Origin of the sequence: Pseudomaricurvus hydrocarbonicus, from assembly GCF_011602365.1 — a bacterium.
In the GTDB taxonomy this organism is placed as follows: domain Bacteria; phylum Pseudomonadota; class Gammaproteobacteria; order Pseudomonadales; family Cellvibrionaceae; genus Pseudomaricurvus; species Pseudomaricurvus hydrocarbonicus.
In genome coordinates, this window is sequence record NZ_JAAONZ010000001.1 from 230,687 (window position 1) to 561,256 (window position 330,570).

The following is a 330,570-nucleotide window of genomic DNA, read 5'->3' on the forward strand; positions in this document are numbered from 1 at the left end:
TTGAAAAAACCGAAGCCAAGCTGCAACAAACCAAACAACAGCTCGTCACTAGCAACTCGTAACCCGAGACTGAAATACTATGGCCTTTATGAAAATGACCTCCCCGCACGCCACCCGTGCGGGTGACACCGGGGATGTAATGAAACAAGTCATTCTGGCTTGCGTACCCGGCTTGATTGCCTTGAGTTACTTTTTTGGTCCCGGCAGCCTGATCAACGTAATTCTCGCCAGCGCCACGGCCATTGCCTGTGAAGCTGGCGTGCTGAAACTGCGCAACCGCCCCATTGATTTCTTCCTGAAAGATTACAGCGCAGTCGTTACCGGTGTGCTGCTCGGCCTGGCACTCCCGCCCTACTGCCCCTGGTGGGTAGTGGTCGTGGGCACTGCCTGCGCCATCATTCTGGCCAAGCACCTGTACGGCGGCATGGGCTACAACCCCTTCAATCCGGCCATGGTCGGCTATGTGATTCTACTGATTTCCTTTCCGGTCGAAATGACACAATGGGCCGTGCCCCGCACTATGCTGGCGGAAGGCCAAGACCTGCTCGGCCCCCTCAGCGCGTTGCAACAGATTTTTCTGGGAGGGGCCATCGATGCCTACACCGGTGCCACCCCGCTGGATGTGTTCAAACACAACGATTCACAGCTGGTGCAGCACCTGTACGCCTCTGAACCCATCTTTTCGACCGCTCGCTGGGCCGGTGCCGGCTGGGAATGGGTCAACCTGGGCTTCCTGCTGGGCGGGGCGTACCTACTGTATCGCAAGATCTTTACCTGGCACACACCCGTCAGCATGCTGGTCACACTCTTTCTCTTGTCGGTGGTTTTTTACGATGGGGGCAGCTCCCACAGCGGTGGCTCGCCACTGTTGCACCTGCTGTCCGGGGCCACCATGTTGGGCGCCTTCTTTATTGCGACCGACCCGGTATCGTCAGCGGTCAGCACCAAAGGTCGACTGTTTTACGGCGCCGGCATTGGCATCCTGGTCTACGTTATCCGGGTGTGGGGGAATTACCCCGACGCGGTGGCATTTGCCGTCCTGCTGATGAATTTTGCCGCGCCCTTTATTGATTATTACACGCTGCCACGCACCTACGGCCACGACAAAGCCCGTCGCGCGACCGAGAAAGAAGACTAAGGATTACACCTATGCTGGGCACCTCCATCAGTAAAAACAGCTTGTTGCTGGGTCTGTTTGCACTTATCACAGCCGCCATTCTGGCCGGTACACAAGCGGGCACTCAGGATCGTATTGCGGCGGCGGAACGGGAAGCTGCCCAGAGAGCCCTGCTCGAAATCGTGCCACTGGATCGCCACACCAACGACCTGTTGATGGACACGGTGCCCATAGAGGAAGCATATTGGGAAGCGCTGGGGCTGAAAAACGGTGGCGAGGTTAACATCGCCCGGGATCACGGCGAACCTGTCGCCGCGATCATTCCCGCCGTTGCCCCGGACGGCTACAGCGGTGATATCAAGCTCATCATCGGCATAAATGCCGATGGCAGCATTGCCGGCGTCCGCGCCCTGACCCACAATGAAACTCCGGGGCTGGGCGACAAGGTCGACCTGAAGAAAAGTTCGTGGATACTGAGCTTTAATGACAAATCCCTCAGCAACCCCGGCATTGAACAGTGGGCCGTGAAAAAAGATGGCGGCGACTTTGACCAGTTTACCGGCGCCACCATTACCCCAAGGGCGGTGATCAATCAGGTGAAACGGGCGTTGCTGTATTTTTCTGAAGCCAAGCCCCTGCAAGCCAAAGAGGAAACAGACTCTGCGCCGCAAGCCACACCTTCCGCACCGGAGTCAGCAGCAACTGGCCTGGAGTCAAACGGCATACAGCCTGCACACAACGCTCAATCACAATCTCAAGTGGCCCCCTCATGACAACAAGCTACAAAGAAATCACCCATAATGGGTTGTGGAAAAATAACCCGGCGCTGGTGCAGCTACTGGGACTTTGTCCGCTGTTGGCGGTCAGTGGCAGCGTGGTCAACGCTCTGGGACTGGGGCTGGCCACCACGCTGGTGTTGGTCGGCTCCAACATCGCCGTCTCCCTGATCCGCAAGACCGTCAGCGATGCCGTGCGCCTGCCGGTGTTCGTGATGATCATCGCCTCTTTCACCACCTGCACCGAACTGCTCATGAAGGCCTACACCTACGAGCTCTATCAGATACTGGGGATTTTTATTCCACTCATTGTGACCAACTGCGCCATCCTGGGACGTGCGGATGCGTTTGCCAGCAAAAACAGCGTGCCGGCATCGGCGCTCGACGGGCTTATGATGGGAATGGGTTTTGCGCTGGTGCTGGTCAGTGTCGGGGCCATCCGTGAAGTACTGGGGCACGGCACCTTATTTGCCGACATGAATCTGTTGCTGGGGCCTATGGCTGAACACTGGAAAGTAACCCTGTTCAGCAACTATCCAGGGTTTCTTGTGGCCATCCTGCCGCCAGGCGCCTTTATTGTGACCGGTTTCTTAATTGCGATTAAAAATGTCATTGATGCCAACGCCGAGAAACGCGAAAAAGCCAAACGCACCGAGCCGGTGATCAAAGGCAGCAAACGCGTGCGCACCACGGGCACCATTTCTTAAGCGGTCTGTCTGAAGACGGTTTAATGGCCACATGCTGGGCTTAAAACCTGGTTTTGAAAGACTCAAACGGCCGGTGTGATACCGGCCAGCGAACGCCCGCCAGCTGATCCGGCAGCCGTCTATTTACCATGCAAGAAGTCGGTCTATTTACCATGCAAATAGTCGGTCTTGGCGGCCATGACAAAGTCATTGCGGTGCAACCCATGAATGGTGTGCGTCCACCAGGTGATGGTCGCCTTGCCCCACTCCACCAGAATCGCGGGGTGATGATTCGCTCCCTGCGCCAACTCACCCACGGCATTGGCAAAATCCAGCGCCTGATTAAAATCCTGGAAGGGATACACTTTTTCCAGCTGATCCACGCCATCCGGCGATATCAACAGCCAGCCTGGCAATTGATCCAACAAAGCCTGCCGCTCCTCAACAGGAACACAGGGAGCCCCTGCCTTACACGTAGTACACGACTCTCCAGCCAGTGGTGTCATAGGCACATCCTTAGTTCGCTGTTGTTGGGCGCCACAAGACGAGAGCAGCGCAGTGAGAGAACAGTGACACCCCCGAGTGCGTCCTCTTATTCTCAGTGTAGTCTACCCACGCTTTGGCGCATTAATGAATGTTACAAGCTGGCCGGATTACACCGGACGGAGACACCGGCGCTCGCCTCCAAATCATTGCCCTGACGATAAAAAAAAGAGCCTGACCTTACGGACAGACTCTTTATAACTGCATATTGCTAGCTACATGTTGATAGCCACATGTTAATAACTACCTCTCGACAGCCACCAATTGAGCACAACAACTTGCGGCAGTGCCGCGTTTCCAGCCGCTTACCGTGAAAACACAAGCCTGCCTTTTAACACCCACATGAATCAGAGCAACAACTTGCGAATGTCACTCAACACAGCAACCATGTAGGTGAAGAAACGGCCACAGTCGGCACCATTAATGGCACGATGGTCATAGGAAACACTCAGCGGCAGCATGTTGCGCGGAATAAACTCTGCTCCGTTCCAAACCGGTTTCATCTGCGCTTTGGATACGCCCATAATGGCCACTTCAGGGGCATTCACAATTGGTGTAAAGCCGTTGCCACCGATTGCACCCAAACTGGAAATGGTAAAACAACCGCCCTGCATGTCCCGCGGCATGAGCTTGCCGTCACGGGCCTTGGCGGCAATCTCTGCGCTTTCAGCGGCCAGTTCCCACAGCCCTTTTTTGTTCACATCGCGAATCACCGGCACCATCAGACCGGCCGGCGTATCCACGGCCACACCGATGTGAATGTAGTTTTTCTTCACGATATGCTCGCCATCGGCGTGCAGCGACACGTTAAAACTGGGTTCGGCTTCCAACGCTGCCGCCGCCGCTTTTAACAGGAACGGCAGTGGTGTCAGCTTGACGCCGCGCTTGTCCGCCTCCGCTTTCATCGACTTGCGGAAAGCTTCCATCTCGGTAATGTCGGCATCGTCAAACTGCGTCACATGAGGGACGTTTAGCCAGGAGCGGGACATATTGGCGGCAGTCAATTTGGCAATCTTGCTCATCTTGACCATTTCGATGTCGCCGAACTGGGAAAAATCCACTTCCGGAATGGCAGGAATACCTGAGCCACCCGAGACTTTACCGCTGTTAACGTCCGCCACCAGTTGCTTCACATAACTGCGGACATCGTCTTTCATAAAGCGCCCACGGGGACCCGAGGGTTTCAGTTTATTCAGATCAACGCCCAGCTGACGAGCCAGCTTGCGCACCGAGGGTCCGGCATACACACCGGCCGCACTCTCACGACTATCAGTGGCGGTACTGATGGCTGCCGGCGCCGGTTTTGGCGCCGGTTGAGCGGCAGGAGCGGGCTTTTGCGCTGCAGCCGGCTGTTGCTCTGAAGCCGACTGTTGCTCTGAAGCCGGCTGGGCTGCGGGCGCAGAGCCTGTAACTTCCAACAACACCAAATCCGCGCCTTCAGAGACCTTGTCCCCTTCTGCCAATTTGATTTCGAGGATTTTTCCCGCCGCCGGGGAAGGAATTTCCATGGAAGCTTTATCCGATTCCAAAACCACCAGAGAATCACCTTCGGCAACCTCATCACCGACCGCCACACAGAGCTCTATCACCTCCACGCTGTCACTGCCGCCGAGATCCGGCACCGGAACCAGTTGTTGAGATGTTGCGCCTGCCGGTGCTGCCGGCGCCTGCTCTTCTGCGTCGGCCGCAACTGCGGTTTCTTCCGCCTCTGCAGTACTCTCAACCGCTGGCGCGTCATCACTTTCTGACGACGCCTCCCCCTCGAGCTCCAACTCCAGAATGGCATCGCCTTCGCTGAGGGAGTCACCTTCCTTCACTTTCAGGGATATAACCTTACCCGCTTTGGGGGAGGGAATTTCCATGGAAGCCTTATCAGACTCCAGCACCACCAACGACTGCTCAGCCTCAATCACATCACCCGGCTCAACACACACTTCAATAACATCTACCTTGTCCGCACCACCCAGGTCCGGAACAGGAATAATTTCAATAGCCACACTCACTCCTCAATCCTTAACTGGTCGAATTAGTTGTACAACGGATCAACTTTATCGGCGGTGATGCCGTACTTTTTCATTGCTTCAGTGACAACAGAAGCACTCAGCTCGCCTTCGTCTACCAGTGCTTTCAGTGACGCCAGCACCACAAAATAACGATCAACTTCGAAGTAACGACGCAGGTTTGAGCGGGTATCACTGCGGCCAAAACCATCGGTACCCAGCACCGAGAAACGCGCTGGTACAAACGCCCGCAACTGTTCCAGGTAGTTCTTCATGTAATCCGTGGCACCAATCACCGGCCCTTTTCTGCCAGCCAGCTGTTGCGTCACGTAAGCCTGTTTCTCTTCGGCTTCAGGGTTCAGCAGGTTGTAACGGGCACAGGTCTGACCTTCACGGGTCAACTCATTGACACTGGTCATGCTCCAGACATCCGATTCGATACCGTAGTCTTCACGCAGCATCTCAGCAGCAGCTTCCACTTCACGCAAGATGGTACCGGCCCCCATCAACTGTACGCGCGTGTCAGCGTCTTTACCTTCTTTGAGCAGGTACATGCCCTTGATGATGCCCTCTTCTGCCCCAATCGGCATTTCAGGGTGCTTGTAGTTTTCGTTCATGGTGGTGATGTAGTAGAAGCAGTTCTCTTTATCTCCGAACATCCGCTTCATACCATCCTGAACAATCACCGCCAATTCGTAACTGTAAGTCGGGTCATAGGTGCGACAATTGGGGATGGTGTTGGCCAGAATGTGGCTGTGGCCATCCTGATGCTGCAAACCTTCTCCGTTCAGAGTGGTTCGACCCGCCGTGGCACCGATCAGGAAACCGCGCGCCTGGCTGTCGCCAGCTGCCCAAGCCAGATCACCAATGCGCTGAAAACCAAACATGGAGTAATACACATAAAACGGCACCAGAGGACAAGCGCTGTTGCTGTAGGCGGTTGCCGCTGCAATCCAGGCCGACATCGCACCCGCTTCGTTAATCCCCTCTTCGAGGATCTGTCCCTGCTTACTCTCTTTGTAAAACATGATCTGGTCGTGATCGTGCGGGGTGTACTGCTGACCCGCTGAAGAGTAAATACCCAGCTGGCGGAACATGCCCTCCATACCAAAGGTACGAGCCTCATCCGGTACGATGGGCACGACGCGCTCACCCATGGCTTTGTCTTTTACCAGCGTCGACAACAAGCGCACAAACGCCATGGTGGTGGAAATTTCACGCTCACCGCTGCTCTTCATCTGTGCTTTAAAGGCATCCAGAGCTGGAGTTTTCAGCGCCGGAAAGTCCGCTTTACGAGCCGGCAGATAACCATTCAGCTCTTTGCGGCGCTTGTTCATATACACCATTTCAGGGCTGTCAGGCGCCGGACGATAGTAAGGAACGCTCTTTAACTCGTCGTCCGAGATGGGAATGCCAAAACGATCACGGAAGCGCTTGAGGCTTTCCAGATCCAGCTTTTTCACCGAGTGGGTTTCATTCTGCGCTTCAGCAGCTTCACCCATACCGTAACCTTTCACGGTCTGCGCCAGAATCACCGTTGGCTGCCCTTTGTGTGCCACCGCCTCGGCGTAAGCCGCGTAGACTTTAAACGGGTCGTGGCCACCGCGATTGAGGTACATGATGTCTTCGTCGCTGAGATCTTTCACCAACTCCAGCAACTCAGGGTATTTGCCGAAGAAATGCTCACGGGTATAGGCCCCGCCATTGGCTTTGTAGTTCTGCAATTCACCGTCACAGACTTCGTCCATACGTTTTTGCAACAGACCCGTGGTGTCTTTTTCCAGCAAGGCGTCCCAATGACGGCCCCACACCACTTTGATCACATTCCAGCCCGCGCCGCGGAAAGACCCTTCCAGCTCCTGAATAATCTTGCCGTTACCACGTACCGGCCCGTCCAGGCGCTGCAAGTTACAGTTCACCACAAAGATCAGGTTTTCCAGCTGCTCACGGCCGGCCAGGGAAATGGCGCCCAGGCTTTCTGGCTCATCACACTCACCGTCGCCAAGGAAAGCCCAAACTTTACGATCACCCCGTGGCGACAGACCACGAGCTGACATGTAGCGCATCACGTGCGCCTGATAAATGGCCTGAATGGGACCCAACCCCATGGAAACGGTCGGGAACTGCCAGTAATCCGGCATCAGCCAGGGGTGCGGGTAAGAGGACAGGCCGCCGCCATCGACTTCGCGACGGAAACTGTCCAGCTGTTCTTCGTTAAAACGCCCTTCCAGATAGGAGCGCGCGTACATGCCCGGAGACGAGTGCCCCTGAAAATAAATCAGATCACCTTCTTCCTCACCCTCGCCGCCACGGAAGAAATAGTTAAAACCCACATCGTACAGGGTCGCGGAAGAGGCGAATGAGGAAATATGCCCCCCCAGACCCTCGTTGTTATCGTTAGCGCGCATGACCATCGCCAAAGCATTCCAACGAATCAGAGACCGAATACGACGCTCCATGAACAGATCGCCAGGCATGCGCTTTTCTGAGGTCACCGGAATGGTATTGCGGTAAGGGGTGGTAATGGCTGCAGGCAGCTGCACACCCGCATCAGTGGCCCGATCGGCCAACTGCTTCAGCAAGAATGCTGCCCGGCCCTTGCCGCCATAGCGAATCACTGAGTGCATTGCGTCTAACCACTCGCGAGTCTCCAGGGAATCCACATCCTCCTGCACCCGATTTTCCTCAATACTCATAATTCTTAATCCTGTCTGTCAAACTCAAAAATGCCACCCCAAGAGGGTCACTAGAGTATAGGCACCGATTCACTCGCCGGTCACCTACATGGCCTCCAAAAAATTTGTAGTATTTTTACATAAAGTCCATTGGAATTACAAGACGGAGACCGCCAGCCAGCCCACAATTGCGGAAAAAGCGTTAAGAATTAACGATAATTCACACTCAACAAATGTAGAATAACTACAAGACAGGCTGCCAAAGTTTCGCCACATGGTAATAATAACGATTTACAGGCTGGCCAGAGCAGGCAATACCCGCGGGAAATTCCGGCCTGATGACGGCCTGCCTGGCCGGCAGGCCGAGAGGGTGAAGGACACTCAAGCAAACGACCAGCTTAAGTGACTTCTTAGGCAATGGGGTGACGCGGACACAGCCGTCAGCTCCCGCTATACCGCCTGCGGACAAACAGGCCAAGGGGCAGCGAGCTCAAGGGTAAGTGTAGGTGTCTGAGTCCAGCTTTAGCGCCTCCAAATTCGGAATCTCACGGGTTGATTCAATCTCTACGGGCTCAGCCCCCGCCGTTAACCACAATTCACGGGGCGCCCCCAACACCGACCGACTGTATTGAGACACCGTTTCAGGCGTGAGGGCTTTCACGGCCGCAATCAACTCCGAACGCCGATCAAAGTTCGTATGATTGGCGATAATTTCAGACCAGTAGCGGTCAGCCTGCTCCACCATGTTCTTCGGCGCTTCATTGAGCTGTGCCAAAATCGCCTTGCGGTAATTTGCAAAATCCGGGGTTTTACCCACCTGGGCGTCAACATACTGCTGAATTTCACCTACCACATCGGCCAAGGGGGTTGATGGCGACTGCACCAGGAACACATTGCCCGACACATCTTTCAGCCCCATGCTGGTCACAAATACGATATAGCCCAATTGTTTTTCGGTACGCAACTGATGGAAAAATGACGAGCTCAACATTTGCCGCATCAACATCATGTTGGCACGGTCTTTCACGCTATCACCCTGCGCCTGAATATACAGTGCCGCCACCACGTCCCGATGATTCACCGGTAAATGATAATGTGAGGCCCCCACCGGCAGCTTGACCACTCTGGCGGATGGCATCAGCGGCGTGGTTTCCTCTGCCGGCTGGTCGTAAAGTTTATACTCGATCAATGTGGCCAGCTTCAACGCTTCCTGACGATACAGATTGCCAAACAGCAACACCTGAGTATGACTGCCTTGCCACAAATTGGCGGCAAAACGCCTGAGGTCGGCAAGATTGACGGATTCCAGCGCATCGGCCAACTCCAACTCATCCCACAACGGTGAGAACATCAACGCCGGTAATTTTTGAAACAGCTGTTCATAGGGCGTTAATGTCTTCTGATTGCGCCAGCTGCGAATCAATTCCTGTTTCAGGCTGTCGAAGCGCTCCGACTTAAAGCGACCACGATCAATGGCGTTCAGAATGCGGTTCAGCAAGGCCCCCTGGCGATCATTATAGCCCCCCACCCTGATATCAAAACCGCGACTGTTGGCTCGGACATTAAAGTTCAGTCCGGCCAGCATGGCCGGATAGGCATACTCATTAAGAGAGTCATTCACCAACGCCGCGTACAAATGAGCCAAGGCAGCATTTTTCGCAGACTGCCCAACCAGAGGTGCATAGGTTCTGATATTGATGCTCGCCCGAGGGACCTTATATTGATTATCTTGCTTAAACCAAACATCAATGGCTTCCGACTTTTTGATCAGCGCCGGCACATTCGTAACCTTCTCCATGGACGGCAATGCCTTAACCGTCAGATGGCGGGGAATGAAACGGTTTTTTTCCGGCAGATGCAGCTTTTCCAGCTCGGCCTTGGGTACGCTGGCCACTTCGTATCGCAACTGCTCAATGGCATAAGGCGTGCTGTAAAAAGGACTGACTTGATTGGTTTCAACACTGGGCGCGGTCACCACCCAAAGGAAATTGTCGGGTCGTAACAATTTTAAATAACGGCGTATCAGCCTGGGGCTGTATTCATCAAAGGCATAACGCCCGCGGATAATGTCTGTGGCCGGGTAGAGATGCATCTGACTGGCCAAACGGCTGGTCACATCAATAGCTTCCCCCTTTTCGGCAAAGCGAAACGCGATTTCTGCCAGCCGTTGCTGCTCTTCAAAACGCCACTCTTCCACCCCTTTCTCGCGGATAAGCTGAATCATGCGGAACGTGGTAGCCACCACCTTTTCCTGGTTTTTCAGGCCCTCGGGGGTTAATTGAATAGAGATATTAAAGGTGTTTTCGTTGCGGCCGCCGTAGCCGGAACCCGCACTCAAACCTTCCGCCCACCCCAGCTGTTTCAGTAACGACAACAAACTGCCTTCACCTTCATGTCCCAGCAAGCTACCCAGGTATTGCAGCGGTTTTTCTTTGTAATACTTTTCGGCAGACGGGATGGGAAACAACATGGCCAGCCGCCGCTCTTCCTTTACCGGCTTGATGCTCACACGAGCTGGCAAAATATCGCCGGTAAACAATTTCTCGCCAGAGATGGTCTTTTTGGTTTCGTGAGACGGTATCTGGCTGAATCGCTGTTCCACCATCTCACGCAGCTGTGGCAATGACTCCCGGCCCAGCACCACCAACGTCATATTACTGGCGGAATAAAAATCCTGATAAAACTGCAATAAGTCCTCACGCACTGGATCCTCTTCGGTATTCGACAAGGTATCGAGACTACCGACACTGAATTTGGACATGGGGTGCCGCGAACTGACAATTTGACCGAGCACATCCAGCTCACGTCGATAAGGATTTTTTATTTTAGACTTGTACTCGGAATGAACGGCATTGCGCTCGCGATCTACATACTCTTCAGTGAACGATGGCGCCACAAAAAACTGGGCAAAGCGATCCAGAGCTTCATCCAGGTAAGTGTGTTCAACATCAAAGAAATAGTTTGTGTGCTCACTGCTGGTATAAGCATTATGAGTACCCCCATGGGTACTGATAAAGGATTGATATTCACCCGGCAGCGGGTATTTCTCGGTCCCCAGAAACAACATATGCTCAAGGAAATGGGCCAGCCCCTGACGGTCCTGGGGATCATCGGCGCTGCCAACGTCGACATCCAGGGCAGCCGACGCTTTATCGCTTTTCGGGTCAGAGATCAACAGCACCCTTAACTGATTCGACAGCGACAGATATTGGTAGTCTCGCTCGTCGTTGGGGCTCTTCGCCACCTCCTGCCCCCAGCTTAAGCCAGGAACAACAACCAACAACAACAGTAGGACACCGCCATACACACGCAAAAACTGCAAGAGCTACTCCTTTATCAGTAGGGCCAATCCATGAATACCCCACCACAATGCTACAATCTTGAACCCGGGATTCTGCTTATCCTGCCCGATTCAAGGTTTACGGACTGCCTGGACCAAGAGCCATACAGAGCACCACAGACACTCCGCCGACGATTTCATCGCTATTTTTGCTAGGCCTTACTTTCTGCCTTCGGCACAGCAATGGCATCACCTGAAACCGGCCAGGCGTTGAGGATGGCCTTAAACAACGTCGCCAAGGGGATCGCAAAAAACACCCCCCAGAAGCCCCACAACCCCCCAAACACCAATACCGCTAGAATAATCGCCACCGGGTGGAGGTTCACCGCCTCTGAAAACAGCAAGGGCACCAACACATTACCGTCCAAACCCTGGATGACACAGTAGACAGCAAACAACCAGTAAAATTCGGTGCCCGGCCCCCATTGAAACAAGCCTATCAACAAAACCGGAATGGTGACCACCGCCGCCCCGATATAGGGAATCAACACCGATAAACCGACCGCCAAACCCAATAACAAAGCATAGTTCAACCCCAGCATAATAAAGGCAATGTAAGAGGTAATACCGACGACCAGAATTTCAATCACCTTACCACGCACATAGTTGGCGACCTGGTCATTCATTTCATGCCATATCTGACTCATCATCGGCCTGCGGTTAGGCAGATAACTGGTGATCCAACACAATATCTGCTCGCTGTCCTTCAGAAAGAAAAACACCAATATCGGCACCAGAATAACGTAGATAAAAATACCGGCAACCAACGGTAAATTGGCAACCGAATAGGTCAGCACATTCTGCCCGATCGCTCCCAGCTCCCTTCCCGCCGAAGCCATCAATTGCTGAACCTGCTGCTCAGATATCAGCTGTGGGTACTGCTCGGGCAACAACAGCAGTAACTGCTGCCCCTCGGTCAACATGCGGGGGATCTCAGCCACCAAGCGGGCTGTCTGCTGCCAGACAACCGGCATCAGATAAAGAAAAAACACCCCCAGGGCAGCCAACAACAGGCAGGTGGCAATACTGACCGCCACCCAGTGCGGCACCTTCCACTGTTTGAGGCGATCCACCAACCCCTGCAAAAGAAAGGCAATGATCAGCGCCGTAATGGCTGGGGCCAGTACCGAGCCCAGTGTCAATATAATGACAAGACTGGCAATCAGCAGGAACGCCAACAATACAGCTTCTTCCTCACCGAAATACCGATCAAACCAGCCTCTGACAATCTTTAACACGCACCCTTCTCCTTTGGCCTGTAAAAACATTGCTCACAGGCACGTTAACGCTCTAAATACTACTGGGGGTTCACCTGACCAACGGACGGTGACTGATTTTACTCTCGCTGTTACAACACAGCATTTAATAGCCCGGCCTTGTAAATTCCTATGCCCGGGCTTGATAACCAGGACCCGGTTTAATCACTCTCACCCGGTCTTCTTGATAACGTAGCAATAACAGCCATTGTGCTGGCTGCTTTCCAACATTTCATGACCACTTAACTCGGTAAAGGTCTTAAAATCACGCACCGATCCGGCATCGGTTGCCAGGACCTTAATGGTTTCCCCTGGCTGAATTTGATTCAACGCCTGCTTGGCCTTTAATAACGGCAGCGGGCACGACAGCCCCCGCGCATCGACTTCCTGCATTATCTCTAGCTCACATAATTAGCGGATACTTACTTCTGGACCGCAGGGCCCGGAAGGATTTTTTCAGCGGTTTCGCAGTCTGAATATTACCAGATGTCATGAAACAGCCCCAGCGACATCCTCAAACCACTCAAAGTGAACGGAGCAGCAATAATGTCTAAGACGACGCCTGATCACAAGCCTTATCCTTCCCAAGGGCGATATGGCGCACCGCCAAACGGTACACCCCGCCCCGCGACAGTGGTCGCTTACAACGCCTGAAAGACAGCTTTGTCCCGTGCCGACCCGTTGTGATAAGCACTGGTGAGCGTAAGCCAACTGCGCTAGAGTTACCCCAAGATTCAAAGGTACTATTCAACGGTACTAAAAGGTATTCAAAGACGTGTTAACACTGACCACCAAACACCCAGCTACTCACAGAAGCAAGACGCTCAAAGCCATGGGCCGTAATTTGCTCAGTGCCGTCGCCCTTTCAAGTGCTGTCATCTCACCGTTGTTTACCAGTGATAGCCTTGCAGAAAGCTACAACCTGCCCGAGCTGGGAGACGCCAGCTCGGCAGTGGTCTCACCGCAACAGGAATATGAGCTTGGCCAGACCTGGCTGAGATTATATCGCAGCCGGGTTCCCACTTCTTCAGACCCCTTGCTGCACACCTACATCGAACAACTTCTGGGGCGACTGGCTCAAAGCAGCCAACTGAACGACCGCCGTCTGGAATTGATTGTGGTCAAGAACCCAACCATGAACGCCTTTGCTGTGCCGGGTGGTGTAGTCGGCGTCCACACGGGCTTGTTCTTGTACGCGGAGTCTGAGGCACAACTGGCCTCGGTCCTTTCACACGAACTGGCCCACTTGAGCCAACGCCATTTTGCCCGCGGTGTGGAGATGCAGCAAAAAAACAGCATCCCGATGATGGCCGCCATGCTCGCCAGCCTGGTGTTAGCCGCGACCGCCGGCGGGGATGCGGGCATTGCCGCACTCACCGCCACTCAGGCAGCGGCTTTAGACTCACAACTGCGCTTCAGCCGACAGAACGAACAGGAAGCGGACCGCATAGGCATGCAGACCATGGTTGCGGCCGGTGAAGACCCCTACGCCGTGCCCGCCATGTTCGAACGCATGCTCAAAGCCACTCGCTACAGCCGGCGCCCGCCGGAGTTTTTACTGACTCACCCGGTCACCGAAAGCCGCATCGCCGATGCTCTCAACCGCGCCAATAAATACCCTCGCCAGCAATACCCGGTTGATCTGGATTTTTATTTAATGCGTGCCCGGATTCAGCTGCAGCATGACCAGACACCCCAGGATTCGGTCAAGCGCTTCAGCAGTGAGCTCAGCGGCGAAAGCCTCTCCGCCGAGGCCAGCCGCTACGGCCTGGTATTAGCGCTGACGGAAGCCTCACAACTCGATCGCGCACGGGCAACGCTACAACCACTGTTGCAAAGTCATCCGGATAAAGATGCCTACATCATTGCCGAGGCGAACATTTACGCCGCGGAGCACAATTACGAAAAAGCGCAGGCCTTACTGGAGCAGCAACTGTCCCAAAATCCCGACCATCACGCCTACAATGTGCGTTACGCCGAGCTACTGATGAAGTCTGGAAACTATGCCCGCAGCGAAGAAGTTCTGGAAAAACATGTGCGTCGTCGCCCCAAGGACGACTCTGTCTGGTATTTACTGGCTGAGGTACATGGACTGGCGGGTAACATACTGGGTGTACACGAAGCCCGGGCCGAATACTTTATCCTAAACGGTGTCTTCGACAAGGCTCAGATACAACTCAGAAATGCGCTCAAACTGTCCCGGGGCAGCTATCACAAAACCGCCCTGCTGGAAGAAAAACTGAAACAGGTCGCAAAAATGCAAAGCGACAGCAATCTCTGACAACCCTTAATAATGAGGCGGCCTTTCATCCACCGCCGGCCCAGGAAGTTCGTCCGCGCTCAAATCCATGGATTTGAGCTTTTCCGCCAACATTTGCAGCTGCAGCTGTTGGCGAGCCAACAGCCTATCCTGTTCGGCAATCACCTTATCCAGCGATTGCAGCGTGTCTTCGTGAAAAGCCAGCCGGGTTTCCAACTCTTCAATTCGGTCATTCAGCACTTTCTGGTCAACGTCATAGTTATCGCTGCACATTTCATTATCTCATCGTTCAAACAGTTTATGGGCAACGCAACACTCGACTGCGCAACCTCGTCGTCAACTGCCCAGGGTCAATCTCCCCCTGGATCAGTCCCTTACCGCGGCGTAGACCGCCTGTAATAGATGATCAGCACGGTCATCCAGGGTAATACTTTGCCCCATGGCGCGGGTGGCATAGCCAAAACCGAAGCCCTCACTGGCGTCAGCGTACCCCAGACTGCCACCGGCACCGGGGTGACAGAAAAAGCGTTCTGACTGTATGTTGCGAGGCAATAGCCGCATAAACCCCAAACTCAGACTCAGCGGACAATGCAGCACATTATCCTGCCCCTGCGTCTGCTCTTCCCAGCACCATGAGCGGGCTTCGGCCGTGAGCAAGCGCTCGTCGTCCAAGTCAGCCAGTGCACCGTAAAAAATCGCCAGGTCCGCAGCCGAAGCATGGCCATTCGCCGCAGGAATTTGGGCCTGGCGCCAGGGCACCCCATTGGTTCCAATCATGAGCGAGGGGGGATTAGCAAAGGCTTTCGCTGTCACACCCTGAGGGTTTCCCAAAATAGCATTCGTCAACAGGCTGCCGCTTTTGACGTTGTTAACGGCCGCAGACTTGGGCACTTTCAAAGGTGCCATATCGGCAATGCCCGCCAGCTCACCAGAGGACAAGCCAAACTTCCAGCCCAACCCCAGCGGCCGGGCAATATTCTGCGCAACATAATCATTAAAACTGTTGCAGCCGCTCACCCTGCAGACCAGCTCCCCCAAAATCCAGCCAAAGAGAATGGGCGAATAACCTTGCTCGGAGCCCGGTTCCCACCAGGGAGATTCCTGAGCAATCAAACCCGTCGCCATTGACCAATCGTAAATAGCAGTGTCAGGCACTTTCCCCTGGAAAGCATTCACCCCGGAACGGTGAGTCAACACCTGCCGCACGGTAATGTCCTGCTTGCCGTTTTGAGCAAATTCCGGCCATAGATCAGCAACGGGCTGCTCCAGGGACAGCAGCCTCTTCTCCACCAACTGCAAAATGGCGATGGCGACAACGGCTTTACTGGCAGAAAAAACATTCGAGCGAGTATCCTGACGCCAAGGCTGAGCCTCCGCCTTATCGCGGCTGCCCGCCCATAAATCAACGACAGTTACCCCTCGGTGCACCAGTGAAACTGCGGCTCCCACTTCGTGGTAATCCGTAAACAGCTCAGTAAACGCCTGCTTCACACCCTCAAAACCGAGACTAACGCTGCCTTCAATCAACACGGCCTTCACCCCCTGACTTTTAAAGTGCACATCATACAGGAAATGCCCCCCTTTCAGCCTGTCACTTAATCGCCACGGCACGTTCATCCATTGGTCATCGCGGTGTCACAACCCTGTCACAGCCGTGCTGGAGACTCATTTTTATTGTCATAATCTACTGTCAAACAAGGCACACAGACAATGAAAACCTATCGAACCCTGTGGATCTCGGACGTTCACCTCGGCACCAAAGACTGCCAGGCCGAGCTGTTGAACGACTTTCTGAAACACCATCACGCGCAAAAATTGTATCTGGTGGGCGACATCATCGATGGCTGGAAAATGCAGTCCGGCATTTATTGGAAGAAAGAATTTACCCGGGTGATTCGACGCCTGCTCAACCTGTCCAAAAAAGGTGTCGCAATCGATTACATCACCGGCAATCACGATGAATTTTTACGTCGCTTTGCCAACAACCGTTTTGACAACATCAACCTCTACAATCGCGTCATACACACCACCGCTGATGGCCGAAAACTGCTGGTCATTCACGGCGACCAATTTGACAGCGTAACGCGCTGCCATCACTGGCTGCGCTTTCTGGGCAATAAGGGACACACTCTGTTAATGGCACTGAACCGCGGTTACAACTCGCTGAGAGCCAAATACGGGCACGGTTACTGGTCGCTGGCCAGCTTCCTGAAAACACACCTTCCGCAGGCTCAAATGTACATCCAGGAATACGAACAGGGCGTCGCTCACGCGGCTGCCAAACAAGGTTTTGATGGCGTAGTCTGCGGCCACATTCACCATGCGGCATCTAAACGCATAGGTGACATCGATTACTACAACACCGGCGACTGGGTGGAATCCTGTACCGCATTGGCCGAAAATGCCGATGGCACGATTCATTTGATCAACTGGCGCACGGGCAGCTCTGATTCATTGACCGATGGGCAGGATAATAAAGCTGAGCCAGCCAGGCCTTTTCCCCAATCCGTTGCCGCACGCCTGAGCGGCTCTGCGCCCACACCGCCAGATCTGGATTCGAATGACGCTGCGCCGAAGAATGACCCTAAAATCCCGGCCCTCATCATCCCCGGCTGACAGCCAACATGCCGCTTAAATTAACCACAACACCCATTTCACAACCAAACATTCACACCCAACTAAAGCGATAAGTGGCATAACGCGGTATCCGCAAGCGCTATCCATCTTGTGATTGCGCCAGAAACGGTTAATCGTGCTTAATCCGACAGCGGGGTGCCACAGTATCGGCAGTAGAGCGCATCACTTTCGTGCCCACTGCTGTGACAATCCTCACAGCGACGGGACGTGCGCTCGCGCTGCATCTCGGTGGCCAGCTCTGCAGTGAGAATACCGGTAGGCACCGCAATGATGGAATAACCCGTGAGCATCGCGGCCGCGGCGATGAACTGCCCAATGACAGTCTGTGGTGTAATATCCCCATACCCCACCGTGGTGATGGTCACGATGGTCCAATAAATACTTTTCGGAATACTGGTGAAACCATTTTCAGGCCCTTCCACCAAAAACATCAATGAGCCAAAGATGGTGGATAGCACCAGCACCGCAGAAAAGAAAATTAATATTTTACGTCGCGACATGACCATCGCGCGCATCAAAATATTCGCCTCAGAGAGATAGCGAACCAACTTTAAAATTCGAAAAATGCGCAGCACACGCAGCAGACGGATAATCAGCAGGTAATTCATACCCGCCAAAAACAATCCCAGATACGACGGCAATATTGCCAACAGATCCACCAGGCCATAAAAACTGCGCATGTAGCGCAAGGGATGCGGCGAGCAATAAATACGCACCAGATATTCCAAGGTAAAAATACCCGTAAACCCCCACTCCACGGCATTCAGCCAGACCCCATAGCGCCCTTCAATCACTGATACTGACTCTAAAATCATCGCCAGGACGCTGATCGCAATCAGGTAAATCAGCACCATATCGAAGCGCTTGCCTGCGGGCGTGCCGGTCCCAAAAATAATCGTATAGAGTTTTTGCCGTGTTGGAGAAAGCTCCATAATTGCCTCTAATTCCTGATCCCTGCCCACCGCGTGGGCAAGTTGTCATTGTATTCGCACTGGTGTGAATATGGCCAAACTCAACCAATCATAGCTTGTCATTATGAGCGCTCCGGACCATTTAGACCAAACTCTTCTGAACAAGCGGGATTGGCTCTAAAGCCAAAACAGGGCCATAGCTGTCATCAGCTCCCTGTCGCAAGCGTCTCTCGACTGGAAGACGCTAGCTGGCTGGGATAAAATGCCGGTCCTTACCCACCACCCGTTTATCCTTTAACAGGAGCACAATGTGGCACTACTGATTAAACCGTTACGCTGCCCTCATTGCCAGCAACCCATTGATAAGCCTCTGTTAAAACGTCATGGCCAGCTGAAAACCTTCCTCCATCGCAAACCATTCCCCTGTCCCCATTGCGGTCAATCCGCGGTATTGCCGGAATTGTCTGAGACCCTGATCTCGGTGGGCATCTTGATTGCCGCCATTCTCGCCCCGCTGTTTCACCTGTGGGATGTCAGCTTTATCGATAGCAGACTGGCTTTTGCCACTGGGGCTATGCTCGTGATCGCCGGCGTGGCGACTCAAAAACTCCACAAAGCCTGACCGAAGTTTAGCCGCTATGGCGGGCCGATAAAGCCACAAGGAAGCTCCTCATGAGTAAGAACACACGCCTGGTTTACTCCACCGACCAGGGGCGGGTGAAAGAAGCCACCGCAGAAAAAGCCGTTGATAGCGGTGACGGTATTGTTCGGTTGCTGAGGGAAACCAAAGGCCGAAAAGGCAAAGGTGTGACGCTGATCACTGGCCTGGGCCTGAAAGAAGCCGAGCTCAAAGCCTTGGCCAAAAAGCTCAAACAACAATGCGGTGTCGGAGGAGCCATCAAAGATGGCGTTATCGAGATACAGACCGATGATCGCGAAAAGCTGAAAGCGCTGCTGGAAAAGCAGGGACTTAGCGTCAAAATAGCCGGCGGTTGAGATTGGCCGCCAGCCAATCATCGAGGGGCGGTCTCGGACCTGACCCCAGACACAGGAGCAAAAACCTTTGGACCTGACGGAAGAACAGCAACTGCTGAAAAGCCTTGTCACCCACAAAATGCCATTTGGCAAATACCAGGGGCGCTTATTGGCGGATCTGCCGGAAGCTTATGTACTCTGGTTTGAACGTGAAGGCTTCCCGGCAGGCAAACTCGGACAACAGCTGGCGTTGCTACACACTATCAAGGTCAATGGCCTTGAACCTCTGCTGGATCCACTGCGCCCTTAAAACCCATAGCAACGACCTGAAATATTGGTGACCAGAAACCAGGCGGCTTCCAGGCGACCCACAAAACGCCCCTTATTGCGATCACAAAAAAGGCCCGAAACCGAAGTTTCGAGCCTTCTCTATACTAATCCGATCGACTCCAGACAGTCCAGTCGAACGCGATTGCCAGTCTCAGCCAACCTGATCGAGCCGCTCCACTTTGGTCTCGACCGATTACCACTCCATCCACAACAAAGATAAAAGCGGTAACCATTGTCAGACAAATCAGGGGTTGCCGTAGCTCATCAGACGCTGGTAACGTCGCTCCAGCAGCTGCTCTATAGGCTCTGCTGACAGGCGGTCAACCTGCTCAATCAAACGCCCCTGCAGCTTGCTCGCTATGGCGTCAATATCTCGATGAGCACCGCCGAGAGGCTCGGCAATGGTTTCATCCACGATGCCCAGGCGCTCCAGATTGTCCGAAGTTACCCCCATGGCCTCAGCAGCCAGTGGGGCTTTATCCACGGTCTTCCAGATAATATTGGCGCAACCTTCGGGTGAAATCACAAAATAAGTGGAGTATTGCAGCATGTTCAAATGGTCACCGACACCAATCGCCAGCGCACCACCGGAAGAGCCTTCGCCAATCACCGTACAAATGATAGGCGTTCTTAAACGAGACATCACCGCCAGGTTCTGCGCAATGGCTTCGCTGATGCCACGCTCTTCACTGTCGATACCCGGATATGCCCCCGGAGTGTCGATCAAGGTCAGAACCGGCATTTTGAAACGTTCAGCCATTTCCATCAGGCGAAGAGCTTTACGATAGCCTTCCGGCTTAGGCATCCCAAAGTTACGAGAAACCTTATCGGGCACACTGCGGCCTTTTTCTTCGCCGATCACCATCACAGGCTTGCCATCCAGACGGCCGACGCCACCAATGATGGCTTTATCATCACCAAAGTGACGATCTCCGTGCAGCTCATCCCAGTCAGTGAACATTCTCTTGATGTAATCCTGAGTGTAAGGACGCTGAGGGTGACGAGCTACCTGCACCACCTGCCATGGAGTCAAGTTTGAGTAAATGCTCTCGGTGAGCTTGATACTCTTTTCTCGCAGCTTGGAAATTTCTTCTGCAATGTTGAGATCGTTATCACTTCCCACCAACTGCAGCTCTTCAATCTTGGCTTCCAGGTCAGCAATAGGCTGTTCAAATGTGAGGAAATTTGGGTTCATAACTACCAATAGGTTCCAAGCATCAAGTTATTGTTTGTGAGAGACCAGAGGGGCGTGAGTGCCAGATTGACCACCCCCTGAAGCCCTGCATTAAAGCTAAATACCATACGCGAAAGTGACCAATGAGTCGACCACTTTTGACTAGATCGGCGGTCTGACTGGCCGATTTAGGAAGCCGGTCTCAAAGCTTCAGTACTCCAGAGAAACCTTGTCCCGGCCACATATTTCTCTCAGGTTCTCCAGCAGCTCATCCTGCGGCCTGACTCGCCAGGATGCCCCCAACAAGACCCGGCCACTGGCGTCGGGGCGCCGATAATTGAGCTTTACAGCACAGCGCCCCTGACGGTATGGCTCCAACAGGTTCGCCAATTGTTTGGGGAAGCTTTGTGGCAATTGATCCGAAGACACTTCGATCACCAATCCACGCGCCAAATCTATCCGGGCATCGGCCAGGCTACGCACTTTTTCAGCCCGCATTTTCAAGCCGCCACTGTAATCATCGAAATTGACTTGCCCCTCAATGATCAACATTCCATCTTTAACCAACTTCTCCCGGTATTCATTGTAGGTGTCAGAAAAAATAGCGCACTCAATTCGACCCGAACGGTCGTCCAGGGTGACGAACGCCATATTGTCGCCGCGCTTGGTTCTCATGACTCGCAACCCGACCACAAGACCCGCCACGTTTTGGCTGCTTTTCTCAGGCTTCAAATCAACAATGCGCGAGGACACCAAATGTTTTAGCTCATTTCGATACTCTTCAATCGGGTGGCCGGTAAGGTACAGGCCCAGGGTATCCTTCTCACCGTTCAGGCGTTCTTTAATACTCCAGCTGCGAACGTGTCTGAACTCCCCGTACACATCCGCCCCGCTTTGCGCGGTGGGCACCACATCGCCAAACAAATCGACCATTCCCGCATTGGCATTGGCGGCACTCTGCTCAGCCGCTTTTACCGCCTCCTGCATGGCCGCCAGTAAAACCGCGCGGTCGTAATCCCGGTCAATTTTCGGGCTGATGCCATCCAGCGCTCCCGAGCGAATCATCGCCTCAATGGCTCGCTTGTTGACTTTACGAGGGTCAACCCGTGCACAAAAATCAAACAAGTCGGTAAACGGTCCCGACTTGCGGGCTTCGATAATATTTTCTATCGGACCTTCACCCAGCCCCTTAATCGCCCCCAGGCCATAGATAATGTTGTTATCATCATCAACGTTGAAATGAAACTCACCCGAGTTCACATCGGGTGGCAACAGGGTTAGCCCCATCTCCCGACACTCTTCGATGAAGGTTACAACCTTATCGGTTTTATCCATGTCCGAAGACATGGTGGCTGCCATAAACTGAGCGGGATAATGCGCTTTAAGCCAGGCCGTCTGGTAAGACACCACCGCATAGGCGGCCGAGTGAGATTTGTTAAACCCGTAGCCGGCGAATTTTTCCACCAGGTCAAAAATTTTCATCGCCAGGTCGGGGTCTACCCCCTGACCTTTCGCGCCGTCGGCAAAGGTGGAACGCTGCTTGGCCATCTCTTCCGGTTTTTTCTTGCCCATAGCACGCCGTAACATATCGGCGCCACCGAGCGAATAACCGGCCAGTTCCTGGGCGATCTGCATGACCTGTTCCTGGTATACAATGACACCATAGGTCGGCTTAAGAATGGGTTCCAGCTTTTCATGCTGATACTTCGCATCGGGATAGGCAACCTGAGCCCGACCGTGTTTACGGTTGACAAAGTCATCGACCATGCCTGAATCCAGAGGACCCGGTCGGAACAGCGCCACCAGGGCAATCATGTCTTCAATATTGTCAGGCTGTAAGCGCTTGATCAGATCCTTCATACCACGGGATTCCAGCTGGAAAACTGCGGTTGTTTGCGCGGCCTTTAACAATTTAAAGGTATGCGGATCATCGAGCGGAATGGCTTCAATCACCAGCGGCTTTTCACCCAGCTTGGCACGCTGAATATCAATCATCTTGCGCGCCCAATCGATGATTGTCAGTGTTCTCAGGCCCAGAAAGTCAAACTTAACCAGACCCGCATCTTCCACATCGCCCTTATCGTACTGCGTCACCAACCCGCCGCCGGTCTCATCGCAGTAGAGCGGCGCAAAGTCAGTCAATTTAGTGGGGGCAATCACCACCCCACCGGCGTGCTTACCGACGTTCCGAGTCAAGCCTTCAAGCTTGAGAGCAACCTCCCATATCTCTTGAGCCTCTTCGTCCACCTCTAAAAATTCCCGCAGGGTATCTTCCTGCTCAAACGCCACCTGCAGCTTCATGCCCGGATCGGGGGGAATCATTTTAGAGAGTTTGTCGGCCAGGCCGTAAGATTTTCCCTGCACCCTGGCCACGTCCCTGACCACCGCTTTGGCCGCCATGGTACCGAAGGTAATGATCTGAGAAACCGCATCACGACCATAGTTATCAGCCACATAGCTGATCACTTTATCGCGGTTTTCCATGCAGAAATCCACATCGAAATCGGGCATGGAAACCCGCTCGGGATTCAGAAAACGCTCGAACAGCAGATCGTATTCCAGAGGGTCCAGGTCGGTAATTTTCTGTACATACGCCACCAGAGAACCCGCACCGGAGCCCCGGCCCGGCCCCACCGGAATCTGGTGATCTTTGGCCCACTGGATAAAGTCCATGACGATCAGAAAGTAACCGGGGAATCCCATCTGCATGATGATATTGAGCTCAAATTGCAAACGCTCCCAATACAGCCTGTAGGTTTCAGGGAAGTCCGGTGCCGAGGTGTCGTACAAAAAATCGAGACGCTCATCGAGCCCCTCGTAAGAAATCTTTTGGAAAAAGACGTTGGTGCGCAGCATCGCTGCATATTCTTCTTCCTGTTCACGACCGGCCCAGCTTTCGGCCATGGCGTCACGGGCGTAGCCCACAAAGGTGTCATAGGGCACCCGGTTTTTAAAATACGGGTCTTCTTCAAAATCGTCAGGAATCGGGTAATCAGGCAAATAATATTTGCCCAATTCAATATCCAGAGTACAGCGCTTGGCAATTTCTACCGAGTTCTGCAGAGCTTCAGGAATGTCCGAAAACAGCTCAGCCATTTCTGCAGGGCTGCGTAAATACTGCTCTTCACTGTAGCGTCGCTCACGTCGCGGATCATCCAGAGCCCGCCCCTCTCCAATACACACCCGCGCTTCGTGGACATCGAATTCATCGGATTTGATAAAACGGCAATCGTTAGTCGCTACGACCGGGCACTGTGACTGATCTGCCAACGCAACGGCTGCGTGAAGGTATTCCTCATCTTGCGGCCGGCCCGTGCGCTGCAGTTCAAGATAAAACCGGCCAGGAAAATCCCGCATCCAGCCCTGCAACAGCCCTGCGGCCACAGCCGGCTTGGACCCCAGCAGGGCCCGGCCGATATCGCCAAATTTACCACCCGACAGAGCGATGATGCCCTCGGCCCGCTCACTGATCCAGTGTCGCTGCAGATAAGGCTCACCCAAATACTGCCCGTGCTGATACCCCATCGAAATGAGCTCAGTGATGTTCTTGTAGCCTTTGGTGTTCATGGCCAGCAGGGTAATCAAACTGGGATCAGCCCCCTCTTCCTCGGCACTCACCCAAAAATCAGCGCCGCCGATGGGCTTAATACCCGACCCGGTGGCCGCCTTGTAGAATTTTACCAAACCGAAGAAGTTGCAGAGATCGGTCACCGCACAGGCCGGCATCCCCATCTCCTTGACCGCCTCTACCAGCGGTTTAACTCGAATCAAACTGTCTGACAGAGAGAATTCAGTATGTAGACGAAGGTGAATAAATTCAGGGGTCATAGATGGCGCCGGGGGTCTTCATAAAAGGGAAAGCTGCCCCACATTCTAGCGAAAAAGAAGCTGAATGACAGGGAATTTGAAAGTGCCGGCCCAGGCATCAAAACCTGCAGCACCGCAGCGGAACAAATAGTGATCTATTTGGCAGCGCAAGAACAGAAGAAGAGGAAAAATCAGTGCCCGCAGCGATAGCGGGCACTCACATGAGCCGTTTATTTTGCAGAAAAATCCAACATGCGCTGCAGCGGCTTCATGGCGCGCTGGCGGAGATCTGCATCCACAAAAATCTCACAGCCGTCGCCATTCAAAAGCACACTTTTGAGGTTGTCCAGTGCATTCATGGCCATCCACGGGCAGTTTGCACAACTGCGACAAGTGGCGCCATTACCTGCGGTAGGCGCGATAATCAGCTCCTTCTCAGGGGCCAGCTGCTGCATTTTATAAAAAATGCCCTGATCGGTAGCCACGATGAACTGCTTATTCGGCAGGCTCTGAGCGGCTTTAATCAGCTGCGAGGTTGAACCCGCCACGTCGGCAATATCCACCACACTTTCGGGTGACTCGGGATGCACCAGCACAGCGGCATCCGGGTATTGCTCTTTCAGGTCCAAAATACCTTTGGCCTTGAACTCCTCGTGCACAATACAAGCACTGTCCCACAACAACACATCAGCGCCGGTTTGCTTCTGCACGTAACGCCCCAAATGCTTATCCGGAGCCCAGAGTATCTTTTCCCCCTGGGAATCGAGGTAATCCACCACGTCCAAAGCGATACTCGAGGTGACCACCCAGTCCGCACGCGCCTTAACGGCAGCTGAGGTATTCGCATAAACAACCACGGTCCGATCCGGGTGTTGATCGCAAAAATCAGAAAATTCGTCCGCGGGACAGCCGAGGTCCAGGGAGCAGGTCGCCTCCAGTGTGGGCATTAAAACACGCTTTTCAGGGGTAAGAATTTTGGCGGTTTCGCCCATAAACTTGACCCCGGCAACGATCAGCGTCTCGGCATCGTGCTGCTTGCCAAAGCGCGCCATCTCCAGCGAGTCCGAAACACATCCGCCGGTCTCTTCCGCCAACGCCTGAATCACAGGGTCTGTGTAGTAGTGAGCAACCAACACAGCATTCTGCTCTTTCAGCAAACGCTTGATATCACTTTTGTAGGACTCCTGCTCGGCTGCACTCATCACGGATGAGGGCACAGTAGCAAAATGCTCCCGCACTAATTCACGGGCATTTTCTTTGGAAGGTACTTTTTCAATGACAGTCATAGATCGATCCGACTCGTTTCTGAGCCCGTCATTTTAACATACCGGCAATAATGCGTCGCTAAAATATCATGCCACGCGCTTACTTTTTGACCAGCTGCCTTCGGCCCGGCATTCAAGCCGAAACCGACAAACCGATCACTTTGTCACCCAGAAAGTCAATATTGTGGAATGACTTTGCAGCCAGAAGGCGCAAGTGATGAAAAAGCCGGAAATCTGTACATTTTAGGAGACCCGCAACCCAGCCGGCGAAGCCCCAAAACAAAACTCTGCAGAAGGTTATCTAAAACACAGGTGACAGGTGACAGGAACAGTAAAACTGAGGCGCCGGCCTGACTCACATCGTCTGGGGGCTATTTTCGCCCTGCGTTAAGAAACACAGAGTGCGCCTTCCGCGCCTCAGTCGCGATGCGATTGATCGAACGGCGGTTCGCCCCAGACGAGTTTTTCGGGCACACAAAAAAGGCCACCCAATGGGCAGCCTTTTTTGTTTGTATGGTGGGTCGTACTGGATTCGAACCAGTGACCAATTGGTTAAAAGCCAACTGCTCTACCAACTGAGCTAACGACCCAAATCTTTTTGCAGTCCAGTTTTGCCCTGTTAAACTGCCAGGAACTTCGGATAAACACCGCTGGAACACTCAAGCTTTGTAGCTCTCAAATTGTCACTAAAATCTCAGAATAGAGACCTTAGGTGTGCACAGATGGCTCAGTATCATTGTGCGCCTTGTATGGTGGGTCGTACTGGATTCGAACCAGTGACCAATTGGTTAAAAGCCAACTGCTCTACCAACTGAGCTAACGACCCAAAGGAGGCGCATATAATAGTGATTTCGTTTCAAAAAACAAGCGCTTTTTTCGATTTATTTTTAAAGATTGTTACCTATAAACAATGGCTTAAACATCCACCCCAACAGAGGCTATTAAACGTAACGAGTAGGATCTGGCAACTGCGCCTCAACGAATCCCTGGCGTCGCAGTCGACAACTGTCGCATTTGCCACAGGCCCGCCCCTGCTCATCGGCCTGGTAACACGAGACTGTCAATGAATAGTCTACCCCTAACGCAACCCCTGCCTGCACGATTTCAGCCTTGGTCATATCAATCAAGGGAGCGTCTATCGACAGGGTCTGTCCTTCAACACCGGATCGGGTGGCCAGATTTGCCATCACCTCGAACGCCCGAATAAATTCCGGCCGACAATCGGGGTAGCCAGAATAATCAACCGCATTCACACCGACAAAAATTCGCTGGGCACCCAGCACTTCCGCCCAACCCAAGGCGATCGCCAAAAAGACGGTATTGCGAGCGGGTACATAGGTAATCGGAATGCCTTCCGTTTCTTCTTCCGGCACATCAATACTTTCATCGGTCAAAGCCGATCCACCAATCGTGCCCAAATCCAGCTTAACGACTTTGTGCTCAACCGCACCCATCGTTTTTGATGTATTTTCCGCCGCCATGAGCTCGGCCCTGTGGCGCTGTCCATAGTCAAAGCTCAGGGTGTAACAATCAAACTTTTGCTGCTGAGCCATGGCCAGAACCGTCGTGGAATCCAGCCCACCCGACACCAACACGACAGCTTTAGGGTTGGACATATTGCCACCTCTTTGAAATTTACAGGTTATCTAGTGTTTGTAAGCGGTATCTAGTGGATGGCAAAACACCCACCGCAACATCATTGGGCATAAACGCACCCATGGTTTGCCTGCCCTCCAGGTCGAGAGCCAGACTCAAGCAACGCTCAACACCTTGGCCAACTGATACCCGGCATTAATAAAACGGCATCTTAACCAATCTGCCAAGTTTAGGCGAATTAGCGGTGAGCAGACGTAGAACAAAAAGCAGAACGAAAAAAAGGAGCGCTCAAGCACTCCTTCTTAGGGGTCGACTCTATAGGGTAAGCTTGTGACCGGTGACACTTCAGGCGAGCAGGCACAGCTTTTACACAGCCATTAACGCAATGTCAGCACAACCCGCACAAGGGACAACAAACCCAAAACCAGCCAGGGGTTAGCAACCCTGTTCAAACGCAACCTGAAGAAAGCGTTCAGACGCCTTTAAACAAGACTACATTCCTGTCAGGTAATTTTTCGCCAGCCGTGCAGCATTCGAATTAGGGCTGTCCGCAATCACCTGGCTCAACAAACTGCGAGCTTTGGTTTTATCACCCAATTGATCATAGACCGTCCCCAGCTTATAGGCCGCATCGGGGGCTTTGGCGTGATCAGGAAAGTCACTTAACAACCGACTGAACCAGTCCCTCGCCTGCTCCAACCCACCCTGCTTGAGGTAAATCTCACCCAACCAGTATTGGCTGTTAGGCGCGTAGGTGCCTTGCGGGAAATCTTGCAGGTATTGGTTAAACGCCGTTGCCGCCTTATCGTAATCTTTCTGGCGCAAAGCCAGATCAATGGCCGACCGGTAACGCTGCAATTCATCCTGCGACTGAGCACCCGCAGCCCCCGCCGAGGAGCTGGCCATCTTGGGCGACGGCCCTGCAGATTCGGGCTGAGCAGTGGCCGCCTTTCCACCCGCAAGGGCAGTCAGACGTTTATCCAGACTTAGGTAATCATCCAGACGTTGTTGCTTCAGGCGCTTCAACTCATAAGTCAGCTCTTCAACCAAGCCCCGCAATTCCAGCACTTCTTGCTGCAGGGACTGCACCTGAAAATACATCTGAGTCTGAACATCTGTTGCTGCTGCCGGAGCCTGGACAGGAGGAGTTCCTGACGAGGCCTCCTGATAAGCCACTGCTTGAGCAACAGCCGGCTGAGCAGAAGCCTGAGCTGCTTCAGTCCGAGGAGAAACCAAAAGACGATTGCTGGAGTCCACCACCTGCACCTGGGCCGAAGCCAAAGGGACAAAAAACCCAACACACGAAAACACGAAAACCGCAGCCTTAACGGCCGCGGTCCAAGAGAAAAGCTCTTTCATCGTTCTGATATTACTTCAGTTCAACACGACGGTTCTGGCTGTAAGAAGACTCAGAGCTGCCCAATACCGCTGGGTATTCTTCGCCGTAGCTTACAGTTTCAATCAAAGAACCATCAACACCCTGAAGAACCAGGAAGTCACGTACAGACTTTGCACGACGCTCACCCAGGGCCATGTTGTATTCACGAGTGCCACGCTCATCAGCATGACCTTCCAGACGAACACCCTGTGGGGCTGCTTTCAGGTTAGCGGCGTGAGCCGTTAACGCTGCACGGGCATCAGCATTCAGAGTGGATTGATCAAACTCAAAGTAAAAGACGGTATCCAATACTGGAGCAGGTTCTTGCTCCATAGTGTCCATAGAAGACGTATCGGTTGTGTCAGCGGTGCCTGTCATGGTCGAATCGGCAGCGGCATCCTGATCAGTGGTAGACGTACTGGAACAGCCGGCCAAGGCCGCCATAACCAGAGCAAGGGTAAGGCTTTGCTTCAATCCTGTGGAAAGCATAATGAACTCCTAGTGGTATAATCGTTTAATCATTAATCTAGTCTTGGCCAAATCTGGATCATATTACAGCATATAACCCGATCTAAATTCCAACAACCTTATAGCATATTTTTAATAATAAGGTGACCAACTTGGCTCCCGAACGTCTCCTTGCTTGGACGGCAGCCTAAATTTTACCCCTGCATCAAGAGACACCGCAGCAAGTATGCCTTTACCCTGGTACTTTGTCGCATACATCAACATTGCTCCATTAGGTGCGATACTGGGAGACTCGTCCAGTTGAGTCTCCGTCAAGATGCGAAGATCGCCACTCGCTAAATCTTGAGTGGCAATATGAAACACCCCATTGTAACGATGGACCATCACCAGCGTTTTACCGTCCGGAGAAATCCGCGCCCTGGCGTTGTAATCACCCTCGAAGGTTAAGCGCTCTATACGGTGACTGGCAAGCGTTACTTGGTAAATTTGGGGCTTCCCCCCCCGATCGGAAGTAAAAATGAGACCTTTTCCATCTTTCGTCCAGCTCGGCTCGGTATCAATCGCGAAGTGTCGGGTAATACGAGTGAACCGTCCACTGGCAACATCTAACGTGTAAATTTCGGGATTACCGTCTTTGGACAACACCATCGCCAACTGTTTACCATCAGGTGACCAGGCCGGCGCACCATTCAAACCTCTAAAGTTAGTCAGCTGTTGGCGCTCACCGGTAGCAAGAACCTGACGAAAAATCGCCGGGCGCCCGGTCTCAAAAGAGACATAAGCAACCTGCTTGCCGTCCGGCGACCAGACTGGAGACATGATGGGCTGTTTTGACTCCAGAAGTAAACGCTCACGCATGCCATCAGCATCGGACAGCATCAGACGAAACTTCTCATTGCCGAAGCCTTCGACATAAATCATCTTGGTGGAAAAAGCACCGCGTATCCCGGTGACCGCTTCATAGACCGCATCGCTGGTCGCATGCGCCAAGTCCCGCAAGCTGCGACTGCCGCCCTTTACGTTACGCTGCAAAACCTTCTTTTGCGACAACACATCAAACAGCTCAAAGTCCAGCGAGTAACCGCCTTCCGGGGTACTGCTTAGCCGACTGATGACCAGGTATTCCGAGCCAAGCACACTCCAGTCACGAAAAAAAACATCTGCCTCCGTCCGCGGAAAGGATAACATGTCCGATTTGGGAACCGGCCTGAACTGCCCGCTGCGGCGCAGGTCCGCCTCGACAATATCACTGATATTTTCATTTAATGAAGGGCCCGACCAGGCTACCGGCACCACCGCAATCGGAGTTGGGTTGTCCATCCCCTGTGTAATTTCGATGGTCAACTCCGCCTTTGCCAGCGAGGCCATTCCCATAAACCAAGCCAGCACAATGGTAAATCTTGTTGCGCGTATCATTCTTTCAACCCCTAACATTAAATAGTAACCCGGTCATGGTGATAAACCCCATGCCTCGCAGGCAAACCCCACCCAACGTTGCAACAGCTTAGCAGCAGAAGCAAGCGCTCACCACACACCCGCCACTCGATACACAAAGAGGGTCGCAACCGAGCGGCTTACATTCATCAGCTGCGCTTACAACCTGAGATCCTGAGGGTTAAAGACCAGGGTAACCTGGCGGAAGTACCGCTCAAACACGTCGGGTTCAACTTTTTTCAACTCGTCAAAACGGCCGATTTTTTTCACAGCCTGCTCCGCGGCCCGGTCAAAAGCACTGTTGCCACTACTTTTCACAACGGTCACATTGATCACTTCACCGGTAGGTATAAGCTGTATGGCTAACTCACATTTCATACCGTTGCGGGCAGAGGGCGGGCGGCTCCAGTTTTGCTCTATCCTTTGTGCCATCAGGGCAACATAACTTTGCGCAGTGACTTCATCTTCCTGAGCGGCCAGTAACGCTTCCTCTTCCTTAAGGGCATCATTAAACGCGGCTTCTTTCTGGCGCTGCTGCTCCTGCTGTCGTTTGCGCTCCTGCTCCTGACGCTGCTTGGCGAGGCGCTCTTTGTCGGCCTGCTCCTTGGCTTTTTTCTCTTTTTCTTTTCGAGCCTTTTCTTCTGCCAGCTTCCTCAACCGCTCCCGTTCAGCCTTTTGCTGAGCCAGGCGCTTTTTTTCAGCCGCTTGCTGCAAGCGTTGCTGCTCTTTACGCTTGGCGGCCATATCCACCACTTTGGGCTTGGGTTTGGGCGCGGCCTGTTGAACCGTTTTGGGCTTGATGGTGACCAGAGTGGCCTCCACATAGCGAGGCGTCATTTTTTGTTTTGGCAATTCAGCTGACTCCCAGCCCCACACCACCAGGACGAGAAGAATCCCGTGCATCAGAACACTGATCACCACAGGCAGGAAATAACTTTTATCCGACATTTTAACCGCAGCAGGCATCATCAATCAGGCCTACAACTCGGGAGGCTCTGTGACCAAGCCAACGGACGGTGCGCCAGCTCCCTGCAAAGCGGTCATCATGGCCACAACTACGCCGTAATCTACCGCCGTGTCACCCCACACCAGAACCTGTGTGCCGGGCTTCTGACGCAAGATCTTCGCCACTGTATCGGAAATTTCTTTCAGGGGTTTCGCCTGCTTTTGGTCTTTACCCAAATTAATAAAATATTGCCCCTTCGCATCCACCGACACAATCAGCGGCTCTTCCTGCTTATCATCCAATGGCGCAGAGGGTGCTGCAGGCAACTCAACTTTTACGCCCTGCATTAACAATGGCGCAGTCACCATAAACACAATCAACAATACCAGCATCACGTCAATGTAGGGCACCACATTGATTTCAGCCATGGGTTTTTTCTTCACCTTGCGACGCAACATACCGCTATTCTCTCATCATGCTGTGTATTCAAGTGCTCGTAAACTGCAGTGCTCGCCAAAGCAAGCATCCCAGTTAGCGAGACCCGGAATCACTGTGAACCTGACGGTGCAGGTACGCCGTAAACTCTTCAGCAAATGTCTCATAGTTATTCACCAGCGATTCTGCATTGGCGGAATAGCGGTTATAGGCCAAAACAGCAGGAATGGCTGCAAACAGCCCCATGGCCGTAGCCACCAGCGCCTCGGAAATACCCGGTGCAACGGTCGCCAGGGTGGCCTGATGCACATTCGCCAGACCCCGGAACGAGTTCATAATCCCCCACACCGTGCCGAACAAACCAATGTAAGGACTGACGGAGGCCACACTTGCCAAAAAGGGCAGGTTGGCTTCCAGCTTTTCCTCTTCACGAGCCAGGGCAACCCGCATGGCACGCTGAATACCTTCCATCACAACATCCGGATCACTGCGTCCCTGCTGGCGCTGCCGACTAAACTCCTTAAAGCCTTCCCGAAAGATGTTCTCGACACCGTCAATGGGGTGTGTGCTCGCCCGCTGATTACCGTCACGATAAAGCTGGCCAAGGTCGCCGCCCGACCAGAATTTCTTTTCGAATTGGTGAAATGAATTCTTAGCCTGGCGCTGGTAATGCCCTCGCTGGAGGATCATCATCCAGGACACCACCGAAGCCATAAACAATAGCAACATGACGAGCTGCACCAGCAGGCTGGCATTAATGATCAGACTAATAATGGATAAAGATTCACTCTCGGCCATGGCCACAATTTCCTTGTTCAATCATCAAGAAGGGAGGTCATACAGGTACGATAATGACTGCGAACACTCGCTGCTTATAATGTCTCTGGTTTGACTTGGTTTGCTCAGTTTAATTTTTGTCCAGCTTGTTTTTTGCTCAGTTTGAGCGCTTATCCTCTCAAGCAGTCATGCTTGCCATGGACGGACAGACTGGACCAGTGCACAAGACCAGCCTGACGCGCACCATCACCGGACAACATGGGTTTGGCTTGGCGCTGCCCCAAAGAGCCGGCAGCGGCATAAGGTCCAGACTTACAAAGGCTCAGTCACTTCCGAAAACCTAATCGGCGGTCCCCGAAGACTTGAGCACGTCTCGAATCGCCTGAGGAATGGCCGCTGGCTTCATTGTTCCCTGATCCACACACGCCACTTTGATGTCGCCGCGGCAAATGGGTTCCCCCTGGCGCTCAATCGTCTGTGAAAAGATCAAATAACTGCGGGCCAACTTACTCATCTGCGCAGTTGCCGTCAACTCATCATCCAGCAAAGCCGGGCGTAAATATTGAACATTTGCCGAGTGGACCACAAACAATTTACCCTCATCGAGAATCGCCGGCTTTTCAAAGCCAAAGCTTCGCATCCATTCGGTGCGTGCCCGCTCCATGTATTTCAGATAATTGACGTAGTACACGATACCGCCGGCGTCAGTGTCTTCTATATAAACGCGCAACGGCAGCTGAAAGAGGGTTCCGGATACTTGAACGTCTGACAATGGAGAATTTGCCTGTGGTACTGGAGAGTGGGTCATAGTTGAATGATCGGCAACGTAACAGTGAATGATGGTACAAAGTTACATTAGTGTACGACTTATCCTTCGTCCTGAAAACGCTTGGGCAAATCAAACCCAAAATGTTCATAGGCCATCGCCGTTACCATACGCCCGCGGGGTGTGCGAGCCATATAACCCTGCTGAATCAAATAGGGCTCCAGAACATCCTCAATGGTGTCGCGCTCCTCACTGATCGCAGCAGCCAGGCTCTCGACCCCAACCGGCCCCCCGGAAAACTTTTCAATCATGGCCAGCAGCAACCGGCGGTCCATGTGATCAAAGCCTCGCTCATCGACGTTCAACATATTCAGCGCCTGATCCGCAATCGTTTGACCGATTGCCCCATCGCCTTTGACCTGGGCGAAATCCCGCACACGGCGCAACAGGCGATTGGCAATTCGAGGGGTTCCCCTGGAGCGACGCGCCACCTCAAACGCCCCCTGCTCATCAATCTGCACCCCCATTAACCCCGCTGAACGAGTCACAATATGGGTCAGGTCAGCGACGTTATAAAACTCCAGACGCTGCACGATGCCAAAGCGGTCTCTCAACGGCGAGGTCAACAAGCCCGCTCGAGTGGTTGCCCCCACCAGCGTAAACGGCGGCAGGTCCAACTTGATGGAACGGGCGGCCGGCCCCTCGCCAATCATGATATCCAGCTGATAATCTTCCATCGCGGGATAAAGCACTTCCTCCACGTTCGGGCTGAGGCGGTGGATTTCATCAATAAACAGCACGTCGCCGGGCTCAAGGTTGGTCATCAGAGCCGCCAGATCACCCGCCTTCTCCAATACCGGGCCAGAAGTGGTCTTAAGATCAACCTCCATTTCGTTGGCAATGATATTGGCCAGTGTGGTTTTACCCAATCCCGGCGGGCCAAACACCAGAGTATGATCCAGCGCTTCCGAACGGCCTTTAGCGGCCTGAATGAAGATTTCCATCTGTTCGCGCACGACCGGCTGGCCGACATATTCACTGAGACTTTTGGGGCGCACCGCACGATCCTGGACATCCTCCATCACCCGAGGCTCCGCACTGATCACCCGCTCTGTGGCGGCAAACTGGTCTTTTTCAATCATTGTCTGGGATCTTCTTTGTCAATGGATTCTGCCTTGCCTCGTCACCTGAACCAGCCACCTGAACCAGTCACCTGAACCCGTCACTGAGAACCATAAAGCCATGGGGATTAAGTCAGAACGATTAAGCCAGAGACAGGCTTCGCAAGGATAAACGAATTAATTCTTCGCTGCGCGTCACCGTATTGGCCATTAAAACATTTGCCACCATTTTGCTCGCCTCCACGGGTTTGTACCCCAGAGACACCAGCGCGCTTTCAGCCTCGGACACGATATCGCTGGTGTTGTCGGCCACTGCCGGCTGACTGGCCGCCTCCATGTCGGCCAGAGGTGAATGTGCCACCTGCCAGGTTTTCAATTTATCGCGCAATTCAATAATCAGTCGCTCGGCTGTTTTCTTACCCACCCCGGGGACTTTCACCAGAGCGGACACCTTGTCTCCCATGACACAGCTCACCAGCTCATCGGTTTCCATACCCGAGAGGATGGCCAGCGCCATTTTTGGCCCCACACCGCTGACCTTGATTAACGTCCGAAACAGCTCACGGTCTTTTTTATCGTAAAACCCATATAAAGCCTGTGAGTTTTCACTGACAGCGAAATGAATCGACAAGGTCACCCGACCGCCAACTTCCGGCAGCTGATACAGGGTCGTCATAGGCACCAAAACTTCATAGCCTACACCATTCACATCCACCAGAATCTCTGGCGCCTGCTTCTCTACAAGCTGTCCCTGGAGACGTCCAATCATAATCACCGAGCCCTTCTATCGGCACCCCAGCAGCCACATATCCCGCTGAGGACGCAGTTATTTAAATACCTTTATAAAGCCGTTATAAACCGATAAAGGCTTCTTCATGGGGGAAACTATTAAACGCTTTACCCTAAAGGGCTTTACACCATACGCCCACGACGAAAACTCTTGGCCGTCGCGATTTTAATAAGGTGTTGCTGACTGTTGGCATGACAGATGGCCACACCCAGTGCGTCTGCGGCATCCTCCTGGGGCTCCGACGGCAATTTCAGCAGCACTTTCACCATATGCTGCATTTGCCGCTTATCCGCTGCACCATTTCCCACCACAGACTGCTTAATCTTTTTGGCTTCGTATTCTGACACCGCCAGGTTCTGATTCACTGCCGCCACAATGGCAGCGCCTCGCGCCTGCCCCAACTTAAGCGCCGAGCCGGCACTCTTGGCCATAAACACATGTTCAATGGCCATCTCCTGGGGGCAGTATTCTTCAATAATTTCAGTGACCGAATCAAAAATAATTTTCAAACGCTCTGGCAGGCTGAGACTGGGAATTCGAATGACACCACTGCTGATGTATTCATACTGGGATCCCACGTGATTGATGATACCAAAGCCGGTCTTGATTGAGCCGGGGTCAATCCCCAATATGAGCGCCATAGGTGGCCACACCTTAATACTGTTTTTTCATCCAGTGGTTAGTGTGTCGCTAAACCGAAGGGAGGTCAAGAAAGAACTGACCGGAAACGAACGGACTCCGGGCCCGTACGTCTCCCTGCTATTTACCTGATGCGCAGCAAGGCTATTTCACCTCACTGCGCTTGCCGGTCACTCCCCGAACGCCGACTCATCAAACTCAGCATTGGTGTACACATTCTGTACATCGTCCAGGTCTTCCAGCGCATCCACCATCGCCATCACTTTTTCTGAGGCTTCAGCGTCCAGCGGCACCTTGACCGACGCTTCCATACTGACCTCGGCACTGTCCGGCATGAGCCCTCGTGCCTGCAATCCGTCTTTGACGGCCAGAAAATCTTCAAAAGCCGTGGTCACCAACGCCCCACCGCCGTCCAACATTTCAACATCTTCAGCACCGACCTCCAGTGCCGCTTCCATCAAGGTGTCTTCATCGATATCCGAAAAGAAGATTTGCCCCTGGCGGGTAAACAGATAAGCGACCGAACCATCCGTGCCCAGATTGCCGCCGCGCTTGGTAAAAGCGTGGCGCACATCGGAAACCGTCCGGTTTCGATTGTCGGTCATGCATTCCACCAAAATGGCCACACCACCGGGAGCATACCCCTCGTAGGTCAGCTCATCGTAGTTATCGCCATCGGCATTTCCTGCACCGCGGGCAATGGCCTTATCCACGGTATCGCGCTTCATGTTAGCGGCCAGAGCTTTGTCCACTGCCGCTCGTAAACGCGGGTTATCCGCGGGGTCAGCCCCACCTTTGGCGGCAACCACCAGCTCGCGAATCAACTTGGTGAAAATTTTACCGCGCTTGGCATCTTGTGCCGCTTTGCGATGACGAATATTGGCCCACTTACTGTGACCGGCCATAAAATCCTCCGGTTGTCTTTATCCGAGACGCTGACAGTAAAACGGGAGGCTCAAACGCCTTTCCGCGCCCACAGCCTCCCGTTCAGTACTTTCTTAAAAGCCGACCCATTTGAGCCGGCTTTCTGCATTACTCACGCAATGGTTAACAGCACTTATGCGCTGACTTCTTTCTTTTTCACGCGGATGTTCAGCTCACGCAATTGCGTGTTATCCACCTGCCCCGGCGCATCGGTCAGCACACACGCCGCCGTCTGGGTTTTCGGGAAGGCAATCACATCACGAATAGAGCTGGCGCCGGTCATCAACATAATCAGGCGATCCAGGCCAAACGCCAAACCACCGTGCGGTGGTGCGCCGTACTGAAGGGCGTCCAACAGGAAACCAAACTTTTCACGCTGCTCTTCTTCACCAATGCCCAACACACGGAAAACCGCCTGCTGCATGGATTGGTTGTGAATACGAACAGAACCCCCACCCAGCTCACAGCCATTAAGGACCATATCGTAAGCCTGGGACAATGCTGCCAGAGGATTCTGCTCCAACTCTTGTGCTGAACAGGACGGTGCGGTGAACGGGTGGTGCAAAGAAGTCACACCGCCTTCAATGGCCTCGAACATTGGGAAGTCGACAACCCACAAAGGCGCCCACTCACAAGTGTACAATTCCAGATCCTCACCAATTTTGCAGCGCAGCGCACCCAGAGCTTCGGTAACCACTTTGATGGTATCCGCCCCAAAGAACACGATGTCGCCGTTTTGAGCACCGGTGCGCTCCATCACCTGCATGGTGACGTCGTCGCCCAGGAATTTGATGATCGGCGACTGCAAACCCTCAACGCCCTTTTCGATCTCATTGACCTTAATCCAGGCCAGACCCTTCGCACCGTATATACCGACGTACTTGGTGTAATCGTCAATTTGCTTGCGGGAAATGGCCGCACCGCCGGTCACCTTCAACGCCGTTACGCGGCACTTGGGGTCATTGGCCGGACCAGCAAACACTTTAAAGTCGATGTCGGCCAGCAAATCCTTAATTTCCACTAACTCCAGAGGGATGCGCATATCGGGCTTATCCGAGCCGTATTTCTGCATCGCTTCGGCGTATGGCATACGCGGGAACTCACCCAGCTCCACACCTTTCAGCTCACTGAACAGCTTGCGGATCATCTGCTCCGTGACCGACATGATTTGCTCATCGCTCATGAATGAGGTCTCAATATCGATCTGGGTAAATTCTGGCTGGCGATCTGCACGCAAATCTTCGTCGCGGAAACATTTGGCAATCTGGTAGTAACGATCAAAGCCGGACACCATCAGCAACTGCTTAAACAGCTGCGGCGATTGTGGCAGAGCAAAGAACTTCCCTTCGTGAGTTCTGGATGGCACCAGATAATCACGAGCGCCTTCCGGGGTCGCCCGGGTCAAGATGGGGGTTTCAATGTCCAGAAAGCCATTGTCATCCAGAAAATTGCGAATCGAATTGGTCACTTTAGAGCGGAAACGCAGACGCTCCTGCATTTCCTGACGACGCAGATCCACATAGCGATATTTGAGACGAACTTCCTCACCCACGGTTTTATCGTGCAATGGGAAAGGCGTCGTTTCAGCGCTGTTGAGGATTGTCACCTCAAGACCGTACACCTCCACCTCACCGGTGGGCATATTCGGGTTGACGGTGGCTTCTGAACGCGCGCGAACCCGTCCTTTAACCTGAAGAACATACTCACTGCGCACCTTGTCAGCGGTTTCAAAGTTTTCTTTTGCATCCGGGTCAAAAACCACCTGCACGATGCCATCCCGATCCCGCAGATCGATGAAGATCACCCCACCATGATCACGGCGACGATCAACCCATCCACAGAGGGTGACTTCCTGATCAATAAAAGAGGCATTCAAAGCGCCACAATACTGGGTGCGCATAAGTACTTTCCTATGTAATAACTGTCTAATAAAAGGTCAAATTCAAGAGCTGCCCGTTAGCTGGCTGCCCCTGAACTACTTTTGGCCGAGGATCCTGCAGCGGATCCGGTACTGGAAGCCGCGCTTGAAGCAGAATCACCCGCCAGATTTTTCTTCTTACCACCGGACTTGAAGTCCGTCTCATACCAGCCACCGCCAGCCAGACGAAAGCCCGCTGCGGAAACTTTTTTGCGCAATTGGGCTTCTCCGCAGGACGGACACTCCGTTAAAGCGGCATCACTCATCTTCTGGAGAGCTTCCAGCTCATGCTCACAAGCACGACATTCATACTCATAAATCGGCATACTTCTTACCTCATTCCACCTGGCATACCATGCCAGCAACCGACAAACAGGGGGGAGACCTACCAAAACCGGGCATTATACCCCAGCATGGGGCAGAGGTTAAAGATGGTGAACCCACAGGGTTTATGCGCTGCAGCCAGGGCACGCTGAGACAGAGCCTTGAGACGCTTGTGGCGACCACCGCAACCGGCGGGCACGGTCCGGCCACCCCGGCGCCTTTGACTAGTCGACGCGACTCGAATTTCGGTCCTCTCAGGTCACCATCTCTATTGTCGAATAAGCAACACCGCTGCCACGAACTCGGCTTACATCAGCTCCCACACACCCGAATGCACCGTGAAAATGAAACCCTTCTAACCGCCTTTGTTCACGTGTCGTGTTGCCGCCTTAATCACAACCCCACCCAGATGAATCTGTTGTTTTCTCGCTGTTTTTCCCGGCGCCTGATCGGCACAGCCAAACCCGTTGAGCCGTCTATGCGGACATTATCCTAAAGCCTCCCCCTCGCCACTCTGTTGAACACCGCTCCCGGGACCAGCCCGAAAAAACATCAACCAGCATACGCTACCGGGCCCTCTACCCTGAAAAACCTTAAAAAACCGTGTTTTTTACGACTTTTGGGTTGCCAGTACCCCACTTATCCTATATACATAGCATCAGCGGTTTAGCCGCGTCATTTAAGCCTATAAATAAAGGCTTTTTTGTGCCCCTCGGGCGAACAATAAAATCACCATTACAAACAAAAGGAACTTAGTTATGGCCGCTCGTAAAGCACCCGCCAAAAAGAAAGCCCCCGCAAAGAAAGCCGCACCGGCAGCTGAAAAGAAAATTAAAGCCGTCAAAGAGCGCTACACCAAAACTCAAATGCTGGCTGAAATTGCAGAAAATACCGAGCTGACCAAAAAGCAAGTGCAAAGTGTTCTGGATGAACTGAGTGATATCATCGAAGGGCACATTAAAAAACGTGCCGTTGGCGAGTTCGTACTGCCAGGCCTGCTGAAAGTCAGCGCTGTGAAGAAGCCAGCCAAAAAAGCCCGCAAAAACGTACCGAACCCCTTTAAGCCAGGTGAACTCATGGACGTGGCCGCCAAGCCAGCCAGCGTTCAGGTAAAAATTCGCCCGCTGAAAAAGCTGAAAGACATGGCAATGTAAGCCAGCCAGCCTCGCTTAAAACCAAAAAACCGCACTTGTCAGTGCGGTTTTTTTTGGGGTTTCCCCCAACCCGGGAGCGCTCCCGCTTGAGATTGCCCCCCCCTCTTGAGAGCGGCCGCCCCTAGTCCAGCACGGTAAACTCTTCACCGGCCAGCGCACTGCGCAATCTGGACACCCGCTCCTTCAACTCGTCCTCGGTAAAGGGCTTGGGCTCCAGTGCCCCCCAAACCGGTCTCGGCCAGGCCGGATCGCCTTTAAAGCGGGCCACGTGGTGCATATGCAATTGCGGCACGACATTACCCAGCGCACCCACGTTCATTCGATCCGGGACGAACAAGTCCGCCATCACTTCCGCCAGATGACAAGACTCCCGCATTAACTGCTGCCGATCCTCTTCCGCCAAATGATGAATGGCATAGACCCCTTTGCGCCTTGGCACCAAAATACACCACGGATAATTGGCGTCTCGACTCATCAACACCAGTGACAGGGGGAATTCCCCCAAAATCACACTCTCGCTCAACAATTGAGGGTCGAGCTCAAACTTCAACTTCACGTCAAGTTCCGACATATCAGGTTTCCTCCTTTCCCCAACTTAACAACACCATTAGAATACCCCCCTTAATCGATGAAACCTAGATCTATTGATCACTGGTCTATAAGCACTGATCCATTCAACTCAGTAAGAGATGCACACATACCATGCGCGCTAGCCGTTTTCTCATTGCCACCCTCAAGCAAAACCCCTCTGACGCCGTTGCCGTCAGCCACCAGCTCATGCTGCGTTCAGGCATGGTGCGCCAGTTAGCATCCGGCCTCTACACCTGGCTGCCGATGGGCTTGCGGGTGTTCCGCAAAGTAGAAGCGATTGTCCGGGAAGAGATGGACCGCGCCGGCGCTCAGGAAGTACTGATGCCCGTGGTACAGCCTTCTGAGCTCTGGCAAGAATCGGGCCGCTGGGAACAATACGGGCCTGAGCTGCTGCGCATCACCGATCGTCATGACAACCGTTTTTGCCTCGGCCCCACCCACGAAGAGGTCATTACGGACCTGATTCGCAATGAACTGAGAAGCTACAAACAGCTGCCCGCCAACTTCTATCAAATTCAGACCAAATTCCGGGATGAAGTTCGCCCCCGCTTTGGCATCATGCGCGCCCGCGAATTCACCATGAAGGACGCCTACTCTTTCCACCTGCAGCAATCGTGTCTGCAGGACACCTACGACCGGATGCACAGCGCCTACTGCAAAGTGTTTAACCGTATCGGTCTGGACTTTCGTCCGGTGCTGGCGGATACCGGCTCAATTGGCGGCTCCAGCTCCCACGAGTTCCACGTTCTGGCCGACAGCGGTGAGGACGACATCGCCTTCAGCACCGCCAGTGACTACGCCGCCAACGTCGAGCTGGCCGAGGCCGTTGCGCCCACTGACGAGCGCCCATCGCCTACCCAGGAGATGACTAAAGTGGCCACTCCCGGGCAGAACACCATTGACGAAGTCTCCAAAAGTCTGGAAGTTTCACCCAAACAGGTGCTGAAAACCCTCATTGTACTGGGGGAAGAGGATGAGGCCGGCAATCAGGGGCTGGTGGCGCTGGTTCTGCGCGGCGACCACGAACTGAATGAACTTAAGGCTGAAAAGCTCGTCGGCGTGGCCTCGCCCCTGACCTTTGCACCCGACGCAAAAATCCAGGAAACCCTCAACTGCAGCCCCGGTTCTATCGGTCCTGTCGGCCTGAAGATTCCGGTTTTGGTTGATCGCAGTGCTGCAGTCGTTGCTGACTTTGCCTGTGGCGCCAACAAGGACGGTTACCACCTGACCGGTGTGAACTGGGAACGCGACCTGCCTTTGGCTGACACCGCCGACCTGCGCAACGTGGTCGTGGGTGACCCAAGTCCCTGCGGCAAAGGTACACTGGAAATCAAACGCGGTATTGAAGTGGGTCATATTTTCCAGCTCGGCACCAAATACAGTGAAGCCATGCGCGCGACGGTTCTGGACGAAAACGGCAAAGAACAAGTGATGACCATGGGCTGTTACGGTATTGGTGTCAGCCGTGTGGTGGCCGCCGCCATTGAACAAAACTTCGATGACAACGGCATCATTTGGCCGGAAGCCATCGCCCCGTTCCAGATTGCTTTGATTCCGATCAACATGCACAAGTCCGAGGCCGTGCGAGCGAAATGCGAAGAGCTCTACGAGCAATTGACTGCCGCCGGCTACGACGTACTGTTTATGGACGAAGAAAAAGCCCGTCTAGGCGTCATGCTCGCCGACACCGAATTGATGGGCATTCCCCATCGCGTGGTGGTGGGTGATCGCGGCCTTGAAGCCGGTACGGTTGAGTACAAAGGACGTCGCGACGCCGACAAGCAAGAGGTCGTCCTGACTGAGCTGCTCACGACCTTGCAGTCTAACGTTAAGGCTCTGTAACAAAGGGGCATGGCAGTGTTTTTACGGCTCTCATCGCTCTTCAAGCTCATGACGTTTATGGCGTTGATGGTGTCCAGCGGGGTGTCTGCAACCGAGCAGGCCCAGCCCGTGGATGATGAGTTGCGAGAGCTGTTAAAACACGCCATTGAAAACAGCGACAGTTTCGAAGACCGCTTTGAGGCTGAAGTCTGGCTGGTTTCCAAGCGCGACAATCTCGGTAAATTCATCAAAGATCCGGAAGAGCGTATGGATCTGCTGCAGCGTATACACCGGGCTGCGACTCGCGCAGGGCTGCAACCGGAAATCGTGCTGGCACTGATTGAAGTGGAAAGCCACTTCAATCGCTTCGCCATTTCCAGTGTCGGGGCTCAGGGCATGATGCAGGTCATGCCTTTCTGGAAAGATGAAATTGGTCACCCCGAAGACAATCTCACCGATGTCGAAACCAATTTGACCTACGGTTGCACCATTCTCAAACATTACCTGAACAAGACCAACGGCCGGCTAATGGATGCCCTTGCCCGCTACAACGGCAGCTATGGGCAATACTGGTATCCGCGTCGCGTCATGGATGCGTGGGAAAAACACTGGCGCTGATGGACACCACACACACCGCTTCAGATTCCGGCCTTGAGGTCAGCGTCAGCATCACACAAACGCTGGTTCAGGCCCTTCGCCAGTCCGGGATAGAACACACCGATGGACTGCTGCTGAAAGCCGGCATTGATCCCAGCCAACTGCAACGGCCGGAGAATCGCATTGACTTTGCCTGTCAGGAACGCCTCTGGCAACTGGCCATGGAAGCCACTCGGGATGACAGTTTTCCTCTGACCTTTGCCCGCCAAAGCCAGCCGGCGAGTTTTAACCTCGCCGGCTATATTGCCATGAACAGCCGCACCATTGGCGACGCCATTGACGCGATGGAGGTCTACCAACGCTCCGCTGGAGAAGGCGGCGTCTTCACCATTTCGCGCCACGGGCAACACATCGCAATTGAGTACCAACCGGTTAACCCGGAGGCAGCGATCTCTACGGTGCGCAGCTGTGCTTTGTTAGCGGCCAACCTGATGCTTGGTCGCTGGCTGGTAGGCCCCGCCTACACCCCCAACACGGTCGAACTTTGCTTGCCCAAGCCTGCACGCCCGGAGAATTTTACGGATTTTTTCCAGTGCCCGGTTCAATTTGGGCAAGCCAAGAACGTGATTCGCTTCCCGCGTGCGCTGGAAAGCATCGCCATCCCGCACGCGAGCCTCGAGCTGCTCAGTTTGATGCAGCAGCGCGCCGAAAAAATCATCCAGGCTCGCAACCCCGGCAACACCCTAACACTGAAAGTGGCATCCTTGATCGCCACCTCCCTGCAAGGTCAGGAACCCGACCGGGCCAGTGTGGCGGAAAAGTTAGGCATCAGCCAGCGCACACTGCAACGGCGGCTAGCCAGCGAACAGACCAGCTACCAGGAAGTGCTCGACCAGACACGCAACGATCTGGCGCTGGATTATTTGCGCCAGCCGCAATTAACCATCACCGACATCGCCTATCTGTTAGGCTTTACCGAGCCGAGCGCGTTCTATCGCGCGTTCAAGAAGTGGCAAGGAATCACACCGGGGCAGTACCGGGACAAGCAATAGCCTCTACCGGTCGCCCCTCCCCTGCAACCCTCAAAAATCGTGACGGACTTCCAGGTACGCGGCGCGGTTCTCACCGGTGAAATAGCGATAGCTGCCAAACGCGTAATCGCCCCGCTCAGCGTAGCGTTCATCGGTCACATTGTGCAGTCGCAAACGAGCGCTCCACTGCGGCGTCCACTGGTATTTAGCCATGGCGTTTAGCAAGGTATGGCCTTCGTACTCGTGTTCGTTTTCGGCATCCAGATAATAATCGTCCATATAGACCGTCTCCAGCTCAAACCACCAGGGATCTGAAGGCTGATACCTCAATTGCAGGCTGCCGAGCCACTCTGGCGCCGTATCCATCACATTACCGGCAAGGTCTTGGCTATTGAGCAGGCTGGCGGACTCCACCGTATGTTTCGACCATGCCGCCACCGCCGCAAGGCTCCACTGAGGTGAAATCGCATACCCCAGCTGTAACTCCACCCCGCGATGGCGGGTTTCCGCATCCCCCACGGTGCGATTGTTGGAGGCCTTCAGCACTTCATCCTGCTTTTCCATGACGTAGCCACTCAATTCCGCCGAAAACGTGTGAGCGTGATAACGCAGCCCCAATTCCGCACTGTCGATGGTTTTCTCATCAAACTGATCGACGCTCTGCCCGGTCAACAGGCGATAGCGCTCATTGATTTGGGGGGCACGAAAAGCACGTGCCAGCCGCCCATAAACCACCCACTGATCACTCAACTGATAGCGGCCACCCAACTGAGCACTGAGATTGGAAAACCGGTTTTTTTGATCTTCCGGGCGGTAATAGCGGCAGTCACCGGTCTCGCTCTCGCACGCAGAGCCATCATCCTGGGTGCTGCCGTCAAGCAATTGGTTGTCATAATCGTAAGACAGAGTCTCCCAGCGTATCCCCGCCTCAACAGCCGCTTCCGGACGCCAGTGCCACTCGACATTCACAAACGTGGCCAGCTGCACACTGGTCACCTCGAAATCGTAGTGCTGACCTACATAGCGAGCATTATCCGGGCTAAAAAAGGCTTCTGCCTGCGACTCTTGCACATTCATGCTGGCCCATTCGCCATCCACACCGGCCCAAAGTTGCCACGGCTCATTCAGCGCGGTTTGATAATTCAACAAAAAGCCCGCGCTCTCCTGACCGTTTTCCTCGATCGGCTGGCCCGGCAGGTAATGTTGCAGGAAACGCATGTCGCTGTAGCGGGCATAGGGTGAAAAACGCCACGAAGAGTCCTCATCGATTTGCTTGATGAGCGTGGTGGCCAAACGAACCGCCTGCGCATCCCGAAAGGCTTCCGGGTTGGGGTTGTCTTTCCAGCCGGCCTCTTCGTAGGCTTTTTCCCCGGTGATGTAACCGGCGGTTTCCTGGTTTAAATTGACCATGGAAAGGGTGGAGTGGAGGTCCAGGGTTTCACCCTGCCAGCGTTGTTGCACGCTCAGTTTCTGTTGATCGTAGCCGGCATCGTCTTTCAGCCCGCCGTCACTCACGCCGTTGGCATCCACCTGCCACTGGTGCGCGCCAGCGACCGTACCCCAGGCCATCTTCGACCGATAATAATCGTGCGGCCCCGTTTCCAACGCCAGGTAGGACTGGTTCATGGCGGGTGACAGAGAGTTGATGACGCCGTGGACCGCATTGGATCCATAAAAGACCGTGCCCGCGCCACGCCACACTTCAAGAGCGCCCGCCTGTTCGGTATTGACCTCGAACAATTGATTGACGTTACACAGGCCACTGGGGCGAATGGGAATGCCATTTTCAGCAATCAGGACTTCGCCACAGCTGCCCGCGCCGGTATACACCGGCGAGCGCACCGCGGCCAACAGTTCCTGACCATTACCCCGGCTCAACCAGACACCGGGGATGCGCACCGCCAGTTCCTGTATGTGGGTATGGCCCAATGTCTGTATATCTTCGGCACTGACCTGACTCACCTGGCCAATAAGATTGTTTTTTGCTTCAGGATCCCGTCTGGCGGTGACCGTCATTTCATCAAGGTCTGTGGCTTGGGGTGAAGACTCGGCAGCTTGCACTCCCCCACCAAGCCCCCCGCCGATACCGATGAGGGACATAAAAATTAACGATTTTGTTGCTCTGATACGTTGGTCTTGCGCTTTTTTATAATTAGAAATAGAAAACATGGTTCACTCCGCTCTCGTCAGCGCCGCAGTATTACACAAAAAAAACAGATATCAATGTGCCCCATGAAAAGTCTTGGTTTATGTCTTACCGTTAGCGCCTTATGTCTATTCCGTCACTACACAATGTCTCTACTCAGCCACTTCATAGCCCAACAGCACATTTCCGGGCAGTTGACCAAACATGCTGTAGCCAGAGTGAATGAATAACATTCCGTTGCCCAGCACCGGGCCGTCCACATCGATGGCACCACCGTGGCCTTCTACACCGTTGACGGTCTGAAAGCTTTTGGCGGTATCGGTTTGCCAAACCACTGTGCCTGACGCCGAATCGTAAGCACGCAAGATACCGTCAAGCCCGCCAGCAAACACCAATCCGTCCGTCGCAGTCACTGCAGCGGACAAACTGAAGTGGAACGAACAAGGTTTTTCCTGTTCCCCTTCGGCGCCAGCGGAACCTTGGTCACGCATGGCTTGCAGGCCAAAACTGGACGACTGCTGTCCTTTTAGCTCACAACCACGGGTCACCTGACTCGCCCAGAGCCTTTTGCCGGTATTAATGTCTAACGCATAAAGCCCCGGTCTGGCGGTGTACCCGGGGAAAGGGCGATCCGTATCGGCAATCGGTACAAATAAAGTCTGGCCCTCCAGCGCCATGCCCCAGTGAATGCCCGGATTGGGGCTGTAAACCGTATTGCGAGTGTCAAAATTGCTCCACAACAGCTTACCCTGGCCGCGGTGATAACCGTCGGGATCAAACGCGTAAACGGCGCCGGACTTTTGTCCGGCCAATAAAATATCGTTGCCATTTTTATCTTCAGCCAAAATCACTGAAGCACCAAAGTCGAAATCCTGCCCTGCCTCCTCCGGGCAATTGGGGCCGCCGTTAAGGCAGGCCGAATTCCACACGTCATTTTTCAGTGCCTGATATTTCCAGCGCTCTTCCCCGCTGTTCAGATCCAGGGCGATGATGGCATCGCTGGTGTCGGTGGCCGGATGGGTGAGGTTTTCCGCCGTGCCGAAATACAACAAACCCCGTTTCGCATCCACTGTCGGCGTGGACCACACAGAAACTCCGGACGGCCCGAAGCGCATATGACCGTCAGCGCTTTTTTCCTGCAGGGTGGCAGGTTCGGTACCGTGCCAAATCCAGTCCTGCTGACCATCTTCCGCATTCAGAGCAACCAGCGCACCGTGGGAACGGCAACAGGGAAAGTTGGGCATGCCAGCGGCGGCAATTTCGTAAGAGGAGATCGGCACAAACAGCTTGCCGTTATAATAGGTCGGTGAGCCGGTAATGGTGGACGTCGGGAACAGCGACAGTGAGGTTTTCCACTGCAGCTGACCGGTGCGGGCATCCACAGCGTAAGCCGAACTCAAGGCATCGCCAAAATAAAGCGTGTCGCCGTTATTCTCGCCAAGAGTTTTTCCATCACTATCGCCGCCACCCAGCACCAGTGCCGAACGAATGCTGCTGTCGGCTTTAAACCGCCATTTAATGCACCCGCTGGCGCTATCAAGGGCGAACAGATTACCGGATTTGCTGCCCACAAATAAGGTATCGCGGGTCAGTACCGGTTGCGAGCGCGCATCGGTGACCTGCGGATAGGCAAACGCCCACTTCAGTTTCAAACGGCCCACATTGTCTTTATCAATCCCCGACACGCCACCGGGGATGTAGCGACTGTTGTTGGCTGACATCCCCCAGCCAGTGCTGAGCAGGTTGTTCAAGTCAATCGTCTGGCTCTCGCCTTGACGGCCACATTGCGCAGCGGCAATCCACTGCTCATCTACCGTCGAACTGCCCGCCAAATATTTGGCGATGGCGGCTTTTTCCAGTTTTTGTAAACCCGCCGCCTGCGGCTGCATGCGCCCGAATTCCATAGCCATTAAAATGCTTTCGAAACTGGAGGCCTGCAGCGCCTCCCGGCTTGGCGCCTTGCTGTCCGGGTTGTCATGGCAGGCCGCACACTTTGCCTCAAACAATTGCTGGCCAACACTGTTCACCTCGGGCACCGCATCCAGAGCTTGTGCACCACTCATCAGGCCGAGCAAGGATACGGACAACAGCAGTCTCGTCAGCCGATGGGTTGCCGCCTTTTTTATCATCTTGTTGTTGATTGGGTTGATTTTGGTCTGCATGGTTTTGTCTCTCATGTCACTGTTCTTTGGGCTGCGATTCAATGGCTAACGTTTTGCTTGCACCGGTCAGGGCTGCAACGCAAACGCGATCACCTGATCACTCATCGGGCGGCCGTACATATGATGTCCGCCGGCACTGATCACAACATACTGTTTTCCGTCGAGGGTATAGGTCATCGGCGATGCCACCCCGTCAGCGGGTAACTCATGACTCCACAACACGTCGCCGGTGAGGGCGTCGAAGGCGCGAAACTGTCGGTCCATGGTGGCACCGATAAACACAACCCCCCCGCCGGTGACGATGGCACCGCCCAAATTTGGCGTGCCCCAATTGATGTGAAAGGGTAATTTCACCGGTCCCATGTCATGAATCGATCCCAGCGGTGACTCCCATCGCACGTCACCGGTACTGAGATCTACGGCCATCAACTTGCCCCACGGCGGCGCGACACAAGGCATACCCAGGGGCGACAGCAGGGTTTTATTTTCAATGCTGTAAGGCGTGCCCTGCATACTGATGCGCAGGGTTTTCCCCGCTTGCGGCAAATGCCCGTCCGAGAGTGCTTGCGTATTCGGCACCAACCGTGCCGCAAACAAAGCGGTATTCACATTCACGTACATCAGGTTCTTTTCTTTCCACAGCACCGCCCCACCCCAGTTGGCGCCGCCCAGGCTGCCGGGCATCAACACGGTAAACTGATTGAGCTGTAACGGCGTGAACAGGCCTTCGTTGTGCAATTGGGCAATGGCCCTTCGGCAGGCGCTCTTGTCCCAGGGCGTCAGCCCCCAGGCGTCGTCAGCGTTAATCTGAGTGTTCATCAGCGTTGGCATGAAAGCGGGCTTGGGTTGAGTCGGCGAGACCCATTCACCGGCTACGGCTTTTTGCGATACCGCCATTTCCGTCACCGGGTACACCGGCACCCCCGTCAGGCGATGCAACACAAACACATACCCCTGCTTGGTCACCTGAATCACCACCGGCAGGTCTTCACCGTCTTGCGTCACGGTGGTCAACAGCGGCATGGCCGGGGTGTCGTAATCCCACAGATCGTGATGCACAAACTGGTAGCGCCACACCACCTGGCCAGTCGACAACGACAAGGCAATCACCGAATTCGCATTGAGGTTATTGCCCGGCCGCAAGCCACCGTAAAAATCCGGCGAGGGCGCCCCCGTGGGAATGAACACCAGATCGTGATCAGGGTCGGCCGACAATGGCGCCCAGGCGTTGGCGGAGCCACTGACGTCGCCAACATTGTCTGGCCAGGACGCTCTCACTTCTGGAGTGCTGTCCGCCGTGGGAATCATATTGAACTGCCAGACTTTTTTACCCGTCATGACATCGTAGGCCTGGACCGTGCCGTGCGGGGTTTTCGCCCGCTGAAAATCCACCACCCCGGAACCCACCACAATGCGACCATTGGCAATCAGAGGTGCCGACGATGAGGCGATGTCGCCAGGCACAAACCCCTCGGCCGGGCTGTAGAGTTTCACCTCGCCCCCCTCGCCAAACCCGGAGCAGGCTTTACCGGTCAGACTGTCAATGGCCAGTAAACGCCGATCGTGGGTCGCGGTGACAATTCGGCTGCGGCATTCACTGCCCGGCGCTGCCTCGCTATCCAGCCACCAGCTGACACCGCGACACTTGCCCGCCCGGCGGCCACGGCGATCTGCGTGCGCGTCAAAGCGCCAGCGTTGCTCACCGGTTTGTGGGTCCAGGGCGATGACATCATTGTACGGAGTACACAGCGCCAGATGCCCACCCGCCTCGGCTGGCAGCAATACCGGAGTGGCTTCAAAGGCGGTGTTTTTTAATTCTGCCTGCGAACGCTGGGATTCCCCGGTTGAAAACGTCCAGACCGGTTTTAACTGTGTCACGTTAGCCGGGGTAATCTGATCGCTCGCAGAAAAGCCGCTGCCGGCAAGGTCACCACGGTATTGCGGCCACCCCTGATCGAGGCCAGCCGCGAAATTAGCAACAACCGGCGCAGACTGGCCGGTTTGTGAGACATCATTACCACAGCCACCCAGCACCACGACGGCAAGGCTCAGGCAAGGCCAGAGCCCTTTCCCAAAACCACAGCCGGGCATTATTCCAAACCCGGGGCTTTAACGGCCCGCGCGTGTGCTCCTTCAGGGGTTTCCAGGGGACGGATGCGAATTAACGTCGGCTGTCCGTCTTCAATTTGCCAGCTGGGGAAATGGGAGTTGGAGGTGAAAATTGAACCATCCTCGTCGATTTCAATATCCCGGGTAAAGCTGCGCTTGCGGGGCAATGGGTAGGTCTGCCAGGACTCACTGCGAATATCAAACCGAAACACATTGTCCGACTGATTGCCGTTGACCCACACGACGCCACGCTGGCGATCAACATTCAACGAGTAAGGCAACTCATTGACGACCGGCAATTCATACTGGGTAAAACGCTCTGCGACAGGGTCATACTTCACCAGTTTGGAACCCTGAAAAGACACCACCCAGACATTGTTATCCGCATCCACACGCAAGCGACGCGGCCCTTTGAACGGCACCTTAATCATGTGCACGGAATCATCGGCAGGATCGATATAGCCGATGTCGTCTGCGTACAGCCGCCCAAACCAGACTTTTCCGTCCGGTGCCACATCAATACCGTAGGGCATGGGAACGCCCGTGGACTCACGGTCCACCTCCGGCTCGGGGCGGCTTTCCCGGTCAAACATAAACACCAGCGGCAACGACTTGAGAATGGCCCATTCCTTAAAACTGCGGGCGGGTAAATCATAGACTTTGAAGGTCTGCGTGTTGCGATCGAAGCGGCCCACCTGAGACGACAGCGCCAGCGTAAACCACATGCGATCCTGCTCATCGACCCGAATGGTATGGGGGTAAAAGCCCTCCTGCATTTTATGGGTGGTGAAGCTTTTGCTGACCGGGTCAAATTCAATCAAGGCTCTCTGCATGGACGGTGTAATAAAAATATGGCCGTCTACCGGCGATACCGCAAACGAATGGACACCGGCGTAGTTCGCCAGTTTAGGGTAGGTCGTGAAACGATTGCCCAAAAAGCCACCCAGTTGTTCACCGGCTTCATGCGGGACGACATACACGCTGTACTCGCCCGTCTCGGGATTGACTTCATAAATGCGGTCCTGAAGATTATCCCCAACGTACACCATGCCATTGGGGTGCAGGATAAAATCGTGCATTTGCGAAAAAGCATCGCCAATGGGCCACTCGGTAATTTCTGTCCGAGCCAGCTCTGCCTCCCAGGGCTTCATGTCCGGAAGATTCTCGGCATTGAGGCGCAGCTGACGATACCCTTTGGTGAGATATTCGGCGAGCTGTTGACGATCATCGTCGGCAACCCGAGCACCATAACCGCCCATGCGCTCAATGATTTGCAGCCATTGCTCCGGGCTGCGCTCGACCCGCATAACCGGTGAAGCCTGCTGATGGCAGAAAGCACAATTGATTTGAAAATGCTTTTTTAACGCCAAATCACCGTCAAAATCCAGTTGCGACAACCACAGGTTGGACGGCTTTTCCTCGGCCAGTTCTGCGGCGCTGGACAAGGGTTTCATGACGACCTGGTGATGGCCGTCTAACCCCTGGGCGGTGATGTTCACATCGTAGAATCCCGGTTTGCGAAAACGATAGCTCACCGTCGCGCTGTTGTTCGCCGCAGCCTGGATAACCCGGGTGATCGCGGAGTTGTCGGGGAATTCGGCGACTCCGTCTTGATTGGTGAACCGAGTGAATTCTACCGGGGACTGATTGAGCTGACCCGGCTTGGGGTAGCCATGAGCATCCATCTCAAGAGCGGGTACAGAGGCCGACTTTTGCGACACCATGACCGTAGCCATGGGTTCACCCTGCTCATTGGTCACAGCCACCGTCGCGGCCTGCCCCCAGCCACTGGCCAGGACCAGCAGCGGCCACATCACACGCTTGAAAATACCCATCAGCTCTACTCCACAGTATGTCAATTATTTTAGGCCATGAGGTGGGCTGCGTTGGCACTGCAACACGTCATCCGGCGCACCTCACAGGCACTTCTATGAGTCTGCGCCATTGTCCGGGGATTGCTGGGGATTCGCTATGATCTTAGAAGCCAGAACTATGGTTTTTCAAGACAGTGTTGCGCGGTAAATGGTGTCGGCAGGAATGGCTAAAAAGCGGAACCGTGAGATAAGCGGGGCCAGAACGCGGGAAAGCGCTTCCCCCGGGTTCAATGAAACACGTACTGCATGAACTGGCACTGGCCTGGCCAGCTAGCCAATGGTAAACCTCGACAAAACGGTGTCTGTCACCAGCTGCCACTCCACGGACGACACAGAAGATCCCGCTGGCCCCTGCTCAACCAGGATTTTCACCTGACTCACACGAACCGATGGCCCCTGTAGCAGCACCTCTACGCGGCCATCCTGCAGATTTCTGGCATATCCAGTCAGTCCCGCCCTTTGCGCACATTGCTGGACAAAATAACGAAAGCCCACGCCTTGCACGCGACCACTGACCCAACCCTTCTGACATTCCAAAATATCTCTCCGGTGCGCTTTAATTACTGGCCGGCCATTGCGAAGAGGGGTGGCCCGAGTCCGGCAGTGCGGGCTCAACCCATGGCGTTCAACCACCGCCTCAATTTAGGGTCTTATCCCTGCCGTCTTTTCCCCACGGGCAGGCACCAAAGCCTCTCCTTCTTTCAGCCAGGCCCCCAAAGATGCCTCGGTTTGCGGACCAACCATCACCCCCCGGTAGACCCCCTGGGGATCAAACACATAGGTGGCAGGCAGGACGGATGGCCGGCTAAACCCCAGCGCGACGGAGGGATCCGTCACCAATTGAGGAAACTGAATCTGCATCGCCTGGGTTTGCCGTTGTAACTCTTGGGTGTCCGGCTCATCAAAATTCACCCCCAGAATCTCCACCTGCTCCGCATGCTGCAGAGCAAACTGGTTCAATTCGGGAATTTCCTTGCGGCACGGCTTACACCATTCTGCCCAGTAGTTAATAAACACCCACTGCCCTCGCTGGGCCTGCCAGGACAACTCCTGCCCCGAAAGCGTCTGCAATTTGAGATCGCCACAACCGACCAGCAAACCACAACTGACGCACACCATCATCCACCAACGCACTCTGACCACACCTCTGTTCCACATTTTACTCATCCGTTTCTGGTCTTTGCCTCACTGTCATCAAGGCTCAGGTAATCCTTGAGGCCCGGCAATGCATCCTGATCGCCGTCATCGTCAGCATCTACCCCATCACGGTCCGGCTCTTTCGCCTCGGGCTCCGCAACACCCTCTTCCGGGCTGTCTGCGGGCAAGTCCGCCTGTTTAAGCTCATCGGCCTCCGGCTCACCTGATCCCCCCAACGCCACGCCGCCCTGTTCCGAAGAGACGGGCTCCAGCGCATCCGGAGCTGCGGCTTCAGTGTCCGCCGATTCAAAGCCGGCCAGAGGGAAGCGACTGTTTTCAACGCTCTGTGCGATAAAGTTGTCAGTGCCGACACGATCACCCTCCTTGCCCTCACCGTCCGGGCTTCCATTGTCCTGGTTTCCACTGTCCTTGTGCTCTGCATCGGCATACGCCACGTCGTACTCACCCAATCGATAAGCGTGACGTTCGACCGCACTGGCAACATCGGACATAAAGCTATTGCTCACATTGGAGAAAGGCTCACCCCCCAACAAATCCGCCTGGCCAAACTCCCCGTCATCAAAGGTCGGCAGATCTGTGAGGCTGAACGCACCGGCGCTATTATTCAGGTCTTGCGCCGTCGGCAATTGCGGCTCGGGGCTACCATAACCATCCAGCTCGTCTCTTAGTTCCTCCAGCCCCTGCCCTTCACCCGGATAAGGTTCCTGCTCCGTCTCCGGTACCTCAAACAACTCACTGACGGGTACATCAAATTCCAGCTCCACCTGCTGATCGATCGACAACAGGCGGCTGGCGACATTGGGGAACCAGTCAAATGACTGCAAATAGTCGCTGACTCCCGGCATCTGAGATTCAACCCCCACGACATCGGCCAGTTGTCTCAAGGTCAGCAGATCGAGATTGCGGCACAGCACATACTCATCGTCATGGGTCACTGAGATCACTCGATGGCGCACCAGCGCCTCACTGACGCGAAGCCACTGCTCAGACTCAATCCCCACTTTCAACAGCTCTTCATCGGTTGCCCCCCGGCCAGTCACCTGACATTGCCGGAAAGTCCACAAAGCCAACAGCGCTGCAATCAAATCCGGATACCGCGCATTATTATCCGCACGCACTGTTTGGAAGGTGGTTAGTGTATACACCAACACCGCTCCCGAGAGGACAATCATCCATAAGATATAAATCCACAGCAGAAACAGCGGCACCATCGCGAAGGTTCCGTAAACTGCGGTGTAAGAGGTATGGGCCACCAGCCAACCAAACAAATCTTTGAACAGCTCAAAAAAAACAGCCGTCAATACACCACCGACCAGCGCATTCTTAAAGGGCACCTTGCAGTTGGGCACAGCAGCAAACAACAAGGTAAACGCCACCGAGGTCAGCACCCAGGGGGAAAAACTCAGCAGGGTCGGCATAATCCCGGTCGGATCATAGCCCTGACTGAAGATGCGCAGTGACAGCAGGTAGGTACTGATCGCAATGCCGACACCGAGCAACAGCGGCCCCAGGCTGAGTATTGCCCAGTACAGCAGAAAATTATTCAAGCCACGGCGTGCGTTGCCCACTCCCCAGATACGATTAAACGTACTTTCAATGTTCTTGATCATTAAATAGGCCGTCACCACCAGCATCCCGACGCCCGCCAACGTCAGACTGCGGGCCTCCTCGGTAAAGGCTTTCAGCTGGGACTCGATCTCCAGACCGGATTCTGGCAACAGGTAGCGAAACAGAAAGTCCTGCAGTTGCGCCGCCAGACCATCAAACGCAGGAAACAGAGAAAACATGGTAAACACTACGGTCATGGTCGGCACAACCGCGAACAGCGTCATATACGTCAGGGCTGCGGCCTGCTGCCGGCACCCCTTCTCGCGATACTCGTTCATCAAATGAGGGATGAACTGCCACAGCGCACGTCTGCTGTAGAGTAACTTGTTGCCTAGACTGTATTCACTCATAGTCATCCTTATATTTGAGTTACCGACACTGACCACGCAGAGGTTGCTTGCGAAGCCGGTGTTGCTTGATCATTACTGGCCATCCATCACCCCCTACACTGACTTTCCATCAGCCCAAAGCAGTGACGGCCAGACGCGTGACGGCCCAGGTCATCTTGCGAGGGGTATGAACCCTGCTTTCCCGCCTCCTGGCCTGGTCCTCGAACGCCCCGCCTTTCATTACCCGGCCGGGCCTCGCATTAACCAGCGGGGCCATTCGTATTAACCAGCGGAGCTCCCCATAGTAACCAGCGGGGCTCCCCATATTGACCAGCGGGCTGGCCATCAAACCGTCATGACCCCCATTCAAACATCAGTACCCTGCTGAGTAGTGTAGACAATCGCTCTTCCCGGGCCGAATTCGTCGGGAAACCGTCGTAGAGTTCACCGACAGTAATGATTACAATAGCTGGATTATGACAGATCAACATAAAGGAATATTGTGCAATGATCACTATTTATCACAATCCGCGCTGCTCAAAATCACGCCAAACCCTCGCCCTTTTGCAGGAGCAGGGTATTGAGCCGGAGATCGTGCTCTACCTCGACACACCGCCTGATGCCGACACCCTCAAGTCCCTGCTGAGCAAGCTGGGGATCGGTGCCCGGCAACTGTTGCGCAAGGGCGAGGACGCCTACAAGGAAAACGCCCTCAGCAACCCGGAGCTGAGCGATGAACAGCTGATCGAAGCCATGACCCGGCACCCGAAGCTGATTGAGCGCCCTATTGTGATCAAAGGCGACAAGGCCGTACTCGGTCGCCCTCCTGAGAATGTGCTGGAGCTGATATAAATGGCAACCGCCCCCTATGTACTGGTGCTGTACTATTCCCGCACCGGAGCCACCGCGCAAATGGCCCTGGATATCGCCCGCGGTGTCGAGCAGGTCGGCGGCATGGAGGCTCGGATCAGAACCGTTCCGACCGTATCCCCCACCAGCGAACAAACTGCGGCAGAGATACCCGACAGCGGGGCAGTCTTCTGCACCCTCGACGAACTGCAACACTGCAGCGGCTTGATTCTGGGGAGCCCAACCCGTTTCGGCAATATGGCGGCACCGCTTAAGTATTTCCTCGACGGCACCAGCAGTCTGTGGCTAAACGGCAGCCTGATCAACAAACCTGCCGCCGCCTTCACCTCCACCGGCAGCCTGCATGGCGGCCAGGAAACCACCTTGCTGACCATGATGATTCCCCTGCTGCATCACGGCATGGTCCTCGCCGGCCTGCCCTATAGCGAGCCCGACCTGATGGCGACTCAGAGTGGTGGCACCCCTTACGGCGCCTCGCACGTCTCTGGCAGCCACGGCAACACCGCGATTACCGAGGAAGAAAAGCGCTTGTGCCTCGCCCTGGGCAAGAGGGTTGCCAGCCTCGCCCTGACCCTCAAACCCTCACAAGCTGCGGATTAATATGATGAATAACCTTATCGACAAGCAGCCCGCACGCCTGGAAGCGGCCAAACGCCTCAGCCAGATCGTCCTATCCAGCTTGATCCTGCTGTACGTCATAAGCGGCCTGCTGGAAGAGACCATTCTCTGGACACTGATCATTGTGCCCTGCCTGAGCCTGCTCATTTTTTTGCCCGGCATGTTAAAAAGTCATGCCCGCAGCTACGACTGGCTATGCTTTGTCATACTGATCCATTTTTGTGTCGGCGTCACCAACAGCATGTCGCCACACGCAACCTGGAACGATTATGTTCAGACTGCCCTGACGGTTGTGCTGTTCATCAGCTCAATGATGGCCAGCCGCTGGCAAAAAGCCGCTGCACATTCCGAGACTGCAGGGGCCTGATGTCGCCTCACGTCGATCGCCGGGCTTGCGGCTGCAGTCATTGACACGACTATTTGGCAACAAGCCCTTATTAAGCAACCGCCGCGGGCATCACAGCAACGGCATCCATGGTCGTCGTATACTGTCGCAACACCTAACCATCACTAGAGATACATTTCGCAAGGATTTCGCTATATGAGTGCCAGCAAGCCCGGCTTGATAAGAAGAACTTTCTCATGGATCTGGAATCTGGTGACGTTCATTCGCACCAGCCTCGCCAATATCCTGTTTCTGGTCCTGGTACTGGTGATTGTGGTCGTTTTGCTGCCCAAAGAAGTAAAGCAAATGCCTCAGCAAACCGCGCTGAGAATCGCGCCCAGCGGCTTCCTGGTCGACCAGTACAGTTATGTCGACCCCATCACGCAGTTATTGGAACAGAGTCGCCAGCAGCATGCGGAAACCCTGGTCCGCGATGTCATCAAAGCCATCGATGCCGGAGCAACGGATACGCGAATCACATCACTGGTCATGGACTTAAATTATCTGCTCGGTGGGGGCATCAGCAAACTGGAAGAAATCGGGGCCGCCCTGCAACGCTTCAAGGACAGCGGTAAACCCATCTACGCACTGAGCGATAACTTTTCCCACGAACAATACTTTCTCGCCAGTTACGCCGACGAAATCATGATGCACCCCATGGGCGGTGTCGTGCTTACCGGCTTTAGCAGCTATAGAAATTACTTTAAAAGCGCTCTCGATAAACTTGAGCTCAATATGCACGTCTTTCGGGTAGGGGAATACAAAGATGCCGTTGAGCCCTACCTGCGCGACAGCATGTCCGAGGCCTCCCGCGAGCACAACAGCCAATGGCTGAACGAGCTGTGGTCGACCTACACCTCAGATGTCGAACAGCACCGCCAGCTGACCAACGGTGGCATCAATGATTACATCAACCGCATGGATCAGCATTTTGCGGCCAATAACGGTGATCCTGCTGAAACCGCCCTGGCCCTGCAGCTGGTCGACCAGCTGGCCAGTCACGACCAGCAAAACCAGTACCTGATCAGCAAGGTCGGCAAGGACCATGACACGGGTGAATACCGAGCCATGGATTATGAAGATTACCTGCCCTTCCTATCGGATCCTGCGCCCCACAATAATGCCAAGATCGGTCTTTTAATTGCCAAAGGAGTGATTCTGGACGGTGAGCAACCGGAAGGCAGTATTGGTGGCGATACCCTGTCAAAAATGATCCGCGAGGCCCGCGAAGACAAAAACATTAAGGCCCTGGTGATGCGTGTAGACAGTGGCGGAGGCAGCGCCTTTGCTTCCGAAGTGATTCGCCAGGAACTGGAAATCACCCGCCAGCAAGGCATCCCCATTCTGGTTTCCATGGGCAGTGTGGCAGCGTCCGGGGGCTACTGGATTGCCATGGGTGCGGATGAAGTCTGGGCCACCCCGACCACCATCACCGGCTCCATTGGTGTGTTCAGTGCCTTCCCAACCGTCGAGCGCAGCCTCGCCAAAATTGGTATTTCCACCGATGGCGTCGGCACCACTGATCTGGCCGGCTCCCTGCGCATCGACCGCCCCATGACACCACTGGCGAAAACTGTCCTGCAGCAAAGTGTGGATAACATCTATCAGCAGTTTTTAAACCTTGTGGCCCAGAACCGGCAAACCACCAGTGCTCAAGTGAACGCCATCGGACAGGGACGCGTCTGGACCGGACGTGCCGCAAAAGATTTGGGACTGGTTGACGAACTGGGGACACTGCAAGATGTGATCGCAGCGGCGGCAGCCAAAGCCGACCTCAGCGATTACGAGGTGTTTGAAATTAAGAAAACACTGACGCCCGGCGAACAATTTGCCAAGCAGCTGATGGGCGAGCTCGCCCGCGTGACGCCGCACGTCAATTTCCGCCACTCCGCACTGGCAGGGGTATTAGCCTCAGCCGAACAGCAACTCGAACCCCTGGTTGAACTGCTCAACAGCGGCGATCCACGTTCAGTCTACGCGCACTGCCTGAGTTGTGTGGCCCCCTAAATACTCAGGGCTGTTGATACCCGACAGCCCTTAAAACCCCAGGGTTTGCTTCACAAAAGGAATTGTCAAGCGACGCTGCTCGGCCAGGGACGCCTCATCCAGGCGCTGAAGGGTTTTGAAGAGTTCGTGAGTCGTTCGCGGGGCTCGGTGCATAATGAATTGCGCCACTTCGTCGGTCAGCTCCAGACCGCGGGCCCTGGCCCGCATTTGTAAGGCTTTGCGCTTGGACTCATCGTTAAGCGGCTGCACCTGAAATGCCAGCCCCCAGTTCAGTCGCGACTGCAAGTCCGGCAACTTCACCGGCAATTCCCGAGGCCCACAAACTGCTGCCATCACCACCCGTCGACCAGTATCGCGCATGGCATTGAAAAAAGAAAACAGGGCACGCTCCCAAGCCGGCCTGCCGACCACCCACTGCAAACCGTCCAGGCACACCAAGTCCAGACTCTCCAACCCATCCAGTAACTCCGAGGGGTCAACATTCACCAACTCTTCCAAAGGAAGATATTGCGCCAGCTTGCCCTGCTCACCGGCAAAGTGGCAAGCCGCCTGCAACAGATGGCTGACCCCTACACTGGGAGCGCCCGACAAGAAGATGAACTGTTCACCAAAAGGCTGCAGCTGATGCTGCAATGCCATGACGACTTGCTGATTCGACTGGCCCGCCGCCGCGTAAAAATTGCCGAACGTGGCATCATCCCTAAGCTGAACACCTAAAGAGAGCTGGCGAGGAAATGTGTGAGAGGAGGGTTGACTCATGGGATAACTGTATACTTGTCCGGCCCCAGAGGCCGCTACCGCAGATAATTAGAGGCCTAGTCTAACAGAAGCCACAGAAATTCTGTTAATAACCCCGCCTTTGCACCGTAACTAATGTCATTTTAACAGCGCTAACCATTAGCTGGGGCCCAAATTTGCCGATCGCCCCCTCTGGCCTACAGGTTTCGAGCGCTCCGCGATAAGAAGGTCTGCAGGGGGCCTGGCCGTTCAAGCCAAGCCATACCATCTGACGACTAGGGCCAGCGATAACGCAATGGATTCGCCAAACTGCCCTGCGGCTCCAGCGAGGCAGGCAGACTGACCGTATCACGCCCTGTCTTGGGTGCGACAGTCACCAAACGGTTATCCAGCTCCAGTGCGTTGGCCAATAAAGCCACATCACCATCCATTTTCAGCATCAACTGCAGCTTGGCGCCATCCACCGCCAACAAATCCAGCTGCCGCACCATGTCCAAGTCCGTCAAATAGGAGAGGGTTTTCACGTATTCCGAAAAATCCTGAATCTGGTCAATTTCCATCACCACGGTACCAGCCCGGGCACCATTGGTATTGATGCTGTAGATGTCCGCCAAATAATCGCTGGTGGCATCCAGCGCGTCAGTGAGCAATGCCGCCTCCTCAGCCCTCTCACGATCAAATACCTGCTGCTTTTGTTTGTGGAACAGCGTCCAGGCGGACAGCCACTGACCGGATGAGGCCTGACTGTATCGCCCCACCAACACCGCATCGGCCTTATACCGCTCAGAAGCCTGCATGATCGCGTCAGTGTTCAGCGCCCACAGATCATCGGGCTTGATGGACACCTGATCTTCCAGATCCAGCAGCGGGGTCACCACCGGCAAGCCACGACGGCGGGCAGCCTCTTTCACCGCGCCGCTCAGCTCCCCCTCGTCCTGCAAAGAAACCAGACGGCGCCCCTGGTTAAAATCATCCTTCACCACCCACACCAAGACCGAGGGCCGGTTAGCAGGCCACAACGGCAATTGCGCCTGACGCAGCAGCCCCTCTACCCCGGCCCGGGAGAAATTCAGCACAATCGTGGTAGCAGGGACCTGCTGCCCATCACGCTCCACGGTGGTCGAACCAGACTCGTACCGATAAGCTTCCATATACCCTTCCGGGCTGGACAACGCCTGTTTCACCTGATCCGATTGCAGTACGGCGGGCTGACCTGAAACCCGCACCAAAACGGTCGACAGCGCCTCCGACATGGCGCGAAGACGTTCACTGCTCCCCTGCCCCACAACCAGCTCGCGCTGCTGATACAAATTGGCGACGGTTTCCGCTGACGCCACCGCTGGCACCAACACTACCCACACGAGCGTCAATACACTCAAGATCAACCCACTCAATCGCTGCAAACCCAGACACTCCTTAACTCATCGCCAAAAATCGGCCCCCAGGGTACTTTCCTTCCCCGGGGATACCCTGCTGAATGATGGTCGCGCCAGAACCAAACCGCGTCGCCAACATCCGGAAAACTGTGCCACCCTGAACAGCCCCATACCACCCCGAATACCAGGGACGCGGCCAACAAACGGAGAATACGCCTTATAAACTAGTGGAGTCGGGGTAGAACTGACAGTATAAAGTCCAAAATCAGGCGCCATTATGCCCTTGCGATGAACTTGCGACCAGAACCCTGAAGGAGAGAATGGCGAAAATGCGGCTTGGTACCCGAGCCAGACGTTTATTTCCTCACACCGCCATCCCTCCAGTGGCAGCTAAACTTTTTCATGATTAGCGGCTAAAAACGTTGCAAACCGGTGCTTTTCCTGACGATTATCCAACTGGCCCCGCAAACCGCGCCGGCAAACGGCCCCTCGAGCTCGATTTTGGGCTGTTGACTTACTTTTGGGCTAACAGCGCCAGTCATAAACTGCTAGAATACGCGCCCTTTACGATCCACCTTTTCTAAATCTGACGATTCACTAAATTACCGACGAGCCCTGCCTTCCATGAGCGATAAACAGACCCCTTCCTTGAGTTATAAAGACGCTGGCGTAGATATTGATGCTGGCAACGCCTTGGTTGAGCGCATCAAAGGGGTCGCCAAGCGAACCCGTCGCCCGGGAGTCATGGCGGGTTTAGGCGGATTTGGCGCCCTTTTTGAACTGCCCACAGGCTATAAAGAGCCGGTCCTGGTGTCCGGCACAGACGGTGTCGGCACCAAACTGCGTCTGGCGATGGACCTAAACCTGCATGACACCATCGGCATTGACCTGGTCGCCATGTGCGTCAACGACCTGGTCGTTGCTGGCGCTGAGCCGCTGTTTTTCCTCGACTATTACGCCACCGGCAAGCTGAATGTGGACGTGGCCGCCGACGTCGTTTCCGGCATCGGTGATGGCTGCGAACAGGCTGGCTGCGCCCTGGTAGGGGGAGAAACGGCCGAAATGCCAGGCATGTACGATGGCGACGACTACGACCTGGCCGGTTTCTGTGTCGGCATCGCGGAAAAATCCGAACTGATTGACGGCAGCAAAGTGGCTGAAGGGGATGTTCTCATCGGCCTGGCCTCCAGCGGCCCTCACTCCAACGGCTATTCTCTGGTGCGTAAAATCATTGAAGTCAGCGGGGCAAACCTTGACGACAGCGTCGGTGGCAAGCCCCTCGGCAAGGCACTGCTTGAACCCACCCGCATTTACGTCAAGTCCCTGTTGCGCCTGATCAAAGAGTCTCAAGTCAACGCCATGTCCCACATCACCGGCGGCGGCCTGCAGGAAAACATCCCGCGCGTACTGCCTGACGACTGCAAGGCAATCATCAACACCAAAGCCTGGACCTTCCCGCCAGTCTTCCAGTGGCTGCAGGAAAAAGGCAATGTAGAAGCGTATGAAATGTACCGCACCTTCAACTGTGGCGTCGGCATGATCATCGCCGTGCCCGCCAGCGAACAGGACAACGCCCTGGCCATTCTGAAAGATGCCGGTGAAGACGCCTTTGTGGTCGGATCCATCGCCAAAACCCAGGGCGACGAAGAGCGCGTCGAGCTGCTCGACCTGTAACAGAAGAGCTACTGGATCTGTAAAAAGAGTCGCCAGACCTGCAACAACGAGTGACTGGAGCCCTAAAAACCTGCGGGCCCGCCTTGTGAGCAAAAAGCGCCCGGGCTTCCGGGCTCAACGGGGTGGTGTCAACAGCCACCCCTGGCGATTCAGCATTTCACCCGCATAATACGAACGCAACGGACTCATATCACCGTCATGACCAATATTGTTGTCCTTATCTCTGGCAGCGGCACCAACTTGCAAGCGCTCATCGACGCTCAGGAAAAGGGTGTACTCCACGCCAACATCGCTGCCGTCATCAGCAACCGGCCCGGTGCCTTTGGCCTGGAGCGCGCCCGTCTGGCGGGGATCCCAACCGAAGTCATCGACCACACCGGATTTGAATCCCGAGAACATTTCGACCAGGCCCTGCAAGAGCGCATTGATGCCTACCAGCCAACTCTGGTGGTGCTCGCGGGCTTTATGCGCATCCTCACCGAAGGCTTTACCCGGCACTTTCTCGGCCGCATGTTGAACATTCACCCGTCTTTGCTGCCGAAGTACCAAGGCCTTCACACGCATCAGCGCGCCATAGAGGCCGGTGATAGCGAGCACGGCGTCACCGTACACTTTGTCACCCCGGAGTTGGATGGCGGTCCCAATGCCATTCAGGCTATTGTGCCCATTCTCCCGGACGACACCGCGGACAGCCTGGCTCGCCGGGTCCAGGCCCAGGAGCACATCATCTATCCGTTGGCCGTGTCCTGGTTTGCGGAAGGCCGTCTGCGCATGGATAATGACACATGCGTACTCGACGGAAAGGTCCTCCCGGGCAGCGGCTACCTGCTGGACACCCGACCCTAGACAATAGCCGCTCAGCAGGACCTGGCTTACTTAACAGCCCGATCGATCAGTCGCCTGGTTAATCGCCGCGCCAAAGTAAGACTCAACTCACTGCGCGCTCAGAATGGAGACATCCATGACGTTAAAGACAACCCAGAGCCACCCAAAGCCCTGGCTGCCCGTACACCTCCCGTTTAGCGCCCGCGCCCTGCTGAAGCGGCTTCTCACCCCGGGACCCGTGGAGCGAACGGTTGAGAGCAGCCCCCCGGCAACACACCTCTCGACCAACCGAGTCTGGCTGCCCGCGCTTCTGCTCCTGACACCGCTGTTTATGCACCCTGCCACAGCCAGCGAACTGACGCCCACTCAAACAGCCCCAAGTGACTCAGCGACAGTAACGCAAGCTGTAAAACTGCCCAAACCGTTCAAAGCGGTCTATGAAGCCAAATACGGCGGGCTGTCCGTTACCGCGACCCGCACCCTCAGGTCTGTTGATGGCAACGCCATGGAACTTCGGTTCCTGGCCTCCTCGTGGCTGGCCAAGATCGAAGAAGTCAGCACCTTTACCTGGGGCACCGAAGGCCAACTGATACCACAGCACTATCTCTACAAACGCAGTGGCTTGGGTCGCGATCGCAACGCTGAGCTGAATTTCGACTGGCAGACCCAAAAGGTTGTCAACAATGTGCAAAACAAGCCCTGGACCATGCCAGTACCGAGCGACGCCCAGGATAAACTGAGCTACCAATTGCAGCTACGCCACGATGTTCACAACCGTAAAACCGACATGAATTATCAAGTGGCCGACGGTGGGCGCATCAAACATTATCAGTTTGAAGTTCAGGGGGAAGAAGTATTAACCACCCCGGTTGGAAAGCTGAACACGACCCGGGTCAAGCGCATCCGTGACGACAATGAGCGCGTCACCATACTGTGGCTGGCCAATGACTGGGACCACCTGCTGATCCGAATCCAGCAGCAAGAAGAAGACGGGAAGCACTACGAAATCAATTTGGCCTCGGCTGAACTTAACGGCACACCCGTAAAAGGCTTTTAACCCTCGCGGCAGCCACTGTTGCCCGGCCCACGGGCAAGCAACATCGCCGCATCAACCAAAGGCAAGACTATGACCATCACCGCGAAAAAAGTGGCCAGCATCCACTATACCCTGAAGAACGAACAGGGCGATGTGCTCGACAGCTCCGAGGGTCAGGAGCCCCTGGTATACCTGCAAGGTTTCCAGAACCTCGTTCCGGGGCTGGAAAAAGCCCTGGAAGGTAAAACCGTAGGCGATACCGTCTCCGTGATCGTCGCTGCAGAAGAAGGCTACGGCGACAAAAACCCGGAACTGATTCAGGAACTGCCCCGCGACATGTTCGGCGGCATTGAAGACATTGAAGTCGGCATGGCCTTCCACGCAGAAACCTCTGCGGGTCAGCAAGTCGTTGAAGTGATCGACGTCGACGGCGACACGGTCACCATTGACGGCAACCACCCGCTGGCGGGCATTGACCTGCATTTTGACGTCGAGGTTCTGGAAATCCGCGACGCCACCGAAGAAGAGCTGCAGCATGGCCACGTGCACGGTGCCGGCGGCTGCGGACACGATCACTAAGCAATTAGTGGCGAGTGGCCAGGAAAAGAAAGGAGACTAGATGTCTCCACACTTTTCCAGCCACTCATCACTCGTTTCTAGTTTCTAGTTTCTAGTTTCTAGTTTCTAGTTTCTAGTTTCTCATTATTGAGCCTGGACCTTGCGCTCGCCACAGCGCTGACATTGATAGATCGTCACCAGCTTCCCCTGCTTGACGTCAAATTGTTTGTCCTGCACCACCTTCCACTTGTGGAAGCCACTTCGGCACAACGTTTTTCCTTTGTGCTTTTCGGCCGCCGTTGGCCGCTTGAACTTGATTACATCACCCACAAAACTGCCCCTGCTGCCAATAATTTGCCCCGTATTTGCCCTTCCCCGCAGGCAGATTCAACCGCCCTCGGAGGGAGCCGACCCGGAAGTTGTCCACAGCCACTTACGACACCTCTGCCAAACCTGTTGAGTCCCCCTCCGGCCTGCCTGGACAAGCACTTTTGAGCGCAGTTTACCACGCCACACCCCCCTCTCGAGCCAAATTTTGCTCAAGCTTTGCTCAACACCAAAACACAACATCTAGTGGTGCACCCAAAACAAACCACAAGATAGATAGTGAATATAAAAAATATTTTATAGAGACAAAAGTTATAAGACACGGTTTTTATGCGTTTTTAGCTGCCAAGCTAAGCCTAGTCTGAGTTGCGAGATTAGTGATTACTGACATGAGGATTTACACACACTTTATCCACAAGAAATCACCAGTGTTATCGCCTTGCAATCGGGTCCATACCGCTTTATCTTGTACTCAACGACTGAAACACCCCAAGATGTAGGGGTAAACGATCAGCCCCTGCGCAAAATAGCGCTTAGGCACACCGGTATAGAAGTCCCGGTAAATAGATACTCGGAAAGTAGCAAACGGATGAGCCGCACCGAAAGTATTGGGCAGGCATCGCTCTAGCGGCACGTCCGTGTCATTTCCAATGAGCACCGCGAAGCAGTTTCGCTTTTTGGTCGTCCGAAACACCAGCACCACAACATATAGACACAGCATTTAGCGATACCGATTTACCAGACAGTGACTTTGACTTTAGTTTACCCAAATGCAATGCATGACGTATTAAGCAGCAACCCCATCGAGATAGTCCTTTCGGCCCCGGGCCGCAAGCGGAGTATTTCACCAGCTGCTTCTCAGGCGTCTTAACTATTTTTAAACCCTGTTTGACAAAGTGACACCTCAATAACCACCTAAAACCATGCACCATACGCGGAGACGTACATGCACACTGATTCTGATGTGACAGCAACCTCAGCACCAGCCAGCTCCACACAAACAAGCCCCAGCAGCACTACTACGGTATCTGCGACAACCCCGGGTCAACTGCGCGTCATCAAGCGCAACGGCACGGTAGTGCCTTATGATGACGGAAAAATATCCGTTGCCATGACCAAAGCCTTTCTTGCCGTTGAAGGCGGCACCGCCGCCGCCTCAAGCCGTGTGCATGAGACCGTTGCCTCACTGACCAGTCAGATCTCAGCAACCTTTAAACGTCGCATGCCTTCCGGTGGCACCATCCACATTGAAGACATTCAGGATCAGGTTGAACTGATTCTGATGCGTTCCGGCGAACAAAAGATTGCCCGTGACTACGTCCTTTACCGCGAAGAACACGCCCGCATGCGTGCCAGCAACAAAGTAGCGGCCCCCGACGCGGAATACCCATCCATGAACGTCGTAATGCCCGACGGTCAGCTGCAGCCGCTGGACATTGCCCGCGTGCGCACAGTGGTGCAGGAAGCCTGTGCCGACCTGACCGGCGTTGAGCCCAAAGCAATTCTCGACGAAGCCATGCGCAATCTCTACGATGGCGTCTCGCTGGTGGACGTCAATACCTCACTGGTGATCACCGCCCGCACGCTGGTGGAAAAAGAGCCTAATTATTCCTACGCCACCGCCCGCCTGCTGCTGGATAAGCTGCGCACTGAAGCCCTGAATTTTATGGGTCTGGCGTTGACCGCGACGCAAACCGACATGGAAACCCTGTACGCACAGGCCCTGCCGGCTTACATCCAGAAAGGTGTTGAACTGCAACTGTTGGCTCCCAATCTGCTCGATTACGACCTGGTCAAACTGGGTGCCGCTCTGGACGCATCCGGCGACCTGCAGTTTAGCTACCTGGGTCTGCAAACCCTGTACGACCGCTACTTCATCCATACCGAAGAAGGCGTTCGCTTCGAATTGCCACAAGTGTTCTTTATGCGTGTGGCCATGGGCCTGGCTTACGAAGAAGCCAATCGCGAAGAACGCGCCATCGAATTCTACAAGCTGCTCAGTTCGTTCGATTACATGAGCTCTACCCCCACCCTGTTTAACGCCGGTACCCTGCGTCCCCAGCTGTCTTCCTGCTACCTGACCACGGTGCCTGATGATCTGCACGGTATTTACGGTGCGATCCAAGACAACGCCATGCTCTCTAAGTTTGCTGGTGGACTGGGTAACGACTGGACACCCGTACGCTCTCTGGGCGCCTACATCAAAGGCACCAACGGCAAGTCTCAGGGTGTTGTGCCCTTCCTGAAAGTGGCCAACGACACCGCGGTGGCCGTAAACCAGGGTGGCAAGCGCAAGGGCGCCGTCTGTGCCTATCTGGAAACCTGGCACCTGGACATTGAAGAATTCCTCGAGTTGCGCAAGAACACCGGTGATGACCGTCGTCGCACCCACGACATGAACACCGCCAACTGGGTACCGGACTTGTTCATGAAGCGTGTGTTTGATGACCAGTCATGGACGCTGTTCTCACCCAACGATGTACCCGAACTGCACGACCTCTACGGTCAGGCGTTCCAGGAAAAATACGAAGAGTACGAGCGCAAGGCGGCCAACGGTGAAGTCCGTATCTTCAAAACCGTGAAAGCCCTCGATCTGTGGCGCAAGATGCTGGGCATGCTGTTTGAAACCGGCCACCCATGGGTCACCTTTAAAGATGCCTGTAACCTGCGCAGCCCGCAGCAGCACGTGGGTGTGGTTCACTCCTCCAACCTGTGCACCGAGATCACCCTGAACACCACCGCCGGTGACGAAATTGCCGTGTGTAACCTGGGTTCAGTCAACCTGGCACAGCACATCGTCGACGGTCAGCTGGACATGACCAAACTGGAAAGCACCGTGCGCACCGCTGTGCGTATGCTGGATAACGTGATCGACATCAACTACTACTCGGTGGAAGCGGCACGCACCTCCAACATGCGTCACCGTCCAGTTGGTCTGGGTCTGATGGGCTTCCAGGACGCCTTGTACAAAATGGGCTACGCCTACAGCTCCGAAGACGCGGTTGAATTTGCCGATCGCTCCATGGAAGCGATCAGCTTCTTCGCCATCGACGCCTCCAGCGAACTGGCCAAAGAGCGCGGCGCCTACTCTTCGTTTGATGGCTCGCTGTGGAGCAAGGGTATCCTGCCTATCGACTCCATCGAGTTACTGGCTCAGAACCGCGGCGAGAAATACATCAGCGTCGACCGCAGCCAGACTTTGGCGTGGGACACCTTGCGTGACAAGGTCAAAACCCAGGGCATGCGCAACTCGAACGTGATGGCAATTGCTCCAACAGCCACCATTGCCAACATCACCGGCGTGTCGCAATCCATTGAGCCGACTTACCAGAACCTGTACGTGAAATCGAACCTGTCCGGTGAATTCACCGTGGTGAACCCATATCTGGTGCGCGACCTGAAAGAACGCGGCCTGTGGGATTCGGTCATGGTTAACGACCTGAAGTACTACGAGGGTTCCGTGCAAAAGATCGACCGCATCCCGGCCGACCTGAAAGCCCGCTACTCCACTGCGTTCGAAGTTGAACCGCGCTGGATTGTGGAAGCGGCCAGCCGTCGCCAGAAGTGGATCGATCAGGCGCAAAGTTTAAACCTGTATATTGCCGGCGCTAACGGCAAGAAACTGGACATCACTTATCGCATGGCGTGGTTCCACGGCCTGAAGACCACGTACTACCTGCGTGCTCTGTCGGCCACCACCACCGAGAAGTCCACCATTGAAAGCGGCACACTGAACGCGGTTTCCTCCGCCGCCGCGGCGCCTGTAACCAGTGCGGCTCCGGCCACCGAGCCACAGGCAGCCCCGGTACCACTGGCTTGCTCGCTGGACGATCCGGACTGTGAGGCGTGTCAGTAACTGAGCGCCGGACACTGAAAGCGAGAGGCGACAACCGCCTCTCCTTTCAGTCAGTCTCAAGCTGAGACACACAAACGAACCATTGAAAACACTGTCAAAGAAAAATAATAACAAAGACCAAACATTAAGGATTTGAAACATGCTGAGTTGGGACGATTACCAAGACGAAGCCACAACTGCACCACCGAGGGCTCCACAAAAAGCGGCACCTGAACAACCTGCCCCTGTCGCACAAGCGGCTGAGCCAGAAGCAGCACCTGCTGCCAGCAAACGCCCTGCCGCTCCAGTGGGCAGCGCAGTAGAACGTGCACGTGAAGCCATTGCTGACCTGGATCCGGCCCCCGGTCTTGAAGAATTGGAAATGGGCGCTGCCCGCGTTGCCGTTGATGAAAAGCGCATGATCAACTGTCGCGCCGACGTCAACCAGCTGGTGCCATTCAAATACGATTGGGCCTGGCAGAAATACCTGGATGGCTGTGCCAACCACTGGATGCCGCAGGAAGTGAACATGACGGCGGACATCTCCCTGTGGAAAAGCAAAGACGGCCTGACCGAGGACGAGCGCCGCATCATTATGCGTTCCCTGGGCTACTTCTCCACCGCCGACAGTCTGGTAGCCAACAACCTGATTCTGGCCATCTATCGCCACATCACCAACCCGGAAGCGCGTCAGTACCTGTTGCGCCAGGCGTTTGAAGAGGCCATCCACACCCACGCCTACCAATACTGTGTAGAGTCGCTGGGCATGGACGAAGGCGAAGTCTTCAACATGTACCGCGAAGTGCCTTCCGTCGCCAAGAAAGCCGCCTGGAGCATCAACCACACCCAGGGACTGTCGAGCCCGGAATTCAAAACCGGCACCCCGGAAACGGATCAGGAGTTGCTGCGCAACCTGATTGGCTTCTACGCGGTAACTGAAGGTATTTTCTTCTACTGTGGCTTCACCCAGATCCTGTCCATGGGCCGCCGCAACAAGATGACCGGTGTTGCCGAGCAGTTTCAGTACATTCTGCGTGACGAATCCATGCACCTGAACTTTGGTATCGATGTCATCAACCAGATCAAACTGGAAAACCCCCACCTGTGGACAGAAGAGTTCAAACAGGAAGTGGTGCAGATGATTCTGGAAGGCACCGAACTGGAAATCGCCTACGCCCGCGACTCCATGCCGCGCGGTGTACTGGGCATGAACGCCGCTATGATGGAAGAATATTTGCAGTTCATTGCGAACCGTCGCCTGGCACAACTGGGGCTCGCCGAGCAGTTCCCGGGCGTACAGAATCCGTTCCCGTGGATGAGCGAAATCATGGACTTGCGGAAAGAAAAGAACTTCTTTGAAACTCGTGTGATTGAGTATCAAACAGGTGGGGCACTGAGCTGGGATTAAGAACCGACAAGCCGGTTTAAATCACCGAAAGGCCTAAAGTCAGGTGCCCGCGCCTGACTTTGACCAGCACTTTGCGCTGGGATTAAACAGCCATCAGCTGATGACTGTTGCAGTTAATCCCCCGAAACACGGCCGACCGCAGGTCAGCCATGTTTCACGGTTTAATCAGAACTGGGCAGCAACAACACCATGCGCCTCAATGTCTGCCAACAATAAAACCAAGGGGTAATCGATGACACACAACCACTCTTCAGAAAGTGATCTGCTGACACAGGAAGATCTCCTGATCGCACTCGACCAATTACATCAGACCGTTGAAGTCATGGCTGCCGTGATAAAGCGCCTGCAACGCGATGTCAGCCGATCCCTGCCCTCTCTCGCCAAGTCCGACCATCAAGCGTCTCCCGCGGCGTTCGATTTTGACAGTCTGACGGACACCAACAGGCATTAGGGGCTCACCCCAACAGCTGGCCCGAGTAGAAACACCGAACCCTGCTCAGGCGTGTGACTATGCCCCTGTTCCGGCCTGACAAAGCGAGCGCTAATGGGATGTTGATTGGCGCTATAACACCTATAACAAAACCGCAATCCCGGAGATTGATACCGTGAGTGGACTGCCAACACCTATGCGCAGCGCTGTTTTAGAACCTGCCATCAACACCTATTCTGCCAACCATAAATACAAACAGCTGGCACGAATTGTCGGTCACCTGAGGAATGACCTGCACCTGCAACAACCCAGGCTCGCCATGCCCACCACGGCCATGATCGAGCACCTGCTGTTCAACTGCCCCCTGTCTCTGCTCAACGGCGATGACTGGCAGAAGATCATTACTGATGTCCTGCAATACCTGATTTCTCAGCTGGACCCTTTAAAATACACGGACGACCTGTTTTTACGCTACGATTGCGATCAACCACTGTTCCCCAACGAAGAGCTGTTTGACCAGCAAGACGCCTACCTGTTCGCCCAGACCCTTCTGCAACAGCAGCAAATAGATTTTGTTTAGTGGTATGAAAATAAATTTAGAACGAGGTTTGCCACACTAATGACACACACCATCCGCGCCGGCCGGTGTAGCCACCCATGACTGAACTCTCTCCCTGGCAAGCCCTGCTGGCCCAGTTGGATGGTCAACGTCCGACCAGCCTGCTCTGTTGCAGCCAAACGGACCAGCCAGCGTTGCAGGACTGGTGCGAGCATCATGATTGCCAACTCACACACATCGACTCCTTCCAGCAGCTGGAAAACCTGGGGCGATTTGACTGTGTCATCATCGCAGACTGGCTGGAACATTTGACCGGCAGCTCGGCGACGAGCCCCTCCCCAATGGGCGTACAACTGTTGGCCCGGCTCAGGAACCTCCACTCACACGCTATCTGGCTATTGATACCGGGAGTCGCCCCCCAACCCAAACCGGAGCTGATTGCACTGGGCTTCCAACGCCTGCACGCTTTTGCCGGGAAAAATCTGGAATGCTACGGCTACAATCTGGACCGCTACAACCACAAGCGTGAGTGGAATACCCCCAGGTACTGGGCCAATCCCGAAAACTGGGGAAAATATTGGTGGTGATCAATGATCAATCTTGGCGGCTCAGAATCCGGATGCACGCTGAGGTGCACTGCGAGACGCTTCCGGGATGAGGCACAACCAGGGTAAGACCAGAACAAAGAGGAGACTGCAACCGGGCAGAAGACGACTGCCAAGCTGAAATTAACGGCCCCTGTCTATTGCAGCCAGGGGGGTACTGATGGGGCCAACTACTGTACCCGCAGAATCCCCTGACGTCCGGCGCTGGAGGCTTTTCCCGGACTGCCGGCGTGACCACCGCGGGCATCACGGCCCAGAGAATACAACCAGCAACTGGCCGGATCACCCCCTTTACCGGCCGCCCCGGCTTCTCCTGCCAATCCCCCCTGGCCACCGTATTGGCGCACATCGATAACCTCCAGCCACTGAGGGTCGGCGAGTTTCAGGGTAATGTTGCCTCCGTCACCGCCAGGCTGACCATCGCCCCCCTGACCGCCAGATTGGCCACGTGAGGTTCCCCGCCCCCAACAGGTTGCGTCACGGCCGTTTTGCCCGGCCTCACCTGGCCACCCCCGCCCGCCGTCGCCACCACGGGTATCGAGCGTCAAGTTCGCGATACGACCCGACGCTAGCGTCAACCGCAGATCGGTTCCGTGCCCCCCGGGCACCCCCAAGTCTCCGTTCTCGCCGGTGGCAACAATCATGCTGCCGTCGGCAAAGTCGGCACGTTGTACCGTCAACACAAATTCCTCGTAGCGAGGCGCAATGCTGACGATTGCCTTATGCGAGAGGGTTAAATGATTGACCCTCAAACTGCGAATATCCGCCGGAACAAACAGCTTTGCAGCAGTACCTACGGCTAACGACTCAAGTGTCAAATCACGATGGTTTGACGGCAACCGCAACCAGCCGTGATCATTGACGGCATACACCCGCTTGCTCATTGGTCCGGTTTGCTCTGCATCACCGGTGAACTGCGTATCAGCCCTGGCCACCCCACAAAAGCTATTAAGGCCCAGCAATATCAGAAAAAGTGACGCGCTCCGCAACATGATAAACCCCAGATCCTTTTTGAATGTGTTCTTATATCCGATGGCTGCCCAGTCAGGCAGCCGGCAACGGTTTCATCTGTTTTCTAAGCAACGGACTTACCCAAAGCTTTTAAATGACTCACCACCGGGTTGGCGTAAATGCTTAAAAAGATATCCCGCTGCTCAGTCGGAATACCCTGCAAACGGCGAGACAACTCCTGCTGTTGAGCAGTGTATTTACGGGCATCAAACCTCACACCTTGGGCGGTCACCGGAAAATCTTCCACCTTGCCATGCAGCTGTTGATAGGCCAGATGGTTGCTCGGGTGTAGCACATAGTTATCCCACACCTGCCGATCCAATTCTTTTGCCACCGCTTCCGGGTTGTCATAATCGGCGGACAATACATCGCCAAAAGCAACATGGACGCAACCTTTTTGACCGGCAATGCCCATCGCAATGCTGGCCACATCTTCATTTTCATGTTTTTCGTAATTGCCATGTTCTGCGTGGGCAAACAGCTCATTCGCTTTGGCCGCGTCGCAAGGATCCCACTCATAAGAAATGGAGACCGGAACAATATTAAGCTCACGAATAAAGGTTGAGAAATCGACGGTTTTCGGACGACTCAACGCCAGCATACTGATGATGGCGGTATTGGTTGCATCCAGCCCGTCTTTCGCCCGGCCTTCCCGCTGAGCAATCCAGATATTGCTGTTTTCTTCCACAATGGAGTGGTGAATATACGCCGACAAATGCTTTGAAGCCTTGAATTTCTCGCGCACACTGGTGGCGGAGCGCTTAACAATAAAACTTTTATTGAGGCGCATCAGGTCGGAGACATACGGCTTTGTCAGCAGGTTATCGCCAATGGCAATGCGCATGGTATCAAAGCCATTTTTATTCAACGCCCAGTTCACAAATGCCGGGTCCATTGCGATGTCCCGATGATTACTGATGAACAGGTAGTGCTTGTTCGCATCGAGGTGGTCAAGCCCGGATACCGTCAGTTGATCCACACAGCGATCAATCATATCGTCGAGGTAATGCGAGACAATTTCCTGCAACTGCCTGACCGAAGTCACACCCCGCAACTGCTGACTCAACACTCTTCTAACCAGCGGTTTTAACAGCCAGGGAACCCAACCGGCCAAGCGAGGGAAACGCAAACGAGTGACCGCATCAATCAACTCCGGTGCAGCCAGAACGCGAGCTATCGCAGGCTCTACTTCGGCATCATTATAGGGACGAATATCATCAAATTGAGTCATGGTAACAATAGCTTTACAGGGGACCTGAGGGTCAATAACGCCTCGCCGGGGCAGCACATTCCTGTTGGACCTGTGACGACAGCAGCGGACGAGTTAAAATGGTTAGCCAAAATACAGAATTTGCCCGGGGAATGCCACTGCTCATGCCGAAACCAAGCCACAAACTGCCCCCCAACGCCCCCTGCCCTTGCGGTCTCAACGCCCCGTTTGAACAATGTTGCGGCCCCCGCCTCAGCGGCCAGCAACCCGCCGCTACGGCGGAGCAGCTCATGCGCTCTCGTTACACCGCTCATGTACTCGCAGATGTGGATTATCTGATCAAAAGCTGGCAGGCTCCCAGCCCCCAATCCATTGATCGAGCGGCCATTGATCAATGGAGCCGCCAGTCGGACTGGCGTGGGCTGACCATTCACCGCACGGAAAAAGGGTGCACTGGCGATGACGAGGGCTGGGTGGACTTTTCGGCCTTTTATTCCAGCAAAAATCTCGACGATCGCGCAGCCCCCGCCCAGATAGAAGAACACCGGGAACACTCGTATTTTGTTCGCCAAAACGAGCATTGGTACTATGTAAGCGGCTCCCCACAAGACACAGACACCACCTCAAACATCGGTCGCAACAGTCCTTGCCCATGCGGTAGCGGCAAGAAATTCAAACGCTGCTGTGGCCCATAACCCCGCCTTGCCCCTGCATCCGGTTGCTCGCCACAATCTGGCGGGGCACTCAAAAGCCGGATGAGTGCACTCGGGGTAGAGCCCCTCTCCCGGACAAGGTAAAATAGCCCGCACCACGCCATTACGCACTTTCAATCTCTCGCCATCACACTCGACGTAGTTAAGAAACAGTTATGATCACCAGTATCGGTCAGTTGCTCGAACAAATGGGCGTCACTTCACGTATTTTCGACCTTGGGCGCCACATTCAGGAAATCAGCACCGCGACTTTTGCGGAGTTTGAGGCACAGGCCGTGGCCTACCCGGCCCCCTACCTGCATCACGCCTGGATTGGGCTGCTGTTCTGGGACCCGGACACCCCTGACATTCCGCTGTTGTGGTTTATCAAATTACCCCTCGACGAGCAGGGCAAGATCGTACCGGCGCAGCGGGATCAGTTCCTCCAGCAGTTGCTCGTCGCGCTGGGTTCCAACATCGAAGCCAGCAAGCAAGGTGAACAACTGGCGGCGGTGCTGGAAGGCAACCCTTATGTGTTCACACCCACACCAGAGCGACAGGCGGCGATTCACGCCCGCGTCAACCTGTTGCTGAACAACCCCCCCAGTGATTTTTACGCAGCCACTTGCGACTACCTGAACAGCAACCTGGAAGCCTGGCATCAGCTCGGCATACAAGGGCTGGCCGATGTCGCCGTGCGCTGGCCGGAGCATCAACAAACGTTGATTCAGGCCATCGCCTCAATGCCTCCCGCCCCGCTGATCGGGTTGTGCCAGTGCCTGGAGAATGAAGCAATCAACGGCGCTGTGGGCAAAGCCCTCCACAGCCGCCTGCTGTCATCACTGACCAATTTCAACACAGAAGATGGCCTTGAAACCGCAAATTCCGAGACCCCACTGTGCGCAGCACTGGTTCGCGGACTGTCGCAGTGCCGCGCGCTTGAACTGCGACAGAAAGCCCTGACCCAACTGCTGGCGTCCCCGGCCATCAACCACATTGAAGTACTTGCAGCGATCGCCACCCGCTGCGCGCAAGATCTCTGCAATCCGGAAATCTGCCTGCCATTCCTGGAAGCCCTGTGTCTGCATGGCCAGCAAAACTTCAACCGTATTCTGGCCGACCTGCTTTTTTGTGCCGCCATTCGCCCCCACATCCTCGCCGCATTTCGCCAGCAGCAGCGCTCGGTTGAACTGAGCATTGCCATCGGCGGCCTGCTCAATCCACAAACGCCCCCTGCTGACCCGCCGCCACCGGCCACCCTGCACTGACCGCAGATCACCAGCGAGTCCAAAGACCGGCAGTTGACAGCCGCCATCACGGCGGTTGTCGCAGGCGATGCTGTCAAGGTCACTGACGCTCATTGGCTAGCCCCTGTATCGGCAGGAACCGTGCAAAAAAGCTCATAAACGAGGCGTGCGTCACAGAGATATTTCGAGCAGTTATCACTTTCCGTTTTTCTGCGACAGAATCATTTAAAGACTCGCGTTTTTTGTGAATAACGTAGCATTCAGCGCCAACCCAAGTCCCTAAACTGGGGGTAAGTTCACAGGATTGACTTGGGGCCATCTCATGAAGAACACACCAGCATTGACCTTACCGGCAAACCCACGACGAGCCACCACTCTAGCTGCCGGGCTTTTCTGGTTAACGTGTACCAGTGCACTAGCCGCCGATGACAAGCCATGGCTGATGGCCAAGTACGATCTCAACGGTGACAATGCCATCACCCTGCAAGAGCTTACCGACAAGAAAAAATCGCTGTTTTCCCAGCTGGACAGTGATCAGGACGGCGTCATCAGTTTTGTTGAATACGAAGGCATCGACAGCGCAAAACGCAAAGTGCTCTTGAAATCCCGCTTTGACCGTCTGGATGAAAATCAGGATGGGCAGGTGACAGAAAATGAATACGCGTCCTTTGTCGGCCGTTTCAATCATCTGGACAGCGATGGCGATGGCGCGCTCAGCTCAGGGGAAGTCGCTCAGAAAAAGCTGGCGTCACAGGACACCAACAATGCGCACTGCCTGCTGTGGTTTTGCTTTCGCAGTAATTTATAAGAATCCGGGAGAGGTGTAACAAACAGCCGTTGCCTTGCGCGGGCTCGGTCCGCAGATCTGCCCACGCCCTTCTCGCTCCACGCCCTACTTCACATTCCTGTCAGCAGCTGCAGAGCCTATCGGTTAACTTAACACCGTAAAGCCTAGCCATATCAAAACAACAGCGCGCGATCGAAAGAACAACACGCGGCTTAGCGGCTGCCGGAATACCAATTTACATCGCGGGCACAGGCATCCACCTGATCCACCACATCCAGAATCAGCGCAAATAACGCCATGCGTACCAGCACACCGTTATCCGCCTGACGAAAGATGGCCAGATTGGGATTCAGGTTCAAATCATTATCCAGCTCGTTGGCATCCTCCCGGGAATCTCTCGGTAAGGGGTGCATGATAACGGTGTTGGGTTCACAGTACTGGGTGTAAATGGCCTGGTTGAGCCGAAAGCGTCCGCGGTACAAATTCGCCTCTTCCTTGGAGGTAAATCGCTCCTCCTGAATACGGGTGGCGTAAGCGATGTCAACATGGCCAATACCGTGCGCCAGGTCCTCAGACACAATCACGCCCAGTCCCGCTTCGCGCATGTTTTCCACCACCGATTCCGGCATCGCCAGCTCCGGAGGGGAGACCAGAGTGACGTGGACATTGTCAAACAGACACAACAGCTTGCACAGTGAGTGCACCGTACGGCCATGCTTCAAATCACCGATCATGGCGATGCGCAAGCCATCCAGTGGACGTCCCCGATCCGCCAGCTCTTTGCGAATAGTGTAAAGATCCAGCAGCGCCTGGCTGGGGTGCTCATTGGCACCGTCACCGCCATTGATCACCGGGACACGGCTGGCGGCCGCAAACTCGGCCACGGAACCCGACTCCGGGTGCCGCATACAAATCACATCGCTGTAGCCGGAAAGAACCCTCGCGGTGTCGTACAGCGACTCGCCCTTGGTGATGGCCGAACTTTTAAAGCCCGTGGTTTCACGCACATCACCACCCAAAAGGTTAAATGCTGCGCCAAAACTGACGCGAGTACGGGTACTGGGCTCAAAGAACATATTGCCCAGAATGGCGCCCTCAAGCACCCGCGTCACTCGCCGCCGCTGCGCGTAAGGCTCCATGGAATCAGCGACCTTGAAAACTCGCTCAATATCCGCCCGCTCAAACTGTTTAATGGACAATATATGCGCGCCGGTAAATTCCATGGTTGACCTCAAAAATGGCAAATTAAAACGCTGCAATTGTAGCCTTGGCAGCGCCATTCCACCATCGGATTTTGTCAGCACGCGGGTAAAAAGATGCATGTTGCGGTCAGCGGACCCGGCTTCCTGACAACCTGGCGAAACGATTTGACGGAGACCGGCGGGACGGCTTTACAGAGCTGGCGAGACGACCTTATCAGAACTGGCGTGGCTAGTATAAGGGCTGTGACGATGGCTATGGGGCCGTGACGATGGCGCCGAGACGCGGATCCAGAGGTGTCAGTGCCGGCGCCCCCTTACCCTGGCTCTCACCACCACTATCGGTCATCACGATAGCGCCCTGACTCTTAAGTCGCTCGATACGGGCTGCAAGATTGGGGTGGGTTTGGGTCCATTCACGCCAGCGGCTGTCGCCGTGTTCACTGAGCATTTGTTGAAAGAATTCGTCCGCCCCCTGCAGGTGCCCATAGTGACTCAGCAATACCTGCACCGCCGCCGCATCCGCTTCACGCTCCATGTCGCGGCTGAAGCTCGACATGGTCAACAGCCCCGCCTGCCCCAACACGCTGTTCAAGGCCGACGCGCTCTGGCCGCCCGAAACCGCCAACAACAGAAACTGCACCAGCGCCCCCCGGCTGAGAGACTGTATCGGGTGACGATGATTAACGTGGGCCATTTCATGAGAAAGCACCATTGCCAACGCATTTTCACTGCGCGTCACTGACAACAGGCCAGTGGTCACAAAAATGTGGCCGCCGAGCGTGGCCCAGGCATTGGGTGTCGTTTCTGCCAAGAGGTGGAAGTGATACTGAATATGCTCCGAGGGCCGGGCAGCAGACCTCTCCTGAGACCGCAGCAGGCGCTCACCCAGCTCTTGAAGCGCCAAGGCCGCAGCCGGAAAAAGGTCCACCTCGTCCAGACGCATCTCCGGTACTGCAGGATTGATGTGCGCAGTGGCCCCTTCCCGGGAAGCGACGTCCTTTGCTGTTTCGGGCTCGCGCGGCGGCTCTTCATTCAGCGGCGACTCTTCATTCAGCTGTTGCTCGAAGAGCTCCGTCACCGCCTGCTCCCAGCGAAAGGGAATGAGCGGGGCCAACCACTGCGCCAGCACACTGAACAGCAAGACCGCCAATACCAACGTCGTCACCACCCCCGCCAACAACCACAAAAACTCTTTCAACGGGTTTTCAGCGGAGCTGTTAATGCCCTCCGGAATTTTGGGGTTCACACGCAATCGGGTCATCCGCTCCACTTTTGAGTACTGAGGTTCACTCCGGCTGTAAGCCCGCCCTTGCGCTCACAGATGTTGATACTGCTAACATCGCAACTGTCGGCAATTCGAAACCGTTACCGGACACTCGCCGCAACAGGGTTAAGTCCGCCCTCCGACGGGGATCAAGGCCGTACCGTACACCAGCACTTCCATGGAGCCGAGCCCCTGACCAGCATTACCGGAAACCCGACTGGTTTCAAACTTGGTGTTGATGATGGTCTCGGCACCCATAGTGCGGGCCTGCTCCTGCATGCGCAGTAACGCTTCCCGCCGCGCCCGATCCAGCAACGATTCGTAAGCCGTAATGCGCCCACCGATCAGGCTGCGCAATCCCGCTGCGACCACTTTAAAATAATCAACAGAGATAACCACGCTGCCATTCACCAGGTGAAAGCGGTGTTGCAGAAATTCGGGCTCAGGCACGCGCTCGGTGGTGACCACGATGTGGCGCAGCTCATCTTCCCTTTGAAAAATACTCTGATAGTGCTTGCGCTCAGCCCGGCGTCCGAAAACATAACCACACAGCAGCAGAGTCAGAAAAACACCCAGCTGTAACAGGGCCTCCATCAGCGATCTTCCAAGGTCACTGCCGTGCCATAGGCCAGGATTTCTGACGCTCCCGCCGCAATCGCCGAGGTGGCGAAACGGACATTGATCACCGCATTTGCCCCAATGCTTTGCGCCTGAGCGGTCATGCGGTCAATGGCTTCCTGGCGAGACTCCTGCAGCAAATCGGTGTAACTGCTGAGTTCCCCACCAAAGATGTTCTTAAACCCGGCCATCAGGTCTTTACCCGCATGCTTGGCGCGCACAGTGCTGCCCTGCACCAAACCCAAATGCTGGGTAACGCGTTTGCCCGGTACGACTTCAATGTTGCTGATTAACATAGTTTTCCCTGTCATCGTTATTTTGTTGAGTATTACTTTACACCTCTGCCGCCGGCCTTAAAAGACGCCATGTCGGCTACTGAATAGGCGGTTAAAACAGGGCGATTTGTTCCAATTTGGCTTTGATGGGGCCATAGGACGTGCGGTGAATGGGGGTCACACCGAGTTTGTCGACAGCGGCCATATGAACTTTGGTGGGGTAACCCTTGTGCCCCGCAAAACCATAACCCGGATAAATCTTATCAAAAGCAACCATTTCCCGGTCGCGGGTGACCTTGGCCAGAATCGAAGCCGCGCTGATCGCTGCCACCCGGCTGTCGCCTTTGACAATGGCTTCCGCCGGATAAGACCACTGAGGAATTTTATTACCATCCACCCATACATGTTCCGGCTGTATGGACAAACCCTCGACCGCTCGCTTCATCGCCAACAGACTCGCTTGCAGAATATTAATCTGATCGATCTCGGCGACACTGGCACGCGCAATACAAAAGCTTTTGGCTTTCTGCTGTATTTCTTCAAACAACTGCTCACGCTTTTTCTCTGTCAGCTTTTTGGAATCATTGAGCCCCTCGATAGGCTGCAGAGGGTCCAGAATCACCGCTGCGGTGACCACATCCCCCGCCAACGGGCCGCGCCCGACCTCGTCGACACCCGCAGCCAAAGCGCCGCTGTAACAACTGATAAAAGGCTCCATGGAAGCTCCTGACTAGTGAGTGATAGTGGGTGAAAGAATACTAAAATGGCACAAAACGGTTAGCGGTATAGCTTTAAGACCGGGATTCGATTAATGCCTGCACTGCAGAGGCCGCACGCTCGCTGGCGTTACAGCGAATCTGTTGGTGGATATCGGTGAATGCCCGCTGTAACTGCTGCGCGTGTTGCGGTTCATGAAAATATCGCATCACCGCCTCACCAAGGCTGGCTGGCGTGACGTCATTCTGGAGAATCTCCGGCACCAGCATCTTCTCCGCCAACAAATTGGGCAAAGAGATGTACGGGCTTTTCACCAGACGTGAAATAATACTGTACGACAGCCAGCCCATTTTATAAGCCACCACCATAGGGCGTTTTAACAGCATCGCTTCAAGAGTCGTCGTTCCCGAGGCCATCAACACACTGTCGGCGGCCGCCATCACTGTATGCGATTGACCATCCACGACGGTAAGAGGCAAGGAATCACAGTGACTGAGCTGTTCTTCAATCTGCAATTTACGCTGCGCATTAGCGGCCGGAACCACAAACTGCAGGCCGTCACTTTGCTCCAGGCACCACTGCGCCGTCTGCCAGAATATCGGCCCCAACAGTTTCACTTCGCCACCGCGGCTACCCGGCATTAACGCCACAACCTTGGCGTCCGCCGGGATGCCCAGCTCCTGGCGAGCTGCCACCTGATCCGGTTGTAGCGGTATTTCATCCGCCAGAGGGTGTCCGACAAAACACACCGGTACACCATGCTGCTCATAAAAATTCGCCTCGAACGGCAACAGCGTCAGCATTAAATCCACAGCTCGGGCAATTTTGACGATACGCTTTTGTCGCCACGCCCACACAGATGGGCTGACATAGTGAACCGTCTTAATCCCCTGAGCCTTTAATTTTTCTTCAATGGTGAGATTAAAATCGGGAGAGTCGATGCCGATAAACACATCGGGAGGGTTATCACTGAAGTGCTGTATCAGGTGGCTGCGGATGCGCAACAGTTCCGGCAATCGCTTAAGCGGCTCCACCAACCCCATCACCGCCAGTCGATCCTGAGGGTAAAAACTGTCAAACCCTGCCGCGATCATGCGCTCTCCGCCAATGCCTTCAAACACCGCGCCCGGGTAAAGGCGCTGCAACGCCGCCATCAATCCCGCCCCCAGGATATCTCCTGAGGCTTCGCCGACGACAATACCAATGCGAACTGTTTTACTCATAGTGGCAGGACTTAATCATAGTGGCAGAGCTTAATCATAGTGGCAGGGCTTAATTATAGTGGCAGGGCTCGGTCATAGTGGCCGCGATTAATCATGATCACAGACTGAGGCGCTTATGGGGACCAAACGCGATCGCGGCCAAAAATACCGCAACACAAAAGAGGGCGAGGGAAGCGACCGGTTGCTGCTGCCGTCAGCTCTGAACCCTGAGCCAACGGCAAGATCACCACATAAGCGAGAACATGAGTGGCATCCACTCAACGGTTAACGAACAATACCGCGAGTGGAGCTTTTTAATGATTCGATGAGCAGATTCACCGGCTCACAATTAATCGCCAGCAGCTCCAGCTCCCTCAATGCTTCGTCAACGGTTAGGCCTCGCCGATACACCAATTTAAAGCACTTGTTGATCACCGCAATTTCTTCTTTAGTGAAACCGCGACGGCGCAAACCTTCCGAATTAATGCTTTTGGCAGCGGCAGGGTTGCCACTCACCATCACGTAAGCCGGAACATCTTTACCAATGACGCTGCCCATGCCGGTGAAACAATGTGCGCCAACGTTGCAAAACTGGTGCACCAGGCTGTAACCGCCAAGAATCGCCCAATCGCCCACCTGCACATGCCCCGCCAGCGAGGCATTATTCACCAAAATACAATTATCGCCAATGACACTGTCATGGCCAACATGGGCATAGGCCATAATCAAATTGTTATGGCCAATCGACGTTTCACTGCGATCCTGAACGGTGCCGCGATGAATGGTTACCCCTTCGCGAATGACGTTGTTGTCACCAATGCGAACGCAGGTTTCTTCGCCTTTATATTTCAAATCCGGTGTAGCTTCACCGACGCTGGAAAATTGAAAGATGTGGTTATTCTCACCGATGTAGGCCGGGCCTTTCACAATCACATGCGGTTCGATAATCGTACCTGCACCAATCTCCACTCCCGCCCCAATAATGGACCACGGGCCAACACTAACACCTTCCGCCAAGCGCGCTGAGGGATCAATAATAGCTCTTGGATCAATCAACTGAGTTTCCTTAGACTGTATGTCCCTAGACAACGCGATCGGCACACAAAATAGTAGCTGAAGCAGCAAGCGTCCCATCTACCGTTGCACGACACTCAAATTTCCAGATACCCCGTCTCTCGGAAACCACTTTAGCTTCCAGGTCCAATCTGTCTCCGGGAGTCACCTGACGCTTAAAACGGACGTTATCAGCTCCGGCAAACAGATAAATAGAACCGTCAGAAGGCTTTTTATTCTGGGTTTTAAAGCCCAGAATACCGGCCGCCTGAGCCATGGCCTCAACCATCAACACGCCTGGAAAAATAGGCGCTTGAGGAAAATGACCATTGAAAACGTCCTCGTTAACAGAGACGTTTTTATACGCCCGAATCACATCACCTTCAACCAGTTCCACCACCCGATCGACCAACAAAAACGGGTAACGATGTGGAAGGTACTCGCGAATTTCTCTGACATCCATCATGGACTTAATCCTAAAGGTTACTACGACTCTTCACCGGGTGAAGAGACAATTTTTTCCAATGTGGATAAACGGCTCGCCAATTGGTCCAGCTGACCAAAGCGGACTGCGTTTTTTCGCCACGTCTTTGTTTGAGTAGCGACAGTTCCGGATGAGTAGGAACCCGCCTCCAATATGGATTTATTGACGAAAGACGTCGCGCTCACATTAACACCATCGACGATAGTGATATGTCCCTTGATACACGCGGCCCCGCCAATGGTACAGTTTCGTCCAATCGTCGCACTGCCTGCAATACCTGTGCAGCCAGCTATTGCGGTATTTTCGCCAATTTTCACGTTATGTGCGATTTGAACGAGATTATCAATGATAACGCCATCACCAATGACCGTATCGTCCAGCGCGCCACGGTCAATTGTCGTACAGGCACCAACTTCGACACGATCACCAATGACCACGCCGCCAAGTTGATGAATTTTCACCCACCCTTGCTGACTTGGCGCAAAACCAAAGCCATCGGCACCCACCACACAACCACTGTGCAAATTGACATCGTCGCCAATGCTGACACCATGATACACGCTCACATTGGCGTGCAACTGCGAGTTTTTACCGATAGACGTATCTTCCCCCACGAAACAGCCGGCACCAATAACCGAACCGTCACCCAGCACCACTCCGGCACTGATGGTCGCATTGGCCCCTACACTCACACCTTCGCCCAGCCGGGCACTGGCAGCCACCACCGCACTGGGGTGAACGCCGCTTGCAGCCGCAGGAGCAGGATCAAATAAAGCGGTCAGGGTCGCGTAAGCAAGATATGGGTTATCACTGATCAGTTTATTGCCCGCGTAACTGTCAGCCATATCGGGCTTTAAAATCACCGCACCTGCTGACGTATCTGATAAGTGTTTTAAATAAGCTGGATTGGCAAGAAACGCCAACTCATGCGAGTCGGCGCTTTGTAGCGTATTGAGGCTGGTAATCTTGTACGACTCATCGCCGTCCAAGTCGGCATCAATCAAGTCGGCCAAAGCCCGTAAGTTCCATACACGAGTTGGAGTCATTTGTTTTCCGTTGGAAGAGCGACATCAGCCATCATCAGACGGCTGATCTATAACCTCCGGCCAGGTAATACCGCAGGAGGGCAAATCAAAATCACTTGGCTTTGTTCAGCTTCGCAGTCAACTTGGCGGTCAGGTCGTAATTTTTGTCGGCGTAATATGCAACGCTGCTATCCAACAACAAACCAATGCCTTCTTCTTTAACCAGGTCCTGCAGAGCCGCTTTGGCTTTAGCACCCTGTGCTTGCATGATGGACTGAACCACAGAACCACTTTCAGCCTTGAGCTTTTGCTCAATCAATTTCATATCAGCTGCTTTGTATTCCATCTGCTTACGGTGTTCAGCTTTTTGTTTATCCGTCCAGGTCACACTGTTCTTCTGTGCATTTTTATTGAGGCTGATCATATCCGCCCGCAAGCTTTCAAACTCAGCTTTCATAGCGGCATAATCTGCATTCGCCTCCAGGGTCTGCAAGCTCTTCTGAGCAGACTTGGTCTGCATGATAGCGGCTTGCATATTAATCACAGCCACTTTGTCTGCGGCTACAGCGGCAACAGAAAACACAAGCGCCAACAAAGCCACTGAAATATTCTTCATCATATTTTTCACCCTTTAACTCCAATTATAATCTTCATCCGGCGCCAGGCGCCCCCTACTCACGGGAGACAGACTCGGCGCCACAATACATTGATACCAACGTTGTTCTTTGCCATTGGTACCCGGCTTTTAAAATGCTGTACCCAGTGAGAACTGGAAGAACTCGGTATCGTCGTACTCATTTTCTTTCAGCGCTTTAGCCACACTGAACGTGAGCGGGCCGAAACCGGTGATCCAGGTCACACCAATACCCGCAGAAACACTCAACTTATTGAGATCCACATCATAGCAATTCAGCTGCTCTTCGCCACAGTCGGTGTCGAATACGTTACCGGCATCAATAAAAAAGGCCGACTGCAGCGAACGCTGATCCTTGATAAACGGCATAGGGAAGAGTATTTCAGCACTACCCTCAATCAAAATATTGCCGCCGAAGGGATCGTCATCATTATCGATCACTCTGGACGCTAACTGGCCATCATCACCCAGTACATAAACCAGTGAGTCATTGGTGCCATTACCATCAGAGTCGTAAGCCACCGTGGTATAGACGTCAGCAGGAGTAGCCAAAGGCCCCAGTGTATTGCGCTTAAAGCCACGCACGGAACCAAAACCGCCTGAGTAGAAGTTCTCAAAGAACGGCAGCTCCGTGGTATCACCATAGGCGTCCGCGTAACCCAGCTTAGTGCGCAAGCGCAACGTCAGGCTTCTCGTCAATGGCTGGAAATACTGAGCGGTGTAGATCAGCTTGTAATATTCCAGGTCACCACCGGGCAAACTCAATTCAAAAGACAGGGATTGCGAGGCACCGCGAGTTGCCAGACGACCGCGGTTCAGGGTCGATTGTCTCCAGCTGGCATTGAGGTTGAAAATATCAAAGCTGTCTCCGTTCTCATCAATCCAGCCCTCCGGGCTCTCGCGCAACAGATCGTCAGTGATGTCCATCGTGCTGACCGAAGGCAAGGTGGCGTCATAATCCGAACCACAACTTGAACACGGATTCGCCAGGCCGTTCAGAATATCCTCGTAATCATCCACCGTGATGTATTCATCTTTGTAGACGCTTTCATCAAACAGGCGCGGAGAACCAATAATCTCTTTGACTGCAAAAGCCCCGGTCTCAATAGAGATGTTGGTATACCCAAAACCAAAATTCAGTCGTTCCGTTTCAGAAATCGGGTAACCGAAGTTCATAGAGGCGCCGAAGGAGTCCGTGGTGTAGCTCGAGACGTTCACTTCTTCAAAATCCCGCTCGCGGAAGAAGACATTAAAGCCACGGCTCACACCATCCGGCGTGAAATAAGGGTCAGTGTAGTTAAAGCTGTAGACTGTCTGGTAGGTCGAGGTACTGACGTTGAAGCCCACCTGTTTACCCGTACCAAACCAGTTGTTTTGCTGGATATTCGCGCCCAACACCAGACCTGAACCCTGTGCAAAGCCTAAACTTGCGCCAATACTGCCGGAAGGTTGTTCTTCTACAGTATATTCCACATCCACCTGATCGGATGTACCAGGCACCTCTTTGGTATCGACAGTCACTTCTTTGAAGAAGCCCAGGCGTTCCAATCGGACTTTGGAGGACTCAATGCGCGCCGTAGAGGCCGAGCCGCCTTCCATTTGACGCATTTCGCGACGCAAAACTTCATCGGAGGTTTTGGTATTGCCCCGAAAATTAATGCGTCGCACGTACGCGCGCTTGCCCGGGTCCATAAAAAAGGTCACTTTGACCGTATTGTCGTCATCGTTAAGCTCGGGTATACCGCGCACTTCTGCAAAAGTATAGCCTTCGTTACCCAGACGGCGGGTAATGTAATCTGAGGTGGTGGTCATCAGGACCTGTGAGAAAGTCTGACCTTCACGCAGTAAAAACAAGCGCTTGATCTGCTCTTCCGGCACCACCGGGTCACCCGCTAACTCGACATCACTGACCGTGTAAACATCGCCTTCGGTAATGTTCACGGTAATGTATACCGCCTCTTTATCGGGGCTCAGAGACACCTGTGTGGAATCAATGTTGAATTTCAGATAGCCGCGATCAAGGTAATGAGACTCAAGGCGCTCCAGATCACCGGTCAGTTTTTCCTTGGAGTAACGATCGTTACTGTTCAGCCAGGACAACCAACCGGTGGTTTTCAGCTCAAACAAGTCGCCCAGCTCTTCATCACTGAAGGCTTTATTCCCCACCACATTGATGTGTTTGATCGAAGCGACGGAACCCTCATCCACGGAGATCTTTAATTTGACCTGATTGCGGGGCAAATCAATGACTTCGGTCTTCACCGAGGCGCTGTATCGACCCTGGGCGACGTACTGTCGCTCCAGCTCCTGAGTCAGCCCCTCAAGAGTGGCCTGTTTGAAGATCTGGCCTTCCGATAAGCCGTTATCGGTCATGCCTTTCATCAGGTCTTCAGTTTTGATCGCCTTGTTGCCTTCGATTTCGATTTCACTGATCGCCGGGCGCTCTTTAACCCCAATAACCAGCACATTGCCGTCCCGGCCAATCTGGATATCTTCAAAATACCCGGTGCGGAACAGTGAACGTGTTGCGTTGCGGATGGCAACAGAATCCATCGTTTCACCAATTTGCACCGGCAAGGCCGCAAACACAGTCCCCGCAGATACACGCTGTAAACCTTCCAGGCGAATATCATTCACCCTGAAGCTTTGCGCGTTCACAGCGAGCGGGAATACGATAAGGCTGATCAAAAGTAGACTGAAACGCTTCATATACAGGGTTCTAATTTTATTGTTCACAAATGTTTACTGGGCAATCCTTGCTGACCAACCCGGGTAATTCCTCTCACCGTCAACGGCCTGAAAGCCATGACACAATAAAAGGCCCCCACCAAACGGATCGGCGGTCAAAAATGCAAAGTATCGTTTAAATAGTTAAGTCTCTTTCTTTCTCGCTGGCGAAGCAGGGCAACGAACCGTCCCCCTGTACTTAAAATGTTGGTCAGAGACGCATGACATCGTTATAGAGGGCCAACACCATCAACCCCATGACAAGTACCAATCCAACCTGATAGCCGGCCATCTGCACCTTCTCAGACACCGGACTGCCCTTTACCACCTCAATCAGGTAATAGAAAAGGTGTCCCCCGTCCAGCACGGGAATCGGCAGCAAATTGAACACCCCGAGACTGATACTGAGTAAGGCCAGAAAGCCAACATAGTAGCTCATTCCTGCTTTAGCAGAGGCGCCCGCCACTTTAGCAATGGTGATGGGTCCACTCAAGTTTTTCGTGGAAATTTCCCCAAAAATCAACTTCTTAAGGGACAACAAAATGAAGCCGGAGGTTTCCCAGGTTTTGTGTACGGATTTAACAAAACCACCAACCAGAGTGTATTCCTGCTTGCGCAGCATCGACTCGGGCCACACCGGGCGCACCGGCATCACGCCTATTTGCCCGACTTGTCGGCCATCCTCAGTCTCTACCGCTCGCGCGGTCAGATTCGCGGTCTGAAGCTGACCCCCTCGCTCGAATTCAACTTGCATCTCGGCTCCCGGCCGCGCCTGAATATACTTAACCAGCGCCATCCAGTCTTCGAGCGGCTGACCATCCACGGCGATCAGCAAGTCGCCAGGTTGCAGTCCTGCGTCTTCCGCAGGGCTGCCTTCCATGACCTTGTCAACCAACGCTTCAAACGTAGGCTGCCACAGCGATATACCCAAACCTTTCACCGGATCTGGCTCGTCTTCCCCTTTCAGCCACTCATCAAGGTGCGCCTCCGACTTGTATTCCAGCGTGGAATCCGCGTATTTGGCGGTAAACGTCATGGTGCCGCTCTCACCCAGGCGGCGCATCAATTGACGATTGAGGTCCTGCCAGGTATTGATCGCCTCACCATCCACCGCCAGCAGCTCCTGCCCGGCAACCAGTCCGGCTTCGGCCGCCACCGAATTGGGCTCCACCTTGCCGATTACCGGAGCCACATCGGTGGTTCCCGGCATCAACATCACCCAGAACAGTAAAATCGCCAGGATAAAATTGGCCACCGGGCCAGCCGCGACAATAGCGATACGCTGCCACACACTTTTGCGATTGAACGTTTGATCCAGCAGCTCGTCCGGAACGTCACCTTCGCGCTCATCCAGCATTTTGACGTAACCGCCCAGGGGAATTCCCGCCAACGTGAACTCCGTACCGGTTTTGTCGCGCCAGGTGTAAAGCGGCTTGCCAAACCCCACCGAAAACCGCAGCACCTTAACACCGCAGCGGCGGGCCACATAAAAGTGACCAAATTCGTGAAAGGTCACCAGTACGCCCAAGGCCACCAGGAACCACACTATTGTCAGAACACTATCCACTCAGTAAGACCTCTACCTGTATGCCACCCGGGACATAAATCAATATTGTCAGCCGCAATCATCTGACAGCGTTGCGAGTGCAGCAACTACCGCCCTGCACTCTCGAATCTCTTCCCAGTCTATCCCGACTCAAGGCCCATCACCAACCTTGAATGAAACGCACTGCCTGTACCAGCACAAGCCCAGAAAACTGGCCGCTGATACTCAACTTTTGTCAAAATAACTTAAATAGCTCCGCTTAGAGCGTATTTCAGGGTGAAAGTTGCACCCTGCCTACACTAAACGCTCGCCACCGACTAAGCCGGCACCAGCAATGATTCAGCCATTTCCCGGGCCTGGGCATCAGCCTCGATGACCACCGACAAGTCTTTTGCGTCACGCTGACGAGTTTGCCCCAGCACTTTTTCAATAATCACCGGAATATCGGTAAATCCTGCCCGCCCTTCCAAAAAGGCAGCCACTGCGACTTCATTAGCGGCATTCAGCACCGCGGGCATAATGCCTTCGGCCTTGGCGGCCTCTATGGACAATCGCAATCCCGGAAATCGCTCAAAACTGGGGGCTTCAAAATCGAGCCGACTGGTAACCATAAAGTCCAAACTGGCCACACCCGAGTCAATTCGGTCAGGCCAGGCCAGGGCATGCGCAATCGGGGTTCGCATATCCGGGTTGCCCATCTGAGCCAGTACGGAACCATCGTTGTATTCGACCATTGAGTGAATAACGCTTTGCGGGTGCACCACAATCTCAATTTGCTCAGGCCGAGCATCAAACAACCAGCAGGCCTCTACAAACTCCAGCCCTTTATTCATCATGGTGGCGGAATCCACGGATATTTTGCGCCCCATGGACCAGTTCGGGTGCGCACAGGCCTGATCGGGGGTCATTGATGCCAGATCTGCAATCGGCGTCTCCCGGAAAGGCCCCCCTGAACCGGTCAGCAAGATGCGGCGGATACCTGCATCCTCAATGCCTCGGTAATCGACGGGCAAACACTGAAAAATCGCATTGTGCTCACTGTCAATCGGCAGTAGCACCGCGCCCGAGTCTTTGACCGCCTGCATAAACAGACCACCGGCCATCACCAGAGACTCTTTATTAGCCAACAGCACCTTTTTCCCGGCCGTGACGGCCGCCAACGTGGGTGACAATCCGGCCGAACCCACGATGGCGGCCATGACAGTCTGAACCTCAGCCGCTTCGGCAACCTGCACCAGCCCAGCTTCACCGGCCAATACCTGGGTCTCACTGCCGGCCGATCGCAGGTCCCGCGCCAAATGTTCCGCTGCGGCCTCATCGCGCATCACCGCATAACGCGGCTTATGCAGAAGACATTGCTGCAACAAGGCCTCGGCCTGGGTATTGGCCGTCAGCGCGAAAACAGTGAAACGCTCGGGGTGACGCGCCACCACATCCAGGGTACTGACCCCAATAGAACCTGTAGAACCAAGAATGGTGAGATTTTGTTTCATTAACTGCCCAACCAAGTTACACCTGCCAGCCGGTCAGCAGCACCGCCAACGCGAACACCGGTGCCGCAGCCGTTAAACTGTCCACCCGATCCAGAATGCCGCCGTGACCCGGCAGCAATTGACTGCTGTCTTTGATGCCGCGCTGTCGCTTCACCATACTTTCCAACAAATCGCCCAACACAGAGGCCAAACTGGTCGGCGCCACGATGGCCAACACCCACCAGCCGCCACTGAAGCCCAAGCCCACAACCAGGGCCAAAATCAGGCAACAAATAAAACCACCCCACATGCCTTCCCAGGTTTTTCCGGGACTGACGGCCGGCGCCAGCTTATGCTTGCCCAACGCCCGGCCACTGAAATAAGCGCCAATGTCAGCACACACCACGATCAGAACCACCAGCAGAATCAACCATTCACCCTGCGATTCACTGCGCAGGAACACCAGCGAGAGCCAGGTAGGCACCAACACCAGGATACCCATCACGGCCTTGACCACAGGGTGGGACCAGAGCACGGTGCTCGAGGGATACCCCTGCACCCACAACAGAGCCACGGCCCACCAGGTGCAGGCCCCCAGCAACAGGGCCCGCAACGGAGCCATGCTCAGCTCACCGGTCTGAATCAACTGGGTGTACCAGCCTGCGGCCACCATGACGACGCCCACCAGCGCCGCATACAACCAGCGCTGCCACTGGGCTTTGAGCCCAACTATGTTGCCCCACTCCCAACCCGCCAGCATAACCACTGCGGCAATGGTTATGGCAAAGCCTTGCACCGACAAAAAGAACAGAGCCCCCAAGAACAGAACCGCCAGGCCAATCGCAGTAATAACTCGCTGTTTAAGCAACTTTATTTCCCCTGCGCCAAGACTTGTTCAGCCGTTTTACCAAAACGCCGCTGTCGTTGGTGGAAATCTTCCACCGCCGCATCCAGCGCCTCAGCACCGAAATCCGGCCAATACAGGTCTGAGAAGTAGAGTTCGCTGTAAGCGGCCTGCCACAACAGAAAATTGCTGATTCGGTGCTCCCCACCGGTGCGGATCAAAAGATCCGGGGGCGGCAAATCAGCCATACAGATGTGCTCTTGAATAGTATCGCTGGTAATGTCCTCTGGTGACAGCTCACCCGCAGCGACTTTTTCCGCCACCAGCCTGGCGGCATTAGTCATATCCCACTGACCGCCATAATCCGCGCAGATCACTAATGTGGTGCGGCCTTCCTGAGCCAGCGCCTCGGCCTCAACAATGGCTTTTTGTATCTTTTCGCTGAAGCGATCACGCCGGCCAATCACCCGCAGCCTGACGCCTTCATTGTTGAGCTTTTTCGCCTCGCGCTTGAGATAGTTGAGAAACAGGGTCATCAACGCTTCGACCTCAATCGAGGGGCGTTTCCAGTTTTCAGAACTGAAAGCGAACAGGGTCAAGACTTCCACACCGTGGCGCTGACAGGAAGCCATTACATCACGAATCTTTTCAACTCCGGCCTTGTGCCCTTGAGGGCCAGCTTTGCCCCGCTGTTTAGCCCAGCGGTTATTGCCATCCATGATGATGGCGATGTGGCGTAACGTGTTACCACTCACTCACAAACTCCTGACCCGGCATAATGCGCAACGGGCTAATACTGATTTTCAAGGAAGCCAAACCCGTTTTAAAAGGGGGGGCATTCCTTTTTTAAGGGAGGTAATCCTACCCTGAGACGACAGTAATGCAAGCGACAGGGCCGGGAAATCGGCCACATAACGCCCCCACACCTGAATAAATCGCGATCACTGCAAACAAAAACGGCCCAGCCCTGCGGTGGCAGGGTTGGGCCGCTCAAAAATCAACCGCGAAGATTAGATTTCCATCAGATCTTTTTCTTTGGCCCCCAAGGTGGCATCCACCTGGGCGACAAATTTATCCGTGATCTTTTGAATGTCGTCCTGAGCACGACGCTCATCATCTTCACTGATTTCCTTTTCTTTCAGCAGGTCTTTCACATCCCCCAGAGCATCACGACGGATATTGCGGATCGAAACGCGGGCATTTTCTGCTTCGCTACGAGCCTGCTTGATATAGTTCTTACGCGTCTCTTCCGTCAGCGGTGGCATAGGAATACGCATCAAATCACCCGTGGTGACAGGATTCAGGCCCAAACTGGACTTCATGATCGCCTTTTCAATCTCTGGCGTCATTTGCCTTTCCCAGGGACTGACCGACAAGGTGCGAGCATCCAGCACCGAAATATTGGCCACCTGGCTCAACGGCGTATCCGCACCATAGTAGTTCACGGTCACACCATCGAGGATGCTGGGGTGAGCTCGGCCAGTGCGAATTTTGTTAAAATTGTTTCCCAAAGCATCAATGGCTTTGCCCATGCGCTCCTGCGCATCCTGTTTGATATCATCAATCATTCTTCAATCCTCAAAGGGTCAAACACAATCCACTTAACTCTATCTAAGAGCGACTCGGTCAATCCTTTAGCCCACAGCTGCAATTGATCAACCCGGTTCCCCGCCTCAACCGGCAAGGCCCGTCTTTGCTCTTATTGCTGATCGGCGTCTACCCGGGCCTCTTCAATAATAAGAGTACCCTCATTTTCACCTTTCAAAATATTCAACAGCGCACCCGGTTTGTCCATACGGAAGACTCGCAGCGGCATATCCTGTTCACGGCAGAGGCAAATGGCCGTTAAATCCATCACCCCCAGCTTCTTGTCCAGGACTTCGTCATAGGTCAGCCGCTCATAGCGGGTTGCGGTTGGATCTTTCATCGGATCCGCACTGTAAACGCCATCAACTTTGGTGGCCTTAAGCACAATATCCGCCTCCATTTCGATGCCACGCAAGCAAGCGGCCGAATCGGTCGTAAAGAACGGGTTGCCGGTACCGGCAGAGAAGATGACCACCTCACCCTGCTCAAGGAAACGCAGCGCCTTGCGACGGTCGTAATGATCCACCACACCGCTCATGGGGATAGAAGACATAACACGGGAAGAAATATTGCTGCGCTCCAGCGCGTCACGCATCGCCAAAGCATTCATAACCGTGGCCAGCATACCCATATGATCGCCCGTCACCCGATCCAGGCCCGCTTTGCTCAGCGCTGAACCACGGAACAGATTGCCGCCACCGATCACCAGACCGACCTGAACACCAATACCAACCAGCTGACCTATTTCCAAAGCCATTTTATCCAGAACTTTAGGGTCGATCCCAAACCCTTCCGCCCCCATCAGCTCTTCACCACTCAATTTCAGCAAGATACGCTTGTACTTCTTATCACGCCCAGGGTTCACTGGCATCGATGTCTTCTCCGACTTGTGGGTTGCTCTGCTTCAGACCCCCGCATGGCGCAGGGTATAACCTATTGATTCACCAGCACTCCCGCCCAACTAGCCCCAGCGGGAAGCCCGATCCGGTATTTCTGGTTTATCCGTAAATTTACACAATCCTGGTACAAATTTCCGAAAGTGTAACAGCAAAAAGGCGGAGGTATCACCCCCGCCTTTTATATAGCCTCAGATTACGCTGCGCGCACCCCGAAACTGTCCTGCAGCCAACTTACTTCTTGTTAGCGGCTTCAACCTGGGCAGCCACTTCAGCAGCGAAGTCAGCCTCAGCAACCTCGATGCCCTCACCCACTTCAAAACGTACGAAGCTAGTGATGCTGGCACCGGCGTCTTTCACCAGCTGACCGACAGTCACTTCTGGGTTCTTAACAAACGGCTGCTCGGTCAGGCTGTTCTCTTTCAGGAATTTGTTGATACGACCAACCATCATCTTTTCAACAATGTTCTCTGGCTTGCCTTCCATATCAGGCTGAGCCTTGATGATTTCTTTCTCTTTATTGACTTCTTCTTCCGCCATATCCGTGGTGTTGATCACACGAGGATTGACAGCAGCGATGTGCATGGCCACGTCTTTTGCCACTTCTTCAGAACCGCCTTCCAGCTGAGCGATAACAGCGATGCGATTATTGGAGTGAACGTAAGCACCCAACACACCACCTTCAACAACCTCTACACGACGCAGACCGATGTTTTCACCGATTTTCTGCACCAGCGCCTGACGAGTTTCTTCCAGGCCAGCAGCCAACAGAGCTGCCACATCATTGCTCTTGGCCGCAAACGCAGCTTCAACAGCAGTGTTAACGAACGCCAGGAAACCTTCGTCGCGGGCAGCGAAGTCAGTTTCTGAGTTCACTTCAACCACAACGGCATAAGAAGCATCGTCAGCCATTTTAACCGCAACAACACCATCTGCAGCTGTACGACCGGCTTTCTTCTCAGCCTTCAAGCCAGATGCTTTACGCAGATTTTCGATCGCCACGTCGATGTCGCCACCAGCTTCGTTCAGTGCTTTCTTGCACTCCATCATGCCGAGACCAGTGCGCTCACGCAGTTCTTTAACCATAGAAGCAGAAACAGCTGCCATGACAATATCCTCTTCAGTAATTCTTGATAATTCGACTTTAGAATTCCAAAAAAGGGGGCCCTGCCCCCTTTTTTGATGCTCAACTGAAACCCGCTCTTAAAGAAAACTCATTTAACAGCCAGCCCAGCCAAGCAATATGACAATCAGCGGCTTACTTGGCAGCGGCTTCGTCGTCGTTTACTTCTACAAACTCACCCGCTTTTGGGTTGGTGGTCTGCGCATTGGCAGCACCTTCCAGACAAGCGTCAGCAACAGCTGTAACGTACAGTTTTACCGCACGAATCGCATCGTCGTTACCCGGGATAACGTAGTCAACGCCAGCAGGGTTGCTGTTGGTATCAACGATACCGATGACAGGAATACCCAGCTTGTTGGCTTCCTGAATAGCAATGCGCTCATGCTCAACATCGATAACAAACAGAGCATCCGGCAGACCGCCCATGTCTTTAATACCACCGATGGACAGCTCCAGCTTATCCTTGGTGCGAGTGCGCATCAGAGCTTCTTTCTTGGTCAGCTTGTCGAAAGTACCGTCAGTCGCCTGAGCTTCAAGCTCACGGTAGCGACGGATAGAAGCGCGGATGGTTTTGTAGTTGGTCAACATACCGCCCAACCAGCGATGGCTGACGAATGGCTGACCTGAACGCTCCGCTTGCTCCTTGATGATCTTGGAGGCGGCACGCTTGGTACCTACAAACAGAACTTTCTTCTTCTGAGAAGCCATCTGCTGGATGATCTGCAGAGCTTCGTTAAACGCTGGAACCGTGTGCTCCAGGTTAATAATATGAATCTTGTTGCGAGCACCGAAGATGTACTGGTCCATTTTAGGGTTCCAGTAACGGGTTTGGTGACCGAAGTGGACACCGGCTTGCAGCATATCGCGCATGCTTACGTTTGGCATATCAAATTTTCCTTGGGTTGAGCCTCCATATACCCCACCTATCAACCCGTTGATTTTATTACAAAAATCTAAGGCACCCAGACAGATGTGTCGGTATATGTGTGACAGTCATTTTAGTGTTTTTCCTGACAGCTAAAGCCTTTTTGGGGACGACCCATACACAGCTTCGCAAATCAGGGCGCGCTTTATACCATATTGCCCCACCCAAAGAAAGCAAAACGTAGCTTTTAACGTCTTTATACAGGCTATGGAAGAATACCCGCTTAGTTTACAATAGGCCTCTTTGGCGACGTCGGACGACCACCATAACCATGGGCGGAAGGCTTTTTAACAGTCTATGAGCTTATTCTGGGCTTAATATAGACTGTGAGCAGGCACCTAGCGTATCAGCAGGCCCCTCAAGAACATGAGCTGAAACTGCTGGCAGGCAGGTAAACACACGGAAGGCCAACCTCAAGACTGGCCTTCCCAATGAAGCACTCAGGCCGGCCGACTTCTACTTAGATAGACCAACACTTGTTTAGATCAACACATGGATACTTATGACAGTCAGCATTAAAACCCCTGAGCAGATTGAGAAAATGCGCATCGCCGGCCGGATGGCCGCCGAGGTTCTGGAAATGATAGGCGAATACGTGGTTCCTGGCGTCACTACCGCCGAACTGGACCGCCGTTGTCACGACCACATCGTCAATGTCCAGAAAGCCATCCCAGCCTGCCTGAATTACAAGGGCTTCCCCAAGTCCGTGTGCACTTCGGTCAACCACGTCATCTGTCATGGTATTCCCTCTGAAAAGAAAATCCTCAAAGCCGGTGATATCATCAACATTGACGTCACCGTCATATACGATGGCTGGTTCGGCGACACCAGCAAAATGTACACCGTCGGGGCTGTGGCCCCTCACGCCCAGCGCCTGATCGATATTACCCAGGAATGCCTTTACAAGGGTATCGAGCTGGTCAGACCCGGGTGCCGCCTGGGTGACATTGGCCACATCATCCAACAGCACGCGGAAAAGAACTACTACTCGGTGGTGCGTGAATACTGTGGTCACGGCATTGGCGACGTCTTCCACGAAGAGCCCCAGGTGGTTCACTACGGCAAGCCCAACACCGGCTTTGAGCTCAAAGAAGGTATGACGTTTACCATTGAACCCATGATCAATGCCGGCAAAGCCGGAACCAAGCTGCTGAAAGACGGCTGGACAGTAGAAACACGAGACAAGCGCCTTTCCGCACAATGGGAACACACCCTGGCCGTCACCTCGAACGGCGTCGAAGTCCTGACCAAACGCCCGGATGAACCTTTCTGACGCTACACCTCAATTCAGCCCCAAAGGCGGATGCCCTGCTCTTAATCTGCCTGCCTTGCAGGCCGGGGCACGAGATAACTGAAGATTACCGGAAGCACTGTTACTGACGTTCAACCCAACACCACGGTCAAAAGCCAATACCGCCAACGCCCACGCCCCAGCGCAAACAAAGAGTCATTACCTGATGATGGAAACACCCTATTTTGAGCGCCCGCTATTTTCCTTTGACCAAGGCCGTTTCCGGCGTGATCTGGCACAAGCCGACGGCAAAATAATTCCCCTGTTTAAAAACGCACTCAACGCCGCCAACGTCCAGCTCGACACCCGCTTTGACGAAGGTGAAGACATTCGCAGCCTGATTTATGAGCGTGCACAGATCATTGACTGCATTCTTCACTACGCCTGGTATCAATTTAGCTGGAGCGATCAGGTCAGCCTGATCGCCGTTGGTGGGTACGGACGCGGCGAACTGCACCCCAAATCCGACATCGACCTGCTGTTATTAATGGAGCAGGACAATCCCCAAGACCTCGAGAGCGCACAAAGTTTGCTGCTGCTGCTCTGGGATATCGGTCTCGACATCGGTCACAGCGTTCGCACTCTGGAACAATGTATCGAGATCGCCAGAGAAGACATCACCGTCGCCACCAATTTGCTGGAGTGCCGCACCATTGTGGGCAGCGAGCGCCCCTGCCTGCAACTTCAAAAGCTGACACAGCCGGAAAACATGTGGCCCGCCGATCGGTTTTTCGCAGCCAAAAAAGCCGAGCAGCTGGCACGTCACCACAAGTACGCCAATACCGAATACAACCTTGAACCTAACGTCAAAAATGCCCCTGGCGGCCTGCGCGACATCCAGACCATCGCCTGGGTCGCCAAGCGTTACTTTGGCGTGCGAACTCTGAACCAGCTGGCGGGAAAGGACTTTTTCACGGAAGAGGAATTTGCCCTACTGCAATCCGGGGAAGAGTTCCTGTGGAAGGTCCGCTATGGACTGCACAAAATTGCCGGACGCCCCGAAGAGAGGCTACTGTTTGATTACCAGCGCGAGCTGGCCAAAGAATTCGGCTATAAGGATTCAGACAGCAACCTGGCCGTTGAACAGTTCATGCACCGCTACTACCGCGTCGTACTGTCGCTCGCGGAGCTCAATGATGTGCTATTGAACTTCCTTGACGAAGCGGTTCTCAACCATAATGGTCAAGCGCTCATCACGCCCATCAACGAGCGCTTTCAGTTACGCGATAACTACATTGAGACCACTCACAACGCCGTTTTTCTGCAGGAGCCCTCGGCGCTGCTGGAAATTTTTGTCATCATGGGCAACAACCCTGATATCAATGGCGTGCGCCCGGAAACCATTCGTTTACTGCGTGAGCATCGAGACCTGATCGACGACCACTTTCGCAACGATCCGAAAAACACTCAGCTGTTTGTCGATTTGCTGAAGTGTAAACACGCGCTCGTCACCCAACTCAAGCGCATGAAACGCTACAACATTCTGGGCCGCTACCTGCCGGAGTTCGGCGACATCATCGGGCAAATGCAACACGACCTGTTCCACATTTATACCGTCGATGCCCACACCTTGTCGGTGGTGAAAAACATGCGCGAGCTGCGCTACCCGGAAAGCCGGGAGAAATTCCCGGTGGCCTATGAGTGCATGCAGCAACTGCCGAAACCCGAACTGCTGTACATGGCCGGCCTGTACCACGACATCGCCAAAGGCCGTGGTGGTGACCACTCCAAACTGGGCGCCGTGGATGCCTACCAGTTTTGCCTGCGCCACGGACTGAAAAACCACGAGGCCCGACTGGTGTCCTGGCTGGTGGAAAAGCACCTGCTGATGTCATCCGTATCACAAAAGCAGGACATTTCCGATCCGGATGTCATTCATCAGTTTGCCGCCGAAATGGGTGATAGAGTGCATCTGGACTACTTATACGCACTCACCGTAGCCGACATTAACGCCACCAACCCCACGCTGTGGACCACCTGGCGCGCCAGCCTCATGCGCCAGCTCTACACAGAAACACGCAGGGCCTTGCGCCGCGGCCTGGAAAACCCCATCGACCGTCAGGACTTGATTGCGGAAACCCAGGACGCTGCCTTACAGCTGCTGCTGGCAGACGGCTACGCCAAAGACTCAATCGAAGCGCTCTGGAGCTATCTGCATGAAGATTACTTTCTGCGCGAGAACGCCAAAGAGATTGCCTGGCAAAGCAGTTCCATCATTGATCACAACAGCACTGCAGATTTAATCCTCGTCAGGGAAACCACCAGTCGCAAACACGAGGGGGCGACCGAAATCTTTATTCGCACCCGCGATCGCAGCAATGTCTTTGCCGCCGTCGCCACGACGCTGGACGGCCTCAACCTGTCCATTCAGGATGCCCGCATTTACAACACCGAACGCGGTGGTTACACCATCGATACGTTTTATGTGCTGGATGAAAACAATCAGCCCATTAAAGACGACCCCAAATTCCGTGAGCACATCAAGCAGGAGCTCCAACAGGAGCTGGCACAAGTGGACAACTACAGCGACATCATCAGTCGTCGCGTGCCTCGTCGCCTGAAAAGTTTTGCCATACCCACTCGCACCAGCATCAGCAATGACATCAACACCAACACTACCCTTTTGGAAGTCATCTCCCCGGACAGGCCCGGACTGCTGGCACTGATTGCACGCATCTTTCTGAAATTTAACATCCAGTTGAGCAACGCCAAGATCACCACTCTGGGAGAGCGCGTCGAAGATATTTTCTTCATCACCGATGAAGATGGCGAACCCCTGAGCGACCCGGATCTCTGCCAAGCCTTACAGTCTGAAATTTGCAAACAACTGGACCAGCAGGTGGAGGTTTCTCACTAGCCTTAAACGCTAACCGCAGGCGACTGAGCAACTGCTTCACTTACGTTAACAAACAACGGACAGCACCATGAACCCCGATTTAGAACGCTTACAACCCTACCCTTTTGAAAAACTGAATGCGCTTAAGGCGCAAGTCACGGCACCGGATCATTTGCCGCACATTGCGCTCTCCATTGGTGAACCCAAACATGAGCCTCCCGCGTTTGTACTGCAGTCACTGAGCGACAACCTGTCCCGCGTGGTCAACTACCCGTCCACAAAAGGCCTGCCAGAACTGCGCGAGACCATTGCCCAGTGGCTGACCCGACGCTTTAAACTGACCCCCGGCAGTGTCGACGCTGAACGGCAAGTGCTGCCGGTGAATGGCACCCGCGAGGCGCTGTTCGCCTTTGCCCAGGCGGTCATTGACCGCAATAAGCAGCCCTTGGTGGTGAGCCCGAACCCCTTCTATCAAATTTATGAAGGAGCCGCGTTTCTGGCGGGTGCCGACCCCTATTTCCTCAACTGTGATGTGGACTCAGGCTATTTGCCGGACTTCGACTCTGTGCCGGCTGACGTGTGGCAACGCTGCCAGTTGCTGTTCCTCTGCTCGCCCGGCAATCCTACCGGCACCGTCATTGATACCGCCACCCTGCAAAAGCTGATCGCGCTGGCGGACGAGCACGACTTCATCATTGCCAGCGACGAATGTTACTCCGAACTTTATTTTGATGAAGACCAGCCTCCGGTTGGCCTGTTGCAGGCCTGTGCCGAACTGGGGCGCGATGACTATCGCCGCTGCGTCGTGTTTCACTCTCTGTCCAAACGCTCAAACCTGCCCGGCCTGAGATCCGGCTTTGTCGCCGGCGACGGTGAGGTACTGGAAAAATTTCTGCTCTACCGCACTTACCACGGCTGTGCCATGCCGGTCACCAACCAGCTGGCCTCCATTGCCGCCTGGAACGATGAAGCACACGTCAAAGCCAACCGCGATGCCTATCGAGCCAAGTTTGATGCCGTTTTGAACATTTTGGAGGGTGTCCTCGAAGTGGAGCGTCCGGATGCCAGCTTTTATCTGTGGGCCAAAACCGGCAACATGAGCGATGTGGATTTTGCCCAGCAACTGTTTGCCGAGCAAAACATCACCGTCCTGCCCGGCCGCTACATTGCCCGCGAGGCCAATGGCACCAACCCCGGCGAGAATCATGTGCGCATGGCCCTGGTCGCTACCGTCGAGGAATGTGTGGCCGCCGCCGAGCGCATCAAACAGTTCATGGCTCAGCGATAAGGACATGACCCAGCGATAGGCGTCTGCCGACGCCCACGCGGTATAATCCCCAGGAATTTCACACAGCCAAAGAGCCTGTTGTCCCCACCAAGACCACCGGCGCTTTAGCCCGCGAATAGTCGACACAAGAACTCGAGATGACCACACCCAAAAACCTTCTCAAAGCCGAACGCGTTGCCTACATTCATCAGCGCCTCGAAGAACTCTACCCGGAAACCCCGGTGCCACTGGATCACAAAGACCCCTACACCCTGTTGGTGGCTGTGCTCTTGTCCGCCCAGTGTACCGATGAGCGAGTCAATCAAATTACACCGGCACTGTGGGCGCTGGCCGACAACCCCTATGATATGGCCATGCAGTCAGTAGAAGACATTCAGGCAATCATTCGGCCCTGCGGCCTGTCGCCACAAAAATCCAAAGCCATTTCCGTGCTGTCACAAATGCTGGTGGAAGAACACAACGGCGAAGTTCCCAATGACATGGCCGCACTGGAGAAGTTGCCCGGAGTGGGACACAAGACCGCCAGCGTGGTGGTCGCTCAGGCCTTTGGAGTGCCGGCTTTTCCGGTGGACACCCACATCCACCGCCTGGCCCAGCGCTGGGGACTGACCAGTGGAAAAAATGTTCAGCAAACCGAAAAAGACCTCAAGCGGCTGTTTCCCGCCGAAAGCTGGAACAAACTGCACCTGCAAATTATCTTCTACGGTCGGGAATACTGCAGCGCCCGCGGCTGTGACGGCACCGTCTGTGAAATTTGCACCACCTGCTACCCGGCGCGCAAGCACCCCAAGAAAGCGAAAAAGCCTTAGGGGCGAGTGGCGAGACAACCTTAGGCCCATCGAAAACCGTGACCACTCAAAATTGGCTTTTTTAAACAGACCATTCAGGCAGCGTTGACTCAGCGCGTGGTCAGATCGCGGGCCGCAAACGGGTTTCTGCGCTCGTCCGCTTCGGGCTCGGGTGCCTCTTCCACGGTTTTCAGGTCCAGCATCGAGAACATGGTCTCCGGCTTTTCCAGCGGGCCCGGCAGTCTTTTTTGGGGTTTCTGAGAGCGGTTGGCGCAGGAAAAAGAGGTGACCTCCCGCTCCACCCGGCAAACACCCCCCAGCCCATCAATGACGCGGCGATAGCGCTGCGCCTCGGCTTCGCTCAGCCCCCGCTTGAGGGTCAGGAAACGGCCGGAGAATAGATGCTTCAGCTGACGGGAGTTTTTCAGACCGAACTGGCGGGCAAACTTCAGGGCCACATCCCGCTTGGAATGACCCGCCGCCACATCACCCCAAAACACCACCCGATAGGTAGATAGCATTTCTGACATGTCGAAACTCCTTTTCGAACCAATGAGCAGTTGGCATCAGCAACCTCCTGGGGAGCGTCGCTGCTGTGCCCGGTAAATACCCAACAAACCAATATTGAGCAAACCTATATTGAGCAAAGCTGTTATTGAATAAACCTGATGTTGAGCAAACCTAATGCATAGGGAGAGCAGTTAATACGTAAAACAGCTGCCAATCGCCAAGCCTCCCAAGCGGCCAGTTACGAACGAAACCACCTCATAACCACGCCCATTAGCATTAGATATGTGCCGATTGTATACAATCTGAACAAAATTACCATATGTGACGTGCGTCACATTATATTTAATTTGATCACCCGCCCCTGACGGATCTAAGTCGGCCTACCTGATGAATCAAAGCTGGCTTTTTGGTATGCTTTGCCGCCTTAAATTTTACGACCCCTCCAACCCTACCTGTCAGCGGGAGAATCATGACCACGCTCTACGGCATCAGCAACTGCGACACCGTCAAAAAAGCCCGAACCTGGCTCGATCAAGCGAATGTCAGCTACACCTTTCACGATTTCCGCAAAGATGGCCTGGAGCGTCAGCAAGTCATCGCCTGGGTGGCGGCCCTGGGCTGGGAAAACCTGGTCAATAAACGCAGCACCACCTGGAAGGGGCTGGATGACAACGCCAGGGCGCAGCTCAACGACAGCAGCGTGGTTGACGTGATTTTAGACCAACCCACCCTGATCAAGCGGCCCCTGCTGGATCAGGGTGGCGCTATCTCGGTGGGTTTTAAAGCCGCCGACTATGAAGCGCGCTTTGTATAAATACGAACAACGCTTTGCGTAAGCAAGAACATCGCTTTGCACAAGCATGAACACCGGTTTACATAACCGCTCTTTTAACAGATTTCGACTCAAGACTGGAATACGACTATGACTGATCTTTACGCACTGGGTTTAGGTGTTGGTACTCAAAACAGCAAAGGCGAATGGCTGGAGGTTTTCTTCCCGCAGCCGCTGCTCAACCCTTCCGCAGACACCGCGAAAGCGGTTGCCGAGGTACTGGGTTACGCCGGTGGCAACCAGGCCATCGCCATCGACAGCGCCAAGCTGGACGCCCTGGCGTCTGCCCTGGAAGCTGCTGGCAACCCTGAGCAGGCGGCCACGGTAAAAACTTTCCAAAACAGCCAGCGTCCTTTAGTGGCCGCGCTGCTGGCCGAAGACGCTGCCCCCAGCTCCGTGCCCGAAGGCTACCTGAAGCTGCACCTGATCTCTCACCGCCTGGTCAAGCCGCACGGCACCGTGCTGGACGGCCTGTTTGGCACCCTGCCCAACGTTGCCTGGACCAATCAGGGCGCCGTGGATCTGGCTGAACTGCCTGAGCGTCAACTGCAAGCGCGCCTGAACGGCGAGCTGCTGGACGTGGACTGCGTTGACAAGTTTCCCAAAATGACCAACTACGTTGTACCGGCTGGCGTGCGTATCGCCCACACCGCGCGCGTACGTCTGGGCGCCTACATCGGTGAAGGCACCACCGTCATGCACGAAGGTTTCGTTAACTTTAACGCCGGCACCGAAGGTCCGGGCATGATCGAAGGTCGCATCTCCGCGGGCGTGTTCGTCGGTAAAGGCTCTGACCTGGGTGGCGGCTGTTCCACCATGGGCACACTGTCCGGTGGCGGCAACATCATCATTTCCGTGGGCGACGAGTGTCTGCTGGGCGCCAACGCCGGTATCGGCATTCCTCTGGGCGATCGCTGCACGGTCGAAGCGGGCCTGTACATCACCGCCGGCACCAAAGTTGCCGTTCTGGACGACAAGGGCGAACTGGTAGAAAGCGTCAAGGCCCGCGACCTGGCTGGCAAGTCCGACCTGTTGTTCCGTCGCAATTCGGTCAACGGTGCAGTGGAGTGCAAAACCAACAAGTCCGCCATTGCCCTGAACGAAGAGCTGCACGCAAACAACTGATCACTGACATCAGTGCCTGCAACATGGCTGTTATGAGACCTGTCACAACTGCGCTCATGACAGCCAGGTGGTGAAGCGCCCGCTTCACCACGCTCCCTCTCCTCGGCGACGCCGATGTCTAATGCCCCCTCTGTGCAGTTCCTCGGTGCCATTCCTTTGGACTATTCTTCTGTGCTATTTCTCTCTACCTGGCCCTTCTCTTACCAGCGCTGCAAATAGTGCCTCAACCCCTCTGCCCCTGTCCGACCCTTCGGCTTTAGGCTAAAATGCCGCCACTCTTTGGTTGAACCACCCCCCAACTCAGGTTCAGCACTTCAATTCGACTCTATTAAGCGATTTTCAATGACTGCTCTGACACCCACTCTGGAATTAGCCCGCGAGCTGATCCGCCGTCCTTCCGTCACCCCAGAAGACGAAGGCTGCCAGCCCATGATGACCGACCGCCTGCGCGCCATCGGCTTCCACATTGAAAATCTGCGCTTTGGCGAAGTGGATAACTTTTGGGCCATTCGCGGCACCGAAGGCCCAATTCTGGCCTTTGCCGGTCACACCGACGTGGTGCCCACCGGCCCCGAAGAGCAGTGGAAATACCCGCCGTTCGATGGCGTGATCGAAGACGGCATGCTCCACGGCCGCGGCGCCGCCGACATGAAAGGCAGCCTTGCCGCGATGGTGGTGGCCTGCGAACGCTTTGTCGCCGAGCACCCCAACCACAGCGGTCGCATTGCCTTTTTGATCACCAGTGATGAAGAAGGCCCCGCTCACAATGGCACCGTCAAGGTGGTGGAGTGGCTGGAAGCACGCAATGAAAAAATCACCTGGTGTGTGGTGGGCGAACCGTCCAGCACTAACAAAACCGGCGATACCATCAAGAACGGCCGTCGCGGCTCACTGGGCTGCTGGCTGACCGTCAAAGGCACTCAGGGGCACGTGGCCTACCCGCATCTGGCCGATAACCCGATCCACGCGTTCGCCCCGGCGCTGGCTGAGCTGGCCGCCGAGCACTGGGACAATGGCAACGACTTTTTCCCGGCCACCAGCTTTCAGGTGTCCAACATCAACTCCGGCACCGGCGCCACCAATGTGATCCCCGGTGAAGCCCAGGTGATCTTCAACTTCCGTTTTTCCACCGAAGTCACAGAACAGCAACTGCGCGAGCGCACCGAAGCCATCCTCAACAAGCACGGCGTGAACTACGACATCGACTGGCGCCTGAGCGGCTTGCCGTTCCTCACCGCCGAAGGCCCGCTGGTCGAATCCGCAGTGGCAGCGATTCGCCAAGTCGCCGGCTTTGACACCGAGCTGTCCACCGCTGGCGGTACTTCCGATGGCCGCTTTATTGCGCCCACCGGTGCGCAGGTGGTCGAGCTGGGACCGGTCAACGCCACCATCCACAAGCTGGATGAGTGCGTCGACGCCGAGGAGCTGAATCTGCTGACCGACATCTATCAGGACATGCTCAACCGCCTGCTGCCGGACGCCTAAGCCGGTTGGTTTTCGAACGGTTTACGGCAGGTTGAATAAACCCGGCCCAGCGAACCCCCTTTGCGCAAGGCCCACTGAGGCAGGAGTACACCGTGACGCAACATCCTCACCCGCTCAAAGGGGTGTTCTTCGGTATCGTCACGGTACTGATCTGGGCCGCTTTCCCTATCTTTACCAAATTCGGCTATGAAGACACGCTGACCCCTTCCGACGTCAGCATCCTGCGCTACGTCACGGCCGGACTGATCATGCTGCCGTTCCTGCTGAGTCGCGGCTTTAAAGGCATTCCGCCGCTGGGCCTGCTGATCATTGTCTGCGGGGCCGGCTTGCCTTACCTGATGAGCGTCAGCCTGGGGCTGCAATACTCCAGCGCCGGACACTTTGCCCTCATCACGCCCAGCACCATGCTGCTCTGTTCCACCCTGGGCGGCTGCCTGCTGTTCAAGGAGGCCATGAGCCCGATGCGTCTGCTGGGAATTGTGATGGTGCTGTGTGGTTTGATACTGGTGGGCATCGACAGCCTGCACACGGAAGTGGCCAGCTGGCAGGGCGACGCCTTGTTTGTGTTGGGGGGCTGTCTGTGGGCTTGCTACACACTGTCATTGCGCCAGTGGCAAATCGAACCACTGCACGCCACTGCCGTGGTCGGCACCACCTCGATGCTACTGTGTGTGCCCTTGTACCTGCTTGGCAATGGCAGCCCGCTGCTGGGGGAAAGCCAACTGCTCACGGCCTCGTGGCAAACCCTGGCCACTCAAGCGATCTATCAAGGTGTCTTTTCCTCCATCCTCGCACTGGTGTTTTACAGCCAGGCAGTGAGTTTATTAGGCCCTGGCAAAGGCGCCATCTTTGGCGCGATTGTACCGGGCGTGTCGCTGCTGCTGGCGATTGGCATTTTGGGCGAGCCGGCGACGTTCCTTCAATATTCCGGTGTGGTGGTGATTTTTGCCGGGGTGACGGTGACACTGGAAATGTTTAAGTTAGCGCGGAAATCAAGATAGTGGCTAGTGGCTAGTGGCTAGTGGCTAGTGGCTAGTGGCTAGTGGCTAGTGGCTAGTGGCTAGTTCAGGATGCTCTTTGTTAAGCTGCAATTCAAAGTCATCTTTGCGAAAAATGTAGTGTCAATGATAGGGGCTTGAGGCCACGCGGCAATCCCCGGGCCGGCACTGGACATGCAGTCTAAACACAACGCCGTTGATGACCCAATTTCAGCGGCGCCTATCCCTGCTCTTTTCTGCTATTTCCTATCACGGCTACCGGGGTGTGCCAGACAGTCTATCTAGGCGGCGCGGCAAATTGAGCATAGAATACCCGCGCCGATAACCTGCCAGCTGGCTGTGGTTGTCTTTTATTTTTTGAACATGAGCCCCATAAAATGCCAAAAGTCAGTGAGATAAAAAAGAATACGGCCGTCGAATTTAACGACAGTGTTTATGTCATCAGAACCATTGAGCGCTCTGTGCCACAGGGTCGCGCCGGAGGCAGCATCTACCGCATGCGCATGTACGATGTGGTTACCGGTCACAAAACGGATCAATCCTTCAAAGAGTCAGAAATGCTCAACCTGGCCAACTTGACCCGTCGGCCCGCCAACTTTTCCTATTCCGACGGCGACGAATATGTGTTTATGGACAGCGAGGATTACAGCTCCTACAGTTTCAACAAACAACAGATCGAAGAAGAGCTGCTGTTTATCACTGAGGACACCGAGGGTCTGGTGGTACTTATCGTCAATGACGCACCAGTGGCACTGGATCTGCCCGTCAACGTGGATCTGGAGATTGTGCAGACCGATCCGGCCCTGAAAGGCGGTTCCGCCACAGCCAGAACCAAGCCAGCCATTTTGTCGACCGGCCTGACGGTACAGGTACCCGAGCACATTGCCAGCGGTGAACGCATTACCGTCAGTGTTGAAGATCGCCGCTTTATCAGTCGCGCCGAATCCAAATAACCTCCGCTAGAAAGCCGCAGGGGCTGGGGTAGAGTCAAGCCGTTCAGGTCAGCCAAGTTTGAAGGTAGCGTTTTACCTTCTGACTTGGCCCCCACGAACCTTGCGTGCGACCTGCCGGAAACCCTAGCCGGCGCTGGACATGCACTCTGCACCCTACGTACGCCTTTTTTTATCAGCGCCTGTCCCTGCTAATTGTTGGCCACTCAAGCGATCTATCAGGGTGTCTTTTCCTCCATCCTCGCACTGGTGTTTTACAGCCAGGCAGTGAGTTTATTAGGCCCCGGCAAAGGCGCCATTTTTGGCGCGATTGTTCCCGGTGTATCCCTGTTAATGGCCATTGGCATATTGGGTGAACCTGCAACCTTGCTCCAGTATGCAGGTGTTGTGGTGATATTTTCCGGCGTGATTGTCACGCTGGAACTGATCAAGCCGGCGCGAAAACAGCAAAAAGCTCTATTACATCATGCCGGCTTTTCAGCTCACGGCTTTGTGAAAGTCACTTGCAGCTCATGCCCGACAATCGAGAAACCGGGCTCCACTCCGTTAATGCTGCTACCCCGAAAACACTCCGGGTTCAGTTCGGTCAAAGCCGAACACCTCAATAACGTGTAGGGTTGGTTGTAAGAAAATCCGCCACTTTTCTGCGTATCAAAACGAAATGACACATGTGACGATTTGATCGCCACATCGCCTTCGACCGTCAGACAAGGTGTCTCTTTTCCGAGCTGTGTGGCAATCACACCGCCGGTCATTTCCAAACTGCCAATGGTAACTCCAGAGGTGTGGTAACCGATATCCAGCTCACCATCATCAAACAGACACACTTTAGCGTTATCCCCCACCGACTCGTCATAGAAAGCAATACGACCACCATAACCACCATGGGTACCACCATAGGCAATCAGTGTGGCACAGCCTGCGCTGGAATTGCCGGAAAACACCGTGTATCCACCTCCGGCATTAGCTGTACAACCGCCCAGATTAAACAGGGTCGCACCCCCAGCTGTCGGAAACTGCCTGCTGACGTCCCCACCAGTCTCTTTGCCATACACAGAAAATTCCGTGAAGCCCGCTGCACCACCTTCCCCTGCAGCCGGGTGATTCCACACCTTGGCGTTGCCCGCAGTAGGGAAATATTGTGTTGGCTGATTAATAGAGAAAATCGTGTGTCCGGCACTGGACTTGTTTTCAATAGCACTGCCATAGTTGACGATCGTTGCGTCTGCAGCCGTGGGTGATCCGTAACGTGCACTGAATTCCAGATGGCCGCCGCCGCCTTGTTCGCCCTGACGTGCGCCGTAGTTAAAATAGGAGCCGTTGCCAGCGGAAGCCCCTTGAGCAGCATCCATAGAGGGAGGGTTATTGTTAAAACTGGTGACTCCGCCGTAACCTCCGGCCACAACCGCTGCGTGATTGTAAAAATGTCCATAACCACCACTGGCCGTACTGTCAAATGCCACATCGCCACCATTGGCTTTTTCGTGGGTCGCGCCCCAGTTGTTGTAAACACCATGATCGGCGTTGGAGTTACCGTAGAACTGAGTATTGCCGCCATCGCCGCCAGAAACGGTGCCCCCCACGTTGGTAAACGTCGCCTTACCCGCCGTTGCCGTATCGTGAAAGACCACATTGGCAAAGGTATCGCCATCAATACCCAGGCTGCCATAGATGGTAAAGTTGGCACTGTCTGCCGTGGACGAATTACTGAAACTCACTTCCCCACCCACGGTACTGGGGGTATCTTCCTTTCTGAACTGCGGGGGCGGCTGCGCTCCTGTCCAGACTTTAAATCGGGCCGAGCCTGCGCGCGCATTGTCGCAAAAGCTGATCACACCACCGCCATAACCCTGCTCACCAATCGGGCCGGCACAATAATACATATCCTCACTACCGGCGGTCGCCGTGTTGGTAAACACTAACTGTGGATTGTCATGACCACTGCTGGTAGCCGCCACAATAAAGCTCTGTTGTTTACGCGATACATTGCTGACGCCTTCACCGGTAACCGTTAAGCCCGGAGTTTTTCCGGGTCCAAATGTAAAAGTGTAAGCCGTCGAGTGTTCATTGAACTCAATCTGCTTAACTGAGGCATTGCTATCGGTCGCAAAGGTAATGGCCGATTGGGAGGATTCAGCAAAGATTGCCGTATCTGCAGGCACTTCTTCCGAACTCCAATTGCTCGCCGTATTCCATTCACATGTGGCGGGCTGAGTTTTCCATGTTGATTCAGACATCTGCTTTCCTTTTTAGAAACGGCAACTCTCTTCAATGGACTATTGACGGAGCTCCCTTGTTATCGTTTGTGTTTTATAAACCCCAGGTCTTCTTGCTCTTTTTAAAGAGTGTTTCAAAGATGTTACTTTTAAATTGATCCTGATATGGTGATGTTCACTATCCACTGCAATTTCAGCTCAGCAACTGAGCTCTGCCACACTTTTTCTATCGACAGGGAGATGTCCTCATATGATGAATGCAAAAAACCAACAGGGAAACCCTGTAGACTGGTGGTTCATCTATAAAACGCCTGAGCATACAGGAACCGAAAACAATCAGGGCTCTGACTTTCTCTACTTCGATCCGAATATTGGAGAACTGCTGTTATCTCCCATCGGACTGAATCAAGATCACCAAGCCCTTGGCTACACATTGGCTGCCATTTTTGATTCGTCAGAGAGCGCCGGTTACATCGCCTATAATGACGAACACGTTAACTCAGACAGCAACAAATCAGACAAAGGCCACTGCAAAGGCATTCTGGCCTTTGATAAAACCAGTGATTCCGCGCTCTTTTTGCTCCACTCTACGCCCAGATTCCCCGCAAACAACAAACCCACATTGCCCGATGATGAAATGATTTATGGGCAGACCTTTATTTGTATCACTCTGCCTGACTATCAGACAGCCAATCACATCGCCCAGCAGATGTTGAGCCAACAAAACCCGCAGATACTGACCGAAAGCTCGAGAATTCCATCGTCTCTGCAGCCCAACGAACCACTGTCGATGCTCTATCACGGTATTGGCCTGAGCGAATCGAAAACACCCTCAAAGCTTCCTTTTAAATCCCGGGCAGGAAAAGAGTTTCTCTTGACCGCCAAAAGCCGCAAATGGGGCAAAGACTTCTGGCTGGATCTGGTTTCACCCTTATTGAATTGCGACCTGGTCGTAGAAACCTGGCGCCGGGGTGCCGTCACCCCCCAGCAAGATCAACAATCCAATGACTATGATGAAGACACCCTGACGGTAGACTTCAAAATAACGCCTTCACTCAGTTATGAGTGGCACTACACCAAAGATCACGCCAAGTGGGCAATCGCCATGAAAAACACCACCAATTCGCTGCCCTGGGTGTGTATTGCCGACATCAACCGCATGGTTTCCCAGGAAAAACGCGGCGGTGGCAGTCTCTGCTTTCAAGAACCTCGCTTGTGGCAAGCACTGAAAAATGCTGAAGAAAAACTCCACACTTTAACGCAAACAACTCCAACATAGAGACACCCCCAAGTCCGATGAGCCCTTATATCATTTCATCGGAGGGAATGATTTGTCATAAGGAGGCGTCAATGTCGGCGCACCCTCCCTTGGCTGATCCGCCTGCAAAACCGCCTCAAACGTTGGCGCGATATTGATACGATCACCCAGCCCCCACATGGGCCTGGGAACACCGAACCACTCAAGCAAGGTCGCGGCAAATGACGTAGAGTCGAACGGGATCTCCCCCTCGGCTCTGACCACTGACTGCTGTTTGATCCAGGGAGACACCATAACCGTAGGCACTCTTGGCCCCATCAAATCATAGGCAAAGCCATTATTGAGATCGTTGGGCCAGGGTTTCTGAGCGTAAGGCGGAACCACATGATCGTAAATGCCGCCGTTCTTATCAAACGTGATCACCAGTAAAGTATTTTCCCAACCCGGACCGCTCTTAATCGCCTCATAAATCTCGTTCAATTCACGCTCGCCGGGCACCAGATCACCACCGGGGTGATAAGAGGTTGCCCCTTTCGGCGCAATCCAGGCCGGCTCGAGATAGCTGAATGCCGGCAGGTTGCCATGCCGTGCGTCCTGCTTGAATTGATCTATGCTGGACAAAAACTGGGTGGGGTTGGTATCCACCGAAGGCACCTGTCCCTTGAGATACAACTGATAGGTAAATACCTCGTTTTCCCACAACACCGAATTGTAAATTTTCCAGTCGGTAATACCGTGGCTCCACAATGTTTTCCAAAGGGATTGACGATGTGATGACTCCGGCCAGTTCGTATAAATACTGCCACCCTCCCAGGTACCCAGCATATTGAAAGCAGAACCGGTCAGAGAAAAAGCACGATTCACATCCGTGCCGCCAGGCATAGAACAGAACCAGCGATCTGAAACGCCAAAATGTCGAGCCAGGCCGTTCAGGACCGGCAGCTGTTCCGGACTGAAGGTTTGCATCACTTGAGCGTTGGCGTTATTGAGAATAAACCCGCCCATATCCGGCTTTGCCCGATCCCAGTAACCTGATTCCTCGGAAAACATCTGTTGCAGATTATCGGTTGTGTCATGGAACGGGTCCTGATCGAGAGCAACAAGATTCCATTCGGCACTCAACTGACCATTTTTATACTTGCTGACAAAGACTTTTTGATCGCCATCGTAATTAAAGTCTTCGATGCTTGCGCCCTCAAAAGGCTCTTGCGAACCGAGGTAATGACACCCCTGATCACCCTGTTCATAGAGCCAGCCACACACATTATCAAAGGAGCGACTTTCCAACATGTAATACACCACATGTTTGATTTTGGAACGCATAAAATCCATGGTCCCGGGAGTGGTCGCAAGCTCTGACTGAACAGGTACGCGCGTTTGATACCCGGTCAACACTGAGCCAGCGCCAATCGTCGATGGCAACTTACCCTCGCGCACAGGGCCGGTCAGCACATCGGCGTGCTCCGGGTTGAACCCCCAAAGGCGGTAATGGCCTTTCGCAGCGTTCCACTCCAGCACATGAGATCCAATGGCCGTCAATTCGCTGTCCTTATCGACCTTATCCCAGCGCCCTTGCTGCACGGCTGGCAGGGAAAGCGGGGTTTCCAATTGTGGATCAAAACTCCACAGGCGGTAATGATTCGGCTCCGGCAAAAGATCCAACACATAATTGCCAATAGGAATCAAAGTATGCCCCGACTTAATCAGCGGAAATCCGTTTTGAGGACTGTAAGACGCCGGCAAAGGGTCTGACTTAAAATCCAAAACACCCTGAGGGTCAAAGCTCCACAGCTCAAAGGTGCCACGACCTTTGGCAGGAATCATACTCAGAACAAAGCTGGTCATTGGCGTGAGATCCAGATATTGCCCTTCGTCTAGATTGCTGCTGTAAGTACTGCGGTACTTTCCCCAGAATTTGGTTTTTTCCCAAAAGCCGCTCTCAATTGCCGGCCCCTGCAACGGGTTGGACGAATCTGGATCAAAGGCAACCAGGTTAAACTGATAGCCCTCTATTCCATGAGGCTTGCACAGAGGACTCCATTGCAACAGGTATCCACCAATTTGTGCCATGCGCCAATGACAATCAAAACTCACACCTGCCGACAGGGAAACCGAAGTCAATAATTCTTCTGCTTCGGGATCTACCCGATACAACGCATAAGTATCTTCTTTTTGATGGCGGCAGATCAAAAAATCACAGGAACGTTTTTCAGGGGAAGACTGACTCATAACTTGTCTCTGGTTATTGGGTGTTTAACAGGGCTTGACAACTCGTGTGGACTGCTGCCTAACTCACGACGCTTTCTTCCATCAATTCATCCGCTTCATTCAGCTGTTTCAGTCCCTCCAGCATTTCTGGAACAACCTTGACCAGCTGGATAATACTGAAGACCAGCACGCCATGATGTACACCAAGGGTGAGTTCATCCAGCTTGGCAATCGTTTCGTACAGAGACGTGGACAGAAGAACCAGAGCGCTAAACAGATTCAGGTAGGGACTGTTGATGATAGAGTTGAGCATCCGTGTTTCCGGTTATTGTCATTGGCAATAGCGTCAGGAGGTTCAACAATCAGAGGAGCAAACTAAGGAGGGAGAAGTCAGCGCCCTTGTTTCGCAGATCGTCCTGACACATAAAACTTTATGTGCCAAAACGATATCCATAACATTTTGAAAATTCAATGATTTTCTACTGCGCTATGAGAACAGACGAGATCATGCCCAAACTCGGTGCGTTATCGAGCAATAGTCGTGGCGCCGGGCAAACAACAGACACAAAAAAGCCGCTAAAGGACAAAGTCCCAGCGGCAAATCACACGGTTATACAGTTTGAGCGATCTAGCTTAGTCCGCCCAAACACATGTATTTGATTTCCAGGTAATCGTCCATACCGTATTTGGAACCTTCACGGCCACTGCCCGATTCCTTGACGCCGCCGAAGGGCGCCATCTCGTTGGAGATGATGCCTTCGTTGATGCCGACGATGCCGTATTCCAGCGCTTCGCCCACGCGGAAGATGCGGCCCAGGTCCCGGGTGTAGAAGTAAGCCGCCAGGCCAAACTCGGTGTCGTTGGCCATGGCCAGCGCTTCGGCTTCGGTGTCGAATTTAAACACCGGCGCCACCGGACCAAAGATTTCCTCCTTGAACACGCGCATATCCGGCGTGGCCTGGGTCAGAATGGTCGGCTCATAAAAGTACCCACCCAGGTCCGACGGCTTGCCGCCGATCACCGGTTGCGCGCCCTTGGCGATTGCATCGTCCACCAGCGCCTGCACATCGTTCACCGCTTTGGTGGTGATCATCGGGCCGTGGGTGACGCCCTCCTCGGTACCGTTACCCAGTTTGAATTGGGACACAGCGTGGTGCAGCTTTTCCACAAAGGCGTCGTAGACACCGCTCTGCACCAGCAGGCGGTTGGTACAGACACAGGTCTGGCCGGAGTTGCGATACTTCGAGGCCAGCGCACCTTCGACTGCGGCATCCAGATCGGCGTCGTCAAAGACCATAAACGGCGCGTTGCCGCCCAGCTCCATGGAGGTTTTTTTCACCGTGGACGCGCACTGCGCCATGAGGATTTTGCCCACCGGCGTCGAGCCGGTGAAGGTGACTTTGCGCACCTTCGGGTTGGACGTCATCTCGCCGCCAATCGCACGGGAGTCAGGCCCCACCACCATGTTAAACACACCCGGCGGGATACCCGCTTCTTGCGCCAGCACGCACAGCGCCAGTGCCGACAGCGGCGTTTCGGTGGCGGGCTTGCCCACAAAGGTACAACCGGCTGCCAGCGCCGGCGCCGCTTTGCGGGTAATCATCGCATTGGGAAAATTCCACGGCGTGATGGAGGCCACCACGCCCACCGGCTGCTTGATGACCATAATGCGCTTATCGCCACTGGGCGCCGGAATCAGGTCGCCGTCGATACGCTTGGCCTCTTCGGCAAACCACTCGATGTAATTGGCCCCGTAAGCGATTTCGCCGCGGGCTTCGGCCAGGGTTTTGCCCTGCTCGGCGGTGAGGATTCTGGCCAGGTCTTCCTGATTCGCCATGATCAGGTTGAACCAGTTGCGCAGGATATTGGCGCGCTCTTTGACCGGCTTGGCCGCCCAGGCGGGCATGGCCTGTTCTGCACACTCAATGGCATGACGGGTTTCCGCCACACCCGCTGCGGCCAGCTGTGCAACGACGTCTTGCGTGGCCGGATTGAGAACGTCGATCAGGTCGGCGCCGTCACTGGCTGCCAGCCACTGACCATTGACATAGGAGGCCCTGGCCAGCAGGTCGGGACGATTTAATTTCAATAGGGACATGGTATTTCCTTTCGATGAGAACCCTTCAATGACCACACATGAATGACAGCAAAGGTCTCAACAACTCGCTCCGACATAGCATGCGGAGGGCGCACGAATTAGCAGGTTGCTGATTGTTATCTGTGTTGCCAGAGCGGTGTTAACACAAGCTTAAATCACACCGCCTTTGCGAAATTCATTGCTCACATCCTCATTGCGAGCCAAAAGCGCGGCGGCAAGGTGAATGGCCCAAAGGGCAAGCGAGGGTAGCCTGGGCTATCTCGCAAGCCTTGTGCCATTCTGAATGCGATTGCCGCGTCGCCTGTGGCTCCTCGCAATGACGGAGCTCTTTTGTTAGCACATAGATCTTCACAATGACGGAGTTCTTTTGCTAAGGCATCGTCCTTCGCAACGACGCCAAGCATTTCTCTTTAATCGGTATTAACCTTTAATCAGGTTCTGCTTGTGAGCGTGGTCCAGGGTTTCATCCAGTACCTTGCCCAACACGGAACAGATTTCATCAACGTGACTTTCGTTGATGATCAACGGTGGACACACGGCCAGGCTGTTGCCAGCGACGGCCCGCAAAATCAAACCGTGCTCCTGACAGCGACTGATGGCGTAAGCCCCCAGAGAGCCATCGGCAAAGCCTTCACCGGTGATCTTGTTCGACACCATTTCCAACGCCGCCACCATGCCTTTACCGCGCACTTCGCCCACCAGCGGATGATCGGCAAATTGCTGCAGCTTGGTTTGCAGGTACGCTCCCAGAGTCGCAGCGTGATCAAACAGTTTGTCGCGCTTGTAAATTTCCAGCACTTTTAACGCGGTGGCGCAGGCGACCGGATGGCCGGAGTAGGTATAACCGTGACCAAAAGCGCCGACCTTACCACTCTGCTCCACGATGGCCTCTTTCATGTCACCGCGAATCACCGCAGCACTGATTGGGTAGTAGGCGGAAGACAATTGCTTGGCAAAGCTCATCATGTCCGGCTTTTGAATGCCCATGGCATTACAGCCGAAATCTTCACCCAGACGACCGAAACCGGTGATGACTTCATCGGCCCAGAACAGAATGTCGTACTTGTTCAGGATCGCCTGCACCTTGTCGTAATATCCCGCTGGCGGCACGATCACACCGCTGGCGCCGGTAACCGGCTCGGCAATAAACGCAGCGATGGTGTCAGGACCTTCACGCAGAATCAGGGCTTCCAGATTGGCGGTGATACGGTCCACAAATTGTGCTTCGGTCTCATCGCCCTGACGGCCGGTGAAATAATGCGGGTGGTCAGTGCGCAGAATGCCCAGCGCCTCTTCCGGTGCGTCAAAAAACTGCAGGTTCACCGGCAGACTGGTGAGCGCTCCGGCCGCGACTGTGACGCCGTGGTAAGCGCGCTGGCGGGTAATGATCTTGCGCTTCTCGGGCTTGCCGATGGCGTTGAAGTAGTAGCGCAGCAGCTTGATCTGGGTGTCGTTGGCGTCGGAACCGGAGTTGCCAAAAAAAACCTGGGCATCCTCCACCGGCACCATCGCCGCCAGTTCGTCGGCCAGGGCCATCCCCTGTGGGTGGGTCTTGCCGCCAAACATGTGACTGTAGGACAGGCGCGCCAGTTGCTCGTTCACCGTCGCCATCAACTCCGGATGGGCATAGCCCAGCGAGGTACACCAGAGACCGGCCATGCCTTCAAGGTACTTTTTGCCCTGATTATCGTACACGTAAGCGCCTTCACCGCGCTCAATGATCAATTGCTCGGTGGCGTTCAGGTTGGTTTGGGGGTAAATCATGTGTGTCATGGCTGCCGTCCTTCTGACAAAAAGCAATTAAAAAGGGGTCTTCCCCAGTATGGCTGATGGAATAAGCCCCAGTGTACTCTCCGAAAAAATCACCACAATCGATATATTTTTACCAGAATGGTGAGATAAACTAACCATATAATGTAACACTGAACACCCAAGACACTGATCATGCCGGATACCCCATGAAACTGAATCGTCGCAACCTGCCGCTCAATGCCATGCGCGCTTTCGAAATGGCCGCGCGACATTGCCACATGCGCCGCGCCGCGGAAGAGCTGGGCGTCACCCACGGTGCCCTGAGCCGCCAGGTCAAGCAGCTGGAAGAGCTGTTAGGCGTCAGCCTGTTCGATCGCAGTCACAATCGGCTGAGCCTCACCCACGCCGGCCAGCGGCTGCAGCAATCGGTACAGCAAGCGCTGGACCTGATGACCACAGGGGCACTGTATCTGGACCCGGATTCCATGAATGGCGATTTAACGCTCGCCGCTACACCGTCTGCCGCCTCGGCCTGGTTGCTGGACATCATTGGTCGCTTTGCGCAGCAATACCCGGAAATCAATATTCAACTGCGCAGCATTCCACCACGCATCAAACACATTGACAGCCAGGTGGACGTGGCGGTTTGCTACGGCGCCCCGGAGAGCAGCACACGCAACATCACCGCTCTCTTTCGGGAGCGCTATGTGCCCGTGTGCAACCCCAAGCTCTTAACCGGTAACCGGCAAATTCGACAGCCGCTGGAACTGCTCGACTACCCGTTACTGTGTGACCGGCACAACAACTGGCCACGCTGGTTTCAGGCGGCCGGTTTTGCCGAGCTGCCGCCTTACAAACAATTGCTGCTGGAAGAATCCTTTCTGGTCCTCGACGCCGTCAAAGCCGGTTATGGCATTGCCCTGGCCGACCGGGTCGAAGTTCACCGGGAGTTAAACAATGGTCAACTGATTGCGTTGTTTGAAGAAAGCCTTTCGGCTGCCGAAGAGTATTACCTGGTGACCCAACAACAGACTCCGTCGTTGCGCTCCCAGCTATTTATCGATTTCCTGCGTCAGGCCATCGAACCCATCGTGGCCATGGAATGAAATATAAATGACGGCAGAAGCAATCCCCCTCATGTTCAAGATAAAAAACAACGGCACAGGCGCCGAAAATATGACCCGCTGGTCAGCTGAATCTGTGCGTGATTTTAGGCAACTGAATCGCTACACTCTTGGTCGACTTCAGCTCTGAAGGCACCACCAAGATATTTTTTGTCTGAGCGAAAACCGTATGACTTTTGAATTACTGATCACCAACTTTGAAGATCATCAGCAACAGCTTTATCAAGTGCGCCATCAGGTGTTCGTGACCGAGCAGAACGTGCCGGCCGACATCGAACTGGACGATCGTGACGCAAAATGCCGGCATGCGCTCATCCTTATTGACGGCGACCCCGTCGCTACCGGACGCATTGATCTTGAACAGCAGGGTCGCATCGGCCGGGTCGCGGTGATGAAAAACACCCGTGAGTTTGGATTAGGGCGACAAATCATGGAAGCTCTGGAACGGGAAGCCAGGCAAGCCGGGTTGGCTCAAGTGTACCTTCACGCCCAGGACAGCGCGGTCGGTTTTTACGAAAAGCTCGGTTATGAAATTCATGGCGAATCGTTTATGGAAGCCGGCATTCTCCACAAACCCATGGACAAAAAACTGTAATCTCACGGCAAAAGCTTCACGCCCGACTTCAACCCAAGAGCCAACAGCACCATGTCAAGCCTGCGAATACCCAAGATCATACTCATCACCACGTCGTGTATATTGGCACTGGCAGTTGGCATCACGGCCTTTTGGCTTATCGCTCCGGCAAAAATTGAAGAGACTCAAAATCGGGTAATCCAGCATACGCCGTACACAGTCTCCCGGCCAGCCGAACAACTGCACCAACGCTTGTTCATCGGTGACCTGCACGCTGACAGCACCTTATGGAAACGCAACCTGCTCAGCCGTTCCGAACGGGGCCATGTCGACATCCCCAGACTGCAGGCCGGCAATGTTGCCCTGCAGATGTTCACCGTCGTGACCAAGTCACCGCGCGGTCAAAATTATGACCACAATGCCACCGAGACCGCTGACAACATCACCCTGCTGGCGATCGCGCAAACCTGGCCTCTGCGCACCTGGTTCAACTTGACGGAGAGAGCCTTGTTCCAGGCCAGCAAGATCAGAAAGATCGCTCAAGAATCACCCCATGAGGTGAAACTGATCTTATCAACAGCCGATTTGGACGACCTTCAACAGCGCCGCCAACGGGGTGGGAAGTTGATCGGCGCGGTAATCGGCACCGAAGGTTCACACGCGCTGGCAGGCAACATCGATAACATTCGCACACTTTATGACGCCGGCTTTCGAATGATGAGTCTGCACCATTTTTTTGACAATAAACTCGGCGGTTCATTGCACGGGGAGAGTGGCACCGGCCTCACAGAGTTCGGTTTTCAGGCGGTGGATGAAATGTTGAATGTGGGCGTAATCATTGACGTGTCCCACTCATCACCCGAGGTGGTGGAAGATGTGCTGGCACGCAGCGAACGTCCGGTGCTGGTCAGTCATAGCGGGTTTTACGGTCACTGTCCCAGCCCCAGAAACATCAGTGACAAACTGATGAAACGCATCGCGGCAAAAGGTGGATTAATCGGTGTGGGCTACTGGGATGGCGCCGTTTGTGACCCGACACCGACGAACATCGTCAAGGCCATTCGCTACGGCATCGATCTCATCGGTGTCGATCATGTTGCCCTGGGGTCCGACTTTGACGGCTCCGTCACCACCCCTTTTGACGTGTCCGAACTGGCCGTACTCACCGAGGAAATGCTGAAAGCCGGGTTTACCGAGACCGAAATTCGCAAGGTTATGGGCGAGAATATGGCGCGCTTTCTGCGGAACAACTTGCCCCAATAACAGGACAGCTTGCCCGAATAACCCAGCAACTTACCTCAAGAAACCGCTGTATTCAGCCGGCTTGGGGTGGCCGTGCGTGGACAGCCCTCACTGGCAGCAACGCCTCCTGCAGTCCTGTTTGCCAACACCATAGCCGCCTTGACTCTCCAGCACACGGCTCGAACCCGCCCCCTCCCCTCATTTTCACCCTTTGCAGACAGGGCTATTTCGGCTAATCTCAAATCCATACTTCATCATAATAACGATAATATCTATGTCGAAGCGTCTGCTCCCGGGGCTTGCGATACCAGCTGCCCTGAAAGCTGTCCTCGCATTAGCCTTGCTGAACCTGCCTTGGGCCACACTGCTGGCTTTTTCCCCGGCGTTGGCTGCGGCAACTCCAGGCCATCAACCCAAAGTGATCATCGCCGTGGATGATCCTTATGTACCGCCCATCACCTGTAAGAGGCAGTCACCAGGACACTGTATCATCCCGGAGATCCTGACACGCTTATTCAAGACCCGAGCCGACAATTTACAGCTCAAACCCATGTCCACTTCACGCCAGTACATTGAGCTGGGCGCTGGGCGCATACACGGTGCGGTGGTGTACACAACGCCCCAAATGCCTAAAACCGTGTTCCCGCCCACAACCACCTTCTGCCCAAACAGCGTTTTTGATTTAACCGTGGGGCTTTATACGCTCACCAACGCTGACCTTCCCACAGATTCGCTGGACGCTCTGCTGGATCACCAAATGACCGCAGTCCGTTTACCGGCCTTTCAACGCCACATCCTCGGCACTCCGGTTCCGAATATCATACGGACAAACAACATTGAACAATCCCTGAAATTAATCCTCGCCGGGCGTGCGGACTACACCATGTACGAAAATTTCGCCACCCGCTACCGACTGCGACAGATGCACGCTGAGAAAGACATTATATTCGTCAGGGATATGTTTGATATCTCATACCACCTGGCGCTGTCGACGACCGCACTGCGAGCGCAGCCAAACTTGATAGAGTTGTGTGAGCAACTGGATGAAATGAAACAAAATGGTACCGTTGACCGGATTATCCAGCGGGCATTAACTGCGTCCGGGTTGGGCTATCGGCCATGTTCTGCCCGCCGGGTAAATGCCCCTGTCATGAACGGTATTCCTGTGGTGTTTTGCCGGTCCAGCGTTTGAACGCCCGGGTAAAATTACTGCTGCTGGAAAAACCCAACAGAAAACTGATATCGCCAAACGTCAGCTCATCCTCGGCGATGTAGCGGAACGCCAGTTCACGCCGGAACTGTTCCAGCTGCTCGCGAAAACTGGTGCCCAGCTCATCGAGTTTGCGATGAAACGTACGCTTGCTCAGGTGCAGTTGTTCGGACACCTTGTCCATGGTGGCATTGCCCTGAGGCAACATCACCGTCAGGGCCTGCCTCAACTGGCCGACAATATCATCGTTCATTTTCAGCTGAAGCAAATATTCGTCCAGCATGCGCTCTGAGGCTTTGGCCAGATACGCACTGCCTCCCGGAATCGGTGCCAGCGCATCTTCCATGCGTATATCAATGCGTATCCGGGGCTGCTCAAAAAACACCGGGCAGCCAAAAAACGCTTCGTAGGCTTTGGGGTTTTCAGGTGTTGCGCGGGTCAACTCCATCTTGAGGGGACTGAAATCCCGCTTATATAGCGTGCGCCGCAAGGTGTGCAAAACCGCACACACCGCATCCTGACCGTAATCGGAGATGAGGCTTTTGCCTCCCGCGCCCGGATAAAAAGTCGTGACAGACACCAAGACGCCATCACTTTCCTGTATTTCCATGTCACTGAAATCACCCACAACGTGTAAGTAGCGAATAAAGCGTTGCAGCTGCTCTTTGATCGAACAGGCACTCCACAGCACCATCCCTAAAGCGCTCAGGGCATTGGGGGTCACCAACGATCCCGCTTTCAGACCAAAGCAGGGATCTGCGGTTTCCTTTACGGCATCGTCCACCAGCTGATTCATGGTACGAATGGAGAGGCGCTGGCGGGGGTCAGAGGCCTGCTCAGCATTAATGCCACGGGCCGACAGAAACTCTCTGCTGTCGATGCCATAACTCTCAAGTGCAGCCGTGTACAAAGTCAGCCAGCTGCCAATCACGGTGGGGTCGGACATATTCACATTTCACATCATCGGGTGCTGATTATTGGCGCCCGCCATAAGGAGTAACCCCTACCGCCGAAATATGCGCTAGGGAAAAAATTTATCTCTTAATTATCAACAAGTTACAGAAATTACAACAACAACATTCGAAACAGACCCCCTCCCCCCTGGCCTCAAATGATTAGCGAATTGGCCGAACAAGAATAACATCAGTTGTCGTGACAGGCCTAACATAGCCGCAGTCGTTTAATAGCTCAATATAACGCCACAAGATCATTCAGACACCACTCATTAAAAAAATAATTTCGACAGGAGAGTTTCATGAATTACCGCACCCCCATCAATAAAAAACCCTTGCCGCTGCACATCAGTGCAATCCTCAAGACCGTGACCATCACCACCGTGGCGTCACTGACCAGTGTTGCCGCCATCGCTCAGAGTGCCCCCCGCGGCTCTGCCGCCTTACTGCTGGAAGAGGTGGTCGTGACCGCGCGTAAACGCGAAGAAAGCGCTCAGGATACCCCTATTGCCGTCTCTGCCTATGGCTCTGACCAACTGGATGCGCTGAAGGTACGTGACCTGTCCAGCCTGGCGGTTAGCATGCCCAATGTCGCCATGGACGACGCCGGTACCACCCGCGGTATCGCCAACTTTTCCATTCGTGGTCTGGGTGTCAACAGCTCGATTCCTTCCATCGACCCAACGGTAGGCGTGTTTGTGGATGGCGTCTACATGGGCACCAACGCCGGCGTGGTGCTGGACATGTTTGATCTGCAAAGTATTGAAGTATTGCGTGGACCGCAAGGCATTCTGTTTGGCCGTAACGTGACCGGCGGCGCAGTACTGGTGAACACCAAATTGCCCACTGAGCAATTTGAAGCCAACCTGCGCGGCATCTACGAAGCTGGCGGTGAAGCTCCCAACAAATACTGGATGGGCAGCGTCAGCGGTCCAGTCAGCGACTCAGTGGCCGCCAAACTGAGCGTGTACACCAACCGCGATGATGGCTGGTTTAAAAACGAAGTGGACGGTGAAGCCTTCGGCCAGACCGACACCGTCGTGGTGCGCCCGGTTATCACCTGGGACATCAACGACACCACCAGAATGGTACTGCGCTACGAATATCAGGAAAGTGAAAGCACTGGCGCCGCGGGCCAGAACCACACCAACGGCCGCGGTCTGACCAACCCGTTCAGCAGTTTTGATCGCGACAGCCATGAATTTGCCAACGACGAAGAGGGCTTGCTGGAAGCCCGTGGCAACATGTTCAGCGCCACAGTGGATAAAGACGTCGCCTTTGGCGACGGTACCGTCACCAACATTTTCGGCTGGCGCGAATTCAGCTCCTTCTCATTCAGTGACATTGACTCGACCGCCTTGTCACTGTTCCACTCCATTGCCGACATGCGCACCGAACAATACAGTAACGAATTGCGCTACAGCGGTAATTTTGGCGATCGCTGGACGCTCACGTCCGGTTTGTACTACTTCACCAATGAGGTCAACTACTACGAAGAGCGCAACCAGGCATTTGGAGCCATCAACCAGTACGGTGGCGGCGATTACGAAGTCACCTCCATGGGCGCCTTCACCGCCGCGGATTTTGCCCTGACCGATCAGTGGACCTTAACCGCCGGCATCCGTTTCACCAAAGAAGACAAAGAAGCCCAGGTGTCTAACCTGACCCTGAACACCAACCAGGCCTGTAACATCATCGACGGCACCTGCCCGATTCACTTTGACGACGAAGAGAGCTGGAGCAACTGGTCACCCAAATTAGGCTTCATGTATGAACTCGACATGGATGCCCGCGTCTACGGCAGCTGGTCGCGAGGTTACCGCTCCGGCGGCTACAACCTGCGCAACACCTCCACCCGCGCGGACGTGGTGCCAGGCCCGTTCGACGAAGAAACCGTCAACACCTTTGAGCTCGGCTACAAAATGAGCCTGGGGGATCGCGGTCGTCTCAATGCCGCCATCTTCCACACCCAGATTGAAGACATGCAGCGGGAAATTAACTACCCAGATCCAATTGCGTCTGTGACTCAGGATATTCGCAACACCGCCGACGCCACCTTGATGGGTATCGAAATCGATGCCACCTACGCGCTGACCGATACGCTGCTGTTAACCGCGACGCTGGGCTACACTGATTCAGCCTACGACGAGGTGACTTATGACCTGAACGGCGACGGGGTGATCGATGGTGCCGATGAAGATCTCGACATTCCACGGGCGGCTGAGCTGACCTACAGCATTGGTCTGTCGCACGATATGGATCTGGGCGATGCCGGTTATGTGTCCTCGCGCATCAGCTTTGCCTACCGTGACGAGTCGGCTTACACCGATGACAACTACGGATACATTGACGAGCAGGAAATCCTCGACCTGGGGGTTGATTACCACACCAATGACGAAAAATGGGTAGTGGGCCTGTACGGCAAGAACCTGCTGGATACCGTCAAGCACGGCGGCGACACCCAGCTGCCCGCCAGTCTGGGCGGCGGTACCTTTTCACCGCTGTCGAAAGGTCGTGTGTACGGTTTAGAGCTGACCTACAACTACTGATAGCGAGTCGGGCCTGTACTCACTGGCAGGCCCGTCAACCCTTTCAGTTTGAGACTTTTGCCTCCACTATGGGGGCATTTTTTTGCCTGTCAAATAACCACAATCGCTCCCCGGCGACCACGCCACACTTCTGAACGAGCCTGCACAGCACGATCATTGAGTAGCGGGAGGCGGAAAAAATAATCTAAAGTACGCAGCTGGAAAAAATCACCCGCAGGCAGGTTGCCGAAATGCCCGCCGGTGAAAAAGGAAACTGGAAAAGGAAGCCAGCCACAGACAGTGACTGGCGCAAATACAGCCGTTGATCCGTTTTAGAAACGCAGGCGACCAGTAAGACCAAAGGTGCGCCCTTCATTCACCCAGGCGTTGTAAGTGTTAGCCTGGGAAAAGGCGTCATAGACAATGTTATACACCTCCTCGTCGGTGACATTCTTGCTCCACAGCTCAACCCCCCAAGACTGATCCTGTGCCCCCAACCCAACACTCAGGTTGAACAACCAGTAATCGTCCTGCTCAGAGATGGGATCATTGTCCTGTGCCGTAAAATATTCAGAGCGATAACTGTAGGAGGTAGCGGCGGTAAACTGCAAAGCGCTGGCCACGTCGGTGGTGTAACTGATGGCACCCGAGTAGTTAATGTCGGAAGTAAAAACCACCGGCTCTCCACTCAGGTTCTGGGTCGCAAAACCGTTGTCCTTTTGCGTTTGCGTGGCGGAACCGTCCGGATAATCGCTGTATTCAATATCCTGCAACACTAGGCCGCCGGTAAACAGCCAGTGCTCACTCGGCTGAAAGATGTAATCCAGTTCCAGTCCTTTGCCTTCCACTTCTGCCGCATTGCGCACCACAAAGGCAATACCATCAAAAGAGTTCGCCTGAAAATCTTCCAGGGTTTGATAAAACAGGGTCGCGTTCAATTGCAGCATTCCGTTCATCAAACGGGATTTGACACCCACCTCAAACGAGGTCACTTGCTCAGGGTCAAACAGCGGCGCGTCCGGGTTCGGTGTTCGATTGCCACCCGAGGCGCCACCGGCGGTGCGGTCCATATTCAGACCACCGGATTTGTAGCCCTGAGCGAAGCGAGCGTAGGTGCTGAACTCGTCACTCCAGAGGTAATTGACACTCACGGTACCACTGAGGTTGTCATCGTCGTAGGTGCTGCTGAAATCATCGTAGGGAGAGCCGAACTGCAGCCCCTGTGCCACCGGTGTCAGGGCGGCCGCATAGGCATTCGCGATGGTCGCACCGAAGCTCGGTGTGAGTGCATTCACAAGACCGGTATTGATGGCTGCACCGCTCAGATCTCCGTAGGGGTGCTGTCCATCCCAATGATAATCACCGGTTTTTTCTTCCCGTGAATAACGCAAGCCCAGCGTGAGGCCCAGCTTCTCCGTCACATTCCAGGTGGCCTGACCGAACAACGCTGCGCTTTCGGAGTTGTAATCCGTTTCCGTAGACGTGTAATCCTCCGACGACATCAAAGTGCCTGGTGCCATCCCCAGGCCCGCCTCAATCACTGAGACCAGAGGCAAGCCGGCCGCGCCATTGAGCAAGGTATCGTAATAGGCGCGGGTATCCTCACCAAAATACAGCGGGTGCTGATAGTCAATGTCCTGATTAAAATAATAAAAGCCGCCCATCCAATCCACCGTCTGAGCGCCCGTTGACGCCAGCCGGATCTCCAGCGACTGCTCATCGATCTGCTGAGACTTTTCCTGGTTTAGCAACGCGATGCCGGTAGCGTCGGCATCGTTAAACGCCCGATCTTCAAATTGGCGGTAAGCGCCAATAACCGTCAATTGGGTGTGGGCAAACTCCCAGTTAAATTCACCGGACAGCCCCCAGTCTTCCATGTCGTTCTCAACGCCAGAGTGGGTGACGGTCTTGCGTTTAAAGGAATCCACATAGGTACCCGGCGCACCACCGTAGGTCCCGCTTTCTCCCGCCAGGGTCGTGCCCCCCAACGCGGCAATCACACCGCCGGTGGGTCCTTGAAATACAGGCACCCCCGCACAGCACCACTCTTCGCTTTCCGAGTAGTCGGCAATCACCCGCAACGTCATGGACTCATCAATATCCCATAACAGCTGCCCCCGCAGGGAGTAGCGATCCCGATCGTTATAGTCTTCCCCCAAAGAGACATCGTGGATATACCCGTCTTTTTGCTGGTAAGAGGCCGCAACACGATACGCCAGCACATCATCGACCAAAGCTCCGGTGGCAAAGGTTTTGGTCTGGAAATAGCCCTCATCACCCGCCGACACATCCACCCCGGCAGCCGCCTCATAACTGGGTTGGGCGGTGCGCACACTGATGACACCCGCAGAGGTATTGCGCCCAAACAACGTGCCCTGAGGGCCCTTCAACACCTCGATACCTTCCACGTCGACATAGTCCGACAAGGCAGAGCCCGGTCGGCCGCGATACACACCGTCAATAAACACACCCACCGACTGCTCCAAACCGGCGTTATTCCCGGCAGTCCCAATCCCCCGAATGGCGAAAATGGATTCCGAGCCTCCGGAAGAGGCATTAACCGACAACGAGGGCGACACCTGTTGCAGATCCCCCACATCACGGACTTGAGCCCTGTCCAGCGCTTCAGTGCTATATGATGACACTGACACCGGAACCTCCAGCATGGTCTGCTCACGTTTTTGGGCGTAAACCACGATCTCTTCCAAAGTGAACGCCGTATTGTCCTGAGCAAACACGTTGGCGCCCATAAGGCCGGAAACCATGGCCACCGCCGTGGCTAACATAGACTGACTAAAATCCTTGGCAGGCATAATTCTCTCTCGTCGTTGTATTAGTTATTATTCATTCACCATGCGTCCCTCTGATATCAGTGCGATAAAATGACATCAGAGCGATAAAGTACCGAATACCTGAAGGCCGATGCAAGATGCCTCAAGAGCTGCAAAAACTGAGGGTTTACCTTTATATAGAGCCTTACCCCTGTAATTGACCGAAGCCCTATCAGCCTCCGGAAACACTTACAACAATCGGGCCGATTATTCAGGATTACTTCTTACAAGACGGCCTGCTTCGCCGACCGATTTGTAAAAAACAAGCCTGACTTCGCCGATAATGGCCCTCTGAACTTGCTGGCTTCTTTCTGCAACATTTCCGGATGATTGGTATGAACTAAGCCAGGTTTTTGATGCGCGGAGGTCGCGTGAGAACCTGCAATGAGGGCGCGCGACGCTTAAAATTGTTTTTAATCCACGCCTCCATCCGCCAAAGTTCAACAACCCGGTATCAAAGACCAACTAACAAACGGGACATAACCCGGCGGGTGTGCCTAAATGCCCACTGAGCATGGATGCGGGACGCAGAAAGCGTCGATGAGAATTGCAGGCCCTGCCCACAAAATGCTAAAAAGTACCAGGGCATCCTCCGGGCTGCCCTGCAATGCCAAACAATAATAACAACGATTACTCAGGCGAAAGCTGTTATGCATATTCAACCGCTCCCTGTCATGTATTTATCTGACAAACGCTCCATCTACCTGGGACGCGCTCATCTGCCGCTCCGGGAAATTCACGCTGGGACCTCCTGGCTGCTCGTTTGCCTCGAAGGTCACATCCGCTTTCGTACCCACAGTCAAGAACACTGGGTGCCCGCGAAAAGCCTGCTGGTTCCGGCCGGCACCAAGATCAACATTGACAACAAAAACGCCGTCCTGTCAGTGTGTTATCTGGATGCCAGCAGCACTGACTTTACGGTGGTGAAAAACCAGATGCACGCGGCGAGCGGCGGTGTGTTTCACCATCACACTGACGAAGCGCAACTGATAGCCACACTGCTTCAATTACGTGACGACGAACCTCCCTTTGAAGAAGCCCAGACCCGGGTGGAGCAACTGCTTTATCCGCACCCGCATGACGGTGATGCCCCCCTGAAGGTTGATCCTAGAATTCAACATGTGGTTCAGCGTATACGGGAGACTTCCGCCGAAAATGTATCCGTAAAAGAATTCGCCCGGGAAGTGGCAATGTCCGAGTCCGGATTGATCAAGTTATTTCGCAAGCACATCGGCGCGCCCATTCGTAAACACCGACTTTGGTATCGATTGACGAACTTCATCATCTTTGTGATGGCGGGAAAATCGATTCCGGAAGCCACCAAACTGGCCGGTTTTTCCGACGCCTCCCATCTGTCCAAATGTTACAGCGGGCTGATCGGTGTGCCGGTGTCTGTGGCATTTTCTCGCGCCATCGTCATCAAATGCATTGTCGGCGATGCCGATCTGTTGAAAGCCGAAGCGACCGAGCCCAAATCGAAACGGTTGATACTTGACCCCCAACTGTGGAAAAACAAGCCAGCCAAGGTGGCTGGCAACTGACAGACCGCCATAAAAAAACGAGATAGGAGCGGCTACTCCGTATCTCGTTTTTTTATCTCAGACACCCATATGGTAGGGTCAGCCAAAAGCTATTGGCCAGTCACTGCTACGCGGGTGCAGAGCGCCCTCAAACGGGCTGTCTGCCCCAAACGCTACCTAGCTGGGCGAACCACCGCCCATTTGCGACTGGATGTAGTTTGGCAAGCCAATCTTATCAATCAAGCCCAGGTGCTGTTCCAGCCAGTAGATGTGATCCATTTCGGTATCATCCAACAGCATTTCGAGCATTTCGCGGGTCACATAATCTTTTTCCACCTCACAGGCGGAAATGAGGTTACGCAAACTTTCAGCCACAAGTTTTTCCGCAGCCAGGTCATTTTCCAACATCTGTTTGACATCGGAACCCACATGAATACTTTCCCGGGAAGCGGTATCCGGCGTTCCTTCCAAAAATAAAATGCGCTCAATAATTTTCTGCGAGTGTTCCAGCTCTTCTTCATACTCGTGAGCCAGCTTTTCATGGAGTTTACTGACACCCCAGTCTTCGTACATTTTGGAGTGAGCCAAATATTGATCCATGGACGTGAGCTCAAGCGTCAGCTGCTTGTTCAACAGATCGATGATTTTCTTTGAACCTTGCATCTCAACTCTCCAGCATGGACTGTAAGTAATTCTCAATACCTGTGTGTTTGATTAAAAACTGTTGAGTTTCAATCCAATCCACATGCTCTTCTTCGTACTCTAGAATGCCTTCCAGCAGTTCCCGACTGACATAATCGGACTCTGTTTCGCACAATTCGATGGACTCGCGCAGTAATTTGATTTGATCCATTTGGAAATCCATATCACACTGCAGCATTTCTTCGGTGTGCTCACCAATGCGCAGCTTGCCGAGATCCTGTAAATTCGGCAGCCCTTCCAAAAACAGGATACGCTCAATCAGGTCATCCGCTTGTTTCATGTCCTTGATGGATTTTTTGTAATCCTTTTCATTCAACTCTCCCAGTCCCCAATTGCGAAACATCCTCGCGTGGAGAAAATACTGGTTAATCGAAGTGAGTTCGTGAAAAAGCACCTTGTTGAGCGCTTGCAGCACCTTGCTGTTACCTTTCATGTCACGGCCTTATAACAATAATTGCAAATTTATGGGTACAGCATAGCGTAACTTCACACCAGTAAAAAGATTATTTTTGCATCTTGAAAAACCACAATATGCGTTAAAAACCAATAAGTTAGAATGATATTGAGAGGGATTTTTGTTTGGTTTCGGGTTCATACGAACAAGCAGCGCCCACGAGTCGTCCCTGACTCAACGCCTGCACACCACGTATATTGATGGGCACACAACAATTAAAAGCGCAAAAAAAGCCAAAAACATTGGCTTTTGGCCTCTACCCAGCGCTGCTGGTGCTTGCTGCTTCTCACAATATGATTGTGACCTCTACTTCACCGCATCCTGTGGAGGAAAGTTGGCCAATACTTTAGCGATCACATTTTTAATGCTTTGCCGCTTTTCCTCAACGCTAAGATTTTTTTTCAGACGCCCCTCTGCAGTGCCACGCCAGACCAGTTTATTGTCACGGTTGATGACGTCCAGCACGAAAGTGCCTTCCTCGTAATGCACCGTTCTCACTTCCGGTGCGGTGCTGTAGGTCATACTGTAACCGTACCGATAATAACCACTGCCATAACCCATCGAGAAGCCAGGGGCCATCCCCCCATACGTGTTATAACTGCGCACGTCCGTCTTCGCCTGAGTGGTCACATCGTAGTTAACGGTAAAATCGATATCCCCCGTTTCCAGTCGCCGAAACCCCTTTGCCTGTAACTCGGCGTCCACCGCAGCCCGAATTCGGCCATCGAGAATATCGTTGCCATTGTAATTTTTGGCCCCAGTGCTGGATTGATGCCAACGATAGGTTTTAAATTGAGTGAAATCGACGCCTGCCTTGTAGTCACTGTCAACCGTGACATTATTACTCGAACACCCCATTAACAATATTGTCGATAGAATCAGCCATAAACCGGTTGTGAGCGCGGGTCTCACCGTTGAAGTTGGCGCCATGGTTGGTAGTGCTCTCATCCTTATTTCTCCAAAATATCAATCAGTTATTTCACTATAGCCGAGATTATTGGATACCGAATGTGAACCCTTTGAAGATGAGAGAAAAAGCCTTCCGCACTCACTGTGTTGCAACGGTTGGGTTCGCCGTGAGCTAAAGACTGGTTTAGCATTATTTCAACATGGGTTAAGGAAGCCCCCTCAGGTCGGCAGTGACCTCCGGCCAGCCCACAAAAAAGCCGCGAACACCTCTTGATGTTCGCGGCTTTTTTCACGGCTGCGCTACCTTCCCGACGCCGATAAAGCGCCGGGGTCAGACCTGCTCAGTCTCGCAGACCTGCATACGGTCAAGACCTAAGCTTACAAGCGCTCAACAACCGTGGTAATGCCCTGTCCCAGGCCAATACACATGGTGGACACCCCAAGGGTACCGCCACGCTGTCCCATGACGTTCAGCAGGGTACCGGTAATGCGGGTGCCCGAGCAGCCAAACGGATGGCCCAGAGCAATGGCCCCACCGTGCAGGTTCACCTTCTCGTCCATTTTGTCGAGCAGGTTGAGGTCCTTCAACACCGGCAGCGCCTGGGCCGCGAAGGCTTCATTCAATTCCACAAAATCAATGTCCTCCATGCTCAGTCCGGCACGCTTCAGGGCCTTCTGAGTGGCAGGAACCGGCCCGTAGCCCATGATGGAAGGGTCCACACCGGCCACCGCCATGGCGCGGATGACCGCCAGGGGCTGAACACCCAGCGCCTGAGCCCGCTCCGCGGACATGACAATCATGGCCGAGGCACCATCGGTGATCTGGGATGAGGTACCCGCCGTGACCGTGCCGCTGACCGGGTTAAACGCCGGACGCAATTGCGACAATGACTCCACCGTTGTTTCCGGGCGAATGGTTTCATCCGCTTTCATGCGCACTTTAAAGCCGTTGGCATCGTGACCATCGAGCACAATGATCTCATCCGCAAAGCGGCCTTCCTGAGTGGCTTTATGGGCCAGACGGTGAGAGCGCTCACCAAACGCATCCTGCTGCTCGCGAGTGATGCCGTGCATCATGCCCAGCACTTCTGCCGTCATGCCCATCATGCCCGCCGCTTTCGCTGCGTGCTTGGCCAGACGCGGGTTGGGATCCACACCGTGATCCATGGCCACGTGCCCCATGTGCTCGACACCGCCCACCACGAACATGTCACCGTTGCCGGTCATGATCGCCTGTGCGGCCGTGTGCAGGGCCGACATGGACGAGCCACACAAACGGCTCACGGTTTGGCCACCGGCCTCGTGGGGAATAACTGTCATCAACGACATCATACGGGCGATGTTCCAGCCCTGCTCTTTGGTCTGGTTCACACAGCCCCAAATGACATCCTCTACTTCAGCCGGGTTCAGTTTTTCATTGCGCGCAAACAGACCATTCACCAAATCGGCGGACAGGTCTTCTGCACGGGTGTAACGGTATGCACCGCCTTTGGAACGGCCCATAGCGGAACGGCCAAAATCAACAATGACGGCGTCTCTCGGATTTAAGCTCATTACTTAATCTCCCGTAAATTTTGTTAGGTTCAGGCGAAAAAAACGTCGCCGTTGTGGGCCATTTCACGCAGTTTTTCAGTGGGCTGATAACTCTCACCCAGCTCGGCGTACTGATCGGCTTTCGCCACGAATGCCGCCAGCCCCATGTCCTGAATGTAATGCAGCGCACCACCGCGGAACGGAGGAAAGCCAATACCGTAGATGAGCGACATATCCACATCGTTCGCCGACGCCGCGATGTTTTCTTCCAGACAGCGCACAGCCTCGAGGCACATCGGAATCATCATGCGATCAAGAATCTCTTCATCACTGAACTCTTTCGGTGTCGCCACGACGGCTGACAACAACTCGGTAACGGCCGCATCCACCACTTTCTTCGGCTTGCCTTTGCGATCCACTTCGTAGCTGTAATAGCCTTTGCCGTTCTTCTGTCCCAAACGGTTATTTTCAAACAGCACTTCATGGGTGGTTTTAAAATCCGCACCCATGCGCGAGGGAATACCTGCCGCCATCACCTCACCGGCGTGCACGCCCGTGTCGATACCGACCACGTCCGCCAGGTACGCAGGTCCCATGGGCATGCCAAATTTTTCCATCACCTTATCGATACGGGTGAAATCGGCGCCCTCTTTCATCAGACGCATGAACCCGCCAAAATAAGGCGACAGGATGCGATTCACCAAAAAGCCCGGACAGTCATTAACCACCACTGGCTTTTTGCCCATGGCCAGGGCATAGGCCACAGTCCGGGCAATGGCCGCATCACTGGTTTTTTCACCGCGAATAACTTCCACCAGCGGCATTTGATGCACAGGATTAAAGAAGTGCATACCACAGAAGTTCTCGGGGCGCTGCAACGCTTCGGCCAGAAAGCTAATGGAAATGGTCGAGGTGTTGGAGGCCAAAATGGCATCTTCGCGAATCTGCTGTTCGGTTTCGGCGAGAACGGCCTGTTTCACTTTGGGGTTTTCCACCACGGCTTCAACCACCACATCCACCGCGTCGAAATTGTCGTAGCCGAGCTGGGGTTGAATTTTATTCAAAATACCCGCCATTTTCTCCGGCGTTAAACGGCCGCGACTCACGCTTTTCGACAACAATTTACTGGCTTCAGACAAGCCCAGATCAATACCCGCCTGGGCAATGTCTTTCATCACAATCGGCGTGCCTTTGAGGGCAGATTGATACGCAATGCCACCGCCCATGATGCCGGCCCCCAGGACCGCACCCTTTTCAACTTTGGCACCCTGCCTGGCCCACTTTTTAGCATTTTTGCCAAGTTCCTGATCACCCAAAAACAGTCCCACCAAATTGCGGGCGACGTCGGTTTTAGCCAGCTTGGCAATACCTTTGGCTTCTTCTGCCAGCGCCTCATCACGCCCCATTTTGGCGGCTTTTTGGATCACTTTGATGGCCGTCACAGGGGCCGGGTAATGAGGCCCCGCCTGACCGGAAACCACCGCTTTACAGGTTTCAAAAGACACCATGGCTTCGATGTCATTCAGTTTTAATGGCTGCAGTTTTTCCTGACGCTTGGCGAGATAATCAAAATCGCCAGCGATGCACTTTTGCACCAGATCCAGGGCCGCTTCGCGCAGTTTTTCCGGCGCCACGACGGCATCCACTGCCCCCGCCGCCAAGGCCGCCAAGGCTCGTTGCTCTTTACCGGATGCAATCCACTCCACGGCATTATCGGTACCAATCAGACGCGGTAAACGCACAGTGCCACCGAAACCCGGGATGATCCCCAACTTGGTTTCCGGCAAACCAATTTTGGCAGCGCTCGACATCACCCGATAATCTGTTGCCAGCGCCATTTCCAGACCGCCACCCAACGCAATACCATTAATAGCGGTGACTGTTGGAAACGGCAGGTCTTCAATCGGGTTAAACACCGTTTTGTTGGTTTCCAGTGCGGCCGCCGCGATCGTCGCTTCGTCGGCACTGAAATTGTTGCCAAATTCAGTGATGTCCGCGCCGACGATAAAGACGTCTTTCGCGCTGGTCACAATCAAACCCTGAATACCGTCGGCCACTTTCAGGGCTGCACCGGCCTGCTTCAGCTCATCAACCGTCAATGCATTAAATTTGTTTACTGACTCACCTTGCAGATCGAAGTTGAGTTCGGCAATACCATTGTCCAGGGCAGTTACCGTTATGGCTTTACCTGAATAGATCATCTATCAGCCTCACGTTAGGATTCATAAGAACGTTTAAAAAACGTTTAAAAAGAAATAGCAGAATTCAAATCCGGGGCTTTTTTGGCAGCAATCGCCAACGCCCATTTTTTGCGAAGCTAAGAGTAGGTGGTTAACGCAACCGCTCCAATAACAAATTCGACCGGATGAGGTGTCTATAATGGTCTCAGGCTGGAGCAGGCTGGCATTTCAGTGAAGAAAATAGCGGAAATCTGGGGCGGCACTGGCATGACTGATCAGTCACCAAAAGCGGCGGGGGTTTTGCGTAGGGTTGTAACATGTTCTGACACAAACCGGGTGCGGGGCTGGCGCACCCGGTTTGTGTTGGGATCAAATCATCAAAATATCACGATCGAGTCGCTGGATAATTTTCTCAATCATGTTGCCACGCAGCGCGCCTTTCAAACCTTTGCGGCGATGACTGGAAATCAAGATAAGATCGGCATCAATGTCGTTGGCGACATCACAGATAATGTCTTGCGGCTCACCTTGTTTGACGTAAATACGGTCATTCGGCACGCTGTACATGGACGCAATTTTGCTGCGATCCGGATATTCCATCGAATCTTCATAAGCATTCACCACATGAGTTTCCAGCTCGAAGTGATCAGAGAACTTGCTGGCCACATCCAGCACCCGCTGATTTCGCTCAGCGTAATCTTCATCCTGGATTTTCACGGTGCAGAGCATACGGCCGGAGTGATTTTCCGATGGTCGCGAGGCCATCAGTACAGGGTTTTCGGATTCCCGCAGCAACTTCCATTTTTCATCGCTGAACATGTTGCCGCTCTGCTGCTCATAATAAGGCGCAATGGTGAGAGCCGCGTTTAACTCTTTTGCCGCTTGAACGATGATGTCGTTACTGCTGCTGCCCCACCCCAGTGTGACAGAATATTCAACATGGGTACCCACCAAAGGGTCGTGAATATTCTCTTTGAGCCATTCACTGGTACACAGAACGGTGGGCGACTGTTGCAGCGGCTGTTTGAACGGTGTCACGATAAACACCATCTTTGCGGTGGCATTATCACTCGTTCTGTTCGCCAACAGCAGCGCACGCTCCAGGGCGGGATGATTTTTCTGGCTGGGATCAATGACCACGAGCACAGTAATTTGGGGTTGCATATAACCTTCCTTTTTAATTATTAGCCATTCGGAATTTATAATCAGTCACTTCACTGCTAGCCACCAATCTCTCTATTGGCCGGAAACTTACTAGAGGAGTATACCCAATGGCCAGCTGGTGTTTTTGACCTACATCAGCATACCTGCGTTCCCGGTAAACAGGCATTGCCTTGAAGGACTAGAGTATCTTGTAACACACCCAACCACCTCTGTAAAAATACGCACTTACCCTTAGTTGACAGTCGACGGCTCAACGATTGATCGTCCGCTTGTTGATTCCACCCCCCGGTCATCGTCCACCGCAGGGGTCAATCGAGCGGGCGACGCGCAATCCGGTACAATCTGGCCCCCAACAGCACCGCCGTCAAGGACAGCCCCACCACCAGCGCCACCCAAAAACCCTGTGCCGCCATCGGAGGCCCCAACCATTCCGTCCGGGCCAGAGTGATACCGAGAGGAATCGCCACGCCCCAGTACGACAACAAGATCAACGCCAGCGGGATACGGGTATCCTGATAAGCTCGCAGAGCGGCATTGGAGGCAATTTGAATTTGATCCGGGAATTGATAAATCGCCATCCAAACAAACAACCCGGCGGCCACGGCCTGGACTTCAATATCCGTGGTGTACCAGCTGACGATGGAATGTCGAAAAGTCAGAATCAGGGTCATCGTCGTCAGCGCCAGCAGGCCAGAGGCCAAAACCCCGGTACGCACGACAAAGTTCGCCAGCGGTTGTTGATTGCGCCCCAAAAAGTAGCCAACGCGAATGGTGATGGCCTGAGAAAGGCTAAGGGGAAACATAAAGATCAAATGCGACACACTCAAGGCAATCTGATGACTGGCCACCACCAAAGCCCCGAGCGGCGCCAGCAACAGCGCGATCGCCGAAAAGATGGAGACCTCCGCAAACACCGCTATTGAAATGGGCAGCCCCAGCCTGGCGATCTGTCCAATTTTCAACCAGTCCGGTCGCAGCCACCGCTGGAACAACTGGATGCCTTCGTAGCACTCCGGGCGCGAGGTAAACCACCACATCACCCCCACCTGTAACCACATACTCACTGCGGTCGCCACACCACAGCCGGCACCACCCAGTTCGGGCAGCCCCCAACGTCCATAGATTAAGCCGTAATTGAGCGGGATGTTCACCAAAAAAGCCACAAAACTGCTGAGCATGAAAGGTTTGGTACGCCCCATACCCTCAGTAAAAGACCGCAAACTGCTGTAAATCGCGGCACCCGGCAAGCCAAACGCCACCGCCGTCAAATAGCCCTCGGTAATGCTGGCAAAAGAACGGTCCACCGCCAACCAGACTAACAGCGTTTCGGTGTGCAACAGCAAAAAGACGCAGGGCACCGCAGTCGCCAGGGCCAGCCAGATACTCTGCTGTACGGTGCTGACAATCGACGTGTGGTCCCCCGCGCCGTGATAACGCGCCACCATCGAGGTGGTGGCAATCAGCAACCCTGAAATTAACAAGTACATGGGCAACCAGATGCCGCTGCCAATGGCCACCGCCGCCAGGTCATTGGCGTGATAACGACCCGCCATCAGGGTGTCCACGGCGCTGGTGCCGGTCACCAACAATTGTGCCGCCAACAACGGACTGGCCAATTTGAGCAGGTGTTTCAGTTCGATTAAAAAAGGAGACTTCACGACAATCCTAAATAATGGCAGCAGGCGTCTAAGCGCAAACAGCGCATTCTAGCGACTTCACCGCTTAAACACAGTAAAAGATCCATCGCGGACAAGGTATAATGAACACCGGACATTATCAGAGGCAAGAACCCCTTATGGCAGGCATGCAGTCAGTCACCGACGCTTTGGCACAGATCCTCCAATCAGCCACGGCAGTCACCCACACGGAGGTCTTGCCGCTGATGCAGGCCCACGGGCGCATTCTGGCCAGCGCCCAAATCAGCCCCGTCGATGTCCCCCCGGCGGACAACAGCGCGATGGACGGCTACGCCTTTTGTCATGGCGATTTACGCACAACGCCTCACACCGACTTTCCCATCAGCCAGCGAATAGCCGCGGGCCATGCCCCAGTCGGCCTGCAACAAGGAACCGCCGCCAGGATTTTTACCGGTGCGGAAATCCCGGCAGGGGCCGATAGCGTCGCGATGCAGGAACAGTGTGTCGTCAACCACGATCAAGTACAGATACCCGCCACGGTGCCATTGGGCAACAACGTGCGCCCCCGCGGACAGGACATACTTCAGGGCGCCGAGGTTGCCGCCGCAGGGCAAACCCTCACCCCCCAGACGCTGGGCTTGCTGGCTTCGGTCGGCATTGATCGCATCCCCGTCTTGCGCCGCCTGAAAGTGGCGATCCTTTCCAGCGGCGATGAGCTGGTGGAACCGGGAGAGCCCTTGCAAGCCGGACAGATATACAATTCCAATCGTTTCCTGCTCGCCGGCCTGCTCCACAAAATGGATATCATCCCGCTGGATTTGGGCCGGGTAGAAGATACGCCGGAAGCCACCTTGCAAGCCCTGAGCCGTGCCACCCTGGAAGCCGATGTGATTGTCAGCACCGGCGGAGTGTCCGTGGGCGAAGAGGACCACATCAAGGGTGCCGTGGAAAAACTGGGTGAATTAACACTCTGGAAAATGGCCATCAAACCCGGCAAGCCCCTGGCCTTTGGTCGTGTCGGCGACACGCCCTTTTTTGGTTTGCCGGGCAATCCGGTGTCCACGTTTGTTACCTTTTTGTTGTTTGTCCGCCCCTACCTGCAAAAAATGCAGGGGCGAACACCGCTCTTACCCCGGGGCAGCTTCGTTGCTGCCAGCTTTGAGCGGCCCAGCAAAAGCATTCGCCAAGAGTATGTGCGAGTGAACATCACCGACGACGGTGGCATGCAAACCTTCGCCAATCAAAGTTCAGGCGTCCTTTCTTCCACCAGCTGGTCTAATGCAATGGCAATTGTCCCAGTCGACACCCCCATTCACACAGGTGATTTGGTGCGGGTAATTCGCTACGATCAGTTATTTTGAACCACAATAAATGAATGAGGCACAATAGCTCACCTGAGAGCCTGCCTTCAAAAACATCTTCCACACTAGCTTGCAACCCAACAGAGGGAATACTCATGGACCAACAGACACAAACCGAACTAGAAGCCGCCGCTTTCCGCCGTCTGCTGCAACATCTGGATAGCCGCAAAGACGTGCAGAACATCGACCTGATGAACCTGGCCGGCTTTTGCCGCAATTGCCTGAGCAAATGGGTCATGGCCGCCGCCGAGGAAAAAGGCGTCGCGGTGGATTACGATCAGGCCCGTGAGATGGTCTACGGCATGCCCTACAGCGAGTGGAAAGACAAATACCAGCAACCTGCGACACCGGAACAACTGGCCGCGTTTGAAAAAACGCAAAAGTAATCCCGCATCGGCGAGTCACTGACTGCTGGATAACCTCCGTTTCGGGAAACCCAAAACAACAGGGACAACCATGACCACCGTGCACATAGAGCAGCTGACCCTTTATCCGGTAAAGTCCCTGCGTGGTATTCAGGTGAATGACTGGCCGGTTACCGAAGAGGGTTTACAGTTTGATCGCCACTGGATGCTGGTGATGCCCAACGGGCGCTTCATCACCCAGCGTCAACTGCCGCGGATGAGCTTGATCGATACCGCCATTGACGGGGATCATCTGGTACTCAGTGCCGCCAGTAAAGGCGAGGTAAAACTCCCGCTACAGTACACCCAGACCCTCAACTCGCAACCGGTTTTCTCAGCCACCGTCTGGCGCGACGAGTGCGATGTCGTCGAAGCCGCTGCAGCGGCTTCGGCCTGGCTCAATCAGGCACTGCGACCTCCACAGCCTTTGCGCTTGGTGGCCATGGCCCACGATCATCAACGGGTACAATCTCAACCCGAGCGCTTTGGTGCCAACACACACACCCGCTTTGCAGACGCCGCGCCCTTTCTGGTGGCCAACAACGCCTCGCTGGCGGCACTCAATCACGCCTTAACCGGCAAAGGCATGCAGCCGGTGGACATGCGCCGTTTTCGCCCGAACATTGTATTGTCCGGACTGGAGGCTTTTACGGAACATCAGGTCAGCCAGTTGCAACGAGATGATGGCTTGTGCTTACAGCTGCGCGATCATTGTGAACGCTGCATCATGACCACCATTGATCCGGACAGTGGCGAGAAATCTGCCGACATGGAACCCTATCACACCCTGGCAAGCCTGAATGCCATGCCCGACAATCCCAAAGCCGCCGCCTTTGCGGTCAATGCCACCCTGGAAATTGAGGCCCCATCCCCCCCGGGCATACGCAGGCTGAGCATCGGCGACAGCTTCTCGTGTTAAACCACGCAGTTTCTTGTTTAGCTCTGCTGCGGTGTTGCACTTGCCTGTTTCTGTCATCGGTTTAATTGTTGTCTGAAAGTGTTTCTGTTGCAGAGTGACTTTCATCCACGTCGTGCATGCCAAGCGCTGGCCACAGCCCCGTCACCAAATATGCACACGCTGACCTGGCGGCAAATACAATGTGTTTTGGTCCGTCACGGAAAAGGCATCATACCAGGCGTCCATGTTGCGCATTACCCCATTGACCCGGTACTTCGCCGGGCTGTGCGGATTTGACACGACCATTTGTCTGAGTGATTCCTGAGTCATCTTCGAGCGCCACACTTGCGCCCAGCCAAAGAAAAAACGCTGATCGCCACTCCAGCCATCCAGCACCGGCGCCTTGCCATCCTGCTCTTGCGCCACAAAGTTACGGTAAGCGGTATAGGCCAATGTAAGTCCGCCCAGGTCGCCAATATTTTCTCCCAAGGTTAACTGGCCGCTCAGACGCAAACCTTCCAGCGGCTCATATTGACTGTACTGTTTAACCAATACCTGAGCGCGTTCTTCAAAGCGTTTGCGGGCCTCGGGCGTCCACCAGTTACGCAGCACACCCTGACCATCGGACAGGCTGCCCTGATCATCAAAACCGTGCCCCATTTCATGCCCGATAACGCCACCGATGGCCGCAAAATTCACCGCCGGGTCGGCGTTCACATCAAAGAACGGTGGCTGCAGTATCGCGGCGGGAAAGACAATTTCATTGCGGCTGGATGAGTAGTAGGCGTTAATCTCCTGTGGGTTCATCATCCATTCCCACTGGCGCCGGGGCTCATCCAGTTTGGACCGACTGTCGGCCCAGTACCACGCTTGCAATCGCTGTACATTGCCGACCAGGTCGTTTGCTTTAATCACCAGTTGGCTAAAGTCACGCCACTGATCGGGATAACCCACTTTCACCCCAAAGCTGTCCAGCTTTTTAAACGCTTCCGCTTGAGTCTGCTCATCCATCCAGGGCGAGTGTTGGATGCGTTGACGAAACGCTTCGCGAATATAGTGGATATAATGCTCCATGCTGGCTTTTTTCTGCGCCGGAAAATAGCGTTCGACGTATAACTGACCCATCAACTCGCCCAGATAATCATTGGTGATGGACTGAGCACGCAACTCACGGGGACGCCTTTCAGCAATGCCTCCCAAGGTGCGGGAATAAAAATCAAAATTGGCCTGGGCGTACTCTTCGGACAGCAACGGCGCATAATTATCAATCAGATGAAACGCTAAATAGGATTGCAACACATTCACGGCAGTTTCGCCGACCAGAGACGCGATCCCCTGCACCGCGGTATTGGTATTGACCACCAGTCGCTGGGCCTGACTTACCCCCTTCTGTTCCATAAACGCCCGCCACTCAAACCCGGGCGCGTAATCCATCAATTCAGCCTGATTCATCGGCGCGTAATTTTTGAGGCGATCGCGCTGTTGTTCCGGGGTCCAATGCAGCTTGGCGATGGCTGTTTCAAACGCCAGAATCTGATCAGCTCGCACCGACACCTGATCGATACCGGCTCGCGCCAGGGTGCCCTTGATCAGCGCCACATAGTGTTGACGCACGCTCGCGTAGGGTTCGCCCTCATCCAGATAATAAAGTCGGTCCGGAAGTCCCAAACCGCTCTGGCCAATCAGCAAGGCATAGTGATCGGGGTGCTTGTCATCCAGACCAATCCCCACCCCCACGGGAGAGTGCTGCATGGGTTGAGCCATCAAACGGGCAATCTGCTCATGAGTGGTGGTCTTCCACACCGCATCCAGTTGCTTTTGAATCGGTGCCAATCCCAGTGTTTCGATCCGCTCGACGTCCATATAGCTCTTGTAGAGTCCCTGAATCTGACGGCCACCGGCCTCTTCACCCGCACCGCCGTCCAGCACATCATCAAGCAGGGTGCGAATTTGCGCTTCCGTGCGCAAATAGACCTCAACAAAAGCGTCTATCCGGGAAAAGCCCTGGGGTATCTGAGCAGCTTTCAGCCAGCCCTCATTGACGAAACGATAGAAATCGTCCCCTGCCCCCAACGTCTGGGAAAAGTACTGAGTTTCTACCCCCCAATCCCCCAGCATCGGCCGGGTGTCGAGCTCAGGAGTCGTCTCCTGCGAGTGCACGAACCCGCCAAGCATCAGCATACACAGCCCTCCCGAAACCGAAAGCGCCCGCCGGACGATTCGCTTGCGCAGAACCTGAGTCCGTGCCACTCCCCACGGTGCGAGACCTTGTGCCAACTTGCTCATTGTGACCTCCTCTTGATTCTCTGTGCACATTCATAACAGTCATTTGCGGATATTGCGGGGCTGTCCCTGTCCTATTCCGGGCCAGGGTTGACTTGCTGAAACAGGAAAGCCAATTAATTCCGACACCAGGCCTGATCATGGCAGGTTCAGCTGTAATCATCCACATTGGGCCTGATGGTGTCGACTTGTGCCATTTTCGCTTCAACTGGCTTCAGTTTGACCACCGTGAGTACAGATCGCGCCAACCCCGCAGCCTGACAACACGGTCATTCGGCATCAAGATCACCCTGGCTCCGGCAAGATCCCCACCGCGGCTGCAAGTTCACCATAGCACCAGCGGCCCTGAATCGGTAAAATGCACGCCCCAAGTCTCAACTGATGTCGATCTATGCTTCCCAGTATTCGCGAAACTTCTCCGGTTCAAGCCCAATATCTGGCTTTTATCGAAGCCCTGAAAGCCTGTGGTTTTGAAGGCGACCTGAACCCCGATTACGCCAACCGCACGGTCCTGTCTACTGACAACTCCATCTACCAGGTGCTGCCACAAGGGGTCATCTACCCCAAAAATGCCACCGATCTGGTGAGAGTCACCGAGCTGAGCAACCTCAAGCAGTTTCGCGATATCGTCCTCAGTCCCCGCGGGGGTGGTACGGGCACCAATGGGCAGTCACTCACCGACGGTCTGGTGGTCGACATCTCCCGGCACATGAACAAAATTCTGGAAATCAATCCCCAAGAGCGCTGGGTCAAGGTCCAGGCGGGTGCGGTCAAAGACCAGCTCAATGCCGCCCTGAAGCCCTACGGCTTGTTTTTCGCGCCCGAGTTATCCACCAGTAACCGCGCCACCATTGGCGGCATGATCAATACGGATGCCTCCGGTCAGGGTTCCTGCATGTACGGCAAGACCCGCGATCACGTACTGTCCCTGAGCACCGTATTTCTGGACGGCTGCGAGTGGACCTCGCACCCGCTGGATGAGCAGGATTTCAACGCGGTCAGTGAACGGCAGGATCGCGTCGGTGAATTGCACCGCGTGGTGAACAGCATCCATCAGGAACATCACGCCGCCATTGAAGCCAAGTTTCCCAAGCTCAACCGCTGCCTCACCGGTTACGATCTGGCTCACATCCGCAGCGAAGACGGCAAATTTGATCTCAACAGTGTGCTGTGTGGCAGCGAGGGCACCCTCGGCTTTATTACCGAGGCCAAATTAAACCTGCTCAAGATCCCCAAACACTCGGCCCTCATTAACGTCAAATATGAGAATTTCAATGCCGCGCTGCGCGATGCCACGCAATTGATGAAAGCGGGCCCCACCTCTATTGAGACGGTAGACTCCAAAGTTCTCAATCTGGCCATGGGCGACATCGTCTGGGACAGCGTGGCCGAGTTTTTCCCGCCGACCGCCGGCAAAACCATTCAGGGCATCAATCTGGTGGAGTTCACCGCCGATGACGAAGACACCCTGAAAGCCAGCCTCAAAGTGTTAACCGATCAACTCGATGAACGGGCTGATGACGAGAGCTCACCCAGCATCGGATATTCTGTGGCCTGGGGCCCCGACGCCGTGTCCAAAGTCTGGGGCATGCGCAAGAAGTCCGTCGGCCTGCTGGGCAATGCCAAGGGCGAAGCCCGGCCGATTCCTTTCGTCGAGGACACCGCCGTGCCTCCGGAAAATCTCGCAGATTACATCATGGAGTTCCGCGACCTGCTCGATAGCCACAACTTGGCCTATGGCATGTTTGGTCATGTCGATGCCGGCGTGCTGCATGTACGCCCCGCCATTGACATGAAAGACCCCGAACAGGAAAAACTGGTGCGGGTCATTTCCGATAAAGTGGCCGCGCTGACCCAGAAATACAATGGCTTACTTTGGGGCGAACACGGCAAAGGGGTGCGTTCGGAATACGCCCCGGATTTCTTTGGTGACCTCTACCCCCAGCTGCAACGCATCAAAGCCACCTGCGATCCTCGCAACCAGCTCAACCCCGGCAAGATTGCGACGCCGCACGAGTACATCAAACTGGCCAAAGTCGACGAGGTTGTGACTCGCGGTCAGGAGGATCGAAAAATCCCGGTTCAGGTGTGGGAAGGTTACAGCGAAGGTATGCACTGTAATGGCAACGGCGCCTGCTTTAACTGGGACCCGAACGACGCCATGTGCCCCTCCTGGAAAGGCACCCGCGAGCGCATCCATTCGCCCAAAGGCCGCGCCTCGCTGATTCGTGAATGGCTCAAGCAACTCAGCGAAAGGGGCATCGACCCGCTGCAGGAAAGCGTCCACGTCAAACAGCAGTCGTTTATCGGCACGTTTTATCAACGGGCCAAAAACACCCTCGCCCGACGCAACGGCGAGTACGATTTTTCCAACGAAGTGATGGAGTCCATGGCCGGTTGCCTGGCCTGTAAATCCTGTGTTGGCCAGTGCCCGGTGAAGGTAGACGTCCCCTCGTTCCGCAGTAAATTTTTGGAACTCTACTACAGCCGTTACCTGCGCCCGCTGAAAGATTATTTCATCGGCGGCCTGGAATTCATGGTGCCAACCCTGGCCCGGGTTCCCTGGCTCTACAACAGCCTCATGAAGCCGGTGATCTTTCAAAAAGTACTGGCCAGAGTAGCGGGCATGGTGGACAGTCCCCTGCTCACCGGTATGGACCTGGAAACTCAGCTGCAACAACTGGGGCTGCGCTACGCCGTGGCGGAAAACATTCGCGAATTGAGTGCCGACGACAAGCAGCGGGCAGTCATCGTGGTTCAGGATGCCTTCACCAGCTACTTTGAAACCCAGGTCGTGGTGGACAGCTTAAAACTGTTAAAGTCCCTGGGCTTTATCCCGCTGCTCGCCCCCTTCAAACCCAATGGTAAACCTTTGCACGTGCACGGTTTTTTGAAAGCGTTTGAAAATACCGCCAGCAACACTGCGGAGTTCCTCAATACATTAAGCAATACCGGCATTCCGCTCATTGGGCTCGAACCCTCCATGACACTCGCCTACCGCAGCGAGTATCAAAAGGTGCTCGGCGACGAAGCTCCGGATGTGCAATTACTGCAGGAATGGCTGGCACAGCAAACCGCACAACTTGACGCACACAGGGAAATTTTTGCGCCGGGAGAATTTAAACTGCTGGCGCACTGCACCGAAAAAACCAACGCGGCGGCCTCCATGAAAGACTGGAGCACGGTCTTCAACCGCCTGGGGCAAACACTGGGCATGGTGGATGTGGGTTGTTGTGGTATGGCCGGCACTTACGGCCATGAAGCCCAAAACTACGAGACGTCTAAACGCATCTACGAGCAATCCTGGTCCAAAGCCGTCAACGCCGCCGACAATAAAGGCAAGCTGATGGCCACCGGTTACTCCTGTCGCAGCCAGGCCAAACGTCTGGACGACATGCACTTGCCGCATCCCCTGCAGGTATTACTGAAACAGCAACACTTACAGCCACAGAGTTAGGTTGGCGTTAGACTCACATTTAACGTGAGCGATACCGTTGATCCCGTCGCCTTCAGTATTGATCAGTCGCTGGCAGCTATACGCGCCAGCCGGCTGACATTTCTCACGCCCGCACTGCCAACCCGCTTACTCTCTTCACTCTATTTTGATAACCCTCTCAAGCGCCGAGTATCCACCGTTTTGATGAATTTTTCGGTAACCTCTATCACCTCCATGCCGAACAAGAGCCCGAAAACGGAGACGACCCCAAGCCCCCGGAGTTGCGTAGAAAATACGGCCCCCGTGGGGTTGTTCACTCGCTCGCTGATGGCAAAACTGAAGACACAGCCCGCCGACCCAAAAACGCATGGAAAGCGTGGATGATGTGATGGCAACGCTGCAATTACCTGCCGGGACGCCTTAATGACTGGCTGCTGATGGTAGTCGTCGAGGCAGTCACTGCCCGGCAACATATCGGCAACATTTCGCTAAAAACGGCAACAGTAGGGAGTGTATCGGTGATTAATGACCGCCTGGAGCCTGTTGCTATCACCGCAGGGGTAATGCAGGTAGCAAATCAACCACCGGCTAACGGCCGAAGCCTTGTTTTTTGTGCCGACAGGCCAACACCAGCGCCCAAAACTCGGAGAAGTCATTGACCACCACGTCCGGCTTGTGCGGGTAGCGGGCACTGCCCGGGAAGATGGTGTTTAACCAGGGCTGGTCCCACTGCGCACCGTTAAAAAAGACACTGGTGACGCCTGCGGTTTTGGCAGCAATGGTATCGGTGGTGCTGTCACCCACATACCAGACGTCTTCAGCCAGCGGCATATCAAACATGTCCACCGCCTTTTGCAATTGATCGGTATGAGGCTTGCGCTTCTCGGTATCGTCACCGCAGATCGACACCTGGAAAAAACCGGACCAGTCTTCACCGTTAACATTGGCCAGTTCGGCGATGAAAAATTCGCGGTCGCGATTGGTAATCACCCCCACCGGCATACCGATATCCAGCAACCCCTGTAAAACATAGCGGACTCTGGACTCAAACGGTAAAGCGGTACCGTAATATTTGCGGTAGTGACGGGTGAAATGCCCGTGGGCAACGCGCTTGGCCGCGTCGTCTTCGCCAAACAGCACCTCAAAAATATCGGTGCGGGAGATTTTCCGGTCGGCTTTGATTTTGGGGTGCAGCTGCTTGTACTGTCGCACGTGAGTCACCAGCTTCATGTCTTCCGGCGATTTGGCGTTATCCTCCGTCACCAGTCGCTGCATTAACTCCAGCTCTTCAAATTCGGCCAACATATCGTCAACCGCGTGGTACATGGCGTCCAGGGTATCCACGAGAGTCGCGTGCCAATCAAACAGGATCAGCGACGGCGGCCGTAACTGAGCCACGGACGGGTGCCAGTCGGGTTCAATGTGTGGCTCTGGTGGTTCGCGGGGCGGCTGTCGGGAAGGTCGCTGCTGAAGCGCACCCAGAGTCTCAAACAGGTCGAGCAACTGATCAAAATCGTCAACAATGGCATTGGGCTCGTAATGCATCTGGTGATCGACAAACGCCCCTTTAAACCACGCCTCGTCCCACAGGGCACCGTTGTAGAAGACCGAGGGCACTGCCGCACGCCGTGCGGTCAGCATGTCACTCTGGCTGTCGCCCACGTACCAGACATCTTCGTGGTTCTTGATTCCCACCCGGGCCATGGCTTCTATCAACATACCGGCAGCGGGCTTATAGTGCCCGGTTTCGTTGCCACACAAAATCACTTCAAATAGAGACTGCCAGCGCCCCCCGTCTACCCTCTCCAGCTCTTTATCAAGAAACTCCCGGCTGCGATTGGTGGCGATCCCCAGTTGAATCCCACTGGCTTTGAGGCAGCACAGGTACTCGTAAATCCCTGCCTGAAACGGTTTCACCTTGCCAAAAAACTGACGGTAGTTTTCGTTATACGCCTGATGTGCCGTGTTTTTGGCCTGTTCATCATCACCAAACAGGACATCAAAAATGTCCGTCCGGGAAATACGCCGTTCCGCCAGAATCTTGGGGTGCAGGTGACGAAAAACCCTGACGTAACGCAGCAATTTCTCATCGTCAATGTTGCGGGTTTCCATTTCCCGGCTCATAGAGGGAACCAGGTCGAGGTCTTCCAACTGGTCCAGCAGTACCTCTACCGCTTGATACATTGCATCCAGCGTATTGACCAGGGTACCGTGCCAATCAAATAAAATTAACTTGGGAAAAGAGAGTTTTTCGCTCATCGCCTCACCCTGTGATTACGCAACGTTTATGGGAATAACCCCATACGGTAAGACTAGCAGAGGCTGGAAGCGGGAGGCCACCCCAGGGTGATGTCTCATGCTGGGCGTACCTTAGCAGAAGCAGGAATGAGTACGGCAGCAGCCACGCTGGCGCTGTCAACTGATTGCCGACAACGCCGATAATACTGGCACCAGGCTGGGCCTATTAGTCGCTGGCGCTTTTTTTGGGCAGCACCATAGACAGGAACCAATAACCCGCGACTCCGGACGCCAATGAACCGAGCAAAATGCCCAAACGCTCATCAAACATCCTGTTCACACCGACGTCTTCAAAGGCCAGAGAGCCAATAAACAAACTCATGGTAAAACCGACCCCGCACAGCAAGGAGACCCCGTAAAGTGACTTAAAGTTCAGGTTCTCCGGCAGCCTGACCAGCCCAAGCTTGACGCTCATCCAGCACAAGCCAAAGATGCCAATCTGCTTGCCCACAAATAGCCCCAGGGCAATCCCCACCGGAACAGAGTGCAGCAGGCTCTGACCACTCACCCCCAACAATGGCACACCCGCGTTGGCAAACGCAAAAATTGGCAAGACCCCAAACGCCACAACACCGTGCAGGTCGTGCTCCAGTTCTTTCAGCGGTGAGTATTCTGACCCCGGCTGCGGTTTAATGGGGATAAAAAGCGCCATCACCACGCCCGCCAGGGTCGCATGCACCCCCGACTTGAGTACCGCAATCCACATAATCAGCCCCACAAAGACGTAGGCGGCAATGGATACCACATGAAAGCGATTCAGTACAAACAGCACGACGATACATGCCAGCGCGGTGACCAATGCCGTGGTGGACAGGTCACTGGTGTAGAACAACGCGATGATGACAATGGCCCCGATATCATCAAAGATCGCCAGCGACACTAAAAAGATTTTTAGAGCCACGGGGACGCGACTGCCCAACAGCGCCAGTATACCCAGCGAGAAAGCAATATCTGTGGCCGCCGGAATAGCCCAGCCCTGCATGGCCACCGGATCACCCTGATTGAAAAAGACGTAAATCAACGCGGGGACTGCCATCCCTCCCAGGGCGCCAATAGCCGGCAACACAACCGCACTGAAACTTGAAAGCTCACCGTCAAGCAGCTCTCGCTTTAATTCAAGACCGATGTGAAAGAAAAAAATGGCCATTAAGCCATCATTAATCCACAGCAGCAGCGGCTTCGCAATTTCCAATGCACCGATTCGCACCTCAACCGGTACATCAATCAAGGCATCGTACAATACATCCAGCGGACTGTTCGCCGCCACCATTGCCAGAACAGCGGCCCCCATCAGCAACATGCCTCCGGCGGACTCCATTTTCATAAAACGCTTTATTTCATCTATCATAGGTTAGCAAACACTTACAGCTAAGGTGGTTGTCGAGCAAATAAGCTTCGCACAGCCTACTGCCGGGTCATAGGATTTTTGTGTATTTATTTGTCTGTTCATCGTTTCAAGGATTACCCTTCACTGTCTAGCCTATCCGCCTCGACTCATATCCATGCACAGGACATAACGCGCCATATACCTTTCTTGTCACTCCCATAATAGCCCTTCTTCAGCAATAGCACTCACCCTGCAAACATCAAATTAATGCCCATCCCTTCATTCATACCCGTACCTGCAGCGTCGATCACCCCAGATACCGGTTAACAGCTTTGCCACAGCCGGTTTTACTCTGGCCACCGAGATAGTAGCAGTAGCCAAAACAGCCTGCCAGAATGATATTACAGCCTCACACGCTATACACAGCCTGATGAATGCGTCATGCTTGCCGGTTTTGAACGGTCGGCAGATTGGGCAGATGAAAGACAACATGGGAAACACAAGTCAACACCGGGGGCTGGCCATCCGGTTAGCGGCGCTGACGGCGCTGACGCCGTTCGCCATTGACACTTATCTCGCGGCCATTCCCCGTATCGCTGAAGACTTACAGTCGGATGTTCCCACCATCAATCTGAGCATCAGCGTTTACCTGTTCGGCTTTGCCCTTGGTCAACTCGCCGCAGGACCGCTGTCAGATCGAATCGGGCGCCGTCCCATTGCCCTGACCGGCCTGACTATCTTTATCGTCAGCTCACTGGCCATCGTCCTGTCCCACTCTTCCGATAATTTTATCTTCTGGCGTTTTATCCAGGCGCTGGGCGGCGGCGGTGCCTCCGTGGTGTCGGCGGCCATTGTCCGCGATCGTTTTCAAGGCCAGGAAAGCGCCCGTATCTTTGCCACCATTGGCATGATCATGATGGTCGCGCCCTTAATCGCCCCCGGGGTTGGCTCTATTTTTCTCGCGGCCGCCGGCTGGCACAGTATATTTATCTTCCTCGCCGCCTACGCCGTGTTGTTGATGTGGATCATGACGAAGCACATCCCGGAAACCAAAAAAGAGCATGTTACACCCACGGTGTCACTGAGCAGGCATTATGTCCAGGCTTACGCGGCCACCTTGCGACAAACGGCTTCTTATCCGTATTTATTCAGTCAGGCTCTCGTCAGCGGTATTTTACTGACCGTCATCACCAACGCGTCGTTTATTTTTCTCACCTATTTTGAAGTCAGCCAGCTGCACTTCCCCTTTTATTTTGCCAGCGTTCCTCTGGCCTCTGTTGTTGCCAGTCGTATCAACCTGCACCTGCTCAGAAGAACCGAACGCCGTGTCATTCTGCGCACGGCGGCTATCGCTCAGTTGCTGATCACGGCACTGCTGGTGCTCTATACCTGGATGTCGACACCGGTCATCTGGGTAACCATGGCACTCATCTGCTCGGTGATTGCCACCATTGGTTTTATTTACGCCAATAACCTGTCGTTGTACCTGGATTTTCACGGAAAAACCGGCGGCTCTGCCAACGCCATCTTTGGCTGTGCGACCTTTGCCGCTGGCGCGCTGTTTGGCGGCGTCAGCAGTCTGTTTTACGATGGTACCCTGTTGCCCATCAGCATTCTGATCGGCGTCTGCAGTCTGTTGAGTTTTATGTCACTCTTCAAGGCCACGGCCGAAGCAAGTCCACAACAGGAACAGGACGAATTCCCCCAGAAGCCATCAACCCCGTAACAGAGTTCACAAACGTATTAACACTATCGACAGGAACAGGATCACAACATGCTAGTCTGGATAATCCGAGCCATTAAAGTCTTTTTAATCATCTGGGCTCTGCTGGTGCTCGCGCTTGTCGCATTTATCAGTTTCGGCCCCGTCTCCAGTCCAGCTGCGGTGTTTAACGCAATTTTTGGTCTTGGTTCAAAGTCACCCGATGCCCAAACGGTTGAAACCACTCTTTCGGTACCGCAAGGGTTTAGTCTCGGACAATACGCCACCGACCTGAAGGCCATTCGTTTCATGGAGTTTTCCAGCACCGGTGACCTGATCGTGAGCCAGCCCCGCAAAGGCAAAGTACTGCTGCTCAAACGCGATGCCGATCAGGATGGCCAAAATGATGGGGTCAGCGTGCTGCTCGATCACCTGAATCGCCCTCACGGTTTGGCGTTTCATCAGGACTGGCTTTACATCGCGGAATCCGATGCAATAGGCCGCATCCCGTTCAATCATCAAAGCGGAACGTTGAGCGGCACTTATGAACGCATCATTACCGGACTGACTGATAACGGCAACCACTGGACCAAGTCCATCCGGATTAAAGATGGCAGCCTTTATGTCAGCATGGGCTCCACCTGCAACGTCTGTGAAGAAAAGGATCCGCGACGGGCCACCATCATGCGTTTTGACCTTGATGGTAACAACGGCGAAATCTACGCCAGTGGATTGCGCAACAGCGTCGGACTGGACTTTGCGCCGTGGGACGGGCAACTCTATGCCACCGATAATGGCCGCGACCTGCTTGGCGACGATTACCCGGTGTGCGAACTCAATAAAATTGAACACGGGGGGTTCTACGGCTGGCCCTACATCAATGGCTTTGGCGATCCAGACCCGGATTTCGGCGAACAGCAAAAAGCGCTGCAGGCAACCGCCATTGATCCGGCCTTTGGCTTCCGCCCACATAACGCGCCACTGGGCATCCGCTTCCTGTCCAAGATGCAGCGTCCGGCCGACTATGAGCGCAGTGCCCTGGTGGCCCTGCACGGTTCCTGGAACCGCACGCAGCCCGACGGCTACAAAGTGGTTTCCCTGCACTGGGACCAAGACGGCAATATCAGCAGTGATGATTTTCTCAGCGGTTTTGAAACAGACGGCAACATTATTGGACGCCCGGTCGACATCGCCGAGGGTCCGGATGGCTGTGCCTATGTCTCTGACGACTACGCCGGAACCATTTACCGCGTCTGCTACGGTATCGAGCAGGACACACTCAACACTCAAAACGACAGGCAAGCGGATGACCCGCAATGGCATGCACTCAGCCCGCAGGCACGTCAGCAATCGGCAAAGCAAGGTGAAGCTCTATACGCCCTCCACGCTTGTAGCAGCTGCCATCAGCTTAATGGGGAGGGCAACCCGGAGGGGAAAAAACTGCACGCCCTGCATTCGCGCTACACCCTGTCGTCACTCAGTGTGTATTTTTTGACCCCCAACCCGCCGATGCCGCAGTACGATTTGACCGCACGACAGCGCCATGAGCTGGCGGTGTATTTGTTAAGTCAAACGCCCTAAGCAAGTTATCACACAACGAATAACGCAAAAAAAGACCGGCGGATACCGGGCTTTTGCTACTTACTCTGTCGTTGCAACGGGCACCACAGGCAGATACGATCGAACCCAAACACCTTGCTGGCGGTGACACAGCACCGCGCCAAAACAGATAACGCTTGCCGACCTGGCGTCAAATAGCAGAAACTAAGCCGCTTTTGTCGGTACTTTGTAATTAATTAGCCGAGATTGATCTTTCAGCACAAAGCCTTTCACGATATCGGCACAAGCATTGTAATATTGATTGCCCGTCATACTGCGAATACGGCCTTTCTGTGCTTCATACCATTCGCTCTCAAACGCCAGTTCCACTTCATTGAAATTGGTATAGAACTCAGCAGGCTTATCGTCATCGATCTGAAACCAGAACACTTTGCATTTATCCACTTCAAATGCCAGCCCCTGATTGTGTAACTCTTCCATGATATTTTTTAATGCCGGATCACGTTTTTCCAACGCGGAATTCACAACAGTCGCGCCGTTATATTGAAACCCCGCATCTCCGTGATAATAGGATTTCAAGCGCACAGCAACATGCTTTTTCATAGAATACAAATATCGATAGTTTCTTCGGAAGACAAACCGGGACAGAAGCCCGATCTGCAAAAATGCATGTTAACAAGAGAGCAAGGCAGGATACAAACTTTCTGCCAAACTACACTGCAAAATCATGGATTGTGAAGTGTAGTTTGGCATCACGCGTGGCTATTCAACCACTCACGGTCACAGACTTAAACAACAAAAACGATCAGCAGCGCTTACACCAGCTTGGCTAACTGGGCAGAATCGTAAGCCACTAAATCCTCAAGTTGACTGCTGCGGATCTGATTCGCCCACTCCGGATTGGCGATCAACGCACGCCCAACCGCCACCAAATCAAATTCATCGTTGTCCAAACGCTGAATCAAATTGTCCAGGCTGGCGGGCTCCGCTGCACGAAAGCCCTGATCGCCAGGTGCTGGCAGAAATTCTGCGTTTAACCCGACGCTGCCCACTGTGATGCAGGGCTTACCTGTCAATTGCCGGGTCCAACCCGCCAGATTGAGGTCGCTGCCATCGAATTCAGGCTCCCAGAAGCGGCGCGTGGAACAGTGGAAAATATCCACCCCGGCGTCGCTGAGTGGCTTCAGGAAAGCCTCCAGCGCCTCGGGCGTTGTCGCCAGGCGAGCGGTGTAATCCTGCTGCTTCCACTGCGACCAACGCAGGATGATGGGGAAGTCGGGGCCCACGGCAGTCCGGATCGCACGGATAATTTCAATCGCAAAACGCGAGCGGGCCGCCAAATCACCGCCGTACCCGTCCTCACGATGATTGGTACCCTCCCAGAAAAACTGGTCGACCAAGTAACCGTGCGCCGCATGAATCTCGACCGCATCAAAACCAATGGCCTGCGCATCTTTAGCCGCCTGTGCAAATGCCGCCACCACCTCATCAATATCAGCTTGTGTCATTTCATGACCGGTAACTTTGCCCGGCATGGCCATACCCGATGGACCAAACCCGGGAGTGTCTCCGCCTGGCTCGACACCCGGCTTGCGAATCGCCCCCACATGCCACAACTGAGGCGCGATCTTACCCCCCTCTGCGTGAACCGCATCCACCACTTTTTTCCAGCCCGCCAGCGGCTCTTCTCCGGCAATGAACGGCACATCGGCATAACCGGACGCGGCCTTGTGCCCAATGCAGGTGCCTTCCGTAATGATCAAACCCACACCGCCTGCTGCACGACGTCGATAATATTCCACGACCTGATCATTGGGCACATTACCCGGCGACATTGAGCGCGTCATCGGCGCCATCACCACACGATTCGGCAGCGTCAATGGCCCCAGTGTAAACGGTTTAAAAAGACTGTTTGTGTTACTCATAAAACGGACTCCAATTTGTTCCTCGCGGTGGTTGGTAAGACCCTCAAATCATCAAGCGCCCACACCCAACCTACTAGTAGGATGGTTAACATGCCAAAGTCTGGCCTCGCGATCTTGCAAGATCAGCTATCGACTGGCATTCAGTGACATTTGTTCAGGCAGACTCGCCCAACAAAACGGTTTTCATTTGTGTGATGGCCGCATCGAAGACCTCGCTGCCATGCACACGGGAATACTGCAAAGCGCCCTTACAGGTCAGGACGAACAAAATAGCCTGGCTTCGGGCGGCGCCCACAAACTGTAACTCGCCATTGTCCCGGCCCTGCTCCAGCAACTCGGCAATAAAATTGAGCTCGTGGTCATCCATTCGCTTTAACGCCGGGCGCATAGCCTCAGGCAGGGAAGCAATATCCGCCTGCAAGCTGCTCAATGGGCATATTTTTTTGTCGCCGCACGCGTATCGCAAAGTGCCTTTTACGTAGGCATCAAGCTTGTCCATCGCCGAGCCCGAGAGATTGCGGGCCCGTGTAAACTCACGCTCATGCCAGTCCTGAATCACTTCGCACAGCGCCACCCCCAAATCCGCTTTTTTGGGAAAATGATGATGAATACTGGCTTTGGTAATACCCAGCTTACTGGACAGGTCCTGGTAACTGAAACTTTCAAACCCGTGGGTTTGCAGTAATTCCAGCGCCAAATCGAGGATTTGTTGTTTGCGGTTTTTGGGGCGAGTTTGCATGACCGAAATACTAACCTACTGGTAGGTTAGTTAGCAAGTTGTTTCAGAAAAGGGCACTAAGCCAACCCTGTCCCGCAGACAGCAAGCCCAGCTCGACACTGCACCACCTCCAGATCGCCTCACCACTACCCCAAACAATCACTTCACCACTACACCACTACCCCAAACAAGTGCCCCACCAGCGAGGTAGCGATCATGGCCAGGGCGCCCCAAAAAGTGACCCGCACAATCCCTTTGAGCACGGAAGCCCCTCCTGCCCGAGCCGCCAGCCCACCCAATACCCCAAGAAACAGCAGGGAAGCGAGCGCCACTGACAGGATCTGGGACGCACCGGGTACCGCCCAAACCACCGCCAAAGGCAGAAACGCCCCGACCATAAAGGTGGCCGCAGAAGAGAGTGCCGCCACCACCGGCTGGGCATTGCCATTGTGAGAAATCCCGATCTCATCTCTGGCGTGGGCGGCCAGGGCATCGTGTTCCATGAGCTGTGTGGCCACTTCTTTTGCCAATCCGGCTTCCAGACCCCGTCCCACATAAATTTCTGCCAGCTCGACTTTTTCTGCATGAAAGTCCTGATCCAGAGATTTCTGTTCGATAGCCAGATCGGCTTTTTCCGTATCCGACTGTGAACTGACCGACACATACTCTCCGGCCGCCATCGACATCGCGCCGGCCACCAGGCTGGCCACCCCCGCCAACAAAATGTTTTCCTGTGACGTGCCCGCCGAAGCCACGCCGATGACCAGACTCGCCGTGGAGACAATCCCGTCATTGGCTCCCAGTACCGCCGCCCGCAACCAACCGGTACGATGGGATTTGTGATGTTCTCTATGGCTCATTGAAGTTCCTGAAGTCAAAAATGAATAGAAAATAACCGGGTTACGCGGAGCTGACCCGCAAGCAGCCGTCGCCAGCGACTAATGCACCCGAACAGGCACTATTGCTCCTGAACAGGTACTATTGCTCCTGAACAGGTACTATTCCACCCGAACAGGCACTATTGCTGCTGAACAGGTACATTTTGCTTACCGGTTGAGTCGTTTGCGAGGGCGCCACTGGCCATTTGGCAACTGCCTGCTTTATAACTACATACTATCCAACTCCGGCGGATTAAGGTATAACGACGCCATGAAAACCCCTAAACGAATACTCCCCCTGGTAGAAGACGGCCTTGTGGACGAAGTCCTGAGCCAGCTCATGAGCGGCAAGGAAGCTACCGTCTATACCGTGCGCAGTGGCAACGAGATCCAATGCGCCAAGGTCTATAAAGAAGCCGCCAAACGCAGCTTCAAAAAAGCCGTTCAATATCAGGAAGGCCGTAAAGTCCGCAATAGCCGCCGCGCCAGAGCCATGGAAAAGGGCTCTAAATTTGGTCGCAAGCAGCAGGAAGAAGTCTGGCAAAACGCCGAAGTAGACGCCCTCTATCGGGTGGATGCGGCAGGCGTCCGCGTGCCCAAGCCCTACGGTTGCTTTGATGGCGTGCTGCTGATGGAACTGATCACCAACGACGAAGGTGAAGTCGCGCCTAGGCTGAATGACGTGACCATGTCCGCCGAGCAGGCCAGGGAAGATCACGCCGTGATGATGCAATACATTATGCGCATGTTATGCGCCGGCATCGTCCACGGTGACCTGTCCGAGTTTAACGTGCTGGTGGATGATTATGGCCCGGTCATCATTGACCTGCCTCAGGCTGTAGACGCGGCCGCCAACAACAATGCCGAAGCCATGCTCGAGAGGGACGTGGAAAACATCACCCAGTATTACGGTCAATTCGCACCGGATTTGTTGAGCACCCGGTATGCACAAGAGATTTGGGCTCTTTACGAAGAGGGTGAATTACAGCCGGAGCTGCAACTCACCGGTCTCTTTGAAGACCCTGCAGGCCAGGCCGATGTAGATTCCGTACTGGAAGAAATCAAAGCCGCCTTTGCGGAAGAGCAGGAGCGCCTGGAGCGCATCCGGGAAGCCGACGAGGACGACTGACACTCACGCCATCCACAATCAGCAGCGACGGCTGTCCGCCGCTGCTGACTCAGACCGAGAACCGTTCGACAGCCAAGCCCCCCCTCCTTTAACATCGCCGCCATCACCGCACCTGATTACTGATCCACAGGGTTTTATATGGCTCTAGTGTCAACATCGCATCCCCTTCAGGTAAGCTCTCACCACTGATCAAATCGACCCAGGAATCGGTAACAATCAGATTGATGTCCGACAGCTGTAGCGGCTGAGCTTCGTCACTGACATTGGTGATGCAAAAAATACTTTGAGTCCGATCCCGTGACTGCCGCCAAAAACCAAAGATGGCTTCGCCCAGGTGCAGGGTGAATTGTGTGGCATTGGGGTGAAACGCAGGCTGCTTCTGACGTATTTTCAGCAATTTCTTTAGGGCCTTAAAAACCCGGTTGTGGGAGCTGGTTTCCGACCCCAGTTCGGCCTCGATCTCATCGTAATGCCACTGGTGGCGGTTTATAGCACGGCTATGTCCACTGTTCTCCATACGATCATAATCATTGTGGGTGCCCACCATGCTGTGCACATAAATACCGGGGATCCCTTCCAGCGCCAGCATAATGGCGTGAGCACAAACAAAACGTTGAAAACCAAAGTCATCGGGACCCTTGGTGGTGCCCTGCAAGGCATCATAGAGCGCAATGTTGATTTCGTAAGGGCGTACCTCACCGCTGTCCAGAGCCCGCCAGGAGACCCGACCGCCAAATTCCTGCATGGTTTTAATCAAGCTGTCGGTTTCTTCATCGCTCAGCAAGCCTTCAACCGGACGCAGTCCAATGCCATCGTGTGACGCGATAAAGTTAAAATAGGTGGTGCCATTTTGCGCCGGCGGCATACTCATCATCCACATTTTCAGATAATGGCAGTTACCGGTAACCAGGGTATTCACTAACAATGGCGGCAGGGAGAAATTGTAGACGCAATGGGCTTCGTTGGCGTTGCCAAAATACGACAAATTTTCACGGTTGGGAATGTTGGTTTCCGTGATAATCACCGCTTCACGTTCGGCGTTCTCAATCAATAAACGCAATAGCCGTACGATCAAATGAGTTTCTTCCAGATTAATACAGCTGGTGCCAATCTTTTTCCATAAAAACGCCACCGCATCCAGCCGGAAAATTCTCACCCCCATATCCAGATACTGACGAATAATAGAAACAAACTGCTTCAGGACTTCCGGGTTGGTAAAATCCAAATCCACCTGATCGTGACTGAACGTGCACCATACATGCTGCAGCCCGCGCTCTGTTTCCACTTCTTTCAATAATTCACTGGTGCGCGGACGCACCACGTCTTTCAAATCATCTTCGGGCGAGGCTGTAAAAAAATAATCGTGGCCCGGACCTTCACCCTTAATGAAATTTTGAAACCAAAGACTGCGACTCGAACAGTGGTTAATCACCAGATCGCCCATCAGCCGATAGCGCTGGGCGATATCGTAGATATGGCTCCAATCGCCCAACCCTTCATTGACACTGGAAAAATCAATAACAGCGAAACCGTCATCCGAGCTGAATGGAAAAAACGGCAGAATGTGGACACTGTTGATAATGCCTTCGCAGTGCTCGTCCAAAAAATGTTTCAATACTTCTAACGGCTTTTCTTTCACTCCTTCTGTCGGGATAAAACTGTCACCGTAGGTAATCAGAATAACGTCTTCCTGACTCCATGGATTGTAATGGGGAGGCGGCGCAGAATCCTCTTCAGGCTCCAGCCGCATCAAAACCATTAACTCCTGTGCAAGTTGCTCAAAGGTAATGTCAAGAGGTGTCTCGTGGTAAATCAACTCCAAATGGTGAATCAATCGGGCGATTAATGAATTGTCGGTAACAACCGTCTCTATCATATCGAGCCATACTCCTTGTTGTCTTCTTCTACCGCGTTATAGAGTTTTTCCAGCACATCGGGAATTGCACTGATTACTCTGTTCCAACTGGGAATAAACGGCGTTTCCATTGGACGATCCAAAAAGGCATCCCCCGCCTTCATGATGTTTTGCGCAAACAGCTCTACCGCTTTCTCTTCCTGGTGAATATCCAATGACAAACCATTCATAACAGCATCATTGTGATAGGTTTCAACAAAATCCAGTGCAATGCGGAAATACGTCGCCTTTAAGGAGCGGAAAGTTTCGGTGTTGAATGTGATTCCCTGTGTAGCCAACTTGCGAAACAGCGCCTTGGAAATGTCAATCGACATTTTCGAAAGCCCGCCATCCTCGTTATCATAGGACAGCTCCTGATGCTTGTGATCATAGACATCGGCAATGTCCACCTGGCACAAACGGTTGTTGGCGTAATTGCGGTGCATTTCTGACAAGACCCCGATCTCCAGCCCCCAATCACTGGGAATACGAATGTCGTTCAACACGTCTTTACGAAAGGAAAACTCGCCAGCCAGGGAATAGCGATAGCTGTCCATGTACTGAAGATACTCGAGTTCACCAAAGATTTTTTTCAACGCCCTCAACAAAGGCGTCACTAACAGTCGACACACCCGACCATTAATTTTTCTGTCCGCCACGCGTGCGTAAAAGCCTTTACAGAATTCATAATTGAAACGTGGATTGGCCACGGGGTAAATTAACCGCGCCAACAACTCTCGGTCATAAGTTACAATATCACAATCGTGCAGCGCCACCGATTCAGAGCGGTTAGACGCTAACGTGTAACCCATGCAATACCAGACATTGCGGCCCTTACCCAATTCTTTCGGGGCCAACCCCTGTGCTTTTAATTCGGCGTCCAAAGCCTGCAACCGGGGCCCGTCGTTCCACAGGACGCGATGGTGCTGCGGCAATTCATCAAAGAATTTCAACGCGTATTCGTATTGGCTTTTATCTGCACGATCCAGACCAATGACGATTTCCGAAAGATAATCCGCGCCGTGCAATTGTTTTACAATATTCGGCAAGGCCTCGCCTTCCAGCTCGGAAAACAGAGAAGGCAAAACCAATGACATCGGTCGCGTGCGACTGAACCCTCTCAATTCATTTTCCAGCTCCTCAAGAGGACGATGCGATAAATTGTGAAGGGTTGTTACAATGCCGTTTTGATAAAAATCAGCCACGTTATTATCCTTTTATTGATGAACACATATACTGCCTGTAAAAACTTGCAGTGTGAAAACTCAAGCCACTGTTACCCGCTATTAACCGCTCAAGTAACAACAAACAACAACCCAATTAACAACGGTGTTTTTCGTTGACAGTGTTTAATTAAAATCATGAGTCGCGCAGCTATACACTGAACAGCTCAATCTCTCCCTGCGATTGCAACTCCTCCAGCCAGTGGTTAATGCCTTCTGTCCAGCCCATGGGGCCCGTAGATTCTGACACCCAATACCCATGCTTGCGTGACAACTTTGGAGGCTCATGACTGGGTGAGCGAATGACTACCGCACGATCCGCGCACTCCAGCATGGCCACATCGTTCTGACTGTCACCCAAGGCTATTGACAGGGTTCGCACACCATTTTGCTGATTTTGAAAATGCTGCTGAAAACTCGGGTGATGGTGCTGAACCCGAAATTGGTGCTGTTGAGATTCTCGCTTTTGCAGTTGATATTGCTTAACCAGCCAGGTCATCGCCCGCCCCTTGTCCGCATCGCCCGCAAGATGCACGAATCGGCCACCGTGTAAGACGTTGGCCCCCCGGTCCCGAAACCATTGACTAAAGACCAGCAACTCTTCCTCGGTCCCCAGCCAGCGTAACGGCTCGCCAAATTCACGCTCTTTCGCCTGAGCCGCCAGCTGGACGTCCAGTCCGGTAACCTCCGCGACACGCTCGGCAGACATCTCGGCAAAGTGCTCCAACTTGCCGTCAAGGTCAAAATGCAGCTTGGCCTCCTCCAAAAGCTTCAGCCAGTGTTCACGTCGCTGGCAAAAGGTCTTGCACCAAAAATCCCCCACACCTTCTGTGCCTTCGGGCTGGTAGTGGAATTCAGATTTGGGCAGATAAACCGCAGCGCCGTTTTCAACGATGAAGGGGGAGTCATTACCCAGGGTTTGCCTCAGGGACAACACTTCAGAGTGGGTTTTACTGGTGCAGAGGACAACCGGAACGGAGGCAAAATCCAACCATTTGAGCAGAGGGCGGGCCGGCTCAAAGCTGTAGCTGTGATGGTCCAGCAGCGAGCCATCCAGATCGGAAACAATGATCAACTGCGCATGTTTCTTGATCACAATACGATAAAACTCCTTTGTTGCTTCGCGAAGTTTAAAAACACCGACTTGAGTCGACGCCTGACAATACCATTTGTTCGACCTGAATCCGGGGTTAACTCCCCCTACAGGCACACCAGTCAGTGAGAGCACTTCGACGAACAGCTGCTTCAATAGTCACTTTCCGTAAAACAAGAGCAATTTGCGTGCCTTTTTTGCACCATTGCGGTGAACAACCGTGCCAGCCGATCTCAACCTTTATTTTTGCACTAATATGCAGCATATCAATGCACCATCGCGCCGGGAGAGCGCACCATTTCTGCCCAGTCACTCGCCAGGCAATACACACGTTGCTGTTCCGGCTTGCCGTTACACACAGATTTTGGGGCAGAAAGGGATAAGCATCGCTGTTCTTCTTCCGCTCATGGTTTACACTGCCAGTCATTAAGGTGGCGTCATCGCCCCACCAGAAACGATATTTATGCCAATGTTTGTACCAATGCCCGCTTGAGAGGTGAGTATGGCTATAGCCAATAGCGTATTAATTATAGCTGTATTATTTTTTGCCCTTCGGGGTTATCAATCACGGTTCAAGTCGCCCGCAAAGCGGAGGGCTGGTGCTGGTTTAGGCGCCATAACCGGGCTTTTCGTCGGTATCGCAATTTTATGGCTAACCAATACCGCCCCCTCAACCGCGCAAGTTGAGGCGACAACAGCGATTGAGAGTCCCCACCAAAGCCTGATGCAACAGCTGACCCGGCAGTTGTCGTCCTTCGTCGGCAACGCCTTCATCAGCCGCGCCCACGCGGAGCCCACACCCGGTTCCGCAGTGGCTTCTGACATGAATCGCCACACCGAACACCGGATCATCTCCCCGGAAGAGCTTCTCGCCCAGGCCACGTTTCTGTTAATGACACGCCCTGAAGACACGGTGATGCGCCTGCAGCGCCTGGGACAGAACCCGACGCTGATTGCACTTTTCAGCAAACCCGCCAATCAGCAGGTGCTGGATCAGGGCAGCCCCGCCGACATTGAACAATTAACCGATTTTCAGAGGCTCCGAAAGGACCCGGACATGCAGATGCTGTTCGGTCGGGATTACCTCAGTGACCGGCAACTGGCCACACTGGTGTCCACCTATTGGAAGCGCAACAACCAGCTGCAAAATAATTCCGAGGTACAGCGACTGCTGCAAGACCCGGAATTAAAAGCGCTGCTGGATTCCGGCAGCCTGCTGGCGTTAATCACCCACCCCAAAGGGCGCCAATTGATTAATGCCTACCTCTATCCACCGACCACGTCGGGTGCATCATCGACTCGACCAAAGAGCTCATCCACGGCCACTGAACATCAGCCCCCCTCTGTGGACACGCGAGGCGGTCCTGGCAGCACCTCCGGCAAGAACCCGGAATTTGCCAGCGACGACATCTTTCAAACCATTGACGACACCGAACTGGGCCGAAGATAACAGCCTCAAAGACCAGTCCCATGACACACGAGAAAATCCCGGCTGCAGACCTGACGTCGCTGCTGCAACAAGTTCGACAGTGCCGGCACTGCGAAGCGGAGTTACCCCTGGGCGCCAACCCAGTGGTTCAGATTCACCCAGATGCCCGACTGTTGATTATCGGACAGGCCCCGGGAACCCGGGTTCACGCCTCCGGCATTCCCTGGGATGACCCCTCGGGCGATCGCCTGCGCCAATGGCTGGGCCTGGACAAGCACAGATTCTATAATCCAAAACAGGTGGCGATCATGCCCATGGGGTTTTGCTACCCCGGCAAAGGAAAGTCAGGTGACCTTCCGCCTCGTCCTGAATGCGCCCCCCAGTGGCACGATCAGCTACTGGCCCAGATGCCAAATATCGAACTCACGCTGTGTATCGGCCTTTATGCTCAGCGCCATTACCTGCCCGGCCCCTACAAAACCCTCACCGAGCGGGTTGGCCAGTGGCAACACTTTATTCCCAAACAACTGCCTCTGCCTCACCCCTCCCCCCGAAATCGTCGCTGGCTGCAACAACATCCCTGGTTTGAATCCGAGGTGGTGCCCTGGCTGCAAGATCGGGTGAGCCAAATTCTCGACGCCTAGGTCATACCGCTGTTTACCAAGCCATGAAGCTGATAGTGTTTAGCCAACATCACAACCTCTAAGATACGTTCATGCCACTATTGTTAGAACACACCCGGACTTGCCGCTTGGGGACCCTCGTCTTGGTCTTCAACTTGTTTTTGCTCAGCGGCTTGCTGTCAGGTTGCAGTAACGACAACAATGCGACGATTTATACGGCCCAAGCGATCATCACCATGAATCCGCAACAACCCCGTGCTGAAGCCATTGCGGTCCTGAACGGCAAAATTGAAGCCGTGGGCGATCTCGCCACGGTGACGGCGGCCGTAGCCCACCATAACCCGCAGGTGGATCGAAGTTTTCAGGGCAAAGCCATACTGCCCGGATTCATCGAACCCCACCTGCACCCCTACCTGGCGGGCATTTTACTGCCGATGGAATTTATCACACCCCACGACTGGGACATGCCCGGCAAACAAGCCAAGGGAGTCCGTGGGCGTGATGCTTATTTAGAGCAATTGAAAAACGCGGACCAAAAACTGGGCTCGGATGAATGGCTGTGGACCTGGGGGTATCACCCCTATTTTCACGGTGAACTTACCCGGGCTGACCTTGACCAAATCTCCACTCAGCGGCCGATCGTCGTCTGGCACCGATCGTTTCACGAAATTATTGTCAACACAGCGGTATTAAACGAACTGGAACTTGAAGACACGGCTCACCCGCAGGTGAATTTTGCCGAGGGGCACTTCTATGAAAACGGCCTCTACCAACTGGTTCCTCACATCATGCCGATGCTCACCAGCCCGTTTCGCTATCTGGGAGCTCTGCGCCATGCCCGCGATATTATCCACGCAGGCGGAGTGACCACCGTGTCTGATGGCGCTTTCGGAACCATGGATTTCGACAAGGAATGGTTGAGCATGCGTTTCTCCAGCTGGAACCGCAGCTCCAGCCCGTTTCGCTTTATGGTGCTCGCCGATGGCAAAGGGCTGGGCAAGCAAATGGGCCACGAGCAGGCCAAAGCTTTCATCAAAACCCTGCCCGAAAAGAACACCGGGAAAGTGACGTTTTTACCCCGGCAGGTGAAGTTGTTCGCGGATGGCGCTGCCTATTCGCAACTGATGCAAATGCGCGATGGCTACCTCGACGGCCACCACGGTGAATGGCTGATGACACCGGACGAACTGGAGACCACGGCTCGCCTGTATTGGCGGGATGATTTTCAGATTCACATTCACGTCAACGGCGATCTGGGGCTGGATGCCACACTGGATATCATTGAAAAACTGCAACGGGAATATCCACGCAAAGACCATCGCACCACCGTCCATCATTTAGCCTACGCTCGCCCGGAGCAGGCTCAGCGTATGGCCCATCTTGGTGTCCGGGTTTCGGCCAACCCCTATTACGTGTGGGCACTGGCGGACAAGTACGCAGAAGTCGGGCTCGGCCCCGAGCGAGCCCATCACATGGTCCCGCTGAAATCCGTGGTGGATGCCGGAGTGCCCCTGTCCTTTCATTCGGACTTCACCATGGCGCCGGTACAGCCACTGCTGTTGGCCTGGGCCGCAGCAACCCGCCTGACGGCAGAGGGCCGCGTTGTCGGAGCGGACCAGCGCATATCCCTGGATGACGCACTCAAAAGCATTACCCTGGATGCGGCCAGTCAACTGCGCATGGAAGATAGCATCGGCAGTTTATCCGTCGGTAAAAACGCCGATTTCACCATCCTCGAACAAGACCCATACACCCAGCCCATTGAGCGATTAAAAGACATCCCGGTCTGGGGTACCGTTCTGGAAGGGAAAAAACAGCCCATTGCGGCAGACCTGTGAGCCAGGTCTGAAAAGATCAACCCGATGCTTTACAATACCGCTTGATGCAGCAGCCCAAAACCACAGCCGCTGCCCGCAAGCATTCAGACCAGAGTCTTTTTATGAAACAGCTCATCTTTGGCGGCGCACGATCCGGCAAAAGCCGACTGGCAGAACACCTGACCGGGCTGTACGGTGACACCATTGCCTACATCGCCACGGCAGACGCGCAGTTTCACGATGCCGAAATGACCGCGCGGGTGGTACACCACCGCCAACAGCGCCCACCGCACTGGCACACACTCGAGGTGCCCTGCGAACTGGGCGCCAGTCTGCGCGCAGAGGCTTCGAACTACGATGCCATTATTGTCGACTGCCTGACCCTGTGGCTGACCAATTGCCTGATGGCCGAAGAGCGCCATCCCGACTTTTGGTCGCAGCAAAAACAACGGTTTCTGTCAGCTCTGGATGAAATCCGCACGCCGGTGATTCTGGTCAGCAACGAGGTCGGCATGGGTATTGTGCCTTTGGGTGAACTTAATCGGCGCTTTGTCGACGAAGCCGGCTTTCTGAATCAAGCCACCGCGCGTCTGTGCGACCGGGTCATTTTTACCGCAGCGGGCTGTCCGCTCGTGATGAAGGGCACCGCGCTGAGCCACACCGAGTTGCAGGAATAATTCGCATTGAACCATAGCCCGGAACAGCAGCCTCAAAGGTCCAGACATAACACAGCCCTGAGCGTCTTTAATTTACAGCCCTGAGCGCCTTTAATTTACAGCCCTGAGCGTCTTTTATTTACAGCCTTGAGCACCTTTTAATTATGGCCCTGGGCGCTTGACAACCGCCGATCAACTTTCCGCATTGAGCAACAGAGTTCTTTGCACTCAACAAACAACGGAGACACCGCATGAGTTGGTACCATGAACCCGCAGCCACCCCCAGTGACACTCATCGACACAGCGCTGAACAACGTCAGGCTCAACTGACCAAGCCGGCGGGATCCATGGGACAACTGGAAACCGTCGCGGTTAAGTTGGCCAGCTTACAGGCCACCGATCAGCCCGCCTGCGACAACGTCGGCATCACCATTTTTGCCGCAGATCACGGTGTCGCGTCCGAAGGTGTTTCGGCTTTCCCGCAGTCCGTCACGGCACAGATGGTGCAAAACTTTTCTACCGGCGGGGCGGCGATTGCTGTGTTGGCGAAATCCCTGAATGCCAGGCTCGATGTCATCAATGTGGGCACGGTCACTGAATTACCCGAACTGAAGGGCGTTTCGGATCAACGCATTGCCGCCGGCACCGCCAACTTTACGCAAAAAGCCGCCATGTCTTCCGATCAATTGCAGCAGGCTTTACGCATTGGGCAAACAGCCATCCTTGCGGCTAAAGAAGCAGGCAGTCAATTGTGGATCGGCGGAGAAATGGGCATTGCCAATACCACCTCAGCCACCGCCCTGGCCTGCGCCTATTTGAAAAAGCACGCGGCTGAAATTGTAGGGCCAGGCACCGGTCTGGATAACGCCGGACAAATCCATAAATCGGCCGTGATTCATCGCGCCCTGGACGTGTTTGACGCAACCTCACAGCAACCACTGAAAAACTTACAGTATCTCGGCGGGTTTGAAATTGCCGCCCTCACCGGCGCTTACCTGGCCGCCGCACAAGTGGGGCTGCCAGCACTGGTGGACGGGTTTATTTGCAGTGTGGCGGCGCTCTACGCACAGGCCATTAACCCCACCATCAAGCCCTGGCTGATCCTGTCACACAAATCTGCCGAGCCAGGTCACCAGGCCGTGCTCCGCGCCTTCGATCAAAAACCCTTGCTGGATCTGGACCTGCGTCTGGGTGAAGGCAGCGGTGCGGCCAGCGCTGTACCCCTGCTGCGGCTGGCATGCGATCTTCACAACCAGATGGCCACGTTTGAACACGCTGGCGTGGACGCCAAAGGTTGAGCGGTTTTTCCAACCGCTCCCATCACCCATGTAACTCAACAAGGCGGATGAAGCCATGAACCAGCAGCGAGTCACCACCCTGGATTTTCTACGCCATGGCGAATGTCAGGATACGCTCCATAAAGGCCAGAAAAACACGGACAGCCATGCCATTTTCAGAGGCCGGACTGACTCGCCGCTGAATGAAACCGGCTGGCATCAAATGAATCAGGCCATCCAACACTGGCACACACCGTTGACCGAGGTTAGCCACAGCTGGGAAAAAATACTGAGCTCACCGCTGAAGCGCTGCCAGACTTTTGCCGAACAGCTGGCCGAATTCCTGAAACTGCCGGTTGAAACCCGCACGGCGTTGCGCGAAATTGACTTTGGGGACTGGGATGGCCAATTAATTCAAACCATCGAACAACAATCACCGCAAGCGCTGGCACGCTTCTGGCAAAACCCGACACAACAAACGCCGCCCAATGGAGAATCACTGTCGGACTTTCACCAGCGGGTGATCAAGGCCTTTGACGAAATCGTGCAGACCCAGCAAAATCAGCACTGTCTGGTGGTGTGCCACGGCGGCGTCATTAAAAGCGTCATGGCTCACTGTTTGAATATGCCACTCGATAGCGTGCATCGACTGTCCATTCCTCACGCCTGCATGACCCAGATACAGATCTTTCACCAGCCGGGCTTCCCTGACTGGATCCAGCTGACCCGGCATCAGCCACCACCGGCAGAAATTCCCAGCGCCCATTAACGCATCACTCTCTCGCTGGGATTGGAACCTTTGTTAAACCTTGAATGGACCTTGAGAAAACAGCTATGAAGGCTCTGACCTCCTCCCCCCTTGGACGTGCCCTGATCGTCGCGTTTCTGTTTCTGACGCGGCTGCCCATGCCCAGGCTGCCCGACTATGACCCACGAGACTCTGGCCGTGCGCTGCCGCTGTTTCCACTGGTTGGGCTGGCCATCGGCGGACTGCTGGCCCTGACCGCCACAGCCCTTCAGGGCCATCTCCCGGCCAGTGTCGTTGCCGCCCTCGTAGTGACTCTGTGGGTGTTAATTACCGGTGGCTTGCATTTGGATGGTCTTGGCGACAGCGCCGACGGCTGGCTCGCTGGCGGCGACACAGAACGCACGCTGGAGATCATGAAAGACCCGCGCAGCGGCAGTGCCGCAGTGATCATCATTGGCTGCCTGTTATTGCTGAAATTCTCCGCCCTAAGCGCTCTAATTGCCCATCAGAACGGCTGGGCGTTATGCCTCGCTCCGGTTCTGTCCAGAGCGATGGCCCTGCTGTTGCTGCTGTCGACACCCTATGTCAGCAAGCAAGGCATTGCGGAAAACTTCCTTAAATACGCCAACCGTCGACACCTGCGCATCAGTGTGGCTTGCGCGTGGATTTTCGCGCTGGTGCTGCTGCCGTTGCCACAGGCGTTAATTCTGATGGTAACTGTCACGAGTTTGTTTGCGGGGTTGAGAGCCCTGATGGTGCGAAGACTGGGGGGCACCACCGGCGATACCAGTGGCGCAAGCATTGAAATTTTGGAAGCCGCGGTGCTGATTGCCTGCCTGGTGAGTGTGTAAACCGACCATCAAACTGCACCGGGTGGCCGGCCCTCTGCCGGCTGGCAAATTGAACCGGCAGCCCGTTGCCTGAAGTTACTGACGGCTTTTATGGGCAGGTGAAGCGCGTTAATCAGACGCCCGCTGCCAGCGAATATCCAACGCCTGCAGCCCTTGTTTCATCGCGGTATAGGCCTCTTTAGCCAACAGCTGTGGGCCTTTCACCCCCAACTCAATACGGGGCTCATCCCCCATAATCGGCAAGCTAAACACTTTAATCCCGGCAAAATCCGCCAGCAACTGTTCCATCAAGGGAATGATGGTGCTCTCATTGGCCCCTTGCAGCATCACCGAGTGCTCCCGATAACTGCGGTCCGCGATGTCGGGGTACTGTGTGTCCAGCACCCATTCCAACATAGGCCAGGCCATTTGCGGAAATCCGGGGACGAAGTGGTGATCCTGGATGCTGAAACCCGGAATGCCGTTCACCGGGTTGGGGATAATGGTCGTACCCTTGGGAAATTCCACCAGCCGATAACGTGTATCGGTCAATTCACGGCCGGTCTCCCGGGCGAATTTTTCGAGCAGTTTCACCCCGTCAGGGTGTCGTTGCGTAACCGTGCCCAGGGCTCTGGCCACCGCTTCGCGGGTGAGGTCGTCGGGGGTCGCGCCGATACCGCCGGTACTGAGGACCAAATGGCCTTTGGCAAAACTCTGCTGATAACATTCCACCAGCTCATCCATATCATCGCCCAGCACCCGGGCCCAGTTGAGGCACAGCCCGCGCTGATTCAGTATTTCAACAATCTTCGATAAGTGCTTATCGGTACGACGACCTGAGAGGATTTCATCCCCGACAATAACCAACCCGATTTGCATGTTCCTTCCTCATTGATGACCCATGTCGGCCATTATACGGGTATAAAGCGGATCCTGTTCAAGGGACAAAAAGATCAGAGCCCTATCCCCGGGTGAATTGCGGTAACACCTCGCGCCAACGCTGCCAGTCCATAGCGGCTTCCACCGAGTCGCTCAATCGCTCCACTTCCCGCTCCCGCAGCGCTTCGTAATCAAAGTGCTCCACCACCTCCAGTCCGGCCCACTGCAGCAGTTTATCCAGCGCCGCCTGCTGGTCAAACAGACCGTGCAGGTAAGTACCATAGATTGCGTTGTCGTGGCTGATCGCGCCATCGGCTTGCAGCGCTGAAGATTCACCTTCAAGCTCCAGGTTCACCCTCTCAAGCAACACCGCCGGTGTGTTGAGGGCTTCACCCGAGGTAACGCCCGCGTGTATTTCATAACCGCTCACGGGGGTTTCACCATCGAACAACAGCCCCTTGCGATTGATCAACTGCTTGCTCGGGAACAAGCGGGTTTCCAGCTTCAACCAGCCCAGGCCCGGGACACTCTCCGGCACGCCCTCAATACCTTCCGGGTCATGAATCATCTGGCCCAGCATTTGATAGCCCCCACAAATGCCCATCAACTTGCCACCGTATCGCAAATGCCGCTCAATCGCCTGCGGCCAACCCTGTTGCTGCAAAAATTTCAGATCGGCAATCACACTTTTACTGCCCGGCAAAATCATCAGGTCGGCGGCCGGTATGGGTTGATCCGGGCCGATGAAATGAAACTCCACCTGCGGGTGCAGGCGCAGTGCATCAAAATCCGTGTGATTGCTGATGCGCGGCAATGCCGGCACCACCACTTTGAGTTTTTGTTGCTGATGCTCTTCACTCGCCTGGGTGTTTGCGGTTAAAGCGTCTTCGGCTTCCAAATGAAAACCCTGCAAATACGGCAACACCGCCAGCACCGGTTTGCCGGTACGCTCTTGCAACCAGTCTAATCCCGGTTCCAGCAAGCCGATGTCGCCGCGAAAACGGTTGATGACAAACCCCACCACCCGCGCCTGTTCAGAAGGCGACAACAACTCCAGCGTTCCGACCAGATGAGCAAACACACCGCCTTTATCAATATCCGCAATCAGGATCACCGGACAATCCGCGGCTTCGGCAAACCCCATGTTGGCGATGTCGCGATCGCGCAGATTGATTTCCGCCGGACTGCCGGCCCCTTCGACAAACACATATTGATAGTGATCACACAACCGTCGATGTGAGTCCAACACCGCCGTCATCGCCACCGTTTTGTAATCGTGATAAGCCGCCGCCTCCATATTGGTGATGGCTTTACCGTGCACGATCACCTGGGCACCGGTATCACTGTTAGGCTTGAGCAATATCGGGTTCATGTCCGTATGCGGTTGCAACCCTGCTGCAAACGCCTGCACCGCCTGGGCGCGGCCAATTTCGCCCCCATCCACCGTCACCGCACTGTTGAGCGCCATGTTCTGGGGTTTGAAAGGCACCACCGAATTGCCCTGACGGGCAAAAATACGACACAGCGCCGTCACCAGCGTACTCTTGCCCGCATCGGACGTGGTGCCTTGCACCATTAAGGTTTTAGTGCCTTGCACCCTTAAGGTTTTAGTGCTGATAAGTTCACTCATGACCCTTGCCACACCACACGCTTGAGAATATTTTCATTTTTCACCGGCCTCGTTATCACGCTTTCTTATCCCACTGCTGTTGCGCCCGGGCCGCCTTGTCGACGTCCCAGCCATCGCGCATCACATAATCGTTGAGATCGCCACGCTCAGCCCAACCTTCTTTCGCCAGCATCGGTTGATCGTAAAACGCATCCACATGCCCCAGACACAAGATGCCGACAGGTTCGACATCGGCCGGAAACTTCATCAGGGTTTTCACCTCGTCAGGGTCAAAAATAGACACCCAACCCATGCCGATGCCTTCAGCCCGAGCCGCCAGCCAGACGTTCTGGATGGCGCAGGCCGCGGATGCCAGGTCCATTTGCGGCAAGGTCCGGCGACCAAAAATATGGCGCTCGCGCTGGTCCATCAGAGCGACCACCCAGACTTCACCACACTCGAGGATGCCCTGTACCTTTAACTGCATGAACTCATCCGAGCGCTGCCCCATGACCGCGGCCGTCTTTAATCGCTCCTGTTCCACCACCGCGTGCAGATTCTTTTTTAGCGCCAGATCTTGTACGCGGATGATGCGCCAGGGCTGCATCAGTCCCACACTGGGCGCGCTGTGCGCTGCAAGCAACAGTTTTTCTATCACCTCATCGGCAATCGCCTCGCTGCGAAAATGCCGCATGTCCCGACGTTCAAAAATGGCTTTATAGACACCCGCTTTAGCCGCTTGATCAAATTCAAATTCTGCCGACATAACCCCGTCTCCTGCACGGCAAGCCAAGAGCTTGCGCGCTAGCTTAGTGTTTCCCTGCCGTTAATAATAGTGCTCTCGCGCATCCTGAAGGTGTTCACACATCGCTTTCACCCCGGTTAACACACGCGGGGTATTGCGCTGAATAATATCCGGCGGAATAAATTTGAGCTGTTGGTTTTTCACCGCCTGCAAACTGGGCCAGCGTCGCCAGTCATCCAGCCACTCGGGGCGGGCTTCGCCCATGCCACTGGCGACAATCACCTGAGGATCAATGCGCAAGATCGATTCGACACTGACTTTCGGGGCCAGCGACTGTACGTTGGAAAAGATGTTACGGCCTCCGCACAGACGAATCACATCACTGATCATGTGGTCACCGTTTAAGGTTTGCAGCGGGTCGCTCCACACCTGATAAAAGACACTGACCGGCTGACGATTGGAATAGGTTGCTGTCAACGCCTGCAGGGTTACATCAAACTTCTGTCGCGCTGTAACGGCGGTTTTGGAACCGGACAAGATGCCAATTTTTTCCATTGACTCGCCAATGTCCTTCAGTGTCCGGGACTCTGAAAAATACACCGGAATGCCCAGGTTTTGGATAGGCGCCACCCGCTGAGGTCCGTTGCCCGAATACCACGCCAACACCAGATCCGGATTCAACCGCAGAATCGCCTCGGCGCTGAATGCCTTGTAGGTACCAACGCGAGGTATCTGCTGAGCGGCTTCGGGAAAATCACTGTAGTTAACCGCCCCCACCAGCTTATCGCCACTGCCCACGGCATAAACGACTTCGACAATGTGCGGTGCCAACGCCACGATGCGTTTTGCCGGTCGCTCCAGACGCACCAGGTTGCCGAGATCGTCGATGACTTCTACCGCATCATCAGCCGTTGCCGCACCGGCCCACAATAAACCGGCTAACCCCACCGCCAGCAATGCCGCGGCCGGATTAAAACGTAACAACATCTTCGTCAGGCGGCGCTGAGTCCATGGATTCATTGTTCTGTTACCCCTGTCCTGCGGTGATGCTGTGCCTGGTCAGCGTTTGAAGATTGTTAGACTCTTCATGTCTGACGGTGTCGCTTTCGCGACGGCCTTGTTGAGCCCATTCGTCAAGGGCCATCAATAATCGAGCCAACCCCTGCTCATCCGTCAAGCCAATGCGCAGGCAAGTGACCCCGTCCTGAGGTTCAAAAATGCGCACCAAAATGCCCCGCTGAGCAAAGAAATGAAATAACCGTGGCAAAAGGCTGCCGCGAGCAAATAACGACACAAACAGCGGTCCTACCCCCATTTGGATATCCCTGTCCTGCAGCAGGTGCGCATTGAGAATGCCCACCAATTGTTCTTTATAGTAGGACACCCGATGGCGTTGGGTACGCTGCCAGATGCTGTCCGATAACATCCGTTCACCCATCCACTGTGCTGGCCCGGAGACGCTCCAGAGCATCGTTTTTTGTAGAAATGTTTGTCTCAGTGACTCTCCCGCGATCAAAAATCCCAGCCGCAAACCGGCCATACCAAAAAACTTGCCCACCGAGCGCAGCACCACCAGATGATCCGATTCACCCAATAACACCGCACTGTGATGCCCCGGTTCAACATCGGCAAAAGCTTCATCCACCAACAAAATCCCGCCTCTGGCCGTGACCATTTGCAGCCAGCTCAGCAGACAGGACAACGGCGTGATCGCGGCACTGGGGTTGTTGGGATTAATCACCAGCACGGAAGTAACCCGATCCCCTTCCAGCAGCGCAGTAACCTCGTCCGGGGAATCATAAAACACCACATCATGGCCACTGCGGGACCAACAGCGGGCATGCTCACCATAACCCCATCGAGGAATCGCAATCGCATGTTGGGGCATACATTCCGGCAACAATTCAATGGCGACTTGCGAGCCGCCCACCGGCACAACCTGGCGAGCCTCACACCCATAATAGTTCGCTGCCGCCTGGCACAATCCCTCTGGCGCTTCCGGCAATCGCTGCCACACCTGGGCGGGTATGTCTGTCACCGGCCAACTCCACGGCGCAATGCCGGTGGAGAGGTCCAACCAGTCGGCTGTCACCTGCGGGTATTGAGCTTTGATTTTTTCCAGTTGGCCACCGTGATTCAACATCGGGGTTACCTATTTACCTATTGATTGATCTATTTATGTATCGGTCTAATGCTATATCGATTGATGATTTGACCGTCGTTCTCATTGAGACGATACCGGAATTCTATGTTCGCCGGGTAAACGCACGGGCCGGCTTTTTAAAGCCACCCACAAAGTGATAAAAGCATGGCGGTGCTCAGCCACAGCCACACCGTCTGATCGACCAGGCGAATACTGCGCGGGATATCGTCAATTTTAGTGTCCTGCCCCTCGCCCATGACCGGGCGCGATTGCCACTCACCATGATAGAAAGCCCCACCGCCCAATACCACGCCCAGGGCACCCGCGCCACTGCACATCACCGGGCCGCCGTTGGGACTGGCACAATGCCTGGCTTGCCGCTGCCAACAGCGTAACGCGGAGGATGTTCTGCCCAGCGCGGCGTAACTCAGCGCGGTCAGCCGCGCCGGCAGCCAGTTGAGCAGGTCGTCCATTTTGGCACTGCAATAACCAAACGCCTGCAGGCGGGGCGTGCGATAGCCCCACATGGCATCAAGGGTATTGGCCAGCCGATACAAGACTGCCCCCGCCGGGCCTAATACCGCAAACCAAAACAGGGGGGCAAAAATCGCATCACTGCCGTTTTCCAGCACTGACTCAATGGTCGCCCGCGCCACGGCGGACTCGTCCATCGACTCTGTGTCGCGGCTGACAATACGCGCCACCTGGGTTTTTGCCGCCTCCAGTCCCTGCTCGGAAAATGCCGTCGCCACCGCTTGGCCGTGTTCGCGCAAACTTTGCCAGCCCACACTGACATACACACACACGATGACCAAAACCGATGTGAATCCTGTAGCCCAGGGTCCTGCATTGTCCAGGCCTGCACCGCCGTACCAGAGCCAGGCAATGCACACCGGCAGCGGCAGCACCAGCAACAGCCAGGCCCCGACACCGGCGAGAGTCGCTAAACAAGCACCTGAAAAAATGCCATTAACAGCTTCGCCAGCTGGCTGGGCAGCGCTTTGGGAGCCCCGTAAATGGGGATTCCATCGAGCTTCCAGTTTCATTGCCAGTGTGCCAAAGCCGATCAGTGGGTGATACCGGGCAGGCTCACCCACCAGACGATCCAGCCACAGTGCCAGCAGTGCAAGTCCCGGCAGGATCCAGGGGCTGAAGGCTAACATAACAACCAGGGACGGCCAGTTTCAGGGTGAGTGACACGGTGAAACTCGACCTGAAACACCTCTTTTAACAAGGCTTCCTGGAGTACCTCATCCGGCGTACCCACCGCACGAATCTGACCACAACACATCAATACCAGTTGATCGGCACAGTGCGCCGCCAGATTTAAATCGTGCATGGCGGTGAGCACCCCACACCCCTCTGCCGCACGTTCACGCAGCAACCGGGCCACCATCTGCTGGTGTGAATAATCCAAAGCGGAAGTCGGCTCGTCCAGTACCACCAGACGCTGCCAATCGTCTTCACTTTGCCAGACCTGGGCCAGCACCCGGGCCAGCTGTACCCGCTGTTTTTCTCCACCGGACAGGTTGGTGTAGGCCTGCTGGCGCAAATAGTGCACATCGGTACTGTGTAATGCCTGCGCGACGATGTCCTGATCCAGCACCAGACCGGTGTCGTGAGGCGTGCGTCCCAACATCACCACTTCTTCGGCCGTAAAGGGAAAATTTAACAGGGAATTTTGCGGCAACACCGCCATGTGCAAGGCTTTTTCGGCCGCTGACAAGCTCGACAATAAACGGCGGTTAAAGTGGACCTCTCCGCTCTGGGGAGTCACTTCACCGCAAGCCACTTTCAACAGCGACGACTTGCCCGCACCGTTGGGACCCAGCACCACCACCACCTGCCCGCCTTCAACATGGAGATCCACGGACTGCAAAATGGGCGTGAGACGACTTTTGTCGGTCGCATAATTCAAATGAATATTCTGTAAATGCAGCATCAAAGTCCTCCTGTCGCCGCGCGCTGGCGGCGCAACAAAGACAAGAAGAACGGCGCCCCCAACACGGCCGTCACTACCCCGATCGGCAGCTCACCCGGCGCCAGTACAAAGCGCGAGCAGGCATCGGCCAGCATCAACAGAATGGCCCCGGCCAGGGCGGAACAAGGAATCAAACCGCGGTGATCGGGTCCAATCAACAGGCGCACTATGTGGGGGGTTACCAGGCCGACAAAAGCAATGGTACCCGTCAGTGCCACGGCAATCCCCACCACCAGAGCCACCAGCACAATCACCTGCAGCTTGATGCGATCCACATCAATGCCCAGATGTCGGGCTTCTGACTCCCCCAGTAAAAAGGCATTCAGGGCTTTGCTGTAACGGGGAAACCAGCACAACAACCCCCCCAGTAAAAAGACAGCAAACACCACGCGCCCCCAGGAGGCGTTGCTTAAAGAACCCATTTGCCACAGGCTGATCTGTCGCAGCATATGATTGTCGGCGATAAAACTGAAAAAGCTGTTCAACGCTCCCGCCAGGGCACTGATGGCAATACCCGCCAGCAACATGGTTGCCACTGAGGTGCCGGTGGCGGTTGCTGCCAGGCGATACACCAGCCAAGTGGCTACGGTGGCACCGAGAAAAGCGCCCATCGCGACAAACGATACCCCCAACAATTCGTGCACACCAAACAAACCCGCGCCCATGACAATGACAAAACTGGCACCCGCCGATGCACCGCTCGATACACCAATTAAAGAAGGGTCCGCCAACGGGTTGCGAAACAACCCTTGCATCATCACCCCGGAGACGGCCAGTGCCGCGCCGATGATCGCCGCCATCAAGGTTCGCGGCAGCCGAATCTGTTGAATGATTAATTGATTGGAAACGGTTTGCGCTTCGGCACTTTGCCAGAATGGCAAAATAAGTTCCGGTCCCACCGCCAGCGACACCAACAAGCTGAGTGGCAACATCACCCCTAGAGTGATCATCAATTTTGTCGGTTGCATGCGATTCATAAGTGGTCAATCAAAGTGTGGCTAAATGTATTTTTATAAATGCCAAAAGGAGGCTCACACCTCCTTTTGGTTTTTCTGTGTTCCGAATCTGTCAGCGGTTTAGTCGCTGACAGACCGTGGGTCGCGCATTAGAACTGATAGCGAGCGGCTACAGAAAACTGGCGTCCGGGTGTTTGATAGATGGTTGAAGAGAAGCTGCTATCACGACGATCCAACACATAATCCACGTCAAACAGGTTGCTGACTTTGGCGGTCAACTGCAACTGATCGGTCACCTCGTAAGATCCGCGCAAATCCAGTGTATTGAACCCACTCAAGCGACGACCCTGCTGGTTGTAACGGTAGCTCTGCGCTTTCCACAGCGCCGCCACTTCAACATCACCGAAACGGCGATCAAGCGCCCAGCTTACCACTCCTCGTGAGCGAGCACGCAGCATATCACCGGTTTCTTCATCGCGGGGATCGGTGTAGGACAAGGCCAGGCTGTTACGCCACCCCAGTAGGGTAAAATCCGCACCCAGCTCAGCACCGGTAATTTTGACCTCGCTGAAATTGACCGGGGTATTCACCGTGCCCACGGTGCCCAGATCAATCAAGTCATCCACTTGCGTTTCATAATAAGAAACGTGCCAGGATACCCCCTGCCACTGACTGCGCAGCAAAACCTCAACCGACTCAGACTCTTCCGGTTGCAACTCAAGGTTGCCGGAGTACTCGTAGACGTAACCACTGCTGTATGAAAACGCTTCATAGGGGTAGTAGAGGTTATTAAAGGTAGGCGCCTTGAATGCCGTACCATAGGAAACGCTCAACAGCGTGTTGTCGGCGATGGGGTACCCCACGGCCACGGTTTTGGTGTTGTTGCGGCCAAAGCTTTCATGGTCGTCGGATCGATAGGAGGCCGTCAGCAAGACGCGCTGGACTTCCCCCTGATACTGCAGGAACACGGCTTTATTATCCGCCTGGTCCACCGTAAACGCGGTGGTGGAGGTCACCTGGTCCTCATAATAATCGTAACCCAGGGACACGACATTGCCCGCTGCCAGCAGGTAATCCGCCTGCACCGTTGCCATTTCCCGCTGGGTGTTGAACTCGCTCGGATAGGTAGCAAAACTTTCCGATTCGTCCCGGCTTTCCGACAGGTTGAGGGTCACCGTGAGATCGTCCGTCAGCGGTGCCAGTAAGCGCGCATTCAGGGTCTGGTTGAGGGAATCGGAGTAGGAATCTAAGCCCCCATCGTAGTCCGCTTCCGACTCGACCCGCAGGGCAGAAAAGCCCACCTGCCAATCGTTGGCGAAGGTATGATCCAGGCTCAGGCTAAGTGACTGCTCTTCGTAACCGTCATCATCGTCATTGGCCGAACCGTCTTTGTTGGTAGAATCAAAACCATCGGTATCTTCGTAGGCCAGTGTCAGTGTCGCTTTGGTCTGCTCGGTCCCACCACTCACACCAGCGGATACTTTTACCAGTGCATCAGAGCCGAGTTCACTGGCGATAAAAGCCTGCGGTTCTTCTTGCCCACGACGGGTAAACACCTGAATCACCCCGCCAATGGCATCCGCCCCGTAAAGACTCGCACGTGGGCCTTTCACTACCTCAATGCGCTCAATCTGATCCATGGGAATTTGCTGCATCGCGGTAGTGCCTGAAGTGGCGCTGGCACTGCGGACACCATCAATAAGAATCAGCACGTGATCGCTGTTGGTGCCACGCAGGAAGAGACTGGAAGTGGAGCCGCGACTGCCGTTGGTTTCGATATCCACGCCGGGAACTTGTCCCAGCAACTCCACCATATTTCGGGCGGTGCTGTTGGCAATGGCGGTGCGATCAAGAATTTCGACCGATGCCAGCACCTTGTGTAACGGTTGTTCTATTCGAGTGGCCGTCACCACCATTTCTTCAACATCGCTGTCTGAACGGGAGCTGGTGGTCAATTCGGCAACCGCAGCAGTTGCCAGCAGTGGTGATGAGATCAGGCTTGCGATGGTCGCCGCCAGTAGTGTTTGGTGTTTCATGGTGTTCCCCAATCTTTTGCCAGACCCTGTTTTTTAGTTGCAAAGGTCTTGCGGCATGTATGACATGATTGAGGGAGGACAAGAGCAGGGAAGGAGGTCGTATTTTTATAGCCCAAGGGATCAGACATAAAGGATGGCCTCGAATCCTACCGATAAAGCCCTCCGCTTCATCGTGAAGTGCGCATTTCAGAGTCACCGCTGCGAACACGGGTCATCCAGCTGCGCTTATCATTCAAGGCCGGTATCGGGCTTAGGATCGTCAACCACATGGCTGACCGTTCCATCACCGTTGCGGGGGCAGCGTTGGATTCACTCGATAACTCGAATTAACCACTCTTCCCGTTTACCTCAGCTCCTGTACAACAGTCGCCGAGCACCTTCAATAACGTCGCGGAGACTAAAGTTCACCCCTATTTTAGTCAAGACCTGGTGAGCGCTTTTATCAAAAATACAGACATTTTCCACCTTTATAGACATAATCGCTCAGGAGTGTCCAAAAAATAAAGGGGGCATCAGCTGGAGCGCTGGAGTTAAACCGAGTCCCGCACTACACTGGAAAAAGGCGCCATAATCATCTTTTTCAAAAAAAGAGACACACGGCACACTGAGCAATACCGGTCCAATCCAGGACTTGCATAACCGACATCACCACAACCGCCATGAAAAGAATGGAGCTGAACTAAGCCAACACCGCAGCACGGCACACACTGACATCCGGCAGGAGCCGATTAGAACACGCCACATCAGGAGCATGTCCATGACCGTCGATGCATATAGCCCCAAAGAAAGACGTTATTTCCCACGCGTTGCCTACCGTGGCCACGCCTCACTGATCACCGTCCGGAATGAATGGCCAGTGCACATGGTCGACCTTTGTTTTAACGGCGCCTTGGTTGCGCTACGTCACAATCATGTCGTGCACCCCGGGGAGGCGATCGTGCTCACCCTGGAAACCGAGAACGGCGAGCCAATCAAAATGCAGGGCAAAATTGCCCATCAAAAAGATCACCTTATCGGCATTGAATGTCGGGCCAACAGCATTGATCACCAGTCCCGTTTGCGAGTGCTGGTGGGGCGATAGCGGTTTCGAGGTTCGAGGTTCGAGGTTCGAGGTTCGAGGTTCGAGGTTCGAAAATAGGGTATCGACCCCAACGGGCTCAGGCCTGCCCCTGGTCAGCAATGGCCCGCGTTAATCAATGGCATCCAGGGCTTCCTGCAGGGTTTTGACGGCAATGACCTTGATGCCCGGCACCGGCTCTCTGGGGGCGTTGCCCGCCGGCATAATGGCGGTTTTGAAGCCGTGCTTGGCGGCTTCCCGCAAACGCTCCTGACCACTGGGAACCGGGCGAATTTCACCCGACAGCCCCACTTCCCCAAACACCATCAGGTCATGCCCCAGGGGGCGATTGCGGAAGCTCGAGACCACCGCCAGCAACAGCGCCAAATCAGCGCTGGTTTCCATTACCCGCACCCCGCCGACGACATTGATGAATACATCCTGATCACCGATCAGCACCCCGCCATGGCGATGCAGTACCGCCAGCAACATGTTCAAACGATTTTGGTCCAGCCCCACCGCCACCCGCCGCGGGTTGCCCTGATGACTGTCGTCCACCAGTGCCTGAATCTCCACCAGCAGCGGACGGGTTCCCTCCCAGACCACCATCACCACCGAGCCTGCGGCCACCTCATCGGCACGCTGCAGAAAAATCGCCGACGGATTGCTGACTTCTTTGAGGCCCTGCTCGGTCATGGCAAACACCCCCAGCTCGTTCACCGCCCCAAAGCGATTCTTGCTGCCGCGCAAGGTACGGAAACGAGAATCGTGCGACCCTTCCAGCAGGATCGAACAGTCAATCATGTGCTCCAGCACCTTGGGGCCCGCCAGGCTGCCATCTTTGGTCACGTGACCGACCAACACCAGCACCGTACCGGTCTGCTTGGCAAACCGGGTCAGGTAAGCGGCACTTTCCCGCACCTGTGACACCGATCCGGGAGCCGACTGTATGTCGGCCATGTGCATGACCTGAATGGAATCGACCACCATCACTTTGGGCTGGATTTGCTGCACCGTGGCCACCAGTGACTCGACGCTGGTTTCCGATAACATTTTCAATTTGTCGGTGGGCAACCCCAGCCGCTGCGCCCGCATGGCCACCTGCTGCAGGGATTCCTCACCGGTACAGTAGAGCGCCTCCATGCCGGACGCCAGAAAACACATGGTCTGCAGCAGCAGCGTGGATTTACCCGCACCGGGATTACCGCCGATCAATACCACCGAACCGGGCACCAGACCGCCGCCCAGCACGCGGTCAAATTCCTTGGTGCCGGACGAGAAACGAGGCAAAGCGGCCAGGTCAATCTCCGCCAGTGTCTGTACTTGCGGCACCGCGCCCGCCGCACCCGCATAACCGCTGAATTTCTCCGTGCGATTGGAGGGCGTCGGCCCCAGACGCACCTCCGACAAACTGTTCCAGCTTCCGCACTCGCCGCACTGGCCCTGCCACTTGCTGAAATCGGCCCCACATTCGTTGCAGACATAGGCGGATTTGGTTTTTGCCACGGAGTGAACCCTCTTGCGATGACTTAAGATCGGATAAGGGGCGTATGTTACAGGCAGAACCCGAGTGGGTGCCACTCAGAGAAGCCCCCCCACCCCACAGAGTGCCTGCCATGATCCATGATCCTCCGTGCCAACTCTGGCGGCGCCGGTGACCCCCACTCTGGAGCCTTCCTCCCGACTATCTCTCGGCTGAACACCTCCTGACGGAGTCCTGCACGCAAGAGCCCGCACCCCGCCCGGCCCTCAGGATAATCGCCCCATTGCCCGCACTTTTTGTTGCCCCTGAGTAGCGACTCACTGCAGAGAAAATGATAAAGTTCCGCCATGACATCTTCACTGATCCCGGAACGCCCAATCCTGCTATCGCCCTCTCTGGCCGCCACCATCGGCCTGGAGGAAGCCACCATGCTCAGCGTTCTGGACGAGATCACCCGGCTGCAACCGCCGGTGATCAGCCAGGGCTTTCGCTGGTTTGAGCTGAGCGACCAACAGCTGTATGTGGCGCTGCCTTTCTGGAACGAACACGATATCCAGAGAGTCAGCCAAAGTCTGCGCGCCAAGGGCATTTTGTTGCTGCAATCGGCACCGTTTCTGCAATGTCAGCAGCTGATTTTCGCCTTTAATGAGCTGCAGGCCAGCCAGCCGCATTCTACCCACACCAGTGCGGCGCAATCCCGACCGCTGGCGCCCCCTCTCAACCAGCCCGCAGCCGGCCAAACACAGCCCAGTCACGACTCGTTTCGATCCCCGTCTGAAATCGCCAACAATCCCCACGCGTTTCAGCCCGGCATTCAACCCGTCGAGCGTCACAGGGGGGGAGCCATTGCCGTTGGCGCTACGCCTATCCCCCCCAGCTGGCAGCCGAACCCCGAGGTACTGGCGCGGATCAGCCAGCACAATATTCCGGAACACTTCATCCGCGAACAGCTGCCGGAGTTTGTGACTTTTTGGCGGGAAAGCGGAGAAACCCAGCGTTCCTGGGGGGCAAAGTTTCACCAGCATGTGATCCATCAATGGCGTCAGCGAGAGACCTTCACCACACAAAAAGACAGTGAAGTCGCCATGACCAAAGACTGGCGTCCCAGCCCGGATGCCCTCGACGTACTCACCCGGCACGCGGCCATTCATCCACAGTTTATTGAAGACGCGGTACCCGAGTTTGTCCTCTACTGGGCAGAACGAGGTGGGCGGTCACGTACCTGGAATACCAAGTTTATTCAGCACGTACGTCGCCAGTGGGCACGATACACCTCCGCTCTGGAGCACGACACCGAACCCAAACGGATTCCGGAAAACTGGCAACCCGGAGATGATGTTCACGACATCTTGCGTTTGGCCAATATTGATGTCAATTTTGCACTGCAGCTGGTGCCGGAATTCGTGATTTTCTGGCGCGACAGCAATCAGGTATACGCCTCCTGGAACACCAAATTTTTGCAACACGTTAAATATCATTGGGCCAAGCGTCATTCTTTAAGCGCCCCACAAGGTCAAAACCATGAAGGACAGCAAACAGCTACTCACTCAAGTCGAACAAGAGATCGCACGATCGCAGAAGACCTCAACGACCGCAGCTGGGCTTTCTGATTCGGCGACGCCTGCTGAATCATCGAGCCGACCGCGCGACAGAGCGCCGTCTTCCCAGCTGATTGATGCGATCAATCAGGTGTTTGCCCTGTTCCGAATCAATTATCACAACCAATACCACAGTGCCTTTGGGGATGTGACAACGCTGAACCAGGCCAAACGCCTGTGGGTAGAAACCCTGCAGCGTTTTACGCCGGAAACCATTTTACGCGCCGCCAAGAAAGCGATTGAGGAATCTGAATACCTGCCCACCCTGCACAAAATGATCGGCTTTTGCCAGGGCTCGCCGGAACTGCACGGCCTGCCCAGCGTGCACAGCGCGTTCATTGAGGCCTGTCAGGCTCCCAGCCCAAAAGCGGAGTTCTCCTGGAGCCACCCGGCGGTGTATTACGCGGGGCGTAACAGTGACTGGTATTTCCTCAGCAACAACACGGAAAAGGTGGCTTTCCCCATCTTTCGTGACCATTACCTGAGCATGTGCGAACGGGTCGTTCGCGGCGAAACGTTACCGCCCCCCGAAATCAAACGCTTACCGGAAAAAAGCGAGACCCCACTCAGCAAGGACGAAAACCTTGCTCGACTGGCAGCCTTGCGGGAAAAAATGGGCCTCTGACCACCCCGGCCCATTTCCCGCCGTCAACGATGTCCGGCCCCTCGCCGTCTCTGCTAAGACAGGGTTATCCTCATCGGATGGCCCTCTTACGCCCATATGCTGTCCCATACATGAGGTCTTAATGAAGAACAGTTGCAACTCCCCCCAGGCGCCATTGCTCGGTTACCTCTTGCTGCTGTACAGCGGCTTCTGCCTTTTCCTCACCTACAGCCTGTCAAACTGGCAACACCCCCAAACCGTAATCAGTGAAACGTCCGATCACACGGTGCAAATGCCAAGCAATGCTACCGAGCCCAAAAAGCGTTTCTATGCGCGCCTGCTGCCCCCCATTCAGCGTGAAAATGCCAACCTCTTAAAGCGCCGGCAGCAGCTGTTAATACTGGCCCGGCAAGTGCTAGAGGGCAACACGCTCAACGCCAAACAACAGGCTACGCTGGCATCCTGGGCAAAACAGTATCGCTCACCGACTGAGCTGAACGACCGTCAGCTGGTGCAGGATTTGCTGCAGCGCATTGATGTGGTACCGGCCTCAATGGCATTGGCACAAAGTGCCATGGAGTCCGCCTGGGGTCGCTCCCGCTTTGCCCGCGAAGCCAACAACTATTTTGGTCAATGGTGTTATACCAAAGGCTGCGGAGTGATACCCAACCAGCGCACCAAAGGCGCCAGACACGAAGTTGCCCGCTTTGCCTCCCTGGATGAGGCCGTAGCGGCCTATATGCACAACATCAACTCACACCCGGCGTACGCTGGCGTCAGAAACATTCGCGCCCGGAGCCGCAGGCAAAACCAACCGCTGGACAGCCTGAGCATGACCAGTGAATTGGACCAGTACTCCGAAAGAGGACAAGCCTACATCAAAGACTTGCAAGGGCTGATCCGCTACAATCAGCTGAGTGTGTTCGATCAGCAATACCCAACAGAAGTCATCACTTTCAACAGCGCCGCGGACAGCTAAGCTCGACTCTCAACGCCCCGGTTGAAAACTCACTCGCTCAGGCCCGAAGTACAAACCACAGGCCAGAAACTCATCAAACGCGGTTTATTCCGGGGGCCAGTCCCCGTTGTGATCCGCTCGAAAAAAGGGCTGGGAATACCAGTAAAAGCGTCCATCATCCGCAGCCGCCGTGCAATTAATTCGGCTTCTGCCCAACGGTAAATCGGCCGACAGATGCACCGTGATCCGCTGCCCACTCACCTCCGTCCTGAGGCCATCCTGGCCGGAGGCAAAACAGTGAACCCGGTTTGCCGGCACCGACCCGGCGAGCTCCAACATCAAGCTGGGGCGAAAATTACCCGTCTCCAAAACCGGCTCCAGATCACCGCGACTCCATTGCCCATCGCGCCCAAGACGCTTGACGGGCAGCGGTAAACTGCCGGCCTTGACCACAAAATTTTCCGGAGCCCCGTAAACGCCACCGAAAGGAAAACGCGGCAGCGCCTGCGGTGAATGCGACGTGCCAAGCGGTCCGGAATGCTGCCCAAAACCCACAAACTTCAGGGATTTCAGCAGCGCCACCAAATGCAAGTCATACTCGCCGTAGGGGTAGGCCAATATGCGGTGACTTTGCCCGGTTTCGGTTTCAATGCGCATTTCCGCCTGCAACACATCAGTGGTTATGCGCTGACGCCACTGCGCCCGGCTCTCTCCCTGCCGCAAGCGAATCATGTGTGCATGATCCACCGTATGATTGGCAATGGTAGCGCCCTGCTCCGCCATTTCACGCAATTGCTCCCAGCTCACAAACTCGTGCCAGCGCTCATCAATGGGTCGGGTGTTCACAAACACCGTAAATGGCCAGCCCCTTTTTTGCAGCGCCGGGAAGGCTTCGGTATAAACGCTCAAATAACCGTCATCGAAGGTAATCGCAACCTGCCTGAGGCGCTGCGTCGGTGTGTCAGCATAGCGCTGCAGCAACTCAGGCAGCGGCACCACCTGATAACCTTGCTCCGCCAGGATCTCGAGATGACGCCGAAACAGCGCCACCGGGGTGGATGTTGATGCCGGAGTTTCATCCGACACATGATGGTATTGCAGCACCACAGCCGCGGCTGACAACCCCGACCACAGTAACCCCAAGCTGAGCGAACACGCCAGCAACCAGCCTGTTGAATTCACCTTCCCGGCCATCATAACCACCACTCCACCCAGACACCTTGCTAACATAGACCTTGCGCGCATCTCCCTCTGCCCCGCAACACGGGTTTGCTTCCCACCGGACTATAACCTGTAGCTGACACTACTGTCGCCTTTCCCACACAGGACGCAACCATAAAACCCACGCTGGCATGAAATGCTTCCCTAAAGGTGACAGCGTGGGGTTTTTACACCATCATCTTGAACAGTGTCTCTCAATTCGGGGGCGATCTTTCGCCATGGCCATTCAATCCCTCACGCCCACCGCCAAGCGCATAGCCAAAACCATTCTGAATGGCTTTGACGCGTATTTTGCCGACTTTCAAAACATGACTCTCGGAGCAAAAGCCCGTTTTGAAAAAGCCAACTGGCAGGGCATTCAGGATGCCCACTACCATCGTATTGAGCTGTATAAAAACAAAGTCGAACAGGTATGCAAGCTGGTCGAAGGGGTCACCAGTAAAGACGTCAGCGATTTGAAGTTGTGGCAACAAATCAAGACAGCCTATGCTCAGTTGACGGACGGACACAGCAATTATGAAATTGCCGAAACCTTTTTCAACTCCATCTTTTGCGCCCATTTCCATCACCACCACATTCACGACCGCAATATGTTTGTCAAAGCCTCACGACCACTGGATGACAAGCCCTTAAAGGATTACAGCATTTATCAAAGCTATGACGTCGGCGACAACCTGAAAGACACGCTGCTGCAAGTCATGACGGACTTTGAATTTTCCGTGCCCTGGGAAAACATCAACCGCGACCTGGACAATGTCATCGCCACCATCCGCGAAAAAGTTCCCGCTGGAGCGAATGGTCTGTGGCAAGGCTTACGCCTCGACATTCTGGAAACCGTTTTTTATCGCAACAAAGGCGCGTATTTGATGGGGCGGGTCAACCTCGGCAAGGGCTATATTCCCATTGTCCTGCCTATGCTCAATAACGAAGAAAACGGTATCTATATTGACACCGCTATTTTGGATCAGGACGGTGCCAGCATCATTTTCAGTTTTACCCGCTCTTATTTTATGGTGGATGCCCCCATCCCCTCTCGTCTGGTGCGTTTTATCAGTTCCTTCATGCCGAACAAGGAAATCTCGGAGATTTACACCGCAATTGGCTTTAACAAGCACGGTAAAACCGAGTTCTATCGTCACATCCTGTTGCACATGAAAAACAGCAACGACCAATTCATCATCGCACCGGGGATCAAAGGAATGGTAATGACGGTATTCACCCTGCCCTCTTACGACATCGTCTTTAAAATCATCAAAGATAAATTTGATTACCCGAAACAGGTGACCGAGGCCATTGTCAGAGAAAAATACAAACTGGTTTCCCGCAGTGAGCGGGCCGGACGCATGGCAGACACACAGGAATATTCCAATTTTATTTTTTACCGCAATCGCTTTTGCGATGAGCTGTTGCAGGAATTGCAACAGGTGGCGCCTTCGAAACTGGAAATCACCGACAAATTGGTCATCATCAAACACGTGTACACTGAACGCCGAATGATCCCTCTCAATCTGTATTTGAAAGATGCCAGCAAAGATCAGATTTACGATGTCATGGATGAATACGGCAACGCCATCAAGCAACTGGCGGCGGCCAATATCTTTACCGGCGACATGTTGCTGAAAAACTTCGGCGTCACCCGTCACGGCCGGGTGGTGTTTTACGATTACGATGAAATTTGTGCGATAACGGAGTGCAATTTTCGCAAGATTCCCGAACCGCGTAATGAAGTGGACGAAATGTCCGACCGACCCTGGTACACCGTGGGTGAAAATGACATCTTCCCGGAGGAATTCCGCCTGTTCTTCAGCGGTAACCCCATCGCCCGCAAAGCGTTTGAATCACAACACAGCGACCTCTATGACTATCGCTACTGGCAACACATTCAGAACTCGCTGCGCAACGGGCACATTGAAAACACCTACCCCTACCGGCGCAAACTGCGCTTCAATCGCCATCGGCCGTCAACCGAGCTCCTTAACTGCGATTAGAGTGGTTTTAATGACAACACCCTTAAAAAAAGGCTGCCAGGTAACCTGGCAGCCACAAGCATGAACAGCCACATAAGCAAAAACACTAACCGTCAACACCTTCCAGAATAGCTGAAATGAGAGGCCGGCATATTTGTCGATAAGAACAGCCAAACACCAGTTTATTGGCCAAATACAAGGAGGCGACACCATGTAAGGTTGACCAGACCACATGAGCAGTCTCATTAAGATCAAGGCGACTCCCCTGCGACAACATGCGATCTTCAACAGCGCCTTTAACTTCAAGCCAAGAGCCAGGCTGTCTCTTGGCCGATTCACCAAACTCCGCCTTAATAACAGCTGGATTTTCAAATGCCCACAAGTCAAACATCAACCTATAAGCATTGGGCTTGTAATAAGCAAATAACAAGTATCCACGACACATATAAGGCAGTGTCTCTGCCTGAGTTTTTGCTTTCGATTTTGCTCTGATCAACGATTGGGTAAACTGCCTGAACGAGCGGGTGCGCAACTCCATCAACAAATGATCTTTGCTGGGGAAATAACGATACGGCATCATCGCTGACACTCCCAGAGCCTTAGCCACATCCCGCATCACAATAGCATTCAGACCACCGGCACTGAACAATTCCAAAGCTGCATTGCAGATCGCGTCTTTGGTATCCATATGACCTGCAGCCAAAACAGCAGGGTCGGCCGGGGGCCGCCCCCTTCGCTTGGCTTTTGGCTTAATCTGCATACTACTGTCCTTTTTAACACTGCATTTTCGAGTTCAATTTTTACACGGCAACTCTGAGCGCAAAGCACGACAAAATTAATCAACTGAGGGCTTGCAATAAAGTCAAATTAAGATCACGTTTGAGTATCTTGCCCGTCGGATTGGTCGGCATTGATTCTATAATGGCAACTTTACGTGGGTATTTATATAGTGCAATTTTTTGTTTGCACCATTGAACCACTTCCCAAGCATCGACAAGCGCCCCAGTCCTTAACGTAACAAAAGCCGCTATTTCCTGCCCTACAAATTCGTCATCGACACCGACCACAGCTGCCAGGGTAACATCAGGATGCTCCATCAGCACTGCTTCCACTTCAGACGGGTACACATTGTACCCATTTCGGATGATCAGCTCCTTACGTCTATCAAATAAAAAGAGACGCCCCTCTTTATCTACGCGGCCCAGATCTCCTGTTGCAAACCATTCATTCCGAGCCCTTGGCTGGAAAACACCATCCACATAATACCCTTGAAAGATATTTTCGCCCCGAATCTCTAGCTCTCCGCTATCAGGCTCACTGGGCTCAAGCGCAGCAATACGCCATTCAATGGTGGGTAAAATTGTACCAACACCCCCAGAAGAAGGCTTTGATGTATCTTCCAAAGCAATACAGCACCCTACTTCCGTCATGCCATACCCCTGATGAATCGGTCGGCCAAATCCAGCCTTAAAACCGTTACTCACTGACTCCGCCAAACCCGAACCACCTGATAACGCCACCCGCAGGTGACGTCCTGCTTTTTGGGCGCTCTCCCGATGCATTGCCGCTAAAGAGGTTAATGCAGAGTAGGTCGTGGGTACTGCCGCCATGACCGTTGGCTCCCATTTCACCATAGCCTCAAACACAGATTCAGGTGATGGCCTGGGAACCAGCACCAACTGGGCATTCGCCAATAGACCACCCAGCATCAGCACCAACTGCCCGAACACATGCGCCAACGGTAAAGGGCAGAGCAACACATCATCAGGACGAATATCTAAAGCACAGTTGGCCGCCTGTACATTACGGATAAGAGCTCCATGGGTCAAAGAAACGCCTTTCGGCCGCCCTGACGTGCCCGATGTGAAGAGAATCAGGGCCTCTTGCTCATCATGGCGCACCTCCACTGGATGATGGTGGTTGACATCACTCATATACAGTTCGAGTGGAAGTTCTTGCTCAGAGAACGATTCAAAGTCTGATGCAGATCCCATATACGCAATATTCGCTGACGGTACGCGACTGATCACAATGTCCGGCAGCTGACTTAACACAGGAACTACCCCCCTCTCAGACACCGTCAGAATCAACTTCGGCTGCATTGACGTGAGGATGTAGTCTATTTCTGACACGCCCAACACGGGGTTAAGCGCAATCACTGTCAAGCCTGCCCGATGGGCAGCAAAATAAGCTACTACGAATTCCACCCCCGTTGGCAACAATAAAATAATCCGGTCGCCCGGCTCCAGCCCCAAGTTAGTGAATGCGCCGCGAGTGCGATCAATCCGGTCATGGAGCTCCTGATAGGATAGCGACGTAGTACCCACAGTAAGGGCCGGCCGGTCAGAGTACTGCACATCTGATACGACCGTCGACAATTGCTGGAGCCGTGTATCCGTTTCACCCTGGGCATCGATGTCAAAACTAACAGGAGGGCGCATTACAAGGCCCCTTTTTGTTGATTTGGCAGATCCCCCCTTGTTCAATCTGACTCTCAAGCCAAGACAACAAGTGTGATACGACCTGATCGCGATTCACTTCATTGAGAATCTCATGCCTACCCTCCGGGTAACAGACATACTCGGGATTCAAACCCGCTTCCCGATAACGCTCAAGTAGAGGTTCAACTCGACCAAATCCACTTACCAGCGGATCTTTGCCGCCAACCAACACATACATCGGCAAGCCCTTTTTGATCTTCTTTAATAGTGCAATATCTGCAAGTCGGTCTGCATAAGCCAGCATCGAGCCCATAGAATCAGGTGTTAAGGCAAATCCACATAATGGATCCTGAATATATTTATCCACTTCAACCGGATCGCTGCTGAGCCAGTCGTGAGGTGTTCTTCCGGGTTCAAAGTTTTTATTCAGCTCCTTCATCACATCATCAGCCGCAGCGACAGATGCGGCGATCAATTCTACTGCCGCGGTTCCCACTAAGATTATTCCGTCAAGCTTTTCAGAATAGTCCTGCAGAAAAGCTTGTGCAATGAACGAACCCATGCTGTGACCGAGTAAATACAGAGGAAGTGTCGGATGTTCACGCCGGGCCACATTTACCAGCGCACAAAGGTCATCAATAACGGCAGCAAAACCGCCGCTGCCAAAATCACCTGGCGCGCTGCAGTTAGTCGTCATGGTTTGCCCATGTCCACGATGGTCGATGCCGTAAATCGAAAACCCCGCATCAAACAATCCGGTCAGCGCAGGAGGGTATCGACGCGCATGCTCACCCATGCCATGCGCGATAACTACTAACGCTTTAGGGTTACTTACCTCCCAACGGTAAGCAACCAGTTTATGGTCCTCAGAGACATGTGGCGCGTTGTCACCGGGCCGATCCAGTTCAAAGACAGTTTGCGTATAGTTAGTCATTAGAAATTCACCGTAAAATCGATTCCGAAACGACGAGGGAAAGGCACCGTGGTAAAGCGAGTTGCTGTATTTGCATCAGTTTCCACGCCAGTCACCTCATCATTATCCGTCAGATTCTTACCGTAAATTGACAATTCATATTTCTCAGAAGGGCTTCGATAAGCAATTCGAGCACCCACATCCCAAAAGGAATCCGCCTTAAACTCATCCGCATTCGTGGCATGAAAATACTGCGAACCCACGTAGTTGGCATCGGCGTGAAAATTAATGCTTCCGTTATCGCCCAGATACACCAAATAGTCACCAGAAACGTTGAAGGTCATCTTCGGAGCCTCAATTAATTCGTTGCCAGACAGGTCAACCCCATTGAGAACCAGATCTTCATACTCGCTGTCCAATAAACCCAGGCCGGCATTAAACCGCAGATTTTCCGTAGCCTGAAGCGCCACCTCTACCTCCAGCCCGGTAACTTTTGAGCTTCCGGCATTCAGCAATTGCTGCTGACCAATATTGACCACATTCAAAAACTGTTGGTCGGTAAAATCGTAATAAAACAAAGAAGAATTAATTGTAAGGCGGCGATCTAACCACTGTGATTTGTAACCCACTTCATAGGCTTTAATTTTCTCCGGATCGGCCACATTAATTTCTGAGGGGCTTAAGGCACCGCCGTTGATTGCGCTACTGCGATAACCATAAGCAAACTGAGCATACAGCATGGACTCATCAGCCAAGTGCAGTCGCACACCCACACGCCCAGTGGGCTCACTGTCTTCGTAACCCACTTTCCCGGATTGTAACGGTACGACCGGTGTCACCTGAAAATCTTCCAGATAACCTTCATCGTCAGAAAGACGCAACCCGCCATAAAGGGTAAAAATATCACCGATATCGTAAGTACCATCAAAATATACCGCATACGATTGTCGGGTCTGCCTGTAACTTTGCCCTAACACAGGGCCACCAAACTCTTCCAGAACATGATAGGTTGTTGCAATATCCACGACATCCTTGAAGTAATACAAACCGGCAATCCAGGTTATCCCACCTTCGCCATTCGAGCTTAAGCGCAAATCCTGACTAGTTTCTTCATGCTCGGCACCAAAATCCAGGTGCAAGATATTGTTCATGGTTCCATCAGCGTCAACCAAATTGGAGAATTCACCCGAAACATGAGAGGTAATTGAGGTAAGGGTTGCAAAACCCAAATCCTTTTCCAACGTCAGATAGCCGCCTTCTCCCAACACCTCGATATCTCCCGAACGATCCGTTGCCAGTTCATGACTGTCCATCCGGGTTCCGTCAAAAGGGTTAATACGAGGATTGACACCCACAGCGTTGACCCCACCGGGCAACAGGCCATAGGTAATGGCGCCTACGGCCTTGGGGTTACTTTCTGTTCTAAAGAGTCGCAACGTTGTATCAAAGGTATCATCTACCCGATATCCCAAAGTTAAGCGAAACGATTTACGATCAATACTGGACAGGTCTTCACCATCCGGGTTTAGATTCTCCACATAACCATCCGAATCCCCCAGATTAAAAGCCAGTCGTGCACTGAGCTTATCATCAATAAGTGGCACTTCTGCCGCACCTTTTAGCTCCCAGTAATCGTTTGAGGCGACACCACCAGTGATGTAAGCTTCCGATTCAAAGGTTGGGCGCTTGGAAATAAAGTTGATAGCGCCTGCTGTTGTGTTTTTGCCAAATAGTGTCCCCTGTGGACCACGCAGAACTTCGATACGTTCAATGTCAAAAATCTGTGCCCCACCCAGGTAAGAGGCGCCCACATAAACCTCGTCAAAAAATACCCCGGTTGGAGAAATGCCATTCAGGTTGAATTCTTTGGTTGAAATTCCGCGCATGGAAAACTTGGGCTGCATTTCATTACCCAGCACAGAAACCTGTAAGTTGGGTGCCTGGCGGGCGATTTCGGTACCGCTTTCTATGCGCGCATTCTTCAAGTCGTCCTCATTCAACACCGTCTCGGAGATAGGCACCTCTTGCAGACTTTGCGAGCGTTTCTGAGCGGTCACCACGATCTCCTCAATTTCAAAGCCCGCCGCCACAGTGCCCTGAGCAATAGCTACCGACAGTATCGACCCACAAAACACAGCAGGCAGTTTCAGACTAGTTTTATTAGTTATTATCATTTTGTACTCTCCAACTGGGGTGGGTTGAGGTTATCCTCGTGCTTCCCTCTCAGGCTTCAACACAAGAACACGCCCACCTTTTTAATTAAAGCTTACAGTGTAAAAAATATACAATGTAAACTGTTAATGCAAGACAATGTTTATACGTCTTGCGAATAGCGAAATTCATTTAAAGAAGATTAATAAATAGATCTGAGGACGAGGGATCTGCCTCAACTGAATGCGGGCCCTCTTCGGCAAAAGACTCCTTCTGAACACGCCTTACGGACTCCAGCCAGCCCCGATAAAGACGATCACGAAAAGCTTTTCCCATTTCCGGCTCAAAACGGCGTTCACTCGACCACAGTGACTCAAGATCATCGAGCGATCGGAACATCCCTGCCTGCAATCCCGCCAAACACGCCGCCCCAAGAGCCGTGGTTTCAATCACCGCCGGTCGTTCAACAACAGCGCCCAGGACATCCGCTAAAAACTGCATCAGCCAGTTATTCACCACCATGCCACCATCCACTCTTAAGGTGACAGGTCGCTGCCCATCCTGTTCCATCGCTTTTTGCAAATCTTTAGTCTGATAGCAAACTGATTGCAGGCCCGCGGTAACAATTTCCTTAATGCCCGTATCCCGTGTCAGACCAAACAGGGCGCCACGTGCAGACGGGTCCCAATATGGAGCGCCCAACCCAGTAAAGGCCGGCACCATGTAAACGCCATGATCAACCGGCGTTCTCTGAGCCAGCGACTCCGTCTCTCCCGCACCTTTAATCAGCTGCAAACCATCGCGCAACCATTGAACCGCTGCCCCCGCCACAAAAATACTCCCCTCCAGGGCATACACAGGACGGCCTGCCAGCCGATACGCGACCGTTGTTAACAACCGACTACAAGAGACCAAAGGCTGATCTCCAGTATTGACCATGATAAAACAGCCGGTTCCATAGGTACTTTTGGCCATACCTTTATGGAAGCAAGCCTGACCGAAAAGTGCCGCCTGCTGATCACCCGCAACACCCTGAATCGGGATTGCCCGGCCGAGAGCATGTGCGTCTGTCACGCCAAATTCATCCGCAGAATCCATGACTTCAGGCAACAGTGCTGCTGGAACCTGAAACAACTCCAGCAACTCCTCATCCCACTGTTGAGTATGAATATTAAACAGCATGGTACGGGATGCGTTGGTGGCATCCGTGCGATGAACTTGCCCACCCGTTAGTCGCCAAATCAAAAAGGTATCCACAGTGCCAAACGCAAGCTCGCCGCGCTCTGCCCGCTGCCTCAAGCCCGGCTCCGAGTCCAGCAGCCACTTCAGTTTGGTGGCGGAAAAGTAAGGATCAATCAACAAGCCCGTTTTTCCACTCACCCACTCTTCCAGACCCAGCTGCTTCAGCTGTTCACAGTAATCAGCTGTCCTGCGATCCTGCCATACGATCGCACGCCCAATCGCCTGACCGGTTTGTCGATCCCACAACAAGGTGGTTTCCCTTTGGTTAGTAATCCCCAAAGTTTCAATTAAGCCAACCTCTTCACCAAGCTGGTCAAACACCGACTGACAGACACTAACGACACTTTGCCAAATATCCTCCGGCTCATGCTCCACTAAACCATCAGCAGGAAAATGTTGCGGAAACTCCTTTTGCGCAGAAAACCGAATCCGACCACGCCCATCAAACAGCACAGCCCTCGAACTGGTGGTCCCCTGATCTACAGCCAGTATGTACTTTTCTATCGGCACAAAAGCTCACTTATGTTCGTTTATTTTCGATTTGAATAATTCTTACTGATTAAACATTAAATTGAAAGTATTTTTTGCGTTAAAACCGTATTTTTTTTACCGATAAAGAAAAAGTACCCCAATCACAGCCGCTCAAGTCTCCCTAGAAGTGCTATCATCCCCCACCCTTCTGAATAAAATTGCCCACAGAATGACCCAACACCACAGACAACAATTGATACTGGAAAAGATCAGCGAAACCGGATTCGCCACCATCGACGAACTGGTCAGCCACTTTAAGGTCACCCCACAAACCATTCGCCGGGATCTCAATCAGCTGGCAAAAGACGGGCGGGTGAGGCGACACCATGGGGGGGCAGGTATTGAATCCAGTACGGTAAACACCGCCTACCAAACCCGCAAAATAATGAACCAGGCTGAAAAAGCCAAAATCGCTCAGGCCCTGGTTAGCATGATTCCGGATGGTGCTTCGCTTTTTATCAATATCGGTACAACTACTGAGACCATTGCCCAGGCCCTGCTTGGCCACAAAGATTTAAAGGTGGTTACCAATAACCTTCAGGTAGCATCGATTTTGGGTGCAAAAGAAGATTTTTCGGTTCTGATTGCCGGCGGAGAGGTCCGCCCTAGAGATGGCGGTGTCATCGGTGAAACGACCGAAGACTTCATCAAAAGCTTTCAGATGGACTTTGGCATTATTGGCATCAGCGGTATTGATCACACCGGAGCCCTACTTGACTTCGACTATCGCGAGGTCCGCGTCGCCCAGGCCATTATCGCCAACTCGAGACAAGTCCTGCTGGCTGCAGACCACTCTAAATTCGGTCGCAATGCCATGGTAAAACTGGGCAACATCAGCCAGGCGGATCACTTCTTCACAGACCAAGCGCCACCAGCCGATATTGCCCTGATACTCAGGGAGCACAACATCAACCTCCATATCGTCTAAGAGCACTCAGGTCCAGCCTGCAGGGCGATCGCTCTTTTATTTTCGTTTTTGTTTGTTTTTTTTCTTTTGCGAATGTTAGGATACTGCAAAGCTGTTATCAGCCCGGAATTCAACCCAACGACACAGGGGACAACATGACCGCAAATCAATCTGACTACGATCTCGTGGTAATTGGCGGTGGCATTAACGGAGCCGGAATTGCTGCAGATGCAGCGGGCCGGGGACTGAAGGTACTGCTCTGCGAAATGAATGACTTGGCATCATCGACATCGTCAAAGAGCAGTAAACTAATACACGGAGGATTGCGTTATCTAGAATATTACGAATTTCGCCTGGTGAGAGAGGCCCTGGCTGAGCGGGAAGTTTTACTCAAAAAAGCACCACACATCATCTGGCCACTGCGCTTTCAACTGCCCCACCGCCCTCATCTGCGTCCCGCCTGGATGATTCGCGCCGGTCTGTTTTTATACGATCACCTGGCCAAGCGTGTGTCACTATCACCTTCTCGCAGTATCCGTTTTGCACCTGAAGGCCCCCTCGCCAGTCACCTGACCCATGGCTTTGAATATTCCGATGGCTGGGTAGACGACGCACGCCTTGTCGTTCTGAATGCCATGTTAGCCAGAAACCATGGCGCGACCATTATGACCCGCACGCGCTGTACATCGGCCCGACGAGGGAATGGACACTGGCAAATCGAACTAGAGAACCAGACCACACAACAGCTCTGCTCAGTCTCCTGCAAGGCTCTGGTCAATGCCGCAGGCCCATGGGTGACACAACTTTTTGACTCCGCTCTCCACACCCCGTCGCCTAAAAAAATCCGCTTGGTAAAGGGCAGCCATATAATCGTGCCGAAAATACACGAAGGGCCGCATGCCTATATTCTTCAGAATGAAGACGGGCGCGTGGTTTTTGTCCTCCCCTACGAAGAGCAGTACTCGCTGATTGGTACCACAGATATCGAGCACTTCGGCGAGCCAGATCAAGCCTGCATATCCGACACCGAGATCGACTACCTAATCAGCGTCGTTAACGAACACTTCCAGCACCAGCTGCACAGAGAAGACATCGTCTCAACCTTCTCAGGAGTACGGCCACTGCTGGATGATGAGGCGGACAACCCACAAGCAGTTAGTCGCGATTACACTTTCGAAATGGACAGCTCGGATACAAGTGCTCCCTTACTATCGGTGTTTGGCGGTAAGATCACTACCTACCGCAAACTCTCAGAGGCCGCTGTCAACCGTATCTGTGAGCACTTTCCAGCTGCGGGTCCTTGTCTGACCGCACAAGAAAACCTCCCCGGTGGCGATATTGCTTCTCTATCAACTCTTCTTAATCAATTACAAACAGCCTTCCCATGGCTTCCCGAAACTCTCGCTAAACGCTACGCCCGTACTTACGGAACGTTGAGCCTACAAATGCTTGAGGGAATTCAAGGTATCGACGAAATGGGTCAACACTTTGGCGCCGGACTCTATACTGCAGAAGTGGAATATCTAAAAACACAGGAGTGGGCCAAAAGCACCGACGATATTCTCTGGCGACGCACCAAACTGGGCTTACAGATGAGCGACGAAGGCATCCAGATGCTTAACGCACATCTGACAAACGAAGAACTCAGTGCCTGCTAAGACAAACACCAGGTCCAGAAAAACAGAAACGCTAAAAAAGGCCTGTGCAGCTGCTATCAAAAGGCAAGCTGCACAAGTATTGAGGTGGTAGCCAAATTTAAGACTTCACCTCGGCCGCATCCACATTCTGGAAGCCCCTCGGCAGCTTGTTGCCCCGGCGGCCGCGCTCACCGCGGTAATGATCCAGGTCGCTGATTTTTAAGGTCAAGTGCCGCTTGCCGGAGTAAACCACCAGCTGTTCGCCAGCGGAGATGACCTCCAGGGCCACCACAAACTCCTCCCGCGACTGCACCCGCGCCGATGGAATGTTCATGATTTTGTTGCCCTTGCCCCGCGCCAGCTCCGGCAGCTCACTGACCGGGAAAACCAGCAAACGACCTTCGTTGCTGATGGCCGCCAACAGGTCGTCCTGCGGATTTTTAATCACCAGCGGCGACATCACCCGCCCCCCTTTCGGCAAGCTCAACGCCGCTTTACCGGACTTGTTCTTGGTGTACAGATCGCTCAGTTTGCCCACAAAGCCGTAGCCCGCATCAGACGCCAGCAAGATTCGTTGCTCGTCGGCCCCCATCAGCACGCCTTCCAGAGTCGAGCCGCTGGGGAGGTTCAGTCGACCGCTGACCGGTTCGCCCTGCCCCCGGGCCGAGGGTAAGGTATGTGCCCCCAAGGCATAGCTGCGACCGGTAGAATCCAGCAGAATCACGGTCTGGTTGGACTTGCCCTGGGTGGCGATCTTGAACTTATCGCCCGACTTGTAACTCAGCGCCGTCGGGTCAATGTCGTGGCCTTTGGCCGCACGAATCCAACCCTTATCGGAAATCACCACCGTCACCGGATCGCTGCTAAGCAGATCGGTTTCACTGAAAGCCTGCGCTTCCCCGCGGCTGACAATGGGTGAGCGACGCTCATCGCCGTACTCGTCGGCTGCCGCCAACAATTCTTTTTTGACCAGGGATTTCAGGCGGCGGGCAGAGTCCAGTGTCTGTTTCAGATCGGCACGCTCTTTTTCCAGTGCCGCCTGCTCTTCCTTGATTTTCATCTCTTCCAGGCGCGCCAATTGGCGCAACTTGGTTTCGAGAATGTACTCAGCCTGCGTTTCTGTCAGGTCAAAACGCTGCATCAACACCGGCTTTGGATGATCTTCGGTGCGAATGATGTGAATCACTTCGTCCACATTGAGGAACACGATCATCAACGCGGCGAGTCGCTCCAATCGCTCTTCAACCTTCGACAGGCGATGCTGCAAGCGGCGTCTCACCGTTACCATGCGGAAGCTGAGCCACTCGCTGAGGATTTTATCCAGCGCTTTCACCTGGGGCAGCCCGTCAATGCCAATCATGTTCATGTTGACGCGATAGGTGCGTTCAAGATCCGTGGTCGCAAACAGGTGGTTCATCATCGCTTCCACATCGATACGATTGGAGCGCGGCACGATCACCAGGCGGGTGGGGTTTTCATGATCTGACTCGTCACGCAGATCCGCCACCATGGGCAGTTTTTTCGCCTGCATTTGCGCGGCGATCTGCTCCAGGATCTTGGCGCCGCTGACCTGATGCGGCAGCGCCGTCACCACCACATCACCGGCTTCCTGCGTCCACAGCGCCCGCATGCGCACACTGCCACGGCCCGTCTGGTAAAGCTTTTGCAGGTCTTCTCTGGGGCTGATGATTTCCGCTTCGGTGGGCATATCCGGACCCGGGATAAACTGTACCAGCTCCTCAACCGTGGCCTTGGGGTTCTCCAGCATGTGCACCGTGGCGTTGACCACTTCACGCAGGTTGTGCGGCGGGATATCGGTTGCCATACCCACCGCAATACCGGTGGTGCCATTGAGCAGGACATTCGGCACCTGCGCCGGCAGCACGGACGGTTCTTTCATGGTGCCGTCGAAGTTGGGGGTCCACTCGACGGTGCCCTGACCCAGTTCGGACAAGAGAGCGTCACTGTATTTCGTCAGTCGCGACTCGGTGTAACGCATGGCCGCGAAAGACTTAGGATCATCCGGAGCCCCCCAGTTGCCCTGGCCGTCCACCAGCGGGTATCGATAGGAAAAGGGCTGGGCCATGAGCACCATGGCCTCATAGGCCGCCGAATCCCCGTGCGGGTGGAATTTACCAATCACATCACCCACGGTACGCGCCGACTTTTTAAATTTGGCGGTCGACTTTAACCCCAACTCGCTCATGGCGTAGACGATGCGGCGCTGCACCGGCTTCAGTCCATCACCAATGTTGGGCAGGGCTCTGTCGAGAATGACGTACATGGAATAATCCAGATACGCCTTCTCGGCATAGCTTTTCAGCGGCATTTGTTCGTCAGCGTCCTGAGGAGAAACCTCGATGGTCATAAAACATCCTAAATGATCAAAAGGCGATTATTGTTAACGGCTTTTTTGCCATTTTCAGCTATCACTGTGGCTCTTGCCCACAGCTTATACCAAAACCCCCTGCCACCATCAATGCTGAAGCCCGCTTCTGAAACAAACTCTCGCAAAAGGCCGCGCGGATCAATGCCTCCCGTTAGCCGCCAAGCGCGAGTTCCTCAACGCCAAAGCACAATGCCATAGAGGGACTTCTATGCGTTGACGGGTACGGGCATTGCTCAGCCCCCTGCGGTCGCCCAAGCGTCGGGATTTGACAGGCCTGGGGCTGGTCTCTAATCTGTTGTTTGAACGTTTTGTTACATAGACGTCAAAAAACATTAGAAAATGCCTCAATAGGCAGGTGTCCGGATTACCGCTATAACGATCCTGACCCAACCTGCGCATCAAATCGGTGGGAGCCGCAAGCTCGAATCCAACCGACATCCAAGGGCCATCTGGGCTCCTTACAAACTGCACAGCCGGGAACTAGCACACCAAAAACTAGAGAACTGCTACAGCTTCACCCCGGTTTACGAACCGAATGTTCGGCTCTAAACCCCCTTCTAACCGCGACAAGGAGTCACCTCACGATGAATAGCCGTAAACCCGCAACCGATGCCATCACCAGCTTTCCGCATCGGGGTCTCATACCCGCAAAGCAGACATCCGTGGCCGCTAATCTGTTTAAATTATCCAGGCTGGGCGCCGCCATCGTGGCGGTTTCCATGTTATCCGGCAGCGTGCTGGCCGCTCAATCGGTGCTGGAAGAAGTCATTGTCACGGCCCAAAAACGCGATCAGGATTTGCAGGATGTGTCCATTGCCGTCAGTGCATTTTCAGGCGCAGCCATTGAAAAGATGGGGTTTGAAGAGGGGCTCGATATCATTGCACAAGTGCCCAACATGAACTTCTTTGCCATCTTTGGGGAGGCCTCCAGCCCATCCATCAGCTTGCGCGGTATCAGTCTTGTCAACTACTCCGACTCCTGGGAGGCGCCCATCGCCATGTACGTGGACGATGTCTATCGCGGCAATCCTGCCGGCTCCGCAATCCAGTTATTCGATCTGCAGCGGGTGGAAGTCCTGCGCGGTCCACAGGGGACTCTTTACGGTCGTAACGCCACCGGCGGGCTGGTGCACTACATTTCCAGGGAGCCCACCGACAAACTGGAAGCGGCCGCCAGCCTGCGCCTGGGCAGCTATTCGGAACGTATTGTTGACGGTATGGTGAGCGGTCCGATCAGCGATGGCGTGCGTGGCCGCGTCGCGTTTAAATACAACAATACCGACGGCTGGCAGAATAATAATGCCGATCCGGTGAATGATTATGGTTACCCGGTCGATACCGGTCAGGACCTGAATGAAACCGACAGCTTTGGCTATCGGGCCAAGCTGGCCATCGACATTGGCCCTGATGGCGAGCTGCTGCTGGACGTTCACGGCAGCCAGGCGGATCAGGCCAGTGTCGGCTTTGCGCATATGGGCTACCTGGAATCCGCAGGCGGGGCGACCTGCTCCACCTCACGCATTCACAAAGGCGCATGCACCAGTGCCACTTTTGCAACGACGGGCATTGAGCAGGCCGGCGGGGATTTCAACCCCGAGGACGTATCCTCCAGTGTCAGCGGCGGACTGGACACTGAAATCGATACCTTTGGTGCGTCTGCGAGGCTGCGCTGGGGGTTTGCAAACGGCCTGGATTTCACCTCAATCACCGCTTACGAAAGCCTGGACAAGTACCTGCAGGACGACGGGGATGGGGTTGGCAGTGGCGCGGGGTTTGATGTGTTCTTCGACGAGGAATACACCTCGGACGCGGAGCAATGGTCGCAGGAATTCCGCCTCACTAAAGCGGATGACACCACCAACTGGGTCGTGGGCCTGTACCTGTACGACGATGAACGGGATATGCGCACACAAAACCCCACCGAGGTGGAATTTGCTGATGCCGCCAGCTTTGACTTTGCACACCGGGAAGATGCTCTGCTGGAAACCCAATCTGTGGCCCTCTTCGGGCAGTGGGAATGGGGCTTTGCCGAAACCATGACCTTGATCCTCGGCGCCCGCTACACCGATGAAGAGCGCGACTTCGATTACGTCAGAAATGTGTCGTATTACAATTCACCCACGACAACCACCCCCACACGCGTCAAAGACTCTATCTCGGAAGACAATGTCTCTGGCCGCCTGGGACTGGACTGGCGCCCCCTTGACGACACTCTCATCTACGCCAGCCTGGCCACAGGCTTTCGCAGTGGAGGCTTCTCAGCCAGCTACAACAGCGTCCCCGAAGCACTTGACCCTGTGGATTCCGAAAACATGACCAACTTTGAGGTCGGCCTCAAAACCGCCTTCGCCGATGGCCGGGTTCGCCTGAACAGCGCGGTCTATGCCTACGAGCTGGAGGACTTCCAGGCCCAACTTTTCGACACCCTGGCCAGTGGCAGTCGAATTCTTAATGCCGGTGATGTCACAGGTTATGGTCTGGAAGCCGAGCTGACGGCTCAGGTGAGCCAGAATTTTGAGCTGATTGCCGGACTCGGGTTGCTCTCCACCGAAATGGAATCAGACAAATCCAGTCGCGTAGCGGGTGATGACTATGAGTACGACGGCATCGAACTGCCTTCTGCACCGGAGCTGAGCTACAACCTGGTCGCTCGCTATTACATTCCTCTGGGCAATATGGGTGAGCTTACCTTACAAGGCGACTACGCCTGGCAGGATGACCACTTCCTGCAAGTTGAAAACGATCCCTATTCACATCACGACGGTTATGGCATTGGCAATGCCAAGGTGGCCTGGGGCTCGCTCGATGGGCGCTATAGCGTCGAACTTTTTGTCAATAACCTGACCGACGAAGAGTACTTCACTTATCAAAATACGTTGGGGGAAGACTGGGGCTACGGTGTGTGGGGCAAGCCGCGCACTTACGGTGCCCGTTTTGCCTGGAAGCTATAAAAGGAGAGCTTAAAAGGAGGCTTTAAAAGAGGACGTTGAAGGCAAGGTAACACTCACAAGAGTTCCTCTGATCCGAGGTCACTCTCAATCACATGGTATGGCTCAACGCTGACGCTCGAGCCATACCAATACCAAAAACCGGGTCAGCGGATCACCCGCCAGCCAAACCCGTCAATCAGTTCATCTCTACCGCAATGGCTGTGGCTTCACCACCGCCAATACACAGGCTGGCAATGCCGGTTTTCTGACCGTAAGTCTGCAGCGCACCCAGCAGAGTCACCATGATACGGGCACCGGAAGCGCCCAGCGGGTGACCGAGAGCACAGGCACCACCGTGCACATTCATTTTGGCGTAATCAATGGACAACTCCCGCATGGCCGCCATGGCAACCACCGCAAACGCTTCATTGACCTCAAACAGGTCAACCGAGTCTGAACTCCAGTCCAGTCGCTGCATCAGCTTGGCAATCGCCTTCACCGGAGCGGTGGTAAACCACTCAGGCTCCTGGGCGTTTTGAGAGTGGCCTTTGATGGTCGCAATCACCTTCAAGCCACGTTTTTCAGCCTCTGACTGACGCATCAGTACCAGTGCCGCAGCACCGTCCGAAATGGAGCTGGCGTTGGCTGCCGTCACCGTGCCGTCTTTCTTGAAAGCCGGGCGCAAGGTGGGGATTTTTTCCGGCAGAGCGTTGCCGGGCTGCTCATCGGTATCGATAACCGTCTCGCCCTTGCGGGTTTTCAGCGTGACCGGCACAATTTCACGTTTGAACTTGCCTTCCGCAATGGCGTTCTTGGCGCGGGTCAGGGATTCGATGGCGTAGGCATCCTGCTGTTCACGGGTGAACTCAAACTTGTCCGCACAGGCTTCGGCAAAGGTGCCCATGGAACCACCGGTGTAGGCATCCTGCAAACCGTCATAGAGCATATGATCCAGCAGCTCGCCGTGACCAAAACGGTAACCGCTACGGCCCTGGGGCATCATATAGGGTGCGTTGGTCATGCTTTCCATGCCGCCGGCCACAACCACCGAAGCGCTGCCGGCCAAAATGGCGTCGTGCCCCATCATGACCGTCTTCATGCCGGAGCCGCAGACCTTATTCAGAGTGGTACAGGGTGCTGACTTGGGAATCCCCGCAGCCAGCGCTGCCTGACGCGCAGGAGCTTGACCCAGTCCTGCCGGCAAGACACAGCCCATCAACACTTCATCCACGGCGTCACCGTCAATACCAGCATCCGCCAGGGCACCACGAATCGCATCGGCACCCAACTCAGTCGCCGACTTTCCCGAAAACATTCCTTGCATACCACCCATGGCAGTACGAGCCATACCTACAATCACTACTGGATCAGACATAAGACCTTTACCTTTTTACTCTCTCAACATTTGCTGAATTATAAACGGAACACCACCCTTTTACATCTGGTCGTATCCCTATATGCCGTTCATGGTAATATACTGTTCTTTTTACAACTAATTACTGCTAATAATTGCACTATTTTTAGGGATTTCTCTTCATGGACATATCTTCCATCGTTATTCTGGTGGTCATCATTGGCGCCATTTTTTATGTCATTGGCATCTACAACCAACTGGTCAGTTTAAAAAATCGCTATGAAAACGCGTTTTCCCAAATTGAAGTCCAGCTCAAACGCCGCTACGACCTGATCCCGAATCTGGTGGAAACCGCCAAAGGCTACCTCAAGCACGAAAGGGAAACTCTGGAAGCTGTCATCAGTGCCCGCAATGGTGCCGTTCAGGGCCTGCAGGCGGCCTCCAACGCACCCGGTGACAGTTCAGCCATGACCGCCCTCAGCGGTGCCGAAGGCGTTTTGAGCAATGCCCTCGGGCGCCTCAACGTGGTCATGGAAGCCTACCCGGACCTGAAAGCCAATCAGAACATGATGCAGGTTTCCGAAGAACTCACCAGCACCGAAAACAAGGTCGCCTTCTCACGTCAGGCCTTTAACGATTCCGTGACAGCTTACAACACCTACAAACAGACATTCCCACCGGTCTTTTTTGCCGGCTTCTTTGGTCACCGGGAAGATGCCAGCTTACTGGAGTTTGAAGACTCTGCAGAAATACAGGCCGCCCCCCAAATTTCATTTTAAGGCGCGCAAACAGCTGACCTAAGCTGTCTTGTGAGAGCCTGCAAGAGAGTTGAACCTGACCTCTTATTGCCGTCAAGGTCACTCACAAGCCGACTCCAGCTGGCCGGAACACAATTCCAGGCCAGCTGAAGTTAACGCCCGCTGGTTCTGACTAGAGCCCCATTGTTCTAACTAGAGCCCATACGTTCTCAATTAAGAGCCCCTTTTTGCTAAACCGAGTCCCTTTGTTCTAATACGTTACGAATTCGCCTGCCAGAAAAGTGAAGCAGGCGAAGCAACGTTGCAGAAGCCCGCGAACCAGACCTCAAAGCCAGTCAATATGAACTTTTTTGAACACCAGGATCAAGCTCGTAAAAACACCACCCGCCTGATTGTTTTTTTCAGTCTGGCGGTGTTAAGTCTTATCGCCATCACCACCGTGTTTGTGAGTGGTCTGCTTTATTATTTTGACCTTCAAAATCAGAAGCGTCATGCACCGCTGCAGAATATGGATGGCAACGTCACCGGCATCCTGCAGATCCTCAGCTGGGATCTGGTGGCCGGCATTGCGCTGGTGGTGATCACCGTCGTACTGATCGGCAGTCTGTACAAATTAATGCAATTGTCAGGGGGCGGGGAAAAAGTCGCAGAATCTCTGGGCGGCAAGCGACTGCAGCCCAACACCTCGGATCCCAGTGAGCGGAAACTGCTGAACGTGGTGGAAGAAATGGCAATTGCTTCAGGGACTCCGGTGCCGCCGGTATTTCTGCTGGAAGAAGCGGGGGTGAATGCCTTCGCAGCCGGCTACGATGCCAACGACGCAGTCATTGGAGTTACCCGTGGCTGTATGGAACTGCTGGACCGTGAAGAGCTGCAGGGCGTGATTGCTCATGAATTCAGTCATATATTGCACGGCGACATGCGCATCAATATACGACTGATTGGAATTCTCCACGGCATTTTGATCATTGGCCTGCTGGGTTCCATCCTGATGCGCAGCGGTATGTACAGCAGCATGTCCCACGTGCGCTCAAAAGATAAAAACGGCACCGGCATTATGGCGGTTGGACTTGGCCTGGTGGTCATCGGCTACGCCGGCACCTTCTTTGGCAAATTAATCAAGGCTGCCGTCAGCCGCCAGCGGGAGTTTCTCGCCGATGCCTCGGCGGTTCAGTTCACTCGCAACCCCAATGGCATCAGTCAGGCGCTGCAAAAAATTGGGGGCTACAGTCGCGCTGCGGAGATCCGTCACCCCAACGCAGAAGAGTTCAGCCACATGTACTTTGGCGAAGCGGTGCTGGCCTCCATGAACAGCATGATGGCGACCCACCCTCCCCTGGAAACGCGCATTAAACGTATTACTCCGAACTGGAAAGGCGAATACATACGAGTCACCGGCTTCGATTCAGACCGCCAGCCGTTGAATTCAGGCAATGAGGCGACTTCAAGCTTTTCCGCTCACAGCCCGCACTCTGCACCACAACCGCATTCGGAATCCCATCCGGCCCCAAGTGACCAGGGTCACTCCAGCCACACCGTTACAGGCACCAGCGTGCATGATGTGTTTCTGGACAACATTGGTAACCCCAGCCCCGGACACTTAAACAAAGCCCGGCAACTGCTTAAAGAACTGCCTGCCCAATTACAAGATGCCGCCCATGATCCGTTTGCTGCCAGGGCGATCATTTACAGCCTGCTGATGCAATCCGAAACTGCGGACGAGCAATGGCAACAGCTGCAACAACGCGCACACCCGGTGGTGTATAAACTGACGCAAGAGCTGCAGGCCACGGTAGCGCAATTGCCCCGTGAGCAGCGGTTGCCGCTGTTCATTCTTTCCATACCGGCACTGAAAACGTTGTCGGCACCACAATACCAGGTGTTCAAAGAGAACCTGGTTGCACTGATCAAAGCCGACCGAAAAGTAGACACCTTTGAGTGGGCCCTCTACCGAATGCTGGTCAACGCCCTGGAGACCCAAACATCGCACCACACCGCACGCGCGACGATTCAGCAATTGGGTGTTCCCTGCCAGCAGCTGATCAGCACCCTGGCTACAGCCGGTCACACTGAGCCTGCACTTGCGGAGGCCGCCTACAACACCACCATGAAAGAGCTGAAGCTGGCTAACCTGCCGCTGTTGGGCGATGGCCAGATTTCGTTCCCCATGCTCGACGGCGCCCTGCAACAACTGCAAATGCTCAAACCACTGCAGAAGCCCGCGCTGCTGAAAGCCATGATCACCTGCATTCAACACGACGGCACCGTAGACCCACAGGAATATGAACTCTTCCGCGCCATCGCCGACTGTTTGGACTGCCCCGTGCCCCCAATGCTGTAGCCATGAGTGCGTGTCGATATGAATAACTGCGGTAGCCGCTGACGGACAAGCGCAGCCAACACCCCTCATGCCTGCAACAGGAGCAGCAAAAGGCCATGAAATATTCAGGCACCGTGACCCAGTGGCACCCTGACAAAGGTTTTGGTTTTATCCATCAGGATAACGGCCACGGAAAGATTTTTTTCCATAGATCGGACATTCTCAACCGCCCAGCCTTCGAGGGGATTGGCCAGTCCGTGGTTTTCAAAACCGCCACCGACCGGCAGGGACGGCCCTGTGCGGTCCAGGTCCGTATTCCGGGAGTTAAAGCCACTAAAGCCACGTCCCCAAAGAACCCGTCTGGCGCCCTGTCCCTGCTGCTCGCCAGCGCCTTCCTGCTGGTGCTGGCAGGCGCTCACTTACAGCAAAGATTGCCCGTTGAAATCCTGCTGTTTTACGTCAGCATCAGCCTGGTAACGTTTATTGCTTACTTGCGGGATAAACTCGCGGCCCAAAAAAACCAGTGGCGGATCCAGGAAAGCAGCCTTCACCTCTTTGCTCTGATTGGCGGCTGGCCAGGCGCGGCTTTCGCTCAACAAATACTGCGGCATAAATCCAGGAAAACAGCGTTTCGTTTCACCTTTTGGGTGACTGTGATACTCAACTCTAGTGCGCTGTTCTGGCTTCTCAGCGAGGACGGCCTCAAGTACCTGAACATCGGGGTAGGCAGCCTGCGTCAGCTGTTGGAGATGTTCGGTATCCGCCCGGGTTGAACCTTCTGAAGATGCCGATAATTTAAGAATGATTGCGTATTAAAACGTTATCCACAAAAAAAGGGCCATACGGCCCTTTTTCAATTCGAATCTGTCGATTAACCAACCACACCACGCAAGCCGGTGCTTAACCGTCGCCAGCGCTGTTTGTCCACCGTTAAAGTGGTCAATCCACGTAGACGGGACCCATGCCCATGCCCCACACCAGCACAGAACCAACGCGGACAACCACCATCATTACCAGACCTACCGTGACCACCGAAGTGGCGTACATAAATGCCTGATCCTTACTGATGTTCATTAAAATTGGGATGCCTTCGTACACGAGGTATACCGCGTAGATTCCCGCAATCACCGTCGCAATCGCATTCAACCAAAGATCGGGGTAAACCTGAAAAATACCGGCTAAAAAAATCGGCGTCGATACATACACTGCCAGGGCGGTGCCTTCGTAATGCCGTTTATCATCGCTGTCTCTGACACCGTAGGTTTTTGCCATCCAATTGATGAATTCCCCCAGAATGTATATTCCGGCGAGCAGAGCAACATAGGTTGCCGCACACAGACTCATCGCACTGCCTGCAGTCAGCCGGATCGGATCGCCATCTCCAATGGTCCAGCCAACCTGTGTGACGCCATAATAGGAGGCAATGGTCGGGATTAATGCCAGGAAGGGGACGTGACTGAGAAAAACCTGCAAGAAAGAATGTCGCTCATTACGGATGGCTTTCCACTCACTATCCGGGTGCAACAAAATTCCAAGCGTATGTTCCAGAATGGCCATAGTACGTTCCTTTTAATTATGTTTTCTAAGGAGTTACGCTTTCAGTATTAAGGACTTGCAAGCAACTCACCAATACGAATTAGGAATTAGCAAACAACTAGTAATTTTAAATCGCTATATAGGCTGTTTTTCTTGCCAGCACTATCCGTGTGCGCTTCAATAACTGATTGCCTACCTATAACAAACTAAGGACGGGAGCGATGAGCACGATTTACCAAGACAATTCACAGACAATAGGTCACACACCTCTGGTCAAACTCAACCGAATTACGGATAAAAACGTCTTCGTCAAAATAGAGTCCCGCAATCCGGCCACTTCCGTTAAATGCCGCATTGGTGCCAACATGATCTGGGACGCCGAAAAGCGCGGAGTGTTAAAGCCCGGCATGACGGTGGTAGAGCCCACCAGCGGTAATACCGGGATTGCCCTGGCATTTGTCTGCGCCGCCAGGGGCTACAAACTGATCCTGACCATGCCCAACACCATGAGCCTTGAACGCCGTCAGCTGATCAAAGCCCTGGGCGCCGAGCTGGAACTGACCCCCGGCGAGAAAGGCATGGGAGGAGCCATTGCCAAAGCGGAAGAAATTGCGGCCAAAGACCCCGACAACACCTTCATGCCCAAGCAGTTCGAAAACCCCGCCAACCCGGAAATCCATGAAAAAACCACCGGCCCGGAGATCTTTGAGGATACCGGCGGTAAAGTTGATATTTTTGTTGCCGGTGTGGGTACCGGTGGCACTCTCACCGGGGTTTCACGCTTCCTGAAAAACACCAAAGGATTACCGGTGAAAACCGTCGCCGTGGAGCCGACCTCCTCCCCCATTATCTCCCAATCCCTGGCCGGCGAAGAGCTGACCCACGCCCCCCATAAAATTCAGGGCATCGGAGCCGGCTTCATTCCCGCCAACCTGGACCTCTCTCTGGTCGACGACACTGAACAGGTGGGCAATGAAGACGCAATAGAGATGGCCCACCGATTGATGAAAGAAGAAGGCATTCTGGCAGGTATCTCTTCCGGGGCCGCCCTGTGTGCCGCCCTCAAGCAAGCCGAACACCCCGACAACGCCGGCAAAAATATCGTGGTGATCCTGCCGGACTCCAGTGAACGCTACCTGTCCAGCATCCTCTTTGCGGGCCAGTTCAGCGAGAAAGAATTGCAGCAATAAAGTACTGCCAATCTTTGCCAAGGCCGGTATCCGGGCGACCCAGACATGGGTCGCCTTTTTTATGCCTCCCGGAGGTCGATATAGGAGGTTGCCGAACCGACGGCTTGGGCTAAACCGCAAGGGCAACTGATGCTAGTGAGGACGGTTGGGGGACACCGCGCGCCCTTCACGCGACGCCAGTCGTGCAGCCCAGTCGCCTGCGTGTTGTTGGTCACACAGCTCTTCCGAATCAAACAACACCTGCCGCGACAGCGCTTTGAATTTGACCCCGATTTTCAGTAGTCTGACCTGTATCTGCTTCTGCAGCTTCTGCGTCTCACCTGACGCTTCAGCCTGCTGCCGGTGTGCCTCGGAATCAAACACACAAGTGACCAGCAAACTGGCAGGGAAATTCGTGTAGTTTGCCTGATGGGTCAGCCACTGGAAGCCTGGGAGCTCCCCCAGACACTGCTCACACACCTCCGTCAGCGCCACACGAATATTGTTATCAATCTTTTTTTCCGTCTTACTTTTTGGCTTGGACATCAACCACCCACTCAATAGTGCTTCGGACACACATTTTCATCATCCCCACATTCACTCTTCAACAGAGCGCCTTTGCGTAAAAACAAAAAAGGCGCTCACCCAGCGGCAGCGCCTTTTTTGTTTTGTTCTGCTCCGGGCTTGTGCGTTTCGAGCACTTGCCCAAGCCTTTCCACCGTGGACCTTTGCCTGCGTCGACAATGACTGCCACCGACACTTGCCAGCAGCTATCCACCCCGGCCTTTACTTGACCACTTTCAGGCTGGGACGCTTGCTGTCGGTCGAAGTGCTCTCGATTTTCTCCGGCTTGGTGGGCGGAGTTGGCGGTTCAGGGTCTACGTCAGGTTCGTGCTCAAAAATCATCCCCTGACCGTTCTCCCGCGCGTAGATGCCCAAAACACCGGAACACGGCACGTAGATATTGGTTGGGATACCGCCAAAACGAGCATTAAAGCTTACTGAAGCATTTTCGATGGATAACCCCACCACCGCTGTGGGAGCAATGTTCAATACGATTTGACCATCTTTGTTGACATACTGCTGAGGCACCTCCACATCGGAAGCGTGAGCATCCACCAGCAAATACGGCGTACACTCATTATCCACAATCCAGTCATACAGCGCCCGAATCATATACGGACGGCTAGACGTCATACCCATTACCACAAACTCCTGCAACTACCGCAATTGTCTTTGCCGATGTTCAGCAGTCAGCAAGCACGGACAATAACGCCCGTTGGCCACACCGAAAGCTGAACCTGTAACTGTACTTGAACCTGCACAAGCCTTTTGAATACTTCACTTGAATCACCAGCTGCCGTAAAGACGCCCGTCATCCAAGAAAAGTCCCAAAGCTCCCGCTTAGAGGCACATCTCTCTTTCCATTTCCGTCAGACTTTCCTGGAAAGATTCACGAGCAAACAAACGGTCCATGTAATCCTGTAAAGGCTTGGCTTGTTTGGTTTTGGGCAGCTCGATTTCCATTATCTGTAAACGCCACAAGATGGGTGCCAGACAACAATCGGCAATGGTGAACTCTTCACTCATAAAGTAGGGCAGTTCAGCAAAAATAGGGGCAATGGTCAGCAGGCTTTCTTTCAATTCTTTACGTGCTTTCGCTGCCGCTTCCTTGTTTTTACCGTTCAGAATGGTGTCTACCAGAGGGCTCCAGTCGTTTTCAATACGATGCATCCACAAACGGGTCTGGGCACGGGCAACCGGATACACCGGCAACAGAGGAGGATGCGGGAAACGCTCATCCAGATACTCCATCATGACCTTGGTTTCGTACAGAGACAGGTCGCGGTCAACCAGGGTTGGCAACGCATTGTAAGGGTTTAATTCTGCCAATTCTTCCGGCTTGTTCTTGGGATCTACATCGATGATATCAACGGAAACACCCTTTTCTGCCAGCACAATACGAACACGATGACTGTAATGATCACATGCATCGGAGAAATAGGTCATGGAAGAACGCTTGGCCACAACGCCCATTGGCTTCACCTCAAATAATAGAATTTAAAAACACAAACGGGCGGACTGCATTTGCAGGCCGCCCGGTAAGCTAAAACACAGCGATTTAGTGGATATCTCTCCAATATTCGCGGTTCAGCAAGTACACAAACACAAACAACACACACAGGAACAACAACACATACGTTCCTATACGCTCGCGGTCGACCGCTACAGGCTCGGCCACGTACTCCAGAAAGTTGACCAGGTCGTAAACCGCCTTATCAAATTCCTCTTCACTCATGCTGCCTTTCACCTCACCCACTTGCAGGCTGCCACAATGGCCTTCTGCAATGGCTTCCCCGGTCACAGGATCACGAATGACTTTACCGTGATGATCCAGCTTCGGCCCTGGCGCGCATTCTGGCAAACCCTGGAGCTCCAGCAATACGTGAGGCATGGCAACCTTGTCAAAAACCTTGTTATTCACGCCCGTAGGACGGGAATCGTCTTTGTAAAAGTTGCGCAGGTAAGTATACAACCACTCCGGAGAGCGTGCGCGGGCGACCAAAGTCAGGTCTGGAGGCGTTGCCCCAAACCAGGCTTTGGATTGATCCGGCTGCATCGGGATTTCCATCAAATCACCGATTTTCTGGTCGCCAAACACAACGTTTTCCATCATTACTTCATGAGGAATGCCCAGATCATCTGCTACGCGACCGTAGCGCGAGAACTTTGCCGAGTGGCACCCCATGCAGTAGTTGGCAAACCACTTGGCACCGCTTTGCAGGGAGGCCTTGTCGTGCAGGTCCGGCACCATCTCATCACACTGAATGGAGCCACAGTCAAAGGCACCAGTGGCAGCCACGGCTTTGATGGGCGCAACGGTGAAGAACAGGAACAACAGGAAACCACCCCATACCAGTCCTTTTGACAGTCCCTTGGACTGCACTCGAGCCGGCTCAGCAGAGACACTGTCTTTCGCCGTCAACCATGGCGTCGCGATCACAAACAAGCCCATAGCCGTGCCGAACAGAGTGATGAACAGCGGAATGACACCCACTTTGGCCCAGGACATGTACAGCATCATAGCGCCCAGAACAACACTGATAATGATGTTCACAATACCGGTTTGCTTCTGCAGTGGGTTGGTGAACATTGGCATTTGGATAAAGTAGGCAAAGTAGTACACCGTCGCCAACTGAGCCAGCACTGTACGACCTTCTGTAGGCGCCTTAACACCCAGGTAACCCAGCACCACGAACATGGCGGCGAACAGCATCAGCGATACGCGCGGCATAAAGCCCTTGTAACGCATGGATTTCACCGGGCTCTTGTCCAGCCAAGGCAGGACAAACAGGATCGCAATCGCACCGCCCATGGCCACCAGACCCAGGAACTTGGAGCTCAGGGGGCCGATATCAACGGTTACGGCACGCAAAATTGCGTAGAAAGGCGTGAAATACCAGACCGGCGCAATGTGCGGTGGTGTTTTCAGACCGTTGGCTTCCTCAAAGTTTGCGTACTCCAGGAAGAAACCGCCCATTTCCGGCATAAAGAAAAGCACAAAACAGAAGACGAACAGGAAGACCGTCACCCCCACCAGATCGTGCACGGTGTAGAACGGGTGGAAAGGAACACCGTCTTTGGGAATGCCATTTTCGTCTTTGTTCTTCTTGATTTCGACACCGTCAGGGTTGTTAGACCCCACTTCGTGCAGCGCCAGAATGTGCATCACCACCAAAGCCAGAATCACAATTGGCAGGGCAACCACGTGCAGCGAGAAGAAACGGTTCAGCGTTGCGCCCGAAATCAGGTAGTCACCACGAATCCACTGGACCAGGTCATCGCCCACCACCGGAATAGCACCAAACAGAGAAACGATCACCTGTGCACCCCAGTAGGACATCTGTCCCCAAGGAAGCACATAGCCCATAAAGGCTTCGGCCATCAGCGCCAGGTAGATGGTCATGCCAAAGATCCACACCAGCTCTCGAGGTGCCTTATAGGAGCCATACATCAAACCGCGGAACATGTGCAGGTAGACCACGATAAAGAACGCCGAGGCACCAGTGGAGTGCATATATCGCAACAGCCAGCCGTAATCCACATCCCGCATGATGTATTCAACGGAGGCAAAAGCCTCTTCGGCACTTGGGGTGAAGTTCATGGTCAACCAGATACCGGTTAACAGCTGGTTGACCAACACCAGAATTGACAGAACCCCGAAGAAGTACCAGAAGTTAAAGTTTTTGGGAGCGTAGTACTTGCTCATGTGGGTTTCCCACGCGCGCGTTACCGGCAAGCGTGCGTCGACCCAACCCATAAATTCAGTCCATTTGCTCATGCTCAAGCCTCCTGGTCCACACCGACGGTAATCACCGTGTCAGTGTTGTATGAGTGTGGGGGAACTTCCAGGTTAGTCGGGGCAGGAACACCCTTGTAAACTCGTCCGGAAAGGTCGTATTTGGAACCGTGACAGGGGCAGAAAAAACCACCCAGCCACTCATCGCCACCCAGATCTGCAGCGCCAACTTCCGGGCGATACATAGGTGCGCAACCCAAGTGGGTACACAGGCCCAGGATAATCAGGAATTCTTCTTTACCAGGGATGGTACGAGCTAAACCTTTAACGTATGCAGGCTGTTGTGGCTCCAGAGATTCAGGATCGCGAACCTCATCGTTCAGTTTAGCCAGGTCCGCCAGGGTTTCCGGCGTCCGACGCACCACATAAACCGGCTTACCACGCCACTCTACGACGATCATCTGACCGGGTTCGATTTTACTCAAGTTCGCTTTCACTGGTGCGCCGGCAGCTTTCGCCTTTGCACTAGGATTCCATGACCCCACAAATGGAACAGCGGCCCCCACCACACCAACAGCACCGACTACGGAGGTGGCGGCTGTCAGAAAACGGCGTCGACCGTTGTTTACTCCGTCATTACTCATGACGATTTTCTCCCATAACAGCGTTACATGTGTTTGCTAAACTGGCCGCAACCTGCCTATAAAACAAACAGTAACTTACTGAATTTTAAAGATTTACGGTTGTCTAAAACAGTTTATATAAATCGCCACATCTTAAAGAAGTTGCCTATCCCTGACAAGGTATAAACCACTTAGGCTATAAGGGTATTCCTTGTTTCTCATTGGGCATTCCAGGCTTCGGCGCAAAAAAAAGCCCAGACTGTGTCCAATCTGGGCCAATTTTGTGCAAATCGGCCCCAGGCACACCCAACAGGGACGACACCAGGCACCGATGCAGAAACGAATTAACGCTTCGAGAACTGTGGTTTCTTACGCGCTTTACGCAGACCCACTTTCTTACGCTCAACTTCACGAGCATCACGAGTAACGTAACCCGCTGCACGCAGAGACTGACGCAGGCTCTCGTCGTACTCCATCAGAGCACGTGTCAGACCGTGACGAATCGCACCAGCCTGACCAAAGCTACCACCGCCTTTAACGGTAACTTTAATGTCGAACTTTTCAACCATGTCGACCAGCTCAAGAGGCTGACGTACGATCATGCGAGCCACTTCGCGTCCGAAGTATTCATCCAGAGTTTTATCGTTAACAACGATATTGCCACTGCCCTGTGAAATAAATACACGAGCTGTAGAAGTTTTACGGCGTCCGGTACCGTAGTATTGTGTTGCAGCCATTATTATCAGCTCCTGATTAGATGTTCAGTTCTTTAGGCTGTTGAGCAGCGTGCGGGTGCTCAGTGCCAGCGTAAACTTTCAATTTTTTGAACATTGCACGACCCAGTGGCCCACGGGGCAACATGCCTTTTACAGCACTCTGGATAGTACGCTCAGGGGCTTTCTCAATCAGCTTTTCGAAGCTGATGGATTTCAGACCACCAGGATAGCCGGTGTGGCTGTGGTAGATCTTGCCTTTGGCTTTGTTACCAGTCACACGCACTTTCTCAGCGTTAACCACAACGATGTAATCGCCGGTGTCACAGTGAGGGGTGTATTCTGGCTTATGCTTTCCGCGCAGACGGGTTGCGATCTCTGCAGCCATACGGCCCAAAGTTTTGCCTTCTGCGTCGACAATGAACCAGTCCTGCTGAACTGATCCTGGTTTGGCACTAATAGTCTTCATGTTGTATTTGCCTTCGACGAATATTTTGAAACAAGTCCCAAAAATGGGAGCGCGGAGTATATAGATTCAAAACTGGCAGCGCAAGGCAAATATCCAACTCTGCGCCGCCAATACGAACCCCCCATCAGGGTCGGTGGGGGGCCGCAAGATACTCCCGGCTTTGCATCTCCAGCAACCGGCTGGTGGTCCGCTCAAACTCAAAATTCAACTTGCCGCCGCCGTAGATTTCCGCCAACGGTTTCTCCGCCGAGATGATCAACTTGACGTTGCGGTCGTAAAATTCATCCACCATATTAATGAACCGACGGGCCTGATCATCGCTATCGCGGGCCAAGGCCGGCACATTGGCCACCAACACCGCATGATACTCTTTCGCCAGTTCAATATAGTCATTCTGCGAACGCGGGCCATCGCACAAAGCCATAAAGTCAAACCAGGCGACATCCTCCGCCTCAAACCGGGCTGCAATGGGCCGCCCCTCAACCTCCACTTCAATATTGGCGCGTATCTCTTCCTTATCCGGCACCAGACTTTCAAAACTGGCCAACAGACTGGCATCCGCCTCAGCGTCCAGCGGATAGTGGTACAACTCCGCCTGCTCCAGGGCACGCAGACGATAATCGACGCCACCGTCCACATTGACCACTTGGGTATGCTTATTCAGCATCTCAATGGCGGGCAAAAAACGCGCCCGCTGTAGACCGTCCTTATACAGGCCATCAGGGACAATGTTAGACGTCGCCACCAGCGACACCCCGCGGTCGAACAGGGCCTGCATCAAGGTACCCAGAATCATGGCGTCGGTGATGTCAGACACAAAAAACTCATCGAAACAAATCACCCGCACCTCTTGTGCCAGGCGGTCAGCCACGGTGTTGAGGGGGTTTTTCTGACCATCCAGCGTGCGCAGTTCCTGATGCACACGGCGCATAAAACGGTGAAAATGGGCCCGCATTTTTTCGGGAAAGGGCAAGCTTTCAAAAAAGTTGTCCATCAGGTAGGTCTTCCCCCGGCCTACCCCCCCCCAAAAATACAGGCCCTTTTGCAGCTCGCGCCGGGGCTCAACCACAAAGACATTCTTTAGCCTACCCCAAACCCCGGGCGCCGGCTGCTCAGCGGCCCTTGCCGCCACCAGCCGATCGTAGAGGTCCTGCAGCAGTCGCACAGCCATTTCCTGGGCCGGATCGTGCTTAAACCCTTCCCGCTGTAAATCTTTCTGATAGCGCTCCAGCGGCGTCCCGTTCTTATCCATATCTTTATGTATGCTGGTGCCGTACAGCGCCCAACCCTTAATCTGTTGATAACATTAACGTGTGTACACTCAGGCGATTGCACAACATTTTTCGCCACCGCGCCTGTGCAATGGGCACTGCAGGTGATCTTAAAAAGGCGCCCACTGTAGCCGCGAGCCCTCGGGGGCGCAAGCTTCTCCCCGGGCAAACGCTGCGCAATTCACCGTTGTGTCTGCCGGCCTTCAATAGGAGAGACGGGTACAGAAAAGTCAGCTGCCCGGCCTGACAAGCCCTTGCCTCACAGAAATTGAGGCGCCGGCGTCACCCACAAGTGCTCCCCCCTACATTTTCGCCAGCTCATGTGGCCAGTTTCCCCTAGAAATAGGAAGCGCTGTCGCATAGAAAGGGCTTATAATAACAAATATCCATATAACAACGGCCACCATTGTTCATGTAATATGGCGCGGCCAGGCCGTGGGCGCTGGAATCGACCTACTGTGTTGCCTTTGACATCTAACCGGCACAGGCGATTCCCCAAACACAGCTAGGCAACGCGCGTACACAGCCAACCGCCAAAGACCCCGGCATTCTTCACACCGAATGCACCAATGATTGGGGGTTCGCTGGATGCTGGCCTCAACCACTATGAGATTCCACCCATCAACAGGAGATTACGGTGTTCCCACTCAGCACACTTGTCATGATCGCAATTGCAGCCCTCATTATCGGCGGCGTACTCGGAGTCATTCTGGTGAAAGCCCTGCACCCCGATGAACAGGAAAACCGCGAACTCGAAGACCGCCTGAAGAAAGCGGAAGATCAGCTGAAAACGTATCAGCATGAGATCACCGAGCATTTCACCGAAACGTCTCAACTGGTCAACAAACTGACCCAGAGCTACAAAGAAGTTCATGAATATTTGGCAGAAAGCGCACTCAAACTGACGACCCCGGACATGAGCCGCCAGCTGATTGACGCCGGCGACGGCAAACTGCTCACCCACGACACCAATAAGGCCACAGGCTCAGGGGATGACTCTGCCGCCGAAGCCCCCCGCGACTGGGCTCCCCGCTCCCCCAGCGGCAAAGGCCAGCTGAGCGAAGACTTTGGCCACGACCAAACAACGGAAAATGGCGCCAGCAAAGCCACCTCCTGAAGAGCTATTTCCCGACGCCCCCTCCAACGCTGACGGCATGGCACGTCAGCTTCGATCCGCGCCTTCAAACACCACGAGGGCGCATCGAGATGACAGGGGCCGGGGGCCTCAAAGCGTAATTCCCCCGTCAACAACCACGCGCTGGCATCCCGGCCACTTTGCACCCTATAATTCACACCTTGCTCGATCAACACCACTCAAACACCAGCAAATGCGGAGCTCCTCTTGTCACTATCCCGCCTGACACAATTCATCGGCTGGCCCGTTGTTACCGGCCTGCTGCTTGGCTTTTGCATCATTTTGTGGGTAAACAGTGACCGCAATGGCGAACAGAAGTTTTCCGACAAAAACTTCCACATTGGTAACCTCAGCCCCAGCGCCAGCAACCCCAACGAGTGGAGCGGCCCGATCTCTTATTCCGACGCGGTAGACAGTGCCGCCCCGGCGGTGGTGAACATCTACACCCGCACCAAGCTGAAAAGTCGCCGCCACCCGCTACTGGACGACCCGCTGTTCCGGCACTTTTTCAACAATTCGGACCTGCCTCAACAAGAGCGCATGCAATCCGCACTGGGGTCAGGGGTCATTATCAGCACGGAAGGCTATCTGCTGACCAACAATCACGTCATCGAAGGTGCCGATGAAATCCTGGTGCTGCTGCAAGACGGCCGAGAAGCCCAGGCCACCTTAATCGGCACCGACCCGGAAAGTGATCTGGCGGTTCTGAAAATAGAATTGGACAGGCTCACCGCCATTAACCTAGGCGACCCGGCCAACGCTCATATTGGAGACGTTGTGCTGGCAATCGGCAACCCTTTCGGGGTCGGACAAACAGTGACCCAGGGCATTATCAGCGCCACAGGCCGATATGGGCTGGGCATCAACACCTACGAAAATTACATCCAGACCGACGCCGCCATCAACCCGGGCAACTCTGGCGGCGCCCTGATTGACGCTCGCGGCAATTTGCTCGGCATCAACACCGCCATTCTGGATAAGACCGGGTTTTCAGTGGGGATTGGGTTTGCCATCCCTGCTGACACCGCCATCAGAGCCATGCAGGATTTGGTGAGCTACGGCCAGGTGGTTCGCGGCTGGCTGGGTATTGAAGCACAACAGATGACGCCAGAGCTGGCCATGTCCTTCAAACTGCAGTCCTCTACCGGGGTCATCATCACCGCCATCTACAATAACAGTCCCGCCCACAAGGCCGGGCTGAGGCCAGGGGATATTATCCTGCGCATGAACGACATTGCCGTCAGTGACGGACGCTTAAGCATGATGCAAGTGGCGCAGGGCAGGCCTGGCGATGAGATTGAAATTGAAGTACTTCGCAACGGCGAGGCCATGGTGGTCAACGCCACGCTGGGGGTTAAACCCAGCAACAACTAGCGTTAGGCAGAATCACTTTCACAAGGTCGAGGCGCACGGCTATTCACTCGATCGGCCACTGTACTCACTGGCCTCCAGCGCCGCCAGTAACTGCCGGGTAGGGTTGCGCAGATGGTTATAGAGCATGCCCAAACACAGCAATCCGGCAAACACGGTGGCCAGATAAAAACCATATCGGGCATCCCCCCCCATTAAATCACTGAAGACCCCCATGAGCAGGGGCCCCGCAGCGGCGGCCAGCGCCGTAAAAAACAGAATCACGCCTGCGACCGTGCCATGCTCGCCCTTGGGAAAGCAGCTGATGCCTTTTGAGTTAATGGTGGGATACATCATCGACATAAACAGCCCGGACAGTGGCAATAAATACACTGCCGCACCCACCCCGAAAATCATACTGCCCAGGTAACACAAAAATATCGCCGCACTGAACCACAGCATTACCGCCGTCCAGCGGCAACGCTGTAACACCCAGCCCCCCAGAAAACGACCGCCGGCTCTCAATACAAAAAATACGGTCAACGAATAGCTGGCCAGCCACACCGCCGAGCCGTCATAACCCAGAAGATAAGTCGGCATCCAGACATATATGGCCGCCTCTGTGCCAACGTAAAGCGCCGCCGCCAGAGAGAAGCCCAGAGCGTAAGGGTTGCGAGTCATTGCCAAGGTCCGCCGAAGATCCACCTGAGGCCGATGAGCCCCCTGAGTCACGGGGTAATTGACACAAGCCGCCAACACCACCAAGCCCATACAAATGCCTCCGGCAATGACGTACAAATACTTCCAGGACACGCCATTGGCCAGCAAGTAAGCCACCAGTGCCGGCCCAGCAATGGCCCCCACACCAAAGAATCCCTCCACCAGATTCATGGTGCTAGTGTGTTCGCGACCGGATGAGGAGATATCGCCAATCAGCGCCAGAGCGCCGGTTTTGAACACACCAATGGCGACTCCGGATACAGCCAGCAAGGCGACAAAAAATCCAAAGGTGCTGCCTGCGATAAAGAGAAAGCAGGCCAACGCATAGAGAATCAACCCCAGAATGACAGTGAGCTTACGCCCGAATTTATCAGCCAGAAACCCCAGCAGGATACCGCTTAAGCCAATCGCTGCCATGGGCACATAGTGGAAGGCACCGGCGGCTGTATGACTCAGAGAAAACTCGCGAATCAGCTCGGGGATGATGACGCCCACGGCATCGGTGGTCATCGCGAACACCAAAAACATCACATAGGTCAGTCCCTTGATCAGGGTCCGACTGTGAAGCACTTCGGCCTCACGCTCAGAAGCCCCACCCAGACACTTGGCTTGTCCAATCTGATTCATGCTCTCTCTCCGACATTTATCACTTTCGTTATTATGGTAATCGCGCTTTAGAAGCTATTTGAGATGTCACAGGCCCTTTCAGGCCCGCGATGAAAACATAAAATCACATCATGCAATCGATTGCAATCATTTTGGTTTTGAGGCATGCTATTCCTGAAAATAAACACAATACCCGATTCTGGTGCCTTGCAAGCAAAGGTACCACTGACCACAGGTAGCTTTCATGATTGGAGCAATTGAAGCCGGCGGCACCAAGTTTTGCTGCGCGCTGGCCAGCGACCGGAACACGATTCTGGCCAGCGCCTCATTCCCCACCACTTCACCCACTGAAACATTGAGCCGGGTGAGGAGTTTTTTCCAAGAGGCCCAACTCAAACACGGCACCCTGCAATCACTGGGGCTGGCCTGCTTTGGTCCCGTGGGTCTGGATAGCAACAGCCACGACTTCGGCCACATCCTTAATACCCCCAAATCCGGCTGGGCTCATTACCCGATTGTCGAGGCGCTGCGCACGTCTTTGGGGGTACCGGTCGCTTTTGATACAGACGTCAATGGCGCCGCCCTGGGAGAGTTCCACTGTGGCGCCGGACGCGGACACTCTTCACTGGTGTACATCACCGTTGGTACCGGCATCGGGGGCGGAGCCATTATCGACGGCAAGATACTCCACGGACTGATCCATCCGGAGATGGGGCACATGCAAGTCCCCCGACACCCTGACGACAACTACCGTGGTCACTGCCCCTCCCACGGCGATTGCCTGGAGGGGCTCGCCTGTGGTCCCGCACTTGGAGATCGCTGGAACATGGCCGCAGAGACTCTCACCGGCGACCACCCCGCCTGGGACATTCAAGCCGACTACCTGTCCAGCATGTGCATCAACCTGACGGCGGTACTCTCACCAGAAACCATTATTCTTGGCGGAGGGGTGATGCAGTACCCCGGCTTGCTGGACAAAACCCGGACCCGCTTTTTGGAGCGATTCAATAACTATTTGCCACTGCACGAGCGCCTTGGGTCTCTGGACAGCTACATCCAGTCACCCGAACTGAGCAACCAGGCCGGAACTGTCGGAGCCTTGCTGCTGGCCGAATCCGCACGCCCTGAATCCGTTTCCCGATAAGGTTTCCGAACATGTATGAGTTGATACCCCCGCCCCACCAGACACCCTTCAGCAGCGGAATCCGCCACCCCGAACTGTATTTATGGGATGCCTGGTCGTTCGAAAACGAAGGCGTTCTGCACCTGTACTGTTTGGCCGTGAACCGTCAAAAACCGGATGGTTCACGCTTGCTGCCCGCTGAACGCAACCACTACCCTTTTCACATCCGACATTTCGAGTCCGTGGATGCTGGCGGGCAGTGGTGGGACAAAGGAAGCTTCCATGCCGCCGGTTCAGCCCCCAACGGACAGGATGTGCGCAACGTCTGGAGCGGATGCAGTTTTATTCTGGAAGACGGTCGTTTGGCCGCAGGCTACACCGGCCTGTACGCGGGAGACCCCGACCACACCTTCATCCAGAACATGGGGGTCGCCTACAGTCCGGACGGACGTCATATCGAGCGCTTTGGCAACACCCCCCTGTCGTGCCCGGTTGTGGATTTCGACAACATCCTGACCAGCGGCTATTACCTCCCCCCTCTTGAGCAACTGGGTCATAACGCCGGCGAAGAAGGCGGCCCGATTCTCGCTTGGCGAGATCCGTTTATCTTTCGCACTCTTACCGGGGAGCTACGCGCCCTGTGGGCTGCCAAGGTAAGCCCAACCCGTGGCGCCATCGCCCAAGCCCGGCTGGATTACCGGGGCGGAGAGCTGAGCATGGGCGAATTACTGCCCCCCATCCTGCTGCCTGAAAGCCAGACGTTTACCCAGATTGAGTTGCCGAAAATCTATGTCGATCAAACACGCCAGGAGTACTACCTGGTGGTCGCAACCTGTGACCGCCTGACAGAGTCGCAAGCGGAACACGAGGTGGAAAAAGCCATACGACTCTATCGCGCAAGTCAACCAGAAGGCCCCTGGCAGCCGCTGTTCAGCAACAATGGAAGGCTGCCTAACAGCGATCACCTGTACGCCATGACCGTCCTTAAGACTGATTTTGACAGGCGCCAACTTCTCTGCATCGCCCCCTGCGCAGAAACCGCGGGTGACCGGCTCGGACTCTCCATATCACCCGCTTTCACGCTGGACATCCCGGCTCCTTATTAATAATCGGACATTCAACAAATGGTGTTATTACAGGAAAAACTTAAACTTTCTTGCAATCGATTGCAAAAGACTCTATAAGTTGAGAAACAGCCCGGTGAGATCGGGCATCCCAACTGGAGAAGGGGAGGCAGCCAACCCGCTCGCCCCAACATGCCCCTGTGACCAATCACAGGGATAACGATAAAAAAACAAAACCATAATAATCGGAGAAGACTATGACCCAGTCACGCTTTCGCTTAACCGCTCTGGCCTCAGCACTGCTAGTTACCAGCGTCGCCCAACCTGCATTGGCGGGTGTCCTGGAAGAAGTGGTGGTAACCGGCACCCCCAAGAAGGGCGTATCCAAATTTGACGCCACCGTGTCCATCAACACCTTGAGCGAAGAGCAGATCACGCAGCTTGCCCCCCGCTCTGCCGCTGAGGTTCTGAGGACTATCCCGGGCATTCGCTCCGAATCCTCCGCTGGCGAAGGCAATACCAATATCGCCGTGCGTGGCGTCCCTGTTGCAGCGGGCGGCTCCAAGTTTGTGCAACTGCAGGAAGATGGCATGCCGATCATGCAGTTTGGCGACATCGTTGTCGGTACCGCGGACCAGTTTCTGCGAATTGACAGCAGCGTGCGCACGGTTGAGGCCCTTAAGGGCAGCACCGCGGCCACTGCCACCAGTAACGCTCCCGCCGGCATCATCAATTTCATCAGCAAGACCGGCGAGGACGAAGGCGGCAGCGTGTCGATTGCCACCGGCCTGGACTACGATAACTTCCGCACGGATTTTGAGTACGGCGGCCCCATAAATGATGAGTGGCGTTTCCACGTGGGGGGATTTTACCGCGAGGGTGAAGGTGCAAGAGAAGTGGACTTTAACGCCTCCAAGGGCGGTCAGATCAAAGCCAACCTGACCCGTGAGTTTGACGGAGGCTATGTTCGTTTCTACGCCAAATACCTCAATGACAGCGTACCCACCTACCTGCCCATGCCAATGACCGGCTCACAGGGCAGCATTTCCGGCTTCGACGCGGGCACCAGCTCCAATATCAGCAACGATTTGCGCAACGTCCTGACGACTGGCGGTGTCAGCGGCGTGCGCCGTAGCGGCATCGATGACGGCAATCACAGTGAAGCCAAGTCTTTCGGGATGGATTTTGTGTTTGACATTGCCGAGGACCTGACTGTGTCTGAACGCTTTCGCTACAACCAAAATTCCGGCACCTTTTTCGGCGCCTTCAGCGCCGCCATTGGCAGCACCAGCGACCTCGAATCGCTGTCGACAATGTTAGCAGGTACCGGCGCTGACGGCCTGGCCTATGTGTCCGGCGCCAATGCCGGTGTTGAGCTGTCGGCGGAAGACGTTGCCAGCCTCAACGGCAACGGTCTGCTACAAAACATCCGCACCTTTGATAACGAACTGGAAAGCCTCGACAACTTTACCAACGACCTGCGTTTAACCAAGTTTTTCGACAACATCAACGTAACCCTTGGCTATTACAAGGCGACCCAGGAAATTGATGTCGACTGGTTCTGGCAAACCTACGTGCAAGACGTCTCTGACCAGGCGCGGCTCATGGATGTATACGCGGGCGGCAACCGCCTCACCCAGAACGGCCAACTGGCTTACGGCTCACCGGACTGGGGTAACTGCTGCACGCGCGACACCTATCTGGAAGCAGACCTGGACGCGTTTTATCTGTCCGTCAACGCCGAGCTCACCGAGCGCCTAACCGTCGATGCCAGTGTGCGTTACGACACCGGTGACGCCAATGGTCACTACGCTTTTGGAACCACCTTGGCCGATGACATCAACAACGATGGCACCAGTGTGGGCCAGCTGGCCGAGACCAGTGTTACCTACATTGATCAGGCCCAGCTGACCTCTTCAAAATTTGATTACGACTGGGATTACTGGTCTTATTCTCTGGCCGCCAATTACCTTGTCACCGATTACCTAGCCGTTTTCGGCAGCGTTTCACAGGGATCGCGGGTCAACGCCGATCGTCTCGGCGACGGCGGCTATCTGCTCAACGGTACCGCCGCCAGTGGTTCAGTGGAAAACGAATTAACCTCCTATGAACTCGGCGTCAAATGGGACAGTGAGTATTACAGTCTCTTTTCCACGCTGTTTTACGTGGAGACCGACGATGTGAACTCCGAGGCCACCAACCCCAACGGCTCGACCCGGGTGCGCGGTTACGAATCCCTGGGGCTGGAGCTGGAAGGTACGGCCCAATTCGGTGACTTATTACTGCGCGGCAGTTTGACCTGGACAGACGCAGAAATCGTTTCTTCCAATGACCCCAGCCTGATCGGCAATACCCCTCGCCGCCAGGCGGATTTCGTCTGGAGCCTATCGCCGAGCTACGTGTTTGGTGAGCACGTGGTGGGAGCAACGGTTATCGGCACAACAGACGCCTATGACCAGGATGACAATACTTACGAGATGGACGGTTATGTGTATGCCAACCTGTTTGCCGACTTCGCTCTGGCCGAATCACTGCACTTGATATTGACCGTGAACAACGTCACTGATGAAGTTGGACTGACGGAGAAGGAAGGTGGCAGTACAGTGATTGATGGCACAGAGTACATTCGCGCTCGCTCCATAGCCGGACGCACCACGGAGCTGAAACTTAAATACACCTTCTGATCCCCGGCTGGGATCTGCGTAAGCCCGACAGAGACTTGCCCCGCCCACAGGTGGGACAAGTCTCTGTCGGGATGGTACCATCCTTCGCACAACCCCCAGAGCCGACACCCGTATGAGTAATGACACCAAGACAATGAAAAATATGGACGAGCTTGCCAAGCTCGCCAACGTCTCGGTTTCCACCGTATCCCGGGCATTGGCCGGCAGCACACTGATCAGCACCAAAACCCGCGAGCGCATCGCCAAACTGGCTGAAGAACACAACTTTCAGTTAAATGAAAAAGCGCGCAATTTTCGTCTGAAGAAAACCAACATGATTGCCGTTGTCATGATGGTCGACATCAAATCCGGACAGCACATTTCCGATATGTTTTTCTTGCAGATGCTCGGCTCGCTGGCCGACGCACTAACGGCGCAGGGTTACGATTTGCTGCTGACCCATATCGCCATCGAGGACATGCCCACGATTGACAGAAGCCGGGCATTTCGTCAAACAGACGGCATTATCTTCATCGGCCAGGGCAATCAACAGGAACATCTGAATCGGCTTGCCGACCTGGGCAAACCCATGGTGGTTTGGGGGGCAGAACTGGAGAACAGTCACTATTGCACCGTGGGCACCAACAATGAGCTGGGCGGCTACCTGGCGACCAAACATTTGCTCAACTTGGGCAGGGAGCGCATCGCTTTTTTCGGTGACATCAACTTTCCCGAACCCCAGCAACGCTACAGCGGATATTGTCGAGCCCTGCAGGAAAAGGGCTTACCGATAGACAAAAGCCTGCAGCACAATGTACCTTTCGATATGACTCACGCCAACACGGAAATCCATGACCTGATGCAGCAAGGGTTAAAATTCGATGCTGCGGTTTGCTCAAGCGACCTGATTGCCATCGCGGCCATTGACGCCTTCAACTCATATGGCGTCAAAGTGCCCGATGATATTGCACTGGTTGGCTTTGACGACATTGCGCTGGCGGCCCTCACTCAACCACCACTGACCACCGTAAAGCAAAACATTACTCAGGGTGGACATGTCATTGTGCGCAAGCTGCTCGCTCAAATTAACGGCGACCCCGCCAGCGATACGATTCTCAAAACCGAACTGGTGGTGCGGCGTTCCAGCGGTGCCTGGTGACAACTGTCCGTTAATCCTTAATGCGGTACTCGGCGGAGCGAGCGTGAGCTTCCAGCGATTCACCTCGTGCCAGCACTGACGCCACCTTGCCCAGCTCAGACGCGCCCTGCGGGGAACAGTTGATGATCGAGCTGCGCTTCTGGAAGTCGTACACCCCCAGCGGCGATGAAAAGCGAGCCGTTCCGGAGGTGGGCAGGACGTGGTTCGGCCCCGCACAGTAATCCCCAATCGCCTCGGCCGTGTGCCGCCCCATGAAGATGGCGCCGGCGTGACGCACCTGGGGCAATAGCGCCTCAGGATCTTCTACCGACAACTCCAGGTGCTCAGGCGCAATGCGGTTGCTGACCTCAATGGCCTGCGCCAGGTCTTTCACCAAAATGAACGCACCGCGTTCGGTCAGGGATTGACGCGCAATGGCCTCGCGGGCCAGGGTCGGCAGCAATCGATCCACGCTGTCCTGGACTTGCGCCAGAAAATCCGCATCCGGACACACCAAAATGGACTGCGCCTGCTCATCGTGCTCTGCCTGAGAGAACAGATCCATGGCGATCCAGTCGGGATTGGTCTTGCCATCACAGACCACCAGAATTTCAGACGGCCCGGCGATCATATCGATTGCCACTGTGCCGAACACAGCGCGCTTGGCGGTGGCGACAAAGATGTTCCCCGGGCCCACAATCTTGTCCACCTTCGGCACGGTCTCGGTGCCGTAGGCCAGCGCCGCAACGGCCTGAGCGCCACCCACGGTGATCACCGTATCGACGTCGGCAATGGCCGCGGCAGCGAACACCATCTCATTGACCTCACCGTCCGGGGTCGGCACCACCATCACCACTTCATCGACACCCGCCACCTTGGCCGGCATCGCATTCATCAGTACCGAGGACGGATAAGATGCCTTGCCGCCGGGCACATAGAGTCCAACACGCTCCATCGCGGTTACTTGCTGACCCAGTACCGTGCCGTCGGCTTCAGTAAAGCTCCAGGACTCTTGTTTTTGATGCTCGTGATAGCGGCGCACGCGCTCGGCGGCGACTTCCAACGCCTGGCGCTGCTCCTCGCTGATGCGGGAGAGCGCTTCCTGCAGACGCGCCTTGGGGATGACCAACTCGGCCATCGAAGAAGCCCCCAGCCGATCAAACTGGTTGGTGTAGCGCAACAGCGCCTCATCACCCTGAGACTTTACCTCCGCCAGAATCTTGGCCACCGTATCCGCGACCGCATGATCCGAAACCGACTCCCAGGCCAACAACGCGTCCAGCTGACGTTCAAAATCCGTCGCGCTGGCATTCAATTGCTTGATGGGAGTCTTGGACATGGTGTGATCTCTATCTGTAAATTCAAAAAAATACGCTGACGACTGAAATACCGCCAATGTGTAAACCGTGTAAATACCGCAACTAGAAACTAGAAACTAGAAACTAGAAACTAGAAACTAGAAACTAGACAAGATTAACCGCTTTCTGAACCGCATCAATAACCTGTTGAATCCGGTCGTGCTTCATTTTCATCGACGCCTTGTTTACGATCAGACGGGAACTGATGTCGGCGATGTGCTCACGAGGCTCCAGCCCGTTGGCGCGCAGCGTGTTACCGGTATCAACGATATCCACGATCTCATCGGCCAGGTCCATAATAGGTGCCAGTTCCATCGCTCCATACAGTTTAATGATATCCGCCTGGCGGCCTTGCGCGGCGTAGTAACGCTTCGCCACATTGACGTATTTGGTCGCGACCTTGATACGGCCAGGTGGGGTTTCAACCCCTTTAACGGCTGCCGTCATCAACTGGCAGCGGGCAATCCCCAGATCCACAGGCTCATACAGGCCATCGCTGCCGCTTTCCATCAAGGTATCTTTGCCGGCAATGCCCATATCGGCGGACCCAAATTGAACATAGGTCGGTACATCACTGCCGCGCAGCACCAACAGGCGCACATTTTCCTGGTTGGTGGCAAAAATCAGCTTGCGACTCTGACTGATGTCTTCAGCAGGCTCTATGCCCGCGGAGGCCAATAAAGGCAACGTTTCTTTTAAAATGCGCCCTTTGGTGAGGGCAATGGTCAACATTTGCGACATAACTAAATTCTTAGGTTCTTGCGTTTATCCCGCGGCCCCAAAGGCCGGCAGGTGCGTGACAACAAATTCCGAAAAACCCATCAGGCCGGGCTGTCAAACCGGCCCAGACTTGGGGTTAACCCGGCACCCGGCGAATATTCGCGCCCAGCTGCTGCAGTTTCTCTTCAATACACTCATAGCCACGGTCGATGTGGTAAATACGATCCACAATGGTCTCGCCCTGAGCCACCATGCCCGCAATCACCAGGCTGGCTGACGCGCGCAGATCCGAGGCCATCACTGGCGCACCCTTTAAGGTTTCAACACCGGTGACAATGGCGGTATTGCCTTCCAGCTTGATATTGGCCCCCATGCGATTGAGCTCATGAATCTGAATCAGGCGGTTTTCGAAGATGGTTTCAATCACCGTACCGGTGCCCTCAGCAACCGCATTCATCGCCGTAAACTGAGCCTGCATATCGGTTGGAAACGCCGGGTATGGAGCCGTTTTCAGGCTCACAGCCTTGGGACGATTGCCTTTCATATCCAGCTCGATCCAATCTGGACCGGTATTGATATGGGCACCCGCCTCTTCCAATTTTAACAACACCGCCTCAAGAATGTGGGCGTCGGTGTCTTTCAACAACACTCGACCGCGAGCAGCTGCGGCTGCGGTCAAAAAGGTTCCCGTCTCAATACGATCCGGCATCACCGAGTAAGTACAGCCGTTCAGCTTATCCACACCACGAATGGTCAGCGTGTCGCTGCCAATGCCCTTAATGTCCGCGCCCATCGCCACCAGGCAATTGGCCAGATCCACCACTTCAGGCTCTCTCGCGGCATTCTCAAGGATCGTGGTACCTTCCGCCAACGTCGCCGCCATCAACAGGTTTTCAGTACCGCCGACGGTCACCATATCCATAAAGATATGAGCCCCCTTGAGGCGGCCATTGGATTTGGCCCGAATGTAGCCCTCATCCACCTGAATCTCGGCCCCCATGGCCTCCAGGCCACGCAAGTGGATATCAACCGGGCGACTACCGATGGCACAACCGCCCGGAAAGGACACATTGGCAACCCCGTGACGGGCCAGGATTGGCCCCAGCACCAAAATGGAAGCGCGCATGGTTTTCACCAGATCGTAGGGCGCCGTAAAGTCCGTAATCATGGTGGGATCGACTTCAACACCCATCTTCTCATCAATGGTGACCCCCACACCCATGCAACGCAACAGCGCCAACATGGTGGTAATGTCATTCAGGTGGGGCAGATTACACAGGTGCACCGGAGAATCGGCCAGCAAGGTTGCCGCCAGAATCGGTAAGCCTGAGTTCTTGGAACCGGAAATGCGAACTTCGCCAGACAGCTGCCGGCCACCTGTGATGATTAATTTATCCATGTATTGGGATCACTTATCACTATTGAGTTGTTGAAAGGACAGCGCTATCACAAGGTCAAAAAACAGCGTTGACCGAAAAGCAGTGCCACTTGATCGCGATTACTTAAGGCCAGCCCACTGTTCGGGGGTGTAGGTTTTCATATTGACCGCATGAATAACGCCGCTGGCGATTTGGTCAGACAGGGCACCATACACCAATTGCTGCTTTTTGACAGGGTTTAACCCTTCAAACGCCGGGCTGACAACAATCAGATTCACGTGGCTGCCATCGACATTGACCTCGACCTGGCTGCCGGTAATTTTCTCCTGCAACAGGGCTTTTATTTCTTCGGGCTGCATAGCCAATCCTCACGGTTATCGGGGTTAGAAATACCAGTTGCCAGACTGAGTCGTTCCAAACAAGAGCAGACCTTTGTGTCTATCAATCCGGCACGTTCAAAAAGCGCTGTAGTTTAATGAAAAAGGCCTGCCCGCGCACCTTTAGAGAACGAAAAACATGCTAAAGGCATCACTCCCGGGTAAAAGGCACCCCAACTGGGTCTCAATCGGCACTCATCTTCACAACTTTAGTCAATTCAGAGACCAGGATTGGCCAGAAAGGTGGGGATAGCACATCAATGCAGAACCCGCGCTGTCACAGGAAAAGCGGGCGAGTCGCCCAAAATACCCCCCCCCTCTCGGGCCTTGGCTAAACCCGGGCTTTGGTTAAACCCGGGCTTTGGTTAAACCCGGGCTTTGGGGTTAAACCAGAGTTAGGCCGGATAAACTCTTTACGGAGCAATCGATACACTGACGCAATCGGTCAGCCATTGGCCGACGCGGACCAGCCCTCAATCACTGCGTCCAAATTACCGGCTTTTCGCATCGCCTGCGAAAATTGTGAGCGGAAGGTTTTGCCCAGATTGATGCCGTTAATGGTGACATTGAGCAGCTTCCAGGCATTATCGCGCTTGCTCTTGGCCATAGTGTAAGTCACCGTATGCTCACCCTCATCGGTCTGCACCTTTTGCTCCACACCAATCCGGTCCTTATCGCCGACGCCTCCCTCCGGGCGCACCAACACAATTTTCTGCTGCCCATAGACCGCCATGCCTTTGGCATAGGTACTGATCAGGTTCTCACGGAAAACCTCACTGAAACGCTGACGCTGTTCCGGCGTAGCCTGCTTGGCGTAATCCCCCATCACACCGTAAGCGATGTAGTCGAAAGCAACGACCGACGACAAGACCTCTCCGACAGCCGCATAAAAAGCCTGCGGGTCCTCATCGAGCAGCGCCTGTTTAGCGCCCACCACATTCAAGACCTCATCGGTTACCGCCTCAACAACCTCGTAGGGGTCACTGATTTTCGCCACATTTTCACTCCAGGCGACCGCGCTCACCCCCAGCAGTGTGGTTAACAGCATCAACCCGAGCGAAACACGGTTCAGAAAACCCTGCTTGCCGGTACGCTTATCAGTGCCTTTATTGGCCCGCTTCCGGGACTGGCCTAAGCGGTAACTCAAAGCCTGCAACCCAACCTTATCCATCATTATTCTCTCCTAACTGACATTTTCTCTCCGGGAACCCCCACACAAGAGAACAAAAACCGCCTGAACAGACCGTGAACGCGGATCGTTAAGTAACGTAAATCGCGAGCACCTAGCTTAGAGTGTGTATGCCTCAAATCGTTTAACCCCAAAACGCGAAGAGATCGGCAATTTCCAGAAAAACACACTTTGCGGCTGACATTCTCAGCACGCCACTATACCATCTGCCCCCTTTGAGCTGCACCTATATTCCTGCACGCTATAAATGATCAACATTGACGGATAAAGGAACCCCCATGACGGAACTTTGGCTAGCCTGGCTCGCAATTATCGCTGGCTTTGTCGGTTTAATCTGGAGCGCAGACCGCTTCGTTGCCGGTAGCGCCGCCATTGCCAATAACTTTGGCGTTAGCCGCCTCATCATTGGCCTGACTATTGTGTCTTTGGGAACCTCCGCGCCCGAAATCATCGTCTCAATCAGCGCCTCCCTGCAGGGGAGCGGAGAACTGGCTATCGGTAACGCACTGGGGTCCAACATCGCCAATATCGGCCTGGTTCTCGCCATCACCGCGCTGATTGCCCCTATGCCCATCCAAAAGCATTTGATCACCCAGGAAATCCCCATTCTGTTATTGGTCACGGCCGCAGCCGGTGGTGTTCTTTACGATGCCGCACTGATGCCCATTGAGGGCATTCTGCTGCTGGCGTGCCTGATCCCCCTGCTGTACTTCATGGTGCGCAGCAAAAAATCCCACCCGGAAGAAATCGATATTAGTGACGAGATTCCGGACATGAAAACCCTGATCGCGAGCTTCTGGTTTGTGGTCGGACTTGCCGTCCTCATCGGCAGCTCAGAAATGTTGGTGTGGGGCGCACAAATCGTGGCCATCGACTTCGGCGTCAGCCCGCTGATTATCGGTCTAACGGTGATTGCCGTTGGCACCAGCCTGCCGGAGTTGGCGGCCTCCGTCGTGAGCGCCATCAAGGGCCATCACGAAATGGCCCTCGGCAACATCATCGGCTCCAATATTTTTAATATACTCACCGTCATGTCGTTGCCGGCCATCATCCACCCACCGACCATGACTGCGGAAGTGTTCAGTCGCGACTTTACCGCGATGGCCGCCATCACCCTTTTGCTGGCAGCGGCTATAGTTGTCGATTACCTGATTCGCAACCGCCACCCGGAAAGTCACGGAGTGGCGCGCCTGGGCCGGAGGATTGGCTGCCTGCTGCTCGCCAGCTACATTGGCTATTACTATCTGTTGTTTACGTAATATTTGCTCCGCCAGCGTTTGCAGACCGAATACACCCTGCGCCGGATTGTCGTCGCGCAGGCAACCAAACCAACCGTGCTAAACCCTGTTTTACGCATTCATGTTTAATTCAGGGTTATTCATCCACTATGGTTTGGACCACATTCACCAGAACGCTTACTGAAATGCACCATTGGCCCAACACCCCAAGAACCTGAAAAGGCCTTGAATGCCAGTTGTTTCGCCCACCCGCAGACAGTAAGCTTTACCGCATCTGACCAGTAGATTGACTTATGACCCAGCAAACCAGCAAAGACCAGCTCATCAAAGCTGGCAAACGCACAATAGACATCGAAGCCAAAGCGGTTGCGGACCTCAGCCCCCGTATTAATGAGGACTTTGTCGCCGCCTGTGAGTTAATCCTCAACTGCAAAGGCCGCACCATCGTCACAGGCATGGGTAAATCCGGACACATTGGCAATAAAATTGCGGCCACCCTGGCCAGCACCGGCACGCCCTCCTTTTTCGTTCACCCCGGTGAAGCCAGTCATGGCGACCTGGGCATGATCACCCGGGACGACGTCGTTATTGGCATATCGAATTCCGGCTCCTCGTCCGAGGTGGTGGCTCTCCTCCCCATGCTGAAGCGCATGGGCATCCCACTGATCGGCATGGCCGGTAAAGCGGACTCTCCTCTGGCTCAGGCCGCCAATGTCAACCTCGACATCAGCATTGAAAGCGAGGCCTGCCCGCTGGACCTGGCGCCGACCACCAGCACGACCGTCACGCTGGCCATGGGCGATGCCCTGGCCATCGCCCTGCTCGAAGCCCGCGGCTTTACCGCGGAAGATTTTGCTTTTTCCCACCCGGGCGGCGCTTTGGGGCGCAAGCTGCTACTCAAGGTTGAAGACATCATGCACAAGGATAGCGAAGTGCCGCGCGTGGAACCCGACACCTTACTCAGTCAAGCCCTGGTGGAAATGACCGAGAAAGGTTTTGGCATGACAACCGTTGTCGATGAAGGCGGCCAGTTACTCGGGGTTTTCACAGACGGTGATTTGCGCCGTTGTGTCGATCAGGGGGCGGATCTCGGCAAAGCCATCATGAGCAATGTCATGTCCTCCAACCCCAAAACCGTGCATCTCAATATGCTCGCCGCAGAAGCCCTGGGCATCATGGAAGAACGTCAAATTACCGCCCTGGTCGTTGCTGACGATGAACAGCGCGCTGTTGGCGTTGTCCACATGCATGATATTTTACGAGCAGGCGTGATGTAAAAGCGGGTTCAGCGGCCCATGATCCAGGCAAAAGGCGCAGGGTAATGACTGGCTACGCGCTTAAGCCCTGCCATCCAGGAGCCCTGTCATCGACCAGCCGCTGAAAATGACACCCGACTGCTGAAAACAACCACAAGGTTTCGATAGTTACAGCCCAAGACATGATCAACAACCGACCATCGATTAGCGCTCACTGCGAGGCAACACCATCATGATCCGAAACTGGTTCGCCCCAGCCGTCATAGTGACTCTGACACTCCTGTTTTTATTGCTCTGGGAATCCCCCCCGCAATCTTTTTTTAATCAGGATGACGCCCCCACCTCAACCAAATACCCGGCCAGCATTCTGATCAATACCGTCAGCCGCCGCTATGACGATGAGGGCAAACTCAACAGTGTTTTCAAAGCCTCCGAAGCCCGATATTTTCAGGTCAATCCCCGGCGCCCAACCAAGAGGGACTATGTTGAAGTAAAGGAACCTAAACTGACTTTTTACACGGTGGATAAACCCCCGTGGGACATGACCGCCCGCACCGGAAAATCAAAAAACAATGGCAACCTCATTCAGCTGAAGGGGGACGTTCACCTCTGGCAGAGCGACAGCGAAAACCTCGTTTCGGAACTCACAACCCCCTACCTGGTCGTAAAACCAGAGCAACAATACGCCGAGACTAACAAACCTGTTATCATCAGCAGCCCCGGTAGCACCACCAACGCCGTCGGCATGAAAGCGTACCTGCAAACTGACACCATAAAATTGTTATCGAAAGTTCGAGGCATACATGAACCTTAATAAACTGGCCGCCTTTGCCACTCTCGCCTTGACTCTAGCAGGGTTTAGCCCAGCTCTTTTCGCTCTCGCAAGCGACAAGAGCCAACCGATTTACATCAGCTCTGATCGCGCCGAACGCAATGAAAAACTGGGAGTTACCACTTACACCGGGTCCGTGGAAATGAATCAGGGCACCCTCCAGATCCATGCGGACAAAGTGGTCATTCATTCCATCAACAATGAAATTACCCGCATCATAGCCACCGGCTCGCCAGCCGAGTATCAGCAAAAACCCGCTACCGACAAACAGCTGGTGATTGCCAGGGGAAATAAAATTGAATACCTGCTCGACACCGAAAAACTGCATCTGACCGGCAATGCCTCACTGCGCCAGGGCGACGGCACCATGCTAACCGGCAAGCTGATTAACTATGACACCAAAGAATCCGTCGTCCGGGCCGAGGGCAACACAAACAGCAGCGCCCCCGAGCGTATCCACATGGTGATTCCACCAAAGGCGAAAGCCGAGCCCCAAAACAACAGCAGCAGTAGCAGTAGCAACCCAAGCCAGTGATCTGCTCAGCCGCAACGCAATATTGATTCAACAACATTGATTGCTTAATTTAAGGAACATTGCCCCCGCCATGCCCACACTAAGCGCCCAGCACCTCGCCAAAAGCTACAAAAGTCGTCGCGTCGTTATTGATGTTTCCCTGACGGTGAGCAGCGGCCAAATTGTTGGATTGCTCGGCCCTAATGGCGCGGGTAAAACCACGTGTTTTTACATGATTGCCGGATTGGTGGACGCGGATCAAGGCCAGGTGAGCATTGATAAAAAGAATCTGACACACCTCTCCATGCATGGGCGGGCACGCGCCGGCATCGGCTATCTGCCGCAGGAAGCCTCCGTGTTTCGCAAACTCACCGTGACCGACAACATTCTCAGCATTCTCGAAACCCGCAAAGACCTCAACCGCAAACAGCGCCAAGACAAGCTCGAAAGCCTGCTGAAGGAATTCCACATTACCCATATTAAAGACAGCCTGGGCATGGCCCTGTCTGGCGGTGAGCGCCGCCGGGTTGAAATCGCCCGGGCGCTGGCCACCGACCCGGAGTTCATCTTGTTAGATGAGCCCTTCGCCGGCGTTGACCCCATTTCGGTCAATGACATCAAGCACATCATCGGCCACCTTAAAGAGCGCGGCATCGGCGTTCTGATCACGGATCACAACGTCCGCGAAACCCTCGACATCTGCGAAAAGGCGTATATCGTCAGCGAAGGGCACATCATTGCCGAGGGCAGCCCCGCAACCGTGCTCAGCAATCAACAGGTCAGAGAGGTTTACCTCGGGCACCAATTCAGCTTATAGTGTGGCCCCTCCCGTCAAGTTACACCCTCCTCCCCGGACAAATAATAGGCACATTTCTTGCTTGTTAATGTTGTTGTCCTCAGTTACTCTGGCTACACTTGTGTTAAAACAGCCCCAGCCCCTCTAGTGAGCGAACTTACGGCGCTGTTTGATATTCAACACTGAACATGCAGAAGGATTCTGCCGCACAGGCTAATCAGCTGAACCGTTCTCCAACCGGTGACATCGACCGGAAGTAATGCTGACTGCCGCGACAGGGTGTAGATTTACCGAGTAGCCGTAGCCATACATGAAACAGTCGTTACAACTGAAACTGGGTCAACAACTTACCATGACCCCTCAATTGCAGCAGGCCATCCGCCTGCTGCAATTGTCCACGCTCGACCTGCAAGCTGAAATCCAGGAGGCCCTGGACTCCAACCCTATGCTGGAAGCCTCCGAGGATGACAGCCTTCATGCCGACAACCCCTCTGAAAGCATCAACACGCCTCAAGAACAGCCTGCCAACAGCAAAGACAACGAGCGCGAGCCATCCGCGACCGCCAATAGTGAGAGCAGCGCAGAGGGCGCTGACGGCGACTGGAACGAGTCTATTCCGGAAGACCTGCCGGTCGACACCAGTTGGGATGACGTGTACCAATCCGGCCCAACAGGCACCGGGCTGTCTGCCCCGGATAACGAAGACAGCGATTACGACAGCCGCGGCACCAGTGATGAATCCCTGCATCAACACCTGATGTGGCAGCTCAATCTGACGCCCATGTCGGAAAGAGACGAGATCATTGCCCTGTCCATCCTTGATGCCATTGAAGACTCTGGCATGCTCAGCCAAACTGCCGAGGAGATACACGAAAGCCTCAGCAAGGAGCTGGATGAACTGGAACTGGACGAAGTGCTGGCCGTTCTTCACCGCCTGCAACAATTTGATCCGCCCGGTGTGGCCAGTCAAAACCTGAGCGAGTGCCTGCTGATTCAATTAAATCAGCTTCCCAAAGAAACACCTTGGCTGGATGATGCTAAACTCATAGTAAAAGATCACTTGCCCCTGTTGGGCAGCCGTGATTACAAGCAGCTGATGCGGAAAACCAAGTTAAAAGAGTTCCAGCTGCGTGACGCCATCGTCTTGATTCAAACCCTCAACCCGCGCCCTGGAGACTCTGTCTGCACCGGCGAAACCGAGTACGTGATTCCAGACGTTTTTGTGACCAAACAGGACGATCGCTGGACTGTGAATCTGAACCCTGACATCGCACCCAAACTGCGTATCAATGATACCTATGCGTCAATGGTCAAAAGAGCCGACAGCAGTACGGACAACTCCTTTTTACGCGACAATCTGCAAGAGGCCCGATGGTTTATCAAAAGCCTGCAAAGCCGCAATGAAACGCTGCTGAAAGTGGCGACCTGCATTGTCGAAAAGCAGAGAGGCTTCCTGGATTATGGCGCCGAGGCCATGAAACCTCTGGTCCTCCACGATGTCGCCGAAATTGTTGGGATGCACGAATCCACCATTTCCCGGGTTACCACACAGAAATACATGCACACCCCCCAGGGCATTTTTGAGCTGAAATACTTCTTCTCCAGCCACGTCAGCACCGATTCCGGGGGCGAGTGCTCGTCTACCGCCATCCGGGCAATCATCAAGAAGCTGGTGGCGGCGGAAAGTCAGCAAAAACCCCTGAGTGACAGCAAAATTACTACCCTTTTGGCAGACCAGGGTATTGTGGTGGCCAGACGCACCATCGCCAAATACCGAGAGTCACTAGGAATACCTGCATCCAATGAGCGCAAGCGTTTGGTCTGAGCCTTCTGCAGGGCAGGACCCGCAGCGCTTCTGGATATCGGTGAGAAGCCCGCACCAGTAAAAGCAGGGCTTCAACCGGCACCAGTGCCAACTGGTGCCTATTATTCACGGCACGCGATTCACGAAATGAGGAGCAACGCATGCAAATCAACATTAGTGGACATCATATTGAACTGACCCCTGCCATCAAAAACTACGTAAATTCCAAATTAGATCGCCTTGAAAGGCATCACGACCGAATTACCAGTACCAACGTAATACTATCTGTTGATAAACTACGCCAAAAGGCAGAAGCCTCCATTCATGTGAGCGGCAAAGATTTTTTTGCAGATTGCGAATCAGAAGATCTTTACGCAGCTATCGACCTCCTCACCGATAAGCTGGACCGTCAGCTCATTAAATACAAAGAAAAAATGCGAAATCACCACCGTTAATTTATGGAAGTTCAATCCTTTCTGTCCCAACACCGCACACGCTGCGGTGTTGAGGCCAGCAGTAAAAAGCGCGCCCTGCAAATTCTTTCCGAGTTAATTGCGGAAGATCAGCCGACCCTGAGTGCTGATGAAATCTTTCTTAACCTGACCGCAAGGGAACGACTTGGCTCAACCGGGCTGGGAGGTGGCATTGCCATTCCTCATTGCCGGATCAACAATTGCGCCACTACCGTAGGTGCCCTGATCCAGCTGCAAACCCCCATCGATTACGAGGCTATAGATTCGAAACCCGTCGATTTGCTGTTTGCACTCATTGTTCCTGAAGAAGCTCATGACGAGCACCTGCAAACTCTGGCCACCATCGCCGAGCAGCTAAGCCAACCCGGCTACCTGCAAAGCCTGCGCTCCGCCAAGGACTCTGAAAGCCTGTTTCAGGCAGCCATTAGCCAGGCCGTCACTCAGTAACACCCGTGCCATACCGGGCACGTCACCCCAGCGTTTGGCTGAAAAGCCACAAGCTTGGCCAATCTTTGATCATTCCAGGCCTGGAGCGCGGTTAAACATTGGGCAGGCCAGGCGCATGTTCGTGTCATGTCCGGCGCGCTGACGAAGGCGCCATCATTGTGTAACCAACCCAAAGTAAGGTACCTTTAAGGTAAGCAAGCCTGGGCAGGGCCCAGAGTGCATGTCAAACAAGTCTCGAGGAAGATGCTCAATGCGTTTAGTGGTAATCAGCGGTCGCTCTGGATCTGGAAAAAGTACAGCGCTCCACGTGCTTGAGGATGTGGGGTTTACCTGTATTGATAACCTGCCCGCCTCACTACTGCCAGCATTGGTACAGCAACTCACCCAACACCCCCAAAATCAGTCTTTTGCCGTCAGCATTGATGCGCGCAACACCTGGCAAGATCTGCAAAAGTTTCCGGAGCTGCTTTCCCAGGCAAAAATTCCGGGTCTGATATGTGAAATCTTATTTCTCGATGCCCGCAGCCCCATCCTCATCCAGAGATTCAGCGAAACACGACGCAAACACCCTCTCAGCAGTGCTGCCACCGATTTAAAAGAAGCCATTGCCCTGGAGCGAACATATCTTGAGCCCATTGCCAATGCCGCGGATCTTGCCATCGACACCAGCAGCCTGACGCTACACCAGCTGCGCGACCTGATTAAGCAACGCGTAGTCGGTAACGCCGGACCCGGCATGGCCCTGCTGTTTCAGTCCTTCGGGTTCAAGCGTGGTATCCCCGTCGATGTGGACCTGGTTTTTGATGTCCGCTGTCTGCCCAACCCCTATTGGAAACCCAATTTGCGCAGTCTTAGTGGACAGGAACAACCGGTGATTGAGTTCCTGGAAGAGCAACAGGATGTCCAGGATATGTATGCCGACATCAGCCACTATCTGCGCCGCTGGCTGCCTCGATTCAGTGACAGTAACCGCAGCTATTTCACCGTGGCGATTGGCTGTACCGGTGGCCATCATCGCTCGGTCTATTTATGCGAAAGACTCTTTCACAGCTTTAAAAGTGAGTTCCCCAATACACAGTTAAGACACCGGGAACTGGATCAGCTGCAAAAGCATTCCGCCAACCCCAATCCCTAAAACGCAACACGAAGGCGACAACAATTTTGGGACAACAGCCAGGCCACAACCATCCAACAGCGGCAGGCAGGCAGCGCAGTCAACCAGAAAAGATACAACAAGCGCCTTTACAGATAACGGCACACTAGCAGATGCCATTATCGATACAGAACTGAAGTCATTAACAACAAGAAGCAAAAGTTATTGAGACCTTTTATGCTGACCCAGACTGTCACCATCGTCAACAAGTTAGGGCTCCACGCCCGAGCCGCCGCTTTATTTGCCAGCACGGCTGCGCGCTATTCCAGTCAAATTCAGGTGGGCCTTAACGGCAAGAAAGTCGATGCCAAAAGCGTTATGTCACTCATGCTACTGGCCGCCAATCAGGGAACGGAAATTAGTTTACAAGCGGAAGGCCCCGATCAACAGGAAGCCTTGAACGCAATTGTTGAACTGATCAACAACCGCTTTGATGAAGAGGAATAAACGCTGTTAAGCACGACTCGCCGTTACAAGAGTCCGCGACGGAGACGCCCACCCACGCGTCGAAGCATGGCAACCGGCAGCAACAAGAACAAACCATGACACTTGCCAAAATTTTATCAGCCGCATCTGCCCCCCTAGTATCTGGCCTCAAGCCCCTTTAGAATACACGCATCCCCAATTCCACGATGAGTGAATGTCTATGCCTCCAGCCACCGAAGAACTGATTGCTCTGACTCAGGCACAGCTCGGTGAAATTAATGAGGCTTTAGACTCTGGTACTTTTCAGCAAGTCCGTCGCCTGCTGAATGGCTTACAACCGGTAGAAATTGCTCACCTGCTGGAATCTTCTCCCCCGCCTTCACGCCGAATTCTCTGGACCCTGATTGATCCAGAACTTGAAGGCGAAGTCCTGCAAGAACTTTCTGAAGACGTTCAGTTGCAGTTTTTGCGCGGCATGAATACAGAGAAAGTGGTGGAAATCACTGAAGGCATGGACACGGATGACCTGGCGGACGTGCTTCAGCGCTTACCGGATGCGGTCATTCAGGAAGTTCTGGCAGCGATGGATGCCCAGGACCGCCAGCGAGTCGAACAAGTCCTGTCCTATGATGAGGACACCGCCGGTGGTTTGATGGACACAGACACCATCACCGTTCGCCCCCGCGTCACACTTGACGTTGTGTTCCGGTACCTCAGACGCCACGATGAACTGCCGGGCTCCACCGACAGCCTGATTGTTGTCAGCGGTAAAGGCGAATACGTTGGGCTGTTGCCACTGTCCAAATTGCTGACCTCCTCGCCGAACAGTACTGTGCGGGAGGTAATGAGCACCGGCCTTGAAGCCATTCCCGCCACCATGCGCGACACCGAAGTGGCCAGTCTGTTTGAACGTCACGACTGGATTTCCGCACCCGTCGTGGATGATGACGGCATTGTCGTGGGTCGGATCACCATTGATGACGTGGTGGACGTTATCCGGGAAGACGCTGACCATTCCCTGATGAGCATGGCCGGTCTGGATGAAGAAGAAGATACGTTTGCCCCCATTCACCGTACCGCGCCAAGACGAGCCATCTGGCTGGGCATCAACCTGCTCACCGCCATATTGGCCTCTTCCGTTATTAATATCTTTCAGGGCACCATTGATAAGGTCGTTGCGCTCGCGGTACTCATGCCCATCGTCGCCAGCATGGGTGGTGTGGCTGGCAGCCAGACGTTAACCGTGGTGATTCGCGGCATGGCGCTGGGGCAAATCGGGCGCAGTAACATTAACTGGCTGGTCTCAAGAGAGTTCTTTGTGGGCCTCATTAACGGCATGCTGTGGGCCCTGACCATGGCTCTGGTGGCGGGGTGGTGGTTCGAGGACCCAATCATCTCTTTTATTATCGCCGCCGCCATGGTGATCAACCTGTTAACGGCTTCTGTCGCCGGTGCACTGCTGCCGATTACCCTGCGCAGCATAAAAATTGATCCCGCCCTGGCCGGCAGCGTGGCTTTAACCACCATCACCGATGTGGTTGGCTTCTTTGCCTTTCTGGGGCTGGCCACCTATTTTTACGCTTAAGCCTTGCTTGACACTGAAAGCTGGGGTACCCCCTAAACCACTGGGGCTTGCCCCTAAGCCCGGCAGAAATGACACCCGCTCAAGGCCCGGCCAGCCGCAATTTGGCCGGGTGTTTTTACACCGCTGCCGCATAGGCATATAATCCGCCCTCGCCCGCCCATTGACCCTTTACACTGGATACCCAAGCATGTCTGATTTTGACGATTTCCCGAGCCGCGATGACGATGACGAATTCATTCGCTCAAAAACTGATGTCAAAAAAGAAATGGCCGCTCTGCAGGAGCTGGGAGCCAGCATCGTCGAACTGAGTGACAAACACATCGCCCGCATCCCATTGGAAGGCGAACTGGCCGACGCCATCCACCAGGCTCGTGGCATGAAACATCGGGAAGGTCGCCGACGCCAGTTGCAGTTTGTCGGTAAATTGATGCGCAAGGCGGAAAACATTGACGAAATCCGCGACGCCTATCAAAAAACCATGGCCATCGGGCAGGAACACATCAAGGTACAGCACAAAACTGAACAGTGGCGCGACCAGCTATTGGAAGATGGCAATAGCGCACTGCAGGCGTTTATCGCCGAGTTTCCCCTCGCTGACGTACAGCACCTGCGGCAATTGATTCGCAACACCCAAAAAGAAATCAGCCAGCAAAAACCGCCGGCCGCTGCCCGCAAGTTATTTCGGTACCTGCGCGAAGTGATTGAAGAAGCCTGAGCTGTTTGCCCTGAGCTGACCGGTCAGATCCATATTACGACCGAGGTATACAAAGGATCGAGTCGGCAGGGCGCAAACTGACGGGCGTTAAGGTGGCGTCTCCGGCTCTTGCGCTGCCTCATTGAGAGCGGCGTCTTCAGCCTGCTTTTTCGCCGCTGCGTCTTCTCGCGCCGCTTTACGCCTGGCTCTGTCTTCACTTCGACGTGCCTCTTCAGCTTGACGGCTGTCACTCGCTGCCTTGTCAGCCGCTTTATTATCAAACAGCTTGTCAAACTCTACTTTGGGGTCTGCCCAGGGGCCTTGTATGCTGTAACTGACACTGGCGACCCGCTCCATCTGTTTTTTAAAAATTTTGCTGATGGCATAGCCCCCTGCGGCTGCGGGCAAGCCAGCGGCAAAAGCCGCAATCAGAGTGGCATTCCCGCCCACAGGCAAAGTCGCCACCAGCGACGTATCGAGGGTCTCATCCTCAATATTGATTTCACCGCCCATTTTCAGCACTGATGAGGTGTTTGATACTTCGAAGGGGTCACTCAAATAAATCATGTTGTGATCAAATTTCAAGGTCCCCTGCACTTGCTCGAACGGCGTTCCACCCTGAAACACATCTGAAAAATCCAACTGTAGACGGCGAATCCAACTGTCAAAGTTAAACAAACCCACCAGTCGCAAAAAAGCGTCGCTGGTCTGGCCGGTGCTGCGGTAGAAGTGTCCATTCTCAATGTCCACCTTCAAAGTGCCCCTCAACTTATCTGCGGAAAAATCGAGAGGAGACCCCCTCCAGCGCACCGCGGCATCAAGCTTAACCGCCTCACTGTTTAACATTTTGGGCAAACCCCATTGCTCGGCAGCGTCGTCCATGTTTTTCCCGGTGACCCTGCCATAAAAGCGAGTGCCCTCTCTGCGGTCATTTTTCAACCAGAGCATGCTTGCCCCTTCTGGACCGAAAGCCGAAATCCCCCGCAGCTTGTCCGCAGACAAACTCTCTTCGGGCAAACCAAAGAGCTTAAAATCACCACTCTGCCCCAAGATCTCCGTGAGCAGCAAGCCAGCATCGGTAGCCCGTGACTTCAGCGACCAACGGCCAAAGTGGCGTGTTCCGAGACTTAACTCCGCCACGGTCAGATCCATATCGATCATATCCTGCGGCCGAAATCCCTCCAGCTTTTCACTCCAGTCCACCTCGGTATCGCTGTCTTTTGCCTCAGGCCAACGCACATATTTCAGATTCACGTTTAATGGACTGCCGTCGCCAGATATAAATACATTGCCGCTAACCAGCTCATCATGGATATCAACTCGCCAGCCATTTTGCCGCTGCCCCCCACCCACTTTTATGGTTTGAAACTCGCTGGAGCCCACGATGAATTTTTTGACTAACACATCAAAGTTCAACGCGGGCGCAGTCAACACGGAAGGTTCACTTTTGACCTCTGCTGCTGGCGGGGCAGGCTCAACCGGAGCGGGACTCGCGGCTTCAACCAATGCCGCCGCTTTCTCATCCTGCGCCGCGATACGCGCCGTTAACGAATCGCTCAAAGCCTGGTAGCGTTCGATCACCTGCCACCACCGCTTGCCATCAACCTCATCGGCCACACCTTCCAGCCAGATGCCCGGATCCCTGCGCTGACTGGGTAACTGCCCCAGTGCCACCACCCCTTGAATCGACGCACTGCCACTGCTCTTCTTGCCGACGGTACGCAGTCGCACGGACACCAGATCATCGTATGTCAACCGGTACTCTGTTTGCGACCTGCCGACCGGAACATCTACGGTGAGCGAGCGAATATCACCAGCGGCCTTGCCATAAGGTGGCGGCAGGTCGATAAGCGCACCTTCAAGACTGCTTTGCGCCCGAACTCTGACCGGAGTGTCTCCCCCGGCCACGGACACGGTGCCCGTCACCGGCACAATACCTTCCACAAACAACGCTTCCGGGCGCCTGGTCCAAAGTGCCAGCTGGCTAACATCCAAAGGCCCTTTAAAGTGAACACCAGTCTCCCAGCCCGACTGCGGCTGCTTGCGAAAAGAGTCGATAGCCAGATCCAGGGGCTGCTGCCACAGATTCGCGGTCAGCCGGTTGCTGCTGAGGCCTTCATCATTGCGATACTGAAGGGCTCCATTCACGTCGGTAAACGCCAAATTCAGGTCTGTCATCATCAGAGTGGATTGTCGCAGAGTTACATCCACCTGCTGCCGACCGCCGGCTTGATCTGCACTCAAAGGAATTTGCAGTTGAACTTTTGCCCCCAGCTTTCCGGTCATTTGCCAGCTGTCCAGACCGCCCCCGATCACCTCATGCAGCGGCGTTTGCGTAAGCACATCCAGCCCGGATTGTGCATCACCGGAGACCTCACCATTGAGTTGCAACAACAGCCCTTTTCCCGTCGAGCCGGGCCCCACTTCCAGGTAGGTGGGCTGCAATCGGGTTTGTAAAAATGCCCCTTCGTCCAGCCAGCCCTGCACCAGGTCAGTGTCGACTTCCAAATAACCGGACAGATTCTTTAACGGCGGCCAACGAGGGTCATAATTCAGCTCGCCATGGTTCACGTCCAACGCCAGCTGAATCGACCGAGCCCTGGAAGCCTCGTGACCAAAATACCCATGCAGCACGAAACCGCCCGCAGGCACACGCCCCTCAACGATGGCTTGATCCAGCCACTTCAGCAAAGTATCCGGAAGCACCCCAGGCACCAGTTTCTTGTGGTCAGCGGCTTTGGCGTTTTGCACACCAATGTGCAAGGCCAACTCCAAAGGGCGGCTGTTTCGAGCAAATGGCGCATCCAGGTAAAAATACCCGTTCGCCTCACCCAGCTCGCCGTTTAAACTGAGCCGGCCGCTGTAGACCTGAACTGAATTTTCATCTGGACGCACGGTCCAGCCCACCACACCCTGCCCCTGCTTAAATTCAAATGGCGCGTCAAACAGCTGAGGGAAGCCCAGCAACAACTCCTGCTGACTATCGAGCTCAACAAAGCCACTGTATGCCGAGGCTTCGAGGTAGCCATACACCCCGGTTATCTGAGGAGAGGCCTTCCAGGCGTTAACCGACATATTCTCAAGATTGGCCTTCAGAACGAAATCCAGAGGTTGCGCTTCAGGAATCACCACATGGATGTTTTTCAATCGCCCGACCGCTCCCAGATCAGACACTATCGCCTTCACCTTGTCTGGAACCTCAGGCACCTCGACCACCTTTTGCAACCACTCACCGGCATCCAGTGAAGGAACCTGTAGCGACCAGGCGTTGGCATTTGGGGGGCGGTTGATGCTGACATCGAGAGGCAGGGAGGCCTGCTTGGGCCAAAAGGTCTGAAAGTCCTGCAGTGACAAACTCCAGTCCTGCCGATCTCGCCACTCGGCGGTAAACTGGGTTATCGCCCTTAGTGGGAGGGGGTTAACGGCGCGACTGACCGTTTTCTCAAGCCCCGGTTTTACAGCGCGGCTGTTATCAGCGTCCGCCGGCCGGGTGAACTCGATCATCCCCTCGGCGGACAAGCGGGAGTCCACTGCAGTCTGTAACCAGAACTCAGCATTGATTAAACCATCCTCAATGCCCGGATAGGTAAGCCAATCCTCTGAAATGAAAGCCGCTGCGCTGGCGATGGGGTAATGGGTCAGTTTTAAGTAACCGCGTCCCTGCGGCCCCTGTTGCCTGTCAGCCGCATTAATTTCATAGGCCAGCTTTACGGCATCGTCTTGCTCGGACAAATCCAGATCAGCGGTCAAACGCTGGAAACCACTGTCGTTTTCCAGCAGCATTTGCGTAAAACCCAGTTGCTGCCGGCGGCCACTGATAAAATGAAACTCTGCACCGACCTCATTAAAACGAACAAACCGGGCAATGGCCAAGCCATCCAAGAGGCTGAACAGCGGGTCGGAACGTTCTTTGGCCGCGGGGAGTGTCACGCCACTCAATTCCCAAAGCCCGTCGGGGGTTTGGGTCAAAACCGCTTTCGCACGATCCGCTTCGATACGCCAAAAGCGCAAGCTCCAGTCCCACAGGGACTGCAACAGGCCGACCTGGGCAACCCCCCGCCCGATGCTTAAGGCCGTCTCACCATCGGCATTGACAACGGTTAATTCTGAAAAAGAAATTTCGGGTCGGAACCCGCGCCAGCTGGCATCGAGGGTGTCAACGCTGACCTGCGCCTGCAGCTGCTTTGACAGGTAATTTTCCAGCCAAACATGATTTTCCGAGACGAGCGGAGTCAACTGCCTTCCCAACTGGACAAACAGCGCGATTAAAATTAGCAGTAACGCCAAAACGCCACCGCACTTGCCCAGACTCCTTCGGGCCCATCCTTTTTCCATGGGCTACACCAAAATTATGTCGTATTGCTCTTGGCTGTATATGCTCTCTACCTGAAACTGAATGGTACAGCTGATAAATTCTTCAAGGTCCGCGACGTTGGAAGACTCCTCATCCAGTAAGCGCTCAATGACCACCTGAGACGCGAGGACCAAAAACTTCTCATTGTTATAGGCCCGGGCTTCACGCAGAATTTCACGAAAGATTTCATAACAGATAGTCTCCGCAGATTTTAAAGTACCCCGACCCTTGCACACCGGACACGGCTCACAAATCATTTGCCCCAGGGACTCCCGAGTCCGCTTGCGGGTCATCTCGACCAACCCTAACTCGGAAACGCCGGTAATGGAGGTTTTGGCATGATCCCGCTCCATCATTTTTTCCAGTGTGCGCAATACCTGTCGTTGATGCTCGGTATCTTTCATGTCGATAAAATCGAGAATGATAATCCCCCCCAGATTGCGCAGTCTTAATTGCCGGGCAATCGCAGTGGCGGCTTCGAGATTGGTTTTAAAAATCGTTTCTTCCAGATTGCGATGCCCGACAAAGGCGCCGGTATTTACATCGACGGTGGTCATCGCTTCCGTTTGCTCGATGATCAAATAGCCACCCGACTTTAATTGCACTTTGGTTTCCAGGGCTTTCTGGATTTCTTCTTCTACCCCGTACAATTCAAACAGTGGGCGCTCACCCGGGTAATGTTCAATACGTCGAGCGATTTCCGGTGCGTATTTTTCAGCAAAACCCACCATCTGGGCATGCACTTCCCGCGAATCCACCCGGACTTTTTCGATACGCGGCTTGACCAAATCTCGCAGAGTCCGCATGAATAAGGGTAAGTCTTCATGGATGACAGATTTCACCGGAACGGTTTTGATTTTCTCTTCCAGCTCCTGCCAAAGCCGGTAGAGAAAGGGAATGTCTGCACACAACTCGTCGCCCTGCACCCCTTCGGCGACGGTGCGAATAATGAATCCACCATCCGCTGCGGCCCCCAAAGGCTGCTCGGCCCAGCTCTTAACAGTATCTTCCACCAAAGCTTTGAGCCGCGCGCGCTCGTCTTCATCTTCGATACGGGTTGAAATGCCGATGTGCCGCGTCTGGGGCATGTACACCAAATAGCGCCCGGACACTGACAGGTGGGTGGTTAAACGGGCCCCTTTGGTACCGATCGGATCTTTTAACACCTGGACGACCAACGCCTGGCCTTCGCGAACGATGTTGCGAATGTCTTCTACGTCGGCATTTCGATCTTCCATGCCATCTTCACCCAACGGTGCAATATCCGCGGCATGAATAAATCCCGCCCGGTCCAATCCGATGTCCACAAACGCGGCCTGCATACCGGGCAGAACACGCACTACCTTACCTTTGAAAATATTGCCGACATAACCCTTGCGCTGGGTACGCTCAATGTACACTTCCTGCAGCATGCCATTTTCCACCAAGGCCGTACGGGTCTCGGTCGGAGAGGCGTTGACCAACAACTCTTCACTCATGAATCAGTTCCTTATGCGTCTTGCCCAATCCAATAGGCCACGCCGTAATCTTCTAACAATTCTCTTGTTTCGTTGAGTGGTAACCCCACCACACCACTATAACTACCGGATAAATGCTCAACAAATACTGCCCCCAGCCCCTGTATGCCGTAGCCCCCGGCTTTGTCGGCGGGCTCCCCTGTGCGCCAGTAACGCCGCACCTCTTGCTCAGATAACGGACGAAAACGAACGTCAGTTACCGACAATTTAACGGCGGTCCCCCTTTCCGAGGTCAGAGCCACCGCGGATAACACCCGGTGAGTCTGGCCCGACAATGCTCCCAGCATGGCCACCTCATCGGCCTCATTCTCGGGTTTTTCCAACACCCTTCCCTGAAATTCGATCAGGGTGTCGGCCCCCAGAACGGGGCACACCATCTTCGCATCTGCTCTGCGATTCGCGTCTGTCAAACACCGCCAACCCGCTTGCGACTTCTCCTGAGCCAGACGCTGTACATATTCCCGGGGGCTTTCGTTACTCTGCTGGCGCTCAGGCACATTGACCTCGAGCACTTGGTATTGGACACCAATTTGCGCCAGTAATTCGCGGCGGCGGGGAGATTGAGAGGCAAGGTACAAATCAACCATGGGGGTCTTAGCTACATCCTGGTAGTACAGCCAGTTATTATTTTGAGCTTCTGCCCTGTATTAAACAGCTTCTGCCCTGTATTGAACAGCGTCAGCCTGATTAGGAAAGCACACACTTCAGCCCAGTGATTTAAGCTCCACTCCGGCCATTATAGGAGCTTCAGTGAGGCAACCACATGCGCGTGTGCAGCCCCGATCCAATAGCGGCCAGCGCTGACCCTAGTTTAGGCCAATATGTGCCAGAGAATAAGCGGCCTTGAGTTTAATGCATCGCCTGAATCGAGCCACCGCCATCAACTGATTCGATAACGCATGCGCAGAAACTCAAGCAGGGTCCAAACCACAGGCCAGATCAGCGCGCTGGTTAACGCCGGCAACAAGAACACCAGTGTCGGGGCCGCACTACCTTGTAAACTGTGCACCCAGTTATCCACCAGCTGATTCAAGCCCACCAGCACAAAGACAAAAAAGGTTTGATGCCACAAGGTGTAATTGCGGATACGCTGATAGGACAGCAAACACACGTAGGCCACTATCATCAGAGCCATCGCATGCTGCCCCAACATCGCGCCTTCCAACAAGTCCTGGAAACACCCCAGCAACCACAGCAGTAACAGGCTGCTTTGCTGCGGCAGGACCATCACCCAATAGATCACCAGCATAGGGACAAATTCCGGCCTCAACCAGTTGTTCTCCCAACCGATCGGTATCACCATCAACAGTAAGGCGACCAAATACGTTAGAAATATCACATGGCGATTATGGGCTGTGACCATAGGGTTACTCGCCCGTTGCCGAGGAGCGGCGGCCATCGTCCGCTTGCGACTGCGAAGACTTATCAGCGGCGGAATTATCGTCAATCGGGTCTTTCAAAGAATCTGCCGTGACACGGCCACCTTCGCCGCTGAACACCAGCAACACATGCCGGCTGCGGTTCAATTGCGCTTCTGGCAACGCTTCTACCCGGGCAAACGGCTGCCCGGGGTCATGGATGACGGACGTCACTGTGGCGACGGGATAACCCACCGGAAAACGCTGCCCGAGACCGGAGCTGACCAGCAGATCACCTTCCTCAATATCGACGGTATTGGCCAAATGGCGCAATTTTAACTGATACAAATCACCGGTGCCCTCCGCCACGGCCCGCACGCCGTTACGGTTGATCTGTACCGGCAGGGCGTGCGTGGTATCCGTAATCAGCAGCACCTGTGAGGCAAAGTCATTCACCTCAACGACTTGTCCCATCAACCCCTGCGCATCCAGCAACGGTTGACCCAAATAGACACCGTGCTTGCGCCCCTTGTTGATAATGACCCGATGCGTCAAAGGGTCTGGAGAGACGCCGATCAACTCGGCCACCAGCACCCGGTCTCTGACCATATCGGCGGAATTAAGCAGTTGGCGCAGGCGGACATTTTCAGCAGACAGCGACGCCATTTGCTGCAGTTTTCGCTTGTGGATCAATAACTCGGCTTTCATCAGCTCATTTTCTTCTTCGAGCTGTTCGCGAGTACGGACGGTTTCCTGTCCCCATTCCAGTATGGAGCGCGGCGTATCAGCGATCCAATAAAAGGGCGTGGCCAGAGAGGCCAGCCTCGACCGAACCGGGTCGAGGGCGTCGGTATACACATTGAGGAAAATAAGAATCAGGGCGAGCGCCCCCAAGCCCATCACCCGGGAGGCCGCTGAAGGTCCTTGCGAAAACAGTGGTTTGATGGTGCTTGCTCCTACCCGGTCTTCTTCTGACCTACACCAGCAAGGGCAAACCGGGCAGAAGACTGAGGTATTGGTTGGGTATTAACTTAACTGGACAGTAGATCGATGCTGCGCCGGTCCATCAACTCCATTGCGCGACCACCACCACGAGCCACACAGGTTAAGGGGTCTTCCGCCACAATCACTGGTAATCCGGTTTCTTCAGCAATCAGGCGATCAATATCACGCAGTAAGGCACCACCGCCTGTCAGCACAATACCGGTTTCTGCGATATCCGAGGCCAGCTCTGGAGGAGACTGCTCCAGGGCGCTCTTCACGGACTGGACAATGCCGGCCAGCGGCTCCTGCATGGCTTCCAGAATTTCGTCACTGTTCAAGGTAAAACTGCGCGGCACGCCTTCCGCCAGGTTGCGACCACGGACATCGATTTCACGCAGTTCACTGCCGGCATAAGCACAGCCAATTTCCTGCTTGATGCGCTCCGCAGTGGCATCACCGATGACACTGCCGTAGTTGCGGCGCACGTAGTTGACAATCGCTTCATCGAAGCGGTCACCGCCGATACGAACCGAGTCTGAGTAAACCACACCATTCAACGAGATAATGGCAATTTCCGTGGTGCCGCCGCCGATATCAACCACCATCGACCCCGTCGCCTCTTCAACCCGCAGACCGGCACCAATAGCCGCCGCCATGGGCTCTTCAATCAGGCGCACTTCGCGGGCACCCGCCCCCAGTGCTGACTCGCGGATGGCTCGCTTTTCCACTTCAGTGGATAAACACGGCACACACACCAAGACCCTGGGGCTCGGCTGAAACCAACTGTTTTCATGCACTTTTTTGATAAAGTGCTGAAGCATCTTTTCTGTCACCTGAAAATCCGCAATCACCCCGTCTTTCAGCGGGCGGATGGCGGTGATATTGCCAGGGGTACGACCCAGCATGCGCTTGGCTTCCACACCAACCGCTTCAACCAGTTTCTGACCGTTATGTTGACGAATGGCCACAACAGAGGGCTCATCAAGCACAATGCCGCGTTCACGAACGTAGATTAGGGTATTCGCTGTACCCAGATCGATGGATAAATCGTTGGAGAAAACTCCGCGCAGGCGCTTTAACATTTACTTGGTTAAACCTTTTTAAGTGATCTTGCTTAATATGGAAGGTGAGATAGGGCTTTCCAGCACTGAAACCAGCCGAAACTAGACTCAATGAGCTTTAATTAGTTCCCTCGAAAACAACAGGCACAAGTTCCCGCCAGGTCAAAAAACCGGCGATATGATAAGTGCGTTGAGGAAAAAAAGCGACAGAGCCCCTTAAATGAACGAACTCTATCAACGGCAGGGATTTAGAGCAAGGCGCAAATATGGTAACTTTAGCGCCCTCAATCACAAAAGCCCGCGGAATACCCCTTTCAAGAGGAAAACCGGCCCCAAGCGCCGTTTCACTCAATGGGTACAAGCCCTTATTTCGGAGATAAAAGTGGATCGTTCAGACATAGCTAAGCTGGCTGAACTGGCGCGCATCGAAATCGCAGAAACAACCGTCGATGAAGTCGCCAAAAGCATTACTGACGTACTGGCTCTCGTAGATCAGCTTCAGGCTGCCGATACCGACGGTATAGCGCCTATGGCCCACCCCCTGGACGCCACCCAGCGCCTGAGGGCCGATGTGGTCACAGAGACCAATCGCCGGGAGGAGTTCCAGGCCCTGGCCCCTGCGGCCGAGCAAGGACTGTTTCTGGTGCCGAAAGTCATCGACTAGAAAGTCATTGGACTAGATGTGATGCACCGCACAGGGAATTACCCCTGTAAGGCAGCCTTGTACTGTAAGTATCGGATAGATTAAACGCCGGATCATTGAGATTTCTAAACCCAGGACCCACCCATGCACAATTTAACCATTGCCGAGCTGATTCACGGCTTGCGCAACCAGGAATTTTCCAGTGTCGAGCTGACGCGCCACTATCTGGACCGAATTGCCCGTCTGGACAGTCGCTATAACAGTTATATCACTGTCACCGAAGATATTGCTCTGGCGCAGGCCAAGGCCGCCGATGAACGTTTGGCCACAGGCGACGCCCCGGCACTCTGCGGCGTCCCCATTGCGCACAAAGACATTTTTTGCACCAACGGCATTCGCACCAGCTGTGGTTCCAAAATGCTGGATAACTTCATCCCCCCCTATGACGCCACCGTGGTGGAAAACTACCGCAACGCCGGCGCCGTGATGCTGGGCAAGGTCAACATGGATGAATTTGCCATGGGCTCCTCCAATGAAAGCAGCTTTTACGGTCCGGTCAAAAACCCCTGGAACACCAACTGCGTGCCCGGCGGCTCCTCCGGTGGCTCTGCGGCCGCCGTTGCCGCTCACCTGGCCCCTGCAGCCACCGCTACGGACACTGGTGGCTCGATTCGCCAGCCTGCCAGCCTGTGTGGCCTGACTGGTCTGAAGCCTACCTACGGCCGTGTATCGCGCTGGGGCATGATCGCGTTTGCTTCCAGTCTGGACCAGGGCGGCCCCATTACCCGCACTGCCGAAGACGCGGCCATCATGCTCAACACCATGGCCAGCTTCGACGACAAGGATTCCACCTGTGTCGATCAGCCTCTGGAAGATTACACCGCCACGCTGAACGACAGCCTGCAAGGCCTGCGCATTGGCGTGCCGAAAGAGTATTTTGGCGAAGGTCTGGACCCGCAAACCGCCGAGCGCGTGCAAGCCGCCATCCAGGAGTTTGAAAAACTGGGCGCCGAGGTAAAAGAAATCAGCCTGCCCCACACGGACCTGTCCGTTCCGGCCTACTATGTGATCGCACCGGCGGAATGCTCCGCCAACCTGTCGCGTTTCGACGGTGTGCGCTATGGCTACCGTTGCGAGGATCCGAAAGACCTCAACGACCTCTACAAACGATCCCGCGGCGAAGGCTTCGGCGAAGAAGTGAAACGCCGTATCCTGGTGGGTTCCTACGCTCTGTCCGCCGGCTATTACGACGCCTACTATCGCAAAGCTCAGCAAGTCCGCCGCTTAATCAAGCAGGACTTTGTGGACGCGTTTAACGACGTGGATGTGGTGATGGGACCAACCGCCACCTCACCGGCGTTTGAATTTGGCGCCAAAAGCTCGGACCCGGTGGCCATGTATCTGGAAGATATCTACACCATCGCCACTAACCTGGCAGGCTTACCGGGCATGTCCATCCCTTGCGGTCTGGTGGATGGCAAGCCCGTGGGCCTGCAACTGATCGGCAACTTCTTTGCCGAAGGCAAGTTGTTGAACGCCGCTCACCAGTTCCAGCAGGTCACCGATCACCACCAACAAACCGCACCGGATATTGATTGAGCTCAGACCCCGGATGAACCCGACCAAGACGGTTCATCCGACCTCTGACGATTACAGATAAGAGCATCAGATTATGGAATGGGAAACAGTTATTGGCCTGGAAGTGCACGTGCAACTGGCCACGACGTCGAAGATTTTTTCCGGCGCCAGCACCGCTTTTGGCGCTGAGCCCAACACTCAGGCGTGCGCCATTGACCTGGCCATGCCAGGAACCCTGCCAGTCCCCAACGAGCAGGCGTTCCGCTACGCGGTCATGTTCGGCCTCGCCATTGAGGCGGACATCGGCAAGCGCTCGGTGTTTGAGCGCAAGAACTACTTCTACCCCGACTTGCCCAAAGGTTACCAGACCACACAGCTGGAGAGCCCCATTGTTGGCCCCGGCCACGTTGAGATTCAACTGGCTGACGGTCGCACCAAGTCGATCCGCATCCACCACGCCCACCTGGAAGAAGACGCGGGTAAATCCCTGCACGAGGACTTTCACGGCATGTCTGGCATCGACCTCAACCGTGCCGGTACACCGCTGATTGAGATTGTCTCCGAGCCGGACATGCGCAGCGCTGAAGAAGCTGTGGCCTTCGCCCGCAAGCTGCATTCCATTGTGACGTCGCTGGGCATCTGCGACGGCGAAATGTCTCAGGGCTCCATGCGTTTTGACGTCAACATCTCCGTGCGCCCTAAAGGAGCTGAAGAATTCGGCACCCGCACCGAGACCAAGAACCTCAACTCGTTTAAGTTTATGGAAGACTGTATCGCCCTGGAAGTGGAACGCCAGATTGACCTGATCGAAGACGGCGGCCGTGTGATTCAGGAAACCCGTCTCTACAACGGCGACACCAAAGTGGCCCGTTCCATGCGCAGCAAAGAGGAAGCCAACGATTACCGTTACTTCCCCTGCCCGGACCTGCTGCCGGTTGACATTGACGATGACTTCATTGAAGCCGTGCGCCAGCAACTGCCCGAACTGCCCGACGCCCGTCAGCAGCGTTTCGTGGAGAAGTACAAGCTGTCCGATTACGACGCCGGCATGCTTGCCGCCGACGCGGCCACTTCGCACTTCTTTGAAACCACCACGCAGACATGCGGCGATGCCAAGCTGGCCGCCAACTGGGTGATGGGAGAAGTGTCTGCGCACCTCAATGCAGAAGAAAAACGCATCACCAGCAGCCCGGTGAACGCCGAGATGCTGGGCGGCCTGATTGCGCGCATCAAGGACAACACCATTTCCAACAAAATCGCCAAACAGGTTTTCGAAGCCATGTGGCAAGGTGAAGGTGATGCCGACACCATCATTGAAGCCAAGGGCCTCAAGCAAATGTCGGACACCGGCGAGCTGGAAAAAATCGTCGACGACGTCATTGCTGCCAACCAGGCCATGCTCGATGACTGGCTCGCCTCTGAGCCCGACAAGCGCAAGAAAAAGATGGGCGGATTTATGGGGCCCATTATGAAAGCAACCAAAGGTCAGGCAAACCCGGGACTGGTGAATCAAATTCTGGCGAAAAAGCTGAACTCAAAGCTGTAACGCACGGTTTGAATGGATCCGGCGTAACCGGACACAGTTTAACTCGACACCGCTTTAAGGGGTTGGGCCAATTGTAGGGCGTTGGAAGCAGGAGATCACACAGGGCGAGAGGTGCCGGGCGCATGAACCGGGCAACTCAACGCCGTGTGTGCAACTCCGGCTTCGGCCCCAAATACCGGGCCAAGCCCCACCCAAACCAGATTGTGCTTTGCACTTAACTCACGGCACAAATTACGAACCACACAAATTACGAATAGGTATTCCCATGGCACTTAAGAAAGACAAACAAAAAGTTCTCGGCGAAGTTTTCGATGACGCGCGTATCAAAACCTTTTTAGACATTCAGCCTTACGGCGACATGAATGCCGATTTCCACATGCTGGAGAAAGCCTATCGGGGGATGAATGTTGAAAACTTTGAAACCTTCGTTAAATTTTTTCAAGAAGACGGACGCGACATCAATGCCACCAATGAAGCGGGCCAGACGCTGTTCCAGATCGTCAGTGCTCACCGCCTGGGCGATGAATACGCCGAAGTCCTGAAAAAAGCCGGCGCACAGTAACTCCTCCGCTGGCGGGACGGGCAAGGGATACAAGCCCTGTGAGCGCCAGTTGGATGAAAGTTTATGCTCAAGCAGCTGATTTTTCTCAACCACTTAACTGAGTTACGCCAAACAGGGCATTTGGGAGCCTGATCGCCATGACCAACCACCCGATCAATGGCATGACCTACCTGACACGCGCTGCGCAATTGATGGTAACGCCAAAGCTCAGGATCTTCGTGTTGGTACCGTTACTCATCAACCTGGTGTTGTTTGTGGCCGCCACCTCACTGTTGATTCAACAGTTTGGTGTCGCCATGAGCTGGTTACTGGGCAGCCTGCCTGGTTGGCTGGATTTTCTCGCCTGGATTTTGTGGCTGATTTTTGCCGGTTTGATCCTGATCGTTTACGGCTACAGTTTCAGCATGATCACCAACATTATTGCGGCACCGTTTTACGGCATACTGGCCGAAAAGACCGAAATACTGGTGCGAGGTAAAGGCCCGGCGCCGGAATCGCTAGGACACATGATCCCCCGAACACTGGGGCGAGAATTGATCAAGCTTTGGTACTTTATCGTTCGCGGTCTGGCCATTCTTATCCTGATGCTGTTGCTGTCCTTTATCCCGCTGGTGAATGTCGTTGCACCGGTAATTGGCTTTTTGTGGGGAGCATGGAGCATGGCCATACAATACGTTGACTACCCGGCTGACAACAACCAACTCACCTTTTCGGAAACGCGCAATCGCCTCTGGGGACATAAATATTCCAGCTTCAGCCTCGGCAGTTTGATCATGCTGGGCACCATGATTCCGCTGGCAAACATCTTCATCATGCCCATTGCCGTGGTCGGTGGCACCCTGTTCTGGATCGATGAGCTGGACTCGCAAGCGCCCGGCAGAGTGACCCGCCCCTAGCCCGCCTCCAACGTGTCTCAGACCACAAGCCCGGGTTGGCCGCCGCGCCAATGATTTAACATGGACGCTCTTTAGCGGAGTATGGAATATAGTCCTGACCGAGTGAGGACAAGCTGTGCAATAAGTGTTGCTGGCACTTGGAAATGTTCACTGCTTCAACTAGTCTGTGGCTACTTGAAGGATTTTAGTCAAAACACACTGATACTCACCTTGGGAGAGTCTGTATGGCTACTGCAAACGCAAAATCAACCGACAAACAAGACGAGCTAGCCGCCAGTAAAGAATCGGTCATGGAAGCCTATGACAAGCTCATGGAGGCCAAAAGTCATTTTCGCAAAGCCGCCGAAGCGGCCGGCATGGACCTGAAACACGATGCTGCCGACCAATTACTGAAGGGGCGTGAGAAAGCCGGCGAGCTGAGTGCACAGGCAGACACCTACATCCGCGACAAGCCGCTGGCCTCACTCGGCATTGCGTTTGCGGCAGGGTTCATCCTGGCCCAACTCTTTTCTCGTAAATGACAATAGCGTCAATGGCAGAAACAAAATCGTCAGTGACCGACCACCGTCATGAACAGAGCCCGCCGCAATCAACTGAGCGCCCACCCGGGCAGGAACACCGACAACCGCCGCAGCCCGAGCCCCTCGACATCTGGTCAGACTGGCTCTCGCAAGCCGTCACGGCCGGTTCTGACATAGCCGAGCTGTTCCGGTTAGAAGTCCAACTGGCGCTTGGGGACGCTCGCCGCATGCTGCTGCTGGCCCTGTTGGCCCTGCCCATGATGATGTTACTCTGGCTGGGCTTTGCCGCTTTGATGACCTGGCTGGTGATCGATTACAGCGGCTCGGTAACCTGCGGGCTGCTGGCTTTCGTGTTGCTGCATGGCGCGGCATTAGTCTCTATACGGCTGCTCTGGCAGCGCTACAAGCGCAGCCTCAAACTGCCGTTAACCCGACAACACCTGCAGGCTTTCATGGGAGGCATGCAACACAATGAAACGCAAACACCTGAGCCGTGATATCCAGACCCTTAATCAGCGCTTAACGGCTCAACTCGCCCCCTTTCAACAGCGCAGCCAGGAATCCCGCCGGGCCCTGAGTCAGATCCACCCACTTTGGTTGCTGGCCGTCGGCCTGGTAGCAGGCGCGGTGACCGGCTCACTGGGGTGGCGAAAGGCCTACACGGTTGGCGCTATGGGGTATAAGCTACAGCCCTTGATGCTGGCCGGCATCGGTCAGTGGATGGCCGGTTCCGAGGGTTGACCGCACGCGAATACACCTCTCCCGATACTCCCCCTATGACCAAACCGACCGAAGCCTCACTACACGACACAGACCGCACGCCAACGCCGGGACGCCCGTCGCCAAGCTCCAGCGGCCCACTTCAGCGGGCAGGCGCCCTCTATTGTCTGCTGGGCCTCGCGGTGATGTACACACTCTATTTCGCCAAATCCCTGCTGGTGCCCATCGTCGTCGCCCTGCTGTTTGCGTTACTGTTGAGCCCACTGGTAAGACTGTTCAAACGGTTTCATATCCCGCGCACGGTATCGGCCATGATCTTGCTGACCGCCATTGGCGGCCCCTTCACCTGGCTGGGTATTGAGCTGGCAGAACCGGCTCAAAAATGGGCCGCCAGCCTGCCTGAACTGTCAGCTCAGATGGCCAGGGAGCTCAATTCCATTGAGGACTCGGTGACCTCTCAAGCCACGCCGGCGCCAAAGAAATCAGGCTTCTTCAGTTTTTTCAGCAGCGAAGAAGCTCCGGCACCACCGAAAGATGAAAACACCCTGTCGAAGCGGGTTATGCAGGGGGGTATGGAGGTCATGATTTCTGTGCTCAGCGCGACCCCCATCGTCATCGCCCAATTTCTGACCTTCGTCATTTTAGTGCTGTTCCTGCTCATCTTTGGACCCAACTTATACGCCACTGTCATCGATATTCTGCCCAAGGTGAAAGACAAGCGACGAACTATCTTGCTTGTAGGCAAGATTCAGCAAGAGCTATCCCGCTACATCATCACCGTAAGCTTGATCAATTTCGGGCTGGGGCTGGTAACCACGCTCGTCTTGTGGCTGATGGGAATGGAAGACCCCCTGTTGTGGGGCGCTTTGGTCGGGCTGCTGAATTATGCCCCCTATGTGGGCCCCCTCATCAGCGTCTGTATTCTGAGCATTGCCGGGGCGTCGCAATACGGCCCAATTCTCAACGCAATACTGCCGGCCGCGGTGTATTTTGGGATCAACTTATTGGAAGCGCAATTTGTCACTCCCATGGTTCTGGGTAAGCATATGCGCCTGAATCCACTGATCCTGATCATCTGGCTGATTCTGTGGGGATGGTTGTGGGGAGCGATTGGCGTGTTATTGGCCGTTCCGTTACTGGTGTGCCTGAAACTGGCGGCGGATCACCTGAACCTGTTGACGCCCTGGCTGGCACTGATCCAGACACGCGCCTGAGACCTGAGTACACGGCGCCAGTGATGACTGTCAGGGCTGCCAGGCAAGCGCCTTGTGCAGCCTGGACGTCAATGTCCAGGCTTGACCGCCCATAAACTCAATCCCTGCCAAATGACTAGGCTCTCACGGCAGGTTTGTACTTGTTATTCACAACAACCAGTAACACCAACGCCACAATTCCTACACCAAGCCCCAAAGGCTGGCTTAACGGCTGGGGCAAACCAAGGCCGATGCCCGCCGTCGCAATATACGACACCGTGACACAGGTCCCGATCACGGCAGGCAAACTGACAATCCAGTGGAACGCTCCGCGATCCAGCAGGTACTTGGTGGCCAGCCACAACACACTGGTCGACAACAACATGTTTGAAAACGCAAAATACCGCCAGATGAGGGAAAAATCGATTTTCGTCATAAAGTAAGCAATGACCAATATAGGCAGTGCCACCAATAAACGATTGCGGAGGCTCTGATGGATATTAAACGCATCAATGATGGTCAGACGCAGGGAACGAAACGCCGTATCACCGGAGGTAATTGGGAAAATAGCGACGGCAATAATCGCCATGATGCCCCCGATGGCACCCAGATAGGTTGACGTTACCTGGTTGACGACCAACCCAGGGCCACCCTGATCCAGAATACTTTTTAGCTCATCATAGCCCCCGGGAAATGCCGCAATACCGGCGGTGGCCCACACACAGGCAACCAGCCCTTCGGACACCATAGCGCCATAATAAATCGGACGCACGTATTTCTCGTTGGTCAGACAACGCGCCATGATCGGAGCTTGGGTTGAATGAAAACCACTGATGGCGCCACAGGTAATCGTGACAAACAACAGTGGCCAGACCGGCAGCCCATCCGGATTGGGTTCAAGCAGGACGTTGTTGTAATGACTGTGGTCAAAGTAACTCAGGACATTGCCCATTTCCGGTAAGTTTGGCGCGTGAATCAACAAGGCGACAGCCAGAGATACCGTCATCACCACCATTAACAAGCCAAACAGCGGATACAGTTTGGTGATGATCTTGTCGATCGGCAACAACGTGGCCAGGCAGTAATACCCCAGGATGACGAAGATCCAGAACACGTTGTTACTCAAAAATGTGCCTTCAAAATAATCCAGGTTGCTCAACAACCCGGCTGGGCTCATGGTGAACACCACACCCACAAAAAACAACAGCATGGCCGTAAACAGCAACATCAGGCCTTTAAAATACACATTAAAATAATGGCCGGCGATCTCGGGCAGACTCTTACCGTCTTCTTTAATGCTTAAAACGCCGGAGAAATAATCGTGAACCGCACCACCAACAATGTTACCCACGACAATCCACACCAACGCGACGGGACCGTACAAGGCGCCCAGAATCGGACCAAAAATAGGCCCCACTCCCGCGATGTTTAAGAATTGGATCAAAAAGGCTTTAACGGGATGAATCGGGACATAATCGACGCCATCTTCGAATCTGGCCAGCGGCGTTTTCGCGTCAGGATTAATGCCTGCTTGCCGTTCAACGAAGGGACTGTAGAATTTATAAGCGAGCAATAACAACCCGATACAAACAAAGAAAATCAACATGTGGCGACTCGCTCATGACGGAAAAAATCAGGGCGCGAGTTTCAATGACTTTCCAGATGAGGTCAAGCAAGGGCGCCTTATACCAAGGTCGAATGGATTTTTTGCGAAAAGGCCAGCTGCATCCGAAACTTGGCTCGATTGTTTCTCCCAGGAAACCCCAGGAACACCCGCAACTGGATATACTGGCAAACCACTTCGTGGCGATAAAGTTCCCGATTAAGGTCATCTAACCGCTCGGTATCGCTTTACCTGCACCCGCTTTGCTGATTACATGGCAAAGGAGCGCATTACCCTCGCCCTGCACGCCGCATGAGCAATGATGGCTAACAAGGCGAGAAACGCACGCACAGATCACCGTGATATAACCTTATCATGGTAGCTGGACGTTTTTAGAGATACAGCGAGCAGTCGGAGTCCGGCCAAAAACTCCTATGGGGTCCACTTAACTCAGGTATAGCTATTGAAAATCTTCCACTGCAATCTTTGCCGCCATATTGTGTTCTTCGAAAACACCGTGTGTGAAAGCTGTCGGGCGTTACTGGGGTTCATTCCCGAGGAAATGCGGATGCACGCATTCGATCCCCAACAGGAAGCCTCCTACACCTCTGCACAATCCGGCGCGCCAGTGACGTGGCGGTATTGTGACAACCATCAACACAACACCTGCAATTGGCTCATCCAGGTGCCGTCCGAAACTGGCTTATGCCTTGCCTGTGAGCTCAATCGCTATATCCCAAATTTGAGCAACGAAGAAGATCACGAAGGCTGGCGGGAACTGGAATTTGCCAAACACCGGCTAGTCTACAGCTTGCTCAGACTCAAGCTGCCGATTCACAGCAAAATCCGTCGCCCACAAAAGGGGATCGCCTTCGATTTTATTGACCCCAAGAAGCAACTGCCTGCCGGCGCAGCGGGGATGACCGGACACAGCCAGGGGCAAATTACCGTGACGCTGGATGAAGCGGATCCCGCCAAGCGGGAAGGCAACCGAGTGGCCATGAACGAACGCTACCGCACCTTGCTGGGCCACCTGCGTCACGAAATCGGCCACTATTACTGGGATCTTCTGATCGCGCCGGACAACCAGAAGCTGCAGGCCTTCCGCGCCCTGTTTGGCGATGAACAACGCAATTATTCTGAAGCGTTGAGCACCCATTACCGCCAGGGGCCCACGCCCAATTGGCGACAACATTTCATCAGCGCTTATGCATCATCTCACCCCTGGGAAGACTGGGCAGAAACCTGGGCACACTACCTGCACATCATGGACATTCTGGAAACCGCATACTGCGTCGGCCTGGCCACCCGCCCCCCCAAAGCGGAACATCAAGCCGCTTTAAGCTGCGCAGTCACTACAGACCCCTACCTGGAAAACGACATGCGCCCGCTGCTGAATACTGCAGCCACATTGAGTTTGACCCTCAACAGCCTCAACCGCAGCATGGGACTGCAAGACCTGTACCCTTTTATCCTGACCGAGACGGTTAAGGAAAAGCTTATTTACATTCACCGGTTACTCCACCCGACATAAACCGATGCGCTCCGGCGTCAACACCACAAACTGGCAATCGCACCAAGCTCCGGCCCCTCGACCCTGGCTTTGCAAACGGGAAACCCTTCCTATTAGCAGCCACACTGCGCTTGCATCCCACACCGAAGGTGTCCTTTTCTGTCCCCCCTTTCGCCGTAAGCTATGCTGTATATAAGAAGCGACGAACATCGTCCATCAATCGTAAATAGCTGCAGTCAATGCGATCAAATGGAGCACCGCACATGGCCAGAATCTACAACTCTATTTTGGAGACCATCGGCAATACTCCGGTCGTTAAAATCAATCATCTGGGCCCCAAACAGGTCAATTTATTCGTCAAAATTGAAGCCTTTAACCCCATGGGGTCAGTGAAAGATCGACTCGCTTTGGGCGTTATTGAAGATGCTGAACGCAAAGGTGAATTAAAACCGGGCCAAACGATAGTCGAAGCCACCAGCGGCAACACGGGTATTGGCCTGGCGATGGTCTGTGCCCAAAAAGGGTATCCGCTGGTCATTACCATGGCAGAGAATTTCAGTCTGGAACGGCGTAAAATGATTCGTTTTCTGGGGGCAAAACTGGTGTTGACCCCGGCGTCAGAAAAAGGCTCAGGCATGGTAAAAAAAGCCGAAGAGCTGGCTCAAAAACACGGCTGGTGGCAGCCCAAACAATTTGAAAATCCGGCCAATGCCGAGATTCATGCCACGACCACGGCGGTGGAAATCCTGGACGCCTTCAAAGACCGTCCATTGGACTACTGGGTCAGTGGATTTGGTACCGGCGGTACGTTTAATGGTGTCTCTCGGGTACTGCGCGAAAAAAGCCCAAACACCCGCATCATCATTTGTGAACCGGACAACTCACAAATCATTGGCGGAAAAGTTCCGCAGCCGACCAACCCGGACGGCACCCCCAGCGCCAGCCACCCGGACTTCCGGCCCCACCTGATGCAAGGCTGGTCACCAGATTTCATACCTCTGTTGGTACAACAAGCCATCGACCGGCACAGTTATGATGAAACCTTACCCATCAATGGCAGTTTTTCATTACAGTGCGCAAAAGATCTCGCACAAAAGGAAGGTATTTTTGTCGGCATCAGTGCTGGCGCCACCTTTGCCGGCGCCCTCAAGGTCGCCGAACAGGCACCCGCAGGCGCCAATATACTGTGCATGTTGCCCGATACGGGCGAACGCTATCTGAGCACGCCCCTGTTTGACGACATTCATGAGGACATGGATGACGAGGAAATCGCCATATCCCAATCCACGGCAGGCTACCGCTTTGATCAGCCCGGCAGCGCAGCGCCCGCCGACGCCGAAACACCGGTGCTGGACGAAGCGGCCATGGCGGCCGTCACCTCACTGATTCACAATGCTGACACCCCGCTGGTCATGTTTGGCCTGGAGTGGTGTGAATTCTGTTGGTCCGTGCGCAAAGTGTTGAAACTCTATGGCGTTCCCTGTCACTTCGCCGACCTGGACACCGTCACCTACCAACAGGACAACATGGGCACCAAAATGAGAGGGGCCTTGCGCAGTATCACCGGCTGGAATACCTTTCCCCAGATTTTTTTACAAGGTGAATTTATAGGCGGCTGTACTGACCTGTTTGATGGGCTGAAAGATCGCAGTTTTTTGCGCAAACTGGAACAAAACAGCATCCCCTGTAATACCGAAATAGATTCTGACCCCTACACACTATTGCCCGGTTGGTTACACCCGAGATAACCCCCAGTATTGTGTTAAATCGTGCCCCCACCCCCCAAAAATACGCCCTCTCAAATAACTCCGGCAGAGCGTCCAGCGGTCGACTCCAATCCCTCACGGGATATCGCCCATCAGGGTCTGTGACATTATTTTATTACGATGCCCCCAAGAACCTTCAATACTATATGGAATCAGGCAAAGACGTCCGCATCGCCAGCGTTAACGTGGTTGATAGTGAGGTACACGCCGATGACGTCAGCTATTCTGCCAACGTCACAGACATGGATGGGAATAAGCAAGTCATCCATGACAAGATAGGGCTCTATGTGAACACCAGTGAAAGAGCGATGGCGCTGGATGGTTGTGCAGCAGTGTCCAGCCCACCCGAACAGCTGGTCCTACTGACATCGTGCGTACAACAATAAAAGCGCCAGCAGTAGCATTTATCATGACCACAACCGCAACGCCAATATCAGCCCACAGCAATCACATTCGGGTCGGTATTTTCCTTGATGGACTCTTCCCGGTTTTGAACCGCTCGGGCAATCTGACGAATCGGCCCATGTAACATTTGCTTGACCTCCTCACTGACCTCGACTTTGTCCAGTGCTTTATCAAAACACAATACCCACTGATCACGCTCCTCTGGGCCAATGGCATAGGCAGCATGCGGTTCGGTCAGGCACACCGTGCCGTGCTTTTCATGGTAAACCGGCGGCCCGCCCATCCAACCGGTCAGGTAGTCGGTGAGTTTATCCTTAATGGAATCGAGGTTTTTACCGTGCATGTGGCGAATACGCTCAGCTTCCGGCAGTTCATCCATCGCATCATAGAAGGCATGGGCCAATTGCCTGATGCCGTCAGCACCTAATAATTGATAAGGGGTATTTCCTGCAGACATAATAAAACTCGCTCTGATTCTTATACTCTTTTATGCAATGCTCCGCTCCTGAATGACCAGTTGGAGCAGTAATTGAACCCCAGAATATAACAACTTGTACTCCACTGTCCTTGATTTGGCGCAAGAGATAGAGGCAGCTGATGGCCTCATACCAGAGCCTGATGAAACCACATGGCTTCAGGCCAGCTTGGTCTGCAGGTTCTGTTTAACCCCGGCCCACTCATTCTCAATGATGCTAAAAAGCACCGAATCCCGTACCCGCCCATTCGCCATGACCATGTGATTGCGAAGGATCCCCTCCTGCTTGGCACCCAGCCGTAAAATCGCATTGCGTGAAGGGGTGTTCAAGTAGTCTGTGAGCAGTTCAACTCGCTGTAAGCCCAAGCATTCAAAAGCATGGGTTAGCATGAGCAGCTTGGCTTCGGTGTTGATGGGTGTTTTTTGAAAAGACCGACCCAGAAACGTAAAGCCTATTTCCACACGTTTGTGCAACAGGTTGGCGTGCATGAAACGCGTCGACCCAGCGATTTGATTGGTGGTTTTATCAATCGTCACAAATGCCAGGCCATCACCCGATGCATGAGCCGATTGGGCATTGTGAACAAACTCTTCGACACCATCCGGATCAGGGACCATCGTGACGAATAATTTCCACAACTCTCCGTCCGAGATGGCTCGACGCAACCCTTCGACGTGCCTTTCTGACAGAGGTTCCAGACGAACATGGGCTCCTTTCAATGTGACTTGTTCAAACATCTGCAGCTCCTGGCTTTCAGGTTGACGAACGCAGCCAACGTCGGTGCGTCGAGACAAGGAGTTTGTGCCAGCGCCGCATCAAATACAATACCACCAACAACGAATCCACCCTGCCAGACGCCCGCCGCATTGACCGAGCGCTGCCCCGTGGCGACTCCATCGTCAAGTCTGGGCAGTGATTGCAGAGTGAGCGGCCAGGTAAATCGGGAGGTGACAAAGAAAAAAACCGGCATGAAGCCGGCTAAAGAGGGATAAAGCAGAAAAAATCAGTTAAAAGTTATAGCGGAAATTCACCCCAAACTCCCGCGGAGCTGTCACCTTGATACCTCGATAATCCGAGCTTCTCTGGACTTCAGCATACCCCAGCGCGGCATCACGATAGCCGGCCAGATATGGCGTCGCCTCGCGATTGATAACCTGTTCGGTATCAAAGACATTTTTCGCGTACAGCATAACTTCCCACTTGCCTTCAGGCTCGCGAATCCCGGCATAGAGATTGGTCATTTCATAGGAGTCGACATCGTCAAGCTGATTGGCGGGGTCGTTCTCTGAGTTGCCGTAGAGGGTCACCATGCCTCGCACATAACCTTCCATACTGGCAACCGGGAAACTGTATTCAGATTGCAAGGTAGCGGTCAGTAAGGGGGCATTATTGGACCGGTAATCCACCGTACAGGCGGCCAGGTGATCTCCGCCGGTAGCCGCGCTGATATCGGCGACACTGGGACTGCCGGTGCCGTAATCATTACAGGGCACCGTGCCACCATCGATCTCCCCTTTCGACCAACTGACCAGCGCACTCACGTCCCACTGATGACTGATCTGGTAAAAGGTTTCCAGTTCCAGTCCCTTCACATTGACGGGCACTGCCCCCACGAAGTTGAACTGATCGACGCTCTGGGAACCGCTTCGTTCTGTAATGTAGTAAATACCTTCGCCACCGACCCGATAGGGATAATTGTCAAATTCCTGATAATAAGCTGCCAGATTGACCCTCAGGGTGTTGTCCAGCCAGCTTGATTTGAAACCCACCTCGTAAGAGTCGGATGTCTCCGGAGCCAGATTCAGAAAACTTTCTTCCAGCGTGGTTTTATTGTCACTGAAATCACCAACAACATTAATGCCCGGGCGCCAGGAGGAACCGTAGGACACATAGCCCATAACATCTTCAGTGAATTGATGCTTGAGAGAGGCCGAATAGATCGTCTCATCCCACTTGTTGTCATTGCTGGAAATCACATTACCGTTCACCAGAATTTCACTTTCATTTTCATAGCTGATACGGCGCAAACCTGCCGACAGCTCGGTAGCCTCTGTCAAATAGAACGTCAGATTGGCGTAAACCGATTGTTCCTCCGACTCTCCCGCCGATACGACGGGTGTTTCGTTCACAGTCCAGAAGCCATAAACTGAGGTCAAATCCAAAAGAGTTTCACTGGATGAATCGGTATAGGACTCGTTGTTCTGATAAAGTGCACCGGCCACGTAGTCCACCAAGCCGTTAAATAAGGGTTCGCTGGAAGAGAAACGCACTTCGTGACTCTGTCCTTTCGTGGCCGTGCTTGTGGGGGCACTAAAGTCATCCCATTCCGAAAAAACCTCGCCGGCATCGTCGGACTCAAAGCGAGTGACCGCCTGCTTGGTGTAGGACCCCGCATAGTTCACCTGATGATCGCCCAGGTCATACTGTACTTCCAGATTCGTACGCTTGATGTCCTGAGAAGATCGATCGGCCACATCCATCACGCCCTTGCGATCCCCCTCGTCCAGTGCAACAGGGCTGGGCGCAAGGCTGGCATCGGCCAGATAAGCGGATTCAACCTGTTTCACATCACGGCGATCAGGTTGCATGCGCTGGTACATCAGATTGATTTCAAGGTTATCAGTGGGCGCCAGGCGGAAAGAGGCGCGATAGCCATCCCCTTCGTACTCACTCTCGTCCCCCGCCAGCGTCTCGACTTGAGACCCTTCATTGGATTCATAGAAGCCCGCAAAACGCATCGCCAGGACATCGTCAATCAGGGGTACATTCACCGCCCCACGAATGTTCTGACCCGCATGATCGGTACCGGTCAGATCAATATAGCCACCCAGTTCATTAAAGACAGGACGCTGGGCAGTGATGGTAATAGATCCGGAAGGTGAGGCGCGCCCGCGCAGCGTGCCCTGAGGACCGCGCAACACTTCGATCTGAGCCACATCAAACATGGCCTGCATGGCAGCCAGGGACACAATAGGTGCATCGTTCAGATAGAATTCAACGGTGGGGTTAAAGCCACTGGCATAGGTATCGAAACGCACTCCGCGCACCGAGGCATTAGGCGCGAGAGAATCTTCTTCCAACGTCAGACCGGCCACAACACCTTGCAGATCCGAAAATCGACGAATATTCAGATCGTCCAGCGCCTTGGTGGTGACCACATTCACCGTCAACGGAACGTCTTGCAGGCTTTCATCTTTGCGTCGTGCGGTGACCACCACTTCTTCCAATGCCAGCATCGGTTCAGTGTCGGCTTGTGCCGCAACTCCGACAGAACCCACCGACAAAAGAGTCGTCAGTGCCGCCAGACTTAGTCGCTGCCGGATTTGGTGGCCGCGAGAGGGCTGTAATGCCAGACTCAATGGTTTTTTATCAAAAACTGCGTTCATGATGTCGTCCTTATTATAGTTTTGTTTGAAGCGGAAAAACGGTCATTAAGCCAACAGCGTGAACAGGCCATTGACTTTTGTTACTGAGGTTGACGATGCGAGGAAAACCAAAAATCAACACCCTGTCAGCTCAGGAGTTAAGGTCCTGCAATAAGCTCTCTGGCAAAATGCTGTTCCAGTTGGGCGCGGTGTAATCGCCATCAATTGGCACGATGGTAATAAAGCCCTCTTGCAAAAAAGTTGTATCCTGTAAGTTTGTACTCTCTGTCACCGATACAGGCAGAGCGCCTTTGCCGGTGAAGTTGACGCCAATATCACGGCCGTGCTGGTAAACACCCACCCCTTTTATTTGATCAGCGGTGATTGACGGGTAATTCACATTGAGAGCAATGCCCGGTGGTAGAATGCGGGTGCCGTCGACGGTGGCACGCTCAAGACCGGCAACCAAGCGGACCATGAACTGCGAAATATCCCTGGCGTGCTGAATGTTAGCGTCGGAGTTTGGTTCGCCCGTTTTGTCGATCAAATTGCCACTGATGGCAATTGCCGGGATCGGCTCACCCAGCAAGTGCAGTGCCGCAATGGTCGCGCCCACCGTACCGGAAAAGGCCGAGATTACCCCAATATTTGCCCCTTCATTAATGCCCGATATTATCAGCTGAGGTCGCTCAGTCATGACCTCCTTGACGCCCAGAATGGTCGCTGTAGCGGGCGAGCCCTGCACAGAATAAATGTCTGGGGAAGGGTTTTTGATCGCCTCAGAACCACCCCTGATGGCCGACAAGGTCAACGCAGCCGACTGGCCGCTTTGATTCACCTCGGGGGCCACAATCGTGACCTGGTGGCCGGCTTTGACCAGTTCAGACTGCAGCATGCGTATCCAGGGGTGCTGAAAACCGTCATCGTTGGTTAACATGACATTTAACGCCAAAGCCTGATTGCTCGACGCGAATGCAAAAACAAGCGCAATGAATATTTTTCGATAAGACACGGAACAACTCCTGTTGACAGGCAACACAGATAAATCAGAAAAAGTGACAGTCACGCCTCTCACGCTTTTGCTACAACACTCGGAGCGGGACATCTCAATCACCGGTCGGCAACCACACAGCCTCCTCCAGTCACTCAAGGCGAAGGATGTTAGTGAGCGGAACGGAAACAGTTAGAGCAACAGACCCGTGTAGCGGACCTGCAAAGGGATTTTGGGAGTATTGTCTTGCATGATTTCTGGCCTCTGAACTTTTTATTATTACTTTTTTTATAACTTATTATTTATGCGGTTTCGATTTTTTGTTACTAAGTTGCCGCCTATCATACTACTACATTGTAGAAGGTCAACCATTTTGTAATAGGGTTGCCGTGTGACGCCAGCAGCTGTCAAGGTCTGTTTTGCGCACCCTACCATTTGGCGTACCATTCATCCCATGGGAAATTGCAAAAAACGACAGCCGGGCCAGCTGGTGCCCTGCTCGCTGCTACGATATAGTAGGGCGAGATGACAGCAGCAGCTGTTTCCAACACAGACCTTTAAGGATTATTAGCTCTATGCCCGCCGATGTCTCAAAAGCCGAGTTAACGGTGTTGAAAGTCCTGTGGAAACAACAGCCGTTATCCGTCCGGGAAGTGCATGACCATTTGCACACCAACTGGGCCTATACCACCACCAAAACGGTCATGGACCGAATGACCGGTAAGGGCCTGCTGGCACGCAGCAACCAGCACGGTGTGAATATCTATGTGCCGCTGGTGAGTCGGGCAGAGGGAATGGTGCAATGGGTACGTTTTTTTGCCGATCAGGTACTGGATATGGGTTACGACGAAGTCCTCAACCTGTTTGACCGGAAACAACAGTATTCCCAAGAGGAACTGGATGAGCTGGCTGCACTCCTGAAAGATCAGGACAACGATAAAAAAACACTGACCTGAGAGTTACTCTCAGACAGTACGGGTACCCAATTCATGCAACTGGCTGAACTAGAGCTTTACAGTAACGCCGCTTTACTGATCGGCGAAAAGCAACTGTTGCTGTCACTGTTAGGGTTTGCCGGTATCCTTTGCCTGAGCTGGTTCTGGCGACACTCTTCTTCGGCCAGCAGACTTTCAGTTTGGCTGTTCTTTCTATTGTGGCTGGTGTGGGGGTCACTGATGTTTACCCCACAACATTTGCAGGCCTTACAGGAGCCCATTCGCCCCTATTTGAACCATATTACGACGGACAGTATTTTTACTTACTGCAGCCAATCGGCCTCTTACCGGCATCAACCACCACCGCTGAGCTTTTTGCCCTCGGTTGGCTGGACCTTATTGGTCTTTGGTCTGTGGGTAGTGCTGGCCAGCGGAAAATATTATTTTCACTGGCGAAAACGCCAGCGTTACATCAACATCGCCATGAACGCGACTCCGGTTGAGGACTCCGTCAGTCTGAACCATATTCAACATTGGCGCGCAGTGTTTAAGCTCAAACGACCACTGCAGCTTCGCACATCTGATGAGTGTGACCAGGCCTTTACCTTCGGTATACGTCGACCCATTATTTTTGTGCCTACGTTTATGCTGAAACAACTACAAGCGGATGAACTCAATGCGGTTATCGGGCATGAACTCGCCCATATAAAGCGCTGGGACGATCTGACCATGCACGTCCAAAACCTGCTGCGAGCCGTGTTTTTTTTCAACCCGGTATTCTCATTCGTAAACAATCGAATTGCTGAACTGCGCGAACATTGCTGTGATCGGCTTGCGATCGAACACGGTAATCTCACCACCAGACAGTTTGGAGAAAGTCTGTTACGGGTCTTGGCACTGAAGCAAAGCAAAAACTTCCCACAGGATGTGATTGCCGGCCTCGGCACCACCTCGCTGAAACGGCGTATAGAATCCCTCACCAATCAGCAACAGCGCTTTTCCCGTACGCCACTGATCATGACAGCACTGATGCTCGCCACCCTCTCAATCCTGTTGGGACAAACCGGCCCCGCCCCCAAAGATTCACGGCAAAGCTCACAACTTTTAGCCAGTATCGGAGCCACAGCTTCGGTACCCAATGGCCAGATAACCACAAAGCCTTTTCTCTGGCCGGAGTCCTGCGTGCTTGGTAAGGTAGACAGGAGTGCATACCACCCTGGCATCGATTTCTCGACGCCGGCAGGGAGGCACACCAACATCCGGGCCATTGCCGATGGTGAAGTCACTCAGGTTTTTGAAAGGCAATCCAACTGGAGGGTCTACATACAGCATTCAAGCGGCATCATTTCCACCTACCTGCATCTGGACAAACCCGCCGTCCGCGCCGGAGATAAGATCAAAACCGGCGATGTTATCGCCATCAATGACGGCAAGAACCACGCCTATATGCACCTTGAAGTGCATCAGTACGGCCAAGTGCTTGACCCGACCTATCTGACCAACAGCAACCGCCTGTCAGTCTCGCAGACACTGACCCATTGAGCCTCAAGACGCGGCTAAAAACAGGGCTTGAAACCTGACTTGTCTGGTGATCGCTGCAACCGTGTTCGCCGCGCATCGCAACCTGAAACGTCGAACCGAACCTCGCCTCCGGCCACGGGACTTGAACATTCCCCTGCCTGATGGGTAAACCAGCCACAACAACCAAGAAGGGAACTACCCCAGCACACGATCAATATCGTCCAGTGTCTTCTGCTCTGCCGCTGACACCTTTTCTCCGCCAAAACCCAAAAAACCACCTTCGGTAGCGGACTCCGCTACTTTTTGGGCGATGGCACGTATAAAGGTTTTATAGGCCTCAACCTGCTCGGGCGCCTTGGCTGCCACGATGGCGCACACATCGCCGAGACGAGTGACCGCGATATCAGCTGCTTGCGCAGGTTTCTTTCCTTTAAACTGTTCTTTGAGATTTTCCTGCGCAAGCTTGCGCCCTTCCGCGTGATCAAACGCCGAACTGATCATCCCTGGCAGGGAATCACCGGGACTGGCTTTTGCCTGCTGCAACGAGCTCGCCACCCCAAAACCCTCTTTGAGCATGCCCCACAGGCCACTCGGGTCAGCTGCCGTGATCGCAATCCCCGTTAACATGGGAGACTGCAAAACGAGCTTCCATTCGTCGTCGGTAAACTTGTCTTTGATACTCATCGATTGGCCCTCTGTAGAACCACACTCAGGTTAGACCTGAATGTTTGAAACGTCCAACCAAACGCAGTAAAGGACACAACAAGCACACAAAAGGCGAGGACACCGCGTTCATCGTTTACTGAAAATAAACATAGAACCCCGTGTCGTCCGTCTAGAAAACTTTTTTATTTCACCGTTTTAGGGGGGCGGAGTAGATCTCTTTTTTCAGGCCAGCCAGTGCTTTTCTGAGGTATGGATCCCCCCAGAAGTTTTATCTGACGACACCCAGCTGCTATTGCACCATGGCAGCGACACAAAAAAGCCGACGTTCGGGTCGGCTTTTTTAATCACTTACTATTCTCGTCTCTAGTCTCTAGTTTCTAGTTTCTAGTTTCTAGAACATTATCTACGTGGTGATGAACTCCGGCGCCCACTGCTATGACCACTGCCGCTGCGCCCGCCACTGCGGCTGCGGTTTTGACCACCGCTGCGCTGACGGTCGTCGCGATCATCATCAGCGGATTTCTTGCGCGGCCCCATGGCTGGTGTTTCCAGCAACAACTCTTCAGGGGGCTGTTCACAACGCAAGTGTTTACCCACCATCTCCTGAATGGGCATCAGGCGGAAAGCGTCGTCTTCACAGGCAAAGCTGATTGACGTACCGGTTTTACCCGCTCGACCGGTGCGGCCGATGCGGTGGATATAATCTTCCGGTTCTTCTGGCAGAGTGAAGTTAACCACATGACTGATGCCATCAATGTGGATGCCACGTCCAGCCACGTCGGTGGCCACCAGCACTTTCAGTTGGCCTGACTTGAAACCGTCGAGGGTTTTAACACGGCGGTTTTGCGCGATCTCGCCGGACAAAAGCCCAGCCGCAAAGCCGTGCCGTTCCAGCTTCTCGTGCAGTCTACGGCACTCGTCCCGACGGTTGGCAAAGACAATCAGGTTGTCAACGTTGTCCTGTTTTAGGATGTTGTACAACAAGGTGTATTTTTCTTCGGTCGAGGACAGATACACATGCTGAGTCACCGTATCAGTGGCAACACTTTCCGGTTCGATTTCAATGCGCTTGGGGTCTTCGGTCCACTGATCCGCCAGCGTGAGGACGTCGTCAGTAAAGGTGGCCGAAAACAGTAATGTCTGGCGATGGGTTTTCTTGGGGGTTTGACGAATGATGCGCTTCACTTGCGGGATAAACCCCATGTCCAGCATGCGATCGGCTTCATCGATAATCAGCACTTCCACCTGGTCAAGGTAGACATCCTGATTGCCGCAGAAATCCAGCAGACGGCCGGGGGTGGCCACCAGAATATCCACCAGATCTTCCTGCAAATGGCGTTGTTGCTTGCCATAATCCATGCCACCGACCAGGGTGTGGACCTTGAGGTCGGTGTACTTGGTCAGCAGTTTGGCATCGTCGGCAATTTGAATCACCAGCTCCCGGGTTGGGGCAATGATCAGCGCACGAGCCTCACCGGCATAGCGTTCCCCTTCAATCGGGTTCTTCATGAGGTCGTCAATGGTCGACAGCAGGAAGGCCGCCGTTTTACCGGTACCTGTCTGAGCTTTACCCACCATATCGTGACCATTGAGGGTCAGTGGCAATGATTGCGCCTGAATGGGAGAGCAGTACTCAAAGCCCAGGTCGGCAATGCCGTGCATCAGCTCCAGCGGCAAACCCAAATCGTGGAAGCGGGTTTTGCCCTCCATGGGAGGCACCTTAAAATCATCCAGTGTCCAGGGAGCCTGTTCGACTTTGGGGGATTGTTTCTGGCGCTGATGATGGCGCTTTCCGCCGTGTGGGTGCTGATCTTTACCGCCCGACTTTTTAGCGGCATTTTGACCGCGATTGGAGGCTTTGCCTGCGGAGGCCGGCTTAACTGCTGCCGAATTGTTGCGTGATGCGTTCGAGCGGGTATCAGATTTACCCCCCCCTGGTCCGGCGCCCTGCCTGGACTTAGCCGAAGCCTTCGAGGTGTTCTGGTCAGCGGATCTGTCACCGCCGGTGATTTTACGGAAAAAGTTACCGATCAAGGTTAGGTCTCATTCTGGCTGTTCAAATTTGCGCCAGTATAACACCCAATGGACACAGATGTCGCTTACGTCAATGGGACTCCTGATATAGCCCTAATCACGGGCAACGAGCCCAATGACAAGCGATGCGCCTTTGCCCTTTTACCCCCCGCTGGCGCGCTAGGACGTGCGGCCGGCACGCAGCCGGCGAGCGATCCAATAATCTGCACTGACGTAGCGCCCCCCGCCGGTAAACAACAGAGCCAGTAGCATGACGAAATAGGTGATGGAAAACTCAATGCCATTGTTTAGAATCACAAAGTTCCCCCTCGCAGTGAGCCAGGCGTAGTTACCATACTCCTGGAGGATTTCCTTGGCGCGAGCCAGGCGTACCGCCGATTCGTTCACTCGCTCATTGGCGTACAGCCACGAAGGATCGGCAATGGCCTGCCAGCCATAGGGCCAGTGAACCGTCACCGCTGCAACTATCATGGTCACCATCAGCGGCACACTGAAAAATCGTACCCCCAACCCCAACAGCAGCGCCAGGCCTCCGACAAACTCCGATAGCGAGGCCAGCCATGCCAGCAGCTCGGGCATCGGCAAACCCAGCCCCCAATCCGGGTTGGCAAACCATTGAATGGTGCTGTCGATATCGGTGAGCTTTTTCCAACCGGCGAGTACGAAGATGGGACCGAGATACAAACGTAAGGCCAGAGGGCCCAGACCGTCAAAATGTTTTAACGCGGACAGCCCGCGTTCATACCCCGCAGTCAATCTTTTTGCAACGGTTTCGGTCTTTGCTGACGCAAATTCAGCCACACTCATTATCCCTTGCAGTGCCTCAGTGTACTTTATGACTGTGGGAGACAAGAAGAGTTCCGACAGCCAATGTCAGTAACAACCCAAGGAGCTTCAAGCGGATCATCTACATCGCGGTGTAGCCGCCATCCAGCACTTGTACACTGCCGGTAATGTTGGTGCTGGCAGGGCCGCACAAAAACACCGCCATGGCGGCGATGTCTTCAACGGACGTAAACCGCTTGGTGGGCTGAGAGCCCAACAAAACATCCTCCATCACCTGCTGTTCCGTTAACCCCCGTGCTCGGGCGGTGTCTGCAATTTGATTTTCCACCAGTGGCGTGAGCACATAACCGGGACAAATTGCGTTGCAGGTCACCCCCGCTTTTGCCGTTTCCAGGGCGACGGTTTTGGTTAAACCAATGACGCCGTGCTTGGCGGCAACATAAGCACTTTTGTAAGGTGATGCCACCAGGCCGTGAATGGACGCTACATTGATGATGCGCCCCCAACCTCGCGCTTTCATGCCGGGCAAAACCTGCTGAATGGCATGAAACGCACTGCTTAAATTCACCGCAATGATTTTATCCCACTGTTGAGCCGGAAAGTCTTCCACCGCTGCAACATGTTGCACGCCGGCATTATTCACCAGGATATCCACACCACCGAACTGCTCTTGGGTGTCGCGAATCATCATGGCCACGGCCTCGGGGCAGGCAACATCAGCCGGGGAATAGCCCACCGCCACCCCATACTGCTCGGACAAGCGCGACTGCAATTGTTGTATCGCGGCTTCTTCACCAAAGCCATTTAACATCACCTGGCAGCCAGCCTGCGCCAAAGATTCAGCCACCGCCAACCCAATACCACTGGTAGACCCGGTAACAACCGCCACTTTTGATTTCAATTCAGTCTGCAACACAATACCACTCCGGCCTCTCGTTTCTCTTTCGCTCATCTCTCGCAAACACCTTTCTCAACCCAGTCTTCTGCTCACTCAGGGAGCTAATCAGCGCCCCCTCGGCAAGAAACAACCGAGGCGCGCCGGGCTGATGAGATTTACTGCTGAGAACAAGTTGCAATAAATTGTTGTATGGCCTTGAGGGCCTCTTTTTCATCCAGCGCCGGTGCGTGCCCCACTCCGGGCACCTCTACGGCAACACAGTCGGGAACTTCTTGCTGCATGCGCAGAAAACACTGTCGCGACAACAAATCCGATAAAGCACCGCGCAACACCAGCAACGGCGTGTCTTTTAATGTGCGAAAAACGGGCCATAAATCTGCTGGCACCGCATGCTCCACACTGCTGGCAATAGGCGCAGAGATCATCGGGTCGTAAGCCACCACCGGTACGCCCGCATCATTTTCACGATACAAACGCTGCGCCATGGTCAGCCACTGTGAACGGTTGTAGTCAGGAAAACAGACGGTGTTTAAAGCGCGCGTGTGTTCAACCGCATCATCCCAGCACGTAATCTCTCCACCTTTACCGACATAACTCATGATTCTCGACAGGCCCGCAGGATCGACTTCCGGACCCACATCGTTGATGGCCAGGCCGGCAATACGATCAGGGCGCTGGCCGGCCATCACCATGCCCATCAAACCGCCCATTGAGGTGCCCACAATCAGCACTTTTTCGATCTGCAAATGGTCCAGCAGCTGCCACATATCCTGCACATAGGTAAGCAAGTGATAGCGGTTACTGTCGCTGTCCCAGTCTGATAACCCGCGCCCCCGCTGATCGGGTACTACGATACGGTAGCCATCCCCCAGCCCTTCACAGAGGGGTTCAAAATCCGCAGAATTTCGGCTCAAACCGTGCAGGCACAACAGCGTAAAGCCGGGCTCTGGCACTCCCTCAGCCAGCGGATAATCGCGGGCGTAAAGCCTCAAACCATCGCTGACAGGATAATAGACGTCGGAATACACAGCCATAATCAAACTCTCACAGGCACAACAATCGGGAACACGTGAGATACATCACGCATCAAAACGATCCAAGATGCAGACCCGCCGCGCCCACCATCATGCCCGGGCAGCACCAGATCTGCTTGTCACTCACTGATTAAAAGCGATAGCCGAAGTTCAGGCTAACCGTTCTTGGATTACCGTAATAGCCGACCACGACTTCATCGCCACCCAGGTTGGCAAAGTTGTAGCCACCGACCCGGTACTCTTCATCCGTCAGGTTTTTACCGTGCAAACCGACCGTCCAATGCTCATCACTGGAGTACCAGACCGCACTGGCGTCCCACAGGGTATAACTGTCTTCATCAATCGCCGAGGCCACCTGAAAAATCTGGGTTTCGCTGCGATAAGAAGCGCCTGCAGAGACCGCAATATCGCCCCAATTGCCGAGACTGGAGGCATAATTCAGCTTGAAGCTGGCCACCTTTTCCGGTGTGTTGGCAAAGCTCCAGTCATCGGCGATATTCTCCACCCCATTGGGCGTTTCGTTATCGACCGTAATGTATTCCGCATCAATGTAACCCACCATCAAGTTCGCCGATAAGCCTTCTGTAATCTGGGCAATGGCTTCCAATTCAAAGCCGCGGATTTCAGATTCCCCAGCATTCAGTACCGAGCTGACATAATTGGTGCCACCGGCAACCCCCTCCTGCACCGTTACCTGCATATCGGTGTATTCAGAATAGAAAGTCGCGGCGTTCATGCGCACGCGTCCATCCCACAATTCGGCTTTCACCCCAAATTCAACCGTATCCACAATTTCCGGATCGAAGCCATTCACGGTACCCGGGTTGGCTGTCGCATCACCCCGCATGTCAAAGCCACCGCTCTTGAAACCCTGGCTGTAAGAGGCGTACATCATGATGTCGTCATTGAGGGAGAAGTCGACACTGACGCGAGGCGAGAACTGGCTCCAGCTGTTGTCATTCTGATAATCGGTCAACACCGCCAACGAGAACAAGTCTTCACCGCCGACCGCAGCAGACGTGCCGTCTACAAACAGTTGTTCTTTATAAACATCAGCGTCTTTTTCATCCTGGGTGTAGCGACCACCCAAAGTTAAGGCCCAGGAATCGTTAAAGGTATAAGTCGCATGCATATAAGCCGCGTAACTAGTCGTATCCACCGAACCGGCTGACAGCGCATCAAAGATACCCAGTGACGGATCAAACGGCCCAGCAACGTTGTAAGCGCCTAACAGCACATCAAACGCACCAGCGGCGCTACCCTCGTAGTAATACAAGCCACCCACCATAGCCAGCTTGTCACCGGTGTAACTCAACTGAAATTCCTGAGTGGTCTGATCATCGGCGTACACGGCTGGCACATGCGCAGAAGGCAATGAGGTATTGTCGAAATCAATGTTGGTGAAGGTATCGCCTTCACGATAGGCAGTAATCGATTTCAGCGTCAGAGCTTCATTGATGTCCCAGCTGACCGTCAGCGAAGCACCGGAACTTTCCACGCTGTTGTAGGTTGGCATATCCGCGTAGGTATCAAACACGCTGGAAGGCGGCGTTTCGGCAGGAATCAACAGGCTCGGTGTCATCCGGTAACCGCCTTTTGCATTAGAATCATCTTCGGTTTTATCGGCACTGAAAAGCAATGACAGATTGTCCGTTGGCAAAAACTCCAGACTGACACGCGCGGCCGTCACATCCTTGTTGTAGTTGTCATCGCCGTTCAACAAAAACTCGCCAAAGCCATCCCGCTTGAATTGAGCGACGGAGGCCCCAAACAACAGCTTGTCTTCGATCAGTGGTAACTGGCCAGCTATCTTAAGGTCACGCTGATTGTAAGAACCCAGGGACCCGTTAATGCTCAGTTCAGGTTCACCGGTCAGACGCTTGGTCACATACTTGACTGCACCACCGATGGTGTTTTTACCGTACAAGGTGCCCTGAGGGCCTCGCAACACTTCAATGCGCTCGACGTCAAACACATCCAGTACCCCACCTTGAGGACGTGCCAGATACACATCATCCACGTACAACCCAACACCCGGCTCAAACCCCCACAGCGGATCCGCCTGGCCAATGCCGCGAACGTAAGCCGTCAGGGTGGTGTTGGTGCCGCGGCTGACCTGCATGGTGACGTTCGGTGCTGAGCGTTGAACTTCGGTGACGTCCTGTACGCCTGCGTTATTCAAGTCTGCGGCGGAGAAAGCGGTAACCGCCACCGGCACATCCTGTATGTTTTGTTCGCGCTTTTGCGCGGTCACGATGACTTCTTCCAGGACAATCTTGCTGTCTTGAGCAAAGACGGCATGGCTGCCGGATAAGGCAATGGTCACGGCGATCACGCCGGCGAGGGGGTGTTTGGCTAAGTATGGTTTTTTCATTGCTCTGAACCTGCTCTGTTTGATTTTTATTATTGGTATTCTCCCGAAGGGTAACACCAGATTTAGGACATTCAGTTTTCGAGATATTTAATAGCCGCTGGGTTTTCTAAAACTTTTCCCGGCATTCTAAAAATGTGACAGGTCGTACCCGTTATTTTTATTCACTTAAAATTTATTGTCTTAACTTTTTATTGCCTTGACTCGGCAATGGATAACACCCAGGCAGCGTTAATCCTTAGCCTCCATTTAAATTCAACACATGATGAATTGTCAATGACTTTCTTCAACGGTTGTTGAATAAAACTTCTTGCGATGCTTTTTTCTTGTTTTTCAATGAGTTAACCAACATCAACACAACAGCCACCAAACTGGACAACAAAATCGCGTAGGTCGCAGCGACTGCAGGGTTGGCAATCCCCAACACCAGAATGCCGATCACGTGCGCCACCAAACCCACTGCGGCTGCACTCCAGGCCACCACGACCGGCGGTCTTTGGGTCAGCAGGGTGCCCAGTACGATGGGTACCAAAGAGGCCGCCGCCAGACCATAGACCCCTTTCTGCGCAAACAGCCCCACCAATGCCGGAGGATTGAGGGCCACCGCATACGCCAACAAACCCACACCGACAAGCACCAACCGCGACAGCAACAGACCGCGACCTTCATCAAATTCCTGCTTGCCGCTGAACGGCAGGTAAAGATCCTTGACCACCATCGCCGACAGCGACACCAGAATCCCATCCAGGGTGCTCATCCCGGCCGCCAGCAAGGTGATGGAAATAAACACCAACGCGTAAGGGCCCCACACAAAGCCTGAAAATTCAGAGGTGATGTAACTCACCACCACCCCGTCCTGACGGGGAATGTCGAGACCTTTTAAGCGCGCGTAAAACCCCACCGCCAGCATCAGCATAAAACAGCTGCCCGCCAGAAACGTGGTCCACAGAAAGCGGTTCACGTCGCGATCGTTTTTCAGATACAGCATTTTGGTCAGGATGTGAGGCTGCATCATCAGCGCAAAAGTAATGACAAATCCGCTGAAAAAGACCGAGAAAAAGTCGTAATACAGGTTACTCTCCGCGTTGAATACGTGAACATAGTGATCACCGAGCGAGCGCAGACTGCCGATCACATCCCCCTGAAAATACTGGAAGCCCTGCACGAAGATGAAGATCGACACGCCAATCATCATCACCCCCTGAAAGGTATTCGTGTAGGCGTGGGCATAGCTGCCGCCCATGAGTACATAGGAAAACACAAACAGCAAAATCAGGGTCAGAGACCAGGTTTGGGAAATCGGAAACAGCTGACTGAGCAACAGGCTGCAACCCACCAGAATCAGTACCACAAAGGCAATGGACAGCAGGTTTATCAAGGCGAAGAACGTGCTGAGTGACCGGCTTTGATAACGCTTATAGATCCAGTCGGGAATGGTAATGGCCCCACTGTCATCGCCGAGCTTGCGGAAGCGTCGGGTCAGTAATAAAAACGCCGTCATGATGCCGCCACTACCGGCCACGGCGTAATGCACGAACGCCGACATACCGTGGACATAGACAAAACCCGGATTGATCACGAAGGTGGCGGTAGACGACACCGACGCGGCCATGGTGATGCCAATGACCCAGGGGCTCATGTCCTTGTTGCCAATGGAAAACCCTTTGATGTCTTTGGTCTTGCGCATCCCCACCCAGGATAACCACAGGGTCAGCACCACATAGAAGCCCACACACACAACCTTGAACAGCTCGGCCGACATAGATTTCTCTCTTATTATTTTCGTTAGGATGAACGCATTTAAATTCATCGCTTGTTGAATTGTCAAGCCTTGCGTAGAATCATCGTCCTAACCCAGTGAGTGAAATTCCATGCCCAGCCCTCCTAAACAAGTGAAAGTGGGTCGTCCACGCAGCTCAGACAAGGATAAATCCGAGCGTGGAGAGCGTATCCTCAATGCCGCCGAAGAACTTTTTGCCCTCCACGGTTATGACGGCGTCACCCTGCGCACGCTGGCCAATGCCGCGGGGGTCGATGTTGCCCTGATCAATTATTACTTTGGCCCCAAGCAACAGCTGTTCGATACGGTGTTCAAACGTCGGGCTAAAATTCTGAATGAACAGCGCCTCACGGCACTGCAATCGGCCCAACAGGCCGCAGCTCCCGAGGTGGTTTCCGTAGAAAAAATCATTGAGGCCTTCCTGCGCCCGCTGGAAGTCGCCCAGGAAAGTGACGATGAAGGCTGGAAGAATTACTGTGCTTTGCTGGCCTACGTCAACAACTCGGCCGTGTGGGGACCGGTATTGATGAGCAAACACTACAACGACCTGGTGGATATCTTTGTAGATGCCCTGCGGGCAGCCCTACCCGGCTCCGACGATGCGGATCTTTACTGGTGCTATCACTATATGTCGGGCGCCATGTCGCTGACCTTTGCCAATACCGGCCGTATCGATAAGATGTCCCGCGGCCTTTGCCGCTCCGATGATTTCCGGGCCGCTTATGATCGTATGATTCCTTTCATTGCGGCGGGCTTTCGGGAAGTGTGTGAGGGATGATGCCTACACAAAGCCAGCACAGTGCACCGTCAAGGCTACTCACGATCACGGCATGATCAAGACCCGAACCCCAAACACAAAAAAAGCGCTCTGGTGAGCGCTTTTTTTGTTGTCGGCCTAAGCTCAAGGTTATCGAGTCATCGCCTGTGCAATCTTTTTGTCGGTTTTATATTGACTTAAGGCGTAGACAGACCAAATGGCAGCAGGAATCCAGCCTATCAAGGTGAGCTGTAATATCAGGCAGATAATTCCGGCAAAGGGCCGCCCAATCGTAAAAAACTGTAGCCACGGCAAAATTAACGCTAGTAATAAACGCATTACTACATTCCTTTTTTATTTGTTAAGTTAAAGAAGACGCATCTTTGGTGACTTTTAAATCCCGAACCAGGCCATCTTCCAGGCTGTAAACCCAGCCGTGCAAGGTTAAGTCCTGCCCGGCGCGCCAGGCGTTGCGCACCGTCGTTGTCTGCGCCACGTTGCCTACCTGCGAAATCACATTGAGCTCGCAGAGACGATTTACCCGCTCTTTTTCACTGGGAGCGCTGTCTACGGCAGCTTGATGATCGTGATAGACATCGCGGATATGTTCCAGCCAATTGTCGATCAAGCCGTTATTGGCCTCGCCCAAAGCCGCCTGCACACCACCACAACCGTAGTGCCCAACCACCACAATGTGCTTCACTTTCAAGACTTCGACAGCGTACTGAATCACCGACAGGCAATTCAGATCGGTGTGCACCACCACATTGGCGATGTTGCGATGGACAAAGACACTGCCGGGCTCCATGGCCACAATCTGGTTAGCCGCGATGCGGCTGTCGGAGCAGCCTATCCACAAGTACTCAGGCGTCTGCTGTTGTGACAGGCGATTGAAATATTCGGGGTCTTCGATCTTTACCGCTTTCGCCCACAGGCGATTATTTTCAAGAAGGTCTTCCGGCTTGCTCATATCATCTCCAGTTCCTACCCGCTGCAGTGTCTCTGGGAGGAATCCCCCGCATCTTCACCCGGCATTCCTGCTCAGGAAAACCCCTATACTTCAGGAAGATAGACCTACCGGACACAGCAGCTAAAATCACCATGTCTGCAGCCGTATTTATACCGTAAAAAGACCGGCTTAACTAGCTGGGAAGACTTGCGAAACCGTGCAGGGTTACTATTATCGCTATAACAATGGCCGATTTCGAGTCCGCCCTGAAACTGACGCGATCCGTTTTTACATCACAGGCCGTCTCATGAGCCGCAAACAACCCTTAACGGCCCGAGGACAAGGCCCTGCGGCGTTGGTAAAGAACATTAGTTGTTTTAGAAATAGACCGGGTGATTTTAGAAACGCTTCAACGTTGAGCAATACACAGCAACAGGGTATTGCGTAAATTATAGAGCACACGATGCAACAACCGACGCTCAGCAACATCAACCAGCTCTTCGAGTCTGCCTTAACACGATACCCTTCCGGCATGCCTCATATTTGGCAGATACGGGATTTCACTGCGGTTCACGGAGGAGACACACATCAGGGCTTTCTGTTACACAGCGATGGACCCAGCTTTTTTCTCAAACTGAATGAACCTGCCAAGCGCCCCCTCTTCACAGCTGAACTGCAGGGCCTGAGGGCGCTGGCCGAACATCATGCCGCCAACCCAAGCAGCATTCGCACCTGTCGGCCCCTGTGCAGCGGACACTGTCAGCAATTCAGTTATTTGCTGCTGGAAGGGTTGGAGCTGCAAGCTGACGGCAACTGGCGACAAGCCGGACGAGCGCTTGCGGAACTCCACCGGGCCAGGGTCGGAGACCACTTTGGGTTTGAAGACGCCAGTTACTGCGGCCTCAGTTTTCAACCGAACCAATGGGACCGCGATTGGGCCAATTTTTTTGCCGTACAACGTATCGGGCATCAGCTAAGCCTGCTATACAAACGCCCCCTGGATCACCCCGACATTGAGTTTTACATTGAGCGCACCCGGCAGTATCTGCAACACCATCGGCCAATACCGGCGCTCGTACACGGTGACCTGTGGAGCGGCAATATCGGCTTTCACCACGATGAGCCCGTAATTTTTGATCCCGCTTGCTATTACGGTGATCCGGAAACGGATCTGGCCATGACCGAATTATTTGGCCGGCTTCCCGAGCCCTTTTACCAGGGTTATCAGGACATCGCCCCAATCCATCAGGACTACCCCCGACGCCGTCCGCTGTATCAACTTTATCATCTTCTCAATCACGCCAATTTATTTGGCGGCAGCTATAGACAGCAAGCCGAGCAACAGTTAAAAAGCTTACTCGACCACTAATGCATTTGTGGTATGTGAAAGGCACACGGCTTTTCAGTTAAACCCACCACACGATCAACTGCTTCACCAGACTCAAAGAGGCGCCGTTCATGGCCAGATCTGTTCCCTCTTCCCCGCTCTTGTGCATCGCCCACCGAGGCGGCAGCCAGCTATTTTCCGAGAATACCCTTGCCGCATTTACCGAGAGTCTGGCACTGGGCGTGGACGCCATTGAATTGGACATCTGGAACATAGGTGGAGAATTACTGGTCACCCACGACCGCCGACTGGGAAAAACACTGCCCGGTCAGGGGCGCCTGATCGACCATCACCCGCAACAGCTGAAAGAATTAATTTTGGAGTGCGGCAACCGCTTGACCACCCTGCCAGAAGTATTGGAACTGGTCGGCAATCAAGTCATGCTGAACATTGAACTCAAGGGCCCGAATTGTGTTGACGGCGTCGCCAGCGCGCTGGAAAGTTACGCGCGCGATCATCAGGCCGGCTTTGATCACTATGTGATTTCAAGCTTTGATCATCGCCAGCTGTATGATTTTAAACAGTGTTTACCACAAGTAAAACGCGGCGTGTTGGTCGAAGGAGTTCCTCTGGACTACGCCGCGTGCGCAGACGCGCTGGAAGCCTACTCTTTTCACCCCAGCATTAATTTCATCAATCAGGAGTTGGTCAACGATGCCAAAGTTCGAGGCCTTCAGGTGTGGGTATACACGGTCAATGAAGAAGAGGATATGCAGTGGATGGTAGAACTGGGCGTGGACGGTGTCTTTACCGATTTCCCCAGACGTTTACTGGCCTTTAACCACGAAAACACGATTCAAGACCGATAAAATTTTGGCGCTGTGAATCCTCAGCATTGAGACTTGAGATAAAGCCTCACCGCTCCAGCGCAGTCTTATTATGATCGCTGCAACAATTCCGTCAGTTGGTGAATGATGCCATTACAACTTCGCTGTACCTCAAGACAATGATCCCCCGTACACACCAGCGCGTCACCAACGTCCATACTGAGGGCTTCTGTAGGGTATAGCTCAGCGCTTTCGGGAATCCGGTAACACAAGATCTGTTCACAAAAATTTTGACGCACGTCTTGTTCCCACACCGCCATAGAGCCATTATCCAGCAACAGTACCTGGGGCATTGGATGCTGGCTTTCCATCTGCGCCTGCAGCAACGTCAGATGCGTTTCCGGAGATTGCTGGACAGAAGGTAAAGCTGCAGACAATAGTTTTTGCACAGACTGCAGATAGCGGGGCTCCGCGGTTAAATGTCCCAGGCGCAGCAATACTTTAGCTGCCACACCGTTCGCAGCTGGCAAAGCAGAGTCCATAAACGGCTTGCTGCGATAAATCAGTGTTTCGGCATCGTGCGCGGTGTAAAAGAAGCCACCCTGATCGGTATCTTCATACAAACGCAGCAAAGACTCAGCCAGTGCGATCACAAACTGGTAATCCACATCGCGCCACTGAGTTTGCAAGCTCTCCAGCAGCGCATCCATCAGGTAGACGTAATCATCCAAATAGGCGTGTCTTGTTGGCCGTTCACCCTGCCAGGCCGCAAACAAGCGGTTATTCAACCACAGGTTGTTGCGGATAAAGTCCAGCGTGCCCTGAGCCAGAGCAAGCTCCCGCAGCTCATTATTTTTACGGGCCAGAACCAACAACCCTTTCACGGCCAGCGCATTCCATCCCGTCAAAACCTTCTCGTCAATCAGCGGCAATGGCCTTTGTATCCGCAGACTTTCAATTTTTTCACGTCCCGCCCGATACAGCTCCAGCGCCGTCTCCCGAGTCATTGATAATTGCCTGGCGGCGGTATTCAGATCTTGTTGCTGTGACAAATGCCAGCGCCCGAAAAAGTTAGGCTGACCTCGCAGCGCAAACATTTGCTGGAACAACAGAAATTCTTCAACGCTTAACTGAGCTTTAATATCAGCCTCAGATAAAGTGTAATAATCCCCTTCACGACCTGCCGTTTCGGCGTCCATTGCACTAAAAAATGCTCCGTGCGGGGTAAGCATATGCTGCCGCAACCAACGGACAATACCGATAGCGGCGCTTTTATACAGCGGGTTATCTGTCGTCAGCCAGGCCCGGGCATATACATCCAGCAACAACCCATTGTCGTAAAGCATTTTTTCAAAATGAGGGATATTCCAGCCGCTATCGGTGCTGTAACGATAAAACCCGCCGCCGATTCGGTCATTAATACCGCGCTGTGCAATTTGATTCAGGGTCTGTAGCAAATGCTCACGCGCCGATACCGGCAATCCCTGTCGGGCCTGCAGTTGCAACAGAAACGCCAGGTTCACCGGCAAGGGGAATTTAGGGCTCGAGCCAAATCCGCCGTCTTGCAGATCATGACCGGCAGCCAAACGCGTTAAGGCTTCATCCAGCAAGGAGACCTCTGGTGTATGCGCCACACTCGCAGCCGGTGGCGTCAGCTGCTGAAAGCTGCTCTCTACCTGTCCCCGCAAGCGTAAAAAATCCGCCTGTTGCTGGCCGTAATAGTGCTGTACCCGGTTGAGCAGATCATCGAATCCCAGTTGATTTTCCTGTCCGATTTTTGGAAAAAAAGTGCCGGCAAAAAACGGCAATTGTGTTTGCGGACACAAAAAGACGGTCAAAGGCCAACCGCCACTGCGGCCGGTCAACAAGTGGTGCGCGGTTTGGTAAACCCCATCCAGATCCGGACGCTCTTCACGGTCCACTTTAACGTTGATGAAAAACTCGTTCATCAGCGCTGCGGTCTCCGGGTCTTGAAACGATTCACGAGCCATCAGGTGGCACCATCGACACGCGGAAAAGCCAATCGACAACAGAATCGGCTTGTTGTGTTGTTTGGCCAGGGCCAGCGTTTCCGGTCTCCAGGTTTGCCACTGGACCGGCTGGGTACTGTGCGACTGTAAATGAGGGCTGGTCTCGCCGGACAAGGTATTGGTGAGTGCTGTCATCTGGCCGGGACCTCGGATAAAGTAAGTAACGATTGAGTCCGTATCACATGACGCTTAGTCGTACATTGCACTCAATTCAACATCCCCATTTAATAACAAATGACTGTGCCTGTCAGTATTTGCGGCGTTTTTAAACCGGATCCGCCAGCGCCAGACCGGCAGGTCGCACTCCCGGCCGTAACCCGCAATGCTTGAGCAATCCTTGCCACATACGAGTATGGCCCGCAATGGCCTGCCTGAATTGTCCCCATTCACTCTCCGGCGCATCGTCCCATACCTGTCGCCAATACCCCTCTGTCACAACTGCCGGACCGCGGCTAAGGGATCCCTGCAATTGTGAACGTAACCTGTCGACCCGCTGGCTGGTCAGACTGAGTACCGGCTGTACCTGACCAATGTAATAGCGATAAAACACCCGCTCCATGATGCGTCCCGCTGGCGTCACCCGACCCTGCAGACAAATGGCCCGGGTATTTTGAGCCTCCTCGACGATGACCTTGACTTGCGCCAAAACGTGACGAGCATGCCACATGGACAATCGCATTTGCCCCAGATAGCGGTCACTGCCCACCACCGCCAAAGCCTGCTCAAAGGCTGCCTCACGCTCTTCCAGCAGTTGCTGGCGCCAGTGCTCTGATCCCGCCAACAACGCTTCCAGAGACGCCTCCAGCGCCGCCGGCTGCCTCTGTAAAAACGACAAGCCGGGAAGAGGCGCAGCGGTTGAAAACAGTTTCTGGAACTCTTCACTGCCCCAGGTAGCGTTCCAGTAGTAGGCGTCCAGGTGCTTTTGCTTTTCAACCACCGCCGCCGTCAGCGTGTCCACCAAATCCGCCGCTGCGCTCTTAGGTTGCAAACTTGCTATGCACGTCTGCGCCAGCTCAAGAAAAGAAAGCTCATACAGAAACCGCTGACTGGAAGGCATCACGTTGCCCAGGCTGCTGTTGCGCTGCCCCAGCAATCGCTGCAGGTCACAGGACGATAAACGCAGAAATTCCAACAGGTTAATATTGATCGCCGGAGTCGGCTGTAAAAGTTCCCGTCGCCTGGGAAAGCGGATGGAAGGTAATGGCGGTACGCTCAACTCCTTATTCGTGCCGGAGTCAAAAACGTTGTTCATGCGATAATGATAGTCATCCAGCAACACATCAACCCGATCTCGGGGAGAACACGCTATTAGCAATACGACCAGACAAGACAGCACAAACGGGAGGCGAACACTGCTGACTCGCAACCCGTTGCGCACAAGAGGATTATTTTACTTCTTCGCCGTGAGCTTGTTTATCCGCATGATAAGACGATCTTACCAGCGGGCCACAAGCGGCGCGCTTAAAGCCCAGCTCTTTAGCCATGGCGGTGTACTCGTCAAACTCATCCGGGTGCACATAGCGATCAACCGGCAGATGATCACGTGAGGGCTGCAGGTACTGACCGATCGTAATCATGTCAATGTCATGGGCACGCATATCTCTCATGACGTCAAAAATTTCTTCTTTGGTTTCACCCAAGCCCACCATCAACCCGGACTTGGTTAACACATCCGGGCGACGCTTTTTGAATTCCTGCAATAATTTGAGTGACCACTTATAGTTGGCCCCCGGCCGTGAGGTGCGATACATGCGCGGCACGGTTTCCAGGTTGTGGTTAAAGACATCCGGCGCATCTTTTTCCAGAATGTCCAGAGCCACGTCCATACGGCCGCGGAAGTCGGGTGTCAGGATTTCCACTTCCAGCTTCGGCGAACGCTCACGCGCTTCACGAATACAATCAGCAAAGTGCTGTGCACCACCGTCACGCAGGTCATCTCGGTCCACAGAGGTGATCACCACGTAATTCAGGCTCATCTCGGCAATAGCTTCCGCCAGCTGTACGGGCTCGTTGTCATCCAGCGGGTTCGGCTTGCCATGACCCACATCGCAGAATGGACAGCGGCGGGTACAGATTTCACCCATAATCATAAAGGTGGCCGTCCCCCCACTGAAACACTCACTGAGGTTTGGGCAGTTCGCTTCTTCGCACACGGTTGCGAGAGAATTCTTACGCAGAATCTTTTTGATGCGATCAACTTCCGGCGAATTACCCACCCGCACACGGATCCAGTCCGGCTTGCGCTTGAGTTCGTCGGTGGCGATCACTTTGACTGGAATCCGTTCCACCTTATCCGCATCCCGCAGTTTTTCACCTTGTTGCAGGCGACGTGTGCGTTTTACTGGTTCCATATCGGTTTCAGTGGTCATAGTATTTCAATCTCGGGGTCGGAATAATCAATGAGGGCCTGGGCCGGGTTTGCAGCAACCTCGGTTGTACTGTAGCCCAGGTGCTTTACGAAGTACTTGACGATCAGCGGCTCTAAAGCCGACACAGAAGCAGCCCGCTCGTCAGTGGATAAATCCATGGTGCGAACCATTTTCAATCCCTGGTACCCACAGGGGTTAATGCGAGAGAAACCGCCCATGTCCATGTTTACGTTCAAACTGAGGCCGTGATAACTGCACCCTTTGCGAATACGAAACCCCAGCGAGGCCACCTTGTCATCGTTCACATAGACGCCGGGAGCATCGGGTTTGGGGTAGGCCGCAACCCCAAGCTCAGCCAGGGTATCAACGATGGTGTTTTCCGTATGAGTCACCAGATCCCGAACCCCAACACCACGTCGGCGAAGGTCCACCAACGGGTAAGCCACCAGCTGCCCAGGGCAGTGGTAGGTGACCTGGCCGCCGCGGTCCACTTGCACCACCGGTATATCGCCCGGCATCAATAAATGCTCTTCTTTGCCCGCCTGCCCCTGGGTGAAGACCGGCGGGTGCTCCACCAACCACAACTCGTCTGTGGTGGAGCCATCACGCTGATCGGTAAAATTCGACATGGCACGCCAAACCGGCCGGTAATCCTGCAGGCCAAGGTAACGTATTACCAATTTACCGTCTTGGGTCTCGCTCTGTGGTGCCATGTCGTTAACAACCTAGTTATGTGCCGTCTTATTCTCGGGCTCTCTGGCGACTGACCGGATGGTCCGGGCTGGATGATCGCTCCCTGCCACGCAGGCTGCCGGGGCTTGGATCCGGTTTCTGTTATCCAACCTATGTCGTCTGTGCCTATGCCGCCTGGGCGGTTACTCGCCTTGATTTACGATCACGCTCACGCTCACGCCGGGGGCTTACAGAACCATCTTGGTTTTTGAACTGCTTTTCAGCTCTTCGTGCAAAGCCTGCAGCTGGTCGATACCCGTTGCGGTGATGAAGAACGTAATCGACTGAAAGGTGCCGTTGCGACTGTCTCTCACGGTTATGCGGGTACGATCGAGGCCCGGCGCATGGCGTTCCATAATCTCTACCGCAAATTCGTGATATTCGGCGCCAGCTTCCCCCATGACTTTGACGGGGTAGTCTTCACAGGGGAACTCAATTTTTGGAGGTTCTTGACCAGAATGGGTTTTAGGGTCAGTCATAACAGCACTTCAGAGATAAAACAAAGTGGCCATTATACCTTGAGAATGTGTTGTGTGCGAGATTGGCCGCAGGTGACCTGTGCGCCACCTGCGGCCCCTGACATCATAAAAACTTGATGGTTTGGGCAATATCAGGCTTTTCTGCCGGAGAAAAGCCTTGGAATCAGCCGCAACGGTCTGTTTACCGGATCAATGACCCGACTGACATCAGGAGAATAAGCCGAGAATGAACAGTTTGATGCTATCCCATAAGCGAGCAAAGAAACCGGCCTGCTCGACCGCCTCAATGGCCACCAGCGGCACATCCACCAGGGTTTCATCATCCAGAACGACGGTGAGGTTGCCCAGTTCCTGCCCTTGAGTAACCGGCGCCTTGATCACTTCATCAATGTGCATTTGAGCATCCAGCTCTTCTGCCGAGCCACGGGGGATGGTCAAAAACAGGTCATCTTTAACCCCGATGGAGACTTCTTTTTGCCGCCCCCCCCAAATACGGCTTTTGCTCAGCTCATTACCGGCGTCATACAGTTTGTGGGTTTCAAAATAACGGAAGCCATAAGACAGCAGTTTTTGAGACTCTACCGCACGCGCATTCATCGAGCGAGTACCCATCACAACGGAAATTAAGCGCATACCGTCTTTCTTAGCGGAGGCCACCAGGCAATACCCCGCCTCGTTGGTATGACCGGTTTTTAAACCGTCAACACTGCTGTCGCGGAACAACAACTTATTGCGGTTGGCCTGATTGTGACCGTTGTATTCATAGTATTTTTCAGAGTAAAGCTTATAGTGATCGGGGAAATCATTGATTAAGGCTTTCGCCAGTATCGACAGGTCCCGGGCTGTAGTCAGGTGCCCTTCCTGTGGCCAGCCGGTGGCGTTTTTAAACGTGGTGTGGTTCATGCCCAGCAAGGTCGCCTGCTGGTTCATCACGTCCGCGAACGCCGACTCATCACCGGCAACATGCTCGGCCAACGCAATAGAGGCATCGTTGCCCGACTGGATAATGACGCCGCGCATCAAATCGATGACCGGCACTTCGGTTCTGGGGTTCAGAAACATGGTCGAACTGCCGCTGGCGGATCCGCCTTTGCGCCAGGCGTTGTCACTGATGCGCACCAGATCTTCATCTTGCAGGCGCCCTTCTTCAATTTCCGAAGACACGATGTAACTGGTCATCATCTTGGTCAAGCTCGCCGGAGGCAGCTGCTCATCCGCGTTGTGCTCAATAATGACTTTCCCGGTATCGGCATCAATTAACAGATAGGCCGTCGCAGCCACCTGGGGAGGTGCCGGAATGATCGCCTGGCGGGCCTGGGCTGTCCCGGACACGGATACCAGTGTCAACAAAAACAATGCTACGAAAGATTTTATAACTGAATGTGTTCTCATGGATCTCAACTGATTGATGGTATGAAATGGAATCCCTTCGCCAGAGATACTCACTGGGTGGAATATTTTCGACACTGCGTGTGACCGTTGTGGCGCCGAAAAATTCCTTGAATGAGGCCGGACCAGTGTAACAGTCCCGTCTTTTGAGTCCAACGGACCACGGCACAGTTTTATCAACCGCTGCCAACTGACCGCTAGCCCCCCTGTTCGCAACGCTTCAACATCCAGCAATGATCTGACTGTATTGAACGATCGTGTCACTCCAATCATCATATCTCCTTGTCTGAACACATTAATCGTACACCAGGTGTGGTGATGGCAATTGGTGCCGCTCCAACACACTGCGAAGATCCATCAACATCAGGTTATCGGCGATCGGCCCGACACGGACACGATACAAAGGACTGCTTTTGGTTTGCGTCACGGTCACCGGCAATGCCGTTAGCCGGGCAATACGCTGCCGTAACTTTTCGGCGGCGGTTGAGGTAGAAAACGCCCCCGCCTGCAAAAACGTATTGGTGGGCAACTCATAACCCGCTGAATGGCGGGGCGCAGGTGCCTTGACCGTGGCGGCGGACTCAACAACCGATGTCGACTGCGCCGTGGCAACCAGTGCCTGCTGCACACCTGCGGAGGGCGCCACCGGGTAACTCACGGCGACTGAAGCCCCCGTTTGCGCTCCGGCCGGCTCGACCGTTTCAACCCTGACCCTTGCCGTGCCTTTGTTAAGATAGCCCAGCTTGCTGGCCGCTGCGTACGTCAAGTCAATAATCCGGCCGCCGTGAAATGGCCCCCGGTCGTTGACTCTCACCACCACCTGGCGACCATTTTCAAGATTGGTCACCCGCACATAGGATGGGATCGGCAGGGTTTTATGCGCAGCCGTCATGCCGTACATACTGTACACCTCACCATTTGACGTTCGGCGACCGTGAAATTTATTGCCGTACCAGGAGGCCTCCCCTTCCTGAACAAAACCCCGGCTGTCAGGCAGCACTCGGTAGCTCTTGCCCAGCACGGTATACGGACTTTTATTGCCGGCTTTGGTGCGCACCTCGTGGCGAGGCACCGCATCCGGAATGTGCGCCACATCCACCGGCGTTTGCGGACCACTGTCTTTGATATGCCAATCCGGTGGAAAATCTGACGGGGCTGTCTGGGTCGTCTTGCTGATCGGACTGCAGGCTGATAACAGCATGATCAACGCACACGCGGCCGCAGGCAGACGGTACGAAAAGCACGCCGCCCGGGTCACATTTACCACGTCCTGATTCAGCCCTGCAGTCTTCGCCAACTTATTGCCCCTTTGCTTTTTTATTTCCACTGGGTTTGTAACCTGCCCATTTATAACCTGCCGCTTGACGCTGCGCAGACTTGCACCGCGTTGCAACAATTGCCCTGAACATCACGCTGCTGAATTGTCCGCCGACAATAACCCGAGCGGCTAAGTCTGTTTTTCTTGAAGGATTTCCTGGCTCAACTGATACACCGCCATCGCGTAGAGTCGACTGTGGTTGTAACGGGTGATGACATAAAAATTATTCAGCCCCATCCAGAATTCCACACCGTGCTCGCCCTCCAGCTTCATCGCATTTGCCTTGGCCGCGCCCGGTAATTGAGTCACCGGCTCGAAGCCCTCAGCTTTGAGGGAAGCCACCGTATGCTTGGGTTTGAGCGAATCATTCAACAATTTCTGATCGAAATCGGAGGCGGCCCGGGCTCGGGATACCACCGGTGCACCTGTTTTCCAGCCGTGTCGAACAAAATAATTAGCCACACTGCCAATGGCATCCTGTTGATTGTTCCAGATATCCACAAACCCATCGTCATCAAAGTCAGCGGCGTACGCGCGATAACTTGACGGCATAAACTGACCATACCCCATGGCGCCGGCGTATGAGCCCTTCAGGCTCAGGGGATCACGCTGCTGTTCTCGCGCCAACAGTAAAAACTGTTTCAGCTCTTTGGTAAAGAAGTCACTGCGCTTGGGGTAATCAAACGCAAGGGTCGATAGTGCATCCAGGACCCGATAATTCCCCATGTGCTGACCATAACGGGTTTCAACGCCGATGATGGCCACGATGATTTCTGCCGGCACACCATACTGCTCTTGCGCACGAGCCAGCGCCGCCTCATTTTTTTGCCAGAATTCTACACCCTTGCCGATCCGTGACGCGGTGACAAAGATCTTGCGATACTCGGCCCACGTCAAGGTTTTTTCCGCAGGTCTGGCAATCGCCTCCAAAATGGATTGCTGCTTTTTGGCTTGGGACAACCAGCCCTTTAATTCTGCCTCGGTAAACTCGTGCTCAGACACCATTTCAGCGATCAGGGCTTTGCCGGCAACGCTGTCTTCATACCCCTGAGCTGTCACAGTGGCACACCCCAGCATGGCGGAGGTAAGGGCAGCCGTCACAGCAGCTGTCGCCACAGAATGCGCAGATGCTGCCCTCGCCCATTGCTTTAATCGGGACATTGTCTTCACTGGGATGTTATATGATCTCACTCGCCTCTCCCTATCATATTGCTACCTGGCCTGTTTTCAGCCCAGAAAGTGGGTAAATCAATTTGAATGGCAGCCTGCCCTGTCGGCAATCGCTCGTTTGCTAATAACCCTGAATCCTAAACACCAGATCGTATGGGCACTTTAGTTTTAAAATCAGTTTAGCCGATACTCACCCGGCGACGCTCGGTACTGATCGCCATTAATAATCCAAAGCCCATCATAAGCGTCACAATTGAGGTGCCACCGTGACTCACCAGCGGCAGAGGCACCCCCACCACGGGCAGCAACCCCGAGACCATGCCGATGTTCACAAACACGTAAATAAAGAAAGTGAAGGTAATGCTGCCCGCCAACAACCGGCCAAAAGTGTTTTGTGCCATGACGGCGATTCTCAGCCCGCAGAAAATGACCCAAACGTACAGCGCCAGCAGCATCAGCACCCCCACCAAACCAAACTCTTCAGCCAGTACCGCAATAATAAAATCGGTGTGACTTTCCGGCAGAAAATCCAGTTGTGACTGGGTCCCGTTGAGCCAGCCTTTGCCGTAGACCCCCCCGGAGCCAATGGCTGTTTTTGACTGAATAATATTCCAGCCGGCGCCCAATTTATCCGCCTCCGGGTTCAACATGGTCAGGATCCGCTGTCGCTGATAGCCGTGCAGAACAAACATCCAGATGGGCCAGGCACTGGCGGCCAAAATAGCCAACGCCGAGACGATGTAGGACCAGCGCAAGCCGGCAAAAAACATCACCAGCAACCCAGAAGCGGCAATCAACAGAGCCGTCCCCAGATCCGGTTGCTTCATAATCAGTAAGGTCGGGACCCCAATCAAAGCCAGGGAAAAAAAGACGTGTTTCAAACCTGGTGGCAACAGCCGTCGGGAAAGGTATGCCGCGACCATCACCGGTACGGCCAATTTCAAAATCTCCGCCGGCTGAAACCTGAATCCCCCCAGGCTTAACCAGCGCTGCGCGCCTTTGGCTCCCACCCCCATGACCAGCACCAGAATCAGTAAGATCACCCCGCCGCTGTAGATCCAGGGCGCCCAATACTCCAGGGTGTGCAGGCGTATCTGGGCAACCGTAAACATCACACAATAAGCCAGGCCGATGAACACACTCTGGCGGCGCACATAGTGGAGGTTTTCGCCGCTGGCGCTGTAGAGGACCACCAGGCCGTAGATGGTGATGATCATCACCCCCAGCAGCAACGGCAAATCAATGTGCCATTTTTGCCACACACTTACCGGCCGGCGTAAATCCCGACTGGCTTCTGGCATCCTGCGTTGAAAATCACCAAAGCTGCTCATGTGTCTTGCTGCCCTTGTGAGCCAGGGTATGACCGGCGGGGGTTAATGGGGGCCGGCGCTGTCGGGGTGTTCACCAAACGGCCAACCGTCGCCGCCTGCCCGGTGACCTCCTGTTTAAGCTCCTGCTTGAGTTCCAGCTCGGCTTCAATGGCCAGATAGCGATCGATAACACGACGTGCGACCCGGGCAGCTTTCGAGCTTTTTTCCCCGTTTTCAACAATCACCGCCACGGCTATTTTCGGGTCTTCAACCGGAGCAAACGCCACAAACAGGGCATGGTCTCGCTGCCGCTCAAGCAGCGCTTCAGAGTCGTACTTTTCGCCCTGCGCAATCCCCACGACCTGAGCGGTACCAGTCTTGCCCGCCATGTGGTAAGTGAGGCCTGTTGAAATGCTCTTCGCCGTTCCTCGCACACCGTGCACAACGTTCTTCATCGTGGCAAAGATAAAATCCCAGTTTTTCTGAGACACCGTTGATAACTCATTGATTGAGCTCGGCACCTTCTCCTCACCCATGGTATGCACCAGATGTGGCTCGATAAAGCGGCCACGGCTGGCAATCGTGGCCGTCATGGCCGCCATCTGCAACGGCGTCGTCAGCACAGCCCCCTGACCAATACCCACGTTCACGGTATCACCCGGGTACCAGGCTCGCCCCCGGGCCTCTCGCTTCCACTGTTTGGATGGCCAGATTCCCCGTCGCTCACTGGGAATATCGATACCGGTTCGCTCCCCCAGAGCAAAATGAGAACCAAACTCGTGAATGGCATCAATACCCATTCGATAGGCGGTATCGTAAAAGTAGGTATCACAGGATTCTGTGACGGCCTGCAACAAGTCCACATGGCGGCCATGCCCCTGTCGCTTCCAGTCCCGATAGAGTCGCTTTTCTCCCTCGATCTGATAAAAACCCGGATCGCGCACAAAAGACTCTGGGGTCACAACCCCGTTGTGCAATGCCGCCAACCCCAGCATCGGTTTCACCGTCGAGCCCGGCGGGTATTGCCCCTGGATCGCGCGGTTGTAGAGAGGCAGATCCAGAGACTCGTTGAGCGCCCGATAATCTTTGTAGCTGATGCCTGTGACAAACAGATTGGGGTCGTAACTGGGTGTGCTGGCCATCGCCAGCACCCCACCGGTTTTCACATCCAGCGCCACAACCGCGCCGCGATAATCCCCCAGCGCCTCAATCGCTTCTCGCTGTATATCAATATCCAGATACAACTGCAGGTTTTTTCCGGGCACCGGCGCAATGCTCTCAAGCACCCGCAACACCCGACCGCGGGCATTGGTTTCTACGTACTGATACCCGACTTCCCCCAGCAAGGTACTCTCATATTCCCGCTCCAGACCGACCTTACCGACGGTATGGGTGCCGCTGTACAAGCGATACTCCTGCTCATCAAAGGCCGCCAGCTCCCGGTCATTAATACGCCCGACATAACCGACCGTATGGGCCAACAGGCTTTTCATGGGGTAATCGCGAACCAACTGCGCAGACACTTTTACCCCTGGCAAGCGGTATTCGTTCACCGCCAGTCGGGCAATTTCCTCTTCTGTAAGACGGTAACTCAACGGAACAGCTTCAAAAGGCCGGCGGCGTTGTTTCAGGCGTTTTTCAAATTCTTCAACGTCCCCTTCCTTGAGATCAACCAGCTGACCGAGCAGCTCGAGTGTTGCCGGCAGGTCGGTAATCTGTTCTTTAATCAAGGTAAGGTTGTAACTGGGGCGATTATCGGCCAATAACCTGCCCTGCCGGTCATAGATCAGGCCCCGGGTGGGCGGCAGAGGCTGAACCTGAACCCGATTGCGGTCAGACTGGGTGACATAATCCTGATAGTTCACCACCTGCAGGTTATACAGGCGTGCCAGCAACACGCCAAGTAGCATCACGATGGCCAAAGCGGCGACCACCATACGGCGAGCAAAAATCCGGGCTTCCTGATAATGATCTTTAAGGTGTTGCTGTTCCGGCATGAAAGCTCTGTTTGAAGTTGCAGGTTGCAGCCCGAAGCTGCAGGTATAAATGAATTAATTGAGTACGCTGACCCAAACACATCACCCCTAGTACCCGAGCGGGGTAAAAATCAATGATTGTATGGACATTGACTGCGAGTTGGAAGTTCAACCCGACAAGAATTGAACAAGCGCCCTTTTTTATTATCATGTCGTGATTTTTTACCACTTTTTGGGCATTTTATTAAGGAAAAACTCACCTGCTGGCTCACCGTCAAACGCCGTCACTGGCGGCACAACGCCGATAGGCATCGCAGAGGTGTCACCCCAACTCAGAAAACCAGTGACTCAAGCTTTGTGGTAGGGGTGATTGTTGAGGATTGACCAGGCGCGATACAGTTGCTCTATCAGGACAATGCGTACCAAGGGGTGGGGCAAGGTCAACGCTGACAGGGACCACTTGGCATCTGCGCGAGCCAGGCAATCAGCGGCCAAGCCATCCGGCCCACCGATCAACACGCTGTAATTGCTGTTTTCCATTGACCAGCTGGCCAGATTGCTGGCCAGCTTTTCCGTACTCCAGGGCTTTCCCAGCACATCCAGCGCAATGACTTTATCGCCTTTCGGGATCGCGGCCAGCATCTGCTGTCCTTCCTTGGCCATAGCCTTCTCAATGGAAGAGCTTTTACCTCTGGGGCCTAAGGGCAACTCCACCACCTCTACGGCAAAGTCCCGCGGCAGACGCTTCGCGTAATCCTTATAGCCCTCTTCTACCCATGCGGGCATACGGGTGCCAACCGCAATAATTTTAAAGCGCATAACCAGCTTACCCTAGCGTATCACTAACCGCGGTCAACCCAAGAGGTCTTCACTCGCGGCTGCTCGTACCCACGATTATTCGTAGCCTGTAAATCACTCGCTGTCTTTACGGTCAGCGTCTTTGGTGCGGGTGCTGGGCTCCATACTCCAAAGCTTTTCCAGGTCATAAAAATCACGGGTTGCCGGCATCATCACATGCAAGACGGTATCGCCAAAGTCAGCCAACACCCATTCGCCGGAATCCAGACCTTCGACCCCAATCGCTTGAATGCCACGATCTTTGGCTTCCTGCACGGCGTTAGAAGCCAGGGACTTCACATGGCGATTGGAGGTACCGCTGGCAATCACGAGCGTGTCCATCACATCCGTCAACTCGCTCACGTCCAGACTGACAATGTCTTTACCTTTCAGGTCTTCGAGAGCGTTGATAATAATTTCGTTTAATTCTTTGGACATTAGTTAAGGGTTTCCTTTTATTAAGCTGATGCTTTGTTTTCACGTCCAACCGCAAGTGGCTAAACATTAAATATCGATGATTGTGGTCCGGGTTAATGCCCCTCAGGGCTCTGTACTAAGACCCCACGCCTGGATCCTGATACAACTTCGCCTTTTCAATATAGTGCCAAACCGCCGAAGGCAGCAGAAATTCCGGTGATTGCCCCACACTGATAATATGCCGGATCTCCGTCGCCGAGATATCCAACAAGCTTTGTTCAGTCACCACGACGCCCCCGTGGGGCTTCAGGTGCAACTCTTCGGCAGCCATTTTGTGCTCGGCAACCCAATCCGGGATTTCCCCCGTCAAGGGCAGCCCCCAGCCTGGTCGCGCCGCCACGACCAGGTGCGCCAGCCCCAGCAAATCCCTCCAGCGGTACCATTGATTCAAGGTCACCAGTGAATCCATGCCCACACACCAGCAAAGGGACACATCCGCACCGACCTCCTGGCGTATCTCCTGCAAGGTCTCCACGGTATAAGAGGGCTTATCGCGCCTGAGCTCCCGCTCATCGACCGTCAGTTCCGAACACTCCTCGACGGCCAGGCGCACCATGGCCGCCCGATCTTCGCTGCTGCGGCCGGGCTTATCCCGGTGCGGGGGCTGATGACAGGGCAACAGGCGCATTTCATCCAGGCCCAACTGCTGCTTCCACTCCAGCGCCATACGCAAATGGCCATTATGGATGGGGTCGAAGGTGCCGCCGAACAGGCCCAGGGTCTTTAACGTGTTCAAGGTATTCTATTTACTCAAAAGGCACTTTAATTACTGAATGGCGCAGTTTCAGGCACGCTTCAAAACGTCAGCCGAGGCTCCGAAGCGGATGTCAGTACCTGCCACTGATGTGTCGGTAAGTACGGGCGAGCAACGGCGAAATGTCCCACTCTCGGAAAACCGGGCTTTTGCAAACCGGGTTGCGACCGAGCGGGCCATGACAGTCTATGCGTCGAGGATGCGGGATTGGCATGAGCATCTACGTGCGGATGTGCCCATCGCCAAACACCACATATTTCTGACTCGTCAACCCCTCGAGACCGACAGGGCCCCGAGCGTGGATTTTGTCCGTGGAAATGCCAATCTCGGCACCCAGGCCGTACTCAAAACCATCGGCAAACCGGGTCGAGGCATTGACCATCACGGAACTGGAATCCACCTGGGCCAGGAAGCGGCGGGCGCGGGTGTAATCTTCGGTCACAATAGATTCAGTATGACCGGAGCTGTAGCGGGCAATATGGTCCATCGCCTGAGCCATATCCTCCACCACCCGAATCGACAATACAGGTGCCAGATATTCTGTCGCCCAGTCCTCTTCGGTGGCCACGGCAGCGGCAATAATGGCCCGGGTGCGCTCACACCCCCGCAGCTCGACGCCTTTTTCTCCATAGGCTACCGCCAAACGAGGCAAGATGGCCTCCGCCACGCCAGCGTGAACCAGCAGGGTCTCCATAGCGTTACAGACCCCATAGCGGTGAGTTTTGGCATTAATCGCAATTTCAAAGGCTTTTTCAAGATCGGCCTTATCATCAATATAAACGTGACAGATACCGTCCAGGTGCTTGATCACCGGCACTCGGGCATCGCGACTGATGCGCTCAATCAGGCCTTTCCCCCCCCGGGGCACAATCACATCCACAAATTCAGGCATAGTGATCAGTTCACCCACGGCGGCGCGATCGGTGGTTTCGATAATCTGCACGGCGGTCTCAGGCAAGCCAGCCTCGGCCAGACCCCGGGCAATACAGCGAGCAATGGCCTGGTTCGAACGGAAAGCCTCGCTACCACCGCGAAGAATAGTGGCATTACCAGACTTCAGACACAGGCTCGCCGCATCGATGGTCACATTGGGGCGCGACTCATAAATAATGCCAACCACCCCCAGAGGTACCCGCATTTTACCCACCTGAATTCCGCTGGGACGATAGCTCATGTCGGTAATGGCCCCACAGGGGTCCGGCAAAGCGGCCACCTGGCGCAAACCTTCAAGCATGCCCTCAAAGCTCGCGGGGGTAATTTCCAACCGATCGAGCAGGGCGGCATCGAGACCATTCTCGCGCCCTTGCTGTAAATCTTCGGCGTTGGCCGCCATCAGTTCCGCCCGGGATGCCTGCAAAGCATCTGCCACGGCCAACAAGGCGCGATTTTTATCTCCGGTGGTGGCTGCGGCTACCGCTCTGGATGCTTCCCGAGCTTGGCGCCCAACCTGGGCCATATAGGCTTGTACATTCATGGATCAGTCCAGTATGGGGTATTTCTATCAAATCGAAGGGCATTATACAGGAAAGGCGCGGCGGGATGTGAGGCACAACTTGCGCCAATATCATCCAGTCATCAACCTGAGTGAGCTCAGACACGTTTGCCGGGGGTAAAACCGCCTGCGATGGCAACGATCGCTACTCATAAGTTGAGCGGGTAGAGACTGAACGTGTGGCTAATCTCAAACACCGAAGTGGCAAGCACCTGCCCATCCAGAACCAGATCCACTCGGTAATAGCCATCCAGAAACCCCTGAGCCGGACTGTCGATGCTGAAAAATTGCACTCCGTCATTGCGCGGGATATCCACCGAGACCTCTGCCACCTCTACCGGCTCAAGCCCTTCGCCGCCAAACAAGCGAGCCTGCACCTGGGAATAGGTGGGCCCGAAGTTTTCATAGGAAAAGCCCACGTACAGCTGATTACTGGCTGGTAAATACGCCGGTTTTGGCTGATTAATGCCGGTCAGCTCCTGATGACTGACCAGCACCTGACCGATGGTGGGGCCGATGTTTAAGGCCTCCCGTTCATTCAGTTTTTTTAAGTTCAGCAAGCGCTCACTCTCCGGGAAGTAGGCCAAAGAGCGGGCAATTTCAGCTCGGGCATCTTCTTTGCGTCGCTCACTCACCAACTCACTCACCCGACTGACCAGACTGTCTTCAATGGCATTCTGTGCCTTCATGGCCTCTTCGTTGGCGGGATCAATCGCCAGGATTTGACGTAAGATGAACAGCTCACTGGCATTGGCCGGCTCAAAAATATTATTTTCGAGGTGCTGTTGCTGTGCCTCATTGAGCATGCTGGCAATTAATCGTTGCTGCTGGATCTTGGTTCGAAATTCAATCAGTTGCGGATCGCCGGGTGAAATAACCAGGGCCTCGCCGATGGCTTGTGTGGCACTTTCCCACTGCCCCGCCGCCACACTCTGTGCTGCCTGATGGGTAAGCTGAGACAACATTTCCCGAACACCTTCCCGAGCGAGCTGATTGTCAGGCTCTACGGCCAGTACCTGGCGATATTTCGCCAAAGCAGTCTGCGATCCAGGCAGGACTTCCGGCTCGGGCTCCGCCAGAGCCCCGGACTCAACAACTGCGCCTGTTTGCTTGCCCGTACCGGCACGAGACTGCACCCAGGCTCCGGTACGCATATACTGATCAGCCTCGTCCAGCCATCGGGCAACATCCTCCTCCCGCCGGGCTTGATTGACTATTTGGTTGAGCCTGACATCTTCGCTTTCAGGGAACAACTGCCCCAACACACCCGCCACCGACTCGAGGGCTTGATCGTCACCCCCATCGTAAGCCGCTTGAGCCGCGTCCAACAACAACTCGTGCAACAACTGCAATCCCTGGATCGCTTCATTGTCCGAAGCGTTCATTTTCAGCAGCTTGCGATAGTGACTGGCCGCAGGTACTGCCAATGACACATCTTCTGGTACACGACTGAGAAGTCCCGCCACCTTTTCCAAAATTTGCAGTCGAGTTTCTTCCGCCACAATGGCCACCGCCTCCAGCCCGGCCTGACCGGTGGAATTGATCTCGAGATGGGCGGCCGGATTGTGTTCCCGCTCTGGTGTTGCCGCCGCCCCAAGGGCGGGGCTGCCCTGTCCGGCAACGTCATCCCGGTTCACCGTACCCGACATTGAGGGACCTGCCGAAGCCTGTCCCCCCGTGTCCGGGCTTACCGCAGTGCCGGGCGACAACATATCCGGCAAGCTGTCGGTTAAGTGATCTACAGCCTTGAGCCTCTCCTCAATTGGCAGCTGCTGCTGAAAATAGACCGCAAAGGCAAGGCCGGCCGCAAACAACGTGCCCACCACCCAGGGCCAGGCTGAATGACGCTGGTGCACCACGCTGACAGTGGCTCGACGATCGTGATGGGGTAACGCATCATAATAAGCCGCAGTCCCTCGACCGGCTGCGGCAGGCCTCCGCGGATCCCCCCAATCATCATCGACCGGTTCATAATATGGATCGTCCGCCGACAGATAAATACTGGGCATGCCCACTTGAGGAGTACTGTCGGTATCGCTTAAATCCACGGGCTCTGTCAGTGTCGGCGCCCTGGAACTGGAATTGGAAGCCGGTATGGTTGACGCGGGAGTGGTTGATGCCCAGTCTGCAGTGGACAAGTCCCATCGGGCTTCTACGGCTCTCTGAATCGCCGACACGGAAGGCGGAGTCCCCACCTCGGTAATGTCATGATCAGAAGCTTCATCCCCCGGGATTCGTGTCTCCTGCCTGGCTGCGACATAGACAGCCTTGCTGCTATTGAGCAGCGTGGATTCCTGAAAATAGCGGAGGTCGAGATCCGCAATCTCGCCGGGTGGCAAATCATCCAGCGCCCGAATAAAGGCTTTTCCGGTTTGATAGCGAGAATCGGGGTCTTTCGCCAGGGCTTTATTGATGATGGGCTGAAACAGTTTTAACTCGGCCCGCAGGCGCGGCACGGGTTCAGCAACGTGTTTGATACCAACGGCTACCGCAGAGTCCGCATCATAGGGCACGCGCCCTTCCAGCAACAAATACAGCACCACCCCCAAGCTGTAGAGGTCCGAACGCGGGTCAATCTCGAGCCCCCTTGCCTGCTCCGGACTCATATAGTGCGGAGTGCCAATAGCTGTGCCGGTCTGCGTCATTCCCAACGGCCAGCCCGCCGGGCGAGCGATACCGAAATCCATCAACACCGCCCGCCCGTCATCAGCGTGCAACATGATGTTGTCCGGTTTGACATCGCGGTGTATGTAGCCTTTTTTCCCGGCAAAATGCAAAGCGCCGGCAATATCCTTAATCACGTCCAGGCGTCTGGTCAGGGATAAGCTGTAGCGGGCCTGTTTAAGATCCAGACCCGGAATGTACTCCATAGACAGGAAGTGGTACTCGCCCTCAATACCCACGTCGTAAACCGTGACGATGTTCGGGTGAACCAAACGACTGACGATGCGCGCTTCACTCAAAAAGCGCTCACTAAACGTCGCATCGCCAGTGAGGTTGGGCGCCAGCACTTTCAGCGCCACTTCCCGTTCAAAGCTTTGCTGAATTGCCAGATACACCTCGGCCATGCCTCCCTTTCCCAAGGGCCGAACTATTGTATAGCCAGGTATATTTATCATGAGCACACAATCAAAATGATCATATTAGAGAAATAACTTTATGCCGCTTACAAACAGCTTAGTCAATCTCAGCAAATTAAAGCGATAAGAATGCGCAGAGGACAGGTTTTGAGGTGAATCCATCAAGCCAAATCGGTATAAAACGGACAGGTACTTGGTTAGAGGCCATGAGTGAGGACGGATAATTAGTCCAGAAACTCCATCAACCAGAAAAAGTGACCACCATTCGCACGGCAAACAGAGGTTACCTCCCCGGAGATAACGACTAAAGACTGGCACCGGGCGGCACGGGTCACTTTATACAACGCCTCAAATGACGGTGTCTCGCATTGCACCGGACGTCAATGTTGGCACGTAAATGCTGTCAAAGGGGGCAACGAACAGGAAAGAAGTCAGACAAGCCAGCTAGCAGGGAGGGCCTCAAGCGGCTGTTGTCACGTGTCTGACAACACCTCACCAACTTGAAACCGCCCCTCAGTGCCAGGCTTTTACTTATTCAGCCGCCGGAGAGGCCGCATCAATCATTTGCTTTAACTCACCCGTTTCATGCAGCTCAGCCACGATATCGCAACCACCGACCAATTCACCTTTGACCCACAACTGTGGAAACGTTGGCCAATTGGCATATTTCGGCAAATGCGTACGAATATCAGGGTTGGACAACACGTCCACATACGCAAAGCGCTGGCCACAGGCCATGACCGCCTGTGAGGTACGGCTGGAAAACCCGCACTGTGGCGCATTTGGAGAGCCTTTCATGTATAAAATGATGTCATTTTCTTCAATTTGTTGCTTGATGGTATCCAGGATATCCATAGAAAGTACTACCTCTTTCGGTTCTGTGTTCAATATTCCGACAGTTCCGCTACCCGGCAATGGCCGAATCAACGTCACCCAAAATGATTTTTCGCCCCCAGGTGTCTGGCTGTATAGAAAAGCCTCTGAGTTCGGATCTTTGCATGTCTGACTTTCGACACGTCTAGCTCGCGCTATCTCTAACCCCTGCAGGTCCATCTTGAGGAGTGAGCTAGCGACAAAACCCAGCGTGACGGTCAAGTATTGGGGTTATTCTACCTCAGTCTCACCCGGACAGCCATCCACGGCCGGCCAAATCCCCGCCGACCTCCAATCTCGGCCAATAAGGCTTCCACCCCATGGCCCAACGCAGACCCGGCCGCCACGCCAGAGGTGTTAATGAGCGCAGTCAGTACCTTTGACAGGCATTGCCAACCCGCGCAATTGCTTATAGTATTTCTGGTTCATCTCAGGCAGCTCGCGGCTGCCTGTTTTTATTTTAGCCTGGCAATTTTTGCCTTGGAGGAGTTTCGGTCATGACCACCACAGCCCTGATGAATACCTACGGCGAGCGCAAGCTCACGCTGGTAAAAGGTGAAGGAATCTACCTGTGGGATGATCAGGGCCGACGTTATCTGGACGCGCTGAGTGGCATCGCTGTCTGTGGACTAGGCCACAGTCATGCGGGCCTGGCCCAGGCCATCAGCGAACAGGCCAATACCCTGATGCACGTCTCGAACCTGTTCAATACCGAGCCGTCGGAAAAACTGGCCGAGCTGTTGTGCTCACAGACCGGCATGGAAAACGTATTTTTTTCCAATTCCGGCGCTGAAGCCAATGAAGCTGCCATAAAAATTGCCCGTAAATACGGTAACGACAAAGGTGTAAAGACACCAACGATCATCACCATGAATGGCAGTTTTCACGGCAGAACCATGGCCACCCTGTCGGCGACCGGCAACCCTAAAGTCAAGCAGGGGTTTGCTCCTCTACTGGAAGGTTTTGTGCACGTTGATTACAACAACGTAGAGGCCGTTAAAGCCCTAGCCAATGACCCCGCCATGGCTGAGAACATCGTCGCCATTCTGGTCGAGCCGGTACAGGGAGAAGGTGGTGTCATCGTTCCCGACGAGGATTACCTGGCGCAGCTGCGTGAGGTGTGTAACCAGAGTGACTGGTTGCTGATGCTGGACGAGATTCAAACGGGTAATGGCCGCACCGGCGAGCTGTTCGCCTTTCAACACACAGACCTCATGCCGGACGTACTGACGACGGCAAAGGGCCTGGGCAATGGCCTGCCCATCGGTGCCTGCATGGCACGCGGCAAGGCCGCAACCGTGCTCCAGCCCGGCAACCACGGTTCGACCTATGGCGGAAACCCCCTGGTTTGCCAGGGCGCGCTGACGGTGATTCGCACCTTAATCGATGAGCAGCTCATCGCCAATGCCAAACACATTGGGGCTTATTTACTGAGCGGCTTTAACGAAACCCTGAAGGACGACGCAAAGGTCAAGAACATACGCGGCAAAGGCTTGATGGTGGGTATTGAATTAACTCAGGACTGTCCCGAACTGGTTGCATTAGCCGCCCAAGCCGGACTGATCCTGAACGTTACAGCGGGCAGTACCATTCGCTTACTGCCGCCATTGATCACTCAGGAAGCCGACGCAGATCAGATCATTAACATTGTCAGCCAGCTGATCCGCGAGCTGTAAGCCGTAACGTTGCAAAACCATCGCTTTATACGTTGCCTGATTTCGAAATTGCTATACACGCCGCAATCTTAAAGATTGTTACATAACCCAATTAAGAGGGACCCAGCATGTCAGTCAGACATTTTTTGACATTGCGTGACCTGTCGCCCGATGAGCTGATGCAAATCATCGACCGCGCCATCGAAATGAAAGCTCTGCACAAACAGGGCGGTGTCGGTGAGCCATTTAAGAACAAAGTCCTGGCCATGATTTTTGAAAAATCATCGACCCGTACCCGAGTATCCTTTGAGGCCGGCATGAGCCAGCTGGGTGGTTCGGCATTATTTCTTTCATCCCGAGACACCCAACTGGGTCGCGGCGAGCCCATCGAAGATTCCGCCCGCGTTTTATCGCGGATGGTCGACCTGGTGATGATCCGAACGTTTGAGCATGAAAAAATTGAACGCTTTGCGCAATTTTCCCGCGTACCGGTGATCAATGCCCTCACTGACGACTACCACCCCTGTCAGTTATTGGCCGACATTCAAACCTACGTTGAACATCGCGGCAGCCCCAAAGGCAAAACCGTGGCCTGGATTGGTGATGGCAATAACATGTGCCACTCCTACATCAACGCTGCCGCCATGTGCGATTTCAAACTGAACATCGCCTGCCCGGAAGGGTTTGATCCAAACTCGCAACTGGTTGCCGAGCATTCCGACCGGGTCATGGTAACCCGTGACCCCAAAGAAGCGGTCAAAAACGCAGACTGGGTAGTGACGGATGTCTGGGCCTCCATGGGTCAGGAAGCCGAACAAAAAGAGCGGGAAGCTCAGTTTGCCGGTTACCAGGTCAACCATGAGATGATGGCTTGGGCTAACAAAGACGCCATCTTCATGCACTGCCTGCCAGCGCACCGAGAAGAAGAAGTCAGTGCTGACCTACTGGAAGATGAGAAAATTTCCGTGGTTTGGGACGAGGCAGAAAATCGCCTGCACGCCCAAAAAGCTCTGATGGAGTTTCTGTTAAGCTGTTGAAGTGATGACACGTTGAGCTGAGGATCAACCGCAGCTCACTGGCAGTGGCCCGTTGTAAAACGGGCTCACCGCCAAAAAGAATCAAAACCCCCGCTCCTCACAGGCTACTTCCCGGCTACCGGTACAGCACTGGCATCCGGCTTACGGGGATCGGCCGCGCCAAACAACAAGCCTTGTCGAGCGACCACTGAATTGGCACTGCCCATGGTTGAAACCTGTTTCACCGTGTGTCCCTGCTGTTCAAGGATCGTCTGGGTGTCCGGGCTAAAGCCGGGCTCCATGAATAATATATCGGGCTGCCACTGGTGATGAAAGCGCGGTGCACTGACTGCGGCCGAAACATTCATACCGTAATCAACCACATTCACAATGGTCTCCAACACCGTGGTAATAATACGGCTGCCACCGGGGCTGCCAGTCACCATCACCGGCTTGCCGTCTTTAAACACCAACGTAGGCGTCATGGAACTGAGCGGTCGTTTACCAGCTTCAATTTTGTTAGCTTCTGCTCCAATCAAACCGTAGGCATTGGGCACACCCGGTTTGGACGAAAAATCGTCCATTTCGTTGTTCAGCAGAATCCCGGTACCCGCTACGGTAATACCGGAGCCGAAGGAAAAGTTCAGGGTATAGGTATTGGCGACCGCGTTCCCCTCTGCGTCCATAATGGAAAAATGAGTGGTGTCTCGGCTCTCATCAAAGTAAATGGCCCCCGGCAGAATGTCACTGGAGGGGCGGGATTTTTCACTGGAAATTTGCTTCGCCTGCCGCTGTGCGTACGCCTTATTGGTCAGCTCTGCAACGGGCACATCCACATAATCCGGATCACCCAGATATTTGCTGCGATCGGCATAGGCCCACTTCATAGACTCAACCATATGGTGAATCGATGCAGCACTGCCCGCCCCGTAATTTTTCATGGGGAAGGTTTCCAGCATGTTGAGCATTTGAATCACATGCACACCACCAGAACTGGGAGGCGGCATGGAAGCAATCTGATAGCCACGGTAACTGCCCATCACCGGTTCGCGTTCAACTACCCGATAATTGGCCAGGTCATCACGGCTAATCAGCCCACCGTGCGCCGCCATTTCATCCACGATCTTGTCGGCGATACGGCCCGAGTAAAATGCCTTTTCACCGTGAATCAGAATCTGCTTTAAGGACCAGGCCAAGTCCGGTTGCTTAAGCACTTCACCGGGTAGGTAACTGGAACCATCTGGTTTGTAATAAGCTGCGACAGTGGCCGGGTTTCTTTTCAGGTGTTTGTAGCTCGCCAGCTTGTCAGCCAGATCGTGGGTAACGGCAAAGCCCTTCTCGGCCTGACGAATGGCTGGCATCATCACTTGCTTGAGAGACAAACGACCGTACTGTTTCTGCGCGTGCAGCAAACCGGCAACCGTGCCGGGAACACCGGCAGAGGCATGACTGAATTGTGCTTTTTGTTGATCAAAGTCGCCATTGCTGTCCAGAAACATATCCCGGTGCGCCGCTGCCGGAGCCATTTCCCGATAATCCAGAGCCAGAGTTTTATTTTCCTCCGCCAGGTAGATCATCATAAAACCGCCGCCGCCGAGATTTCCCGCCCGGGGCAACACCACCGCCAGAGAAAAACCCACCGCGACCGCTGCATCAACCGCATTACCACCGGCAGCAATGATGTCAGCGCCTACCTGGCTGGCCAAATCATGCTGCGTGGCTACCATGCCACGCTCACCGATCATTGGGTGGTGAATGCTGTCATAACGGATGATAGGCTCAACCTCAGCAGCCATCACCGATCCGTACACACACCACACCAGCACCCCACACACAAAACGACTCAAACGTGCAGCTGAACGCCGGTTTTCCATCACTAATTTTCTCATCACTCAATACCCCAGAGACTATCCATTTCAGCTCCACAACACCTGATTAAAGGCACCTTCATCACCGCGCACCATGCCGGCCTGATTTTATAAAAGCCGTCACAGAATGCCCTCTGGTTTTGTAAACGTCAAACCCTGACATTAACGCCGCGGCCTTTACCCCCCGCTGCTCTACGCCAACATCGTCACCCGCACCGTTAGAGGGCATCTAGGGCATCTAGGGCATCTATAGACATTTTCGTATTTGCAGCCCGAGCTATGATAACCTGTATACCGCAAACACCCGTCAACCCAAGTCAGCGCCTGAGTCTAAGCCTGCAGTTCCCTCTTATCGCAACAACTCATTGAGACATAACGCCCCCATTAAGTGCACGAACAACTTATGATTCCATTTTCTTTTCGCCGTATAACCCACTTCCTGTTGCTCGCCGCCGTTTGCCTGTTAACCGCCTGTGAACCCGAAACGAGAGAGCGAGGACTGGAAGCCGTGTACGATGCAAAGCGTTACCGCATCAGTCTGGAAAATCAGCAGATCCGTGTCTTTGACCACCAACGGCAACAAGACATCTTCAGTTCGTCAGTGGCCACGTTACTCAGTGCACGCAAAACTCAATTGGCGTTTACCGAAGCACAGGGCATTTTTAAACATCAGGCCACGCCTCAACACGCCTGCACCGACATAAACATCGATAAAGCGGAACCCTCCAGCCACTTCTTGCTGCTGGCCGGAGAATTTCAATCGCCTGGATGTACGCTTCGTTTCAGTCTGCGTTTTGAGCAAAAAGACGGCCAACTCCTGATCAACGCCGCCACCACCGATCCCAGCTACAATCACCTGGTGCTGGGTTTTGACGCCGCCATCCATGAATCCATTTCCGGCTTTGGCGCCCAGGTCAGTCATCAGGACTTTAAAGGCTTGAATGTCCCCGTCTGGATTCAGGCCCAGGGTATTGGTCGTGGCAGCCAGCCCCTTTCCACGCTGGTGAACGCCGCACGACCCGGTGCCAGTGGCAACGATCTGAGCAGTGATTTCACCGTTCCGTATTTTTTGAGCTCTGAAGGGTATGGCTTGTTTTTGGAAACCAGTGAACTCAGCCGCTTTGATTTCCGCAACCCCCACCGCACCCGAATTCACAGCTACAGTCATACACTCAAGGCGCGTTTAATCAGTTGCAATCGACTGCTGGCATGCATCAGCAGCTATAGCCAATTTACTGGCCGCATGGCGAACCTGCCCGCCTGGACTCAACAGGGCGCCATTGTTGGTTTGCAAGGCGGCCACGCGCTCACTCTGCAACGCTACAACCAGCTCAAGGCACTGGACACTCCCATCAGTGGCGTGATGATAGCGGATTGGATAGAACCTCAAGCGACACAAGGCGCCACCGCCCTCCCGGCCTGGTCACTCAGTCCGAAAGACTCTCCTCAATGGGAGGCGCTGATCGCGCAACTGAAAAGTGATGAGGTACGGCTTCTGGGTTATTACACCCCCTATTTGGCTGAACCAGAGCCGGCAATAAGCGGACCCACAGAAAACGGACCGATTGAAACCGATCAGCCAGCAACACAGCTTGTCGCAACAAGTCCAGCTGCCATCAAAACGGCAGCGTCAATACCCTCCGAAGCAACCCGCATGACACTCTTTCAGGAAGCTTTGGAGCAAAACTACTTCGTCCTAAACCCACAGGGAAAACCTTACCGAGTCACAGTCTCCGGCGTATCCGCCAGACTCATCGACTTAAGCAACCCTGACGCCTTTACGTGGCTCAAAAACCTCATCAAAGCCAGCGTCACCACTCACCAATTTTCCGGCTGGCTAGCCGACTACGGTGAACGCTTGCCAACGGACGCCGTATTGCACAATGGTCAAAGCCCGCTGAGTTTTCACAACCTTTACGCCCAGGAATGGGCACGTTTAAATGCCGAGGTCATTACCGAGCTGGAGCTGCAGCAGGAAGCCGTATTCTTTATGCGGTCTGGTTTCAGCCAGAGCCCGGCCTTTACGCCATTGTTTTTACTGAGCCGGCAAAATACCAGCTGGGACGCCGAGGATGGCCTGCAGAGTGTGATTGTCGGTTTGTTCAACAGCGGCATGAGCGGGCAAAGCCTGAGCCATGCCACGATTGGAGGGGATACCTCACTGCGTCAACCAGTATCCGGCCTGTCGCGCTGGTTACTGCCTGAACATTTGACCCTCACCGAAACGGCAAACACGGACCAGTCACCAGGCAAACTGACCACTTACTTCACCCTGCGCCGCACCCCCGACCTGTTACAACGCTGGATCGAAATCAGTGCTTTCACCGGACTGTTCAGGACGGCGCAAGGGCTGACACCGGCAATCAACGCCCAGGTCTTCGACAGCGAAGAGCTGGGACAGCACTTTGCCCACAACGCCCGGTTGTTCAAAGCTCTGGCCCCCTATCGAAAGCTGCTGATTGAAGAAGCGGAAGAACAAGGCTGGCCACTGGTACGCAACCCTCGGTTGCATTTTCCCGACGAGCTTTATTTTCAGCGCATGTCCAATGCCGATTTACAATTTATGCTGGGCGACAGCATCATGGTCGCGCCGATGCTAACGCCCAGAAATCAACGCACTCAACGGCAGGTCTTCCTCCCTCAGGGCGAATGGATAGAGTTGGCATCAGGCCAGACAATCACCGCGGGTCCCAAAGGTACAAGATTGTATCTGACGCCGGCAGTCGGGCAGGCTCCCGCCTACCTTCGCAACAATAAACGAACCCGGGAGGTCATCATCCCCGCCTTGCAGGAAGCCCAACTTTTGCAGCCATAAGCCGCAAGCAACCCACATCATCAACTCAAGACCGCCGCTGCCTTTGCCTCTGAGATCGATTTATGAGCTGATAGCGGCAGCGAATAGTAGGCTTGCCACACGCCCTCATAGCGATTGACTTCCCTCGCCCAACGCTCCTCAGACCAGCAGACTTCCTGCTGGCACAGCTCTTTCAAACGCGGCAGTATCGACGCGCCACCGTTGCGCAACAACAACCCCAAGCGGGTGCGTCTAAGCAATAGATCGTCCAGATGAAGCACCGCCTCTTCCCTTAAAGCCCAGCGGCATTCCGCCAAACAAAAGCGAGTCCCCTCCAAAGATTGCAATTCCTGTTGCTTCGCCATTGCCACAATTCGCACCGCCGCTTCGCCGTAGCGCCCCAGCAGCGCCTCCGCCATGGCGCGCGACAGCTTTGAACCCATCGACAGCCCAGAGCGGCCTTTAGATTCAGGGCTGCCTTTTCGTTCAGGACTGTTTTTTGGTTCATGGCGGCCTTCTGGCTCATGGCTGCCTTTTGGTTCATGGCTGCCTTTTGGTTCAGGACTGTTTTCTGGCTCATGGCTGTCCGCCATCTCGACCAGCTTGTCGACGCTCGTCTGGCACGGTGCAAAAACCGGATCATCCTTCAGGGCCTGAGGTAAATTGAGGTCTTCTGAAGCCGCTGTTAAGACATCCTGTGCGATCAGCCGAAAGGTGGTTAACTTACCACCACTGACCGTAATCAAACGTCCATCTTTCCACACCGCGTGATCGCGGCGCTCTCTGGAAGGATCTTTGCTTTGTTCAGAAGCAATGATCGGGCGCACTCCCGCCCAGGAAGAAATAATGTGCCCTTTGCTCAAATGACTTGCCGGAAACAAGGTGTTGGCCGCAGACAGTAAATAATCCACTTCGGCCATGGAGATAGACGCCTCCACGTCAAGATCAGCGCGATGATCAAGATCCGTGGTACCGATCACCGTGCGATTTTCCCAGGGAAAGAAGAACATGGTGCGATGATCCTCTGGGTGCGTGAGTGTCATGGCATCCGGCATCGGGAAATCATCTTGTGACACCACGATGTGACTGCCCCGCAGTGGCCGCACCCGCTTCTCAGAATTAACCTGATTACGCAGCCGGTCGGCCCAGGCCCCAGTGGCATTCACCACCACCTTGGAGCGCGCAATCATGGTGGCGTGGGTTTCCGAGTCCTGCAGAACAACCCCGGTAACTTCGCCACCACTGATCAACAATTCCGAGACCTGCACATAATTCAGGGCCACACCACCACTGTCCAGGGATTCCTGTAACACTCTTTGCACCAGACGTGCATCATCGGTCACCGCGTCCGTATAGTAATAGGCACTCTTAAGATATGGGGCATTAATCCCCGGAAATTTGTCCGCCAACGCCGACAGCGAGACTCTGCAATGATCCCGAATACCCGCGATACGATCATACAACCATAAAACAGCCCACACGCCCAAAGCGGGTGGGGACTTTTTTTGGCTCAGCGCCAGGTAATACCCCATACGCTCCACCAGCCCTGGGGCTTCGCGCAACAATCGTTCGCGCTCTAGCAGCGAATGTCGAGTCAAGGCAAAGTCTCCCTGTGCCAAATAACGCAGCCCACCGTGCACCATTTTTGACGAGCGGCTGGAGGTTCCCCAGGCAAAGTCCTTTTGCTCAACCAGCAGCACCTTCAACCCATAGCGAACCGCCTCCCGCAGCACACCAGCACCGGTGATCCCACCACCGACGACAATCAGATCCCACTGCTGGGCAGAAACCGGTACCTTGTCTTGCTGCGCGTCTGCGGATGTATCATAGACCCGTTCAGCCTGGAGGCTGCGCAACAGCTCAGCCCGTTTACTTAAAGCGCCGCTGCGAGTCGCGTTGGGTTTCTTGTCATTAACATTTGCCATTCCATCATCCATGTTATTGATCGCGGGTTGTGAAGAATTCGCCTGCTGCAGAACACCGTGCCCACCGACCAGAGTCCCGCAACACAAATAGACGTTGCTTTTGCCCTGTTCAGGGATCGCGGCAATGGATGTCCGCCGCCTTGATTGATACAGTTTATCGAATAAAAATGGGGTTATTGTCTAAAAGTGTAGCTAATCCAGCTCCACCCATAGGTAATCTGGAAAAAACAGGTCACAATTCCCACTCAATTGTCGCCTTTAAGACGTTCTGCCCGAAACAAGTCTGATAGCTTCACCGGCTCAGAAATTTGGCCGCTTGTTCCGTCAACGTAACGCGAAACAGTTAACAATAATTACAAATACTCACCTAAATAAGAGAGAACACCATGGAATATATGGGATTGCTTTTGGGCTTGGCTTTATTAATCTGGCTGGCGCTTAAGGGCGTTAATATTGTGTTTGCCTCCCTGCTCTGCTCTCTGATCATCATTGTGAGTAACGACCTGCCACTGGCGGCCGGTCTGACGGAATACTATGCCTTTGGCCCTCTGGGGGCTTTTACCTTTGCCGGTAAATTTTTTCTGCTATTTGCCAGCGGTGCTATTTTTGGACGTCTGATGGGGGACAGTCATGCCGCCTCAAGCATCGCCATGGCCCTGGTTCGTCTATGGGGGGCCGAAAGGGCTCTGTGGATCTCAACACTGGCCTGCGCCATGTTAACCTACGGTGGCGTGGTCGTATTTGTCGTTATTTTTGCCATGTATCCCCTGGGCTTGCGCCTGCTGCAGGAAGCCAACGTCCCCAAGCGCCTGTTTGTAAGCGCACTGGCTTTGGGTGCCGGAACCTTTACCCTGACGGCGTTGCCCGGCACCCCTTCGATTAACAATGTGATTCCCGCAGTGCGACTGGGCACAGACCTCTATGCCGGCGGTTGGCTGGGTTTGTTCGGTGGCGCCATCATGTTTTTTGCCGGCATGTGGTATCTCGAAAAGCAACGCTTGCGCGCCAAGGCCGCTGGTGAAGGTTTCGTGCCGGGTCCCCTGGACAACATTCCTCAACCAGGAGATGAGCCACAGGCCCAGCCTCACTGGTGGCCAGCGCTCATTCCCCTGCTGCTGGTACTGCTGACGATCTTGGCACCACGACTGCTGGGCATGGTACTCGGTGATAGCGCCTCTGATGGACAAGGGGTATTGTATGACCTCTTTAGATTCGCTTCGGCCCAGCCCATTTTGTGGCCTTCGATTGCACTGATTTTCGGCAGCTGTGTTGCCGTGCTGCTGTTCCCCTCATTGCGGAAACAGCCGTTAGAGGCGTTTGGCCGTGGCACCCACGATTCGATTTTGCCGCTGTTTAATACCGCAGCCGTGATTGGCTTCGGTGGGGTGGTAACACACACAGCTGGTTTTCAACAGTTTACCCAGCTGATGACGGACTCGGCTCTGCCCCCCATGTTGTCGATGTTCGCTTCAATCAGTCTGGTCTCCGGCATAACCGGCTCTTCCACCGGCGGGCTGCAGATTTTCATGGAAACCATGGCCCCCAGTTATCTGGCAATGGGCATCGACCCCAGTGTCATGCACCGTATTGTTACCATGGCCAGCGGAGGGTTTGATTCGTTACCACACTGCGGTGCAGTGGTTGCCATGCTGACCATCACAGGGCTCACTCACCGGGAGGCCTACAAAGACATCGCCGTTATCACCGTCCTGATCCCGACCATCGCGACGCTGCTCACCATTGGTTTGTCCTTCCTCATCGCCTAGTCCCACATCATCTCTGACGCCAGGCATAGCCTGGCAATAATGCACCTTAAGCCCGGCGACTCACAGAGCCATTGCACTACCACAAGAGCCCCTGACTCAAAGGCTCCTGTGGTACTTGAACGCAGGCACCGTCGCCAGACGGTGCAGAGGGTATACAAAGGAGCAGGCAGGGCTTTACGCCGCCTGAGCTTGCAGGGGGTCATGGTCCAGTTGGGGCTTTCCCAAGGGTTTTACCAGCAATATCAATCGCGGCAATAACGTTAAGGCTGCCAAGATCGCCGCCAGCATGGCGAAGCTGGTTAACAAGCCAAAATAGATCGTGGGAATAAAATTGGACAAGGCCAGGATGGAAAAGCCCACCACAATAATCACGGAGGTATAAAACATCGCCCGCCCGATGGAAGCGTGAGAGCGATGCATCGCCGCAATGTAATCGCCATCCACGGCAAATTCTTTCTTGTAACGATGAATGTAGTGAATGGTATCGTCTACCCCAATGCCCACGGTAATTGCCGCGATGGTAATGGTCATCATATCCAGTGGCACGCCCGCCAACCCCATGCCGCCCAGCACAGTAGCCGCCGCCAGCAAATTAGGCACAATCGCGATTATCGCCATCACAATAGAGCGAAACAACACGACAAACATAAGCACGATGCCGATGAACACGGCCCCTAGAGTGACGATCTGGGACTTGTACAGACTTTGCAGCATATTGTTGTACAGCACCAGCAAACCAGAAAAGTGCACCTTATCCGCATCAAAACCCAGTTCATTTATCGTGTACTGCCTGATTTTTTCCAGCAACTCGGCGCGGCGTAAGCCTGGGTAGGTTTCTTTAACCCGAAGTGTAATCCGCGTTTGCTCAATGTCCTCGGCCAAATACGGATCGAACATGACACTGCTGACTTCTTCAGGTAACGACTTCTGAATCAGCGCCATTTCAAAATCATTCAAGGGCGCGCCATTGATGTCACTGGCCACCTCATAGGCCGTTGCCAAAGACTGCACCTTGCCGACTTCAGGCAGGGCATCCAGATAGTTTTGCAGTTTGCTGATTTCAGCTACTCCGGCGCTGGTAAACCAGTAATCCTGACGACTATGTTGATCCGGTGACTGCTCATTAAAAGGATCCGCTTCGCCGAAAGGGTCTTCCTCATCAAAGCTGTCCGCAGACGCAAAAGGATCCAGTTCAGCACCAGTTTCCGCAAAGGGGTCATCCTCTCCGGCCGCGCTGGCAGTATACAAAGGCTCTTCGTCTGGCGCATCGAGAGTGATATCAAGGGTGATGGTGCCCCCCAGGTTCTTATCGATGACGTACATGCCCTGATAAATTTCGGTGCTTTCATGGAAGTAATCAATGAACTTATTTTCCACTTCCAAGCGACTGACCCCATACACACTGACGATAGCAATCAGGACACTCAGCCACAGCACCAGATTACTGTGTCGCTGTGTAAAACGGGAAAAGAGCAGCGTGAACGCGGCTGAGTTATCCCCTTTATCCTTCGGTTCACCTTTGGGCAGTATCATCAGGCCCGCCGGGATAATCACAAACGACAGAATCAAAGACACGGCCAAACCGATGGACATCATCCAGCCAAAATCGATCACAGGGCGGATGTTACTGACAACCAGAGACGCAAACGCCACCATAGTGGTCAGGGTGGTATACAGGCAAGGGAGAGCCATAAAGGCGACAGTATTCATGACCAGCTCGGCCTGTGGAGCGTCCGGCGTGGCTTTGTGGAACTCGCGGTAGCGCACCAGTAAATGAATTGTGATCGCCAGGGAAATGATCAATAGCAGGGCTACAAAGTTGGACGAGATAACGGTCAAACGCCAATCAATCCAACTCAGAAACCCCAGCATGATCAATACCGCCGTCATGCTGCTGAGAATCGGCAGAATGACAAAACGCTTTTGCCTGAAAATGATGGCCATCACAATGATCATGAAGGCCAGCACTCCGATCCCGAATATACGCAGATCGCTCTTGATAAAGTCGATCATGTCCGCTGTGATCATGGTGGCACCGCCCACAAACAACTGTGCTCGATCCTGATAGCCGGCGACCACGTCTCGCACCAACTGTACCCGCTGGTGATCCCGTGCGGCCACTTCAGTCCGGTAATCGCGGAATTCCCGGGTCACCCGCTCCAGCTCAATCACTTCGGCTGAACTGAGACCGTCTTGGCTACGTTTCAAGCGCAAGGCATCACGATGGCGAACCATCTCCAAATAACGGTTATCAACCTGCAGGTTGAGCATCAACGCCGTCGTTTGACCGTCGGGGCCCAGCAACAAATTTTTGTACAGCGGGCTGTTCAGATATTCTTTTTTAGCCGCTTGTCGGTCTACTCCCGGTGTCAGTAGGGTTCTTGCCTCATCAATATCACCCAGAGAGATTTTTGGGCTGTACAGCAAGGGGGCATCCAGCATTGAGAGAATACTGACAACCCCGGGCACTTGACTCAGGTCATCAGACAGCTGCTTCATCAGGTCAATGGAGGCGTCAGAAAAAAGGTCCTGCTCCGGCCGGAAAGTAACGATTAAAAAATCACCACTTTGATAGCGCTGGTTCATTTCCCGAAAATAATCCAGATCTGAATCATGCTCCAACGTCAAGGAGTCAGAGGACGCGTCCAGCTTTAAATGGGTAAGCCCCGACGCCATCCCCAAAGCCAAAAGACAAACCAGCATCAGTGTCAGTTTGGGGCGCGCTATAACCCACGAACGGTAAATGGTAACCAGATGTTCGAACATGTATTCGCCTTGAAAGTAAAATCAGTCGTCATCCTGACAGCCGTACTAAAATCCCAGTATTATGAGTAAATCTCCCTCAAAAGGGAAACCAGAAAACCAAAACAGCCATGGCAATTGAGAAAAGAGCCCCTACCCACTTCACAATACGTTAGTTTTCACTAACTCGGATCACATAAACACAAAAGAGTCCCACTCATCGCCTCTGAACAGCCGCCCACACGTGATCACTTTTTGTACTGACACAAAACCTCAACTTTATTCCAGCCCCCATCAAGGCTAACATGTCTTGAGTCAGCACCATTAGGAATGGTCATATACTGATCAAGTCACCGCCTCCGGAAACAATTGAAACTGAAGAGGCGCTCCAATAATTTGGCGCCCAAAAATTTTGTACGCTGAATCTCGCCATACCGTGAGCCGCGCACACCTGCCGGTAACCAACAGATGAGCCCATGTTAAAGATTCAATTTAAAGATAAGCGACAAGACCCGATCTGGATTGTTGAGCGTCGCTACACCATCGGAAGCTCTGGTGACAATCATTTGGCAGTCAGCGATGCCAGCTTATCCCCATTACACGCTCGACTGCTCACAAAAGACAATAAACTGTTCCTAAAAGACAACAACACCCAAACCGGTAGCTACGTTAATGAGCGTCGGGTGACTGAAAAGCAATTATTACCCGGAGACACCATCCGTCTGGGTCAGGTAGAATTCAACATTCTCGATTCACGCTCGCCTTCGAGCGACAGCACCAGCCCTCAGTCAATTCGCCCCCACTGGTCTCTCGTAGCCAAAAGCGGCAGCTTGTCGGGGCGAGAGTTCTTGATCACTTCGACACCGTCCACTTTGGGCCGGAGCAGCCAATGCGATATTTGCATTCCCGGCTCCCACCTTTCAAGACAACATCTTCAACTGACACTCATAGAACAAGAACTGCACCTTCGTGATCTGGGATCGGTCAATGGCACCTATCTGAATGATCAACGCATTGTGGAAGCGATTGCCAAGCCCGGCGATCAACTTCGCCTGGATGTCCATTGCTTCCACATTATTGGGCCCGGCGACGCTAGCGACAACCAGCGAACCGCGCGCTCTTGCACTGGAGTGCCAGGCCCGGTTAAACGAAAAGCCGTAACCACGGCGCCGAAACAATGGAAAACCAAACCCACATCACCTGGCAATCGAATCACGCCAGAGCTTGAAGCTGCGGCCCCCATGCCAAAATGGGTGTCAAGTTTAAGTGTGTTGCTCTGCGGTACCCTGCTGGCAACTTTAATATATTTGTTCGTTCTCGGGCATTAGCGGCCACCCATCCTGGATGATTGGTGCCTAATCGTGCAGCCGAGTTCAATAGAAGGTTAATCAACGATTAAAACCAGTACCGAAGCAACATCTCAGATCCACTGCACCAAGTTATCCGCACTCGTCCCGACAAAGAATTACTCGGTAAGGTAAAGCTGCTTTAAGCGTAGCAGGTCTTCTCCGGACAACCCCATTCCTTCATTCAGGTAACCCATAACGCTGCCATATCGCGACTCCACCCCGTCAAAGAAAGCCTCGATATTATCGCGATGAACTCCGCAGTAAGGCATCAACCAGCTGCGCTCCCAGTACTCAACCTTGGCATCGCGAAGATGCTGCTCAACCAGTTGTATCAAACCCGCAGAATCAAAGTATTCCTGTGTCAGCAGATAATCGTCGACCACGACATCCCTTGGAACACCCAGCGCTGACAGAATCAATGCTGCGGCCAGCCCCGTTCGGTCTTTACCGGCCGAACAGTGAAAAACACTGGCTGCGCCATCATTTGTTAACAACCCCTGAAATAAACGAGCGTAGTGAGGCGCGACGTCATCAATGCAGGAACGGTAAGAGCTCACGACAAGCTGGTGTGCGCTGTCGGAACTGAGCTTCTCGGCAGCCATGTATTCCCAGAACTTGGACATGCTGCCGATGGACATTTCGTAGTCGTCATAAATACTGGCTCTGACTGGCTGGCTGGGACTGCGCCGCTGCTCATCCTGTCGGCGAAAGTCGTGCACCGCCGTGACGTTCAGTGCAGCCAAAGTATCAAGATCCTCTGTCGTCAAGTTCGCCAAGTGCCCACAGCGAAAGATCTTACGCCAAACAACCTGACGATCATCTTCGGTGATATACCCGCCCAGATCTCGAAAGTTAATACCGCCGTCCAACGGCAGCTCCCTTGTCGGAAGGTTTACTGCATCACTCATAGTTTTTCCCATTTACGCCTGACCGGGCAACAGCTTAACCCGATCTCAGTCTTCACCCCAACGAGGCATGATGTCCTGATCAATGCCACACTGGTCCAGAATACGTGCCACAACAAAGTCGACTAAATCTTCAATGGTTTGGGGACGGTGATAAAAGCCAGGACTGGCAGGAATAATCATTGCCCCCATTCGGGTTAATTTGAGCATATTTTCCAAATGAATCTCTGAGTACGGCGCTTCGCGAGGCACTAAAATTAACTGCCGTCGCTCTTTCAGCGCGACGTCGGCGGCACGCTCAATCAAATTGTTACTCGCTCCGCACGCAATCGCTGAGAGAGTACCACCACTGGCAGGGCAGACAATCATCTTGGAAGGAGAGCTGGAACCTGAGGCGACCGGCGAGAACCAGTCCTTCTTGCCCAACACAATTAACTGATCGTCTTCAGCCCCATACCGCTCAGACAAAAAGGCCTGCTGCTCTTCGATACCATCCGGCAATGTGAGCTTGGTTTCCGTGTCAATTACCACTTGAGCAGCATTGGACACCATCAAGTACACCCGGCATTCGGCCGCCAACAAACATTGCAATAAGCGCAATGCGTATTGAGCGCCGGAGGCCCCGGTAATGGCCAGAGTGACGGTTTGTGCAAAAAGACTCATGCCTTGACCCTCGCATCGTCAGTCGCCTGTATGCGCGCCAACAATTTTTGATGAATCCCGCCGAATCCACCGTTCGACATCACCACCACATGACTGCCAGGTTCAATCAGCTGCAAACACTGATCAATCATGTCATCCACACTGCTAACCAGCTGGGCAGCTGCACTACTGGCATCGACCACATCCTGCAGCGACCACTCCACGTCCTCGGGCTGCAACCACAAAACACAATCGGCGTTCGCCGTTGCCGCCGCCAGCTGGGACTTGTGCATTCCCATACGCATCGTGTTGGACCGGGGCTCAATCAAAGCAATGATCTTGTCTTCCGCAACACGCGCTCGCAGCCCCGCCAAGGTCGTCTCAATCGCCGTAGGATGGTGCGCAAAGTCATCGTATAACCGCACCCCTGCGGCCTCACCCAGACACTCCATCCGACGTTTGACACCCTCAAATAAACTCAGAGCCTGCACGGCAATACCGGGGGTAACCCCCACATTTCGCGCAGCAGCGGCAGCGGCTAACCCGTTGCGAACGCTATGCAGACCGGTCTGCGACCAGGTCACTTCACCCGCGCATTCACCGTCGTACCACAACTCAAAATGCGAACCGTCATCGCTCAGTAGTCGCGCCTGCCACTCACAATCTTGCTTCTCTTCCTGACCCTTGATGGTGGTATGTACCACGGGTGTCCAACACCCTTTAGCCAGTACATCATCCAACGCCGGCTCATTATCCGGTGCGACAATCAGGCCATTGCCAGGCACTGTGCGAATCAAATGGTGAAACTGTGTTTGAATTGCGGCCAAATCTGCAAAAATATCAGCGTGATCAAACTCCAGGTTATTCAAGATCACGGTTCTGGGCCGATAGTGTACAAATTTTGAGCGCTTATCGAAAAAGGCACTGTCGTACTCATCGGCCTCCACCACAAAGAATGGACTTTCCCCAAGACGCGCTGATGTCGCAAAATTTTTGGGCACACCTCCGATCAGATATCCCGGGGACATATTTGCGTATTCCAGCACCCAGGTCAGCATAGAGGCAGTTGTGGTCTTACCGTGTGTGCCCGCGACCGCCAAAACCCACTTATCCTGTAACAGGTGATCACACAGCCACTGAGGACCCGAAGTATATGCTAAGCCTTTGTTTAACACGGCCTCAACCACTGGATTACCACGGCTCATGGCATTCCCGATGACGACCAGGTCTGGCTCGGGGTTTAGCTGTGCCGGGTCAAAGCCTTCGATAAGCTCAATACCCGCCGCTTCCAGCTGTGTACTCATGGGGGGGTATACGTTGGCATCGGAGCCGGTTACCTTGTGACCAAGTGACTTGGCCAGTTGTGCCAGGCTGCCCATAAATGTGCCGCAGATACCTAGGATATGAATGTGCATAATCATCACTCTGAGGGTTTTTGATAGCTTATCACGGCTGTTAAGAATCGTTCCAACCACAAGCACCCAACTTTCTCTGGGCAACCAGGCTGCGGGCCGCAAATCACCTTATTCCGCCTTCAAAACGATGAATTTTCGATCAAATTAACGTATGATGCGCGCCTTTCAATATTGCTGTACTCAATCGCCAGTCACGGCTCATCAGCACTCTCAACTGACGATTTAGACGATTAACACTGCCGATGCCTTCACCGGCACTCTACCAAGGTATCTTTCATGGCCAAGAAAAACGCTTTCTACGCACAATCCGGCGGCGTCACAGCTGTCATTAATGCCTCTGCCTGCGGGGTAATTGAAACAGCTCGCAAGCATAAGAAAGACATAGGCAAAGTCTATGCCGGCCATAACGGCATCATTGGCGCTCTGCGTGAAGAGCTGATTGATACCAGTAAAGAGACTGCTAAAACCATCGCAGCACTTCGCCACACTCCTTCCGGCGCCTTTGGCTCTTGCCGTTACAAGCTCAAGAGCCTGGAAGAAAACCGAGCTGAGTACGAACGACTGATTGAAGTATTTAAGGCACACAACATAGGCTATTTCTTTTATAACGGCGGCGGTGACTCCGCCGACACGTGTTTAAAGATTTCACAATTGTCGGAAACCATGGGCTATCCGATCCAGGCCATTCATGTCCCCAAAACCGTGGACAATGACCTGCCCTTCACCGATAACTGCCCAGGTTTTGGTTCCGTCGCCAAGTACGTTTCAGTCTCCATCAAAGAAGCCGCGCTGGATGTCGCCTCAATGTGCGACAGCTCTACCAAGGTTTTCATTCTGGAGGTCATGGGACGTCATGCAGGCTGGATTGCCGGCGCCAGCGGGCTGGCCGCCCAGGAAGAAGGCGATGCTCCACACATCATCCTTTTCCCTGAGATTGCCTTCGATAAGGCTAAATTCCTAAAGAAGGTCAAAGCGACCGTTAAGAAGCACGGCTATTGTGCCATCGTCGCGTCAGAGGGCGCACAATACAAAGACGGCCGCTTCCTTGCCGACTCGGGTCAGGTGGATGCCTTTGGTCACACCCAGCTTGGTGGCGTCGCTCCCACTCTGGCGACCATGATCAAAGATGAACTGGGTTACAAGTACCACTGGGCAGTTGCAGATTACTTGCAGCGAGCAGCCCGTCACATCGCTTCTGCCACCGATGTTGAGCAGGCTTACGCCGTTGGCCAGGCTGCCGTTGAAATGGCCCTGGCAGGAAAAAATGCTGTCATGCCAGGTATCGTCCGCGGCAAGGGTAAGAGATACTCCTGGACTATTCAGGAATCCCCATTGGAAAAGATCGCCAACGTTGAAAAAATGATGCCTCGCGATTACATTTCTCGTGATGGCTTTAGTATTACAGAAAAAGGCCGAGCCTATTTTGAGCCCTTGATTCAGGGTGAAGACTACCCTCCATATAAAAACGGCATCCCCCAGTATGCAAGGCTGAAAAAAGTGATGGTGCCCAAACAATTGAAAATTCCCTTTAAGGTTTAAACCCGAGCACTCAAATAATGCCAGGAAGTTATAACGTTAAGGAGTAATGAGTTAAACAGCTAAAGAAGGATGACTCCTTTGCGTTACATAACTAAGTTGGCCCTGTCCGCTGTTTGGCTGCTTCCTTTGCAGCCATCGGCCTGTACAGACAGCACCTTGCCAGCCAACCACATCAGCGTCGCGGCCCCTTATTACCCAACCTTTAGCGAGCCAGAAGGCAAGGGTGTCTTCTTTGATATCATCAGGGAAGTGTTTCTCCCGGAAGGATACCAGGTGATCAGTTGTATCCTGCCGATTCGCCGCAGCATTCGCGACCTACAACTTGGCAAAGTCGACCTCTACCTCACGGATTGGGATAAGAGCTATTTGACCGAGTCCCCGCTGTATCAACCTGAAAAACTGCACACACCTCGCACACCGATCTCAACGGAATTAGTTAGCGCAACCGTCTTAGCAAACAGTCCATGGCACGACCAGATTGAAGTTAAAAACCTTATCCCGGAATCTTTGTTGCGTAATGAACAGCATCTAATTGCCTGGGACAAAGGGTTTGATTATCAGCGCCTTATAGGCTTGGACAAATCCAGTTACCAAATCGTCGACAGTGTGAAACAAGGACTGAACATGCTGAAAGCAGGTCGCATCAAGTTGTATTTGAATGATGACGACAACATTAGAATTGTGCTGCAAGGCCGCGATGAATTTAAGGCCTCGGACTTCAGGATTGTCCCCTTGATGGAGCAACAACTCTATCCCGTTTTTCAAAACAACGAGCGCGGACTCAAACTGGCCGAACTCTATGACCGCAGAATGCGTGTGCTGCTCTTGCAAAATCGCATTCTCGAACTCTATCGCCACTCAGGCTACGACTACCAACCCGAATTACCATCTGAGTAATAGTGCTTTTCAATACAGCTCGACTTCACGCTGCGTGGAGCCTCTATACGCTCTTCACTGAACCTTACAGCGGCCTCTCCAGCCGTACGATCGACTGACAGGTGGTCTACTTCACGCCCCTATAGTTCATCCCACAGATTCACCAGTAAACACTAAATAACCTCACAGAATCTCAGAGGGGCCCTCAGCGGCCGCCAATAGCCTAAGTCCTAAAGTGCCAAGCCCTAAAACAGAAAAACCCCTGACCGTTACCGATCAGGGGTTTTAAATTAAAGGCTGACGATGACCTACTCTCACATGGGGAAACCCCACACTACCATCGGCGATACTTCGTTTCACTTCTGAGTTCGGGATGGGATCAGGTGGTACCAAAGCTCTATGGTCGTCAGCCAAACTGGTTTGGGTTCGTGGTTGGTCTTATTGCTTGTCTTAAGCAGGCCGCACGCACTCCAAATAGGGTGGCGGATTGTTCAGTTGTTTATCTACACTGCTGTTCAAGTGTGTATCTTCATTCGTCTGTAGTTTATCTACAGTCACATACCCATCCGGTGCACTGTC

The 330,570-nt window shown here is 54.1% G+C and carries 273 protein-coding genes, 2 tRNA genes, 1 rRNA gene, 2 pseudogenes and 1 riboswitch (1 of these 279 running past the window's edge); of the genes and pseudogenes, 116 read left to right on the top strand and 162 right to left on the bottom strand.

What is annotated here, in order from left to right:
• The 4 genes in view from rsxC to G8770_RS00965 are tightly spaced (at most 17 nt apart) and all read left to right on the top strand, a layout consistent with a single transcriptional unit that may run on beyond the window.
• Positions 1–62, top strand: partial view of an electron transport complex subunit RsxC gene (gene rsxC / locus G8770_RS00950; RefSeq protein ID WP_167180814.1) — the final stretch only. 2,554 nt of this gene lie to the left of the window's left edge; only the last 62 of its 2,616 coding nucleotides appear in the window; its start codon lies off the left edge, out of view; the stop codon is at positions 60–62.
• Positions 63–79: 17 nt separating this feature from the next.
• Positions 80–1,138 carry an electron transport complex subunit RsxD gene (gene rsxD, locus G8770_RS00955; protein WP_167180816.1) on the top strand — a complete coding sequence of 353 codons (1,059 nt, stop codon included), beginning with the start codon at positions 80–82 and terminating at the stop codon, positions 1,136–1,138.
• An 11-nt stretch (positions 1,139–1,149) separates the two neighbouring features.
• The gene (gene rsxG, locus G8770_RS00960) at positions 1,150–1,890 is read left to right on the top strand and encodes an electron transport complex subunit RsxG (protein ID WP_167180818.1); all 741 of its coding nucleotides are present in this window, start codon (positions 1,150–1,152) and stop codon (positions 1,888–1,890) included.
• Positions 1,887–2,600, top strand: a complete 714-nt coding sequence (locus tag G8770_RS00965) for an electron transport complex subunit E (protein ID WP_167180820.1) — start codon at positions 1,887–1,889, stop codon at positions 2,598–2,600. Before rsxG ends, G8770_RS00965 begins: the two co-directional genes overlap by 4 nt.
• A gap of 143 nt (positions 2,601–2,743) precedes the next feature.
• Here the strand turns inward: G8770_RS00965 and G8770_RS00970 are convergent, their stop codons facing one another.
• From G8770_RS00970 to G8770_RS00995, 6 genes are all read right to left on the bottom strand, one after another.
• On the bottom strand, positions 2,744–3,085 hold the full coding sequence (locus tag G8770_RS00970; protein ID WP_167180822.1) for a 4a-hydroxytetrahydrobiopterin dehydratase: 342 nt from the start codon (positions 3,083–3,085) through the stop codon (positions 2,744–2,746).
• Between the two features lie 384 nt (positions 3,086–3,469).
• Positions 3,470–5,119 carry a dihydrolipoyllysine-residue acetyltransferase gene (gene aceF, locus G8770_RS00975; protein ID WP_167180824.1) on the bottom strand — a complete coding sequence of 550 codons (1,650 nt, stop codon included), beginning with the start codon at positions 5,117–5,119 and terminating at the stop codon, positions 3,470–3,472.
• 29 nt (positions 5,120–5,148) lie between these two features.
• Positions 5,149–7,797: a pyruvate dehydrogenase (acetyl-transferring), homodimeric type gene (gene aceE / locus G8770_RS00980; RefSeq protein ID WP_167181367.1), complete on the bottom strand. Its 2,649-nt coding sequence runs from the start codon at positions 7,795–7,797 to the stop codon at positions 5,149–5,151.
• A gap of 490 nt (positions 7,798–8,287) precedes the next feature.
• Positions 8,288–11,119, bottom strand: a complete 2,832-nt coding sequence (locus tag G8770_RS00985; RefSeq protein ID WP_167180826.1) for an insulinase family protein — start codon at positions 11,117–11,119, stop codon at positions 8,288–8,290.
• A 170-nt stretch (positions 11,120–11,289) separates the two neighbouring features.
• Positions 11,290–12,375 (bottom strand): AI-2E family transporter, encoded by a 1,086-nt coding sequence (locus tag G8770_RS00990; RefSeq protein ID WP_167180828.1) that lies wholly within the window; start codon positions 12,373–12,375, stop codon positions 11,290–11,292.
• Positions 12,376–12,564: 189 nt separating this feature from the next.
• The gene (locus G8770_RS00995; RefSeq protein ID WP_167180830.1) at positions 12,565–12,786 is read right to left on the bottom strand and encodes a sulfurtransferase TusA family protein; all 222 of its coding nucleotides are present in this window, start codon (positions 12,784–12,786) and stop codon (positions 12,565–12,567) included.
• 439 nt (positions 12,787–13,225) lie between these two features.
• Here G8770_RS00995 and G8770_RS01000 point away from each other — a divergent pair, with 439 nt between their 5' ends.
• On the top strand, positions 13,226–14,674 hold the full coding sequence (locus G8770_RS01000; protein ID WP_167180832.1) for a M48 family metalloprotease: 1,449 nt from the start codon (positions 13,226–13,228) through the stop codon (positions 14,672–14,674).
• A 6-nt stretch (positions 14,675–14,680) separates the two neighbouring features.
• On the opposite strand, the gene G8770_RS01005 is transcribed toward G8770_RS01000, so the two are convergent.
• Together G8770_RS01005 and G8770_RS01010 are read right to left on the bottom strand one after the other, a co-directional pair.
• Positions 14,681–14,926, bottom strand: coding sequence for a SlyX family protein (locus tag G8770_RS01005; RefSeq protein ID WP_167180834.1), 246 nt, complete (start codon positions 14,924–14,926; stop codon positions 14,681–14,683).
• 93 nt (positions 14,927–15,019) lie between these two features.
• On the bottom strand, positions 15,020–16,270 hold the full coding sequence (locus G8770_RS01010) for a serine hydrolase domain-containing protein (RefSeq protein ID WP_167180836.1): 1,251 nt from the start codon (positions 16,268–16,270) through the stop codon (positions 15,020–15,022).
• Between the two features lie 93 nt (positions 16,271–16,363).
• Between G8770_RS01010 and G8770_RS01015 the strand changes: the two genes are divergently transcribed.
• Positions 16,364–17,269 (top strand): UDP-2,3-diacylglucosamine diphosphatase, encoded by a 906-nt coding sequence (locus G8770_RS01015; RefSeq protein ID WP_167180838.1) that lies wholly within the window; start codon positions 16,364–16,366, stop codon positions 17,267–17,269.
• 140 nt (positions 17,270–17,409) lie between these two features.
• Here G8770_RS01015 and G8770_RS01020 read toward each other — a convergent pair whose 3' ends face one another.
• On the bottom strand, positions 17,410–18,222 hold the full coding sequence (locus tag G8770_RS01020) for an ion transporter (protein WP_167180840.1): 813 nt from the start codon (positions 18,220–18,222) through the stop codon (positions 17,410–17,412).
• 289 nt (positions 18,223–18,511) lie between these two features.
• Here G8770_RS01020 and G8770_RS01025 point away from each other — a divergent pair, with 289 nt between their 5' ends.
• The 3 genes from G8770_RS01025 to G8770_RS01035 all read left to right on the top strand — a co-directional run bounded on the left by G8770_RS01025 (position 18,512) and on the right by G8770_RS01035 (position 19,486).
• Positions 18,512–18,823, top strand: coding sequence for a hypothetical protein (locus G8770_RS01025; protein ID WP_167180842.1), 312 nt, complete (start codon positions 18,512–18,514; stop codon positions 18,821–18,823).
• A 50-nt stretch (positions 18,824–18,873) separates the two neighbouring features.
• Positions 18,874–19,197, top strand: coding sequence for a stress response translation initiation inhibitor YciH (gene yciH, locus G8770_RS01030; protein WP_167180844.1), 324 nt, complete (start codon positions 18,874–18,876; stop codon positions 19,195–19,197).
• Between the two features lie 67 nt (positions 19,198–19,264).
• Positions 19,265–19,486, top strand: a complete 222-nt coding sequence (locus tag G8770_RS01035) for a DUF3820 family protein (RefSeq protein ID WP_425049692.1) — start codon at positions 19,265–19,267, stop codon at positions 19,484–19,486.
• Between the two features lie 264 nt (positions 19,487–19,750).
• On the opposite strand, the gene G8770_RS01040 is transcribed toward G8770_RS01035, so the two are convergent.
• The 19 genes from G8770_RS01040 to G8770_RS01130 form a co-directional block, all read right to left on the bottom strand.
• A complete protein-coding gene (locus tag G8770_RS01040; protein WP_167180846.1) occupies positions 19,751–20,701 on the bottom strand; it encodes an acetyl-CoA carboxylase carboxyltransferase subunit alpha in 951 nt (316 codons plus the stop codon).
• 189 nt (positions 20,702–20,890) lie between these two features.
• The gene (dnaE, locus tag G8770_RS01045) at positions 20,891–24,508 is read right to left on the bottom strand and encodes a DNA polymerase III subunit alpha (protein ID WP_167180848.1); all 3,618 of its coding nucleotides are present in this window, start codon (positions 24,506–24,508) and stop codon (positions 20,891–20,893) included.
• Positions 24,509–24,717: 209 nt separating this feature from the next.
• Positions 24,718–25,773, bottom strand: coding sequence for a quinolinate synthase NadA (nadA, locus tag G8770_RS01050; protein ID WP_167180850.1), 1,056 nt, complete (start codon positions 25,771–25,773; stop codon positions 24,718–24,720).
• Positions 25,774–26,266: 493 nt separating this feature from the next.
• Positions 26,267–26,342 (bottom strand) — tRNA-Lys (locus tag G8770_RS01055).
• 160 nt (positions 26,343–26,502) lie between these two features.
• Positions 26,503–26,578: transfer RNA gene (locus G8770_RS01060), tRNA-Lys, on the bottom strand.
• 115 nt (positions 26,579–26,693) lie between these two features.
• Entirely contained in the window at positions 26,694–27,368 is a 675-nt protein-coding gene (queC, locus tag G8770_RS01065) for a 7-cyano-7-deazaguanine synthase QueC (RefSeq protein ID WP_167180852.1), read from the bottom strand.
• A gap of 472 nt (positions 27,369–27,840) precedes the next feature.
• Positions 27,841–28,659 carry a tol-pal system protein YbgF gene (gene ybgF, locus G8770_RS01070; protein ID WP_167180854.1) on the bottom strand — a complete coding sequence of 273 codons (819 nt, stop codon included), beginning with the start codon at positions 28,657–28,659 and terminating at the stop codon, positions 27,841–27,843.
• 58 nt (positions 28,660–28,717) lie between these two features.
• Complete coding sequence (gene pal / locus G8770_RS01075) at positions 28,718–29,215, bottom strand: peptidoglycan-associated lipoprotein Pal (protein ID WP_167180857.1); 498 nt, start codon at positions 29,213–29,215, stop codon at positions 28,718–28,720.
• Positions 29,216–29,326: 111 nt separating this feature from the next.
• A complete protein-coding gene (gene tolB, locus G8770_RS01080) occupies positions 29,327–30,610 on the bottom strand; it encodes a Tol-Pal system beta propeller repeat protein TolB (protein WP_167181371.1) in 1,284 nt (427 codons plus the stop codon).
• A gap of 177 nt (positions 30,611–30,787) precedes the next feature.
• Positions 30,788–31,576 carry a cell envelope integrity protein TolA gene (tolA, locus tag G8770_RS01085; RefSeq protein WP_167180859.1) on the bottom strand — a complete coding sequence of 263 codons (789 nt, stop codon included), beginning with the start codon at positions 31,574–31,576 and terminating at the stop codon, positions 30,788–30,790.
• A 30-nt stretch (positions 31,577–31,606) separates the two neighbouring features.
• Complete coding sequence (tolR, locus tag G8770_RS01090; RefSeq protein WP_167180861.1) at positions 31,607–32,032, bottom strand: protein TolR; 426 nt, start codon at positions 32,030–32,032, stop codon at positions 31,607–31,609.
• A 73-nt stretch (positions 32,033–32,105) separates the two neighbouring features.
• Positions 32,106–32,807: a protein TolQ gene (gene tolQ / locus G8770_RS01095; RefSeq protein ID WP_167180863.1), complete on the bottom strand. Its 702-nt coding sequence runs from the start codon at positions 32,805–32,807 to the stop codon at positions 32,106–32,108.
• A gap of 319 nt (positions 32,808–33,126) precedes the next feature.
• Positions 33,127–33,558, bottom strand: a complete 432-nt coding sequence (gene ybgC, locus G8770_RS01100; RefSeq protein ID WP_243760212.1) for a tol-pal system-associated acyl-CoA thioesterase — start codon at positions 33,556–33,558, stop codon at positions 33,127–33,129.
• A 95-nt stretch (positions 33,559–33,653) separates the two neighbouring features.
• Positions 33,654–34,694, bottom strand: a complete 1,041-nt coding sequence (gene ruvB, locus G8770_RS01105; protein ID WP_167180867.1) for a Holliday junction branch migration DNA helicase RuvB — start codon at positions 34,692–34,694, stop codon at positions 33,654–33,656.
• Positions 34,695–34,815: 121 nt separating this feature from the next.
• Positions 34,816–35,442, bottom strand: a complete 627-nt coding sequence (ruvA, locus tag G8770_RS01110) for a Holliday junction branch migration protein RuvA (protein WP_167180869.1) — start codon at positions 35,440–35,442, stop codon at positions 34,816–34,818.
• 143 nt (positions 35,443–35,585) lie between these two features.
• A complete protein-coding gene (ruvC, locus tag G8770_RS01115; protein ID WP_167180871.1) occupies positions 35,586–36,104 on the bottom strand; it encodes a crossover junction endodeoxyribonuclease RuvC in 519 nt (172 codons plus the stop codon).
• A gap of 168 nt (positions 36,105–36,272) precedes the next feature.
• A complete protein-coding gene (locus G8770_RS01120) occupies positions 36,273–37,007 on the bottom strand; it encodes a YebC/PmpR family DNA-binding transcriptional regulator (RefSeq protein ID WP_167180873.1) in 735 nt (244 codons plus the stop codon).
• A gap of 152 nt (positions 37,008–37,159) precedes the next feature.
• Positions 37,160–38,926, bottom strand: coding sequence for an aspartate--tRNA ligase (gene aspS, locus G8770_RS01125; RefSeq protein WP_167180875.1), 1,767 nt, complete (start codon positions 38,924–38,926; stop codon positions 37,160–37,162).
• Positions 38,927–38,982: 56 nt separating this feature from the next.
• Positions 38,983–39,270 (bottom strand): FmdB family zinc ribbon protein, encoded by a 288-nt coding sequence (locus G8770_RS01130; RefSeq protein ID WP_167180877.1) that lies wholly within the window; start codon positions 39,268–39,270, stop codon positions 38,983–38,985.
• Between the two features lie 756 nt (positions 39,271–40,026).
• Here G8770_RS01130 and G8770_RS01135 point away from each other — a divergent pair.
• Positions 40,027–40,422 (top strand): HU family DNA-binding protein, encoded by a 396-nt coding sequence (locus G8770_RS01135; protein WP_167180879.1) that lies wholly within the window; start codon positions 40,027–40,029, stop codon positions 40,420–40,422.
• Between the two features lie 121 nt (positions 40,423–40,543).
• Here the strand turns inward: G8770_RS01135 and G8770_RS01140 are convergent, their stop codons facing one another.
• Positions 40,544–40,993 carry an HIT domain-containing protein gene (locus G8770_RS01140; RefSeq protein WP_167180881.1) on the bottom strand — a complete coding sequence of 150 codons (450 nt, stop codon included), beginning with the start codon at positions 40,991–40,993 and terminating at the stop codon, positions 40,544–40,546.
• A 131-nt stretch (positions 40,994–41,124) separates the two neighbouring features.
• Here G8770_RS01140 and G8770_RS01145 point away from each other — a divergent pair, with 131 nt between their 5' ends.
• From G8770_RS01145 to G8770_RS01155, 3 genes are read left to right on the top strand one after another with little or no spacing between them, the layout of a single operon-like run.
• On the top strand, positions 41,125–42,855 hold the full coding sequence (locus G8770_RS01145; protein ID WP_167180883.1) for a proline--tRNA ligase: 1,731 nt from the start codon (positions 41,125–41,127) through the stop codon (positions 42,853–42,855).
• Positions 42,856–42,864: 9 nt separating this feature from the next.
• Complete coding sequence (locus G8770_RS01150) at positions 42,865–43,452, top strand: lytic transglycosylase domain-containing protein (protein ID WP_167180885.1); 588 nt, start codon at positions 42,865–42,867, stop codon at positions 43,450–43,452.
• Complete coding sequence (locus G8770_RS01155) at positions 43,452–44,483, top strand: AraC family transcriptional regulator (RefSeq protein ID WP_167180887.1); 1,032 nt, start codon at positions 43,452–43,454, stop codon at positions 44,481–44,483. The genes G8770_RS01150 and G8770_RS01155 overlap by 1 nt, the downstream gene beginning before the upstream one ends.
• A 30-nt stretch (positions 44,484–44,513) precedes the next feature.
• On the opposite strand, the gene G8770_RS01160 is transcribed toward G8770_RS01155, so the two are convergent.
• The 7 genes from G8770_RS01160 to G8770_RS01190 all read right to left on the bottom strand — a co-directional run bounded on the left by G8770_RS01160 (position 44,514) and on the right by G8770_RS01190 (position 55,869).
• Complete coding sequence (locus G8770_RS01160) at positions 44,514–46,631, bottom strand: TonB-dependent receptor (protein WP_167180889.1); 2,118 nt, start codon at positions 46,629–46,631, stop codon at positions 44,514–44,516.
• Between the two features lie 129 nt (positions 46,632–46,760).
• Positions 46,761–48,785 carry an outer membrane protein assembly factor BamB family protein gene (locus G8770_RS01165; RefSeq protein WP_167180891.1) on the bottom strand — a complete coding sequence of 675 codons (2,025 nt, stop codon included), beginning with the start codon at positions 48,783–48,785 and terminating at the stop codon, positions 46,761–46,763.
• Positions 48,786–48,836: 51 nt separating this feature from the next.
• On the bottom strand, positions 48,837–50,861 hold the full coding sequence (locus tag G8770_RS01170) for a pyrroloquinoline quinone-dependent dehydrogenase (protein ID WP_167180893.1): 2,025 nt from the start codon (positions 50,859–50,861) through the stop codon (positions 48,837–48,839).
• A complete protein-coding gene (locus tag G8770_RS01175) occupies positions 50,861–52,714 on the bottom strand; it encodes a virginiamycin B lyase family protein (RefSeq protein WP_208021970.1) in 1,854 nt (617 codons plus the stop codon). Before G8770_RS01175 ends, G8770_RS01170 begins: the two co-directional genes overlap by 1 nt.
• Before the next feature lie 309 nt (positions 52,715–53,023).
• Positions 53,024–53,290, bottom strand: a complete 267-nt coding sequence (locus G8770_RS01180; protein ID WP_208021971.1) for an acylphosphatase — start codon at positions 53,288–53,290, stop codon at positions 53,024–53,026.
• Positions 53,291–53,395: 105 nt separating this feature from the next.
• Positions 53,396–53,911, bottom strand: a complete 516-nt coding sequence (locus G8770_RS01185) for a TlpA disulfide reductase family protein (RefSeq protein ID WP_167180895.1) — start codon at positions 53,909–53,911, stop codon at positions 53,396–53,398.
• 5 nt (positions 53,912–53,916) lie between these two features.
• The gene (locus G8770_RS01190) at positions 53,917–55,869 is read right to left on the bottom strand and encodes a YihY family inner membrane protein (RefSeq protein ID WP_167180898.1); all 1,953 of its coding nucleotides are present in this window, start codon (positions 55,867–55,869) and stop codon (positions 53,917–53,919) included.
• Positions 55,870–56,355: 486 nt separating this feature from the next.
• Here G8770_RS01190 and arsC point away from each other — a divergent pair, with 486 nt between their 5' ends.
• The 4 genes from arsC (at position 56,356) to sppA (ending at position 59,728) form a co-directional block, all read left to right on the top strand.
• Positions 56,356–56,700, top strand: coding sequence for an arsenate reductase (glutaredoxin) (arsC, locus tag G8770_RS01195; RefSeq protein WP_167180900.1), 345 nt, complete (start codon positions 56,356–56,358; stop codon positions 56,698–56,700).
• Positions 56,701–57,318: an NAD(P)H:quinone oxidoreductase gene (gene wrbA, locus G8770_RS01200; protein ID WP_167180903.1), complete on the top strand. Its 618-nt coding sequence runs from the start codon at positions 56,701–56,703 to the stop codon at positions 57,316–57,318.
• A gap of 1 nt (position 57,319) precedes the next feature.
• Positions 57,320–57,703: a DUF2069 domain-containing protein gene (locus tag G8770_RS01205; RefSeq protein WP_167180905.1), complete on the top strand. Its 384-nt coding sequence runs from the start codon at positions 57,320–57,322 to the stop codon at positions 57,701–57,703.
• Between the two features lie 174 nt (positions 57,704–57,877).
• On the top strand, positions 57,878–59,728 hold the full coding sequence (gene sppA, locus G8770_RS01210; protein WP_167180907.1) for a signal peptide peptidase SppA: 1,851 nt from the start codon (positions 57,878–57,880) through the stop codon (positions 59,726–59,728).
• A 30-nt stretch (positions 59,729–59,758) separates the two neighbouring features.
• Here sppA and hda read toward each other — a convergent pair whose 3' ends face one another.
• Both hda and G8770_RS01220 read right to left on the bottom strand, forming a co-directional pair.
• Entirely contained in the window at positions 59,759–60,487 is a 729-nt protein-coding gene (gene hda, locus G8770_RS01215) for a DnaA regulatory inactivator Hda (protein WP_167180909.1), read from the bottom strand.
• Between the two features lie 254 nt (positions 60,488–60,741).
• Positions 60,742–61,869 (bottom strand): DUF2066 domain-containing protein, encoded by a 1,128-nt coding sequence (locus tag G8770_RS01220; RefSeq protein WP_167180911.1) that lies wholly within the window; start codon positions 61,867–61,869, stop codon positions 60,742–60,744.
• 597 nt (positions 61,870–62,466) lie between these two features.
• Between G8770_RS01220 and purM the strand changes: the two genes are divergently transcribed.
• From purM to G8770_RS01240, 4 genes are all read left to right on the top strand, one after another.
• Positions 62,467–63,516 carry a phosphoribosylformylglycinamidine cyclo-ligase gene (purM, locus tag G8770_RS01225; protein WP_167180913.1) on the top strand — a complete coding sequence of 350 codons (1,050 nt, stop codon included), beginning with the start codon at positions 62,467–62,469 and terminating at the stop codon, positions 63,514–63,516.
• A 198-nt stretch (positions 63,517–63,714) separates the two neighbouring features.
• Positions 63,715–64,362, top strand: coding sequence for a phosphoribosylglycinamide formyltransferase (gene purN / locus G8770_RS01230; RefSeq protein WP_167180915.1), 648 nt, complete (start codon positions 63,715–63,717; stop codon positions 64,360–64,362).
• Between the two features lie 115 nt (positions 64,363–64,477).
• Complete coding sequence (locus G8770_RS01235) at positions 64,478–65,398, top strand: DUF3108 domain-containing protein (RefSeq protein ID WP_167180917.1); 921 nt, start codon at positions 64,478–64,480, stop codon at positions 65,396–65,398.
• Positions 65,399–65,467: 69 nt separating this feature from the next.
• Positions 65,468–65,956, top strand: a complete 489-nt coding sequence (locus G8770_RS01240; RefSeq protein ID WP_167180919.1) for an FKBP-type peptidyl-prolyl cis-trans isomerase — start codon at positions 65,468–65,470, stop codon at positions 65,954–65,956.
• Positions 65,957–66,079: 123 nt separating this feature from the next.
• Here the strand turns inward: G8770_RS01240 and G8770_RS01245 are convergent, their stop codons facing one another.
• Complete coding sequence (locus G8770_RS01245) at positions 66,080–66,265, bottom strand: hypothetical protein (RefSeq protein ID WP_167180921.1); 186 nt, start codon at positions 66,263–66,265, stop codon at positions 66,080–66,082.
• Between the two features lie 469 nt (positions 66,266–66,734).
• A complete protein-coding gene (locus tag G8770_RS01250) occupies positions 66,735–66,983 on the bottom strand; it encodes a hypothetical protein (protein WP_167180923.1) in 249 nt (82 codons plus the stop codon).
• 225 nt (positions 66,984–67,208) lie between these two features.
• Between G8770_RS01250 and G8770_RS01255 the strand changes: the two genes are divergently transcribed.
• The 5 genes from G8770_RS01255 (at position 67,209) to G8770_RS01275 (ending at position 73,081) form a co-directional block, all read left to right on the top strand.
• On the top strand, positions 67,209–70,118 hold the full coding sequence (locus G8770_RS01255) for a ribonucleoside-diphosphate reductase subunit alpha (protein WP_167180925.1): 2,910 nt from the start codon (positions 67,209–67,211) through the stop codon (positions 70,116–70,118).
• A gap of 139 nt (positions 70,119–70,257) precedes the next feature.
• Positions 70,258–71,505, top strand: a complete 1,248-nt coding sequence (locus G8770_RS01260; protein ID WP_167180927.1) for a ribonucleotide-diphosphate reductase subunit beta — start codon at positions 70,258–70,260, stop codon at positions 71,503–71,505.
• A 232-nt stretch (positions 71,506–71,737) separates the two neighbouring features.
• Positions 71,738–71,956: a hypothetical protein gene (locus tag G8770_RS01265; protein WP_167180929.1), complete on the top strand. Its 219-nt coding sequence runs from the start codon at positions 71,738–71,740 to the stop codon at positions 71,954–71,956.
• Between the two features lie 154 nt (positions 71,957–72,110).
• Entirely contained in the window at positions 72,111–72,515 is a 405-nt protein-coding gene (locus G8770_RS01270; protein WP_167180932.1) for a nucleotidyltransferase-like protein, read from the top strand.
• A gap of 77 nt (positions 72,516–72,592) precedes the next feature.
• Complete coding sequence (locus tag G8770_RS01275; protein ID WP_167180934.1) at positions 72,593–73,081, top strand: DUF6231 family protein; 489 nt, start codon at positions 72,593–72,595, stop codon at positions 73,079–73,081.
• A 188-nt stretch (positions 73,082–73,269) separates the two neighbouring features.
• Here the strand turns inward: G8770_RS01275 and G8770_RS01280 are convergent, their stop codons facing one another.
• Entirely contained in the window at positions 73,270–73,983 is a 714-nt protein-coding gene (locus G8770_RS01280; RefSeq protein WP_167180936.1) for a hypothetical protein, read from the bottom strand.
• 191 nt (positions 73,984–74,174) lie between these two features.
• Entirely contained in the window at positions 74,175–75,341 is a 1,167-nt protein-coding gene (locus G8770_RS01285; protein WP_167180938.1) for a 1-acyl-sn-glycerol-3-phosphate acyltransferase, read from the bottom strand.
• A 143-nt stretch (positions 75,342–75,484) separates the two neighbouring features.
• Between G8770_RS01285 and G8770_RS01290 the strand changes: the two genes are divergently transcribed.
• The 3 genes from G8770_RS01290 (at position 75,485) to G8770_RS01300 (ending at position 78,067) form a co-directional block, all read left to right on the top strand.
• Positions 75,485–76,015 (top strand): YchJ family protein, encoded by a 531-nt coding sequence (locus G8770_RS01290; protein ID WP_167180940.1) that lies wholly within the window; start codon positions 75,485–75,487, stop codon positions 76,013–76,015.
• Positions 76,016–76,188: 173 nt separating this feature from the next.
• Entirely contained in the window at positions 76,189–77,280 is a 1,092-nt protein-coding gene (locus tag G8770_RS01295) for a DUF3549 family protein (RefSeq protein ID WP_167180942.1), read from the top strand.
• A gap of 301 nt (positions 77,281–77,581) precedes the next feature.
• Entirely contained in the window at positions 77,582–78,067 is a 486-nt protein-coding gene (locus G8770_RS01300; RefSeq protein WP_167180944.1) for an EF-hand domain-containing protein, read from the top strand.
• Positions 78,068–78,258: 191 nt separating this feature from the next.
• Here the strand turns inward: G8770_RS01300 and G8770_RS01305 are convergent, their stop codons facing one another.
• The 19 genes from G8770_RS01305 to rpsB form a co-directional block, all read right to left on the bottom strand.
• Positions 78,259–79,269 carry an aspartate carbamoyltransferase gene (locus G8770_RS01305; protein WP_167181375.1) on the bottom strand — a complete coding sequence of 337 codons (1,011 nt, stop codon included), beginning with the start codon at positions 79,267–79,269 and terminating at the stop codon, positions 78,259–78,261.
• A 232-nt stretch (positions 79,270–79,501) separates the two neighbouring features.
• Complete coding sequence (locus G8770_RS01310) at positions 79,502–80,509, bottom strand: M48 family metallopeptidase (RefSeq protein ID WP_167180946.1); 1,008 nt, start codon at positions 80,507–80,509, stop codon at positions 79,502–79,504.
• Between the two features lie 129 nt (positions 80,510–80,638).
• The gene (locus G8770_RS01315; protein ID WP_167180948.1) at positions 80,639–81,106 is read right to left on the bottom strand and encodes a YbjQ family protein; all 468 of its coding nucleotides are present in this window, start codon (positions 81,104–81,106) and stop codon (positions 80,639–80,641) included.
• A complete protein-coding gene (locus tag G8770_RS01320) occupies positions 81,106–81,426 on the bottom strand; it encodes a YbjQ family protein (RefSeq protein WP_167180950.1) in 321 nt (106 codons plus the stop codon). Before G8770_RS01320 ends, G8770_RS01315 begins: the two co-directional genes overlap by 1 nt.
• A 91-nt stretch (positions 81,427–81,517) precedes the next feature.
• Complete coding sequence (rnhB, locus tag G8770_RS01325) at positions 81,518–82,123, bottom strand: ribonuclease HII (protein ID WP_167180952.1); 606 nt, start codon at positions 82,121–82,123, stop codon at positions 81,518–81,520.
• A gap of 73 nt (positions 82,124–82,196) precedes the next feature.
• Positions 82,197–83,345 carry a lipid-A-disaccharide synthase gene (lpxB, locus tag G8770_RS01330; protein ID WP_167180954.1) on the bottom strand — a complete coding sequence of 383 codons (1,149 nt, stop codon included), beginning with the start codon at positions 83,343–83,345 and terminating at the stop codon, positions 82,197–82,199.
• Positions 83,346–83,609: 264 nt separating this feature from the next.
• The gene (gene lpxA, locus G8770_RS01335; RefSeq protein WP_243760213.1) at positions 83,610–84,380 is read right to left on the bottom strand and encodes an acyl-ACP--UDP-N-acetylglucosamine O-acyltransferase; all 771 of its coding nucleotides are present in this window, start codon (positions 84,378–84,380) and stop codon (positions 83,610–83,612) included.
• Between the two features lie 25 nt (positions 84,381–84,405).
• On the bottom strand, positions 84,406–84,843 hold the full coding sequence (fabZ, locus tag G8770_RS01340; RefSeq protein WP_167180959.1) for a 3-hydroxyacyl-ACP dehydratase FabZ: 438 nt from the start codon (positions 84,841–84,843) through the stop codon (positions 84,406–84,408).
• A gap of 20 nt (positions 84,844–84,863) precedes the next feature.
• Positions 84,864–85,907 (bottom strand): UDP-3-O-(3-hydroxymyristoyl)glucosamine N-acyltransferase, encoded by a 1,044-nt coding sequence (gene lpxD, locus G8770_RS01345; protein ID WP_167180963.1) that lies wholly within the window; start codon positions 85,905–85,907, stop codon positions 84,864–84,866.
• 91 nt (positions 85,908–85,998) lie between these two features.
• The gene (locus G8770_RS01350) at positions 85,999–86,505 is read right to left on the bottom strand and encodes an OmpH/Skp family outer membrane protein (protein WP_243760229.1); all 507 of its coding nucleotides are present in this window, start codon (positions 86,503–86,505) and stop codon (positions 85,999–86,001) included.
• Positions 86,506–86,631: 126 nt separating this feature from the next.
• Complete coding sequence (bamA, locus tag G8770_RS01355) at positions 86,632–89,229, bottom strand: outer membrane protein assembly factor BamA (RefSeq protein ID WP_167181377.1); 2,598 nt, start codon at positions 89,227–89,229, stop codon at positions 86,632–86,634.
• Positions 89,230–89,458: 229 nt separating this feature from the next.
• Positions 89,459–90,814 (bottom strand): RIP metalloprotease RseP, encoded by a 1,356-nt coding sequence (gene rseP, locus G8770_RS01360; protein WP_167180975.1) that lies wholly within the window; start codon positions 90,812–90,814, stop codon positions 89,459–89,461.
• A 296-nt stretch (positions 90,815–91,110) separates the two neighbouring features.
• Positions 91,111–92,286: a 1-deoxy-D-xylulose-5-phosphate reductoisomerase gene (gene ispC / locus G8770_RS01365; protein ID WP_167180977.1), complete on the bottom strand. Its 1,176-nt coding sequence runs from the start codon at positions 92,284–92,286 to the stop codon at positions 91,111–91,113.
• A gap of 16 nt (positions 92,287–92,302) precedes the next feature.
• A complete protein-coding gene (locus G8770_RS01370; RefSeq protein ID WP_167180979.1) occupies positions 92,303–93,133 on the bottom strand; it encodes a phosphatidate cytidylyltransferase in 831 nt (276 codons plus the stop codon).
• A gap of 2 nt (positions 93,134–93,135) precedes the next feature.
• Positions 93,136–93,864, bottom strand: coding sequence for a polyprenyl diphosphate synthase (uppS, locus tag G8770_RS01375; protein WP_167180981.1), 729 nt, complete (start codon positions 93,862–93,864; stop codon positions 93,136–93,138).
• Positions 93,865–94,119: 255 nt separating this feature from the next.
• Complete coding sequence (gene frr / locus G8770_RS01380) at positions 94,120–94,677, bottom strand: ribosome recycling factor (protein ID WP_167180983.1); 558 nt, start codon at positions 94,675–94,677, stop codon at positions 94,120–94,122.
• Between the two features lie 131 nt (positions 94,678–94,808).
• The gene (gene pyrH, locus G8770_RS01385; RefSeq protein ID WP_167180985.1) at positions 94,809–95,567 is read right to left on the bottom strand and encodes a UMP kinase; all 759 of its coding nucleotides are present in this window, start codon (positions 95,565–95,567) and stop codon (positions 94,809–94,811) included.
• A gap of 259 nt (positions 95,568–95,826) precedes the next feature.
• Positions 95,827–96,699: a translation elongation factor Ts gene (tsf, locus tag G8770_RS01390; RefSeq protein WP_167180987.1), complete on the bottom strand. Its 873-nt coding sequence runs from the start codon at positions 96,697–96,699 to the stop codon at positions 95,827–95,829.
• A 151-nt stretch (positions 96,700–96,850) separates the two neighbouring features.
• Entirely contained in the window at positions 96,851–97,600 is a 750-nt protein-coding gene (gene rpsB / locus G8770_RS01395) for a 30S ribosomal protein S2 (protein ID WP_167180989.1), read from the bottom strand.
• Positions 97,601–98,142: 542 nt separating this feature from the next.
• Here rpsB and map point away from each other — a divergent pair.
• From map to nth, 4 genes are all read left to right on the top strand, one after another.
• Complete coding sequence (gene map, locus G8770_RS01400; RefSeq protein ID WP_167180991.1) at positions 98,143–98,913, top strand: type I methionyl aminopeptidase; 771 nt, start codon at positions 98,143–98,145, stop codon at positions 98,911–98,913.
• Between the two features lie 187 nt (positions 98,914–99,100).
• Complete coding sequence (locus G8770_RS01405) at positions 99,101–101,788, top strand: [protein-PII] uridylyltransferase (RefSeq protein WP_425049770.1); 2,688 nt, start codon at positions 99,101–99,103, stop codon at positions 101,786–101,788.
• 67 nt (positions 101,789–101,855) lie between these two features.
• Positions 101,856–103,055, top strand: a complete 1,200-nt coding sequence (gene dapC / locus G8770_RS01410; protein ID WP_167180995.1) for a succinyldiaminopimelate transaminase — start codon at positions 101,856–101,858, stop codon at positions 103,053–103,055.
• A 137-nt stretch (positions 103,056–103,192) separates the two neighbouring features.
• Complete coding sequence (gene nth, locus G8770_RS01415; protein ID WP_167180997.1) at positions 103,193–103,864, top strand: endonuclease III; 672 nt, start codon at positions 103,193–103,195, stop codon at positions 103,862–103,864.
• 89 nt (positions 103,865–103,953) lie between these two features.
• Here the strand turns inward: nth and G8770_RS01420 are convergent, their stop codons facing one another.
• Positions 103,954–104,373 carry a hypothetical protein gene (locus tag G8770_RS01420; protein WP_167180999.1) on the bottom strand — a complete coding sequence of 140 codons (420 nt, stop codon included), beginning with the start codon at positions 104,371–104,373 and terminating at the stop codon, positions 103,954–103,956.
• A gap of 449 nt (positions 104,374–104,822) precedes the next feature.
• Here G8770_RS01420 and G8770_RS01425 point away from each other — a divergent pair, with 449 nt between their 5' ends.
• The 6 genes and pseudogenes from G8770_RS01425 to G8770_RS24590 form a co-directional block, all read left to right on the top strand.
• Positions 104,823–105,167 carry an ArsC family reductase gene (locus tag G8770_RS01425; RefSeq protein ID WP_167181001.1) on the top strand — a complete coding sequence of 115 codons (345 nt, stop codon included), beginning with the start codon at positions 104,823–104,825 and terminating at the stop codon, positions 105,165–105,167.
• A gap of 108 nt (positions 105,168–105,275) precedes the next feature.
• Positions 105,276–106,310, top strand: a complete 1,035-nt coding sequence (gene dapD, locus G8770_RS01430; protein WP_167181004.1) for a 2,3,4,5-tetrahydropyridine-2,6-dicarboxylate N-succinyltransferase — start codon at positions 105,276–105,278, stop codon at positions 106,308–106,310.
• Positions 106,311–106,661: 351 nt separating this feature from the next.
• The gene (dapE, locus tag G8770_RS01435; protein WP_167181379.1) at positions 106,662–107,795 is read left to right on the top strand and encodes a succinyl-diaminopimelate desuccinylase; all 1,134 of its coding nucleotides are present in this window, start codon (positions 106,662–106,664) and stop codon (positions 107,793–107,795) included.
• A gap of 92 nt (positions 107,796–107,887) precedes the next feature.
• Positions 107,888–108,796: an EamA family transporter gene (locus tag G8770_RS01440; protein ID WP_167181006.1), complete on the top strand. Its 909-nt coding sequence runs from the start codon at positions 107,888–107,890 to the stop codon at positions 108,794–108,796.
• A gap of 374 nt (positions 108,797–109,170) precedes the next feature.
• A complete protein-coding gene (efpL, locus tag G8770_RS01445) occupies positions 109,171–109,746 on the top strand; it encodes an elongation factor P-like protein EfpL (RefSeq protein WP_167181008.1) in 576 nt (191 codons plus the stop codon).
• Between the two features lie 195 nt (positions 109,747–109,941).
• A pseudogene (locus G8770_RS24590) lies at positions 109,942–110,148 on the top strand (EamA family transporter); the annotation flags it as partial.
• Between the two features lie 77 nt (positions 110,149–110,225).
• Here G8770_RS24590 and G8770_RS23995 read toward each other — a convergent pair.
• Positions 110,226–111,980, bottom strand: coding sequence for a hypothetical protein (locus G8770_RS23995; RefSeq protein WP_243760214.1), 1,755 nt, complete (start codon positions 111,978–111,980; stop codon positions 110,226–110,228).
• A 229-nt stretch (positions 111,981–112,209) separates the two neighbouring features.
• Between G8770_RS23995 and G8770_RS01455 the strand changes: the two genes are divergently transcribed.
• A complete protein-coding gene (locus tag G8770_RS01455) occupies positions 112,210–113,238 on the top strand; it encodes a deoxyribonuclease II family protein (RefSeq protein WP_167181012.1) in 1,029 nt (342 codons plus the stop codon).
• 30 nt (positions 113,239–113,268) lie between these two features.
• On the opposite strand, the gene G8770_RS01460 is transcribed toward G8770_RS01455, so the two are convergent.
• The 4 genes from G8770_RS01460 to G8770_RS01475 form a co-directional block, all read right to left on the bottom strand.
• Entirely contained in the window at positions 113,269–115,446 is a 2,178-nt protein-coding gene (locus G8770_RS01460; protein WP_167181014.1) for an alkaline phosphatase family protein, read from the bottom strand.
• A gap of 58 nt (positions 115,447–115,504) precedes the next feature.
• On the bottom strand, positions 115,505–115,738 hold the full coding sequence (locus tag G8770_RS01465; RefSeq protein WP_167181016.1) for a hypothetical protein: 234 nt from the start codon (positions 115,736–115,738) through the stop codon (positions 115,505–115,507).
• Between the two features lie 315 nt (positions 115,739–116,053).
• On the bottom strand, positions 116,054–117,523 hold the full coding sequence (locus G8770_RS01470) for an NAD-dependent succinate-semialdehyde dehydrogenase (RefSeq protein ID WP_167181018.1): 1,470 nt from the start codon (positions 117,521–117,523) through the stop codon (positions 116,054–116,056).
• 420 nt (positions 117,524–117,943) lie between these two features.
• Positions 117,944–119,296: an aminotransferase gene (locus tag G8770_RS01475; RefSeq protein WP_167181020.1), complete on the bottom strand. Its 1,353-nt coding sequence runs from the start codon at positions 119,294–119,296 to the stop codon at positions 117,944–117,946.
• A 185-nt stretch (positions 119,297–119,481) separates the two neighbouring features.
• On the opposite strand from G8770_RS01475, the gene G8770_RS01480 reads away from it, so the two are divergent.
• From G8770_RS01480 to G8770_RS01500, 5 genes are all read left to right on the top strand, one after another.
• Entirely contained in the window at positions 119,482–120,381 is a 900-nt protein-coding gene (locus tag G8770_RS01480) for a LysR substrate-binding domain-containing protein (RefSeq protein WP_167181022.1), read from the top strand.
• Between the two features lie 7 nt (positions 120,382–120,388).
• Positions 120,389–120,529 (top strand): hypothetical protein, encoded by a 141-nt coding sequence (locus tag G8770_RS01485; protein WP_167181024.1) that lies wholly within the window; start codon positions 120,389–120,391, stop codon positions 120,527–120,529.
• Between the two features lie 39 nt (positions 120,530–120,568).
• Positions 120,569–120,994, top strand: a complete 426-nt coding sequence (locus G8770_RS01490; protein WP_167181026.1) for a GNAT family N-acetyltransferase — start codon at positions 120,569–120,571, stop codon at positions 120,992–120,994.
• A gap of 51 nt (positions 120,995–121,045) precedes the next feature.
• The gene (locus G8770_RS01495) at positions 121,046–122,236 is read left to right on the top strand and encodes a dipeptidase (protein WP_167181028.1); all 1,191 of its coding nucleotides are present in this window, start codon (positions 121,046–121,048) and stop codon (positions 122,234–122,236) included.
• A gap of 253 nt (positions 122,237–122,489) precedes the next feature.
• Positions 122,490–123,407 (top strand): hypothetical protein, encoded by a 918-nt coding sequence (locus G8770_RS01500; protein WP_167181030.1) that lies wholly within the window; start codon positions 122,490–122,492, stop codon positions 123,405–123,407.
• Here G8770_RS01500 and G8770_RS01505 read toward each other — a convergent pair.
• Complete coding sequence (locus G8770_RS01505; RefSeq protein WP_167181032.1) at positions 123,364–124,371, bottom strand: AraC family transcriptional regulator; 1,008 nt, start codon at positions 124,369–124,371, stop codon at positions 123,364–123,366. The two genes, G8770_RS01500 and G8770_RS01505, sit on opposite strands and share 44 nt — an antisense overlap.
• 309 nt (positions 124,372–124,680) lie before the next feature.
• Between G8770_RS01505 and G8770_RS01510 the strand changes: the two genes are divergently transcribed.
• On the top strand, positions 124,681–126,927 hold the full coding sequence (locus G8770_RS01510; RefSeq protein ID WP_167181034.1) for a TonB-dependent receptor: 2,247 nt from the start codon (positions 124,681–124,683) through the stop codon (positions 126,925–126,927).
• 311 nt (positions 126,928–127,238) lie between these two features.
• Here the strand turns inward: G8770_RS01510 and G8770_RS01515 are convergent, their stop codons facing one another.
• Positions 127,239–129,719, bottom strand: a complete 2,481-nt coding sequence (locus G8770_RS01515; protein WP_167181036.1) for a TonB-dependent receptor — start codon at positions 129,717–129,719, stop codon at positions 127,239–127,241.
• A gap of 668 nt (positions 129,720–130,387) precedes the next feature.
• Between G8770_RS01515 and G8770_RS01520 the strand changes: the two genes are divergently transcribed.
• Positions 130,388–131,278 carry an AraC family transcriptional regulator gene (locus tag G8770_RS01520; RefSeq protein ID WP_167181038.1) on the top strand — a complete coding sequence of 297 codons (891 nt, stop codon included), beginning with the start codon at positions 130,388–130,390 and terminating at the stop codon, positions 131,276–131,278.
• 156 nt (positions 131,279–131,434) lie between these two features.
• Here the strand turns inward: G8770_RS01520 and bfr (G8770_RS01525) are convergent, their stop codons facing one another.
• From bfr (G8770_RS01525) to G8770_RS01555, 7 genes are all read right to left on the bottom strand, one after another.
• Entirely contained in the window at positions 131,435–131,920 is a 486-nt protein-coding gene (gene bfr / locus G8770_RS01525; RefSeq protein ID WP_167181040.1) for a bacterioferritin, read from the bottom strand.
• 1 nt (position 131,921) lies between these two features.
• On the bottom strand, positions 131,922–132,392 hold the full coding sequence (gene bfr, locus G8770_RS01530; protein ID WP_167181042.1) for a bacterioferritin: 471 nt from the start codon (positions 132,390–132,392) through the stop codon (positions 131,922–131,924).
• 327 nt (positions 132,393–132,719) lie between these two features.
• A complete protein-coding gene (locus tag G8770_RS01535; RefSeq protein WP_167181044.1) occupies positions 132,720–133,361 on the bottom strand; it encodes a DUF4136 domain-containing protein in 642 nt (213 codons plus the stop codon).
• Positions 133,362–133,700: 339 nt separating this feature from the next.
• Complete coding sequence (fadA, locus tag G8770_RS01540; RefSeq protein ID WP_167181047.1) at positions 133,701–134,876, bottom strand: acetyl-CoA C-acyltransferase FadA; 1,176 nt, start codon at positions 134,874–134,876, stop codon at positions 133,701–133,703.
• A 29-nt stretch (positions 134,877–134,905) separates the two neighbouring features.
• Complete coding sequence (gene fadB / locus G8770_RS01545) at positions 134,906–137,056, bottom strand: fatty acid oxidation complex subunit alpha FadB (protein ID WP_167181049.1); 2,151 nt, start codon at positions 137,054–137,056, stop codon at positions 134,906–134,908.
• Positions 137,057–137,404: 348 nt separating this feature from the next.
• Positions 137,405–138,199: a universal stress protein gene (locus G8770_RS01550; protein ID WP_167181051.1), complete on the bottom strand. Its 795-nt coding sequence runs from the start codon at positions 138,197–138,199 to the stop codon at positions 137,405–137,407.
• 308 nt (positions 138,200–138,507) lie between these two features.
• Positions 138,508–139,857, bottom strand: a complete 1,350-nt coding sequence (locus G8770_RS01555) for an MATE family efflux transporter (RefSeq protein WP_167181053.1) — start codon at positions 139,855–139,857, stop codon at positions 138,508–138,510.
• A 137-nt stretch (positions 139,858–139,994) separates the two neighbouring features.
• On the opposite strand from G8770_RS01555, the gene G8770_RS01560 reads away from it, so the two are divergent.
• The 3 genes from G8770_RS01560 to G8770_RS01570 all read left to right on the top strand — a co-directional run bounded on the left by G8770_RS01560 (position 139,995) and on the right by G8770_RS01570 (position 142,520).
• Positions 139,995–141,197 (top strand): molybdopterin molybdotransferase MoeA, encoded by a 1,203-nt coding sequence (locus tag G8770_RS01560; protein ID WP_243760215.1) that lies wholly within the window; start codon positions 139,995–139,997, stop codon positions 141,195–141,197.
• Between the two features lie 95 nt (positions 141,198–141,292).
• Positions 141,293–141,583, top strand: coding sequence for a DUF1244 domain-containing protein (locus G8770_RS01565; protein WP_167181055.1), 291 nt, complete (start codon positions 141,293–141,295; stop codon positions 141,581–141,583).
• A 70-nt stretch (positions 141,584–141,653) separates the two neighbouring features.
• A complete protein-coding gene (locus G8770_RS01570; RefSeq protein ID WP_167181057.1) occupies positions 141,654–142,520 on the top strand; it encodes an MOSC domain-containing protein in 867 nt (288 codons plus the stop codon).
• 141 nt (positions 142,521–142,661) lie between these two features.
• On the opposite strand, the gene G8770_RS01575 is transcribed toward G8770_RS01570, so the two are convergent.
• Positions 142,662–144,785: a M13 family metallopeptidase gene (locus G8770_RS01575; protein ID WP_167181059.1), complete on the bottom strand. Its 2,124-nt coding sequence runs from the start codon at positions 144,783–144,785 to the stop codon at positions 142,662–142,664.
• A gap of 388 nt (positions 144,786–145,173) precedes the next feature.
• Here G8770_RS01575 and ydiJ point away from each other — a divergent pair, with 388 nt between their 5' ends.
• A complete protein-coding gene (gene ydiJ, locus G8770_RS01580; protein ID WP_167181061.1) occupies positions 145,174–148,239 on the top strand; it encodes a D-2-hydroxyglutarate dehydrogenase YdiJ in 3,066 nt (1,021 codons plus the stop codon).
• A gap of 567 nt (positions 148,240–148,806) precedes the next feature.
• Here the strand turns inward: ydiJ and G8770_RS01585 are convergent.
• Positions 148,807–150,477, bottom strand: a complete 1,671-nt coding sequence (locus G8770_RS01585; protein ID WP_167181063.1) for an HAD family hydrolase — start codon at positions 150,475–150,477, stop codon at positions 148,807–148,809.
• 205 nt (positions 150,478–150,682) lie between these two features.
• Entirely contained in the window at positions 150,683–151,864 is a 1,182-nt protein-coding gene (gene nhaA / locus G8770_RS01590) for a Na+/H+ antiporter NhaA (RefSeq protein WP_167181065.1), read from the bottom strand.
• A gap of 469 nt (positions 151,865–152,333) precedes the next feature.
• On the opposite strand from nhaA, the gene G8770_RS01595 reads away from it, so the two are divergent.
• Both G8770_RS01595 and G8770_RS01600 read left to right on the top strand, forming a co-directional pair.
• Positions 152,334–153,569 carry a multidrug effflux MFS transporter gene (locus G8770_RS01595; protein ID WP_167181067.1) on the top strand — a complete coding sequence of 412 codons (1,236 nt, stop codon included), beginning with the start codon at positions 152,334–152,336 and terminating at the stop codon, positions 153,567–153,569.
• 48 nt (positions 153,570–153,617) lie between these two features.
• Complete coding sequence (locus G8770_RS01600) at positions 153,618–155,126, top strand: PQQ-dependent sugar dehydrogenase (RefSeq protein ID WP_167181069.1); 1,509 nt, start codon at positions 153,618–153,620, stop codon at positions 155,124–155,126.
• A 183-nt stretch (positions 155,127–155,309) separates the two neighbouring features.
• On the opposite strand, the gene G8770_RS01605 is transcribed toward G8770_RS01600, so the two are convergent.
• The 4 genes from G8770_RS01605 to G8770_RS01620 all read right to left on the bottom strand — a co-directional run bounded on the left by G8770_RS01605 (position 155,310) and on the right by G8770_RS01620 (position 158,608).
• Positions 155,310–155,708, bottom strand: a complete 399-nt coding sequence (locus tag G8770_RS01605; RefSeq protein WP_167181071.1) for a hypothetical protein — start codon at positions 155,706–155,708, stop codon at positions 155,310–155,312.
• Positions 155,709–155,920: 212 nt separating this feature from the next.
• Positions 155,921–157,030 (bottom strand): NADH:flavin oxidoreductase, encoded by a 1,110-nt coding sequence (locus G8770_RS01610; protein ID WP_167181073.1) that lies wholly within the window; start codon positions 157,028–157,030, stop codon positions 155,921–155,923.
• Positions 157,031–157,184: 154 nt separating this feature from the next.
• Positions 157,185–157,769: a TetR/AcrR family transcriptional regulator gene (locus G8770_RS01615; protein WP_167181075.1), complete on the bottom strand. Its 585-nt coding sequence runs from the start codon at positions 157,767–157,769 to the stop codon at positions 157,185–157,187.
• A 149-nt stretch (positions 157,770–157,918) separates the two neighbouring features.
• The gene (locus G8770_RS01620; RefSeq protein ID WP_167181077.1) at positions 157,919–158,608 is read right to left on the bottom strand and encodes a VIT1/CCC1 transporter family protein; all 690 of its coding nucleotides are present in this window, start codon (positions 158,606–158,608) and stop codon (positions 157,919–157,921) included.
• 289 nt (positions 158,609–158,897) lie between these two features.
• Here G8770_RS01620 and G8770_RS01625 point away from each other — a divergent pair, with 289 nt between their 5' ends.
• Entirely contained in the window at positions 158,898–159,755 is an 858-nt protein-coding gene (locus tag G8770_RS01625; protein WP_167181079.1) for a PA4780 family RIO1-like protein kinase, read from the top strand.
• Positions 159,756–159,858: 103 nt separating this feature from the next.
• On the opposite strand, the gene G8770_RS01630 is transcribed toward G8770_RS01625, so the two are convergent.
• From G8770_RS01630 to G8770_RS01640, 3 genes are all read right to left on the bottom strand, one after another.
• On the bottom strand, positions 159,859–161,631 hold the full coding sequence (locus tag G8770_RS01630; protein WP_167181081.1) for a sugar phosphorylase: 1,773 nt from the start codon (positions 161,629–161,631) through the stop codon (positions 159,859–159,861).
• Positions 161,628–162,854 (bottom strand): glycosyltransferase family protein, encoded by a 1,227-nt coding sequence (locus G8770_RS01635; RefSeq protein WP_167181083.1) that lies wholly within the window; start codon positions 162,852–162,854, stop codon positions 161,628–161,630. Before G8770_RS01635 ends, G8770_RS01630 begins: the two co-directional genes overlap by 4 nt.
• A gap of 169 nt (positions 162,855–163,023) precedes the next feature.
• Positions 163,024–163,968 carry an HAD-IIB family hydrolase gene (locus G8770_RS01640; RefSeq protein ID WP_167181085.1) on the bottom strand — a complete coding sequence of 315 codons (945 nt, stop codon included), beginning with the start codon at positions 163,966–163,968 and terminating at the stop codon, positions 163,024–163,026.
• A 721-nt stretch (positions 163,969–164,689) separates the two neighbouring features.
• On the opposite strand from G8770_RS01640, the gene G8770_RS01645 reads away from it, so the two are divergent.
• The 7 genes from G8770_RS01645 to G8770_RS01675 all read left to right on the top strand — a co-directional run bounded on the left by G8770_RS01645 (position 164,690) and on the right by G8770_RS01675 (position 171,366).
• Entirely contained in the window at positions 164,690–165,415 is a 726-nt protein-coding gene (locus tag G8770_RS01645) for a hypothetical protein (protein ID WP_167181087.1), read from the top strand.
• Positions 165,416–165,435: 20 nt separating this feature from the next.
• Positions 165,436–166,038 (top strand): uracil-DNA glycosylase family protein, encoded by a 603-nt coding sequence (locus G8770_RS01650; RefSeq protein ID WP_167181089.1) that lies wholly within the window; start codon positions 165,436–165,438, stop codon positions 166,036–166,038.
• A gap of 71 nt (positions 166,039–166,109) precedes the next feature.
• Positions 166,110–167,855, top strand: a complete 1,746-nt coding sequence (locus G8770_RS01655) for an amidohydrolase (RefSeq protein ID WP_167181091.1) — start codon at positions 166,110–166,112, stop codon at positions 167,853–167,855.
• Positions 167,856–167,956: 101 nt separating this feature from the next.
• Positions 167,957–168,511, top strand: a complete 555-nt coding sequence (gene cobU / locus G8770_RS01660) for a bifunctional adenosylcobinamide kinase/adenosylcobinamide-phosphate guanylyltransferase (protein ID WP_167181094.1) — start codon at positions 167,957–167,959, stop codon at positions 168,509–168,511.
• Positions 168,512–168,741: 230 nt separating this feature from the next.
• Positions 168,742–169,788, top strand: a complete 1,047-nt coding sequence (gene cobT / locus G8770_RS01665) for a nicotinate-nucleotide--dimethylbenzimidazole phosphoribosyltransferase (protein WP_167181096.1) — start codon at positions 168,742–168,744, stop codon at positions 169,786–169,788.
• Between the two features lie 55 nt (positions 169,789–169,843).
• Entirely contained in the window at positions 169,844–170,536 is a 693-nt protein-coding gene (locus G8770_RS01670; RefSeq protein WP_167181098.1) for a histidine phosphatase family protein, read from the top strand.
• A gap of 65 nt (positions 170,537–170,601) precedes the next feature.
• Complete coding sequence (locus G8770_RS01675; RefSeq protein WP_167181100.1) at positions 170,602–171,366, top strand: adenosylcobinamide-GDP ribazoletransferase; 765 nt, start codon at positions 170,602–170,604, stop codon at positions 171,364–171,366.
• Positions 171,367–171,474: 108 nt separating this feature from the next.
• Here the strand turns inward: G8770_RS01675 and G8770_RS01680 are convergent, their stop codons facing one another.
• The 9 genes from G8770_RS01680 to G8770_RS01720 form a co-directional block, all read right to left on the bottom strand.
• The gene (locus G8770_RS01680) at positions 171,475–172,224 is read right to left on the bottom strand and encodes a competence/damage-inducible protein A (RefSeq protein WP_167181102.1); all 750 of its coding nucleotides are present in this window, start codon (positions 172,222–172,224) and stop codon (positions 171,475–171,477) included.
• An 82-nt stretch (positions 172,225–172,306) separates the two neighbouring features.
• Positions 172,307–173,854, bottom strand: coding sequence for a cobyric acid synthase (locus G8770_RS01685; RefSeq protein ID WP_167181104.1), 1,548 nt, complete (start codon positions 173,852–173,854; stop codon positions 172,307–172,309).
• A gap of 55 nt (positions 173,855–173,909) precedes the next feature.
• Positions 173,910–174,599 (bottom strand): 5,6-dimethylbenzimidazole synthase, encoded by a 690-nt coding sequence (bluB, locus tag G8770_RS01690; RefSeq protein WP_167181106.1) that lies wholly within the window; start codon positions 174,597–174,599, stop codon positions 173,910–173,912.
• A 60-nt stretch (positions 174,600–174,659) separates the two neighbouring features.
• Positions 174,660–175,598, bottom strand: a complete 939-nt coding sequence (locus G8770_RS01695; protein ID WP_208021974.1) for a cobalamin-binding protein — start codon at positions 175,596–175,598, stop codon at positions 174,660–174,662.
• 7 nt (positions 175,599–175,605) lie between these two features.
• Positions 175,606–176,721 (bottom strand): threonine-phosphate decarboxylase CobD, encoded by a 1,116-nt coding sequence (gene cobD, locus G8770_RS01700; protein WP_167181108.1) that lies wholly within the window; start codon positions 176,719–176,721, stop codon positions 175,606–175,608.
• A 137-nt stretch (positions 176,722–176,858) separates the two neighbouring features.
• Positions 176,859–177,884: a CobD/CbiB family cobalamin biosynthesis protein gene (locus tag G8770_RS01705; protein WP_167181110.1), complete on the bottom strand. Its 1,026-nt coding sequence runs from the start codon at positions 177,882–177,884 to the stop codon at positions 176,859–176,861.
• Positions 177,878–178,663: a heme ABC transporter ATP-binding protein gene (locus G8770_RS01710; protein ID WP_167181112.1), complete on the bottom strand. Its 786-nt coding sequence runs from the start codon at positions 178,661–178,663 to the stop codon at positions 177,878–177,880. The genes G8770_RS01705 and G8770_RS01710 overlap by 7 nt, the downstream gene beginning before the upstream one ends.
• Complete coding sequence (locus G8770_RS01715) at positions 178,663–179,679, bottom strand: FecCD family ABC transporter permease (protein ID WP_167181114.1); 1,017 nt, start codon at positions 179,677–179,679, stop codon at positions 178,663–178,665. The genes G8770_RS01710 and G8770_RS01715 overlap by 1 nt, the downstream gene beginning before the upstream one ends.
• A gap of 128 nt (positions 179,680–179,807) precedes the next feature.
• Positions 179,808–181,694, bottom strand: coding sequence for a TonB-dependent receptor domain-containing protein (locus G8770_RS01720; protein ID WP_167181116.1), 1,887 nt, complete (start codon positions 181,692–181,694; stop codon positions 179,808–179,810).
• Positions 181,695–181,913: 219 nt separating this feature from the next.
• Positions 181,914–182,090, bottom strand: a riboswitch (cobalamin riboswitch).
• Positions 182,091–182,451: 361 nt separating this feature from the next.
• Between G8770_RS01720 and G8770_RS01725 the strand changes: the two genes are divergently transcribed.
• The gene (locus tag G8770_RS01725; RefSeq protein ID WP_167181118.1) at positions 182,452–182,775 is read left to right on the top strand and encodes a PilZ domain-containing protein; all 324 of its coding nucleotides are present in this window, start codon (positions 182,452–182,454) and stop codon (positions 182,773–182,775) included.
• A 108-nt stretch (positions 182,776–182,883) separates the two neighbouring features.
• On the opposite strand, the gene radA is transcribed toward G8770_RS01725, so the two are convergent.
• A complete protein-coding gene (radA, locus tag G8770_RS01730) occupies positions 182,884–184,257 on the bottom strand; it encodes a DNA repair protein RadA (protein ID WP_167181120.1) in 1,374 nt (457 codons plus the stop codon).
• A 324-nt stretch (positions 184,258–184,581) separates the two neighbouring features.
• Between radA and G8770_RS01735 the strand changes: the two genes are divergently transcribed.
• The 3 genes from G8770_RS01735 (at position 184,582) to G8770_RS01745 (ending at position 187,415) form a co-directional block, all read left to right on the top strand.
• Complete coding sequence (locus tag G8770_RS01735) at positions 184,582–185,844, top strand: DnaT-like ssDNA-binding domain-containing protein (protein ID WP_167181122.1); 1,263 nt, start codon at positions 184,582–184,584, stop codon at positions 185,842–185,844.
• Positions 185,756–186,457, top strand: a complete 702-nt coding sequence (locus tag G8770_RS01740) for a replication protein P (RefSeq protein ID WP_167181124.1) — start codon at positions 185,756–185,758, stop codon at positions 186,455–186,457. Before G8770_RS01735 ends, G8770_RS01740 begins: the two co-directional genes overlap by 89 nt.
• 121 nt (positions 186,458–186,578) lie before the next feature.
• Positions 186,579–187,415: a glucosaminidase domain-containing protein gene (locus G8770_RS01745; RefSeq protein ID WP_167181126.1), complete on the top strand. Its 837-nt coding sequence runs from the start codon at positions 186,579–186,581 to the stop codon at positions 187,413–187,415.
• 84 nt (positions 187,416–187,499) lie between these two features.
• On the opposite strand, the gene G8770_RS01750 is transcribed toward G8770_RS01745, so the two are convergent.
• Positions 187,500–188,591 carry a polysaccharide deacetylase family protein gene (locus G8770_RS01750; RefSeq protein ID WP_167181128.1) on the bottom strand — a complete coding sequence of 364 codons (1,092 nt, stop codon included), beginning with the start codon at positions 188,589–188,591 and terminating at the stop codon, positions 187,500–187,502.
• 242 nt (positions 188,592–188,833) lie between these two features.
• Between G8770_RS01750 and aceK the strand changes: the two genes are divergently transcribed.
• Positions 188,834–190,603 (top strand): bifunctional isocitrate dehydrogenase kinase/phosphatase, encoded by a 1,770-nt coding sequence (gene aceK / locus G8770_RS01755; protein WP_167181131.1) that lies wholly within the window; start codon positions 188,834–188,836, stop codon positions 190,601–190,603.
• Positions 190,604–190,688: 85 nt separating this feature from the next.
• Here aceK and G8770_RS01760 read toward each other — a convergent pair whose 3' ends face one another.
• From G8770_RS01760 to glpK, 5 genes are all read right to left on the bottom strand, one after another.
• Positions 190,689–191,270, bottom strand: coding sequence for a TetR/AcrR family transcriptional regulator (locus G8770_RS01760; RefSeq protein WP_167181133.1), 582 nt, complete (start codon positions 191,268–191,270; stop codon positions 190,689–190,691).
• Positions 191,271–191,421: 151 nt separating this feature from the next.
• A complete protein-coding gene (locus G8770_RS01765; protein WP_167181135.1) occupies positions 191,422–193,023 on the bottom strand; it encodes a class I adenylate-forming enzyme family protein in 1,602 nt (533 codons plus the stop codon).
• Positions 193,007–193,957, bottom strand: coding sequence for an alpha/beta hydrolase (locus G8770_RS01770; RefSeq protein ID WP_167181136.1), 951 nt, complete (start codon positions 193,955–193,957; stop codon positions 193,007–193,009). Before G8770_RS01770 ends, G8770_RS01765 begins: the two co-directional genes overlap by 17 nt.
• On the bottom strand, positions 193,957–196,110 hold the full coding sequence (locus G8770_RS01775; RefSeq protein WP_167181138.1) for a TonB-dependent receptor: 2,154 nt from the start codon (positions 196,108–196,110) through the stop codon (positions 193,957–193,959). The genes G8770_RS01770 and G8770_RS01775 overlap by 1 nt, the downstream gene beginning before the upstream one ends.
• Positions 196,111–196,279: 169 nt before the next feature.
• Entirely contained in the window at positions 196,280–197,839 is a 1,560-nt protein-coding gene (gene glpK / locus G8770_RS01780; RefSeq protein WP_341771045.1) for a glycerol kinase GlpK, read from the bottom strand.
• 190 nt (positions 197,840–198,029) lie between these two features.
• Here glpK and G8770_RS01785 point away from each other — a divergent pair, with 190 nt between their 5' ends.
• A complete protein-coding gene (locus G8770_RS01785; RefSeq protein WP_167181140.1) occupies positions 198,030–198,788 on the top strand; it encodes a DeoR/GlpR family transcriptional regulator in 759 nt (252 codons plus the stop codon).
• A gap of 134 nt (positions 198,789–198,922) precedes the next feature.
• Complete coding sequence (gene glpD, locus G8770_RS01790) at positions 198,923–200,425, top strand: glycerol-3-phosphate dehydrogenase (RefSeq protein ID WP_167181143.1); 1,503 nt, start codon at positions 198,923–198,925, stop codon at positions 200,423–200,425.
• A 97-nt stretch (positions 200,426–200,522) separates the two neighbouring features.
• Here glpD and parC read toward each other — a convergent pair whose 3' ends face one another.
• The gene (parC, locus tag G8770_RS01795; RefSeq protein WP_167181145.1) at positions 200,523–202,772 is read right to left on the bottom strand and encodes a DNA topoisomerase IV subunit A; all 2,250 of its coding nucleotides are present in this window, start codon (positions 202,770–202,772) and stop codon (positions 200,523–200,525) included.
• Between the two features lie 605 nt (positions 202,773–203,377).
• Between parC and G8770_RS01800 the strand changes: the two genes are divergently transcribed.
• Positions 203,378–205,744, top strand: a complete 2,367-nt coding sequence (locus G8770_RS01800) for a TonB-dependent receptor (RefSeq protein WP_167181147.1) — start codon at positions 203,378–203,380, stop codon at positions 205,742–205,744.
• A gap of 175 nt (positions 205,745–205,919) precedes the next feature.
• Here G8770_RS01800 and G8770_RS01805 read toward each other — a convergent pair whose 3' ends face one another.
• Entirely contained in the window at positions 205,920–207,098 is a 1,179-nt protein-coding gene (locus G8770_RS01805; RefSeq protein WP_167181149.1) for an acetyl-CoA C-acyltransferase, read from the bottom strand.
• A 161-nt stretch (positions 207,099–207,259) separates the two neighbouring features.
• On the opposite strand from G8770_RS01805, the gene G8770_RS01810 reads away from it, so the two are divergent.
• The 3 genes from G8770_RS01810 to G8770_RS01820 all read left to right on the top strand — a co-directional run bounded on the left by G8770_RS01810 (position 207,260) and on the right by G8770_RS01820 (position 210,928).
• Positions 207,260–207,856, top strand: coding sequence for a LemA family protein (locus G8770_RS01810; protein ID WP_167181151.1), 597 nt, complete (start codon positions 207,260–207,262; stop codon positions 207,854–207,856).
• A gap of 319 nt (positions 207,857–208,175) precedes the next feature.
• Positions 208,176–210,176: a M48 family metallopeptidase gene (locus G8770_RS01815; protein ID WP_167181153.1), complete on the top strand. Its 2,001-nt coding sequence runs from the start codon at positions 208,176–208,178 to the stop codon at positions 210,174–210,176.
• 95 nt (positions 210,177–210,271) lie between these two features.
• Positions 210,272–210,928, top strand: coding sequence for a cold shock and DUF1294 domain-containing protein (locus tag G8770_RS01820; protein ID WP_167181155.1), 657 nt, complete (start codon positions 210,272–210,274; stop codon positions 210,926–210,928).
• A gap of 166 nt (positions 210,929–211,094) precedes the next feature.
• On the opposite strand, the gene G8770_RS01825 is transcribed toward G8770_RS01820, so the two are convergent.
• On the bottom strand, positions 211,095–211,712 hold the full coding sequence (locus G8770_RS01825; RefSeq protein ID WP_167181157.1) for a Yip1 family protein: 618 nt from the start codon (positions 211,710–211,712) through the stop codon (positions 211,095–211,097).
• A 200-nt stretch (positions 211,713–211,912) separates the two neighbouring features.
• Here G8770_RS01825 and cysK (G8770_RS01830) point away from each other — a divergent pair, with 200 nt between their 5' ends.
• Positions 211,913–212,881 carry a cysteine synthase A gene (cysK, locus tag G8770_RS01830; RefSeq protein ID WP_167181159.1) on the top strand — a complete coding sequence of 323 codons (969 nt, stop codon included), beginning with the start codon at positions 211,913–211,915 and terminating at the stop codon, positions 212,879–212,881.
• 132 nt (positions 212,882–213,013) lie between these two features.
• On the opposite strand, the gene G8770_RS01835 is transcribed toward cysK (G8770_RS01830), so the two are convergent.
• The 8 genes from G8770_RS01835 to zapE all read right to left on the bottom strand — a co-directional run bounded on the left by G8770_RS01835 (position 213,014) and on the right by zapE (position 220,217).
• Positions 213,014–213,436, bottom strand: a complete 423-nt coding sequence (locus G8770_RS01835) for a Fis family transcriptional regulator (RefSeq protein WP_341771046.1) — start codon at positions 213,434–213,436, stop codon at positions 213,014–213,016.
• Positions 213,437–213,646: 210 nt separating this feature from the next.
• Positions 213,647–214,063: a ClpXP protease specificity-enhancing factor gene (locus G8770_RS01840; RefSeq protein ID WP_167181161.1), complete on the bottom strand. Its 417-nt coding sequence runs from the start codon at positions 214,061–214,063 to the stop codon at positions 213,647–213,649.
• Positions 214,064–214,264: 201 nt separating this feature from the next.
• Positions 214,265–214,897: a stringent starvation protein SspA gene (gene sspA, locus G8770_RS01845; RefSeq protein ID WP_167181163.1), complete on the bottom strand. Its 633-nt coding sequence runs from the start codon at positions 214,895–214,897 to the stop codon at positions 214,265–214,267.
• An 85-nt stretch (positions 214,898–214,982) separates the two neighbouring features.
• The gene (locus G8770_RS24305) at positions 214,983–217,202 is read right to left on the bottom strand and encodes a ubiquinol-cytochrome c reductase (protein WP_167181165.1); all 2,220 of its coding nucleotides are present in this window, start codon (positions 217,200–217,202) and stop codon (positions 214,983–214,985) included.
• A 2-nt stretch (positions 217,203–217,204) separates the two neighbouring features.
• On the bottom strand, positions 217,205–217,804 hold the full coding sequence (petA, locus tag G8770_RS01855) for a ubiquinol-cytochrome c reductase iron-sulfur subunit (RefSeq protein ID WP_167181167.1): 600 nt from the start codon (positions 217,802–217,804) through the stop codon (positions 217,205–217,207).
• Positions 217,805–218,127: 323 nt separating this feature from the next.
• Positions 218,128–218,520 (bottom strand): 30S ribosomal protein S9, encoded by a 393-nt coding sequence (gene rpsI, locus G8770_RS01860; RefSeq protein WP_167181169.1) that lies wholly within the window; start codon positions 218,518–218,520, stop codon positions 218,128–218,130.
• 16 nt (positions 218,521–218,536) lie between these two features.
• Positions 218,537–218,965 carry a 50S ribosomal protein L13 gene (rplM, locus tag G8770_RS01865; RefSeq protein ID WP_167181171.1) on the bottom strand — a complete coding sequence of 143 codons (429 nt, stop codon included), beginning with the start codon at positions 218,963–218,965 and terminating at the stop codon, positions 218,537–218,539.
• 124 nt (positions 218,966–219,089) lie between these two features.
• Positions 219,090–220,217, bottom strand: a complete 1,128-nt coding sequence (gene zapE / locus G8770_RS01870; RefSeq protein ID WP_167181174.1) for a cell division protein ZapE — start codon at positions 220,215–220,217, stop codon at positions 219,090–219,092.
• A gap of 680 nt (positions 220,218–220,897) precedes the next feature.
• Here zapE and G8770_RS01875 point away from each other — a divergent pair.
• On the top strand, positions 220,898–221,353 hold the full coding sequence (locus tag G8770_RS01875) for a Z-ring associated ZapG family protein (protein WP_167181176.1): 456 nt from the start codon (positions 220,898–220,900) through the stop codon (positions 221,351–221,353).
• A 225-nt stretch (positions 221,354–221,578) separates the two neighbouring features.
• On the top strand, positions 221,579–222,745 hold the full coding sequence (locus tag G8770_RS01880; RefSeq protein ID WP_167181178.1) for a trypsin-like peptidase domain-containing protein: 1,167 nt from the start codon (positions 221,579–221,581) through the stop codon (positions 222,743–222,745).
• 39 nt (positions 222,746–222,784) lie between these two features.
• Here G8770_RS01880 and G8770_RS01885 read toward each other — a convergent pair whose 3' ends face one another.
• A complete protein-coding gene (locus G8770_RS01885; RefSeq protein ID WP_243760235.1) occupies positions 222,785–223,969 on the bottom strand; it encodes an MFS transporter in 1,185 nt (394 codons plus the stop codon).
• A 322-nt stretch (positions 223,970–224,291) separates the two neighbouring features.
• On the opposite strand from G8770_RS01885, the gene G8770_RS01890 reads away from it, so the two are divergent.
• From G8770_RS01890 to G8770_RS01905, 4 genes are all read left to right on the top strand, one after another.
• Entirely contained in the window at positions 224,292–225,191 is a 900-nt protein-coding gene (locus G8770_RS01890) for an ROK family protein (RefSeq protein ID WP_167181182.1), read from the top strand.
• Positions 225,192–225,202: 11 nt separating this feature from the next.
• Positions 225,203–226,276: a glycoside hydrolase family protein gene (locus G8770_RS01895; protein WP_167181183.1), complete on the top strand. Its 1,074-nt coding sequence runs from the start codon at positions 225,203–225,205 to the stop codon at positions 226,274–226,276.
• Positions 226,277–226,491: 215 nt separating this feature from the next.
• Positions 226,492–228,918, top strand: a complete 2,427-nt coding sequence (locus G8770_RS01900) for a TonB-dependent receptor domain-containing protein (RefSeq protein ID WP_167181184.1) — start codon at positions 226,492–226,494, stop codon at positions 228,916–228,918.
• 112 nt (positions 228,919–229,030) lie between these two features.
• On the top strand, positions 229,031–230,056 hold the full coding sequence (locus G8770_RS01905) for a LacI family DNA-binding transcriptional regulator (protein ID WP_208021975.1): 1,026 nt from the start codon (positions 229,031–229,033) through the stop codon (positions 230,054–230,056).
• A 10-nt stretch (positions 230,057–230,066) separates the two neighbouring features.
• Here G8770_RS01905 and hisD read toward each other — a convergent pair whose 3' ends face one another.
• The 5 genes from hisD to G8770_RS01930 all read right to left on the bottom strand — a co-directional run bounded on the left by hisD (position 230,067) and on the right by G8770_RS01930 (position 235,043).
• Positions 230,067–231,374 (bottom strand): histidinol dehydrogenase, encoded by a 1,308-nt coding sequence (gene hisD, locus G8770_RS01910; protein WP_167181185.1) that lies wholly within the window; start codon positions 231,372–231,374, stop codon positions 230,067–230,069.
• Positions 231,375–231,498: 124 nt separating this feature from the next.
• Positions 231,499–232,134 (bottom strand): ATP phosphoribosyltransferase, encoded by a 636-nt coding sequence (hisG, locus tag G8770_RS01915; protein ID WP_167181186.1) that lies wholly within the window; start codon positions 232,132–232,134, stop codon positions 231,499–231,501.
• Between the two features lie 115 nt (positions 232,135–232,249).
• Positions 232,250–233,512 (bottom strand): UDP-N-acetylglucosamine 1-carboxyvinyltransferase, encoded by a 1,263-nt coding sequence (gene murA, locus G8770_RS01920; RefSeq protein ID WP_167181187.1) that lies wholly within the window; start codon positions 233,510–233,512, stop codon positions 232,250–232,252.
• A 99-nt stretch (positions 233,513–233,611) separates the two neighbouring features.
• Positions 233,612–233,851, bottom strand: a complete 240-nt coding sequence (locus G8770_RS01925) for a BolA family protein (protein ID WP_167181188.1) — start codon at positions 233,849–233,851, stop codon at positions 233,612–233,614.
• A 463-nt stretch (positions 233,852–234,314) separates the two neighbouring features.
• On the bottom strand, positions 234,315–235,043 hold the full coding sequence (locus G8770_RS01930) for an MlaC/ttg2D family ABC transporter substrate-binding protein (RefSeq protein WP_167181189.1): 729 nt from the start codon (positions 235,041–235,043) through the stop codon (positions 234,315–234,317).
• Positions 235,044–235,336: 293 nt separating this feature from the next.
• Here G8770_RS01930 and G8770_RS01935 point away from each other — a divergent pair, with 293 nt between their 5' ends.
• From G8770_RS01935 to yjgA, 12 genes are all read left to right on the top strand, one after another.
• Positions 235,337–236,317, top strand: coding sequence for a calcium/sodium antiporter (locus G8770_RS01935; protein ID WP_167181190.1), 981 nt, complete (start codon positions 235,337–235,339; stop codon positions 236,315–236,317).
• A gap of 272 nt (positions 236,318–236,589) precedes the next feature.
• A complete protein-coding gene (locus tag G8770_RS01940; protein ID WP_167181191.1) occupies positions 236,590–237,573 on the top strand; it encodes a KpsF/GutQ family sugar-phosphate isomerase in 984 nt (327 codons plus the stop codon).
• Positions 237,574–237,817: 244 nt separating this feature from the next.
• The gene (gene lptC, locus G8770_RS01945; protein WP_167181192.1) at positions 237,818–238,366 is read left to right on the top strand and encodes an LPS export ABC transporter periplasmic protein LptC; all 549 of its coding nucleotides are present in this window, start codon (positions 237,818–237,820) and stop codon (positions 238,364–238,366) included.
• Positions 238,356–238,919, top strand: coding sequence for a lipopolysaccharide transport periplasmic protein LptA (gene lptA, locus G8770_RS01950; RefSeq protein WP_167181193.1), 564 nt, complete (start codon positions 238,356–238,358; stop codon positions 238,917–238,919). The genes lptC and lptA overlap by 11 nt, the downstream gene beginning before the upstream one ends.
• 70 nt (positions 238,920–238,989) lie before the next feature.
• Entirely contained in the window at positions 238,990–239,715 is a 726-nt protein-coding gene (gene lptB / locus G8770_RS01955; protein ID WP_167181194.1) for an LPS export ABC transporter ATP-binding protein, read from the top strand.
• A 289-nt stretch (positions 239,716–240,004) separates the two neighbouring features.
• A complete protein-coding gene (locus G8770_RS01960; protein ID WP_167181195.1) occupies positions 240,005–241,519 on the top strand; it encodes an RNA polymerase factor sigma-54 in 1,515 nt (504 codons plus the stop codon).
• A gap of 140 nt (positions 241,520–241,659) precedes the next feature.
• On the top strand, positions 241,660–241,953 hold the full coding sequence (gene hpf, locus G8770_RS01965) for a ribosome hibernation-promoting factor, HPF/YfiA family (protein WP_167181196.1): 294 nt from the start codon (positions 241,660–241,662) through the stop codon (positions 241,951–241,953).
• A 3-nt stretch (positions 241,954–241,956) separates the two neighbouring features.
• Positions 241,957–242,418 (top strand): PTS IIA-like nitrogen regulatory protein PtsN, encoded by a 462-nt coding sequence (gene ptsN / locus G8770_RS01970; protein WP_167181197.1) that lies wholly within the window; start codon positions 241,957–241,959, stop codon positions 242,416–242,418.
• A gap of 250 nt (positions 242,419–242,668) precedes the next feature.
• Positions 242,669–243,553: an RNase adapter RapZ gene (gene rapZ / locus G8770_RS01975; protein ID WP_167181198.1), complete on the top strand. Its 885-nt coding sequence runs from the start codon at positions 242,669–242,671 to the stop codon at positions 243,551–243,553.
• 195 nt (positions 243,554–243,748) lie between these two features.
• Entirely contained in the window at positions 243,749–244,018 is a 270-nt protein-coding gene (locus G8770_RS01980; protein WP_167181200.1) for an HPr family phosphocarrier protein, read from the top strand.
• A 199-nt stretch (positions 244,019–244,217) separates the two neighbouring features.
• On the top strand, positions 244,218–245,582 hold the full coding sequence (mgtE, locus tag G8770_RS01985) for a magnesium transporter (RefSeq protein ID WP_167181391.1): 1,365 nt from the start codon (positions 244,218–244,220) through the stop codon (positions 245,580–245,582).
• 187 nt (positions 245,583–245,769) lie between these two features.
• Complete coding sequence (gene yjgA, locus G8770_RS01990) at positions 245,770–246,297, top strand: ribosome biogenesis factor YjgA (RefSeq protein WP_167181202.1); 528 nt, start codon at positions 245,770–245,772, stop codon at positions 246,295–246,297.
• An 87-nt stretch (positions 246,298–246,384) separates the two neighbouring features.
• On the opposite strand, the gene G8770_RS01995 is transcribed toward yjgA, so the two are convergent.
• The 6 genes from G8770_RS01995 to G8770_RS02020 form a co-directional block, all read right to left on the bottom strand.
• Positions 246,385–250,611, bottom strand: coding sequence for a YhdP family phospholipid transporter (locus G8770_RS01995; RefSeq protein ID WP_167181204.1), 4,227 nt, complete (start codon positions 250,609–250,611; stop codon positions 246,385–246,387).
• A gap of 3 nt (positions 250,612–250,614) precedes the next feature.
• Positions 250,615–252,108 (bottom strand): ribonuclease G, encoded by a 1,494-nt coding sequence (gene rng, locus G8770_RS02000; protein WP_167181206.1) that lies wholly within the window; start codon positions 252,106–252,108, stop codon positions 250,615–250,617.
• 11 nt (positions 252,109–252,119) lie between these two features.
• On the bottom strand, positions 252,120–252,734 hold the full coding sequence (locus tag G8770_RS02005; RefSeq protein WP_167181207.1) for a Maf family protein: 615 nt from the start codon (positions 252,732–252,734) through the stop codon (positions 252,120–252,122).
• A 293-nt stretch (positions 252,735–253,027) separates the two neighbouring features.
• Entirely contained in the window at positions 253,028–253,510 is a 483-nt protein-coding gene (mreD, locus tag G8770_RS02010; RefSeq protein WP_167181209.1) for a rod shape-determining protein MreD, read from the bottom strand.
• Between the two features lie 4 nt (positions 253,511–253,514).
• Positions 253,515–254,405 carry a rod shape-determining protein MreC gene (mreC, locus tag G8770_RS02015; protein ID WP_279537079.1) on the bottom strand — a complete coding sequence of 297 codons (891 nt, stop codon included), beginning with the start codon at positions 254,403–254,405 and terminating at the stop codon, positions 253,515–253,517.
• A gap of 131 nt (positions 254,406–254,536) precedes the next feature.
• Entirely contained in the window at positions 254,537–255,571 is a 1,035-nt protein-coding gene (locus G8770_RS02020) for a rod shape-determining protein (protein WP_167181213.1), read from the bottom strand.
• 361 nt (positions 255,572–255,932) lie between these two features.
• Here G8770_RS02020 and gatC point away from each other — a divergent pair, with 361 nt between their 5' ends.
• From gatC to G8770_RS02065, 9 genes are all read left to right on the top strand, one after another.
• On the top strand, positions 255,933–256,214 hold the full coding sequence (gene gatC, locus G8770_RS24015) for an Asp-tRNA(Asn)/Glu-tRNA(Gln) amidotransferase subunit GatC (protein ID WP_167181215.1): 282 nt from the start codon (positions 255,933–255,935) through the stop codon (positions 256,212–256,214).
• Between the two features lie 123 nt (positions 256,215–256,337).
• A complete protein-coding gene (gatA, locus tag G8770_RS02030) occupies positions 256,338–257,792 on the top strand; it encodes an Asp-tRNA(Asn)/Glu-tRNA(Gln) amidotransferase subunit GatA (RefSeq protein ID WP_167181217.1) in 1,455 nt (484 codons plus the stop codon).
• Between the two features lie 73 nt (positions 257,793–257,865).
• Positions 257,866–259,317 (top strand): Asp-tRNA(Asn)/Glu-tRNA(Gln) amidotransferase subunit GatB, encoded by a 1,452-nt coding sequence (gene gatB, locus G8770_RS02035; protein ID WP_167181219.1) that lies wholly within the window; start codon positions 257,866–257,868, stop codon positions 259,315–259,317.
• 265 nt (positions 259,318–259,582) lie between these two features.
• Entirely contained in the window at positions 259,583–259,879 is a 297-nt protein-coding gene (locus tag G8770_RS02040) for a PA4642 family protein (protein ID WP_167181221.1), read from the top strand.
• Between the two features lie 137 nt (positions 259,880–260,016).
• Complete coding sequence (cysZ, locus tag G8770_RS02045) at positions 260,017–260,775, top strand: sulfate transporter CysZ (protein WP_167181223.1); 759 nt, start codon at positions 260,017–260,019, stop codon at positions 260,773–260,775.
• A 224-nt stretch (positions 260,776–260,999) separates the two neighbouring features.
• On the top strand, positions 261,000–261,296 hold the full coding sequence (locus G8770_RS02050; protein ID WP_167181225.1) for a glycine zipper domain-containing protein: 297 nt from the start codon (positions 261,000–261,002) through the stop codon (positions 261,294–261,296).
• A gap of 11 nt (positions 261,297–261,307) precedes the next feature.
• Entirely contained in the window at positions 261,308–261,793 is a 486-nt protein-coding gene (locus tag G8770_RS02055) for a hypothetical protein (protein ID WP_167181227.1), read from the top strand.
• Positions 261,768–262,037, top strand: coding sequence for a hypothetical protein (locus G8770_RS02060; RefSeq protein ID WP_167181228.1), 270 nt, complete (start codon positions 261,768–261,770; stop codon positions 262,035–262,037). Before G8770_RS02055 ends, G8770_RS02060 begins: the two co-directional genes overlap by 26 nt.
• A gap of 35 nt (positions 262,038–262,072) precedes the next feature.
• Positions 262,073–263,230 carry an AI-2E family transporter gene (locus G8770_RS02065; protein ID WP_167181229.1) on the top strand — a complete coding sequence of 386 codons (1,158 nt, stop codon included), beginning with the start codon at positions 262,073–262,075 and terminating at the stop codon, positions 263,228–263,230.
• Positions 263,231–263,345: 115 nt separating this feature from the next.
• Here G8770_RS02065 and G8770_RS02070 read toward each other — a convergent pair whose 3' ends face one another.
• Complete coding sequence (locus tag G8770_RS02070; protein ID WP_167181231.1) at positions 263,346–264,815, bottom strand: carbon starvation CstA family protein; 1,470 nt, start codon at positions 264,813–264,815, stop codon at positions 263,346–263,348.
• Between the two features lie 460 nt (positions 264,816–265,275).
• On the opposite strand from G8770_RS02070, the gene G8770_RS02075 reads away from it, so the two are divergent.
• The 4 genes and pseudogenes from G8770_RS02075 (at position 265,276) to G8770_RS02085 (ending at position 268,477) form a co-directional block, all read left to right on the top strand.
• Positions 265,276–266,346, top strand: a complete 1,071-nt coding sequence (locus tag G8770_RS02075) for a zinc-binding metallopeptidase family protein (RefSeq protein ID WP_167181233.1) — start codon at positions 265,276–265,278, stop codon at positions 266,344–266,346.
• A 242-nt stretch (positions 266,347–266,588) separates the two neighbouring features.
• Positions 266,589–267,614: pseudogene (gene cysK, locus G8770_RS02080) on the top strand (cysteine synthase A); the annotation flags it as partial.
• A 123-nt stretch (positions 267,615–267,737) separates the two neighbouring features.
• Positions 267,738–268,073, top strand: coding sequence for a glutaredoxin (locus G8770_RS24310; protein WP_279537080.1), 336 nt, complete (start codon positions 267,738–267,740; stop codon positions 268,071–268,073).
• A 119-nt stretch (positions 268,074–268,192) separates the two neighbouring features.
• Positions 268,193–268,477 carry a hypothetical protein gene (locus G8770_RS02085; protein WP_167181237.1) on the top strand — a complete coding sequence of 95 codons (285 nt, stop codon included), beginning with the start codon at positions 268,193–268,195 and terminating at the stop codon, positions 268,475–268,477.
• A 47-nt stretch (positions 268,478–268,524) separates the two neighbouring features.
• Here the strand turns inward: G8770_RS02085 and G8770_RS02090 are convergent, their stop codons facing one another.
• The 4 genes from G8770_RS02090 to surE form a co-directional block, all read right to left on the bottom strand.
• Positions 268,525–268,953, bottom strand: coding sequence for a group II truncated hemoglobin (locus G8770_RS02090; protein ID WP_167181239.1), 429 nt, complete (start codon positions 268,951–268,953; stop codon positions 268,525–268,527).
• A 177-nt stretch (positions 268,954–269,130) separates the two neighbouring features.
• The gene (locus tag G8770_RS02095; RefSeq protein ID WP_167181241.1) at positions 269,131–269,709 is read right to left on the bottom strand and encodes a GNAT family N-acetyltransferase; all 579 of its coding nucleotides are present in this window, start codon (positions 269,707–269,709) and stop codon (positions 269,131–269,133) included.
• A 270-nt stretch (positions 269,710–269,979) separates the two neighbouring features.
• On the bottom strand, positions 269,980–272,358 hold the full coding sequence (locus tag G8770_RS02100; RefSeq protein ID WP_167181243.1) for a TonB-dependent receptor: 2,379 nt from the start codon (positions 272,356–272,358) through the stop codon (positions 269,980–269,982).
• A gap of 130 nt (positions 272,359–272,488) precedes the next feature.
• The gene (gene surE, locus G8770_RS02105) at positions 272,489–273,349 is read right to left on the bottom strand and encodes a 5'/3'-nucleotidase SurE (RefSeq protein WP_167181245.1); all 861 of its coding nucleotides are present in this window, start codon (positions 273,347–273,349) and stop codon (positions 272,489–272,491) included.
• A 554-nt stretch (positions 273,350–273,903) separates the two neighbouring features.
• On the opposite strand from surE, the gene G8770_RS02110 reads away from it, so the two are divergent.
• Entirely contained in the window at positions 273,904–274,284 is a 381-nt protein-coding gene (locus tag G8770_RS02110) for a BlaI/MecI/CopY family transcriptional regulator (RefSeq protein WP_167181247.1), read from the top strand.
• Between the two features lie 33 nt (positions 274,285–274,317).
• On the top strand, positions 274,318–275,805 hold the full coding sequence (locus G8770_RS02115) for a M23/M56 family metallopeptidase (protein ID WP_167181249.1): 1,488 nt from the start codon (positions 274,318–274,320) through the stop codon (positions 275,803–275,805).
• 174 nt (positions 275,806–275,979) lie between these two features.
• Here G8770_RS02115 and G8770_RS02120 read toward each other — a convergent pair whose 3' ends face one another.
• From G8770_RS02120 to G8770_RS02150, 7 genes are all read right to left on the bottom strand, one after another.
• Positions 275,980–276,468 carry a hypothetical protein gene (locus G8770_RS02120; RefSeq protein WP_167181251.1) on the bottom strand — a complete coding sequence of 163 codons (489 nt, stop codon included), beginning with the start codon at positions 276,466–276,468 and terminating at the stop codon, positions 275,980–275,982.
• Positions 276,469–276,849: 381 nt separating this feature from the next.
• On the bottom strand, positions 276,850–278,484 hold the full coding sequence (gene rhlB / locus G8770_RS02125) for an ATP-dependent RNA helicase RhlB (RefSeq protein WP_167181253.1): 1,635 nt from the start codon (positions 278,482–278,484) through the stop codon (positions 276,850–276,852).
• A gap of 159 nt (positions 278,485–278,643) precedes the next feature.
• A complete protein-coding gene (locus tag G8770_RS02130) occupies positions 278,644–279,285 on the bottom strand; it encodes an HvfX family Cu-binding RiPP maturation protein (protein WP_341771047.1) in 642 nt (213 codons plus the stop codon).
• Between the two features lie 106 nt (positions 279,286–279,391).
• Positions 279,392–280,222: a 3-hydroxybutyrate dehydrogenase gene (locus G8770_RS02135; protein WP_167181257.1), complete on the bottom strand. Its 831-nt coding sequence runs from the start codon at positions 280,220–280,222 to the stop codon at positions 279,392–279,394.
• Between the two features lie 101 nt (positions 280,223–280,323).
• Entirely contained in the window at positions 280,324–281,202 is an 879-nt protein-coding gene (locus G8770_RS02140; protein WP_167181259.1) for an alpha/beta fold hydrolase, read from the bottom strand.
• 130 nt (positions 281,203–281,332) lie between these two features.
• A complete protein-coding gene (locus G8770_RS02145) occupies positions 281,333–283,576 on the bottom strand; it encodes a TonB-dependent receptor (RefSeq protein WP_167181261.1) in 2,244 nt (747 codons plus the stop codon).
• Between the two features lie 283 nt (positions 283,577–283,859).
• Positions 283,860–285,335: a sodium:solute symporter family protein gene (locus tag G8770_RS02150; protein ID WP_167181263.1), complete on the bottom strand. Its 1,476-nt coding sequence runs from the start codon at positions 285,333–285,335 to the stop codon at positions 283,860–283,862.
• A 109-nt stretch (positions 285,336–285,444) separates the two neighbouring features.
• On the opposite strand from G8770_RS02150, the gene G8770_RS02155 reads away from it, so the two are divergent.
• Complete coding sequence (locus G8770_RS02155) at positions 285,445–286,131, top strand: TetR/AcrR family transcriptional regulator (protein ID WP_167181265.1); 687 nt, start codon at positions 285,445–285,447, stop codon at positions 286,129–286,131.
• A gap of 129 nt (positions 286,132–286,260) precedes the next feature.
• Here G8770_RS02155 and G8770_RS02160 read toward each other — a convergent pair whose 3' ends face one another.
• Together G8770_RS02160 and can are read right to left on the bottom strand one after the other, a co-directional pair.
• Complete coding sequence (locus G8770_RS02160) at positions 286,261–286,449, bottom strand: YqaE/Pmp3 family membrane protein (protein WP_167181267.1); 189 nt, start codon at positions 286,447–286,449, stop codon at positions 286,261–286,263.
• A 22-nt stretch (positions 286,450–286,471) separates the two neighbouring features.
• Positions 286,472–287,080, bottom strand: a complete 609-nt coding sequence (gene can / locus G8770_RS02165) for a carbonate dehydratase (protein WP_167181269.1) — start codon at positions 287,078–287,080, stop codon at positions 286,472–286,474.
• Positions 287,081–287,522: 442 nt separating this feature from the next.
• Here can and G8770_RS02170 point away from each other — a divergent pair, with 442 nt between their 5' ends.
• A complete protein-coding gene (locus G8770_RS02170; protein ID WP_167181271.1) occupies positions 287,523–288,428 on the top strand; it encodes a fructosamine kinase family protein in 906 nt (301 codons plus the stop codon).
• Positions 288,429–288,517: 89 nt separating this feature from the next.
• A complete protein-coding gene (locus tag G8770_RS02175; protein WP_167181274.1) occupies positions 288,518–289,255 on the top strand; it encodes a glycerophosphodiester phosphodiesterase in 738 nt (245 codons plus the stop codon).
• A 68-nt stretch (positions 289,256–289,323) separates the two neighbouring features.
• Here the strand turns inward: G8770_RS02175 and G8770_RS02180 are convergent, their stop codons facing one another.
• The 16 genes from G8770_RS02180 to grxD form a co-directional block, all read right to left on the bottom strand.
• Positions 289,324–291,378 (bottom strand): thioredoxin domain-containing protein, encoded by a 2,055-nt coding sequence (locus tag G8770_RS02180; RefSeq protein ID WP_167181276.1) that lies wholly within the window; start codon positions 291,376–291,378, stop codon positions 289,324–289,326.
• Between the two features lie 130 nt (positions 291,379–291,508).
• Positions 291,509–292,621, bottom strand: a complete 1,113-nt coding sequence (locus G8770_RS02185; RefSeq protein ID WP_341771049.1) for a DUF3080 family protein — start codon at positions 292,619–292,621, stop codon at positions 291,509–291,511.
• Between the two features lie 7 nt (positions 292,622–292,628).
• Positions 292,629–293,612 (bottom strand): lipoyl synthase, encoded by a 984-nt coding sequence (lipA, locus tag G8770_RS02190; RefSeq protein ID WP_167181280.1) that lies wholly within the window; start codon positions 293,610–293,612, stop codon positions 292,629–292,631.
• Positions 293,609–294,325 carry a lipoyl(octanoyl) transferase LipB gene (gene lipB, locus G8770_RS02195; RefSeq protein ID WP_167181282.1) on the bottom strand — a complete coding sequence of 239 codons (717 nt, stop codon included), beginning with the start codon at positions 294,323–294,325 and terminating at the stop codon, positions 293,609–293,611. Before lipB ends, lipA begins: the two co-directional genes overlap by 4 nt.
• A gap of 207 nt (positions 294,326–294,532) precedes the next feature.
• Entirely contained in the window at positions 294,533–294,823 is a 291-nt protein-coding gene (locus G8770_RS02200; protein WP_167181284.1) for a YbeD family protein, read from the bottom strand.
• Between the two features lie 207 nt (positions 294,824–295,030).
• On the bottom strand, positions 295,031–296,215 hold the full coding sequence (locus G8770_RS02205; protein WP_167181286.1) for a D-alanyl-D-alanine carboxypeptidase family protein: 1,185 nt from the start codon (positions 296,213–296,215) through the stop codon (positions 295,031–295,033).
• Positions 296,216–296,507: 292 nt separating this feature from the next.
• Complete coding sequence (locus tag G8770_RS02210; RefSeq protein ID WP_208021977.1) at positions 296,508–297,509, bottom strand: septal ring lytic transglycosylase RlpA family protein; 1,002 nt, start codon at positions 297,507–297,509, stop codon at positions 296,508–296,510.
• 150 nt (positions 297,510–297,659) lie between these two features.
• On the bottom strand, positions 297,660–298,607 hold the full coding sequence (mltB, locus tag G8770_RS02215) for a lytic murein transglycosylase B (protein WP_208022003.1): 948 nt from the start codon (positions 298,605–298,607) through the stop codon (positions 297,660–297,662).
• Positions 298,608–298,879: 272 nt separating this feature from the next.
• Positions 298,880–300,031, bottom strand: a complete 1,152-nt coding sequence (rodA, locus tag G8770_RS02220; RefSeq protein ID WP_167181290.1) for a rod shape-determining protein RodA — start codon at positions 300,029–300,031, stop codon at positions 298,880–298,882.
• Complete coding sequence (mrdA, locus tag G8770_RS02225) at positions 300,028–302,007, bottom strand: penicillin-binding protein 2 (RefSeq protein WP_167181292.1); 1,980 nt, start codon at positions 302,005–302,007, stop codon at positions 300,028–300,030. The genes rodA and mrdA overlap by 4 nt, the downstream gene beginning before the upstream one ends.
• Before the next feature lie 327 nt (positions 302,008–302,334).
• Positions 302,335–302,805, bottom strand: a complete 471-nt coding sequence (gene rlmH / locus G8770_RS02230) for a 23S rRNA (pseudouridine(1915)-N(3))-methyltransferase RlmH (RefSeq protein WP_167181294.1) — start codon at positions 302,803–302,805, stop codon at positions 302,335–302,337.
• Positions 302,806–302,898: 93 nt separating this feature from the next.
• On the bottom strand, positions 302,899–303,261 hold the full coding sequence (gene rsfS, locus G8770_RS02235) for a ribosome silencing factor (protein WP_167181296.1): 363 nt from the start codon (positions 303,259–303,261) through the stop codon (positions 302,899–302,901).
• 115 nt (positions 303,262–303,376) lie between these two features.
• Positions 303,377–304,036 (bottom strand): nicotinate-nucleotide adenylyltransferase, encoded by a 660-nt coding sequence (gene nadD, locus G8770_RS02240; protein ID WP_167181298.1) that lies wholly within the window; start codon positions 304,034–304,036, stop codon positions 303,377–303,379.
• Between the two features lie 238 nt (positions 304,037–304,274).
• On the bottom strand, positions 304,275–305,528 hold the full coding sequence (locus G8770_RS02245; RefSeq protein WP_167181300.1) for a glutamate-5-semialdehyde dehydrogenase: 1,254 nt from the start codon (positions 305,526–305,528) through the stop codon (positions 304,275–304,277).
• A gap of 167 nt (positions 305,529–305,695) precedes the next feature.
• On the bottom strand, positions 305,696–308,665 hold the full coding sequence (locus tag G8770_RS02250; RefSeq protein WP_167181302.1) for a serine/threonine-protein kinase: 2,970 nt from the start codon (positions 308,663–308,665) through the stop codon (positions 305,696–305,698).
• Between the two features lie 492 nt (positions 308,666–309,157).
• Positions 309,158–309,481 carry a Grx4 family monothiol glutaredoxin gene (gene grxD / locus G8770_RS02255; protein ID WP_167181304.1) on the bottom strand — a complete coding sequence of 108 codons (324 nt, stop codon included), beginning with the start codon at positions 309,479–309,481 and terminating at the stop codon, positions 309,158–309,160.
• A gap of 515 nt (positions 309,482–309,996) precedes the next feature.
• On the opposite strand from grxD, the gene G8770_RS02260 reads away from it, so the two are divergent.
• Both G8770_RS02260 and argF read left to right on the top strand, forming a co-directional pair.
• A complete protein-coding gene (locus G8770_RS02260) occupies positions 309,997–311,175 on the top strand; it encodes an aspartate aminotransferase family protein (protein WP_167181306.1) in 1,179 nt (392 codons plus the stop codon).
• A gap of 107 nt (positions 311,176–311,282) precedes the next feature.
• Complete coding sequence (argF, locus tag G8770_RS02265; RefSeq protein ID WP_167181308.1) at positions 311,283–312,191, top strand: ornithine carbamoyltransferase; 909 nt, start codon at positions 311,283–311,285, stop codon at positions 312,189–312,191.
• A 104-nt stretch (positions 312,192–312,295) separates the two neighbouring features.
• Here the strand turns inward: argF and ggt are convergent, their stop codons facing one another.
• Positions 312,296–314,059 (bottom strand): gamma-glutamyltransferase, encoded by a 1,764-nt coding sequence (gene ggt / locus G8770_RS02270; protein WP_208021979.1) that lies wholly within the window; start codon positions 314,057–314,059, stop codon positions 312,296–312,298.
• Positions 314,060–314,441: 382 nt separating this feature from the next.
• On the opposite strand from ggt, the gene G8770_RS02275 reads away from it, so the two are divergent.
• Positions 314,442–316,853 (top strand): TIM-barrel domain-containing protein, encoded by a 2,412-nt coding sequence (locus G8770_RS02275; RefSeq protein WP_167181310.1) that lies wholly within the window; start codon positions 314,442–314,444, stop codon positions 316,851–316,853.
• A 20-nt stretch (positions 316,854–316,873) separates the two neighbouring features.
• Here G8770_RS02275 and G8770_RS02280 read toward each other — a convergent pair whose 3' ends face one another.
• Positions 316,874–318,757 (bottom strand): glycerol-3-phosphate dehydrogenase/oxidase, encoded by a 1,884-nt coding sequence (locus G8770_RS02280; RefSeq protein WP_167181312.1) that lies wholly within the window; start codon positions 318,755–318,757, stop codon positions 316,874–316,876.
• A gap of 386 nt (positions 318,758–319,143) precedes the next feature.
• Between G8770_RS02280 and G8770_RS02285 the strand changes: the two genes are divergently transcribed.
• Complete coding sequence (locus tag G8770_RS02285; protein ID WP_167181314.1) at positions 319,144–320,523, top strand: GntP family permease; 1,380 nt, start codon at positions 319,144–319,146, stop codon at positions 320,521–320,523.
• A 174-nt stretch (positions 320,524–320,697) separates the two neighbouring features.
• Here the strand turns inward: G8770_RS02285 and G8770_RS02290 are convergent, their stop codons facing one another.
• Positions 320,698–323,289 carry an efflux RND transporter permease subunit gene (locus G8770_RS02290; RefSeq protein WP_167181316.1) on the bottom strand — a complete coding sequence of 864 codons (2,592 nt, stop codon included), beginning with the start codon at positions 323,287–323,289 and terminating at the stop codon, positions 320,698–320,700.
• Positions 323,290–323,741: 452 nt separating this feature from the next.
• Between G8770_RS02290 and G8770_RS02295 the strand changes: the two genes are divergently transcribed.
• The gene (locus tag G8770_RS02295; protein ID WP_167181318.1) at positions 323,742–324,593 is read left to right on the top strand and encodes an FHA domain-containing protein; all 852 of its coding nucleotides are present in this window, start codon (positions 323,742–323,744) and stop codon (positions 324,591–324,593) included.
• A 137-nt stretch (positions 324,594–324,730) separates the two neighbouring features.
• On the opposite strand, the gene G8770_RS02300 is transcribed toward G8770_RS02295, so the two are convergent.
• From G8770_RS02300 to mpl, 3 genes are read right to left on the bottom strand one after another with little or no spacing between them, the layout of a single operon-like run.
• Positions 324,731–325,522 (bottom strand): tyrosine-protein phosphatase, encoded by a 792-nt coding sequence (locus tag G8770_RS02300; RefSeq protein WP_167181320.1) that lies wholly within the window; start codon positions 325,520–325,522, stop codon positions 324,731–324,733.
• A 45-nt stretch (positions 325,523–325,567) separates the two neighbouring features.
• Positions 325,568–326,182 (bottom strand): flavin prenyltransferase UbiX, encoded by a 615-nt coding sequence (locus G8770_RS02305; protein ID WP_167181322.1) that lies wholly within the window; start codon positions 326,180–326,182, stop codon positions 325,568–325,570.
• Complete coding sequence (gene mpl / locus G8770_RS02310; protein WP_167181324.1) at positions 326,179–327,576, bottom strand: UDP-N-acetylmuramate:L-alanyl-gamma-D-glutamyl-meso-diaminopimelate ligase; 1,398 nt, start codon at positions 327,574–327,576, stop codon at positions 326,179–326,181. Before mpl ends, G8770_RS02305 begins: the two co-directional genes overlap by 4 nt.
• Before the next feature lie 276 nt (positions 327,577–327,852).
• Here mpl and G8770_RS02315 point away from each other — a divergent pair, with 276 nt between their 5' ends.
• Together G8770_RS02315 and G8770_RS02320 are read left to right on the top strand one after the other, a co-directional pair.
• The gene (locus G8770_RS02315) at positions 327,853–329,115 is read left to right on the top strand and encodes a 6-phosphofructokinase (RefSeq protein WP_167181326.1); all 1,263 of its coding nucleotides are present in this window, start codon (positions 327,853–327,855) and stop codon (positions 329,113–329,115) included.
• Between the two features lie 69 nt (positions 329,116–329,184).
• A complete protein-coding gene (locus G8770_RS02320) occupies positions 329,185–330,012 on the top strand; it encodes a hypothetical protein (protein ID WP_167181328.1) in 828 nt (275 codons plus the stop codon).
• Positions 330,013–330,286: 274 nt separating this feature from the next.
• On the opposite strand, the gene rrf is transcribed toward G8770_RS02320, so the two are convergent.
• Positions 330,287–330,402 (bottom strand): 5S ribosomal RNA (rrf, locus tag G8770_RS02325).
• Between the last annotated feature and the right edge of the window lie 168 nt (positions 330,403–330,570).

Excerpts from the sequence above, each read along its gene's own strand:
- bluB (WP_167181106.1), bottom strand. The coding sequence starts at position 174,599 with ATGTCGGCAGAATTTGAATTTGATCAAGCGGCTAAAGCGGGTGTCTAT.
- bfr (WP_167181040.1), bottom strand. The coding sequence starts at position 131,920 with ATGCAAGGTTCAAAGAAAATCATCGATCTGTTGAACAAGCAGCTGACG.
- G8770_RS02245 (WP_167181300.1), bottom strand. The coding sequence starts at position 305,528 with ATGAATGTACAAGCCTATATGGCCCAGGTTGGGCGCCAAGCTCGGGAA.
- G8770_RS01480 (WP_167181022.1), top strand. The coding sequence starts at position 119,482 with ATGAAACTGAATCGTCGCAACCTGCCGCTCAATGCCATGCGCGCTTTC.
- ruvC (WP_167180871.1), bottom strand. The coding sequence starts at position 36,104 with ATGGCGCTCATATTGGGGATTGACCCCGGCTCAATCAAGACCGGCTTT.
- nhaA (WP_167181065.1), bottom strand. The coding sequence starts at position 151,864 with ATGATAGATGAAATAAAGCGTTTTATGAAAATGGAGTCCGCCGGAGGC.
- rsxG (WP_167180818.1), top strand. The coding sequence starts at position 1,150 with ATGCTGGGCACCTCCATCAGTAAAAACAGCTTGTTGCTGGGTCTGTTT.
- rplM (WP_167181171.1), bottom strand. The coding sequence starts at position 218,965 with ATGAAGACTATTAGTGCCAAACCAGGATCAGTTCAGCAGGACTGGTTC.
- G8770_RS01040 (WP_167180846.1), bottom strand. The coding sequence starts at position 20,701 with ATGAACCCAAATTTCCTCACATTTGAACAGCCTATTGCTGACCTGGAA.
- G8770_RS01165 (WP_167180891.1), bottom strand. The coding sequence starts at position 48,785 with ATGAGAGACAAAACCATGCAGACCAAAATCAACCCAATCAACAACAAG.
- G8770_RS01490 (WP_167181026.1), top strand. The coding sequence starts at position 120,569 with ATGACTTTTGAATTACTGATCACCAACTTTGAAGATCATCAGCAACAG.
- G8770_RS01315 (WP_167180948.1), bottom strand. The coding sequence starts at position 81,106 with ATGGAGGCCCTGTTACAGCTGGGTGTTTTTCTGACTCTGCTGCTGTGT.
- G8770_RS01290 (WP_167180940.1), top strand. The coding sequence starts at position 75,485 with ATGCCGAAACCAAGCCACAAACTGCCCCCCAACGCCCCCTGCCCTTGC.
- G8770_RS01655 (WP_167181091.1), top strand. The coding sequence starts at position 166,110 with ATGCCACTATTGTTAGAACACACCCGGACTTGCCGCTTGGGGACCCTC.
- G8770_RS02280 (WP_167181312.1), bottom strand. The coding sequence starts at position 318,757 with ATGGCAAATGTTAATGACAAGAAACCCAACGCGACTCGCAGCGGCGCT.
- G8770_RS02315 (WP_167181326.1), top strand. The coding sequence starts at position 327,853 with ATGGCCAAGAAAAACGCTTTCTACGCACAATCCGGCGGCGTCACAGCT.
- G8770_RS01905 (WP_208021975.1), top strand. The coding sequence starts at position 229,031 with ATGAGTAATGACACCAAGACAATGAAAAATATGGACGAGCTTGCCAAG.
- G8770_RS02175 (WP_167181274.1), top strand. The coding sequence starts at position 288,518 with ATGGCCAGATCTGTTCCCTCTTCCCCGCTCTTGTGCATCGCCCACCGA.
- G8770_RS01460 (WP_167181014.1), bottom strand. The coding sequence starts at position 115,446 with ATGAGTCAGTCTTCCCCTGAAAAACGTTCCTGTGATTTTTTGATCTGC.
- G8770_RS02275 (WP_167181310.1), top strand. The coding sequence starts at position 314,442 with ATGATTCCATTTTCTTTTCGCCGTATAACCCACTTCCTGTTGCTCGCC.
- G8770_RS02170 (WP_167181271.1), top strand. The coding sequence starts at position 287,523 with ATGCAACAACCGACGCTCAGCAACATCAACCAGCTCTTCGAGTCTGCC.
- G8770_RS01015 (WP_167180838.1), top strand. The coding sequence starts at position 16,364 with ATGAAAACCTATCGAACCCTGTGGATCTCGGACGTTCACCTCGGCACC.
- lpxB (WP_167180954.1), bottom strand. The coding sequence starts at position 83,345 with ATGAGTAAAACAGTTCGCATTGGTATTGTCGTCGGCGAAGCCTCAGGA.
- G8770_RS02120 (WP_167181251.1), bottom strand. The coding sequence starts at position 276,468 with ATGAGTATCAAAGACAAGTTTACCGACGACGAATGGAAGCTCGTTTTG.
- aspS (WP_167180875.1), bottom strand. The coding sequence starts at position 38,926 with ATGCGCACCCAGTATTGTGGCGCTTTGAATGCCTCTTTTATTGATCAG.
- rng (WP_167181206.1), bottom strand. The coding sequence starts at position 252,108 with ATGAGTGAAGAGTTGTTGGTCAACGCCTCTCCGACCGAGACCCGTACG.
- G8770_RS01505 (WP_167181032.1), bottom strand. The coding sequence starts at position 124,371 with ATGTCCGACCCCACCGTGATTGGCAGCTGGCTGACTTTGTACACGGCT.
- G8770_RS01760 (WP_167181133.1), bottom strand. The coding sequence starts at position 191,270 with ATGGATACCAAAGACGCGATCTGCAATGCAGCTTTGGAATTGTTCAGT.
- G8770_RS01940 (WP_167181191.1), top strand. The coding sequence starts at position 236,590 with ATGACCCAGCAAACCAGCAAAGACCAGCTCATCAAAGCTGGCAAACGC.
- G8770_RS01980 (WP_167181200.1), top strand. The coding sequence starts at position 243,749 with ATGCTGACCCAGACTGTCACCATCGTCAACAAGTTAGGGCTCCACGCC.
- yciH (WP_167180844.1), top strand. The coding sequence starts at position 18,874 with ATGAGTAAGAACACACGCCTGGTTTACTCCACCGACCAGGGGCGGGTG.
- G8770_RS02305 (WP_167181322.1), bottom strand. The coding sequence starts at position 326,182 with ATGAGTCTTTTTGCACAAACCGTCACTCTGGCCATTACCGGGGCCTCC.
- petA (WP_167181167.1), bottom strand. The coding sequence starts at position 217,804 with ATGAGTAATGACGGAGTAAACAACGGTCGACGCCGTTTTCTGACAGCC.
- grxD (WP_167181304.1), bottom strand. The coding sequence starts at position 309,481 with ATGGATATCCTGGATACCATCAAGCAACAAATTGAAGAAAATGACATC.
- G8770_RS01785 (WP_167181140.1), top strand. The coding sequence starts at position 198,030 with ATGACCCAACACCACAGACAACAATTGATACTGGAAAAGATCAGCGAA.
- tolR (WP_167180861.1), bottom strand. The coding sequence starts at position 32,032 with ATGTTGCGTCGCAAGGTGAAGAAAAAACCCATGGCTGAAATCAATGTG.
- G8770_RS01500 (WP_167181030.1), top strand. The coding sequence starts at position 122,490 with ATGTCGAAGCGTCTGCTCCCGGGGCTTGCGATACCAGCTGCCCTGAAA.
- pyrH (WP_167180985.1), bottom strand. The coding sequence starts at position 95,567 with ATGCCAGTGAACCCTGGGCGTGATAAGAAGTACAAGCGTATCTTGCTG.
- rsxD (WP_167180816.1), top strand. The coding sequence starts at position 80 with ATGGCCTTTATGAAAATGACCTCCCCGCACGCCACCCGTGCGGGTGAC.
- gatA (WP_167181217.1), top strand. The coding sequence starts at position 256,338 with ATGCACAATTTAACCATTGCCGAGCTGATTCACGGCTTGCGCAACCAG.
- G8770_RS01160 (WP_167180889.1), bottom strand. The coding sequence starts at position 46,631 with ATGTTTTCTATTTCTAATTATAAAAAAGCGCAAGACCAACGTATCAGA.
- G8770_RS02005 (WP_167181207.1), bottom strand. The coding sequence starts at position 252,734 with ATGGTTGATTTGTACCTTGCCTCTCAATCTCCCCGCCGCCGCGAATTA.
- G8770_RS01745 (WP_167181126.1), top strand. The coding sequence starts at position 186,579 with ATGAAGAACAGTTGCAACTCCCCCCAGGCGCCATTGCTCGGTTACCTC.
- G8770_RS01645 (WP_167181087.1), top strand. The coding sequence starts at position 164,690 with ATGCAACAGCTGACCCGGCAGTTGTCGTCCTTCGTCGGCAACGCCTTC.
- G8770_RS01575 (WP_167181059.1), bottom strand. The coding sequence starts at position 144,785 with ATGAGCAAGTTGGCACAAGGTCTCGCACCGTGGGGAGTGGCACGGACT.
- G8770_RS01010 (WP_167180836.1), bottom strand. The coding sequence starts at position 16,270 with ATGAACGTGCCGTGGCGATTAAGTGACAGGCTGAAAGGGGGGCATTTC.
- G8770_RS01135 (WP_167180879.1), top strand. The coding sequence starts at position 40,027 with ATGGCCGCTCGTAAAGCACCCGCCAAAAAGAAAGCCCCCGCAAAGAAA.
- G8770_RS02150 (WP_167181263.1), bottom strand. The coding sequence starts at position 285,335 with ATGTCGGCCGAGCTGTTCAAGGTTGTGTGTGTGGGCTTCTATGTGGTG.
- ptsN (WP_167181197.1), top strand. The coding sequence starts at position 241,957 with ATGGAAGTTCAATCCTTTCTGTCCCAACACCGCACACGCTGCGGTGTT.
- G8770_RS02100 (WP_167181243.1), bottom strand. The coding sequence starts at position 272,358 with ATGAACGCAGTTTTTGATAAAAAACCATTGAGTCTGGCATTACAGCCC.
- rlmH (WP_167181294.1), bottom strand. The coding sequence starts at position 302,805 with ATGCGCTTTAAAATTATTGCGGTTGGCACCCGTATGCCCGCATGGGTA.
- G8770_RS01715 (WP_167181114.1), bottom strand. The coding sequence starts at position 179,679 with ATGAATCGCATGCAACCGACAAAATTGATGATCACTCTAGGGGTGATG.
- cobU (WP_167181094.1), top strand. The coding sequence starts at position 167,957 with ATGAAACAGCTCATCTTTGGCGGCGCACGATCCGGCAAAAGCCGACTG.
- G8770_RS01350 (WP_243760229.1), bottom strand. The coding sequence starts at position 86,505 with ATGATGAAGAATATTTCAGTGGCTTTGTTGGCGCTTGTGTTTTCTGTT.
- purM (WP_167180913.1), top strand. The coding sequence starts at position 62,467 with ATGAGCGATAAACAGACCCCTTCCTTGAGTTATAAAGACGCTGGCGTA.
- rapZ (WP_167181198.1), top strand. The coding sequence starts at position 242,669 with ATGCGTTTAGTGGTAATCAGCGGTCGCTCTGGATCTGGAAAAAGTACA.
- can (WP_167181269.1), bottom strand. The coding sequence starts at position 287,080 with ATGAGCAAGCCGGAAGACCTTCTTGAAAATAATCGCCTGTGGGCGAAA.
- G8770_RS01495 (WP_167181028.1), top strand. The coding sequence starts at position 121,046 with ATGTCAAGCCTGCGAATACCCAAGATCATACTCATCACCACGTCGTGT.
- G8770_RS02095 (WP_167181241.1), bottom strand. The coding sequence starts at position 269,709 with ATGTTTGAACAAGTCACATTGAAAGGAGCCCATGTTCGTCTGGAACCT.
- hda (WP_167180909.1), bottom strand. The coding sequence starts at position 60,487 with ATGAGTCAACCCTCCTCTCACACATTTCCTCGCCAGCTCTCTTTAGGT.
- G8770_RS02060 (WP_167181228.1), top strand. The coding sequence starts at position 261,768 with ATGAAACGCAAACACCTGAGCCGTGATATCCAGACCCTTAATCAGCGC.
- G8770_RS01120 (WP_167180873.1), bottom strand. The coding sequence starts at position 37,007 with ATGGCCGGTCACAGTAAGTGGGCCAATATTCGTCATCGCAAAGCGGCA.
- G8770_RS01775 (WP_167181138.1), bottom strand. The coding sequence starts at position 196,110 with ATGATAATAACTAATAAAACTAGTCTGAAACTGCCTGCTGTGTTTTGT.
- fadA (WP_167181047.1), bottom strand. The coding sequence starts at position 134,876 with ATGAGCTTAAATCCGAGAGACGCCGTCATTGTTGATTTTGGCCGTTCC.
- map (WP_167180991.1), top strand. The coding sequence starts at position 98,143 with ATGACAGTCAGCATTAAAACCCCTGAGCAGATTGAGAAAATGCGCATC.
- G8770_RS01815 (WP_167181153.1), top strand. The coding sequence starts at position 208,176 with ATGAACTTTTTTGAACACCAGGATCAAGCTCGTAAAAACACCACCCGC.
- mrdA (WP_167181292.1), bottom strand. The coding sequence starts at position 302,007 with ATGCCGGAACAGCAACACCTTAAAGATCATTATCAGGAAGCCCGGATT.
- argF (WP_167181308.1), top strand. The coding sequence starts at position 311,283 with ATGTCAGTCAGACATTTTTTGACATTGCGTGACCTGTCGCCCGATGAG.
- G8770_RS01140 (WP_167180881.1), bottom strand. The coding sequence starts at position 40,993 with ATGTCGGAACTTGACGTGAAGTTGAAGTTTGAGCTCGACCCTCAATTG.
- G8770_RS01155 (WP_167180887.1), top strand. The coding sequence starts at position 43,452 with ATGGACACCACACACACCGCTTCAGATTCCGGCCTTGAGGTCAGCGTC.
- G8770_RS01535 (WP_167181044.1), bottom strand. The coding sequence starts at position 133,361 with ATGAGAGCACTACCAACCATGGCGCCAACTTCAACGGTGAGACCCGCG.
- G8770_RS01595 (WP_167181067.1), top strand. The coding sequence starts at position 152,334 with ATGGGAAACACAAGTCAACACCGGGGGCTGGCCATCCGGTTAGCGGCG.
- aceK (WP_167181131.1), top strand. The coding sequence starts at position 188,834 with ATGGCCATTCAATCCCTCACGCCCACCGCCAAGCGCATAGCCAAAACC.
- lptA (WP_167181193.1), top strand. The coding sequence starts at position 238,356 with ATGAACCTTAATAAACTGGCCGCCTTTGCCACTCTCGCCTTGACTCTA.
- G8770_RS01650 (WP_167181089.1), top strand. The coding sequence starts at position 165,436 with ATGACACACGAGAAAATCCCGGCTGCAGACCTGACGTCGCTGCTGCAA.
- G8770_RS01605 (WP_167181071.1), bottom strand. The coding sequence starts at position 155,708 with ATGAAAAAGCATGTTGCTGTGCGCTTGAAATCCTATTATCACGGAGAT.
- hisG (WP_167181186.1), bottom strand. The coding sequence starts at position 232,134 with ATGTCGCAAATGTTGACCATTGCCCTCACCAAAGGGCGCATTTTAAAA.
- cobT (WP_167181096.1), top strand. The coding sequence starts at position 168,742 with ATGAGTTGGTACCATGAACCCGCAGCCACCCCCAGTGACACTCATCGA.
- yjgA (WP_167181202.1), top strand. The coding sequence starts at position 245,770 with ATGTCTGATTTTGACGATTTCCCGAGCCGCGATGACGATGACGAATTC.
- dnaE (WP_167180848.1), bottom strand. The coding sequence starts at position 24,508 with ATGACCCCTGAATTTATTCACCTTCGTCTACATACTGAATTCTCTCTG.
- G8770_RS01310 (WP_167180946.1), bottom strand. The coding sequence starts at position 80,509 with ATGACCCGATTGCGTGTGAACCCCAAAATTCCGGAGGGCATTAACAGC.
- G8770_RS01295 (WP_167180942.1), top strand. The coding sequence starts at position 76,189 with ATGATCACCAGTATCGGTCAGTTGCTCGAACAAATGGGCGTCACTTCA.
- G8770_RS01600 (WP_167181069.1), top strand. The coding sequence starts at position 153,618 with ATGCTAGTCTGGATAATCCGAGCCATTAAAGTCTTTTTAATCATCTGG.
- G8770_RS02110 (WP_167181247.1), top strand. The coding sequence starts at position 273,904 with ATGCCCGCCGATGTCTCAAAAGCCGAGTTAACGGTGTTGAAAGTCCTG.
- rpsI (WP_167181169.1), bottom strand. The coding sequence starts at position 218,520 with ATGGCTGCAACACAATACTACGGTACCGGACGCCGTAAAACTTCTACA.
- G8770_RS01890 (WP_167181182.1), top strand. The coding sequence starts at position 224,292 with ATGATTGGAGCAATTGAAGCCGGCGGCACCAAGTTTTGCTGCGCGCTG.
- gatB (WP_167181219.1), top strand. The coding sequence starts at position 257,866 with ATGGAATGGGAAACAGTTATTGGCCTGGAAGTGCACGTGCAACTGGCC.
- dapC (WP_167180995.1), top strand. The coding sequence starts at position 101,856 with ATGAACCCCGATTTAGAACGCTTACAACCCTACCCTTTTGAAAAACTG.
- murA (WP_167181187.1), bottom strand. The coding sequence starts at position 233,512 with ATGGATAAATTAATCATCACAGGTGGCCGGCAGCTGTCTGGCGAAGTT.
- G8770_RS02070 (WP_167181231.1), bottom strand. The coding sequence starts at position 264,815 with ATGTTGATTTTCTTTGTTTGTATCGGGTTGTTATTGCTCGCTTATAAA.
- G8770_RS01615 (WP_167181075.1), bottom strand. The coding sequence starts at position 157,769 with ATGCAAACTCGCCCCAAAAACCGCAAACAACAAATCCTCGATTTGGCG.
- G8770_RS01150 (WP_167180885.1), top strand. The coding sequence starts at position 42,865 with ATGGCAGTGTTTTTACGGCTCTCATCGCTCTTCAAGCTCATGACGTTT.
- dapD (WP_167181004.1), top strand. The coding sequence starts at position 105,276 with ATGACTGATCTTTACGCACTGGGTTTAGGTGTTGGTACTCAAAACAGC.
- glpD (WP_167181143.1), top strand. The coding sequence starts at position 198,923 with ATGACCGCAAATCAATCTGACTACGATCTCGTGGTAATTGGCGGTGGC.
- G8770_RS24310 (WP_279537080.1), top strand. The coding sequence starts at position 267,738 with ATGTTTGGCCTGGAGTGGTGTGAATTCTGTTGGTCCGTGCGCAAAGTG.
- G8770_RS01275 (WP_167180934.1), top strand. The coding sequence starts at position 72,593 with ATGACTGAACTCTCTCCCTGGCAAGCCCTGCTGGCCCAGTTGGATGGT.
- lipA (WP_167181280.1), bottom strand. The coding sequence starts at position 293,612 with ATGACCACTGAAACCGATATGGAACCAGTAAAACGCACACGTCGCCTG.
- G8770_RS01695 (WP_208021974.1), bottom strand. The coding sequence starts at position 175,598 with ATGAATCCATGGACTCAGCGCCGCCTGACGAAGATGTTGTTACGTTTT.
- G8770_RS01625 (WP_167181079.1), top strand. The coding sequence starts at position 158,898 with ATGAAAACCCCTAAACGAATACTCCCCCTGGTAGAAGACGGCCTTGTG.
- G8770_RS01185 (WP_167180895.1), bottom strand. The coding sequence starts at position 53,911 with ATGTGGAACAGAGGTGTGGTCAGAGTGCGTTGGTGGATGATGGTGTGC.
- G8770_RS02065 (WP_167181229.1), top strand. The coding sequence starts at position 262,073 with ATGACCAAACCGACCGAAGCCTCACTACACGACACAGACCGCACGCCA.
- sspA (WP_167181163.1), bottom strand. The coding sequence starts at position 214,897 with ATGGGCGTTGTGGCCAAGCGTTCTTCCATGACCTATTTCTCCGATGCA.
- G8770_RS01305 (WP_167181375.1), bottom strand. The coding sequence starts at position 79,269 with ATGGAATTTACCGGCGCGCATATATTGTCCATTAAACAGTTTGAGCGG.
- G8770_RS01930 (WP_167181189.1), bottom strand. The coding sequence starts at position 235,043 with ATGATGGATAAGGTTGGGTTGCAGGCTTTGAGTTACCGCTTAGGCCAG.
- G8770_RS01485 (WP_167181024.1), top strand. The coding sequence starts at position 120,389 with ATGACGGCAGAAGCAATCCCCCTCATGTTCAAGATAAAAAACAACGGC.
- wrbA (WP_167180903.1), top strand. The coding sequence starts at position 56,701 with ATGGCAACCGCCCCCTATGTACTGGTGCTGTACTATTCCCGCACCGGA.
- hisD (WP_167181185.1), bottom strand. The coding sequence starts at position 231,374 with ATGTCCAAGACTCCCATCAAGCAATTGAATGCCAGCGCGACGGATTTT.
- G8770_RS01620 (WP_167181077.1), bottom strand. The coding sequence starts at position 158,608 with ATGAGCCATAGAGAACATCACAAATCCCATCGTACCGGTTGGTTGCGG.
- G8770_RS01765 (WP_167181135.1), bottom strand. The coding sequence starts at position 193,023 with ATGCGCCCTCCTGTTAGTTTTGACATCGATGCCCAGGGTGAAACGGAT.
- G8770_RS01565 (WP_167181055.1), top strand. The coding sequence starts at position 141,293 with ATGGACCAACAGACACAAACCGAACTAGAAGCCGCCGCTTTCCGCCGT.
- G8770_RS01735 (WP_167181122.1), top strand. The coding sequence starts at position 184,582 with ATGACATCTTCACTGATCCCGGAACGCCCAATCCTGCTATCGCCCTCT.
- tolB (WP_167181371.1), bottom strand. The coding sequence starts at position 30,610 with ATGATACGCGCAACAAGATTTACCATTGTGCTGGCTTGGTTTATGGGA.
- G8770_RS02020 (WP_167181213.1), bottom strand. The coding sequence starts at position 255,571 with ATGTTAAAGCGCCTGCGCGGAGTTTTCTCCAACGATTTATCCATCGAT.
- G8770_RS01820 (WP_167181155.1), top strand. The coding sequence starts at position 210,272 with ATGAAATATTCAGGCACCGTGACCCAGTGGCACCCTGACAAAGGTTTT.
- G8770_RS01585 (WP_167181063.1), bottom strand. The coding sequence starts at position 150,477 with ATGAGCGAAAAACTCTCTTTTCCCAAGTTAATTTTATTTGATTGGCAC.
- G8770_RS01705 (WP_167181110.1), bottom strand. The coding sequence starts at position 177,884 with ATGTTAGCCTTCAGCCCCTGGATCCTGCCGGGACTTGCACTGCTGGCA.
- G8770_RS01005 (WP_167180834.1), bottom strand. The coding sequence starts at position 14,926 with ATGTGCAGCGATAACTATGACGTTGACCAGAAAGTGCTGAATGACCGA.
- nth (WP_167180997.1), top strand. The coding sequence starts at position 103,193 with ATGACCACACCCAAAAACCTTCTCAAAGCCGAACGCGTTGCCTACATT.
- G8770_RS01960 (WP_167181195.1), top strand. The coding sequence starts at position 240,005 with ATGAAACAGTCGTTACAACTGAAACTGGGTCAACAACTTACCATGACC.
- G8770_RS01235 (WP_167180917.1), top strand. The coding sequence starts at position 64,478 with ATGACGTTAAAGACAACCCAGAGCCACCCAAAGCCCTGGCTGCCCGTA.
- G8770_RS02290 (WP_167181316.1), bottom strand. The coding sequence starts at position 323,289 with ATGTTCGAACATCTGGTTACCATTTACCGTTCGTGGGTTATAGCGCGC.
- G8770_RS01145 (WP_167180883.1), top strand. The coding sequence starts at position 41,125 with ATGCGCGCTAGCCGTTTTCTCATTGCCACCCTCAAGCAAAACCCCTCT.
- G8770_RS01205 (WP_167180905.1), top strand. The coding sequence starts at position 57,320 with ATGATGAATAACCTTATCGACAAGCAGCCCGCACGCCTGGAAGCGGCC.
- mreC (WP_279537079.1), bottom strand. The coding sequence starts at position 254,405 with ATGGGCTTGGGGGCGCTCGCCCTGATTCTTATTTTCCTCAATGTGTAT.
- sppA (WP_167180907.1), top strand. The coding sequence starts at position 57,878 with ATGAGTGCCAGCAAGCCCGGCTTGATAAGAAGAACTTTCTCATGGATC.
- rsfS (WP_167181296.1), bottom strand. The coding sequence starts at position 303,261 with ATGTCCAAAGAATTAAACGAAATTATTATCAACGCTCTCGAAGACCTG.
- parC (WP_167181145.1), bottom strand. The coding sequence starts at position 202,772 with ATGACCATCGAGGTTTCTCCTCAGGACGCTGACGAACAAATGCCGCTG.
- G8770_RS01630 (WP_167181081.1), bottom strand. The coding sequence starts at position 161,631 with ATGATAGAGACGGTTGTTACCGACAATTCATTAATCGCCCGATTGATT.
- G8770_RS01260 (WP_167180927.1), top strand. The coding sequence starts at position 70,258 with ATGCTGAGTTGGGACGATTACCAAGACGAAGCCACAACTGCACCACCG.
- bfr (WP_167181042.1), bottom strand. The coding sequence starts at position 132,392 with ATGAAAGGTAACAGCAAGGTGCTGCAAGCGCTCAACAAGGTGCTTTTT.
- cysZ (WP_167181223.1), top strand. The coding sequence starts at position 260,017 with ATGACCAACCACCCGATCAATGGCATGACCTACCTGACACGCGCTGCG.
- G8770_RS01675 (WP_167181100.1), top strand. The coding sequence starts at position 170,602 with ATGAAGGCTCTGACCTCCTCCCCCCTTGGACGTGCCCTGATCGTCGCG.
- nadA (WP_167180850.1), bottom strand. The coding sequence starts at position 25,773 with ATGACTGTCATTGAAAAAGTACCTTCCAAAGAAAATGCCCGTGAATTA.
- rodA (WP_167181290.1), bottom strand. The coding sequence starts at position 300,031 with ATGAGCAGCTTTGGTGATTTTCAACGCAGGATGCCAGAAGCCAGTCGG.
- G8770_RS01740 (WP_167181124.1), top strand. The coding sequence starts at position 185,756 with ATGAAGGACAGCAAACAGCTACTCACTCAAGTCGAACAAGAGATCGCA.
- G8770_RS01900 (WP_167181184.1), top strand. The coding sequence starts at position 226,492 with ATGACCCAGTCACGCTTTCGCTTAACCGCTCTGGCCTCAGCACTGCTA.
- tolQ (WP_167180863.1), bottom strand. The coding sequence starts at position 32,807 with ATGGCCGAGAGTGAATCTTTATCCATTATTAGTCTGATCATTAATGCC.
- G8770_RS01710 (WP_167181112.1), bottom strand. The coding sequence starts at position 178,663 with ATGCTGCATTTACAGAATATTCATTTGAATTATGCGACCGACAAAAGT.
- G8770_RS01250 (WP_167180923.1), bottom strand. The coding sequence starts at position 66,983 with ATGCTGTGTCTATATGTTGTGGTGCTGGTGTTTCGGACGACCAAAAAG.
- G8770_RS02260 (WP_167181306.1), top strand. The coding sequence starts at position 309,997 with ATGACCACCACAGCCCTGATGAATACCTACGGCGAGCGCAAGCTCACG.
- G8770_RS01455 (WP_167181012.1), top strand. The coding sequence starts at position 112,210 with ATGATGAATGCAAAAAACCAACAGGGAAACCCTGTAGACTGGTGGTTC.
- G8770_RS01170 (WP_167180893.1), bottom strand. The coding sequence starts at position 50,861 with ATGCCCGGCTGTGGTTTTGGGAAAGGGCTCTGGCCTTGCCTGAGCCTT.
- ispC (WP_167180977.1), bottom strand. The coding sequence starts at position 92,286 with ATGAAACAAAATCTCACCATTCTTGGTTCTACAGGTTCTATTGGGGTC.
- cobD (WP_167181108.1), bottom strand. The coding sequence starts at position 176,721 with ATGTTGAATCACGGTGGCCAACTGGAAAAAATCAAAGCTCAATACCCG.
- G8770_RS00965 (WP_167180820.1), top strand. The coding sequence starts at position 1,887 with ATGACAACAAGCTACAAAGAAATCACCCATAATGGGTTGTGGAAAAAT.
- G8770_RS02180 (WP_167181276.1), bottom strand. The coding sequence starts at position 291,378 with ATGACAGCACTCACCAATACCTTGTCCGGCGAGACCAGCCCTCATTTA.
- G8770_RS02200 (WP_167181284.1), bottom strand. The coding sequence starts at position 294,823 with ATGACTGACCCTAAAACCCATTCTGGTCAAGAACCTCCAAAAATTGAG.
- cysK (WP_167181159.1), top strand. The coding sequence starts at position 211,913 with ATGAGCACGATTTACCAAGACAATTCACAGACAATAGGTCACACACCT.
- rpsB (WP_167180989.1), bottom strand. The coding sequence starts at position 97,600 with ATGCCAAACGTAAGCATGCGCGATATGCTGCAAGCCGGTGTCCACTTC.
- mgtE (WP_167181391.1), top strand. The coding sequence starts at position 244,218 with ATGCCTCCAGCCACCGAAGAACTGATTGCTCTGACTCAGGCACAGCTC.
- G8770_RS02090 (WP_167181239.1), bottom strand. The coding sequence starts at position 268,953 with ATGTCTGCAGGAAATACCCCTTATCAATTATTAGGTGCTGACGGCATC.
- G8770_RS01300 (WP_167180944.1), top strand. The coding sequence starts at position 77,582 with ATGAAGAACACACCAGCATTGACCTTACCGGCAAACCCACGACGAGCC.
- mreD (WP_167181209.1), bottom strand. The coding sequence starts at position 253,510 with ATGGTCACAGCCCATAATCGCCATGTGATATTTCTAACGTATTTGGTC.
- lipB (WP_167181282.1), bottom strand. The coding sequence starts at position 294,325 with ATGGCACCACAGAGCGAGACCCAAGACGGTAAATTGGTAATACGTTAC.
- G8770_RS01255 (WP_167180925.1), top strand. The coding sequence starts at position 67,209 with ATGCACACTGATTCTGATGTGACAGCAACCTCAGCACCAGCCAGCTCC.
- efpL (WP_167181008.1), top strand. The coding sequence starts at position 109,171 with ATGCCAAAAGTCAGTGAGATAAAAAAGAATACGGCCGTCGAATTTAAC.
- G8770_RS01320 (WP_167180950.1), bottom strand. The coding sequence starts at position 81,426 with ATGTTAATCAGCAACATTGAAGTCGTACCGGGCAAACGCGTTACCCAG.
- G8770_RS01285 (WP_167180938.1), bottom strand. The coding sequence starts at position 75,341 with ATGACTCAATTTGATGATATTCGTCCCTATAATGATGCCGAAGTAGAG.
- G8770_RS02155 (WP_167181265.1), top strand. The coding sequence starts at position 285,445 with ATGCCCAGCCCTCCTAAACAAGTGAAAGTGGGTCGTCCACGCAGCTCA.
- G8770_RS01550 (WP_167181051.1), bottom strand. The coding sequence starts at position 138,199 with ATGCAACCCCAAATTACTGTGCTCGTGGTCATTGATCCCAGCCAGAAA.
- G8770_RS01520 (WP_167181038.1), top strand. The coding sequence starts at position 130,388 with ATGCATATTCAACCGCTCCCTGTCATGTATTTATCTGACAAACGCTCC.
- G8770_RS23995 (WP_243760214.1), bottom strand. The coding sequence starts at position 111,980 with ATGTCTGAATCAACATGGAAAACTCAGCCCGCCACATGTGAATGGAAT.
- G8770_RS01280 (WP_167180936.1), bottom strand. The coding sequence starts at position 73,983 with ATGAGCAAGCGGGTGTATGCCGTCAATGATCACGGCTGGTTGCGGTTG.
- mpl (WP_167181324.1), bottom strand. The coding sequence starts at position 327,576 with ATGCACATTCATATCCTAGGTATCTGCGGCACATTTATGGGCAGCCTG.
- ruvA (WP_167180869.1), bottom strand. The coding sequence starts at position 35,442 with ATGATTGGACGTCTCCAGGGACAGCTTGTAGAGAAGCAGGCGCCAGAG.
- pal (WP_167180857.1), bottom strand. The coding sequence starts at position 29,215 with ATGCTTTCCACAGGATTGAAGCAAAGCCTTACCCTTGCTCTGGTTATG.
- G8770_RS01875 (WP_167181176.1), top strand. The coding sequence starts at position 220,898 with ATGATCGCAATTGCAGCCCTCATTATCGGCGGCGTACTCGGAGTCATT.
- G8770_RS01800 (WP_167181147.1), top strand. The coding sequence starts at position 203,378 with ATGAATAGCCGTAAACCCGCAACCGATGCCATCACCAGCTTTCCGCAT.
- G8770_RS01265 (WP_167180929.1), top strand. The coding sequence starts at position 71,738 with ATGACACACAACCACTCTTCAGAAAGTGATCTGCTGACACAGGAAGAT.
- G8770_RS01420 (WP_167180999.1), bottom strand. The coding sequence starts at position 104,373 with ATGTCAGAAATGCTATCTACCTATCGGGTGGTGTTTTGGGGTGATGTG.
- G8770_RS01885 (WP_243760235.1), bottom strand. The coding sequence starts at position 223,969 with ATGTTTTTGGTGTTCGCGATGACCACCGATGCCGTGGGCGTCATCATC.
- G8770_RS01175 (WP_208021970.1), bottom strand. The coding sequence starts at position 52,714 with ATGGGTATTTTCAAGCGTGTGATGTGGCCGCTGCTGGTCCTGGCCAGT.
- tsf (WP_167180987.1), bottom strand. The coding sequence starts at position 96,699 with ATGGCAGCTGTTTCTGCTTCTATGGTTAAAGAACTGCGTGAGCGCACT.
- tolA (WP_167180859.1), bottom strand. The coding sequence starts at position 31,576 with ATGTCGGATAAAAGTTATTTCCTGCCTGTGGTGATCAGTGTTCTGATG.
- G8770_RS01895 (WP_167181183.1), top strand. The coding sequence starts at position 225,203 with ATGTATGAGTTGATACCCCCGCCCCACCAGACACCCTTCAGCAGCGGA.
- G8770_RS01475 (WP_167181020.1), bottom strand. The coding sequence starts at position 119,296 with ATGACACACATGATTTACCCCCAAACCAACCTGAACGCCACCGAGCAA.
- G8770_RS01130 (WP_167180877.1), bottom strand. The coding sequence starts at position 39,270 with ATGCCGATTTATGAGTATGAATGTCGTGCTTGTGAGCATGAGCTGGAA.
- arsC (WP_167180900.1), top strand. The coding sequence starts at position 56,356 with ATGATCACTATTTATCACAATCCGCGCTGCTCAAAATCACGCCAAACC.
- G8770_RS01685 (WP_167181104.1), bottom strand. The coding sequence starts at position 173,854 with ATGAGTGAACTTATCAGCACTAAAACCTTAAGGGTGCAAGGCACTAAA.
- ggt (WP_208021979.1), bottom strand. The coding sequence starts at position 314,059 with ATGAGAAAATTAGTGATGGAAAACCGGCGTTCAGCTGCACGTTTGAGT.
- G8770_RS01610 (WP_167181073.1), bottom strand. The coding sequence starts at position 157,030 with ATGAGTAACACAAACAGTCTTTTTAAACCGTTTACACTGGGGCCATTG.
- G8770_RS02160 (WP_167181267.1), bottom strand. The coding sequence starts at position 286,449 with ATGCGTTTATTACTAGCGTTAATTTTGCCGTGGCTACAGTTTTTTACG.
- G8770_RS01020 (WP_167180840.1), bottom strand. The coding sequence starts at position 18,222 with ATGGAGCTTTCTCCAACACGGCAAAAACTCTATACGATTATTTTTGGG.
- G8770_RS02250 (WP_167181302.1), bottom strand. The coding sequence starts at position 308,665 with ATGATAAATATACCTGGCTATACAATAGTTCGGCCCTTGGGAAAGGGA.
- G8770_RS24305 (WP_167181165.1), bottom strand. The coding sequence starts at position 217,202 with ATGAGCAAATGGACTGAATTTATGGGTTGGGTCGACGCACGCTTGCCG.
- G8770_RS01670 (WP_167181098.1), top strand. The coding sequence starts at position 169,844 with ATGAACCAGCAGCGAGTCACCACCCTGGATTTTCTACGCCATGGCGAA.
- G8770_RS01925 (WP_167181188.1), bottom strand. The coding sequence starts at position 233,851 with ATGCAGCCCGAAGAAATAAAAGCCCTGTTGCAGGAGAAAATTACCGGC.
- G8770_RS02205 (WP_167181286.1), bottom strand. The coding sequence starts at position 296,215 with ATGAGAACACATTCAGTTATAAAATCTTTCGTAGCATTGTTTTTGTTG.
- fadB (WP_167181049.1), bottom strand. The coding sequence starts at position 137,056 with ATGATCTATTCAGGTAAAGCCATAACGGTAACTGCCCTGGACAATGGT.
- bamA (WP_167181377.1), bottom strand. The coding sequence starts at position 89,229 with ATGAAGCGTTTCAGTCTACTTTTGATCAGCCTTATCGTATTCCCGCTC.
- mltB (WP_208022003.1), bottom strand. The coding sequence starts at position 298,607 with ATGCTGGGGTGTGCCACTGTGACAGCTCAGGGGTATGAAGACAGCGTT.
- G8770_RS01720 (WP_167181116.1), bottom strand. The coding sequence starts at position 181,694 with ATGAAACACCAAACACTACTGGCGGCGACCATCGCAAGCCTGATCTCA.
- G8770_RS02055 (WP_167181227.1), top strand. The coding sequence starts at position 261,308 with ATGGCAGAAACAAAATCGTCAGTGACCGACCACCGTCATGAACAGAGC.
- G8770_RS02115 (WP_167181249.1), top strand. The coding sequence starts at position 274,318 with ATGCAACTGGCTGAACTAGAGCTTTACAGTAACGCCGCTTTACTGATC.
- G8770_RS01000 (WP_167180832.1), top strand. The coding sequence starts at position 13,226 with ATGGGCCGTAATTTGCTCAGTGCCGTCGCCCTTTCAAGTGCTGTCATC.
- G8770_RS02300 (WP_167181320.1), bottom strand. The coding sequence starts at position 325,522 with ATGAGTGATGCAGTAAACCTTCCGACAAGGGAGCTGCCGTTGGACGGC.
- ruvB (WP_167180867.1), bottom strand. The coding sequence starts at position 34,694 with ATGATTGAAAAAGACCAGTTTGCCGCCACAGAGCGGGTGATCAGTGCG.
- G8770_RS01560 (WP_243760215.1), top strand. The coding sequence starts at position 139,995 with ATGGCAGGCATGCAGTCAGTCACCGACGCTTTGGCACAGATCCTCCAA.
- G8770_RS01995 (WP_167181204.1), bottom strand. The coding sequence starts at position 250,611 with ATGGAAAAAGGATGGGCCCGAAGGAGTCTGGGCAAGTGCGGTGGCGTT.
- frr (WP_167180983.1), bottom strand. The coding sequence starts at position 94,677 with ATGATTGATGATATCAAACAGGATGCGCAGGAGCGCATGGGCAAAGCC.
- G8770_RS02140 (WP_167181259.1), bottom strand. The coding sequence starts at position 281,202 with ATGGCTGTGTATTCCGACGTCTATTATCCTGTCAGCGATGGTTTGAGG.
- G8770_RS01750 (WP_167181128.1), bottom strand. The coding sequence starts at position 188,591 with ATGATGGCCGGGAAGGTGAATTCAACAGGCTGGTTGCTGGCGTGTTCG.
- G8770_RS00995 (WP_167180830.1), bottom strand. The coding sequence starts at position 12,786 with ATGCAGGAAGTCGATGCGCGGGGGCTGTCGTGCCCGCTGCCGTTATTA.
- queC (WP_167180852.1), bottom strand. The coding sequence starts at position 27,368 with ATGTCCAACCCTAAAGCTGTCGTGTTGGTGTCGGGTGGGCTGGATTCC.
- purN (WP_167180915.1), top strand. The coding sequence starts at position 63,715 with ATGACCAATATTGTTGTCCTTATCTCTGGCAGCGGCACCAACTTGCAA.
- rnhB (WP_167180952.1), bottom strand. The coding sequence starts at position 82,123 with ATGGAGCCTTTTATCAGTTGTTACAGCGGCGCTTTGGCTGCGGGTGTC.
- G8770_RS01240 (WP_167180919.1), top strand. The coding sequence starts at position 65,468 with ATGACCATCACCGCGAAAAAAGTGGCCAGCATCCACTATACCCTGAAG.
- G8770_RS01840 (WP_167181161.1), bottom strand. The coding sequence starts at position 214,063 with ATGGGTATGACGTCTAGCCGTCCGTATATGATTCGGGCGCTGTATGAC.
- G8770_RS01510 (WP_167181034.1), top strand. The coding sequence starts at position 124,681 with ATGAATTACCGCACCCCCATCAATAAAAAACCCTTGCCGCTGCACATC.
- G8770_RS01425 (WP_167181001.1), top strand. The coding sequence starts at position 104,823 with ATGACCACGCTCTACGGCATCAGCAACTGCGACACCGTCAAAAAAGCC.
- G8770_RS01470 (WP_167181018.1), bottom strand. The coding sequence starts at position 117,523 with ATGTCCCTATTGAAATTAAATCGTCCCGACCTGCTGGCCAGGGCCTCC.
- G8770_RS01465 (WP_167181016.1), bottom strand. The coding sequence starts at position 115,738 with ATGCTCAACTCTATCATCAACAGTCCCTACCTGAATCTGTTTAGCGCT.
- G8770_RS02285 (WP_167181314.1), top strand. The coding sequence starts at position 319,144 with ATGGAATATATGGGATTGCTTTTGGGCTTGGCTTTATTAATCTGGCTG.
- G8770_RS02135 (WP_167181257.1), bottom strand. The coding sequence starts at position 280,222 with ATGAGCGAAAGAGAAACGAGAGGCCGGAGTGGTATTGTGTTGCAGACT.
- G8770_RS01810 (WP_167181151.1), top strand. The coding sequence starts at position 207,260 with ATGGACATATCTTCCATCGTTATTCTGGTGGTCATCATTGGCGCCATT.
- G8770_RS01515 (WP_167181036.1), bottom strand. The coding sequence starts at position 129,719 with ATGCCTGCCAAGGATTTTAGTCAGTCTATGTTAGCCACGGCGGTGGCC.
- G8770_RS01190 (WP_167180898.1), bottom strand. The coding sequence starts at position 55,869 with ATGAGTGAATACAGTCTAGGCAACAAGTTACTCTACAGCAGACGTGCG.
- G8770_RS01935 (WP_167181190.1), top strand. The coding sequence starts at position 235,337 with ATGACGGAACTTTGGCTAGCCTGGCTCGCAATTATCGCTGGCTTTGTC.
- G8770_RS01570 (WP_167181057.1), top strand. The coding sequence starts at position 141,654 with ATGACCACCGTGCACATAGAGCAGCTGACCCTTTATCCGGTAAAGTCC.
- G8770_RS00970 (WP_167180822.1), bottom strand. The coding sequence starts at position 3,085 with ATGACACCACTGGCTGGAGAGTCGTGTACTACGTGTAAGGCAGGGGCT.
- fabZ (WP_167180959.1), bottom strand. The coding sequence starts at position 84,843 with ATGATGGATGTCAGAGAAATTCGCGAGTACCTTCCACATCGTTACCCG.
- G8770_RS02295 (WP_167181318.1), top strand. The coding sequence starts at position 323,742 with ATGTTAAAGATTCAATTTAAAGATAAGCGACAAGACCCGATCTGGATT.
- ydiJ (WP_167181061.1), top strand. The coding sequence starts at position 145,174 with ATGCTTCCCAGTATTCGCGAAACTTCTCCGGTTCAAGCCCAATATCTG.
- lpxD (WP_167180963.1), bottom strand. The coding sequence starts at position 85,907 with ATGACTCCAACTCGTGTATGGAACTTACGGGCTTTGGCCGACTTGATT.
- G8770_RS01770 (WP_167181136.1), bottom strand. The coding sequence starts at position 193,957 with ATGACTAACTATACGCAAACTGTCTTTGAACTGGATCGGCCCGGTGAC.
- lptB (WP_167181194.1), top strand. The coding sequence starts at position 238,990 with ATGCCCACACTAAGCGCCCAGCACCTCGCCAAAAGCTACAAAAGTCGT.
- G8770_RS02050 (WP_167181225.1), top strand. The coding sequence starts at position 261,000 with ATGGCTACTGCAAACGCAAAATCAACCGACAAACAAGACGAGCTAGCC.
- G8770_RS02145 (WP_167181261.1), bottom strand. The coding sequence starts at position 283,576 with ATGAAAAAACCATACTTAGCCAAACACCCCCTCGCCGGCGTGATCGCC.
- G8770_RS02040 (WP_167181221.1), top strand. The coding sequence starts at position 259,583 with ATGGCACTTAAGAAAGACAAACAAAAAGTTCTCGGCGAAGTTTTCGAT.
- zapE (WP_167181174.1), bottom strand. The coding sequence starts at position 220,217 with ATGGATAAGAACGGGACGCCGCTGGAGCGCTATCAGAAAGATTTACAG.
- G8770_RS01825 (WP_167181157.1), bottom strand. The coding sequence starts at position 211,712 with ATGGCCATTCTGGAACATACGCTTGGAATTTTGTTGCACCCGGATAGT.
- G8770_RS02320 (WP_167181328.1), top strand. The coding sequence starts at position 329,185 with ATGACTCCTTTGCGTTACATAACTAAGTTGGCCCTGTCCGCTGTTTGG.
- hpf (WP_167181196.1), top strand. The coding sequence starts at position 241,660 with ATGCAAATCAACATTAGTGGACATCATATTGAACTGACCCCTGCCATC.
- G8770_RS01805 (WP_167181149.1), bottom strand. The coding sequence starts at position 207,098 with ATGTCTGATCCAGTAGTGATTGTAGGTATGGCTCGTACTGCCATGGGT.
- G8770_RS01405 (WP_425049770.1), top strand. The coding sequence starts at position 99,101 with ATGGAAACACCCTATTTTGAGCGCCCGCTATTTTCCTTTGACCAAGGC.
- G8770_RS01725 (WP_167181118.1), top strand. The coding sequence starts at position 182,452 with ATGACCGTCGATGCATATAGCCCCAAAGAAAGACGTTATTTCCCACGC.
- G8770_RS01680 (WP_167181102.1), bottom strand. The coding sequence starts at position 172,224 with ATGCAAATCGGGTTGGTTATTGTCGGGGATGAAATCCTCTCAGGTCGT.